Raw genomic sequence first — 461,373 nt, forward strand, 5'->3', positions numbered from 1 at the left:
GCAAAACGTTCTATCGAACGGACGTCCTCGATACAACGCGAGATGAGTTGTCCGCTTTGGACATGATCGTGATAGGTGAACGGCAAATGCTGGATGTGGTCATAGACACGATTGCGAAGATCATAGCCAACTCGTGCGGCGATCCACTCAGCCAGATAGCGATTGCCCAAGTTCAATATTGCTGAACCAAGCCCAAGTCCAAGCAAAAGAAGCGCCGAGCGGATGAGAGCATCTGTTTCGCGACGAGTAAGTGCATCGTCGATCACAGAACGGATGATGCGAGGCACAAGCAGGCCAAGTCCCGTGAGGATCAGGAGCATCAATAGGGAAGCCAGTATCTGCCAAACGTACGGCTTAAGAAAGGTACGGATTCGGATTAAATGTTTCATAAGGGGATTGGGAGGATACCATAAAAACCGGGTGGTATAATGCCCGTGCTTTTGAAATCCACTTCAAGGGAAGACGCATGAAACTTCACGAATATCAATCAAAGACAATTTTTTCGAAGTACGGAATTCCCATCCCGAAAGGACGGGTGGCGGCTACCGCTGATGAGGCAAAACAAATTGCCGAAGAGTTGGGTGGCCGCGCAGTGATTAAAGCGCAGGTATTGGTTGGTGGACGCGGTAAAGCTGGCGGTGTGAAGGTTGCCAAAAATTCTGATGAGGCCGCGAATTATGCACAACAGATCCTCGCGATGGAGATCAAAGGTTTACCGGTGCGCAAAGTACTTGTAGATGAAGCCGCCGCGATCGCAACCGAGATCTATTTCGCCATTACGAATGATCGCGCCGCAAAGAAGCCGGTCATGATCGCATCGGCCGCAGGCGGTGTGGACATCGAAGAAGTGGCGGCGAAAACACCTGAGAAGATCATCAAGGTGCACATTGACCCATTGCTTGGCTTGCGCGATTATCAAGCCCGCGACATAGCCGCTTCGATCGATCTGCCGCGTGAGTTGTGGCGTGACTTTAACAAGATCGCTTCGGCACTGTGGCAGGTGTACAAAGATACAGATGCAGAACTGGCCGAGATCAACCCATTGGTGATCACAGGGGATAACAAGTTGGTGGCACTCGATGGCAAGATGCTGATCGACGATAACTCGCTATTCCGCCATGCGGACCTGGCTGAGATCCGCGATATAGATGAAGAAGCTCCCGCTGAGACGGAAGCTCGTCGTCACGGACTTTCTTTTATCAAGCTCGATGGCAACATCGGATGCATGGTGAACGGCGCAGGTCTCGCGATGACCAGCATGGATATCGTCAAGTTGTTCGGCGGCGAACCAGCCAACTTTTTAGATATCGGCGGCGGCGCTGGAGCAGAAAAGGTGGCGGCCGCGATGCGCATCATCCTTTCTGACCCAACGGTAAAAGCAGTTCTATTCAATATCTTCGGCGGCATCACCCGCTGTGACGAAGTTGCCCGCGGCATTCTCGTTGCGATGGATGAAGTGAAGCCGAAAGTACCGATGGTCGTCCGTCTCGTTGGAACGAATGCAGAAGAGGGACGCAAGTTGCTCGAGAACGCGAACATGATCACAGCAGAAACATTGGCAGACGCTGCGAAAAAAGCAGTTGCGGCGGCCAAGGGATAATTAACAATGAGCATATTAATCAATAAAGAAACCCGCCTTCTTGTGCAAGGCATTACCGGTAACGAGGGCATCTTCCACACCACGCAAATGGTTGCGTATGGAACCAACGTTGTTGCGGGCGTAACACCCGGCAAAGGCGGCGAATGGGTGCTGGATGGAAAAGTCCCCGTATTTGACTCGGTCAAACTCGCAGTGGATGCGACCGGCGCGAACTGCTCGGTCATCTTCGTCCCTGCCCGCTTCGCACCCGATGCGATGTTCGAAGCCGCCGACGCAGGCATTCCCCTCATCGTATGTATCACCGAAGGCGTGCCCGTACAAGATATGATGCGCGTGCGCAATTATATTGATCAGAAGAAAGTCCGCTTGATCGGCCCCAACTGCCCCGGCATGTTGACGCCCGGCGAATCGAAGGTCGGCATCATCCCCGGCAATATCGCCATCCCCGGCAACGTCGGCGTTGTCTCCCGCTCCGGCACATTGACCTATGAAGTGCTCTATGCACTGAAGCAGGTCGGCATGGGTGCATCCACCTGCGTAGGCATCGGCGGTGACCCGGTCAATGGCACCAACTTCATTGATGTGTTGGAAATGTTCGAACACGATCCGCAAACCGAAAAGGTTGTGTTGATCGGTGAGATCGGCGGGACCGACGAAGACAAGGCCGCTGAATACATTGCCGCAAACATGACCAAGCCGGTCGTTTCGTTTATCGCTGGTCAGACCGCTCCTCCCGGAAAACGCATGGGACATGCCGGTGCGATCATCGAAGGTAGTGCAGGCAGTGCCGCTGGCAAGGTCAAAGCCCTCGAGGCCGCTGGCGTGAAAGTAGCAAAACACCCGGAAGAAATTCCGTCGCTTTTGAAGTAACATCAACCAATAAAAGTAGGGATGGGCAGCTGCCCATCCCTACTTTTATTTTAGGAGAGAAACACGTAGAGCCGTCCATGTGGACGGCTCTACGGTTATAATCCTGATAACCCGTTAGGGTAATGACTACTTGTGTGAGTCAATGTAAGCGACGGCATCGCCTACGGAAGTGATCTTCTGCGCATCATCGTCAGAAATTTCGGTGCCGAACTTGTCTTCAAAAGCCATGATCAGTTCAACAAGGTCGAGAGAATCAGCTTCGAGTTCTTCACGGAAGCGAGCTTCCATTGTGATCTTTGCCTCATCAGCACCAAGCAAGTCTTTGATAATCGCCTTCACTTCGTTATATGTGTCAGACATTAGAGCCTCCTTTAGTTTTTTCGTGGCAATTGTACACGGTATAAAAGCCATGTCAAGCCAGAGATAATTACAAACACAGGAACACTACCCCATGCCAAAAGTTGCGCCCATAGACCAGCGAAAAGCCGACCATATCAAGATCAATTTGGAGCAGGATGTCCGCTCTGCGTTGACAACAGGACTAGAGAACTACCACTTCACTCACGAGGCTTTACCCGAGCTGGACTTAAATCGCATCGACACAACCCTCAACCTGTTCGGTAAACGATTGGCCGCTCCCATTCTGATATCTTCCATGACCGGCGGGACAGAGGAAGCTGGCGAGATCAATCAGCGACTCGCCGAAGCCGCACAGGAAGTTGGTGTTGCCATGGGAGTTGGAAGTCAACGCGCCGCGCTTGAACATCCCGAACAGACTCTCACCTTTTCCATCACACGCAAAGTAGCGCCCGATATTTTATTGTTTGCGAATCTTGGTGCCGTGCAATTCAACTACGGCTACACCATTGACCACTGCCGCCGCGCCCTGGACATGATCGAAGCCGATGCGCTCATCCTTCATCTGAATCCCTTGCAAGAAGCCGTGCAGGATGCAGGTGATGTGAACTTCGCTGGTCTCGCAAAGAAGATCGAAGAAGTCTGCAAGGAAATCGAAGTGCCTGTCATTGCAAAAGAAGTTGGCTGGGGCATCTCTGAAAAGACAGCCAAACTCTTAGCCGATTGCGGAGTTAGCGCCATTGACGTGGCAGGCGCAGGCGGGACAAGTTGGTCCCAAGTGGAAATGCACCGCGCGCCCGACGAATTCACCCGTCAACTCGCCGCAACATTCGTTGGCTGGGGCATCCCCACATCTGATTCCATTTTGAATGTCAAGAAAGCCGTCCCCGATATGACGATCTTCGCCAGCGGCGGCATCAAAGACGGACTCGACATCGCCAAGTGCATCGCCCTCGGCGCAACACTCGGCGGCATGGCAGGTCAATTCTTAAAAGCTGCAGCAGTTTCAACAGAGAAAGCGGTTGAAATGATGAAGCTGACGAAGAGACAGATTGAAGTGACAATGTTTGCGGCGGGAGTTGAAAAGTTGGAAAGTTTGAAGAATGAGAAATTAGTTAATTATTCGGAGTCGTTCAGATGAGCGATCAAGATATCCAAATCATACTTGAGCAAGCGAAGGAAGAAAGGTGGAAAGATTTATTATTGCTAGGAAAAGAATTAAGATCAGTTCCACCAGAGGTATTCGAACTGGTAGATTTGCTAACACTTAACATAAGCAATAATTTACTTACATACCTCCCTAATGAAATCAAAAACCTTATTAATTTACGGATTTTTGAATGTAGGTACAACAAGTTAACTAGCATTCCCAATGAAATCGGGCAACTATCAGAGTTAATACAATTAGACCTCAGAGGCAATAAATTATCTGCTTTACCTCCTGAATTTAAGAATCTCCAAAAACTTAAGAATCTACGGTTAGGTGGCGTAACAGGTTCAAACAGATTCACCGAAATTCCAACTGAAATTACAAAATTGAGCAATTTGGAAGCTCTCAACATCAATAACAATAACATCTCCGTTATTCCACAAGAATTATTCAACTTAAAAAATCTAAAATCCTTTAGCGCAAAGAAAAACCAAATCCGAGAAATACCCCCTGAAATCAAGAATGCCCAATTGCTCGAAATCTTAGACTTGAGAAATAATAATATTATAGGTATTCCCGTTGAGATAGCAGAACTTCTTTCATTGAAATTTCTAGACCTTAGAGGAAATCCACTTCCTATTCCAGCAGAAATTCTCGAAAGAACGGGACACCCTCAAGCAATAATTTCCGCTTATTTTGGCAGGAATGTAAGACTCGAGCAATTAAGAAAAATGATGGAATGGGGCCCTGATCGACACCCGATTTTAGAGGCAAAATGCTTAATCATCGGTCAAGGTTCTGTCGGCAAAACATCTCTTGTTCAGCAAATCCTTCACGGCACGTTTGATCAGAATCAAACCAAAACGGAGGGGATATCCATTAATCAATGGACGGTAGACGGTGGACAGAAGACAATAGAAAACCAATCACAGTCCACGGTCAACGGTCCATCGTCCATCAAATTGAACATCTGGGACTTCGGCGGGCAGGAGATCATGCACGCCACGCACCAATTTTTCCTCACCAAACGCAGTCTCTACCTGCTGGTGCTGGATGCGCGCCTAACGCAGGAAGAAAACCGCGTCGAATACTGGCTCAAGATCATCCAGTCCTTCGGCGGCGAGTCGCCTGTGCTGATCGTCGGCAACAAGACCGACCAGCATCCGCTCGACATTGACCGCACGGGTTTGCAGAAAAAATATCCAAACATCGTCGGCATCCTAGAAACATCTGCCAAAGATGGCAAGGGCATCGAAGAACTCAAAGCCACGATCGCAAAACAGGTGGATACCCTGCCACACGTCCGCGACCTGTTGCCTGAAACATGGTTCACAGTCAAATCCAAACTGGAGGAACTCGGCAGGGATAAAAACTTCATCACACAGGACGAATATCTCAGTCTGTGCGGCGCGAACGAAGTCACAGACGAAATCAGCCAGAATACACTCATCGGCTTCCTGCATGACTTGGGCGTTGTCCTGCATTTTCAAGATGACCCGCGCCTCGAAGCGCTCGGCATTCTCAATCCGCAGTGGGTCACCAATGGTGTGTATAAGATCCTCAACTCACACGAACTCTTTCAAAACCAAGGCACGCTCACCCTCCCCATCCTGAACAAAACTCTCACCCCGCCCGAATACCCTAGTAACAAACGCTTGTTTATCGTGGATATGATGAAGAAGTTCGAGTTGTGCTACGACATAGAAACCGACAAATCCTTCCTCATCCCCGACTTGCTCCCCAAAGATGAAATTTATACGGGCGAGTGGGACGATGCACTGGCGTTTCAATATCACTATAACGTTTTGCCATCGTCCATTATCTCGCGCTTCATCGTCCGTATGAATGCATTCATTTATAAAAACACGATCTGGCGTTCAGGCGTGGTACTCAAAAGCGGAAACAACACCGCACTGATCAAGGCAGATACTGAAGATAGAAAGATTTACATCTGGGTATTAGGCGATGTGACTACGCGCAGAGATTTTCTGTCAGCGATTCGCTTTGAGTTTGACGCCATCCACAAGACGATTGCCAAGATCGAAGTAACGGAAAAAGTCCCGCTTCCCAATTACCCGAGTGCCGTCCCTGTTGACTATAAACTTTTACTCCAACTTGAGCAAAAAGGTGTTACGACTCATCATGTTCAAGCAGGCAACGACATTGTCGAAATTACCGTCAGCGAATTATTAGATGGTGTCCGCCCGTCAAAGAATCAAGTTATAAAAGTGTTTATCAGTTATTCTCATCAAGATAAATCCTTCGTCAAGAAACTTGCAGGCGAATTAGAAAGTCAGGGCATGAAAGTCTGGTGGGATTTCGATAGTCTCAAAGGTGGACATGATTGGCAAAAGGAAATCGAACGCGGCATCAAGGGTTGTGATTTCTTCCTCGTCACCCTAACGCCAGACGCGGTCAATTCAGAATGGGTAGGGAATGAAATTCTATATGCCAGCAACGCGCAGAAAACTATCATCCCCTTACATTTAAAGAAATGCGATATTCCCATCGGTCTCATCAAGAAACAATATATTGATTTCGAGGAGCAAACGCAAAAGATAGCGCTCAAAGAGTTGTTGGGGATTTTGAAACCTGAATAACATGTAGGGGCACGGTCCCCGTGCCCCATATTGAATAACGGCGCAAGGGCGGGGAGACCCCGCCCCTACCTAATCCGATTCCCTGCTAAAATCGCGGGATGAACAATTCACACATCACAACCATCATCTTTGATTATGGCGGCGTTCTGTTGGAATGGAACCCGCACAATGTATATCACCGTTATTTCCCCGGACAACCCGAGGCCATAGACCAATTTCTCACGGAGATCAATTTCGCAGAGTGGAACGCCCAACAAGATAAGGGACGTCCATTTGCGGAGGCGGTGGAAAGCATCTCAGCAGAATTCCCCCACTACGCACATCTCATCAGTGCCTATTATGAATATTGGGAAGAGTCGATCACCGGCTCCATCCCAGGTTCCATTGAGATATTGAAGGAACTCAAGGATAAGAAATATCCGCTATATGGGTTGAGCAATTGGTCGCATGAAACCTTTCCCATTGCGCGGGATAAGTATGATTTCTTCGAACTGTTCGATGACATGGTCATCTCGGGCGAAGTGAAGATGGTCAAGCCCGATCCCGCGATCTTCGAACATGCATTGAACAAGTTTGGAAAGCGCGCCAGCGAGTGTGTATACATTGACGACTCACTGACAAATGTTCAGCAGGCGCAAAAAATGGGATTCCATGCGATCCATTTTCAATCACCCGCACAATTGAGGGAATCACTGCAAAGGCTTGAACTCCTTTGATGGTTCTATAAAAACCTTTCGTCGCGGGTTTAGCCAAGGAATAAATCCGCGACGAAAAATATCAAGGGGGATACTCCACGCATGAAACCACAAAAACCATCCGCTCGGACAGGTATAGACTCAACCATTGGGCAGGCCGAATTGCGCTCTCTAATATTAGAATATATGTGCTAAAATACACAAATTACTCCCAACTCAGCAAGGTCAACCAATATGAGTCTCATTCACATACAAAATCTCAGTAAACACTTTAAGATCCTTAACCGCCGTGAAGGTTTGGGTGGCGCATTCCGCGATCTGTTCTCGGGTAGTTATCGGACCGTTGAAGCAGTAGCAGATATCTCGTTCGATATTGAAGCGGGAGAGATCGTCGGCTATATCGGCCCGAACGGTGCAGGCAAGTCCACTACGATCAAGATGATGACGGGCATCCTGAAACCAACAGGTGGAGTCATTCAAGTCAATGGCATGGTTCCGTACGATAACCGCATCAAGCAGGCGCAGATCATGGGCGTGGTATTCGGTCAACGCTCGCAGTTGTGGTGGGACCTGCCCGTGATCGAGTCATTCAAGATCTTGAAAGAGATATATAAAGTGGATCAAAAGACCTTCGACCATCACATGGAGTTGTTCAACGACCTCGTGGGACTCAAGTCTTTATATTCACAACAAGTGCGGACGCTCTCACTCGGACAACGTATGTTGTGCGACATCACCGCGTCTTTCCTTCATAACCCGCAGGTGGTGTTCCTCGATGAACCAACCATCGGCCTCGACATTTCGGTCAAAGCCAAAATACGCTCGGTCATCAAGGAATTGAATCGCGAACGCAACACCACGATCATTTTGACCACACACGATCTTGGCGATGTAGAAGCCTTATGTCATCGCATCATTATCATCGACAAAGGAAAGATCCTGTACGATGGCAAAGCGACGCAAGTCCACACGTTGTTCGGAGCGTATCGCACGTTGAAGCTTCAAGTAGACAACTTCTCAGCAACAACCATTCACGATCTGCAAAACAAGCTCACTGAAAAGTTTGGCGCGGACCATGGCATCGTCGTATCGGAAACCGAAGAATTCTGGACGGACATCACCATCGATCAGGCACGTACACCGCTTTCAGATGTGTTGAATACGGTCATGACCAACTTCCCTGTGGCAGATGTGCGCATCGTGGAGATCTCAATGGAAAACGTCGTGCAGAAGGTGTATGACGGAGCATTGGCATGAAAAAATATCTCGCCGTCACACGAGGCTCGTTCACGATGGGCATTGTCTATCGGTTCGGGTTCATCTTCGCCATTCTGGGCAACATCGTTTATTTGGGTGTCGCTTACTATTTATGGAAGAGTATCTACAGACACGCCGATGTTATCCATGGATTGACATTCAATGAAACATTTCTGTATGTCGGCTTGGGAAGCGCCATTTTCATACTGCTCAAAACCTATGCAGACTGGTTCATCCATTACGACATCCGCGAAGGCACCATCGCCAACTATCTCATCAAGCCCATTGACGTTGGGTTGTACTCGCTCTTCTTTAGTTTCGGTTTCTTTCTCACAAATGTTGTCGCGATCACCGCGCCTACATTCCTTCTATTAATATTCGTGTTCAAAGTACAGTTCACGCTTGGGCCCGGGCTATTCCTATTTCCGATCAGTCTCTTGCTGGCGTTTTTCATCAGTTTCTTCTTCGATTACTTCGTTGGCTTGTTCGGTTTTTATACTGAATCAGTTTGGGGCCTGAGCACATCCAAAGAGATCATCATCACCGTCTTTTCAGGTGCGCTTATCCCTTTACAGTTCTTCCCTGATGCCATTCAAAAGGTTTTGTACTGGCTTCCGTTTCAGGCTATTTATCACACACCCCTGATGATGATCACGCGCCCTGAACAAAGTTGGAGTGTTTTTCTCCCCATGTTGGGTGTGCAACTTTTTTGGACTGCGGCACTATTCATTGGCACACGTTTATTCTATAACCAAGCTGTCAAAGTGCTTCGGATCAGTGGAGGCTAAATGCAGACCATCGGCGAATACATCCGTCTCTACTTCATTATCGAGACTCAGTACATCAAAGCGCGCATGCAATATCGCGCAGACTTTATCATCAGCTCCATCGGGATGTTCTTCTCAAGTCTCGCTACATTGGGCGTCTTTTGGATCATTCTCGAATCAGTGCCAGACCTCGCGGGCTGGTCACTGATGGAAATGGTCTTCATCTACGCCTTTTATATGATCGCCATCTCACCGATGCAGATCCTTTTCGACCACGCCTGGCAGATCCGTTTTCACATTCAACAAGGCACGTTCCTCAAGTATTACTTCCGTCCGCTCAACATGATGTTCTACTACATGTCCGAGATGTTCGATCTAAAAGGCATCACACAATTGATTGTTGGTTTTGGTCTACTGATCTATGCATCCATTCAGCTTCACATTGATTGGACACTGGCACGCTTCTTCCTCCTGCTCATGACATTATTCAGCGCGGCACTTGTACAAATTTCCATCATTGTCTCTGCGGCATGCGCAGCGTTTTGGGTCGTCAATTCATATCCCGTTCTTGGTCTCGCGTGGCGTCTGCGTGAGTTCTCCCCCTACCCCATGACCATCTTCGATGGCGCCTTCCGATTCACATTCACCTACATCATCCCCATCGGCTTTGTGGCGTTCTACCCATCACAACTTTTCCTGCGCCCAGAAGAAGTCTCACCCCTGATCTACTTCTCCCCCATCATCGGCATTGGACTCTTTGCCATCACCTACTGGATCTGGACAAAGGGCGTGAACTCCTACACCGGTACAGGATCATAAACGGACATGCGCCTCATCCTTAACTTGAGCTTGATCGCCCTTCTATTAACCGCGTGCGCCCCGACAGCGACTCCGCCTGCAACACCAACATTGCTTCCAACACAAACGCTCGCACCAACGCATCCTCCTGAGTCGTCCACGCTTGGCGCGGGTTTCCGCTTTTCAACGTATGGCATCGGCACAAATCCTGGCCCAGAGTATTGGGTTTCAACGGGGCAACAAATGTCTGCGAAGTTTACGGGTTCGCATCCCGAAGCATTATGGATCGTCGGTAATTTTCTCGGCGAAGGCATAACCAATCTCAGTTTCCGCGCCGACACAAATAACCCTAACATTACATCAGGTTATGCTGACATGAACGAAGAGACCCTGGATCTCTTCGACCAAAATGGTTTCAAAGTCTGGTTACAAGTAGAGCCTGCCAACGCAGACATGATCGAGTTAATAGACCTCGTATTGAATCAATACAAGCATCACCCCTCCGTCATCGGCTTTGGAGTAGATGTTGAATGGTACAAGTCAGATGGTTCTCCTATCGGTACGCCGATCACAGACGCAGAAGCCGAAGCGTGGGTCAAAGCCATCCGTGCCCACAACCCGAACTATCGTCTCTTTCTCAAACATTGGGAAACCGATTTCATGCCACCCACGTATCGCGACGGTGTGGTCTTCATCAATGACAGCCAACAATTCGAGTCTTTCGATCAACTCATGGAAGACTTCACTGCATGGGGTGAATACTTCACACCATACCCGGTCGGCTTCCAATATGGCTATCCTGCCGATAAACCTTGGTGGCGTGAACTACAAGACCCGCCTGCTGATATAGGGAATGCCATCCTTGAAAAAGTCCCGAACACAACTTCATTATTCTGGGTGGATTTCACGATCAAAGAAATCTTTCCACCATAAATTTAATCGTCAAGGGATATGTGTCTGTTACATTCATAATCAGGTAAAATTGATTTATGGACATCAAATCCCTTCTCCCCTCCATCGAATCAGAACTTCAAAAACAGGTTTCACGTCTCGATCAGCCTCGCACAAAACACTTCCATGAAATGATCACCTACCACATGGGCTGGACTGGCGAGGGCGCAGGTCCAGAAGCCACGGGCAAACGCATCCGCCCAGTGATGGTTTTGTTATGCACTTCGGCGGCAGGCGGTGATTGGCAATCTGCTTTATCTGCCGCGGCGGCAGTTGAACTGGTGCACAACTTCTCTCTTGTTCATGATGATATTCAAGATAATTCACCAAAGCGCCGAGGCAGAGATACCGTTTGGACGAAATGGGGCATGCCCATGGCGATCAATGTAGGTGATGCATTGTTTGTTTTGTCCAATCAAGCGATCATTGATCTAAAAGAAAAATACCCAGCAGAGATCGTGGTTAAAGCCGCAGAGATATTGCACAACACCTGTCTCGATCTAACACGCGGTCAATATATGGACATGTCCTACGAAAAGCGCACAGACCTCACGCCCGATGATTACTGGCCGATGATCGCAGGTAAGACCGCGGCATTGCTTTCTGCATGTTGCCACCTCGGCGCTGTGCTCGGCGGTGCTGATGAAGAAAAACAGGATGCATATCGTTCCTTTGGTCAGTATTTAGGGCTCGCATTCCAAGTGCAAGATGATATTCTGGGCATATGGGGCAACGAGGCGATAACAGGCAAGTCTGTAGCAAGCGACCTTGTAGAGGGAAAGAACTCTTTACCTGTGCTTGCTGGTTTATCAGCCAACAAGAAGTTTGCAGAACGCTGGAGACAAGGTCCCATTCATGCGTTTGAGGTGGAAGAGTTGGCAAAACTCCTTGCCACAGAAGGCGGCTACGGGACAGCACACGAAGCGTCGAAGCAAATGACCGATCTCGCACTGCTGAATCTACGTGAGGCTGACCCTCAAGGTGAGGCGGGAGATGCATTATTCGATCTGGCAGAAAAACTTCTTAAGCGGGAGCAGTAAGCGGGTCCGGTTTGAGGCGGGTTCTTCATCTAATAGAATGATGGTTGCTTGACATACCCCTAACGGGTCGCTATAATCCCTCTTGTAAATACGCGGGTGTAGTTCAGTGGTAGAACGCGTGCTTCCCAAGCACGATATCGTGGGTTCGAGTCCCATCACCCGCTCAGATGCCGAGGAGAGACTCTCTCGGCATTATTGTTTGACAATTGTAAGGTGACTGTTATGTGTCCCATATTGGGGCGTATTAGAATTAGGCCGGAGGTTCTTGCAATGTTGCCATCAGAAGAAAAGGGTACAATTCTTTACGTAGAAGACAATCCAGACAACCGCACGTTGGTTCGCCGCATCTTACTTTCAGAAGATTATAAGTTGTTGGAAGCCACAAACGCCCATGAGGCGCTTGAGACGATCAAAAACACCAAGCCGGACTTGATCCTGATGGACATTAACATGCCCGACATGGACGGTTATACACTGACAGCAAAGATCAAAGCAATCCCCGGCTTCGCACGTGTTCCGATCCTGGCGTTGACGGCAAACGTCATGCGCGGTGATAAGGAAAAAACGCTCGAGGCGGGTTGCGATGGGTATATTCAAAAACCGATCGATTTCGATGAGTTATTAAGAGAGGTCGAACGATTCATTGCAAGGAGTGCAAATGCCTGATAATGTCCTGGACACCCAGCCCATCAAGAAACCAAATATCCCGAAGGATGCAACGGTATTGGTGGTGGAAGACAATGTTGCAAACTTTGTCCTGATCGCACGTATGCTAGGGTATTTGGGCATCCATTGTGAATGGAAAACATCTGGCTATGAAGTGGTGGAATATGCCGATACGCTTCAGCGCCTTGACTTGATCCTTATGGATATTCGCTTGCCGTACGAAGATGGTTACGGCGCGTTGAAAAAGATCAGGGCATCTGAGAGGCTCAAGAGCATCCCGATCATTGCTGTGACTGCGGAAGCGAGCCAAGATCAAATGGCAAAAGCTCAAGATTCAGGCTTTGATGGTTTTCTGGGCAAACCCCTTGACCCAGACCGGTTTCCCGACCAGATTCGCCGCATTCTTGCAGGCGAGGCGGTCTGGGAATTTAATTAACCCACACTGCTTCAATGACAACCAATAAATCGAATGGAACGCCCTTCTTTGTAACAGTATTTTTTACTGCCGTGGGTAATCGCCTGCAACTTACCCAGTTCTCAGACCCACAAAGCAAGGATACCCAGATCACCATTCCACGCGGAACAGAATTAACGCGTGACGAAATGGAATTGCATCTCAAGGACGGCCCACTAACCGTCAACTTGCTGGATGAGGCAACCATACCACCGCCTCTGCTTGCTTATCCCAAACAATTGGGATGCAAAATAGCCGCGTATGTACCCATTCTTCAAGAAGGACGACTACGCGGTGTTGTGTTAATTGGGGCACGAGACGGTCAAATTATTGACGAGGATGTGGTCAATGCATTCAGTCGCACAATACGGCTGACTGCGAACTCCATCACCCACAAATCATCCACTACTGAACCAGTCAACGATCGCCGCACTTCTGAAATGAGGGCACTCAATTTACTTGCATCAAGTGCAGCGTCTTTCAATGATCTGCAATCTTTTTACGAAACCATTCACGATCACGTCCGCAATGTGATCGGCGATTTCAGTTTTGTCATTGCCCTTTACGAACAAAAAACCAACTCGATCAGCATACCTTTCATGTATGACGAAGGGAAACTTTCAACCACTGAGGCTTTCCCACTTGGCGAAGGTCTTACTTCTATTTTGATCCGCACTCGCGAACCACTCATGATCGTGGAAGACACAATGAATCGGTCCATCGCCATGGGAGCCAAAGTCACTGGCAACAGGCCTGCTCAATCATGGATGGGCGTTCCGCTTTTAGCGCAAGGCGAGGCGATTGGTGCGCTCATCGTACAAGATAACGAAAAAGAGCGTAGTTTCAACGAAGATGATCTGCGCTTCCTAACTGCGGTAGCCAATCAAGTTTCCGGTACGATATACAACATTCGCATCTTGGATGAAAGTCGCTGGACAGCGCTTCAATTTGAGACGGCGGCAGAGATCGCCCGTGATATTAGCAGTTCATTGAATCTGGATGAGTTGTTGCAAAAAGCTGTTAATCTGATCAGTGCCCGTTTCCATTTTTATCACGCCAGTGTTTTTCTCAGAGACCCCATCGGTGAGTATGTTGTTATCCGTGAGGCATCAGGTGATGCTGGCACACAATTGAAAAGAGCCAGTTACAGACTCGGTATCGGGTCAAAGTCCATTGTAGGTTTTGTAGCAAGCAAAGGCGAGAAGCTGATCGTCAATGACACAACTCGCGACGCTACTTACTATCCTAATCCCCTCTTACCCAATACGCGCGCAGAAGCTGCCATCCCATTGAACATTGGTGATCGTATCGTGGGTGTACTAGACGTACAAAGTAACGCACCCTACTCTTTCTCTGATGACAACCTGCGTACGCTTCAAATCCTTGCCGATCAATTAGCAATCGCGGTTGTTAACACAGAGCTTTTCGCAGAGACACAAGAACACCTCGCGCAACATCGATTGCTCCACCACATTACAACTACTGCCGCATCCGGTACAACTTTGAGCGAAGCCTTGCAATCTGCGGTCAACGGACTTCAGGTCACCCTTGGTGGAGACCGGGTTTCCATTTTGCTGGCTGACCGCGAAAAGAAACATCTGGAAGTTAAAGCCGCAGTTGGGTATGGACCCGAGATCTATGATCTCAAAATACCCATTGGCAATGGCATCACAGGTTGGGCCGCAAAGAACAAACGGCCGATACGAACCGGCAATGTCAAAGAAGATACACGTTATATTGAAGGAAGCATCAATACCAAATCTGAGCTTGCCATTCCCATGATTTACCGAAGCGAGTTACTTGGTGTGTTGAATGTGGAAAGTGAACAGATCAACGCCTACACAGAAAGCGACGAGGAATTGCTCGGCACGTTGGGTGGCAGTCTCGCTGCGATCATAGCGAACGCTCGTCTGTTGGAGCAAATCCGTGCGCAGGCTGACCGCGAACGTATCCTCTTTGAGATTACAGACAAGATCCGCCGCACAACCGACCTTCAAACCATTCTGACAACAACCGTCAGTGAATTGACTAGAGCCACAGGCGCAAGTAAGGTACATATCAAGGCAGGCACCACTACCGATGAAGCGCAAACAAGGATCGGCGATGAATCGAATTAATTTTGACTCAGTCCTAAAACGGACGGGCGAATGGTACATCATTATCGTGATCGCCATTAGCCAGGTTATTGGCTTATTGGGGTCCATTCCTGGCATCCTATCCGTTCAATGGAATGTTGAATTCAACCCGGCTATTGGACAGTTGCTTTCATCACTTGGGTTTGGTTTGTGGGCTATCAGTCAGGTCATTGTTCTTATCATTTGCTGGCAGATCACACCGAACGCAAGGAATCAAATTACCCTTTTTGTATTCGGGATAAAAGAACCAGACAAAGAGAAGGAACTTACGGCGTGGAAAGAGATCACCAATCTTGTCACGCAGTATGGGGTCATCGCATTTTTTGTAAATATCGTTATCACCGTGCTTGTCCCTTTCCTCATTGTATCTCTGCGTAGAGATACCTTAACCCTGGTTGCTGAATCACATATTATTAATTCCCCAGCCCCAGTCTATATCCTCCTGGGCGGATTTGCTGCTGTTTGTGGCGCTACCATTCTAAGCATGTTTTTTATTGGACGCCTTACGATCCCAGCAAGAGTCGTCCTACTCCCAAAAGACTTGGATACTCAACTTCTAGGACGCACGGGAACATTGCTTGGACCCCGATTTCAGATCATACACCTTACACTGGTTCTCATAACCGTGGCAGTGATGGCTCCGATCGGGTATCAACAAGTGATACAGACTTTATCCACGAATGGCAACCATCTACAAATACTCAGCGACCTACAAATCCGATTTTTGCTTTTAAGTGTTCTCGTCATCCTTCTCGGCGCAGGTTTTTCTTTCTTCTCTTTGCAATCTATTTCAGGGCCCATCAGAAATCTGATTGATGTACTTCAAAAAATCGAACAGGGCGATCTCTCACAGCGCGTCCCTGTTCTTGCAACTGACGAATTCGCTACTGTGGCAGTTCAATTCAACCGCATGATCACGCGTTTTGAAGAGTTCCAATCATCATTGGAAAATCAGGTTTCAAAGCGCACAAAACAATTAGCCGCCACTAACGAGGTGGGAAGAGTAGCCTCGTCCATTCTTGACCCTGATGAACTCCTACCCAAAATCGCCAATCTGATCACAGAACAATTCGATTACTACTATGCGGCCATTTACCTTCTGGATGCGAGTGAGAAATGGGTCGAACTCAGAGAAGCTACTGGACAGGCAGGTAATGTTCTCAAACAAAACCGTCACCGTCTTGAAGTTACAGGCAGAAGCATGGTGGCGGCATCCATCCGCGAAAAAGCCCCGCGCATTGTACAAAATACAGCGGAGGAAAAACAACATGTGGATAATCCTCTCCTCCCCTACACACGCTCAGAAATCGCTCTACCCCTGATGGTCGGTAATCGCGTGCTTGGGGCGTTGGATGTTCAATCCACAAAGCCCGCAGACTTTGGCACAGACGCAATAGAAACCATGCAAAATATGGCCGTACAAGTCGCAATCGCCCTTGAGAATGCACGCCTGTTCCAAGAAGCTCAACAAAGCATCAGGGAATTACGTGCGATCCAAAAACAGTATCTACTTGAAGGCTGGAATAACATCAGATCGTACAACGAGGAACTTGAATACGGCGTTGGCGATATGGGTGAAACCGAACATCAAGTGATCGAAAGCCCTATTAATCTTCGCGATCAGGTCTTCGGTCAAATCAGCCTTGAAAAAACTGATGACTGGACTCCAGAACAACGTTCCCTTGTTGATGCAGTTGCCGCACAGGCCGCCATTGCACTTGAGAATGCACGTCTCGTTTCTGAAAGCCGCCAGATCGCTTTGCGAGAACGTACTTTGACAGAGATCAACTCCAAAATATGGTCATCCCCAACCATTGAAAGCATTCTACAAAACGTCATTAAAGAATTAGGCAAACGATTGGATACATCCAATGCCAGCATCGAACTAAACCTGGATGATGAGCTATGATAAACCCAGAAAAAGACTTTTTAGATCAGGCTAAAATAACTTTCTTTAGTTATGACCAGTGGCGAGAAAAATTTCTCAACACTGTTCTGTGGTTCATGTCTGCGCTTGGCATTGGACTTGTCGTTGCAAATGTCCCATCGGCAACAAGCCTTGAATTGGTTATCTTTGTAATACTTGCTATTTCCTTATTAGCCGCCACAATGCTACCCATCCCTTATACGATCAAAGCGGGAACAATGATCGCTGTTGGGTATTTTGTTGGTTTATATAACGTAATAGGTTCTGGGCCATGGGCTGACGGAACTGTATTTTTTCTGGCAGTCAGCATATTCACATCATTATTATTTGATGGAAGAAGCGATTGGTATATGTTTGCTCTCAACGTGCTCAGCCTTGTTGTTATGAGCATATTGGATCTCACAGGCGTGTTTCACATAACTCAAGCCGGACTTCCTCCAGCAAAATTTGGGTTGTGGTTGACATATTCTGCAGACTATATTGCGTTAGCGATTGCCAGCATATGGGCAATCAATCTATTGAAAGCGGAATTTAAAACAATTTCCGAACAATTCCGTTCGGCCCTCTTTTTTGTCACAAAAGATCGTACAGAACTCGAACGTCGTGTGGATGAGCGCACAATAGGTCTTGTCAGAAAAACCGATCAACTTCGCGCCGCCTCCTACATAGCTCACCAGACGGCCGAATCACAGGATATGGAATCGATCATCACTAACGTAGTGAACCTTGTGACGGAGCAATTTGGTTTCTACCATACAGGTCTGTTCCTGATGAATGAAACCGGCGACGAGGTCGTTCTGCAAGCCGCATCATCGGAAGGCGGCAAATTGATGCTCGAAAGAGGATACTCAGCCAAAGTAGATGCTCATGGAAGTTTGGTTGGCATGGTAGCCGCTCAGAAAAAGCCGCGCATCGCTCTGGACGTTGGGGCTGATGCTGTTTCCTTCAACAATACAGACCTCCCTATGACTCGCTCAGAGGTAGCGATACCATTGTTAGTGCACAACAGAGTACTGGGCGTTCTCGATATCCAATCAGACCAGCAACAGGCATTCAAAGTAGATGATATTGATGTTTTGCAGACGCTTACAGATCAGGTCGCTGTAGCGATTGAAAATGCACGTTTATTGGACGAGGCTCAATCGGCACTTTTGCAGATCGAGGCGTTGACAACCGTCCGCACGCGCGAAGCGTGGAATCAAAAAATTCAAAAAGGCAACTACACCTATACATATACCCCACTTGGCTTGCGTGCCGGGAAAGAATCCGAAGATGGCGAAAAAGCATTGAATGTCCCTATTGTTCTAAAAGGACAAAAGATCGGGACCATTTCGTTATCCCGCAAGGGCAACAACACATCCTGGACCGGTCTTGATCAGGACCTTGTCAATGAAGTTGCATACCAGACCGGGCTGGCAATAGACAATATCCGCCTTGTAGAAGACGCCACACAACGTGCCAAACAAGAGCAAACCGTTGGTGAGCTTGCCACCCGCTTTAGTCAGTCATTGGACATTGACAGTCTGTTGCAAACAGCTGCTCGCGAACTTGGTCAGGTGACAGATGTATCCGAAGTTTCCATATTCATAGGCCAAATCCCTGAACAAGCCACGCAGAAAAAACGCGCAAAACGGACTGCCAGTTGAGGATGCGATCATGCTAAGCGCAATCAGAAAATTCTTTACAGCCCCCGTATATAATGGCGACCCAGAAAAAACGCTGGACGCAAAAATTACGCATCGCGTAAGTGTGGCATTGCTTGGCCTTGCCATCTTATCCTTCCCACTTATTCTAGTAGGCACATCACAGCAAAACCGAGAATATGGCGTTATATCGAGTTCTCTCTCTATTGCAATCTGGCTATTCACAATTCTTTTAGTAAAACTTGAAAAACGGACGGTTGCAAAGATCATTATCCTGACTGTCAACACAGCTAGTATTTATTTTTCAATTTTCACATCAGGTGGTCTTGCACAGCCTACAATATTTGCCATGCTCTTTCTCCTGGCGGCAGCGCATCTCTTCTTCCCATCCAAAGGTGCAATTGTATACGGAGCAATCATCCTGGCACTTACATCACTTTTATATGGTCTACATATCATTGGTGTTGTACAAGAAACTCAGTCAACAAATATTGTACAGGGTATATTTTTAACCTTCGCATTTACCCTCATTGCAAGTGCAACCATCCTCGCCATCTCATCGTCGAACTACCAAGCAAACATCAAGGCAGTTCTAGAGAGAGAAAATGAACTTTACGAAAGAAATATCGAGCTCGATCAATTAAGAGGCGCGCTTGAGCAACGCGTATCTGAGCGCACCATACAGCTCGAAAAACGCGCCAATCAGTTCGAGGCCATTTCAACGGTCGCAAGCTCTGTCGCATCTTTAAAGAACATGGACGAGCTTCTCCCAGCGATTGCACGCCTCGTCATCGAAAGTTTTGGTTTTTACCACACCGGTATCTTCCTACTTGATAATAGCAAAGAGTTTGCCATTCTGGTAGCGTCACCAACAGAAGCTGGTAAACAAATGATTGCCAACGGGCACAAATTACGCGTGGGTGAGGTCGGCATTGTAGGACGTGTTGCATCATCTGGTGAGCCTCGTGTTACTCTAGATACCGGTCTTGATGCCGTACACTTTAATAATCCTCTTCTTCCAAATACCCGTTCAGAAATGGCCCTCCCCTCAAAGTAGAGGGAGAGATCATTGGCGTTCTCGATGTACAAAGTGATCAATCACAAGCGTTCAACGAAGATGATCTTGCCATTATGCAAGTATTGGCAGATCAACTAGCAACCGCGATTGAACGTACTCGTTTGCTTCAACAAGTAGAAGACAATTTTAAAGAGCTCGAAAAAGCCTATGGCCGTACTACAAGTGATAGTTGGAAGTCTCTTGCCCAAAGCGGCTTGATCAGTAATTTCGGCTATCGCTTCGACAATACCCGTATTCAACCGATCACAGAAGTTACAGAAACTGGGATAGAAGCCTTAACATCTGGCCAGATCATTGCAGGTAAAGGACATGCCGTTAAAGGCGAAACCGCCATTCCTATCAAATTACGCGGACAACCCATTGGCGTTGTGACTGTCAAGCTTAAGGAAGGGCATAGCACAAGCGCAATCGAAACGATCAAACAAGCGGTGGAACGTCTCGCAAGTTCATTGGAGAGTGCACGTCTCTTTGAGGAGGCACGCTTACGCGCAGATCGTGAACAGGCCATTGCGCAGGTTACATCCAATATTAGTGCTACGAGTGATTTCGACACCATCCTCCGCACAACAGTGGAAGAGATCGGCAAAAAGTTAGGGCAGAGCGAAGTCAGCATTCAAATGATCACGGGCACTGAGGAGTAAGACATGTTAAACGCAACAAAAAAATTCTTCTCCCCGCCAACCTTTGAAGATGAAGAAATCTCACGCCGAGCCAACTGGCTGAATATCATTGCCTGGTTCTTGATCGTTATTCGCGTCATTGTTATTGTAGCGCCAACATCAGGTAGCTTTGTATCCAGAGCAACATCATTTGATAACATTCACCCATTGTTATTTGCAATCGTCGCGCTCATATTAAATAAACGCGGTTACGTCCAAACGGCTGCCTTCATCATCTTGATAGATAACCTGTTTGGCATAGCTATATATTTCTCCGGACAAGGTGGGTTACGTTCACCGTTCTTAACTGCACTGGCCTTTTTGCTAAGTGTTGCAGCTCTCATCATCGGCGAAAGAGGCGCCCTGGGATTTACAGTATTAATCCTTATGACATTGGTTGGCTTTGCCATTGCAGACAACAACGATCTCATCACAAGTACAAGGCTTGAAAACACACGAATTCAGAACCTGTTATTTGGTCAAGCACTCATCTTTATTTCGACTGGATTCATCATATGGCTCACCACCCGTAGCCTGATGCAATCTCTTAAAAATGCACGACAAAAAGAGTTGGAAGTTAGAGCACTGGCATCCAACCTGGAAAAACGAGTGGATGAACGAACAGCAGAACTAGTGAGCAGGACAAGCGCTCTCGAAAAACAGACCCGTCAGCTACAGACAGTTGCCAGTGTAGCAAGAGCCATTGCATCAGTGCAAACCCTTGACAATCTGTTACCTGAAATCGCAAGACTTGTCAGCGAACAATTCGACTTCTATCATGTCGGTATTTTTCTTCTCGATCAAGACAAAAAAAATGCTGTTCTCCGCGCTTCAAACAGTGAAGGTGGTCAACGCATGCTGAGACGCCAGCACCAACTTAAATTGGATGCAAATAGTATCGTAGGCTATGCAACATCTCGTGGAGAACCTCGCATCGCTCTGGATGTTGGAGTTGATGCTGTTTTCTTCAACAACCCGGACCTCCCAGACACCCACTCCGAAATGGCCCTTCCACTCCGTATCGGTGCTGACGTAATCGGCGCATTAGATGTGCAAAGCACCCACACAAATGCATTCTCCGAGCAGGATATCGTTATTATCTCTACTCTCGCTGACCAAATTGCAATAGCCATCGAGAACACTCGCCTATTCAGCGAATCACGTGAGGCCCTCAAAGAATCGGAAGAGGCCTTTGTCCGTTACGTCAGGCGCGAGTGGAGTAGTTTTGCTACACAGGCAAAAAGCACTGGGTATCTGTTTGATGGAAACAGAACCATTTCGCTTGATGCAAAAGATAGATATAAAAAGATTAAATCACTGCCACAAACAGGTCAATTAGTACTGGAAAAAGATGCCAAGGATCTCACCATTCCCATCCGGTTACGAGGTCAAATAATTGGTGTTCTCGAAGTAAAACCAAAGGTTGATGGTCGTCAGTGGACACAGGACGACATGCTTCTATTGGAAGCCGCATCAGAACGTGCCGCCCTAGCTCTCGAAAATGCCCGCCTCGTTGAAACATCCGAGCGACGTGCGTCGCGTGAGCGTACCATCAGCGAAATCTCAACAAGGATCGGCGCAGTCAGTGACCTTGATGCCATCATGCAAGCCGCCGTAGAAGAACTTGGACGCAAGATCGGTAACGCCGCAGAAGTAACACTTGAACTTGATACAGAACAGGATAAATCGTAGGTTTATATTATGTTCGAACAGATCAAAAAAACCTTCTCTCCACCCGTTTTTCCTGATAATGATGATAAAACCCGTGCCGCCCTTTATGGCAACTGGATTATCCTGCTCTTTATGGGCCTTGTCCTTGCTACTGAAATCTCCGGGAAAATGGTACAGGGCGATTTCACTTTCAATATATTGGACGCTGCGTTATTCACACTTTTCGTCTTACTTTTCGTGGCTTGGGTATTACTCAAAAACGGATATGTAAATCAGGCAAATATATTGCTGGTTTCGTTGATGTGGACCATATCAAACTTATACGCATTTCTTGGCTTTGGCGTCAGAGACTCTGCCTACATTGCCAACTTTATCATCATTCTAGCCGCAGGGCTTTTACTGGGCTGGCGTGCCGCATCGATCCTCACAGCTGTTACCATCCTTACTGGTTTTGGCCTGGCATACGCAGAAACCCACAATTTGAGTCCAACCGCCTACTATTCCGTATCTGCAAACACAGCCAGAAACGATATGACTTCCATTCTCGTTGTGTATGCAATTTTTATTTTCCTGTTGTTCAATGGTTGGGATAGTGCCATAAAAAGCGCCAAACGAGGAAAAAACGAGCTGGAAATCAGCAACCGAGAACTCCTCGTGTCACAAAGCATGCTGGAGAAAAACCAAAGAGATTTATTAACTGCGAACCAGGAACTTGTTCATAGAAATGAACGCGTCAATGCGGTTGCTGAAATTTCCAATAAGATCGCCACCATTAACAACATCGAAGACCTCCTCGTGTCCATAGTACATACCATTAGTCGGAAATTTGGCTATTATCATGTAGGCATATTTCTTCTGGATGAAGGAAAACAGTTTGCTGTATTACGCGCAGCGAACAGTGATGGCGGGAAAAATATGCTTACGCGAGGTCACCGCTTGCGCGTCGGTGCACAAGGTATCGTCGGTTATGTTACCTATAGCGGAATTCCTCGTATTGCATTGGACGTAGGTGAAGATGCGGCTTTCTTCAACAATCCAGACTTGCCTGAGACCCATTCCGAAGTTACCCTGCCAATTAAATTTGGTAATGAAATAGTGGGAGCTTTAGACATTCAGTCGAAGGAAACAAATGCATTCACTAAAGAAGATGTGGAAGTCCTCTCCATTTTAACCAACCAGGTTTCGGTTGCGATCCAAAATGCATTTTCATTGGATCAGGCACGACGCGCACTTCAGGAAGCAGAGTTCGCCACCAGTCAATTAACAGGAATCGCGTGGAAAGAGTATGCAGAAAAAGTAAGAACAAAAGGGTATCGCTATGATGGCCTTCGACCCGAACCCTTGAAGGGATCAGTGAGCTCCTCCTCAGAGAGTGATTCAACGATAATACCTGTCCAACTACGCGGACAAACCATCGGGCGTTTGAAATTAAAGACATCTGACTCATCACGCAAATTAACAGATGACGAAATCGCCATTGTTGAATCCACTGCTGATCGTGTTGCTCTTGCCTTTGACTCGGCACGCTTGCTTGATGATGCACAAAAACGTGCTACTCGCGAATCATTCCTCTCTGAAATAGGCTCAAAACTCAGCACATCCTTTCAACTGGATACCATTCTTCGCGATACAGTAGAGGAACTTGGACAAAACCTGAAGGATTCGACAGTCACTTTCCAATTGGTGAACCCATCTTCGCCTATGACCATGGACAATAATGATGAAAACAAACCTTCATTGGGAAGAAAGACGGAGTAACGCATGGTGACGAATCAAACTCCAAATTCCAAGCCCGTCCAAAAACCCACCTGGCAACGACTGTGGGATTGGCTAACAGCACCAACCTCCGCCATTACAGATATTGGCGAGCAACGTTCTGCTCGTTTGGCTGCTTCTTTCCTATTTACGATCGCTTTCTTTGCATTTTTGGGTGGCATCGCCCGCTTTACAATGGCACATCGAAATATAGTGGAGGCATTTTCAGGCGGAATTGGTCTTTCACTCTTCCCAACCCTACTTGTCTACGCATTAGCACGGAGCAAATGGTATCGTGTCGCCATATTTATTTTTTCGGTCACGTACGGTTCTATTGCATATATTTCCATGATATCCGAAGGGGCTCAAGCAAATTCCGGGGTGCTAATTTTTATCTATGTCCCCATCAGCTTGATCGTTGCCAGTACATTTTTATCTGGGTGGGCAGTATTCCTACTAACGGGCCTAAATGTTGGCGCCCTTGTTGCTACAAAATACTTTGGTGCGCCAGTCCCGAGTGAGTTGGCCGTGGAAGCGGCGATGATCACCGTTATTGGTGTTGTATTAATTCTCCTCACAAATTTTCGGAAAAGCATTGAAGGTATCAGATTCCATCAATTACAAGATGCCAATCGCGAATTTGAAAATCTGGCTATCAACCTCGAACAACGCGTGAACGAACGCACGGCAGAACTTGAAAAGGCGAACATCCAAACCAGCCAACGCGCCAAACAACTGCAAACGATCACCCAACTTTCAGAGACCATCGCGCAGGTGCAGGATCTGAACGAACTATTCCCAGCCACTACAGAACTCATTAGTGAGCGATTTGGTTTTTATCACGTGGGCGTATTCCTCATTGACGAAGCGAAAGAGTTTGCTGTTCTACAAGCCGCCAACAGTGAGGGCGGAAAACGGATGTTGAACCGTGGGCACAAACTGAAACTCGGAACTGGTGTGGTAGGCTACTCTGCACAAACAGGTCAACCCCGCATCGCTCTGGACGTTGGGACTGATGCTGTTTTCTTCAACAACCCCGACCTACCAAACACCCATTCCGAAGCCGCCCTGCCGTTGAAATCACGTGGCGATGTTATCGGTATATTGGATGTACAAAGCACGGAAATAGGTGCGTTTACTAGCGAAGATCTGCAAGTACTTACAACCCTGGCCAATCAGGTATCCATTGCATTCGAGAACACCCGATTATTAAGTGAAACACGTGCGGCGCTTTTGCAAGTTCAGGAAGTGTATAACGAGTTCACACGGACCGAATGGGGCCGTGCCGTAACACTGGCTGAGCAACCTGGTTTCCGATATCAGGCAGGACGCATCGAAATGCTGGAAAATGCACTGCGCACTCCTGAAATACTGTCAGCAGTGGAAAATGGGACTGTTGTAGCGAATCAGCCCAACGGGTCGAAAGAGAAGCGAATGTCAATGGCAGTCCCGGTCAAATTACGCGGAGAAGTTATCGGCGTGCTACACATCGAGTCGAATAATTCGTCAAAAGAATGGCAACAAGATGAGATCAGCCTCGTGGAGGCAGTTGCAGAACGCGCCGCCTTTGCCATGGAAAACGCTCGATTGTTCCAGGATGCACGTCGGCGCGCCGCAAAAGAGCAATTGATCTCGCAGGCAACATCACGTATTAGTGGTGCTCTTGATCTCGAAAATATCTTGAAAAACACAGCCGAGGAACTGGAAAAAGTGCTGAGCGGTTCCGAAATATTGATCCAGTTCCAAAATAAAGAAAAATAGGAATAGAAATTTTCCTTACAGGCAACGGATAAAGCGACAATATTATGAAGACTGAAACCATGAAAATAAAAAACACACGAAGTCTGACAACCACATTAGCGATCAGCTTTTTCAGCTTGAGCGCGGTGGCCCTTTTGATTTCGAACAGTCTACAGATCGCATTAACTATCCGAACTCAGCAGACGGAAATCCTGGCCAAACAGGCGTTGATCGCTCAGGACACAGAGAAAAGAGTGAGTGATTTCATCCAGGGAAAGTTCGCATCCATGGAGACGGCCGCGAGCTTTTCCAATCTGGCAACAGCATCTTATGACGAGCGTATCACTGCGTTGAACGGTATGTTAGGCCTTGATCCTTCCTTCAGGCAGATCAGCATGACAAGTAGCGGCGCCAATCTCCAAGCATATGTCTCGCGTACATCTCAAACGATCTCTCAACAATTTGCGTCTCAACTTACTGGATCTGTGTATTCTGCGTTATCAATGGGAGAAAAATTCTTTGTCAGCCCAGTGTATTTTGATGAAACGACGGCTGAACCTCTAATCGCACTGGCTCTCCCATACAAGACCGTCTTTGGTGATTACCAAGGTGTTTTGTCAACCGAGGTCAGTTTAAGATTTCTTTGGGATCTAGTCGATACCATCAAGGTTGGCGAAACTGGATATGTATATATTGTGGACAATCAAGGAAACCTAATCGCCTACAAGGATAGAGGGCGAGTACTCGAAGGTGAAAATGTCAGCAATATTTTTGAAGTTAGCGAGTTTGTACAAGACCCTTCTGCCCCTCTCGATTTAACAGACGATGTAAACACATATACAGGGCTAAGTGGTGAAACCGTTTTAGGCACATTTGTGCCACTAGGAGCGCCCCAATGGGCGGTTGTTGTTGAATTACCACAGAAAGAAGCTTACCAAAACATAGTATCCCTCGCATGGCAGTCATTTGCGCTCGCAGTGCTTATTGCCTTACTTGCGGCATTGGTAGGGTATCTCAGTGCACAACGAACTGCAAAGCCATTGATCGAACTTTCCAGCGCAGCTACGGCCGTGGCCAATGGCAACTTCAATGTTCAAGCCAAAGTTGCTGGTGCAAAAGAGATCATACAACTGACAGATTCTTTCAACAACATGACGACCCAGTTGAGCGATTCGATCAGCAACCTCGAACAACGAGTTACAGAACGTACAGAAGATCTGCAAAAAGCCAATCAACAAAACGAACGGCGTGCCAAGCAATTTGAGGCTATCGCACGCGTTACCCGTACGATCAGTTCATCGTTTGAGCTTGATATTCTTGGAACACAAATTACGAACGCGATCAGCCGCGAGTTTGGTTTCTACCATGTTGGTATCTTCCTACTAGATAGCGCAAAGGAGTACGCAGTACTCAACGCGTCGAACAGTGAAGGTGGTCAGGTTATGTTGCAACGCGGACATAGACTTAAAGTTGGAGAAAAAGGAATGGTCGGCTTCGTATCCAGCACCGGCAAGCCGCGTGTGGCTCTTGATACAGGAGTAGATGCCGTCTTCTTCAACAACCCTGATCTACCCAATACACGTTCAGAAATCACGCTTCCCCTACGTGCAGGGGAAGATGTGATCGGTGTACTTGATGTACAAAGTGTTGAGTCAAATGCCTTCTCACGTGAGGATGTAAATATCCTTTCGATCCTTGCCGATCAGGTTAGTATTGCGTTCCAAAATGCAAGGCAAAATGAGGAAACGCGAAGGGCGTTGGCTGAATCTGATGCACTTTCACGTCAATTTGTCCAAACTGGTTGGCGCCAATTCACAAAGAAGCAAAACCTGTTGGGTGTGCGTCACGCCGGTACAAAGGCAACCATTCTTTACAGTGATGAAGAAACCAAAGGCAAAGATCAGCTACTTAAAACGACAAAGCAGGCAACAGTCAAGCCAAGAGGCGGCTTTTTATCTCTTCCTATTAAATTACGTGGTGAGGTCATCGGTTCAGTAGATATTCAGGCCACAGACAATCGTCAATGGGAACAGGACGAGATGGATATTGTTACAGCGATCATCGAGCGCGCGGCCATCGCAATGGAAAACTCTCGATTGCTCAATGAAGCCCAGCAGCGTGCGGCAAGAGAGCAAGCCATTGGTGAAATGTCAGCGAAGATCGGTGCTTTTACCGAAACCGAAGCCATTCTTCGCGCAACAGTAAACGAGATCGGGCAAAAGCTTCGCGGTGCTCGTGTGGTTTTTGAGCTTGGTACACAGGATGATGATCGAAAACGGAGCAAGTTGAAATGAACACTCAGGTTGAAGAGAAATATACTGAGGTTAAAGATATATGTTAAATAGAATCAGAAAATTCTTTGCTCCCCCTATCCTCGAAGATGAAGAGGCTACGCGCCGGGCAAGTTGGCTTAATGCCATCATACTTTTCCTAATCGTGCTCCGCCTTATCATCATTTTGGCCCCAACCACTAATGATTTCTTAACAAGGGCAACGTCGATAGAAAACATACGTCCGCTCTTGCTCGCAGTTATCGCCTTTATTCTTAATAAAAGAGGATATATTGGAATTGCGGCCACGATCATTTTGGTAGACAGCTTAATAGAATCGTCAATCTACTTCCTTGGACAGGGAGGCTTACGCTCTCCATTTTTAACCGCCTTCGCTTTTCTCCTATGTGTTGCCGCCCTCATTGTAGGTGAGCGGGGAGCAATGCACTTTACATCACTTCTCGTCGTTGTATTAATCGGCTTCGCCGTCGCAGAAAACTATGGTTTCGTGACAAGCGACAGGCTTCAAAATACAAGTACCTTTAGTTTACTTTTCGGTCAAATTGTGGTGCTTGTACCAACAGGTTTCGTTATCTGGCTTACCACCCGCAGTTTGAGACAATCTCTCAAGAATGCACAACAAAAAGAGGCGGAAGTGAGAACGCTGGCGTCTAATCTTGAAAAACGGGTGGAAGAACGCACTGTTGACCTTGAAACAGCCAATCAAAGGAATGAAAAACGCGCACGCCAGTTTGAAGCGATTGCGCAAGTGGCATCTGTATCATCTGCTGGCGAAAGTCTTAATGAAGCCCTACTTCAGTTGACATTTGTAATCAGCAAACAATTCGGTTTTTATCATGCAGGTATTTTTCTTTTGGATGAATCAAAGAAATATGCAATCCTAAAATCTGCAAATAGTGAAGGCGGCAAACGAATGTTGGAGCGCGGTCACCGATTGGAAGTTGGTGAAACCGGTCTGGTAGGTTTTGTAGCTGCGACAGGCAGGCCTCGTATTGCATTAGATACGGGGGCCGATGCTGTTCATTTCAACAATCCAGATTTGCCAGAAACGAAATCGGAAGTGGCCCTGCCTCTTTTACAAGGAAAAGAGGTCATCGGTGTTTTGGACGTTCAAAGCATAGAATCTCAGGCTTTCACAACAGAGGATATTGAAACACTGTCAATTCTGGCAAGCCAGGTAAGCATCATCATTCAAAACACACAATTATATGAAGAAAACGCCGTAGCGCTTCAGAACGCAGAGAAAGCATACCGCCAATTGACCGGCGAAACCTGGAAAGAAATGTTGAAAGCACAAGCTTTGAAGGGATATGTGTACGATGGGATTCGAAGCGAGCCACTCAAACGGACTCTACAATTGGAAAACCCAGTTTCGATACCTGTCAATGTGCGTGGGCAGAACATTGGTGCACTAAAACTCGAAGCTTTAGATAATGATCGAGAATGGTCTGAAGACGAGATAGCCATGTTGACCGCCGCCGCAGAACGCGCCGCCCTCGCTCTTGAAGGTGCCCGTCTGTTGGCAGAAAGCCAGAAACGTGCAGCAAAGGAGCGCACTATTGGAGAAATCACATCCAAGATCAGCGCACAAAGCGAGGTTGATGAGCTTTTGAAAACAGCTGCAAGGGAACTAAGCCGTACATTGCCTGGCACGGAAATTGCAATACAGTTCAACAGGGAAAGCACTGAATAAAGGATACGACCATGTTAAATGCAATCAGAGTTTTCTTTACAGCCCCTGTATACGAAGGCGACCCAGAAAAAACATTAGACGCCAAAACCACACACCTCGCAAGTATGGCATTACTTGTTCTTGGTATATTATCAATTCCGCTCATTGCCTTTAGTGAGGTGGAACAAACCAAAACTTTTGGTCTGATATCAACAACTGTGTCCACCATAATCTGGTTTTTTGCAATCCTTTTAGTAAAGCGTGAAAAACGGACTGCAGTAAAAATCATTATTTTATCTGTCAATACAGCTAGCATTTATTATTCGATAATCACATCAGGTGGTCTTGGGCGTCCCACGATCATTGTACTTTTATTCCTTCTGGCCGCAGCACATCTCTTTTTCCCGCTAAGAGGTGCTATTGGATACGGGATTCTCTTGTTGGTCATCGCATCCAGCATTTATGGATTGCAATTAACAGGCATTGTGCTAGAAACGCAAGCGGTCAACACATCACAAACCCTGTTATTAACCTTTATTTTCACCGTTGTTGCAAGTGCAGGCATTCTAGCAATCTCGTCTGTCAACTATCAAGCTAATATAAAAATGATTCAAGAAAGCGAACGTGAACTTCGCGAAAGAAATAATCAGCTTAATCATTTGAGAGATTCCCTTGAGCAGCGAGTTACTGAACGAACTGTGGAGCTTGAACGCGCTAATAATTACAACGAAAAACGCGCGCGCCAATTCGAGGCTGTTGCACAGGTAGCACGTCTCACTGCCACAAATGAGCAGATTGAAGAACTTCTCCCCCATCTGGCATCAGTTATCAGTGGACAATTTGGTTTTTATCATACCGGCATCTTCCTTTTGGATGACAGCCGAACTAATGCTGTTTTGCGTGCATCAAACAGCGAAGGCGGTAAACGGATGGTCCAACGCAAACATAAACTTCAGGTTGGACAAGCCGGTATCGTGGGTTTCGTCTCTGCTACAGGAACACCACGCATCGCCCTCGACGTTGGATCTGATGCTGTTTTCTTCGATAATCCAGATCTCCCCAACACGCGCTCTGAAATGGCCCTACCCCTTCACATAGCAGATGAAGTAATAGGTGTGCTTGATGTACAAAGTACAGAGCCGAACGCCTTCCAACAGGCAGATGTCGAAGTGCTATCAACGCTTGCGAATCAGGTTTCGATCGCTATTCAAAACGCACAATCTTTTGAAAGAGCCCAACAGCTTTTACAAGATGCCCAAAGGGTTTCCAGCATCTATTTACAAGATGCATGGAAAATCCTGGAATCAGAAAGAACGCTCCTTGGGTATCGCGCTTCTGGTGAGGAGTTGCAGGCCTATACCAAGCCATTATCATCTGTCCATGTTATAAAAGCGATCGAAAGCAAGCAAACAATCTCTGAAGGCGGGAAGAACGCTACGCTTGCTGTCCCCATACGCCTACGCGATGAAGTGATTGGCATCATGGATATTCGCACACAAAACGAACACGAATGGGACGTAGATGAAGTGGATATTGTAGAGGCCGTAGCAGAACGTCTTTCGCTTGCGATTGAAACATCACTACTGCTCAAATCTACACAAAAACGTGCCGAACTGGAACGCATTACATCTGAAATATCCGGGAAGCTTGGCGCCACATCACAGTTTGATACCCTCCTTCGGACCGCCGCAGAAGAGCTCAGCCGTGTTCTGGGAGGTTCTGATGTGCTCGTTCAAATTCAGCCAGTGATTGATACCTCTACCAATCTGGAAAGCTAAAAGAGAAATGGTCTATGTTTAGAAACCGCTACCAAGCACTATCTTCATCTGAAAGGCTCGCATTCTGGATTGCTTTATTGTTTGGCATCGGATTTGCCATTTTTTCGAGCATTCTAATAGAGACCCTTCTAAATGCGCCTAACCTTCAATATAGGGTTGCAAACTTAGTGCCGTTCGCCTTATCCCTTTTAGCATTTACAAGCTCAATATTGATACTCACTGGCAGGGTAAAACTAGCCGCATGGTTCATCCAACTTGGTGCATTTCTAATCTTAGGATTTAGTGTTACTCAAGCCGCAGGATACGGCTTCGCGTCTGCAGCCATCTTTATCGCAATCTCGTTATATATCCCTGTAAATGCGCTTAAGGGGCGCGATTCGTCCAATGCACTTTGGATAGGTATTGCAGGAACTATCACCATTATCATCATCGACACCTTCTGGACAGGTTTCCGCGTACCAATCCTTGCAAGGAATGTACTATCTGCAAACATCATTACGCTTGTCCTTGCATTAATCCTGACATCAACCACAATTATTCAATTCAATTCCTACACTATTCGTACCAAGCTTTTGATCCTTTCACTTGGCGTAGGCTTGATTTCCATTCTCTCAATTGCAATATTTACGACATTTTCAATCAGTCAAACTTTAACCCGCCAAACCCATAACGCGCTTGTTTCTGCATCAGAACAGTCTATGGAAGAGATAGACACCTACATCACGTACAACATAAATACAATTACAGCAGAGGCACAGACTCCGGAAATTGTGGGGTTCCTACAATTATCATACGGCGAGCAAAGGAACAATAGAGAGGAAATATCGTCCCATCTAAATTCACTCATCCAGCGTGACCCAGACCATATTATCTCATTTACTCTTCTATCGTATCGCAATGGCTATGTAGTCGCAGATACCGATCCCTTCAATGTTGGTTTTGCTGAAGCAGATCGAGATTACTTTGCCATTCCGAGAAATACAGGTAAAGCATATGTTTCTCCTGTAAGTTATGCCCCTCAATCCACTGATCAACAATTCAATATCGGTGTTCCTGTCGTTGATTCGAATGGTAAATTTCTGGGTGTTTTAAATGGACGTTTTCGTTCCATCATCCTGAATGAGATCATTGCCAGTAACAACAATCTCGCCGGAGAAGGTTCCTACGGGATTTTGCTGGACGAATACAACCTTATCCTTGCACATGGAACAAACCCTGACTGGGTGTCACACACCATCGAAAAACCCACAGCCGATACCATTGCTACCCTCCAAAAAGAGAACAGAATATTAAGAGACATAGGCGGTAAAAACATATCGCTTGATATGCCAGATTTTTCAGGAAAATTACAGGCGCTTTCAACGAATGTCCCGTATTTCAGCAGTACTGACAAAGCTTGGGGTACTTCTGTTGAAGTAGGCGTGACAAAATCATCAACAACACAGCTAAAACTGGCTTATGTCCAACCTCAATCTGTTGCTCTGGCAACCATCAACCAGCAACAACAGATCACAGTTGCGGTAGCGATCATAACAGGCATGCTTCTATTGATCATAGTGTTCCTCGTTGCCCGTACAATTACGTCACCGATTGCTAATCTTTCAAAAGTTGCAGAAGATATCGCATCAGGGAATATCTCTGCACGTGCACAATACGAAATTAACGATGAGCTTGGTACGCTTGCGAACGCGTTCAATCGTATGACCAGTCAATTGCAAGATACGCTTGGAGGTTTGGAAAGACGCGTAGCAGAACGTACTGCAGATCTCGATACGGCTCGTCTACTCAGTGAACGTCGCGCACAAGAACTTCAGGCCATCAACGAAATCTCCCGCACCATTTCCACAGAACAACGGCTTGATGTCCTTCTCACGCTCATCACGCGTCTTGTGAGCGAACGCTTTGACTTCTATCACGTTGGCATCTTCTTTGTGGATGATGCGCGTCGTTATGCCTACCTGCAAGCGGCAAACAGCGAAGGTGGGCAAAGGATGCTGGCACGTGGTCACCGCCTTGAAATAGGAACGGGATTAGTGGGAACTGTTGCACAAACAGGGAAACCTCGCATCGCTCTGGACGTTGGGTCTGATACTTCATTCTTCAACAATCCCGACCTCCCTGGCACGCACTCTGAAATGGTGCTTCCACTCAATGCTCGTGGCACAACCATCGGCGCATTAGATGTACAAAGTGTAAAACCTGGTGCGTTCACCGAAACCGATGCCAATACCTTAGGCATCCTCGCAGATCAAATCGCCATCGCCATTGAAAACGCCCGCTTATTCAGTCAGACGCAACAAGCCCGTGAGGAAGCCGAGGCGCTGTATTCACAAATACTCAGCAAGGAATGGAGTGCGTTTACTCATCAAGAGGAAAAGATCGGTTACCAAAAAACAGCGACCGGTGGTGGTTACGTAGTGCAACCCATAGAAACGGATGAAATCCGCACGGCCCTTGAAAATGGACAAGTCGTTGTCATCGAAGGGACAGAAGACAAAACTCAGTCTTCCATTGCTGTCCCAGTCAAATTGCAAGGCATAACCATCGGCGTGCTCAACATCAAAGCACCTACGAAGAATCGCAAGTGGAACAAAGAGGAAATCAACCTGGTGCAAGCTGTATCAGATCGTCTTGCGCTCGCACTAGATAATATTCGTCTCTTGCAAGAATCTCAACGCCGCGCCGCCAAAGAAGCCAAGATCGGTGAAGTTTCTGCAAAGATCGGCGCATCCATCAACATGCGCAACGTGTTGCAAACAGCTGTCGAAGAATTGGGACGTGCTCTTCCGGGCTCAGAAGTGGTGATCCAATTCCAAACCGAACAGGAAAAACAATAACTATGGAAACTGAGAAAAAAGCTCCTACAGAAACAACTGGCCGTTTTATCAGTTTGCAAACCAAGTTGCTCATTGGCTTCTTGGGATTGTCGGCCCTTGTTTCGTTCCTTACCGCACGTGGTATTTACACAAATATGCAAAATGTATTGACGGATGATGTTCGAGCAAAATTCGTCACGCAATCGACGTATGTATTCTTTTTTGCTGTCGGCCTTGGTATTGCCTTTGGGCTGGTAGCAGGAAAAGTGATAACAGATTCGATTCTGAAACTTTCAGCAGGTGCAAAAGCACTCGCCGCTGGAGAGCTTTCAGAACGCATTGAACTTGACACTCACGACGAAATTACAGACCTTGCAAAAACATTCAATACCATGGCTAGTGAAATTCAAGGACTTATTAACAGCCTTGAACAGCGCGTTGCAGAACGCACAACTGACTTGGAAAACCGAACGAAAGAATTGGAAAGCGCGAACGAAAACATTAAGCGACGTGCTTCACAATTCGAGGCTCTAGCCCAAGTCTCACAATCCATATCGTCTGTGCATGATCTACAGGAATTACTGCCCCATATTACATCTGTTGTAAGTGAGAAATACAACTTCTATCATGTGGGGATCTTCCTTCTTGATGAGCCCAACGAATATGCAGTACTTACCGCCGCCAACAGTGTCGGTGGAAAGAAAATGCTTGAACGCCAGCATCGTCTTAAAGTTGGCGAACAGGGCATCGTTGGTAGTGTCACATCCACTGGAGAGCCTCGCATCGCGCTTGATGTTGGTAAGGATGCGGTTTTCTTTACAAACAAAGACCTACCTGACACTCACTCAGAAATGGCATTGCCACTTCGAAGCGGAAACAAGATCATTGGCGCACTTGACGTACAAAGCACAGAAACAGGCGCTTTCTCAAGCGAAGATGTGCAAACTCTGAGCTTGCTCGCAAGCCAAGTAAGCCTTGCCATTGAAAATGCCCGCCTCTTTGAAGAAGAAAACACCACACTGGAAGAATTGCAGACGATCAGCCGCCAATCCACCCGCGATGCATGGAAACGTCTTCCTCAGAAACAAAAGCTTCTGGGATATCGTTACAACGCCATGGGTTCAACACCACTCAAAGAATTTGTTAAATTGGCAGAATCAGATAAAGGCAAGACAAAAGCCAAAGGCGCTGAAGCAGGCCCCTTTGTCGTCCCGATCGAACTGCGTGGTGAGATAATCGGTAATCTCCTCGTCCAGTCATCCACTGGAAAAGAGTGGAATTCCGATGAACAGGATATCATCAAAGCAGTGGCAGAACGCGTAGCCCTCTCTGCAGAAAACGCACGTCTATTCGAAGAAACGAACCAGCGTGCTGAACGTGAACGTCTCGTCTCTGATATCACGAGCAAGATCAGAAGTCACAACAACCCGCAAGCCATGATCGAAACGGCCGTCAATGAGCTCCGCAATGCATTGGGTGCCAGCCGGGTGGAAGTCATTCCACAAAAGACAACAGACGGCATAGAAGAAAAGGAATAAGGTGTGAGATGGCTTATGTAATCGCAATGTCAAACGAAAAAGGCGGCGTAGCTAAAACAACATCCACGCTTTCGCTAGGTGCGGCGTTGGCCGAGCTGAACTATCGCGTGCTGTTAATCGACCTTGACCCACAGGCAAATCTTTCACTTGCCCTCGGGCTTGAGACCGAGGAGGTAAGTGTTACTTCCGCGAGCGTTTTGATCGAAAATGCCGCGATTAAAACGGGCATTCAAAAATCGGATATCAAAAACCTTGATCTTATCCCGTCCAGTTTCAAGATCGAGGACGCTGAACAATTTTTGCCTATGCGGACGCATTACCTCATGACGCTTCGCGAGGCCCTTGCGGCTGAGAAGCTCCCCTACGACTATATCCTCCTCGATTGCCCTCCCGCACTCGGCGCGATCACCCTTAACGCACTTTCAGCGGCCGATCTACTTATCATCCCTACGCAAGCGGAATATTTCTCAGCCTACGCATTAAGAAACATGATGGGCACCATTCGCCGTATCAGGCAGGAAGTAAATCCTGGCCTTGCCTATCGCATTCTTGTCACCCTGCTTGATCGCCGTAACCGCACACACCGCAACATCTTCGAACAACTACAAACCACATTTGGACAGGGTGTGTTTACGACCGTTATTGAAATTGATACCAAATTAAGAGAAAGCCCAATTGCCGGAGTGCCGATCACTCACTACAAGCCAGGAAGTCGCGGCTCACAACAATACCGTGTTCTTGCCCAGGAGTTAATTGAATATGCCAAAGAAGAAGCCAGTCGCCAAGCGGCTTAAAAAGCTATTTAAAGGTATTGAGTACGAAGAACCAAACGCCGCGCAACCAGAAGGCGTCTCTAAAAACGCGCCTGTTGAAAACGTAAAATCTTCAACAGAAGCCCTGCCTACTGTTAGACGTGCACGTGCTTTGGAACCTGTGCAAACCATGCAAGTAGATAAAGCGTTGGCACTGGCGTTTAAGACTGGCCCGGAAAATTGGGCTACCCTGCAAGTATTGGACGAAACACAAGAACGGGAATGGAGCGAGGAAGATCAGCTACTAGTACAGCAGGTTACCGATCAGCTTTCGCTCGCCCTTGAAAATGCACGCCTGTTTCAAGAAACACAACGCCGCGCCCAAGAAATGACCGCGCTCGCTGAAGTAGGGCGCGAAATTTCTGCTACTCTTGATCTGAAAACTGTTCTCGAAAGAATCGCAGAGTATGCTATTAAACTTCTCAACGGCCTAACCGTTGCAGTGTACATTCCAGACGCAGAATCTAAAATGCTCACCCCCATTGCTGTGGTGGGGTTGGAAGCCGAAGAGGTGTTGAAAGATCCTCTTCAGGTCGGGACAGGCGTCATTGGCGCAGTTGCCAAAACAAAAACTGGCGAGATTGTCAATAACGTAAATTACGACAAACGTGCAATAACTGTTCAGGGCACAGCAGAAAATACACCCTATGAACACCTGATGGTAGCCCCAGTGCTGTTACAAGATCGCCTGACGGGTGTGCTCGCTATTTGGCGTGAAGGGGAAGGCACTGATTTCAACCAAAATGAATTTGACTTCCTCTCAAGCCTTGCCCAACAAACCGCCATCGCCATCGAAAATGCACGTCTTTTCGAAGATGTCACCAGCAGTCAAAGCCAGCTCTCAGAAGCCTTACATATTGCACGCATCGGTTACTTTGAATTTGATCAAAATACCCAGATCATTACAGTAACGAACGAATTACTCGACCTCGTAGGGACAACACCGGAGAAAGAAGGCGGTTACCAGGTTCCTGTTGACTATATTCTCGGAAAGTTCGTTGTTCCTGAAGATCGCCACCTCTTAACCCAAGCAATCAACGATACCCTTAATGCCAAGGAAGGCGAAAAGGATATCAGTGTGGAAACCCGGTATCGAACTGTAGACGGTCGTATCATCTGGGTAAGTTCCACATATAAAGCTGAACGTGACGCACAAGGCAACCCGATCAAGATCGTTGGGTCTTCGCAGGATATCACCGAACGCAAGATCAACGAACTGACACAGGCCGCCATTACGCACATCTCTGAAAGTGCTCTTACATCAAAAACAGACAACGAGCTTTTCAAAACGGTTTACGATTCAATTCAGACCATTCTGCCTGCCAAAAACTTCTACATTGCGCTCTACAATCAAACAACCAACATGATTCATTTCCCATATCATGCTGATGAACATGATGATGATTGGGCTCCGCGCAAACTCGGTAGAGGGTTAACCGGTTATGTTATTCGATCAGGCAAAGCCCTGCGGACTACGCCAGAAATTTATTCCGACCTTGAGGCCTCAGGTGAGATCATTGCCGATGGCACTCCCAGCGTGGATTGGCTTGGCGTTCCGCTAAAAAGCGAAGGCGTTGTTCGCGGCGTGATGGCAATACAAGTCTACGACCAGGCTGTACGCATTACAGACCGTCACCAGGAGATCCTTTCGATCTTGAGCGGTCAAGCAATGGCTGCATTAGAACGTCTACAAGCCAGAGAGACGCTGGAAAGACGTAACACGTACCTTGCGGCTTCGGCTGAGATCGGTCGTCTCGTTACCTCCACACTCGACCTAAACACGATCTTCACACGGACCGTCAACCTGATTAATGACCGATTTGGTTTTTACTTCGCTTCGATCTATGAAATCGATGAAGATGGTTTCCATGCCATCCTTCGTGAAGGAACTGGCGGCGCTGGCGAGACAATGAAGATCCAGAAATACCGGGTATCTGTCGGGACACAAAGTGTTATCGGCAAAGCAACAGATACAGGCGAGACTGTCATCGTCAACAACGTGTACGATGAACAAATGCATCAGCCCAACCCGTTATTGTTAGATACGCAATCAGAGATCGCCATCCCATTGAAAGTCGGTGGAAAGATCCTCGGCGTGATCGATATTCAGTCGAAAACCGCACAAGCCTTTACCGCAGATGACATCGCAGTGTTGCAATCATTGGCAGATCAGGTTGCTGTTGCAATCAACAACGCTAAGCTCTACGATGAATCACAGGAACTCATCAAAACACTCAAGGAAGTGGATCAACTCAAGAGTCAGTTCCTTGCGAACATGAGTCATGAACTGCGAACCCCTTTGAACTCCATCATCGGTTTCTCGCGCGTTATCTTAAAAGGCATCGATGGCCCTGTCACCGAAATGCAGGGACAGGATCTGACAGCCATCTACAATTCAGGTCAACACCTGCTCGGCCTCATCAACGACATCCTCGACCTGGCCCGCATCGAAGCTGGCAAGATGGAACTCAACTTCGAGGAAGTACATCTCTCCGAAATGATCCACAGCGTGTTTTCCACTGCGAAGGGTCTTGTCAAGGAGAAGCCGGTTCAGTTGTTGGAAAAGGTTCCGCCGGATATGCCAACCATCCGCGGCGATACGATGCGCGTTCGCCAGGTTATGATCAACCTGATCTCGAACGCATCCAAGTTCACCGATGAGGGTTCGATCACGATCCAAACCGAAGTGCAAAAGGGCCCCAATGGAAAGTTGGAAGCTCTCATCAACGTAATAGATACGGGCCCAGGCATTTCACAGGAAGGGCAGGAAAAACTCTTCAAGGCCTTCTCACAAGTGGACGGTTCGGCCACTCGTAAATCCGGCGGTTCAGGCCTTGGACTTTCGATCTGCGCCAACCTCGTACAGTTACATGGCGGCCGCATCGGTGTTCACAGTGAAGAAGGCAAAGGCTCTACATTCTGGTTCACCGTTCCACTCTTCAAACAACCCGCAGAAGAGATTCCGCAGGACAAGAAAGTTGTCCTTGCCATCGACGATGACCCGCAAGTGATCAGTTTATACGAACGCTATCTCAACCCACAGGGATATTATGTAGTGCCACTTACACAACCGGCAAAAGCAAAGGAACGCATTAAGGAACTCAAGCCGTTTGCTGTTACCCTTGACATCATGATGCCGAACATAGATGGCTGGACCGTGCTGACCGAACTCAAGTCTGATCCAGAAACACGTGATGTTCCCATCATCATCTGTTCCATTGTTGAACAAACGGATAAAGGTTTCAACCTCGGTGCGGCTGATTATCTCGTCAAACCGATCCTTGAGGAAGAAATTGTCCACGCTTTGGACCGTATCAATAAACATGGAGATATTCACGAAGTGCTGGTCATCGATGATGACCCGAACGATCTACGCCTGATCGAGAAACTTCTAAATCAGGATGGAAAATATAAGACCACACTTGCCGAAGGTGGACGCAAAGGCTGGGAACTTATCAATACCCACGCGCCCGATGCGATCATCCTGGATATCTTCATGCCCGAAATGGATGGATTCACCATATTGGAAAAACTGCGCGAGGACCCAACACTGCGCGACATCCCAGTTTTAGTGGTAAGTGGCGGCGGCCTGACCAATGAACAACAAAAGCAACTTGCCGATTATGGGCAAAGGCTGATCGCCAAAGGTTCGCTCAAAGAGAATGACCTGATCTCAAGTATCGAGAGCGCACTTAGACGTATCGGCGACTGAGCCAAAAACACCTTACATCATGGAAATGAAAATAGAATGTCATTCGTAATTCGTTGTCTCGATTGCGGCCATGCCGCTTCTTTCATGCCCAACTCAATGCACTGCCCCAAGTGCAATAGTCAGTGGCGTGAAGCTGAATATGATATGGAAGAGGTCAGCAAGACTTTTCCATCACAACTCAAGAACCGGGAGTTCGGTTTGTGGCGCTACAAGGAGCTTCTCCCGATTCACAACCCCAACCCAAGCTTAAGGCTTGGCGAAGGTGGTACCCCTCTCATCAAAGCCGCAAACCTTGGCATGATGCTCGGTCTCACCAATCTTTACATCAAAGATGAGCGTCAGGGACCCACCTCCTCATTCAAGGATAGGCAGGCCGCTCTTACGATTGCCGCACTCAAAGAAGGTGGTGTGACCGAAATGGTCGCCGCATCCACAGGGAATGTAGCCATCTCGCTTTCGGCATATGCGGCTCGGGCGGGAATCAAGCTTTGGGCTTTCGTCACCAGCCTTGTTCCCGGGGTAAAGATGCGCGAGATCGCTTTGTACGGGAGTCAGGTGATTAAGATCACTGGGTCCTACGATCAAGCAAAGCTTATGGCGGCAGAGTTCGCACGTCAACGCGGTTTGTATCAGGATATGGGCGCACGCACGGTCACAGCGGTGGAGGCCATGAAGACCATCGCGTATGAGATCGCTGAGCAATTGACATTCCAAAACGGTGCACCAACTGGTTCAACCGAAGAGAAACCCAAATGGCAGACACCAGATTGGTACGTGCAAGCGATTAGTGGCGGCATGGGGCCGCTCGGCGTCTACAAAGGCTTCCGTGAGTTGAAGGCACTTGGAATGATAGACCGCATTCCTGCTATTGTGCCGATTCAAGTGGAAGGCTGTGCGCCCATGGTGGAAAGCTGGAAGAAGGGGCTTGAAAAAGCTGAGCCTGTTCTTTCACCCAAGACCCGCATTGAAACATTGGCAACCGGTGACCCTGGCCGTACTTACACCATGTTACGCAAACAGGTCAACGAAACTGGCGGTGTGTTCGAAAGTGTATCGGATGAAGATGCGTTCCGAGCCATGCATGTACTTGCCAAAATGGAAGGGATCTCTGCAGAACCGGCCGCCGGTGTGGCATTTGCAGGGCTCTTCAAGTTGGTGCGCGCTGGTATTATCAAACCGAACGATACGGTCATTGTTAACTGCACAGGTCATACACTTCCAGCAGAACAATATCTCTTCGGCGAAGGCTGGACGCGCGATGTGGACCTGCGCCTCAAACCAACAGAGACAGAGACTCCACAAGAAGGTTTACTCTCAGCCCTCAACAATGTGACACCGAACCGCTTCTCTCGCGTAGCGGTAGTTGATGACACCGCCGAGGCACGTCGTCTCATCCGACGTATTCTCCAATCACAAGGTGATTTTGAAATATTCGAAGCAACGAACGGACGCGAAGCCATTGAACTGGTGACCCGTGAATTACCCGACCTCGTGATCCTTGACCTGATGATGCCAGAATTGGATGGCTTTGGGGTGATGGATATCCTCCGAAGTAACCCGGAGACTGCCACCATTCCGGTCATTGTAGCCACGGCCAAAGAATTGACCGTGGACGAGAAGAGTCGCTTACAAGGACAGATCCAATCGTTGATGTTGAAGGGCGATTTCCTGAATGACGAATTTTTGGAAGAAGTCCGTTCGCTGATAAAATAAAGGGTGTAACTACAGGCAATGTTCTTATCAGCGACGGGCGGAAGGTCTGCCCGTCGCTGCATTTGAAAGCCGGATAAAAAGGTGACAACAAAAAAACGAAGCCAAGGAATTAGAGCCGCACTGCTCTCTGCTTTATTTTTAGGCCTTGCGCCTGTATTTGGTAAAGCCGCAATGGTACCGGGAAACTTCTCCCCCTATGCGGTAGTAGCTTTACGTACCGGTTTGGCAGCGCTTCTCCTTGTTCTCATCATGGCGGTTTTCAAAAGGCAATTCCTGTATATCTATCCTGCTGGTTTACTGGGATGTATCATGGCGGGGGTACTCAATGGGACAGGCTCTATTTTCTACTACGTGGGTCTTAGCAAACTAAATGCCAGTATTGCTCAAATGCTCTACGCGCTGTATCCATTTTTCGTAGCCTTCTGGCTGCAATTGGATGGTCAACCTCCCTCGAAGTTAACCATTATCAGGATCGTCGTCGCAGGGTTCTCAGCCTTCTTACTCACCAAAGTGGAAGCAGGTAATATAGACCTTTTGGGTGTGGCGTTTATGTTGATATCCGCCCTGCTTTATGCTTTGCACTTGCCTGTTAATCAACGTGTATTGTTTGACGTCCCTGCGCCAACAGTTACCGTATACACATTGCTCGCCATGAGTGCAATAGTGATCCCCGCCTATTTAATTTTTGATCGGACACTCCCTCCATCGAACGCATCCTGGCTTCCCGTCATTGGCCTAACCGCAGTGACCTTTTTCTCAAGATTGACATTGTTCCTCGGAATAAAGAACATCGGCGGCATGCAGACCGCCATCCTTGGCCTCGGTGAATTACTCGTCGCCATCCTGTTCAGCCATCTTATCCTCCGCGAAACGCTGACCAATTATCAATGGGCCGGCACAGCAGGCCTGGGCATCAGTCTGTTACTCGTCTGGTTCGAAAAACCTCCAACCCATCCGCTTCACACAAAGGGACTGCTAAGCTGGCTCCAACCTCCCGATTTCCCTGCAGATTTTTATAAACACTGAGCAAAAAATATGACAATAATATATATTGGAAATATAGTCTGTTACACATTTGCCGTATCAGGCATAATATTATTTGTCTTGGGAGTTGCCGCTGAATTTAGACAATACGTTTTATTATTACCTAAACAAAAAGACGGAAAGAAGTATTTCTATTTATGCGTTCTTCATGTAAGTATTTCTATCTTTGTATATTTAATAATTAAAAACGGGCAATTGTTTAGTGCAGCATATTCAGCAATTAACGTTTTGATCATTTCAATATTATTGTTAAACTTCCAATATTTTGTGAGGAGAAAAACCAACAGTCTCCTAAAAGAATTAAATACCAGACAAAAAAGTAACATACAGAAACTAGACTGACCTTGATGGGGAAGCCCGTTGACTTTTACTTCCCTTGCTCGTACAAATATCCCGTCCCTCGTATGCTCACGATGCTCTCTGAAAGTGACCACACAGTAGTAAAATCCAAGCGCACATTAGCAGTCTCGGCCTCCCGCGGACAACTGCCCCCTTCGCCGCTGACATTCTGGAAGAAATGACGGAAGGAGGATTATCTTGTGACATTATCGGAAGCAGAAAAAACAATTATGGATATTCTCGATGACCTGCAAAACCTAGTAGGAAATCGATATGAAACCGTCTTGAGACTGAGACGGGCAGATCAAAACGTTGTGGTTGAGTTAGCCAAGCGCCTGCTTGAAGATGTTGACTCTGTCAAAAGAGAACAAGGGATTAAAAGTTTAATGTTGACTGATAATGAAAAAAATTTGGAAATCGTCCTGCCTATGCTCAACGACTCCAACTCTGAAGTTCGCCGCATCGCTATGTTTTATATAATAAGAAGCGAAAAATTTCTTGAGAACATCGAGGTCATAAACAGGGTAATCAAATCCTTGCGTGAGGATCCACGAGTTGAAGTACGAGCGGAGGCTGCAGAGGGGTTGAGATATTGCAAAACAACTCCTGAGGTGATTTCGGCCCTGGAATATGTAAGTATGCACGACTATGAATATGATGACGATGGTTATAGTGCTGGTAGTGTTGCGACTGCCTCTCTACAATGGATAAAAGAGAACGGTTCTTAGTATGTCGTGGACGAAGTTTAGTCGGTCTCTGAACGCACCGAGTCGGCTTCGACTGTTAATCAAAAGGCTTACGATTGTGAGTCTTTTGATTTTTTATTATTGAATCGGGATTTGCATGACAGAGGCCACCCTGAGCCTGTTGATGGGAGATATATAATCTCACCGTTGACGAAGCGCACAGGTACTACGTCGGCGACGGTCAATGACTGATGCATAATGCCAATTTTTTAGTTGTCGGCGAGGGTCTCTACCACCGCAATGCAAGTATCTTTGTCCACAAAAACGGGCTGACCTATTTCAGGTCAGCCCGTTGACATTACTTCTCCTGCTCGTACAAGTACCCCGTCCCTCGTACGCTCACGATGCTCTCGGAAAGCGAGGGGAATGACTCCAACTTATGCCGCAAGCGACTCACCAACGGACGCAGGATCTCCGGGGCTTCTCTTTGGGATGTGTCGTAGCCCTGTACCAGCAGAACCAGCTCCCGGTGTGTAAAGACGCGTCCGGGGTTTTCGATCAGCACTCTGAGCAGGCGTCCCTCTGCGGGCGTCAGGTGAATCAACTCATCCTTCTTGCGGATCAAGCGACGGGAGAGGTCAATGTGCGTGCCATCTTTCAAAGAAAGCTCGATCGCGCCTTCATCCACCACATCGCCATTGGAGGTGCCGCCGCGCGATTTCAAACGCGCATCGCGGCGCGCCAGTCCCTTTTTAACGCTGTTCACCACCTGTGAAGGCGGCGCAGGCTTGAGCAGATAATCATGGATGCGCAAACGCAACGCCTGAATGGCCGATTCGGTCGTGCCGAACGCCGTCAGCAAGATCACCTCGGTCTCCGGTGAGACCTGGTTGATCACCTGCACCACTTCCAGGCCGTCCATGCCGGGCATACGCAGGTCCACGATCATCAAGTCCACGGGGTGCGTGCGGACGTGCTCAATAGCGGCCTGTCCGTTCGGCACCGAATTGACCGAGTACCCCTCGAGCCGCAAAATATCGGAAAGCGATTGACGGGCTACAGGTTCATCATCAACAACAAGAATATTTGGTTTCATTATGCATCTCCCATCGGTAGGAATAATCGGAAACAGGCGCCAGTCCCACTGCCTTCGACAAGGTCAAGCGTGCCTCCGTGCGCGGTAACGATATTGTAACTCACGGTCAGCCCCAAACCGGTGCCGCCGTCCTTTGTGCTAAAGAAGGGTTCAAAAATATTATTGCGTAGCTCCTCCGGAATACCAGGCCCTGAATCTTCGAACTGGATCTCGACCCCGTTCTCCACGCTCTTCGCGCGGATCTTCAGTGTGCCCCCGCCGGGCATGATGTCGAACGCATTCAGGATCAAATTGAAAAAGATCTGTTGGATCTGACTGTTCACCGCAAAGATCGAAGGCAATGATTTCGGCAGTTCGGTGATCAACTCGATGTGCCTCTGCCCCAATTGTTGTGAGGTCAGGCTGATGACATGGTGCAAAAGTTCCAGCACGTCCACACTTTCCATTTTGTTCGAACCGGGGCGGTAGAAATCGAGCATTCTCTGCATCGTCTTCATCAGGCGTTCCAGCTCCACACGCGCCAGATCGAAATATTCCTTGCGCTTCTCGGCCGGCACATCTTCACGCCCCGCCAAATGCAAACAGTTCTGCACCGATTGCAACGGGTTGTTCACCTCGTGCGCGATAGACGCAGTCAACCTGCCAGCCGCCGCCATCTTCTCAGAACGCAACAACGCCTCCTGCGACTCTTCCACCTTGCGCACATACGCCCGCAGGTCGGCATACAAACGCGCATTCTCCAACGCCACCAACGATTGATTCGCAAGGATGTGGAACAACTCGAGGTCTGCCCCACGGAACGGCGTCACACCCGCATCGCGTGCCGCAAACAGGACGGCTCGCATATCGGAACGTGTGATCGGGATCAGGACCGCCGCGCCAAGCTTGAGGTCCGCCAGAAGCGACTGCGCCTCTTCCTCCCCCGGGCCTGTTGCATTCACAATGATCGGATTCCCATCTGCATCCACGCGGCTTAAGAGATGGGTCGCAAAGTTGGTTTTTTCCACAGGGAGGATTCGCCCGCGTTTCGCAATGGCAGAAACCTTGCCCTCTTTGATCTGGTAATACGCGGCATTCGTGCATTGCAAATGTTCACAGATCGTATCCACGATCAGGTCATATAACGTTTTTGTATCAGTCTCTGAGAATAATTTTTCGGTCGCATCGAACAACGGGCGCAAGGCCTGCGCACGCGCCGTCTCGCGTTTGCGACGGTTATCGGTCAACGCCTGCTCAACAGACGAAACAAGTTCATCACCTTTTTCGAACGGCTTGAGCAACAATCCGTCCACGCCCTGCCGTAACGCGCGAATGGCCGTTTCCACCGTGCCGAAGCCAGTCATCACCAGCACCGCAATATCGGGTTGAGCCCGCTTCGCACGCGAGATCACATCGAAGCCATCCACCTCGGGCATGCGAATATCAACCAGCAACAAGTCCACGCGGTTGCGTTGTAAATACTCGATGGCTTTATGCGGGTTGGTCTCAGAGAGCACATCATACCCCGCACGCTTCAAGATACGATTACAAAGAAGCGCGATCCCGGGTTCATCGTCCACTACAAGTACAGATACTGATTCCATATTTGTCTGCTACAAATCCCTTATATTACCGCGAAGGATACTAAGAAGCCTTTCTCAAAATCAAACTCTACGGTCCTGCCACAGAGACGCAGAGTCACAGAGTTTTTAATTTGATTTTCTACCCTTTCGGGCACACGTCAGAGTCTCTGTGACTCTGTGGCTAAAAGCCTTTGATCTTCCTTCGTGTGCTTTGTGGTTAAAAACTTTTAACCCTTCGGCAACCACACCGTAAACGTCGAACCTGCTCCGGGCTGGCTGACCAATTCGATCTCACCGCCATGATCGGAGATGATCCCATACGTGACGGAGAGCCCCAACCCTGTGCCGCCACGGTCCGCTTTGGTGGTAAAGAATGGCTCGAAGATACGTGTCTGATCTTCTGGAGCAATGCCCACACCGTTATCACGCACAGACACCATCACGCCATCACGTCCCACCTTTTGTAACTCAGCAGTTTTGATCTCCATTTCGCCGCCGTCGGGCATGGCTTGTAATGCATTGTGCACAAGGTTGAGCAAAACTTGTTTCATCTGATTCTCGTCCATCGACACCCAGGGCAAATCCTCCTGCATGAATAGCGTCAATTCTACCCCGTTTGTATGGATCAGGTGCCTCGTGAGCGTAACCACATCTTCCACTACACCGTTCAAAGATGCATTCGCACGTGCGCTTTCACTCTGTCGCGCAAAATCAAGAAGTCTGCGCACCACATCACGTGCCCGCCGTGCCTCACGGATTACAAGGTCAAGGTCGGCATAGGACGGTGAATCTTTGGGCATATCTTCCATGACCAGTTCGGCAAAACCCGTCACGGATGTAAGCGGATTATTCAACTCGTGCGCAATGCCTGCGGCCATCTCACCCACTGCCGCAAGCTTGGCGGCCTGCACAAGACGGTTCTCAGCGAGTCGCTGTGCTTCCATGCGTGCATTCACTTCCATTTCAGTCTCACGCAGTTGATAGATCGTTTCCTGCAACTGCTGATACTGATCGGCACTGGTGATGACTGTCGCGAGGATTCCTCCCAACGACTCAAGCGCCATAAAATCATTGTGCGTAAATGAATTGCGCGAACTACTTTCCACATCGATAATACCCAGCACTTTGGATCCATCACGGATGGCTACACACAATTCCGAACCCGCCTGCCAGCCCTTGATAGGCGTATAACGCTCGTCTTGAAAAACGTCATTCACCAATACGCCCTGCCCCGTTTCGAAGACGTGGCCGGTCAACCCGCCGATCAAGGGATACTCAATCGACTTCATCGCGCGTTTCACAACATTTTGGCTTGCACCACCGAAGCCACCGATGGTTAATTTACCAAACTCATCTGCAATAAATACTACAGCCAATTCATATGCAAAGTATCGCGCCAGCAAGTCTGCGGTCAACTCCGCTACTTGATGAGGATCGGTGAGGCCCACAACTTGTTGTGCCACCTCATGGATCAGCCCAAGGTTACGCGCACGACTTTCCGCTTCTTCACGCACACGGGTATAGTCCGCAAGGCTGGCGAGGTAACTTCCCATCACAACGATCAAACTTTCATCATAGGAGTTGAACGCATTGGCGCGTTTGCTCTCCACACTCAACATGCCAATTGACTGACCACGAAATCGCAACGGGACATAGAGACCAGATATCGCTTCGTTATATAGAGGTAATGGAACAGATGAATCCACTTCACCCAAACGCATTTTTGCATTACTGGCCAACAAGCTTGAAATGGGATGGCCCTCCACGCTACGGATCATCGAGACAAGGTTGCCCTCATTCAGACGGTATTCCTGCAAGACATGTCCTTCGGGCGATAGCAGGTTTAGCACGATCATTTCCGTCCCAAAAGCACGCGAAAGCAACGCAAACATACGACGCGCGATCTGATCAAGACTGCGCCCCGTGGAAACGGTCACGGCAAAGTCGTTCAACATGGCAAGACGGCGTAAATGTCCCGCCATTTCAGCAAAGGTAATCAGGGTTTCGAGAGCAGGAGCGATCTGTGTGGCAAGGTCAAGCAGGCGATTCCATTCTTCGCCTTTGAACGCGCTGGAGCGCCACAACACAACCACACCGATCAAACGTTGTCCGATGAGGAGCGGAATCCCTGCCCAAGTTTTGCTGTTGGATTTCAAACCTTTATGTGGGATCTGTGACCATAAGGCATCGCCTCGATTCACAACCACAGGCGTCAGATTGCGATTCATACGGCGCAAAAGAGAGTGCGCTTCAATCGACAAGTGAAGGTCCACAACCGAAGATGCATTCCATTGAGCCCGCACCTCGAGTGAGTCACCTCGTCGAATGGCGAGCCAGCCTCCCTGTACAGGAATGAGGCGGACAAAGGCGTTCAATGCACGGTCAGCCGCGCGCGGCAAGTCATACGGGCTTTCCGAATCCAGATCGGGTGTCAACAATGATGCCGCCACCGAGAGCGATGGAGAACTGTCAAGAGAAGGCGTGTCGGCCCGCATCCCAGAGACGGCGAGCCGCCATATCCGTTGCGCGGTAGCATCCAATTGCCCTGCGCCAACAAGCACTACATGCGAGGCGCCCTGCAACGGAAACGCCGAGAGACGCTCAGCATTCATGGCGCTCTTTGCCGGCAAAGAGACAGAACGGTTCTGCCCGCCGCTCAACGCACCACACAACCATGTATCCACTTCAGCTTTATCTAGAAATTTGATGAGAGCCGTTTCCAGTTTTTTCCCCAAACGATACTGGGCAACCACACGCCACTTCCCTGCCTCGCGCTTGACCAACACCGACCACACGGCATCGGTCAACTGGCTGGCTTCTTTGAGTTGGTACTCGCTTGTGGTTGTAGTCGCCATTTGTATCAATTATACAGCAGGGAAGAAAAGTACGATGCACCCCTTTTAGTCACAAATACACGGAAGCATAGAGTTTTTGAAAAGGTTTTCTCCGTCGCTGTGACAAGACACGCAAATGGTAAAATCATTTCCATGACTGACCTTATTGTTATCGGCGGCGGGCTGGCTGGAAGTGAAGCCGCCTGGCAAGCCGCCCAACGCGGACTCAAAGTCCGACTCTATGAGATGCGTCCCACACTCCAAACCGGAGCGCATCAGACTCACGATTTGGCTGAACTCGTTTGTTCGAATTCTCTTGGCTCCAACCTTTCTGACCGCGCCTCGGGCCTTCTCAAGAACGAAGCGCGTTTACTAGGCTCAATGCTTGTGGAATGTGCTGAGGAAGCCGCATTGCCCGCAGGCGGAGCATTGGCCGTGGATCGTGAACTCTTCGCGCGCAAAGTGACAGAGCGAATCGAAAGCCACCCCAATATCGAGATCGTGCGTGAAGAAATGAAAGAGATCCCCAATTCGCTGACCATCATCGCCAGCGGACCATTGACATCCCCTGCTCTTTCTCAATCCATTGCGGCGTTGAGCAGTGAGGAGCACCTCTTTTTCTTCGATGCGATCGCCCCCGTCATCCACGCGGATTCGATCAACATGCAAATCGCCTACCGTGCATCACGTTACGGCACGGGCGATCAGGATGAAGGCGACTATATCAATTGTCCGTTCACTAAAGAGGAATATTATGCTTTCGTGGATGCACTCATTCAAGCAGAGCGCATCGAGTTACGCTCATTCGAAGATGCGATCAAAAGTGGCGTCAAAGCGGGTCACTTTTTTGAAGGCTGTCTGCCAATTGAGATCATCGCCGAGCGCGGATTGGATTCATTAGCGTATGGCCCCATGCGTCCGGTCGGGTTGCGCGATCCTCGCACAGAGAAACGTCCGCATGCGGTTGTGCAATTGCGGCAAGATAATCTTGCGGGAAGTTTGTATAACCTCGTCGGTTTTCAGACCAACCTCAAATTTCCCGAACAAAAGCGTGTACTTCGCATGATCCCCGGGCTTGAGAATGCAGAATTCCTTCGTTACGGACAAATGCACCGCAACACGTTCATCGCTTCGCCGAAGCTATTGCTCCCCACACTGCAAGCCATTCAACGGGCTGACCTTTTGTTCGCGGGTCAGGTCACAGGTGTGGAAGGATACATGGGCAATATTGCAACAGGTTTGTTGGCTGGCATCAATGCCGCACGATTATTCCACGGCGAAGAGCCGCTCACGCTTCCGCAAACAACCATGCTCGGCGCGTTGTGCCATTATGTCACTCATGCCGATCTGAAAGACTTCCAACCGATGAAAGCAAATTTTGGAATTCTGCCTGCGCTTGCGACAAAGATCAACAAACGTGAACGTGGCAAGGCCTATGCAGAACGCGCGTTGGAAGAGCTAAAACTTACAATGGATGGAACACGAGTTTGAAAAACAAATCAATAGCGATCTATCTAACCATCATCGGTTCCCTGCTTGTTATCGTCGCGAGTTGGTACATCTTTGCATTTCAATCTCAACCCGATGACCCTACCTTCAATCTATTCGATGGGGAACGCGCTTACGAGGACGTGAAGACTCAAGTCGCTTTCGGGCCAAGGACGCCCGGGTCGGAGGGTCATGCAAAAGTCCAGGAGTGGATGCGAAAGGAACTTGAGTCCGCTGGCTGGCAAGTGGAGATCCAGGAATCCGAGGCGATGGGACATCCCATACAAAACATCGTTGCTAAAAAAGGTGACGCTGATCCGCAGATCATTTTAGGCGCACATTATGACACGCGTCTATTTGCCGATCATGACCCTGACGTAGCGAATCACACCAAACCTGTGCCAGGTGCCAACGACGGAGCCTCTGGTGTGGCTGTGTTGCTTGAACTCGCACGCAAACTACCTGACGACACAGTGCCCGTCTGGTTGGTGTTTTTCGACGCGGAGGATAACGGCAACATCGAGGGCTGGGACTGGCTTCTCGGCTCGCGTGAATTTGTGAAGAACAACCCAGTGCGTCCACAAGCCGTGGTTATCATAGACATGATCGGTGATGCCGACTTGAACATTTACAAGGAACGCAATTCAAACAAAGCCATTACCGATGAGATCTGGCGCACTGCCGAACGCACGGAAAACGATACTGTGTTCATCCCCAAGGAAAAGTTTTCGATGATCGATGATCACACACCTTTTCTGGAGGCAGGAATCCCCGCTGTCGATATTATCGATTTCGATTATCCTTACTGGCACACTGTGCAGGATACGCCGGATAAGGTCTCTGCACAAAGTTTACAGATCGTGGGAGAAACCCTTCAGGTTTGGGTCATGCAACAACAAAGTAGTCAACCCTGATACAATGGCCTCGCTCGAACAATAATTGCGTATGCCTAGAAAACCGGCCACAATCATTCCTATTGAGAAAACGCTTGCCAAAGTGCGCCCTACATGGATGGAACGTGTTGGGCAGGAATTGGCACGCGGCATGGATGTGCGGGCCGGTTTCGATGAACAATTGGAGCGTTTTTTCGAAGTGCTGGTGAAGTCAGTGACCAGCGGAGACCCCGGCTGGATCGACACCATCCTGCTCGATTGGGCAAAGGCGTCCACGGAAACGGACCTGCAGGAGGGGCTGTACCAGGTCACTTTCATTCTCAACCGTATGATCGTGTTGACCATCGAAGTGGCAAAAGAGTCCCTAACCAAACAACAGGCACTCGACCTGTTAGCGGCGGTCATCCCGATCTACACCTATGGGCTGGGCGTTGTGGCGCGGTATGAAATGGAAACACGCGTGGCACACATCTCCGGTGAAATGGAAAAAGTGCAAAAGAAGATGGAACGCGTGGACAAGAGCAAGTCCGCGTTCATTTCGGTGGCGGCACATGAATTAAAGACACCGATCACGCTCATTGACGGGTACGCTTCCATGATGGATGACCTGATCAAGGAAGGCAACGGTGTGCCTTTGGATGGTCTGCTCACCGGTATGCAGTCTGGCATCAACCGCTTGCGGACGATCGTGGAAGATATGCTCGATGTCTCGATGATCGATAACAAACTACTGAAGCTGAACTTCCAGCCGACGCAGATCGAGAAGATCTTGCTAACGCTGAAAAATGATGCAAGGGAAACCATCGCGTCACGGCGTCAGACTCTAGAAGTAGTACCATTTGAAGGAAGCAGACAATGGATCTATGTTGACCCAGCTCGTATCACACAGGCATTACGAAATGTGATCCACAATGCGATCAAATACACGCCCGATGGTGGCACAATCAGCATTGATGGCCGTACATTACCCGGCTTGATAGAAGTGACCATCAAAGACAACGGCATCGGTATTTCGCTTGAAAATCAATCGGTCATCTTTGAAAAGTTCGGGCAGGTAGGTCGCCTTAATCTTCACTCAAGCGGCAAGACCAAATTTAAAGGTGCCGGGCCCGGTTTAGGCTTACCCATCTCAAAAGGCATCCTCGAAGCGCATGGCGGTTCGATCTGGGTTGAATCAGAAGGATACGATGAAGAAGAATGTCCGGGATCGATCTTCCATGTGCTGATCCCCATCCGCACCGAAGCGCCAGAAACGACACTGGCAAAATTGTTCAATGAATTGGAAAAGAAAGATTAGCAGAAACATGCCCAATGGGCTTACATGCTTCTGCATTCTAAAAAGAAAGAATCATGGCTAAAAAAATTCCAGAAAATACCAAAGCTCCGCGCGAACGGGCATTTCTTGTTGGCGTGGAACTCTTTCAACAAAAGACGCTTCTTCCACTGGAAGATTCGCTGACAGAACTTGCGCTACTGGCCGATACATCTGGCCTGGAAGTAGTCGGTGAATTGACACAGAAGCTGGACCGCCCACACGTAAAAACGTACATCGGCCCCGGCAAATTGGATGAACTCAAGGCACTCGTTGAAGAGACTTTATCGCAAGTCGTCATTTTCGATGACGAACTTTCTCCGCGTCACCAACGTGAACTCCAACTGGCACTCGGCAAAAATGTCCGCGTGTTAGATCGGACTGCGTTGATCCTCGACATCTTTGCGCAACACGCTCACACCAGCGAGGGCATGTTGCAGGTAGAACTCGCACAATATGAATATTACCTGCCACGCCTCACCGGTCAATGGACACACCTTGAGCGTCAGGCAGGTGGCGGCGGTGGACGTGCAGGCTCAACAGGCGGCGTAGGTCTGCGTGGCCCCGGCGAAACGCAATTGGAAGTAGACAAACGCGCCATCCGCAAGCGCATCGCACATCTCAAAAAAGAACTAGAGAAGGTACGAGCACACCGCATGCGGTATCGTGCACAACGTAAACGTTCTCGTATTCCGACAGTTGCGCTTGTTGGATACACCAACGCAGGCAAGTCCACGCTACTGAATAGGCTCACTAAATCAGACGTATATGTGGCCGATCAACTCTTTGCCACGCTTGACCCCACCACCCGTAAAGTGGAACTCTTTGGTGGTTATCAAGCTTTGTTCACCGATACAGTCGGCTTCATTCAAAAATTGCCGACCTCATTGGTGGAAGCCTTCCATGCCACGCTTGAGGAAATCACCGAAGCTGACCTGCTCTTGCATGTCGTTGATATTTCACATCACAACGCCATGAATCAAGCCGAAGCTGTGCAAGAAACGCTCGACACACTGGAAGCGCAGCATATCCCCGTTATCACTGCGCTCAACAAAGTGGATCGCTTGCGCAATCCCGAATCTGCCAAAGATTCGTTGAAAGGCTTTTCGAAAGCCGTAGCAATTTCCGCTGTAGATGGAAGCGGTATCAAAGATCTGTTGAGGCTTATTCAGGAGGAGTTGTACGAAACGTATACACCGATCCGCGTAAAACTTCCATATCAACAAGGCGCATTGATCTCGTTATTCCATGAAGCAGGTCAAGTGGAACTCGTCGAACATGGGCGTGGCGGCGTGTTCATGCAAGGACGCATCCCCGGACGCCTGGTGGCACAGTTTAATAACTGGCAGGTTTCAAATAATCACACCGAAGAAGAGGAAGAAGAATTATGAAATGGTTTTCCAAGCTAGTTGACGATGCATCAAACTTTTTCGCACACCGCAAAGGTCTTCTGCCGATGATCGGAATTGTATTGATCATTGTCAATTTTGTCCTGCCGTTCATCTTTGGGCTAAACGTAATCACAGGAAGTAACTTATTTTTGCATCTCGGCGTGATCGTCGCCATTTTCGGTTTCATGCTCGCGTGGGCGCTTTAACTTAACCGTCATTGCGAGCGAAGCGAAGCAATCTCCAACTCGTGATGGGGATTGCTTCGGTCGCTAACGCTCCCTCGCAATGACGGAGGTGTCACTCACCCACTCGACTCGCTCAACTTCCCCATCTTCCCCCAACAACATAGGCAACTGAGACTTCAACACGTCAGGCTCACCCGACGTAAATAATTTGACATTTCCCTTTGACTCTGATCGACTCTTCATGTCCCCCGCTTCCAGCAGACGTTTGACCTGTTTCGCCACCGAGGGAGCGGGGTCTATCACCCGAACCGCCCCCCCCACGATCTCTTGCACAAGTGGTATCACAAACGGATAGTGGGTACACCCCAACACAACTGTATCAATATTTTTCTCCAACATCGGCAGAAGCGCATCTTCCAAGATATCACGCGTTTCTTCGCCGTTTAAATTCCCCTGCTCGATCTGTTGTACCAATCCGTTACACGTATTCTGGAATAACTCCACTCCATTGGCAAACCGTTCCACCACGGACGCATACAACGCGCCCTGAAATGTCGCTGGCGTGGCAAGGACTCCCACTTTGCCCGTTTGAGTTATCTCGACTGCAGGTTTGACCGCAGGCTCCATGCCCACGAATTGCACATCGGGAAATTTCTCACGCAAATATTTCAACGCCGCCGCAGAAGCCGCGTTACAAGCAACGACGATGATCTTTGCATTTCGCTTCAGCAAGAATCTCGTGATAGCTTCTGAAAAATCCCGTATCTGCTCCATCGGTCGCGGACCATAAGGGATATGTCCCTGATCGCCAAAATAGAGCACAGACTCTTCAGGCATCTGCGCACGAATCGCCCGCAGAACGGAGAGTCCGCCTATACCGGAGTCGAAGATGCCGATGGGGGAAATGAGTGTATTAGACATTCCACAAAGTATAACGCAATCAAAAGGTTCGACTGCAATCCTGGTTTACAATACAAGCTGTGAACAATACTGGGACAAGACTCTCCTTCGCTCTACTTGGGTATTTCATCCTTGTTATCCTACTGCTGACATTAAACCCGTTCTACTTGGTCATGCCTGAAAGAGTGAGATTTACCTTCGACAGTGACTTGAACAATGCAATATCAAACATCCTGTTGTTCCTTCCAATTGGGTTCTTTTACCGTCTCTCTACCAGAAAACGAGGAGCGCTACTCATAGGCACAATCATCAGCATCAGTATTGAATTGCTTCAAATCTTTATCCCTGCACGGACGCCGTCTATTGTAGATATTCTGACAAATGCAGTAGGCGCTGGAATAGGAGCGGCTTTCAATGATTTCATTTCTTCGCGTATCGCGATTTCAAAAGGGACAGTGGGAAGGCTTAGACTCGAAACCCCTCTCATGGGACTGGTCTATCTCTTAACGGCCTTACTGTGGACAAATTCAATGGCACTTGCGAACGAACCCAACCGCGTGCTGTTGACTACATTGCTTGGAATTTGTGGTGCAGTAGTCTTGAGCGATTTATTCCGTCATTGGTGGGAAAAGGTAGATTATCGCATCAGTAGCTATGCTTCTCTCTCAGCGGGTATCTGGTTCCTACTGGGAATAAGCCCGTCCCTTCGACAACCCGGTCCTTCTTTAATCATTGGATTAGGCATTATGATTCTTGCCGGTATTCTGACCATACTCCCCCAACGCTCTACTGAACGCCGTTTTGAACAAGCTACACTCAAGAAAGTGCTTCCCATTTTTGCTTTCTATCTAACCTTGCTGGCGCTTTGGCACCCATTCCGATCGCTGACTGACTGGCATTGGTCAATTGGCTTTACCAATCAAATCACAGAAACCAGTATGAGTGTGCTCATGCCGCGTATAGAATATTTAGTAGCATTTACAGTCTTGGGGTATCTATTTGCTGAATGGCGTGGACGTGCTGAGATTCCGCTTCAGCAAGACCTACCGCGTCTATTCATTAGCGGAATAGGTGCGATCGTCGTGCTTGAGATTTTCGTCGGGTTTCAGGTTGGATCGGGGGCAAGCGTAGCACGGAGCATGATGGCGATCATCAGCGCATTGTTCGGCGGAACGATCTATCATCTTTTGCGTGCTCATATTCGGTTTCTGTTACAACACTAAATTCAGACAGCTACAAACCTAACAATTTATCTTTACTTCCCCGCCGCTTCGATGAACTTTCGGAACAAATTCCGAGTGGACGGTTGATCAGTCAACCATTCGGGGTGCCATTGTACAGCAATACCAAATGGATGATCGGATAACTCCACAGCTTCAACGAGTCCATCGGGTGCATGGCCCGTTACACGAAGTGATGGCGCAATATCTTTGAGTCCTTGATGGTGCAGGCTGTTGACCTTGACGATGGGTTCACCCAAGATTTCAGCAATATGTGTCCCTTCTTCGATCTTCACCTCATGCACAAGGACTGTCCGCAAGTTACCAGGGTAGGAATGGTCGAGGGCAGTGGGAAGTTGATCAGAGATGTGTGTATACAGAGTCCCACCGAGGGCTACATTCAACATCTGACATCCACGGCAAATGCCAAGGAAGGGTTTGCCATCTGAGGCTGAGGCTTGGATCAGTTTCATTTCAACGGAATCCCGCTCTAGGTCCACTTCAGTGATGCGCGGATGCGGCTCGCCGGGAGAAAGCTCAAGGCCAATGTCCCCGCCGCCAGAGAAGAGAATGCCGTCGAGGCGGGAATAGAGAGCATCCCATCCATCATTGTGGATCATCGATGGGATAAGAACTGGCACCCCGCCCGCCTGCAAGATCGCATTGATATACGATTGCATCAACATAACGGTTGGATGACCATGAATATTTGTGGATTGATTGGTGGTGATTCCGATGAGTGGTTTCATATCCCCAATTGTAAAACAAAAAAAGACCCTAAAGGTTTTGGAAACCTTTAGGGTCTACGTGACTAGTTATCGAACTTCTGCTTGAGGCGGGCAGATTTACCCGTGCGCTCGCGCATGAAGTACAACTGTGCGCGGTTGACAACGCTGTGGCGTTCGACCACGATCTTGTCAATGCGCGGGGAGCGGAGCAGGAAAGTACGCTCCACACCGATGCCGTTGGAAGCCACGCGGCGGACGGTGATGGACTGGTCATTGCCGCCCTTGCGGGTGCGGATGACAGTACCCTTGAACTCCTGGATACGTTCGCGTTCACCTTCCTTGATCTTGACGTGCACGCTGACATTGTCACCGGAACGGATCTGGGGAATGTTTTCGTTTTGTTTGGCCTCGAGAGCCTTGATGATATCTGCCATTGTCTTTCTTCCTTACTGTTTGATGTTGTTTCGTTTTCGCCGACGATACGGTGCTTTTTAGAGCGACGGCGGATTATAGCACGCCTTTTCTAGTTACACAAGTTAGAAAGCAGACTGAGAATGCTAGCTATATTTACGTATTGCCAACACCGAGTTATGTCCACCAAAACCGAAGGCATTGCTAATCGCAAGTGTGATCTTCTTCTCGCGAGCCTTGTTCGGAATGTAATCCAAATCACATTCGGGGTCAGGTGTCTCATAATGAATGGTCGGCGGCAGAATGCCATCGCGAATTGCTTGTACACAGAAAATGGTTTCCAATGCGCCCGTAGCGCCCATCATGTGCCCAGTCATGGATTTGGTTGACGAAATAGGGATTTGATACGCCCGTTCGCCAAAGGCGGCTTTGACAGCGCGAGTCTCTGATTGATCGTTCAAATGTGTGCCCGTGCCATGTGCGCTGATGTAGCCAAGTTCATCATCGTTCGCCTGTGCCGAGTTCAAAGCCATGCGCATCGCGGCCGCACCACCAGCACCGGTCTCATGCGGAGCGGTCACATGGTAGGCGTCGGCTGTGGCGCCATATCCAGCCAATTCCGCAAGGATGTTCGCGCCGCGTGCCTTTGCGTGAGATTCGCGCTCCAGCATCAGCACAGCCGCTCCTTCCCCCATCACCAAACCGTCACGATTCTTATCGAATGGTTGGGGAGTCATCGAATAATTATCATTACGGCGCGACATGGCGCCCACACGATCAAATGCCGCAACGCCTACCGAGCAGATCGTCATTTCCGCCGCACCTGTAAGTGCGGCATCGATCATCCCAGCCTTCAACATCAACAAAGCCATACCGATCCCATCGGCGCCAGAGGCACATGCCGAAGCCACCGAAAAGCATGGCCCTTTGATCTGATTCTCGATGGCGATCATGCCAGAAGCGCCATTCGGCATCAACATCGGTATCAAGAACGGACTGACACGCCGCGGGCCCTCTTCGTGATTGATGATCACCGCATCACTCAAAGACTTGATACCGCCGATCGCAGAAGAAATCAAAACACCAATACGGCCTCGATTTGCATCTGTGATCTCAAGACCCGAATCAATAATCGCGTCTTTCGCGGCCGCAACCCCCAATTGCTCAAACCGATCGCGGCGACGAGCTTCCTTTGGGTCCATATAATTGCCCGGGTCAAAATTCTTCACTTCAGCCGCAAAATGAACATTCAACGGTCCTGGATCAAACAACGAGATCGGACCAACACCTGAAACGCCATTCACCGCGTTCTGCCAACTTTCTTTTACTGTCAAACCCAAAGGATTGACAGTTCCCATGCCAGTAATAACAACTTTTTCCATGCTTCCTCACATTCAAGAATAAAGAGACTTCGACTTACTAAAACCCCGAATTCGCAATTCCGTCACGCACTGGACAGGCTTCGCCTCATTCTCAACCGAAGCCTGTTTCAGCATTAAAAGCATTTTCTTACCCGATTCTTCTTCTACTCCCCTGCTTTCGGCACATAATCCCCTTCAACCCACTCCTCGCCGTTCGGGCCAACTTCCTTCTTCCAAATAGGAACGATCTCCTTCAAACGGTCAATGCCATAGCGTGCGGCATCAAACACACCCGTATCCCGATGCGCCGCCGTACAGGCGATCAAGACCGTTGGCGTTTTTGGATACAACTTTCCAATTCGTTGCACAACTGCAATCCCTTCAATGACCGGCCACTTCGCACGGATCTCATCCGCAACCTGCTTCATCTTCGCTTCGGCCATGGGAATATAAGCCTCGTATTCAAGGTATTCCGTGTCATGCGCATCGCCGCGTGTTGTCTCGCCGCGCACCATGCCTGTAAATATCGCGGCCGCCCCCGTGGACGTGAGTGTGATCTTCGCGAGCAGATCGTTCAGATCAATTTCCTCTTCTGTGATCGAAAAAATTGTCGGGTATTCCATATTCATCCTCCCGATACCGGCGGGAACATTGCCATCTCTGCGCCCTGCGGAATGACAGCTTCATCGAATGCATACTCACGGTTGATGGTGATCAACACACTCTTCATGGACTCTTTCAGCTTGGGGTAGTCCTCGCCAAGCTTATCTTTGAGTCCTTGCACGGTCATATCATCAGGGACGTCCACTTCCATGGATTTTGTCCCTGCGCGGTCACGGATGGTGGCAAAAAACAATAATTTGATTCGGTTCATTTCTCTAGATCCAAACATCATTAGGGGCTGTTTTTTCATCGACAACATCACCCGTATTAACCGTACCTGCTGGCTCAACAAGCAAAATATGACATTCCCGCTCAGCGACAGGCTTATGCTCCACGCCTTTGGGAACCACATACATCTCGCCTTCGTTCAAAGTCACTTTCCCATCACGGAAATGGATCTCGAGTTGACCCTTCACAACAAGGAACATCTCGTCTGTCTCAGGGTGGTCATGCCATACAAATTCTCCCTGCACTTTGGCAAGTTTGAAATGATAGTCATTCATCTGTGCAACGATCTTCGGAGACCAATGTTCAGAGAATTTTGAAAATTTTTCGACGAGATTAATCGGAGAATACATTTTGTCTCCTCAAAAACAATTTGCTTGCAAGTTTTATATAAATAAAAACTAATATTCCAACTATTCCAATCCCTAACACATTCGGGAAGACCCAGTCCGCAGAATTAGAAAATGCTGCCCCAGAAAAGGCATTCCACGAAAAATGCATACCAACCGAAAACCAAAATGAACCCGTTTCTGCGGCAGCATAAGCTAAAATAATTCCCAAAATGGAAAGAAACAGATGATGCGACAACGAAACTGGATGAATTAAACCAAAAACGAGGCCACTAATAATGACTGAAAACAGCCTGCTTTTTAAAGTTAAAATTAAATCATTCAAGAAATAACCTCGAAAAAATACTTCTTCCCGATAAGATGCAAGTAAAATTATAGCTAAACTCGATAAAGAATAATCACCTTGACGTAAGCTCGTTAAGACCGGAAAAGCTGACAATATCTGTGTAATAGAAATTGCAGTTAACACAAGAGACGCCCCAACAACAAGATCAAAAAGCTGCTTTACGTTTGGAATCAACCATAGTTCCTTTACCTTCTTTTTGATAAAAACACGCCAACCTATAACTGCCAGTAAAACATAAATTATTGTATCTGCAATAACAGCGATAAAGCTTTTAACAACAAGATAATTAACTCGTAGAGACACTAACAAAGCAAGTACCACAACAAAGCAGAATGGAATTATTAAACGAACAAACCACTTAAAAGTGTTTATACTATTCATTCACCACATCGCCACTCTGGCCGCCATGCTTTTCGATGAGACGAATATTTTGTATCCGCATCGTCTTCTCAACGGCTTTTGCCATATCGTAGACCGTCAACGCCGCCACAGAGACAGCGGTCAACGCTTCCATTTCGACGCCGGTCTTGCCGGTCACTTTGGCAGTGGCAGTGATGACCACACCGGGTAAGGAATCGTCGAGAGCGAGGTCCACATCAATTTTGGAGAGTGGAAGAGGATGACATAACGGGATCAGGTCAGAGGTCCGTTTTGAGGCGGTAATGCCGGCGATCTGTGCGACGGTGAGAACGTCCCCTTTTTTGATATGTCCCGCACGGATCAAATCCAATGTCTCTTTCTTCATATGGACTTCGCCGCGTGCGATCGCAGTCCGTTCGGTATCAGGCTTGTGGCCGACATCCACCATACTGGCGCGACCTTGTTCATCGAGATGAGTGAGTTTATTTGGCATGAAAAGATTATAGTAGACCTGACAGGTTTTGAAAACCTGTCAGGTCTCGGATATAATCACGCCCTATGGAAAACTTGTTGGGACGCCAGTTAAATTACAGGGTGAACACGCCGGTCTATGAAGGACCGCTCGACATTCTGCTTAGCCTGATCGAACACGCCGAATTGGATATTACAACCGTTTCGCTCGCGACTGTGACGGATCAATATCTCTCTTACATCAACGGCATCGAACAGGTCAGCGCGGACGAAATCTCTGCGTTTTTGGTGATCGCGGCAAAGTTGATCCAGATCAAGTCAGAGGCGTTATTGCCGAGACCGCCCACGCGCGAGGCTGGCGAGGAAGACCCCGGCCAAGCACTTGTTGACCAATTGAGGTTATACAAACGTTTCAAAGAAATCGGTGGATGGCTGAATGAACGTGCAGAAGCAAATTTGCGAACGTATTTACGCATTGCGCCACCACCCAAAGTGGAACCCAAGCTCGATCTCTCAAACATCACGCTCGAAAAATTGGTTGCAGCGGCAGAAGAGGCATTTGCTAAGGAAAAGGCCAAGAAACCGCTTGGCACCGTCATCTCTGCCCCACGCGTGACCATCCGCGAAAAGATCGACATGATCACAAAAATGATGAAGGATGTGCAACATTCATCGTTCAGCGTTCTGGTGAAAGACAGCACATCACGTCTCGAGATCGTTGTTACATTTCTCGCGATGCTTGAGTTGATCAAACGCTATCGCGTACAGGCACATCAAGAAGGTTTGTTCACCGATATCGAAATTGACCGCATGGAAGAATGGTCTGAGGACGAAGAGATCGAGATCGAATTCGAATAATGTAGCGCTTAGCTAACAGTTATTGGCGGTTAGCAGTGAAATAACGGTCAGACAGTTTTTTCGTCTGGTCGTTTGTTTTTTATAAACATGCTCGCGATCCATAACGAGATCAACGCGCCAAGATTATCGAAGAACAGCACATCCCACACAGACGGATGCCTGCCCGAAACAAATGACTGATGGAATTCATCGGTCACCGCATACAGAATGGCAAGCGACCATGCTAACCAACGCTTTTTCGGGTCCATGCCAAGTGCGTACAAATACGACAGAGCCAGCAGTCCATACCCAAGCATGTGCCCACCCTTTTTGACGATACGATCTGCCCAATCAAAATCGGGAAGATTTGCCGAAGGTTGAGATGAAAACCAAAAGATGCCCCCCATCACAATCAACGCAGGGAACCAATTCAAAATCTGATTTCTTTTCATGAGCCATCCAAATAAAAAGCCATCGCCGTATGAGCGATGGCTTTGAGAGAATACTTCTTACTTTACACGTCTTCCAAGCGGATCGCAACTGTACGGCTTCCGTCACCCATATCCACGCTCTGGATCACAACCGCCTTTCCACTCGGGTCACCATCAAATACCATACTGAACACACCGCCAGACACCACGGTCAACAACTCGCGCTCGGTATATCCCTGCGCCGTATACGTATCACGATAGAATTTCATTACATCGTCACCAGACATCTTGGTGTAATACAATAAAGTTCCAGCAGCATCCGTAACGTTATAAGCATCTTCGGTCATCGGAAATTTAGAATCAGAAGAGCTTTCTCCTTCATTCGTATTACCTGAGTCTGACACAGACGGAGCATCTGTTGGGCTACTGTCGTCTGATGTAGTTGGCGGAAGATCGTTTCCATTACCATTACCACCGCCACCAAGACCCGTCACAGCCTGACATGCAAGTGAGGCAAGGACTAAAACTGCAATTACCGCAAACATTCGATACTTATTCATGGTTAAGCTCCTTTGGGAAATTTGCAGAATTATAGTCGGTGACCACTAGAACTCTACCACCCATTAGGACGGGGTCAAACCTGAATATAATCAAACCAGAGACAACTTGAACATAAACGAAGTTTTACTCAAAGAAAACGACCAATGGCTTCACTTTACAGAGCCAAAGCAAATCATCACCACACAGAGTCTGGATGATGTTATCCCGTCATTGCAAGAGATCGAAAGGCTGACTCAGGTCAACGGCTGGCACGCGGCTGGATTCATCAGTTACGAAGCAGCGCCCGCCTTTGACAAAGCGCTCCGCCCTGAGCAGAGCGGAGCGCAAAAGGATAATGTTGATGAATTCCCACTCTTATGGTTTGGACTTTACCCCGCGCCTCGCATCATTACCTTACCCGAGCCTGATTCAGCAAAACCAGCTTTATCCTGGCTGACAACTGTTGACCGCGATACGTACAACACGGCCATTGAACAGATCAAGGACTACATCGCTCAGGGTCAGACTTACCAAGTCAATTACACGATGCGCCTTCGAGCAGAATTTAAAACTGATCCGTGGAATTTCTTTCTCCATCTCGCACAGACTCAAAACAACCACGCCGCCTACATTGATTTAGGCCGTTATATTATCGCATCCGCTTCGCCTGAGTTCTTCTTCCGTCTCAATGGCGACATCATTGAGTCCCGCCCCATGAAAGGGACAACTCGTCGGGGGCGCACAACGCTTGAGGACGAGGAGCAGGCACAATGGTTGAAAGATTCGGAAAAGAATCGAGCAGAGAATGTCATGATCGTAGACATGATCCGCAACGATCTGGGACGCATCGCAAAAGTCGGCAGTGTTCACATCCCTGAATTATTCTCAACAGAAAAATACCCCACGCTCTGGCAAATGACGTCCACCGTACGGGCAAAAACATCCGCATCACTGACAGAGATATTCGAGGCACTTTTTCCATGTGCATCCATCACTGGCGCGCCAAAAGTAAGCACAATGCGAATCATCTCTGAACTCGAAACATCGCTGAGAAAGATATACACAGGGAGCATCGGTCATATCGCGCCAAACCGAAAAGCAACTTTTAATGTCGCCATCCGCACTGCGCTAATCGACCGTAAAACTCAAACAGCAGAATATGGCGTTGGTAGTGGCATCGTCTGGGACTCGATCAACACAGACGAATACACTGAAGCTCTGCTCAAAGCTCGCGTACTGACTGAGGAGACACAACAATTTTCCCTGCTCGAAACGCTTTTATGGACCCCAGAAGAAAGTTTCTTTTTGCGCGAGAAACATATTGAACGTCTGTTAGATTCGGCAAAGTATTTTGATTTTCCCGTTGCGCGAAAAGATATCGAAAACTATCTCAATGAAATTTCATCCCAATTCACATCTCCGCAACGTGTCCGACTATTACTCGATAAACACGGCAACCTACAATCAGAAACAAAGCCCTATGAAAGTGTAAGCGATCATCCCCCACTAAATGTACGTCTTGCAAAAGAGCCCGTCCACTCAGGGAATGTGTTTCTCTTTCATAAAACCACACATCGTGAAATATACGAGGTCGCTCGCAAGGGTCTTCAAGAGTACGATGATGTACTTCTCTACAACGAGAACAACGAGCTAACCGAATTCACCATTGGCAATCTAGTCGTCGAACTGAACGGAAAACTCTATACCCCACCCATTTCCTGTGGATTGCTCGCAGGCACCTTCCGCGCACACTTGCTGGAGACAAGTCAGGTAGAAGAAAGAGTAATTCGAGTGGAAGAGTTGAAGGATTGCACAAAAATATTTCTCGTTAATTCAGTGCGAAAGTGGGAAATAGCAGTTGCAATGAACACGGGATTTCATACGAATATGTGATTGCCATTTTGGGTTTTACATTGCATCAATTCTTCTCATATATGTCAGCTCGCGCCGGGTGAAGCACGCCTTCCATGGTTCACCTATGGCGTGAACTGTTCTCGGACTTTTGCTGAAATTTGACGGTCGGTCATATTGTCCATGGTTTCAATTTCAACAATACGCTCCTTAAGCCCATCCTTTTCCAACCGCTTCACAAGTTCATTCTTGGCTTCACCTGGGCCAAAGATCTGAATCAACTCAGCATCACGAACATGAATGATGATGTCGTCAAAGTATTTACCTAGCTGCGCGTCGAGTTTTTTGCTTCGAAGAGCCTCTGTTGTTTGTAATCCATCTTTTCGCGAACCGCCCGCGAACCGAAGCTGTTTTTCTGCATCGGATCTTACTCGCATGATCTGCTCGCCGTTATCTGTAAGCACTACAATTATCGCTTCCCGATGATCGATCCACATACCAATTTTCTTTTTCATAATATGCTCCTTAACTATGTTTGGATGAACTGACTTTTTCAAAGTCAATGTATCCCTGCTCAACGTTTGTTTCGATCAATTCCACCAAAACCCGTTTGCCGACATCTAACCCTTCAAATCCATGCACGAGCTTGCCTTCCACAGGGACGGTGAAAAGTCGTACCCACGTACCCTTCTCGGATGCACCTGTGACAATCGAATCGAACCGCTCACCGATCCTCGATTCAAGCAAGAGTGCAGCTGCTGATTTTTCAACGCGACGCTCCACTTTCTTGACTGAATCTTCTGTCTCGGTACAGTGAGTCGCCAAAACATCAAGCTCATCTTTGCTATATGGAACGACCTCGCCTTCCAGTGCGGCTTTCAAAAGACGTTGGGTCAGCAGGTCAGGATAGCGGCGATTCGGGGCGGTAGAATGGGCGTAATCTTTGACGGCGAGTCCAAAATGTCCCGAAACATTTCCGTCGGATGATTCAGCAACGTATTCACCAGCTCCCAATAGTTTGATCACAGTCAAAGATAGGTCAGGGAAGCGTAAAGGGTCAGCTGCTTTTTCATGGATAAGAAATTCTTCAAGTGCTTTTGAATCTGGATCAGTTGGAAGTTCGTACTCGTGATCGCTGGCAATTTCAACGATACGCTCCCATCGTTTAGGCGTGCGTACTACCCGGCGAATAGATGGGAATCCCCTGGCTGAGAGATAACGCGCCGTCACGCCATTTGCCGCGATCATGAAATCTTCAATGATCTCTTTAGCGCGATTCTTTTCCTCGACTTCTAACACACGGATTTGATCGCCGTCAAATATTGGTTTTGCCTCGATCGTTTCCAAACTCAGTGCCCCATGGATGTGGCGTAATCTCTTCATGCTTTGCGCCACTCGATCCTGTAGTTGCAGATTCTCAGCCAGTCCGTGCACGGCAGTGATTTCTTCAGGAATGACACCATCATTTTCCAGCCATGCGGCAACACTGTTATAAGCCAGTTTTGCATGATTACGTACCCATGCTTTGTAGATTTGCGAATCTTCTTCAAGCACCCCGTCAGTACCGACCACCATTCCAATAACAATAGCAAGGCGATCTTCGTTGAGATTCAGGGATGTTACATCAGTAGAAAGCTTCTCAGGAAGCATGGGGAATAACTCGGCCGCTGTGTAAACAGATGTGGTATTGTGGCGCGCATGCTCATCAATGGCTGAGCCATTTTTAACGGACGAGGCCACATCGGCAATGGCGACCAGAATCATCACCTTGCCGGATGACAAAGATTCGGCAACAGTAAGTTGATCCAAGTCACGAGAGTCATCATTATCAATGGATGCCCAGAGAAGGTTCCTGTTATCCCGAATGGTATTACTATCGCTTGCCACAGCCATGGAATGCTGAATTTGCTCAAGTTCGGCAAACACACCCGGTGAAAAATCGGGGAGAAGACCTCGTTCCAACATGGCTCGACGGGCAATCTTTTGTAAAATAGCACGATCATTTTTATTCATAATATCCTTTATCTTGCCAGCATTCGCGCCAGCTCCAACAAACTCAAATCCAGTTGCTTTTTATTGACGACCACATCTGCTAAAGAAGTAGCCTCAATCTCGCCTCTAACAAGTCCCACCAACACCCCATTCTCGCCGCGAGTCAAACGGTCCACCGCGTCGGCACCCAAACGGGTCGCCAGCAGACGATCATAGGCGCTGGGAGCGCCACCACGCTGGACATGCCCCAGCGTTGTCACCCGCAGGTCAAAACCCAGGCGTTCGTGATGTTCCTTAAAGTAATCTGCTAATGCTGCGGCGTTATAGTGAGCACCTTCGGCTACAACCACCAGGGCATGGGCTTGCCCTCGCTCATACGCGCTACGCAATTCATTTGCCACGGCTTCCGGGGTAGTATCCACCTCAGGGATGACAATCGCTTCGGTTCCACCGGCAATACCCGCCATCAATGCCAGATAACCACAATCACGACCCATCACTTCGATAAGAAAAGCACGTTCGTGAGATAAGGCAGTGACTTTGAGCCGGTCGATCGCTTCTAGCGCGATATTGAGAGCCGTATCTACTCCAATGGTAATGTCTGATCCGTATAGGTCATTGTCAATAGTGGAAGCCACGCCGATAACAGGGAATCCCATCTGCGACAAAGCATACGCACCAGTCTGAGAACCGCCACCTCCGATAATAACTAACGCTTCGATTTCGCGTTCCGCTAAAACACGCAAGGCTTGTGCTCGTCCTTCCTTAGTCTTGAATTCAGGACAACGGGCGCTACCCAGCATGGTGCCACCTTGTTGGATGATGCCGCTCACATCGCGGGCGCCCAAAGGCACAATGTTGTTGGTAATAAGGCCAGCATAACCATGCTGTATACCCATAATTTGCCAACCCTTATCAATGCCAACCCGCACCACAGACCGGATAGCGGCATTCATGCCGGGCGCATCGCCTCCACTCGTAAGTACAGCCATATGTTTCATAATGATTCGTTTTCGTTGTGTATTATGCGTTGTTAACTGAACTATGATTTTCAGAACATTTCTTGCGAGAATTATTCACTTTCAAATAACATGCAATTCGATCACCTGTCGGAAATGGAAGCCGTAGATTGCAAATGTAATCGCCAATGGGAACAAACGCGGACGTCTGAACAAGGTCCAGAAAAAGAGCCGCCAATAATGGACGCGTTCCACCCCACGGATACCAAGTTGATACATGGAACGCCATAGGGCTAGGATATATTGTCTTTCCAATGGAGCCTTGATCTTGGGCGGTTTGTATTCACGAAGAAATGTCAAAACACGTTCGTAATAAAACTTGGGCGCGTAAATATGGCTTAATATTTCGCGGTATCCATCTCGCAATGGTTCAAGCCCCATCATCGGGATGATATTGGTCGAGCCATCCACGTTATCACCTGAAAACTCATTGACCAGTCTTCCTTCTTTTTGCATCCGTTCGTACAGGCTGGTTCCCAGGGGCGCTTGTAGAAGCCCGACCATGGCCGTCACGATCCCACTCTTCTGAATAAAATCAATTTGCTGTTGAAAGATCGATGGTGAATCATTGTCAAACCCGACGATGAAACCACCCTGCACTTGCAGGCCAGCACGCTGAAGTTGTTTGACGCTCTCGACCAAATCACGACCTTTGTTTTGAGTTTTACTGCATTCGGTCAGGCTGTCTTCATTCGGCGTCTCGATGCCCACGAAAACCGTATCAAACCCGGCCTGCGTCATGAGGCGCATTAGTTCTGGATCATCCGCCAGATTGATAGAAGCTTCTGTGCTGAATGGCATCCCTGTTTTCCCCTTACGCCATTCGATCAAGGCAGGTAATACCTCGGTCTTGATATGCTTTTTGTTGCCGATAAAATTATCGTCCACAAAAAAGATGCTCTTGCGCCAACCTAACGAATAGATGCTATCCAACTCGGCAATGATCTGCGCAGCGGTCTTGGTACGCGGACGATGCCCCAACAATGTGGTGATATTGCAAAAATCGCAATTGAAAGGACATCCTCGCGAGAACTGAATACTAATCGTGTCATAATGTTTGAGATTCGCCAACTCCCAAAGAGGGACGGGAGTTTGGTGGATATCGGGGAATATATCGGATGAATAAACGCGTCGAGCCTGACCATTTGCCTGGTCCAGCAAGAACGGCCTTAACGTCTCTTCAGCCTCGTTCAAAACAAAATGGTCCACGTCTGGGAATTGCTCATGTTCCATTGTGAACAGCGGGCCACCCGCTACGATCTTCACACCGGCTGCTTTGCAAAGTTTGATAATGTTTTGCACAGATGCACGTTGTACGATCATCGCGCTGACAAAAACATAATCCGCCCACGCCAGGTCTTTATCTGTAAGGCTGGTCACATTGAGGTCCACCAACCTTTTTTCCCAACTGGAAGGCAACATTGCCGCGACAGTCAACAGACCTAACGGAGGCGCACCCGCTTTCTTCTGAACAAATTTAAGCGCGTGTTTGAAACTCCAGAAAGTATCTGGGAACTCAGGGTAAACAAGTAAGATATTCATCCAGCTCTCCTCTTTATAAAAGCTTGAAAGACGAGACCAACACGGGATGTAAATTCAGGCAACCATGCTGATATAAACCGTCTGACTACGTGAACTATATCCGGCATAATACATGACCCCATCCACTGTATATTCAGACAGCATGACCGCCCGTCCATCATCGCCGATCTGTTCGACAAACATTGATTTCTTATCAGCCACCCGCGTAACTTTAATATCCCTGTCCCCTGAATCGGTCTTTCGGCAGTAATTTTCTACGATCGACAACATCTGTTTTGAGTCCATGGTCTCTGTCGCCTTCTTTCTGATCGCTTTGCCATCAACCTTTGAGCAAACTTCGAAACCACCGCAAAATTATTGCGCCAGGTTTATTCTGGTCTCTCAGTTGTGCGGCAATTTGCCAATACGTGATTCTCTCTCCGCATTCACAAATTAAAAATTGCGTATCAGAACCTGCATGGTTTGCCGCATCGTCAATGATAGAGCTTTTGGATATTTTCCTATGACAATGGGGGCATGTAATTTGATTTCCATGGTTTTCTCCTGGGCGGCCAAGAACAGAAAATGGTCAGAGCCTGGTTTTCGGCGCTCGAAAATATCCACTTTTATCGGTCGCCCGTGACCGTCATACAAAGTTCAACAAAGTGGCACTTTGTTCAATGCTTCTTGTTTTTTTTATTTTTACCCGACCCAGTATCTGCCGTATTCGCACCACCTTTATTAAGCGGAGTGCTTTTATCGTTCATCAATGACTGGACAGGTGAGCGTCCGCTATTGTTTTTTACATCGTTAAAGTTGCTGACACCCACGTTGGAGTGCGGCGTTGTTTTCTTCGGCTTACGCTTACTGACACCTTTGCGTCCCATGCTTTTCTCCTTATTTTTTAGTCGAAGATTTATAGAGCATTCGACTCGTTGCCCTGTTTCACACAAGAAATGAACCGAGCGGGCAGTTATATTAAACAATAGCCTGGCGTGAGTGCCCCTTTAATGGATAAGATGTCATGCCGCTACTGTTGATCGCCAGCGCTGAGTTAACAAGCTCAACGATCCGGTGTTCGACGTTTGCCGGAGCCACGGAAATTAATTTATGCCGTTCTATAAATCGAACGCCCGATGCTATACGACTATGATTTCATATTACAACTAATACTCCCCAGCGACATCCATCCGCCGGGGAGTATCAGCATCCGCCACTTGGGGGATGTTACATTAGAAAATGTCGAATTGAGATCTGGCAGGGAAACGCTTCTCTACTCTTGTTGCGATCTGGATATTTGTTAATTGACCCGCATTCTCTATGCTTACAATGCGCTCTGAAAGTCCCTCCGCATCAAGGCGTTTTTCGAGTTCGTGTTTGGCAATTTCAGGTCCAAAGATCTGAATTTCTGTTGCGTCACGGATATGGGCGATGATCTTGTCGTAATATTCATTGAGACGATTCCAGAAACGCCTGTCACGTATTTCCTCCGGCGCACCATCCCCAGGGACAACGGCGGAGTAAAGAATGTAATGATCCATATCAGACGTGATGATCCTTTTTTCTTCCCCATTATTTGTGATACTTACGATAACAGCCTTCTTACGGTCAAGCCACAAACCTACTCTTTTATTCACTAATTTCTCCTTCTTGATTCACTAAAGCTACAACAACACAGGTGTGCTGTACGGCATCATGCAAACGACATATTAAGCGGAAATGGATTGCTACATCAGATCAATCTTTTCGCTTCCCAATAATCCCCTCGTGATCGCTCTATTCATAATACTACAATAAACAGAATAATTATGAAGAGATTTACAAAACACATTGCCGCACTTAAAACAAGTGCGGCAATGTAAAAATATTTTTGCAAGATGTGAGATTAAACGATCACGCTTTGGCATGTTTCCAACAGGCTACAGAATGTCCGTGCGAGATTTCAACAAGTGGAGGTTTCTCACAACATTTATCAAATGCGACAGGACATCGCGCATAGTAGGCACAACCCGTCCAACTGGTTGATTTTTCAGGCTTTGATTCGACTGTTGCCTTCTCCCATTTTCCATCCAGCCGCGGGACGGATGCCATTAGCATTTTTGTGTAGGGATGAGATGGATTGTCGTATATTTTCTCAGTCAGACCCTTTTCCAGAACATGTCCTTTATAAAGAATCACGGACTGGTCGCTGATGTAATATCCAAGGCCAAGATCGTGCGTGATAAACAAGATAGATAATCCGCGAGACTTCAAGTCTGCCAACAAGTTAAGAACGTCAATACGCGTGGATGCGTCCAACATGCTAATTACTTCATCAGCGACAAGGAACTTAATATCCAGCAGCAAGGCGCGAGCGATCAAGAGACGTTGAAGTTGTCCGCCGCTCAATTGGTGAGGGAACTTATTCAAGACGATCTCAGGATTGAGACCTACAGACTTCAAACAATCGTCTACTTTTTGTTCCCATTCGCGGTTATTTACATTTGGGAAGAATTCGTCCTTGATAAGTGCAAAGACACGATCCGCTTTGAAGATCGGGTTGTAGGAACTGAACGGATCTTGAAAGACACCTTGCACTTTTCGATAATATTCCTTCATGGCGTTGCTCTTCAGTGATGCAACATTCATCCCATTAAAGGAAATAGCGCCATCACTGATTGATGTTAACCCGAGGATCATTTTACCGATCGTACTCTTTCCGCTTCCACTTTCTCCGATCAAAGAAACAACTTGTGAATCCTCAATCTCAAAGCTGACCTGATTGACCGCACGTAATTCCTGCCCACCAAAAGTGCCGATCTTGTAAATCTTGGATAAGTTATCGATCTTAAGCATGATTCCCTGTCACTTTCCAGCAAGCCACATGATGATTTTCTTTCACTTCAACGAAAGGCGGCTCCTCATTGCACTTTGCAAAGGAGAGTGGACAACGATCCTTGAAACGGCAGCCAGTTGGCGGGTCCAGTAGAAGAGGCGGGTTTCCGGGAATCCCCAGAAAGTTTTGTGTTGGCGTATCTCACTCCGACCCTCGGTAAAGATGAAATCAATAATTTTGTATAGGGATGCAGAGGATCATGAACAATTGTGTTGGTGGAGGCCTTCTCGGCAGGCTTGCCCGCGTACATGACCATGATGCTGTCGGCGATCTGATATAAGACAGAAATATCGTGCGTGATAATAATCATGCTCTTTACAAATTTCAGGTCGCGGAATTCAACAAGCATCTCGGATACAGCCTGCTGGGTGGATACATCCAATGCCGAGGTGACTTCGTCAGCGATCAGCAATGATGGATCAAGCAGAGTGGATAACACCATGACCATTCTCTGCTTCATGCCACCCGAAAGTTCAATGGGATACATGTTCAGCACATCATCTGGCAACTTTACCAGTTTCAACCTTCTCTTTAATTCAGGCAAGACGTCTTCGTAATACACACCACGAGACTCAAGTAGTTCGGATGTCATCTTGCCGATCTTGCGAGTGGGATTCATGGCACTCATGGCATATTGCGGAATGATGGAAACTTTTTTGAAACGAAATGACTGCATTTTCTTTTCGTCCCAGATCGGGAGCGTTTCACCATCCAATAGAACATTACCAGCCACGTACTTTCGCGGTTGGGTTAGATGGATCAAGCTATAACCAAGGGTGGTTTTGCCACAACCCGACTCGCCAGCCAACCCCATGATCTCGCCATCTTTTATGTTGAAGGTGGCACCATCGAGGGCACTTACATCACCACGCATGGTTTGATAGTAAATCTTCAGATTCTCGATTTGCAAACTCATGCTACATCTCCCGCAGTTTTGGATTGAAGACTTCATCCAACCCAACGTTCATAATGTATAAGCCGCCAACGATCGCTGTGATGCCAATGCCAGGCGGGATGAACCACCACCACATGCCAAGCGGAAGAGCGCTCCACAAAACTGCCATATTCATCATCATGCCGAGAGATGTTCCTTGTGTTGGACCCAAGCCGAGAAAATCCAGCGTGGCGGCAGTAAGGATGGCGCCACCAAACATCAAGATGAAAGTCATGAAGAGATAGGACGCCATGTTCGGCACGATCTCTGTAAGAATGATCTTGAATGAACTACGCCCACTGAGTTTTGCCAGATCAACGAAATCACGGGTTCGCAAGGTGAATGTCTGCGCGCGGATCGCACGCGCCGCCCAAGGCCAGGTAGTGAACCCGATGAAGAGGCTCTCGATGAACACACCGCGCACCTTCACATATGCAGATAAAACCAACAAGAGAGCCAATGCAGGGATGGTGAGAATGACGTTCGTCAAAATATTCAGGACTTCATCTACAGCGCCACCACGATACCCGGCAGTAAAACCAATGGTCATTCCTAAAATCGTAGCCAGCCCGCCGCCGATGATGCCAACCACAAATGTAGAAGAGAGACCATATACAAACTGCGTAAAAACATCTTCGCCAAAAGATGTGGTCCCAAACCAATAATCAGCCGATGGATGAAATGAAGATGGGCCTACAAAATCGGCTGGTTTATATTTCGTGATCTTCGGCCCAACGAAGGTCAGAACGAGGAAAAAGAGCACGATCCCCAAACCAATGCGGAGCTTGGCGTTTCTAAATGCAAAATAAAGGATTTCGTTCTTCTGTTTCGGTTTCAAGGACTTGGGTTGTATTGTTGCAGTGTCCATTATCCAGCTCCTCCCTGCATGCCGGTACGAGTTCGGGGGTCTACGATCAGATATGCAATATCGATGGCAAAGTTAGCCAGCAACACACAGATGACGACGAATAAGAAACATCCCTGAATGAGGAAGTAATCCTCGTTATGAATGGCCTGGAGAATAAGGTAGCCGATCCCCGGATAACCAAACACGACCTCGGTTGCCAATGCGCCCGCTACGATCACACCCAATTGAAGGGCAAGCCCGGTCAATTGCGGAAGCATCGCATTCCGAAAAGCATATTTACGAATAAGTTTCTGTGGCGCTCCCAATGCTTCCAAATAGTGGGAATAATCCGATTCAAGCTCATAGATGATCAGGTTACGCATGCCGATAGCCCACCCACCAAACTGCACGATAAAGAGTGAGGCGAAAGGCAGAAACCAATGTTGGATCAAACTCCAGATAAATCGCCAGGATAAATGAGGTTGCAGGTCAAAGCTATATCCCCCAGCCAACGGAAAGATCTTCAAAACGATGGCAAACGTCCATGCGATGAGGATACCTAACCACATATAAGGTGTTGCTGTGAGAATGTATCCTATAGGAAGCAGGGTGTTATCAAGTTTCTTGTTACGTGCGGCAAAAGCGCCGAAACTGTTTCCAGCAAACCAGCTCAACAAAATAGCAGGGACAAGAAGCGCGATATCATATGGAATAGCACTGAAGATCACATCCTTGACTGGCGTAGGGAAAAGATAAATACTGGTTCCCAAGTCACCATGAAAGATTGCCACCCAGAAATTTAGATATTGCTTCCAAACGGGCAGATCCAATCCAAACGCATCCAGATAATAGGTGTACATCTGAGAGACTGCATTCCCACGTAGACCCGCGCGTGAGATCAAAATGGTGATGGGGTTCCCGGGCATAAAGCGTGGGATCATCCAGTCTACTGTCACTGCGATGAAAAAAGTAAGTATATAGATCAGCAGTTTTCTTCCAAGGTAACGTCTCATTACATCTCCGCGAGGAGGAGGCAGTCACTTGTAAAGAAGTGACTGCCTCCTGAATTCAATTAGGTTACTGCTGTTCGACGGGTTTCAAGTCAAGCAACATCTGGATACCGGAGAGGTTCCAGTAGCCACGCCAGCTGGCGGGCAGATAATGGTTGGAGCCATCAGCCGAGGAGGGCCAGTTCGTCCACACAGCGTTGCTGTATTGGGCCCACAAACCGTTGTACCAAAGCGGGATGGTGGGAAGCTCGGTCAAAGTGATCTTCTGCAACTTGGATGTGATCTCCTTGATAGCTTCGTCATCGCCGATCTCAACACGATCAAGCTGGTTGAGGAGCTCAAATGCTTCAGGGTTGTCGTAGAGACCATAGTTACCGAACTGAGTCTGCGAGATGTGTTCCGGTGTAGCGGGGTTCTGGAAGACCCAGTTGTAGTAGTTCCAAACTGTGGAGCTCATCTGTGCTTCGTTCTGGATGGACAGTTCGAAGGTGCCTTGCAGTTGTGCATCGCGCCAAGCGGGGTACGTGGGATAGTCTGGCTCAATGTTCAAGCCGACAGCTTTCGCATCACGTGAGATGATCTGTACAGCGGCCATCCAGTCGGTCCAGCCGGTGGGGCAAGTAACTTTCAATTCGATCTTGGAGCCATCGGGAGTTTCTACAAAGCCGTCGCCATCCAAATCCTTATAACCAGCATCGGCAAGGATCTGCTTGGATTTTTCGGGATCATACGTCCAACCCAATTCTGCGACCTGGGCCTTGTCAATGTATTTGTCCTGGGTCGGCATGAGACCAGTGGGGTCTGCAGCTCGTACGATACCGGTGTAATCGTTCTCAACGATATCTTTCACGTTGATCGCATAGGCCAAGGCACGGCGGAAGTTCACATCATCCAATGGTTTCTTTTGTTCGTTGATGATGAGAGTTGCCACATTGGCAGAGATCATGTACGGGGAGTCGCTGTAATAGGTTTGTACGTTGTAACCGCCTTTGACAAGTGTTGCTACGCCCGGCAGGAAGTTGTTGCTCAGGTCAAGCCCACCTTGTAGAACCAAACCAAGGGCTACGTTGTTGGAACCGTTTACGATGTCCACGATGCGCTTGGGAGCAGGTGTCTTGCCGAAGGCGTTGATGCCCCACCAATTATCATTACGCACCAAGACCTGACGTGATTGGTCATTCGATTCGAATTTATAGGGGCCAGATCCAACGCCCATCTCATTAGCGCCACCGGTAATATCTGCGGCGTCTCTGTTTTCCCACAGATGTTTCGGAACGATCGGGGTTTGATAGAAGAACACACCGATTTCCTGATAGGGGGTCTCGTTGAATTTGAATTGGACAGTGAGGTCATCCACTTTTTCCACGGAGGCCAGGAAGTTCCACATTCTCACAAAGTTCAAGGATGCTTTGTATGCGCCATTCGGGTCGGCCAAGTCAAAAGTGAATTTAACATCATCAGCGGTCAACGGCTGACCATCCGCCCAAGTGAGGCCTTCGCGCAGTTTGACTTCCATTGTTGAGGCATCCACCCATTTCATATCTTCTGCGGCTAACCAGGGAGTAAACGTATCAGCTAGTGGATCATAGATATACAAAGTTTCGTAGACCAGACCAATCGTTCCCATGGCATATCCACCACCGTTGAACGGATTCCAACTGGATGGCGGTCCCCATTGTGTGCCACTGGTGTAAAGTGTTTCATTACGATTGAACACAACCGGTTCATCCGCTACAGGTGCAGTAGCAACAGGTGCATCATCAGTTGCTGGTACAGATGCAACCTCAGTTTCGGTTGGAACAGGCGTTTGGCTCTGACATGCGCCGAGCAACATACTTAACATCAATAGTATGCTTAAGATCATTGTCGTGCGTTTCATCTTGATTCTCTCCTTAGTAATATCAAATTGGCTTACATATATCAGAAAGTTTTGCACAAGCTATTAAGTCCCTGGGTCAACACACCTCCTTCTTCGCCACAAAAAATATGGAAAATAATGACTGTTTTGATACATTTATTCAAGGTATGGCGCAAAAACATTGAACAGGTCCTGATCACCAGACAATGTTTTTGCGCCACACCCACAAGCAGAGGAGAAGAAGCCTCTGACTCACCTATGCCTACTATAGTGTGTACCCGTTTAAAAATCACCCATCTGGGGTATAGTCTTATGCCTAGTCAACGGTATAGGTTAACGCTGTTAACCCGTTGATGATGTTTTCATAACAAAAGGGTGAGGAATTAATGAGAGAGGCTTCAGGCTGGGTGCCAAAGCCCATAGAACAAGGATCAACTCATGGGTAGAATGACCCGGCGGTTTTCCATCCAACACCACATGCAAGGATTGAAAAAACTCCACTGACTTAGTGGAGTTTTTTCAATCCAGAAGAACTGGTATGCGTTAGATCAGTTTGTTTTGTATCGCCACAGTGACAGCCGCCACGCGGTTCTCCACTCGTAGCTTCATGAGGATATTGCCGATATGAAATTTGACGGTTGAGAGGCTTACAACCAAACGCTCTGCGATCTGTGTGTTATTCAAACCTTCCACCATCAGTTTCAAAACATCACGCTCACGGTCTGTTAGCTCGTCGATATCTTTGGCATGTGTATGAGCATGGACAAGCGCCGCCGCAGCCTCCGGCGAGAGAGTCATGCGACCATGATGGGCAGAACGAATGGCGGCGGCAAGCTCCTGCGCCGAAGTGTTCTTCATCAAGTAGCCGATGGCACCAGCATTCAATGCGCCTTGCACCAGAGCATCATCTTGAAAACTCGTCAGCGCGAGAACATGCACAGAGGGATACTTTTCATGGATGCGACGTGTGGCGGTCAAACCATCTGTGCCAGGCATCATCATATCCATCAACACTACATCAGGCTTCAACAAGCCACACAGTGTGAAGGCGTCCTCTCCGTTTTCGGCCTCGCCCACCAACTCCATATCGGGCAGGGCAGAGAGAAAAGCTCCCAACCCCGAACGCACAACAGGATGGTCGTCTACCAACATCACACGAATTAAATTTGTAGCATTCATTTTCTATCCATTCTCTTTCACTGTTTGAGTTTCATTCCCCTCCGACTCTGGCTCGGGGGAAGATTGAATTGTAAGAGGTGGTGCTGGCATATCAAAATCAGGTGGTATCCATGATACAACAACTTGCGTACCTGCACCGGGCTCGCTATAGATCGTGAAAACAGCACCGACCGTTTCTGCCCGTTCGCGCATGATCTTAAGCCCGTAGTGTTCAGGGGAAACAGAATCAACTACAAAGCCGTTGCCATTATCAATCACAGAAAGGCTTATCTTATCCTCTTCCAAGATCAAGTTCACGAGCACCTGAGTGGCACGCGCATGCTTGATCACGTTATTCAACGCCTCTTGTGTAATGCGATACAGACATACCTGTAACTCAGGAGGAAGTTTTTGAATCCCTTCCGTATGCAATTGGATTGGCAAACGAGCACGCCCAACTAAGGATTCGCACAACTGACGCAACAACTCCGGCAATGGAATCTCGGTCAAACCGCTGGGACGCAACTCCACCAACAGAGTGCGCATCTCAGCCAATGCGCCACGCGTCAATTGACGAAGTTCACCGAGTCTTCTTTGACCTTCTGCCTGACTCGTGCTCCAGATATCAGGCAACACTTCAGCGATCATACTGGCCGAGAAAAGCGTCTGCGTGACAGCATCGTGCAAGTCACGTGCCAGACGGGTGCGATCCATAGCCACCGCCTCTTGGGCGGCTTTTTCAGCCAGCGCCTGCTCCGCTTTTTGGCGTTGTTCGATCTGATACAGCAACTCAGAGGTACGAATTGCCACCTGTCTTTCCAAAGCCGTTTTTTGCAAATGGATCGTATTCAAACGCCAGCGAAAACCGAGGGCAATGAACAAAACGAGAAGAGCAACAACGACCCCTTGGAACCATCTCAACTCCCAAACCGGTGGAGCGACAATAACTGGGATCGCAATGCCTGGCTCGCTCCATACGCCGTCGCTGTTGGATGCTTTCACACGGAAAGTATAGCCACCGCCCGGCAAACTCGTATACGCCGCATAACGTCGGCTCCCGGCTTGTGTCCAATCTTTATCAAAACCTTCGAGCATATAAGCATACTGATTGCTCTGCGGTGACTGGAAATCAAGGGCGGCGAAGCCAAACGAAATAAAATCTTCTTGATACGAAAGACGTATCGGCGTACGGCCAGAAAGATCCGTTGACCAGGGTTTATTTAGCACCTGAAAGTCTGTTATTGCCACCTGTGGAGGTGTAGGATTGGGTTGAATGTTTTCAGGGCGGAACGTGTTGAAGCCATCCACCCCACCCACATACATCACACCATCACGACTCTGAAAATATGCATTCGTGTTGAACTGGTTATCTTGAAGCCCATCTGACTTATCGAATGTTGTGAATTCTTTGGTCTGCGGGTTAAATTGAACCAACCCATTATTCGTAGGAAGCCATAAAACACCTTGATCGTCTTTGAGTACACCCAACACTGTTTCACTTGGCAGGCCTTGTTCCTTGGTATAACGTTCAAAGGTTTGTGTTGAAGGATCGAAATGGTTCAAGCCAGATTGCGTCCCCAACCAGAGGGTGCCATCCGTATTTCCATGGATACTCCAAACCGAATCATCGCTGATGCTGTTAGGATTGTCAGCGCTGTAACGATATGTTTTGAACGAAGCAAGCAACGGGAGCATTTGAAGCGGGTCAGCCAAATTGAGACGGCCCAAACCGCCTCCCCAAGTCCCAACCCACAACACATTTTTTCTTCCATCCAAATACAAGCTAATGACCTTGTTCTCGCTCAAACCTGCTGGGTTGGATGGATGTTTTGAGATGTCACTGCTGTAATTAATAAAGACATCTTTGTCCGGGTTGTAATGAGACAGGCCGCCAAAGGTGCCCAACCATACGCCGCCACTGCCATCAGGAACAATCGCAGCCACGTTATCATCGGGCAAACTGTTAGGGTTACGAAGATCATGAAGATAATGCGTGATCTTCCCTGTTGCGAGTTCCATGCGATTTAAACCGCCACCTCGTGTTCCGACCCAAACAATATTCTCCGAGCTGACATATACACTCATCACCAGATTACTCGACAGGCTATTGATATCATCTAAATTTTGTCGGAAATGTTCAAAGCGTCCATGGCGCGGGTCAAAACGATCCAACCCGCTTCCCCAAGTTCCGACCCAAACATTCCCATATTGATCTTCTGAAAAAGCACCCACCGTATTCATCCCCAAGCTATTCGGGTCTCTGGGGTTATTGTGATACAGATTGAATTGTCCGCTTTTTGCGGGGAGTTTATTTACACCATTACGAATAGTACCGATCCACAAAATTCCTGAGCGGTCTTTGAACAGCGACCAAATATCATCACCGCTTAAGCTATCTGCAAAATACGGGTCATGTTGATAGCGTGTAAAATGCCCAGCATTGGATAAGTCCATGCTATTCAAGCCATTGGCCCATGTGCTGATCCAAAGAATTCCGTTTGAATCGCCCCACAAGGCAGAGATGTTGTTCCCACTGACCGACTCGTCAAGCTCTGCATCATATTGGTAGTGAAAAAATGTCCCTGTTTGCGGGTTGAATAATTCAACGCCACCACCGGTTAATTGATAGCCTCCCGTACCGATCCAAAAGTTTCCGTCAGGCGCTTCATAAATATCTGAGATATTGTCACTTGCCAAACTGGTCGGGTTTGAATCGGAATGTTGAAAGCGGACAGATCGACCCGTAGAGGGATTGAAGCGATTCAATCCAGCCCCGGGCTGGCCCAGCGCACCTGTGCCAACCCAAAGCTGATGCAATGAATCCTCAAAAAGAGTCGAGATGACGTTGCTACTCAAACTGGTCGGGTCATTTGGCTGATGCATAAAACGGTCAAACCCATTGGACTTGGGGTTAAAGCGATTTAATCCATCTAACGTCCCAACCCACAATGTGCCATGTGAATCACGAAGGATGGAAGTAACAGTGTTGTTACTAAGACTGTTTGAGTTCCGCGGATTATTATGATAGGAGATAAATTTTTCCGTAACAGGATCAAAGCGATTCAGTCCACCGTCTCTTGTCCCCACCCAGAGAAACCCCTGCACGTCCTCTGTAATCGATAAAATACTATTATTGCTGATCGATGCCAGGTTATCAGGGTCATGCCGGAAAACAGTAAAAGCATACCCATCATAACGATTCAAACCATCCTGTGTACCGATCCACAAAAAACCACGGCTATCTTGAAAAATAACCTGCCCAGTATTTTGCGAAAGTCCATTTTCGATGCCAAGATGCTCAAAACGCACCACACTGCCCGGCGCAGGATATGGGGTAACCGGGCCCGAAGTCTTCTGCTCAGGTTGGGCAGTTTTCCCATTAAGCGGTTGCCCAGAGAATAGAAACGCAAAAATAGCCAGAATACTGGCAAAGTACTGCTTTCCCTTCGAGCGGACGGGTGTTTGTAATAACATCAACCACCCTATTCTAGCACTATGAAATCTTAGTCTGCAACCACCAAACCCTTTTGGAATTTTTAGTCTATCGGTAGGTGTTTCATTGTGTCTGGAATTTTGATATTGAGCAGTTTTAGGATGGTGGGAGCGATCTGCAATTGCGAGACGGTTTCATGGGTATCGCCTCTTTCCTCGACGTTTTGCCTGATCATATACAACGGAACATCCCTCACCTCAGAGGTGGTGCCTCCATGCGCACCATCCTTGTTCATGCCATGGTCAGAGGTGACGAGGATATGATAGCCAAGCTTCTGCCATTCAAGAAGAAGCGACACTAGGTACATATCCTGCCGAATGGCATGATTGCGATATTCCTTTGAATCAGAGCCGTAGGTTTCGCCATGATAATCCATTCCCATTGGGTGGACTAACAAATAATCGGGGGAATATTTCCGTACCAACCATGCGGCCGAGGCGAATAACTCCGCATCTGGATAATCATCCTCTGTATAAAAGCGCCCATGTTGAATGGATAACGATGTATCGTCGATTTCCTTGTCTTCAATTCGATTATAGGGTGTGCGGTTATATAACTCCGAGAACCATGAGTACGCCGCCGCCGCAGTGACTTTTCCTGCATCCTTTGCCAATTGAAAAATATTTGGCTTAGTCGAGAGATGCACAATGGCATTTCCAAGGATGCCATGTTCGCTGGAGAGTAGCCCCGTGTGGATCGTCTCATAAATGGGACGTGACAGACTCGGCAATTCACCCGTCACTTTATAAAGACTGGCTTGTTTCGTCTCTACCAAATGACCGAGATAGCCCATGCTATCCACGGCAGTATCGTAGCGTAATCCATCTGAAAGTATAAGTATGACCTTGTTCATGTGTTAACCTGTGACGTTTTCTAACCACGCATCGGCAAATATTGGGCAACCCAGCTATAAGGTCCGAAATGAGGCGCTCGTATTTCCATCTATGGTTGTTCACCGCTCATAAGACGAAAATCAATATCTTCCAATACGTCGGGCAGATCCCAAATACCATCAATGACGTAATGTGCGCCTGCCTGATAAAGTTGTGTTTCAACTCTTTCTCGCGCTGTGTTTTGTTCTTCAGAAGATAACTGATTAAAGCTTTCTTCATCCAAGCCGAGCAGGTTGCCTGTGAGCGATAGACCAACCGTCCACATGCCGGCATTCAAACCTTCTTCCACGTCCACTAACGTGTCACCCACTTTGACCATGGCTTGCATGGGATATACACCGAGTTGCATCGCGTTCTGATAGCACATCCAGGGATAAGGGCGACCGGCCGGTACTTCATCAGGACAAACAATGCAATCAGGTTCGTAGCCATTCTCTTTTGCCTTCGGTGCGAGGATATCCATCATGGAACGGATGTAGCCTGTGGTCGAACCGATCTTGAGGCCACGCGAATGTACATCTTCCACTACATCTAAAAGGCCAGGGATCGGTGTGGCATATTCTGTCAGTACTTCAAGTTGCATGGGAATGAAATTGTTGAAGAGGTTTTCGATGTCATCTTCTGACGGAGATGCCCCACGTGAAGCATTCCACGCATCGGCGACAGATGGGCGCGCAAGAATGGTTCGCAAATGATCTTTCTTCATGAGCCCCATTCCAGAGCGCGCATCATCAGGAGTGATCGTCACACCTTGACTCTCAAACAGACGCAAAAACACAGCTGTCGGGGCGAAAGATCCGTAATCCACAGCAGTGCCGGCCCAATCCAATATGACCGCTTTCAGCGATCCGCGATATGAACGTTGGTAAACGAATCCCATAATTCCTCTTGAAAAAAAATCGGGTGGCGAATTCAATCGCCCATTGTGAAACGACAAAAGTCGTTACTACAGTTGAATATCCATTTCTTGCAGGGTCTCAGCAATTGCCGCCATCAGTGCGCGCACATCTGCAATCCCCAGCCGCCCCACATGGCCGATGCGAAAACAATCAGCATGGCTCAGTTTGCCGGGATAGATCACATGTCCCTTCTGGCTGAGACGCGAGTAGAAATTTTGAAAATCAAAATTGGGGTGATCGGGATAATGAAACGATGTGATGATATAGCCTCGATCTTCAGGCTTGAGGTAAGCATTGAATCCCATCTGTTGCATGGCTGTGATCGTGAGGTCATAATTCTTACAATACCGAGAACCGCGAGCAGAGACGCCTCCTTCATTCTCCAATTCAAGCAATGCCTGATGAAACGCCAGGATCACATGCACAGGCGGCGTGAAGCGAAATTGTCCATCACCTTCGAGCCCCTTCCATTGGGCAAACAAATCAAGGCTCAGAGTACGGGCGTATTCCTTTGTAATTTCGAGCTCGTCTTTTTTAGCGAGAACAAATGAAAAGCCGGGCACACCCTCAATGCATTTATTGGAGGATGAAATCAGATAATCAATACCGCAAGCTTTCAAGTCTATGGGATACGCGCCAAAACTACTCATCGCATCCACGATGTAGATACGGTTGTGTCTCTTGACGATCTCACCATACACTTCAATCGGATTGATAATGCCGGTCGTTGTTTCGCAATGGACGACTGCCACGTGCGAAATAGAAGAATCTTCACTCAAAGCTGATTCAAGCGCAGACGCATCGGGCATCGTGTTCTCAGGAAAGATCAATGTAGCCGTTTGGATATGATGCACGCTTGCGATCTTGAGCATGCGTTGTCCATATGCGCCATTGATCAAGATCAGCAACTTGCCATCCGCCGGTATGATAGATGAAAGTGTCGCTTCGATCCCGAAGGTTCCACTGCCCTGCATCAATATAGCCGTGTACACATCCCCGCCATTACCCAACTCAACAAGTCTGCTTCGTATATCTCGCACTGTGGCGATGAACTCAGCATCACGCGAGCCGAGGTCACGCAACATAGCTTGCTTGGTGATTGCACTGGTTGTAAGCGGACCAGGCGTGAAGAGCGCTTTATCTTTCCAAGAGGAGAGAGTATTCATGGTTGTTTGCCTCTGATCTCGTTTCTTTGTAATTTAAATTTTGTTTCATATTTTCTTTGTGATGCCCTGATGATGAATTTCCGCCGAATTGACTGGACCACAAATACTTCAGGTATGCAATTTGATCTTCGTTTCTAGAGAGAAGAGCCGGTATAAACTGGATCAGAATGAAAAACGTGTGGAAGAATTTCATGGGGTTCTCCTGAAATGATTTTTTACAGCAACCAACAAGCATCTGCATCGAAATTGAACTCGAACGGTTCACCTACTGTGGGAAGTTGTAGTTTTCTTTCGTTGAACATATCCATGGACACCTGATGCCCCTCTACATCGATACGAATGCGAATGATAGAACCAAGGTAAGTAATGGATGTCACCGTGCCCGTCAGATTGTTAGCGCCTTCGATATGTCCCGGATTCAACTCTTCGGGGCGAATAGCGAGGCGAAGTGTTTCACCATCTGCAAAATTGACTGTGCGGCTGGTGTGTACCATTTGGTCACCCACTTTCACTGTCCCTTCAGGCGGGTTGACGATATTCACAGGCAACAGATTGATGTGCCCTACAAACTTTGCGACAAATTCAGTGGCTGGATATGTGTAAATCTCCGATGGCGTACCGACTTGCTCCATGCGCCCCTGACTCATCACCACAATGCGATCAGAAAGTGATAGCGCTTCCTCTTGATCGTGAGTCACGTAAATGGTTGTAATACCCAATTGCTGTTGAATGCGGCGGATCTCCTGACGTAACTCCACACGAATCTTGGCATCCAAGGCCGATAGGGGTTCATCAAGCAACAAGATTTGCGGACGAATTGCCAGCGCACGCACCAAAGCCACACGTTGTTGTTGTCCACCAGAGAGTTGATAGGGATACCGATCTCTGAAATTTTCAAGGTGGATCAACTCAAGCATTTCATCAACACGTTTATTGATCTCTGCCTTGGTTTTCCCCACGACCTTCAAACCGTAGCCGATATTATCTGCAATCGTCATGTTGGGAAACAAAGCATAGGATTGAAAGACCATTCCCACGTTACGTTTGTTCGGGGCTACATATGTCAAATCTTGATCGGCGATGGTGATCTTACCGGAGGTGGGTAATTCAAACCCGGCGATCATGCGCAAGGTGGTCGTTTTGCCACAGCCGCTCGGTCCAAGAAAAGATACGAATTCGCCCTGCTCTGCGCTCAGGTTGAAATCCTCCACGGCGGGCATATCCGCAAAAGATTTATGAATGTGAGTAAGTTTCAGGAAAGACATTTTTAACCTCAGATATTCCTTTAGCGACCTGTGATCTGTTGGCTGGTATCACCTCGGCTAATCAATTGGATGATGCCAAGACAAGCCCAGGTAAGTGCAAAGCTCATAATAGTTAAAGCGGCAGGCTCGTAAGCTTTTGTTGTTCCGATCGAAGCCATGTATGGACCAAATGCCGGCCGGACTAAAAAGTCCGCAAGGATAAGTTCGCCAATGACTGTTGCAAACGTAATCAAAGAACCGCTTAGGATAGCGATTCGTAAATTGGGCAGAATAACGTTGACCAAGGTTTGAAACCAATTACCGCCGAGGCTTTGCGATGCTTCAGTGAGGGTACGTACATCAATCGAGCGCATGCCCACGTCGATGGCGCGAAACATATAAGGCATGGAAAGGACCACATAGCCGCCCGCAATCAAAAAGTCCGTGCCAAGAGGCGTGAGGGTCAACAAGAAAGGTGGACGTCCGTAGGTACGAATCAGCCCAAAAACATAGACAATCACCGGGATAATGAACGGCAGGATGGTAACAATTTCAATGACGGGCCGTAGCTTGGGAAGTTTGAGATAGATCCAATAAGTAGTTGGTAAAAAAATGAGAATACTGATGAACACTGTAATAATCCCCATCGTCACCGAATATAAAAAGCTTTCCACAAATTGATGGTCAGACAATACAATTTGGTAAGCGCGAAAACTGATCAAACCCTTTTGCATTCTCAATGAAAAGTCGAGAGTTCCGTACATGGGGACAAAAAAATAAAGCAGGCCAAGTGTGCCCCAGAACAAACCCCAGAAATTGAAGCGCGAAGTTTTCATGATTTGAGCCACCTCGCTGTACGGCGTTGCAACATGGTGTATCCCATGATGGTAATGCCCATGATCACCACCATTCCCAAGGCCAAGGCGTATCCTAGGTTTGGGTTTCCAAGTACATCGCCACGGATTTGCTGTCCGATCAGGATGGTGACCAGATAAATACTGCCACCGGTCAACGCCTGAGCGGTTGCGAACGCACCAAACGCGCTGCCAAATAGCAACAACCCTGCTCCAAGAAAAGAAGGCCAAAGGACAGGAAGAGCTATGTACCGCCAGTATTGCCCTGAACTGGCCCCAAGATTATCTGATGCTTCGCGCCAGTCACGTTTGAGTCCTTCCAACGCTGGCGTGATGATCAAGACCATCAATGGAAACTCAAAATAGGTATATGCCAACGTAAGGCCAAGAACGCTGTAAAGCGTGAAGCCATTTTCATATATATTGAATGGACAGGTCTGAAGACCTGATGCACCGGGAAAACAAATATTCTTCAAGATCGCAGTGATGAAACCTGTGCGACCAATCGTGGCTATAAATGCAAAGGCCAATGGCACGCCCCCAAAATTTGCGGCAAGACCCGAAAATGTCATCAGGATGTTCCTCATCCATTTAGGAGCCTTATCTATCGTAATGGCGTATGCAACGAAGAAACCAAACACACTACCCACCAAGGATGTAATAACGCTTACCTGTAAGCTGACATAATAGGCTTTGAGAATGGCAGGATCTTTTAAACCAATAATGTTCTCGAATGTGAAATTTCCCTTGTAATCTCTAAAGGCGCCAATAAATAAGTTCGTTGAAGGTAAGATCAGAAAAACAAATATAAATATAAAAAATGGAATGACGCCGATCCAATTCGCAAGGACATCCGTGAACCTGGATCGTTTTGGGGCTTGGTGGGTTTGAAAGTCTGTCATTTCAGCCTTTTATTCAAAATGGCGTGGCCCAATTATTTTGAGCCACGCCATAACTCAGATACTTATAAAGACGCTATCCGCAAACTCTTATTTGATATCGAGACCAACAACCGAGTCCCATTGTTCTTTGATCGCGGCGCGGGCGGCGCTGAGTTGATCGCCACTCGGGACGATGGAACTGGCAAGCAAGGCAGGATCGGGAAGTTTTGCCTTCAATTCATCGGAAAGCACGTTACGAGCATTCAAGTCCGCAAGGCGGGCAGGAGCGCAATATCCCTTGACCCAGAGAGTCTGACCTTCGTCTGAGTAGAGGAATTCCTCCCACAAACGGGCAGCAGCGGGGTGCGGAGCATATGCACTGATGGCTTGATAGTAGTAACCGCCCCAGTTCACGTCAGTGGGATAAATGATCTCAATGTTCGGGTTACCGGCAAAGCTATCCTTGTTGGCGTAAGCGTTCCAACTCCATTGGAAAGTGATGGGCGTTTCACCTTTACCAATCGGGCCAGAGTCAGCGATCAGAGGCAGCAGGTTGCCAATCGTATTCAATTCCTTGAAGAATTCCAAACCAGGCTGAACATCATCGAGGGATCCACCGTTAGCAAGTGATGCGGCGTAAACGGATTGAGCCGCCTGATTGGATGCGCGCGGATCGCCAGCCAAAGCAACCTGTCCCTTGTATTTCGGGTCCAGCAAATCTGTATAGCTCTTCGGCAAGTCTTTTACGACATCGGTGTTAACTTCCAAGACCATGACGCCGCTGTAATCCACGTAGTAATAACCATCGGCATCGTTGGCGCCTTTGATCGTGTCCCAGGTTGCCACTTTATAAGGAGTGATCAAGCCCTGTTCCTTGGCGAGAGGTCCATATGCAGGGCCTACATCGATCACATCTGGGGCCTGAGGTCCCTTATTTTCCTTATTGTCAATGATCGCCTGGATCTCATCGGCAGAGCCACCATCGGGGTTAAGTGAGTTGACCTTGATGCCATACTTTGTTGAGAAGGTATCCATTGCCTCGCCATAATTGCACCAATCGCGCGGCAGGGTAATGACGTTTAACTCACCCTCGGCTTTGGCCGCCGCTATCAGCGCATCCATGCCACCGCCATCCGCGGCTGACTTGATTGTGTTCCAATCAGATGCCGCAGGCGCGGATTGTCCCCCACCACAGCCTGCAACAACTGCAGTGACAACTATGCCTACAAACAATGCATACACTAACTTTCTGGGATTCATTTCTATTCTCCTATGTTTGATATAAGTTCAGCATCATTTTAAGTTTCGAAGTTTAATGATTATTGAAATCGATGTTATTCTTCAGTTAATGAATTGTTATTAATGACCGTCTTTGGGATCATGGAGTTAACGTTAACCAGTCCGTAACCACCTCTTAACCCATTTGTTCCATTTCTGTAGAATAATCTCGTTGCAGTGAATTGCTTTGAGCCCACAGGTGGCAGCGCACCTGTGTAGTGTTTTCCAGCAATTTCATCCTTCTCCTCCTTTTAAATGCAAAACAGCAGTGTTTTCAACACTGCTGTTTTGCTATCTTCAATAAATGCTCGCACTCATCGGCATACGCTATAATCCTCTACAGAGTTCCTTTAGAGGTAAATCATGCCCAACCATCTTGTCTCGGAAAACTCCCCTTACTTGCTTCAACATGCAAACAACCCTGTGGATTGGTATCCGTGGGGTAAAGAAGCGTTAAGCAGAGCTCGCGCAGAAAACAAACCGATCTTCCTTAGCATTGGTTATGCCGCCTGCCATTGGTGTCACGTTATGGAACACGAATCGTTCGAAGATGCTGAGACAGCAACCTTTATGAACGAAAACTTTATCAATATCAAGGTGGATCGAGAGGAAAGACCCGATATCGATTCTGTTTACATGCAAGCTACCGTTGCCATGACCGGCTCTGGCGGCTGGCCCATGTCTGTCTTCCTTACACCTGATCTCAAGCCATTCTACGCAGGCACATATTTCCCACCGGTACCACGTTACAACATGCCGTCTTTCAAAGATGTTTTGGCAGGCATTGCCCGCGCCTGGCAGGAACAACCCGAGGAAACATTTCGCATTGGCAACGAAGTCTCAGCACACATCCAACAATCGTTGAGCATCAACATTCCTGCTGATTCAAGTTTTACGCAAGAGCATCTTGATTCAGCAGTTAAATCACTGAGTGAGTCCTATGATTGGGGATATGGCGGCTGGGGCTCTGCTCCCAAATTTCCACAGCCAATGACAATCGAGTTCTTGTTTCGCCGTCATTATGTAGGGAACAACGACGCACTAAAACCAGCAATCCATGCGCTCAAGTCCATGGCGCGTGGCGGCATGTATGATGTGGTCGGTGGTGGTTTCTCACGCTACAGCGTGGATAATTTCTGGCGCGTCCCCCATTTTGAGAAAATGCTATACGATAACGCTCAACTCGTGCGCGCGTATTTGCACGCCTATCAAATTACGAACGAGCCTTTTTTCAAACAAGTTGTCACGGAAACTCTCGAGTTCGTTGCCCGCGAAATGACGCACCCTGATGGTGGCTTTTACTCGTCACTTGATGCTGACTCAGAACACGAAGAAGGCAAGTTCTACGTTTGGACTCTCGAAGAGATCCGCTCAACGCTCAAAGAAGATTCAGATTTTTTTGAAGCGGCTTACGGCGTAACTGCGCAAGGAAACTGGGAGGGCAAGACTGTCTTACAACGCGCTCTCGATGATGCATCCCTCGCCGCCCGCTTCCATCTGGACCTTGAAACTGTCCCGGCCAAATTAGCCAATTGCCACTCCAAACTTTTATCTGTCCGATCCCCTCGCATTCGCCCCGGTACCGATGACAAAGTACTTACCTCATGGAATAGCCTCATGCTGACAAGCATTGCTGAGGCATGCAGAGTTATTGAAGACATAGAACTAAAAGCCAAATACACCCTACTGGCTACCCGCAACGCAAATTTCCTTTTGAAAGAATTACGTCCCGATGGGAAACTCAAGCACAGTTGGCGCAACGGGAAGACAACACAATACGTGTTTCTCGAAGACTATGCCGCATTGATCCTCGGTCTGCTTGCGTTGTATCAAACCGACTTCAACAATCGATGGTTCACCGCAGCTAAACAACTTGCAGATGAAATGATCGAGTTGTTCGAAGACCCCGCTGGCGGATTCTTCGACACATCCAAAAACGGTGAAGCATTATTACTTCGTCCCAAAGATGTTCAAGACAATGCTACACCTTCAGGCAATGCATTAGCTTGCGAAGCTTTGCTAATGCTCGCTGAATTTACAGCTGAGGGAAAATATCGCGATCTTGCTGAAAAGGCTTTGAGACTTGTCGTGGGCATGGCGACACGGTATCCCACTGCGTTTGGCCGGTGGCTGTCAGTGGCGGATATGGCTTTGGGAAACACGAAGCAGGTCGCAGTTATGTATGAGGCGGGCGGTGAAGATGCATCCGAGTTGATTCGAGTCATCCAATCTCAATTCAGACCAAACGTCATCTTGGCAGTCTCTGCCTATCCCCCATCAAACGATGCGCCACCTTTGTTGATGAATCGTCCGTTGAAAAACGGGAAGCCCACAGCGTATGTGTGCGAGGGATTTGTTTGCAAAAACCCCGTAACGACGGTTTCTGAACTCGAAAAGTTGTTGTAAAATCATTTTATGAATTCAATCATCCTAGAAAATCTCTTGAAAGTTGGAATGGCTGTACTGCTTGGTGGTCTGATCGGCGCCGAACGGGAATTTCAAGATAAAGCAGCAGGGTTTCGCACAATTATTTTGATCACAGTTGGATCAACTTTGTTCACGATCTTCTCAATCAGCATGGACCCCGGCTTTACCCGCACACGCGTGGCCGCGAACATCGTGACAGGCATCGGCTTTTTAGGTGCTGGTGCAATCGTCCATGAGCAAGGCCGGATCGGTGGATTAACTACTGCCGCAACGATCTGGCTTTCAGCCGCCTTGGGGATGGGAATTGGCGCGGGCGAATTGGTGTTCGTGTCTATTTCGACAGCAGTCGTGCTGATCGTTCTGTTCATATTCCCCTACATCGAGCGGTGGATCGACCACATCCGCGAGGCACGTTCCTACAAAATCGTGATCTCATCCTCGAGTTTGAAGGGTGTTGACAAGATCAAGAAGGCAATGGCAGATTGTTCGTTAAACGTGTTGGAACAACATCAAACGAAAAAAGAGGATATGGTTGTTGGAATGTGGCGCGTTATTGGCTCACCCAAAAACCATGAGAAGTTTGTAGAACAAATGGTGAAAGATAAAACCATCAAAGAAATCGTGTACTAAGATTTTGTACACTGTACGGTAAATCAAAAAGACTCCCGTAAAGGAGTCTTTTTGATTTTTTACTTTGGTTCGTTATCCTTCGAGTCTGTGGCTTGATCGTCTTTCTTTTCTTCGCTCAATCCATCTCGAAAGGATTTAATGCCTTTACCCAGCTCGCCTGCGATCTTGCCGATGCGGCCCGGTCCGAACACAAGGACAACGATCACCAGAATGATGATCAATTCAGTAGGTCCAAAACGTGAAAACATTGGCAGCTCCTTTCTTTCAGTGTCGTGCGTATCGTACCACAATCGGGGTCATCAGGCCATTATAGTTCGCGGCGGAAGATAATGCCTTCGATAAAGCGAATGGCACGACGAATAAACGAACGCACTCGCCCAAACAAGAGATATTGTTGCGGGCGTAGTGTGCCCTTGCTCGGGAATGGACCAGTCCATTCGGCGGTCACTGCTCCCCAAGTAAGGCCCGCGCCAAAACCTACAAATACCATTTTGTCGCCAGACTTGATCTGTCCCTTTTCAACAGCTTCCACAGTCGCCATCGGAATAGACGCGGTGGAGGTGTTTCCATACCGTTCGATGTTGACAATAAATTTATCCATCGGGAGTTTGAGTCCACGTGCCGCTGCATCAATAATGCGGATGTTTGCCTGATGCGGAATGATCCAATTCACATCTTCAAGTTTCATGCCGGCACCATCAAGAGCCTCAATGGTAGCTTGGGCCATCACACGCGTGGCAAAACGGAATACTTCCTTGCCATCCATGGTGATGTAATGACGCCCTTCCTGAATAGTCGCTTCAGAAGCAGGGTAACGACTTCCACCGCCCTGTAGGGTCAGCGAATCGCCGCCAGAACCGTCCGAATGCATGACAGCCGAATAAACACCACCGGGCTTGTCACTGGCTTGCAAAACAAATGCACCTGCCCCGTCGCCAAAGAGAATACATGTGCCTCTATCTTTCCAGTTTACAAAACGCGAAAGCGTCTCAGAGCCAACGACAAGCGCCGTCTTGATCGAGCCACTTCGTATGGCTTGAGCCGCCATATTCAGACCATAGATGAAGCCAGAGCAAGCGGCCAACAAGTCAAACGCGCCTGCTTTCGTGGCGCCGATCTGATCTTGTATCAAACATGCTGTTGCAGGGAAAATATAGTCAGGCGTTGAAGTAGCGCAGATGATCAAATCAATGTCGGTGGGACGTACATTGGCAACCGCCAAAGCCTTGAGCGATGCATCCACGCCCAAAGAGGAAGTAGTCTGCCCCTCTTTTACGATTCGTCGTTCACGAATCCCAGTGCGTTCGCGGATCCATGCATCGTTCGTATCGACCATCTTGGACAGGTCATCATTTGTCAAAATAGTTTCAGGCGCAGACATACCCCAACCTGTGATATGTGCATATTGCATAACGTACTCCTAAATAATTGCAATCGGGCCGCAAAAAACGGCCCGACATAATTACGAATCACCCCACAAATTTACTAAACACCAGGGTTGCGTTATGACCGCCAAACCCAAAGGAGTTGGACATAACATGTTTGATAGAGGCCTTGCGGGCTTTATTAGGGACATAATCCAAGTCACACATAGGGTCAGGCGTTTGGTAATTGATCGTGGGAGGAATGATTCCTTCGCCGATCGCTAGCAAACTAAAGACCGCTTCCACTGCGCCCGAGGCGCCGAGCAAATGTCCCGTCATGGACTTGGTAGAAGAGACAGGAATCTTATATGCCTGTTCACCAAAAACGGTTTTAATTGCCGCCGTTTCGCTTTTGTCATTCAATGGCGTTGATGTACCGTGCGCATTGATGTAGTCAATATCTGCAAGTTGCAAACCGGCATCTTCCAATGCCAGCTTCATAGACATAGCCGCGCCTGCGCCATTCTCTGCAGGAGCAGAGATATGATGTGCATCATCAGTTGTGCCATATCCTGCCAATTCGCCTAAAATGTTTGCACCGCGTGCCTGCGCATGTTCGAGAGTTTCCAAAATTAAAACCCCTGCGCCTTCGCCCATCAGGAATCCATCACGGTCTTTATCGAAGGGACGTGATGCAGTAAGCGGGTCATCATTACGCGTGGAAAGAGCGCCCATTACGTTCATCCCAGCCATTGTCAACGAAACAAGAGCACCTTCTGCTCCACCAGCGATCATAACATCGGCCGCACCACGGCGGATAATATCGAATGCTTCGCCGATGGCATTATTTCCAGAAGCACAAGCCGTCGCAACAGCCATGTTAGGTCCACGTGCACCTGTACGAATGGCAAGCATCCCAGCCGCACTATCCGAGATCATCATAGGAACAAGGAACGGGCTAACGCGATCAGGACCACGCTCTCGCATCAATTCAGCCTGCTCAACGATCGTTCCGATACCACCGATACCGGTCCCGATCAAAACACCAACGCGATCACGATTCGAGTCATCAATTTTCAACCCAGCATTTTCCAACGCTTCAAGAGTGGCTACTGTAGCAAATTGTGTAAAGCGATCCATCTTGCGTGCTTCACGCGCGCCAAACAGAGCTACTGCATCAAACCCCTTGACCTCTGCCGCAAAGCGCGTTTTATGTTTACTGGCATCGAACAATGTGATCGGACCTGCTCCCGACTTTCCTGCCAGCAAAGAATCCCATGTCTCTTTAACGGTGTTCCCAACAGGGCTAATACACCCCATCCCCGTTACTACAACTCTTCTAGTCATAAAAGTAAATCTCCTTGAACAGATCCAGGAGAGGTCACTCCCGGTAAATTTCGAGTGTTATAACACACTCGCCGCTAATTAGACACGCCCATTCCGAAGGCTCTGCAAGGTCTTCCAAATCTGTTGTACATGCATACGATCATGATCTGCCATAAAACCCGCCACTTCAAGGAAGTCTGTAGGGCCAAAAATCGCATGACGAGCCTTACGTGACCACATGTCACCATCCATCTTTGAAAGCAGATCAACATTCGCCAAACGAGCATGTGTAAACTCATCAAGGGCGGTTTTGCCATCTTCGTGCAAATAATCCCTTTCACTTGCCCACACACCTGTATCTGGGCGTGGTATGAAAGCGCCATCACGCTCAAGCATCAACTTGAGTTGCATGTGGTGAATCTCTCGTTCTGTGTCACGCAAATGACAAATGATCTCATTCATTGCCCAATCTTCACGCGCAGGTTCTGTTTGCCATTCGTCTTTTGTCAGTAACGACAGGAGACTATTGATCGCGGCTGGTGTAGAGTGCATGATCGCAAGAATTGCATCAGGGGATTTAAACGAAGGCTCCAGCGTAGATAGGTCTGTGGATTCCAGCCACGGGCGTAGATCAGCTAATTTGCCGCACCCCGCTTCAAATCCTGGACTTGAGGCGGGATCTCCGTCGATAAAATATGTTTTCAGCCCAAGCCGATTCGCGGGAATTAAGTCCCGTTGTGCATCATTCCCAACCATCAACACGGGGCCATCGGGCCAACCGAGTTGCCCTAATACCTCTGCATAATATTCAGGAAATGCTTTCGTAAAATGAAAATCTTCGAATGTAGAAACAATTTCAAACTGTGACGGATCCAATCCCGCCCAACGCAAACGATGGAGAGTTGCCTTGCGCGGAAAAAGCGGATCGGTGGCGACAGCCAGTCGGTACCCTTTGGACAAAGCCCATTCGATCAATGGAGCCGCATCTGGTCGCCGCTTAGTTTTTACTTCAATACCAGGAAACACATTGTCGTAATAATAGTCAATGGCTTCAGTTAACTTTTGTTTGGAGACCCCAAGCTTTTCGTAAAAATCTGCTTCAAACACACATTGCAAAGTACGCGATGGGTCGTCGCTACTCATCATTAATTTAGTAGCGGAGCTTAATGCAGGAAGCATAACATTTGGAGACACGTAAGAGGCCACGTGTTCAGAAAGGGATTGAAAATAGGCAGGGATAAATGCCTCGATATTCGTATCCAACAGAGTATCATCGAGGTCGAATAAAAGGGTTAATGACATTACGTTTGAACGATTCCTTTGTTTAAATAAAACCCCACGAGCCAAGAGGGCATTTCAGGATTTGACCTCAAATTTAAACGGCAGAGCATGACATTCCCCACAACCAACATGTGGCTCCTTGACGTTCTTTTGAGATTTCTCGCAAAATGCCTGCACCTGTACACGTCGCATGAAGGCGGCGGAAAGTGGACGCCCAACCTTCGGGCGCAACTTCATGAATTCGCATGCATTTGCCATGCTGATCTCAGGGACCGGGCAAGAAGCGCAAAGATCGCGCGACCATTCCTGGCCTGTAGCTTTGAGAAGGCGGCATTCCTCCAGGTTACGTCCACGGAAGTAGTCGCCATAAAAGTGAGGGCAGTCTTTGCCAGATGGGGTTCTCATATATGTTTAAACGATGAGCGAGCATGCCATTTAATTACGCAGGCCGCTCGCTCAATTATGATCATCTTATAAAGTAATGGCCGGGGCGGCACACCGAATAAATCTTCTTAGACGCGTGTAACGTAGTCGCCCGTTTCAGTGTTGACGCGGATCACATCGCCAACCTTTACGAATTGAGGGCAGTTCACTTCGAGGCCAGTTTCGGTCTTGACCTTCTTGGTCACGCCGGTGGCAGTATCGCCGCGAATGGCAGTTTCAGCTTCGATAACCTTCAGATCCACCGAGCTGGGCATTTCGATATCCAGTGGAGCGTCTTTATAGAAGGTTAACTTGACTTCCATGCCTTCTTTGAGGTACAGGGCACTTTCGCCAAGAGTCTCTGCTTTGATGGCAGGCTGTTCAAAGGTTTCGTTATCCATGAAATGGTAAAACTCGCCATCTGTGTATAGATAGGAGACATTATGGAAATCAAGTCGCACATCCTGCACGGATAAACCTGAGTTAAAGGTACGCTCGATGTTAGCGCCGGTCAGCAAATTGCGGGCTTTGATGCGAATATTGGCATTGCCACGCCCAGTTTTGTTGTGGCTGTAGTCCACCACTTTGTAGAGGCCGCCATCCAACTCGAAGGTGACACCTTTGCGAAGTTCGTTTACATCTATCATGCTTGCACTTTCCTTGTTTGGTAATTTTTATCGCTTGCTTTATAAACCACTCAATTTTTCATAAAATTATGAATGAAGGTTTGCTTTGGATAAAGCAGTTTATGCGATACTCCGTAGAGCGGCGGGATTATACTATGAGACCATTAATTAGTGAGAAGATTCTGATCGGGGGTCTTCTTGTAAGAGCTGAACTGCATGAAGCAATACGGGGATAACCACTTGCAAGTTTTCCACCGCCCCTTTGGGGCTTCCTGGCAAATTAATGATGAGGGTTTGTTTCCGAATCCCTGTAACGATTCTCGACAACATGGCGTGTGGCGTGATCTTTAGACTAGCCGCACGCATAGCTTCTGCGAGTCCGGGCGCTTCGCGGTCAATGACGGCACGCGTGGCTTCGGGTGTCACATCACGAGGGGAGAAACCGGTTCCCCCGGTAGTGAGAATCACGTCCAAATCACGGCTATCAGACCACTCACTTAGAATCTGGCGGATGGCAGATTCGTCGTCGGGGAGGAGAGACTGCTTGGTAATGGACCAGCCTTCGGCTTCGATAAGACGCGCAAGGGCTGGGCCGGAGGAGTCTGCACGCTCGCCACGTGAAGATCGGTCAGAGAGGGTCAGAATCCCAAATCGAATCGTCATCCTATTTTTTTAAAAGTTTAATCAGATCATCGGGCATGAATGGCTTGAGTATAAAATGATTGGCGCCACGACTCAGGCAGTCGTCTTTTACATTCAAGCCAGATGCCATCACAATGTTGAGGTTTTTGTTTGCAGAGTTTGAGCGGATGGCTTCCACCACTTCGATGCCGTTCTGGCGACCAAGGTGATAATCGATCAAAAGATTATCAGGGCGGTGTTGCAAAACGGCACCGGGAACATCAGATACGGAGGCTAATGCAATCACCTCAAACCCCTCCATTCTAAGGAGGGTTGTAAGTAAAGTGACCATGGTTTGATCATCTTCGGCGAGCAGTACTTTTGACATTCTGTTTTTTCTCCCTCGAGGATGTTTTCTTTTTCGGTTTTGCTTTAGATATCTTCTTTGTTTCCTTGATACCTTTAACAGGCTCCAAGGATGCTGCAATCACTTCGTCAACGGTGTCCACGAGAACAAATGTCATAAATTGCTTGATCTCATCAGGCACATCATCGAGGTCTTGTTCGTTACGTCGTGGCAGAACAATCGTACGTAAACCGGCACGATGACCAGCAAGCACTTTTTCTTTGAGGCCGCCAATGCGAAGCACCTGACCACGCAACGTAATCTCACCGGTCATACCGAGGTTTGCCTTGATCTTGCGGCCCGAAGCCAACGATACAAGCGCCGTAGCCATGGTCACACCTGCAGAGGGGCCATCTTTGGGTTGGGCGCCCGAGGGGATATGAAGATGAATGTCGGATTTATTGAAAAATTCATCGTCAAGGCCAAGAGCTTTGGTGCGAGACCGCACGAACGATAACGCGGCGCGTGCCGATTCATTCATCACGTTTCCAATCGAGCCGGTAATCTGGAAGCCTTTGCCGCCGGGCATACTGGTGGCTTCAACAAAAAGAACGTCGCCACCATAAGGCGTCCATGCCAAACCGGGCACAACGCCGGGGATCGAGACGCGCTGGTTGAGCTCTTCGCTCGGCAAGAAGATGGGGTTATCAAGATACTCTTCAATCTTGTCGGGATTGATCGTAGTCTTCTTTAATTTCTTTTCGGCAATACGTGTACCAACCTTACGGCACACAGCACCAATCTTTCGTTCCAAATTTCTGACGCCCGCTTCACGCGTGTATTCGCGAATGATCCTGCGAAGAGAATCATCTTTGAATGTGATCTCTTTTTCTCGCAAACTATTCTCACGAATCTGACGCGGAACGAGGTAGCCCTTGGCAATCGCGATCTTTTCATTCTCGGTATAACCGGAAAGATAAATGATCTCCATACGGTCGCGCAATGGGCCGGGGATCGTCTCCAGCGTATTTGCGGTTGTGATAAAGAAGACCTGCGAAAGGTCGTAAGCAACTTCGAGATAATTATCACGGAACTCGCGATTCTGTTCGGGGTCCAACACCTCAAGCAGAGCCGAGGCTGGGTCACCGTGAAAATCGAAAGTCAGTTTGTCAATTTCATCGAGCATGAAAACGGGATTCTTTGTCTCAATGCGACGAAGCGACTGGAGAATACGCCCGGGCATTGACCCGATATACGTGCGGCGATGCCCACGAATTTCTGCTTCATCCCGGACCCCGCCGAGGGATACGCGCACGAATTTTCTTTCCATCGCTCGGGCAATGGACTGACCGAGCGATGTCTTACCAACACCTGGAGGACCAACAAAACAAAGGATTACACCTTCGCGCTCCTGACGGATGTGATCTTCGCTGGGTGCCTTGTTATCATCTTTTCGTTCAAGGCGAAGTTTGCGGATGGCAAGAAATTCAAGGATACGTTCCTTGACATCTTCAAGTCCGTAATGATCCTGATCGAGGATCTCTCGTGCATGTTTAATATCGAGGTTATCCGGCGTAGACGCCGACCAAGGGATAGAGACCAACCAATCGAGGTAGGTGCGAATAACACCATATTCAGCCGCAGCAGTCGGCAAGCGTGAAAGACGGTCCAATTCGCGCCTGGCAAGTTTCTCGGCCTCTTCAGGCATTTTCGCATCTTCGATCTTCTTGCGGAATTCTTCCACTTCTGCGGCTTGTTCATCCTTCTCACCAAGTTCTTTCTGGATGGCTTTCATCTGTTCACGCAGGAAATAGTCACGCTGGACTTTTTCGATCTCACCACGCGCTTCATTCTGGATCTTTTGCCCCAACTGCAAAACTTCCGCTTCGCGCACGAGCAGGCCGACCAACTTTTTCAACTTATCAGAGACCGAGTCGATCTCAAGAATCTCTTGCGCGTCCTTAATGTCCATGCGCTGGAAGTTCGCAATGGTATAAGCAGTTTGCAACGGGTCTTCCACCGAAGTGATGGACATTTCCAACTCTTCCGGGAAGGATGGGATCATTTGTGTGATCTGATGGAATTGATCGCGTGCATTACGTGCCAGTGCATCAATTTCCAATCCTTGCTCGACAATTTCTGGGGCAAGCTCAATGCGTGCTTTCAGGTAGGGTTCTTCTTCAATGAATTCACCCAGCCGGAAACGAGCCATACCCTGCACAAGCAAACGGACGGTGCCATCAGGGGCGCGCAAAAGTCGATGGACAGTAGCAATCGTCCCTACGCGATAAAGATCCGCTGGCCCTGGCATCTCAAGTTCCGGATTGATGGATGTCACCAATCCAACTAACTTGTCCCCGCCCACAACATCATCCACTAATTTGATCGAGCGCGGCTGACCAACCGTCAACGGGACAGCAGTCTGCGGATATACCACCACCCCACGCAACGGCAGGATGGGAAGGACGTCTGGGAATTTTGTCATATCCAAAGCGTCTGACGATTCATCAGATGATTTATTTTTCTGGACGCGTGAAAACATGGAAGGAGCCATTGCCGACAGCCATTCTTCGTCGGCTTCCTCCATCCATCTAAAAAGATCATTGAAACTGGTTTGCCATCGGGAAGCAGGCATCTGTTAATTATCCATTTTTTCTTTGGGGAGTAGGATGGTTAGGAAACCATCCTTGTATTCTGCGGTTGCATTTTCAGCATTGACCTGCACGGGCAATTCGATCCCTACAGAGAATTTTCCGAACTGTATTTCCATTTGATGATAGGACTTCCGTTCACTCGAATCAGAACGTGTTCCATTGATAAGCAAAAGTCCGCTTTGTATCACCACTTCAATATCTTCCTCTTTTACCCCGGCGATCTCCATCTTTACCATGAAGTTCTCGTCCGTTTCATACACATCGGTGGGAGGCCGCCATGTATTCGGGCGCACGAACCAGCTCATTGCGGTATATGTTTCTCGACGGGCTTCCACTAAAACAGAGGATGATTTTCTGATGATCGTTGGCATAGCTTACTTACCTTTATTTTCAACAAGAAACCGGTTGGAGGCGAGCGCCCCCGGCGGGATTCGAACCCACAACCTGCAGCTTAGAAGGCTGTTGCTCTATCCATTGAGCTACGGGGGCATCTTATATAATTGTATTACGGCCTTGCTAAGGAAGCAAACCCATCCCCCTTAACAAAATTCTATCCGCTAACAGGCCGAATGCCCTTGTAGACGCGGATACCGCCAAGTGTCCGCAGGATCGTTATAGCGGGACGGTTCAAGCGCTTCCCCAATTCATCGGAAGACATGGGGATATTTCCATTCGTGAGGAACAATCGAAATACGGCATCCACGAGCGCCGTTTGCTCGGTTAGAAAATCGGGTTGTTTAGCACAGTGAGACATCAACGTATTCTGCACGCCGTCCACTGATTTGACTTCAGCGGTGACCGGGTCAACCCAATCCAACATCTGTCCTTCTTCAATAGTTGCGAACGCTTCCTGATGTTCAGCGCACAAAAAGGAGCGCAAATAAACGTGCCAGTCACGCTCGTTCTTTTGCCACCAATCAAAGTCAATGTGAAACGGGGTGGCAGTTGTAGGTTTAATAAGGGTGGAGCGTTTGCCCTCAGACATAACTCATTCTCTCCTAGTCATTGATTCTAAAATGCATATCGCCGACGTGTGAAATATCCGATTTGGACATCAGCAAAGCAAACAACGGAGCCGGGGTACGTCGGACAATATTGATCGCAGAATACAGTTCCTGCGCATGGACGTGGCCCTGCGGCGTCAACTTGGACATCTCACGGATCATGTTCACGACCAACTGGTCAAATGGGCGTCTCGCTTCCTGCTCCCAAACCCGATCCACAGATTGAAAGGAAGGAATGGCAAAGGCCATACGGTCATTGAATTCAGCAGAGACCGATTGCTTCAACATGGCGAACACCACACCACCGTCTGCGCCAACGATCACGGTTCGCAACCAGTCTTTGGTTGAACGATGTGTTTTCGCTTCGATAATCACTTCACCGGGCTGTTCCCCTTTGCGAATACTGATCAAGCTTCCCGGCATCAATTCGTTCGATTTATACCAATCGTGTAAACCATACACGTACTTATGTTCACGCACCACCCAACCCGGCATTTTTTGCTTTGTCTTTCCATCCACCAAAGTAAAGCGGACACGCTCCGACTCGTACGCAGTCGGGAATAGCGGCTGAATACGGCTGGAAAGCGGCAAAGTGCCAGCTCGCAAATGCGGGAAAATCAAAGAAAGCGTAACTGCCTTATGCTCGTTATCGCTCGACAGGTCTGTATCACTTAATTCATCATCCAGTTCCCGCTCCAAAGCGACCATCTGTTCATTGAGGAGCGAGCGGTCATACTCCATGGGCGGGCAGTTCAAATGCATGGGCACTTCACGCACACCTTCTGGCTCAAGCCTGTGCAAACACCACAAAACATTCCCCGCCGGACCAACTTCATCGAAACGGCCATCTTCTTGCAAAGCCAGGTTTAAGGAGAACTCTGCCAACTTGAGATTGACACCCTCTGGGAGGGCCACATCCTTCAACAAAGCGGATGTGGAAAGCGGTTCGCCTCCAGACATGTCCAAGACTGCTTCAGCTAAATTGAGATGTCCTACATTGACGTCTATCAGCAGGGCGCGTGGGAACCAACGACCCGCAATGCGCACAATGTTCTCGTCAGTTTGCAGGGCAGATTCAAGTTTCTTATCGAGCGCATGGCCATTGACTCGCAAAATAGCATCAAGGTCAAAATCATCTTCCTGAGGAGTAACAGGTTCATCGTTCAGGGCATGAGCCGCAAGACGAGAAGCAAAAAGGCGTTCCGTGTTGTCGTCTAATGCAACGGTTATAACGTCAAACTCACCCAACACAGGATTTGTCCCCGGACGCACATCAGAAACTTTCCCATGCTTCCAACCCAATGCAGGGAAAACAACTGCATCGCCAGCTTGATATGATTCTTTTGGGAAAAACACCTTGCCGCCCGCCTGACGGCGCTGTTGTACAGCAAGTCTTTCCGCCCGGTTGCGCTCTTGTAACAACACAGTCACCAGTTCGCGTGTTGTTAGTGGGGTCTCGGTCTCGAAAAGATGGTTATGCAAAAACTCGACGTCTTGTCGGGTAATTTGAAGATTTTTCCAGTACTCGGTTGAAATGATGGGTTCGCCTGCCATTACACTGCCTTGATGTTGATTTTTATCGGGCTTCAGTTAATGAAGCGAAACTATTATACCTTACTTGTACACGAAGGTGAATCAGACAGTGCAATAGGGAATATTGACTGTCATCTAACTAACCGCATCACTATGTACTATATCGCTTCGGCGGATGGTTGCTGTGTATAATCCAGACGATGAACATATCGCTTTCACAGGCATTGCGGATGCAGTCACATTCTTGCGTGGCGTTTGTTGGCGCCGGGGGAAAGTCAACCGCCATGTTCAAGCTGGCACAGGAATTATCATCGCCGGTGATCGTCACCGCAACAACCCACTTGGGGGCGTGGCAAACGAAACACGCTGGGAAACACATTTCCTCAGGCTCTGCATCGCTAAGCGATGCAGAGTTGAATTTTCAGGGCATTTTATTGATCACCGGCACAACAGAAGGCGAAAGAACTAAGCCAATCAGCGAATCTTTGCTGACAAGAATCCATCAATATTGCAAAAGTCACTCCATCCCTTTATTGATCGAGGCAGATGGTTCGCGAGAAAAGCCGCTCAAAGCGTGGGCGGACCATGAACCACCTATCCCAAATTTTGTTGATCTGATCGTTCAAGTTGCTGGGCTATCGGGCTTGGGCAAAGCTTTGACAGAAGAGTACATTCATCGCGCGGAAATATTTTCTAGGCTTAGCGGTTTGGAAATCGGAGAAACGGTCACGATAAATGCTTTAGCACAAGTATTGTCTCATCCGAATGGCGGGTTGAAAAATATCCCAAAAAACGCAAGGCGTGTTGTATTACTCAATCAAGCCGATACCGCTGAGACACAATCCATGGCGCGGGCGATGACTGCTCCCCTATTACCAAACTATCAATCGGTTCTAATCGCCAGCTTAGCCAATGACCAGATCCATGCGGTGCATGAACCCATCGCAGGGATCATCCTTGCCGCGGGCGAAGCGACACGCTTTGGAGAGCCAAAGCAATTACTCGATTGGAAAGGTCAACCGTTCGTCAGGGTTGTTGCTAAAACTGCATTGGAGGCTGGCTTGTCACCCGTAGTTGTGGTGACGGGAGCCAATGCAGAGAAGGTTGAAGCAATCATCAAAGATTTGGATGTAGTCATTGTAAGAAATGAAGAATGGCAAAGTGGACAGGGAAGTTCGATAAAAGCGGGGGTGTTTTCCCTTCTACCCCCTCCCGTCCTCCCCCAAATCCGAATTGAGCAAAATGCTGTTGAACATCAAGATTTACGTTTCGGATTTGGGGGAGGTGCCGTCTTTCTTCTTGCGGACCAACCACAGGTGGGCACATCCATCATTCATGCATTAAAAGAAAAACATGCCAGTGGACTCTATCCCATCGTTGCACCAATGGTCATGGATCGTAGAGCGAATCCTGTTTTGTTTGATCGAGTCACATTCGCGGACTTGATGAACATCGAAGGCGATACGGGCGGCAGGGCAATCTTCCACAAACACAAAGTGGAGTATCTTCCGTGGCACGACGAGAGTCTATTATTGGATGTAGATACGCCCGAACAATATCAACGTTTGATCTCGAACGAGGATCTATGATCACAGCGGTCATTCTAGCGGCAGGCGAATCGAAACGGATGGGACAACCCAAAATGCTTTTGCCTTGGGGAAGTGAAAGCGTGTTGACACATGTGATCTCTGTTTTTCAAAATGCAGGAGTTAGCGATATTGTCATCGTTACGGGTGGAGCAAGAGCGCAAGTGGAAAGTCTCGTTTCGGGGCTTCACGTGAGGACTGTGCACAACAAGGAGTATTCCAACGGGGAGATGTTATCTTCGCTTCAATGCGGGGTCAAAGCCCTCACCCCCCCGCCCCTCTCCCGCGCGGAGAGGGGGGCCGCAATGCTGATCGGATTGGGCGACCAGCCTCAAGTCCAGGAAAGAAGCGTGCGGATGGTTTGCGAGGCGTTTCGAGAGTCGAGGTCCAATCTTGTGATCCCGAGTTATCAAATGAGACGCGGTCATCCATGGTTGGTGGCGCGCCCGTTGTGGGATGCGTTGTTGCAGATGAAGTCGCCGCTATCGCCGCGCGATTTTATCAATGCGCATCAGGCCGAGGTGGAGTATGTCACAACGGATGACTCGAACATTCTGGCCGACCTGGATACACCCGAAGAGTATCAAAAATGGCGTCCGTGATTCATGATACACTTGCGCGCTGAAATCATTTTTTGAGAGACTTTATGCTATATAAATTCACAAGTATTCTTGTAAAGTTTGGGACTGAAATTCTCTGCCGCATTGACAAAGGCAACATCGATGATGTACCTGCCAAGGGACCATTGATCGTGATCGCGAATCATACGGGACAATTGGAGGTTGCCGTTTTCTTCGGACAACTGGTGCCCCGCCCCATCACTGGTTGGGCAAAGATGGAAGCATGGGACAACGCCTTCTTGAATTGGTTGTTCACGTTGTGGGGGTTGATCCCTGTGCGGCGCGGAGAAGGTGACATCGCGGCTCTGAAGAAAGCACTCAAAGCGTTGGACGACGGTTTCATTTTCGGCATCGCCCCCGAAGGGACACGCAACAAGACCGGGCGTCTCAAACAGGCACAACCCGGCGCCGTGATGCTGGCGGTGCAAGCAGGTGCGCCGATCTTGCCGATAGCACATTGGGGCGGTGAGGATTTTCTCAAGAATCTTCCGCGCTTCAAGCGCACAAACTTTCACATCCGCGTGGGGAAACAGTTCAAGTTAAAGTTGGATGGCGTGAAGATGTCGCGCGAGGTGCGCAAACAGATCGTGGACGAGATGATGGCCCGCCTTGCGGAGTTGATGCCACAGGAATATCGCGGCGAATACGAAAGTGCCGCGTTCGGGGAAAAGGTTTATACGGAGACGATTGAATGAAGAATGTAGAGTTGAAAGTTTCAGTTTCAGATTGAAGATCAAGTATCGAGCGGGGATTTGACAGCGAGACCGCCTCGTTGTAAGACATGGGTGTAGATCATGGTGGTTTTGACATCCTTGTGGCCAAGAAGTTCCTGCACAGTGCGGATGTCGTAGCCACTTTGCAAAAGATGTGTGGCAAAACTATGGCGGAAGGTGTGTGGTGTAACACGTTTGTTTATTTTGGCAAGTTTTGCAGCATCTCGAATGGCACGTTGCAGAGCAGTTTCGTGGATATGATGGCGGCGGGGAATTCTTGTTTCGGGGTCGGTAAAGAGGTTGGATGCGGGGAATACATATTGCCAAATCCATTGTTTGTGGGCGTTAGGGTATTTTTTCTCCAATCCAAAGGGCATGTGAACGGAACCATAGCCTGCGGCAAGGTCTTTTTGATGAAGGGCATTCACTCGCGCAAGGTGTTCCCGCATGGGGACAAGAATACTGTCGGGGAGCATCGTGACGCGATCATCGCCCCCTTTCCCATCATAGACAACAATTCGGTGGTTTTCAAAATCTATGTCTTTAACGCGCAGGCGCAAACATTCCATGAGGCGAAGTCCACTACCGTACATAATTTGAGTCATAAGCTTATACACACCGGTCATATTTGCGATGACGGCTTTGGCTTCCCTGACAGAAAGAACATTAGGAACTCGCTTGCCTCTTTTGGGCCTGACAAAGTTGAGGGATGATTGATCTAACTTGATGTTGAGAGTGTTAGAGTAAAGGAAGAGGATAGCGCTAATTGCTTGGTTTTGGGTGGACGCAGATGCATTTCGCTCGACTACAAGGTGCGTGATGAATTGGTTGATTTCAGGAACTCCCATTTCACGCGGGTGGCGTTTATTGTGAAAAAGGATGTATTCCCGTACCCAGTGGATGTATGTTTTTTCAGTGCGGGGAGAGTATTGTTTTAGGCGGATATTGTCGCTGTATTGGTCGAGCAGTTTTTTTGCTTTTGGGGTTTGTTGCATTCTTGCCCCTTTCTGGTGGTACTTGTATAATGCTGTTATGGAATATATAAGGGATTATACAGCAAAATTGCTGTATAACACCCCAAATCGGGTGTTTATACAGCGCGCTGTATAAACACTAGTTGGGCGCTTGGTCATAAAATAATCTTGTAAATATTCAACAGAATGAGTGGTTCTTATGCTATCAATCACACAACAAGAAGTAACTCCAGAAATCTTGAATCTGTTTGATTTGAATAATCCAACTATGCCTCGCGCTTTCAATGTTCTTGAAGGCATCATCACAGGACAGATTTTAGTTGACAACCTTACTCAACCAAGTTGGGCAGTGGTACGTGAAGGCATTTATGGAACACTTTATTTTGGCGGTCAAATAACTTCTTCGGTTATCCCATCTATATTCGGGCACTTTTTCAATTTGGCGGTATCGGTGTTGGGTGTTGGTTAGACAATCCGCTAAATAAAATACTCCCCGACAGCCCAGATTATGATGGATTTACTTTATATTTCACTGAGCGCTCATCTGCAGAAACGAACTTAGAAACACTTGTTTCGCAACTTCCGTCAAATTATGCTTTGGTATCCCGTGATGAGCACTTGTTTAAAAAATCTTTTGACTATGATTCAACTCTTGCATCTTTTGATTCAATAGAAAATGTCATGCAATACACGCTTGGGGTATCATTAGTTCAAGATGATTATTTGGTCTGTGAAGCGGCGACGGGCGCACCCACGCATGGGTTAATGGAAGTCGGAGTAACCACCCATGAAAATTATCGTCAAAAAGGTCTTGCCACAATAGCGTGTGCAAAACTTATTGAAACATGCGAAATGCAAGGGTATTCAACATGGTGGGATTGCGCAAAACAAAATACACCGTCTGTGCGTCTTGCAAAAAAACTTGGTTATCAAAACGAGAAAGAATATAGATATGCGTGGTGGGAGAAAAGATGAACGCGTCTTCCACCCAACAGCGCCCAACAAAGCGTGCACCTGACGCTGGGGATTCTGCGCAAATCTCAAGCAGTTTTCCACGCCTTATCATTTTTCCAATCGGACGGCTTCGCCGTCCCCGCCCCAGCGCAGGTAACGCAAACCGTTGGGCGTTTTCTTGCGAATAATTCAAAGCCGTTGAAACCATGAAATCACATCACGCAAAAAATAAAAGCAATCAAAAGTTACACGAGATATGCAGAATTGTTTTCAAAGTGGCAATAATCAATTTTGTGGTTTTTGTCGTTGTTGCTTTAATGCTTGGTGGAGATGCTATTAACGGCGACGCTATAAACGGCAGTGGAATAGCAGGACATTATTTCGTTGCAATGAACGGAAGGTCAACCGAAGTAAGTTATCCAGTTTATATTTACAGCAAAACACACGTCATCAGCATGTTTATCACTCATCCACTCGCTATGATTGCAGGAATTGTGTATTCTGTTACTGGCGGAAAGAAGGAAGATTTTTGGAAGCCGAAATCAACAAAGAAAATAAGGAAGCAGGTTTTGTAGGTTAGTTCTGAAAAAAGTGCAATGAAATAGTTGCGAAGGTCTATTTGGTAATGATTTTGTTCGGAATAAGCGAGTTGATTTAGTAGTTGCCAAAAAGTTTGTAACGTGTAAAATTTAGTCAAGTTAGTAGCGGCGTCTTTTTTCGGGCAACGAGTCTTGCGCAAATCAAAAACGCCCAACAAAGCGTGCACCCGACGCTGGGGAGTCTGGCGCGATTCCAAGCCTTTTTCTACGCCTTATCATTTTCCCAGTCGGACGGCATTCCGCCGCCCGCCCCAGCGCGGGTAACGCAAACCGTTGGGCGGCTGTCCGTAAGCAAGCTATGTGATTTGATATAGTGGAGATAAACAATGTCCCTTTCACGCTTTGTTGAAACCCTGTTAATTCGCGATGTTCTTTCTTATTTCATTCCAGGAACATTAATTACTCTTATTGTGACGGGCTTCAATCTTGATTTTGGTGTATCGCAATTTTTTATAACTGCAATTAGGACAACAGTTGGAGACGTAGGAGTGATATTCGGTTGTACTGGCATCGTATATGTCATAGGCTATATGGCTTCCACACTTATTTTTTATCTTGAAAATATTCTCCCTCTTAAGAGGCAATTTCATGTTCCTGAACCAAAACCCGAAATATTAGCAATTTTGGAACAATCCTTTGGTAATTGGGTCAAAAAAGCAGATTATCATTATTTGGCTATCATTTGCCAAAATTATATAGAACTAAAGGAACCTGATTATTATTTCCGAAAAATTGACCGATTGATATTGATGAGAAACTTTGAAATGGGCATAGCAAGTGTATTTCTCACTCTTTCAATAGTCTTATTTATTTCGTTTGCTGGGGTATTAAAACTTTATGGATTTTTACCCCTTTTTATAACGATTTTGTTGGTTTACAGCAGTAACGTCATAAAATTTAGTATGCTTGGGCAAACATTTACTTCGTTTTATGTGTCCTTTCAAGGAAAACCTTTGCAGAAAGAGTCTAAAGTAAAATAACGCCGCCCAACAAAGCGTGCACCCGACGCTGGGGATTCTGGCGCAACTCCAAGCATTTTTCTACGCCTCAGCATTTTTCCAGTCGGACAGCGTTCCGCTGCCCGCCCCAGCGCGGGTAACGCAAACCGTTGGGCAACCTCATATTGGGTTTACTTTGCTGCCAAATACTATAAGAATGATGAAGATCGAGGGCGATTATGTCAAAAGATAGAATTCCATATCTCAAGACGGGAGCACTACTCCTCTTGATTGGTTTTGTCAGCACTTATCTCTCATGTTATCGTCCAATCAGAATGGCTGAGAATGGTTCGGCTTCGATCACGACATCTCGCGCGATTATCGTTTTATCACCTTTGTTTTTTCTGTATGGTCTGGCATATATCATTTCTCCCAAATTCGTGGAACAGCATTTAGGTGGTATTCCAAAGGAAAAGCCTTCTAGCCCAAGTAGTATTATTGGCTGGTTGTTCTCAATCATTGCAATAGCAATTGGCATTGGTTTGATGGTCTGGGTACAAGCGCTATTGAATCAGCTAGGTTACAAGTTCTGAAACAAGCAGGTTCTGTCACTTGTCTTCACGATTTTCAATAGTCTTCAGACATAGAAACAACAGTTCTTTACAAAACAGATTTTTTGGTAGTTGCCAAAGTTTAGGTGGTGTGCAATAATTTTGTCAGTTTATCGGTGGTTCCGTGTTTCAGGCAACGAGTCTTGGGTTCATAAAGGTTGCCCAACACAGCGTGCACCCGACGGGTGGGAGTCTGCGCGTTTTTGGGCAGGTTGTGTGGCTTGAAGCTGGTTCCGGCAAAGTAGCGTTGCCTCGTCCCGCCCACCCGCGGGTAACGCACACCGTTGGCACGCCCCTTGCATAATGAGCAAAACAAAAGGTCGGTAATTATGAACAAGATAACAGAATTGTTTCGGGGACGCTCAAAAACTTATATAATCATCTTGGTGGTCTTAGCAATAGTTGTAATAGTCACCATGTACTGGTTGATAAAAAATCCAAGTTTCGAGCCTTTTCTTTCCTTGTTGGTTATTGGGGCAATTTTTGCCGTGTTGGGGTCTCTAAAAGATGTTTCAGATATTTTTACTGTGTCGAAAAAAGATATTGAAGTTGCACGTGTGCGTGTTGAGCAAAATCCAGATAAAGCAAAGCCCGCTTGGGATTTAGCAACGGCAAAGTTAGAAGCATACTTATCAGCAAATCTAAAACAAATAAATTGGATTTTCGGTTTAAGTGTCATCGTAATGATTATTGGGTTTGTGTTTTTAGCAACCGCCGTTTTTCTAACATTACAAAATCCAGAATTTATAACCCCTGTAATTGTTGCAGGCGTTGGCGGTGCGCTTACTGAGTTTATCGGGGCAACATTTCTTGTTTTATATCGTTCAGCAGTTGAACATTCCACTAATTTCATTAAGTCCTTAGATAAGACAAGTTCAGTCGGGGTTGCCATGCAAATATTGGATAACATATCTACTGATAAAGATGAAACGGTTCGAGAGAAAATTATTGACGCCAAAATTGAAGTAGCAAAACTGCTACTTTCTAATCTTTCAGAAAAATAATGTTTTCTTTTACAGGCTTCGAGTCTTATAATCAAAAGCGTGCCAACAAAGCGTGCACCCGACGCTGGGGATTCTGGCGCGATTCCAAGCCTTTTTCCACGCCTTAGCATTTTCCCAGTCGGACGGCGTTCCGCCGCCCCAGCGCGGGTAACGCAAACCGTTAGGCAACCTGTTGGAAAACTCAAAAGACTTTTTGAATCGCCGTCTCGATTTTGCAATTTAGCAAAAAGACAATTCTATTTTTTTGAGCAGATCATTTTTTTGTGGTGGCTTTGGCATCTGCAAGTTTTGTTTCCTGCCCTTGGTCATGGGTTTGGTTGATTGTGGCCCGCGAATATTGAGTTTGTCTTTTGGGTCAGGTCACTCAGACAAAGTTGGGTTTCTTCGGCAATGTCCTTCTTTTGTCATCATCAGCTTTTCAAAAGTAGCACGTTTTTTTTATCAACGTTTTGACAGGTTCAGTTCAGGTTGGCTTACATAAATCCATTTTATCGGTGGAGTCCATTTTTCAATTTGTCATCTCGCTTGCTTGGCAAAGCTTCTGGCAAGTCGTAATTTTTTTTGTCCGTTGCCAGCGTGAGAGTTCGTCGTAAAATTTAGCTACCTCGGCGGTACTCTCTTTTTATCGCAATCGAGTCGGGCGTTCAAGGTCGGTTGCCTAACACAGCGTGCAGCGGACGGCGGGGAGTCTGCGCGATTTACAGGCATTTTCCTGGCTTCAGGCTTTTCTGCTCTCAGACTTTTCTCTACGCCCGCCCCTTGTCCGCCGCTAACGCAAGCCGTTGGCTTGCCCCTTGCACAATTATCACATCTTTAAAAAGGTAATTTAGATGAGCGAAGAAATCATCCAGAAAAATTACGAGAAACATGGAGAGCCTTTTGGCTCTTTTGAGTTTTATAACATTGGCAAGAGCAGTATTGAAAATCTGAAAAAATATAAAATCGTTCCAAATAAAGATTATGGGGTTTACGGAAACAAATCTCCAGACGCTTTAATTTGCGACAGGAAAAAACTTTCTTCAGTTTCGGTAATTTGCGTTATTGAACATAAACAACCTTCCAGTTTTGACACGGCTGAAAAACGGCAAAAAGCATTTGAGCAATGCAATGATTATTGTCAAACTTTGGAAGCGAAAATCGGAATTATCACAGATGGAATTTCTGCATTTTGGATAAACCCAACTATTGCACTTGACCAAGCAGAGCATGTTTACAAGGACGGAAGCGCAAAAATTCAACGTGGCTTTTCGTTTATCAAGAATGACAATGGAACTTTTTTCAATCCTCATTTTGACCATTCCAGTTCAGAAACCATTGACACTATTAACTTGCTTCTAAGGGCAATTGATAAGACAAATAGTGTTATTCGCCCTAAAAACACCGTTTCCCCGTCCACACTGGCTAAACAAGTTTGGCAATCTGTATGGTTAGCAACTGGTGACGACCCAAAAAAATGTTTGATGACATTCACAGAACTTTTTATTTTCAAGTTTCTTAGCGACTTGGAAGTTTTGAAAATTGACGACAATGGAAACAATGTTGATTTTGACAGCGTTCTCCAAAAAGGCAAAACTCATTGCCTGAAATATTATCTCAGCAATGTCAGACCATATATCAAGAAAATTTTTCCTTCACATGACGATGGCACGACCATTATCAACGGTTTGAGTTTGAAAAATGACCAAAATCAAGACGGGTTATTTTTCGATATTTTGACAGCATTTAACACCTTTGGGAAACTCGAAAACATTGACCCCGATTTCAAAAGTCGCTTGTTTGAAGATTTTCTAAAAGGAACGACAGGCAAAAAGCAACTGGCGCAGTTTTTCACACCAAGAAACGTCATTAAGGCAATGACAGAGATTGCAAACGTAAAAAATCTTCCCGACAATAGCAAGATGGGCGACCCTGCTTGCGGCGTTGGTGGTTTTGTCATAGAAACAATTTTGAACAGACGAACCAACAACAAGCAAGATTTTCACGTTGATAAAAAATCTATCAAGTCGAGCATTTCTTATAGTGGCTATGATTACGACGACTTAACAATAATTCTGGCTAAAGCCAACTTGTTGATTACGCTTACAGAATTACTTGCAGAAAACCCGAAGATGACTCATGAGTTTTCTGAGTTATTGAGCAACATTTTTGTGTTGGAAGATAAAAGCATTATCGGCTCTTTGGAAATTCAAGAACCTCAAAAATACAATTTGATAATGTCGAATCCCCCATACGTTTTACGGGGAACAAGCGTTTACCGTGATTACATTCGCCAACATGGGGAATTATCAAAATACTATCCTACAACATCCGTAGGAAAAGAAGGTCTATTCGTACAGAAAATTTTACAGGAACTTGCCAGAAGCGGAGAAGCGTTTGTAATTTTGCCCGATGGATTCTTTTACAGAGCCACCGACAATGAGTTAAAGAAGAAAATTCTTGAATTGTGTTTCGTCAAATGTATTATTTCTCTCCCAGAAAAAACCTTTTATGCTACAAGAAAGAAAACCTATATCTTAGGGCTTCAAAGAAAAGACTCTGACAAATCTTTGCAAGATTTCCCCGTTTTTTCTGCTATTGCGAGAACCATCGGAGAAACACTGGACGCAGACAGAATTCGACAATCGGACAATGATTTAATTCCTATCACCCGTGAATATAAGTATTTCCACGCAGACAGAGCAGGTTATCAAAACAGGTTAGCAAATATCAAAGCCATTCCGATTGAAAGTTTCACAAATAATCTTAATTGGCTAATCGAAAACTACTGGACAATTGACGAGAAAATTGAACTCGGAATTTTAGAAGATGATTCTGGCGTCAGCGACAATGATTTATTTGAAAACATTGACTTCTTCCAAGAAAAACTTGACGAAATAAAAAAGACTCTTGAAAAAGAATTGAATGTAGATATTGGAATCAAAAGCAGTCATTTGCCCATTCAGTTAACGGACAAAAAATATTTCAAGCATTATTCCGCTTATTCCGCTACAAATCTTGACTTGACCAAAATAAAGTATTCAGAGATAGACACAAAGAATCCAAATGATATTCCCCTTTATTCTGCGGCTAGAAAACCAGTTGCCTACATAAAGAGACAAGCAAAAGAACCGTTGAAGGCTACCAAAGAACATCCTCACATATCATTTGCAACAGATGGTGAAAGTAGCGCAGGCACACACATATTCTTCCACGAAAGCGAATATTATGTAAATGCGTCCAGAGCATCTTTTGAAGTAATTGATGATAAGATTTTGCCAGAATACGTTTTGTGCTACATTCAAGATATAAAGAAGAAGTACGGTTATGACTTCAAGCACAAAGCAACTTGGAACAATATTTCAGAAATAGAAATTTTGATACCAACCACTGAAAGCGGAGAATTTGACCTCGACGCTCAAAAGAAATTTGCCGAACATTATGTCAGAGTGCATGAATTAAAGCACAAAATATTCAATGCCTTTTTGAAAAGGTAAGAGATTTTGAAGGAGAAGTGAGTACTCAGTTAGATTCGAAAATAAAAGAATACTTTTCAATCAATGAGTAGTCTCTAAAGTCAAAAGCAGGCTAACAAAGCGTGCACCCGACAAGTGGGATTCTGCGCGTTTTTCAAGCATTTTTCTGGCTTCGAGTTTTTCCTGCTCCCAAGCATTATCCACGCCCGCCCACTTGCGGGTAACGCAAACCGTTGGGCTGCGAACAGCATATTGAATACCAAGACCCCTTCGTCATATTTGTCTTCGGACTATCATCAATGAATTCGATTGAACAAAACTCCCTCTTCGCCTACAATGATTCATATCCAACATGCCACTCGACACACGCGACATTGTGTGTCTATCTTCCTGACTCCTATGATCCAAATACGCTTTCTACAAAACTGGGCATACAACCTTCCAGGACACAAGTAAAAGGAGAAATCTACAAAGGCAAGGTACGAGAGTGGCCGACCGCATGGTTTCTAGAATCGGAAACCAAGCTTCAGTCAAAAGATATCAGGCGACATATTAGTTGGCTCATTGACCAAATAGAAGGTAAATCAGAATTTATTCGCCAGTTACAATCAGAAGGTTCTGAAATGAAAATATCCTGTTTCTGGGTATCAGCGTTTGGACATGGTGGTCCAATGTTGGATGCAGAGATCATGAAAAGATTGGCTGAATTGAATGTAGGAGTAGGTTTTGACATTTATTTCGATGGGGATGAACCTGGTGAAAATCAGGTTGCATCAAGGATTTAGAATGCAGCCCAACACAGCGTGCACCCGACGGGTGGGAGTCGCCGCGTTTTCAGGCAGTTTGCGTGGCTTGAAGTTGATCCCGGCAAAATGGCGTTTTCTCGTCCCGCCCACCCGCGGGTAACGCAAGCCGTTGGGTGCTAGGTCAGGAAGGAAACAAACAAGTGCATTCAGTTTCTAGGCTCATTTTCAAAACTATCGCTGGAGGTGTTTGGGGAGCCTTGATATTTCTAGGACTAGGTTCGATAAAAGAATTTCTAGAAATGTTTATTGTTGCCATATCTGGTGAGTCTGGTCTTTTCTCTGCCCTGCCCCTTAGTATTTTAAGCGGTGCATTTTTTCTTTTTTGGTTAAGTGGCGATTTCATCTTAATTGCGGCTTTTATTGGAGCAGAAATTGCATTCCTAAAAAATCTTCATAACTTTTTTCAGGTTGAAAAAAAGATTCATCAAGTTATACTCTTGTGTGCATTGGCTATCACGGTTTTCAGTTTATCCATCAAGGTTACAACGATTTTTCAAATTGAGTCCGCTTATTCTAGTTTCTGCTCAACACTCATAAAAAAAGATTATTCCTCCACATATGATTTTTTCACTCCAAAATACAGAAAGGCTACCAACTTCAATCAGTTCACCGAGAAATTTAATAAGTCCTCATTTGTATATGGCTGTGAAACAAATCAAAACTCTATGAAATTTGTGTCATCTTTCGGATATAAGGCTTCGGTTTTCCCTCGTAATACTTATACCGTAACAGTTCCTTTTTCAAGTTTTCTACAGGGACCTGAATTAATTATGAATAAAATCAATGGAAAATGGCTTTTTACAGGCGAAGAAAATTGGCATTACTTACCTTGAAATCAAAAAGGTGTTATCTGAAAATTACGCACCCAACAAAGCGTGCAGCGGACTTGTGGGACTCGGCGCGGTTTTCAAGCCTTTTTCTGGCTTCGGGTTTTTCCCGCTTCCGAGCAGAATCCACGCCCACCCACAAGCCGCTAACGCAAACCGTTAGCCCTCACTCAAAAAATTATCAAACATAAGAGATGAAATGCGAGAACCAAAAGATTGGGATGAAGAATATTTACTAAATCTGCCAATAGGCGAATTTGACTGGTTAGAAGTAAAAGGCAGGCGTGGTCTGGATTTAACGCTATCATCTGTGGATGAGAATGATGTCAAGTCAATTATGTCAAAGGCAATTTCAGCCTTTGCAAACAGTGGCGGCGGAAATTTAGTTTTTGGTCTCGCAAATCCAAATAAAAAATGGCAAATAGATGATGGTGGAATTGACCTTGCAATTAAAAAGCCCAATACTCGTGAATGGCTAGAAGACATTATTCCAACTCTGGTTGATTTTCCATTAAGTTCATTCAATGTTTATGCAATACAAGGAAAAGGCAGTTCATCACAGATAGCCGAAGGAAGGGCTGTATTTGTTATTGAAATACCAGACAGTGAACAAGCCCCCCATCAAGCTATAGACAATAGATATTACATCCGCGTAGGGGGGAAATCTAAACCAATAAGTCACAGATTGGTTACGGATATTTTTGGACGAAGGTCATACCCCAAAATCCAACTAGAGTTTATTGCCAAATCAACACTTTATTATGAGAATAGTTTTCGTATGCTTTCAGGAACCTTATCACTAGAAGAAAATCCTAAGAAACGCAAATGGGAATTAATTATTAGGGCGGTTAATTCTGGCAAGGTTTTTGCTCAATATGTTAATTGTTTTGTTCGTATTCCAGCGCCGCTTATACCAACAGATGAACTTAGGTTTGATTACAAAAACGCTGATGATTTTGAAGAAATAGACGGCGTAAAATACGTTGAGTGGTCTAAAAGTAATACTCGACGTGATGTTCTCAAAGCAGAACCGTTCGGGGTAAATCAATATGGCACTTCATGGTTTGACCCGATATTACCTAATTTATCTTTCGGGTGGGATTGGGACATTTTTGAAGGATTTGATAAAGAAAAACATGGCGACTTGAAGATCATATGGGACGTCTATGCAGATAATGCGCCCCCTCAAAGCGGTCATATTTTCGTCAAGGATATAGAAGTAGTATACGAAGAAGATGAAAGTGATTAGTAAAAACGGGCTAACACCGCGTGCACCTGACGTGTGGGAGTCTGCGCGGTTTACAAGCATTTTTCTGGCTTCGAGTTTTTTCTACATCTCAAGCATTGTCCACGCCCGCCCACACGCAGGTAACGCAAACCGTTAGGCGCATCTCTTGAAGTCAGGGATATTTGTAAAACAATGAAAATAGAAGTTGAAATAGACAACAAGGAAATACAACAACAAATAACTGAAGAATTGGATTACTTGCTTGTTGTCGCCGAATCTATGGAACCGCCGTTAAATATAAGTCAAATCATAGTGCCAGCAGATTTTGAAGCCAAAGTTAGAGAACTTTCAGAAGAAGATGGGTATAAATTTCAACGGGGGTTGGAAAACGAGAAAATCACCGCCGCTGCTAAAATAATAGAAGGCAAAGATGGCATAATCATTGTTTTAGCCCCTTTCATTTATCTTGCCGTTTTTGACATAATGGTACGTTGCTTTATTTTGACTCATGAATTTACTCATATTATGAATAAAAGCAGATTCCCTAAAATCCCTAAAAATTCATTTGCTTTAGAAAATTATCTAGAAAATCTTTATACTTTATTCGATGAGTATATGGCTGATAGATTTTCATTTCACATCACTGAACGGCTTTTTAATCCACCAACTGACACATGGAAAGAATATAACAAAAACGGATTTCTTAATTATTTAAATCCTGAAACTCACCCTGTATATTACGCACAAGTTAAATCAGAGATTGAGAAATTCAGGAATCACGGGGATGTTAACTTGTACTGGAATAGCGTCATTGAAACTGTGAATGTAATATCAATATCAACAGTTCATGGATTCGCCACATACCATCAACATCACGATGAATACAGAGATATAGATATACCAACCACCTCTTTTGTAGATGAAAAAACTCTGGCGTTGATGGATTATTTCAAAACAAAGTATGAAAATGCAGAAACGGACTTGAAAGACGGTGTAGTTCTAATGTCCAATTACTTAACTAACTTTGGCGTTAAATTTGAGGATCGTCCAGACAACAAAGGATATGTCTATGTGTTGGATATATAATGTGCTTTATATCAGCAAACGAATCTGGCGTTCATAAAATGCGCCTAACAAAGCGTGCACCCGACGCTGGGGATTCTGGCGCGATTCCAAGCATTTTTCTACGCCTTATCATTTTTCCAGTCGGACGGCGTTCCGCCGCCCGCCCCAGCGCGGGTAACGCAAACCGTTGGCTGGCTCGCTCATAGCAAAAGTACGCCAAAGTTCAATATTTGGAGAAAAAATGGACATAGATACATTGTCAAAGGGAATAGGTTTGTTTAGTTCCGCTCTCGCTGCCTTGAAGCAAGCGATAAGTCTTTTACCAGATAACGCGCATAAGGCAGACGCTGAAGCGGCATACGAGCGAGCGTACAGAGAGTTGAAAATTGCTGAAGCCGAAACAGCAAACAAATTAAAGTACGAGATTTGTCGTGCCCATTTTCCTCCCGAAGTAATGCTTTCAAAAGACGATAAGATTTGGGTTTGCCCAATTTGTGACAATAAGAAGGACAAAAGAGTATTTGCTCAGTCCTCAATTTCCAAACCTAACTCACTCTAAGAAAAATTGATGGTTAATCAACTTGATCTGCAATTTGGTGTTACGCTTTAGGTAATCCTCAAAATCGGTGTTCAGTTTTTTGTAGTTTTGAAAAGAGAGTTATTTGAGTAAAGGTTTTAGTTCGTTGCGGAAATCAAAGTTACATTCAAAATCAAGCAGATTTATGGGCAGGTTAGTTTACAACCAATGAGTCTCGCGTCCATAAAAGCCAGCCAACACAGCGTGCACCCGACGGGTGGGAGTCTGCGCGTTTTCAGGCAGTTTGCGTGGCTTGAAGTTGGTTCCGTCAAAATGGCGTTATCTCGTCCCGCCCACCCGCGGGTAACGCACACCGTTGGCTTGCCCCTTGCACAACAAAGTGAAAACAATGAAACGCAAAATCATTTCCATTCCCAAAGATAGCATTGCCAAAATATCAAAAAACCTTTGGAAAGGTTTTGGTTCTTCGCACTTTGGAAATTTAATAGGCTTGGCTTCTCTTGTTGTCACAATTTACTTAACGCTTTTCATATTCGATTACACAAATTCACAAGAGTTATCATCTGTTAGAGTGTCAATAGATGTTGTCCCCACAAGAATTTCTGATTTCGGGCAGAGATGGAATGTAACAGTTTCTTTGCAAAATTCTGGACCCGCCGATATTGAGGAAAGTAATTTTTTTATAACACTTCAAAAATCTCCTCAAATTAATCTGGTTGAATTTGGATATAAAGATTTTGTCGGGATAGTAAACGACCCATACTGGGGACGCTCATTACCTACACCGCCACCATCAGACTTTGGAGATTATGTAATAGCCTTGAGAGATTTTGAAAAAGGGGATAGTATGAATATTATGATGGTGTTCGATGTAGAAAGTGGATTAAGCGACACAATAAACGAACAATGGGACGCACTATCTATTAAGAAAATCACAGATATTGATGGTGGTCATTATTACGATTTTAGTCAAGTAGATAAAGAAAAATATGCTCTTTTGATTAGCAACTTTGTAAAAGGATTTTCAATGAGCGGTCAAAATGTTTCTTTGACAGGAATAATTTTAGGTAAAGATTTAAGTTCTTCGCAACCATAAAAGCAAGCCAACAAAGCGTGCACCTGACGCTGGGGATTCTGCGCACATCCCAAGCATTTTTCTACGCCTTTTCATTTTTCCAGTTGGACGGCTTCGCCGTCCCCGCCCCAGCGCAGGTAACGCAAACCGTTGGGCTGCGAACAGCATATTGAATACCAAGACCCCTTCGTCATATTTGTCTTCGGACTATCATCAATGAATTCGATTGAACAAAACTCCCTCTTCGCCTACAATGATTCATATCCAACATGCCACTCGACACACGCGACATTGTGTGTCTATCTTCCTGACTCCTATGATCCAAATACGCTTTCTACAAAACTGGGCATACAACCTTCCAGGACACAAGTAAAAGGAGAAATCTACAAAGGCAAGGTACGAGAGAGTGGCCGACCGCATGGTTTCTAGAATCGGAAACCAAGCTTCAGTCAAAAGATATCAGGCGACATATTAGTTGGCTCATTGACCAAATAGAAGGTAAATCAGAATTTATTCGCCAGTTACAATCAGAAGGTTCTGAAATGAAAATATCCTGTTTCTGGGTATCAGCGTTTGGACATGGTGGTCCAATGTTGGATGCAGAGATCATGAAAAGATTGGCTGAATTGAATGTAGGAGTAGGTTTTGACATTTATTTCGATGGGGATGAACCTGGTGAAAATCAGGTTGCATCAAGGATTTAGAATGCAGCCCAACACAGCGTGCACCCGACGGGTGGGAGTCGCCGCGTTTTCAGGCAGTTTGCGTGGCTTGAAGTTGATCCCGGCAAAATGGCGTTTTCTCGTCCCGCCCACCCGCGGGTAACGCAAGCCGTTAGGCGGGCTGTCCGCAATTCGTGAAAAAAGATAGAAAATACTATGAAACCATTTTCTTTAGACCATCTTACTCCAACAGAATTCGAAAATTTTTGTTTCGATTTACTTGGCGAACTTGGATTTGTCAACATATCTTGGCGGAAAGGAACTGGGCTTTCGTCAAGTCCATCCGATAGCGGACGAGATATTGAATGTAAATTAGAAGTAACAGACATAGATGGGAATAAATCTTTTGAAACTTGGTTTGTGGAGTGCAAGCATTACACCGAAGGTGTTCCTCCCACCAAAATACAGGGCATATTAGCATGGGCAACAGCAGAAAGCCCAGATAAAGTTTTGATTATTGCTTCTAATTTTTTGTCGAATCCAGCAAAAGATAGTTTGGTAAGTTACGAAAGGAATAATCGTCCTAAATTTAAAATAAGGTTTTGGGAAAAGCCACACCTTGAAAAAATGGCAATAGGATATTCGCAATTGCTCAAAAAGTATCGAATAGTCGGCGAATTCCCCTTTATCCAAATCTTGCATCCTGCCCATTTACTGTATATGAAAGGGCTACAATTTAACTCAATTAAATATTTATTCGAATGCCTTGATGGTTTAGATGTCAAAAAGAGAGACGAAATACTACATTGGGCGTACGAGTTCATCATAAAGCCTAGATACAGAGAAAGCACAAGCGAGAAAGAGACTCTTGGCGAATTAAGAATAGACGAAGTTTCCTATAATGTTTTTGAGAAAAAATGCAAACAAATCGTTGAAGAAAAATCTATAGGTGAAATACAACTCGTCTTTCTGATAATCAATATTACGCTTAACGCTTGGATAGCAATGGGAGACATTACTTCAGTTGACGAACCTATTCAAAAAACAAAATCTCTTATTGAGTTTCTCCAGCAATTAATTGACGATGATGTGTCGTTAGATAATATTGACGAGCATGCTATCGAGTTAGTTAAAGATAAAGAAGAATTGAAACAAATACAGACGCTACTGAAAGATGGTATGCCGCAAGTTCGAGAAAATACTCAACGACACTATGAACTATATGTGTATTTCTGCGAAAATGTAGTGGCTCGTTTGTTGCAAGAGAATCTACTTGAAAATTACAGTCAAGAATACCTAAAGAAAAGGTTTCTTGCAAAAAAGCCCGCCTAACAAAGCGTGCACTTGACGGGTGGGATTCTGCGGCATTTTCGAGCATTTTTCTACACCCAAGCAGAATCCTGCTCTCGATGTTTTATCCACGCCCGCCCACCCGCAAGTAACGCTTGCCGTTGGGCGCATAGCACAATAGAATACATAAAAGGTATATATGAATTCAAATCCTCTTTTTCAAAGTGTTCGAGAATGGGTAGAATTATTTAATTTACTCAGCGGGGTCATTGTTTGTGTTGCTGCAATTTATGGATTGCAACAAATTCGCATCATGAAAAAAGACATGCAAACAAGAAATGAACGCGCTGCCAAGGAAAAGGCAATCGAGTACGCGTCTCGTTATTTGTCGCAATACATTGCTTTGGCAAACGTAATGTTTCATGAACGCACTCAAAAAGGCATCCCAGGATATGATGGTCCAACTGGAGATTTTACAAGAAATTCCATTGAACCTAAATATTTACCAGACACCGCGAAACGACTAAACATGGATTCCGTCCTGCCCGCTTTAAACGAACTTCAAAGTATATCTTGTGCTTTTGTTACAGGTGTAGCCGATGAAAAGCTAGGTTTTTCTATCATAGGACGGACATATTGCTCAACTGTTGCATCTAAATACGATGTCCTTAGTTGGCTAAGGTCAAGTAATGTATATCCACATTATCAAAGTATTGTAGATTTATATAAAATCTGGTCACCACGCTTAACAAAGGCAGAACTAGAAAGTGCTCGAGAAAATATGGATAAGCAAATCTTGGCAATTCCTGATAAGGAAATACCGCCTATAGGTAGTTCATAAAAACCTATTGGCTTCTCGTAAAAAATGCGCCCAACAAAGCGTGCACCTGACGCTGGGGATTCTGCGGCAATCTCAAGCAGTTTTCTACGCCTTATCATTTTTCTGGCTGGACGGCTTCGCCGTCCCCGCCCCAGCGCAGGTAACGCAAACCGTTAGCCAGCTTAAGCAAAACGACACAGAAAGAATGTAGATGAAAACAATTCGTAACTACTTCTGGCAATTTGCTAGTACATTGCTTGCATTGATAGCAATATTTGCGACCTATAATGTTTTCTTTCTCGGACAAGCTAAAAAGGGATTGCAAGTAACTATCAACCCCCCTGTCTCTTTGGTTGATGTTAAACCAGAAGCCGTTAAAGATATTCAGGTGCTCTACAAGGGTGCGCCCATTGATAAAGCCTTACTCATCCAGGTGCAAATTGAAAATACTGGCAACCAACCAATTTCCGAAACTGACTTTAGCCGACCACTTTCATTTTCCTTTCCAGCAGAATATAAGTTATTAGACGCAACGGTTGTTTCATCCGAACCAGCTAATGTAGGAATGACAATAACAAAAGTATCTGAACAAGTTGCTCAAGCTAGCGCCGCTTTGCTAAATCAAGGTGATACCGTAACTTTTAGTTTCATAATAATTGGAAGCAATGGTGATGCTCTACCAAACAAACTCGTTGTTGATGGACGAATATTAGGGATAAAGGAAATCAAAAAGGTATCATCAACGAAACAGTCCACACCAGATTTGAGGGTAGCACTCGGTTTGGGTATTATTGCCTCTATCCTATCATCAATTATTTATGAATTCTTGAAGCAAATCCCTAATATATTTAAATCCCTTTTTGCTTCAAAATTCGCAAAGAAAACAAATGATTCCGAAAAGGACAGCTAAGTATCCGTACAATGCTGGCTAACAAAGCGTGCAGCAACTGTCTTGTGTGTCAAGGCAGTTGCTGTTTTTTTGGATCAAATGAAAGGAATCAAGCCACAGGCGAGTATCGGAAGGGTTGTTGATCTCGCATCATAGCATTGAGAATTACCAGAAACTTCCGCATACAAGCTGTGATCGCCACCTTCTTCTCCTTGCCTCGTTTCAACAAGTTCTCATACTGTGCCTTGATCAATGGATTGTATCGACACGCCACCAACGTCGCCATATACAACACACTCCGCACATTGGTTCGCCCACCTTTGGTCTTACGATAACCACGTTTCTTCCCGCTATCGTGGTTCATCGGCGCCACGCCCACTAATGCCGCAATCTTCTTCCCATCCAGCTTGCCCAACTCTGGCAGGTCTGCCAATAAGGTGGCGGTTGTTACGGGTCCCACGCCAGGAGCACTACTTAGGATGGCACTCTCTTCCTGCCACTCACTCTGTTTGTTCACGAACTGCTCGATCTGTTTATCCATTTCCTTCTTCTCCGCTTGTAAGACAGTAATGATCCGTTCAACTGAACCCCTGCACATTCGTCTGAACTGTCCGTAAACGGTTCTTTTCCGCCTTCAGCATCTCTTCCAACTGCCTACGTCTCACTAACATGCCGCTCAGTTCCCGCTCCTTCTCATCTTTCCCCTCATACAGCCTTGGCTTCACCCGCTCCCCAAACACCGCCAGCACTTGCGCATCCAGTTTGTCCGTCTTGGCCAGCAGTCCGCAGGCACGCGCGAACTGTCTCACTCGTGACGGGTTCACCACTGCCACCGCCAACCCACAGCGAAACAGGGCATCCACCACTGCCCGTTGGTAACCACCAGTCGCTTCTACCACGATCAACTCTGGTTGCAGTTTCTGCATCTGCTTGATCAGGTTGGCGATCCCTTTTCCATCATTGTTGACTTGGCTGGCTTTCGCTTCCCCCATCACCACAACATCTAATTTGTCTTTGGCAACATCGATCCCGACGAACTTTCCGCTACTAGTTGTCATTTGTTTCTCCAATCCGTATAATGGAGTTGAGCCCACGCTAGTATTCGGTCTTTGAGACCTTTCAACTGTTCGGGCTCTCCCGACGATAGGACATGGCGATCCTGCTGCACGACGGTCTCCACGGACCTACCCGACATCGATCTGCCATGTCCTTCTTAAAGATACTACCTGACGCTGGGGATTCTGCGCACATCCCAAGCAGTTTTTCACGCCTTATCTTTTTTCTGGCTGGACGGCTTCGCCGTCCCCGCCCCAGCGCAGGTAACGCCATCCGCTGGGCAACATAGCATGAACAAGGAGAACAAACTTGGAAGCCATCATGCGCACGGACGAGCATCATATCGCAAAGCATAACAAGATCTTGGGAATTAAGGATGATGATATTCAATTAGTATTCCTCGGCGACTCATTGACCAGAAGATGGGAAGACTACATCGACATATGGACTAAATATTTTGCCACGTATCATCCAGCAAATTTGGGCGTCGGTGGAGACTATCTGGAGAATATCAAGTGGCGCGTATTACATGGGGAACTGGAAGGCCTGCACCCAAAAGTAATTCTGTTGTTAGCTGGGACAAATAATCTTGACAAAGATACAGAAGCAATGATCGTGAATGGAATCAAAGAGATCGTCGAGATCATTCAGGGAAAGCTCGTGAACGCCAAGGTCGTTGTTCTCGGGCTATTCCCAAGGAACAGCGCTGAGGCAGGGATAAATTACGGGCAGAAAATCATCGATATCAATCAGCAGTTGGCTGCGGAGTATGTTGACACTGAAGTCATATTCAAAGATATTGGTGCAATGCTGACAAACGAACAGGGAAATGTAAATACAGAGATCATGCCAGACGGTTTACATTTGAATGGCAAAGGATATGAGTTAATTGGGCCGAAGCTAAAGGAAATCATAGAAGAGGTGTGGTAGAAGTAAGTTAACGAACCCGCTACTTAAGCCGTCGGTCAACTATAATAATATGGTCAACATGGAAAAAACAAATTATGTTGGATAAACAAAGCATAACTCAAGACAACCTGCATCAAAAAGTAAGCGGCATTGGCTTTGTGGTTGGAGCGTTTCTGCTCGTTCTAGGGAGTCTCCTACTCCCACGCGCATCTGACCTAAGTGATGTATTAGCTCAACAGAAAGTATATGCTGAGCAAGCGACATTGTTACAGGGCTGTGCTCTCCTGCTAACATTTGGCTTTTGGGCAATACTGATTGGCATATCGGGAATTTACCACTCAGTCAGACTTGAGGGCGCTGTGTGGGTTCGCCTGGGTTTTTATTTTCATTTGATAGGGGTTACTCTCTGGACAATGGGCATGACTTTAGATATATCCTACCCGGCAGCGATCACCAACTGGCTTGCATCACCCGCCGCCAGCAAGGATATAGCCTATAGTGTTGTCACGGTGCTATCACCCGCTGGTTTTGGACGGGGAACATTTCCCATGAATGTAATGGTAAATTGGCTGGCTTTCACGTTTTTTGGTATCGGCATGATTCATAGTTCTACCTACCCTCGATGGTTAGGTTGGTATGGTGTTCTCTTGGGTATTTCAGGATTGGCTTTAGGAATCGTAATGACTTTTACAGGTCGTGAAGCCCTTATTAATGTCTTTGTAATTTTGATGCTACTTAGCATAGTATGGTGGCTGACTTGCGGAATCTGGGTGTTGCGAAAAGCCATGGTAAGTTGAATATATTTCTGAAAAAAATAAGAAAAGGGTAAAGTTATGAAAAAAGAATCATTGAAAATTGGCATTAACTTAGGAGGGTGGATTTCTCAATATAAAGAATTTGATCGTCATCATTTTGATACTTTCATTACAAAAGACGATATTCGTCAAATTGCGGACTGGGGCTTTGACCATATTCGTTTACCAATCGATTACCCAATTCTTGAAGACGATACCAACCCTGGCACATATCACGAATCTGGTTTTGCATATCTCGACAACTGCCTGACTTGGTGCCAAGATAATGGACTACGTGTGATTTTCGACATGCACAAAGCTCCAGGTTTTAGCTTTACTAACACTCTGGAAGCCGAAATGAAAGAAATCAACACCTTGTTTACAGAACCATCCATGCAACAACGTTTCATCAACTTATGGGTGGCTCTCACTCGCCGGTACCTTGGTCAGGCCGAAGATGTCCTGGCTTTTGAACTACTTAATGAAATGGTATTACCAGATAGTGAGCCGTGGAATAATTTAGCCCAACAGATTATCAATCACATACGGGAAATCGATGCCCACCGCTTGATCATTATCGGAGGGAATAACTACAATGCGGTAAATGAGTTGTCCAATATTCATACAAACCCTGATTCAAACTTACTACATACCTTCCACTTTTATGAGCCGTTAGTAGTAACCCACCAGAAAGCGTATTGGGTAGTAGAGATGGAACAGTTCAGCTACACTGCTAACTATCCAGGCGAAGTTCCTGAGTTGGCTCAATTTTTAAAAACACACTACCCCGTTCATATCCCCAGATACGAACACTCCTTTGCTCGCCAACTAGATCGGCAGTTCCTTGTTGATATGTTAAAACATGCAAAACAATTTATGGAACAAGAAAATAAGTCACTCTATTGTGGTGAATTTGGCACTATTGATCTGGCGCCTATGCAAACCCGCATCAACTGGGCACGAGATTTTATTGACGTCCTAAATGAGTACAAAATTGGATATGCATATTGGAGCTACAAAAAAATGGATTTTGGTCTCGTGGATCAAAACGGTAATCTGATCAATGAAGAGTTGTTAAAAGTTGTTACCCAACAAAGATAACTTCAGTTTCATAAAATAAGTTTACGAGAGGTAGAAAATGTTCAAACCTGAATTCCTTCTCGCTTCACTAATTGTTGTGTTAATTCCAGGAACAGGAGCTGTTTACACAATTACCACTGGAATAACTCTCAAATGGCGAGCCAGTCTTGCTGCTGCCGTTGGTTGCACACTTGGAATTATTCCGCATATCCTAGCAACTGTCTTAGGACTCTCAGCAATACTGAACATGAGTGCGCAAGTCTTCTCCGTCATAAAATTAGCGGGATCTGCGTATTTGCTTTATCTTGCATGGAACATGTGGCGCGAAGCAGGCACGCTTGAGCTCAACAAGAAAAACGCAGAGACCAGCGTGTCGCAAATAATAGCCAAAGCAATTGCAATCAATCTGTTAAATCCTAAATTAACGATCTTTTTCTTCGCTTTCTTGCCGCTTTTCGTCTCTAAAAATTCATCTTCGCCAACTTTGGAAATGATAATGCTTAGTGCTGTCTTCATGGGCATAACATTTATCGTGTTCGCATTGTATGGAATTTTATCAAGCAGTGTCAGTGCGTATTTGATGAATTCATCGAGAGCAATAAAACGCATTCAACAAGCGTTCGCAATGATACTTGCTTGTTTTGCAATTCAATTGGTGTTTAGCGAGAAATGATCTCTATTTGCAAACCATTACAACGCATAATAATATGCGTTTGTCTCACGCCGCTTGAATCCCATCGCTAAATACAACTGGTTCGCTTCCACCCTTTGCGGATTGGACGTAAGTGCAATACCACTCGCCCCCGCCTTCCGAGCAACATCCATAGCATCCTGTAAGAGCGCTTTTGCAATCCCCATGCCACGATACTCTGCATCCACAACCACATCTTCCACAATGGACCGAATCCCTGTGGGCACACGATAGATCGAAATCGTGAGCATACCGACGATGCGAGTATCTTCATCCGATGCGCGGGCGATCAGCAAAGTGGATGCATCTGACTCAACTAAAATGGCCAAGTCAGAGCGAGGCGGTATCGGCTTATGTGCTCCCAAAAACGGGACCAATCTGCATACCGCCTCATAGATCTCATCTGTGACTTGTAGGGCTTTTTCGATTCTCATTACGCGGGTTGTTTGGTGGCGCCCAATTTGGGAAAAATACTCATGACAAAATAATACACCACATACAAGAACGAAGCAGGCGCTACCCATGCAGGCACATCAGGGTACTGCAATAATCCCCAGATTCCCACTGCGCCGTATAGATACGTAAATGCCAACGTGAAGCGGCGAAGGCGGTTATTGCGACTGGGATACAAGAACTTGATCGGCACGAACACGAGGATATTGCAGATCACTAACACCACCAAGTTGATCCACGGATTTAACTTCAACAACATCATATACAACACAAGGAAATTCCACACAGACGGAAACCCCTTGAAGAAATAGGTCTCGTTATCAGTCTTGGCATCGGTCTGCGTGAACTGAAAACCAGAAGTCAACAACATGGAAATCGCGCCTGCCATTTCAAATCCTTGCGGCACAAGGTTAGGCACTTTGATCAACAACAAAGACGCAACCACCACATAATTCAAATAGTCAATGATATTATCGAGCAGACCGCCATCGATCCACGTTGCATAGGTCTTCACGTCAAACCAACGCGCCAGCATTCCATCGAAGCCATCCACGAACATCGCGACGATGATATACACAATGGCGAGTTTAATATTTCCATCCCAAATGGCGAGCAACGTCAAAAATCCCCACACGGCTCCTGTAGCCGTGAAAAGATGCACGCCATTTGCACGCATTTTTCGCACCCATAGTGGAAGTTTTTGCATATCGTTTCACCTCAAATGATAAGAGTCGGGAGCAAGCTCCCGACTCCCTGTTTTATTTCTTGACCACACCCGCTTTGACAGTTTCACCGTCAAATGAGTCTTCCACAATGGATGCCCCTTCAGGCGGACTGCCAAACATGAGGTCAGATGTCAGCGTTTCAGCAGTGATGTAATCCTTATGCGCCTCAATAGCGGACCTCAAGCCTGCGGAGGCCTCGACGAACAACTCTATGCGATCGGCCACATCCAGATCAGCACTCTTCCGAAGGTCTTGCACACGGCGGACAAATTCTCTCGCCAAACCTTCCTGCACAAGTTCAGGCGTCAACTCAGTGACGAGTGCCGCTACATACGGGCCGTCCTCAGCGACAGCGAAACCTTCCTTCGCCTGCGCCTTCACTTCAACTTCCTCCGCAAGGATGCCATACTCAACATCTTCGAGCGTCACCTTTACAGGCTGACCAGACATCAACGTGCGGGCAACATCTTCAGGGTTCAACGCGAGGATCGCCTTTTGCAAAGCAGGGAATTTATTCCCATACTTCTGCCCCAACTGCTTGGGCAACGGCTTGACTGCGTGCGATACAGCTTCAGTCGCGGCATCCAGCAAACGGACTTGTTTGACGTTCAATTCATCAGTGAACAGGTCGGCATAGGTTTCAACAGCTTTGCGCTCGTTGGCATTACCAAGTGAGAACGCCACTTCGGCCAACGGCTGACGTACTTTGCGATTCGCCTTCTGACGGGCGGAATGCCCGAGCGAGACGAGTTTCATGACGAGGTTCATATCGCTGTTGAGCATCTCATCGATCATCTCAGTCAACACCTTGGGCCATTCAGCGAGATGCACAGACTCAGGTGCAGATGAATCCACCGAGCGGACGAGATTCTGGTACATTTCGTCGGCAAGGAAAGGCATGGAGGGCGCAAGCAACTTCGAGATTGTAACAAGAGCCGTATACAAAGTGGAGTAAGCGGCCTGTTTGTCAGAGTCCGATTCAGATTTCCAGAAGCGACGGCGGGAGCGTCTCAAGTACCACGTGGACAATTTCTCCACGAAGCCTTCGATCGGGCGCGTCGCGTTTGGCACATCATATTTTTCGTATGCTTCCGTCACGTCACGGACGAGCACATTGAGTTCCGATAACAACCAACGGTCAAGATCACTCGTTGCGATCGGGCTGGTGGTGACGGTGGGTTTATCGAGATTCGCGTACGTCACGAAGAACGAATACACATTCCACAACGTGAGTGTGAAACTTCGAATGACCTCACCCACCAACTCTGAAGAGAAGCGACGTTCCTGTCCTGGGGGAGACGCGGTGTAGAGATACCAGCGGAAGGCGTCGGCACCATTGACGCTCAACACATCCCACGGAGCGATGATGTTGCCTTTCGACTTGGACATCTTGAGTCCTTCGCCATCGAGGATGAGGCCGAGACAGATCACGTTCTTGAACGAAACATCATCATTGAGCAACGTGCTGATGGCGTGGAGGGAATAGAACCAACCGCGTGTCTGGTCAACGGCTTCGCAGATGTAATCAGCTGGGAACTGTTGCTTGAATTTATCCTGATTCTCAAACGGATAGTGCCACTGTGCATACGGCATGGAGCCTGAGTCGAACCACACGTCGATCAAGTCCGGGACGCGCGTCATCTTGCCGCCGCACTCGGAACAATCCCAATGGACGTTATCCACATACGGACGATGCAAATCAAGTTCGCTGAGGTCCTTGCCTGCTTTTGCAGAAAGCTCAGCCACTGACCCGACACCTTCACGATGTTTACAACCAGCACACTCCCAGATCGGGAGCGGTGTACCCCAATAGCGTTCACGGCTCAAAGCCCAGTCGATATTGTTGGAAAGCCAATTACCAAAGCGACCTTCCTTCACGTGCTCTGGAACCCAGTTGATCGTGTTATTCAGGCCAACGAGTTTATCGCGGAATTGGCTTGTGCGGATGTACCACGACTCACGCGCGTAATAAAGCAATGGAGTCTTACAACGCCAGCAGAACGGATATGTGTGAGTGTATCCTTCCCACTTATAAAGCAGACCACGAGCGGTCAGATCTTCGATGATAAGCGGGTCGGCATCTTTGACGAACACACCGCGCCACGGAGTCACTTCGTTCATGAACGTGCCATTCGGCAAAACGGTCATCAACACGGGCAAATCATATTTCTTGCCCGTCTCCATATCTTCCTGACCGAATGCAGGAGCCGTGTGAACTAAGCCTGTGCCATCTTCGGTTGTGACGTAATCAGCGGTCACCACGTAATAGGCAGGCTTGTCCACAGGCATGAAGGTATACAAAGGCTGGTACTTCATTCCATGAAGCTTCTTGCCTTTGAACGTATCAACGACTTTAACTTCTTCTTCACCGAACACCTTTTGAACGAGTGCCTTGGCAAGGATCAACTTCTCTTTCGTGCCGTTGTTATCACGTTCGATGGTGACATAGTCTACATCGGGGTGCGCGACAACAGCCACGTTGCCAGGCAACGTCCACGGAGTCGTCGTCCACACCAACAACGAAGTATCAGGCTTATCTACCAGTGGCATGCGGACAAAGACCGATGGGTCGGTCGCATCATCGTAACCGAGGGCAACTTCATGGTCAGAAAGAGGCGTGCCACAACGTGGGCAATACGGCACAACCTTATAACCTTTGTAGAGCAGGTCTTTATCCCAGAAATTTTTCAAGATCCACCAGATCGACTCGATGTAGTCGTTGGTGTAGGTCACATACGCGTCTTCGAGGTCCACCCAATACGCGATGCGGTCGGTCATCTTTTCCCAATCTTGAATATAGGTAAAAACGGACTTACGACAAAGCTCATTGAACTTATCGATGCCATATTCTTCGATCTGCTGTTTGTTGGTAAAACCCAACTGCTTCTCAACTTCGATCTCAACCGGCAGACCATGCGTATCCCAACCGCCACGGCGCGAGACGTGATAACCGCGCATGATCTTGTAACGCGGGAACATGTCCTTGAACGCGCGCGCCAACACATGGTGCACGCCAGGCTTTCCGTTTGCAGTTGGAGGGCCTTCGTAAAATACATACTCGGGTCCGCCTTTGCGTTGTTCAACGGTCTTCTTGAAGATCCCGGCTTGCTTCCAGAACTTCAGCACGTTCTCTTCCATCGAAGTCACATTGAGTTTTGAATTAACAGGTTTAAACATAGTTCGTCTCCTAGTTTCCTAGTCAGGTAATCTTGTATTAAAACAAAAACTCTCATCTCTAACAGAGACGAGAGAAATCCCGCGGTACCACTCTGGTTCTTTGTCAACGACAAAGCACTCCATGGACGACTAACATCATCCTGTTCCTGTAACGTAGAACAACCACGGCTCGCTTACTTTTGAATTTCAGCTTACGGCTCCGAGATGATTTTCGATCTGCTCTGTTGACCTGCTCGCACCAATTCCGCAGGCTCTCTGACAACTTCTCAGATCTACTCGTTCTCTTCACTGCCTTTGTGTTTCAAGCATTATGCCACAACTCAATTTGACCGTCAACAAATTAAGCAGGATAATTCGACACATGAGTACTCTTCATATCGACGCCGACGCAATCCCAGAAACTTCACATCACCAAATTCTCACCGCCTCTCACGTGGACCTGAACCTGCCCCAGCCTCCGAAGCGCTTTTTCCGCCACGGATGGCAATCCTGGACGTTCACTTCTTGGCTTGATCCATCCGAGCCACCGCTCCCCGTCCGTGTCCCTGAATTCCGTGTTAAGGATGAGGATCCCGCTTACGCCTTTCACAAAAACCACATCAGCGCGTGGGTCGGTGCTGTGGAAATGGGCGAAGACGATATCATTCTCATTGGCGCATTAGGCTTGGGCGGTCGTGTTGAACTGGATGGGCACATGCTCAAAGGGTTTTATGAATTCACAGAACAAGATAATAACTCACCCCAAGAATGGCTGGTCGCCCGTGGAAAAGAAGACGATGTCTTCGAAAAATATACAACCGCTCTTGAAATGAAGTTCGGGAAAACCCGTTTCGAGAAAGCACCTCGTGTTTGGTGCTCATGGTATTCCCTATTTAAATGGATTAACGAACCCATCCTCACGAAAGCCTTACACGAATTGGGCGACCTGCCTTTTGATGTCTTCCAAATTGACGATGGCTGGCAGGATAACAGCGGACATTGGAATGCAGGCAAAAACTTCCCTTTGGGCATGGATGCATTCGCTGACAAGATCAAAGCCACTGGCCGCACCGCAGGGATTTGGCTTTCGCCTTTTATTGTCACTCCAAATTTAAACATCTTTCACGATCATAGTGATTGGCTTCTCCGCGATGAACATGGGAACCTTGTCCCTGCGGGCCTGAACTGGACAGGCTCGACGTATGCACTGGATATCACTCACCCCGAAGTTTTAGATTGGCTCGATACACTCATCCGTAAAGTGGTTGGTTGGGGATATGAGTATCTCAAACTTGATTTTCTTTATGCAGGTGCGGCAATCGGCAAACGCTATAAAGATATTCCGCGTGAGGAAGCATATCGCAATGCCATGCAGGTGGTACGAGAAGCCGCAGGCGATGCATATATCCTTGCGTGTGGCGCACCGATCATCCCATCGCTTGGGTTATGTGATGGCATTCGTATTGGGCCAGATGTCAGCCCGTATTGGCTCAACAGAGCCATGACTGTTTGGCTAAACAACCCCAACGATACATCCACGCAGAATGCCATTCGGACCAGTATTCACCGCTTGTGGCTAAAACCGCTTGTAAATATTGATCCTGACGTGATGTACTTCCGTAGGAAATATAACGCGCTCAAACCATGCGAAAATCAATTACTTGAAGATCTAGGGATACTTACAGGGTTCAAAGCCACTTCCGATCTGCCGAGATGGTGGAAACTTTCAGAGAAGGAAAAGGTTCAGGAATTTCTGGATACAGATTCAAAGGTCCAGAAAAAGAGGCGATATCAATATACAATTGATGGGCGCAATGTGGATTTTAGTCCTGCAATTCCAGTCACAACATCAAACTTGGAAATCCCAGTCTGGCTGGCAAAATATACAGGGCTATTGAAGATCGTCTGGTATCAGGCACTACCTGCCATCATTGAGAGTTGGTTTTAATCGCATTGCAATGCAATTCAATTCTCAAATAACGGAAAGCTTTCAGGTATAAGATTTATCATGCCGGTCAGAATTTTGATCATCGAAAACAATAAGGCAGTTGCTCAAGACCTCGCCAGCCGTTTAGGTAGGTTTGGATACGAGGTCGCTGGCATTTGCACGTCTGGCAGTAAGGCGATGCAAACCATCAAAGAACTGGAGCCCGATCTGATCGTCATGAATACCCGTCTGCAAAAAGGGATGGATGGGATTCAAACCGGCAAGCTAGTTCGAGCCAAGCATAATATTCCCATTGTTTACATGGCGCAAGTGGCCGGGCAGTCAACTATTCAACAATCGAAAAGTGCGGGGCCATTCGGGTATCTCTTCCTCCCGTTTTCAGATAAACAAATATTCACAACCCTAGAGATCGCCCTGCTACGAAACCGCTACGAAAAGGAGATCCAACGGCAGGCAGAGCGGGCTCAAATGCTGGTGTTATCGGCTGAGCAGTTTAATTCAAACTTGGATTTCAAAACTGTACTGAATACTATTTGTGTTCTCACACACAGAACACTTAAGGCATCGGCCACCGGCATGTTTCTGCTAAACGCCCAAAAGGATACCTATTCTCAAGTTGAATTCATAAGCAAAGTTGTCTCACTGCAAAAGTACAAGGAACTACATTTTGAACTCCCGATATCATTCGTCAACTCTTTTCTCTCGACGAAGAAGCAAATTCTCGTTGTCGAAGACATAAAGAGAGTCAAACGAGATCTGCCTTATGCGCAAATGATCCGCGATGAGAATATTCAAAGCGTGGTGATCGTCGGTGTATTTCATCAAAAGGTGTTGTTGGGGGTTTTGGTCTCGAGCTTTATCAAACCACCGAAATCTCTGCAAAACGCAGACCTTGACCTATTAAGAGGTCTTGCTGATCAGGCGGCCATTGCCATCACCAATGCAAATTTATTCAAACAGGTGCAAATCGGGCGCGAATACCAGCGAAAGCTGGCAAAAAGTATTGTCAATGTTCAGGAGGAAGAAAGACGACATATCGCGCGGGAATTGCATGACCATCTAGGGCAGGTCTTAACGGGTCTACAGTTCATGCTTGAGAATACCAAGAATCAAACTGGGGATAAGCAACGAACCGGTATTGAAGAGATCCAAAAGGCAATCGGTGAAGTGATCGGGCAAGTACGGGAAATGTCACTTAATCTACGTCCCAGCATGTTGGATGATATGGGCTTGTTACCCACCCTGCAATGGCATGTGGAACGATTCGAATTACAAACAGGTATTCACGTTAATTTTAAGGGATACAATCACGAAGGAAGGTTCCCGCAAGAGATCGAGACGGCCGCCTACCGGATCGTCCAAGAGGCTCTCACAAATGTGGCTCGTTATGCAAAAGTAAAAGAGGTGTTTGTAGGCCTCTTGGTTCAAGAGGAAACACTTTGGATCGAAATACTCGATCAAGGAGCTGGGTTCCATCAATCGGTAGACACGAACAAACCGACTTCAGGATTAAGCGGAATGCGCGAGAGGGCCAGTCTGGTTGGCGGCTATATCATTATCGAGTCGTTTATCAACCAGGGTACACAGATCGTAGCCGCCCTCCCGCTTACCAACAAGCCACTTGAAAGGAGAAAGATTGAGCGCAATCACGGTCGTGCTGGCAGATGATCACCCAATCGTCCGTCAAGGACTACGTCATTTATTGGACAGTAACCCGGAGTTCCACGTAGTCGGAGAAGCCGGCGATGGGCTGGAAGCAATCCATTTGATCGAGACTTTGAAGCCAAATGTATTGGTTGTGGATATGATGATGCCGGGTCTAAACGGACTGGAAGTTTTGCGTCAACTTAAGAAGCTTTCACCTACCACCCGATCCATTGTCCTCTCTATGCAAAGCGCAAATGCATATGTCGTAGAAGCTTTGAAACTGGGAGCTGACGGATACATACTCAAAGAAACAGGTCCCAGTGAACTAGTAAATGCAATCTATGCTGTCATACAGGGAAACCGATATATCAGCGAGAAATTGGCCGAACGTCTTGAAGGCACAGGCCGACAGGCAAATGAGGCGCCTCTGGACACTTACCAAACTCTTACCGCGAGGGAACGTGAGATATTGCAACTCATGGCTGAAGGAAAATCCAGTGCTGAGATCGGGGAGAAACTTGTAATTAGTCCGCGAACTGTTGAAGTACATCGCAGTAAAGTTATGAAAAAGCTGGCACTACATAATATGGCAGAGGTGATCAAGTATGCGATCAAACGCGGTATCTTGCCCATAGACGAGTAATACAAATAAGATAAAACGATCTGTAAATAGTTTATGTAGACAGACACCTGCACTCCAAGGTGTCTGTTTTGTTTTCAGTTGCAATGATGTTTGCCTATAAGCGAACGTTATGCCTTATCTACTTTTAGGTGCAATACAACTCTCTAGGGCCCTTCGCACCTTACAGGCCTGTAATCTTTCTGCAACTTAATATAAGTACGTATACGTATCTTCATTCAGGACAAGTTCAGGCAAAATATATTCGGATAAATCCATATTAATGAAAGGAGCCATGTGATGAAATCCAATCGTTTATTTCAATTGATATTAATACCCATTACGCTCATGGCACTTATCGGGTCAGCTCAAACCATTGATGCCCCGACCAAAGCTCAACCAGAATTAATTCAACTGGCACTTGCAAATCCTAATCAGGATGTTTCCGTTATTGTACAAAAAATTGGCAACTCCACCTTGCCAGAAGCAGAAGTTACAAAGCTAGGCGGTAGAGTCGCTGGCGATTTAAGCATCATCAATTCGTTTTATGCGGAGACAACAGCAAAAGCGGCCGTTGAACTATCGCGTGTGGATTCAGTTCGATGGGTCAGCTTGGACGCGAAGGTCAATTCATCTGCTTGTTCGCAATGTATCGACACAAAAAATCTGGCGAGCTCTTATATCTCCACGATCCGTGCAGATAAAACCTGGAATACAGACCCAACTTATCTTCAAGGAAAAGGCATAGGAATCGCCATCGTCGATAGCGGTGTCAATTCAACCGGTGATTTTTATACAAACGCAGGCACAAACCGCCAGATCGCCAATGTCCGTTTCAACACTGACTACAATCAAAGCGCTACAGATGGATACGGCCATGGAACTCATATTGCAAGCGTGGCAGCCGGTGACGGAAGCGACTCGTCTGGCAAGTATATCGGCGTGGCGCCGATGGCCAATGTTATTAACGTCAAGGTCAGCAACGACGATGGAAGCGCAAAATCGTCAGACGTTATCAAGGGCTTGCAGTGGATCTTGAATAACAAAGATACGTACAACATACGCGTTGTAAATATATCTTTCAATAGCACTGTTGCCGAATCATATAACACCAGCCCGCTAGATGCGGCAGTGGAAGTTCTCTGGTTCAACAAGATCGTTGTTGTTGTGTCTGCAGGTAATCAGGCAAATGGAGTTGTATACCCACCAGCCAATGATCCGTTCGTCATCACTGTTGGGGCTACAGATGATAAAGGTACAACATCCCTTAACGATGATATCGTTACATCTTTCTCCGCTTATGGAACAACTGCAGATGGTGTAATCAAGCCTGATCTTGTTGCGCCCGGCAAAAATATCATCGCCCGAATCGTCAACATGAATATGGGTATTGCCAAAGCCCATCCCGCAAACATAATTTCCAACAGTTATTTCAAGGTCTCTGGCACTTCTGTATCCGCACCAATGGTTAGTGGAGCGGTTGCGACCTTGCTACAAGCAGAACCTAATTTGAATCCTGATCAAGTAAAGTATCGGTTGAAATCCACAGCCAATACAAATTGGAATGGTTATGATCCAACTAAAGCAGGCGCCGGGTATTTGGACATCTTTGCGGCAACAAGGACAAGCACTACAGACACTACCAACACCGATCTCCTTCCCAGTCAATTGCTTACTACAGGCTCAGAACCCATCACATGGGGCAGTATTGGCTGGAACTCGATCGGTTGGAATTCAATTGGTTGGAACTCGATTGGATGGAATTCAATCGGTTGGAATTCCATAGGATGGAATAGTGACTACTGGGGCCAATAAGGCTCAACCAGTTTTCAGATTCACTTCTTACTATCGCATCAGGACGTAATTACAAAACAAGGAATTTACCATGCACCATACATCACAGGTCATTTTGGCTACAGTCTTGTGTATCATCGCTGTAGTTGAATATTCAAAAAAAACATATACACACTACTGTCTATCAACAGTCAGTTGGAACGGGTAAATCCTACGCAGTCAAAAAAACAAGGACCTTCGAGGGGAAGCCTCGAAGGTCCTTGTTTTGTCAGCAGGCTATATGCTTAACAAAACTGCAACGGGCTCTCTTCTTAAAACACCTTGGTTTAATGTATATTTACAAAAATCGGATCACCAAACATATCAACCAAGATCGCAAGCATTCACCCTTGCTACTTTGACAATAAGGTGTCGATCTCTATGAAGGAATTATCAATCCCTGCAAGGCTCTACTTAATATCGATCAATATTCTAGGTGCTCTCATTTTAATTTTGCACCTAAACTTCAGGTTCGTGCTAAACCCTGGCTTTCTCATATTTATTGCACTACTGGGAGGAGTCCTACACACCTTTAAGGTAGAAGGGTCCACAAACCGATCGCACTTCACCACTAGCTTTATCGTTTTTGGATTTATTCTCGTATTGTCTGGAAACCCTGATTTCTTTATAGTGATTGTTGTAGCGAATTTGGTTCAGTGGATATTGAATCCCCCACCCGCATGGTACATTCAACCGTTCAATATTGGATGTTATTTAATCGCCGCACAAGTCGCACACACCACTTATACAACGATCAATCCATCCGGCGACTTAACATCTCCACTTACCATTGTTGCCATCATAACCAGCGCAACAAGCTTCACACTTCTCAATCATTTTATTATTGGCGTAATTTTGTGGCTGGCACGTGGTGAAAGTTTCAAACAGTCAGGGGCATTTGGAATCACCCCAATGCTTATAGACTTAACCATGTTAAGCCTGGGGGCAAGCCTGGCTATTGTTTGGAAATACAACCCGTATGCTTTATTCCTTTTCTTGATACCGTTATATCCATTCTATAAGACCCTAAAAATCCCATCTTTAGAACGAAAAACTGAGACCGATCCCAAAACCAATTTGTTCAACCATGGGTATTTTATGGCACAACTCAAACATGAATTGATCCGTGCCAACCGTTATGATCGTCCGCTTTCAGTGATCATGGCGGATCTTGATCTTCTAAGAAACATCAACAACACGTACGGACATTTAGCCGGGGACGATGTATTGAAAGGCATAGCCGGTATCCTAAAAGAGACCGTTCGCCAATATGATGTGGTCGCCAGGTTTGGAGGTGAGGAGTTTGCCATTCTTATGCCAGAGGCGACCATGGAACAGGCTTTTCAAAGAGCCGAATTGATCCGCCAGGCTATTGAGTCCCATAGTTTTTCGATTCCCACCAGCATTGAACCTATCAAGGTCACGATGAGCCTGGGTGTGGCGGCACGTGAAGATTTTGAGCAAACCGGCGAAGAGATCATTCACAACGCCGATACCGCATTATATAGATCAAAGGTCCGAGGGCGCAATCAGGTATTTAGCTATACACAAGTACAGGCAGATGAGGCAACAAATATATCGAGTCCACAGACATACCCTGTGGGAGAGACTTCCACAGCAGAGGAAAAATATTTAGCATCTTCCGCCAAATATCTGACACCATCAGAAGCGGATTTAAATTCCAAGACAGAAAAAAGTACAAATCCCAAGCCACAAGAGGGATATGCTGTCAATTCAAGTCACCCTAACACCCATCATATTGCGTCCTATAAAGTATATCTATATATCACAGCGGTAGCCGCAGTTGCCATCTTCACCGCGATCCTGGGATACAACTTCCAGCGCCCGTCACTTCCACAAACGCCAATTGAGTGGACCGGGCTTGCCATGTTGATCCTGTTGACCATTCTCGCCGAAAGCTTCTCGATCAACCTCTACGTAGGGAACACGTCGATATCAACAACTGCGGCCCCGCTCGTTGCAGGATTTATCCTTTTTGGTCCGTTAGGCACTATTGTATGTAGTACGGCGTATGCGGTAACCACGGCTATAAAATTTAGAAGTCCCTTGAACAGGTTTGTCTTCAATTTAAGCAATCACATCATTGCCGGCATGCTTGTAAATCTCATGGTCATAACCAGTGGTGTATTCCTGCAAAACTGGAATGTAGGGACACAACTTCTGTACACCCTTACCGCATCCATCACCACTTACTTCCTTACAACCATTCTAATATCGTTAGGCATGGGCATTGACTTGAAACAGTCGCCATTCGATATCTGGAAGGAACAATATCGATGGATGGCCATCTATTATATTGGCATCGGTTTTATCTCCTATTCCTTGATCTTTGGATATCAACATGCCGACCTGCTTGGCGTCATTTTTGTTGCTGTTCCACTGATTCTCTTGCGCTTTAGCCAGGCACAATACGTAGGACACACACGCGAAGTTGTGACAAAGTTAAGGAAGAAAAATCAGGAACTGGAAAAAAGCACGAATGAAATCCATGAATTAAGCGAAGGTCTGCTCACAACTCTTTCCGAGATCATCGATTTGCGCGATCCCCATGTCCTCGGACACTCGAAACAGGTGAGTAAATACGCCACACAAATAGCGACAGAACTCAACCTCAGCAAGAAACAGATCGAGATCATTCGGAAAGCGGGATTGTTGCATGATATTGGTAAGTTGGGAATTCCAATGGAATTACTAACCAAACCATCAAGTCTTAGTTCTGCAGAATACGAAGTGATAAAAAAACACACTTCCCTGGGAGGGGACCTTATCAAAAGCACGCCATCTTTGCGTCCACTGGCACAAATCATCCGTCAACATCATGAAAGGCACGACGGCAAAGGATATCCGGACAAGATCGCAGGAAGTCAAATCCATCTTGAGGCACGCATTGTAGCTGTTGCTGACGCAATTGAGGCCATGTCGTCGGACCGACCATATCGGCGAGCCTTAAAGCCAGAGAAGATCCACGAAGAATTGACTAAAAACTCGGGCACACAGTTCGACCCACTAGTGGTGACCGCCGCAGTCAAAATGTTGGACAAAATGTACGAGGAAGAAGTGTCCTCAGCATACCCTGATGGACAGGCCAAAACGAAGGCGAAACTTATCGCAGAGACCCAAACACCCTAAATTCTGCCTTGTTTTGCATTGGTATCACAATGATTTAAAATAAAAATAAGGCGATAATTTCATGCGAGGAAATATGACTAAACTCGCTGAAACAGAAAAATCCATACTTTTCATGAATAACATGGCCGGAGATGACCTGTGGGAAGGCGGTCATTTACTGTTGGACGATTGCCCCAAATTTTCCCCTCCACATAAATTATTCAAATATAAAAAAGTATCCAGAACCGCGTACAACTCTGATGGGATTTATTTGACATACATTCCTTACAGAGTGGGAAGAAATGAAAAAATCGACCTTTATGGCTTCCCATTCCTCCCCATACAGGTTGACCCGTCAGACATTGAATACCCAACATCGTTACAGGGATTGGTTATCACGCAAGACATGCGAATGCTCGATTATCTGCTCGAACAGGACCCAAGCTTCCACTTTATCGCCAATCGATATACAAGCCGTCTGGCATGGGCAAAAAGCCAAAACCTGCCTACAGTGCTTGCTGTACATCATGCCGAAAGATATAGGGGTAATATCAAAGAACTGAGTCGGCTCACAGGTATGGATATTTTCTGCCCAGTACACTGGCACACTGGCGAGCCTACTGCTGGTTTTTTCAACAAAGCGGTAAAGGCAGTCCTCGCATCCAGCTAAAACAATTTACTTCTCACCCCAATGAATCGCAATCGTCCCAAACATAAGCCGCTGAAAACTGATCTTTTGGAAACCAGCCGCGGCCATGCGTGACGCCATCTCCTCAGCCGTGACAAACCCTTCTGTAGTTTCAGGCAAATAGCGATAGGCATCTTTTGAACCAGTAAGAAGCCCTCCAAGAGTGGGGATAATGAAGTGCATATGAAAAGAAATAAATGGGGATAAGATATTTTTCTTTGGGCGGGTTGTATCAAGAACAACAATGCGTCCGCCTTTTTTCAACACGCGATATTGCTCTGCCAATGCTTTTTGCAAATCAATGACGTTCCGCATCAGAAAGCCAGAGATAACAGCATCAAAGGATGAATTGTTGAACGGCAATCGGAGCGCATCAGCAGTAGAAAAAATAAGCGGACTTGTCTTCTGCCCCACTCGCATCATTTCTAACGTGAAGTCTGCCGCTACAACCCGAGCCTTAGGAAACGCTGACAGCGCCTCCCGTGCCAGATCGCCTGTACCAGTTCCGAGGTCCAGCAAAGAGGCGTGATCATTCATCCGAGCCAGTTCAACGACTCGTTTTCTCCAACGGATGTCCTGCCCACCTGTCATGAGTCGATTCATCAGATCGTAACGTTTGGCAATACGGGTGAACATGCCTTGCACATATTTTACACGTTCATCTCCAGTGAGTTGTGTCATGGTATCTCCCAAGTTGAGTTCAGGTAATTATACCCATGGCGGGCATCATATAAGTTATACTGCCCAAACGATCTTAATGATGGAGAAAAGCTTTGGCTGAAAATTCTAAATTCAATTGGAACGCATGGATGATGGCGATCCGTCCACGGACGTTGCCAGCAGCGGCGGCAGGAATTGTAATGGGCGCGGCGCTGACGTGGCGCGACGGAAATTTCCGAATCGATGCAGTGTTAGTTTGTTTGTTAACTGCATTACTCTTACAAATCGGAAGCAACCTTGCTAATGATGTTTTTGATTTTGAACGCGGCACAGACACAGCAAAGCGATTGGGACCGACAAGAGTAACTCAAGCAGGGTTATTGACACCGAAGCAAGTGAAAACAGGCATGATCGTTGTGTTCGGATTGGCAATACTTTTAGGGCTTTATCTTGTATGGCTCGGCGGTTGGATCATCATCATTCTTGGCGTTGTAGCAATTGCATCAGCAATCGCCTACACAGGCGGTCCCTTTCCCATTGGCTATCACGGGCTGGGCGATATTTTTGTCTTTATCTTTTTCGGCGTCGTTTCTGTAACAGGGACCTATTTCATTCAAGCAGGAACCATAACACCTGTTGTGTGGTTAATGACCATCCCGCCTGGGTTGATCGTTACCGCGATCCTTGTTGTGAACAACCTTCGTGATATCGACAATGATCGTAAGGCGGGTAAATATACGTTGGCTGTAAGGTTCGGCGAAAAAGCCACGAAGATTCAATACACAGTCTGCATCGTTGCTGCTTATTTGATTTTGATTCCCGTTGCATGGGTTGGCTTAATCCCGTGGACAGTATTACTTGCATGGGTATCGTTGCCAATTGCATTTCAAGCCACAAAAGTTGTGTTGACTCAAAAGGGACGTCCCTTGAATGCGGCGCTCGCAAAGACAGGGCAAACTGCGCTGGCATTTAGTTTATTATTTTGGTTGGGGTTGTTACTGCAAAAATAAAAGTTGAACGGTCAACTCACAAACTTCCATTTGCACCATTTTTGTTCGAGCCAGTCCACAGTGAAATACATACCAAGCCCCATAAGGCTCATAGCGATCACACCTGCATACATGGCGGGATAATCCAACAGCGTGCTTCCTTTGTAATAAATATAATAGCCAAGCCCATACTTCGTCGCAGACAACTCGGTGATATACAACACTGCTACTGCCGTCCCGATCGATTGGCGAAGCGCAGTCAAAATGGCAGGCAGGCTGGCGGGTAGATAAACGAAGCGGAACAATGCACGCCGCCCTGCTCCAAGGCTCTGCAAACTCTGGATCAATTGCGGGGCAATTCCCGAAGCCTGGTCTCGTACAAGCACTAAGATCTGAAAAAACAAAATCAAGAACAGGATGGCAATCTTCGCCACGTCACCAATTCCCAAAAACAGGATGACAACTGGGACAAGGACAACCTTGGGGATCGGATACAGCAGATAGATGAATGGGGAAAAGAAACGGTTCAGCTTCGCGGACCCGCCAATTGCCAGCCCCACAGGAGCCGCCACCAGCACCGACAGCGCCATTCCTGCAGTGGCACGCCATAAGCTAACTGCAAAATGGATCAACAGATCCTTTCGTAGTTCGCGGAAGAACACAAGCAATACTTCCAGTGGTTGCGGGAGAATTGGCAAATTGACGATCATTGCCGCCACTTGCCAGAGAACAAACAATGCTAACGCCGCCAGGAGAACATCACGCCGCCTCATGTTGCATCTCCCTGCGTAATTGATTGCATAAATCCTGATAGGCTTTGCTTTCCCTGTGACCATCCGTCCCAGCAGATGGGTTCTCGAAGACTTGCTTCGTATCAAGCAGAAGGATCTTTTTCCCCAAGACAACCGCTTCTTCAATGGAGTGCGTGACAACAACTAACGTCAATTGCTTTTCCGCGCACAAGGATAATGTCAGGTTTTGCAGGTCTTCACGAGTGACAGCGTCCAGTGAGGAGAAGGGTTCGTCCATGAGGAGCAGGTCAGGTTCGAGGGCGAGAGTGCGGGCAATGGCAGTGCGTTGACGTTGTCCACCTGAGAGTTGGGATGGATATTGTTCAGCAACCTCATGAATGCCTAAACGCTCAAGCCAATAGGGAACATTATTTTGCGGTTGAAAATTGACAGGAGCATGCTTGCCATCTTCGCCGTAGAATTTTCGCAGGCGCAGGCCCAACTCCACATTTTCACGGACAGTTGACCATGGAAGCAAGCCGTAGTCTTGCAGGATCAATCCGCTGTGCGGGCGCGGACGTGTAAGGCGTTCGCCATCGATTTCGATGAGTCCGCTTGTTGGGGAACGCAAACCAGCCAACAGATACAACAATGTCGTCTTGCCACAGCCTGATGTGCCGAGAATCGCCCAAGTCTCACCGCGGGAGATTTCGAGAGAGAAATTCTCGAAAAGCGGCGAGACGTTGGGATAGGTAAAGTCGATGGAACGAATGTGGATCATCATTTGAAATATTTTAACCACAGAGACACTGAGTCACGGAGTTTATAAATTCTCAGTGTCTCTGTGTCTCCGTGGTTCAACGGACGGAAAACCTCAATCGAAGCAAGATCAACTGTCGGCTAAGGGAGAAGCGAGGCGTTGACTGAGTCCGTATAGGAGATGTCAACATCCAGCATCCCTTTTCCTTTTAGCCAGTTCAATGCATCCTGCCATTCAGCTTCAGTGGGCACGCCAGCCGTCGGGAAGACAGGAGCCTGATACTTATCCAACAATGGCGGTGGGACAAGGTTCTGTTCACTGAGAACATTCTTGTATTTGGCAGGGTCTGCATTGACGAGAGCAGTAGCATCTTCGATGGCGGCGAGAAAACCTTTGACGGCATTGGGGTTGGCATCAATGACTTCTTTGCGGAAGGAAATCACGCTGAAACCATATTCTGGATATTTCGAATCATCGGCGATGATAACGCCACCTTGACCAACAACCAGCGACGCCAGCGGATCAGGCATAACACCAGCCTTCAACTCACCAGAGGCAAGCAGTGCCATTCGGTCTGGAATCTTGGGAACAGCAACGGTCTTGATCTCATCAGGAGAAAAGCCCTCAGCTTGAAGGATGCGGTCGGTGGCGTATTCGATGACAGTTCCCTGCGAGACACCGATCTCAACACCTTTGAGCCCGTTGACATCTGTGATGCCGCTCTTGCCCGATGCGATGATGAAGAAGTGACCGTGTCCATCAGTGGGACGCAAGGCATAACGCACGACCTGCATTTGCGTTGATTCTTTATTGAACATCATCACAGCAAGTGTTTCGTTGATCGTGCCATCAGCCTGTTTGGCGGCAAGGATCTGATCCCGTTCAGGGGCAGAGGCAACTGGCACAAATTCAACATTGACGCCATGCTTAACAAACAATCCTTCTTGCTGTGCTACATACATCGGGAGAGTGTCAATGATCGGTAGAACAGCGATCTTGAGACTCGCTGGTTCAGCAGGTGAAGCACAAGCTGAAAGAAGAAATATCAAGCTAAGCAAAACAGGCAGGAATTTATTTCTCATTGTAAAGTCACTCCACTTTTATGGTTTGAGCATCATTATGATGATAGCATAAGGAATCATAAAGTGAAGATTATCCACGTTTTGACGCCAATTCTCATGTTTTTACTCTGAATTAGAGAACCCACAATTTATTTTTCAACCTTCCAAAGTAAATATGGTGATCTCTGGCGGACAGTTGAAACGCACAGGCGGGTCTATCATCCCTAAGCCGCGATTGGTGTATTGGAACATACTTCCAACCTGATACAAGCCACTGGGATATTTTTGCCCGAGAAATGGAAGGATGGGAGCACCGTAAAATGGAATGACAACCTGTCCACCATGAGAATGACCCGAAACCTGCAGGTCAAATCTCCCCGTTGCGGCGCTTTCGTCAGCGAAGTCTGGTTCGTGCGCCAACAAAACAGCCGCACCATCTTTGGGTAATTTCGCAACTACGTCATCTAGCTTCACATCCCCTTCCCAAACGTCGTCAACACCACAGAGATGGAGTGCTTCACTATCACGAGAAATCGTGGCTGTTGAGTTCGTCAGGTCTGTGATCCCGCTTTGCTGTAACATCTCTCGGATAGCGTCGGCATTCGTCCAGTAATCATGGTTGCCTAAAACGCCAAACGATGGGATTGATTTTGCCAACGGAGCCAAAATCGCTATCAGGCTTTGAAGATGTTCTTCAGAGTTTCTGTCAAAGGTATGACCAATCAAAAAATCACCCGTCAACAATAAAAGATCAGGTTTCTCAGTAATGATCTGGTCAATGGCGTGCTGGAGGCGCTCTGCATTCATCCAGCCGCCTATGTGGATGTCGCTGATCTGGGCGATACGGGTACCAAAGAATCGCGAGGTAAGCCTTGGCAGTTTCAGCGTCACATTCTCGATCTGTATCCAACCAGGCTCAACAAGGGAACTCCAACCCGCTCCACCAACAGCAAGAGCGCCCAGACTAATCGCTCCTGTTCTCACTAATTTTAGAAAATCTCTGCGAGATACTTTTCCCCACTCAGGTAAGCTATTGTCCGTGGATTTCATCTGTCTTTGCCGCCATAATGAAATCGTTCTTGTGCAAACCTTTGATCTTGTGAGTCCACCATTGGACGGTCACGCGCCCCCATTCGGTGATGATCAAAGGATGGTGGTCTTCCTTTTCAGAGATCATCGCAATTTTATTTGTAAATGCAACCGCTTCGATGAAGTTCTTGAGTTTGAAAACACGATGCAATCGCTTGACACCATCCACCTCGATAATTTCCCAACCCGAAACTTGCGGATGCAACTCCACAATTTCGGCATCGGTCACTGTGGGTTCACCACCACGACAGGCAACACATTTGAGATTGGATAAATTATCCATTGATATTATTTTGGGGTTATGTTTGCATCGGAAACAGAGTCGGTTTTCTCTTCGGAGGAAAACGAATCTCGAAAGGAACGAATTCCTTTTCCGATCTCGCCCATAGCTTTACCAAGTCGACCTGGTCCAAAGACCAGCACAACGATCACGAGAATAATCAATAGTTCAGGAATGCCTAAATCAAACATTTTATATTTTCCTTTCGTCCACAAGTGTAGTTCCAGGAGGTGAAAATGGGATTAACAAAAAATCGGCGGTCGTAATTCGACCACCGATTTTCTACTTGTTTATCTGTTTGCTTTTCTACTCACCCAGCGCCTTCACCAACTCAGCGACTGCTTCTGCTGAGGGCAAGTGCACCCGTATCGCCTTCTTCTTTGCATCGAGCAAGGCTTCAAAATCACCCAAAGCCTGCGAGCGGATAAGCGCACCGAACGTTAGACCTTCGGTGGGGATATCAAAGTCCTTCGCAGGGTCGGCAGTAATGACGAGGAAGATACCGCCCTTGATACCGCCTTTGTGGAACTGTCCCGTTGAGTGTTGGAAGCGAGGACCAAAGCCAATGGTCACAGCGGTGCCTGTCTTGGCACGGATGGCAACCTGCAATTTCTGCAACTGCTCGGTCATTGCATCGGTGCGAGGCAGATATGCATTCACGCCCACATAACCACCAGCCTTCGCCTTCTTCAAGAAACTGGTCAGCACAGCCTTCAGCGAAGCGCCAGTCACAGCGGCCGGCGAGAACACAGCCACATCATCCTTCTTCCAAGCGGGCTTGCCTTCCTTCAATTTGCCTTTCTTCTGATACTCGGCGATCTTCGCCTTGGTGATCTTCTTGCTCGTCTCCACGTTTGGCTGATCGAACGCATTCACACCCAACACTGAGCACGCCACCACGGTCGCAATTTCCCAGCGGAACATTTCTGCGCCGATTTCGTAGAAGTCGGCAATCGGCAACTCGATAACAGGATGACCAGCGGCAAGCAAAGCTTTCGTGGCTTCATCATGCTCGCCCGTCTGACGCAGGTACACGAAGATTCGATCTTTGCTATAGGATTTCGCGTCTGCCAACGGTTCCAACGGCACAGGCAAGATTCCCTTATTCTTCTTGCCACTGGACTCAGCGATGATCTGCTCGACCCAGCCTGCAAAAGCGGACAAAGGCGCGTCAGCTATAACGGTGAGTTTGTCTCTGCCTCGAAGGGCCGCTTCGCCAATGACAGCTCCCAGCGCCAAACCAGGGTTGCGCGCCGCAGGGATATGCTCGCCACACTGTGCACGCATCGAGTCTGTTTTGTCGAGGAGTTGGGGCAAGTCAATACCAAGCAACGCCGCAGGGACAAGACCAAAGTCGGTCAATGCAGAGTAACGTCCGCCGACGAATTGATCGGCTGTAAAGATCTTTCTAAACTTGCGTTTCTTTGCCAAGGCTTCAAGCGATGTATTTGCATCGGTCGTAGCAATGAAGTGCGAGCCATCTTTCTTGCTCAACTTCCAGAAGTAGTCAAATGCCGCCATCACTTCAGCGGTGCCGCCTGATTTACTGGCGACAATGTACAAAGTCTTTTCAGGAGGAAATTCCTGCGCGGCTTGCAAAACTTGAGCAGGGTCAGTTGAATCGAGAATGCCCAGTTTCATGGGGGATTGCATCCCAGCGGCGGAGTACAGCAAGCTGAACACTTCCGCAGTAAGCGATGAACCACCCATACCCAGGATCAACACACGATCCATCTTGGCTTTCTTGACTTCTTTTGCGAAGGACGTGTATTCCTTCAACAGCTTGCGAGCCTTCTCGGTGGAGTCCAGCCAACCCATACGGATGGTGACTTCATGTTGACCTTCTTTATCTTTGGCAGGAGCCCAAAGGAATGGGTCACCTTTCCAAAGGCGGGCGGGGACAGAATCCGCTTCCAGCTGAGCGATCCGCTTCGAAACAGGACCAGCTATAGGTCCAAGAGAAGAGGCGGCGGCTTTTCGTCTCGCATCAATCGTACCAAGCAGTTGTGTGAATGCATCTTCGAAAGCCTTGACGCCTTCGTCTTCCAATTCCTGAGTTACGGCATCCATCGAAATGCCAAGCGCTTCAAGTTGTTTAAGCGCTTCACGCGAACCGTCAATGTCGCGCACGAGGGTCATGGCAGGGTTGCCATGATCGCGAAAAGCATCGAGCGTGGCAGGTGGAACGGTGTTGACGGTTTCGGGTCCGATGAGGGTGTCAATATAAAGGGTATCGGGATAAGCGGGATTTTTGGTGCCCGTGCTCGCCCACAACGGACGCTGGACACGCGCGCTCTTAACCTTGAGATTCTCCCAGCGACGACCTGCAAAGGTTTGCTGATAGAGATCGTAAGCGAGCTTGGCGTTGGCGATGGCAGCTTTGCCTTTGAGATCGGAGCCATCAGCAAGTTTGGGATCGATCTTAGAATCGACACGAGAGACGAAGAACGAAGCGACCGAAGCGATATGGTCAATGGGGTGTCCAGCGGCGGCGCGTTCTTCAAGACCACTGAGGTAGGCGTCCATCACTTCGGCGTAGCGAGTGAGGGAGAAGATCAGCGTGACGTTGACGTTGACACCTGCGGCGATCGCCTTGCGAATGGCAGGGATGCCCGCTTTTGTGGCAGGGATCTTGACCATGAGGTTTTTGCGTCCGACACGCGCCCAGAGTTGTTGTGCTTGCGCGGCGGTGGCTTCGGTATCATGCGCCAGATACGGGCTGACCTCGAGGCTGACGTACCCATCTCCGCCATTGGTTTCTTCATAAAGCGGAGCGAAGGCGTCGCAGGCGGCTTTGATATCTTCGATGGCAAGTTGCCAGAAGATCTTTTCCGCATCCCAGCCTGCCCACGCCAGCGGAGTAAGCGCCGAGTCGTAATCGTTCGTCTTGGCGATGGCGTTGTTGAAGATGGTTGGATTCGATGTGACGCCGCGAATGTCGCCACGATCGATCATGGCTTTGAGTTCGCCAGTCTCCAATAACTTCCTTTGAATATTGTCGTACCAAATTGACTGACCTAATGCTGTTAATTTTTTAATTGATTCTGACATGTTATTTTCCTCAAGGTTTTGGTGACCTTTCAAGTCACGGTATTTTTCGTTCGGGTTATAAAAGAGTTCGTTGTTTTATCACCATTTATTTTCATAACGGTTCTTTAAAATCATATATGCGCCATAATAAAATACAAGGAAAGAAATCGAAAATGGAACAAATCCGTCCAAGTTTATATCGAAGTAACTGCGTAACATAAAATCCAAAGCAAACCCACCAAGGATTGTGGGGATGGCAGAAATTAGTAATGCCCGTTGCGTCATAACATCGTTTACAATTAGCTTACCATCCATTTGAGATGGTTGAATTTTCTTTTCATCAAGAAGTCTTTGAAATGCAGAAAGTAATTCGTCGCCATTTTTCATATTCATCAATGATATTCGTCGTTGACCAAATTTTATCTGTGTAAAGCCAATATCTGTTAATTCGCTGTACAGAAAAGTGATGGGGTTTATAAATCGTCGAACAAAGATAATTTTGTCCTCCTGAAAAATTATCTTTAAAAAACTATTTCTCACCCAATTTACTAAACCCCAAACGCCTAGCAACAAGATAAAAACGGTAAACAGAACAAAGGACAATTCCTTAACGTCAAAAAATAGAATAGCGAGAACCAACGCACCACCCAACATTGTCAATATTGGTCCTGCAATTCGGTCCATAATTCGGTGTTTCGGTTTAAAAATATCCTCGGACATATTTAATACTGTTTTTGTTCTAACTTATGTATCTTCTCAACGCGTCTTACCAACCTCTCACCACCTGCTTTATTGCCCTGATACTCCGCACCAAGAAAGGCCTGGATCAAGACAATCGCAAGCTCCACGCCAACGACACGACCGCCAAGACAGAGCACATTCATATCGTCGTGAGCGACTCCTTGCGAGGCAGAGTAAGTGTCATGGCAAATGGATGCGTAGATGCCTTTCATCTTGTTGGCGGCGATGCAGGCTCCCACGCCCGATCCGCAAACGACGATACCACGCTCAGCTTCTCCGTTTTGGATGGCACGTCCCACCTTTTCGGTGAAGTCGGGGAAATCCACGCTGTCGGCGGAGTTCGTACCCATGTCAATGGGTTCGTGTCCCGCCGCGCGGACAGTATCCAGCACAGTTTGTTTAAGGGGAAAGCCCCCGTGATCAAATCCAACAGCTACTTTCATATTTCATTCACCTCTAAAACCAGTTTGCACCGATCATGATCTCAATGCCTTTGGCGAACATAAAGATGCCCACGCCAAAATAAATGACACGGGCAATCTTATCGCCAAACACAATGTTTAAAAGCTTTCCAGGGCGTGTCACAAATCTCCAGTTCATTGCAGCACCAAGCATTACTAACACACCAATTAAAATCAAGAGCAGACCGGGAAGCCAGGTGTCCATGCTTACTTAAGCACTTCCTTCGCACGGGCAACAACATTATCCACTGTAAAGCCAAACTTCTCGAAGATGATCTTTGCAGGGGCAGATGCGCCGTAGTGGTCAATGCCAATCACGGACTTGGCGTATCGATGCCAGCCCATGCTGGTCGCAGCTTCGACGGCGAGTCTTGCTTGAATCTTCTTCGGCAAGACAGATTCTTTATAAGCCTCGTCCTGTTTCTCGAACAGTTCCCAACTCGGGAAGGAAACCACACGAACACCTTTGCCTTCTTCATGAAGCTTCTGCGCCGCATCCAAGATCAAGCTCACCTCCGAGCCAGATGCCATGAGGATCACTTCAGGCGTGCCGAAATCTTTCAACACGTACGCACCCTTGCTCACTGTCTCACCAGTTGCCAGTTCGAAGGTTGGGAGGTTTTGGCGTGTGAGCGCCAAAGCCGTCGGCCCATCTCTGCGAGAGATAGCCACCTTCCACGCCTCACGGACCTCATTCGCATCTGCAGGGCGGATGGTAACAAGATTGGGGATCGAGCGCAAGGAAATCAACTGTTCAATTGGTTGATGCGTGGGGCCATCTTCACCAACCCCAATACTATCGTGAGTGAGGACAAATATCGAAGGGATGTGTGAAATTGCCGCAACACGAACCGCTGGCTTCAAATAGTCAGAGAAGATCAGGAATGTGCCACCATAAGCAATGATGCCACCAAAGACATTCATACCATTCAAGGCCGCGGCCATGGCGTGTTCACGCACACCGAAATGGAAGTTGCGTCCTTCATAGGATTCTTTTTGGAAGGCGGTAGCTCCGTCAATTTTGGTATTATTCGAGGGAGCCAGGTCCGCAGACCCACCAATGAATTCTGGGATGGCAGAAGCCAAGGCATTGATCACCTTGCCTGAAGAGGCACGAGTCGCCATGCCTTTTGGATCGACAGGGAAGGCTGGCAATGCCGCTTCCCAATTGTCAGGAAGTTTGCCAGCAATACGACGATTCAACTCAGCACCTAGTTCAGGGTGCAGGCGTCCGTATGCTTCGAGCTTCATCTTCCAATCCGTTTCGAGTTCACGGCCCTTATCCACTGCTTTGCGGAAGAATGCCAACGCATCGTCAGGGACGTAGAAACGCGGCTCGGTCGGCCAACCGACATTCTGTTTCGCGGCATTCAGTTCTTCATCACCAAGAGGTTCGCCATGTGCCTTGGATGTTCCTTGTTTCTTTGGCGCGCCAAACCCAATGATCGTACGGCACATAATGATGGACGGACGCGGGTCTGCTTTGGCTTTCTTGATGGCGGCATCGATCGCTTCCACATCGTTGCCATCTTCCACTTTTTGAACGTGCCAGCCATAAGCTTCAAAACGCTTGCCACGATCTTCGGTGAAGGCAATATCAGTGGAGCCGTCAATCGAGATGTGGTTGTCATCGTAGAGATAAATGATACGGCCGAGTTGCATGTGTCCCGCCATGGATGCGGCCTCGGAAGCGATGCCTTCCATCAAGTCACCGTCTGTGACGATGGCATAGATGTAGGATTGGATAATCTCATGCCCGGGCTTGTTAAAGATCGCCGCGAGATGCGCCTGTGCGATGGCCATGCCTACGCCGGTGGCAAACCCCTGACCGAGAGGACCAGTGGTCATTTCTACGCCGGGGGTCCAGCCGTATTCAGGGTGGCCCGGAGTTTTGCTCCCCCACTGGCGGAAGTTCTTCAGCTCCTCGAGCGGGAGGTCGTAACCCGTCAGATGAAGCAAAGAATACAGGAGCATTGAACCATGCCCACCCGAAAGGATGAAGCGGTCGCGTCCCATCCACTTGGGATTGCGCGGATTATGTCTCAGGTGGCGCGTCCAAATGGTGTACGCCATTGCGGCGGCTCCCATAGGAAGGCCGGGGTGGCCTGAGTTGGCTTGCTGTACTCCGTCTGCTGAAAGGAAACGGAGGGTGTTAATGGCTTTATTTTGGAGTTCGTCTGTCATGTTTGAGTAACCTGTTCGTGTAAGATATACACTATTTTACCATCGGTATTCAAGGTATAGTAGCTTGCGGCTACAAATTGTGACCGCTCTGGGTATAATTCAGAAATCACAATTTTGGAGAACGCACTTGCACCAACTTTCAATTGCACAGGAATTTTATCCCGGGGGACAGGTTCTTGAGATCAGGGAATTCGGCAACGGCAACATCAACGACACATATCTTGTCACTACCAATTCGACCGAAGAACGAAATTTCATATTACAGCGCATTAATACACACGTCTTCAAACAACCAAAACTCATTATGCAAAACATGCGCGCCTTCACCGAACATATGCGCAGACGCGCACGCGATGAAGGACATCGTTGGGAAATGCCACGCGTTCTTTCCACGCAAAAGGGAACTGATTACCACTTGGATGCCGACAATAATTTTTGGCGAGCAATCAGCTACGTAAAAAATGCCAGATCGTACGACACGATCCGCGATCTCAACCACGCGCGCGAAGTGGGATACGCGCTCGGTGCATTTCAAAACTTGATCAGCGATTTACCCATCGACCAGCTTGCTGACACACTCGAGGGCTTTCACATCACGCCGCGTTATCTGGGTCAATACGATCATGCACTTTCGCAAAACGGTTTCAAATCCAACCCCGAACTCAAGTATTGCCTTGAGTTCGTAGAACAACGCCGTGCACTCGCGCACATTCTTGAAGATGCACGCGAACAGGGTAAACTCCAACTGCGTGCCATGCACGGCGACCCCAAGGTCAATAACGTGATGATCGAAGAGTCAACGGGACGTGCCATCAGCATCGTGGATCTTGACACGGTCAAGCCCGGCCTCATCCATTACGATATCGGGGACTGTATGCGTTCGGGATGCAACCCTCTCGGCGAGGAGACTGAAAACTGGGAGGCGGTTCGCTTCGACCCCGAAACTGGTTCAGCGATCCTAGAAGGGTATCTCGCCCAAGCCCGCGCCTTCCTGACAACTTCCGATTACGAATATCTTTTCGACTCCATGCGATTACTGGCCTTCGAACTCGGCATCCGCTTTCTCACCGACCACATCGCAGGAAATGTTTACTTCAAAGTGAAGCACCCCAAACACAACCTACAACGCGCACTTGTCCAATTCAAGTTAACTGAATCTATCGAAGCCCACGAAGCGGACATCCGCAACATCATCGCGAAGATGGTTGTAGTGGAATAGAAGGCAAACACGTGCCACCATTTCAACTTGTCCCGTTTGGGAAACACAATATCCCTGATATTGCAATTACTGGCGTAGCCACCAGACTGGACAATCAACTCTCAATTCGCTACGAAGTTAGCGGAGATGTTGGGCGAATCTTATTTCCTGTTCTGTCTATCTCCCCTTCCCGCAAAGACGACTTGTGGAAAGCAACTTGCTTCGAGTTCTTCCTCGCCATTCCCGATCAACCACAATATTGGGAATTCAACATGTCTCCATCTGGCGATTGGAATGCGTATCAGATGGAAGCCTATCGCAGGATAGGCTTTTGCGAAGAAATTTCCATCTCACATTTGCCGTTTCAATTTGCATTACCCAATCTTGAACTCTCGGTAAATTTGAGCCCTCTTTTTCGGCCTACGCAACCGCTCCACATCGGAATCACTGCCATCATCCAAACTCTTGACGGAATGGAAACCTATTGGACGCTTGCACACCCCGGGCCACAAGCAGATTTTCATTTGAGAGAAAGTTTCATACTTTCTCTATAAAGTAAGATTTCAGCAAAAGCAACAATCCAAGAAGAACATGAATACAACTCAACGCAGAATCGCATATGTCATCATACTCGCCCTTGGCCTTGCTTGGATTCTCATAAGCACAGATAAGTCAGGTACATCCACATCAGGCAAGATACCTGCACCTCAGCAAGGATTCCTTGCGCCTGATTTTGAGCTCAACACTACAACAGGCGAAACCATTAAGCTCTCCGACCTGCGCGGACAGGCGGTGCTGGTTAACTTGTGGGCGACGTGGTGCCCACCTTGTCGCGCAGAAATGCCCGCTATCGAAAAGATCTACAACGAGTATAAAGATAAAGGGCTAGTCGTGCTTGCCGTCAACATGACCTATCAAGACACTGCTTCCGACATTGCACCTTTCGTAGATGAATACGATCTCACCTTTCCCATTCTGCTCGATGAGACAGGCAAAGTTGGGGCAGATTATCAGTTACGCTCTCTTCCATCATCATTCTTCATAAATCGCGAAGGAATTATCAATGAAGTTGTTATTGGCGGCCCAATGGCTGAGGCCTTGCTTCGAACACGTATAGAGGAAATACTAAAATGATAGAAGCTTTCCGCGCGTTATTCGCTCCGCCTCGCCATCTCCTTCTCATTGTCGTTGCCGTGTGGGTTGGCCTTGCGCTCGCTGAAAAACGGACCGAGCGTCATGGGGTCTCAAAAGACCAACTGAACAACGCCGTATTTTTTAGCATCATCGGGTACATCGTTGGCGGACGAATCCTGTTCGCACTCTCCAACCTTTCTGCATTTGCGCAAAGCCCACTCAACATCTTCTCTCCCAACTTAAATCTCTTCGACCCAGCAAGCGGGCTACTCACAGCCATCCTTGTCAGTTTCATCTATGGTCAACGACAAAAACTCAACCTCTGGCAAACGCTCGATTCCCTCACTCCCCTTTTCGCTACACTCGCCATCGGTCTTCCCCTTGCCCATCTTGCCGAAGGCACAGCATTCGGAAACCCGACAACTGTCCCTTGGGGGATTGACCTTTGGAATGCCACCCGCCATCCGACTCAAATCTACGAACTGCTCGCTTCACTCTTAATCTTCGGCCTGGTCTGGTCTCAAAAAATCGATTCTCCCCGGGGCATTCTCTTTCTCAACTTTGTTTCACTAACGGCTGGCTCACGTCTCTTCCTCGAATCCTTTCGCGGTGATAGTACTTTAATATTTGGAGAATTTCGGCTAGCCCAAATCGTGGCATGGGTTGCGTTAGCCGTGGTATTATTTATAAGTGATAAGTTGAGACAACAAGCGGCATCAACACCATAATATCCATCACTAGTAACCTCATACACATCTTACACAGAATAAATACAACTCACTTCTACGCCAACCTGCCTACGCGCAAGAAAAAGGACAAACCAAACATGGACAAGGTCATTATCAAGAATTTACTTGTAAGAGGAATTATCGGGGTTAACGAAGATGAACGCAAACGCGCTCAAGACATATTGATCAACGCCACCCTCTTTACCGATACACATCGCGCGGCGGAGACGGACGATATCAATGATTGTGTCAATTACAGCACCATGTCCAAGAGGATCATGTCACATGCCGAAACTGCAGAACGATTCACTGTGGAAGCGTTGGCAGGCGATCTCGCAAAATTATGTCTTGAAGAAACTGGTGTGCAAAAAGTAATCGTCCGCGTGGAAAAACCAAGAGCTGTCCGTTTTGTGGAATCAGTTGGAGTGGAGATCGAACGAAGCCGGGATGAGTAGGATAGGAAAAACGTCCCGAAAGATCAAGTTGATCGGACAGAAGCAAACGTCCGCTTAAGAGAGAACGAGCGGTCTACGTCAAAACTGAAGTGGTTTGGCGCCTCTACTGATGTTATCCAAGAACTCTTGTCGCGTCGCAAGATTGGCACGAAAGGCTCCATGCATAGCGGATGTTGTCATACGTGCATCATGTTTTTTCACGCCACGCATCATCGAACATAAATGCACAGCCTCGACTACAACCGCAACGCCCTGCGGTTTGAGAGTTGTTTGAAGAAAATCCGCGATCTGACGAGTCATGCGCTCTTGCACTTGCAAACGGCGTGCGTACATATCAACAATGCGGGGAATCTTGGAAAGCCCGATCACTTTGCCAGCAGGGATATAAGCAACATGCGCTCGCCCCAAAAACGGAAGCATGTGGTGTTCGCACAGGCTATAAAACTCGATATCGCGTACAAGCACCATTTCATCATAGTTGATATTGAAGAGCGCACCATTGACGATCTTTTGGGGATCGGTGTTATATCCACAAAGTAGTTCAGTATACATGCGTGCCACACGGCGAGGCGTATGCTTCAGCCCTTCACGTTCAGGGTCTTCCCCTAACGCCTTGATCAGCTCAAGCACAAGTTCCTCTGCCTGATCAACATTCACACTGGCCGGTGTTGATTCAGTCTCATCCATCTCTTCGTCAAATTCCATGTGTGCACTCCTTGATAAGATCAGTGGCGCTTGAAGCGCCACTGATCCGTTTATTCTTAGTCCAACTACTAGCCAATCACAGGCTCTATCAAACCATATGTTCCATTTCGCCTGCGGTACAAAACCTGGATCGAGTTCTTCTCGGCATTGAAAAAGACAAAGAAGTTATCGTGTCCAAGTAAACGCATCTGTTCAACAGCTTCATCTTCGCCCATCGGTAACACAACGAATTTCTTACGGCGAGCGATCAAGGGAAGCAGTTCGCCGGTCTCGTCAACAGGCCATTCTTCTTCCATCACTTCAACAACTTCAGCGGCAGAACGCCCATCGCCGCGACCATGATTACGCTTACCTTTGAAGCGCTCAACCTGTCTCTGCATTTTATCGAGTGCCGCATCAAAAGCAGTGTGCAGGTCATCAGAACGTTCCTCTGTGCGGAGGATGAAACCCTTTCCGCGCAAGGTGATCTGTGACACTTGACGATCACCCGCACTACGAGCTGTCTTTTCATGAGACAGCTCCACGCGAACCTCGTCAATATCCTGAAGGTGACGTTCCAGTTTGGCGGCTTTCTTCTCAACGTACTCGCGCGTATTGTCGGTCAGCCGCATGTTACGAGCTAGTATTTCAATCTTGTTCGCCATAAAGAACCTCCTGAAAAGGATATCAATGACGCAGTTGCGTCATTGTCAAACACGTGTCATATCATGATGTGAAAGTGCACGCGCAATTGTGAAAGCGTAAACATCACAAGCACCTGCTGAGAGCAACGCTTCAACAGATGACTGGATCGTGGCTCCCGTAGTTGCTACATCATCCATCAAAAGGATGGATTTACGCCTCACCATCTTACCTTCAGCCTGATACACATTACGGACATTTTCCCTACGCTGAATAACATTCAAGCCAACTTGGGATCGAGTATCTTTAGTCTTTGATAAACTTTGTGGCGCATACTGCAAACCAAGTTCATATGCAAGTGGGCGGGCAACCAGCCCAACTTGATTATACCCCCGCTCCTTTAAACGTTTTTTTCCAAGAGGCATGGGCACAAGTAACTCCACATCCCAATGCAATGAACGTACAAAGCCCGCGATCTGGATTGCCAGGGCATCTCCAATCCCCATATTATGGCGATATTTCAATGTGTGTAAAGCGTTCTGCACTGGCGAATCAAAAACCGCCCATGAACGCATCTTTCGATACGCGGGCGGATTCTTTGAGCATTTCTCACACACAGCAACCCCGTTTGTAGGGATTCCGCACACATCACAAAATGGCTCAGTAATATGCGGAACTCGCGATTGGCAACTCAGACACCACGATTTTCCTATTTTCCCACAGCCTCCACACGCTGGAGGAAAAAGCAGGTCCACCCCGCTCCAGGCCAATCGATAAATACGATATGCCCACGGAATACTATTCACAATGATCGAATTTGAAAATCCTACATTGATGTCATGATCTGCAAAGCGGCTGGCGTCAAAACGATGATCATAATGGTCGGAAACATGAGAAACGCCATTGGAATAACCATCTTCACAGGTGCTTGATGTGCCAATTCTTCGGCATGTTGACGGCGTTTGATACGCATCTGGTCAGATTGAATACGCAAAATTTTGGCCATACTTACACCCAACTGTTCGCTTTGGATAATCGCCGCAACAAAACTGGTAACTTCAGCAAGACCCAGCCGGTCAGACATATCCCTTAACGCTTCACGTCGCACTTTTCCAAGTTGTATCTCGCGGATCGTGCGAGCAAACGCAAGTGAGAGTTGATTGTCCCATTTTTCGCTTACTTTGGCCATCGCGGCATCAAACCCCAAACCTGCTTCTACGCAAATGGTCAATAAGTCCAACGCATCTGGCATTGCCTTCCGAATTTCAGTCTGACGAGCCGTAATTCTACTTGAAAGCATCAAGTGAGGAAGGAAAAAGCCACCAAATGTAGCACCAGCAATATACATTGCATTATCGCTTGGCTTCGAGCCCGGAGATGTCATAACAAGAACGGTAATCAAGCCACCGATTACAACGCCCAAAATAAAACGAATTGCAAGAAATGAAGATGCATCAATCGGCCATGGATTACCGGCCAACTCCATCCTTCTCGCTGTATCTTGTATCGCTTTTTGAGGAGTGAAACGCGCAGAAATCTCACCAATTTTTTTGACAATCGGAATAATTACACGTTCGCTAAAAGGCTGAGACAGTTCTATTTCTTCGAGAGTAGCAACATCTCCTCGCTGAAGGTATTCCGCTAAACGAGCCTGTAATGGATCAACTTCGTCGGGCGAATTCTGCCGTAAACTTATGGCAACCACCCCAATGATCACAAGCAAGACAATAAATCCACCTGCGGCTAATAAAATTGTTGTCATGCTACACCTCGATATCCGCAATCTTCATCATTACCAGATAACCAGCAAGGATCAAACCAAGAATCACGCCCACAGCAACAAATCCACAAAGCGGTTGCGGCATGATTTTATTGGGAGCAAAAAAGTTCCAATATATTCAGGGCTAAGAAAATATAACGCGAGCCCTAACCCAAAGGGAATCAGAGAGAGAATTGCACCAGATGCCCTCACATTTGCTGTCATTACACGAATCTCGCCCTTGATCCTGACGCGCTCACGAATGGTAAAAGTGATCGTATCAAGAATTTCAGCCAAGTTACCACCAACTTCTCGCTGAACATTCATAGCAGTGATAACAAAATCCAAATCGTCGCTCGGGATACGGCGAAGGAGATTATCAAGCGCCTTTTCCATCGTGATGCCGATTTGCATCTCTTGAACAACTCTTCGGAACTCATCAGAAATTGGGGCTGGTAATTCGCGACTTACCGCTTCCATTGCTTGCATGGTAGAGTAACCAGCACGTAGACCATTAACCATCAAATTCAACATATCACCTAGCTGATCGTTGAATTTCTGCAAACGAACTACCTGTTGTCTTTTTACGTAAAAACGCGGAGCAAAAAAACCACCAATTGCACCAATAATGGATGCAGGCCAACTTCCCTGAATGAGAAAGGCAACAATAGCTAACGCAGACATGGAAATAAAAATCAGCGCATAATATTCAGAAACCTTAATCTTTAGGTCCGCGCGAGCCAGCTCTCGAGCCACCTGGTCACCCCTAGATGAATTGGCGACTCTACGTTCCATCCAATCAGCCACTATAGACTTGGATGCATCCTGTTGGGTTTCCTTGATCTGATCTTCATCCAGATGACCAAGACGATCCTCCACCAAGGATCGTTCACTAGTTACGGTGATAATCACCCCCACAATCAATAACACCAATATTAGAACGGCACCGCCAATCAGATAGGGATTCATAAACCTTGACCTGTCATTTTAATATTTAGTAACGTCTACGTTCGCCAATGCCAAAAATAGATGGAGGCAAATTAATACCTGCCGCCTCGATCTTGTCCATAAACTTGGGACGCAGACCTGTTGGTCGTAATCGCCCAACAACCTTTCCCGCTTCTACACCTGTTTGTTCAAAAGTGAAGATGTCTGTCATTGTTATGACATCGCCTTCCATGCCACTCACTTCTGTAATGTAAGTCACTTTACGCGTACCATCACGCATACGTTCCTGTTGGCAAATAACATCGATAGCACTTGCTGCCTGCTCACGAATAGCACGCACAGGCAACTCCATGCCAGCCATCAAACACATTGTCTCAACACGAGAAAGCGCATCGCGAGGAGTATTTGCATGGGCTGTTGTCATAGATCCATCGTGGCCCGTGTTCATGGCTTGAAGCATGTCCAAGGTTTCGCCACCACGGCACTCTCCAACAATGATTCTCTCTGGGCGCATACGAAGAGAGTTAATTACCAGATCGCGAATGGTGATCTCACCACGTCCTTCAATGTTGGGTGGACGAGACTCCAAAGTCACAACATGCTCCTGACGAAGTTGCAACTCAGCCGCATTTTCGATTGTAATAATTCTTTCATCATCTGGAATAAAACCCGACATAATATTCAGCAGGGTTGTCTTACCAGAACCAGTACCACCCGAAATCAAAACATTTAAGCGGGTTTCTACACATGCCTTTAAAAACTGGACCGCTTCGGCCGTTACTGAACCAAATTGGATTAATTGATCAACAGTAATTGGATTCTTGGAGAACTTACGGATTGTAAGTGTTGGGCCAACCAAGGAAATGGGAGGAATCACCGCATTTACACGGGAGCCATCTGGTAAACGAGCATCTACGTATGGGCTCGACTCGTCAATACGGCGACCGAGCGGTGCAACAATGCGGTCAATTACACGCATCACATGGTCATTGTTTTCAAATGTTACCGGAACACGGTGCAACTTACCTTTTCGCTCAATATAAACATTCTTGGGACCGTTCACCATAATTTCTGTGATCGTGTCATCTTCTAGCAAAGGCTGTAAAGGGCCAAAACCAAGAATTTCAGCAGCTATCTGTTCGAACAAACGAGCCCGCTCTGGTCTAGAGAGTACAATGTTTTCTTCAGCCAAGATTTGTTCAAAAAGATCCTGAATTGTACGCCGGACCTCTTCTGTCCTTGTAATATCCATAGATGGATCAAGCTCAGAAAGAAGTTTGTTTTGAACACGGGTCTTCAAGTCAAAGTATGAGCCAGCCTGTGGAGATGTGATAGGCGCATTTACTCTACGCGACTGTAACGAAGAAAGGCGTGAACCCTCCCCCCCGTCTTGACTAGGAGGTTGACCACCACTACCACTAGAAGAGGAACCACCCTGTCCCTGTTCAATTCTTTTTAATAGAGACATATTTCGTCATCTCCTTGGAAAGTATCACAGTATTAAACAAAACAACAATACTCTATGAACCAGACTCCATGGAAGAAACCTTGGTTCGAACATTCTCGGCTAGCGCAAAAACTCCGCGTGCAATTGGTTGAGCTTTACTATCCAAAACAAATGGCACCCCGCGATTTACAGCCTTCACAGCAGTAGGTTCATCAACAGGTATAACCAACGTAACTTCCTGCTTCAGATTATCCGCAACACGCTCAGGGGTGATATTGACCTTCTTATCGAAGCGATTCATAATAAACATGATGCGATCACGCTGAATACCAAGATTCTGTAAAAGGTCCAAAAAGAGGCGACTGTTCTTAATGGCGGGGATATCTTGTGTTGTAACGAGAACGATAATATCGCTCACGTCGATTGTCGCCAATGTAACATCCGTCAATGTAGGCGATGTGTCAACAATCACATAAGCATATAACCGCGTCAGATATTCAAGCATCTTGGCGAACTGTCCACTTGACACTTTTTCAGCATATTCAGGACGATTGGGTGCTGCAAGAATATGCAAGCCAGTCGCAGCATGCTTGACCATGACTTCTTCTACAATTTCGGCGTCAAGCTCGTCCGCACGAGGAGCAAGATCAACCACGGTATTCTTGCCTTGTTCGTTGACAAATACAGCGACGTCTCCAAACTGGAGATTTCCATCAACAAGTGCTACACGCGTATCAGCATTATTTAAAGCCAGTGCCAAGTTAACGGCAAGAGTAGTACATCCTGTACCACCCTTGGGACTGTATACAACTACTATTTTGCCACGAGGTCCACCAAATCCAGTCACAGTTCCAGCGATGCCAGAAACAGGTGCAGCTTGTTGTTGTACCCTAGCGGCTTTTGCTTTCTCCATTTGTGCCATTTCACCGGCACGCCGAATGGCAGAAATCAACTCGTCCCCCATCGGGGGTTTGGTTAAGAAATCTCGCGCGCCAGCAAGCATGGCCCGACGCATATAGTTTTGGTCGCTTTGAACAGATAATATTACAACCTGAACTGCCTGTTGCTTTGCGCGGATGGCTTCTGTAGCAGCTATACCATCCATATCTGGCATGTTGATATCCATCAAAATAACATCAGGGTTTAATTCCTGAGAAAGCTGAATGGCTTCTTTCCCAGTACGGGCAACACCAGCCACCTCAACGTCCGACTCAAATTGCAATAACTTTTTTACGTTTTCACGAGTCTCAGAAACATCATCTACAATAAGAACCCGAATTTTTTCGCCTGGCATAGATTTATCCTTACGAAGACAAATTATTGTTGAGGTTTTGGAACATCATTAGCCAGTGTAGGCGGAGCTAGAACATCTAACCGACTGCTCAAAGCATACGGAAGTTTTGAAGGCAGTGAGATATTATATTGCGTCAATACACTTGTAAGTGTAGCGGATTGAGCATCAATCCTCGAATTATCATTCGGGTTACGAAGTGTCATCGCAAACACAGCACCACTATATTGGAAATAATTCAGGGCAATCGAATCTTGAGGAGAGACCATCAGTGTAATAACATCTGGCGTCGACTCCGTTGGAGTTGTTGCAGGGGCTGCAGCAGCATTTGGATCCTGTGTCGGAGCAGGAGCTACAGGCTGCGCTTGGAGAGGGAAATTTCCAAGATTCAAGACAACGACATCCTGTAAAACAATCTGACACACTAACCTGGGTCTTTGTGTTTCAGACGGGACTACATAAATAGGTTTTTGAAAAGTCGGATCAAGCTCGGTGCGTCCCTGCCTTGATGGCAGTTCGCTAGTTGAAGGGACAAGCGTAATAGTCGGTTGGGCATCTTGCGGAAAAAATATATCCTGCACTTGAGATAAGTAATTGGGTAGTATAGACTGATAAGCAGGATCAACATCTACAAATGTCATACAGACATTCACATTAACATGCGCGCCATCGTTAATACCATATGCTACAGTTGCGAGGCGATTTGTCGGCACCGAAACAGCAACCATGCTGGGAGGTACTTGAATAGCCCATGTTGGGCCGGGTAAATCTCCTGGCCCAGACCCAACCATCGATGAAGTAATCAAAGTGCCTTGATCCAAGGTAAAGCGAGCGGTTTGACCGACTAAGTTGGTCTCCTCACCCTCCTCGAACATAACTTCAGCCACATTTTCTGGGGGCAGGGAGAAGGTTCCCAACATTTCCTGTTTGATCTCTGTACCTTGAGGAATGTTTTGCGCAGCGTAATAAACTTTTTTTGTGACCGCCTGAGTAGGCGCAGCAATTCCTGGAGCCCCCCCTCCCAATAATTGACTGTAAAAGAAAAACCCCAATACTAAAACAACAATCACAATCAAAACTAACAAAATCAGTATTCTTCCGCGACGCATAGGAAAATTCTCCTCTCAAAATCTCTGCAAAGCTTAAGCAGATGTATCAGTTGAAATTATTATACAGTATAAAACTAAAACTTTAATAACAATTTGGTAAAAAAGTAGGGCTCTGTCAATCGACAGAGCCACTAAAAACGAATAAAAAACCAAATATAGGACTTAAGAGCGGGCAGGAACAGAGAAGGAAATACGTGCACCTCTACCAACAGAGCTATCAATTTCAAAGCTCCCGCCAAGCATCTCAGCTCGCTCACGAATCAGCTTTAACCCAAGGCTGGTACCCTGTTGAACAACATCAGGATCAAAACCCCGGCCGTTATCATCTACACTAACCCGAACACGTTCTTCACCCATATCAAGCATAACCTTCACTTGAGTAGCCTGACCATGACGAGCAGTATTTCCCAGCAATTCCTGGAGTGCACGGAACAACATGACTTCCAAATAAGGTTCTAATCGCTTCTCATTGCCCGTTACTGTTACATTCACATCCATGGAAGTTTGTTCTTTAAATGCATCAGCATACCGGCGGACGGTTGGCACAAGGCCAAGATCATCCAACATCATGGGACGCAACTCAAAGATGAAGTTACGGACCTTTTGGAATGTCCCCATCGCAGACGATTTGAGGTTATTTAACTCGTCTTTTGCCTGTGCCGCATCTATATCAAACAAGCGCATGGCAATTTCGGTTTGAAGAATGAAATTGGAAAGAGCCTGTGCTGGCCCATCATGCATCTGCCGTGACAAGCGTTGGCGCTCGGTTTCTTGTGCATTAACAAGCATCTCAACACTCGCCATAGTGCTTTTTGTATTAGAACCACCACTTGTTTGAGGCCCACCTGTTGACGTAGAAGAGCCCATCCTTTCCAACATGGAGCGAATACGTTCGAGATGTTTTTTCTCGGTTTGCAATTTCTCCAATTGGCCTCTCATCACAAAGAGACGTTGCTGGGCATCCAGGGCTGAATCATACGCACTACGCAACTCCTGAGGCGGCATTGAGTCAATTTGGCCTTGAACTTGTTGCAAGTGACTTGTAATATTAGTATTTCGTTGGGTCAATTTCGTAAGCTCGCCTTGACTCTGCTCAATCATCAAAGTGACTTCGCGCAGGGCCCTCGTCGTCTCATCAAGCTCGGTCTGCACATTGATCTCGCCACCGGATAAATTTTCCAATGCCATGAATTACTCCTGAGATTTTATTGCCGTATCTTGTAACTTGACCCAACCACGCTTCAAAGCATATACAACTGCCTGCGTACGGTCTTCAACACTAAACTTCCTTAATATGGAAGTAACATGATTTTTTACAGTCTGATGACTGATTCCCAAAAGAGTAGCAATTTCTTTGTTACTCATACCGCGCACAACACAAGACAAAACTTCCATTTCACGATCAGAAAGAGGATGGAAAGGTGCTCCCGGCTCACTATAGGACCTACGTGCTCCTTCCATCTGTTCATCGATCCAACTGTCCAGTTCACGACGATTGAAAATATTTCCCGCAACAGCATACTTACCATCTGCAACAGCACGGACGGTTCGCGCCAGCACTTCAGGCTGTATCTCTTTTGCGCAATAGCCAGCCGCCCCCGCCAACACTGCATGAATAGCCTGCTCGATATCATCGTAGCCGGTTAATAAAACCACACGGGTTGATAGATTATTGGACATAACTTGATGTGTTACCTGCTGGCCGTTCATGACCGGCATATTCACATCAAGAATAGCCACCATTGGTTTAAGAGTGCGGATTTGATTGATCGCATCTTCACCATTTGAAGCTTGAGCAAGAACCTGGAAGTCCTTCTCAAGAGATAATGCATCTACCACACCCTGGCGAAACAACGGATGGTCATCCGCAATAAGCAGTGTTATCTCTTTCATCTGTAGCCTAATCCCTGAAAATAATTTGGTCTTGGTTGGAGTATAGCACAGTCGTCCCGGACGGGCAATTAAACAATTCAAACGCGCATATCAGTTTCGTTATAGCCATCACCTCCATCGATACACACTCATATTGTCATCAAATGAAAAATCCACTACCCCGGCCTGAAATACAGCATCTCTTCCAACGATCAAGTGCGGATACCAACTCGGGAATGTGACGAGGTATTCTGCGCCCGTTGAATTCAGATATTCGGCCAATCGAGGCTCATCACGAATAAAAGGGACAACATCCGGTGTGACCAACCCAGCAAGATCAATAAGTGGATTTTGCGTAAAGTACCCAATCGCACCAATATCATGTACAGCCACTACTGCATTGGACGGTAAATTCTCGTTCATCCATTGCGCAGTTTGGACCATTTGAGTTTCGATCAGGATGACATCTTGGGCATTTTGACTGGCACCCACCCATTGAAAGGTAAAAACCAAAATAATCGTTAATGCTTGCCACAGAAAAGAAATACGCAGATTTACTTTTGAAGACGTAACATATCCAATTACTCCCAGTAGCCCCCACAAGTAAAGAACTGGGAACGATGGAAGAATATAACGGCCATGTTGATACGCAGGTAAACGTGTGAAGTAGATTCCAATATACCCAAAGAACCAAAGCAAGCCAGCTATTGCACCCCAATTCCGTTCACGGATGCTCTTATACATCCAGAGGAAAAAGCCCGGCACAAGTGCAATGAAAGGGCTTGCGATCATCGGAAGAATATAATCTTTGAAACGTTCAGAAAAGGTTTTAGCGAGCCAATATTCCTGGTACTCTGCCTGTTTCGCGTAAAAGGTGTTCGGCATAGGGGTGCCCGATAATGCAAGGTTAAAAAGCAAGTACAAAACAAACAACACACCAAAACCAATAATCACTTTCAATAAAGCATTACTCGCGTCCAAAAGGTCTTCTCTTGCAGGAACGCCACAAACAAAATGGGACCTAGCAGAGTCAAACCGTCGGGGCGAACCCAGACGCTTAAACCGGTGAGCAGGCCTAAGGTCAGGTATTGACGCGAGTTCTCCATCAGCATGCCAAGGACAACAAGAATGATCAATCCATGTAAAAGCGTTTCCATACCTGAAGTTGCCGACCACGCCATATGCCAAGCCAAAACGATGAAAAGCCCAACCCAGGGAATTTTTGCCTGATACGTTTTCAAAACTCGTCGCGCAATACTTTCAGCACGGATACCGATCAGACTCAATGCAACCCACCCAAGAAAATATGTCCATGCATAAGGCGCGAGACGAATCAAAAAGCCAAGTGAAAGTAGAGCCGTCCACAAAGGTGAAGTGGAGCCAGCCGATTTTTCGCCAAGCCGAAACGCCCATTGACCATGTTCAGCAAAATTGCGCGCGTACGTGAGATGTATCCATGCATCATCGAGTGGGAAACCAATACGATATGTGGATGCACTTACCGCCAGAAAGAATCCAATGCCGACCAAGGCCGCGAACGAGATCAGCAAACGTGGATCAATGTTCGGTATTGACAATGAAGAGTTTCGCTTCATCCACCTCTCCCAAATACGTGAATACATCTGTATTGTCTGGATGGTCGTAAAGTTTTTGGATCTCGTCAAACGTACCACCGCTTTCCAGCACAAGCAAGCCAGCACCATATTTTTCTGCCACTTGCTGGATGACCGACTCATCACCATACGGCAAAGCAATTGCGGGACGTCCCGTGCTGATGTAATAGCCCGGCGGATTGCGGACGATCACACCTACCTGAGGGCTGATCCCGTTTTCAATAAATATTTTCTCCACTGATGCATAAACACCATCCTCGTTTGATGGCTTAGCGATAACACGAGAGTAGACAAGGTAAAACGTCGCTACAATTGCGGCAAATACAGTAATGCCCTGAAATATATATGGCGCATATCTGTCGCGAAATGAACCGCGTTTCTGCAACACCTTCAGGAATATATCTGTTCCAATAGGAATGGCAACCCACCAATACATCTGGAATGCCGCCCCAGCATGAAAAAGACTTCCGCGTGCACCAGCAAGAGGGAAAATCACTGTCATGACTACAAAAAGTATCAGCCACCCCGTAACCATTAACTTGGTTCGAAAATCTTTTCGAAGATGCCATAAACCCATGAGCAGAAAAGGGAATAAGAAAAATAGACCCTGTGCTATCCATGCCGTATTCAGATTATCACCCAAAGCGAGAAGGCGATCTTCGATAGCGGCGTTCCAACCCGCCTGCATAAAACCCTCGCGGGTTATGTTACTCGCAGGATAGCTAAAAGTCTGGTTATAGTTTTGGAGCCACAGAAGACGCCCGCCACCAGGAGTCATGAAAGATTTAAACAATGTATAACTACGATAATGCCACCCACCCATCACAATGAGATAGCCGAGAATCACGAGCGAGCCAGCGGGGATGATCAAAGTCAGCCATTCTTTGAAAGACGTCTTCGTGCCATCTTCTTGATCGGCCGCTTTCCAGATTACGCTAAGACCAGCCAGCCCTAACCAAAGTAGACCATCACTACGAGCAAGAGTCAGTAAGCCTGCCAACGCGCCAAGTACAACAGGAATCCATTTTTGCTTGCGAGGAGCGAGCAACATGAACGTTCCGCCAAGCAACATGAAGGTTGCATAGTTGTCAGGTACGGGCATGAACGGAGCATAGAAAAAGGAAAAAATGGATAACAAGCCAGAAACAAACGCAAGCCTCGTATTGCGAGTAATGTCGAAGGCAAGAGTCGCTGTCAGTAACGGGACACAGGCCGAAAGGAGAATAAACGGGAGGCGTCCAGCGGCATAAGTAGTTTGACCGGCTAACCACATCCCAATGGCAGAGATGATGGAAGCCAGTGGCATCCAATATGTGTGAGAGGGATGAGGAAGTCCTTTTGGATCATCGAGATAATTCCAAAGGTAAGGTTCAGTAAAACCATTTCCCTTTGCCAGTTCAACGCCGCCTGCAAAATAGTAGTCGGCATCCATGTAACCGGGCAGATGTTGGAATCTCGAGATCGCAAATGGGACAGACAAGCCAATGACAAAAAGAATTAGATAATGACGCCAGTTCATTTTCGGTCTCCAATTTGGTCGAACCATGTGCGTGGTGTACGGAAAGCCCACCAACGCATCCAGTATAAACCGATGATCGTTGCAATAGGCGGAAGGATGTTGAGCAAATCAAAATAAATTCTTGGGGCATCTGTATTTGCCTGGAAATACAACCAAAACGGAATCGCAAACGTGGGTAAGATAATCAACAGAACATACCAAACACGTTGACGGGTCCAACGCTCCCAAACAAGCATAACGATCAAGATCAGAGAAGGCAACAGAACCACGTAATTGGGCAGGAAGATTGCGCCTCCCATAAGAGGTGCAGCCGCCAGCGAGAGACATACCGTCCATGCAACACGGCGATAGTGGGCATCAAACGAACCAAGGGTTTCTAAAAAAAGAACGGCTCCTAAAAGGATCGAAACCCACGAACCGATCGAAAACTTCGCGTGAGGAAACCAGATCGACATAACATGGCCAAACGTCAAATATTCACTTCGATACCAATTGGATAGAACGCCGCGAACATAGGGAAGCCCCCAGCCGGGGTATGAGAGAAAAGAAATCGCACCTAAAACAGCCAATACCATTCCAAACCCGCTCAGCACACGCCACCTTCGATTTGCGAAAACAAACACAATAACAAACAAAAAAAACAAGGCGCTAACTTCCCATTGATAAGCAATAAGAAATAGTAAAGCGCCAGCCACCTCATCGGAGAATGAACGTAATGCGTACAAAATGGACAAGATCAAGAAAAGCATCGCAATGGCTGGTGTCCCTGAGCGAAAAGCGACCAAGCTGTAATAACCGAATACTCCAAAGGCCAATAAGAGAATATACAGCCAAGTCGGCGGTTCCCATTCCAAAGAACGGATGAATGAATACAACACCCCGATTAATATCAATTCAGACAACAACATCCATACGCCACGCACAATGGCAAAATCAGAGAATAAGGCCAGTGGTATATAAAGCAGGGTGATATAAAAGGGATCACTCAATGCGTATGGGTATTCACTTCCAAACGCCTGCCGTCCATATGCAACATTCTGCGTGCGTTCTGCAACCGTTGCGCTATAAGGTTCACCTGGCTCACGTTGCAACTTATCAAGCAAAAACGTACGCGCACCGCTCCAGCGCAGGAAAAATTGTTCCCCGCCCGGCAAAGTGCGCGCAAGATATATATTCAGTGCAAGCAACCCCACAAGAAGAATAAGCGCCAGCAGGAGAAGCCGTATCTCCTCTACGCTCAACCATTTACGTGATCTGCGAATGTCGCGAAATGCCATTCGTTTATTTTATCGCTTGTTTCGTAAAAAAATAGACATTCAATTGAGGGCGTGTTTTGTGTCGTGGACTAAGCCACAAAATATCAGAGTTTTTCTCGGTAACCCTTACACCATTCTCTAGATATCAAAACGAAAGATTGGGCGTGCTGGCATGTTACGCGCCACTTCTTTAAACCCTGCCTGCAAAAATACGGATGCTGTGCCGGTGAAGACAGATGACGCTGACATATCATCTTGTGCGTCTACGGGATACCCTTCTACGATCTTTCCGCCCTGACGTCTGACATGCTCGACCGCACCCTTCAACAACCCGACAGAAACTCCCATCCTTCGATATTTCTTTGCAACGTAAAAACAGGTTACCGACCAAACTTCCTGCTTATCCACAGGTTTGAGTGCACGTGAATGGGCCAATCTTTCGTAAGCCGTGCGAGGCTCCACAGCCACCCAGCCGACCACTTCCCCATCGAGATAGGCGAGTAAACCCGTCACAACGCCAGCATCGATCTGAGCCTTGTGCAGTTGTCGGGCTGTATATCCCCTTGCTTCATCATAAGCCTTGCCACGCAACTTCCAATACATGCACCAACATCCAGCACATGCGCCATTGCGTCCAAAAAGTTCTTCAAAGTCATTCCATAGGTTACGTCGTAGCGGTTGTATTGAAAGCGTCGGCGACTCGGTCATGAGAACAATTTAAAACTCCCTTTTACGGAACAAGGATATTTACAGCTGACGGGTAAATCTTATATTCAAGATCAGTGACCCAGGAATCGAACAACTCTCCATCGGTATGCGCCGGAGAGGAACGGTCAAGATGGATCTTCAACCAAGTACAGTTAAGTTCGTGAGTCCATTCCATTTCGGCAATATTACCACGCCCTTGTTTCATTGAACGTGGTAGCGCATCAAACAAACCAAGTCGCGTTTTGCGATAGCCATAAATGAAAGTAAGCTTTCCATCGAACAGGTCTGCATGTGGCGTCATATAAAAGACACCGCCGGTACGTGCCCCATTCCCAACAGAGACAAGAGTCACTGGCCCATCATAAGAGCCGCCATCCCATTCCAGTTTGGCATTCCACATCGGGTTATCCATGATCCCCTGAACAGCCGCAACAAGATAACGCGGTATGCCAGAGATCCATGTGATCTTTTCCTGTTTGGTAGAGACGTATGGCTCCAGCCCAAAAGCTGAGTTATTCACAAAGTAACGGTCATTGCATTTCCCCAAATCAATTGCTCGAGTTCTACCATTCGCAATGGCTCTGGCCGCTCTGGCTAGGTCACGGTCCATGCCAAGGTTATCGAACAGGTCATTAGCAGTGCCAAGAGGCATCAGTCCCAAAGTCACCGGGAACGGGCTTTTCTGATTCCACTCACGCGCCGCACCGTTAACCACTTCACCGATCGATCCATCCCCACCGACAACCACAATGGTAGTAAAGCCTTTTTTGACGGCATTAGCCGCAAGATCCACGATATGATCCGGGCGTTCAGATACAGATAAATCAAATTTAATGCCTGCGGCTCTTAATGCAAGATCAGCCTCCCCCCAACGTTTCTGCGCATTCCAGCGATTGGAATATGGATTCAAAATAACTTTAATGGTCATGGGTTCCTCCGAGGTTGGTCTGTAGCCATTCTACCCCCCAGATTCCACTCCTTGAATTGTGACAATGCCACTGCAACGAAAATTAACACACAACCGAAATACTGTAACCCCACAAGTTGTTCGCGAAGGAATAGCCAACCCGCCAACACCGCGAATACCGATTCAAGACTCAGTATCAACGCCGCGTCGGCAGGTGGCGTGTGCCGCTGTGCCCACACTTGCAACGTGTAGCACAGTCCCAGCGACATGACCGCTGTATACACTGTTGCACCCGCTAACGGCCAGGTGAAGATCGGCTGTTCAACAAACAAACCTAGAGTCAAATTCAGGACTCCACAAACCAGCAATTGCCCAACCGAGAAGGACATCGGCTCAAAACGGGAGGCGAACTTGCCAATCAGAGCGACATGCAATGCCCAAAACAATGCACCGATCAATTCCAGCGCGTCCCCTTTCTGGACCTGGAACCTGCCTCCTGTCGAAAGGAAGAATGCCCCAACAACAGCCAAAACCACGGCAACAACTGAAAACCAGTGAGGTTTTTCCTTCCATCCAATGAACACAACAAAAGGGACTAAGACCACATACAGACTCGTGATAAAGCCTGAATTCCCTGCTGTTGTGTATTGCACCCCAACTTGCTGGAGTGCGGCGGCAATAAACAACAAAAAGCCCGCAATGAACATCCACTTATAGTGTTCACGCGATATCGGCGCCTTCAATCGAACAAAAGGCAACACGACCAGCCCCCCTAAAATATAACGAGCACCGTTGAATAGATATACACTGCCTAATTGACCCGCAATACGCTGGGCAACAAATGCAGAACCCCAAATGATGGAAATGACAAAGAGTGTGATGTCTGCTTTTAGACGCATGGAAATGAGATACAATTCATCCAGATTTTAATTTCGCCGAATGATAGCATAGGTTTTGAGATAATTTTCATAATCGAAAGAACGGGGGGATAGTCAACGTCAATAACACAAAGAGTACTTTTCGAATTGGTAGACGAATCCAGGATGAACTACGAATAACAGGACAAAGGCATACCATGACAAATCTATTCGACACAACTGACACTGTAAAATCTGAACTCAATAAACAAAAATACATCGCATCGAATGAAATTTCGACGATCGTATACCTCGCACAAAAACTGGGTAAACCTCTTCTCACAGAGGGGCCTGCTGGTGTAGGCAAAACGGAACTCGCCAAAGCCATTGCAGGCGCAACGGGACGTGAGTTGATCCGCTTGCAGTGTTATGAAGGCTTGGATGAATCTAAAGCACTGTACGAGTGGGAATATTCAAAGCAACTACTTTACACACAACTACTACGCGACAAGTTGAACGATACGCTCGGGAAAACGGAATCCCTGACCGAAGCCGCGGACCGCCTCGCTAAAGAAGAAGATGTTTTCTTCTCAGATCGTTTCCTATTGCAACGCCCGCTACTCAAAGCGATCTTGTCTGAAAAGCCAACTGTATTGTTGATCGATGAAATTGACCGCGCCGACGCGGAGTTCGAAGCCTTTCTCCTCGAGGTGTTGAGCGACTTTCAAATTTCAATCCCTGAATTAGGGACGCTTTCCGCAAAGCACAGACCGTTCGTTGTGCTGACATCGAACAACACACGCGAGTTATCTGAAGCATTAAAGCGACGCTGTTTGTACCTCTTCATTGATTACCCATCCTTGCAGGAAGAACTTGCCGTTGTGAGATTGAAAGTCCCAGATTTGAATCCCAAACTGGCGCAACAAGCCGTGGAATTTGTGCAGAGACTCCGCAAGGGCGATATGCGTAAGTCACCGTCCATTAGCGAGACATTGGATTGGGCAAATGCACTTGTGGCGTTGAACGCATCCAATCTGGATAAGGGTGTTCTGGAAGACACCGTTTCGATCCTGTTGAAGCACGAGTCTGATCTACAGAAAGCGAAACGGCAATTCATCAATCCCCCGCCGCCACCTACAAGACCAAAGCCTGATGAGTACGGAAGGTTTTCTGGAAACTAGATGACCTTCAAACGCCCAACTTCCATTGCTGAGATGCATGAGCGCATGCAGAATTTTTCCACATCCGAAGGCTGGCAACGTGGACTGGACTATAAGCCCGCCCCAACTGACGTGTTCATCGTCACGCCACCCAAATGCGGAACCACATGGATGCAACAGATCGTCCACGGACTGCGCACGCGCGGCTCGATGGACTTCGATGAAATCAGCCGTGTTGTGCCGTGGATCAATATGGCACATGATATTGGCATCGATATTCATGCGTCTCAAGCATCTGACCCCAAAGCTTTCAAGACTCATAGCACCTTGGACGAAGTGCCAAAGGGCGGTAAGTATATTGTCGTCCTACGTGACCCGAAGGATGCGTTGCTTTCTCACTACCATTTCTTTGAAGACTTCTTTTTCGAGAAAGGTTCGATTGATTTGGAGACCTTTGCGAAAGAACATTACATTCCCGGACGAGATGTTCATCAGCATGTCACAACGTTGTGGAAACACCGTAACGACGAGAGAGTATTGCCTCTGTTCTTCGAAAATATGAAAACAGATCTAGCGGGCACCATTGAGAAAGTGGCGGATTTTATCGGCATCGAATTGGATGATGAACTAAAGCAAATTGTTCTGAAACAATCCGATATCAAATTCATGCAAGCGCACAAGGATCAATTCGAAGACCATCTCGTCCGCAAGGCACGCAGTGGACCAATGCGGCTTCCGCTCGACGGGCAATTGAACAAGGTGAGGAGCGGAAACGTCGGAGAATCAAAAGACATCGTTCCTGAAAACATCAAAAAAGAATTGGACGATATTTGGCAGAGAGAGATCGCACCAAAGACTGGATTGAATGCGTACGATGATCTGAAGAAGGAATTGACAAATTGATTTATATGTAGGGGCGGAGCAATGCTCCGCCCCTACAAGGAATAAATTATGGAATCTCGCATCTTACAGTTAATTGCGGCGTTACGTGCGGGCGGAGTGCGCGTGTCTTCGGCGGAATCTGCTGAGGCATTCTCAGCTGTGGACTTTCTGGGGATTCAAGACCGCGAGCAATTCCGTTTGTCTTTGCGCACTACCTTGATCAAAGACCAGAAAGACCTCGCAACATTCGATAAATTGTTTCCCCTCTTCTTTGGGTCGGGAGAGCCGCCAATGATGGGCGGGAATCCGTCTGACGATATGACGCCTGAAGAAGCGCAGATGTGGGCTGAGGCGATGGAACAATTCGCGGAGAAACTACGTCAGCGTATGGAAAGGCTGATGAATGGCGAACAGTTATCTCGGTCCGAGTTGGAGGCGCTGGGTCAGATGGTGGGGCTAAATCAAAGCGACGACATCCGCTATCAAAAATGGATGGCCGAGCGCATGATGCGCGCGATGGCGTTTCCAGAAGTCCAGAAGGCGATGAAAGAGTTGATGGAACAACTCAAGCAGATGGGCATGAACCGTGAGCGTGTCGAACAAATACGAAACATGATCCAGCAGAACATGCAGGGCATGCGCGAACAGATCGAGCAGTTTGCAGGTCAGCGTATTGCTGAGAACATGAGCGAGAAGCCGCGCGGCGAAAACATCGACAACCTGATGAATCGTCCGTTCGAAGCTTTGAGTGATGCCGATAAAAAAGTTTTACAGAATGAAGTGAAGTGGCTTGCCGCGATGTTACGCACGCGCATTGCGTTGCGGCAGAAGCGCGCCAAAAGTGGACAACTCGACCCGAAGGCTACCATCCGCAGTAATCTCAAATATCACGGTGTGCCGATGGAGATCAAACACAAAGACCGTGTGCGCAAGCCGAAGATCGTTGTGATCTGCGATGTGAGCACCTCGATGCGTTTTTGTTCAGAGTTGATGTTGAGTTTTCTGTTTGCATTGCAAGGGCAGGTTCGCAAGACGCATGCCTTCGCGTTCATCGATCATCTCGAGTCGATCTCAGAAGATTTCAGCGGTTCAAATGCAGACGAGGCGATCCAGTCTGTTCTGTGGCGCATGCCCAGCGGACATTACAATACCGACCTCGGCTGGTCGCTAAACGATTTTCAAAACGAATATATGGATACATTGAACAGCGGGACGACTCTTCTTATCGTTGGCGATGGACGCAACAACTACAATGATCCACGCCTCGACATTTTCTCATCTATGTCCCGCCGCGCCGTACGGACCATTTGGCTGAATCCTGAACCCCCAACCATGTGGCACGGCGACAGCGACATGCGCAAGTACGCGCCATTATGCAGTAACGTGTTAAAGGTTAGCAACCTACGAGAGCTGGCAGACGCGGTGGACACCCTGATGACAGGGTAAAATTAGGAATCATCACATCACAGATTGGACATAAAGTATGGCAAAGGTCATGGTCATCGACGACGACGAAGATTTCACACATTTATATAAAACGGCCCTTGATGCAACAGGGTTTGAAGCAAGCGTTGTAAATCAAAGCACGGTTGCCATTGAAATGGCGTATCTCGTGCAACCCGATATCTTTGTCATCGACTTGATGATGCCTGACATTGACGGGTTTCAACTCTGCAGAATGTTACGCGCCGACACTCATTTCACGCGCACACCTATCATCATCGTCACCGCCCTCACCGACGAAGACAGTAAACAGATCGCCATAGGCGCAGGCGCAAATGACTATCTCACCAAGCCCTTCCACATTGATGAACTGAAAGCGAGGATCAATTCCTTGCTTAATAGTACAAAATAAAAGCTAAAAGATTCGACAAAAGGCTCAGTCATTACAAAAGCTGATCTTGGACGCCTGGTATTTCCATGGGCGGATTCAAAACTCGACCTTAAGGGCCATGCACTGTAATGCAAAAGGCCAATATACTCAAAACAACCTGGAAGTTATCATGTCAACAATTATGGTCGTCGATGACGACGAAGAGTTTACGCATCTATACACAGAATATCTCAAGATGGCGGGGTTTCATGCAATCGCGGAGAATCGAAGTTCAAAAGCGCTAGAGCTGGCTCATGCTGTTAACCCCGACCTCTTTGTTCTTGACCTGATGATGCCAGAGCCTGATGGTTTTCAACTATGTAGAATGATACGGGCAACTCCCCTTTTTAAATATTCCCCTATTATCATCGTCACTGCACTTACTGACCTCGACAGTAAAATAGTTGCCATGGGCGCAGGGGCAAACGATTACCTCACCAAGCCCTTTCACATCGACGAACTCAAATCAAGGATCAATGCATTGCTTGATGCACGAAGAGGTAAGTAAAGCAGAGGGAGTTTATGTCCATGCTACACATTAATACAGAACGATTGATTTTGAAACCCCACACAGCCAATAGCCTAGTTTGGCTGAATACAACCTTCAACAACCCCAATGAAGAATACTTCAATGGCGATGATCCGCCTAAAAAACACCCCGAAACACTTGAAGAGACAGGCAGACTATTGGATCGTATCCTCCACCGTCCACCAGACGCCGATATTATAGATTATGCCATCCACAAGAAGGAGACCGACGAAATGATCGGATGTGGCATGATCGCGCTCATCAACCAATACAATAGACGTTGCTCGGTGGGCATTGGCCTAGGCTGGAATACGGGTAATTGGGGCAAAGGATATGCAAGTGAAACCCTGCGAGCCGTTATTTCCTATTGTTTTATCGAGTTGGGTCTGAATCGCATTGAAGCCGAAATTTATGAGTTCAACGACAGATCCATCCGACTGTTTGAAAAATTGGGTTTTCGTCGCGAAGGAACAAGACGACAGTATATTTTCAAAGACGGGGTGTTCAAGGATGAATATATTTACAGTCTGCTCCGCGAAGAGTGGACAGGCTAAAAAACGCCCTTCCATCACCACACACCACAGGTGGGTCCAGACATCGGTCACAGGATATATATGTGAGCACCCAAAAGTCACTGTCACCCTTTAACAATTTTTCATTGGGTAATTTCCAAATATAATTCCAAAAACGATGCGCTTTATAAAAATAAATCATCGCAAACTCAAAATTGTCTGGGATGTGTTATGCCGAAGATCATGGTCGTCGATGACGACAAAGAATTTACAACTTTATACAAAGAATACCTTACATTAGTCGGCTTTGAAGCGATTGCCGAAACCCAAAGTTCGAAGGCTATGGCCTTGGCACGCGCCACCATGCCCGATCTGTTCATTCTTGATTTAATGATGCCCGAACCTGATGGCTTCAAGTTGTGTAGAATGTTGCGAGAAGACCCCAAATTCAAAACCACGCCAATCATCATCATCACGGCCCTTAGCGATCTAGACAGTAAATTGGTGGCTATCGGCTCTGGCGCAAGCGACTACCTCACTAAACCATTTCGCATCGAAGATCTCAAAGCCAGGATCATGTCGCTGATCGAAAGATAAACAATCCTTGAAATAGATCCAAGCAACTCCAACGCAGTAAATCCATCTCTGTCCGTCTGCTTTATAATCCATCTACAACCAAGTCAACGGTCAATGTACATACCTTATTGACGGAAAGAGAAGAGATGCAACAGAAGCCTGGGATTGTTTCATATTTTCTGCCACGCTTACAAGACCTGTTCTTCATTGGGATCCTGTTTTTTGTATGCACACAAGGCTTTCGCCTGCTAAACGGGGATGGTGATCTAGGCAGGCACATCACCATCGGCAACTACGTTCTCGATCATTGGGCCATTCCTACTCGCGACATCTTCTCGCACACAATGATGGGGCAACCCCTTGTTCCACATGAATGGATTGCTGGCGTCATCTTTGCGCTGGCAACTCGCCTCCTCGGCTTGAATGGTGATGTACTTGTAACAGGCATCCTCATCGCATCTGCATTTACACTTGTATACAAACAAACAGTGGATCGAGGCGTCTTTCGTCTCGTGGCATTACTCATCGTCGCTTGGGCTGCACTTGCTTCGTTTTTACACTGGCTCGTAAGACCCCATATTTTTTCATTCCTTTTCATAGCGGTCTGGACTCTCATCCTTGAAGCGGCAGTGAACAACAAAAAAAGAAACTTGTGGTTGTTGCCTCTCATCATGCTCATTTGGGCAAACACACATGGAGGATTTTTCCTGGGATTTCTCATTCTCGGTGCATATTTCGCGGGTTGGATTTGGGAATACTGGCACGGACAGTCAACCAAAGAGACCGGGATGTTTCTGGCATCCGTGGGCCTTCTGTCATTTGCCGCGTCATTTATCAATCCAGTTGGCTCACACCTTTGGATCACCAGCGCAGGCTTGATCGGGAAAAGCTTCATCATCAACAATACGAGCGAATATTTGGCCCCCAATTTTCATATCACCAGCACCTGGCCCTTTCTTGCCATGCTGGTAACAGGTCTGATATTTTCGTGGAACAACAAACTATTGCGTATGCATGAAGTATTCCTACTCTCAGGATGGACCATCTTGAGTTTATACATGGCACGCAATATACCTCTCTACGCAATTGTAACTGCGCCATATTTGGGCGTAGTGATACAACCCGCCTTGAATAATTTTGAGCGGCTCAAAAAAATGAACGACTCGTTGTCCAATGTGGAAGTCAATTTGAAAGGCGTCTTCTTCCCTATCCTTGCGGTGATACTGCTCACTGTAGGTTTTATTTCCAACGTACGCTTCGATGTAGGACAAAGAGGCAATATTCACGATCCTTCAAGATTCCCAGTGGATGCGGTTACCTGGATGGAAGAACACCCACAAAGCGGCAAGATGTTCAACGAGTTTATATGGGGCGGATATTTGCTATATCGATTATGGCCCGAACAAACTATCTACATGGATGGAACAACCGACTTCTACGGCGAGGCGTTCACCCGCGAATACGCTGGGGTCATCGCCATGCAAGATGGCTGGCAAGACACGCTCAAAAAGTATGATGTCTCGTGGGCCATTCTCCCATCCAGCCGGTCATTGATACAAGCGCTCCAAAACGACCTTGGGTGGAAAATCGTTTATCAAGATCAAACAACAACCATTATCCGTAAGCCTTAGGAGTGATGCATGACAAATACCATCATCATTATTGGTGCAGGGGCGGCTGGGCTTGCCGTGAGCGCATGTCTCAAACATGCTGGTGTTCCAAATATCATTCTTGAACAAAGCGATAAGGTAGGGGCAACATGGCGCAAACATTACAACCGTCTGCACCTGCATACCGACAAGAAAAATTCCGGGCTTCCGTTTGCGCCCATGCCAGCCGATTACCCACGTTATCCGTCACGCGATCAAGTGGTCACATACCTTGAAGGGTACACCAAACAATTTGAGTTGGACATTCGATTCAACCAGCATGTCAAAACAGCGAGACGTGAGAACAGTCAATGGCTGATACAGACTCAAGACACGCTTCACACATCGCCTAATCTGGTTCTGGCATGCGGATACGCCCGTCAACCGCTGAAACCTGAGTGGCAAGGCATGGAGTCTTTTCCCGGCAAGATCATCCACAGTTCAGAATACAAAAACGGCTCTGAGTTTAAGGATCAGAATGTTTTGGTGGTCGGCTTCGGTAATTCGGGTGGCGAAATTGCCGTTGATTTATACGAGCATGGCGCAAAGCCCAACATGGCAGTACGGAGCGCAGTTAATATCATTCCGCGTGAGTTGGCTGGGATTCCCATTCTCTCCATCGGCATCGTCCAAAACAAAACACCCCACTGGCTGGCAGATGCAGTGAACGCTCCCATTCTACGCATGGTCATTGGCGATATTACAAAATATGGCCTTCGCAAACTTCCCTATGGACCGGCAACCCAGATCAATAAAGACAAGCGCATCCCGCTTATCGATGTGGGCACGATGAAGCTTATCCGCGAGGGACATGTCAAAGTCTATGCGGGGGTGGAAAAGTTTTCAGGAAGCCGTATCAGTTTCAAAGATGGAAAAGAAGCGGAGTTCGATGCGGTTGTATTGGCCACAGGGTATCGTCCGCGTGTGGATGAATTTCTGCAGGGTGCTGAATCCGCTTTTGATGAAGAAGGCACGCCTACAACTACAGGTAAAGAATCGCCCGTGCAAGGATTATATTTCTGCGGATATTATGTTTCGCCCACTGGCATGCTACGTGAGATCGGCATCGAAGCAAAACAGATCAGCACACTTATAAAAAACGGATACAATTCAGCAGATTAATTATTATTAGAGTGAGGAAGAAGTAATGCCTAAAATTCTGGTAGTGGATGACGACGTCTCGATCACAGAATTAATGAAACTGCTCTTGCAAATGGAGGGACATGAACCCACTACGGTCAACAACAGTTTGCAAGCAATTGAGATCGCCAAGTCTGTGAAGCCCGACTTGATCACTTTAGATTTGATGATGCCTGGCCTGACCGGGTTTGAGGTTTGCGAACTGTTGCATAAGGACCCTGAGTTTTCGAATACTCCGATCGTTATCATCAGCGCCAAGGATGATCCTGAGAGCAAAGAGAAAGCACTACAAGTCGGCGCGAATCAATACATCACAAAACCGTTTGGCACGGAAGCTCTCCTGGACGCCGTCAAGACTTTGGTAAAAAAATGAATTGGTTACAGGCAGACAACCTTGAAAAAAACCGGCGTATAATACCGGTGCTCATATGTACGCAAGCTGTTCAGTGAGAAGAATTCATTAATGAGACCGGGAAGATATTTATGACAAAAATCATGGTTGTAGACGACGATCAGGATGCAACTGGTTTGTTCGAGGAAGTACTCAAGGCTGAGGGATATGAACCCATTCTGCTTAACGAAAGCGCCCGCGCCCTGCAAATTGCCAAGGAAGAAAGGCCCAGCCTTTTTATTCTGGATTTGATGATGCCAGATCCTGATGGTTTCAAACTATGCCGTATGCTCCGCAAGGAACCTGAGTTCAAAGGCACCCCTATTATCATCGTCACAGCACTTAACGATACAGACAGTCGCATCGTTGCCATTGGCGCAGGCGCAAACGATTATCTCACCAAGCCTTTCCGTCTCGACGAGCTTTATTCGAGTATCAGAGAACAACTTGAAGATGCCATGTAGAACATCAACCGCCCCATAGCTTGGGGCGGTTTTCACTTTACGGTACACTAGGCGCATGCCTATCTCCACTATTTACTCAAAAACTTTGACAATCTCCAAAGATGTTATTGATGAGAACGGACATGTCAATAACGTGGTCTACATTCAATGGATGCAGGATATCGCAGTGGAACATTACACATCCATTGGAGGTATTGATGTTCAGGGTCCCGATGCAATCTGGGTTGTACGTGAGCACAAGGTTGAGTACTTTCTTCCAGCATTTGAAGGCGAAGAAATCGAGGTCCGCACATGGGTGGAGAATGTTCGCCGCGTACGATCGCTCCGCCAATATGAATTTATCCGTAAGGCAGATGGTAAGGTTTTGGTAAAAGGGGAAACCGATTGGGTCTTTGTAGACGTGAAGACAGGGAGTCCACGCGCGGTGCCAGATACAGTGACAGAAGTTTTTAGAAAACAATAAAGCTTTATGCAACAAAAAATGCGCCCCGATGGGGCGCATTTTTTGTTGCAGGCTTGAGATTATTGAACTTCGAACTCAACCGTCTCGGCCAAGTCGCCGTTCAAATACAGGTCGATCTTGTATTTGCCAATAGGCCAAGCATCAGTAGAGCGGTTCAGGCTGAAGAAATAGGTGTTATCACTGCCTGTCACTTCGGCAGAATCGATTTCGGAGTTGGAATCATAGCCATCCGCAGAGACCAATGTCCACACACCCTTGACCACTGTATCATCCGGCGCATTGTTTAGATCGAAAAAACAATAGAAATATTGGTCGGCAGGTGCGTAAGATGTCACCTGAGTCGTGGCGTTCTCATCGGTGGCTAAATACACATTGGTGATGTTCGCAGTGCTGAACGAAAAACCGTCGTCATTGGTATTGCTGTCGGTGCTGGTGTTTGTATTGGTATCAGAACTGGTATTCGTATTGTTACTATCCCCGCCACCGCCTGTAACAGCGCTACAAGCCAGCGAAGCCAAAATCAATACAACTATAGCAAGCATAACAACTAACTTATTCTTTCTCATATCATTCTCCTTTGGTAATTAAAAATTATTCGATCTCAATATAAATGCGCTTATTGATAGCGCCTTTACTCTTGTAATCAGTGACTCGGATACGGCCGACCTCACTCGTGTTACGTACATGCGTTCCGCCATCAGCTTGTAGATCAAGTCCCACGATCTCCACTGTCCGTACTTGCGGGATCCCTTCTGGCAACAGGTTGATCTTCGTGCGGATCAGGTCAGGGATCTGAAACGCTTCTTCCCGTGGCTGGATATTGACTCGTATCTCACGGGCCTGTGCCACCTCTTTATTTACAGCCACTTCGATCTCACGGACAAGGTCGCCACGCATAGTCTCAAACTCGAAGTCCATGCGACCTTTGAGGGGTTCCATATCTCCACCGGTGACGAGCGCTCCATAATCACGGAAAACTGTCCCGCAGAGGATGTGGAGAGCGGTATGAGTGCGCATCAGCTTATGTCGCCGACCCCAATCCAAAGTCCCTTGCGAAGCGGAGCCGAGAGATGGCAATGGCACATTACCACCAAGAAAATGCAGAACGTCATCGCCCTGCTTCTTGACCTTATCCACTGGGTAAACAATGCCGTTGATCAGCAAACTTCCAAAGTCACAAGGTTGCCCCCCACCGCCAGGGTAGAAGGCAGTCTTATCGAGGATAACGGCACGCGCCTCATCTATAATAGACGTGATGTTTGAATCAAATTCCTGAAGATAGGCATCGGTCTGGTATAGTAGATCAGTCATTGTCTCTCCAATAAGGAAAGTTTAATCGTAATTATTAAATCAGCCAATAGGATAAAAGGTACTTGCATTTTGGTTCACACCCTTATACACTGAAAACCATGGAGGCAGACTATGTATCCCAAACGGATTGTAATTGATGGAAAGACATATAACAGCGTGGATGAAATGCCACCTGATATCCGCCAAAAATATGAAGAGGCAATGCGTACATTTCAAGGCGACACTGTAAGCCAGGTTGGAAATATAACCGCAGACAATAACAATAATAGCCTATCGGATGTCTTTGAAAGTATGCCTTCTGGCAAGATCGTTGCCAACATAATGAAATTCATTGTAGATGGTAGTGAATACAAAAGCCTCGATGATCTGCCTCCCGAGGCCCGCGCAAAATATCAGCAAGCCATGGAGCAATTGGACAAGAATCAAAATGGCATACCCGATATGCTGGAAGGCATGACGACGAATGCGGCTCCTAATGTTCAAAGCACGCCCGCAATGACCTCGTTTCCGTCATTTCCAGTCGCCTCCTCCAAGCCGATCGCTCCCATCAGCAGTGCAATGGACGAACCCGAAGGCTCCAGTGGTTGGATGTTGGTGCTGGTCGGAGTCTTACTGATCGGTGTATGTGTTGTCGGTGCGGCAGGTGTATGGTATTTCTTCCTCCGATAAGGTGATGGTTATCGCCCAATGGATGATGATTGTCACATCCATTATTAGTGTTTGATTAGAAATCAAATACTTGCTTGACTTTGATTTTAAATTTCTGTATAGTAATCTCGATACAAAAATTGGCACGGTTTGCCCACCGGCAGGCGTGCCTTTTGTTTGTAAATTCACCTTACGCAAGGAGAACCAATGATCCAAGTCAATGGTCTCATAAAAGATTATGGGAATCGCCGTGCCCTTGACAGCATCACCTTTGATGCAAAGCAGGGAGAAATTGTCGGGTTTCTCGGCCCGAACGGCGCCGGTAAAACGACCACCATGCGCATTCTCACCGGCTATATGCCCCCCTCCGATGGGGAAGCCATCGTAGCGGGTTATGATGTCGTAGAGGAATCGCTCGAGGTACGCAAACGTGTTGGCTATCTTCCGGAAACTGCTCCGCTGTATAACGACATGAGTGCCGTAGATTACCTCAAGTTCATGGCCGAACTGAGGCAGATCCCAGATGCGCAGGCCCGCGCATACGAAGCATTGGATATGGTCAATTTAGGCGACCGCGCCAACAGTTTTATTGGAAACTTCTCAAAAGGTATGAAGCAACGCGTTGGCCTGGCGCAAGCGCTTCTCCATCGCCCCGAGGTCATTATTTTAGATGAGCCGACCATCGGTCTTGACCCGGCACAGGTTGTGGACATCCGCAACGTGATCCGTGAGATCGGCAAAGACCGCACCGTATTGTTCTCCACACACATCCTTTCGGAAGCGCAACAAATCTGCGACCGCGTGTTGATCATCAACAAGGGAAGGATCGTTGCCGAAGATACAACAGAAAACCTGCAATCGAGAGTCCTCGGTGCAGATCGTGTACTCCTGCGCGTACGTGGTGATGCCGATGGACTTGACGCGACTGTCAAAAAGATCAAAGGCACACGTAAGGTTGCGGCATCACAAGACAATGCCGTGGAGTTCGAATTCTCCGCAGGCGAGGATATACGCCCGCAAGTGGCAAAAGCCGTAATACAAGCCGGTTACGAGTTGATCGAAATGCGTCCGCTGGGCGTGAGCTTGGAAGAGATCTTCCTTGAACTGACCGAAGACAAATCCGCGGGCAAGCGCTCGTGAGGTGAAACATGCGAAATATTTGGACAATTGCAAAACGAGAATACGACCAATACTTTATCAGCCCCGTCGCATATGTTGTAGCTTTCGCGATCCTTCTAACCGTGGGCGTACTGTTTGGCATTAATTTCTACTACTACAGCGCAAACGCCTATCAAAACTATGGCGCCGTGCCCGACTTCTCCCCCGTTTCTGGTGCCTTCACCTTTTTACTGGTGCTCTCCACTCCCGCGTTGACCATGAGACTCATCTCAGACGAAGCTCGCATGGGCACACTGGAATTACTTCTCACCGCTCCCATTCGTGACTTTGAGCTGGTTCTTGGCAAATGGCTTGGTGCCATGCTGTATATTTTTTCTGTCCTAGCCATCACAGCGATCTACCCGGTCATTATCAGCCGCTTCGTCCAACCGGGCATCGACTGGAACGTGATCCTGGTATCCTATCTCGGCATGATCCTGCTGGCAGGTGTCTTCCTCTCCCTCGGGACAGCCATCTCTGCCATGTTCTCGAACCAAATCGCATCATTCTTCGTCATCCTGATCGTACTCATTACACTGTGGTGGTTGATCGGATTCCCGGCGAGTGTAATCATTGGTCAAGGCGCAGACCTGTTCCACTATCTTGATATGAAAACACATTTCTACGGAGCCTTGGACTCAGGCATCATCAACCTGTCTGATATTGTTTATTACGTCAGCTTGATTGCTCTGGGCATTTTCACGGGGACAGCCGCCGTTGAAATGAGGAGATGGAAATAATGGCAACCAAAAATCAACCCACCTGGCATCGCTACACATTCATCGCATTGATCGTTGCCGGACTGGCGTTTATAAGCACGATCCTGTTCCTCATCACAAAGGGACTTCTTGTACTTAACATGTTCACTGGCGCCACCGTAGACACATTGAATCGGGGCACCCTCATCAGCCTTGGTGTAACCATCCTTGGGTTGGCGCTCTACGTTATCCTCGAACCGGAAAAGATCCGACGGGCGATCACAGGCCGTCAGGCAAAATATGGAAGCAATCTATTTGTTACAAGCATTGCCTTTTTAGGTATTTTGGTCGTTGTAAATACACTTGTATTTCAAAACCCGAAGAACTGGGACGTAACACAGGATAAATCAAACACCCTCGCAGCAGAAACTATCAAGGCACTTGAGACACTCCCGTCCCCAGTTGTTGCGACTGGTTTCTATTCCAGTGCATCCCCTGATAATGCGGCCGAACTTTTAGAAAAATTCAAAGCCGCCAGCAATGGCAAGTTCAGCTACAAGTTTGTCAACCCAGATACCGACCCGCTCTCAGCTCGTGAAGCTGGCATCACCGGCGACGGCAAAATATTGCTCGAAATGGGGGACCAAAAAGAGATCGCCAGTTACGCATCCGAAACCGAACTCGCCAAGGCTCTCATAAAATTAATCAACCCCACTGCCCGCGCCGTCTATTTTCTGACCGGTCACGGTGAGGTCTCTCTTGATTCTGGTGAAACCAGTCTCGCTACAGCCAAACAGACGCTGGAAAGCAAGAACTACACTGTCAACACCCTCAACTTATTGGCTGAAAACAAAATCCCTGAAGATGCGCTCGCCATCATCATCGCTGGCCCACAGAAACAAATTTCCAGTGAAGAAGCCAAATTGCTAAAAGCGTATGTAGATGCAGGCGGCTCACTTCTCGTTATGGAAGACCCGCTTCTCGCAACCAAATTCGGCGACGCTCCCGATCCGCTGGCCAACTACCTCACAAAAGATTGGGGCATTACGCTTGATAATGACATCATCATTGACCTCAATAGCCAGCAACCGTTGAACGCCATTTCTGCTTCGGCAGGCGATCATCCGATCAACGCAAACTTGAGTGCGAATTACATTGTGATCATGCCGCAAGCACGTTCGATCACAATGGCTACTGCACCTGAGGGAATTGTCCAAACACCTTTGCTCTTCACATCCCAAAACTCATGGGGTGAAATCAACTTCACAAATGCCGAAGGTACCCAGGTTTCATTTGATGAGGGAGACTTGCCCGGCCCCTTGGTCATGGCCGCCGCTGGTGAGAACCCCACTACAAAAGGTCGTGTTGTAGTCTTTGGGAATTCATTATTTGCCACCGATCAAGCATTTGATGCGTATGGCAATGGTAACATCTTCGTCAACTCGGTAGATTGGGCCGCTGAGCAGGATAACCTGATCAACATTACACCCAACACACCAACTACTCGTACCTTCCTGCCACCCAGCCAGATCCAATTGCTCATCATACTTCTGGTCTCGATCTTACTGATCCCCGGTTTGGTTATCTTTGCAGGTATCTCCTCCTGGCTTGCACGCAGGCGGCAAGGATAGAATATGCGACGATCCACGATCGTTTATCTCGTACTGTTCGCAATAGTCTTTGGGGCGGCCTATTATTTCAATAGCCGCCCGAAAGACTCTGATGCTACGGCAACACCCGAAGCAACGGAAGCACCTATCGAATATTTGTTTACGGCAGAACAAGGACTTCCCACACGCATATACATCCAAGCAAAGGATGGGCAAACTGTCGAAGTGGCACGTGATGAGGCAAATGCCTGGGTGATAACTCAGCCTGAAGAGGCACCAGCAGACCAGGCGTCGGTAGAAGCGGCGGCTAGTCAAATTGGCACCATGCGAATCCTGAATCGAGTCCCTGATCTTGCCCCAGATGCAGTCGGCTTGGATCATCCTGATTACATTATCAAGGTGGCTTTTCAAAAGAACGGGGAACGAATCATTAAGATTGGTGTTCTTACCCCAACAGAGAGTGGATACTATGTAAGCGGTGAGGATGGAAGCACCATGATTGTTAGCAAAAGCTCCATCGACCCGCTTTTGGGCCTCATCACCAATCCGCCTTATGCTCCTACGGAACTCCCTACGGTTCCTGCGACGCCCTAAGCTGGTTCGACAACGAAAAAGTAAGTCTTTGTGCCGTAACATTTTGCCAAAACAGACGTCTATAAAAGAGCAATGAAAAAGTATTGTATTTCATCCGAAAAAAGTGTATTCTGATAAAAAAGGATTTTGGCATATAAATAATGGATGTAGATAAGATTTTGATGGTTGACGAGGAAGAAGAATTCCCTGCTATTGCCCGGCTTGTGGAATTGGGGCGGCAAAAGGGCTACATAACACTGGATGACATCATCCATTTCTTCCCAGAAGCTGAACAGGATGTTGAGCAACTGGAAGAGGCGTTTTCGGCTTTGTTAAGCGCAGGTATTCCGTTCGTTGAGGACGCCAACCTCGCCGAACCAAGCGAAGATGAACTTGTTGCAGTGGAAGCAACCGAAGAAGTTGAACCGGAAATTGACCCATCACTCGATGATTATCTTGCAAATATAGATACCGACGACACAATTGGTCTATACCTAAAAGAGGTCAGTCGCGTTCCACTGTTGACCGCAGATGAAGAAGTTGCTCTTGCACAACGCATTGAGCGCGGACGTATGGCACGCGAAGAACTGGCGAAAGGCAATGCTAGTCCGCGCCGCCGCACTGAGCTACGTAAGCTCATCGAAGACGGCTGGTCTGCACGTGAACACCTCATTACGGCAAACTCCCGCCTTGTGATCTCTGTAGCCAAGAAATATATGGGACGTGGCGTTCCCTTTCTTGATCTCATTCAAGAAGGAAACATCGGTCTCATTCGCGCAACCAAGAAGTTCGATTACCGCCGCGGACACAAATTCTCCACATATGCTACATGGTGGATTCGTCAGGCAGTAACCCGCGCCATTGCCGATCAGGGACGCACAATCCGTGTCCCGGTCCACATGGGCGATCAGATCAATAAATTATTGCGCGTACAACATCAACTCACACAACGTCTTGGGCGTGAACCAAGCGTGGAAGAACTGGCCGAAGCTTTGGATGTGCCTCCCAAGAAAGTGGAGAACATGATCCAGGTCGCACGCCGTCCACTTTCACTGGAAACACCGACCGATGATGAAGAAGATTCGGTTCTCGGCGATTTCATCGAAGACGATGAGGCCCCTCCGCCCGACGATACCGCCACCTACAACTTGCTAAAGGAACATCTCGGCGAAGTGTTGAATGGATTACCTCCACGCGAGGTCCGCATTTTGCAGTTGCGCTACGGCCTGCTTGACGGCCAAGCCTACACCCTCGAAGAAGTAGGCCGCAAAATGGGTGTTACCCGCGAACGTGTAAGACAGATCGAAGCACAGGCACTCAGTCGCCTCCGCCACCCAACCATCCGCAGAAAACTGCGGGATTATTTGGGAGAATAGACTTTACTCAGAAGCGGCATCGAAAGATGTCGCTTTTTGATTCAAGGCGAGTTACATCCAGAGTGACCGGTCGCGAATTACATTTTTTCAAGGATAGAAAACGCAGTAAGTATTATTATATAATTCAGGTATGAAGAATTTCATCAAGAAGACCGAAACGCGGATTATCCTCATTCTCCTTGTCGCTTTGTTTGTTCGCCTACTCGGTATTGTCTCACGTCCCATTTGGTACGATGAGGCGTTCTCGATTCTGTTTTCCGAAAAGGGGCTTGGACAAATGCTCTACGGCACACTTGCCCCCACTGGTGCAGGCAGTGCAGATATCCATCCACTGGGTTACTATACATTACTTTGGTTATGGATGAAATTATTTGGGGAATCCTTAGTCGCAACGAGAATGCTATCGATCTTTGCAGGCATTGCATCTGTTTATCTCGTTCATCAGGTTTCAAAAGAACTGTTCAGCGAAAAAACAGCAGAGACCGCCATGCTCATCACTGCACTGGCACCTTTCCAAATCCATTATTCGCAAGAGATACGTATGTACGCCTTTCTGGCGTTGTGGCTACTGCTAACGGCTTACGCATATCTACGTGGTTCAGCAACTCGCGACTGGCGCTGGTGGATCGTATTTGGAATCGCATCTGCATTAGCACAATACACTCACAATCTCGCTGCATTCTTTCTCGTTCCGCTTGCGTTCATTCCTTTGATCAAACGAGATTGGCGAACCCTACGCTCTGTAACCCTTGCAAGCGGATTTGCTATCTTGTTGTATTTACCATGGTTAATTCAGCTACCAACACAATTCGCAAAGATAGACCAAGCCTACTGGGTGATAAAACCTAATATAACAGCAATATTCACCCTGTTATTGGTCTTCACAACAAACACTCCCCTGCCCAACGCATGGCTTGCCCCTAGCTTGATATTAGCAATCCTGATTCTTGTCATTGGACTAATACAAACATGGCGTGTGCCAGAGAAAACAAATGGGCTATGGATTCTGTATCTGTCCTTTACTCCACCGACCCTGTTGTTTTTGTTCTCGCAATGGAAACCCGTATACATTGAACGAGCTTTATTACCTTCCGGTATATTCTTCTGCATCTGGTTAGCATGGGTATTCCATAACACCTACTTATCAACCGCTGGGCGCGGGTTGTTATCCGCCATGCTTGCGGTCTCGTTCATGGCAGGCATTTATCAACATGTTACTTACAACAATTTCCCTTATGGTCCATTTAAACAGATAGTATCCTTTCTGCAGGAAAGCACTCAACCTGGAGATGTAATTATTCATTCAAATAAACTATCTCTACTTCCGTCGCTCTATTTTGATCCATCTTTTCCTCAGGAATTTATTGGCGATCCCGTTGGAAGCACAACAGACACACTTGCACCCGCCACACAACAGGTATTGAAAATCGAAGCAAAAACAGATATACGGTCTGCTTCGGATAACGCAAAACGAGTTTGGTACATTATCTACCAACGTTCCATTGACGAGTATATACAAGTAGGTAAACCCACGCATCCAGATATCGAATATTTGAATTCAGAATACACTCTCACGTCACAGACAGCTTGGGATGACCTCAAGGTTCTGCTCTACACAAAAAATCCATGATGTCTCAAAATAGGATGTATCCCGCCCTCAAACTTCGTTTTTCAGACATTGTTTTCATTGCGGTTCTCTTTGTTGCCCTTATACTGGGCCAGCAAATGCTAAGCTTGGACTCCGACCTCGGACGCCATTTAACTCTTGGCAACTACATACTAGACAAACGCATCATCCCAACCATTGACCTGCTTTCCCATACCCGAGCAGGGATCTCTCGACCACCTTACGAGTGGTTATCACAAGTCATCTTTGCACTGGCGAATCGACTATTAGGACTGGATGGTGTTGTTCTATTATCTTCTCTCGTCATCGCGTTGACATTCACTCTCATCTATCAATTTGCTAATCGCAGAAGCGGATCACCCATCGTCACGCTGTTGCTTGTATTCCTTGCGGCAGGAGCATCAAGCATTCACTGGCTTCCGCGTCCACACATTTTCACGTTTCTGCTTTTAGCAATATGGGTCGAACAGCTTGACCAATTTGTAGAAGGCAAATTAACAAATATATATATCTTCCCCATCATCATGCTCTTCTGGGCAAATATGCACGGCGGATTCATCTTCGGCATTCTTGTATGGATCGCCTACTTCGCAGGCTGGCTTTGGGATGTATGGCGGAAAAAATCTGATAGTCAAGTTGGGAAAAAGCTTTTGCTAATTGGCGTTCTCTCCAGCATAGCGACGATCATCACCCCAGACCTTTGGCATAACTGGGATGCGGTCATCAACAACCGAAGTGCCTTTATCCTCAATCGAACCGTCGAAACCATGCGACCCAACCTTTTAGACACAGCGATTCTTCCATATACAGTACTCCTTGTGTTAACCGTCTTGCTGTGTGTGTTGAACTGGAAAACGATAAAGGCCCATCATGTTTTCCTTCTGGCTGGGCTTGGACTCATGTCGCTGGTAATGGCAAGGAATATCCCGCTTTTTACAATCGCATGCACACCACTACTAGCGGAAATGAGCACCAGTTTACTCTCAAAATCCAAGGTGTGGTCTCAGATTGAGCACAGATTCGCAGGATTCAATACAGAAGGCCGATCAATCTGGCCATTCATAGCTACCCTGCTTGCCGTCACATATTTTTTATACTTCAACTTCAGAAACGATCATTCGTTATATCAGTTTGACTCAAACATTTTCCCTGTAGGTGCGGTTAATTTTCTGGAAGAGAATCCACAGAGCGGAAATATGTTCAATGAATTCAATTGGGGTGGATATTTGGAATACAGGCTATGGCCCCACCACAAGGTCCTCCTTGATAGCCAAAGCGACTTCTACGGCGAGACGTTGATGCGTGAGTACGATCAGTTGTTTGCGGCTAAAGATGACTGGGAAACTTTACTCGAGAAATATCAAGTAGACTGGGCAATTGGTCCATCCAATGCACCGCTTGTGTCTGCGCTACAAAACAAGCAGAGTTGGGATGTTATATATCAGGACGCCGTAGCAACTGTTCTACGCAAGCCGTGACTCAGCGTTGTTTGTAAATCATCGCCCCATCAGTCTCATAGATAACTTCATAGCGCTTATCTGTACGCACACTTTCCACAAAATATGGAAAGGTTCTTACAACTGCAGGTCTACAATTTTCCACATGCAGGGCCTTTGAAACATATACATAATCGTATTCTGCAGGGGAAATCAACGAATCAACACAGGACACATTCTCAAGAGCACAATCCTGTAAATCGTTTTCGGCTTTGATAAAGGCTCCAAAATCCTCGCCCTTCGTCCATTCAGTACCCTGCACAGTGAACAGGCTTTGTCTTCCCGTCAATGCAGGGAACCACTCTGTGACCGAATCACACGAAACAGACGTTGTGCCAGTCAACACAAGGAAACGTGAATCAACAGGAGTATTGTTGCTCACCCAATACATGGCTTCCTGATCGTCAGGGTACAACGTCGCGGCCGATAATTGAAAACCAAATTGATACGCCGCAAAGATAAGATACAACATCAAATAAAAGGTGACATTCCTTTCAATGGGCGATACCTGATTGGACAGTTCCGTCTCTTTCTTAACGAGATTCTGCAACGCAGGAAAAATAACATCGGTCAACCCGACAGCCGCTAACATTGCCAAAGGGATCGCTGCCGGGCCAGCCGCACTACGCCCTTCCACAAAGAAGGGGATAGCCATCCATATTGGGAGGAAATAGTCCCTACGGATGAGGCGGTGTGCAACCCCAATCAACCCCAAGATGGCAATAAATGTTGCGTAGGGTTCTTCGGTAAACACAAAGAAAACAAGATTGAACACGGCAATAAGTTTCTTGCCCGTTGCCGCCGCATTGAACAATGGCTCAGTGCCGTGATAGTGAAGAACTGTCCCCCACCACGGTGTGGTGACAAGTAGAACAACCACACCAACTAAAACCGACTGGAAAAATGTATTTCGTTTACGGGAGAACATAAGCCAGAACAAAACCGCAGAGACGACCGTATGCACTGCGGCTTCGGGGTGACTCATCACAGCCAATCCGCCAAAGAGACCCGCCCAAAGAATATCAGTACGACGGTTTTCTTCATAAAGGCGCAGGACGAAGAATAAGGTCAACAGCATAAAGAACTGACCAGGACTACGTGTGAGGCCACCTCCCATCACAAACCAGGAAAAGGCCCGGGGCATAAGGGCAAAGAACAAGGTCGAGAGTGAAGCGCGGTATTTATCCTTGAAAAGCCGAAGGGACAATAAATAAAGGGCAAAGATGGAGAGCGATGCAAAAAATGAAGGAACCCATCGAAGCGCCTGGACCGCATTCATCTTGAACAGGTCAACGGTGATGGCGCCGAAATAAAATCCAAGTGGCGGATAAGCAAACGGGATATTCAAATGATTGTAGGTTGTGAATGCAGGGATCAGATAATGATTGGCGCGCAAGTCATCCACCATCACCGCGAACATACCGCCATCGTTGATCGCAAATCCCGCCAACAGAGTCAAGTTGAAGCGCATGAATACGCCAAGCACAATCGCAAGCAGTAAGATCAGCGAAGCCCATTCATCGCGCGTGATGGATTTTTTCATAAGGATGTCTCCAGCGTTTGGTTTACCCGATTCTAACATGACTGAAACAAAAGGCATCCGAGGTTTTACAAAACCTCGGATGCCTCATTTTACTTACAACACGGCATCGATCATGATTGCAAAAAAGATGAATACTAGATACGAGCTAGACCATTTATACATGCGCCATGCAAGTTTATTACCGCCATATTTCCAAACCGCCCACGCCGCATAGATGAGTGCGCCGCCCAGCACCAGCGCAGAGACTAGATACACCGTTCCCGCCAAATTGAGCATGGGAAGCAACAACGTGACAATGACCAACTCAATCGTGTACACGAGTATTTGCCTGCGGGTCTCCATTTCACCACGTACAACGGGCATCATGGGAACTCCAGCCTTCTCATAATCCTTCATGCGGACGATGGCCAATGCCCAAAAATGCGGGGGCGTCCACATGAAGATGATCGCAAAAAGGATCCAAGCCGTCCAATCGAGAGTACCGGTTGCGGCGGCGTAGCCCACAAGCGGAGGGATCGCCCCAGCCCCGCCACCGATGACGATATTCTGCACGGTCGCTTTTTTGAGCCAGACGCTGTATAAGATCACATAGTACATGATCCCTGCCAGAGAAAGTAACGCGGCAAGAGGATTCACAAAACAAGCCAGCACATAATAACTGACAAGTGACAATCCCAAACCAAACGCAAGTCCTTCCGCACTCGTCAAACGCCCATCTGCCAGCGGACGTTTCGCCGTGCGTTGCATGTTCTTATCAAGCTCACGGTCAATGTATTGATTGAGTGCGCTCGAGCCGCCCGCCGCCAATGCGCCACCGAGCAAAGTCCACAGAGTCAGTGAGAAAGAAGGCCATTGCTTTCCACCGATCACAAGCCCGCCGTATGTCGTGATCAATAACAAGCCAACGATCAAGGGCTTGGATAATGCAAAGAAATCCTTCATCCGTTGTTTTGTATCGAACACAACAGGCTTCGGGTTTTCCTCAGCCAATACACCGGAGACATACACAAGCAAAAGCAGTGAGGTCCACAGAGCCCATGTGGTCAACCTGTGCAAAAACACAAGATGACCCGCATCAGGTTGCGTCACTTGCATTGCACCGACCAACGCCTGCCCAAAGAACATCACAGCCAGAATGGTTGTCAAAGGCAATACAACTCGTTCTTCGCGTTGCTCTCTCCATGCCTTGCGGAACACGGCCAGCATCAAGATCGAAGCAACGCCCACAAGCGAGATATGCACCAACTTCATCCAACCTGCGGGTGCGGTGGGCGTGCAAATCGGCCAACCTTTGCAAAACGCTTCAGCGCCAGTCAACGAGACGATGCGCCCCGCAATCGTCAGTGCAAGCACGGCAAAGAACAACACAAATACATATCTTGAAAAAGATGACTTGAGAGAATATCTCATTCCTGTTTCCTCAAATAAAACGGATACCCCACAAACAAGATCGTGGCAAATGTGAACCACTGTAACGCGTACCCCATATGCGGGCCTTCGGTCAACTCGATCACAGGTTGCGAAGGGATCGGTGGCACAGTATCTGCTTCTTCTACATTCGGTTGAACATAAATTTTCAAAATGGGATACGGCATCTGAGGCGCGATCTTCTCGATATCGCCGTTATTCCACACCCAAAGCGGACTCCCGTCCGCAGGCAACGCGTCTGCTACGCCACCGAAAGCAGGTTTGGTCTGCCCAAGCCGCATCTGCCCTGTGACCGTGACCACACCGGGCTCATCGTACTTGCGCCAGTCTGCGGGCGCCGAATTGCCATCAGCGGGAATCCAGCCTCGGTCTACAAAAACAGCCGTCCCATTGGAAAGAAGCGGGGTCAATAGATGGTATCCATACTCGTTGCCATTGTATTGATTCCGCAAAGCGACCTGATTCTCGAAGTCATATTCCCCGGTAAACGAGACAGCCCGCCACTCCATTGTTTCAATGGCATCCGAGCCTGCAGAGTCCAAATCCAGCAAGGGCATGGCGCGCATGGACTCAACTTGCGCGTTGAATGCACGCCGCTGATCCAACCTATCCAATTGCCAGATGCCGAGGCGAGCACACACAGCCGTGCCAAGAAAAACTAGTATCGTAGTAAACAGCCACTTACGGCTGAACATTTTAAGCAGGAGCATTTTCGTTCTTCTTTGCAGGCATGGCAAAGCTATACAGCGCGATCAATATTGCCATGGGAAGGCCAGCATAGACGATGCCAAAGAGGCGTGTGCTGAGCGTAAGAGGATCATGTACATCCAGACCAAAATATCTGCCCGGCTGAAAGGTGCACTCGAAAGCCATATTTTCCACTTTACCTAGATGCATCTGCGCTGATGAATTCGCAGGGATCCACAAGGGACCGAGTTTATGATCAACCGCATCATTGTTCTTCACGGTGAGCGTATCTCCCACAACAAAGATCATATCCTTTGGAATGGACGGAGGTTGCTCCCCTCGCGCGACTTGTTCAGCCGTACCGGAAGGAATGGTCAATATTACTTCTTGAGGAGGACGCGCTGTTTCGCGCAGGAAGAGAAAAGGAACTTCACTGATCAAAGCGCCGATCACCAGGCCCATCACAAGCGATATGAAAAGTCTTTTGAACAAAAGAGACCGAGGCATTATTTACCTTCTTGTAAGAGTAAGTTGAGGTCATGGACAATATCGTCCACAGGTGTTCCAAAAATATACGAGACACGCATGTGCCCATCGCGATCGATCGTTGTGGTGCGTGCAGTATGATTTACAAGATACCCAGCCGCAGACGGGCTATCAACCACCTCGCGAAAAACACCGTACGCCTTCCATGTTTTCGAGAGTTCATCTTCTGTCCCGCTCAAGCCGATAAAACTGGAATTGAAATGGTTGACATACTCTTGTACACGTTGGGGCGTATCACGTTGTGGGTCAACCGTCACAAAAACAACTTGTACTTGTTCGGCATCATCTTTACTCAATAGCCCCAGTGCCTGATTTAGTTCCGCCAATGTGGTGGGACATACATCCGGGCAGGAGGTATACCCAAAGAAAAGAATGACGATCTTCCCACGCATCGCACTTAACTGGAGGCTGGTTCCATTCTCCTGGACCAATGTAAACTCTGGTGCAACAGGATACGGTTCGCCATAGGTTGTTCCGCGAAATAAATCGGGCTTGCCAAAAACAGTCACCCCAACAATAGTCAAGCCGATCAACAAAAATACAGCCAACCCTACTAACAATGTTTTTCTATCCATGCGGTATCCCTAAATAGTGTTTGTGAATTTGATAATTAATGATACACCCAAAAATCGGGGCGGCCCATCCGAGCCGCCCCGATCCATTACAACTCTAATCGAGTTCTCATATCGTTTTGAGTGAATTACACCAGTACTTTTCCTATGAGGTACAGCGCAGGGTAGAAGAAGATCCACACCACATCTATGAAGTGCCAGTAGATCGTGGCCGCTTCGACGGGGTAATGTTTTTCGTCGTACAAACCTTTTCGACCATTAAGCCATACGATGGCAAGGAAGACCAAACCTGTAAAAACATGGAAGGCGTGCATACCCGTCATCATGTAGAAGGCGGCACCAGCAGTGCTCGATGAAGGCGTCAGACCCTCATGCGCCGCAAGACGCCATTCGACAAAAATCACGCCGATCAAAAAGCCAAGACCGAGAATGAATGTGATCAAGGTGCTGTTGAGAAAACCTTGACGGTCGCCATTCTTCATCATAGTCTCGCCACGGTTCATGAAAAAGGACGAGACGAGGAGTACGCCTGTCACTACCAAGCCAAGTGTTTGATTCAAGTTCGGGCGGGTAAGGCCAAGCAAGTTCATGCGCATGACCAACAACCCGGCAAAAACAAAGGCGTCTGAGACCAGAAACAGCCAAAGTCCTAGTCGGTTGGTGCCAGTTTTGTACTCGTACGAGTCGTGGTCACCTTCGCTATCGGTGCTCAACTGGTAAACATGCATGTAATAGTAAACAACCAACCCCGCCTTCACGAGCGCTACAAGCACCAAAACCGTAACCGAATCAAAGGTGACAGCGATGCCAAACTCAAGCAAGGTCAGGATGCCGAGGTAGACGAAAATAAGTACGCCCTGCCCCAGCATGGATGCTTTATCTTGTTTATGTGTCATTGTATTCTTCCTCCCCTTTTAGTGTTTCTTCCCGCCATCAGCGGAAATAAATTCAACGTACTTCGAACCGGGCAGACCGTAGTCATACGGTTCACCGACCACCTCAAAGGGAACATCATAGTTATGAACGGGCATCGGCGAAGGAACCTGCCACTCGGGAGAGCGCGAATTCCAAATATTGCCTTCCGCTTTTTCACCGTTCTTAATGCTATTGAAGAAGTTGATGAAGAAGATCAAAACGGACAAGGCAATGCCAAACGCAAAGATGGTCAATAACAGGTGTGTGAAATCGAAACCAAGCGCGGGATCATAGTCCGCGATACGGCGGCGCATTCCCAAGAGACCGATGCGCATCATGCCAAAGGTCAAGAAGAGGAATGAGGGGGTCATCAACCAGAAGTGAACCTTACCCCAGAACTCGTTCATGCGGCGACCGGTCGCTTTGGGGAACCAGTAATAGATCGCGGCAAAGAACGGGAAGACAAATCCGCCGAAAATCGTATCGTGGAAGTGGCCTACGATGAAGTAGGTATCGTGTAAGTGCAAGTCAACAGAGACTGTAGCATTTGGGGGACCTGTCAAACCACCAAGCAAGAAGACGAAGATGGCTCCCACCACGAACAACATCGGTGTAGGAAGTGTGATCTTGCCCTTCCAAATCGTGGCAACCCACGAGAAGAACTTTACACCAGTAGGAACGGCCACAAGCAATGTACTGTACATGAACGGCACACGCAGGTATTCATTCATGCCGGAAGTAAACATATGATGCGCCCACACTACAAAGCCGACCAGCGCAATACCAAGTGACGACATGGCAATCCAGCGATATCCGAACAATGGCTTGCGGACGAAGACCGGTAAAAACTCCGAGATGATACCCAAGCCGGGGAGCACGAACACGTACACAGCTGGGTGCGAGTAGAACCAGAAAAGATGTTGGAAGAGAACAGGATTGCCGCCCTTCGCAGGATCAAAGAAGCCCATTCCCAACAGACGCTGGAACATCACCAACTGGAACGCAAGACCGATCAACTGAGTAGCGGTCAACGCGATGATTGACGTGGCAACGGACGCCCAAACAAAAATGGGCAAACGCCAAGCAGTCATGCCTTTGGCACGCATACGGATCACGGTTGCGATCACATTCAACGCACCTAAGATGGACGACCAACCCGCAGTGAACACACCGAGGAAGAACATTTGCATGCCAACCGGAGCTTTAGCGGAAAGCGGAGGATAACCCGTCCAGCCTGTGTCAAAACCGCCAAGCACGAGGCTCATCAACAAGAGCACTGTCGCAGGAACAGAGACCCAGTAGGCAAATGCATTCATGCGTGGGAAGGCCATATCATGCGCGCCGACCAACAGCGGAACAGCAAAGTTGATGATACCGGAGATGCCCAGCAAGATCGAAACGATCATGATCATGCCGTGCAGGGACATCAATGTATTGTAAAGTTGCGGTCCGTTCTGGCCGAAGAGACTCATATCCACGTTCAGGAACTGCAAGCCAGAAGCGGCAAGCTCGGTGCGGAATATCAAGGCGAATAAACCACCGACCGAGATCAGGAACAAAGCTGTGATCGTGTATTGAATACCGATCACTTTATGGTCGAGGGAAACGCCAAAATACTTTTCCCAACCCGGCACATCTTCATGATGTTCAAGCGTATCAATACCACGTGCCCACTTGACCCAGTCATCCATCACACCTACACCGAACAGGAAGGAAACTGCGCCCACGATGCCACCGAACACCCAAGCAGGTTCTACAAAGAAGAAACCGCCAAACAAACTCTTAACAAAGGCAATTAGGTCTGCCGGAATCCCATCACGGACAAGGAATATCACAGCACGAATGACCGTAACAGTCAAGCCGCCAATCAACGTACCCAAGATCTGGTAAACCAGCCCACGCGTGATGCCACGGTAACCATAGATCCCAAAGAAGAATGCCGTAAAGGCAAAGAGGATCGTGAACGCCGATGGGACAGAACCAGAAAAATGCGGTTTTCCAGTCACGCCCCAATCAAGTAGAAGCCCAAAGCCATACCCCACCACCCGGCAATCAGCAGAAACAGCAAACCAGTTCCTACAGAAAGTTTTCTTTTCATAATTCTATTTTCCTCCGCCAATTATTTCAGCGTCTTTATATAAGCAATGATGTCAGCGATCTGCTCATCCGTAAGGTTGAACTGGATCATTTGCTGGTTTTCATAACCAGATACGATCTTGGCCTGAGGCGCTTTGATCGATTCGGCCAGATAGGCATCATCTGCTTCCACAGAGGAGCCGTCGGACAATTTAACTGGTTCACCAGCCAGCCCAAGCCATGTGGGGCCAATGCCCGTAGTGCCATCCACCGAGTGACATGCCGCACATCCATTTGCCGCCACCAAAGCCTTACCACGTCCTTCCGGAGTTTGAGCCGCTTCAGCCGCAAGAACTGCCTGCTCACCCATCCACGTGTCGAAGTCGGCTTGCGATGAGACGATCACCGGTTTTTCCATGTAAGCATGAGATGTACCGCATAACTCGGCACAACGCACTGCATAGGTGCCGATCAGTGTCGGTGTGACGCGAAGTTCGGTTGTACGACCAGGCACGAGGTCCTGCTTGACGCGGAATTCAGGAACCCAAAATGAATGAATGACATCCCGGGATGTCATCTTCAAAAGAACCTGTTTTCCCACCGGAACATGTAATTCATCTGAGATCACACCGGTATCAGGATATTCAAATCGCCACGTCCACTGACTGCCCGTCACATTGACGACCAACGCATTGGGATCAGAAACACGTGTTTGCGCGAGATTACCCGCCCCGATATACGCCATAATCACTACTACGACCAATGGCAGAACTGTCCAGGCGATCTCAAGATTGGTATTCCCTTCAAAGTGTTCGCCTTCCCCAGTTTCCCCTTTACGTCTTCGAAAAACTACGAAGCTGTAAATCATGGGGACAACAATGAGAGCAAAAAGGAAGGACATCGCTTTGATCTGCAGATCCCAAAGCCAATCGATCGGTACAGCTTGAGCGCTTGCTTCGATTGGCATCAACCCCGCCGCACTCAAACCCATATACGTGAGAACCCCCGCTACAAGGACCAAAATTCCCACAATCACAAAATGTCGCATACGTACTCTCTCCTAATACAAAATCGAACGGGGACCTCCCTCGTCCATAACCGCTCTAATTTACCAAATTTTCCTATATTTGTCACGAATATTAATGGAAATAAAGCCGCTTCTTACTCAACCGATAATTGATTCGACCTAAGAAGCCTCATTAAACGCTGAAAGCACTTCATTACTATGCTCAGCGGGACGTACGTTCTCAAACACCTTGACGATGGTTCCGTTACCATCGATCAGGAAAGTTGTTCGCAAAACACCTTCGTATGCTTTCCCCATGAATTTCTTTGGGCCCCACACTTGATATTGATCACAGACCTTATGGCCTTCATCTGACAACAGAGGAAAAGGAAGGTCAAATTTTTTCTTGAACTTAACATGAGATGCCACATTATCTGGGCTGACACCTAAAATAACGACATTGGCTTTCTCGTATGCAGAATAATCGTCACGGAAGTTGCAGGCTTCTGTCGTACACCCTGGAGTGTCATCTTTGGGATAGAAATACAATACAACGTTCTTTCCGCGAAAGTCGGAAAGCTTGCGAAGCGTATTTGTATCATCGTACATTTCAAACTCAGGGGCAGGTATTCCGGACGAAATTGGCATAGTCTATCTCCTTTGGTCAGGCCGCTATTATACTCCGCAGATCAGCGAACAACAAAAAACCGCCGAATTTCTTCGACGGTTTTAATCTCGTTATAGAGACATCTATGTAAGCATATTTGCCTTTTCAAAGCTTCTTCCAAAGAATCGATCGTGGCAGGTTTAATGATCATGGCAGTAGCGCCCAACTTCATCACTTTGTTGCGCGTCTCAGGCTGATCATCTGATGTGATAACGAAGACCGGCACAGATGTCAGCCGTGGTTCGCGTCGAAGAAAGGAAAGCACTTCAGTTCCATCTACACCGGGCATGTTAATATCGAGGGTTATAAACTGCGGTGTAAAACCTGTTCCCAAGACAGACATGGCCGCACTCGAACCATAAGCCACGCGTACTTTGAGTCCCAGCACACCTAACATTTGCACCAATGCATCGGCCGTTTGCCGGTTATCGTCAATTACTAAACCTTCAGTCATTTAATCCTCCAAAATTATTGTGCCCATCACAGACACATCATATCCCGTCAGTTGAGAGACGGCTTTTCGGAATGCTGAGTCAGCTAAAAGTCCGAAAAGAGGCGTGAGCAATTCATCATCCGCAAATTGTTTCGGGATCACCAGATCATAGCGCTCCTGAAAGAGCGGGATGAAGTCCAGATCCAAAGCCTGTGCGGCGGCGGCAATTCCGAGGCCACAATCGGCGCGGCCTGATGCCACAGAGGCCGCAACACCAAGATGAGTATACTCTTCCTGCAAGTAGCCTTCAATGGAGTTTGAGGATATTGTCATCAAATTCAAATGATAATCAAGTAGGACGCGCGTACCAGCACCGCGCTGTCGGTTCACAAATTGGACCTCGGGCCTGATGAGGTCACTCAAGGCGTTGATTCGCTTTGGGTTTCCTTTGCTCACGATCAAACCCTGTTCACGCCCCACCAGCGCAACAACCGTAACCGGTATGTTCGGCATGTACTGACGAATGTAGGAAATGTTATATTCGCCCGTTTCAGGATTCAATAAATGCGACCCGGCAAAATGCGCCTCGCCCCGGCGAAGTGCGATCAACCCACCCTGTGAGCCGACATTCGCAGAGGCAAGCCTGCGATCACGCTCAGCAAGGAATTGTGCCATGAGGTCGAGCGTGAGATCGTGCGAACCAATGGCAAGGATCGTCCGTTCGATCTCTGCTTTGCTTCTATATAAACGGACTTGCACCTTCTCGCCCGCTTCCATGCCTTGTGTGCCGCTTGGAATGAGCGCCAACCCATCCGCCTGCACAAGTGACGTGATGACTCCCGCTCCGCGTGATAAAGGTGCGGCGAGAAGTTTATCGCCCACTTTACCGACAGCGACTCTTACAAAGTCATCATCGCCCGCAGGCGAGACGATCTTGCGCGTGAGCAATGCAGTTTCTGTTGCCAGTTCATTTGGTCTGCGCCCAAGCCATGTTGCAATGAGAGGCTCAACAAAAATATCAATAGTCAGCGCGGCAGAGACGGGATAACCGGGGACACCAACAATCGGGACGATGGACGATGGACCGTTGACCATGGTCTGTCGTCTACGGTCTATCGTCCCAAGAATGACTGGATGCCCCGGGCGAACGGCAACACCATGCACCAAAAGCGTTCCAAGGCTTTCAACAACCTTCGCAGAGAAATCTTCCGCGCCTGCTGAGGAACCTGCATTGAGTAGAACCAGATCATGTTCCTGCGCGGCTTCTTCCACACGTTGACAGATCAAGCCGAAATCATCTTTAGTGATAGGGTATCGCGTCGGCTCGCCACCCATCGCTTTGACTTGCGCCGCAAGGACGAGTGAGTTGTATTCGAGAATATCTCCCGCTTTGAGTTTGCTACCGATGGGAACGAGTTCTGTTCCCGTAGGCAGAATTGCCACTTTCGGTTTTCGCGCGACGTTGATTTCCTGATGTCCCGCCGCGGCGATGGCACCCAAATCTGCTGGTTTGAGAATGTGACCAGCGGACAAAACCAATTGTGTAGCGACAATATCCTCACCAAGCGGACGGACATGACTCCAGGGTGCGACCGAAGCGCGGATACGGATCGAAGCAGGGTCACGGATTTCTTTAGTGATATTCCCATGCTCATCGAGCGATTCAACATTTTCAATAGGAATGACGGCATTTGCCCAACCCGGCAACGGATCACCGGTATCCACATATTCAGCATCACTTCCCAGTTCAAGCGTTACCGGCGTGGACGGCATCGCTCCATTCGTCTTCACCGCGCGGACGGCAAACCCGTCCATGGCGGAGGCGTGATAATGCGGCGAAGACATCTTTGCCCAAACTGGTTCGGATGTGACACGCCCCAATGCATTTTCGTTGAGAGGGATCACTTCTGCGCCAAGCACACGCCACAAGTCTGCATCTTGAAGGGCTTGCTTCAAGCGTGCTTGAGCTTGGGAGAGAGGGATGTCGTGGAGGTAAACAGACATTTATCCCCCACCCTGGCCCTCCCCCAACATGGGGGAGGGGATTAGAGAGCTTTGTTTAATCTCATGGACTTTTGTACGAATCATATTCAGAGCCAGTGGCAAATTATTTTCAGGGATTTCTGTTTTAATTCTAAAAACGATCAAGCCCAAAGCCTCAAGGATTTCTTGTCTTGCTTCATCTACTTCTTTTTGTTGGTCATGAATAAGACCATCCACTTCTACTACAAGACGATAAACAGAATTATAGAAATCCACAACAAAATATCCAACAGGTTGTTGGCGTCGAAACTTTATGCCGTCCAGCTTTTTTCCACGTAAAGCATTCCAAAGGATTCTTTCTCCTTCAGTTGGTTCCTTACGGAACTCACGCGCGATCTCAATCATCTTACGCTTGATTTCAGGCGATACATAAATACGCGGAAACTCATTCTTCATAAAAGATTATCCATAGCTTTTCACCTATTTAGTGAAAAGAGGCTCCCCTCCCCGCTCGTCGGGGAGGGGCTGGGGGTGGGGTTATCCTAACAATTCCACATCATGCGGACCCGACTCTTTCAAACCTGAGCCAGTCATGCGCACGAAGATAGCCTTCTCTTGAAATTCCTTGATCGTATGTGCGCCGCTGTAACTCATCCCTGATTGTAATCCTCCGATCAGTTGTGTGAGTACTTCTCTTGTCCTGCCGCGATACGGGACCGCCGCCTCAACCCCTTCGGCTACGTACTCTTCAATATCTTCGCGGGTCAGGTCATTGCCTTCGCGTTTGTTTCTTTCGATGTTCGCCGATAAAGAAGCCATACCGCGCGAGGCCTTATAGCGATGACCTCTGCGAGTCATGATCAGGCCAGGGCTTTCATCGGTGCCAGCCAACATTGAACCGATCATCACAGTTTGTGCGCCAGCCGCAATTGCCTTCGCCACATCGCCGGGCTGACGGATACCGCCGTCGGCGATGATCGGCACACCCGAGGGACGCGCGGCTTCGGCACATTCAATGATCGCTGTCAATTGCGGCACACCTGAACCAGCCACTTGCCTTGTCACACAAATGGAGCCGGGGCCCACACCCACTTTTACAGAATCCACGCCCGCATCGATCAGGCGTTTCGTTCCATCGCCAGAGGCCACATTCCCGCCGACGACCTGCGCGTCTGGAAAATGTTTATGAATATTCTTGATCATTTCGATCTCAAGTTCCGAATCGCCGTGAGCGATATCCACAACGATACAATCAGCGCCCGCACGCAAAGCGGATTCCACGCGGTGCATTTCCTTATCGCGCACGCCCACGGCCGCACCCACCGCCAGACGCCCCTTCGCATCTTTGGTTGCAGAGGGGAACTGCGTGATCTTCATGATGTCTTTCAAGGTAATCAAACCCACCACCTTGCCATCTTTATCCACGAGCGGCAACTTCTCCACACGGTATTCATGCAGTAGCCGTTCCGCATCTTTCAAAGATGTGTTTGGCGCGGCAGTATGCACTTCGCGCGTCATAATCTCAGTTACGAGCCTGTCTTCATCTTCTTCAAACAACAGATCACGGGTTGAGACAATGCCAACCAGTTTCCCAGTTTTATCCAAAATCAAAATACCGCCCGTGCCAGTTTCATCCACAATACGCTTTACATCACCCACTGTGTGCTGGTCGGTCATCGTGATGGGTTCGTCCACCACAAACGACTCCGCCTTCTTCACACGCTCGATCTGACGCGCCTGCTCAGCGATGGTCATAAAGCGGTGAATGATACCGATGCCGCCTTCACGCGCCATCGCAATCGCCATACCGCTTTCGGTCACCACATCCATGTTTGCAGAGACGATCGGCACATGCAGGGCGATCTTCTTCGTCAACCAGGTCTTCGTTGAAAGTGCTCGCCGCGAATCCACATTCGAGTACTGCGGCACCAGTAAAACATCGTCATACGTCAAAGCCACATCAGGCAAAATTTTCATGATTTCTCCTCATCAATTTTTGTGTCGCCCGAATTATAATGCTTGACGATGTCTACACATTCTTTATCTGGATGAAGAGCACGCTTCACACTTACCCCCAGCCTGCTCTTTGCAGAATCAGCCTTGGGCTACGCTGAAAGCGTCCACGCGAGAGGCAGGGCCGGGTTAAGAAAGAGGCGTTGCCATCGTTGAGATAAATGTGTCAGAGTTGGAATTCAAAAAAAAACAATCTCGCGCTGAGCGGAGAGACGAACGAAGTGAGGAGCGCAGTCGAAGCGCATGTTTCATGTAATCCTGCCCTTCGACTGCGCTACGCTCCGCTCAGGGCGAATGAAATCAAGAGGAGATATCATGACAGTAACAGCAGTGATCGGTTCACAGTGGGGCGACGAGGGCAAGGGCAAGGCCGTTGATTTTTTGGCGGAAGAGGTTGATTATGTAGCGCGTTTCAATGGCGGCAACAACGCAGGGCATACGGTCATCAATAAGTTTGGGACGTTCAAAATTCATTTGGTGCCATCAGGGATTTTCGCACAGAACGCAGTGGGATTGATCGGCGGCGGCGTAGTGGTTGACCCGCAAGTATTGCTCGAAGAGATCGAGATGTTGAATAAATCTGGCGTGAACGTGGACGGACGTTTATGGGTATCGCCGCGTTCGCATTTGATCATGCCGTATCACAAAATTTTAGATGGACTGTACGAGGAAGCCAAAGGCGCAGGCGCCACAGGGACAACCCGCCGCGGCATCGGCCCCGTGTTCGCAGACAAGGTCAGTTACAACGGCATCCGCTGGACGGACTTTGCGAGCGATGCGTTTGAGAGCCGTTTGAAAGTGCAATTGGAATTGAAGAACAAGATCATCGTGGCGCTGGGCGGCGAGGCGTTGAAGTATGAAGAGATCCGCGATACGTATCGTGCCTATTACGCGAAGGTAAAGCCTTATATCAAGGAATTGTTCACGCTCGTACAAGATGGCTTGAAAGCGAATAAACATTTCCTACTTGAACAAGCGATGGGAACCTTCCTCGATACCGATTGGGGAACGTATCCGTTCGTGACCGCTTCGACAACGATTCCCTCTGCAGCTTCGGCTGGACTTGGCATTCCTCCACGTTACATCACGAACGTGATCGGCGTGACAAAGGCTTACACCACGCGCGTCGGTGCGGGGCCGTTGCCAACAGAGATCCACGATGTTCACAGTCCAGAGTACGAATCGTTTGGTGAAGTCGCCGCCACAACGGGACGCATCCGCCGCGTGGGCTGGCTGGACTTGGAGATCGTGAAGACAGCAGTCCTCTTGAGCGGTGTGACCGAGCTGTGTCTGACGAAATTGGATGTGTTGAGCGGACTGGAAAACTTGCAAGTGTGTACCGGCTACAAACTAAACGGTCAAAAAGTGGGCTATACCGATGTAGACGCCTACGGCCTGGATAACGTTGAACTCGTCTATCAAACCGTCCCTGGCTGGAAGGAAGATATCAGCAAGGCAAGGTCTTTCGAAGAATTACCCGCCAACGCACAGAGCTACGTCAAGATGATCGAAGATGCGACGGGTGTCCCTGTGAAGTGGATTGGGGTGGGCCCTGAACGGGATGCGACGATCAGGAGATAGAAAGTAGAAAGAGGAAAGACCTGACAGGTTTACTAAGAGCCACGATTAACCAAGTTCGATACCGTTCAATGGCATCAGCTCGACTCTCGTGACGATAAAACCTGTCAGGTCTCGATTCCATAGTTAGTTTTTTTTCTTGTTGGGGTGTTTTAGTGATGTTCGACACGTTGACCTGTCTATACCCGATGTTTATAATCTACTTATCTGGTTTTAACTCAGTACAGTCTAAACTTCTATTTTCCGAAGTCAATAGGTGTTTGGTTAGCAATGTAAGATGAATTTTAAAAACTATTCACTATGAGGGCAAAGCATGACTGACCGAAGAAATGTAAGCGGTATAAGTGATCATAAATTAAGAAAAGGCGCACTCGTTACCCCGCTAAATGCAGGTGCAGGAGATAAACTACTGCTAAGTTCCTGGACAAAGGAAAGAATGCCGGAATATCTCTGGTTAGGTTTGATTTTGTTGAGATATGGCAGGAAAAGCGGGGTCGAAAAAGCTGGAAGCATATTGTTTGAAATATCAAGAAAAATTGAAACCCTTTCTCAACCACGGCTATCGAAGATTTTTGGTCTTTCAGACGATGAACAAAAATTAGTTTATGAAATAATTTGTAGGCACGTTGATAAAGATGTTTTGGCACCCTTGACAATTTTATACCCGAGCAGGCTATATCCACTATTCAATGACTATTTCTTCGTTTCACACTTATTAGTGGAAGATCGAATTAATACGATATCCGAAGCGATCAAATTGTTTTCCCCGCATCAGTCTAACGAAGCCACTGATCTGCGATTCTTGGCACTAAGTCTAATGCTTTTTGGTGGCAAAATACACTTTGCGGAAGGAATGAAAGCAGCCATAACAGCACTTCAAGAATATCCATATACTGATCACGAAGACGAGAAAATGAGAATGTATCGTCCTACAGTCAGGAGTATGGAAGGAATGAACTTTGAAGAAGAAAAAGCTGATTTTTCTTCTAAATTCTGGAGAGATTTTGGAATGCTTACACCTTGCAACCCAATAAGAATCGAATTTCCTGAGAATACGACAGATTACAAGGAATTTGAAGAGGATTGTCAGAAAGTCCTGGAGTATGTTTTTGACTCAAATAAGGAAAAGTCCCTCACTGAAGATAAATTTGGCGTAATTCTTGGATCAATCAATTATGCACGGAAAATCTTCTCTGAGATTAGCGACAATTCTTTGGGAAATAGCATACTTGGACGACATGGAATTAGGACCATCATTGAAGTCTATATCATACTAAAGTACTTGCTGAAGAAAGAGTCTGAAAAGCGCAAGATATGGGAAGAATATAAACTATATGGCGTTAGCAAATATAAACTTGTCCTTTTAAAGGCAAGGGAGAGCAATTCCATAGATATGACATCCCATTTTTCGTTACCCTTTGCCGAAGCACTCGTGAATGAAATTTTATGGGAGGAATTTATTGATGTTGATTTGAACTACTTTGATAAACAAGGGATTAGAGATAAAAGCATAGATGTTGGAGAAAAGGAGCTATATGATCTTTTCTATGACTATGATTCAAGTTATGCTCACGGCTTATGGGGCGCCGTTAGAGAAAGTTCTATGCTTCACTGCAATAGTGCAAACCATCAATTTCATGCTGTGCCAGACATTTACGACAATCAAAATCTGCCAGACGTGAAATCAGATAGCTACAAGATCATGATATTGTTGTACACACTTTTAGCTGGGCTCTACGATATTCCTGCCTGGTTCGCAGATAAATATTTCGTTGCAAAATGAAATCGCCAACGCTAATCAACATCAATCACTCACAGAAAGAATACTTGGAACTCCTGCTCCAATACAAGACAGATGTCCAAGCTGATGATTTGTCTGTAACAAGAATGTGCGCTTTGCTAGATGAAGTGAAGTGTTTTTGGCTAAAGCAACTTAAGTCAATCGAATTGGAGTTGGCAGAATTAGCGGAAAGTCAAACATGTTTTGCCCTAACCGGAGCCATCTTTCTAAATGTTTCTGACAATGAACACTACTTTTTCAAATCACTTGGCGATTGTCACATAATTCCTGATCCATTTTCACGGCTTGAAATGTTCTTCAGACATCCTCAAGAGGAGATTAATCTCGCGTTTACTGTTGATTACTTTAAACAGGCGTTTTTTGACACCTTGGAAATTCTCACAACCTATAAGGGCCATTTTTATGTATTGCCCATTCGAGAAATAGCTATTGAAGATCCGGAAAAACATCGTGAGTTACTCGATATGTTTTTCTGGAGATTTATATCAAACGCATTTGATGGCGAATTCAGGAACCATGAAGATTTTCACAAAAAATATAAGAATTTTCAGGAGATAGAAGCGGGATTAAATAGCTACGTCCAGGAACACTTAGTTTTCAATGATTTGGGTGATATTGATCTATCTTTGATGGAAAGAGTAAAAAATATAGTAGTCAATACACAAATATTTCATCAGGCTTTGAAGTGAAATCAGATGTCTCGATGTTTTTGCTTGCCACTTTCTCTTATATCGCACAAATTGCAGATATATTGTACGTGTGCTCGGTTCTCAGAATTAACCCTTATATAAGGTTTGGCATAACATTCACATACTTCACCTTAGTTATGAATGTTTTTATCGAGGATGAAAACTTGAGGAATATGATTGAAAAAACGCTGGTTTCCCATATCTTCTATAAAGTAACCGATGGAAGCAGCTTTGAAAACATATCTTTTTTCGAGTATTGCAAGCGAGTAGAGGAAAAGTCTTTGCTTAACTCAATTCTCGAAAAAATGAAGGACAAGGAAATTGATATTTTCGAGGACGGTACATCCAAAATAGTCCAAATCATTAAAGAAGAATTTGATGCAATACTTTAGGTTGAATCGCTTTTCAGGTTGTAGTTTGTGGTATGGGCAACAACACACCCCAAAAAGCGTGCGCTAGATACAGGGGATTCTGCGCACACCCCAAGCAGTTTTCATGCCCTTAGCCTTTTTCTGGTTGGGCGGCTTCACCGTCCCGCCCCAACTCAGGTAACGCGAGCCGCTAGGTACTGGTAATTCAGAAAGAAATATTCATGTTACTTCGTGATGGTATCACTCTATCCAAAAAGCACCAAACTTGTTTTCGGGTATTCCCTTATTTCTTTCGCCCAGTGCTTAATCACTTTTACTTTTTGAAAGATGGTTGCGGATTTCTAAAGCCGAAACTTGACACATGGAAAAATGAAGGTGTAGTCGAGTTTAGGTCGAAAGACATCCGAGTTCTTGTTGAATACATGAGTCCGAATTGGATTGGGGTTTGTTTTCAGAAAATCAATGTTCCTGGCAAAGTTTATGAACATAGGCTTTTTGAAGTTTTAGGCATAGCATATGATGTGAATTTGGCGAAAGTCAGCCAGGAGACACATTATCAAGAGGCAGAGAAAGAGATTCAGGAAATGGAAAAGGCTATCGAGAAACCTATTGAGTATTTGAGTAACATCATCAAAGATAACAGCGAAAAGATTTTTTCGTATTTGAGAAATTCCAGTAGTCTTGCGTAATCAAGTTAGCTTCTTTACAGTTAGTTTTTCTATCAACAACAAAGCGTGTACTATGCCCAATCACTATCTTTCATAAACGCTATGTATAGGAGTAATCCAAACATGAAACTTGAAAATGATTTTGCCGAACTACTAAAACAGAAATTAGAGGAAGCTCTAAAGCGACGAGGCAGTGTGAACATAGTAGTCGCTGGCAAAACAGGCGTTGGGAAAAGCACGCTTGTGAATGCTGTATTTCAGGGTAACTTGGCAGAGACTGGTGATGGACGTCCCGTTACTAAAACCACAAGAGAAATTAAGAAAGAGGGTATCCCCCTCAGTATATTTGATACTCGTGGATTAGAGATAAGCGAGTACAAGGATACTGTTCAGGAACTTGAAAAGCTTATACAAGATAGACGAAAAAGCGAAGACCCTAATCAACATATCCATATAGCATGGGTCTGCATTATGGAGGATTCTCGTCGTGTGGAAGATGCGGAAATAAAACTTGTAGAAATGCTGGATAAATACATTCCAGTCGTAGCAGTAGTCACAAAAAGCATGGCCGATAATGGTTTTCGCCAAAAAGTACAAGAGATCCTACCCCAAGCTCGAAATACAGTTAGAGTCCTCGCCAAAGAAACGGTTCTCGACGGCGGACACAAGATACCAACAATGGGTCTTGAAAACCTTGTAGAACTCACTATGACTTTAGTGCCGGAGACTCAGCGAGACGCACTTGCCGCAGCGCAACGCATCAGCTTAAATCACAAACTACAAAGAGCACATGCGGTAGTAGCCAGTGCCGCGCTTTCTGCGGGCGGGGCTGGCGCGGCTCCCCTTCCCTTTTCTGATGCGCTTGCAATTATTCCTATTCAAGTATCAATGCTTGCGGGTATCAGCGCAGTTTGGGGACTTCCCATATCAACAGGATTCTTGGGAACTCTTGTAAGCGGCGCTATCACTGGCTCTGCCGGCACAATAGTAGGGCGTGCCACCGTCGGTGCACTACTAAAGCTGATACCGGGGGTTGGTTCAGCGGTAGGTGGCGCAATAAACGCAGGTGTAGCCAGCACTTTAACTACTGCATTTGGAGAGGCATACATAGCGGCACTGTCTGTGCTTACTAAAGATAATCCAGACCGCATACCTACGGCGGAAGAAATCCGAGATGAATTCATGCGCCACTTGCGATCTCCTAAAACCAAGCAAGAGGCTGGCTAACAAAACACGATGCAACTGTCTTGAATATCAAGGCCGGTTCTTGGTTTATATGGGAAAGTGAAGCAAAATCTCTAGGTCAGCCCTAACATCGGCAAACTATATAAAAAATCAGGCAGTCCTTTTGTGACTGCCTGATTTTTATTGTTCCAGCTTTTACTTCAACCCAAACGAAGCATTGATCTCCGCGCGGATGGAAATCTGCCCCGCGTTCAGTGGACCGTCATCCAGCGTGGACGATGCCCCTCCTGACGGCGCAATATTCTGGACCGAGTTTTGCGTCATCAGGTTTTGATTGGAGCCGTAGCCGTACCACCCCCAGCCTCCATAATAGAAATTGGACTGGGTATTCTCGTTAATGGTCAGGATGCAACTCACGCCAGTCCCTGCGGCGGTAGAGAGAGCGTCCGCTTTTTCTCTGGCGGCTTTCATCGCCATGTCACGTGCCTGATCGCGGTACTTGCGCAGTTCACTGGTGTAGAACTGGACGTCCACTACTTGATTCGCACCTGCCTGAAAGGCAGCGACAATTGCATCATTGGCTTTGCTTGCATCGCGCATTGTGACTTCGACAATGTTGTAGATGCGATAGCCTTTGATATTGAGCGAGTCATAATCTTCATACAACGGTTCGATGGTGTACCAATCGGTGGCGATGTCCTTTGAGTCAATGCCCAATGCCTTCAACGCTTTGACAACCTGACTGATCGTGGCGGAGTTCTTTGTCTGCGCTTCTTTTGCGGACTTACCGTTCGATTGCACTCCCAATTTGATGAGGGCACGGTCGGGCGTCACATTGACGACTGCCACGCCGCTGACTTGAATGGAACGAGACGCGTCACAGGTGGATTGCGTTGATTGAATTGGTTCGGCGGTTGGGGTGGATGCGGCGGCATGGACGTTGAAACTTGGTAGATAGACACTGGAAAGGATAAAGACCAACGTGCAGGCGAGAACGGTTTTGATGATGGTTGAAAACTGTTTCATGGGAATCTCCTATTGTGCAAGCGGTATCTTGCTCAACATGATATTCCCGCAACGTGGCAGGGATGTGTCAGAATGTAGGCAATCGAAGTCTGCTTTAGGGTTCAAATGAATCTTTACAAGTGGGTTGAAAAATAAAACCTGACATCCCCCAATACCTAACCACGGAGACACAAAGACACTGAGAAATCTTTTAAAAATCTCCGTGACTCAGTGTCTCCGTGGTTAAAAACAGATTGCAGGAAATACTCAGTTTATGAGGCTCTTAACCAGATAGTGAAGGTTGTCCCCTTGCCTTCAATACTTTGCACATTGATCTTCCCGCCGTGGGCAGTGACCAGTGCACGGACGATGGCAAGCCCCAGCCCTGTGCCGCCGCTGATTCGGTCACGGGAGGTTTCAACGCGGTAAAAGCGATCAAAGAGGAATGGCAGATGTTTCGCGGGAATACCTGTCCCTTGGTCGCTGACCGAGCATTCGACTCCGCCGTCCTTTGGTCCGACTGTGACAGTGACCGTTGAGTGTTCTGGCGAGTGACGGATAGCATTGCCCAACAGGTTATCGAGAACTTGCGAGAGGCGGTCTGGGTCGGCAGAGACCATTAGAGGGTGCGTCGCACCAGACTCGGTGGAAGAATCTAAATCGAGTGGACTCTGCTGGTTCAATGGAAAAAGTTCACCCGTAAGGTGCGACGCACTTAACACTTTCAACCCCACATGTTGACGCGCGGCAAGCAGGCTCATGTTTTCACAACGCATGCGCGCCAACTCGATCAAATCCAAGGTTTGTAGATTCAACTGAAGCGCACCTGCATCTGCACGGGTCAACACGAGCAAGTCATTGACCATGCGGATCAAACGGTCCGTTTCGCGCATCATGGAAGTCAGCAAGGGAGTGCGCCCTTCAAGATCGTCGAGCGCACCGTCTTCGAGAGTCTCGATCGTGCCTTTGATGACCGTGAGCGGAGTCCGCAATTCGTGCGTGACATCGGCGATGAACGCTTTTTTTGCTTCGTCCGATTGACGCAAGCTTTCAGCCATCTCGTTGAAGGTTTGGCTGAGGCTGTGAAGTTCAGAAACGTCGCTGTTCGCTGGCACGCTTTGCTTAAGGTCACCTTTTGAAATAGCAACAGCCGCTTTCGCCAACCCCTCCAGCGGAGTTGCGATCTTGCGCGCCAACAATCCACCTGCGATGCCAGCCAGCAAGACGGCAATCGCAACAGCGCCGAACAATTGCCAGATCATCTTTGCTGGTAAACCGCCCGAAGGCAAAGGTGTGGCGATGTACACAATGCCCGTGATCGCGCCTGCAGAGTTTTGAACAGGTGCGGCGGCATACAGCACTTGTTGATTTCCGATCACTCGTCGCACTGAGGTGGCAGGAATCCCTTTCAGCGCTGATTCAATTTCGGGGCGCTGGACCAGCTCACTGGGCGAAATGGACGCGTCCTGTTCCACAAGAGGCAATTGGATCGCATCCGAAAGAGGCAATCCCACAAGGACGGCACCGCTATCCCCGATCAAGCGCGTGTGAATACCGGGCATCACATTCGAAGTTTGCGAATACGGTTCAGCGGGTTGAGTCGGCAAAGTTGCATCCTGCAAGCCAGCGGCGATGAGCCTTGCCTGCGCCAAAAGATTTTCGCGTTGGGTATCCACATACAATTTGCTGACCGTCAGCCATGCCAGCGCGACGGCAAGCGACATGCCAAGGATCAACACGATCAAATAATTGAGAGAAAGGCGTGTGCGAATGGATTGCATGTCAGTTGATCCGATAGCCAAGCCCGCGCACCGATTCGATGCAATCGGCTTCGGGAGCCACCGCGCGGAGTTTGGCACGCAGACGTTTGACGGCGCTATCCACCGCGCGCGTATCACCGACATATTCATACCCCCAAGCCTGTTCCAACAAACGTTCACGCGTCAGGACTCGCCCTGGGTTGATCAGCAGACGATGGAGCAGGTCAAACTCGAGGCGGGTCAACTCAATGGACGTATCCCCGACAACGAGGGAGCGCCGCTCGACATCCATCAGCAAATTCCCAGGTCCACGCAACAACGTGGACGGTTCAACATCACCGTCTTTTTGTGCGCGGCGCAAGACGGCTTTGATACGCGCCATCAACTCGCGGACACTGAACGGCTTGGTGATGTAATCGTCTGCACCGATCTCGAGTCCGAGCACACGGTCGATCTCTTCGCCGCGCGCCGTGATCATAATGATCGGCACATCGCTAGACTTGCGCAATTCGCGGCAGACATCGAGTCCGTCCACTTCAGGGATCATCAAATCCAGCAGGATCAGATCGGGCTTATATTCGCGGGCAAGGCGCAACGCCTCGCGCCCATCCCCCACCGCCTGCACATCATACAGGGACTTGCGGAGATTGTAGGCGATCAAATCCGTGACAGACGGTTCATCATCCACAATGAGAATGCGGTGTGACATGTGCGTAGCATATCATGAATTTGTGGCAGGATTGTGTCAGTGGAGAAGGCATCTCCTTCGGAGGAAGGTGTGCCTTGTTTGGCTGTTTTAGTGATGTTCAGCACGTTGACCTGTCTATATCCCGTGTTTACAATCTATTTAACGGTGCCATATAATCCATAGTTGGGCGTTTAGCAATATGATTTCACAAAAAGAAAAAATACTCCTACTCACAAATATCTTCTTCTGCCTATTCCTCTATGGCTGTTCCCCAAAAGCGCCGTCTCTACTAGGGGAATGGTTTACAGGGAATTTACATGATATTGCTTGGAGTCCAGACAATAAAATATTTGTAGCAAATTACTGGATAGATGGTGATGACTCAAACAGTTATGTTCAAGCATTCAGCGTGCAGTCACTCGAAAGTATTTGGGTTGCCAATAAAAGTTTAGCATCAGATGTTACTTTTACACCCGATGGTCAATATACCGTCGAGTCCAATGAGTTCGCCCCATATTTTTATTGGCGCAGCATTGAAAACGGCGAAATAGTGCGTCAAGGTGACATTACAAGTCCAAATCAAATTAATAGTGAAACTTGCAATGGTGGCGGGGGCATCATAGTAAATAGTCTGCAAAAAAACACCGCATTGATTGCAAATTACCTTGACCTTATCGGACCAAGTTGGGGCACAAATAACACCATTGTAATTCGCCAATTAGATTTAGATACGGGAAAATGTAAAAATCTTTTCAATTATCAAGGTACTTTCGACTTATTCGACCTCAATTCCAATGGAACTATTCTTGCCTATGGTGGCGAAGGTAAAGATGATTCAGTTATTCTTTGGGATGTAGAAAAACAAGAAAATATTTGCCGTATCCCACAAGTAGAATTCGGGCGGTTTATCCCCAACCAGAACACATTAGCAGTTATTAGACAGCAAAAAATTGTTTTTATTGACGCTACAGAGTGTAAAGAAATAAGAGAGTTAAATATATCGCCCGAATCTGATTATGAAAATTATTTAGCATTCAGCCCAGATGGAAAGAGTTTTGCCATTGCACGAGAAAAAATCGAAGTCAGAAATATACTTTCAGGTGAAATCCTAGCGCAAATCCCTTTTCCTGATAAGGCAGTTCCTAATTCAAGTAAATTATTCTTAAGTGGAATTGAATTTAGTCCTGATGGAAAATATCTTTTAATTTCTTATTTTCCTTTGGATAGTGCCTACAATGGTCAAATTCAACTTTGGCAATTACAATGAGTCGCAAATCTCAAAAACGCCCAACAAAGCATACTCTGCTATGTCCATCTTCAAAGACACTACCTGACGCTGGGGATTCTGCGGCAATTTCAAGCAGTTTTCTACACCTGAGTCTTTTTGTGGCTGGACAGTTTCGCCGTCCCTGCTCTGGTGCGGGTAACGCAATCCGTTGGCCCGCTGCCACCAAGACCTAACTAAAGTAAAGTTGAAGCATATATAAACATGAAAACTAATAACCCTTTTGGTTTTGATAATGTAGTTTCTACCATTGCTGGATTAGGCGCCCCTGGTCTAGTACTATTTGTGGCAATGGCAATTTCAGGTTGGGCAGGTGCAGCGGCAATTACTGCTGCACTTGCCGCATTAGGCGGGCCTTTCGGTATGTTAGGCGGAATTGCTTTTTTAGGGGTTTTGGCTTTGATGTCCAAAGGATTAACTGAGTTTGGGTTAGAGAAGATTTTTTTTGCTGTAATAAACCGCATGGAAAAAGATGGTCAGTCGAAGGAAAGCATTTATCAACAGATAAGCAAGTATCCAATATCGAACACCCTGAAAAGAAAAGTGCGGGATATGCTCTTTGGCAACAACGATGATTAGGCAACAACTATCTGACAAGAATAATGATGAAACTTGTGTAGCTTTACTTTTTTCAATTTAGCATTTTTCTGGCTGGACGGCTTCGCTGTCCCTGCCTTAGTGCGTGTAAAGCAATCCGTTGGCAAGAGCCTACTAATTGAACAAGGTTATAAATAAGTAGTCAATATTTATATTAGGGAAACCCAAAAGAAATTCTCAATGAAAATAAAACCATTTTCTTATCTTTGTTTTTTGACAACAGTGATTATCTCTCTGACCGCTTGTGGGTCTAGCGCGCCTATACCAGCAACAATTAACGCAACACCAACTTCTACCAAAAATCAGATTGTTGCGTCGCCTATTGACACAGTTACATATCCGCCTTTACCTACATTCGTTCCGCTTCCTACATTTGTTCCGATTCCATCTCCCACTCCTCTTATCAATAGTCAACTGGTCGATTATTGGTTAACGCAATACGCTCTGGCTACACCAATTAGGACACCCGTTGCACAAATGAAACACAATAGCCCTAGAGTTTACACAACAAATGGCAACGTATATTTTCAGGATAGCAGCGGAAAGGCAATACAAATAACTGATAATGGAAAAGACCAATATCCCATTCTTTCAGATGACTGGCAAAAGATTGTTTTTTATCGTGGGGATAATTATGATAGCTTATACTCTATAAATGCGGATGGAAGTAATGAACGACTGCTTATAACGAGTAAATCGCTTCCCTCTCTTAGTCAAGGGGAAATAAAAGCTCCGACCTTCAAGCCCAACACACATTATTTGCTATTTAATACATATCTTTGCAACCCAAGACCTACTGGACAAAGTTACAACGCTCCTGATTGCACGGTCAGTATTTATGGGGTTGACGCTGACACAGGGGACTTTTTAACTCAGATTGCCGGAGGATTAAGCGGAAATACAATGCACTATCGTAATTTTATGGTTTCACCTGATGGGCAATATATTTCTGTGGCTTCATCAGGGCATATAAGTATATATCGCGGTAGCGATATATACTACCAGAATGCCGTTGTTTACAATATCACTCAACCAGCTGAATATTTACCAAGACAGTTCTGGCTTCCCGATTCAAGCGGATTATTGGCGATTGTTGCTACAGATAAATATAATGAGCGAGGAACTCCTTCATGGAGTTATGCTGTTTACCGCTATAAGTTGGGTGAAACCGCTATTCAAATACCACTTGATAAAACCATCGTAAGAACACAAGGCGATACTTCATGCGTTTCCCCAGACAGAAACTGGATATTGTTTGCAGGTACAGATATAAATAGTGGTCAATGGGGTGACCTTCAGGGATATTATCTTGGGAATCTTAACAATGGTCAAACACGACCTTTCACATTTTATGGATTTCCTTGGGATTGTGTGTGGAGTCCAGACAATAAGCATTTTGTTTCTTATGGAAACTTATCCTTTAGTTTTATAGTCCCCGTGGATGGCTCTTTACCCATTCCTATTAATGGTTTATTCTTGGAATGGATTGACAATATACACTATTATTATGAAACCTACGAGAATGGTAAAGTAGATTCAAGGAAAGTTTATGTTGGAGAAATCACTGATAACTAGGTTTGCAAATAAATGCTGTGCTTGTAAAATCAAGTCAATGAAAGGCTGGGGGTTGGTTTTTAGGTAGTACGCCTTGCGCCCTTCGGCTCTTGCCAACACAGCGTGCACCTGAAGCTGGGGGGGCTGCGGCAATTTCAGGCAGTTTTCTACGCCTGAGTCTTTTTCTGGCTGGACGGCTTCGCCGTCCCTGCTCTGGTGCGGGTAACGTAAGCTGTTGGGCAGTTTGAACTCCTTTATGTCGGCTCCAGGACAATCGCAAATGTTGATCTTGTCCTGTGATAAAGAATGATAAATGTTTTGGATTATATAGAATACAGGAGGCAGTAATGCGCAAGGGTCAATGTCCCAAGTGTGGTTCGAGCAATGTGTTTACCAAGAAGGATGGTATTAATTATGGCGCATTCGAAATCGTCATATCGTTTTTGGTGGCCCATTCACCCGCCAATGACTACATCTGCACCGACTGCGGTTACTTTGAACGTTACATCGACGACCAACCGAAACTGGTAGAAGTCGCCCAGAAGTGGCAGAAAGTAAGGTAGGTTAGGCTACGCGGTCAGATAGGCAAGATTTTGTTCTGTTGATCGGGTCACTCTCAGGTATGGGCTATAAAAACCTATGAGAAAAGATGGTTCGATGGTGGTCCGTTGATATATGGATATCGGACACATTATCAGTAATGTCATTAGCAAAAATCACGATCAAATAACTGCCCAACACCGCACGCATTGGACGCTGGGGCGCTTCATGTGCGCAAACCTCAAGCAGTTTCCTACGCCTAAGCATTTTTCTGGTTGGACGGCTTCGCTGTCCTGCCTTAGTGCGGGTAACGCAATCCGTTAGCAAACGAAACTGTTCACATGTCATAATAAAAATTGGAGACCCTATGTTCAAACGACGTTTAGGACGCAGTAATCTTGAAGTAAGCGCAATGGGATTAGGTTGTTGGGCAATTGGCGGACCCTGGGACTGGCTTGAAGCAGATGGCAGTAAGGAACCCGATGGTCTGGGACAGGTGGATGACGCAGAATCGGTCCGCGCCATTCACTACGCACTCGAAAAGGGGATCAACTTCTTTGACACAGCTGCCAATTATGGTTGCGGACATAGCGAGAGAATACTTGCCAATGCAATTGCAGGGCGCCGCGATAAAGTTATTCTCGCAACGAAGTTTGGCTATGTTGTAGATGAAGAAAAACATACCGTTACAGAAACGGAAGATATCGTCAGTCGCATCCATCAAGAATGTGAAACCAGCCTGCGCAACTTACAGACCGACTATATTGACCTCTATCAATTTCACGTGGGCAATTACCCGACAGAGAAAGCCGCCGAAGTACGTGACATGCTAGAAACGCTGGTGGATGAAGGCAAGATCCGCTGGTATGGCTGGAGCACTGATAATGTTGAAGAAGCGCGTGTATTTGCGCAAGGTCAACATTGCACATCGATTCAGCATAGGTTAAATATGCTAGGCGGCGCACCTCAAATGCTGGCGGTCTGTGAAGAACATGATCTGGCTAGTATCAACCGATCCCCCTTCGCTAGCGGCATATTGACAGGCAAGTTCAACCCGGACACCACCTTCCCTAACGATGATGTCCGAAGCACTTGGAGTTTACGTACTGAGCAGGCAACGCAACTCCTCCAACGGATTGATGCGGTACGAAAATTTCTCGCTGACACTGGTGAAACACGAACCCTAGCTCAGTTTGCCCTCGCCTGGATATGGACTCACAATGATCGGACGATCCCTATCCCTGGCTTCAAGACCGCCACCCAAGTGCGAGAGAATATTCAGGCGATGGAATATGGTCTGTTGAGTAAAGAACAAATGAAAAAAATTGATGAGATATTTGAACGTCCATCAATTATCTCGTAGTGTAATGATTATCCGCCCAACACCGCGTGCGCTTGACGTTGGGGCGCTTCGTGTGCGCACATCTCAAGCAGTTTTCTGCGCCTCAGCCTTTTTCTGGCTGGATGGCCTCGCCGTCCCCGCTCTGGTGCGGGTAACGCAAACCGTTAGACGTCGATAGTGTGAGAAAAACAATGAAATTAGATGCTTATGTTATAAACGCTTTTACAGAAAAAATTGGGTGCGGCAATCCCGCTGGAGTAGTCTTATCTCAAGAAAATCTATCAGAAGAACTGATGCAGAAAATTGCATTTGATATAAACAAATCAGAAACGGCTTTCATAACAAAAACCGATGCGACCAATTACAATATTCGTTGGTTTGCGCCTTTGAAAGAAGTCCCTATTTGTGGGCATGCTACACTGGGAGCTTCAAAAGTAATATTTCATAAAAACCCCAATTTAATGAAAATAAATTTTCATTACAAAGATGGGACAATTACTGCGCATCAAGACGAAGAAGGAAATATCGCAATGTTGTTTCCGTTAGATGAATATAAAAGAATTGACATAGAAGCAGAATTCTATGATTTCTTTAACTTGAAAGATATAAAAGATGGCATTTACGGAATTAATACAAAAAAAGTGATACTAATCATTGACAAGGCGATTGATTTAAGGAAAGTAGAGCCAAATTTCCAAAAGATGAAAGAGAGCAAAGGAAAAAGTGAACATGGTATTGGGATAACAAAGCTATCAGAAGACTATGACTTTGAAAGCAGGTATTTTAATCCCTGGTATGGAGTTGATGAAGACCCAGTTACAGGCTCTGTTCATACAGTATTGGCAAACTATTGGAGCAAACAGTTAAATAAAAACAATTTGGTTGCATACCAAAATTCGCAACGACCAGGCAAGTTATGTCTGGCAATAGATGCTGACAAAAAAGTTGAAATAAAAGGGAATGCCAAAATATTCATCGAGGGTCATATCCTTGTTTAGTGCACATCCATCGAGCGCAGAAAACGCCTAACAAAACATGCACCTGACGATGGGAAGCCAAGTATCAATGCACTTTGGCTGGACGGCTTCGCTGTCCCAGCCTTAGTGCGTGTAACGCAATCCGTTAGCCGCTATCTTCCAGAGTAAAGAAGGGAAAGCAATGTCTACAACTGCAACCGAGTTTGATAGCAAAATCACAAGGTGGAAGCAAGAAATGGATTTGCCCTGGGCAAAATTGAAGTACAAATTAGGGCAATCCAATTTATCAAAACATCTTGGGCAAAATCAGATGAAAATTCTCGATGTAGGCGGCGGAAATGGTCTTGACGCAATTCCATTTGCAAAGCAAGGTCATCACGTGGATATTGTTGACTATTCACAAGAAATGCTTGCGGATGTTCAAAACCAAGCCGTTCAAGGAAATATTCAAGAATACATCACAACTCATTTGACCGATGTAAAAAATATTTCCGATTTGTTCTCTGATGGTCAATTTGACTTAATTCTGTGCCACAATGTTCTTCAATACGTTGATGATGTCCCCTCACTTATCAAAAACTTCTCAAAGTTACTCAAACCTGATGGGGTAGTTTCTATCATTAGCATTAATCGGTTTTCAACACCGTATCATGCCGCATTTTTGTATAATGACCTTACAGAAGCGCTTGCTCAGCTCAACACTCGAACAACAAAAGCCAAAATATTTGACGCAGTTATGACGAATTATTGTGCGGATGAAATCGAAGAACTGTTAGAAAATGTAGGCGTTATTCCAGAAGCTGACTACGGTATTCGTTGCTTATGTGATTACTGGGGAGATAATGAGCGCAAATCAAATCCTGTGATTTTCGAGCAAATTGAACGCCTTGAATGTGCTCTTACGGAACTTCATCCGTACAAACTTTTGGCTCGTTATTTCCAAGTTGTTGCTCGAAAGGCAAAAAGCGACTAACAAAGCACGCACTAGATGTTGGGGGGTCTGTAGCGTTTTCAGGCATTTCGCGAAGTACCTGCACATCATACATACAGAGGCTTGCGGAGATTGTAGGCGCTCAAATCCGCGACAGACGGTTCATCATCCACAACAAGAATGCGGTGTGACATGTGCGTAGCACATTATGAATTTGTGTCAGTAAGCTTTATAATCCACCTTCGTTCAACATTTTTTATTCGGAGGCACACATGGTTAACTTCATTATCTGGATCATCTTCGGTGCGCTGGCAGGTTGGGTCGCCAGCATCATCACAGGCAAGAACCGCAAGATCAACGGTGTTGCCAATGTCGTTCTCGGTATGTTCGGTGCCTTTGTCGGCGCGGGCATCATGAACACGTTGGGTATGCCCGTCCCTACAGGGTTTACCATCACAGGCTTTCTAGTCGCTGTGGGAGGTTCGGTAGCCTTGATCGTCGCCATGGGGCTGATCCGCAATTAACATACCATCAACGAACAAAGAGCCATGCAGGTATTGCATGGCTCTTTGTTTTATATACTGACAGGGTCGCCCCTGCGACGAATTCCCTGATGCCTGTGTATAATTCCCCCATGCCCAAACTCCTTCTCCTTACAGATAACACAACAGAATATATCGACCTCCTCAAACAGGCAAACCTGCCAGACCTTGAGATCTTCACTGAATTCAATCCAGAGTGCGATATCGTCTTTGGCGGCACAGGCAAGATCAGAAAAGTCTTCCATGATCTCCCCAATCTAAAATGGGTGCAGACCATGTCGGCAGGTGTGGAATGGTTAATGGACCCGTCCCTGCGACGAGATTATGTGCTGACGAACGCAAAGAACGTCTTCGGTGAGTCCATGTCTGAGTATGTGTTCGGATATATGTTGTATTACAAGAAGCGCATCGCCGAACGGCAAGAAGCACAACACAAAAAACAATGGGACGAGCAAGATGGCGGCGTACTGCGCGGCAAAACACTAGGCTTGATCGGCGTTGGCTCCATTGGCTCACATATCGCCATGACAGCCAAGCATTTCAAGATGAATGTCTGGGGGTATACACGGGGAAGTGAGACAAGTACACATGTAGATCGATATTTTCATCCTAACAATTTGGAATCCGACAGCTCATTGCACTCGAAGGGTGTGCTGTCGTTTGCCAAAGGCTTGGATTATCTCATTGTCGTTCTCCCCAAAACAGACGGCACCACCAGCATTGTCAACGCCGAAGTGCTTAATGCCCTTCCCCATCACGCGCTTCTCATCAACGTTGGGCGGGGCAACGCCGTGGACACATCCGCTTTGCTGGAAGCGCTCACGCAAAACAAGATCGCAGGTGCGGTGCTCGACGTCACAGAACCGGAGCCGTTGCCTGAAGAGCATCCCTTCTGGACAGCGCCAAATCTCCTGCTCACGTTTCACACATCCGCAATGAGTTACCCTGAAGATATGGTGGGGTTATTTGTTGAGAACTATAAGCTTTACATCGAAGGTAAACCACTGAAGCATCAAGTTGATTTTGAAAGAGGATATTGATTTTCGATCATGGACCAATGACAATGGACGATAGATAATGGTCTACCGTCTTTGGTCCATGGTCAAGAGGAATTTATCATGACCGTCACCCTCACCCACATCCAGCAAGCCGCAGAACGCATCAAACCATACATACATCGCACACCAGTCATCACGAACGAAAGTCTCAATCAACGCGTCGGCGCACAGGTCTATCTCAAATGCGAGAACATGCAAAAAGTTGGCGCATTCAAATTTCGTGGCGCATGCAACGCAGTCTATTCATTGAGCGATGACGAAGCCAAACGCGGAGTCTGCACTCACTCATCAGGCAATCACGCACAAGCACTCGCACTCGCGGCACGCATGCGCGGCATCCCTGCCTATATCGTCATGCCAAGCAATGCGCCCCAGGTCAAAAAGGATGCGGTCGCTGGCTACGGCGGACAGATCACCTACTGCGAGCCGACTCTTGAAGCGAGGGAAAGTACCTTGGAACGGATCAGACTGGAGACAGGCGCCAACTTCGTCCATCCATACAATGACGAACGCGTCATATCTGGACAAGGAACTGCTACTCTCGAGTTGCTTGATACTATCCCAAGCCTAGACGCCGTCATCACCCCCGTAGGCGGAGGTGGACTCTTGAGCGGCACATCCATCGCCGCAAAAGGACTCAACCCCAAAGTCCGTGTGATCGCCGCCGAACCCGAAATGGCAGACGACGCCTTCCGCTCCATGCAGGCAGGCAATATCATTCCGTCTACAAATCCAAAGTCCATTGCCGATGGCCTGCTCTCTTCGCTCGGACCAATAGACTTCCCCATCATCCAACAAAACGTCGAGCAGATCGTCACTGTCAGCGAGCAGGGCATCATCGCCTCAATGAAGTTCATCTGGGAACGTGCCAAGATCATCATCGAACCATCTGCCGCAACTGTTATCGCAGTGCTGTGGGAAAAGAAGATCGATCTCTCTGGTCTGAAAGTTGGCGTCATCCTCAGTGGCGGCAATGTAGATTTGAATAAGTTGCCGTGGCAATAAGCCAGACCTCCGAGTTCTTGAAGAACTCGGAGGTCTATCAAGGACACCTTCAATGGTTGCCGAATTATCACGAGACGAGTTCTTACAAAAAATTCAGTTCATGGACCTACAGGCTGGAGAATGGCTGACTGTTTGTTTGGTAATCACAGAGAGCCTACATGAACTAAACATCCCCGATTCAGAAGTGGATGAAGTCATCGAATTGGGCAGGCAGGCTTTCTTAGGTTTTCAAGAAGGATTCTTCGTCCGCATGGGATGGACAGAATACATTGCATGCATAAAAGATGAAAAAGAAAATGCTATTATGCTTGTAGATAAAAAAATAAGTGAGATAACACTGAAAAATAAACATTGTGGTCTGTGGAAATACAACATTGCAAAAGTTGCGGGGAATCCGTCCCATAAAATATGGGAAGTGGAGTGGAAAACCAACAAAGGTGTCCATTATAAAGATTGAACATGAGCATTGGAGGAAACTATGCGCATCACCAACATGATCACAGCCATTGACCTGCACGCCTGCGGCGAGCCAGGGAGAGTCATCACAGGCGGAGTGCTGGATGTCCCTGGCAAAACAATGTTTGAGAAAATGAAATACTTCGAGAAGAATCTCGATAACCTACGTCTGCGCATGTTGCGTGAGCCACGCGGATACCCTGCACTGTGCGCCAACATCATCATGCCACCCACTCACCCCGATGCAGACGCAGGCTTCATCATTATGGAGCAGACTGAATACCCTCCTATGTCTGGGACAAACACCATCTGCGTGGCGACAGCACTTTTAGAGACGGGCATGCTCCCGATGAAAGAACCAGTGACCGAGTTCATTCTTGAAGCGCCAGCAGGATTGGTGGGAATCCGTGCAGAGTGCAAGGACGGCAAGGTCACACAGGTCACGTTCAAGAATGTCCCTGCATTTGCCTGCATCTCGATGTGAACGTGGAAGTCCCCACGCTCGGCACAGTCAAAGTGGATGTGGCTTGGGGTGGGATGTTCTATGCGATTGCTGATGCAAGTCAATTTGACCTACAACTAACACCCGATGAAGGCAAGGATATCACTCGTATTACAGAGATGGTCAAGACTGCAACAGCAGAACAATATCCTGTGGTGCATCCTGATAACCCCGAGATCACAGGTCCCACCATCGGACAACTCTCCGCGCCGCCGACACATCCACAAGCACACCGTAAGAATGTGGTCACCGTCTCAACGGGCAAACTCGATTGGAATAAACCATCCACATGGACAGGCGTCATTGACCGCTCGCCGTGCGGCACAGGCACATGCGCCAAAATGGCAACACTCTACGCACGCGGTCAACTTGGATTGAATCAAGATTTCATCCACGAAGGGATTCTGGGAACACTCTTTACAGGTCGGCTCATTGAAGAGACACAAGTCGGTACATACAAAGCCATTGTCCCCACCATCGGCGGCACGGCATGGATCACTGGCATCAATCAATTCGTCGTTGACCCCAGTGACCCGTATCCCAACGGGTTTACAGTTGGAGATATTTGGTAGTTAGACCATAGACGATGGACGATAGACCATCTCTGCCATAGTCCATCGTCCACGGTCAATCGTCAAAGGATTTTCCATGCTCATCCTCTCTCGAAAAGAAGTAGAACAACTCCTCAACCCACACGAACTCCTCACCGCGCTTGAAGATGGATTCAAAGCCCTCAGCGCAGGCCAGCTGGACGTGCCGCCGCGCAACCAAGCCATCGCACCGAAAGGCGTACTCGTTGGCATGCCCGGGCGAAACATGTCCGTCAAACTCGTCACCGTCTTTCACGAGAATCAAACCGTCCCAGCCCATCAAGCCACCATCACCCTCTTCGACTCGGACACAGGCACACCCCTCGCCTTCATGGATGGCGAACACATCACCGCCATGCGCACCGCCGCAGGCGCGATCCTTTCCATCAAACATCTCGCACGCGCAAACAGCAAATCGCTCGCCATCATCGGCGTGGGAGTGTTAGGTCATGCGCATTTAAAGATGATTGAGACTCTGGTCGGCATCGAAAAGATTTGGATCGCTTCGAGAAACCTTGCTCACGCCCAAGCCTTAGCCGCCCACGACTCACGCGCCCATGCAGTTGATTCTGTCCGAACAGCCGTCTCCCAAGCGGATATCGTCTGCTTATGCACATCCTCGCTTGAACCCGTTATTGAATCAAAGTGGCTCAAACAGGGAGTACATATCTCGTCTGTTGGCTATCGTCCGCCGGGAGGCGAGTTGCCGAGAGATGTCGTGGAAGCAAGTCGTATCTTCGTTGAATCCAAAGTTGCATTCAGCGATCCGCCTGTTGGATGTTCTGAGTTGCAAGGGCTGAACCCAGAGACAGGCACGGAGTTGGGAGAAGTTCTATCGAAACAGCGAGCCGGTCGAACGTCTGAAAAAGAGGCGACGCTTTATAAGTCCATGGGGCATGCCATGGAAGATCTAGTTGCAGCAAATTTGGTCTATCAAAAAGCGATCAGACAAGGGGCTGGAAAAGAGATCCCGTTTTGATCGCAATAGCTATTTATCGAAGTGCAGAATCGCCAGGTTGCCATCAAAGGATTTAGCGAGTTGTTCGGGTAGGTTGCCTAATGTATCCGCAACACGTTTACGGGAGCCAAAACCAGGCACAACAATGAAGTTATCGATACTTTCCTGTTCGAGTGCAGCGGGTTTCAGCTGATCGACAAGAGGCTCAATACTGACTGGGTGATCTGAGTCAAGGGAAGTCAGCAACGCTTCAGCGGCCTGCAAGTAACTTTTGTCAGGGCGTAACACAAGAGGAATCCCAAGAGATTTTGCCAACATCAGGTTCGCTTCCAACATACGGCGCAGAACGATCAATGGAACAGCTTTTGCAGGGATGATAAATATGACTCGTTGCATACTATTCAATGGCAATTCAAGCTTGCCGATCATGACAGGTGTATCGGAACCCCAAACAACTTCATCCAATACAGAACCAAGCACGTTCTCGCGTAGTGTACGTCTGCCGCGCCACCCCATAAGGATCAGAGATGCACTTGTCTCATTTGCCGTATGGAGGATTCCCTGCGCATGCGAGGCCGCAATACGCGGTATGAGTTCAAGCTCAGTTTCGGGGTCGTTTAACGCTTCGTAGACACGACCGAGCATATCTTTATGGATATGAAAACTGCTATCGTTGGCAAGCCCCATATCACGTGCAACGCTGACAGCAAGGACCTTTCCGTTAGATTGGCGGGCAAGCAAACTCGCCAACATGACAAGCCCTTCAGCCTGCTTCACGTCTGCAATCGGTACGAGGATCCTGCCAAAGAGAGGGATATGCCCATTGTCCACATCAGCAACACGCAGGGTAGGAGCGAAGCGCTGGACGATGAGAGGAGATGTGATCGAAGTGAGGAGGATCATCAAGATCGCGGCATTGAAAAGGGTGGTATCAAAAAGTCCAGTATTTAATCCGATCACAAGAGTTGGGATCGTCACTGCGGCTTGCGCATGGGATAGACCATACACGGTCCAAAATTCTGAGCGAGTGTATTTGTATATTTTTGCAGTAACCCACGCCGCAACGAGCTTGGAAACATAGGCGACAATGGTCACGCCAATAGCAACAATGATCGTCTGTGGACTCTTGAGGAACGTAAGCGGGTCTGTGATAAGGCCACTGTATAGAAGAAAGATGGGGATAAAAAATGATTCGCCAATGAAAAGCACATGCCCCGTAACAGGACTGTGACGAGGAAGCATGGAATTGACCGCCAGCCCTGCGATGAATGCGCCGACAACTTCATGAACGCCAATAAGTTCAGCGGTGAAAGCTGCAACAAAAAGGGCCACGATCACAAATTGGAACTCGAGGGCACGTCCTGTCAATTTTTGAAAAATGAGTTTGCCAAGACGAGGCAAACCAAAAATAATCGCGGCCGTAAAAATAGTCAACATGACAAGGAGTTGAATAAAATAGCCGACCGAAATACCGTCTCCTGATTTTGCGCCGAGGACAACTGCAAGGACAATGAATGCGCCAATATCGGTCAGAACGGTCGCGCCTGTAGTCACAGCAATCGCTTCATTGCGTGTGACACCAAGTTTGGTGAGGATGGGAAATGCAATGAGTGTGTGCGATGCAAAAGCAGAGCCCAGCAAAATCATGCCAAGCCAATCAAGGCCAAGAATGTAACCAAGCCCCATGCCCATGAGTTGAGGAAATGTGAACGTGATTATGCCAAAGACCAGTGCACGGGTGCGTACTTTCATGAACTGGTTGATATCCACTTCCAAACCCGCACTGAACATGAGGTACACCAACCCAATCGTGGAAAGGAACTGGATACGGTCATTGTCCTGCAAAAGACCGAAGCCATGCGGGCCGATGAGCATACCACCAATAATGATGCCCACAATGCCAGGCAATCTCACACGCTCAGAAAGCAATGGCGTGATGAGGATGATCGTCATAATAAGCAAAAAGAATCCAACTGGCTTATTGAACAATTCAAGCATAAATAACTCCTGAGTTTATCTGTTGTACCCTTTAAATTAAAACCACTTCTACCATTTCCCCCGCCGATAACCCCGTTGCATCGGGGTGAATGCGTAACAAACCATCTGCACTTGCCAGCGTGAAGATCAAGTTGCTTTTACCGAAGATGGGATCAGCGCTGTAATTGACGGTTGACGATTGACGATTGACGATTAGCTTGACTGGTATCCAGTCTTCTCTGCCCGCTTGAGATGGGAGATTAACCGTTAGTATCGCTTGAACAGTAGCTTTGGGTTTGGGAAGTGCACCCAACAATTTCTCAATGACTGGCACAACAAACAAATATCCATTCACCAAGGCGCTGACGGGGTTGCCGGGCAGACCAATCACAGCTTTACCATTGCACACACCGAGAATGGTCGGTTTGCCGGGGCGGGTGTTGATTCCATGCACGAGAACACCGGGCTCACCCAATTGACGGATCACATCGGCAGTCATATCTCTTGTGGATGCAGACGAACCAGCGGTGATAATAACCACGTCACATTCGGATAGCGCCTTCGCCGCCGCTTCTTTCAACGCTTCAAACTGGTCGCTGATAATCCCATAACGTTTTGCTACACCCCCACTTTTCTCAATAAGCGCTGACAATGTATACGAGTTGATATCTCTCACCTGCCCTGGTCGCGGAGTTTGACTCGGGTCGATCACTTCATCGCCCGTTGACAACACCCCGATACTTACCAATCTGGCTACGCGCAAACTTGTAAATCCTAGTGCAAGCAACCCGCCGATTTCTGCGGGACGGATGAGAGTCCCTTTGGGGAGAACGAGTTGTCCCTGCGCCACATCTTCTCCGATGCGGATAACGTTTTCGCCATTGGCAACAGCGCGAGAAATCTCGATTTCACCTTTTGTAGGGATGGGCAGCTGCCCATCCCTACCGATTGTTTGTGTATATTCCAACATCACCACAGCATCTGCCCCACTCGGTAACATGCCGCCAGTATGGATCAATGCACATTGACCTTGTGTAATCTCAAACGAGGGAGCATCTCCCATTGGGACTTCGCCGATGAGAGTCGAGTAGGCTGGCAGAGAGTCAGAGGCGCCATGTGTATCACTCGCGCGGACGGCGTAGCCGTCTACGGTGGAGCGTTGGAAGTCAGGGAGAGGATGAGGGGCAAGGATGTCTTGGGCGAGAATCCGATTCAAAGCATGGACAACGTCAATTGATTCAGAATCAGGCAACGGGTAAGAAAGATGCGAGAGCATTAAGTCCCGCGCTTGGTCTGGAGGGAGAAGAGTCAGGAATTCGGGCATAAGTCGTTTATCGAATCCAGAACGTCAGAGTGAGGAAGTAAACGGTGAGACCAAAGACGGCGAGGGCAGTCGCATGGAGGATCATCCAGTTAGGAGGCAGGCCGAGCGAGATGTTGCGTAGTTGGAAAATTTGATAAAGAGCGAAGGGAAGCGTGAGGAAGGCGGGCCAAAGCAAGGACAGTGTAAGACCGAAGGCAGGCATGGCGAGAAAAAAGATGTAGGCGAAGATGACGAAGATATTATGGAACGGGACAACATGCTCCCAGCCGAGGCGCGTGAGGAATGTGATGCGACGGAGTTTTTGATCCTGTGCAAAGGATTGAAAGTCCGTGATGAGGAAGTAAGCGAAGGCGAGGAATGTAAGAGGAATGGTGATGGCTAGGAAACGGTGAACGTTACCCGATTGAAGAACGAATGCAATAGAGGGGAAAACGTACGCCAGATGAATGGCAAGAAGAATCTCGCCAAAGCCACGATTGATGAAATGAAATGGAGGGATGGAGTATACGAGGATGAGTACAAGTGAGATCCCAAGCAGGAAGAAGGAGGAAACAGGAAGTTGCTTGGTTGCGAACAATGCATAGAAGATGAGCGCGAGCGAAGCAAGGGACGCAATGGAGATGTATAGGAGATTGTTACGCAGTGTCTGCCTTTGGATGCGTGTTTCATCTTCAGAAAGAGGTTCCACATCGAGACGGAAAATCTCGGGGAGCAAAGACATGGTCAATTGGGCGAGGATGACTCCGAAAAGCCCAAGCCAAAAGGAGCCAGCACGGAAGGTCTCGCCAAGGTAGTTGGCGATGCTCGCGCCGAGAGAGTAGGTCAGCGCAGCGAAGAGAAGGTGGAGAGGACGGGTGAGTTTTAGCATTTAGGCAGAGGTAGAACTTGAAAAGTTAAGGTCAGGTAATCTTGGTCGACTAAAATACGACAAAGTCATAACGACTTTCTGCATCATATACAATCCTACGAACATCAAAGCGAAAAACAATTTTGCATCAGAATGAAACAACAATCTATAAGTACTTTCATATGGATTAAGTGAAAACGACGTATCTGCAACCATAAAACCTATACCCTGCCTGAACACCAATAATATCGCAGAAATAAATATTGGCAAATATGACACCACAATAGTAAGTAGATACACTTTAAGATAGTGACTGAAGTTTTTAAATACTTCCAAGAATCCTAGGGCAGGACTTTCTAAAGCTATTGAATGCCTAGTTACCAGAATAATTACTCCCAAATTAAATAAGCCAAAAATTATCAAGTTCAACAAAATACTCCAAACAAAATTAATACTCCATAGCATTATCCCAGACATCAGATCACGAACAACACCTATTAAGACATAAGGCAATCCTAATACAATCAACATCCAGAAGAATGTAACAATGGTAACCAACAGACTTTTCCAAATATACTTTTGAGCCAGCTTTGACGGAGAATTAATTTGGATTAGCGGATTTTTATACTTAATTACCATCCCGATCAAATACAATTCCGAATACAGGCTCAGGAACAAAGTTACAGGCCAATATCCACAAATAGCCCAAAGTGAAAAATCCACATCGTTGCCACGGGGTATAGAAGATAAATAGGTCAAAAGAAATAGAAGAATAAATGCTTTATTCTCTTTTATTACATGCCAAGCATCTCGATAGAGCGCAAATATCATAAGAATTTTTCCAGCCGATCAACCGCCTGCGGAAGATTCTTCCGTCCCAGCCCAACGCGGAAGTGGTTACCCGTGTCGTCGTACATCGTTCCAGGCAAGAGAAGAACTCCAACTTCACGGACAACCTTATCACAAAAGTCTTCGATGCCGCCGTTAAGTAGTTTTGGGAAACCCATTGAGCCTGCTTGTGGACGTATCCAATTGAAGATGGAAGAATGACGAATGAAGAATTCGTCCATTACAGCGAGATTGCTCTTAATAATACCAAGATTGCGTTCGATGAGTTTGTGTCTGTTTCGCATGGCGACTTCGGCCAGAAATTCGCTTGGAGCAGAGTTGCAGATCGTGGTGTAGTCTTTCAGCGAGGCCATTGCGTTATAGATTCTTTTATTCTTTGTGGCGATCCATCCGATGCGGAGACCGGCGAGGCCATAAGTTTTGGATGTAACTCCCAACGAGACAGCGTGCTCCCCCATGTCACACGCCGCAGGCAGACATGTGGACGGGTCATATTCGGATTCTCGATAGACTTCGTCGCAGAACAAAAGAAGGTCGTTCTCTTGCGCAAATCGGTTGACAAAATCAAAGTCCGCACGGGACATGAGATAACCCGTCGGGTTGTGTGGCGTGTTGATAATAATAGCCTTCGTGTTGGGGCGAAGAAGTTTTTTGAGTTCGTCCAAGTCCAAGGCCCAGTTATTCTCTTCACGCGCCAGCCACAGACTGACATCACAGCCGATGGATTTGGCGATCTCGATCAGCGATTGATAACATGGTGCATGAACAATGACATGGTCACCTTGTTTTAATACCGCATGCATAAAAAGGAAAATGGCTTCTTCCGCACCTGCGTGGACCAAAATCTCTTCGGATTGAATCGTTTCGTAAACTTTGGAAATCTCTTTACGCAAAGAGGGGCTTCCCTGCGATTCGGTATACCCTAACCATACGCTTTGAAATTTCTCGCTCGCACCTTCCTCGAGTGCAAGCAAGTCCGCGATGGACATGGCCTCACAATCTGAGGAACAGAGCAGGTATTCGGTATTAAATTCGTATTTGGCAAAGTAACGTTCGAGTTTGAAGGGAGAAAGATTCATTTTCGTCCTGAGCGGAGGCTCTGAGCGATAGCGAAGAGACGTAGTCGAAGGATACATTACAAAATAATTTTATGTATTCAGGTTAAATGCGCTTCGACTGCGCTACCGCTCCGCTCAGCGCGGAAATTATTTCATCGCTTTCTTCATATCACGATAATGAACTTGGTTGTGAACATACAACATCTTGATCATCTCGCGCAAGGTTGTCACACCGAGGTATGGATGTCGTCCTTTTTTCTCCAAGTCCGATTCTTCCAATGATAAAGTCCATGCGATTGAATCAGCGCGAATAGCTTTGTATTGTTCCAACAATTCCTGAGGAGGCAGGCTTCTTGTCTTTTCCTGTTGGGCCGCGTTGTAACGGTCAATGGAAAAATCTTCAGCCGCTCCTTCACCTGTCAGGCGAATACGCTCAAAGAGTTTCACCAGTCCGCGCTCAGAGGTGACGAAGTGCGCGAGCACGTTACGTATCGTCCATGTTTCGCCTTCGGTGTAAACCTGTGACTGCCATTGTGCATCAGCTAAACCTGCAAACAAAGCAAAGAACTTATCGCCTTCAGACTTCAACTTATCAGCCAATTCATTGAGCTCGGACATGGTTCTCTCCTTTAGAAATGCGCTTCGACTGCGCTACGCTCCGCTCAGCGCGAAGACTATATCAATGAATAACCCCCATCCACAACAATGGTTTGCCCGGTGACATATTCATTGCGTAACAAAAATTCAAGGGCGGATGTAATTTCTTCGCTTCTTGCTGGACGTTTGAGCGGGATCCGTCCGATCAGCCTTTCCCACTCTTCGGCAGGGACAATGTCCGATTGCAAGACAAAGCCCGGAGCGATGGCATTGACCCGTATTTTCGGCGCTAGGGCACGCGCGAGGATTTTGGTCAACGACTCCAATGCGGCTTTGCTGACCGTGTATGAGGGATAACGACTCCATGCCTTTTGTGCGCCCACGTCCGTGATGTTGACGATGAGTCCGCCAGCGACCATTTTTTTGGCACACTCCTGCGCGAGGAGAAAAGGTGCACGCAAGTTGAGGTCAAGGGATGTGTCCCAACTCTCGATGGAGAGCGAGTCCACGTCTCCATTTGGCATGAAAGCCGCAGAGTTGACGAGAACGTTTAGAGATTCAAAATTCGAGAGGAGGGAATAGATCTCGCTGGGGTTCGTGAGGTCGGCTTGGGCAAGGACAACGCTTCTTGAAAGAGATTCAATTTCCGCCTTGGTCTGAAGCGCTTCGTCAGTGGAGGAATGGTAATGAAGGACGATATCGTATCCAGCGCTGGCAAGCGTCAAGGCGAAGGCTTTTCCAAGTCGATGTGCGGCGCCAGTGACGAGAGCGAGAGGAGACATGCCCCTATTATAAACGTAGGGCGGGGCTGAGACCCGCCCCTACGTAAACACTAATTTATTTGCGGAAGAAGTTGGAGATGAAGAACCAAATGTTTGCAGGACGTTCAGCAAGGCGGCGCATGAAATAAGGATACCAATGCGTGCCGAAGGGAACATACACGCGGACGGGGTAACCTTCTTTCACAAGTTGTTCCTGTAAATCGCGGCGAATGCCGTAGAGCATTTGAAATTCAATGGCTGTTTTTGGAAGACCCACTTTTTCAGCATATTGTTTTGCGAACAAGATACGTTTCTCATCGTGCGAGCCAATAGCAGGGATGGGCGGCGTGCGTCCATCGGTGCTTAGGGTATTCTTTTCGATCTTGAGCGCTTCATCGATCATGATCTTGGTGAGAAGATCATAATTTGCATCGGTATCTGCTTTCTTGGGGAAAGCCTTGTCAGGTGGTTCTTTATATGCGCCTTTGACAAGGCGAATGCGAGTGCCTTTTTCGAGCAAAGCACGTGTGTCCGCTTCGGAACGGAAGAGGTAGGACTGGATCACCAGACCAACATCATTGGTGTTAAATCCGCGCTCCAGCAAAGATTGATAGAGGGATAAGGTCACATCGGTGTAGGGTGTGTCTTCCATGTCGATGCGGATGAAGTTATCGTGTTTCTTGACCTGCTCAAGAATACGGACAAGATTCTGCCTGCAGATCTCTTCGTCAAGTCCCATGCCGATCTGAGTCAGTTTGATCGAAACATTGGCTTTAACCCCTGATTTATCTATTTCATTGAAAATGGCAAGAATATCTTCGGTTGCTTTGTCGGCCTCTTCAGCCGTGGATGTATGTTCCCCCAAATGGTCGAGCGTGGCATTGATCCCTTTGGCGTTCAACTCGCTAACGACACGAACGGCGTCTTCCACTTTTTCGCCTGCAACAAATCGAGAAGCCGCCTGCCACGCAAAACTCCAATTGGTCACCAGTTTTTGCGCCCATGCGGCTTTGGACAAATAAATAAGAAAAGAGCGAAACATCGTCCCATCCCAAGAAAGAATTTTCAAACCCTAAAGGGTTCCGCAAAGCGTTCCTTTAGGGTCTATAAGTTACAAAATTATTCTAGCACAAACGCAAAATTTGAGTGTTATACTTTTTCCATTACTAAACTCACTTTCTGGATACCATTACAAAGTGAGGCATGAGGTGAAGCTTTGAGAAGTCGTAGTTCCATACCTGTTTTACGCGGTATTTCCATCGCGTTTCTGACCATCGCCATCGTGATCACGATCATAGCCCTGATCGGTTACAGCCGCACCCGCAACAATTATCCGGGCGGCATGACCATCGGCGGCGTTCCCGTTGGGGGCGTAAATCCACAGATCGCATCAGAACGTGTTTTACAGGTTTACACATCCCCCATCGAAGTGCAATACGGCAATGCAGTCATGCAAATTGAGCCTTCCGTAGTCGGCTTTGAGCTGGATATGGATAGCATGATCGCCGCCGCAGACCTTGAGCGGACAGGCGGCTCCTTCTGGGGCGGGTTTTGGGATTACCTCTGGAACCGCAATCCAACCGCTGTTGAAATTCCCCTAAGCAGTAAAGTCGATGAGGAACGTTTGGTCGCCTATCTGCAAAATGAGATCTCGGCCCGCTACGATGAGCCTCCCACCCCCGCGCAACCTGTTCCGGGAGGGACAACATTTTTGCCCGGTGAACCCGGCCGCGTTCTTGATACTACACGTGCGGTACGTCTGATCGAAGACACTTTACGTTCGCCCACCAACCGTTCCGTTGTACTTTCTTATCAACAAAGCACCGCCTCGCGGCCTACGATGCAGAACCTTGAGATATTGCTTCAACAAAACATTCTCGTGGCCGATTACGATGGCGTGATCGGCATCTACCTGCTCGACCTCCAAAACGGACAGGAAGTCCACTTTGCGATGGATAAGGGACAAACGATCCCGGTCAATCCTGATGTAGCCTTCACAGCATCCAGCACGATCAAGATACCGATCATGGTTTCATATTTCATCAAATACGGTTCCGCCGCACTGGATGAAAAGTCTTCGACCTTGATCTCAAATATGATCCTCAAATCGGAGAACCCCGCGTCTGACCGCATCATGGAAGGGCTGGACGCCTTGCGTGGTCCGCTCATTGTGACGGAGGATATGAAAAAGATCGGGCTGGAAAATACCTTTTTGGCAGGCTTTTTCTGTAGCCCAGACAACCCATGCCCTCTCTTACAGAGATTCAACACCCCGGCCAATCAGCGAGCGGATGTGTTCACCGACCCTGATCCTTTCAACCAAACCACACCCTCCGATGCCGGTATGTTGCTCGCAGACCTTTATCAATGTGCAGAGGATGGTGGCGGCGCTTTGATCGCGGCCTACCCAACGACTATTACGAGTCAAATCTGTAAGCAGATGGTCGATTACCTCGCGTCAGACAAGATCGGGGTCCTGATCGAGGCGGGCGTTCCCGAAGGGACACGTGTTGCCCACAAACACGGCTGGATCAGCGACCCGGCTACAGGCGTCATCCAGAACATCAGCGATTCCGCCATTGTGTATACGCCCGGTGGAAACTATGTACTCGTGATCTATGCCTATCATCCCATCCAAACCGTTTGGGAGCCCATCTCAGCCATGTTCGCGCAACTCTCACAGGCTGTTTACAATTTTTATAACTTACCCTCTCCATAAGCAATTTGTAACCGTGACGGGTATAATCGAACTATGAGTGCGGCACTGGGACTTTACCGATTACAACAAGTAGACAGCAAGATGGATCAGATTCAAGCACGCTTGAAATCCATCCGTGAGACGCTCGAAAATGACCTGGAACTGCGTGCCGCCAAAGAGGCCGTTGCCAAAGCTGACGCCTTACACAAAGAAGCCAACAACGCCTTGAAACAAAGCGAAGCCGATTTCGAGAAGCAACGCATCAAGATCGAACAGACCGAATCCAACCTGTATAGCGGACAAGTCCACAACCCAAAGGAATTGCAAGACCTGCAAATGGAAATTGTCTCGTTAAAGAAACATCTGGTCACGTTGGAAGAACGCGAGTTGGAAGTGATGATCCAATTCGAAGACGCAGAAAAATCCCTGCAAGCGGCCAATGAAAAATTACAACGCGTGCAGGCAAACTTGAAAGACCAGAACATCGACCTGACCCACGAAAGCGATGTGCTTAACAAAGATCTGGAAAGCCTCGATTCAGAACGCAAAGCCGTAATCGGCAACATCGAAAACCAGATGATCACCATCTACGACCGTCTGCGCCAGCAAAAACGAGGCGTGGCAGTCACCACCATGAGCGATGCTTGTGATGCCTGCGGCACCACCTTTACCCCATCACAACAGCAAACCGCTCGTTCGAATTCGCAATTATTTTATTGTCCAACTTGTGGCAGAATCATCTATGCTGGTTAACCCAATCCACGAGACGATCATACAACAATGACTTCAACCACTCTCGCATTCGCAATCGGTTTTGTCCTCGGTATTGTTTCCACAATACTGCTCCAGCGCACATTGCCACTGCTCAAACAGATCCGCGAAAATGCAAAAGTAAAGAGTGAGGAAGCCCAAGTCCGCCGCACGAGCGGGTTGGAAGATAACCACCGCAGGCTTACCCTGCGCCGTGCTCAGGGAATGCACCTGGCCGCCCAACTATTTGCCCTCAATGAACTCTTAGAAGAACCAAAACTACTTGCTCCCCCCATGCAAGTGGAACCCGGCGCCACAAACATTCAGGAAGATGTCATTTCGCAGACTCTGCCTTATATGCCCGACTGGCCTGAATTGGCGGCCATTTATCGCGCGCCAACATTGAATCTGATCGAGGCAGTTACCGGTGAAACGAACATTGTTATCGTCGGCGCGGCTGGGACAGGAAAAACTGTCGCACTCGCACATCTCGCTTCATTGGCCGCCAACCTCCAGATCCAATTAGGACCGAGGGACGCAGTCCCCTTCCATTATCACATTGCAGACCTGCAACTTCCCTTTGACCCAACCAAAGATGTACTAACCCCTGTCATCAGCGCAGCATCTGAACGTGCTCCCATGTTCGATCTGCGAAAACTTCCAGATTTCATCAAACTTTCGTTTAATACCGGCGCCGCACTCCTGCTGATCGATGGCTTTGACGAAGTAGATACGCAAACCCAAACCGATGTTGCGGCATGGTTCAAGGCCGTCATGGATACCTACCCCGGAACCCGCATCGTAACCACCGGCACACCCAATCAGTTAAACGGGTTGATCAGTTTAGGTTTCAGTCCGCTGGCATTGATGTCGTGGAAACCACGCACATCTTCAGACTTTATCCAAAAATGGGGCGAGGCGTGGACGCGCTCCGTCTCTCAAACGAACCCATCATCCACCAACGAAGTGGATCCGATTCTGCTCAACGAATGGCTTGCAATCGACAACACGGGTCTGACTCCCTTAGAACTGACTCTCAAAGTATGGGCCGCCTACGCCGGTGACGGCTTGGGCTCGCGCGTTCTCGACTTCATCGCGACACATCTCCGTCGCGTTGCCCCAAGCGGAACGCCCGTCGCCGCGCTGGAATTGCTTGCCATGCAAGTAGTTCTCACCTCACAACCGATCTTCGATCCTAGCAAAGCCCGTGGATGGGTTAAGCAATACGATATTGTCGAAGACAAATCCATTGAAAGCGCCGAGACTGTTTCAACCACAGATACGGGTAGCCCTCTCCCGCTGACCGAATCGCAGAAGATTCGCATCAAAAAATCAAAAGCGAGTTCAGCTGTCCCCTCCTATGGTTTGCTCAGCAAAATGGTCGATAGCGGATTGCTCGTCATGCACCCCAACGAAAAGATGCGTTTCTTGCATCCTGTGTTCAATGGATATCTTGCAGGGCAAGCCGTTGGCGATAACGATGCCGATACCAGCCTGCTCGCACAAGCAGATTGGGATGGCAAAATTTTGGCATTGAAATATTTGGCCGCACGCGCTGATGCATCTGTTGTGGCTGATATCTTACTAAAAGAATCCAGTGTCCCGCTTCATAGCGGAACTTTCACAGTTGCTCGCTGGCTCCGTGATGCCCCCAAGGATGCCAAGTGGCGCGCAAAAGTGTTTGCCAGTTTATTGTCCATCATGCAAGCGGAAGGACAACCCGTCACCCTGCGCGCAAAAGCCATGGCCGCTTTTGTTGCCAGTGGAGATCCCGGCGCAACAACCTTGTTCCGTCAATTATTGAACTCACGCTCCTTTGAGGTCATTCCTTTGGCCGCATTGGGATGTGGTGCCCTGCGCGATAGAAAAGCCGTGCCTATTCTCGAACAAGTCCTGCAGGCTCCCGGCTCCGTTCAACGCGCGGCTTGTTTCGCATTGGTCGCCATCGGCATGGATCAATCGCTCGAGGCCGTTGCACGCGCCTTACTTAACGGCGATGAAGAATTACGTCGCGCCGCCGCCCAAGCTTTGGCGAATGATCCCAAAGAAGGCCACGAAACACTCAGAGAAGCCGCTTCACTTACCGACATCATGGTCCGGCGCGCCGCTGTGCATGGTCTGGCCCGCGTAGAACAACCCTGGGCACTCGAGAAACTCCAAGTCATGCAAGTGGAAGACGACCAATGGGCAGTTCGCAACCTCGCCAACCAATACGTGGAAGAGATCACGAAACGCGACCCACGTGTTCCTAAAAAATTGACTCCGCCATCTGAAACTCCCTGGGTGATTGAGTTCGCCAGCAAACAAGGCGTAGGCATTCCGCGTGGTGGCCCTGCCACCGAAGTTCTGGTTGCTGCTTTCAAACACGGAAGTGTCGAACAACGTCTTGCCGCCATCAATTATCTCAAACGCAACGCTAACGAAGGCATCGTGGGCGCACTCTACAACGGCGTATACGGTGAAGACCCTGAGATCAGCGAAGCTTCCTTCCTCGCCGTGCAGGAGATTGCCGCAAACGGCATGAACATCCCGCATCCCAATCAATTCGGTCTCGGCTAACATGCTCATCACCAACGCAACGATCATCACGTGGGAAAAAGAAAATCACATCATCGAAGACCAGGCCATTCTCATCGAGAATGACCGCATCCGCGAAATTGACGCAACTCAAAAACTCATAGCCAAATATCCCAACGAAGAAAAGCTCGATGCACGCGGTCAATATGTGATGCCGGGCAATATCTGTGCCCACACACATTTTTATGGCGCTTATGCACGCGGCATGGCCATCCCCGGGCCTGCACCGAAAGACTTCCCTGAGATACTGCAAAAGTTGTGGTGGCCGCTTGATCGGTCGCTTGACGCGGAGAGCATCCAATACTCCGTTCTCCCCTGCCTCGTCGACGCGATCAAACATGGCACAACAACACTCATCGATCATCACGCCTCGCCCAACGCGATAGACGGATCGCTCGATATCATCGCCAACGAAGTAGAACATGCTGGTTTGCGTGCCGTGCTTTGCTACGAAGTGACAGACCGCGATGGCGAAGCAAAAATGAAGGCAGGGATTCAGGAAAACGTCCGCTTTATCAAGAAGACGAAAAGCCCGCTTCTCGCTGGGACCTTCGGCCTGCATGCCAGCCTGACACTTTCTGACTCATCTCTAGCCTTGTGCCGCCAATCTGTGCCTGACGATATCGGCTTCCACGTTCACACCGCCGAACATGAATCGGACGAATACGATAGCTTGAATAGATCTGGTTTGCGTGTGATCGACCGTTTACAAAGGCATGGCATCCTTGGTACCAAAACCATCACCGCCCACGGCGTCCACTTCGATGCGCGTGAGATGCAGATCCTTGCAGAGACTGGCACATGGCTTTCTCATCAACCACGCTCAAATATGAATAACGGTGTCGGCGTGGCACCCATTGAATCGATGATGCGTGCAGGCATCAAGGTCTGCTTGGGAAACGATGGCTTCTCCAATGCCATGTGGGATGAATGGAAAACAGCCTATCTGCTACATAAAGCCCATCACCGCGATCCGCGTCGCATGGGCGGATACGATGTAGCGCAAATGGCTATTTACAACAATGCCGCACTGGCAAATGTCTTCTTCCCATCTGCAACGATAGGTCAACTTATTCCAGGCGCATTTGCGGATATTATTTTTGTAAACTATTCTCCCAATACGCCATTGACCGCTGGCAACCTTCCGTGGCATATTATCTTTGGCTTTCAGCAAAGCATGGTCACCACAACGATTGTCGCTGGAAAAATCCTGATGAAGGATCGTGAACTGCTCACGCTGGACGAAGAAGAAATCGGAGCAAAAGCCCGCGAGATCGCCCCGAAGGTCTGGGGGAGATACGAAAAAGAAGTTGGAAAGGTCTTATAGAGGAGATACTGATGGAAGAAAAAGCACCACTGTTACTGACAATTGCCGTGCTCGGCGGGACAGGAAAAGAAGGCAAAGGACTCGCCTTTCGCTGGGCAAAGGCTGGTTATAAAGTTCTGATCGGCTCACGTTCCTCGGAGCGCGCCGTTACTGCCGCATCTGAGATCATGGAATTATCAGAGGGTTCCTCATCTGTCGTAGGGACGTCCAACCTTGAAGCCGCGCAACTGGCAGAGATTGTTGTCCTAACCGTACCCTATTCCGCACACCGCGAAACGCTCGAAAGCGTAAAGGACGCGCTCAAGGGTAAATTACTGATCGATGCCACTGTTCCACTCGTGCCACCCAAAGTGACAAAGGTCCAAATGCCTCCTGCCGGTTCTGCGGCACAAGAAGCGAAAGAAATCCTTGGCGATGATGTTCAAGTGGTCGCCGCTTTCCAGAACGTCTCCTATGAACGCTTGATGGATGATAACGGAGAGGTTGAATGCGATGTACTCGTCACCGGCTCAAGCAAGGAAGCCCGCGCCGAAGCCATCATGCTTGTCGAAGCCGCTGGGCTGACAGGCTGGGACGCTGGCCCCATCGAAAACTCCGTTGTCGTAGAAGGCCTGACAAGTGTATTGATCAACATCAACAAACAACACGGCTCTACCCATGCAGGCATCAAGATCACGGGAGTTTCAAAAAAATCGTAATTGGTAAACGGTAATTTCCCATTTACCAATTACCTGTTTTACTATGCCCCTTACCCTTACCCCATTACAAACCATTCCCCTTATCCGCCGAGACGACAACTTGGCGGATATTGTTGTTAATTCCCTCAAAGAAACCAACGTACAACTTGAAGATAACGATATTTTAGTCTTCGCACAAAAGGTTATCTCCAAAGCCGAAGGCCGGACGGTGAATCTCGCAACAGTCACGCCTTCGCAACGCGCCATCGAACTTGCGGAACAGACGCAGAAAGATGCTCGTGTCATCGAACTCATCCTACAAGAAAGCAACGAGGTCTTGCGAGTACGCGTCGGTGCGATCATTGTGGAACATAAGCTCGGTTTTGTCTGCGCTAACGCAGGGATCGATCATTCCAACGTAAATCCCGAACAGACTTCCGAAGGCTTAAGAGACTTCGGAAGTCTGAATAACGAAGATTGGGTCCTGCTCCTTCCGCAAGATCCAGACCTCTCGTCCAGAAAGATGCGAGATGCAATCCAATCCAAAACAGGCAAACGAGTCGGCATCCTAATCATTGATTCGCACGGACGTGCATGGCGCAATGGGACCGTTGGCATCGCCATTGGTATTTCTGGCCTGCCTGGCCTCGAAGACTTGCGCGGCAAACCTGATCTCTTTGGATATACACTGCAAGTCACGCAAGTGGGCGTGGCCGATGAACTCGCCGCCGCCGCATCACTGGTCATGGGACAAGCCGCAGAAGGGACGCCCATTGTCCATGTACGAGGGTTCCCCTATCCACTGCGCGAAGGATCGCTCAAAGAATTGATCCGCCCGAAAGAGCAAGATTTATTCCGCTAAACGTAGGATGTAAAACATGGAATTTGATACTCGTTTCTGGCAAGGAATGGAACAACTGATCGTCACCAACAAGGCCATCATCGACAGACCAAAAGGCACCCCCCATCCACGTTACCCACAACTCATCTATCCGCTTGATTATGGTTACCTTGAAAACACAACCGCCAGCGATGGTGACGGCATAGATATATGGATGGGTTCTCTTCAAACAAAAACTTTAACAGGAATCTTATGCACATTTGATAAGATGAAACGCGATGCAGAAATTAAGTTACTGATCGGATGTACGAACGAAGACGTTCAAGTCATCAGAAACTTCAACAACGAAATGCTCACGTTATTCATCCCAAACATCATGGAGCCAAGATGAATTTTCCTGAAGAATTCCAAGACCTTCTCAACGAAAAATCAAAAGCCTTATTGTTTCTTGCGACCATCATGCCCGATGGTTCACCGCAAGTCACACCGGTCTGGTTTGATATCGATGGCGAATATATTCTCATCAACACCAACGAGGGTCGTGTGAAAGACCGCAACATGAAGGCGCGTCCCAAAGTGGGCATGACCATTCAAGACCCCAACGAAACCTATCGGTATCTTGGCATTCGCGGCGAAGTAGTCGGCTACACCACAGAAGGCGCTGATGAGCACATCAACAAGCTTTCGCTCCGTTACGACAACGAACCCTGGACTTATCGGGAAACCCAAAAGCGGATCATCTTCAAGATCAAGCCGACTCACTTTGACAAGCACAACTGACCTCCACAACTTCTTGCGGACTCGTCGCTCGATCCGCCGCTTCAAACCGGACCCTGTGCCTGATTCGGTTATCGAGAACATTCTCCACACTGCCACCTTCGCCCCCTCCGCGCACAACCGTCAGCCATGGAGGTTTGCCGTGGTGACCGATTCATCTGTCAAAACAAAACTTGCGGATGCGATGGCCGTTGAGTTCGCACACGATCTTGAAAAAGACAGCATTCCCTCCGAAGAAATTCAAAAACGAATCGCCCGTTCCCGTGAACGGATCATCTCTGCGCCTGTCGTTATTACCCTCAATCTCGACATGAGCGAAATGGATGTTTACCCAGACAAGAAAAGAAAAAAAGCAGAATACCTGATGGCAACGCAATCCGTAGCCAATGCAGGGATGCAACTGCTCCTCGCCGCCCACGCAGAAGGTCTCGGCGGGGTTTGGGTGTGCAGTCCGCTATTCGTGCCGGAAACAATTCAAAGCGTGCTTACGTTACCTGAAACATGGGAACCTCAAGCGATGTTCTTTGTTGGGTATCCAGATGGGTCGCCAAAAGAGAAAACATTGAAAGATGTAAAAACTATAGCTGTAATGTACACCAATGACCATAGACGATAGACCGTAGACCGTGTGAATTGAAGGAGGAAAACATGGCTTTCAAGTTCGAAAATCTTGAGGTATGGCAGATGGCACTGGATTATGTTGACTTAATGTACGAGCTAGCTGAAAAACTGCCCGATGCAGAGCGTTATAACCTGAAATCACAAATAACACGTGCGGCCACATCGATCACCCTAAATATCGCGGAAGGCTCCACAGCCAAAGTGATGCAGAACAAAGTCGGTTTTTGAGCATGGCAATACGTTCTCTTATCGAAACTGTTGCATGTCAAAGAATTATTTCCCGTCGAAACTATGTAACTGAGCAGGCATACATAAGTCAAATTGACCTAAAGGCACAAGAACTTGCCAAGAAATTACATGCTTTTCGCAAGTCACTTTCCAAAACAAATAAAAGAATAAGCGAGAGTTCAATCTTATATGAAACCAATGAATTCTGAGACCACCGTCCATCGTCCATCGTCTACCGTCCAATTGAAAATCGTCGCATTAGCCGGTGGAGTCGGTGGCGCAAAACTCGCACACGGACTTGCCCAGATACTCAAGCCTGAAGAATTAACTATCATTGTCAACACAGGCGATGACTTTGAACACTACGGGCTGTATATTTGTCCCGATTTGGATACGGTTTGTTATACGCTGGCAGGGTTAGCAAATCCTGAAACAGGCTGGGGTAGAGTCAACGAGACATGGCAGGTTATAGAAAATGCCAAGAGACTCGGTGGGCCTGCATGGTTCAACTTGGGCGATCAAGATCTGGGGACCCATCTTGAACGAACTCGAAGGTTGAAAGAAGGGGCTTCGCTCAGCCAGATCACAAGAGACTTCTGTAAGTCTTGGGGAATTGAGCATACTGTCCTGCCGATGTCTGACCAACCGGTGAGGACAATCGTCGAAACAGATGAAGGCGAACTCGCATTTCAGGAATACTTTGTCCACAAGCGGTGTGAGCCGCGCGTAAAAGGGTTCAGATTTGAAGGGGCTGATGTCGCTGAACCAGTTTCGGGGGCGCTTGAAGCGATTACATCTGCTGATGCAGTGATCGTTTGCCCATCAAATCCGTGGGTAAGCGTTGACCCGATCCTGCGAGTCATCCAAAAGATTGAAAAGCCTGTTTATGCAGTATCGCCGATCATCGGAGGCGAGACCATCAAAGGACCTGCGGCGAAGATGTATCGTGAGTTGGGAATCGAACCTTCGGCGCTGGCTGTAGCAAATCATTATCGCGGACTTGTGCGAGGGTTTGTACTTGACAAAATTGATACGCCACTTGACCAAAGTGTGAGGGATTTAAATATGCAAACTCTCATCACCAATACTATAATGAGAACCACTGACGATAGAAAACAACTTGCAATGGACATAATCAATTTTATCGGAGCAACAGTATGACACTGTGGGCAATCGTACCTGTAAAGCCATTGAGGCGCGGTAAGTCACGTTTGGCTGGAACACTGACAGAAGATGAACGGGCGGAGTTGAATCAATCCCTTTTGCAACGTACATTGAAAACATTGACCGGGCTGAAAGAATTGGAGCAGGTGCTCGTGGTGAGCCGTGATCCAAATGCACTGCACATCGCACGCCAGCACGGAGCACGGACAGTGCAAGAGGAGGGACAACCGCACTTAAACACAGCGCTTACACGCGCCACTGTGGTCGCAAAGATATACGCGACGCGCGGGGTGCTGATACTGCCTGCGGACCTTCCTTTGATATCGCATGAAGATGTGCTAACATTAATTGAGAGAGCCGGTGACGCTCCCGTGGTCGTGATCGCACCCGACAGACACCGCAAAGGCACGAACGCCTTGTTGATATCGCCTGCCGGGTTGATCGAGTACGACTTCGGTGATGACTCGTTCCAAAGACACTGTGAACGGGCAAGAGAAGCGGGTGCAAGGCTTGAGATCGTGGAGCTCCCTTCCCTGGGTTTGGATCTCGACCTACCCGAAGACCTTGAGCTTGTACGGGAACTCGAAAAAGTAAGTTCATTCTAACTAGAGGAGAACATCCGATGACCGAGCGCGTTGCCTTGTACCTGCAAGATTCACATGATCTGCGGGATGGGTTGGACTATGTACGATATGCAGAAGAGAAAGGCTTTGAAGCCGTCTGGCAGGCAGAGTCGCGACTGGTGCGTGATGCCATCGTGCCGATGGCGGCCTATGCCGCAGTGACAAATAAACTCAAGGTTGGCTCTGGCGTGATCAACAATTGGACACGTAATATCGGCTTGCTGGCAGCAACATTGTTGACACTTGATGATCTTGCTCCAAATCGGATCATCTGCGGTATCGGCGCATGGTGGGATCCGCTAGCCAAGAATGTAGGCATTGACAGAAAGAAACCGTTGCTCGCCATGCGTGAGACCGTTGAAGTTTTACGTAGATTGTTGAACATGGAACGAGTCACCTTTCACGGAGAATTCCATCACGTAGACGGGATCGAATTGGATGTGGTGCATGGACGACGAGAACCGCGCAACGTTCCGATCATGATCGGCGCAACGGGCGATAAGATGATGGAGTTGACAGGCGAGATCGCAGACGGAGTTGTGCTCAATTATTGTGTCGCCCCTGAGTACAACGATAAAGCCATGGAATTGCTTGAAAAAGGTTTGAACATATCTGGGCGAAAACTCGAAGATTTTGACCGTCCGCAATTAATTGTCTGTTCGGTGGACGAAGACCACGACAAGGCTATTGAGTACACCAAGGAATTGCTCTGTCAGTACCTTGCTCAACAGCCACACATCGCCAAAGCATCAAACGTATCAGATGATGTCATTCACGAGATACAATCCATTTTGGGGTGGCCTGCCACAAAAGAACAGATCAACAAGGCAAAACATCTCGTACCCGATGACCTCGTCCACCGCATCACCGCTTCAGGGACTCCAGCCGAAGCGAAAGCCAAAGTGGAAGAATACAAGAAGCGTGGGTGTACCTGCCCCATTTTGTATCCCGTTGGCGGGAACTTCAAGTTGTTGATCGATACATTCGCACAAGCGTAAAAACCAAGGGCGACCTATTGGGTCGCCCTTACAATTATTTTTTCCCCAACAAATAATCCAAAATCGTTTGTAAAGCCGCATCTGCAGATGCGGCTTTATTTTGTTCGCGGTTGCCTTGAAAGTAGAACTCGCGCGCCCACTCGACATCGTTCGCTACAAGCCCAACCCAGGTGGTGCCAACAGGCTTGTCCAAAGTCCCGCCGCCCGGACCAGCTATCCCTGAGACTGAAACGGCAATGTCCACATCTAATGCACGCTTTGCGCCATGCGCCATCTCGAGCACAGTCTCACCGCTCACAGCTCCAAACGCATGCAATGTGTCCCATGAAACGCCCAACAGTTTCACCTTCGCTTCATAGGAATATACGAGAAATCCGCCCGCAAAATATTCAGAAGAACCCGATACGTTTGTAATACGGTGGCCGATCAATCCGCCTGTACACGACTCAGCTACAGCCAACTGCAACTTGCGTTCGCGTAATAACTTTCCTACTTCAAATTCCAATACACCTTCCACGTACACCTCATTGTTGAACATTCATATCAATATTTTTAAGTGCATGGCATTATACACGGCCAGATGCCAATCTCGATTATAATTTTTTTATATGGCAGATTGGACGGGCAGGCAATTAGGCAAGGTTCTAATTAAGGACTTGATCGCCCACGGGGGTATGGCTGAGATATACACTGGCATCCATGAAACACAAGGATTGATCGCCATCAAAGTCATGCGTGGCCTACTGGAACGTGATGTGCATCAATTGGCGCGTTTCAAACGTGAAGCAGATGTAGTCGGAGAACTCCGCCATCCAAACATCGTCCGAATGATCGATTACGTTGTCGAAGGTGAAACACCGTGTTTGATCATGGATTACATCCCCGGCCCATCGCTTGCCGTTTATTTGAAAGCCCTTCACGAACGTAACCAACGCATTCCCATCGTTACGGTCGCTCAGCTGTTGCGTGCCATTGCCAGCGGATTGGATTATGCCCACAGCAAGGGAGTCATTCATCGGGATATCAAACCTGCCAACGTTCTTTTACGCTCCCGCACACAAGAAGTCACGTTAGAGCAACCGTTACCTTTGGATGTAGAACCGATTCTTACCGACTTCGGTCTGGCTCGCCTTCTTGACTCTACCCTCCACACGACAACTGGTTCTGTCTCCGGCACACCCACATACATGAGCCCTGAGCAATCACGTGGCGAAAAAGTGGACAAACGCACCGACATCTACTCACTAGGCGTTGTCCTTTACGAAATGTTGGCAGGGCACGTCCCATTTCAATCCGACTCAACCTTTGGCATGCTGATGAGACACATCAATGACCAGCCTCCGCCAATCAAAGGCATTTCAGCTGACCTGCAAGCATTGATCGACCGCGCTCTCGCCAAAGATCCCAGCCTGCGATATCAATCCGCAGGAGCTATGGCGAGCGAATTTCTCATCATGCTCAGCGGCCAGAACATTTCACCAGACACCCGATACTTTGCCGATGTAGCACGCAAAGCAGTGGAGCCCAGCTACGCACAAATTCAAGCGCAAGATCCACCTCCCCAGACACGCTTCCCGTGGAAACGTATCGCAGTGGAAATGGCAATCGCTTTAGTGATCGCTTTTATTTTCTTTAGTTTTTTCTGTCCTTGTATGTTTGGCCTTTAATATCCCCCACTATATGTGCAAAACGGCCCACCTGAAAATTTCAGGTGGGCCGTTTTATTCAAGTACAGATATTAGCGAACGCTTTGCATAAGTTGCTGGAAAATATTTCCAGAGTTAAGCGCTACACCTGCTATGGCATTGATACAAGCAAGCAATATTCCAATGCCCGAAAGAATCATCCCGATCATCGCAAGGGTCTTCTGGGAAGGATCCTTCATGCCAAGATATCCAAGCACAACTCCGATAATTCCCAACGGAACGCCACAGATCGGCAAAAACCACGCGCACAGATTAATAACACCAAGGACCAACGAAGCGATGGCCATGATGCGTTCATTTCCACTGCCAGTGGAAGGTTGTTGTACAGGCTGATTGAATTGATCGTTCATAGTAGTTCCTCCAAAAAAGATTTTGTCCATTATTGCATAAATCAAGGTCTAATACAACCACCGAAAGTACTTGTATTTTGTAATCATGATACATGCAGTAAAATTGCTCTTATATGGAGATTTCCGAAAAGATACAGGGCATCCTTGCCACTCTACCAACAAAACCTGGCTGTTATCAAATGAAGAATGCCGAGGGGAAGATTATCTATGTTGGCAAGGCCATCAACCTGAAGAATCGTGTACGCTCCTACTTCCACGCGGATTCAAGCCACGACAATAAAACACGCCGTCTCGTGCGCGATATTGCAGATATTGAGTGGATCGTTGTCGGCTCGGAGCTTGAGGCGCTCATCCTCGAGATGAACCTCATCAAGAAGCACCGCCCGAAATATAACGTCCGTCTCAAAGATGACAAACGCTACCCCTACATCAAAGTCCATTGGAACGAACCTTTTCCCAAAGTGACTGTCACCCGGCAAATGGAGGAAGATGGTGCGCGTTATTTCGGTCCGTACACATCGGCTTGGGCGGTGTACCAGACTTTGGATGTGCTTCGCAAAGTTTTCCCCTATTTGACCTGTGACCGCGAAATCACAGGAGAGGACAAACGCGCGTGTCTTTACTTTGACATCAAGCTGTGTACTGCCCCTTGTATCGGAGCGGCCACCCAAGCCCAATACCGCCAAATGATCTCTGACCTGATGGATTTCCTCAGCGGACACAGTGAAGGCATTGTGAGCCGCATCGAAACGGACATGTTGAAAGCGGCCGAAGAGATGCGCTTCGAAAGAGCCGCCGCTCTGCGCGATCAGCTCAAAGCGATACAGAACATTATTGAGCGACAACGCATCGTCTTTGCAACAGACTACATCGACTCCGATGTACTTGCCATGGCCCGCAGTGACGGAGAGGCCTGTGTACAGGTCTTCTTTGTGCGCGGAGGTAAGTTGATCGGGCGTGAATACTTCATCCTTGAAGGGACAGAAGATACGGCAGATAATGAAGTGATGGAGCAATTCATCACCCAGTTCTACACTGAAGCCGCTAACATCCCTGAACAAGTGATGCTCCCAAATCAACTGGAAGAGGCACGTATCATCAGTCAATGGCTACGTTCCAAACGAGGCGGCAAGAGAGTGGAATTCTTTGTACCAAGCGAAGGCCAACCGCGTGACCTTGTTCAAATGGCGGCGGAGAATGCTACAGAAACCTTGCAAGCTCTGCGCGCCCAATGGCAGGCCGATACGCACAAACAAGAAACAGCGTTAGCTGAGTTGCAAGAATCGTTGAAGTTGCCAGCTCCACCGAACCGAATTGAGTGTTACGATATTTCCAATACACAAGGGACAGCCATCATCGGCGCCATGGTTGTGTTCACGCAAGGTGTAGCCGATAAAAAGTTATATCGCAAGTTCAATATTGAAAGCGTGGTTGGCGCACCCGATGACTTTGCTTCCATGGAGGAAATGCTCACACGCAGATTTCGAAGGTGGAAAGGGAGTCAGGAAACAGAAGCAGGCCCGGGGTCCAAGCCAGACGCGTCTTTTTCCTTCCTGCCAGACCTTATCATTATCGATGGCGGCAAGGGACAGTTGGGGCGCGCAGTCCAAGTCCTTGAGAAATATGAGTTGATGGACAAGATCCCAGTGGTGGGCCTTGCCAAACAACGCGAGGAAATTTTCTTCCCGCATAAGTCAGAACCGTTGTTGTTGCCGCGTCATTCACAGGGACTATATCTTGTGCAACGAATTCGTGATGAGGCGCATCGGTACGGAATCACGGCCCATCGCAAGAAAAGAGAGAAGTTGGGCATGGCTTCGCAGTTGGATACGATTCCCGGGATCGGCCCTTCGAGGCGCAAAGCACTCTTGAAACATTTCGGGTCTGTGGATAAGATTAGGGACGCTTCAATCGAAGAGCTCAAAGCGGTAGTGCCGGAGAACGCGGCGCACGCAATAAAGGTGCATTTGGAATGAAAAATATTTGGACAGTTGACGACGACGAAGAGATGAGCCGCGCGATCGGTTTAATGTTGAAACTACTCGACTGTGAGGTGACATCATTCAATAATGTCCGCTCGGCCGCGCAGTTGTTTGCCTCTGGTAGAAGGCCAGATTTGTTGCTGTTGGACATCAATATGCCCGAAGTAACTGGCCTGGACATGGTGGAGTTCCTGCGGAGGCGTGCAGACACGAGAAACCTCCCCATTGTGATGCTCTCATCAGAGGCGGCAGACACCATGGTAGATAGAGCCATGGAACTCGGTGCGGACTCGTATGTAATGAAACCCGTCACGGTTGAAGAGCTTGAGAAGGCGATGTCCACAGCTTTCTATAAACATCTGAATTTGCGAGAACACAATGCCAGCTAAGAAATCAAAGAATAAAAGTCAGGAAAGAACAAACGAACGGTCAGATAAGAAACGGATACAAAGCCTGCAGGTCATTTTTGCAGTGTTTTCGATCATTTTGATCCTTTCCATGCTTCTTTCGCTAACAGCCAAGTAGATACATTTTCGCTGTTATAATCCCCGCCGCGCGGCAAATGGATGCCGCGTTTGATTCTGAAATATGAAGCAGGTGCAAGAGGATTTGGCCCCTGCAAGAGGAAAGATATGCTCGACAAACTTAAAGGCATTGAAGATCGTTATGAACAACTCGGCAGTGAACTGCTCGAGGTGGGCAACAATTATCAGCGCGCGGCTGAGATCAGTAAAGAGCGCGTGGACCTGGAAGAGATCGTGGAAAAGGCACGGGAATACCGTCAGGCTATGAAAAGCATGGAGGAGGCCCGGGCCATCCTCCTGTCCGAAAAAGACGCGGAGCTTGTCGCGTTGGCAGAAGCCGATATTGAAGATCTGACTCCAAAGATCGCAAGCCTTGAAAAAAAGATCAAGGGACTGCTCGTGCCGAAGGATCCCCGTGATGACAGGAACGTCATCGTGGAAATTCGTGCAGGGGCAGGCGGAGATGAAGCAGCTATTTTCGCGGGCGACTTGTTCCGCATGTACACACGCTACGCCGATGAACAAAAATGGAAGAACGAGGTCATGTCTGAAAATTCCATTGGCGTTGGCGGTTATAAAGAGGTGATCTTTGAGATCCGCGGCAAGGGCGCTTTTTCAAAACTCAAATACGAATCGGGTGTGCATCGCGTGCAACGTGTACCTGCCACCGAATCGCAAGGACGCATTCATACATCTACAGCAACCGTGGCTGTTTTAGCTGAAGTGGATGAAGTGGAAATTGACATCCCCGAAAGCGACCTCGAGGTTGAAGTGTATCGATCTTCGGGTGCAGGCGGACAGAACGTGCAGAAGAACTCAACGGCCGTGCGCTTGACCCACAGACCTACTGGCATGGTTGTGACCTGTCAGGATGAACGCTCACAGTTGCAGAACAAGTTGCGTGCTCTCAGCATTTTGCGTGCTCGCTTGTACGAGATCGAAGAAGAGAAACGTCGTGCATCCATCGAATCAGATCGACGCTCACAAGTTGGAACAGGCGAACGCTCCGAGAAGATCCGCACATATAACTACCCCCAAAACCGCGTGACCGATCATCGCGTTGGGTTGTCCAATTACAATCTACCAGCCGTCATGGATGGTGACATTGACGGGTTTATCGAGGAACTTTCCACACGTGATGAAGCGGACCGTCTGGCCGCATCAGGGATTAACGACGAAGAATAACCATCACAGGAAAAGGTTACCTTTTCTCCTTCCCTAAGGAAGTTGAAAGAGGGAATGCAGAAAGACCCTATGAATGCCAGTTTCTCGCTTCTCTCTCACACAGTAAATCGTCTCTCCTCCATAAGCGACACGCCCACTTTGGATGCGTCTGTCTTAATTGCTCATGTCATCAACAAACCGCGCACATGGGTGATGGCCCATCCAGAACTTACAATCACAAACGAACAGCAACAAAAACTTGAAGACTCGCTCCTGCGCTTGGAACGCGGCGAGTCTTTTCCGTATGTGTTGGGACACTGGGAATTTTTCAATCTTGAATTTGATGTTACGCCTGACGTGCTCATTCCACGCCCTGAGACAGAATTACTTGTCGAGAAAGCTATTGCCTGGCTGAACAAACATCCAGATCGAAGAATGATCGCCGATATTGGAACTGGCTCAGGCGCCATTGCGGTTTCCCTCGCAGTCAACGTGCCCGATGCCAATATCCTTGCCACCGATATTTCTGCAAAAGCATTGCAAATTGCCACACAAAATTCGGTGAAGCACAAGGCAGGCGGTAAAATTAAGTTTATGGAATGCGACCTACTTCCCAAGGCAGGTATCAAAGATCACCAACAGATCGACTTGCTTTGTGCAAACCTTCCCTACATCCCCACAGAAACATTACATGCACTCTCCGTGTTCGGGCATGAACCCACCATTGCACTCGATGGCGGGCAGGATGGTTTCGAATTGATACGTAAGTTGATGAACATGGCAATCAACTATCTCGCACCGAATGCGTTGATGTTATTCGAGATCGAAGCCACCTTGGGAAAACAAGCGCTCAACCTTGCTCATGAAATATTCCCCAATGCCCAAACCCAACTGCATCAAGACCTGACGGGCCGCGATCGCTTACTGGAAATAGAGTTGCGATGAACACAAAGATCATGGCGGCCGACGACCCTTTTGTATACAAAACCGCACTAGACATTCTCAAATCAGGCGGTCTTGTTGCATTCCCCACCGATACAGTCTACGGTGTTGGCGCGCTTGCATTTGACGGGAAAGCTGTCGAATCGATCTACACAGCAAAAGACCGCCCCATCGAAAAGGCGATTCCTATTTTGATCGGGGAGATCATGGATACGGTCAAGATCACGACTGATTTTCCACGTCCTGCTCGTGTGCTTGCCTCTCGCTTCTGGCCCGGACCTTTGACCTGCGTCCTCGCCAAAAAGCCATCCATCCCTGAGGCTGTCTCTGCCACAAACACGGTCGGCATACGGATACCAGATCATGCCGTATCCCGCATCCTTTTACGAGCCACAGGCCCCATGGCTGTGACATCTGCTAATATCTCCGGCAAAGAAAGCCCTTCCACGGCGGGCGAAGTATTCGCTCAACTCAATGGGCGTATCGCATTGATCATTGACGGTGGTAAAACACCCGGCGGCGTCCCATCCACAGTTGTAGACTGCTCTACAGACGAAATAAAAATTCTACGCAATGGGCCAATCTCCGCAGAAGAAATCCATTACGTTCTCAAAACTCCCCGCTAATTTTCTTATTTTTCTTTCAGGAAACGTTCAGGCTGTATTTAAGTCCCCAAATATAATAGTAATTGCATTCTCCTATCAAACCGCTGATGGCCCGGGCAGGCCAAAGGCGGTTTGGGTTTTTAATCCAGACGGTGGATGATCGACCGTAGACCGTTGTCAATCGTCCACGGTTCAAAGTCACGAAAGAGGCCACGTCGGTTGGACATCCATCTCCAACCCAGAGACATGTCCACGGGCGTAACGATAATATCCAGCCGCAGCGATCATGGCGGCATTGTCAGTACAAAGCGAGAAGGCAGGGATATTTACTTTGAATTCCGTTTGCGATTGGAAGATATTCCGCAAGGCACGGTTGGCAGAGACACCACCAGCTACAAGAATTTCTTTAGCCTTATATTCTCGCGCGGCTTGCATGGTCTTATCGAATAACGTTTCCACAGCCGTCTTCTGGAACGAGGCAGCCAGGTCTTCCACGGGGAGAGAACTACTTTTCTTCTTCAAGTCATTGACTTCATACAACACAGCCGTTTTCAAGCCGCTAAAAGAGAAATCGTACGGATTATCCAGCTTAGCACGCGGGAACTTGAATCGATTTGGGTTTCCGCCCTCTGCCGCTTTTTGTATGGATGGCCCACCGGGGTATGGAAGGCCGAGGAGGCGAGCCACTTTATCGAAGGCCTCACCAGCCGCATCGTCCTGAGTGGAGCCGAGACGTTCGTACGTCAAATGATCGGTCATAATGTTCAGCTCAGTGTGTCCGCCTGAGACGAGTAAGGCCATTAACGGGAATTGCGGCTCAGCAGGGACAGAATCACCAGCGTTGTAAACCCACGAAGAGTAGATATGTCCTTCGAGGTGATTGACACCAACGATAGGCAAACCCGTACCCAACGCAAGCCCTTTGGCCATGTTCATGCCAACCACAAGTGAACCAGCGAGACCAGGCCCGCGCGTAACGGCTATGGCATCAATATCTTTGAGTGTGATGTTCGACTGCACAAGAGTCTGCTCAACAACAGGGATGATGCTCAACACATGCTGGCGCGAAGCAACTTCGGGATACACGCCGCCAAAGCGGGCATGCATCTCCATCTGTGAAGCGACAGTCGAAGCGAGAAGCGCACGTCCGTTTTCAATAACGGCGCAGGCGGTTTCATCGCAGGAGGTTTCTATGGCGAGGATACGGGCGGGTTTAAAATTTGTCATTTTCTCAACCACGAAGACCACAAAGATCACCAAGGATGAAGCCTTGAGGCCCAGTCCTTAATCCAACCTTTGTGTACTTCGTGTCCTTTGTGTTTAATTCTTTTTCCACTTCTTCATCGGTAAAACAAAATCATACGGATAATCAGCAAGCTTCTCGAATTGACCATCGGGACGCACCCAATAGGTATCTTCAATGCGGAAGCCCATGCCTTTATCAGGGTAATATAACCCGGGCTCAATGGTAATGACAACACCGGGTTTGAGGATATTGTCATCTCCCAACTGCAAACCCGAACCAGGGCGTTCATGGATATTGATGCCAACCCCGTGCCCTAAACTGTGGACGTACCCATCCAACGGGTTCTTTGAATTGAGCGGAGATTTGTGTCCCTTGGATTCAAAGTATTCGCATGTCATCAACTGGTAATCTTTGAAGTTGGCATTAAGGTCAAGGTTTTCAATCACCTTTTCGTACACTTCATGGACTTGATCGTACATGGCGTGCGCTTCGGGGTCGGCATAGCCCAAGCTCCATGTGCGGGTGAAATCGTAGAAATACCCGCCGCCTTTTTCAGCAGGGAAAATATCAAAGACAATGGTTTTGCCAAGTTGAAGAGGCTCGGCAGGGTCACCCACAGAATGCGGCACACCTGCATCGCGGCCCTGCGCAAAGATGACACCTTCCACATCTACAGCGCCACGTTCCGCCAGCCATAATGCGATCTTGCCTTTCACATCCCCGATCGTAAGCGGACTTCCATCCTCTTTCATGAGAACTTCGTCGCTTCGCACATCCGCGGATGTCAACAGTTCCTGCACCATGCCAACCACTTGAGTCGTTACCGCGCCCATCTGACGGATGCGTGCCACTTCCACATCTTCCTTGGTTTCCATCGCACTAAAGATAACAGAGTTAAATCCCGATTCGCCAATAAACTCAACATCAGGCATCAGTTTCATCAGTTTTGTGAAAACACCGAAGGTATTCGAAAATTCCACTTTCCCATAAATAGCGATCCGTGCCTTTTCCAATCCATATTCGGTAAGGATCTTCTGAAAGCGTAAAGCGCCCACAGTCTGCATATCGCCGTTTGCCTGCTCCATAAAATCCTGCCATGGATAGTCGTTGAACGAGCGTGTTTGCAGTCCGCTTTTGGCGGCTTCATCACGTTCCATGTCGTTGTAAAACAGAACAGGCGCATCACCTTGTTTCTTCAACAATAGCGCACCGCTTACATGTCCTCCACCGACAAAGTAATACATGGATGGGTTATGCTCTGCATCACCCAGAACCATCAGGGCATCCAAATTTCTTTGTTTCATCAATCGATCAAGATCTGATTTCATATTGCCTCCAGTGAATTCAATGTTTTGAATTCTTTACCAATTTCATCGTTCTCAAAACTCAACACCAAGGATTTCTTATTCTCCGTGAATTTTGCAGACAGACCAATAACTTCTTCTGAGTCTTTGAGCAAGCCTAGGATGGTCAACGGACGCTTCAAAAGAGACTTGCCAAAATACGCAGAGAACAACAACTTCAAGACAAACTCAACAACCGATCCGCCAATCATGCCCGCGATCAATCCCGCAAAAGCCGCCACGGTTGGGGCGAATCCAAGAGTCTGCGAAGTATCCCCATCGGGCACGATCAACCACACGGGGATAAAAACACCCACAGACACAATGACTCCAGCGATCAAGAACGGCACCAACGTTACATTGATAATCCTTGATTCTTTTTTGTTACACTCTTCACACAATGACGGAGAGAAATCCATCATCACTGCCCCGCCACGATTCTGCACCCCCATCTGCAATTTCAATGACAGGGTTTTATACTTCGGCTTTCCACAATTCACACAACGATCAGGGAATTTCAACGCAGGTGGTTTCTTTTTGTCTTTGATCGGTATCTCAACGGTAAGCATGCAACACCTCTCTCAAAATTCGTACCAATACATCGTCGTTCAACACAGTTCGTGGATCCAATAATATTTTATCGTTTTCTGTCCTTGCGATAACAGGCGGGTTCGCCTCTCGAAGTTTTTTCAAGAATTTATCAGGTGACTTGACACTTAATGCCAACACAAATGTAGGCATGGACTCTTCCGGCAGACTCCCTCCGCCCACAGTGGATTCGGACCGAGTCACCTCGCCCTGCCCCACCGCCTCCCGCCACGCCTCAGCACGGACTTTGACCTGCTCAGGCGTTAAGGACATCATCTTCACGATCGGTATTTCTCGCTCCGCCTCATCTTTGAGATAGTGCGTCAATGTAGCAGTGATCCCCGCTAAGCATGTTTTATCCGCACGGACAGCGCGTGCCAACGGATGTTTCTTGATCTTGTCGATCAGATCCTTTTTACCGGCGATGATCCCTGCTTGTGGGCCTCCGAGGAGTTTATCCCCCGAAAAGCAAATTATGTCGACACCAGCGGACAAAGACTCTTGCACGGTCGGTTCGTGGGCGAGGCCGTATTTTGCAGTATCAATCAACGCGCCCGAGCCGAGGTCATCCACAACGATGACATTGGCTTTATGAGCAACATCCACGATGTCCTTGAGTTCAGGTTCTTCGGTGAAGCCAACGATCTTGAAGTTACTGCGATGCGCTCGCATCACAAGCCCATAAACGGACTTTGTAACGGATTCACGGACTGAAACGGATGTATCAATGCGGAGCGCTTCCTCGTAATCGGATAAGCGGATCTTATTGGTGGTGCCCACCTCAACAAGCTTTGCACCTGATTGTTTCATCACATCGGGGACACGGAAGCCGCCGCCGATCTCTACAAGTTGCGAGCGGGCAATGACTACATTCTTTTTGTTCGCCAAAGCAGATAACACCAGCAAAACAGCCGATGCGTTGTTATTGACAATCAACGCAGCTTCAACGCCCGTCAGTTTTTGCAAAATGGTTTCAGCATGAGTCAGCCGTGAACCACGCTGGCCTTTGGACAAATCATATTCGAGGTTGGAGTAATTCGATGCAACATCGTTCATCGCTTTGATGGTGGCGTTCGATAACGGAGCACGTCCGAGGTTAGTGTGAAGGATGACGCCCGTGGCGTTGATAACGGGAAGCAGAGTGGGAGCAACCCATGCGGAGAGATGGGATTCGGCTTGGGCGAGGATCAAGTCAATGGAGGGCAGAGCAGTTTCGGGGTCGAGTTTGAAGCGTGCGCGGGTTTCATCGAGAGTCAATCGAAGCGAGTCAATTGTCAGCGGGCGACCAAACCTCTCGATGAGATGAGTCGCATTTTGCAGTAATTGTTCGACTGAGGGAAGATCGCGGAGGCTATTCATCATCTTCGTGGACGGGAGGTTTCCAGTGCGATTTTTCGCGCAAGCGGATGAAGTATTCGATGGCGATCAGGCCGCCCGCAAGACTGAGAATGACATAGACAGTGACGAGACGCCCAATTTGAAGCCAAGCGAGCGTAGCACCGTACACGCCAAACCACATGGCCTGACGGACAATGACATTGGCTTCGGTGGGAACTTCAGCAGGAAAACGCTTGTGGAAGAAATAGACGATAGGGAGAACGGTGCCTGTGAGCGCCGCCAAAACAAGGACAAAGAAACTCCAGCGCGGCCATACATAGGGATAGGTTTGTGTGATCAGAAGGTATAAGCCACCCCAGCCAACGAGGATGAGGATCAGTGCAGAGATGCCAAAGGGCTTGAATTTAAGTTGTTCATCCATTGATTGAATTATACTCGGAGAGAGAAGTACGCCTGATGGTTGAGTAAGGCGAATGGTTTTCTCGCCCGTACACTTGCACCAGCACGGCAAGTGCAGGTGTCGAAACCATCATATAACGTACCAACTTGAAATGTGTGGTTTCGGTACGCTCGCTACTCAACCATCGAGGTATGGAGGTTATGATGAACGTGTCAGATGCAATTAGAACCAAAAGGGCCGTTAGAAAATTTCGAGACGAGGCCTTGCCTGAGGAGATCGTGACAGCGATCTTGAATGCGGGACGCAGATCGCAATCTTCAAAGAATGAACAAGCGTGGCAGTTCATTGCGATACGAGATAAGGCCGTCCTCAAGGCATTATCCGAATGCGGCACATGGGCGGGACATCTCGCAGGCGCGGCATTAGCCGTTGCCATTTTGACACCTGATCCTGACGGCAAATTTCAGATCATGTTCGATGCAGGTCAGGCGGCCGCGTTCATGCAATTGGCCGCATGGGAATTGGGAGTCGGCTCCGTCCCTGCTTCACTGTATGAACACGAAAAGGCGCGAGAGATTCTAGGATTCCCACCCGAATGGCATGTACGTATCGCATTGTCGTTTGGGTATCCGTTGGAAGTGGAGAAGTTACTGGCCACACCGAAGAAGGGCGGACGCAGATCATTGGAAGAAGTGGTGCATTGGGATAGGTGGTAGAAGTCGTCAAATCAAAAAGGTCCGCAGAAAAATTTTAGAGATAGAAAGGGATCTGCCGTGGAATACACTTTATTGCTTGCTTTAGTGGATTTTTTGCCTATAGTTTTTACTGCCGTTGGATTGTTCGCCATTACCCGCATCGTTGCACATGTCAATTCATTGCAGGGTAAAGTTGCGTTTTACGGAACACTGCTCACCCTTGCCGGGGGCATCTTCAAAGCCCTGTGGAAATTAATCATGGCATCGTCAAATAGCACGGTGGATATCCAGTGGATGGAGAAGAGCTTATTTGTATTGATGGCTCCAGGTTATGTTTTAGTAGCATGGAGCGTGTGGCAAACCATGCGCGCGGCACAGGGAAAAAGGTCCTTTCATGCATGGGCTCCGCCGCTGACGCTCATTGGGGTCGTGTTTACAACATCCGCTTATCTTTTTGTCAAACAACCCGTATCTCCCGCATGGGAAAGGGTCTTGTTGAGCGTGATGGTGCTTGCCACCCTCTTTACAGGGGTCTTTTTGATCCTATTCAGTTTCCGCCAGGGACTTCCATCAGCGGGTTGGCTGTTCATTCTCAACCTGATCGGCATCTTTCTTCTCAATGGTCTTGCCCGCCTCGATAACCAACCTATCACCCTGCAGTGGATCGAGGAAGGAATCAATATCATTGCATGGTTAGCCTTTGCCATGGCATCCACTCATATCTACGGATATGCACGCGCCAATTTCAAAGTTGACTCGAAACAAATTGGATTGGCCGCAACTTCATAGTGGATTTGACATTACTTTTACAGAGACACGCACAAAGCGATTGATGATTGGAGAATCACATGGAACAATTTTCTGGGTTGATCGCGATCTTACTGGAACACTCACAACGTTTCTTCGAGATCTGGAATTTTCAAATCATCATTTCAATGGCTGTGATCGGATTTGTGCTCTCGAACGAGGGATTGATGGTAAAGAATATGGTGAGATTGAATATCACCCTCGTTTTTTTGTTGATCGCGATCTTTAGCGTCTTTACGTTGTCAGTCCATCACCAACGTGAAGTGCAACTATGGATGGCGCTCGAGGCACGCGTGGCCGCCGCGCCAAGTCAATTTATCCCCGAAGAAGTGCAGTATCTTGCTTCGCTCAAGCCAACCTCATTTCTCATCAAGGGAGGCGCGCTCGTAGTCGCGGACCTGCTCGTCATCCTTGTGACGTGGGTCAGCCCAAAGGTGAGATTGAAGTGAAGGTTGAGTTCGAGTCAGTGACCGTTGATGCGCGAGGCGAAGTCATTGCACGGACTCGTCACAACGCGGAAATTTTCACCGAAGACATCGGCAAGGGTGTTTCGCTGGACATGGTCGTCATCCCAGCGGGTTCCTTTTACATGGGATCGCGCCAAAACGAGGGAGGCCCCGATGAACATCCGCAACACTTCATCACGATCAAGTCGTTCATGATGGGACGATGCCTTATCACACAGGGACAGTGGAAAGCGATCATGGGCAAATTGCCACGCTGTAGGTTCAAAGGGGATAAGTTGCCCGTGGAGCGAGTCTCGTGGAATGAGGCGCAAAAATTCTGCGAGCGACTCTCCAAAAGGACGGGACGACTCTATCGCCTGCCGAGCGAATCACAATGGGAGTATGCCTGCCGCGCAGGGACGACAACTCCGTTCGCTTTCGGCGAAACGCTGACGTCGGATATCGCCAACTACAACGGGGAGCACACCTTTGCCGAAGAACCGCCCAAAGTCTATTTTCATTCCACAAGCGAAGGCGGGAAGTATCCGCCCAATGCCTTTGGGCTGTATGACATGCACGGCAACCTGATGGAATGGTGCGCGGACAATTGGATCGATGACTACCGCATGTCACCAAGGGACGATGACGCCTACAAAATGATCGACAATCCCTATCACGTCGTCCGTGGCGGATCGTGGCATGATAACCCTCAGCTTTGCCGCAGTGCGGCACGGATTCGGATATTGGGGTCAGATGCGGAAGAGTATATTGGGTTTCGGGTGGTATGTGACATTCTCTGAAATACCAAAGTCGGGACAAATGTCATCCATAAAGTTGGCATGTTCGTGGGCGGATGGTAGGTATAATTGGAATATCAATCGTCAAGCAGTTAGCTTTCACTGAAAGAGGGACTCCATGGCCGACGGACATTGTTTCATCAGTTATTCAACAGCAGATGCGCTAGAATTTGCACGTAAACTTGCCGACGAATTGGAAGGCGGCGAGGATAAGTTCACAGGCGTTTGGTTCGACAAACGGGATATTGACCCTGCCCGCGATTGGGATGATCAAATTGTGGATGGAATTCGAGCCTGCAAGTGCATGGCGTTTGTGATGACAAAAGATAGCACGGCGCAAGGCTCGATGTGCAAGAACGAATGGACTTGGGCGCTGAAATACAAAAAGGTTGTCATCCCCATTCGGTTGCACAAGGACGCCGAGCAGCCCTTTGGACTTGGAAATCGTCAGTGGATTGATTTTACGGGGGAGTTTGAACATGGCTTGGCAAAACTTCGCAAGTTCCTGCGCGAGATGGATTCCCCCGAAGGCATTCTGCAATCATACAAAGACCGCCTTGCTGACGCCGAGCGTGCCTCGCGCCGCGCCAAAGGGGATGAAGAGAATCGTATTAAGGCTGAAATTGAAGAGCTGAAAGCCGAGATTCAACGCCAGGAAGAGATCGTTAAGAATCCCAAAGCGGCGGAAAAACGAACCGAAGATAACATCCAAAGCGGACTCGAGCGCGAGCGTCAGCCTGAGAAACCTGTGACGGGGAAAACATCCACGCGCTTTATCAATCCGCCGCCTGGGATCGCGCCGAATTATTTTCAGGATCGGTTGATCGAGACAAAACAAATCACGGACTTCCTCAATAACGACTCGCAGCGCTTGATGACGATTGTAGGACGCGCGGGGGTGGGAAAAACTGCAATGGTCTGTCGCCTGCTCAAGGCGTTGGAAAGAGGCGAGCTTCCCGATGACCTCGGCGAGATGAAAGTTGACGGGATCGTCTATTTGAGCGAGACGGGCAGTCACAGGGTCAACTTTGCGAACGTCTTCGCGGACTTGAGCAAACTCCTGCCCAAGGATGATGCCGAGCGGTTGGAGGGAATCTATAAGAACCCGCAGACATCCACAGGTGATAAAATGCGCTCGCTGTTGGATGCCTTCCCCAGCGGGCGTGTGATCCTGCTGTTGGATAACTTTGAAACCCTGATCGACCCCGAAAGCCTGAGCCTGCGTGACAGCGAATTGAGCGAGGCGCTGAACGCCCTGCTCGGCGGACAGCACCATGCCGTGAAAGCGGTCATCACCACGCGCGTCGCGCCGCGTGACCTGGCGATGGGCGAGCCAGGCAGGCAGCATCACCTGAGTTTGGATGAAGGACTCGAATCGCCTTACGCGGAAAACGTCCTGCGTGAAATGGACGCGGACGGACGCGTAGGACTCAAGTCTGCGCCTGATGCGTTGCTGAATAAAGCCCGCGAAAAGACACGCGGCTACCCGCGCGCGTTGGAAGCGTTGTATGCCATCCTGTCGGTTGACCGTTACACCACGCTCGAAGAACTGCTCGAGCTCAGCCTGCCCGATGAAGTGGTGCAGAAACTGGTCGGCGAAGCCTTCAACCGCCTTGACCCGAGCGCGCAAAAAGTGATGCAAGCGCTGGCTGTCTATAATCGACCCGTCAGCCCCGCCGCGATTGACTACCTGTTGCAACCGCATTTGCCAAGCATTGACAGCGCGCCGATGCTTAACCGTCTGGTAAACATGCACTTTGTGCGGCGCAGTGAAAGTAAATATCATCTCCATCCTATAGATCAAGAATATGCATTAAACCTTATACAAAAAGGTAGCCAAACCGATTGGCTCACCACTGGAAATCAATCACAAGTCAGTTTGGAACGTTATTTCTTGAAGAAGCTTTTTGAACTCAAACCCGAGTTGATTGAAAAAGTAAAACAAGGCGATCAACAGGCAACAATTGATGGGTTTGCCGAACTTATAAAATTCTTAGAGCCTAGTGACAGAGAACTTTTCCAAGAATTGCAAAAGGGAATTTCGACGTTAGATTCGGATATCTTAGAAAAAGCAAAAAATCCCGATACTGCCCAAGATAAAGAATTCTTAGCTCAATTTCAAGATTCCTTGAAGCAAATAAAAGTTTCAGCAAAATGGTCACAATATTCACTTTTGTTCCGTGCCGCAGATTATTTTAGACAAGCCCGCAAACCCCGCGCAGAATGGAAAAAACTGGACGACCTTTCCGCGCAACTGGCAGAATTTGAATTGCGCTGTGAAGCAGGCGATTACGATACTGCAGCAAGTGTGTTGCTGGAAATTGATTCTAATCACCTATTCTTGTGGGGACATTATCGCTTGATGATTGATTTTCACGAGAAATTGCAAGGAAAAATCAACGATTTGTCACTTACTCAGTTTAGTATGGGTAATCTTGGGTCAGCATATTACAGAATCGGACAAATTCAAAAAACCATTGAATTTTATGAAAAGGCATTATCAATAGTCCAGGAACAGAGAGATCGCCGCAATGAAGAGGTATGGCTCAGCAACCTAGGGAGTGCATATGCAGTTTTGGGCAATATACAGAAAGCCATCAAGCTCATTGAACAAGCGTTAGTAATTGACCTCGAGGTTGGTGATCGAAGTGGCGAGAGCGATGATCTTTCCAAGCTTGGAAACCGCTACTCAGAACTTGGTGATGCTCGTAAAGCCATCGAATACTATGAACAAGCGTTGATAATTAATCAAGAAATTGGCGACCGCGATAGCGAATCCATTGGTCGTGAAAATATGGGTCATGTTTGGTTAAGTATTGATGAGAATCAAAAAGCCAAAGAAAATTATCAGCAAGCGATTCAAATTGCTAATGAAATTTCATCTCCACCTGTGCAATTAAATGCTCGCTGGGGATTTGCACAAACTTATCTTTTCCAAAATGATTTAGTCAGTGCTCGCGCCACCATCGAAGCCGCGCTTCAATATGATGTACCACAATATAATCATAATGCAACCGCCCTGCACGGAATCATCGCTTTGCGGCAAGGGGAAAGGGAAGCCGCGCAAGAGGCTTTTGCCAAGTCCATTGAGCAGGCGGATGAAATCCTTGCGAAGACGCCCGATTATTACGATGCGCTGGATGCGAAGGGGCTTTCCCTGGCAGGATTGACGATTTTAGATTTACGATTGCCGATTGACGATGGACGACAGACGATGGACGATGGAGAATCAGATATGGTCAATGGTCAATCGTCCATGGTCCACCTTCAGCAAGCCATCGCAACCTTCCGCAAGGCGCGGAAGATCGCACCACATGCGGGGGTGGTGAAGTCCGTGTTGAGGTTGTTCGATGAATTGGCGAAATGCGAAGGCGGAGAAATTTTGCAAGATGTGCGGAAGGCGGTGGAGGGTTCGTGACATCCATCGACAGATCGTCCATGCTAGACTTTTAGAGAAGGTTACAAAACACAAACGGTTCACACAAGTTTGTGATAATAATTAATTTGGAATGACACAAGGGTAGTTCCAAATCCAATCAGTCTCAAAGGCGGAAAATTATGAGATTCAAAGACCTGAGTCAAGAAGCCGTTCAAAGTCAATGGAGAAAGTGGAGGAATGTCATCCGTGACGTCCTCGTTGAATACAACGAAAATGCTTTTCACGGAAGAGGTTCGATCCAGGAAAATGCCTTCAAAGAAAGAACCTACCTGTTATTAGAAACGAAGCGGGAATGCCTATATGTTTTCCCTATACCGGGGAACACGTTAATTTTCAGACTCTATCAACATAAACTTCCCAAAGAGGATTTGAAGTCATCTTTTGGAAAACCTCACGAAGAAGATCTCATCGGAACATTTGGCTTAGGCATCGGAGGGGTCGAAGCCGATGACACAGATGTCAAAAAAGCCATCAGGCTATATCTAAAAAGTGTTCTAAGAACTGTGCACAAGAACTATTGGTTAAAGTCAGCGTAAGAATATATCTCTAAACAAAAAAGCCCCGTCAAATGACGGGGCTTTTCGTTTCCTTCTCGTGAATTACACGGTGAGGGAGTTGTTGATGGAGCTGAAGGTGTTACCGATCTTGGGTCCGAGCAAGCGCATGACGGCGATAACGACGATGGCGACGAGGGCCAAAATGATAGCGTACTCGACGAGACCTTGACCTTTTTCTTTGGGTGCGAATAACATGATTTAATTCCTTTCGAATATAAGTTTTTACTTGTTTGGAGACCGTCTCCAGAACTATGTTTATTTTATCTGTTACCCCAAAAAATACAAGTGACAAATCACGGAATCGTTTTCATCCTTGTTAGGCTTACCAAAACGAAAAGTAGCATTTAGGGAACAAAATAGGCCAATTTCACAGTTAAAGCACATACAAAAGCTCAAATTGTGACCTTTTGGAAAACTACGGTACACAAACAAAACATGTCCATTGACACCCCTCCTTTCATCCAGTATAAGTTTCATATGAAAAATACAACAAAAACGGTCTGGCTGTTGGTCATTCTTGCGCTTTCAGCATGCCAGGCATTACCCACTCTACCGCCTACCTCCACGCCCACAGCCACCGCCGGACCTACCCCCACGTCGACGCCCCCGCCAACAGCAACACCCCTGCCAACCCCTGTGCCAGTGGTGCGCGTTGAATCCGGAGATCACGCATTGTTCTATGGTGATTTCGATCAAGCACGCGCACAATACGAAACCGCCTTCAACGAATCCACAGACCGCGCTGTGCAAGCCGCCGCGATTTGGGGGCTCGGACGGATGGCGCTGGATCAGGGTCAATACCAAACAGCCATCGACACGCTCACAAAGTTGACCGTCGAATACCCCGAGTCCACGTATGCCGCGCGCGCCTATTTTTTGATGGGCCAGGCCTATTACGCGCTCAACCAATTCCCACAATCGGCCGATGCATACAACACATATCTAACTCGTGTGCCCGGCGTGTTAGATGGATACGTACAGGAATATCGCGGCGATGCGCTTTACCAAACTGCGGACTACACCAACGCCATCAACGCCTACACCGCCGCGCTCAACGCCTCACGCCTCGACGATGGCCTGACTCTACAGATCAAAATTGCGCAATCCCGATTCGACTTCGGCGACTACGCTGGCGCCTTGACCCTGTTCGATCAAGTCTTCAACACCACCACCAACGATTACACCCGCGCACAAATGGATTATTTCGTTGGCAACACCCATATTAAACTCGGGCAGACCAGCGAAGCACAGACTCGTTATTTGCACGCCGTACAGAATTATCCGCTTTCAGAGTATGCCTATCTCGCACTCGTCCAACTTGTGGATGCGAAGGTCACCGTCAGCGATCTCGACCGTGGACTTGTTGATTACTTCGCAGACCAATATGACATCGCACTGGTCGCCTTAGACCGTTACATCGCAGACAACCCTGCGCACGATGGAACCGCATCCTATTACCGCGCGTTGACATTGCGCGATATGCAACGCACACAAGATGCCATCGCCGCCCTTGATAGCTTCATCAAAACTTATCCATCCCATCCCCGCTGGACAGATGCATGGGAAGAAAAGTCAAACCTGGAATGGATCACTATAGGCAACTATGCCGCAGGAGCGAAAACACTTCTTGATTTCGTATCCACAGTTCCAACCTCAGATGCCGCTCCCGATTTCTTGATGAGCGCCGCACGTATCACAGAACGCGATGGCAGGCTCGAAGAAGCCGCCCAATTATGGGATCGTGTTGCCAACGAATATCCATCAGACGACCAAACACCGGATGCGCTCTTTCTGGCAGGCATCACACGTTTCCGTCTCACAGATTACGCAGGCGCACTCGCTTCATTTCAGCGGGATCTGATCCTTTCAACAAAAGCAGAAGACCGTGCGCGAGCTAATTTCTGGATCGGCAAAACACAAACACAGATTGGCGATTCCGCTTCAGCAGAAAAATCATGGCAACAGGCACAACTTGCTGATCGCGGTGGCTACTATAGCATGCGCGCTGAAGATATTCTGGCCAAGAGGGAACCCTTCGCCTCGCCGCCCTCTATCAATCTGGATGTCGACATGAATCAGGAACGTAAAGATGCCGAGGTTTGGGTTCGGATTTCGTTCAAGCTTCCTCCAGAAACAGACCTTACCGGCCCCGGCGCGCTGGCACAAGACCCACGTTTTATTCGCGGCACAGAGCTATGGGAACTTGGCATGTACGGCGAAGCACGTCTTGAATTTGAAGCCTTGAGAGAAGCCGTGAAAACAAATGCCGTTGATAGCTTCCGCCTTGCGAATCATTTATACGATATCGGCTTATATCGCACAGCCATTTTCGCCGCGCGCGAGGTATTGACCTTAGCAGGGTTAAACGACCAAACCACTTCGCTTGCCGCACCACCATACTTCAATCACATTCGCTACGGGTTGTATTATCAAGACCTGATCCTCGTAGAAGAAGAACGCTACGGGCTTGATCCGCTCTTCATGTTCAGTGTTATTCGACAGGAAAGTTTGTTCGAAGGGTTTGTCAGTTCAACAGCCGGGGCGCATGGGTTGATGCAGATCATTCCTGACACCGGCACACAGATCGCGCGAGAACTTGGGTGGCCACTGGGCTTTACACCCAAAGACCTGTATCGCCCCGTTGTCAGTGTCCGCTTTGGAACGTATTACCTCGATAAGAACCGTGACCTGCTGGGCAATCTTTATGGGAGCCTCGCGGCTTATAACGCGGGCCCAGGCAACGCACTCGCCTGGAAAGGACTCGCGGGTGACGACCCCGACCTCTTCCTTGAGATCATCCGTTACAAAGAGACTCGCGATTACATTCGATACATTTATGAGATATACAATACATATCGTTCCATATACAGCCCTATGAAGCAATAAAAATTTAAAACACAAACATAAAGAGAGCCATCACTGTACAGTGACGGCTCTCTGGTTTTAACTCATGGAAAATATCAGTCAGCCAAGATGCGCCAGAATTCGTTGGTGGGCGGTTTCCACATCCATATTCACAACTGAGATCAACTTATCGCGCCCAGCACCACCTGCAACAATGTCCAATTGCGATTTCGAAACACCGAGGATCTCGGAGAGAAATTCGATCAAAGCATCGTTTGCCTCGTTATCTGAAGGAGGAGCCGCAAGGCGTACCTTGATCGTTCCATCATCCAGGATCTCCACGATCTCGTTGCGACTGGCGCGCGGAGTCACACGTACAGCAATGGCAGAGCCTTTTTGTCCATCATGCAGTTTGAATTTTCGATCATTCATTGTTCACCTCAGGAAATTGCATATAGAAAATTGATCAACAATTTTGAAACAATCTGGATCAATACAATCAAAACCAAAGGACTAAAATCCAACATTCCAACAGGTGGTACGATCCTTCGGATCGGATCCAGTAACGGCCGAACAAGATTATCAATGCCTTGTCGCACCGGATGATACGGGTCCATCACATAAGAAAGAAGAACGGATGCGAAAACGATCAAAACATAAATGCTGGACAATGTGTCAATGGCTTTTGCAAGTAATATCACAACGCTTCTTTCTCCGACTTATATCTGCGTGCTCCTACGATAGCCGTTCCTACTCTGACGAGGGTTGCGCCCTCTTCTACTGCAACGGTGTAATCTGCGCTCGTACCCATCGAGAGTTCACGCCAATCCGCTTTCGGGAAGGTAGAGGCCAGATGGTCACGTAACAGCCTCAAGCGTAGAAAGAAGCGGCGCGAGTCTTCAGGGTCAGTTTCCAGCGGAGGCATGGTCATTAACCCGTGAATGCTCAAGTTGGGTAAATCCAAAATGGATTGGATATCGGGATGTAAGGTATTCCAGAGAGAGTCATTCGATGCATCCCAGCCCGATTTGCTTTCTTCGCCGCCTACATTGAACTCAAGCAGAACAGGAAGGACCCTGCCGCTTTCTGCGGCGAAACGGTTCAGCCGTTGCGCGAGTTTGAGGCTATCGAGAGAGTGTAAAAGTTCAAAATGTTTGGCCACGAGTTGAGCTTTGCGACTCTGCACATGGCCGATCATGTGCCATTCTACACCACTTTGAGACGCCAAGGATTGAATTTTCGTGACACCTTCTTCAGGATAATTCTCTCCCAGGATGCGAACGCCAGCTTCGATGGCGGCCTGAACCACCTCTAGCGGTTGTGTTTTGGTGACAACGACAAGTTTGATCTCTGCAGGGTTGCGTCCGCTTTTATGCGCGGCCGTTGCAATCTGGTCAAGGGTGTGTTGATAGTTCTCGCGTATGGAAGTTACAAGGTCGGGCATGAACATATTATAACCGCCCCTTTTTGCGATTGAGTTTACGAAAAAACAAGCTTTTAACGCGTCAAAGAGGCGGCGCGAGGGAGATCAACGCCCCAAAACGTCCGGTTTTCCCTTTTTCAGCACGGTGCGAGAACCAGTCTTCGGTATGGCAGGCGGTACAAATACCGGCAAGTTCAACCTGCTTGACACCTGCCCGTTCGAGCAGATATTGATTGGCTTTCCATAGATCAAAATGGATTTTTTCGCCGTGCGGCTGAAGGACCAAATCTGAATCTTTCCCAAACAATTGCGTTGCTTGTGAAAACACATTCTCTCCGACTTCGTAGTGGTCAGGTCCAATGGATGGACCAATGCAGGCGACAACATCTGATGGGAGTGAACCGTATCGCTCTGTCATGGCTCTGACGGTTGCCCCCGCCACATCCCGCACAGTCCCCTGCCACCCAGCATGGGAAACACCGATCACATTTTTTATGGGATCATGAAACAGAATAGGCACACAATCTGCGAAGCGCATGAAGAGCGTCACTTCAAGACGATCTGTCAGAAGAATATCGGCCTGTCGATAAGGCTCGTCCATATTGCGAGGAGCATCCGCAAAGATAACATCTGTGCCATGCACTTGCCATACATCAAAGATGGAATCGGGTTCGCGCTCCAAAGCATTAAATGAAAGGCGACGATTCTCACGCACACTTTCGATCACGTCTCCTAACATCCCCCCCACGTTGAGGGAACTCCATGGGCCGAGACTTTTGCCCCCATGCCGTGTGAAGATAGCGTGACGAACCTTCAGGGTATTAAACTGAAAATAGCGTAATCCGCTTCGCTGGGTAAAAGGCATGATAGATTAATTTTGCGCGATGTTGGCGAATTTCTTGACGAAGAATTGGCGCGTCTCAGACATGGACTCTTCGATGGCAGGATATGCAAACCAAGCAGTGGCTAAACCAAACAAAGCACCTGTGATCACACGGTACAGCGGAATGCTTTCTCGATAAGGAAGAATTTGAGTCAGCCAAGACCATTCCATCTGGCTGAATAGTTGCGAGAAGCCGTCGAGGCCGATGGGTCCCATTCCGATCAGAATCCAAAGCATCCAATGCAGAGGTTTGATACGTCGACCTGTCAGGCTGTACACGATACCAAAGAGGAAGATGGCCGAGTAAATGGCAATATCCCGTTCACAGAGCGCCATTTTGTATCCCATGGTCGGGTTGCCGGTAAATTGACGGGCCTCCAAGCGAGACGGGCTCACAGGGTTGTGCACATCAGTTAGCCCAGTAGCTTCTTCGAAACTGATGACATTATCCACATGCGCATCTTTCAACGGATAATAAGCCTGTTCACCGAACAAGAAAAATGACCTAAACCCGAACTGATGGCAAAGCGGTTTGTAGATTGTGTAAATCACATTGGCAGGGCCGGTCACACCAGCGTTCATAAGCACCGGGGCAAGGATAGGCAAACCGAAATAAAGCAACATGGCGAAATTGAGCAACGCCAGATAATGCTTGGAGATCCCAAACATTATGCGGTCACCTCGACTGATCTTTCCGCCACGCTCAACACGTTCGTAGTGATCTTCCCGTCCGAGTTTATCCAACATGCCACGACGGTCGCTGGCAGCACCGAGGGTCATGGTCATTTTTTGTTTATCAAAGGGATGAACGAGGCGATATGGGCCAACTTCGAGCACGGGAGCATTCTCGCCATATTTTTTAGTGATGGCAGGGTCCGAGTCAACATCCACTTCGGCCAGACGATGAGGAAACTTTTCTTTCAAAGATTCCAAGTCGGCACGGGCCTGATCGGAATGCTGGTCATTCTTGCGTGTGTAGAGTGTGATTGTAAGCATTGAGCTATCCATAAAATAAAGTAACAGTTGCTTTTGATACAACTGTCACTTTATTCGTAAAGACTAAAGGCCGAAGTCGATCCAAACGTTTTGACTCAATTGAGCGGCATATTTCTCGTAGATGCCAGCAAAGAGCGCAAAACCGATGAGCACCAGGATAACACCCATAACGATCTCAACATAGTGCATCACCTTGCCATATTTTTTGAGGGTGAGCGATACCCAGCCAATGCCCAAAGCGGCGATCAAGAATGGGATGGCGAGTCCAGCTGAATAGGCAGAAAGAAGCGTGACTCCCGTCGAGACAGAACCACCATTGAGGGAAAGAGTCAGGATCGCCCCGAGGACAGGCCCAACACAGGGAGCCCATCCTGCTGAAAAAAAGACGCCCATCAGCGCAGACGAGAGGTATCCCCATTTGCGGTCTGGGAGTTGCTGTACACGTGTATCGTATTCAAGGAACGGGATGCGGAAGACGCCGATCATGTGCAAGCCGAAAATAATGACTACCACACCGCCGACCTTGGCAAGTATCCAGCGCAGATCAAAAAGGAAATGCCCAAGTGACGCTGATGCAACACCAAGTGTTATAAAGACAGCGCTAAACCCAAGAACAAACGCCAGCCCATGAGTAAATGTGATGAAGCGATTGCTCTCTGTTGTTTCACCGCCCGCCGCGCGCCCGCCCAAATATCCAATATAAGCAGGGACAAGAGAAAAGACACACGGTGAAAGGAAGGAGGCCAGTCCCGCTAAAAACGAAAGGCCAATGGAGATCTTTGAAATGTCCATTTTATACGCTCAGTTCTTTGACGATCACGTGCGTACCAGCATCCAATCCTTGCGAAACCACGTCTCCTTGATCTCCAGTCGCTACGGCAGGCAACGTCCAACGGAAGATCCATTTTGCATCTTCAGGTGTGCAGTTCACACATCCATGCGAGCGAGGCACACCGAATTTGTTATGCCAGAACGCGGCATGAATAGCATATCCATCGCCGCTAAAAAGAGTTGTCCACGATACTGCGGCCGTATCATAACCTGAACCTGTTGTGCCACCCGCCATATGAATGGAAATGGCTTTGCGCCAGGTAGTGTGTTCTCCAAGCGGAGTCAGATACTCTGTCACTGTGTTGCCATACAGGTCACGATATTGACCTGTAGATACACGACAGAAATATACTTCTTCATTGCCTTCAAAACAGGAGAGCGCCTGATAATTTTCAGTGCGGTCTACAACAATCCGTTTCGTAGCAGGGTCCACATCTGGGTGGATCGGAGAAATATCATCCTGTGTCAACGGACGGAACGCAGAGGCATCGCCCCAGAGAAGGTCACCATAACCACCACCGGTGAAACCGCTGGGATGATATCCACCGTTTTCATTGAAGCGATACAAGATCAAGCCGTTGCTTTGCGCGATCTTATCGATCCAAACCACCTGACTGTAATACATGCGAATGGGGAAATTCCCTTCGACCAATGTTTTGACATGTGGCGAAATAGCGGGGCCTTCGAGTTGCATATCCACATACGGGACAGTGACTTCCGCCCAAAAGCCAGACTTTCCATCAGGGATGGAAGTCAACGGGGTGTTGACAAGGTTTCGCACCGGCTGAAGGTTATCAGCATAGATGTAACCGTCTGGCGTCTTTACCCAACGTTGGTTGATCAGATTCGGGTCGATCGCGCCGCGCGTAACAAGCTCATGTTCCCAAACCACAACAGCGTCATCATACAAAACGCCGAGCGATGGAGCATTGATATTCGGCTCGCCTCGCACATCGATCTTGGAAAACACGCGTCCCAACCGTTCTGCCGCTGGGAATTGCGCCAAAGGGCGAGAAAGCTCCAAAGGGTTATATCCCTTGAGAGCCAGCGCACCCAAGCCCGCCAAACCAACACCTGATACTTTCAAAAAATCACGACGTGAAATGTTATTTTGCATTCTATTCCTCAATTACATTAATGGATGGGAGGATAATCTTGAATCATACCCGAGTCAACTGTCGTTAAGAAAATCCTAATCTTCAAAATACGAGCGTAACGCCTTCATACAATTCAGGCTAACCTTGTGCCCCACTTCATCTTCACAGTAGGTAACCTTCGCCCCTGCCTGCTCAAGTAACTCCATCGAAGCACGCGCACGGTCAATAGGAACCAAATCATCTTTTGTCCCATGTGTCACGAAAATCGTTTTGCCTTCCAGTGGGCGTTGTCGAATGACATCATCCAAACCACTTGGCACAAAGCCTGCAAGGATTCCGATTTTTCGGATTCTCTGCGGATACAACAATGCCAACAAATTGGACATAGCCGCCCCCTGACTGAATCCCATCACATCAAAATCGCTCGCTTCTATCTTAGCCGATGCCTGATACTCATCCACGAGGTGGATCAGTGCCTCAGCCGCTGGCAAAAACTGATCGAGGCTGGGCCGGCCAAAGGTCCCGGGCTGAGGCGGACGCCAGGAATAGCCAAATGGCTCAGCAACATGAGCGGCGCGCGGAGCGATCATCCAATATTGTTTAGGAAGGTCACGCGCAAAAACCCACATGGAGTTCTCGTCACCGGTAATCCCATGGAGCATCAACAACAAACGCGAAGGGCGTTCAGTCGCTTCCCGAACTCGTAACGTCCAATCATTAAACTGAATGAGGGTTGTATTACTTGGGTCGGGCATGCTTGAGGATCCATTCAATCCCAACAAAGACAGCCAGGATCAAGACGACCGGGAACAGCCCAGCCAACATGCAAGTCAACCCCATGCCAGCGGCTTGTCCGCCGTAAATAACCCAGATCAATCCAACGCCCACTACCAATAAAAGAGTAAAGGCACCAAGGGCAAGGCGCACCCCGGTTTGTTTTGCATATTCACGTAAATCTCTCATCTCAAACTCCTACAGCACGGCGCAAGCGATTTTGCCATGCGAATAATTTTTTCAATTCAGGCAAAGCGGCTTCCACCACTTCTTCACCTTTGCGCACAACTTCATGCACATCCACGCGGTCAAGTATATCAATATCGGTTACCTGAGGGCGAAGGATAATCTCTGGCTTATCTACCTGTAATCGATATTCGGCAACCGCACGGTTGACCATATCAAGTGAACGCAGGAAAACATCGAAAGCTTGTGTATAGCGTAATCTACTCAACCGATCAAGAACTGCCTGTGGAATATAGTCTGGCAATGGCACGCTCCATGTTTCAGCAGGGACGCCAATCGGCGTGGTAAGTACAACTGCAACAACAGGTAATTTGGGCATAAGCGAACGAACAGGCGCAACAGGAACGGGGTCTAGTGTGCCACCATCTACGAGTTCTGTCTCGCCAATGCGTTTTGCGGGGAAGAGGCCAGGGATGGCAATCGTCGCAAGGACAGCCTCTACAAGTGAACCTTCAGAGAGCAAAACCTCACATCCACATCGCAAGTCTGCGGCGGTGAGCACGCATGGGATTTTCAGGTCGGCAAAAGTGCGTTCACCTATTGTTTCTCTTAACCATTTTGTTGCGCCAGCCAGCCCAAGCATTGACGGACCTTCGCCCGCTCCATGCCCATAAAGTTGTTTCTGGTCGAGCGCGGCAAACATTTCTTCAATCGCATCGGGAGAATAGCCAAGCGCAAAAAAAACAGCGACAATACCGCCGAAGCTGGTTCCAGCAACGGCATCGATCTTGAATCCTTCTTTTTGAAGGCGACGGATAACGCCAATGTGCGAATTGCCTTTTGCGCCTCCACCACCAAGGGCGAGAGTGATGTTCATAGTGTGAATTGAATCCTGTGAAGTATTATACCGTCCGCTCGCCATTTGAGAGTTTTACGTTTTGGCGTGTTGTATGCGCAAAAAGGGTGTCCATCCGGTTTTTGTTATCAAATTTGAATACTACACGCCATATAAGTAGCTGTATAATTTGAAAATCCAGACCAAACCAGTCCAATATCGAAAGTAGAGAAATATGAAAAAGCTCACTTCCCTATCCTTGGTTTTCGTTTCGGTTTTTCTTTTTACCATGGGCTTCGCCTCAGTCGCAGGCGCAAGCAACAATCCACAAGGCGATCAGGTGGCGCACGGAAAATACATTGCAACCATCGCGGGTTGCACCTCTTGCCACACTCCCTATAAAGCGGATTATCAAAAACATCCACAAGAACTGACCCTCGAGCAGATTCGCACCATCGCCTTCGACGACCACCTCGCCACCGATCAAGACAAACTTTTAGCTGGGGGTCGCCCCTTTGACCTTGGTCCTGCAGGAATCCTTTTCACACGTAACATTACCCCCGACAAAGAAACCGGCATCGGTGGTTGGTCTGATGAGCAGGTCAAAATTGCCGTCAAAACAGGTATCGACAATAAAGGTAATGTGCTATTCCCTGTGATGCCTTATCACGTCTATAGCGGAATGGCCGATACGGACCTTGATGCCGTGATCGCCTATCTGCACTCTGTAAATGCCATCTCCAACCCCATACCCGAACGGACGGTCCCTACCGAAGGCATGCCAACTCCGCCATATCAAGCCGGGATCGTGGCTCCTGAAGCATCTGATAAAGCCGCACGCGGAGCATACCTTGTGAATAGCGTAATGGGATGCACCGATTGTCATACTCCTGTTGACCCTGCTACTGGCGCACCCATTCTCGATAAATATTTGGCTGGCAGACAACCTTATGAAGGACCTTGGGGAATCGTCTATGGCGGTAACATCACCCCCGATAAAGAAACCGGCATCGGCAAATGGACAGATGAAGAAGTAAAACGCGCTCTTATTTCTGGCACAGGACGGGATGGAAGACGCTTGATCTTAATGCCCTGGTATGTGTACACATCGCTTACCGCTGAGGATGCGGATGCGGTCGTCTACTATCTCAAGAACGGACTCCCTGCCGTCAGCAATAAAATTCCAGCCGCTTCGTTGAAACCAGAATTCAACGTAATGGCGCCCAGCACGCAGGAGCAATCGTCAGTTAAGAATGAACCGCTCTCCCCTGTCCTGATCCTTGTAGCTGGACTGGCAGTGATCCTGCTTGTTTCATTGGTTGGATTATTCCTTAGAAAAAAATCCGTGTAACGTATTATGATGGGAGCCATGCGTAGACTTTTACAAGACAGGTTCATGGGTATTCAGGCAAAGCTGGTCTTTCCGCTTGCCGTGACTATACTCCTGCTGGTTGCCGTCCTGTCTCCGTTGACAAACCGCGTCATCAACAGTCAGATCGAATCGGAAGCAGATCGCCGCCTTGCAGAGATCGCTGATTCCGTCGGGGCGTTGATCGAGAACACGGAAGTGTTGGTGAAAAACAACGCGACCCTTCTCGCTAAACAGCCAGAGGTGGTGATTGCTTTCGACAACCCATCCATCTCTAGTGATTTACTAACAGAGATCAAAACTTCTTTGAATCTGCAAGAGCTTTCCCTTTACACAGCTAATTTCAAACCAGGGGACCTTGCCTACTTCTACGGTGGCCCTACAGTTGCCCGCAGGTTACAAGTCAGTGAAGATGCTACACGTATCCGCGAAGAATTGATCCTAAAGGCAATTGAGTCTCAAAGCGCCGTGAGCAGTGTAGCGATTTCCGCGCAAAGCTCGCAGATTATCGGCGTTGCACCGGTATTTTCTCCCAGCAACCGTTTGCTTGGTGTTGTGTTGGCCGCGTTTTATATGGACGAAGAGTACATAAAAAATGTAAGCGCCATCATCGATACAGACATTACTGTGATCAAAGATAACGCAGTCATTGCCGGGACGATTGACCCTGCCGTCGGATACGAAACGCTTATCAATCAAGGCTGGCTCACGAGCACTGAGCTCCCTGCGGTGAACGTCAAATACAGCAACAATGTGGACTACCGTATGCTCGGACATCCACTTGTGGTTTCAGGGAATCAACAAGGTTCGGTATTGGTTGCCCAACCGATTCAAAACTTGTTCACTGTCAGTAAAAACATTCAGATCATATTGATCACAGTAACAGGTATCTTTGGCCTGACCGCGCTCTGGTTTTGGATCGCGGCCTTCCTTGCCTTCACACGTCCACTTGCACAAATGACACAAGCCACAACCAACATGAGTCAAGGTGACTTGAAACAAAAGGTCAATACGGCTTACATGTTGTTCAAAGACGAGATCACCATCTTGAGCGAGAACTTCAACAAGATGGCAGAGAACTTAAGCGAATCCTATTCCAGCTTAGAGGAACGCGTCGAACAACGGACTCAGGAATTGGCTGTAGCAAGAGACGAAGCAGTCGCGGCAAATCAGTCCAAGTCTGAATTTGTTTCGCTCGTTTCCCATGAGCTCAAACTCCCAATGACATCCATCAAAGGATACAGCGACTTAATGCTTTCGGGGGCAACCGGCCAATTGAGCGAGAATCAGGTCAACTTCCTGACAACGATCCGCAACAACGTCAACCGCATGGCAACGCTCGTCTCAGACCTCGCAGACATCTCGCGCATCGAAAGCGGTAACTTACGTCTCGAACCACGTGAAGTGCCGGTATGGGATGTCATTGATGAAGTAGTCACGCTCACACGCACACAGGTCACACAGAAAAATCAAACTGTCACGGTGGATATTCCCAAAGAACTCCCCAAGTCATGGTGCGACCGTAACCGTCTTGCACAGGTACTTACCAATCTCATCAGCAATGCCAACAAATACACACCCGAAGGCGGCGCGATCATCGTGCAAGCCATTCAACAAGATGACATGATCCAGATCAAAGTACAGGATAATGGCTTAGGCATGACTCCTGAAGATCAAGAAAAACTTTTTGGCAAATTCTTCCGTTCGGCCGATGAAAAGGTCCGCGAGGCGCCCGGCACCGGGCTCGGCCTCAGCATCACCAAGAACCTCATCGAAATGCAGGGTGGGAAGATCTGGTTCGAAAGCGAATTCCGCAAAGGGACGAGTTTCTACTTTACAGTCCCAATTACATCGGATTAAAATCCGCCTCAAGCGTAGCTGAAACCTGACCCTACACAAATAGCCTTTCCTTGCGAAAGGCTATTTTTTTAAAGTTAAGCTTTTTCATACAGACGTGTATAATCCCCTAAAAAATGGCGAGGATTCATAATTCAACTATGGGCACCCGAATCATCTTGATCGTGCTAAGCCTGCTCCTACTTGCGGCCTGCGGCCCCAAAAGACCCACATTCGATAAAACGAAATTCGGCACAACAGAACATGATGTTACATACTGCACTGTAAACGAACTCCCCCAAAAAATGGATGTGTACTACCCATCCTCCGGTGGCCCGTGGCCGGTGCTTGTTTATATGCATGGCGGAAGTTGGTATCAGGGCGATAAGTCCGATGGCGTTGGTTGGGGTGATATGGCAAAGTCCGGTGTTCTGGTGGTCTCTCTGAACTATCGACTGGGTGATTATCAAACTAAATTCCCAGCCATGATCGAAGATATAAAATGCGCCGTCCGCTACTTGCGGGCACATCAATACGAATACAACCTTGACCCTGATCGTTTTGCCGCTGTTGGCGCCAGCGCAGGTGGACATCTCGCCGCCCTACTCGCCACAGCTGATCCATCCGCTGGCTGGGATGTGGGAGAGTATCTCGATCAGTCTAGTAAGGTACAAGCAGTTATCGTCATGTCAGGAATCGCAGATTTCACAAGTAACATTCCCAATGGATTGAACACATCGATCTTCTACTCGTTCGGCTATCTGGCTGGCAGTAACACACCGGAAAACGCAACCGCCAGTCCAATCACATACGTCACGCCTGATGACCCGCCTTTTCTTATTATTCATGGCGACAAAGATGGTGTTGTCCCTATCGCACAAGCAGAAATACTAGATCAGAAACTTAAAGAGGCTGGTGTACCTTCCACCTTTGTGACCATCCAAGGCGGAGACCACTCACTGAAGACCCTGAGTGGAGAGCCAACCATCCCTTCACAGGAAGAGTACTCAAAGATCATTTCGGATTTTTTGAAGGAACATTTAAAGCTGAAACAATAGGGTAACAAAACTTACTCGGAAAAGGAAATGCCAATGCTCACCGGTGTTTACCAATCGATTCCACTCATCGTGTTACTTATCGTATACTACATGCTAGATATCTGGCTAATGCGTCGCTTCAATCCCAATCGTGGCTTGTTGGAAAAAAGGGACACTCTCAATACAACTACAATTTTCATCGCGTTAACGCTAATAGTACTTCAACCCGTCTTCATGCCCTGGCTGGGCATCCATATTACAGCCTCATGGGGATTAATAGTTCAGGTTATCGGTGTGCTTCTTATTATGCTTGGTTTTTTGTTGATGGTATGGGTGCGGTTACACTTAAAAGGGCTATTCTCAGAACAGGTGGAACTACAACCTGGCCACCACTTGGTAAACACCGGCCCGTATGCATACATTCGTCACCCGCTATACACTACGTTTTACTTAATGGCATTAGGTTTGTTGTTAATCAAACCAGCTGTGTTCGAGTTGTTCATTCTATGCTTTATTCTCTGGCATTTTTCAAAACTGGCAAAAAAGGAAGACACCCTGCTCAGTAAAGAATTACCCGGCTACAAGGAATACATGGCAATCACGCCCGCCTTCCTGCCTACTCCATGGCGGGCTGCAAAGTAATAAAAGCTATTGAGCAAGCATTTCACTCAAACGCTTCTTCACCTCAGGCCATTCAGAATTGATGATGCTGTAATACACTGAGTGACGGATCCGCCCGGTTGGCAAGATCATGTGATTGCGCAACACGCCTTCCTTCACTGCGCCGATCCGCTCGATAGCTCTCTGTGATCGCAGGTTCAACGAATCCGTTTTGATCTGCACGCGAATGCAACCCAATGTCTCAAAGGCGTGTGTTAATAGCAAATACTTGCATTCGGTGTTCACGGCGGTCCGCTGAAAATCAACTCCATACCATGTTCCGCCTATTTCAAGTCCCTTATCTTTCGGCATGATATTCAAATAGCGCGTCGCTCCAGCGATACGGCCAGATGCAAGATGAATGACAACAAAGGGAAGGTCTGTCCCTCTTCCGGCACGCGTGACAATATCGCGCACCCAATTTCTCATATCGGTCTCTGTTTCCATGTTTCCATACAACATGAAATCCCAAAACGTTTGCCCAACACCGATCTCAGCCAACCCGGGGACATGAGCTTCTGTCATCGGTTCAAGCCGTACGTGGTTGCCTTCCAGCACAACAGGTTTTATTTCAAGAGCAGCCATTCTTTTTCCTCTGTATCTTGCGTAGGCAGATAAGGCATCTTCGGGCCTTCCACACCAAGGTATTCGCTCAACGCGGCCCGCATCGCAACACGATCATCCCACAAATGTTCGCGCTCTCCAAAACACATGGACTGTTCATGTCCCTTGCCACATGAGATCACAATATCACCGGGACGTGCCAATTTCAACGCAAAGCGGATTGCTTCGCCCCGATCTGGGATTCGCCAAAATGTCTCTCCTTCGCGTCCTCCCTTGGACCCTTCGACTGGTCGCTCAGGGCGACGCCTTGCACCTGCCGCCATTTCCTCGAGAATTCCATCCAGCGATTCGGTACGCGGGTCTTCGGCAGTCAATATCGAGAGATCAGCCAGTTCAGCAGATGTTTCTGCCATCATGCGACGTTTTTCCTTATCCCGCAAGCCAGCAGAACCAAAAATACAGATTACACGACCACTCGTCATCGGTCGGACAGCTTCCAGTGCAGATCTCAACGCATTTGGAGTATGGGCAAAATCCACAATGGCCGTGAAGTTCTGTCCCAAGTCGATGCGTTCCATACGGCCAGAAACACCATCCAGGGAGGCAATTCCCTGTGCGGCAACTTCTGGCTTGATACCCAGCCCATAGACGGCAACAGTAAACGCGGCGAGACAATTCGAAACATTGAACGCGCCAACCAGTTTGCTCGTTACATCTACCTGAAAGTCTTTGCTCTGTGCCGTGAAATGGATTCCCGATGGGCTGTAGGAAATATCCATTGCGCGCACATCCGAGCCTTCTCCCAATCCATAATTCAGCTTGTTGACTTTGATAAAGGTATTCAGAAAATCAAACGATTTGACGTCGTCACGGTTGATCACGCCCAAGCGTGGATTTCCCTGTGGCTTATCCAAAGTAATTTCAAGGCTGGAGAATAATCTCGCTTTAGCGGCGCGATAGTTTTCGTATGTGCCATGTTCGTTCATGTGCTCGTGAGTAATATTCGTGACAACGCCAATATCAAATGCACAGGCATCCACGCGGTGCTGTGACCATCCATGTGAAGTGGTCTCGAGCACAACATGAGTCAAGCCAGCATCCACCATCTTTGCTAGATAGCGCTGAACATCATGCGCATCTGGTGTGGTGACATGGAATCCTGTATCCAATACTTCGTCACCGATCACCGCATTGACCGTGGAGATCATGCCTGCCTTGATGTTCGCCGCGATCAAAATTTGATACAACAGGTTTGTCGTAGTCGTCTTGCCGTCGGTGCCGGTCACACCGATCACTGTCAGCTTACGACCCGGCCATTCGTGGAACGAACCAGCTATCCACGTCAGGACTTGACGCGTGTTTTCGAGTCGAATATATGGGACGGAGATGCCGACAATCTCTTTTTCGCCAACAACAGCAACAGCGCCATTGTCAATCGCTTTCTGAATGTAGTTGTGGCCGTCTGCAGTGCCGCCGGTCAACGCAACGAAAAGATGACCGTGTTGTACAGCACGGCTGTCAATGGATATACCGCTGATCAGAATGTCGGGTGCATCCTTCACGCGAAAGGCGCTTGGAAGCTCAGCAAAGATTTGTTTGAGTGATTTTTGATGGTTCATAGTTAAACAAAAAAAGGGTTTTGGTAATTTTACCAAAACCCTTTCATCAGACTTTTTTACTTCAGGCTGTGGCGTAGACCTTCGAGCTTGCCTGCGACTGAACCGTCGAGGACCTTGCCGCCAATCTTGACGACCAGGCCGCCGAGGATAGCGGGGTCAACTTTGAAGGAAATTTCTTTCGCATCGAAACTCTTCTTGACAGTTGCTTGCTCGTCGCTGGTGAGGGGCAACGCGCTGGTGACTTCGGCGGCATCGCCTTTGAACTCGCCTTCAACCACGACCACCTTACCAGACTTCACGCCGGAGAAGAACTCATCAAGCAAGGCACGCTGTTTCTTCTCATCCAATGCTTCGCCGACCAATTTGTTCGCGGCGGCGATGGCCAAGGATGCAACCTGACCGCGCAGGTCACCAAGAACGCGAGCGCGTTCGAGCTCGGCTTCGGCAACGGCGGCTTCACGAGCCTTGACAGCCTCAGCTTCAACAGCGGCTTTCACGTCCTTGCCTGCGGAGGCGGCACGTTCGGTGGCTTCTGCCACGATCTTGCCAGCTTCCACATTTGCCTTGGAAATGATACTTGCCGCTTCTTTTTCGGCATTTGCGCGGGCTTCTGCGGCCACACGGGCATCTTCGAGGCCCTGTGCAATTTTCTGTTTGCGGGTCTCCATCATGTTCAACATGGGCTGATAGACCCAAGCGTTCAATGTCAGAAAAACAATGATGAACGCAATAATTTGAACGATGAGCAGACCGAGATTAATACCAAGTGCTTCCATCTGTTGCTCCTATTCGATTACACGACTTTGAAGAGCATGAGGAACGCGATAACCAAACAGTAGATCGCGATCGCTTCAGAGAACGCGATGCCAAGGATCATGTTGGTCAGCAAGTTACCGTAGGTATCTGGGTTACGCGCCATACCGGTAAGCGCACCTTGCACACTCAAACCGATACCAATACCTGCGCCAGCGGCGCCGATCATCGCGAGCCCTGCGCCCACGTAGCGCATCGCATCCAAAAGAAATTGTCCATCCATATTACAAGCCTCCTTAGGGTTATCCTGTTATTGATTAGATTAGTGTGCTTCTGCGTGTTCGTCGCCGTGACCTTGCGTGGCCTGCGCCATGAAGACCATCGTCAACATACCGAACACGAACGCCTGGATGACGCCCACGAACAATTCGAACATCATCACCATTGCGGGCAAAATGGAAATCTTGCCCAACAAGCCCGCAACGATCGCCACGAGCACGATACCTGCGAACATATTACCGAAAAGACGGAAGGCAAACGAAAGGATCTTGGACAATTCCGAGATCAACTCCAGCAAGCCGACCAAAAAGTCCATTGCGCCGAAGAACGGGACCTTGAACATGCGCTTCGTATTGAAGAACTTGCTCAGATACCCAAGGCCCTGCGCACGGAAACCGATCACCTGGATCATCACCACTGCAATCAACGCAAGTGATACGGTGAAGTTCAAGTCTACAGAAATACCACGAAAGAATGGAGCCAAAATGTAATCATGGCTCAATTCAGGGCCATAGATTTGCCAACCATGTAACTCGCTTCCGTGTTCACCGCCATGAGGATGCAAAACACCAATCGATTCAAAGCCAGGAATCAACTTGAGCAGGTTTGCAAACAACACATAAATCATGATCGTCGCAAACCAAGGGAAGATCATTTTGGCATACTTACCTGCTGAACCTTCGGTCAGGTTATAGAGCATTTCCAAAATAGCTTCCATGAGATTGCCAATGCCGCGCGGCACAAGATCGGTTTGTGCGCTCTGCTTCAACGAACGGTTGGTGAAAAACGCAATCACGATCAGCAGAACAAGAGTCACAGCCAAGGTAGGAATAGTATTCACTAAATACAAAGGACCAAAGCCGAGGAAATTTTCGACAATTGGCTCTTCGATCAGTTTTTCTGCGGCAACCGTGATCTCGGGTTGTACAGGCACAAAAATGCCGCCCAAAATAAAACCTGCGATCATTAGTACCAGCACGACCCATCGGCGCCAGGGTCTTCGTGTTTCTTTTTCCAAAATCCGCCTCCTATGACGAAATCTATTTTTCTTTTTCCAGATCTTCTTTCATCCGTGCCAGTGTTTTGCGCCCGACGTTCAACATTACGAGCACCGACACGGGAATTCCTGCAAACAACAAAGCCAGCGTAATCACCGGCTTTGTATCAAAAATTTTGTCCAGCCACAATCCTGCGAACACCGAGACAAGGATGATAACCAATGTCAGGCATCCCATTTGCCCGATCAGCACGATCAACAGGTTCGTCAGGATGCTCCTGCCTTTTTGTTCTGATTGTGTCATGTTGCACGATTATAAACGACAGGCTAAAGGTATGTCAAACAACAAATATGACGAGTTACGTCCGCTTCCTTTTTGGACCTTTAGCCTGCCTTCGGTTACAAAAATCCTTTTCCTACACGACAAAAATCCTACGCCCAGCGTGGATCCTTTAGAACAGATTCAACGCCGCCGCATCTGACCAACTAAACCACGGGGCAAATACGGTACCCACCAATATCACACCGGCCACCAACACTACCAAAGCGATCATATACGGGCGGGATAGCGGAACTGGATGATTTTCCTCGTCTTCGTTCGGCATGCGATAGAGATACACATACTTCAACACGTTGAGATAGTAGTACACACCGATGATCGAGTTAAGGATACCGACAATGACCAACCAGGTATAACCAGCCTGCACACCTGCGGCAAAGACAAAGACCTTCGCCACAAAGCCACCGAACGGAGGCATGCCCGCCAATGAAAGGAACGCGGCCAACATCATCAAACCCAACAACGGCGAGCGGCGACTGAGACCTGCATAATCTTTGATCTCATCTGAACCAGTTACACGACTGAATGCCATGACGATACCGAAGGCCAACAGGTTCGTGGCAATATAGGCCGCAAGGTAAAAGACAACACTTGCTGCACCCAACTGTGACAATGCAACGACACCGATCAATGTGTATCCTGCATGCGCAATGGATGAATACGCAAGCAGGCGTTTGATATTGGTCTGTTGAAGAGTGAGCAGGTTACCCACTGTCATTGTGGTGGCAGACAGTACCGCAATTGCCAATGTCCACGAGACGGCGTAATCAGGGAATGCCACAAAGAACAAGCGGACCAACACAGCAAAACCCGCAGCTTTTGAAGCAGTCGAAAGGAAGCCAGAGACTGGTGTCGGCGCACCTTCGTACACATCTGGTGCCCAAAAGTGGAACGGCACAAGCGAAACCTTGAAACCGAGTCCCACAAGGATGAGGGCCAATACACCGAAAGCGGTGACGAGCGGCAGATTGCCAGCCTTCAACATGTCCGCGAGTTGATAGATGTTTGTTGTTCCAGAGAAGCCGAAGACAAGACTAAACCCATACAACATGATGGTGGATGTCAACGCGCCGAAGAGCAAATACTTGAAACCAGCCTCTGTGGACTTATCGTCCGCGAGCATGAAGCCGGAGAGAATGTAAAGCGGGATCGAGGTAGTTTCGATCGCAAGGTAGAGCATGACCAAATCGGAGGAAACAGCCATCAGGTTCATGCCCAGAAGCGAGGCGAGAAGCAAAAGATACGCTTCGCCACGATGACCGATCTTCTCGTTATCCATGAAAAGAAGGGCTGTCGCCGCTCCTGCAAACATGAACAACATCTTGAAGAAAAAGCCAAGCCAGTCAAAGCGCACCATGCCGCCAAGCGTCATCGTGGGCTCGCCCGGTCGGGCGAAGAGCAGGCTGACGATCATCGCAAGAAGTAAACCGCCAGCAGTGAGCCAACCTACGTTACGGCGTTTCTCTTCCTTCCAGAACGGCTCAACCACAAGGATGAGGATGCCGATGACGAGGATCAGAATTTCAGGGAGGATGGATGCGAACATTGTGGAAGTGAACATTTAGAGACCTCCCATCTGTAGAATATCTGTAATATGTTTCACCCCTGTTTGCACCATGGGCACCATCAAGCTCGGGAACAAACCGATGCCGATCATCAAAAGACAAAGTGTGGCGATGGCAATCTTATCTAGAACCGTGATATCGCCGACATGCCCTTCAAGATTTGCAGGAAGTTCACTGAAGAACACCTTGCGAATGTTGATCATGATATACGCCGCAGTGATGACGATGGAAATACTGGCGATCACAGCAACGAGCCAACGCGTTTCCCAAACGCCCATGAAGATCGGGAACTCAGCTACAAAGCCGGAGAACATGGGCATACCCATTGAGACAAGACCGCCGATGATGAAGCCTACGCCAGCAAAGGGCATGATCTTCATCATGCCGCCTAATTCAGGGATCATACGCGTGTGCGCCCGGTCATAGATCATGCCGGTGACGGCAAAGAACAGAGCCGTCATCACACCATGTGAGAACATTTGCACACCCGCACCGATCAGACCGTTACGATTGAGGGTTGAAAGGCCGAGAACCACAAGCCCCATGTGTGAAACGGACGAGAAGCCGATCATATATTTCATGTCGGTTTGAACAAAGGCAATATAAGCGCCGTAGACTACAGCCACACCCGCGAAGAGCATGATGAGCCACGACCAATACTTTGCCCCTTCAGGCAAAAGCATGATTCCCACACGCAACGCGGCGAACGCACCAAGTTTCATCAACACGCCTGCATGGAACATGGACACTGCCGTTGGTGCGGCCACATGACCATCTGGTGACCAGTTATGGAAGGGCCAGATACCGCCCAAAACTGCAAAGCCAAAGAAGACCGGCAAGAACCATGCAATTTGGAACGCGGACGAAAAACCGGCCTTTTCCATGAGGAGCATATCAAAAGAGAGAACGCCCGTATTCTTGTATTGCAACCAATACATAGCCAACGCACCGACCAATGCCACCACCGAACCGATGAACAGGTACAGGGTCAGCTTCATAGCCGCGTATTCGCGGGTCTTCACCCAACCCCAAATCACAATGAGCAGGTACATCGGGAAGACCGCGATCTCATAGAAGAAGAACAACATGAACAGGTCAAGGGAAACGAACACGCCAAACACACCGCCCGCCAACAGGAACAGGAAGGCGAAGAATTCACGTGGACGATCTTGAATGCCTGCTTTGACATGTGGATCTTCATCGCCCCACGAGATAAGCACACCTGTAAACATGACGATACCGGTCAACAGGACAAGAGGGGTGCTCATACCGTCTACACCTAAGTGCAGGCCGATGCCAAGCGCAGGGAGCCAACGATAGGTTTCCTCAAACTGATAACCAATCATGTTCCGAGTCAAATATTGCACATAGACCCAGATCGAAAGGATCAAGGCAAACGTTGCTGCCGCAAGAGCAACAGCACGGATTTCGTTCCTCCGTTGGGCAGGCATCATCAAAATGATCAATGCCGCAACCATCGGTGTAAACGTGATGACGCTAAGGACAGGAAAATTCATCATCCACCTCTTAGAAAAGCATGACAACGGCTTTGTTGATCACGTCCAATATCCACATGGGATACAGACCGATCCACAAGATTAGCGCCATGAGCGGGACCATGACAATGATCTCGCGTGCGTTGATCTCGGTCAACTTATGCTCGCCGTGCGCCCAATGTTCGTTCATGGGACCATGCAATACTTTCTTGATTCCCTTCAAAATATACGCGCCTGTGAAGAGCAGTCCGATCATGGCAACTGCTGTGTAGATCGCCATCACAGACACGGAATTGACTCCGACACCAAATGCACCTCGCACCACCAGGAACTCGGAAATAAAACCGTTGAGTCCGGGCAGTCCAAGTGACGCCATGCTGGTGAAGATCAAAATCCCACCATAGACTGGGACAAGCGGGAACAGGCCGCCGAACTCTTCGAGGTTGCGTGTGTGTGTCCGTTCGTAGATGACGCCGACCAGGAAGAACATGCCCGCCGCTGAAAGGCCGTGATTGAACATCTGGAGGATGGCTCCGTTCAAAGCGATCCGCGCGTCATCTGTCCCGACGGCGAAAGCTGCTGCAGCGATACCGAGCACTACGAACCCCATATGGTTGACCGAGGAATACGCGACCAGTCGTTTGAAGTCCGTTTGGGCGTAGGAGGCAAAAGCGCCAAAGACGATCGCGGCAACCGCAAGGAATGCCAACGCACCAGCATAGACCTTCGCCTGCTCAGGATACAGTGGCAGGATCAAGCGCAAGAAACCATATGCTCCCAGTTTGAGCAGAACACCCGCAAGGATCATTGAGCCAGCGGTCGGGGCTTCGGTGTGCGCATCGGGCAACCATGTGTGGAAAGGCCAAAGCGGAACTTTGACCGCAAACGCAATCACGAACGCCCAGAAGGCCACCGTCTTGACCGTCGCCGCAGGGATACCAGCAATTGGAGCTGAATATACGGACCACTGAGCGGTGATCACTTGCAGGTCATAGGTCTTGAACAAAACGCCAAGCAACTGCACCGCAAGTAACAGTCCGAGCGAACCGCCCATGGTGTAGATCATGAATTTGAGCGAGGCGTAGTTGCGGTTCGCGCTCCCCCACTGGTTGATGAGGAAGTACATCGGGACAAGTCCAACTTCCCAGAAGACGAAGAAGACCAGCAAGTCAATAGAAGTGAACACACCGAGCATGCCTGTCTCGAGGAAGAGGAACAGCATCATATACGCTTTGGTGCGGTCATTGATGCCGAACGAGGCCAGGATCGCAAGCGGGGTCAGGAAGGTCGTAAGCAAAACCATCGAGAGTGAGAGGCCATCCACACCGAGGTGCAGGGATGAACCAATGGCAGCGTACCATGTGTATGATTTTTCAAATTGATATCCTGGTTGAGATGCATTGAAACTGAACCACAAAACCAGTGACAACACAAACGTAACAAGGCTCGCGCCCAACGCAAACCACTTGTGGAGTTTCGCCTCATCCTTTGGCAGGAAGAGCATCACAAGCGCAGAGAGCGCGGGGAAGAACAAGATCGTTGCAAGAAGATGAGTAGAGATGAAATCCATCATTTACTCCTTAAGCCAGCACAAAGAAGTACAACACTGCGCCGATGATGATGAAAGTCACCAGAGCAAACATGAGGTACTGCTGGACGCGTCCAGTTTGGATGGCACGTAATTTGCCACCAAACCAATACGTGACATCTGCCGAGCCGTCACCTATGAAGCGATTGATAACGGGCAGGTCAAATTTGTTGCGGATGAATGAACCAATCCCACCCGTCGTTGGACCAAAGATATGCAAGATGCCGTCGATCACACCCTGATCCATGAATTTATAGACCACGTTTTCGGAGAACCAGTAGATCGGTTTAACGAAGACAGCGTCGTAGATCTCATCGAAGTAATACTTGTTCTTGAGAAATGGGATCTGGAGTCTATCTTCGCTAACAGAGTTTAAATTGCGATAAACGAGATAGCCAAGTGTGAGGCCGCCGAGGGCAACAACTAGAGAAGTCAGGAATGGCACCCAACTAAATACAACGGCTTCAGGGTGTTCTGCCAGAGTACCACCGACAAATTCATGGAACCAACTGGGAGAAAGGCGTAAGCCAAGAAAATCTTCAGGGATGCCGACCCAGCCAAAAGTCACAGCAAAGAACGAGAGGACGACAAGAGGAGCTGTCATTGTCCAGGGAGTCTCCTGCGCATGTTCAGCTTCTTTTGTACGCGGCTCTCCAAGGAAAGTCAAAGTGATCTGGCGCATGGTGTAAAAGGCAGTCAGGAGTGCGGCGAAAGCCAGCGTAACGAAGACCGCCATGTGACCATGCCCGAAGGCATCCGCAAAGATCTCGTCCTTCGACCAAAAGCCCGCAGTAATAAGCGGGAAACCTGAAAGCGCGAAGCCACCTATCAGGAACGTCCAGAATGTGATGGGCATCTTGTGACGAAGGCCGCCCATGTTGTACATATCCTGTGGGTCCACATCATGGTTGCCTGTGTGCAGGACACCATGCTCCATACCGTGGATGACAGAACCGGAGCCAAGGAAGAGCAACGCCTTGAAGAAGGCGTGAGTGACAAGGTGGAATGTTGCAGCAACATAAGCACCGATACCGAGCGCGGCGATCATGAAGCCAAGTTGCGAGATCGTGGAATAAGCCAACACACGTTTGATGTCATTTTGCGCCAGAGCGATGGTCGCGGCGAAGATGGCTGTAAATGCGCCAATGAACGCGACAATCGTCATCGTTGTCGTAAGTTCATGCCCGTGAAAATCGGCAGTGAGAAGCGGGAACATGCGGATGACCGCATACACACCCGCAGACACCATCGTCGCCGCATGGATCATGGCACTGACCGGAGTCGGGCCTTCCATGGCGTCGGGCAACCACACATGCAAAGGCCACTGTGCAGACTTGCCGACTGTGCCGATAAAGAGCAACAAGGCAATAAAGCCAGAGACCGTCATGCCGAAATATGTTGTGTTTTCAGCAAGCATATGGAGCGTTTCTTCCGTAAAGATCTCACGGAAGGAAAGTGTGCCCGTCACACTATAAAGGTAGGAAATACCCAACAACATAAACACATCACCGATACGGGTGGTCATAAAAGCTTTGACTGCCGCATTACGTGCGGACGGTTTGCCGTACCAGAAACCGATCAACAAGTAAGAACACAAGCCCATGATCTCCCAACCCACAAACATTGTGAGCAGGTTGTCGGAAACCACGAGTACATACATACCGAAAGCGAACAAACCGAGAAATGCAAAGAAGCGCGAGTACATCGGCTCAACGGAAGGCACTACATGTTTGTGTCCGTGTTCTTCCACAGTCGCACCGTGAGGCGGCAAACCTTTGTGGTCATGGTCGCCTTTAGGTTGACCGAAGTTGTGATACCCAACGCTATACAAAAAGATCATGAAGATCGTTATGGACACAAAGAACAACATCACTGCGCCAAGCGGATCGATCAACACGCCGATCTTGAGCCATGTATTTCCAGTTGGTAACCAGTTGATCGCAGACTCAAATGGATGTTCGCCGAGGTGTTCCACGTGGGTTGCCTGCCAGAAAACATACCAACTTGCCAACCACGAAAAGATCGCCGCCCCCACGCCAATCGTGTGGCTCAACACCTTGCTCTTGTTCGTAAATAACACGATCAAAAAGAATGCCAATACAGGTGGGAGTGGAATTAACCAGATCAATGTTTCAGTTGTCATATATTCCCTACCACTTCATCATGTCGATATCGTCTGCCACCACCGTGTTACGACGACGATATACAGAGATCACCAATGCAAGGCCCACAGCCACTTCCGCCGCGGCCACTGCAAAGACGATAATGGCAAATACCTGTCCCGCCATCTGCGTCACGTTTCCGTAGCGCCAAAACGCGGCAAGATTGATATTCACCGCATTGAGCATCAACTCAACGCCCAACAGGATCGCAACTGCATTGCGCCTTGAAAGCACGCCAAACAGACCAATACAAAAAAGAGCGGCCGCAAAAATTAGATACCAGGAAATTGGAACCATCGTTTGCGCCTCCTATTTCTCAGACTTCCCGGAGCGGGGATTGAACGCAACATAAACCGCACCGACTAACGCCGCCACCAACAGGACGGATGCAACTTCGAACGGCAGGACATATCCCGTAGGCGACGTAAGCGCATTACCCAACTCAGAGATCGCGTCAAAACCGGACGGGTAAGCTGGTGCTGTCGACGACATGCCGCTCCAACCCTGAAGCAGGAAGAACAACCCGCCAAAAGTGAGTACAGCCAGCAATGCGCCGAACCACCAGTTCTTATTATGCTGAGGGCCAGAGTCACGCATGTCTTTGCGAGTGAGCATCACCGCAAAGATGAAAAGAATGGCAATGGCTCCGATATACACCACCACTTGAACCACAGCCAGGAAACTTGCATTCAACAAGGTGTAGACGATTGCCACACCGAACAAGGTCGCCACCAGCCACAACGCGGCATGGATGAGATTACGCGTTACCACCACCATGAAACCAGAACCAAGTGTGACAAGCGCAACGATTATGAATACGATCTGATCAGGAGTCATATTTATATTTGCTCCATTTAGTGATGTGCAACTTCTACAACAGGTTTTGGCCCTTCGATCCGCTCGCGTTCCTTACGGCTGTAAGAGCGTACGATCTCAAGCGCAACCCATGCGACCACAATATTCGAGAGGAACATGCCGGAGATGTAAAGCCAGCTTGGGGTTTCAGCGAGAAGCGCATTCATCAACGCTGTCACCATCAAAAGGACAAACGCCAGCGGCGTCAGGAACTTCCAGTTGAAGGCCAACATATGGTCAATGCGGATACGAAGCAGTGTGTACTTAATCCACATGATTACCCAGTAACCAACAAAAGCCTTAGCAACGAGTACTGCTATCGCCAGAAATGGGCTCACCTTCTCCAAGCCAAAGAAACGATACCCACCGAAGAACATGATCGCCAGAAAACCACCAAAGGTGAAGGCATGTAGAAGTTCGCCCGCATAGAACATACCGAACTTCATGCCAGAATACTCAACGTTATAACCAGAGACCAATTCTGATTCACCTTCAGCCATATCAAAGGGAGCACGTCCCAATTCGGCAATGGCCGCGATCAAAAAGATCAACGCACCAAGAGGAGAAAGGAAGAAATACCAAATGTTCTGTGCATCGATAATTGCCGCTGTTCCCATCGAACCTGCAAAAATGGTTGGGATCAGCATCACGGCCAACATCGGCACTTCAAACGAGATCATCACCGCCACCTGACGAAACGCGCCGATCAAGGCAAATTTATTATTCGATGACCAACCCGCCATAATGATCGAAAGCGTACCGATGGCACCTGCGGCAATGATGTACAACACACCGATGTTCAAATCCACGCCAAGCATCTTGGGGGCCAATGGCCCCACGGCCCACAAGATCAACACAGACATCATTGAAAGCATCGGCGCAAGGTTATACACAACCTTGTCCGCATTACCAGGTGTAGTATCTTCCTTGATCATCAGTTTGATGATGTCGGCAAACGGCTGGATCAAGCCGAATGGTCCCAAGCGATTGGGGCCAATGCGATCTTGAAAGCGGGCCACCACTTTACGCTCAACCCACACCAGAGCAATGTCTAGCACCATCAAAACACTGATCAGAATCAAAACGCCGAGAAAGCCGATCAAGATCTGGGCGGCAAGTTCGGGCATGCCCCAACTTCCGAAGATACCCATCAACCAATCTGCGGCAACTTCGAGAGGGTCTTTCCAAAAGCTCATGAGTTACTCCTGTTAGAGAAAGAAAAGGCTGAATGGATTTTTTCCAATCAGCCTTTTCTGCGATTACATAAGATTTATGCCCACTCCAACATCCCTTTGCGCCAGGTGTAAACCAACCCTGCAACAAGGATGAGGATGAAGACAATACCTTCAATAACAGCGAACAGGCCCAAAGAGTCGAGTTTCACTGCCCAGGGGAACAGAAAAACTGTTTCCACATCAAACACCAAAAAAACAAGCGCAAAAATATAATATTGCGCTTTGAACTGTACCCAGCTATCGCCGACAGTTTCGATACCACATTCATAAGTTGATTGCTTGATGGGATTGGGCTTTTTCGGATTTAAAATCCAAGCCACTACAATTGCACCGACTGGGATAATTAGCCCGACAACAAAGAACAAGCCAACAAAAATCCACGGACTCATATATTCTCCATCGTAATTTGTCTAACAACGCTCAAAATTGTACCATAAAGAACAAATGCCCCGCATTGAATGCATGTCAACATTTTAGGTGATTTTCATCCTATATTTTATTTTTTACGTTTTCTTCTGCCAATAAGAAACTTGACGATATCTTCAAAGAACGGGAAGCCAACCACCGCCCCAACCAGGGACCCGATCCCCCCAAGAGTTCGCACAACCTTCGCAGGCAGGCCGAGGAAATTCACCGCTTCGATCTCGACAAGTTGAGCTGATACTGTATTTCGGCTTTCTTCCCCGCTGACTTTATCCACGAACCGCAGATAGAACCAGACCGTCCCGCGATACACTCCCACTTCAAGTGGGCGGACACTCCAATAGAAGTTGATGGATTGTCCCTTCGAGAGCGGTTGGCTGATCAACTCCGGCGGAGAGACTTGCATCCCTGCTACATCAAATTTTGTTTCAGCAATTACATTGTGCGTTTCATATAAGTTCGGGATTTCAATCACATCTCCGGTGACTACATTCCCTCCGACTTGTGCGGTTGGCGTGATATTGCCGAGGTCATCCACTTCAAGCGTCAAACGGATTCGATCTGAATCTCCCGCGCGGATCTGCGATGGGAATTCCAACGTGAGTCTGCGCCGCTCGGGAATGGATGGTAAAGCTGTCGACGGAGAGTCGCTGGCAGAAGGTGTTGCAAGAACTGATTTTGTCGGAGAAATTATAGGGGCTGGCTGATCACCAGGTACACCGACTCCGCTACAGGCAAGAACAGCCAGGGATACAATCATCCACACGGCGAAAACACGAAAAATGACGCGGGGAGAAAAAGGCATCTTGTTCACGAAACAGGGTTCGGGTAAATAAGAAGCGAGGTCGGTGTCGGCAATTGCAGATTGGAAGGAGAGACGGGCTGAGTCAGTATCGTTCGATCCAACGGTTTATAAGCCCAGATCAACAAAGCGATGGACACCGCCAGAATCAAAACACCGAGAATGACCCGAATACGCCTTATCATTGATCCACTTCTTCCACCTCGGTATACCAGCGAATGCGTGTGCCGAGTTGGTCACGGAATTTCCAGAAAAGGTTTTTGTTGATGGCCTTAAGCGTGCGTTGAATACGATGGACGCGGCGCAGGACAATTTGCTTTTCTTCTGCAGTGAGATCGAGCTCTTCGTGGAGGAGAATATTCTCAACGCGTGTGAAGTTGATGGATATGGTTTTATACAAACCCCAATACCGTATGCAAAGCCGTGCAATGCGATGCAAGTTGATCTTCTTGTGATCGTCGCGCCCAAGTTCGTTGTTGAGTAATAACGAAATGATATCGAGCGCATCTTTGCGATTGAGTTCAAGGATCTGCGCCTTTGATAATAACAATTCAGCCAGAGGGACAGTGACAGGATCGGCCCCCAAACGTTTCTGCAACGGGAGCTTGTGGCACATTTCAAAGTCGCCGACAAAGACGTCAATGCGACGGCCTGTCAGCGAGTCCACAAAGATCTGACGACGTGCGCCATTGAGAATGTTGAATTCACGGTCGGGAATGTATCCCATCTCTTTGAAGAAAGGGGAAAGTTTACGGCGCGCTTTTTTATGTACTACAAAATCAATGTCGGGATATTCACGCGTAAAGGCCTGCCGTTGTAAAGGGCTATGGACACGAACGGCCAATCCACCGATCACACGCATGTCGATTGCGTTGGAGCGGGCGGCATCCATCAAGCGATTCATTTCAAGTACGATCTCTGGTTGTGTTGTCATTACGAGTATCACCTATAGCCTATTCTCATGGAGTACGGGCTATTTTACTCCGTACTCCATGAGAATTTATTTCTTATGCCTTACAGTTACTCAACCGGGATCTCAGACTGGACCTTATTCATATCAATACCGCCTTTTTTGCGGTACGCTCTGAAACCAAAGTAGATAATTGTTGCCAACACATACATGGAGCCCATGTAGATCAATGAAGGAAGATTCTTCACACCTGCTTCATTGATGGAATACCCAATACCATATAAAGCGTTCGGGTCGAAGATCCATTGGTAGAGCAGGAAGACAAGAAAACTGCCGAAGATCACACCTGCAACCGTGATCAAGGGAATGCCAAGCACATTGTATTTGGCAATCGGGGAAGACTTGTAAAGATCAGGTTTTGTGTACGGAAGGATGATCGCGGAAATCGTTGTACCGAGATAGGTCACCGCAATGACGAGCGTGGAGCACAAGGTCAATGAAGCGAAGTTCGCGATATTGAACGAGAAGAGATACGCAACAAGAATGGAAGGTACCACCATCAACAATAAAGCATTGACCGGCGTGCCGGTGCGCTCATCCACTTCTGCAACTTTTTCGGGGAGTAGACGATCGAAAGCGGCGGCAAAGATCACACGTGTGGAGGAAAGGAACACAGTTCCGCACCAACCGAACCACCACAGGCTCATCAATCCAACGACAAGGAATTGAACGAGTTTATTGGTGGTCAGGAAAGCCGCAAGCAAAGCTGGGTACGGCCAGAAAGGCAGGGCCACATCCGCGCCATACCAGACATGGTTCCACCATGCGGCACCGGCTTGTACGTAAAAATCCCAGCCAACGGTTTTGCGGATTGCAAATAATACAATCATGGCAAGGACGGTGGTCACACCAAGCGCCCATCCCATACCGGAAATGTTGCGTTTGAAATCGGTAGCGCCACGTACTTCACCATAAAGAGTTGCGCCCCAATTCGGCCACAAATTGAAGAACACGAGATACGGCAAGACAAGGAACACTGCCGCAAACTTTCCACCACTAAAAGGAGTTGCTGCGCCGGCATCGGTCCCAAGTTGAACGGTGGCATCATATGCACCGGGTTGAGCACCGAACATCGCAGTAGCATTTGCTTCAAGGCCAGCCTTGAAAGCTTCGTTGGAGCCGGTCAGCAACAAGACGATCACGATGAGCAATCCCAACACGCCACCATAGAACGAATATTTCTGGATCTTGGCATATGTTTTCATGCCAAGGGTAATGAATAGACTCACGATCGCAAGTGTGATCAATGAAGCGACAAAAGAACCGGTCTGCGTGCCAGCGAACCAAAGAGCGGTGTCCTTTGCGCCAAGGACGGCAAGCAACGGCACCAACACGATGTGACGGAACATATCGCCATACAACGGAACCCACAACCACAGAATAAACCACCAGCCCGTGACTGCGAGGATGAAGCCCACTGCGCCACCGAGAATACGGCTCTGCCAGACATAATCGCCGCCCGAACGAGGCATGACAGCGATCAACCCGGCATACACAATAACTTCAAAGAAGATGATGATCGCGCTCACGATCAACGCGTTGATCATCCCGCCCTCGAAATAGTACATCTGACTAAAGCTGTACAAACCGAGTGTAACGAGATTGATGGAAAAGAACGCGTAAATGAACGCGTCCATGACAGACCATGAACGTACCAGGCCGGTCGCCTTGCGGACAAACAAATTACTCATAAAGACTCCTCCTTAGGGAAGTTTGGTTAACTTACTGTAAATCATTAACACACAAAATCCAAAATAGTTAACCTGAGGTTAATACATAATTTTCGATCTTGTTCTTGCCCAAGGACACAATTGCACCAAGCAAGGTTCCCTGTTCGTACATGGAGCCGGGGTTGATGCATAGGGTCTTGCCAATACGGGTCGAGCCGCGCCCTTCGTGGATATGCCCATGCAAGCTGAGTAACGGCTTCGTCTCTTCAATTGCTTTTCGTAATGCTGTCGAGCCGACCGGTTTCAACGCCTGCCCTGCCAACACAGGCCGCAGATATTTGTCCAGTTCCGGCGCTTCATCAAGACCAGATTTATACGGAGGCACATGGATGTTGAAGATGGCATTGCGCGGATCTTTGAGTTGGGAGATCATCGCTTCATACCGGACCTTGAGCTGGTCCTCGTCCTCTTCACGATGCGTATCCCAAGGCGTTCTGTTCGACCAACCCGATGCGATCATTTCGTGATGTTCATCAAGGGGAGTCACAAGCCCCTCGGCCAGAATCACCCGTCGGGAAGCACGAACGATCGCGTCCACTTCATCCATATCATCGTTGCCCGGACAGCAATAGACTTTCATATCGGTGCCATCCAGTTTTTTGTCAGCGAGAGCCATCCATTGCTCAACGACTTTGAGAACTTCTTGCAAAAATATTTGGCTGACGCGCTCAGGATCTTTTTCCAATTCGGCGATCTCATCAGGCGTCGTGAGATATGGATAATATCCACGGCTTCGCACACGCTTCTGCATGTCCGCGAGTTCTTCTTCATTAGTCACCGGGAAATCCTGTTCGAGGAGTGTCACTTTGTAATTCTTTCCACCTTGATGAATGAAAGGCACAACCGCTTTGCCCGTCATATCACCACCAAGAATCAGTACGTCCACTCCATAAAATTTCCCCGCATTCAAAAACTTGCTCCAACAAATGTCCGACCCATGAATATCTGTGGCAAAAAATAGTTTTGTCACTTGCACATCCTTTGGCTTGGAATGATTATTACCCTATTATTATACACGCCGGAGAATGGAATTCTTATGATATAGTATGCCCCCGATTGCAAATTACAATACCCACGGTCACAAATGGCGCTTTCCACCTTTTGAAAAAACGCCGTTTGTGACCGAGTGCGGTATATTCATCGAGGTTATATATGCACGACCCAATTTTGATCAACATCACGGGCATGGATAGACCCGGCATCACAGCATCTGTCACAGAATTGTTGGCGGGGTACGATGTCAATATATTGGATATCGGCCAATCGGTCATTCACGACGCGCTTTCGTTGGGAATGCTGATCCAGATCCCCACACAGATCTCAGACGAGCAGATCGTGTTGGATGCTATCCAAAAGAAAATTGACGAATTGCAAATGAACATTCGATTCGTCAAGATCGATAGTGAAAGTTATTCTCAGTGGGTGGGGCAACAAGGCAAGGGACGACACATTGTCACTTTGTTAGCAAGGCGTATCTCAGCCTATCACATCGGCCGACTGGCTCGTATCGTTGCAGATAACGGTTTGAACATCGACAAGATCGCACGTCTCTCTGGTCGCATTCCCCTGGAAGCAGTTGGCTCTGACGGCCAAGCTTGCGTGGAATTCTCCCTGCGTGGACATGTCACAGACCTGCCCGTTTTACGCCGTAAGTTCATGGAACTTGCTGATGAGATCGAAGTGGACATCGCCTATCAAGAGAACAATGTCTACCGTCGTAATCGTCGCCTCGTGGCTTTCGATATGGACTCAACATTGATCCAAGCCGAGGTGATCGACGAACTTGCCAAACGTGCAGGCGTTGGCAAACAAGTGGCCGAGATCACAGAACGTGCAATGCGCGGAGAACTTAAGTTCAAAGAAAGCTTTCGTGAACGCGTGGCGTTGCTCAAAGGTCTGCCGGAGTCTGCTTTAGCAGAAGTGGCCGCGACTCTAAAATATACCGACGGACTTGAGAGACTTATGACCACGTTGAAAAAGCTGGGATACAAGACCGTCATTCTCTCCGGTGGGTTCACGTATTTCGGTCGTGCTCTGCAAAGAAAATTTGGCTTTGACTATGTCTTCGCGAACGACCTCGAGATCGAAGAGGGAATCGTCACAGGCAGAGTAGTATCCGAGATCGTGGATGGTGAGCGCAAGGCGTCTTTGTTGGAAAGTATCGCTCAACACGAAGGCTTTTCCTTGGAGCAAACCATCGCAGTCGGCGATGGAGCCAATGATCTGCCGATGTTGAGTAAAGCTGGTCTTGGCATCGCCTTCAACGCCAAACCGATCGTCAAGAAATCGGCCAAACAATCACTGAGTTCCTTTGGCATTGATGGCATCCTGTATTTGATGGGCCTTTCAGAAAAAGAAACAAAATAATAAAGTCGCTTGACGCATGTTAACCCCAATGGTATCCTTGCTTTCAATGTTCAACAACATTCGCACCAACGACAACACCAATACTACTCGTACCGATAATTCGGTGACAGGGCGTTGGTGCTTGGCAAGTGAACAGTAACGAACAGGTTCACCCAAAAGTAGGTACACCAAAACGCCCCGAGCACATCGGGGCGTTATTTTTTACCCCCACCCGCCTTTGGCACCCTCCCCCAAATACGACGAACTTCAGTCGTATTTGGGGGAGGGACAAGGGGAGGGGGCTTAAGGAGAAAACACTATGTCCATTTCCAACGCCACGCCAGTTTTCGCACTCGATGAAAAGAATCTCATTCCCGTCAGTGACCATCTCAAGCAAATGGCAGACATTCCACCGTCGCGCATGTTCCTCATCAACAAATCGTTGAAGGTATATGTGGAGAAGAATCCCGGTGCGAAAGTATTTGATGCATCACAAGGTGATGGAGGCGCTTCACTGCCCGGGACCCCCAAGCCGATCCTCGAACGCGCGCTTCAACTTCAACTGGAGCATGGTACGGCTTACGATATGCCGTTCGGCACCGACGCCTATCGCAAGGCCGTTATCGAACAATATTGGAAGTTAGACTCCTCGTCAGGCTGGGGACCAGCCAATGTGCTCGGCACCGCAGGCGGACGTGATGCCCTCGTCAAAGCGTATCAAGCGATGATGGCGCTCGGCTACGGACGTCAAGGTGACCTCATCATGGTTTCGCGCGTGCCGTGGATCTCCTACAACTGGGGACCATACGGAGTTGGCGCAAATGTCCTTTGGGCACCGGGCGATCCTGCGCAAGGATGGGCTTATTCCGAAGAGGCGATTCGGGAAAGCGTGAAGTTCGCCGAATCAAAGGGACGCAAGATCGCAGGCCTCGTCATCACGAACCCCGATAACCCCACAGGCCTGACCATATCGCCTGAAAAGCAAGCATTACTCGCAAAGACAGCTCTCGAGGCAGGTGTAGGCTTCGTTTTCTTCGATTGGATGTATCACTACGTCACCGACGAGTCCCCCATGGACTTGAACTCCTTCCTCAAGTTCTTCACGCCTGAAGAACGCAGGCGCATCATGTTCCTCGATGGCATCACCAAATCGCTCGGCGGATCCAACATCCGCAACTGCCACCTCATCGCGGATGAGGCCGTCATCAAGTTCATCACGGCGCGTTCTTCGCACACGGTCATCCCACCGTTCTTCTCATTGGCTGTTGCCATGGCCGCCTACGAAATGGGATTCACCGAAGCCGCCAAGACCATCATCGAACCCACCAATGCCAGCCGCGTGGTTTTGAAAAAGCTCCTCGCCGAAAGCAACATGCAACACATCATTGGCAAAGGCTATTACGCCTTCATCAACGTCGGTGACTATATCAAAGCTAAAGGCTGGGCAGACACAGAACCCCTCGGTCAATATCTAGCCGAGAATCACGGAGTTGCCGTTGTCCCTGGCGCATTCTTCTCCCCCTTTGGCGGCGAATGGATTCGTTTCTCCTACGCCACGCCATCTGAAAGAACCGAAGGCGCATTCAAGCGGTTGATGGAAGGGTTAAATTCGTTGAAAGGTTAGCTTTTAATAATATCCTGGTGGTTGAGTAGCCCTGCAGGTTTTGCGCAGGGCTACTCAACCACCATATAAGCAAAAGTATTTCCGTTATTGGTGGTTTCGATACGGGCGGGAAAAACATCCGCCCTACTCAACCACCAAAGTATGTATCAAACATCATTTTTTATTGGAAACCTTATGCCTCAACAATTCGCCGACAAATACCTCCTCGCTCTCGAACAAGCCATCAAAGAAAAACCACAAAGCGGACTTAACGGGTTCGAACAGGAATGGAATCTGCTCGATGAAGAACTGCGTCCTTTGTTGACTGTGGGCGCGGGGCCGAGCCAACATTCGTTCGTGGATTATCTGTTGGCCGAATGTGTTCCGCATTGGCAGGCACAGTTCAGTCAGCTTGAGGTCTTTCACTGGATGATCGAATGGGCCACACGCCCGTATTACAGCGCACGCGGCGCGATCTACGAAGCCCGACTCATGGAAGCCTCGCTCATCAACGCACTACATCGCGCGGGCGTCAACTTCGGCGAACGGTTGCATTACTGGCATGGTAATCTGCTCTCCATCACCGATATCGGTCATCATTCCATCCCGGGCAATTGGAGCATCGCCAAACGCCGTTATCTCGAAAAATGCGTGGATATCTACGGCGACACGCTCGCCACCACCGGCATCCACAGCAACCTTTCGCTCCCCGATCCGCTCTTCGCATGGGACTTCGTCCACCTCTCGCCCACTGAACGCGGCGATAAGCACCTCGATGAATTCAAGTCTGAGTTCTACATCACCGCCACACGACTCCTGCGTGCGTTCGCGTCGCTTTTCGTGGCGACCACTGCCTCGACGCCGCTGCAGGCCCAGGTCCGCGATGGACGCGCTGTTATCGCGTTGACAGAATTCGATTCGGTGCGAAATCTCACATTCCCGAATCCGCCGTCGATCGATCTTCCCGATCTCTATCGTTCGTACAATGATTACCTGCAAATTTCCTACGACCTCGTGCGGCGCGGAGTCCGTTTTGGAAATAACAATTGGACTCCCATCCGCGCCCGAAGTTTTGCCGAACCCGTTGAGCGGATCATTTCAACGACGAGCGATCAACTCGCTTCTCTCTACGCTCGAGGTCTGTTTTCTGCTGGACAGCCTACACCACCCGATGAGATGGCTCTGCAAATTGAAAAGCAAAACCTGATGGCGCGCATCAACCTGCCAATGGGACGTGTGGAAGTGCGCACCGATGAAGGCGGACATTCGCTCGACCTCGACATCGCCAACTTAACCTTCAAACATCTTCTGCTTCTGCGCATCTACTCCGACCCAACCTTTGCACGTTCGTTCCGTTACGACCGCGAAGACATCACTCGTGCACGTGCCAACGAAAACGCCGCCGCAAAATATGGGTTGCGTGCCGAGATCGAAAACCCATTGACTGGCAAACCCATGTCTGTACGCGCCTTCCTCAAATGGACTCTAGGTGAGCTTAAACCATTGGCTAAAGCATTGAACTTGTGGAACGACTTAACGCCGCTCATCGAAATGTCTGAAGGCGGACACAACACATCCGAGAAAATGCGCGCACGTTTGCACGCTTCGCGAGAATTGGGGGCAAGCGACGAAGTACCGTTGAGCGTGTTGCGAGATTTTCTTTCGGAGCATGAAGCGGACGTCAAAGCTGACGTGGAACGTATCGCATCCGATCACGGTTCGCTCGGTTCGGACTCAACAAAGATCGCTGAGTTCATTCAACGCTCGCGCGATGACATTCGCCAAACTCCAAGCGCACCGATCCGATTCCGTTCGCGACCACAGGCCGCAATCGAAATTTCATATCCCGATAAAACATCCGAGATCCTTGGTCTTGCCCAACAACTGATTCGCATCCCGTCTGTCACTGCATCACCTAACGAAAGACTCGACGAAGTCCATCGCGCAGGCTCGTTGATCGATGATTACTTGAAGAGCGCAGGCTTGGAGACGAGATTCTTCGACGGGAAGTATCCTGCGGTGTACGCAAAATTTCCCGCGCTGACATCGTACCCACAGGGTAGCGGAGGCGGAGCCGCAGTCGAAGCGCAACGCACAGATGAAATCCTGCTCACCGGCCACTTCGACGTTGTTGAACCTGAGCCCGACGACTCGCAATTCATCCCGCGCATCGAAGGTGATTATCTATGGGGTCGCGGCGCCGCAGACATGAAGACCGTCGTCGCCACGTATCTGGTTTGGATGAAGGATATGATGGCCTCTCGTAGGGGCGAAGCAATGCTTCGCCCCTACCCAAACATTGCGCTTCTCCTCGTCGGCAACGAAGAGAACGGAGAAGCCGAAGCATGGGGCACGCCGCATGTGATGAAAGAGTTAGCAAAGACTTCCGAAGTCTATACACCAGCCCTCTTCATCGCAGGCGAACGGACCGGTGAAAAAGGGACTGAACTCTTTGGCGAGATCTGCGTGGAAAATCGCGGCGTGATGCGCTTCAACGTGATCGCGCGTGGAGAGAAAGGTCACAGCGGCGTGGCAGGGACCGGCGACTTAAGCGAGAAACTCATTGCTGCGCGTTCTGCATTGAACGAACTCTTCGCCAAACATCTCACGCTTAAGTCCGCAGACGGATGGCAATCGCAAGCGAAATTCCCATTCATCAATGTGGGCACAACGGGCGTATACAACGTCACTGCTGCGGAAGGGATTCTAGGTGTGGAGATCCGTCCCATCCCGCAGGATGATGTTCTCGGTCTACGGGTATCGGTCGAGTCGTATTGTCAAGCAAACGGACTCGAAGTTAAATTCTCCGTGATGGAAAACGGCGTGGCATGTGACCCGAATAATCCAGCGTTGAAAGCGTTGATCGAAGCAGTCAAACAGGCGTCGGGTGGAGTCGAAGCGAAGATCGGGAGGAAGTTACCCGGCACCAGTGCACGATTCGCCCCGGGCGGACAGGCCGTAGTGTGGGGTCAAACAGGGTTTGGTCCACATGCAAAAGACGAGCGGCACTTCATCCCCAGCATCGAGCCATATTACAAGTCATTGAATGAATTAGCAAAACTTTGGAAGTAACGCAATTTTTGTTATGCAAACTTACGTGGATTTGGTTGTAGAATGAAAAGAAAAGGAGCGACCCGTGGGTGAAAAAAGAAAAGAAGAACGCAAAAGATTAATGGCATTCACTCCCGCTTATGCAGTCAACCCGCGGGTTCTGTTGGGATACGTTGAAGACCTGAATGTATTGGGCGCGATGATGATCGGCGAGAAGCCGATGGAGCCAGATACATCGTTGACACTGGAGATCAATTTCCCTGATGATTTGCCCGAGATCCCAAACCCACGCATGCGACTCCCCGTGCGGGTGGCATGGTGCAGGGACGAGAACAACCACCGTTATTACGACATCGGCTTCGAGTTTACCGATCTGAAACCTGATGAAAAACAAGTCATCGAAGTCATCTTGAGACGTTTCGAATTTCGCCATGAATACCCATCTTTGCGAGTGGATTAATAATTAAGAATACGGTCTTGTGTTAAATCAAAAAGGCGGATGAACAAATCCGCCTTTTTGATTTAATTTAGGAAACTGTTATTTAACTTTCGTCAACACTGCACGAACCACAACACGATATCGGTATGTGTTTAAGTCTGGATCAAATTCCTTGCAAGTGATCAATGTCAACCAAGACAATTCTTCATGTTTTAATGGTTTCTTGTCATTTGGATCAACAATGGCGTTACTCCGTACTTCATAGACATATTGCTGTCCGAAAGCCTTAATGATCAACACATCACCCCAACGAAGTTTCGACAGATCAGCAAACGGTCCTTTTTTGCCATTCGCCAAATAAGAATGACCAGCAAGGACGCTGTTTCCCTGCCAGGTTGGGAATGCAGTTCCTTCCATCCAACCAGTTTTCGCACCAAGCCAATTCACATCCCAATTGCCACTCACTTCTGGCACACCAACAATATCAGTACGAACGCCAAGTGACGGGATCAGAAGCTGAATGTTCTCCATTTCTGAATACATCAAGTCGACAGGTTGTTTGGGAAGATTTGTTACAACATTCGGGGCAAATCCAGTTTTAGGCAAGCTAGAAGAAGATCTGGTCCAAGTTACACTATTAGAACCAACCACTTGTGTGCCAACAATTGTTTCTTCCGCAAAGTTGCCATTGCCATTCGTATCAGTACGAGATGTGGCTGTATTATTGACCTGATTTGTTGAACTATTGACGTTGACACTAAAAGTGATGATGACCTCATTGGATGCATTCGCTTCAGTAGTTGCACCTGGATCAGGAGCGATGGAACCCTGCCATTGAATTCGGCCCAAGCCACCATTCGCTGTAGCATCAAAAGCACAAGACGTAAGGGCTGTGTTCAACGGCGCTGATGAGCTTCCAGCATTCGTGGTTGATAATCCCTGCGGGACACACTGCAAACTATTAGGGACATAAGTCGTGCCAACGGGGATATCATCAACAACCTGAACATTAGTCGCAACGACATTACTATCATTGATCCATACCATTCTGAAAATCAAAATAGGATTCCCATCGCCATCAAGCGACTTTATACCTAAAGGAGGATCAAATACATTGGGCATGTTATTAGTATCCAAGGCGCAACCTTCAGGAGTACCTGTTGCGACACAAGCATTTACATCGGTCGGTGTTGGTGCACTTGAATTCGTTGGGTCTCCACCACCTCCGACCTTTGCCCGGTTCACCTGGGAACCAGTCGCAGACGCATCTATATTGACTGTAAATGCGAGGACGCTATCGCCCGATGATGGGATAACAACGCTACTCGCACATGTAATCACATCACTTGTGGACGAACACGACCAATCAGCACTGTTGGCACCGGTTAAAGTCAGCGGGCCGTCTGTAACAGACATTCCTACAGGCAACACATCCACCAAATTAATTGTTCCCGTTGTGTTGCCACCGCCAGAGTTGGAAACCGTTAGCGTATAGGTTGTCGTTCCACCTGCGGTGACGGTTGTCAGCGAATCTGTTTTTGTAAGACCCAAATCTGGCCCTAATTGAACCGCATCGGTATCCAACGCACAACCCTCAGGCGTATCATCCGCCGTACAATTGTTTACTGTTGTTGAAGTAGGTGCACTGGGATTTGTCGGGTCACCTCCACCACCGACTTTTGCCCGGTTCACCTGTGACCCAGATGCGGCTACGTCCACATTCACTGTAAAGGTAAAGACACTATTGCTTGCCGATGCGATAGCAACACTACTGGTACATGTAACTACATCACTGGCAGACGAACATGACCAATCTGCGCTGTTGGTACCGGTTAAAGTCAATGAGCCGTCTGCAACTGACATTCCTGCTGGAAGCACATCCACCACAGTAATTGTCCCAGTTGTGTTCCCACTGCCCGAGTTGGAAACCGTTAGCGTATAGGTTGTCGTCCCACCTGCGGTGACGGTTGTTAGCGAATCTGTTTTTGTAAGGCTCAAATCGGTTGTTGTTTGGATCGTATCAGTATCCAAGGCACAGCCTTCCGGTGTGTTGTCCGCTGTACAGTTGCTTACATCTGTTGCCGTAGGTGCACTGGAATTTGTCGGGTCACCGCCACCACCGACTTTTGCTCTGTTTACCTGAGACCCAGATGCCGCTGCATCCACATCAACCGTAAATGCAAAGACACTGTCACTCGCCGAGACGATGGCAATGCTACTGGTACATGTAATCACATCGCTGGTGGATGAACATGACCAATCCGCATTGTTTGTCCCAGTTAAAGTCAATGATCCATCTGCAACAGACATTCCTGCTGGCAACACATCCACTATCGTGATTGTTCCGCTTGTGTTTGCACTACCTGTATTAGACACTGTTAAGGAATAAGTTGTCGTCCCGCCTGCGCTGACAGTTGTCAACGAGTCTGTTTTTGCAAGACTCAAATCCGGTGCTACTTGAACCGTATCAGTATCCAAGGCACAGCCTTCAGGTGTATCGTCCGCTGTACAGTTGTTTACGGTTGTTGAAGTAGGTGCGCTGGAATTTGTCGGGTCACCTCCACCACCGACTTTTGCCCGGTTTACCTGAGACCCAGATGCGGCTGAGTCCACATTCACTGTAAATGCAAAGACGCTATCACCCGTCGCAGCGATGGCAATACTGCTAGTACACGTAACTACATCACTGGCAGACGAACATGACCAATCCGCATTGTTTGCCCCAGTTAAAGTCAATGAGCCATCTGCAACAGACATTCCTGAGGGAAGCACATCCACCACCGTAATCGTTCCGCTTGTACTCGCATTGCCTGTATTGGAAACGGTCAACACATAGGTTGTTGTCCCACCCGCGGCTACATTCGTTACGCCATCATCTTTTCTCAGGGATAAGTCCGGACCTGTCACCGTAAGATCAGCATTCACCGTATTACCCGTCAATGAAAATGGACCAGACGCTGTAGGCGCAGATGTTGTGTTTGTCACTTGACCAACCGTAGAGCTGGTCACATCGACATCAACACTACAACTGGCGCCCGGAGCTAATGATGCGGCCGTAAACCTTATAGCCGTATCGTTAACCGCAGAAGCGGATCCATTTATTTTAGTGATCGTACCGCAGCTTGCTGGAGTAAATGTAAAGGTCGTGCTATCGAGCGTAATACCACTGGAGCCAAAGTCGTCATCCACGCGAACTGTAGTAAGGGCACCTGGATTCGACGAAGGATTAGTCAAAGCGAGCGACAAAGTTGATGTGCCACCTGCGGAGATCGTTGCGGGACTAAAGGATTTTGTAACCGTGGGAGGTGTATACACCGTAACAGAATTTGTAGAACTATTATCAGCCGTGCTACCTTCCGAGAAGAGGAAATCAGGATTTACAACAGCGGTGTTTGTCAAAACACCGGTTGAATTAGGGGTCACAGGTATTTCGACAATAAAAGATCGGGCGGCCGGCAGGGTTATGGAGCCGCCGCTTGCTTCGCATGTCAAAGTACTCACACTAATGGAGCAACCCAAATTGACATCGTTCACCACATCCGTTTTGATGATATTCAAAGTTCCATATGTTGGGCCAGATGGCAACGCATCAGAAACAACTCTCTGTGTATCAGCAAAGGTAATATCAGACGTGCCGTTGTTTTCAACTGTCAAAGTCCAGGTAAACGATCCTCCCAGCACCACTCCACCGCCAACATCGTTGCTTTTGATGATCCTTATGTTAGGAAGCGTCGCAGAAGCGGCAACCGTATCGCTACCGTTGTTATTCCCTTCATTACTTTCTGTGGTGACATTGTTAGGGTCTGCGCTGGCGACATTCGTCATAGTGGATGTCCCAACGTTTGCTGTAATCTCCACGTCCACTGTAAAGCTTCTTCCACTCTCAATGATCAAAGAGCTAGTGGCAGCCACGCAGGTTAAAGTTGAGGATACAATATTACAATTCAACGTTCCCGAATTACCGGTTAACCCTGTCAAATCTGAATAAGGGGCTGGCAATGAATATGTAGCACCGGATGGTAAAGTGTCTGATAGAACGGTTGCGCCGTTTGCAAATGTTGCGGTCCCGCCACCGTTGTTCGCAACCGTGACCGTCCATGTGAACGGTGTTCCCTGAATAGCCTGACCACCACTAATGTCTGCGGCCTTCGACACGACAAGATCTGGTTGATCTGAAACAGATGTTGCAGACGTTGAATTGGTTTTTGTGCTCCCAATGGAACCAGAAGCAATATTAGTGACATAGCCGATGGAACGATCACGGCTTGTCAGGGTGTAAGACGCCGTACAAGTTAACGATTCTCCTGGATCGAAATTGGCATCCAGATCTCCCTGACTGGCTATCGAGTTACAAGTCACGACAGCATTCGTATCGTCAACCGTGACCGTACCAGACACTGGAGATGAACCATTATTGGTGATGGTATATGTATACGATAACGTGGTCGTACCAGCGGTGAAAACGGTTGGAGTAACTACTTTCGTCAACGCCAAATCAGTGATGTCGTATGTAGCTAAACTGGGAGCGGACGTGTACGTAGTCCCAGAATATGTTCCTTTGGCGGTAGCTGTATTTGTGCTGGAAGTAGAACCAGCAGTGACTGGCCCTACCACACAGGTTGCGACGGGATTACCTGTTGAAGCTGTAGGCAACGTAGCGGGCCATGAGCAAGCTGATGTGCCGCTCAATTTATTATCGGTAACCCAAACTGGACTAAAGTTCACATCGCCGGTGTTTTCAATAGTAAATCGATAGTACACATCACTGCCGGCCGCAATATTGACGGAACTACTCCATGGGCCACTGGCGCTCGTGGAGATCTCTTTTAGAAGACTAATCGCAGGGGTTAATGCATTAACTCCCAACGTATCTGTAGATGTATTGCCAGTGCCTCCATTCGATGACGAAACTTGAACCGAGTTCAGTTTATCTCCGGTAGATATTGCACTCACATCTACTTGTATCAGACACGATGCCCCCATTGGGACTGTAGCACCAGCCAATTGAAAACTTGTGTCTCCTGAAGTTACAGGGTTGATACCGTCACTTGTTAAGATTCCGCCAGAACAGGTAGTGGTGGCATTGGGTACGGTAGCAATTTCCAAGCCAGCAATAAACGTATCTGTGAACGCCACTCCTGTCAGGTTGACATCTGTGTTCGGGTTTGTAATGGTGAAAGTAATAGTACTCGTCCCATTTACGGGAATGGGATTGGGCGAGAACGACTTGACGATCTGTGGAGGGCCAATAGTAGCAGTTAACGTATCCTGCCCTTGTCCAGGTTTCGCGTCATTATATGGATTTGTGTTGATTCCTGCTTCGCTGCTGGAGATAAAGCCTGATGTATTCGTGAAAACTGCGGCACTATCCACAGCAACATTGACCTGCGCAGTACAGGTTCCGGGGGCCCCCATGGGAATGGTGCCACCAGAAAAACCAAGGGATGTGGCCCCCGCTGTTGGGCTCCACGTTGCACCTGTACAGGTTGTTGAAGCGACGGGCGTTGAAGCAACTGTCATTCCTGATGGCAGGATATCGGTAAAAGAGACCGAGGTCAGGTTCGTAGAAGAATTTGGATTGGTAAGCGTGAAAGTGAGTGTTGACGTTTCACCGACAGTAATGGGGTCAGGTGAAAATGACTTGGAAAGCCGTGGCTTCTCCAAAGTACTGACCGCACAACCCGTGATAGTGACATCATCAATAAGCATGCCAGCCTGATCATTTTGAGGATTGGTTGCCAATACTCTGAAGTAAGTCCTCGTTGTGCCTGTTGTGGCTGAATTTGCACCGCCAACCTCAAACGCGCTTGTGAATGTATTATCACTATAGACCAGTGCATAGTTACTTGTATTATCGTTCGCAGAGGAAATTTGAACAACCGAGCTCGAATTCCAGGATGCATTATTTTGTTTATACGCTACTGAGATCGCCAGATTTTGATATGCAGAACCATTGGGAATTTCGAACTCAAAGGCGGCATTTCTGGTTCTAAAGCCATCCATGAGCCACGAATAGGTTGTTCCTCCAGGTGTATTGTTACTATTGGTGTCTATGGAACTAGAACCCGTTCCAAGAGTCCGGGCAATGGAGGAAGAAAGGACCGATCCTGCATCTGGCACAAGAGAAGTCGCCAAAGTGGAACTGGGGAAAGTCCACTTTGCAAGTGTCTGAGTCGCTCCACATGTTTGGGAGGAAGTACTTACCCCCAAGGTATCTGTTGATGTGATCCCGGTGACGGCACTATCCAAAAACAGTTCTGCCGTGTTGGTAAAAGAACCATCGGGGCTGGCTGTTACAGATACGGTCAGGGTACATGTGCTATTCCCCGCTATACTGCCAGTAAACGTCAAAGATGTGTTGCCAGCTGTCGGAGAGAATGTTCCGCTTACACATCCGCCAGATGGGAATGAGACCGGGGTAGCATTGGGGGTGGACGCCACGATCATCCCAGATGGCAAGGGATCTGTAACACTGACATTATTGATCTGGGTACTGCTGGAATTGGAGATTGCAAGTGTAAGAGTAGATGTCCCCCCGCTCGTGGTGATCGCTTTCGGGCTGAAACTCTTAGTTAAGGACAACGGCGATGCGATCGTAGCAAATCGCAAACCCGTTTCAAAGTCACTGTTGTAGTGAAAACTGCTCCCAGAGAAATCGTACAACAAAGTGTTAAGTGTTTGAGTCGTTCCTACCCCACTGATGATCTTGACGGTGTATCGAGTTACCACCGTTCCACCAGACTTGCCATCGCTACCGATACATTCGCGGTATGTAGCGCTGGCAATATTGTTATCCCATAAACAAGCATCCGCGTATAACAGGTCATTCGTGTTCAACACAAATGTGGAAGAGTTGGCAGTATACGTAGTTTGGATCTTCTCGATCTGGAAGATCGTGTTGGGAAAATTGATAAATGACTCAAGTTGGTTGTACCCCTGTGTTGCTGTGTGCGCATCCAAAACAATATCGTAGGTTTGCCCCACAAACAGTTGCATGGTCCCACCAGCATTGACGCTAGTCATGGAACCGATCGGCTGACCCACGCTTCCATAGTAGACATTGTCTATTGCATTGCGGTTTTGGGAGATCAGATGCTCAACATATATTTCCCTATTGCTTGGGGTACTGATCGTAGACAAGCCTGTCGCGGAGGCTGTAATGGCATATTGACGAGTATCATCATATGCATTCGAGTCTCTTGTTACTTCGACTTCATAGTAAAAGTCAACACAAGCCCCTGCATTCAGTGTATACCCGGAATAGGAGGATATCGAACCGGGACGAGAAGCGATGTAATTCTTCGCAGGTGTGTTATCCGCACCCCAGACAAACTGGGAACCCACATTTAATGCCTGTGTATCACCTACATTACAAACCCGCGCACCAACAGGGAATCTATTCGGGCCCACACTGACATTATTCGAGTCCAAGCCGATCACATTCCATGTAATGGGCTTGATCGTAAGAATGGGTGCCGCATGGACAACACCTACAGGAAACGCGAGCATTCCAACAAGAATCAAAAAAATCAAAACGCCATGAAACCAATATTTGATTTTTTTCTGCATAGTGGGTCTCCCTCGCAGAGGTCTGCGAACGCAAACTTTGTCAACTAGACATAAATAACCAAGATAATTATATTTTTCGACAGGGATTTGAAAATACGGGTTTCCCCCCATGTCCTATTGCAAAAGATGTAATGGCATTCGCCGAGGCACATCGAATCAGTGCGTCTTTTTTCATGACATTTGTAACGCAGACGCAAGCGCGTTTAGTTGTAGAATTAACGCATGTCCAAACTGACCCGTGACGAACTGCAAGCGTTCCTCGCTCAAGCGGAAGACTCATTCCCCCACGCCCGTGACATTTGCAGTACCTGCGAATGCTTCCTCAGCTATCTCGCCCAACTCCGCATCGACTCAGATCCCGCCGACAAAGACATCTTCGTCCCTTTCAAAGTGGACCGCAAGGACATGCACCACTGCCTCGGCTGTGATCCCTGCCCGCCGGGGGATTTATACGCGGAATACATGAAGAAGCAGCAGGCCACAACATCATGAGACATACGCCACCGCATCCAACGCCCGCCCGACGGTAAACCGTACGGGCTATAATTACAAAGTCCGCTCAAGCGGACTCGAGTCCCCTTCAGGGGGAGCCGACTTGAGTCGGCTTCGTACGAATAGCATGGACGTTTACGTCCGTGCGGGCAACGACATACACCACTGCATCGGCTGTGATCCATGCCCACCCGGGGATTTGTACGCGGAATACATGAAGAAGAAACAGGCCACAACATCATGAGACACACGCCACCGCATCCAACGCCCGCCCGACGGTAAACCGTACGGGCTATAATTACAAAGTCCGCTCAAGCGGACTCGAGTCCCCTTCAGGGGGAGCCGACTTGAGTCGGCTTCGTACAAATAGCATGGACGTTTACGTCCGTGCGGGCAACGACATGCACCACTGCCTCGGCTGTGACCCCTGTCCGCCCGGGGATTTGTATGCGGAATACATAAAGAAGAACCAGCCGTTGATCAATCTTTGAGTACAACAAAAGGGACATTGATATGAAAGTTTTTCTCTCATCCACCTACCTTGACTTGACTGAACATCGCAAAGCTGTTGTCAACGCACTTCGAACGATGGGCGAAAAAGTTGAACACATGGAAATCTTTGGAGCGCTCGACAAAGAGCCAACTAAAGCGTCTTTGGAAGAACTCGACAAATGCGATGTTCTTGTTGGAGTTTATGCTTACAGATACGGCACAGTTCCCAAGGGCACAAAAACCTCAGTTACAGAACAAGAGTATCTTCATGCGGAGAAGAAGAAGTTGCCAATTTTGGTTTTTGTTGTAAACGAGAGTCATCCTTGGCTTCCAAAATTAATGGATAAGAGCCAAGCTAAAATCAATAGTTTTAAATCAAGAGCATCCGATAACCATACACCTGCTTATTTCACAACCCCTGACAATCTTGCTTCTCAAGTAGTTGCCGCGATTGGAAAACTCGGGAAGAAAAAGAAGACCCCAAAAAAAACTTCAAGGAGTCGAAAATCAACGAAAAAAGTAGAAATAAGAGGGGTAAAAGATGGTGTTCGCGGGTCAACACTTCCAAATCAGCCATATTTCTTTGGTCGGGAAAAAGAACTAAGAGAAATAGAAGAAGCACTTTCTCCTGAATCGCGCACTTGGGGAGCACTCATTGATGGACCTGGCGGTATCGGTAAAACCGCCCTTGCAATACGTGCCGCACACCTTGCGCCAAACGATCTTTTCGAACGAAAAATCTTTATCACTGCCAAAGTTCGTGAATTGACTCCTGAAGGCGAAAAGCCATTAAAAGATTTCAGTCAAGACAATTATTTTTCCATGTTGAATGAGCTGGCATTGGAATTAGGAGAGGAAACGATTCCCCGTCTTGCACCCGAAGAAAGAGCTAATCCCTTACGCATGGCAATAGCAGGGAAGAAAGTGCTCATTATCTTCGACAATCTTGAAACACTCCGAGAGGATGAGCGAGGTCGTTTATTTCATTTTTTGAGTCGTCTTCCTGAAGGCAATAAAGCAATCGCCACCAGTCGACGCAGACGACCTGATATTGACGCCCGCGCTATCCGCCTTATCCGATTGGAGCAAGTAGAAGCCTTACAGCTAGTTGAGAAACTTGCTGAAACCAACCCACGATTGGCACGTGAAAACAAAACAGAATATCAAAAACTTTACGAAATGACTAATGGCAATCCATTACTTATTAAGTGGACATGCGGACAACTTGGGCGGGATGGAAGCGCAATGCGTACTATTGCCCAAGCTTATAACTTTATCAACAAAGCACCCGTAGGCAACGACCCTCTTGAGTATATCTTCGGTGATTTGCTGGAGACTTTCACAAAGAGCGAAACTAAAGCATTAGCAGCACTTACACACTTTACCGAACCAGCAAAATTCAAATGGATTATGGATATGACAAGTCTTGGAGAAGGCACTGCTAAGACTGCTCTAGAAGATTTGTCTGACCGCTCTGTGCTAATATCCAATGACGAGAAACAAGAATACTATTTACCATCTTTAGCCGCTGAATTCATTCGCAAAAAACGATTAAGAACAGTTAATCAGACAGGAAAAAAGCTATCCGATCATGCACTGGCGTTAGCACTACAATATGGTTACCATAATTATGAGGGGTTCGAAACTTTAGATAATGAATGGCATTTCATTGTAGCTAGCTGGTATCAAATTGCTTTAGAAGATAGCAAACGATTATTTGTCCTACGCACCCTCTTGCATCAATTTTTAAATTTTACTGGCAGATGGGATGACGAAATATTATTAAATCAAATGACAGAGCAAAAAGCTATTGACAACAAAGATGATCATGAAGCGGGACTAAGTGCATTTTATTCAGGGTATGCATATTTTCTTCGTGGGCAAGCTGAGAAAGTTCTCGAATGCGCAAAACGTGCGAAAAAATACTGGAAAAAAGCTAATCCGCGCGAACAAGCAACGGCTATACGATTACATGGGCTTGGGCATCAGTTAAGAAACGAATTGGCTGTGTCAAAGACTGCATTTAACGAAGCACTTGCCATATATCAGAATATCAATCCAGAAATGAAAGAGGTTATAGTCCTTCTAAACGATTTAGCAATAATTCATCGTCGATTAAAAAACTACAAATCTGCCGAAATAAATTTTCGCAAAGCTCTAAATATTGCCAAGAACAATAATGATGATGAGCAAATTGCGGGAATAACAGATAATCTCGCTGAACTTGCAATTCATCGTGGACAATGGGATAAGGTTGAAGCCTTAGCAATCGAATCGTTGACATTAAGCGAGAAAATTGGGCGATTAGATTTTATTGCAACGTCATCCTATCACCTATCGCAAACTTATTTTCGTAAAAAACAATTCCGAAAAGCATTGCCATATGCTCGTCGTGCAGTTGAGATTTTTACCCGCCTACGCTTGTACCACGATTTGAATGCTGCACAAAATATTCTTAGCAATTGCGAAAATGCAACTCAAACCAACAAAAAGAAGGTGCATCGAAAACCCAAAAGAACTCAGAAGTCTATCGTGAAATAACGTCCGTTTTTATTTTCATCAAATTTCATGACATTTGTTACCAAACTCAAAAACTGAAATAGTCGTACAATGAAATAGTCATTGGAGACCGAATGGCAACACACAGGGGCACACGCCAGGCTCGCTACCCAAGATTAATCCTAAAGACTTCCGAAACGCCAAAGATCGGCGAGACTTCGGAAGTCTAATCACCCAGGAGCAAACAATGACTAGGACCTATCCCCCCGAACCGTTTCGCATCAAAGTTGTTGAACCCATCCGCCTTGTCCCGCGTGAGGAACGCGAAGCCAAGCTCAAAGAGGCGGGCTACAACCTCTTCGCCCTCAACGCCGAAGACATCTTCATCGACCTGCTGACCGACTCAGGCACAGGCGCGATGAGTCAGGAACAATGGGCGGCGCTCATGCGCGGCGATGAGTCCTACGCAGGCGCGCGCTCGTATCATCGCCTCAAAGCCGCAGTGGATGATATTTTCGGCTTCAAGCATTTTGTCCCCACGCATCAAGGACGCGCCGCCGAAAATATTTTGTCCGCGTGTTTGGTAAAGGCCGGTCAACACATTCCGAGCAACATGCACTTCGACACCACCGACGCCAATATCCGCGCGCGAGGTGGTCGCCCCGTGAACCTCGTCATCGACGAAGCCGCCGACCCGGCGGATCCGCATCCCTTCAAGGGCAATATGGATATCGCCAAACTCAAAGCCTTCATCGCAAAGGTTGGGCGTGAAAAAATTCCGTTCGGGATGATCACAGTCACAAACAATGCAGGAGGCGGACAGCCCGTCTCAATGCAGAATCTCAAACAAGTGGCGGATGTCTACCACGCGGCAGGAATCCCGTTCTTCATCGACGCGGCACGCTACGCCGAAAACTGCTTCTTCATCAAACAACGGGAACCTGGCTATGAACATGTTTCTGTCAAAGACATCGCCCGTGAGATGTTCTCGCTCGCCGATGGCATGACCATGTCCGCGAAGAAGGACGCCATCGTCAACATCGGCGGTTTGTTGTGTGTGAACGATGAGACGTTATTCCAAAACATCAAAAACGAATTGATCCTGCGCGAAGGCTTCCCCACCTATGGCGGACTCGCAGGGCGCGACCTCGACGCAATGGCGGTCGGCTTGTACGAAGGCTTGGACGAATCGTATCTCACGTATCGCATCGCGCAAACGGCGTATCTTGCACAGCGCCTCAACGATGCAGGCATTCCCACCATTCAACCCGCAGGCGGGCACGCCGTATATGTGGTTGCGAATCAACTCCTGCCGCACATTCCCAACTACGAATTCCCCGCGCAATCGCTTGGCGTCGAACTCTACCGCGAAGGCGCCATCCGTGGAGTCGAAATTGGCTCGGTCATGTTCGCCCATCTCGACCCTGAAACAAATCAATGGACCTACCCCAAGCTTGAATTGCTTCGTCTCACCATTCCACGGCGCGTCTACACACAAAGTCACTTTGATTATGTGGTGGATGCTTTATCAAATATCAAATCGCGTGCGAATGAATTACACGGGTACAAGTTCACGTATGCGCCCGAAGCATTACGTCATTTCACGGCAAGGTTTGAGCCGCTGTAATCCTTGACAAAATCAGCCGCATGAATAAAATTGAACTACGTTCAAATTTGAACGTAGTTCAATTTTATTACCGAGAGAAAATGCCGCACCCTGTTGGTGAGTCCCGCCTCGAGCGTAGAAAAGAAGAAACGAAGAAAAAAATACTGACGACCGCCTTGCAACTGTTTCGCGACCAGGGCTTTGACTCTGTTTCCATGGAAACGATTGCCGAAGAAGTGGATATTGCCAAAGGCACACTCTACAACTACTTCCCCGTCAAAGAAGCGATTCTGGATGAGTACATCCGTCGCGGTTTCAAGGATCAAACCATCGTTCGAGTCGCCAAAATACAAAAGCTTCCCGATACAGCCTCCCGCATGGAAGCCATGTTCACAGACCTGCTGACCGGCATCCAATCACAAAAGGTCATTTTTGAAAAATACACTGTCTATCGCATGAAGCAGTGGATCTCTTTCCATCAGGAAGGCGATGAGAAAAGTGGCTTTCAACTGATCTCTTCTGAGATCGTCCGTCTCGGGCAGGAAAGTGGCGAACTCCGCAGTGACCTGCCGACCATGATGCTCGAAGACCTATGTGAGTACGTTTTCATGCTGACGGTCAAAGAGCTGTATCTCTATCCTAAAACCTTCGTTGCAAAACAAGCCATTCAACGGAGTGTGGAGATTTTTCTCAACGGAACCAAAACAAGGAAATAACATCATGCCAAGCTTTCAAAGTCAACTCTTATACATCACGATGAAAAATCGTCACTTGCTTCGATTCAAATTGAAACCCGAAACATGGGACTTCAACACATCCATACCGGCCTTTCGTCAGTTTTGCGAAGAATCCAATGCAAGGATGGCGAGCAAAATGCCGCCCAGTGTGACAGTCACCCCTGCGCAGATCGGGAATATGTACGCTGAATGGCTCACCCCCACAGGCGCAGACAAGACCAAGGTCATACTCTATACAGTTGGAGGCGGATACGTCAGCGGAACTTGCACAGACCATCGACAATTTGTCTCCAAGGTTGCTGATCGAAGTGGCGTCACCATCTTGACCTTCAATCATCGCCTCGCCCCCGAAGACCCGTATCCTGCCGCGTTGAACGATTCAATTGCCGCCTACCAATGGCTTCTCGATCAGGGCTTCAAGCCCCAAAACATTTTAATCATGGGCGAATCAGCGGGTGGTGGGCTTTGCCTTGCAACCCTGCTGGCGCTTCGCGATAAAGGAATGTCACTGCCAGTTGCCGGTGTGGCCCTTTCGCCATGGACAGACTTAAAACTAACAGGCGAGTCTTATCGCACAAAAGCAGATGTCTGCATTTCACCGAGGGGCATGTCCGACGTGTGTAGCAAATATTATTGCGGCGATCATAACCCCGAAGACCCGTGGATATCACCACTCTATGGTGACCTGAAAGGGCTCCCACCACTTTATATCAATGTCGGCGGTTACGAAACCATGCTGGATGACTCAACCCGCTTTGCAGAAAAAGCAAAATTGGCGGGTGTCGATGTCACTCTGACCGTCGGAGAAAAAATGATCCACTGCTACCCACTCATGGCACCCATGTTCCCTGAAGCCACACAAGAGATGGATGCGATCTGCAACTTCATCAGGAAGCGCCTTCACTTGTAAGGCATTGTCAACAAAAGAAAATAAAACGATCTTCGTGATTTTTCATGAAGGTCGTTTTTTCATCGAACTTGACACATAACACTTCAAACCTGATACTAGGACATATGACTCGCTGGCTTGACCCTCTTCCCGTAGACACATCGCCTCTTTCTACCCTCAACCTGCCCCTCCTCATCAAACAAACTCTCCTCCGACGCGGGATTCTGACTCCTGACTCCGCCCGCTCTTTTCTCCACCCCGACGAAATTCCCTCCACGCCGTTTCCCGAAATCGAAAAAGCAGTCCACATTATCAATCTGGCTATACGCAGAGGTGATATAGTCTGTGTTTGGGGTGATTTCGACGTCGATGGACAAACTTCGACAACGCTGCTTGTACAAACACTGCAAGTTATCGGCGCGAATGTTGTCTATTACGTCCCTGTTCGTGGCAAAGAGAGTCATGGCGTTCACATTGAAAGCCTCAAACCCATCCTCGATAACGGCGCGAAGCTGATCGTCACTTGTGACACAGGCATCACTGCCCACGAAGCCATTGACTACTGCAACTCGCGCGGTGTGGATGTAGTCGTCACCGACCACCACGACCTCGGCGAAACACTTCCAAACGCAAAAGCCATCGTCAACCCCAAACTATTACCACCAGATCATTTGCTTGCAAATCTTGCCGGTGTTGGGGTTGCATACAAACTTGCGGAAGCGCTATTAGCTTTTAGCGGTCAGCAATTAGCAATTAGCGATTCGCTCCTTGATCTAGTTGCATTGGGTCTCATCGCTGATGTCGCACTACTCAAAGGTGAAACGCGTTCTCTCGCCCAAAAAGGGATTGAAGCTTTACGCAACACAAAACGCCTCGGCCTGAAAGTGATGGCAGAACTTTCCAACACCAATCTCGAAACACTGACCGAGGAAACCATTGGCTTCACGTTCGCACCACGTCTCAATGCACTCGGCCGCCTTGGTGACGCCAATCCCGCTGTGGAATTGTTATTGACCACTGACCCTGCTCGTGCTCGCGTACTTGCCGCACAGATCGAAGGGCTCAACGCACAACGCAGGTTATTGACGAGTCAGGTCACAGAAGCCGCCGAGGCGCAACTGCGTGAGAACCCTGAGTTATTGACCGAACCAGCGATCGTGTTGTCGCACCCCAATTGGCCAGGCGGTGTCGTCGGCATTGTCGCCAACCGTCTTGTGGATCGATACCACAAACCCGCGCTCCTTCTCACCGAATCAGAAGATGGCATCTTGCGCGGCTCTGCCCGTTCCGTGGACGGACTCCACATCACCGAAGCGATCACCGCGAACAAAGATCTATTGATGAGCTTCGGCGGGCATCCCATGGCGGCGGGAGTGTCGCTTCAAAAAGACAATCTTGTTTCCTTCCGCAAAGGACTTGGCAGAGCCATCGAAAAACAACTCGGTGAGATCATTCGCGAAGAACCGACCCTGCAAATAGACGCATGGCTGAACCTTGACGAGGTCAATCTCGGATTGGCAGATTCCATTGAGATGTTGGCTCCCTTCGGCGCAGGCAACCCCAAGTTGACCCTCGCCACGCGCAACGTAACGATGAAGTCCGTTGCGACGCTGGGGAAAACAAAGGAACATCTCCGCTTGACCGTTGAAGATGAAACGGGAAAAACACAAAATATTTTATGGTGGAGTGGCGCAGGAGAGGAACGCCCAGAAAACGGGACCAAATTCGATATTGCCTACTCCTTACGCGCTTCCACATTTCGTGGCGAAAAGCAAGTCACATTGCAATTCGAAGAATTCCGAGTCACAGAAGAGAAGCCCATTGAGGTCAAACCTTCCAAGCTCGAAGTTGTCGATCTGCGACTACACGTTTCAACGTTTGAACGTTCGAACGTTGAAACGTTGATCTGGGCTGAAGGCGCAGACAAAGCCAAAGGCAAGTCACGTTTTGATTTACAAAAGGCCAATGAGTTTGCTATTTACACAACTCCCCCATCGCTCGCGGATTTGCGCACCGTGTTGGAACGTGTGAAACCCCAAAAAGTTTACGTGCTTGGTATTTCACCTGCTCCGCAAAAGACAGACGAATTCCTTTCGCAACTGGCGGGCATGGTCAAATATGTGATCAACAACAAAGAGGGAAAAACTTCTGCGCGTGAGCTTGCCGTTGCAATGGCACAACGCGAGAGCGCCGTACGAATCGGCTTGGAGTGGCTGGCGGCCGGGGGACACGTATCAATCGTCCCTGAGGAGGAAGCGTTGACTTTATCCACAGGGAACGGCGAGGGGAATGAATATGTCCGCAAAGAGTTGTATGTGGCAGTGAAGGGAATCCTGGAAGAAACGGCCGCATACCGTGCACACTTTGCGAAAGCGGATGTCAATAATCTTATGGGTTTGGAGTCGGAGTAGGCGTCGAAAGATCAGGGATGGAGATCGAGTCGATGTTGACCGAGCCGCCGGTGGAATGCTCGATATACAGTGTATGTGTGCCGCGCGTAAGAACAGGCGAACGCCAATCCATCGATTCTGTTGCGCTATTGGATTGATCGACCGGATACTCCGTACCATCCAGGTTGATATTGATACTTCCGAGGCTTGGCCCCGCCTGATAGGAAACGATCACTTGTTGCCCCACAAATGTGAATAGGGCCGCATTCCCCGCCGTGAAAGAAATATGAAGCGTGTTCTGATGCGCGCCAGTTACATTGTCTTGCTCCACCCATTCGCCATCATATATGATCTCGAAATATGTATCGTCCACCTTGCTCAACACAGCCTGAATGGTCGGCGTGATCGTCGCCGCTGTATTTTTCACAGGTGTTTGCGTGGGAGAACTATTATTTGTATTTGTGGTTGGTAATGCAATAGGCGGAGGTTCTGATGTCAATATGAACTCAGGCTCATCCGTCTCCTCTGGTGGTAAGAGTATCACAAGGGTTGCTGTCGGCTCGGGCGTCAGCGTGGAAAGGCCAGGCTCTGTGCCTAAATACACGTAACGAAACGGTGTCGCTGTTGCGGCAACCTGTGCAGGTGCGCGTTGACCTTTATAAAGCCACGCGCCAGCGACAATACAAATTCCCAACAGGGAAAAAATACCTAATAAGATCGGGGCAATAACGCCAATATCAATGGAAAGTTTTTTATTCATAGCTCATTGTTGTGAGATAAGTAAATTGCGCTTATCATGTGCGGGAGGATACCACACAACATGTATACCATAATACCCCACCCCGCAAACATCTCGCCATCAGAAGGGAATTTTACGATCACCAGCACTACAACAATCGCCACAACGAACAATCCTGAGATCATCGCCATTGCGAACACACTCATAGAACACATTCAAAAACTCACGGGGTTTGAAATCGCCACACATCAAAATGAAGGGGATATCAAACTTGAGTTGATAGACGATACAACTCTTGGAGAAGAAGGATATCGACTCAATATTTCTTCTGATGGGCTCTCCCTACAAGCACATCAACCCACTGGATTTTTCTACGGCATCCAGACTCTTCGCCAACTCTTTCACACGCCTCAAGAACGGACCTTCAGCCTGCCTGCCCTTTCAATCACCGATTCTCCCCGATATCCTTGGCGCGGAGCGATGCTCGATGTGGCACGTCACTTCTTCAGCATGGAGGACGTCAAACACTACATTGACTTGATCTCGCACTACAAGATCAACCGCCTGCATCTGCATCTCACTGACGACCAGGGTTGGCGCATTGAGATCAAATCATGGCCCAACCTCACAGCGCACGGATCCAAGACTCAGGTCAACGGCGGAGGCGGCGGCTTCTACACACAAGAACAATACAAAGAGATCGTGGAATACGCTCAAAGCCGCTATGTGATCATCGTCCCTGAGATCGACACCCCCGGACACACCAACGCCGCCCTATCGTCCTATCCCGAACTCAATGTCTCAGAGGAAGCGCCTGAATTGTACGAAGGCATCGAGGTGGGATTCAGTTCACTCGGCATCAATATGGAAGTTACTTATAAATTCCTGAACGACGTGATCGGTGAACTGGCCGCCATCACACCGGGACCCTACATCCACATCGGCGGCGATGAGGCCAAGTCCACACCGATAGAAGACTATAAACTCTTCATCAAACGTATCCAAGAGATCGTGTTCGCGCACAACAAGATCCCTGTTGGTTGGGCTGAGATCGGCGAAGCGGATCTGGACTCACGCACTCTTGCGCAACACTGGCAAGGCGCGGCTTATCAAGATGCAAAAAAGCAGGGATGCAAAGTCATCCTTTCCCCCGGAAATAAAACCTATCTTGATATGAAATACGATGAAACATTCCCACTTGGGCTGAATTGGGCGGGATACATCAGCGTGAAAGACTCCTATGATTGGGAACCCGGTAGCTACATGGACCAACTTGAGGAGAACGACATCCTTGGTCTCGAAATGCCCATCTGGTCAGAGACTCTCGTCACGATGAAAGATATTGAGCTGATGGCCTTTCCACGTCTACCCGGTCTCGCTGAATTAGCATGGTCACCAAAAAATCTGGGGTGGGAAGAATACAAAGTCCGCCTTGCAAAGCATGGCAAACACATGGAAAGGTTGAATATCAACTTCTTCAAATCACCCGATGTAGATTGGGAGTAAAAAACTGGAGGTCACTTTCGAAAGTGACCTCCAGTTTTTATTTCACTGCCTTGTCCGTGATCTCCAATGCCTTATCCAAAACATCAAAACCCTCTTTCAATTGCTCTTCGCTAATGATTAACGGCGGAATGATTAATACGGTATGCCAGTGTGTATACAAAAACAAGCCGTGATCCAGACAATATTTCCGTAACGCCACCATCTCCGGCGATGATCCATTCCACGGCGCCATCGGTTCTTTCGTTTTCCTGTCCTTGACCAACTCCAAAATCCCAAACAACCCAATCGAGCGGACATCTCCCACTGAGGGATGTGCCTCCCCCAGATCGGACAACATCCGCTTCAGCACTGGCCCCATGCTTGCCGCATGCTCAATAACTTTATCTTCTCTCATAGCCTGGATATTCGCCACAGCCGCCGCCAATGAGACTGGATGTGATGTGTACGTGAGTCCGCTTTCGAAGGGAGTGTCATTGAAGGCCGCCGCAATCTCTGGCTTCATGGCAACCGCTCCCAATGGCGCATACGCAGAGGTCAGTCCCTTTGCCATAGTGATGATATCTGGCACAACATCCCAGTGCTCAATGGCAAACCACTTGCCGGTACGGCCAAATCCGCTCATGACTTCATCCGCGATCATGACGATACCGTATTTGTCACACAAAGCGCGCACGCCTTGCATATATCCTTGTGGAGGGATGATGATTCCGTTCGTGCCCGTCACCGACTCCATGAGAATGGCTGCGATGGTTTTGGGGCCTTCATATAAGATAATTTCTTCCAGGTGATTTAAATAATCACGGGTGAATTCTTCTTCGGGGATATCAGGATTTGTCCGATGGAAGGTGGAACGATAACGATACGGGTCAAGAAAATGCACGATGCCAGTCATCAGGTTCGGTTCCCAGATGACGCGGCGCGGATCGCCGGTCGCGGCCATCGCACCGGCAGTCGCACCATGATATGAGCGATAGCGAGTCAAAATTTTGTGGCGACCGGTATATCCGCGTGCGAGTTTGATAGCGTTCTCGTTGGCATCCGCTCCGCCGAGGGTAAACAGGACTTTGGTCAAGGCTTGATGCGGGGTGATATCCGCAACCATTTTGCTCGCCAACGCACGGACTTTGGTCGTCATCCCCGGCGCGGCATATGGAAGTTCCGCCGCTTGCTCCTGCATGGTTTTGATAATGCGCTCATCCCCGTGACCGATGTTGACACACATCGTCATCGAGTTGAAATCAAGATACTGTTTATCGTCCACATCCCAAAAATACACACCCTTCGCCCGCTGAACAGCGATCGGATTGACCTTTGCTTGCGCTGACCAGGTGTAAAAGACATGCTCCTTGGATAGTGAAAGAATTTCATCGTCCGGAAGATCGAACATGGGGCTCCAATCAGACTTCGGAAGTCTTCGAGACTTCCGAAGTCTTTTTGTCAGATTATAACCCTCCCCGATTCTATGAACTGTGATAAACTTCGGCCCGTTCGAAATGGTACGTATATAACGTGCCTTTCCGCTCCTGGCGGGCTTACGGTCTGAACAGGAGCAATCCCATGGAAAGGAGGAACCCCTCATGCGAAAATATGAATTGATCTGCATTCTCCAGCCCGAACTGGACGAGACCGCTTTCAAAAGCGCTCTGGAACGTGTTCAAGGCTGGGTCACCGAATCAGGTGGAAGCGTAGATAAGACCGAGATTTGGGGTCGCCGTAAACTTGCTTTCGCGATCCACAAACAAACTGAAGGTCAGTATGTTCTGTTGAACGTCACGCTTGATCCCAAGTCAACCGGCGATCTGGAGCGAAATATCCGCTACTTAGAGCCTGTGCTTCGTCACATGTTAACGGTTGTGTAACCTAATCTGCCATATCGCGTGGTACCCGGTCTGGTTTATCAAGGAGTAATAACATTATGAGCCGAGGATTAAACAAAGTCCAGATCATTGGTCATCTTGGAAAAGAACCTGAAATGCGTTATACGCCATCAGGCAAACCTGTGACTACATTCACCGTGGCTGTCAGCCGCTCATGGAATTCAGCTGATGGTGAACGTCATAGTGAGACCGAATGGTTCAATATCGTCGCCTGGGGCAACCTGGCTGAGATCTGCAAACAATATCTCACGAAGGGACAACAGGTCTACATCGAAGGACGCCTGCAAAGCCGCCGATGGGACGATAAAGAAGGCGCCAAACATACAAGCGTTGAGATCGTCGCCAACGAAATGATGATGCTTGGAGACCGGCGCGACCATAACAACCATACGGGTTCCGACACGCCCATGGCTGAAAACACACCCGAAACGAACGAAGACGAATTTCCTTTTTAAATATCAAATGGAGTAAGAAATGGCTGAAGACAGAAACCAATATGAAGGACAACCGCGCGGCGAACGTGGCGGCGGTGGCGAACGCGGTGGCTCCCGCTTTTTTGCGAAGCCCAAGTTCTGCCAGTTCTGTGCGGATAAAACCCTGACGATCGATTATAAAAAGACTGACCTTCTCAGAAAATATGTAACCGAAGAAGGCACCATCCGCCCGCGCAGACAAACCGGCGCATGCGCCAAACATCAGCGCGTTGTGGCCGCGGCCGTCAAACAGGCCCGCCACATTGCCCTGCTTCCCTACACTGGGAAACGCGTCGAAGACGCTCGCTAGTATTTTCCAAAGTCTAATGAACGCGCGGGGCATGTCGCGCTCGAACAGCGCGGTCCATGCCCCGTTTCGCGTCTCGGAGTTATTTGTATGACCAATCAAACCAGCAAGCCGAAAGTCCTGACAAAGAAACACGTCGCACGCCTCGAACGGGACCGCAGGCAGGTACAGATCATCCGTACAGTGGCCATTGCCATGTTCGTGTTGATCGCGCTCTTGATCGGGTACGGTATTCTCGACGTCACTTACCTGCAAAAGCAAAAACCTGTAGCCGTGGTCAACGGTGAAAAGATCACTGTCGCTGAATTCCAGGAACGCGTCCAAATGCAACGCGTCAATCTGTTCAACACCTATCAAAGATATATTTTCTTCCAGAACAACTTTGGGGTGGATTATTCACAACAGATCCAACAACTGCAATCTTCTTCGCAATTCCCTGAGATCATCGGCCAACAGATCGTGGACCAACTCGTGGATGAGGCTCTGATCCGCCAGGAAGCAGAAAAACTTGGCATCACCGTCTCGGATGATGAAGTGGAAACGTTCATTCAAGAACAGACCTACAGTTTCTACCCGAATGGAACACCGTCGCCGACGGCAACACCCACGGCCTTCGAATACCCCACACCCGGCTCTGTACAGTTGACACTTTTCCCGCACACCGCAACACCCACCGAAGCGCCAACTTCCACACCAGAGCCCACATCCACACCTGTGCTCAACCCAACCGCTACGTTCACTGCAGCGCCTCCCACTCCTACATTTGTGCCGGAGAGCGTTCCAACAGCAACACCCTTCACGTTGGATGGCTACAAAGCGGAATACCAGAAAACTCTTGATCAATACAAGGCTTACGGTATTACAGAAGCCACATTCCGCTCGGTGTACAAGAACCTCATTTTGCGCAACAAGATGCAGGAAAAGATCACCGTAGATGTGCCCACCACAGCTGAGCAGGTCCATGCGCGCCACATCCTCGTGGCAGATGAAGCTACGGCACAACAAGTGTTGGACCAGCTCAAGGCTGGTGGCGACTTTACTGAGCTCGCCAAACAATATTCAACCGACACCGGTTCCGCCGTCAACGGTGGTGACCTCGGGTGGTTCACACGAGGTATGATGGTCGCCGAGTTTGAAACGGCCTCATACACCCAGAAGGTCGGTGAAATTGGACAGCCCGTCAAGAGCCAGTTCGGGTATCACATCATTCAGGTCCTTGATAGACAAGATCTTCCTCTCACAGCCGATCAGCTACAAAGAAATCGCGATACCGCATTTACCGATTGGCTTTCCACCATACTTGAGGGAGCGAAAGTTACCAAGAACGATACGACGTGGAAGGGTCAAATCCCTGCACTTCCCACCGAACTTACGATCCAATAAGTAATACGCTACGTTTGAACAAAAAAAGCCCGTCTCCATTACGAGACGGGCTTTTTTTATTTACACTAACGTACGGGCGACCCTTCAAGAGAAATTGAGAGAGCCTATGTTTTGGGGCGGGTCGCCCCTACATCCCCTATCCCCTCTTCAACATATCGTCTGTCACTTGATCCAAGCGCAGACTGATCATCTGGCTGGCAGAGTCGCGTCCCATCGTGATGCCATAGATCACGTCTGCGGCCTGCACCGTGTTACGGTTATGTGTAATGACGATGAACTGCGTGTCCTTGCTCAACTCCAACAACAGATCTCTAAAGCGACCTACATTTGCCTCGTCGAGCATCGCGTCCACTTCGTCCATCACGCAGACCGGGGTTGGCGAGACCTTGAGCAACGCAAACACAAGCGCAACTGCCGTCAAACTTCTTTCACCACCCGAAAGCAAACCTAGTGACTGTTCTCTTCGGCCCGGCAAACGCGTTTCGATCTCGATACCCGTTTCTACAAGGTTATCAGGATCGGTCAACGCCAAGCGTGCCGAACCACCGCCAAACAGACGGGTGAACATCGCGCGGAATTGTTTATCCACTGCGTCAAAGGTCTTGGAAAATTCCTGTCGCGTCAATTCATCTAACTCAGCGATCACTTTGCGCAGGTCTTCCTCTGCCTTTCGCAAGTCATCCACCTGCGTTTTCATGAAAGTATATCGTTCCGACTCTTTATCGTATTCCAATTTCGCTTCCGGGTTGATCGGCCCCATGCGCCGCACCTGCGCACGCTGACGGGTCAACTGCACCTCAAGCTCAGGGGAAACTTCAGTCACAACAGGCAATTCTTCGACCATTCCTTCAAACGGCAAAGGCACTGGCCCAGAAACATCATCTGCGTACTCGAACATCACAAGGCCAAAATCGTCGGTGATCTTCTGGCGCAAGTTATCCAACGCCTCTTGCTTGCGCAACTGTTCCAACTGCACCTGTCCATGTAAACGTTCAGCCGTGGCAAGCGACCGTTGTGCGTTCGCTTCCACATCCTGTAAACGAACCTCTTCCACTTCTGCTGTTTCCAATTCTTTCTCAGCAGGGCTCATATCCACATTCAAGGTTTCGATCTGCTCACGCAACGCATTCTCGCGCTCATGCAGTTCATTCTTGCTCGCATCCAAACCGCTCAACGATGTCTCTGCCTCGCTCAAACGTGAAACCAATTCAGAGCGTCGCACATCGAACTTCTCTGTCTCTTTCCCTCTTTCTTCTTTCCTTACAATGGCATCGGCCAGCGCGCGTTCCGCCACAGCCACACGCGTACTCCAATAGGAAGCTTGTCCCTGTGCTTCGCCAAGATCCATTTCGGCCAGTTGCGCAGAGGTCAAACGCACATCGTCCTGCACCTTCACAGATTCAGACTCGATCACAGTCTGCGATTCGATCAAATTCTTTTGGATGGCTTCCGCCTCATCCGCTTCTGCCTTCAATTGGATGTACTGACTCTTCTGCCACTCCAACTCACGATGCTTCGCCTCAGACTCCAGCCCGGCCTGCTTCTCGTTTTCTTCAGCCTCTTCCACTCTGACACGTACCTCGCGCGCCGCATTGCCAGCTTCGATCAACTCGCGTTGTGCATCATTGATCCGCACGGAAAGCGACTCAACTTCTTGATTCAAAGCATCGATCTGCACGCCCAACGTGGCCAGAGATTCAGTCAACTCTCTTTTTTGGCGCGGACGACTCAAAGCAGAGGATGAAGCGGATTTCCCAGCCACGATCAAGCCATCACCACGGAAGACCTCTCCACGCAGAGTCACAACACGTGCGTGAGTCGGAATCTCCTTCAATAAACGGCGGGCCGTGGCGCGGTCACGAGCCACCAATGTCTGACCGAGCATCAATTGCACAGCTGTGCGCAGATCGTCAGGCGCGTTGACAAGTTCAGAAGCAACGCCTAAACAATTCTCATCAAGTGGTCTTGAAAGTGCTTGACGATTAAATTCTTCAAGGGGCAACAGAACCGCGCGTCCAGCGTCATCCGATTCGAGCAGTTGCAAGGCATCTTCGATCTCATTCGCATCGAGCATCACCGCATCAAGCGTATCACCCAACGCGGCAGTGATCGCCATTTCCAATTCAGCAGGGACATCCAGCGCTGCACTCAATGCACCGCGCGCGCCCTTAAGTTTCATTTGTTGCGCGGCTTCAAGCAAAAAGCGCGCACCTTCCGCATAACCAGCCAAAGACTGCTCAGCCTGTTCAAGCACTTCAAGCTGGGTCTTGATGCGCGTATGGGCAGAAAGAAGATTGGTGCGTTCATCATTGCTGGCACGCCTTTCGGCTTCCAGCCGTTCCATTTCCTTTTTGCCGTTCTCTTCTTTTTCCTCAGCCTGTTTGAGTTGGCCTTCCAACTCTTCGCGCTTCAAACGTGCGTTTCCGTAGGCATCACTGGCTTCGCGTGCAAGGGTCTCAGCCGATTGAATCGTTTTGCCTGCCGAATCCATACGTGCCTTCAACGATTCAAGGCGCGACTTTAATTCATCAAGACGTGCCTGTGCTTCGGCACGTTGTGTATTCCATTTTTCGATCTGTTGACGAGCCGTTTGCAGCTTCTCTTCAAGAGAAACTCGCTCCACCTGACGCGACTGCAACGAATTCTGCACTTCTTCATATTGTTTCTGCGCTTCTTCGTATTCTGTTTGGAGGCGCGCAACTTCCTGCTCCACTTCCACGAGGCGTTCACGGGCTACGCGTTCTTCGTCAGAGGCGCGATCCTGGTCGGCGATCACAGAAGTCTGCGAGGCGATCAATGCACGGCGTCTTTCTTCCAATACAGCCAGTTCACGACTCACTTCTTCACGCTGACTGTGTAGTTCAGAAGACTCGCGGTGCCATGTGTTCAGCTTGGTGCGCAATCCCGAAAGTCTCTCGCGGAAGGAGTTATATTCGGCCTGCGCCTTTGCATGTTCTTCACGAGTCTCTAGCAAGCGAGCTTCCTGCGCCTTGACAACTTCGCGCGCATCGGTCAATTCCTGTTGCGCTTTGTGCCAGTGATACCCGTACCACTCGCGCAGAATGATCTTCAAATCAGCTTGCGCACGCAAATATTCCGAAGCACGTTTAGCCTGACGTTCCAAACTCCGCAAACGCGGTTCCAGCTCAGACATAATATCCAAAACGCGTTCGAGGTTGCGCATGGTAGTTTCAAGTCGCTTCAATGCGTCTTCGCGGCGTGTACGATACAAACCTACGCCCGCCGCTTCTTCGAACAACTTGCGGCGTTCTTCCGCCTTCAAGGCCAGCGACGCGTCCACAAGTCCCTGCCCCATGATGGTGTAGGTGCGGTCTGCCAAACCTGAGGCAGAAAGCAATTCATTCAAATCGCGCAAACGGACTTGTTGATTGTTGAGTAAATAATCGTTATGGCCATCACGATACGCGCGGCGCGTCATAGCCACTTCCGTAAAGTCCACAGGAAGCCAGCCATTCGTGTTGTCGAACTCAATATGAGCCGAAGCCATACTGGCACGCGCGCGATGCTCGGAGCCATTGAAGATCATGTCTTCCGTCTTCTTGCCGCGCAACAGCGCATAGGACTGTTCGCCCAACACCCAGCGAAGCGCATCCGCGATGTTCGATTTGCCCGAACCGTTCGGCCCGACAATGGCAGTGATTCCGCTCGCGAACTCAAAGCTGGTCTTTGATGCGAACGTTTTATAACCTTGTAATTCCAGAGATTTTAGGCGAAGAGGCATAAGATGATTTTCAATTTACGATTCAGATTTTGGATTTACTTGTTTATTTATAAGATATCCCAAGAGCTTCGAGCGCAGTTTGTGCAGCGATGCGGGCGGCAACCTGTTTACTAGCGCCGTGCCCTCTGCCATATGCCACACCTTGAATGCGGGCTTCCACCTCAAACACCTTGGCATGGTCTGGGCCTGAAGAGGAGATCGTCACGTACTGTGGAGTTCCCATCTTCTCTGCCTGTGCCCATTCTTGCAAACGACTTTTGGGATCCTGTATTTCATCAAGGATGTAGTCCTGCACATCGTTCAGAATGGGATTCACGAACGCTTCGACCGCCTTTAGGCCTGCATCCAGATACAAGGCACCGACCAACGCCTCAAATGTGGATCCCAATAAACCATCGCGGTCACTGCCCCCCGAAGAGGCTTCTCCATGACCGAGACGCAGAGCGTGTCCCAAGTCGATGCGGCGTGCAAAGTTCGCGAGCTGGTCATTGCGGACGATGGCCGAGCGGATCTTCGTCAAGTCACCTTCGGGCATTTCAGGGAAACGATTGTATGCCCACGCCCCGACAATAAAATCAAGAACGGCATCGCCTAGAAACTCGAGCCGTTCATTATCTTCCAACGCCCCGACGTTCTCGTTTACAAATGAACGATGCGTGAGAGCACGTGTCAGAAGAGATAAATCTGAAAAGGACAGATTCAACCGTCGGTTAAGGTCAGAGGCGGATTCTGGGTCCCGTGGGGTAAAGTCATTTGCCATATCCAATTCTTGAGCGGGCAGAATTGTATCATGACTATAGTTTTAAGATACAATCAGCCGAATTTCACGGAGGAACAATGTCTGAGGTCAGTAACGAGACAAGGTTTTTGCACGCGGTGGAGATGGGATTGGGTGCCTGGCAGTGGGGAGATCGAATGGTCTGGCAATATGGACAGAACTATGGCGATCAAGATGTTCATGATGCTTTCAATGCATCTATTGATGAGGGAATACGTTTTATAGATACGGCTGAAATCTATGGCAATGGACTTTCAGAACGGTTGCTTGGCAAGTTCATCAAGGAAACTGATCAACCAGTGTTGATCGCAACCAAGTACGCCACACTTCCATGGAGATTCACAAGCTCCTTCGTTCCTCGTGCATTGAAAGGAAGTCTTGAGCGTATCGGCGTGGAAAGCGTGGACTTGTATCAAGTCCATTGGCCTTCACCCCTCATGAGCGTTGACCGTTTGATGGACGGCATGGCCGCCTGTGTAAAAGAGGAGCTAACGCGTACTGTTGGGGTATCGAACTTCAATCAAACACGTATGTTGACAGCTTATTCTGCGCTTGCCCGCCAGAATATTCCACTGGCATCCAATCAGGTACATTTCAGTTTGCTGAACAAGTCGGCAGAAAAGAACGGCCTGCTGGCAAGATGCAAAGAATTAGGCGTGCGCCTGATCTCATACAGCCCACTGGAAAAAGGATTATTGGCAGGAAAGTACAACGCCAACAATCCCCCACCCGGAACTCGCGCAAGCAGATACGCGGGTCTGCTCTCCAAAATCGAACCGCTCATCAAACTGATGACATTGATCGGACAAGACCACGGCGGGAAATCAAATGCACAAGTCGCTTTGAATTGGACGATCTGCAAAGGCACACTCCCGATCCCCGGCGCAAAGAATGTGAAACAGGCGCAAGAAAACGCTGGCGCACTTGGCTGGAAGCTTACCGAAGAAGATGTAGCCAAGCTTGACGAAGCAAGCGACCAAATATCCGAATAAACAAAACGCCCGCGAAATTCGCGGGCGTTCTTCATGCAAAAATTTAGTAGAGTTTATTTCATCTTCGGTTGAAGGAAGAGTAAGAACACATATCCCAAACCAAAGAGAACTTCCACGATCACAGCGATCCATCCGTTCGCGCGAACAACGCCACCCGCCACCCCAACGATGGTGACGATCAAGCCAATCACGGTGCCTGCCAGGGCTCCCATACCGATACCTTTTTGCGCCGCTTCTGCATCCTTGGCAAACCACAAGACCAATCCCAAAGAAGCTAACGCCGCACCAACCACACGGGAAAGGAAGATTTCAGGTACACGCGCATCCATTTTCAATTGCGACAATATCAAAGTGGGGGCAAAGACCAAGACCAACCCTAGCGCCAGAACAACGATCGCATTTAAAACGAACAATACTTTGTAACTCATGTTTCTCTCCTGTTGAAATATGGTTTGTATTACAAAAACAATATACAACAACTCCAAATGAATTGGAAGTAATTACGATGAATCAACCTTACATCTACTTAACGGCTATGATCAACGCGACAAAACGCATCTCACATGGACCTTCTGCCTGCCCAACATCTTCAAGTATTTTACACTCTGACACATTGTTCCTTCTTATATTAAAATAAAATATCTCACCAAAGGAGAGTAATTATGGAAATATTCTCACTTATCATGGGCTTCATTGGTATCGCTGGCGGAATCTGTGCCGCCATCTTGCCATTGATATTTCTTGTTATCTTTGGCATTTTTATCTATCGTCGCAATCAACAAGGGAGTGCCGCCAAACAAGCCGCGCAAAGTTGGCCTGCCACTACAGGCACAGTTCTTATGTCCAGCGTGCAATCCAAACGGACCGGGACCAGCATATCCTTTTATCCCGTTGTCGTTTATCAATATACAGTCAATGGACAGTCTTATCAAAGCCAACACATCAAGGCCGGCGAGCAATTCTTCAACATACGTATCATAGGAGATGCAGAAGCAACCGTCCGCCGATATCCAAACGGCGCACAGGTAACTGTTTATTACAACCCAGCGAATCCCACAGAATCAGTTCTGGAAAGATGACATGCCCGTAGGGTATAAAAATACCCACGAAGTATGAGTTGTGCTATAATCCGCGACACGATGTATACCAGCATCCAATTTGCCAATAATAATAACGATAATGACGATCCCCGAATCGTTGAGCGAAGCTTTGCTGGTTGACGAATAAATCAAGTCGAAACCAAATCGCCCGACGCAAATGCGAAGGGCGATTTTATTTTATCTAGACCACATGCATAGACCTGACAGGTTTCATCGTGAGATGGATCTGTTGGAACGGTTGCAAACAAAAACTATTCAATTGATCAGACTCGTTTGAAAACCTGTCAGGTCTCATCACTTTTTCGGAGAAGCACTTATGTATAGAACACACACTTGCGGGGAACTACGCCCCACACACGTAGGACAAACTGTCACACTGGCGGGTTGGGTTCATCGTCGTCGTGACCATGGCGGGGTGGCCTTTTTTGATCTGCGCGATCGTGCAGGTCTGGTGCAGATCACCATCAACCCAGATATTGCCAAAGAGTCATTGGATATTACATCTAATGTCCGCATGGAATGGGTCTTGCAGATCGAAGGCACCGTGCAATTGCGCCCCACTGGGATGGCAAACCCAAAGATGAAGACAGGCGAGATCGAAGTCATTGCTACTTCAGTCACAGTGCTTAATCCATCGAAGACACCGCCTTTTATGATCAACGGCGAGAACGATCTCCCTGAAGAGAATGCCCGCCTCAAATATCGTTATCTCGACCTGCGCCGTGAACGCATGACACGCAATATGGTTTTGCGCCACAAGGTCATCAAGTTTATGCGTGACTATCTCGACAAACAAGGCTTCATCGAGATCGAAACACCGATCATGTTCAAAGCGACCCCCGAAGGCGCACGAGACTATCTTGTCCCATCCCGTCTCAACCCAGGACAGTTCTACGCCTTGCCGCAGTCGCCTCAGCAGTTGAAGCAATTGCTTATGGTCGCAGGCATGGACAAGTATTTCCAGATCGCGCGTTGCTTCCGTGATGAAGACCTGCGTGGCGACCGTCAGCCTGAGTTCACACAGCTCGACCTTGAGATGTCATATGTGCATCGGGACGATGTGTTGGCATTGGTCGAAGGCTTGTTCACGGAAATGCTTCCTGCCGTGGCTCCACAGAAGAAATTGCTTTCTTCGCCGTGGATGAAAATCCCGTATCTTGAAGCCTTGGACAAATACGGCTCCGATAAGCCCGACCTGCGCTTCGGCATGGAATTGATGAACGTGAGCGATGTGTTTGCCAAGAGCGAATTCAAAGTGTTCCAGTCCGCGTTGGAATCAGGTGGCGTGATCAAGTGTATCGTCGCGCCCAAGTCAGCGGACATGTCTCGCAAGGAACTGGATGCGCTCACAGAAGTGGCGAAGTCGTTTGGGGCAAAGGGAATGCCCTATTTGGCAGTGACAGCCGAAGGCGTGAAAGGAAGCGTGGCAAAGTTCGTAAGTGAGGCAGAGGTCGAGGCGTTGAAATCCAAAACGGGAGCAGGAGTCGACGATCTCATCGTCTTCGCAACTGATACAAAAGCCGTTGCCAACAAAACGCTCGGCGGGCTACGTCTGTGGTTCCGCGACAAATTAGATTTGGCGGACAAGGACATGATGGCGTTCGCGTGGGTCGTGGACTTCCCGTTCTTTGCATACAACGAAGAAGAGAAAAAATGGGAGTCGGAACATCACCCGTTCACGATGCCGAAATTGAGCGACCTAGATAAGTTCGACACCGACCCTGGCGCTGTGATGTCTGATGCGTATGACATGGTGTGCAACGGCTACGAGACCGCTTCGGGCTCGATAAGAATTCACCGCCGCGACATCCAGATGAAAATGTTCCAGATGCTTGGCTTGAGCGATGAGGATATTCAGGCAAAGTTTGGGCACATGCTCGAAGCATTCGAATATGGCGCACCTCCACATGGTGGCATGGCCCCAGGCATTGACCGTCTCGTGATGTTGCTTGCGGACGAACCCAACATCCGTGAAGTGATCGCCTTCCCGAAGAATCAGGCTGGACGCGATGTGATGGCGGATGCGCCATCGGAAGTCGAGCCGAAACAGTTGAAAGAATTACATATCAAGTTCGAATAATATAAACAACAGAAAGGTAAACCATGAACATAAAGGAATTGATCATCAATAAGACAGCAAAGTTTGCATACTGCACCGATGGAGCGCTGTGGTATGAAGTTGATGATTTTCGTTTCCCTGTTCCGTTTACCGATACTGTTGGCGCATGTTTCATGCCTCAGCACAAAGCGATCAATTTGATGCGCTGGATCAGAAAGCAATTGGAAGAGATCGAATCTCAAAGAAGCGCTCAGGCAACAAACTAGGTGAAACGCGGATGGGTGTCAATCAAGGCGATCTGTTTTGGGTTTCGCCGAGCGAAACAAATAAAATAGAATCTGATTACACTCATCCACATGTAATCGTTCAGGCAGAAGCGGACAGATTGACTGTTTGCGCACTGACGTCAAACCTAAAACGCGCAAAAGAACCTGGAAATGTACTGCTTGATGAAGGCGAAGCTAATCTACCCAGGCAAAGTGTGATCGTGGTCTCGCAAGTGTCTACGATGGATAAGTCACAGTTAGGCGAATATATCGGGACGTTAAGCGAAGAACGAGTTCATCAAGTGCTGGCTGGAATGCGGTTTTTGCAGGCAATGATGCAACATCACGAATAAAAATCGGTGGTTGAGCGCAAGCAGTCGAAACCACCACTAAGTAAAGAAACTCTTGTTACAAAATTACTTTTGAAACTTGTTGGTTTCGATACGGCGGTGGAGGCTAGTAACCTCACAAAGGTTCATTGATTTCCGCCGCCTACTCAACCACCGATCAAAGAGGTTATATGACACAAACCATAGACACCAAAACCGTAAAGCATGTAGCATTCCTCGTCCGTCTTGGGATCTCCGAAGAGGAAGCGGAAAAGTTCAGCGGACAGTTCTCGTCCATCATTGACTACTTCAACATGCTCAATGAAGTGGACACGACGGATGTCCCGCCTGCTTCGGATATCGCTAACGCTGAGAATGTTCTGCGTGAAGACGTGGTCAAACCGTCCATGAGCCACGAAGAATTTATCAAGAACGCTCCAAGATCAGAGCGTGGATATGTCAAAGTCCCGACCGTTTTGGGAGACGAGTAAAGATATGAACCACTGAGACACGAAGACACAGAGAATTTAAAAACTCCGTGACTCAGTGTCTCCGTGGTTAGATTTTGGACAGTATGACAATCTGACTAGGTGACTAACTAACTATGCAACTAACAAGCCTAACTATCCGCGAAGCACACGAGCTTCTCACATCCAAGAAAATCTCCTCCGTTGAATTGACTCAGGCAACGCTTGACCGCATCCGCGAGGTGGACAAGAAAGTCCAGTCCTATGTTACGGTCACGGACGAGCTTGCGCTTGAGCAGGCAAAGAAAGCCGATGAACGCATTGCCAAAGGCGAGAACATCACCCCGCTGACAGGCATTCCCTTCTCGATGAAGGATTGCATCTCAACACGCGGCGTCCCTACGACTTGTTCATCGAAGATACTCGAGAATTATGTTCCGCAATACAACGCCACAGTGACAAACAAACTCGCGGACTCTGGCGCTGTCCTCGTTGGCAAGACCAACATGGACGAGTTCGGTATGGGTTCATCCACCGAAAACTCGGGTCTCTTCACCACGCGCAATCCATGGGACCTCGAGCGCGTCCCTGGCGGTTCAAGTGGCGGCGCGGCGGCGAGCATGTCGGCGAGCCTATGTAACTTTGCCATCGGCGAAGACACGGGCGGATCGGTCCGCACGCCTGCAGGTTTCTGCGGCGTGACTGGCATCAAGCCCACATACGGACGTGTCTCCCGCTATGGTCTCATCGCACTCGCATCCTCCTTTGACGGCATTGGTCCGCTGGCACGCGATGTATATGATTGCGCAACTGTGTTCGAAGCCATTGCTGGCAATGACCCGTATGACAGCACCACTTACGCATCACCCGTTCCGAACTACACTGCGAACATCGACAAACCCGTCAAAGGGATGAAGCTTGGAATTCCCAAAGAATATTTCGTGGCAGGCATGGAAGCGGGCGTCGAGTCGTCCATTCAAGAAGCGATTCGTCAATTTGAAAAACTCGGCATGGAGATTCATGAAGTCTCGCTGCCACACACCAAATACGGTCTGCCTGTTTATTATCTTCTGCTCTTCGCCGAAGCCAGCGCCAACCTCGCCCGCATGGATGGCACGCGCTTTGGTCTATCCGTTTCAGATGGTGCAAAGGATGTGATCGACATCTATCTCAAGACTCGCCACGAAGGATTTGGCGATGAAGTGAAGCGACGCATCATGCTGGGCGCATACGCATTGTCTTCGGGATATTACGATGCGTACTATCTCAAAGCACAAAAAGTACGCACGCTTCTGCGCCGTGACTTTGAGTCTGCCTTCGCCTCCGTTGACTTGCTCGTCGCCCCCGTCTGTCCCACCACAGCTTTCAAGATCGGCGAAAAGACCAGTGACCCGTTGGAGATGTATCTCTCCGATATTTACACCGTTGCGACGAATCCTGCGGGCGTCCCTGCGTTGGCGGTCCCGTGTGGATTCTCTAACAACATGCCCGTCGGTATGCAACTCATCGGCAAACACTTGGATGAACAGACATTATTCCAAGTTGGGCATGCGTATCAGCAAGTGACAGATTGGCATACGAAGTTGCCACCAATTTGACGATAGACCATAGACCATCGAGATTGAACATCGATCTTTTCATCGTCCATTGTCAATCGTCCATGGTCAGCGAGGCAAACCAATGACCACAAATCGTATCCTCAACTGGGAAGGCTGTACCAACGTCCGTGACTTGGGCGGACTGGATGCATCCAACGGAAGCAAAACCCGTTGGGGAGCGGTTGTGCGTGGAGACCATCCTGCCAAATTGACAGAGAACGGCTGGGCGTCATTGTATGAGCATGGCATCCGCACGATCATTTCGTTGCACACGTATGGATTTGACGAGAAGGATTATCTTGAGGTCGTCCCGCCTTACTCTGACATCGAGACTTTGATCGTCGAGACAGAAGATGTGACCGACCAGGAGTTCGTCGAAAAATGGGCAAGTTCTGAGTTGTGGTGCACACCTCTTTATTATCAAGATGCACTTACCCGCTGGCCACAACGACATGCCGCCGCGCTCAAAGCGATCGCGCAGGCAAAGGCAGGTGGTGTTCTCTTCCACTGCAAGCGCGGACATGATCGCACGGGCATCATCGGTTTGTTGCTACTTGCGTCCGTGGATGTTGCACCAGAAGATATCCTTGCGGATTACGCATTGAGCGTTGACCCTGAACGGGAAGAGATTCTGGCAAATCATGGGACAACAACACGTGATGTCATTCTCAAGACGGTAAGCCAACTGAATGCCGAAGAGTATCTTCTTTCAGGCGGCCTGAGCAAGACAGATATTGAAACGCTTCGCGCACGCTTTCTTGAAAGCACAAATTAACAGAGATTGAACCATGTCGAAATTCTCAACATCCACCATGATCAACGCAGGACAGGAAGCCGCCTGGAAGGTTTTATCTGATGTTGCCCACTGGCATGAATGGACTCCCACCGTCACCAAAGTGGAAGTACTTGATGCCCCTGAGTTGAAACTTGGCAATCGTTATAAAGTGTTTCAGCCAAAACTCCAACCCGCTGAATGGACAGTAACCGTGCTCACTCCCCCATCGAACTTCACATGGGAAGCGAAGACACCAGGCATACACATGGTAGCAGAACACATTCTCACTTCAAAAGGCGCGAACCAAACCGAACTCACACTGACGTTCGCATTCAATGGATGGCTCGGCAAACTTATCGGCAGGATGTATGGCAAAATGACTGAAGAATATATCCAAACTGAAGCACAGTCGTTGAAGAAGAGAGTTGAAAATCAATAAACCAAAGACGATTGACGATAGACCATAGTCCATCGTCAATCGTCCACGGTCATCCGAAGGATACCTATGACCCAATACGAACCAGTAATCGGACTTGAAATCCACGGTGAACTGCTCACCAAATCCAAGATGTTCTGCAGTTGCTCAGCAGACTATGGCTCCGCGCCTGAACCGAACACCAACATCTGTCCCTCGTGCACAGGCTTGCCGGGTGCGATGCCTGTTGTTAACAAGAAGGCAACGGAGCTTGCGGCACTTGTCGGGCTGGCGTTGAATTGCTCGGTCAACAAACATAATACCTTTGCGCGCAAGAATTATTATTATCCCGATCTGCCCAAAGGCTATCAGATCTCGCAATACGAGTTGCCGATCTGTGAAAAAGGCTATCTTGAAGTCAATGTTGATGGTGAGGAGCAGTTCAAAGTCCGAGTGAGACGCGTGCACATCGAAGAGGACACCGCCAAACTGGCGCACGAAAAAAATTATGCGCTGGTCGATTTCAATCGCGCAGGCGTCCCATTGCTTGAGATCGTCTCCGAACCCGATATGCGCTCCGTCGAAGCCGCGCTCGATTACGCCACAAAAGTCCGCGCCATTTTGCGTTATCTCGGCGTCAACTCGGGCGATATGGAAAAAGGTGTCTTGCGCTTCGAAGCGAATATTTCTGTACGCCCCGTTGGCAGTGACGAGTTCCGCACGCGCACCGAGATCAAGAACCTCAACAGTTTCCGCGCACTCACGCGCGCCTCGGCATATGAGATCGAACGCCAGATCAAAGTGTATGAAAGCGGCGGAACCATTGTGCAAGAAACGCTCGGCTGGGACGATGTGCGCGGCGTGACCGTTTCACAGCGCAGTAAAGAAGAGGCGCACGACTATCGCTACTTCCCCGAACCCGACCTGCCTCCGCTTCAACTTTCGGATGCGTGGATCGATGCGATTCGGACTCAACTGCCCGAACTGCCTGAAGCAAAGACCGCCCGCTTCATCACGGACTTCAGCTTGACTCCGTCCGATGCGCGTTTTCTTACCTCCGAGCTTTCGCTTGCCAATTACTTCGAGAGCGTGGTCGCGAAATCCAAGAGCCCCGCGAAAACCGTCAACTCATGGATCGCTGGCGAATTCATGCGCAATCTCAACGACCTGAGCATTGACATCACGAACACCCCTGTGGACCCCGCCGACCTCGCCCAACTGATCGACATGACCACAGACAAGTCCATCAACAACAACGCGGGCAAGACCGTGCTGGCAGAAATGTTCAAGAACGGCGGCAAACCCGAGCAGATCGTCAAAGAGAAAAATCTGGCACAGGTTTCTGACGAAGGCTTTATTCAAGAGACCATTGACAAAGTCCTTGCTGATAATCCCTCTGAAGTGGAGAAATATCTCGCAGGCAAAGAGACCGTCTTCCAATGGTTCGTCGGTCAGGTGGCACGAGCGACGAAAGGCAAAGCCGATATGAATGTAGCAAAGGAGTTGCTGGTCAAGGCGTTGGAGGAGAGGAAGAAATAAATTATGAGACCGTTATCTTTTAGAAAACGGTCTCTTTTTTTTCTAGCGGTATAATCCCACTAAGTAATTATTCAAGAGACGGGGTGCATCAAGAAAACCGTTTTCATTAGACATTTCTACGCAGATTCTCCATCGCCACGCGAACAACCTTCTCAGCCCAGAGCGATTTCGGCGGTAGTTGGGGAAGTGAGAAAGAAGAGATAATAAAAATGATTATCGAAGCCATCGTTACAACAACTATTTCTTTGATAGCTGATTCTCTTTGGCAAGAAATTGTCCACAGCGGCGTAACTACACAGTTTAAAGAAAGAATCGTGAGAGGAAAAATCTCTAGCGCCATAGAAGTATCAATGAGAGACGCTCTTAATACGTTGCCTGGCTTTGAATCTGAGATTGACGAAACATCCTTTATAGATTTTCTTGGTACTCCTTCGGTTTCAAAAGAAATTCTCAAATCAATATCCTTATATGAGTTCCCAAACATTCTCTTTTTAAGAGAAGAATGGGTCAAAAAATCTCCTAGAACTTCGGCGGGCAAGGCAGAAATATTATTAACTTTGTTCCTGACCAGACTTAAGAAAAATCTTTCTCAAATCCCCGAACTCGAAGATGCTTTTTTCAAGCAAAAAACAATTATTTACTTGAGCAATATTTCAGGTCAGTTAAATTCTTTTCAATCACAGCTTTCACAGTTTACCGAAAGTTCCCTAGGGCCAATTGAAGGTCAATCGAAAGAGGAAATAGATTTACAGATCAAAGTAGAGGCGTACCGCGACATTGTAAAGAAGGGTCTTCCAAATACAGCCTTATCTTTATTGAATCCATTCGAAAAGTCCGTTGAAGAGAAAAATCTATCCAATAAATTAAAATCACAAATCCAAGGGCTCATTGGCTTTTGTTATTATTTACTTGGGAATTTCAAAGAAGCTACAAATAGATTCGACAGAGCTCTTATTTTAGACCCCCAAAGCCCAAAGGCGCTCGCAAATGCTGCTCTAGGTGCACTCCTAAACGACAAGATTGAGGAAGCAGAAAAGTATGCAAAGCAATCATTAGAAAATGGAGGGAAATCAACATCGGCTAGCGCTGTATTGGTTAATGCGCAGGCAATTCTAAGGAACTACAAAAACATTGAAGAACTCATTGATAAGAACTTCCTCGATAACAACGATTATGTGCGAGCGTTAGCTCACATTTTCTCTCACGTTCAAGATTTTGATAACGCGGAAAAATATTATAGATTATGTCTTGCCCAGAATCCGTCAGATTTTCATAGCCTTCTAGGATTAGCTTCTATTTTGACAAATAACAGAAGGTATCCGTTTAGATTTTTAGCGATAAAAGCAATTGAAGAATCAATGACACTTATAAACACAGCAATAAAGGAAGCGAACACTGGTGATAATGAAACCTTTAAAGAACAATCGCTGGCCGCCAGATCGGGCATATTATTAGGAAAGGGAGAGTTACAAGCAGCCAAAATAGATTGCACTGAGGTACTGAACAAAAACCCCAAAAATGAAATTGCTCTGCACAATCAAGGTATTATTTCGCTTTTAGAAGGGGATTTCCAGCAGGCAATCAATTGTTTTTCCGTACTTCCAGAAGAGTATCTTGTTCGAGAAAATCTTGCAACGCTTTTAGCGGAAGCGCATATTTCCAATGGAACATTCAAAAGTGCCGTAGAAACAGCCGATAAAGCCATCAAACAAAAAGACAAAGAGGACCAGATTGTTTTGATTTCAATCAAAGCCAAGGCATTAATAAAACTAAACGAGACAAATGATGCACAAAAAATAAAAGATGAACTATTAGCAACACCAAATAGTGTCCAAGCTATATTGGGAGCGGCTGAAATTGCTGAAATTCAAGGCAATTATTCTGAATCGATAGATATATTGGAAAAGGGATATAAAGCCATTGCCGATAGTGATGTTGAAAGACTGAGAATCCCCATCATCTTAGCTCTAATTTATTACCAACACAAGGATTTTTCGAACTCAATCAAATGGTTTGATTTAATGCCAAGGGAGTTTTTGGGAGATAAAGCACTCGCTCACAAGTACATTAGCGCGCTTTACACAGCCAAAAAATATGGAGACGCCTATAAAGCGCTTCAGGATGCGCGGAACTTTGGAGCGAAATCGTCAAACCTGCTAGAACTCGAATCTTGGTTGGCTGAGTATTTTGGCGACAGAAATTTAGCAATTGAACTTCAGAAAGAACTTGTTGGAGTTGAACCTCTGCAAATAAAGCATAGAATCCAATTAACAAGGCTCCAATTTTTAAACAACCAAAAAGATGAAGCAACAAGCACCCTAAACAATATAAATTCTGAGACGCTTGACAATGCCGCTGTATTAATCCAGCTTGGAGAGATGTACAGTTATATCGGTGAGAGTACGAGGGCTATTCAAACTGCATACCGAGCAAGAAAAATAGGTATTGACACTCCCGAGATACACACGTCGTACATTTCATTATTCATGCGTTTAGAGGATGAAATAAAAGATTTACTCAATGTCGATACTATTGCCCCAGACACTTCTGTACTGATAAACGACGGGGCAACAAAGCGATGGGTCAAGCTCTTATTAACAACAAAACCTACAAACGAGTGGGAATTCACACTAGATACTGAAATTGCAAAAATCCTTCTTGGGCACAAAAAGGGGGAAACAGTTGTATTTAAATCGACCCCGATTGAAACACTGAAATACACAATCGAGGAAATTCAATCGATTTACGTTAGGGCTTTTCAAGAATCGCTTGAAGAATTCGGAACAAGATTCCCCAATCATGATGGTATGAATAAAATGGATATATCGGATGGAGATATATCAAAAATAATCATACCGATATATAGAAGAAACATGTTCGTTGATCAAGTATTAGATTTTTACAGACAAGGAAAGTTTCCGATAAGCACAGTCGCAAAAGTGATTCACGCAAGTCAATATGAGATATTTCCCTCATTTCAAGTTATGAAGGGAAATCGAATTTTTGCAAGCTACGGAAGCGCCGCTGACCAAAAAATACAAATGGAAGCAATATCAAGTGCCATTTCAATTACGCTTGATATAACCGGGCTCCTTACGCTTTCACACTTAGGTTTTCTGTCAATATTGCAAACGAGATTTGAAAATATCTATATTCATCAATCGATGATAGATGAAATAGATGAGTTGGTCTTTAAGAGACGATTTGAACTTAAGAATGGCGCTCGATATATTGGCTATCATGAAGGACGCCCATATTTTGAAGAAACATCTCCAACTCAAATCGATCAGAATATTAAGTTTCTAAATGAGCTACGGTCGTTCTTAACCGAAAAATGCCATACTGTCGCAATTTCACCTGAAACAGCTTCAAATGTTCAATTCTCAGAAGCTGCTAGGGAAAGCATGGATGAACTCGCAAGTTTCCTTATTTTGATTGCCAAATCAACCAACTCTCCCATTTATACCGATGATGCAGCCATTCGGTCGCTTGCAAATGATATTGCGGGAACTTCTGGCTTTTGGTCACAGATACTATTACTTGATGCAATGAACAAAAATATTATCAACAAAGATCAATATGAAAGTGCCGTAGCAAAGTTAATTAAATCGAATTACTTTTTGTATCAGTCAATAAAGATTTAATCGTCTCTCTTCTCGAAAAGTCTTCTTACACTGTAAGTGACGATTTCGTCAACTCAATTCTACGGGGCTTAAGGGGACCAGAAGCTGACGAAAACCTTTCTACTAGAATAGCCGCTGAAACATTGAAAGAAATCTGGTTGTCAAGTGCTTCTATGGACCAAAAGGTTTTTATATTAGATGCTATCCTTCGCAATTTATTTATTGGGCGTTCAAGCGACATTGTGGTTATGAAACTCACTCAAGCACTCAGGGGTCTTTTTGGAGTTGCATCCCAAAATCAATTGAATAAGCTTATTGAACAAATAAGGCTTTACCATGCAGTAAATCTTCAAATTCACTAACAATAAAAACTTCTACCTTCGGTGACTTTGTAAAATACAAGATACACCTCACCACCGTGGAGAAGACTAAACCTTCATCCCATCGATCCGCGAGAGGTTCCTACTATCGTTTGCACGGCGGACGTGAGCCCATTCGCAGTCTTGGTATTGCGGCGGACTTCTGATACATATGGCCACACTGACTTCTGAGCCACAGAAATTTGCCTTTTGATATTTCAAGACGTGTCTTATATCAACATCCCTGATTTTCAGGGATGTTTTTCTACCGCATCCTCACGCACGTTTCATATGCATGAACAAACTTTTCAACTGTTGTGTAAGCCAAATATTAAACTTTGGAACTAGACAACCATATCATCACAAATGATTCTTATTTATTTTTAATCTCATCTGAAATTAATTTTTTCGATCTTGCAACAAGATTAGCGACGTTTCTCACCACAAATCGGCATTTATAGATTCCACAGTACTTTTGTTTTTGCCAAGCTTGCAGTATTGTTTGTAACTTTCCCTTATTCTTTGTTTCGCAAAGCAGTAGAAGCATGTAACCTTTATCTCTGTCCTATTTGGACAAACATACTCGAGTATGTAAAAAACGCAAGAACAAAGATTTTGGAGGTACCATGTTAACGAAAATAATCAGGATTTCTATCGTATTGCTGAGCTTACTGGCTCTTACAACCCCATCCTCAGCGAAATCCCAAGGGAGCGAAACTCTCCCCGTAGACGTGTTTGTTTCCACAGAAGTTAGCCCCGCAAGCCTTCTTATCGGCGAGACCGCATTGGTCAGCGTCAAATTGAATAACATCCCCATGGAGGGATATAAGAGCGCAGAGTTCACTTGTACCTACGATGGAACTCTGGTTGAAAAAAGCAATATCGCTGTCACCGAGCTCTTTGGTGCAGGGCCGATTACCATGATCCATGATCCGCAACCTGGTACGTTCATCGTTGCGATCGCAGGTGCGAACAGCAATCGAGCCATCACCAGTGGTACAGCATTTACCTTTAGTGCCAAAGGCCTACAGGCAGGACAGTCCGCGGTTCAATGTGCGGCGCGTGTCTCTCAAGACAACAACCTGGCAATGGATGTTCCATCGGTTGGGGCTACCCTCACCATTCTGTCAGCTTCATCCGCGACCGTCACCCCGGGCGGGCAGGGGCTAACCGGTCCAGCGACTAGCAACCCCTCTTTCCTATTTTATCTGCGAAAGAGACCCACACCGCGTCCTACAAGGACCGTGATCGCACCCACTGCTACCAAGCTTCCTCAACAAACTGTGATCGCGCCCACAGCCACCAATTCCCCAATACCGAACCCAACTCAAACCATGATGCCCGGATCGACCTCGATGCAACTCTGGCATGCCCCGGGTTCGCATGATGGTCTGAACCCTCACGAGCACGGTGATAAGCCGCCTGCATGGGCAGATGACTTCAGTGTCGTCAATTTCGGACACCCTGTGATCTTTGGCGGGGATGAGCGTTCGGGCGAAATGGAAGTTACGATGAAACACCAGGCTTTTAAGGGCGTTGCCTATCGCGTCAACAGTGGATCGTCCTGCCCGGTGGATGTGTATTTCCGCTATCATGCGGCATCGAACCCCATGGACCGTGCCTTCGCGTTCCATTCTTACGAGTTGTACATGCGTGACTGCAAGGGCGGAACATCTTTTCGTCAAGGCGTGTATTGGGTCGGCTATCCTGAATTCAGATCGCAGCGCATGAGCCGTTACAACGAACAAGCCGGCACCAAATTACCGGATGGCTCCATCGCACCCGGACGCAATCAATTCATTATCGGAGCACCAGATACTCGGGATTGGAATGGGTCGAATGGGATCCTACAAACCCGTTGTGAACAATGGTACGCGTTCGCCGGACCACAAGGTGGGGAGTTTAGTATCACCATCTGCGGAGCCACAACCCGATTCTCATACGATGAGCACCTTACCGATTACCACGATATGAGTACGTGGGATCTGACAGGCGCTACAGGTCTGGGACGAAGGTTTGAAATTTCGCTGTATGGAACCAATTCCCCCATCCCGACCAATCAACCCGCCGGATGGTTCTGCGCGATAAAAGCCCCCATTGAAGACAAAGTGGAAGGCCCAACACATCGCCCTAAGTGGACGTTAATTACAAACGGCATCAACGGCCCGACAGGTTGTCCGGCAGGCTATTTGCCACAATATACAGCCCCGACCTTTCCCAATACCGGGATATATTCCACGCTAGGAAATACCTTGAACACGAAAACCTTCCCCGGCGATGGAGTTGTGACCGTACCGAACTAAACAACAATCGTGTCGTCCATTTTCTAGATCTAGAATCCCTGCCTTAGAAGAATCGAAAGGCGGATCCGTCAGTCTGGAACTGGCACAATTAATAGATAACCATGCAGGGCGCACAAGGTTGTGCGCCCTGCTCATGGAGTACGAGGTGAAAGAGTTGCTAGTCAAGGCATTGGAAGAACTAAGGAAGTAATTTCAAGAGACAGTCACCTTGAAGGTGACTGTCTCTTTTTATGGCGGTATAATCTCCTCAAGGAGGTAATCCATGACAGTACACATCAACAAGACTATTTTCATCGCCAATTTACTCATCATATTTTTACTTGGTTGTAGCTCTTCAGCAACACAACCAACGCCAACGCCATCAATATTATCAACCAATACAGCCCTGCCAACTGTGAGTTACACAGCTACACTGAGTATTGATCATCCCCCAACTCGTACACCAAATACCAAACCATCCTCGGCTATTTCGTCAATTTCAATAGAGGTCCCTCTAATTATTAACAGCCCACGCGTTACAGCACAATGCTTGGATGCCTTGAGTCAATCTACTGAAAAAGGTTTAGGAAAAGGAGTTGTTGTTCTAAAAACATTTGGGCTTGGATATTCCCTTTGGAATCTGGAAACAAACGAAAGAATCAGCCTAGAGACAGACAACAACTTGACATCAGCAAACTCATCTGTGTCACCAAATGGAAAATTATTAGCTCTTGAGAAATATACAACAGGTGATAACTTCAAAGATTATTTATTCATCATGGATTCAAATGGCCAAGTAACGAAGACTTTGGACGGCGAATATCTTCAATCCTACAACCCCGCATGGTCTTGGCTAAACGATCAACAACTGATTTTTAATATTTCCTTTCTCTATCCAGAACTATCTGGCTACAACTATCCTGAGAGGTTCTTGGCACTCAACCCCCTCACGGGAGAACAACAACATCTTGTTGCTAAATTCCCAAATATATTCGATTCAGGCACAGAACCGACGCCATGGGATTATCCGTGGACAAAGAGTCGTGTCGCATACAATTCAAGACTCAGTCACGCTGTTTACCTTGGCGAAGGTGTAATCAAATATTCGCTTTGGGATTTTGCGAAAGGAAAATCCGTAGCCGATATATTGTCATTACAAGGACATTCAGGTCCCCCACGCTGGTCGCCTGATGGTTCAAAATTTTTGATGTTAGGTTTTCTTGGCGATGTTGCGAATTTGCCGGCTGAATTTGACTATCATCTTTATTTAGTGGATACAAATGGAAATATGAAAGTCCTTGACGATGGTTTGGATATGAGCTTTGGGGGGTATTTCTGGTCACCTTCAGGTCGATATGTCGCGCTATATATTTATCAAGATAACAGTTACAACAGACTATCCATTCTTGATACACAAAGCATGAACATTACAGATTACTGCATGGATTTCATACCTGTTAGAGATTATATTGAAACACCGCCAATATGGTCTCCGGACGAAAGTCAACTCATAATAGAAGTTGAAATTCCTCAAAAAAGTATGAACGATGAGTATCTCTCAGTGTTAGTTTTGGTTGATTTCGCTAAAGGGACAGTTGTTCAAATCGCCGAGGACACACAGGCGAAAGGCTGGATGACAAACACCCCTTAGTATAAGAACTCGGAGATTTTGAAAATCTCCGAGTTCTTGTTTACCCAGCATCCACCACTTCCATCTCTCACAACCGTAGAGAAGCCTAAACCTTCCTTCGCAAGATCCATGCGGACTCTATATCGTTAGCCAGACTTGGTCACTAAACAGGAACTCAGAAAAGCAAATAAGCGTTATGAACCAATATGCAAACAAGAAAAATCTTTTCCGCTTTTCTGGGCGCACTTCTTTTCACAGCTTGCGGAGCTGTTACACCAATTCCATCCACAGAAGCAGCATACCAATATCCAACTCCACAAATCCCTGTTGAAATCGACCCTTTTGCGCCAAGTGTCTCATTTAAGCAAGCCAGCATCGCAGGCAATGATGAGTTATATATCGGGAAATATATTCTGCGAAATTGGTGCAAACCGCTAGATTTTATGGATTATTGTGCGATAACCATTTCAACCCTTAACGAGAAGCAAGTGGATATAGTAAACTGGCACAGTTATATATCTCACGAAACAGGAACTGACCTAACAGGGACAGGTATCCCAAATATTGTCATTATTTCTGAAATCGGAAATGCAGCAGGGGAACAGTTCATAAGAATCTTTGAAGCTGGAGATTCTCTAAAGGAAATCTTATTTATAGGAAGTCGTCGAGACTGGAAATTTGAAGATTTGAACAATGACAAAGCTTTCGAGTTCATTGGAGACGCCAGAGTTTGGTCAAAATTCAGCGATTGCCAGATATTAAACTTCCCTTATGTGCAAGAATACACTCCAAATGTCGGCTATACAATTGGAACGCATAAATATAAAGAGATATTGTATTCAAGTATTCAATATTGGCTGGAGAATATCGATACTTATAAAAAAGAAAATCCTGGAACAGAAATCCCTTTGTGCAGAGTTTACGGTGTAGTAGCGGCATACTTGGTCTCTGGGCAAACCGAAAAAGCATGGGCTATTCTTGATACAAATTACTCACCAGACAAAGCCGCAGAATACAAAGTTGGTTTTCAAGAAGACCTAAAAAATCTACTACCATAATGCAAGGTGGAAAGAAAATCGCCCAAGATGAGTATGCCGTGGGCGGTGTTTATTCTTACGCATCCACCACTTCCCCTCTCACAGTAGAGAAGATACCGAACCATCAAACAACCCTCTGCTATAATTGCGGTATCACAAACTAAAGGACTTTCACATGGCTGAATACATCAGCGTTTCAAAAATTTCAAACTACATTGGGCAAGAAGTGACCGTCAAGGGCTGGGTCTATAATCGCACAGATAAGGGCAAGCTGGTCTTTTTGCTCGTCCGCGATGGCTCGGGCTTTGTGCAATGCGTGGCCTTCAAAGGCGATCTTGAACCAGAAGTCTTTGACCGAGTCTCGCGCCTGCCGCAGGAGTCATCGGTCATTATCACGGGGTCGATCCGTGAAGATAAGCGCGCACCAGGTATCCCTGGCGGATATGAACTCGGAGTGAAGCAGATCGAGGTGGTGCAAGAGGCGGGCTTGGATTATCCGATGTCGCTCAAAGATCACGGTCCCGAATTCGCGCTCGACAATCGTCACTTGTGGATCCGTATGCAAAGTCAGTGGGCGATCTTGCGCGTGCGCGTGCGTGTCATGTCTGCGGTGCGCGAGTATCTCGATGGTCAGGGCTTCTTCAATCTCGATACGCCCATCCTCACCCCCGCCGCCGCCGAAGGGACAACCACTCTGTTCGAGACTCCCTACTTCGACGAAGGCTTTGCCTATCTCGCGCAAACAGGACAACTCTACAACGAGGCCAACATCTTCGCCTTCGGAAAAGTCTACTGCTTTGGGCCGACCTTCCGCGCTGAGAAATCAAAAACGCGTCGCCACTTAACCGAGTTCTGGATGCTCGAACCCGAAATCGCTTTTTGCGACCTCGACGGTTTGATGGAAGTCGAAGAGGGTCTCATCACACACATCGTTCAATCCGTATTGAAAGATTGCGCGGCGGAGTTGAAATTCCTTGGACGCGATATTTCCAAACTCGAAAATGTGACTGGCACCTTCCCGCGTATGTCCTATGACGATGCAGCAAAATACCTGATCGAGCTCTACGAAAAAGAGACCGACCCCGAACGTAAGGAACTGCTCAAATTCGAATGGGGCATGGACTTCGGCGCTCCGCACGAAACCGAACTCACCAAACTGTACGATAAGCCTGTGTTCGTCTATGGCTATCCTAGCGCAGTCAAAGCATTCTACATGGAACCGTGGCCCGGTCGACCCGAAGTCTGCAAGTCCGTGGACTTGCTTGCACCCGAAGGCTATGGCGAGATCTGTGGCGGCTCTGAGCGCATGAGTGATCCTGATAAATTGCTGGCACGCATTCAAAAAGAAGGCTTGCCCGAAGAAGCGTTCAAGTGGTATCTCGAACTTCGCAAGTATGGTTCTGTCCCCCACTCTGGTTTCGGCATGGGCACCGAACGTGTCACTGCCTGGATCTGCGGCATCGAACACATCCGCGAGGCTATCCCCTTCCCAAGAACGATTAAGAGAATTTACCCGTAACACAAAAAGACCTGACAGATCACTGTCAGGTCTTTTTTATTTAAGTTGTTCTTTGTATAAAAGTGATCACTCTTCCACCACTTTTACCAGCACAGCTCTTACCATACGGCGATAGGAATAGGTCTGTGAGCGTTCCTTGTAGTCTTCACAGGTGATGAGGGTGATCCATGGCTTTTCTTCATGCTTGAACACCGTGGATATGCTCGAAGGTGATACAGTCTTACTCGCACGGATCTCATAAATATAGACCTGTCCGAATGCATGTACTTTGACCTGATCGCCATATTGCAAGTTCTTCAACTTCGCAAATGGACCGGGTTGATTGAGTGCATCCCATACGTGACCGGTGATGACCGAGTTACCGTTCCATGTGGGATAGGCAGAGCCATCGAGCCAGCCAGCGTCCTTGTTGAGCCAGGTCACATCCCAGCCGTTTTGCGTCTTGGGGATACCCATGATGGACATCTTGACCTTCAGCTTGGGAATTTCGAGCCAGAAGTCCGTTGCGGCATATGCCAATTCAGCAGGCTGTGCCGGTAACAGCGTCACTTTATTCTGTGGGAAGCCGGTCTTGGGAAGTTGCGGGCCTGAAGACGGCGAGACAACAGAGAAGTTGAGCACTGTATCGTTTGAACCATTATTGAGTTCATTGCCCGCCAAATCCAGAATGGATGTGGTGCCGCAAACATACAAACGATACGTGCCAAGAGGCAGAGCTGTACCGTTATTAATGCTGAGGGTGGCGATATAAGGTCCGCTACCCGTGCCGTTGCTATACGAGACGCTGTTCACAACGATCGTCACATCATCAGGCTGAACACCGCTCGTACATGGGTCAACAGCTGTTGTATCAAAGATATTGTTCACGCCGTCTTCGATCAAAATATAGTTGGCGAGGTCTTGTGCAGAGGCCAGTGTCACGTCCTCGCTGAATGAGACCGTGATAACTGTGGGACCAGTCGTCAGGGATGCATTGTTTGCGGGGGTCGTATTCGCGTTGAAGAGAACGGTCGGGAAACCGGTATCAACTGTCCATGTGAAAGAAGCGGGCGTCGGGTCAATGTTGTTGGCTCCATCCACTGCACGGACATCGAAGGTGTGAGTGCCGGAGCTCAATCCAGCAAAATTCTGTGGCGAGGTACAGATAGTGAAACCGCCGCCATCGATCTGACATTGGAACGTGGCTGTTACATCTGTACTACTGAAAGTGAAGGCACCGCTTGTAGTGTTACTGATAAGCGCCGGTGATGTATCAATGCTCGTTTCCGGCGCGGTACTATCCACAGTAAACGTGTTGGTATTCGAATTGGGACTTGTATTGCCTGCCGCGTCAGTAGCCGTAGCCCTGACTGTATGCGAGGCTTCACTGAGAGCCGAGCCAACCGTAAATAACCAGTTTCCAGCGCCATCGGCAGTGGTCGTCCCTGCGGGTGCACCATCAATGTACACAGTGACAGTGCTATTGGGTTCCGCAGTACCGGTCACAGCAGGCGTGCTGTCAGTGGTTATGCTCGCGTTGGCAGGCGTTATAACAACAGGAGCGGGTGGAGCAGTCGAATCCACAGTCCACGTGTAGGAATTCGAGCTGCTATTTCCAGCAAGATCCTGAGCTCCGACCAGTATCGTATACGTTCCATCTGTCAAGCCACTACCACTATGAGGAGAAGTACATGAAGCTGGCCCAGAGATTGGCCCACCACTATCTGACAATGTACAAGTAAAGCCAGTGACGGGTTCGTTAGCGCTAAAAGCAAACGTGTAAGAGGTGCTATTGGTTGGGTTTGTCGGCGTGGAGTTAAAGGAGATCACAGGCCCAACAGTATCGATCACGATAGCCTTGTTCGCACCCAACGAGTTGGCCGCGCCCGGAGCGGGCAGGGTCAACGCTATTGCATTATTTCCGACCGCATCCTGGATCGTTCCAGAATTAAGAGACAACGCATTGGTCCCTGTGTAATCCAGATCAGAAGAGGTGTCGCCAGCCTGCACTGTGTAGGTGAACGTGATCGTCGTTGTGCCACTGCCGCTCGTGTAGTCCACAGTTTGGTTGGTCGCACCAGTTTCAAGCGTCAATTGAGGCGTGCCGGAGATGGTCACAGTTTCATTGAATGTAACCGTGATCAAGATCACATCACCAACGTTATATGAACCGTCCGCTGTGGTGGAAGTCACATTGGTGACAACCGGGCCAGTTGTATCGATAACAATCGCTTTGTTTGCACCGAGTGACCCAGCCACTCCCGGAGTCGGGAGGTCGAGAATCGCATTATTCGTAGAAGCGTCCACAATGGAGCCACTGTTCAGGGCCAGTGAGCCGGTGCCGACATAATCCAGATCGGAAGAGGTATCGCCAGCCTGCACGGTGTAACTGAATGTCAATGTATCCGAACCAGAGCCGCTTGTGTAGTTGCTCGTTCGATCGGTCGTTCCCGTTTCAAGTGTCAATTGTGGCGTACCGGTGACAGTGACAGTCTCGCTGAATTGAACAGTCACCGAGATCACACTGCCCGTGGCGTATGTGCCATCCGCTGTAGTGGAAGTGACATTCACCACATACGGCTCAGTGGCATCGAGAACAATGGCCTTGTTGAAGCCGAGCGAACCTGCCGCAGCCGGGGCAGGGAGGTCTAACGTGGCGTTATTGAGCGCCGCATCACGGATCGTACCACTGTTAAGCGACAGAGATGTTGTAGCAACATAATCAAGGTCGGGGGTGGTATCTCCCGTTTGGGTGGTGTAATTGAAAGTAAGTGTATCTGTGCCGCTACCGCTTACATAGCTGGCGACACGGTCTATCGTGCCCGTTTCAAGCGTCAATTGCGGGGTGCCGGTCACTGTCACAGGCTCGCTAAAGGTGATCGTAACCGAGATCAAAACACCGGTTCCGTACGAACCGTCTGCCGTTATAGATGTAACATTGGTGACCGTGGGCGAAATCGTATCGATCACAATGTCTTTGTTTGTACCTAACGAACCGGTTGCCGCGAGAGCAGGCAAAGTCAATGTTGCATTGTTGGTTGCTGTGTCCTGGATCGTACCACTATTGAGGGCTAATGAGCCAGTGCCAACATAGTTCAGGTCGCTGGAGGAGTCGCCAGCCTGAACGGTGTAATTGAATGTAAGGGTGTTCGTACCGCTACCACTGATGTAGCTGGCAACGCGATCGGTTACGCCAGTTTCAAGCGTCAACTGCGGTGTGCCAGTGACCGTGACATTTTCACTAAACGTGATCGTGACTGGGATCACCGCGCCAACACCATATGTATCATTTGCCGCTGTCGAAGTAACGTTTGTTACCGTCGGCGCAGTGTTATCCACCGTATACGTCTCATCGGTGGAAGGCTCGGCGTTGACGAAGGTATTGCCAACCAAGTCAGCAATGGTCGGCGTGGCGCTGAAATTCAATCCCACGATGCCAGTGAAGCCAACCAGATCACCGCCAGAGACAGTCACATCATAGACACTCGCGCTAACCGTACTGACCAACGTAACTGTTGCTGTTGTGCTTCCATTGACGGCAAAGTCCGCTGTATCTACGCCGGTCACATCTTCGCTAAAGGTGGCACGGAAGATAAGTGTATCGGCATTGGTCGGGCTGGTAGATGGGGTCTGGAGCGTGAAGGATGTAATTGTGAGCGCAGTGTTATCCAAAGTATAGGTTTCATCAGTGGATGGCTCAGTGCTCGCAACTGCATTGCCAGCTTGATCGGTGATATTCATGGAGCCACTAAAATCAAGACCCACAATACCAGTGAAGCCAGCCAAGTCACCGCCGGAGACAGTCACATCGTATACACCTGTACTCACGAGGCTGACAGAAGTGGCAGTGGCAGTAGTTCCTCCATTGACAGCAAAATCCGTTGTGTCAATGCTAGTAACACCTTCACTAAAGGTAACACGGAAGACAAGGGTATCTGCATTGGTCGGATTGGTTGACGGGTTTTGACGCACAAAAGATGTGGTTGTCGGGGCAGTCTTATCAATGGTGTAGACCTGACCAACGAAAGGCAGTGTTGTTGTGACCTCATGTGATAAGCCGGTGTCGTTCGTCAAATTCAATCCCAATGTTCCATTACCTGTGCCGGTACTGGCGGTCACTGTCCATTGCGTGCTCGGAGCTGCCGCCACAGGGGTAACAGTAGTAATGGATGGCCCAGTGAGGCCGGAGTTCGCCAATGCGAAGTTGCTTGCAGTGAGGCCAGAGACGGCATCAGCGAAGGTAACTGTCCACGAGACAGAAGCAGAATTGGTTGGGGATGAGGCGGCACGATCAATGGAGGTGATAGTCGTATCGGGCCGGTCCACAACCGTAATTGTTGGATCGCTCGCGCCTCCTACATCGGGGTCGTCTGTTAATACATTCGAGAAATTACTCCCGCTGACAGTTCCCTGATTCGAGATCTGTATCGTGCCAACAGGTAGAGGGTTATCCACCGTCACATCAAACGTGATCGTGACACTCTTTCCTGGAGGCAGGGTACCAATATTCACAGTGACGGTCTCGCCAGATTGCAACGGAACGGGTTGTTTGACAACGAAAAGTGGTTTCCCGCCGCCGACATTGTTAGAGACAGGCAACATGGATGTCGAAGAACCCAGTGATTTCGCAGTAGCCACTGCTTCAATGTTCGACTGAATTTGAGAAACTACAACGGTGCTATTCGGTGCCATGGCCAGATTAGGCTGTGTACATGCACCACCGTTATAGGTCATGGTTCCACTAGTCGAAATATGAGCTAGCACCGTAGCAGTGTTCGGGTTCTGGACGGCAAGATCAGCGGCACTGGTTTGTCGGACACGGAATTGATCTCCCCCCCCACTATTCGCATCAAGCCGTCGTAAACGGATGCGGGTACCGTCCCCTACATTGCCCGGGATATTGGTCATAGTGTTGCCCGAAATATCCACACACGTCGCCCCAGCAGAATCAGCATCTGTGCTGTTGTTCTGTTGCACAACAATTGCGCGGACAGCAGAGTTTTGGAGAATGTTATTTGTAATCGTAGCGTTTGTAGTAGTACTGGATGTTTGCCCAGCAATACCCTGGTTTATATTAATAAGGCTAAAGCTCGATGTTTCCTGAACTATGTTGTTATTGATCAACACATTCACGGCTCGCCCCGTATCTATGCCTTCGTTCTGGACACGGATACCATAGCCAAGGCTTGAACCTGAACCCGCAGAGCCAGAGGTGCCAACAGTGTTATTCGTAAAGGCGCCGTCTACAGTTCCGGTGCCAGTGGCGGCGACAAACAGGTTTAGCCCATGCGAACGGTTACCAGTTGCAGTATTGCCATTGACATTAAACTTCAAATTGCCGCCATTGGCTTGCGAGACACTCACAGCCACATTGTTGTTCGTAAAAGTTGCTCCTGAAATGTTACATCTACTCGTCCCACTCGTTCCAGAATGATCGCATTGAACTCCGGTTGCAGTATCGGGAGCAGCCCCAATAAATGAACCGCTCGTAACAGACAATTGCATACTAGCCGACCCCAACGCAAGAAAGTTAACGAGGTTGCCATGTGCCAGGCTTAAGCCATTGCTTGAGATCGTATTGCCTGACATTTGAAAGTCAGTAAGAGTTCCAGAACTATTCGTGATCTGTAATTCGAACTCATGATTGTTGCTAATGGTGGAATTCGTGATACTGGTGGGGTTTGCACCGCCAATCGCAGACCCTGTCAGACCAACAAGATCTATTCCAGAGTCATCTGTCGCCGCATTATCACCATTGCTTGTAATGCTGGCGTTGTTCAACACAAAACCGTTAACGTTCGAACCACCAATACCATTATCAAGGTTACTGGTGATATTCATATAACTTAGCGAGACCTTTGCCGCATTCGTAAGCGAAATGCCATCACCCGCCGCATTCTGAATCGTACCGCCACTGCCGGCCGATCCCGAGCCTTTCACCACCAAACCGCCTGTGTTACCAGTATTATTCAAAACAATACCATTGGTTGGCACACTGTCATTGCCATTTACACTAATGCTACGAAACTCAAGCATATTCGACCCAATGGTTGTATTGGCAACATTGAGCGCTACACCAGTAGTAGTTGTGAGTGTATTAACAAGCAAACCCGTTGCCACCGGGTTACACGGGACCTCATCACAAACGTTGATCGTGCCGCCTCCCGTCGCAACAAAGCCAGAATTGGCTCCCGAGCTGACGGTCACATCCGAAAAGGTAAATGTACCACCAGTGTTGTTGGTCAGGTTCGCACCTGTACCACCCGAGGTGGTCAACTCAATAAAGTCTAATGTTCCTGCCGTATTAGAAAAGTTAACGCCAGTAGCGGTCGTAGTAATAACCTTGACTTCGCTAACCGAAACACCAGTAATAGCACCTGCAGGATCGGTCATACCCGTGCTTGTTGTTGAATTGATGCTCAAGCCACGGACAGTGGCACTTGTATTCAACGTGACGGTGCTCGTCAGGTTGGTTACGATCCCGTTTACGCTGTTCATCGTCGGGAAAACTGGGCTACCCGTAGGTGGAGTCAGACCAGTGATGGTAGACAGGTCAGCGGTGGCATCCTGACCGATCAATTTCTGCCCGGTCAGTAAAGTAACTGCGCCACTATAACCAGTGGCACTCTCATAGATAAAGATGTTGTCATTGGCGGCAGGGTTATTGCCTGTACCATCATTCAACGTATTGAACGCCGCAAGCGTACTAAAAGGATTGGAAAGGCGACCACAACCAGCCGTTGTACAGGCAGTTGCACTATTATTATTGATGAACCAGATCATCCCACTGACAGTGATCGAAACGGTCGCTGTACGATTGGTAGCAACAGTCGTTGCGTTGGCGTTGTCAGCTAAAACATAAGTAAAGGTATCTGTCCCTTCAAAGCCAGCCGGTGGATCATACGTGAACATTCCAATATTGCCACCAGATACTGTCATTACAACATTCCCACCGTTTGCACTGGTCGCTGTAATTGTGTTGCTTGCAATGGTTGTTACAGACGAAACCTGAACAATAGTGGCTAAAGGGTTCAGCCCCAAAAAGTCATTGCTGGTCACGCTGAATGGCGTTGCAAGCAAGGAAGAATTGATCGAAACATTACCAAGCACAGTCACAGGAAAAGTATCATCGACACCGATCGGCGAAACAGAAAGCGACCCAGCGACCAGCGTAGTATTTAAGTCGATGATATCGGTGAAGGTGACACCGGTCGCGTTTTCATCGCCACTATTTGGAACAACGACTGTATATTTGATGGTCTCGCCCGGGTCAGCTTGTCCATCTGCCGCCTCGCCACCAGGCACACCATCATTTGTGATGGCATCGGTCTTGGTTGGTGCAATCGTCACAACCAGTTGTGGGCTGGCCGAAACTGGCTGTACAGGGAAAACCGTTGTAACAAACAACGAAACAAGTAGTGTGATGGCGGCGAAGAAATTAAGGCGGCGATACATAGGTAACTCCAGAAACTAAAGAATAAACAAAAAATCTATGTGACGTGTTTGTTACATCAACTGAATTAGGTCATGCCTTCTGGTAAACACGTACCAGAAGGCATAGGAATAAATCATGTGCGAGGCGGAAAAACACCTTGCAAGGCAATACAGAAATAAAAGGTGAGGTATGGTTGCATATTGTTGTGCGGCTGATCTCCGCCAGCGGGTACAAGGCTACTGGGATTCATACTCACCAGATTGGCGTTTGTATTTGTTTGATACAAAGTTCCACCTACCGATGACGACAAAGTTATTCCCGAAGTTAATGAGCCTTGTGTACCATCTTCATTCGACGCCATCTGTGCATGAGAATGTGAGGGGATTTCCGACTCAAGCAAAGTCACTGTATCAGAGCCGCCGGTTTCGCCAAGATCATGCAACGAAAGCCCTGGCCCCTGTCCCGGGTGCATAGGTGCACGACCTTGCAAATCAGGTAAAGCAAAGTTCGATTTGCCATTACCACCATACGTGGTGCCTAATAACGAAAAGAGCGCAGTGTTCTGCGAAAGCGGTAACAATTGCCCATCACACCAAGCCCAGCCTCTGGGGGCAAAGTTGAATGGAAAAATTCGTATCTCAGCAACAAAAGGATCAGCCATGATATTCTCCTATTTAGGTTGGCGACGGGAAAATGCCGTAGAGTGAAATGATGAAATCAACACACAGATAAGGCTGGAAGTTTGTATGTGGCTGGCTTCCACCTACAGAGGTTATGGCGGTTGGGGCCATAGCCACCGTGGGGGTTTCAGGAGCGTAAGGCGTTATGATCGTAGAGTTAGCCAGTAAATTATTTCCCGGGCCTGGTTGTCCTCCATTGGAGGCAGAGCCTAACAGAGGATGGGTATGCGCGGGGATTTGATTCACAGTAAGTGTAACTTCCTCCACACCACCAGTTTCCGCCAAAATAAAGCCATCCCCTTGGTGAATCGGGATACGTCCGCGCAGATCGGGCAGTGCAAAAGTGCTTTGCCCATCGCCGCCATACGTTGTACCAATCAATTGAAAAAGTGTTTCATACTCAGAAATGGGAAGTAACTGCCCTTCGCAGAACATCCAGCCTGCAGGGGCAAAATTACCAGCAAACATTCGAATTTCACCAACATAAGGTTGTGCCATTTTCTTTTCTCCTAAGTCGGGCTGGGGAAGATGCCTTGCAATGCAATGCAAAAGCTCAATGTCAAAAAGGGTTGCATATTTAAGTGCGCCTGACTTCCACCCACATTTGCCACGGAACCAGGATGGAGAGCAGTAAGGGCTGTGGCACTGGATGAGTAAGCATTTCCAGGTTCTGACGCAAGGACATTACCGGCAGATATGGATCGAGGATTAACCGAATTTCCTGTAGAACTGCTTGCTTGCAGAGTGTGAACATGTTGCGGTATCTCACTAATCGAGAGAGTGTGTGCCTGCTCACCACCACGCTCGCCCAATGTATGTCCACTGCCTACATGAATTGGCGTTCTGCCTCTTAAGTCTGGCAAGGCAAAGTTCACTCGCCCGTCACCGCCAAATGTAGTACCGAGTAAAGAAAAAAGTCCCTGATTCTGGTTAATGGGCAATAACTGTCCATTACACAACGCCCAACCTTTTGGTGGGAACACAAACGACATGATTCTGATCTCACTAAGGAACGGTTCGGCCATATTGTCTCTCCTATTTCTTCAAGATGTAATTGAATGCGGCTTCATATTCAAAGCCATCGTTTGTTTTTGCAACCGGTACAAGGAAAATCTCCAACTCACCGAAATGCACATGCGAGAGCTTACGAGTCCCTTGCGTCATAAAACGATCCAACGGACCGAGAAAGAAAACCGAGAACGCTTCATTATGTTCTGTCTTCGAAAGTTCGACGACACGTGTCATCTTCAACTCGAAAGGAGACGGTGGAACATCCACGACTTCAAACGTCGAACCGACATGTTCCGTAAAGGATGCGAGATCGGGTAGTGACAATGCAATTCTCCTGTCCGCTTCAGACTCACTTCGGGCTGGGCGTCCAGACCATTTCTTGATACACGCTGTTAACTTCTCTCGTCTTTACAAAACCGAGACGATCATACAAGCGCACAGCTGGGTTAAAAAATTCGACCCGCAAAACCAGCGGGAGATTCAAATTAGCGGATTCCTCTTTCAACTGTTCGACTAAAAATGTCCCTATGCCGGCGCCACGATATTCGGGCAAGAGAGCGATATCCATGATCAGAAAGTGGTCGCCACGATTCTCTGTAATCAAACGCCCAAGCGATACGCCATCTCGTTCAATGACTTGGTAAATGGCATTGGGATAATACGAAGCATAATGCTGTGTTTGTGCATCGAACTGCATTCGCAAAAAAGCTTCTTTTTGCTCATCATTCCAATCCACAAGTTGCATTTCTTCTTCGCGAGTGCTGGCATACAGTTTAAAAAGAAAACCCGCATCATCTACAGTGACGGGTCTTAAATCGATCCACATGGCTTGTCTCTGCTCAACGCCTTGAACAAGGTTCCAAGCGGCGATCAAATTGTCAGCCATTGATCCCCCGACGCTGAAAGAGCCAAATGGAAAGAATAACTCTTATACCCAACTCGTGCATACATATGATCCGACGAATCTACGAAAAGGCTTTCGATCGAGTATTCAGACCCCAGGCGAGTATGCAATTGCCAGGTTTCGCCAGCATCTCGGGATACAAAAATATCCCCTCCATTTCTATACCCACGGTACCGCATTCCTCGAGATTCTGCTTCCACGGGCAAAGCCAACACCTTATGGATTAACCCGGTCAGCAAAAGGGTGGATCCCAAAGTCGCGCCAGACAATTTGATAAATTCACGTCTCTGCATTGCAAGCTCCTATGCTTGTCGTTTAACTGCAATATTTAAAAAAATCTAGCCAAAGTTGGCTATAAGTGTTCCCCGCTGATGTATTTAAATATATAAATTGGATAAATATTCGCTTATCTTATCTTAAGAAATCAAGTATGGAAAGTATTTAACTACATTAAAAGGTTACTTTGCAAAAGTAATAACTCTCAGTTCTGTTTCCCCGACCAACAAACTAACTCTCCCCCATAGAAATAAAAGTTGTGGCGGCCTCTCGGCCGCCACAATAACTATCTTATGCTTATGGTATTACCAAAACCGCCCCAACCTTGATATTGTTCACGTTCGCGATATTGTTTGCCGTTGCAAGAGCGGCTACCGTTGTCCCATATTTGATGGCAATGCCGTACAACGTGTCTCCTGACTTCACAGTATACGTTTTCTGGGATGCAGACGAAGAACCGCTTCCGCTCGTGGACCCGGAACTGGTTCCACTTTCAGCAGGTATTGCCACAGCGACAGGGATATTCAGTTTCTCGCCCGATTTGAGAAGTTGTGGATTGGCGCTCACCAACTCACGGACGGTCACCCCATACTTGATGGCAATCGTTTCAAATGTATCGCCAGCCTTGATCGTATGTGTCTTTTCCTTATCTGTCGACTCGGTGATGATTTGCGCGCCCGCAAACCGATACAACTCTTCCAAAGTGCCGTTGAAGACATTCATATCCACGTTGGCGTTGATGCCATTGACACTGCCCTTCTCGCTGTACTGCCAGAATGTCCAGATGAACCAGCCGCGAGGCAGGAAGGGCTTTTGCCCATCTACATAGGTGTTTGGATATTGCGCCAGCCAGAGCGGATAATCCTTTGCCCATTTGGGAGGTCCACCACCGGCCTCGGAGAAATAATCCTGCAAAAAATATTGGCCGGAGTAAATGATGGGCTTTCTGCCGAACGCATTCTCCACTTCATCCAGCCATATCTTCGCACGCGCGATAACTTTGTCCTTTGTCTGTCCGTCGTTCGACTCCAGGTCGAGGACTGGGGGCAGTTCGCCGTTATCTTTCACTGCTTTTACATAATCAATAAACTTCTTTGCTTGTTTTTTCGCATCCACATTACAGCGGAAGAAATGATAAGCCCCTCGCAAGAGTCCAGCCGCTTTGGCACCGGACCAGTTTGTCGGGAAGGTGGGATCCGCATAGAAATCCCCTTCTGTGGCTTTGGCTACCATGAAGCGCTGTCCAGTAGCACGGACTTTGGGCCAGTCGATCCCTGAGTCCCAATAGGAAACATCAATACCCGGTACAGTTGCCATAATTTCTCCTTTGGTGAGTGGGTTCAGAACAGATTAAGCGTAGCACAGAACGAATGTTAAATCAACCGTACTTGATTTAACCGCAATTAATTTTTCTCTACCATTGCACCTACGTTTATGGTATAAAAATCATTGTCCCTGCGATGTGCGTGATGTTGCACCTTCCGTTTTGAGCCAACACGTATCAAAAGGATCTCTAACTCCAATAGAAATAACGCGATAGGCCTGAGCCAAGGCGGCGTTTCTGGGTCGGGATCCACCTGCGAAAGCAGGTTCAAAACTTAGCAGCACACGGCATTTGCGGGGCATCGACTACAAAAGGCCCTACAGGTTTTAAAACTGTAGGGCCTTATCTTTTACGGTGTCTGATGTATCGCTATTGCCGCACGCAAGCCCGATTCAAATGCGCCTTGTATCCACGCATGATAAAGAGATGCATGCTCACCAGCGAAATGAATCCGCCCTTCAGGTTTTACGATCTCATCATGTAATAACGTTTGCTGACCGGGGTCAAACAAGGCAAAGGCGCCGCCTGCGAATTCATCGTCATGCCACATCCAGGATGCGCCAACTTCAAACTCCTTTGTCACCTGCGGATGGATCTCTGCCACATCGTCGAGCGCTTGAGCAATACGGTCGTCAGGTTTGAGCGAACCCCAACGTTGCGCATCTTCAGACCATGTATAACTTGCAAGGATGATGCCTCTACCTGTTTCACGTCCGTGGTCAGGATAATACAAGTTACGGATCGGGAGATCGGTCATCGTGCCTCCGCCAAAGATACCATCGTCCTCTTCCCAGAATCGACGTTTGCATTGGAACAGGATTTTTGCAGAAGCATCATAATGCAATTGACGTATCGCACGATTCTTCGCACGCGAGAACGGTTTGAGCACCTCCACATGACGCAGTACGGGGAAAGGCACAGTAATGATGGCATAGTCTCCCGTTTCGCTGAAACGACCGGCATGTGTTTGATAATGGACGGTGACATCATCAGGTGATTGGTCTATCGCGATCATCTTTGCGCCAAAGCGGATGTTATCTTTCAGTTCAGGTAAAAATGCGTGAGGCAATCGGTCTGTGCCACCCTGGAGCTCGATCATGTTTGTGTAATAGTTGCCCGAATCTTCACGGAACAACTCAAGGAAAGATGAGTTCATCACCGACTCTTGATTCGCCAGCAAGCCGAACATCTCGATCATGCCTTCAGACCAGCCATTCAATTCCAAAAATTCGCGCGTGGAATATTGGTCATATTTGGCAACGATCTCATCCCACGCCGCATCGCCATGCTTCTCCAACATATCGAGTAACGGCTGGATGGCTTGCATGTACATTTGTCCCGATGTTTTCCCGAGTTCTTTCTGATTGACTTCAAATCCCATCAGGGATGGGTTTGCATGTGCTTCGGATGCGCGCATCTTTTTGCCGCCAATGTAGTAATAGGCATTGGGATTGTCCATTGTGAAGTCATTGGTCTTCAAACCAAACTTCTCGATGTATTGCATCGTCAATGTGTGCGCACGCGGAATGCGCATCGCACCTACTTCAGCATATAAACCTTCTGTGAACGGATCGCGCAACGTGTAGACTCGTCCACCGACGCGCTGTTGAGCTTCAAGAATGATCGGGGTATGACCAGCTCGTTTAAGTTCGAACCCGGCTGAAAGTCCAGCAAGACCCGCCCCCACGATGATGACTTTCTTCGGCTTTCCAGTGTCAAATTTTTTGGCGATCCCCTGCTTCACAACATCAATGTAATCCTGAATTGAACGCTCACGCATAAGAACCTCCAGAACTGGGATGCTTTATATTATCCAGAAATTGTCCGATTTTCAATCACCAATCTTATGCTTGACAAAGGCAATTCACGCATATACAATCCTGTAGTCCTTTTTATTGTCCAAAACAAAGCCAAGACGTTCCAACATGCATTGCATGTTTTTTTGTTATTGCCCAGCCTTGAAATATAGCAAGAACCGGGTCGGCAAAGAGAAACGATGTCCATAAAATAGGGTTGAAAAGGAGAGACCATGGACACGAACCTCAAACAACTTTCTGACGATTACATTCGCATCGAGCAGGCCATTCTGTATCTCGAAGCTCATTACAAAGAACAACCCAGCCTCGAAGATGTGGCCGCAAACATTGGCTTGAGCGAATATCATTTTCAACGACTGTTCACACGTTGGGCAGGCGTGAGCCCCAAGCGTTTTCTGCAATTCGTGACGAAGGAAAGCGCAAAAGTCCTGCTCAAACGATCTGAGAATTTACTCGACACCACGCATCAAGTCGGACTTTCGAGTCTGGGCCGCCTACACGAGCTTTTTGTCACCACTGAGGCTGTGACTCCGGGTGAATACAAATCGAGTGGCGCAGGCGTGACTATCCGTTATGGCATTCATCCTACTCCCTTTGGCAAATGCCTGATCGCCACAACGGAGCGAGGCATTTGCAATCTCAGCTTCATACAGGCTAGTGAAGGTGACGCCATTGACAACCTGGTCTCCGAATGGAAGCAGGCAAAGATGATCGAAGATCACAAATCCACCGAATTGATGTTGGAACCGATCTTTGATCTGGATTATCGTGGCAAGCCTGTGGGATTGCATCTGCGGGGCACAAATTTCCAACTGAAAGTATGGGAAGCATTGCTAAATATCCCTGTTGGAACAGTGACTACCTACAAAGACATCGCGGAGCGGATCGGTAATCCGAGAGCATTGCGTGCTGTTGGTACGGCGGTTGGGCATAATCCTGTTGCCATGTTGATTCCGTGTCATCGCGTGATCAATACAGTTGGAGAGTTCGGCAACTATCGATATGGCGCACCAAGGAAGAAAGCGCTATTGGTAAGAGAGCTGATGAATACCACGTCGGCAGTTGAGTAATAACAAATAGCAAGTTAATACATTTATAAAAAATTATTAATTACACCTCGGCGCCTGTAATCAAAGGGGGCTCGTCGTAGAAAATATTCCCAAAAGGATTTGAATGAAAACTAAACTTTGGATTGCTTTGATCGCACTATATATTGTATGGGGTCTACATATCTTGCTATTCGGTTTGTTGTGGAGACAATGCCGCCCTTCCTGCACGCTTCCATACGCTTTCTGGTCTCGGGCGCCATCCTATTTACCTGGCGCCTCGCCGCTGGCGACTCCAAACCAACAGCCAGCAATTGGAAATCAACTGCCATCGTTGGTACATTTTTACTGCTCGGTGGTAATGGTCTTGTCTCGCTGGCAGAAAAATATATTCCATCTGGTATTGCCGCGTTGGTCATTTCTACTTCGCCATTCTGGTTGGTCCTTTTCGAATCCTTGCGTGCAGGCGGAACCAAACCCAACTGGCAATCCATTCTTGGGCTTGTGATCGGCTTTAGTGGCGTGTTCCTGTTGATCGGGCCTGCAAAGATCACAGGTGCAGAACAACACTTCAACACAACCAGCGTCATTTTGCTGATCGTCGCTCCCATTCTTTGGTCGCTGGGCTCCATCTATGCGCGAGGCGCAGATATGCCCAAATCCACATTGATGTCTACAGGGATGCAAATGCTGATGGGCTCGGTCTCACTGTTCATTGTCAGCGTGGCGACCGGTGAATTAAGCGGATTCAGCTTTGGTCAAGTTGCGATGCGTTCATGGTGGGGATTGCTATACCTCATCACATTCGGGTCGCTTGTCGGGTTCGTAGCGTACGGTTGGCTACTCCATAATGCGCCGGTGTCCCTGTTTTCTACATATGCCTATGTCAACCCAGTAGTAGCAGTCTTTCTGGGATGGCTATTTGCTGGCGAAGTTTTGAATGCCCGTATTGCAATTGCCAGCGCGATCATCATCGGATCTGTGATCATGATCAACTGGGCAAGACAGATATCGTCGAAAAAGCCAGCCATGCAGGTTATACCGGAGGAGATTGAGTAACCCTTTCGCCTCCACATGACACACAAGGGTTTCTGGTGTAAAACACCAGAAACCCTTTTTTTATAAATCGAGTTGATACGAAGGTAGTGACCGCAATTTGCAAACTGTTGCGCGAATATCGAATTTAGTATATAGTGTTATTAAATTTTATAGGCGGCTTGATATTTACCAATATATCTCTAGTTCAGTGTACAGATAGGCAGAACCATACATAGTTTTGTCTGAAATCCTACGAACCCATAGCATAGCTTCACACAAAAGGGAGAGTAACACTATGAACGAGATCTTTATCAGCTACCGCAGGGAGGATACGGAAGCCGAAATGAAAGCCATTGAGCTGAGTCTGGAAAAGGCTGGGCATCAGAATATATTTACTGACAGGTCCAAAATCAGCCCTGGGGATAGATGGCCCGATGAAATCACAAACGCACTAGAAAACGCAAAAATTGTACTCGTTGTTATTGGGCTCAAATGGTTAACTTGCCAAGACGCCGACCAAAACCGCCGCATTGACCACCCAGAAGACTGGGTACGCTTGGAAGCAAAAACGGCACTGGAAAGAAAAAAACTGGTTATCCCTGTATTAGTCAACGGGGCAAAGATGCCTACATCTTCCGGCTTACCAGACGATATCAAGGAATTAACCAATCGACAGGCAATTTCTCTGAATCAAGACTCTTGGGCATCTGATATATCGCGCTTATCGAAGATGATCAAGTCTCCAACCCTACGAATACCGTCCATTCTCTTGACGTCAAAATCTCCACGAAGGAGGGAGCTCTTAAATCAGATAGGATGGGTTGAGGGAGAACATTACTTCACTACAAACGCATCAGTCAATTTAAAGCTTGACCACGATGAAAAAGAATTAGACCTTGATAAGGTAAAAGAAATCGTTGAAAAAACTGCCTGCGAAAAAATCAATTTTGTACACAATCATGTGATCGCTAATGAAGATAATTCAATGTCGACGATAGGGAAAAGCCTTAATCCCGCCGACACCATTATCGTAGGTGTAGATACTGTCGTCTTTTGCAATAAAAAGATCCTTGATCGCCCATTGCTCAAGGCACTGGAAATGGCCGGTCCAAACGATATCAAAGAAGCTCGAAAACGGGCCAAAGACATGTTGATGGAACAAAAAGGACAGCCCATTCACATTGTCACCAGTATTGCCATTGCACTTGCAAATAACCCTAAAATCAAAAAAACGATTACGGTTATCACCGAAGCCCAGTTACGTGACTATACAGAAGCTGATATCGACAATTACATAGCATACGCAGAGCCCTTCGATAAAGCTGGCGCTTTTGGCATCCAGGAAAAAGGCGTTTCACTATTTAAATTCATAAAGGGTAGTTACACAAATGTGGTCGGGCTTCCTTTGCAGGAATTCATTTCCATCATTCAGGAAACCTATGCAGATAAATTTATCTTGCCTCCACTAAAATCATCGCTAGGCCAAAATGGAAATGTACTGGATAGACCTCCTTTATCCGTCCTAGCCGTTGGAGATATCAACTACGATTATATTTACGATGAATTACCTGAAGACTTTTTTTCCAGCCTGCTTCCTCCAGGTAAAAAAATCAATGGAGATGTACGCCGGGTGGCTGGGGGGACAGGTGTAAACTTTGCAAGGGGCGCTCGTAAAGCTGGCTTCAAAGCGCCATATGTAGTGGGGGTGGTTGGAGGCGATGCAATTGGTCAACAGATCATCAAAGACCTTCATAGCAACGATATAACTCCATTACTGGTAACAGACCCTGCGCAACAGACCAGTATTGCCATTATTCTCCGTAACCATGCAAGTAAAGACACTTCAATAACATTGACAGACGCAATTCAATCTCTACCGGACATCGCTGTAGGCGTGGCAACGGAAACTCTCAAACTGTCCGATGTGTTTTATTGCTCAGGGTATTGTCTGGTCGATTCAAACAGAAAGCCAAACGCATTGAAAATGATGCAAATCGCCAAAGAGGCAAATCGCATCGTGGTTCTGGATGTGGTCGTTGGTATGGATATGAAAAGTTTATCGAGCAATTTATTTATAAATGAAAGAACAAAAAAACTGGTTGATGTTTCCGTGGCGGAATTACCAGAAGTCTTCCATTGGTTCAACATTGATATGGGCGAAAAAACAGAAATTGAGACTTGGGAGATCCATAAAGAATCTCTTATAGAAAACCTAAGGGGATTCTTCTCTGTTAGTATTCTACGGACATCAGGCTACACCCACGAAATAATGATATCCCCGACCAACGTGATCGGGCCTGTCGACTTAAATTATGCGACTCTCGAATCACGTAAGAAAGTGGGGTACGGCGATTTTAAAACCGCTCAAGAAATGTACAATTTTCTATCGCCTAGAATCGTACTTGCATCCAAATCCCCTCAAAGATTGCAGTTACTGCATCAAATCATTGCGCCGGAAAAGCTCGAAGTGCAAGTCAGCAGTTGCGATGAGGAAAGGCTGACACAAGAAGATCCTTTTGAAAGGGTCAAAAGACTGGCCGTAGCAAAAGCAAAAGACGTTTTCCAACAAAGGAAATATAGCGACAATGTAGAGTTCATTATTGGTGCCGACACCGAAATTATACGGCTTGACGAAAACGGTGAATGGAAAATGGTCGGGCACCCCAAATCGGCTGAGCAGGCGGAAAAAGACCTATTGGAACTCAACGGAAAAAGCCATACCGCAATTACTGGAATAGCCATAATAGGAAAAGACCCTGAATCGAATAAACTGACTATCAAAACAGATTGCGTAAAAACCAAGGTCATTTTCGCCAAGAACAATGAAGACGAGATCAAGTCGTATGCATTATCAGGTGAACCTATCGGGCGCGCAGGTGCATATGCAATTCAGGGATTAGGCGCACTGTTGATTAAAAATATTGAGGGAAGTTACAGTAACGTAGTCGGCTTGCCACTCGAAAGGCTTTGCGAGATCCTTGCCGATAATTTCAAGAAACCCATATGGATGTTTGACAAGGTTTCCAATTGGGGGCTCCCTGAATCAATAAAAGAGTTGGAGTTACCATGACTCAGCCCTATGCCATTATTAGCATGGGCGACACAAACCTAGATTACGTCGTAGGGAACAGTCTCCCCTTTAAGTTTAGCGGCCTAGTCGAAAATGGCATCATTTGGTGGGATGAGATCAATGAGATTCCCGGAGGAAGTGGGCTGAACTTTTGTGTCTTTGCACAAAAAGAAGGATATCGTCCCCTGCTTCTCTCAAAAGTTGGTAGAGACACCGCCGGGCATTTCATTACAGATTGGCTCAATACAAACAATATATCCATGCCACAAAATTGGACGGCCGACTCGCCAACTGGTAAAGCGATCATTATGCGAGACAATGCAGATATTCGCTTACTGATAAATAATAAACAAAATGCGAACCAACTATTGTCTCTGGATGACATAGAAGAACACAAGACCGATATAACATCCTGTCAGGTACTATATATTTCTGGCTACTGCATCAGTGATATAACCACTCCCCGGTTCCAGGCAACATTGAGAGCTATGGAATATGCAAAGCAGGCGAATACTCCAAATTCCCCTGTGATAGTCTTCGATGTGGTCCCTCATAGAATTTACGAAAAAATGACTTTCGATGAGTTTTTGTCTTACACAAAAAATGTAGACATACTCATTTCAGAAGTGGCTACGATGCGACGCTTTCTAGGTCTTGGTTCTAAATCAGAAACCATTGACTATCAAATGGCCGAAGAGACATTGACCAAAACCGCGACATATTATGATCGCATAATTCTACGTTTCGGCCCCACAGGATGTGACGAACAGGTTCTTTGGGATAAACACACTAACAGTCACACATACAACGAAACAGGACATAAGTCCACAACCGACAAGCGAGGCTTCGGCGATATTCTTACAATAAGAAGTTTGCGTGATTTCTTTCATGTGCTCCCCTAACAGTAAAGTCTTCTAGTGCTTCACCGTTCCTGCCGCTAGTTCCATAATCTCTTTCTTCGTCTCATAGACCTGCACCAGTTTCCCATCCTGCATCTGTAGAACCCGATCCACATATTGGCACATGCGCAGATCGTGCGTGACCATGATACCCGCGCGGTTATTCTCGTGGACCAACTTTGCGAACGTCTCCACTACTTGAAAAGCGCGTTCGGTATCGAGAGATGCGGTCGGTTCATCGGCCAATACAACGGCGGGATTATGAATCAACGCACGCGCAATGGCGACACGTTGTTGCTGTCCACCGGAGAGTTGAGCGGGGAGATTGTGCAAGCGGTCGCTCAGGCCGAGGCGGGCAAGGATTTCTGCAGAACGCATACGTCCCGCTTTATCGGCCTGTCCGTTGAGGCGTAACATGAATTCCACATTTTCCTGTGCAGTCAAAAAAGGAATCAGGTTATTCGATTGAAACGTGAACCCGATCTTTTCGCGACGTAATTTTACGCGTCGTTTTTCGTTCATTTGGGCAAGGTCTTGCCCATCAATAAGGACTTGTCCGCTGGTGGGAGAAAGCAACGCGGCAAGAATAGAGAGCATCGTAGTCTTGCCCGATCCGCTCGGGCCAACCAACGCAACAAACTCGCCAGACTTTACCTGAAACGAAACATGATCTACGGCATTGATGGTCGCGCCATCCAGATCAAAGGATTTGACTAAGTCTTTTACTTCGAGAGCTATTGAATTCATTTACATAATTCCTAATACAGGGTGGGGAGACCCCACCCCTACGCAATCTATCCTAACCGTAATGCTTTCAACGGCTCGATGCGAACCGCATAAATAATCGAAACCATACCACCCAACGGGCCAATAGACAGCAACAAGATCACCGCCGCAAAAGAACGGACTCCGTTGAAGACAAACGGGATGGTAGGCGGAAGCCCTAACGAGAAGAGATATGTGAGTCCGCCTCCGATCGCGACGCCGATTGCTGTTACTACAACGATTTGAATTACCGATGCCCAACCCACAACGCCATTCGAGGAACCGATGGCCTTCAACACACCGATCTGTGGAACCTTCTGCAAGATTTGGATCTGGAAGAATCCACCGATGACCAGTACGCCGATCAACAAAGTGAAGAAGCCCTGCGTTTGGACTGTCCCTTGCTGAGCAGAGTAGCCGGGGATATTGTTGATCGTGGTCGCGATGTCGGTCACTTCGATGTTCTTCACATTCGAGAGTAAGCTCGCTTTCATCGCTTCAGCCTGCTTCGGGTCTGCCAGTTTGACAGCGATAATATTCGGGTAAGCCGTATCACTGTTCAAGTCTGCTTCAGATTGTGGGCGGATCTTTTCCCATGTGGCAGGTGGGACAAAAATGGTCGGCTGAAAGAAATAGGATTGACCGTCCACCATGCCCACGACTTTGAGCGTAAAGAACTCATCTTCCACTCCTTGCGTGGAGCGGATGGTGATCGAGTCACCGACCTTGATATCTCTGCGAATGGCAACGCCCCGATCAATGACAACTTCACGCGCTTCACCGCCGCGAAAGTCTCTGCCTTCGATGAGCGGAGGCATGCCCGGGCGCCCCGCTTCTGCCCCAAGCAAGGACACCTTCAGCCGCTCTTTGGTAGATACGATCTCAGTGGAGGATGTGTAGATCGGACCGGCATCAACCACCCCGTCGACACGGCGAACCGTGCGTACGGTACTCGTATCAAGGCGACTTCCTGAGATGCTGTAATCCGATTTTTCAAGGAAGACGATCAAGTCCGCATTCAGATTGGCAACGTATTGACGATTGCCAGTGGCAAGACCTTCGCCGAGCGCGGCGATGAACAATACAAGCAATGTGATCAACGCGATCACAAGGCTCACGAGCAGGAAGCGTCCGCGATTACGAACCACTTCCTTGATTGCAAGGTAGAAGGCAAGAAAAACGTTTTTCATTTGGGGGCTACTGGTCCATCGAAAGTTTGATTCCAATCCAAGCCCATCACTCCATGTAAAAGCAAGTCAACGGATGGATGATCGGCAATGTCATCATAATAATATGGCAGGCGGATGCGCCCATCGGGCGCGATGATGAACGTTCCCGCCATTTGTAAAGCATCCTGCCCTTTGGGAGGCAATTCGGTATTCCAACCGCGTTCACGTTTCAAGCGACGATTAGAACGCCACACATTAAGAGAAAGGAATGATTGCCATACGTTTGCACGATCCAACCCGTAAGCACGATAGGCCTTACGCTCTGGGTCAGCCAAACAGGTCACGCCAGGCGCGCGTTCTGCACAAAACACTTTCGCATCTTCTGGTGTGCCTTGTGTGACAATCACCAAGCCAAGATTCTTATCCTTGATCTTCGGTGATGCAACCACAAGATGGTCAACCATCTCTTTGCATTGCGGGCAACCAAAGTGACGCGAAAAGGCAAGGATCAGTGTTTGTTGCCTCCAAAACGAGGAAAGCGACACTGCCTTGCCATTTACATCCTGCAACTCCAAGTCAGGTGCAGGGTCATTGAATTTGAGATGAGCTAGGTTTGGCATCGAACGGTTTATCTCCTAACTTCACCATTCTACCACTCTGTCCATGTTTTGCAAAGGTTTTGCAAAACTGCAAGTTTTCCCTTATGCCAGGTCAATCTCCCGCCCCACCAACTTCTTTACAGCGCTTCTCAACGCAACTGGCTTTATGGTGTTGAGCTTGATCTTCTTCGCTTCCACAAACTTTGCAAAGCGGATCAATCCCTTTGCCAACGCATTCGCAAACGCATCATCTTTCACAGGCGCATCGTCCTCATACCAAAAGCCCTTGATATCCAGCGTCATCGTCGTACGATCCAACTTCGGGTCAAGCCGCGCTACAAGATCATCGCCATACAAGATCGGTAGAACATAATATCCCCAACGGCGCTTCTCGGCCGGCACATACACTTCCCACTTGTAATCGAAATCAAACAACTTCATCGCCCGTCCGCGCGCACTGACGATGTCCAGCGAAGAAAGAAATGTCACTTCTTCCAATGTAGTTGTTTCTTTTGGATTCCATCCCTTGGGCATTTTTCCCTTTTCAAGCGTCTCCAACACTGGAACATCTTCACCCAAAGCGAGAAATATTTCGCGTCCATCCTCGATTTGAACCTGCTTCAACATCCCAGACTCGATCCACCCTCCCAGCAGACTCTTCATCTCAACTGGAGAATACTCCTTCCGCACAGAGTCGCGCAATTCGAGTCTCATCTTCGACTCGCTCTTCAATCCCATAAACGAGACAGCTTTGCGCGCAAAGAATTCCTCGGCTTCTTTTTCGGTTGCCACATAATCGAACTCTTTCGGCGCAATGTTCTCACGGAAGTCATACACACGATTAAACCCTTCGCGATGATGGATCATCAACTCACCCGCCAGCCACATATCGAACAACGCGACAGACGACTCTTTGCGTCCACGGTAGCTCCATCCATCCACACGCTTGCCATCGAAATCCCTGTTCCCCAACGGACCGCGTTTCCGCAATTCCGCACGCACATCGTTCAACAGTTTCTCGTGCCCCTTCACAAAGTACGCCACATACTCATCCTGCGCACGTCCCTTCATGTGATAACGGAAGTAAGGCAAATCAGACATCGGATACATCGCCAACCAACCGCCATAATCAAAGAACTGACGTTCCTCATAAGTGACCTTGTACAGATACTCAGGCTTGTACTCCAACACGCGACTATGCAAAACAATGTCTTGACTGCGCGCCGCAACATTCAACGGATCCAGTTGCACGGCTTCACATGTACGGATCGCTTGTGCTGTGCCCTTAAGTCCCTTCCAACGGCGGCCGGGCCAAAGTCCCTGTTTACCGAGGACAAATCGTCGTGCAGTTTGCTTGGAGATGTTGATCGGGGTCATAGATAAAAATTCTCTTTCACGTTTATTTCACCAGTGTCAATATTCAGCGCGGAAACTTACACCACGAACGGGTTGAAGTTCGTCTCTTTATCAAAATAATCTTCGTTCTCAGCTTTTTTCAAAAACCCGACAACGACATAAGTGACCGGCGTCATCAACGCTTCCACCGCGCACTTGAACAAATAATTCGTCACAGTCAACACGAGAAACAGGCTCCACGGAAACACCCCGAATGCAGACGCAACCACGACGAACATGACCGTATCCACCAATTCGCCGACCAATGTACTACCAACGGTACGCGTCCACAGCCAGCGACCGTTCGTCAACACCTTCATCTTCGCGAGAACAAATGAATTCGTGAACTCGCCTGTCCAATAGCCAGCTAAACTCGCCAGCACAATTCCGCCAGTGCTCATTCCGCCAAGGATCGCGCCGTAAGCCGCATCACCGGCATATCCCTGCCACGTCCCCTCACCGGGCAGAACACTGACAACCCAAAAGATGACAGCACTCAACGCGAGACACACAAAACCCATCCAGATCACACGCCTTGATTTTTTATAACCGTACACCTCGGTGAGAATATCCCCAAAGATATAACTGACCGGGAAAAGGATCGTCCCTGCATCAAAAGCCATGCGTACCCCAGATAAACTAAAACCCAAGTCCACGATCTTGGCTGATGAGGCAATGTTGCTCACCACAAGGACCGTCACAAAGACAGCCATGATGATATCGAAATAATGATGTTGCTTCATAACTACGGTAAATTTACGCGATCTCCCCGTGTGGACGGAACCGACACCACAAGGAAATGCACATCTCCTTCAGAATTATTTTTAAATTGATGTTTCACTTGTGGCTCGATCTCGATCCCGTCACCTTTACGCAAGATAACTTCACGATCTTCAAATCCCATCGTCGCTTCGCCTTCAAGGATGTAGAAGAATTGTCTCGCCACATTGTGATAATGCATCACCTCAGCACCGCCTGCAGGGACACGTTCCTGAATCACACTCATGTCATCCCGTTTGAGCAAATGCCAGCCATCTGAGTTTCCACCCCAAATGTAATGCTCCGCATTCTCAATTGAAATCAGCATAAAACACCTGTCGCTAAGATGATAGTCAACATCGCGATTGTAGCACAAACATTCTAATAAAGGAAAGTTTGACGGTTTGATTCCCCCGACCTGTCAATACGTTAAGATGGAACCGCATTCACCTTTTCGATCATCCTACAGAACGAACATAAGTCAGGCGCAGACGTGGGTTGTCCACACTTGGTACAAGAATGCAAGTGCGCATGCGAAATGGTCTGCTCGATGAACAAGTCACCACGCTTACGCGCTTCGAGGAAGTTCAAATAGAAGATCAGTTTCGCGCCCGGACGGGTCGTCTCAAGTTGGTTGAGCAATTCTTTGTAATAGATGGACTGCGACCCTTCTGCAAACGGACATTCCTCATAGATATATTCGATCCCTCGTGCCAGACAATACGCCGTCATCTCACGTTCGTAAAAACGACACAACGGCTTGACCTTGCGTGCCAGACCATCTGACTCGGGAAGAACAGGGCTTTGCCGTAAAAGATAATCACTCGACCAACTCAAAGTGTTACCAAATAAGACAGCCGCCTCATCGTCTAGGTTATGGCCGGTCGCAAGCACAGCATACCCCAAGTCCCGGGCGATGCGGTTCATTTCGTGGCGCTTCGCCAACCCGCACACGGCGCACGGCTTGCCATATCCACGATAAGAAATCTCCGCAAGCACCGGAACGGGTTGTCCGTATTCTTTTTCAATATCCACTACATGCAATTTGAGGTTGTTCTCATCTGCAAACTTCTGCGCAAGTCGTTGCGACTCGTGCGAGTAGTTGATACCGCCGTCAATGCCGAGTCCAAGATACAGCCCATCCGCCTGATAACCGAGCCGATTAAGAATATCCCATAAGGCAAGCGAATCCTTGCCTCCAGAAACCGCGACAAGAATTTTTTCGCCATGTGTGAACATGCCATATTTTTTGATAAAGCGTTCAGCCTGTTCGGGAATCCATTCGAGGTAATGCTCCTTGCACAAAGCCAGTTTATGCTGGCGCATGTTGACAGAAGCCTTAACTCCACATTTTTTACACTTCATAGCGCTCCCCCGGAAATCACCGAGACCAACTTGACCACATCCCCATCTTTCAGAATTTCATCGTCAAGGATCATCTCTCCTTCGCGCGTCGCAATAACAGACTCTGGGACAATGTTGCACTTCTTCAAAGCCGCCAGCAAATTCATCCCCGGCTTCACTTCATATTCTTTGTCACGTAAAGTCAATTTAACCAATTCTTCTCCTGTTTGAGTCATTCTACCATAGGCGTCTTGACAGTAACTCACTACACCTGTACGATTCAATACATGAAAATCGGCATGATGGCAGACACATATAAACCGTATGTCAGCGGCATCACAAACTACATTGACCTGAACAAACGTGCCCTTGAAAACGCAGGGCACGAAGTCTATGTATTTACCTTTGGCGACCTTGAATACGCAGACGAAGAACCGCGCGTCATTCGTAACCCTGGCCTGCCTCTGGCCGATACAGGCTTTTACCTCTCCCTCAGATACAGAACCAGGCACAAGAAACTACTCCAAACCATGGATGTTGTGCACGTACATCATCCATTCTTAAGCGGACGTCTCGCGCTTAGTTATTGTCGACGCGCACATATCCCCATCGTTTTTACCAATCACACGCGTTACGACCTCTACGCACAGGCACGTATGCCGCTCATGCCGCACGAAGTCAGCCACGGTTTGCTTCAGGCATACATGCCTGATTTCTGCGAGGAAATGGATTTGGTCATTTCTCCTTCGCATGGCATGGAGAAAATATTGAGGCGGTACGGTGTCAAGAGTCACGTTGAGGTTGTTCCTAACGGCGTCGATCTCACAAGTTTCTATAATGCCACGCCCCTCTCTCGTTCTGAGTTCGGCTTCAAAGAGGATGATATTCTTCTCGTTTTCGTGGGGAGAATTGCTCCTGAAAAAAATCTTGAATTCCTGATCCAGTCGTTTGCAGGCGTCGCGCAGGTCGTTCCAAATGCATATTTGCTGATCGCCGGGACCGGCCAAAAAGAACACATGGAAGAGATCAAGCCTCTGCCTGCTGAATATGGTGTTCAAGACCGCGTCCGTTTTGTGGGGATGATCCCCTACGACAAGCTTCCCTCGTATCTGACAATGTGTGATGCATTCGTCACCGCTTCCGTCACGGAAGTCCATCCGCTATCGGTGATCGAGGCCATGGGAACGGGACTCCCCGTCTTGGGCATTGACTCCCCCGGCGTCGGCGATTCAATTGTTGACGGGGAAACTGGTCTGCTTGCGAAAGAGGATGTCGCCTCCTTTACAGCTAAACTTACCTACCTCTGCCTGAACCGCGACATGCAAAAAAGATTCGGTGCGGCGGCTCGCAAGGCATCTGAACAGTACTCCATTGAACGCACAACCAAGATCATGCTTGATCACTATAGTCGCCTCACACAGAATACCAAGCCGCTCAAGCCCAAACTTGACGAACGTCTCAAGGCTATCCTTGAAGAGTTCCTGAAATGAAGCATAACCAACGCATCGGCAAATGGGGCGAAGAGACCGCCGTCGAATACCTCATGCAAAAAGGTTGTGAGATCGTCCGGCAAAATGTGCGAACCCCTTACGGTGAAATTGACATCATCGCCAAACAAGGCGAGACTATTATCTTCATCGAAGTCAAAACACGTACATCAAACACAATGGGCCTGCCCGAAGAAGCTATCACGCCCCGCAAACGCGAGCACATGATCGCCTGTGCCGAACACTACGCGGCCGAACATGAAATTGACAGCTGGCAGATCGATGTCATTTCAATTGAGGGTAAGCCAGGAACAGAGCCAACCATTACTTATTTTGAGAATGCGATCTGAGATTAAAGTGATATGGTAGCCGAAAAGAAATCCATCATTTTCGTATTAATTGTTTTTGCATTAGCCATTCTTTCTTTTTTTCTTGTGTCAATTTCCAAGCATGAAAAAGATAATCAGCCAATATTCTCATACGAAGTTCGATCTGATGATACGTGTGGAAAAATAGCAGCAGATCTGAATGTGTCTGTACTAAGCATCATTGAATCCAATAATTTGCAAAAGGATTGCAATGATATTTATACCGGACGGGTACTTTTAATTCCTTACCCAACGCCAACTCCTCGTGGAAGCTCTGGGCAAACAAATGTAGAAATCGTTGTAGACTGCGAACGTAGCACGTACTTAGTGAAAAAAGATGACACACTAGCCAGTATTGCAACCGAATACAAAGTACCTAAAGAAGCGATCTCTTTTTTCAACGGTCTCACAGAAAATAAAATTTATACAAGCATGGAACTTGTTATTCCACTCTGCTACATAACTCCAACCCCATGAGCCATCCAATGACAAAACATTCTCTCATCCTCATCGTTGGACCTACAGCCGTTGGCAAAACAGAAATTTCGATTCAACTCGCTGAACGACTTAAAGGCGAGATCGTCTCGGCAGATTCGCGTCTTTTTTATCGCGGGATGGATATTGGCACGGCAAAGCCCACCACTGAAGAACAGGCGCGCGTGCCGCATCACTTGATCGATATCGCAAACCCGGACGAGATATTGAGTCTCGCCGTCTTTCAACAGAAAGCACACGAGATCATTGAAGGTATTCATACACAAAACAAGTTGCCATTCCTTGTTGGAGGCACTGGTCAATACGTCCGTGCAGTGACACAGGGATGGACTCCCCCGGAAGTGGAACCTGATGAAACTTTGAGGAATGAATTAGAACGTCAAAAAGAGGAAAACGGCATCTATTGGCTACACGACAAACTCAAGACCTTGGATGAGGTTGCCGCAAGCAAGATTGATGCGCGAAATTATCGTCGAACGATACGGGCGTTGGAAGTCATTATGACGACGGGCAGGAAATTCTCTGAACAACGTGGTCAAAGCGACTCGCCGTATTACCTTGTGACGATTGGATTGATGCGTCCGCGCGAGGAGTTGTATCAGCGCGTCGATGAACGGATCGAATTGATGTTCGCAAATGGATTCATCGATGAAGTAAAAGGCTTGTTGGATAAAGGTTACTCCCCCATTCTGCCGACGATGTCTGCGATTGGGTATAGAGAATGTGTCAGTGTGATACAAGGCGAATTGACGGAGGAGCAGGCTAAGGTCCAGATCAGACGCGCGACTCGGGTATACGTCCGCAGGCAGGCGAATTGGTTCAAGGAGACGGATCCAAATATTCACTGGTTCAAAGTCCAGGATGGGGTTGTGGAGGAGATCGAGAAAAACATCCGAGAGTTGGTTGACTTTTGATTCTTGATTGTATATACTGAAACTAACCCAAACCAAGGAGGAGGCAGTATGACCGAACGTCCGTGGCTTGCTCATTACGACAAAGGGGTTCCGCAAACAATCGAATATCCCCAAGCGCCGTTGTTTCTCTTTTTAGAGGAGGCGGCGCGTAAATATCCGGACCGCGCCTGTACGATCTTCAAGGGTGCGGTCATTTCATATCGCGAGATGAATGCATTGACGGATCACATGGCCGCGGCCTTGGTGGAGCTTGGCGTGAAGAAGGGTGACCGTGTGGGCATCTTTATGCCAAACACGCCACAGTTCGTGATCGCCTATTACGGCATTTTGAAAATAGGTGGCGTAGTGGTGGCGGTCAACCCGACATATCCACCGGACGAGGTTGTTATGCCTGTCAACGATGCGAACATCGAGGTGATGTTCACGTTGACGCGCTTTTACAACATTTTAAAGACTGTACGTGAAAAGTCAAAACTCAAGAAGATCATCGTATCGAATGTAAAAGAGGCTTTACCTCCCGTCACACAGGTTTTGTTCACACTGGCAAAGGAAAAAAAGGAAGGCCACCGAATTGATGGACTAGACAGTGGCGACTTCTGGATGAAAGACCTGCTTGCCAAGCATGCAAATTCGCCAAGGCCTAAAGTGGACGTACTCCCAGACGATACTGCGTTATTCCAATATTCAGGCGGGACGACTGGCGTTCCCAAAGGTGCGGTCGCGATGCATCGCAACGTGGTTGCGAACACGCTCCAGATCAAATCGTGGATGCCAAACCTTGATCCGGGAAATGAAGTTGTGCTGATGGGTATTCCACTCTTCCATGTGTATGGCATGGTGGCAGGCATGAACTTTGCGATGGCAAATGGCGCAAGCATGGTCATGGTACCGAACGCACGTGACTTGAAAGATGTTTTGGATAATGTTTCCAAATATAGAGCCACGATCTTTCCAGGTGTTCCACTGCTTTATAACGGTATCAACAACTATCACGAAAAATTCCCGGCGGCCATAAAGTGGTTCTACGACTTGATCGGGAAGAAACCAAGAAGTGTTGATAAGATCTACGATCTTTCCAGTATCAAGGCCTGCATCTCCGGTTCTGCGGCTTTGATGCGCGAGACGAAAGAAAAATTCGAAACACTGACAGGCGGCAAAGTGTTTGAAGGGTACGGCCTCTCAGAAGCGCCAACCGCCACGCACTGCAATCCGCTTTTGGGAGAGAATAAGACCGGCTCCATTGGCATGCCCCTGCCTGATGTGGATATAAAGATCATCAGCCTTGATGATGGCGAAACTGAAATGCCACAAGGTGAAGTTGGCGAGATCGTGGTCAACGGGCCGCAGGTGATGAAGGGCTATCACAACATGCCCACCGAAACGGCGAATTCGTTGCGTCAAATGAAGGATGGAAAGATCTGGTTATTCACCGGTGACATCGCCCGTATGGATGAGGATGGCTACTTCTACATTGTTGACCGCAAGAAGGAACTTATCAAGCCAGGCGGTTTCCAGGTTTGGCCGCGCGAAGTGGAAGAAGTAATTTCCGATCATCCAAAGGTTCTCGAGGTTGGCGTGGGCGGCATCCCCGACCCGAAGAGTGGCGAGACCGTCAAAGCATGGGTTGTGCTGAAGCCCGGCGAAACAGCCACCGAAGATGATATTAAGAGCTTCTGCAAGGAACGCCTTGCACCGTACAAAGTTCCGCGCCACGTGGAATTCAGGAGTGAGCTCCCCAAAACCACTGTTGGCAAGATCTTGCGACGCGAGTTGGTGAGACAACACAAAGAAGGTAGCGTTTAAAACAAAAGTCGTTAATTAATAAATAAGAGCCTTCCAAAATTTGGAAGGCTCTTATGTTTAACTTTTTAGTTCGCTATGCAATCTGTGGTGTTCCGCTTTTCTTGGGAGAAGGCGGAGGGAAGATCGCTTCAAATTCTTCGCGGTTCAATGTTTCAACTTCGAGAAGTTTCTGCGCGACTGCGTCCAGTTGTTTGCGATACTTCGTCAGAAGTTTCCGCGCCAACTTGTAGGAGTCATCCACGATCTTGCGGACTTCGGCGTCAATTTGTTCGGCAACAGCTTCAGAGTAATCGCGTTGTTCAGAGATCTCGCGGCCAAGGAAGATCATTTCCTCTTTTTGGCCGTAGACACGCGGTCCAAGCTCACTGCTCATTCCCAAGCGAGTGACCATGGCACGAGCCATGCGAGTTACTTCTTCAATATCGCCGGATGCGCCAGAAGTGATATCGTCAAATACGATCTCTTCCGCAACACGTCCGCCCAAAGCCATGGCGAGGCGTGCAAGCATCTTTTTGCGGGCGATCAAAATGCGATCTTCCTCAGGGCGGAACCAGGTCAAACCACCAGCCTGCCCACGGCCCACGATCGTCACTTTTTGAACGGGGTCGGCTTCAGCGATGGCATTGCCAACTACGGCGTGACCAGCCTCATGGTAGGCGATGATGCGCTTCTCTTCTTCCGAGATCAAACGAGACTTACGTTCCGGTCCCATCACAACGCGTTCGATCGCTTCTTCCAATTCAGGTTGCCCAATGGACTTTTTATTGCGGCGCGCAGAAAGAATTGCGCCTTCATTGACAAGGTTCTCGAGATCAGCGCCGACAAAGCCGGGTGTGCCGCGAGCCAGTGAAGCAAGGTCAACATTCGGTTCCAATGGCTTGCCTTTGATGTGGACCTTGAGGATTTCCTCACGACCCTTAACATCAGGACGGTCAAGAGTCACGCGGCGATCAAAACGACCGGGGCGCATAAGAGCCGGGTCAAGAATATCGGGACGGTTGGTCGCAGCGATAATGATCACATTCGTGTCTGTATCAAAGCCGTCCATTTCGACGAGCATTTGGTTAAGAGTTTGTTCACGTTCATCATGTGAGCCGCCCAAACCAGCACCGCGTTGACGGCCTACAGCATCAATTTCATCTACGAAAATGATACAAGGCGAATGACGCTTGGCCTGATCGAACAGATCGCGCACGCGGCTTGCGCCCACACCCACGAACATTTCCACAAATTCAGAACCGGAGATGGAGAAGAAAGGAACGCCTGCTTCGCCAGAGACAGCCTTGGCTAAAAGGGTTTTACCTGTTCCAGGAGGGCCAACGAGCAAAACACCCTTGGGGATTCGTGCGCCCAACTGGATGAATTTCTGCGGTTCCTTTAAGAACTCAACGATCTCCGCAAGTTCCTGTTTGGATTCTTCTGCACCGGCGACATCCTGAAACGTCACTGTGGGATGTTCACCACTGAACATGCGAGCGCGCGATTTACCAAAGGACATCGCGGCGTTGTTCGATCCCTGTGCCTGACGGAAGATGAACCAAAACACGCCCAACATCAACAGGATCGGAAGCAGATAGACAACAAATCCGCCAAGGAGCCCGGACCAAACCGAAGGCGCTTCCACCTCGATCTTTACGTTTTCTACAGTAAGTTTTTCGGGGCTAACACCCAAATTGACCAACTGTGAAACAAGAGTGGAATCAGATTCTTTGTACGCCTCGATACCGGTCTTGGTCTGTGCTTCAGTGCCGGATTTATAGACCACCAGCAGACTGCCATCATTTTTGATGACCACCCGGGCGATCTTGCCTTGATTAATGCCTTGTGCAAGTTCATTGATCGTGAGAGGTTGCGTCGCAGTTGCCTGATTCCGCACTGCGGTCACAATCATGGCAATGACTGCCACGACCAACAAAAATGTCACTATATATGATTGGTTTCTTGAATTCACTATGCCTCCGAAATGTTCCGGGGATTATACCAACAGGGAGTGTGCAGGAATAGCCCGCTGGCGCTTTTTATATACTTCTCTAATATAGCCTTTTCGTTACAGGTTGGCAGTTGGACGCGGAATTTTGCCCGTCTCTTACGCCAAAATCAATTCCACAGGGCAATGATCGGAGCCATGGATATCATCGTGGATGATCACATCCTTCACACGTGGGACCAACGCTTCGGAGACCAGAAAATAATCAATACGCCAGCCCACATTGCGCGCACGCGCATTGGAAATATAAGTCCACCAGGTGTATTGTTCACGGTCAGGGTACAGCTTACGATAAACATCCACAAAACCATGATCGAGAAACTTTTGCACCCATTCTCGTTCTTCGGGCATAAAACCAGATGTCTTTTCGTTCACTTTTGGGTTTTTCAAGTCAATGGGCATGTGAGCAGTGTTGAAGTCACCTGTAATAATGAGGCTCTCCCCTTTTTTATGCAGTTTATCGCACAACTTCAACAAACGAGCGTAGAACTCCAATTTATAGTCCACACGGTCTTTGCCGCGCTGGCCATTCGGGAAGTAAATGTTGAATAGACGGAATCCAGGATGAACGGTGGAAATGACGCGTCCCTCGACGTCAAATTTTTCATCCCCCAATCCCATTTGAACATCCAACGGCTTCTCTTTATAAAACGTCGCTACGCCACTATACCCTGCCTTTTCGGCCGGGTTCCAAACATAGGGATAGCGTAAAGCCTGACCTTGTTCCTCACTTAACTGTTCTGGGCGGGCTTTTACCTCTTGCAGACATAGCAAATCTGGCGAATGCTTCCAGACCGCTTCCAAAGCGTTTTTACTCAAGGCCGCCCGTATACCATTAACGTTCCATGTTATTATCTTCATTGATTTCACTTTATGGTAAACTTTGGACAAGTAAAGATATGAATTCCAAGCTCAAATGTATTCTATGCGTTGAAGACGACCGGAGATGATAGACCTGATCCGGTTGATCCTCGGGCGCCGAGGCTTTGATGTGAAAGGCGCAAATGGTGGCGTTGAGGGGTTGAAAATGATCCACACGGAAAAACCGGACCTCATTTTGCTCGATCTGATGATGCCCGATATGGACGGTTGGGAAGTATATCAGCAAATCAAGGCAGACGAAAAAACAAAGGGAATTCCCGTGATCGTAGTCACAGCCAAAGCACAAAGCATCGATAAAGTCCTTGGCCTGCACATCGCAAAAGTGGATGACTACATCGCCAAGCCGTTCAACCCCCAGGAACTTCTCGCAAGCGTCGAGAAAGTACTCCAAAAGAAAGCATAGTCAACGAGGCGATCCATTGGACGCCTCGTTTTTAAATCTCTCATGCCCAAACAAATTCTTGTAGAAAACAAGAGCAGGAAGATCGAGACTCTGCCAGTTATTAAATACTGTGACACCTTCCTGACTCAATTACGCGGATTCACGCTCCGTGATCGCCTCTCTCGTAACGATGGGCTGGTCCTCGTTGGGAAGCGGGATTCACGCCTTGACTCTTCCATCCACATGCTGTTCGTATCCTTCGATTTAACCGTCATCTGGATCAGCTCGAACATGCAGGTAGTGGATAAGGTACTGGCAAAATCCTGGCAACCGGCTTATTTTTCAAAACAACCTGCACAATATGTTCTTGAGATCCATCCAGAACGGTGGGGAGATTATGAAGTTGGAGATACGGTTCAATTCAAAGATGTTTAAGCGCGTCGCTTCTATTCTCATATTAATTCTTGGCATTACATCCATTGTCACACAACCCGTTTTGGCGCAAACCAGCGGGCCTGTGTATATTGTGCAAGCTGGCGACACCTTGTCGTACATCGCTTCACGGTTCAACGTCTCACTCACCGACTTGTTGACGGCCAACCCAGCCGTTGACCCAAACTTTCTCGAACAGGGACAACAGCTCGTCATCCCTGGGCTGGAAGGCGTGACCGGCATACTGGAAACAGAAGTGATCTCATTTGGCGATTCATTTCGCAGTCTCAGCCGCCGCACACAAGTCTCTGACGAACAGTTGATCAAGCTCAATCGCCTCGTCAGCCCTACTGAGTTATATGTGGGCATCAGCATGATCGTCCCTGTGCAGGATGGGCAAACTGAATACACGTCACGTGCAAGCACGGGAACTGGTGAATCTTTATTAGAACTTGCCATTAAACAAGGTACTGACCCTTGGACTCTTACATCTATCAATGAACTCGGCGGAACATGGGCATCGATACCAAGTGATGTACTATATTCCCCCACTGGCAATAGTGAAGGCGCATCCGGTTTGCCATCTGCATTTGTCAGCGCCAGCATTGAGCCATTACCCATGGTACAGGGCGGCACCGAAACTATATATGCACAGGTAAAGGATGGGTACACAGTTACCGGAATGCTAGTGGATTATCCGCTTCATTTCTTTCCATATAATAACGAACTGGTAGCTTTGCAGGGGATTCACGGATTACTAGAGCCCGGGGTATATCCGCTCCGCTTAGAAGCATCGCTTCCAGATGGAACCCGTCAGTCTTATGAACAAATGGTATTGGTTACATCAGGTAACTACCGCCATGAAGATCTTTACGTCCCCACCGAAACTATAGACCCGGCTGTAACAGAACCAGAAAATAATCAGTTGATTTCCATTACAAGTGTCACCACCGGAACAAAATTCTGGAATGGTATATTTACATCACCCTCTGTATACCCAGACCAATACACATCACAATATGGTTTGAGGCGAACCTATCATGGCAATGGTTCGGATCTTACGATTGATGGTTTTCATACAGGCTTAGACTTCGCCGGCGGTGAAGGATTGCAGATTTTCGCACCAGCACCGGGGCGGGTCATTTTCGCGGGCCCTCTCACAGTACGCGGCAACGCAACGATCATCGATCACGGCTGGGGGATTTACAGTGGCATTTGGCATCAGTCGCAAATTTTTGTCAAAGCAGGCGATATGGTCGAACAGGGGCAACAAATCGGGTTGGTGGGCGCCACGGGGCGCGTCACCGGCGCGCATTTGCATTGGGAAGTGTGGGTAAACGGCGCCCAGGTGAACCCACTCAATTGGCTGGATCAAGCTTACCCGTAAGGGTAAGAACCGTAGCGTTGCAGTTCGCCCCTGTTTATGCTACACTACTGCTATCAACCGGAGGTCCTGTGTCAACCGCATCTATTGTCAATTTTTTAAAGCAATGTGACATTTTTTATCAATTCACGCCTACACAGCTTGAGTTAGTTGCGAATATTTGCCACGAGGCAACCTTCCAAAAAGATGATTTAATTTTCAAGGAAAATAGCGGAAGTAAGGAACTTTACGTCATTGTTCAGGGTGAAATAGATATTGTCGTGGATCCGTCACTGGTTGGTACCGTGGAAGATGGAACCGAGAACAGGGTAATTGCTACCATGCGGCGCGGACAGTCATTCGGGGAAGTTGCGCTTGTGGACGAGGGGTTACGCTCGGCTTCAGCCTGTGCCTCGCAAAAAGACACACGCCTTTTGATCATTCCACGCGATAAATTGGTCATGTTATGTGACACGTATCCCCAACTGGGATACCGATTGATGTACAACCTGGCCGCAGACCTTGCAATGAAAATACGTAATACCGACCTACGAATTCGCGAACAGCTTTTGTATTCACAGCAAGATCAAAAATAAAAACTTACTTGACCTCGTATAGAATTTCACGTACTATTGGCCACTAATATCCAGTTAAGAAAGGTTTTTGGATTATTTATACAGCTAATTGCCATTTTTTAAGAGCCGTGAGAAATTTTATCCTGAGGGTAGGATTTTCTCCGGCTCTTTGCACAAAATGAGCCTTTTGAAACTCAATAAAAAAAGGAGGTGGTGCTGACTACGAAGAGCATTGTCAGCTGTGTTGTATAACCGCTAACTGCGGGAAGAGTCTAATCAATCACCAAAATAATTTGGAGGAGGAAGAAATATGTCTAAACGTTTGAATGTAGTTATCGCATTGCTGATCGTTGCGAGCGTAGTGCTTGCGGCATGCGGTGGTGGAAGCAGTAATGCTGGTGGAGCGCTGAAAATCGTCTCCAGCCTTCCGATGACTGGTTCTTCATTGACCCAGACCCAGACCATTGTGAACGCCATGCAGTTGCGCCTCGAACAGGCCGGCGGCAAGGTTTGCGGTGGAAAATACACAGTCACCTACGAACCCTGGGATGATGCTTCGGCCGCCCTCGGCAAATGGGATCCCGCCGTCGAAACTGAAAACGCCAACAAAGCCGCCGCGGACAAATCCATCGTAGCCTACCTCGGCACATTTAACTCTGGCGCCGCTAAGTTGTCCATCCCGATCTTGAATGCCGCTGGTCCGTTGGTCATGATCTCCCCCGCCAACACCAACCCTGGCTTGACCAAGGCTGACAAGGATCTGCCCGGCGTTACCGATTCCTACTACCCGACCGGCACTCGTTCCTACACCCGTGTCGTTGCCGCTGATGATATTCAGGGCAAGGTCGCTGCGAATTTCGTGAAGTCCCTCGGCGCTACCACCGTGTATATCCTGGATGACCAGGAACTGTACGGTAAGGGTGTTGCTGATGTGTTCGAAGCCACCGCCAAGGAAATTGGTCTCACCGTTCTCGGCCACGAAGGCATTGACCCGAAGGCCGCTGACTACAAAGCTTTGATGACCAAGATCTCCACCAGCAACAGCGGCGCCGCTCCGGATGCCATTTACGTTGGTATGGTCGTCGATAACAACGCTTCCCAATTGCTGAAGGACAAGGTCGCGATCATGGGCGACAACAGCACCGTGAAGTATGTTGGTCCCGATGGTATCCAGACTCAGGCCTTCATCGATGGCGCTGGTGCTGATGTTGCCGAAGGCGCATATGCTTCCGTCGCTGGTGTTCCGCTCTCTGAACTGCCTGCTTCTGGTCAGCAATTCGTCAAAGACTACACTGCCAAGTTCGGCGAATTGACCGAGCCCTACGCTGTGTATGGCTATGAGACAATGAATATTGCCCTCAAGGCAATTGAAGATGTCTGCGCCGCTGGTGGTGATCCCTCCGACCGCGCGGCCGTCAACAAGGCCGTTTTCGCCATCAAGAACTTTGACGGCGCTCTCGGTACCTGGTCATTCGATGCCAACGGCGATACAAGCCTCACCGACATGACCTTCTACCAGGTCAAAGGTGGCAAGTACGAGTCTGTCGGCACTTTCAAATAAGTCTTCTGTACGTTTGGGGGCGGCAAATTGCCGCCCCCATTTTTATTCCAAAGTGCAAGGCGAAAGAAGTGAAACATGGAAACTACTAAAAAGAAATTTAGCCTTAAGCGTATTGGCACTGTGGGACTTGTCATTTACATCGTGTTTCTTATTGGCCCAATCGCAGGTCTTGACTTCCCTGCAATTTTTGCCGCGATCAAAGCAAACCCACTACAACTTGTACAATTCTTAATCATCGGGATTTCCAATGGGGCCATCATCGCCATCATCGCATTGGGCTACACCATGGTATACGGTATTGTCGAGTTAATTAACTTCGCCCATGGTGACGTATATATGATCGGCGTTTTCACATCGTTGACAGTGTTATCTCTGACCGGAACATTGGACAGTAAAGACCCCGGTACGATCATCCTTGGACTTATTCTGGCTCTCATCATTGCAGTCGCCGTTTGTGCAGCTCTCAATGCCACAATTGAACGTCTCGCGTATAAACCGTTACGGAACGCCCCGCGTCTTGCTCCATTGATCTCAGCGATCGGTATGTCCTTCATTATTGAGAACATCGGCCTCATGTGGGCGGCTCAAGCCTGGCTTGTACCTTCCTTTGGCACAACAGGTGGCGCTTCGCAAAAAGTTTTCCCTGACTTGCTTGGCACACTGTTCGCCAGCCTTGGCTTGGACGTCAACCTGTTAGCATCATCTGGTCTTGCTTTACGATTTACCATCAAGGATTTATTGGTTATTATTTTAGCGTCGTCACTCATGATTGGTCTGCGTCTATTCGTTCAGCATACACGACTGGGAAAAGCCATGCGCGCTACAGCGCAAAACCGCGATGCGGCCAAGATGCTTGGTATTGATATTGACTGGGTAATCACGGCCACATTCTTGATCGGTGGAGGCTTGGCAGGGGCAGCCGGGTTAATGGCTGGTCTTTACAACAACACCGCCTGGTGGTTCATGGGCTTCCGCGCCGGCTTGCAGTCCTTTACTGCAGCCGTTTTGGGAGGCATCGGCAATATCACAGGTGCCATGCTCGGTGGGTTCCTGATCGGTTTGCTGGCATCCTTTAGTGATGGATATCTCAACGCCCGGTGGACAAATGCCTGGGTGTTTGCAATTCTCGTTTTGATCCTGCTCTTCCGCCCCACAGGCTTGTTGGGCGAACAGACAGGTCAGAAGGTTTAGGTGATCCCATGGAAAACATAAAATCTGGAATCACTTTCGGCATTATTGGTGGATTGTTGACCTTCCTTTTCGGAGGCTGGTCAGTGGCAGTGTTGGGCTTGTTCATGGGTACAGGCTTGGGCCTTCTCCTGAATAGCAGATTTGAGCGGACTACCGTTCAAGACATTGCCAAAAAGGCTCTGCCTACGGCCCTTACTGCAGGTGGAGTTCTGGTCCTTTTCAGCCTGATTCAAAACTATGTCATTCAGCACGCCATTGGAAAAATGCCCGAAGACATCGATTTTGTTTTGGTCACTAATATTCTTGGGTTCATACTAACCGTATTGCTAACCACAGCGACCGCATCATTCCGCGGTCTTTCAGAAGAGAAGGAACAAAGAGCCAAACTCATTTTGCTTGCTCTGATTGTTATCTCCTTCCCATTTATAGATCAATTCACAGCCTTGCGCTGGACTGCTCAAATTATTTTCGCCTTGATCTTCGTAATACTTGGTCTGGGCTTGAATATTGTAGTCGGCTATGCAGGGCTTCTTGACCTTGGATATGCAGCGTTCTTCGCCATTGGTGCTTACACCACAGGTATCCTGTCATCGCCAGTGCATGGCATCGAGATGAATTTCTGGCTGGTGATCTGGATCGCCGCAGCCATGGCGGCAGTTTGGGGGCTGATGCTTGGTGCGCCTACGCTACCATTACGAGGCGATTACCTTGCCATTGTTACATTAGGCTTCGGCGAAATTGTACCGGTGCTTTTCAAAAACTTGATCGATGTGACAATTAAAGAACCGTTTACATGCTGGATACTGCCTCTGTTCCGCATCCAAACTGCATGCATTACGCTGGTCGATCACGAAGACCTCACCTTTGGAGAAAAAGGGATTAGCCCCATCGGGCGTCCATCCTTGCCGTTCATTGGCGAGTTTGAATCAAGCAACCCGATTACCTGGTACTTCCTCATCATTGCGATCATCTTGCTTTCCGTCTTCCTGATCAATCGCCTGCGTGAAAGCCGACTTGGGCGCGCTTGGATGGCGATCCGTGAAGACGAGCTCGCCGCCGCACAAATGGGAATCAACCCTGTTGCGACCAAGCTCATGGCCTTTGCCATGGGAGCTACCTTCTCTGGTTTTGCAGGCGCGTTTTATGCCGCTTATATTCGCGGTATCTTCCCCAGTGTGTTCGACTTCAGCACATCCATCATCATCTTGTGCGTTGTGATCTTGGGCGGCCTCGGAAACATCAATGGTGTGATCGTAGGTGGCCTCGCACTCATGACTGCAGATCGTCTCTTCCTACCAGCGTTGAAGGATTTCCTTTCGGCACTTCTCACAAATTCGATCCTGCCCACCATCTCCAATCCCAGCGTGCAGTTAGCAGTAAAAGATAACGCAAACCCGATCTTGTACAGATTTTTGTTATTTGGGTTGACGTTGGTTATCATGATGAGAGTTCGCCCAGAAGGTTTGCTTCCCAACGCGCAGGTCCGCCAGGAAATGCATGCAGTGGAAGAAACGCCTCTCGAAGAAGCGACCAAATCAAAGTCCGCAAAGAAGCGCTAAGAGGCACCCTATGAATCTCTTTGAAGCTAAAAAAGTCACAAAAATGTTCGGTGGTCTGACTGCCGTCAACAATGTCGATTTCACCCTTGAAAAAGGAATGATCGCTGGTTTGATCGGCCCTAACGGTGCCGGGAAGACAACGTTCTTCAACGGCATTACCGGCATCTACCAGATCTCTAGCGGTTCAATGTTTTTTGATGGTCACGATATTACATCGCTCAAGCCATTTCAGATCACGGCACTAGGCATTGCACGCACATTCCAAAATATTCGCTTGTCTGCCAATATGAGCGCCATCGAAAATGTATTAGTGGGCCAACATGTGCGTTTGAAGTCGAACTTGATCGGGCAGGTTCTGCGCGACGCGAAAACCCGTAAAGAAGAAGCCGATGCCCGTGCAAAAGCGCTGGACATGCTTGAATTTGTGGGTCTCAAACGTACTGACGCAGAAGTGACTGCCAAGAATTTGCCGTATGGCCTCCAGCGCCGCCTCGAGATCGCCCGAGCGCTTGCTACTGAACCCAAACTGTTACTTCTCGATGAGCCCACCGCAGGCATGAATCCCAACGAGACTCTTGACCTGACGAATTTCATACAACGCCTGCGCAAGGAACTGGGACTCAGCATTCTGTTGATCGAACACCACATGCGCGTGGTCATGGGACTTTCTGATCGTGTTTCCGTGTTGGATTACGGAGAGAAGATCGCAGAAGGCGACCCAGCCGATGTGCAAAAAAATCAACGTGTGATCGAAGCCTATCTCGGCAAAGGCACAGTGACCAAGTAAAGACAGGATATAAAACTATGCTTGAACTTAAAGATGTCCACACCTACTACGGCAATATCCATGCCTTGAAAGGGATTTCGCTCACCGTGAATCAGGGCGAGATCGTCACGTTGATCGGCTCCAATGGCGCAGGCAAAAGCACCACACTCCGCACCATTCAGGGAATCAATAAGCCACGCTCTGGTTCGATCATTCTTGAGGGCGAAGCGCTTGAAAAATTGCCCCCGCACGAGATTGCTTTCCGCGGTGTGGCACAAAGCCCCGAAGGACGTATGATCTTCCCGCGCATGACCGTGCTGGAAAATCTTGAAATGGGTGCGTATGCGCGCAAAAGCAAGGAAGGTTTCAACGACGATATTGATCGCGTGTTCAACCTGTTTCCCCGTCTAAAAGAACGTGTGAATCAAAAAGGCGGCACGCTCTCCGGTGGTGAACAACAAATGCTCGCCATGGGTCGCGCTCTTATGGCACGTCCACGTATTCTTCTGTTGGACGAACCTTCCATGGGTCTCTCCCCCATCCTCGTGGAATTGATCTTCGAGATCATTGTAACCATCAACAAAGAAGGCACCACCATCCTGCTGGTGGAACAAAACGCTCTCATGGCTCTCACCATTGCCAATCGCGGATACGTGATCCAAACCGGTGAGATCATCCTTGCAGATGATGCCAAAAAACTTAAAGCAAACGAGACGGTTCGAAAGTCGTATTTGGGTATCGAATAACTACATCACCCATATATTTATAGGTTTACCATTCAGGGTCTCCGCCTTCTCTACGAGAACGGAGGCCCTTTTGGTTCCTCCCCAATCCACCGATCAAACCAGACCTGTTACGGTAAAATATTATCCAACTCCAATCAAAATCATTAATCGTAAAAACCTATGCCATCAGCAGAAATCATTACCATCGGAACAGAAATACTTCTCGGCGAGATCGTAGATACCAACACACGCTACATCGCACGCATTTTGCGCGGTATGGGCGTGGACCTATATCGCACCATCACCATTGGCGATAACGTCGAACGCATTGCCGATGCTATCCGCGAAGCCATGAGTCGTGCCGAGATCGTTATCACAACTGGCGGGCTTGGGCCCACTGTAGACGACCCTACACGCGAAGCTGTTGCAAAAGCAGTAGGCGTGGAAACTGAATTCCGAGAAGACTTGTGGGAACAGGTGGTCGCCACGATCTCACGATATGGGCGAAAACCATCCGAAAATCAAAAACGCCAAGCCTACGTCCCACAAGGATCAATTGGCATCCTAAACCCTGTCGGCACTGCTCCGTGCTTTATTGTCGAAACAAAGCGCAATGCCGTATTGTCTTTGCCGGGTGTGCCTAACGAAATGGAACAAATTTTGCACGAATCAATGATCCCGTATTTGCAAAAACGCTTCGACCTGAATGAGATCATCAAGATTCGTGTTCTGCATTGTTCAGGTCTTGGAGAAGGCATGATCGATGAAAAGATCGGCGACCTCGAAACGCTCTCCAACCCCACGGTCGGGCTGGCCGCGCATACCGGTGTTGTAGATATCCGCATTGCCGCAAAAGCAAAAAACGAGGCGGAAGCTGATGCATTGATCGCAGTCGTTGAAGCACAAGCTCGCGAACGACTTGGTGACAACATCTTCGGCGCCGATGAGGATCAGCTTGAGGATGTCACATTGAATGAAGTGGCTAAACGCGGCTGGACTCTGACCGCCATCGAATCAGGACTCGATGGATTGCTGGCACGCAAAATCCCAAACACCGCATCTCACTCGGACCTCAGTCCTGCTTCCCTTATGGACGCCTTGCGCGCCGCTCGAGCCGCATCCAACGCAACCATCGCTTTGGGCCTTTCCGTCTACGCGGAAGAGCGCGCCGCAGAAATGGCAATGATCACACCAAGCGGAGAAAAGACTCATCGCATCACCTACGGCGGGCCACCGCGCAGTTTGCCACGCTGGTCTGTCAACCTGGCGTTGAACTGGCTGAGAACCTACGCAATGGAAAATAACAAAGATGCCGCGTAAAAAAAAGACATCAAGCCAATCACATACTTGGGTATATGCCATCTGGGGCGTAAACCTTTTGGTGGTGATATGTTTATTGGGTGCGGGGGTATTTTACATGAACAGTTTGCGTGCCTCTGCCGCCAATGTAGGGACAGAGACACCGCGCCCTGCACCTACACAAAAGATTCCTCCCACAAGTTACTTTCTCCCTACCCTCACGCCAAACCCATACTCCACTGTTCCTGTTTTTGAAACGTCTACACCCTTCGTCCTTGCACACGGACAACAAGGAAACATCATCGGCATTTCGCATGGAGGTAAATATATTGATGTGTACACCTTTGGCACAGGTGAGAAAGAATACTTGATCGTTGCCGGTATCCACGGCGGAAGCGAATGGAATACGGTGGCGCTCGCTGACCAACTTATCATTTATATCAACGACAATCCTGAAATCATTCCAGCTGATACAACGCTTTACATTATCCGCAACATGAACCCCGATGGCGAAGCCCGTTCACACGATGTGGATGGACGAGTCAACAACAACGGCGTAGACTTGAACCGCAACTTCCCCACCCAAAACTGGGTAGCCGATTGGAACCGTGATGGTTGTTGGGTCTGGCGTCCCACCACGGGTGGTGCATACGGCGGCTCAGAGCCTGAGACTCGTTCTGTCATGAGTTTCATCGTTTCGCATAAAATAGAGGCGTTGATCAGTTACCACAGCGCCGCATTGGGCGTGTTTCCTGGTGGCGTTCCCTGGGAACCTGATTCGATCCAATTGGCAAAAGAATTGGCAAAAGTAACCGGCTATCCCTACCCACCCATGGATACAGGATGCGTCTACACCGGCACTCTCGCAGATTGGGCTGTTGAGAACGGCGTCGGCGCGGCCGTGGATATGGAACTCACCAACCATAAAGATACTGATTTTGAACAAAACCTAAAAGCACTCAAAGTGCTGTTGAATTTTGAGCCATAATAAATATGGCCTCAGGGAGCTTGCTCCCGGTCTTCGCCAGGTTGCTGGCAAATTGCAGAAGAAAGCTTCTGTAATCCAAATCAAACAGGAGAATGAATGACCCAACAAGTAGACACCCTTTTCCTCAACGCCCATATCCTCACCATGGACGAGACTCTCAAGCAATATCTGCCCGGTGCGCTCGCTGTCAAAGGCGATAGCATTGTTGCAGTGGGGCCAGAAGCGGAGATCAAAAAGGAATACAGCGGAGTAGAGACCATCGATTGCAAGGGCAGTGTGCTCATGCCCGGGCTTGTCAATGCACACACTCATGTGCCCATGACCCTCTTGCGTGGCATCGCTGATGACCTCCGCCTCGACGTATGGTTGCAAGGATACATGTGGCCTGTGGAAAGAGAATTTGCCTCGCGCGAATTCGTTGGGTTGGGTACATCCATCGCCTGTGCCGAATTGATCCGAAGCGGCGTGACAACTTTCAATGATATGTACTTCTACGAAGAAGAAGTTGCCAAAGCCACAGCATTGGCAGGCGTACGTGCTGTCTGTGGGCAATCCATTCTCAAGTTCCCCACAGCAGACGCAAAGTCCTATGAAGATGCGATGGAACAGGCGCGCGATTACATCCAGCGCTGGAAAGATCACCCGCTCATCGTTCCATCTATTGCACCGCACGCGCCCTACACCACCACAGCAGATATTCTGAGAGAAACAGCCGCCCTTGCACAAGAGTTCGATGTGCCACTTCATATTCATCTTTCAGAAACATTGCTTGAAGTGGAAAATATGCGCAGAGACGAGGGCATGCCTGTTATCCCCTACGTGAAGAAACAAGGATTATTCGAAGCCAAGGTCATCGCGGCGCACTGTGTCCACATCGATGCGGGCGAGATCCGCACGCTTCAACATGCGGGCGCAGGCGTTTCACACAACCCGTCATCCAACCTCAAACTTGCGTCGGGCTTTGCCCCCGTCACAAAGATGCTTGCCACTGGGCTCAATGTGGGCATCGGAACGGACGGCCCCGCCTCAAACAACGACCTCGACATGTTCGAGGAAGTGCGTCTCGCAGCTTTCATCGCCAAAGCTGTGACAAATGATCCGACCTCCCTGCCCGCATCACAAGCACTGCTCATGGGCACTCGTCTCGGAGCACAAGCGCTTCATATCGGACATTTGACCGGGTCGCTGACCACGGGCCGCCGCGCCGATCTGATCCTTGTCAACATCAAGCCTGTACACAATTCTCCGTCCTTCCGCCGTTCAATGGAAAATGCATACGCACAGATCGTGTATGCCAGCAAATCCACAGACGTGAGCGATGTGATGATCAACGGCAAATGGGTCATGCGAGATCGAAAGCTATTGACTCTTAATGAAGAAGATTTGCTCGCGCAAGCCGCAGACATTGCCAAGAAGATCGATACATTCCTCGTCGAAAGAGAACAATCCATCCTCTCGAAGTTGATCGCTTTGGGTGGCTCGATGGAGGAAGAATCGTTTGAGGTGCAGATCAAGGTCAAGATCGCTGGACCAGACCCAATTGTCCAAGCCTTGATGCGTGACGAGATCGATATCATCTACGAACGTCATTACCGTCAACATGATTCATACTTCCAATTCGACGATCCATCACAAGGACGATTACGCTATCGCGAAGATGATTTCGTAGACGATAAAGGTAACGTCACCAATGCACGCGCGCGACTTACTTTATTGGGCGTTTTACGTGAAGGCGAGTTTGGGCATGATGTATTACTCTCACGAAGTCGCTTTCTTGCGCCGGCGTCCAATTCACTACGTTTCTATCGTGAGTACTTCAAGCCCACATCTGAGGTCACAATTGAAAAAGACCGCTTGCGCTGGTTGATCAAATACAAAGATACAGAGTTCTACGTGAACCTCGATAATGTGACCACTCCAGGGCTTGGATACTTCATCGAAGTAAAAAGCCGCACTTGGAGCCGCAAAGACGCTGATAACAAGGCGCATCTTCTCAACGAATTACTTGCCTTGCTCGGCGCATCAGAAGGTGAAGTGGTCACAAAGGATTACATCGAGATCATCAGCGAGTAAAAATTTATCAATCACATATGAGCAAGGGCGGCCTGTTTGTACAGAGCCGCCTTTGTTGCTGAAATGGAGAAACCATGAAAGAGATCGGAAAGATCGTTGCAGGCATATGCGCTTTTTTCTTTGTACTCAGCGGCGTACTGACACTTCTATTGTTCAACATCGAACAAAAAGCATTTTCATCTGAAACCTACAAACAGTCATTCAAGGAATTGGGACTCTACGCACAAACCCCTTCATTGATTGCCAACCTTATTACTGATCCAGCGAACGGTTCCATGCCAGCCATGATGTCGCTTCTCAACAAAAATGAATTGGCTTTCGTCATTTCATCCATACTGCCGCCTGCTGAGATTGAGACAATGACAAATAATACACTCGACTCCACGTTCGATTTCATCAATGGGAAGAGCGATTCGGTTAGCATCTCATTACTGCCTTTCAAGCAAAGCATGGCTGGCGAGGGAGGGATGAGCGCGTTCTTGCAAATATTGCAAGCCCAACCAGCCTGCACACCAGAACAAATCATCCAAATGGGGCTCGGTCTCCTCTCTGCCAACACGGATCTAAAAATATGCAACCCGCCGCAAGAAGTTTTGCAGTTAGTCATGCCAGTGATCCAGGAACAGATCCAACAGATCAGTCAGAGCATCCCAGAAACACTGACATTGGTATCTTCCGACCAAGTCGAAGCATCAAACTTTCGCACAAGATTAGACCGAATACGCACCGGGATAAAGTTATCCTTTCTCCTGCCGCTGTTCTTATTGATCGCTATCATCCTATTCGCGGTTCGTAGCTTGCAAGACTGGCTGAAATGGTGGGGCATCCCATTTCTCGCCACAGGCATATTCACCCTTATACTGGCCTTTATCGGTGTTCCGCTTGTTCGTTTTGTTATAAAAAACATTTTTCTAGAAAATAAACTGCAAGCAGGTATCTCAGAGATAGTACAAAATGTGATCGACTCGGTAGCACGCCAAATTCTTGTACCAGTTGCCATCGAAGGGGCGTTCCTTGCGTTTATTGGAGCAGGCATGGTCGCGGGTTTCTGGGTCTACAACAAGATGGTCAAATCAACAAAGCCATAGTGCAACTTTTGTCATCCAAAACTGTACATTCAGTATAAGGATGACATATGCGACGTCTTCTACTTTCACTCTGCATACTTCTGTTAGTTTCTCTCGCCTGCAACGGCGAGGCACAATCGATTCCCCCAACGCCTCAAAGTTCTGTATTTGATTCTGACAGAACAGCTTATGGATTCTTTCCATCCCCGCCTGAGATGTCAATCAATAGCGTTTTCAAAACGTTTAAAGGCATCAGTCAACATGGTGACTTTGTGCTTATCCAACAGAACACCCCGTGGGAAGATTTTGTCAAAGGTGTCGATGGCGAATCCCAACCGCGAACCGATATTATCAACCAGGTGACATTGGCGCGGCAAAACAATATTGAGTATATCTTTGTCATTGATGCGCTTAACGGGCTTAATCGACGGGATTTCATCGGTCTACCAACAGGTTGGGATGCCAGTTTTGCGAATCCTGATGTGCGAACTGCACATAAGAATTTTGCCCTATGGGTTGTAAGAACTTTTCATCCACGCCACCTCGGTCTTGCATCTGAAATCAACACGTATATGGATGCGCATCCTGATGACGCCAAAAATTTCATCAGTTTATACAATGAGATCTATGGACTTATCAAAGCGGAAGCACCTGAAACACAGATCTTCGTCACATTTCAATGGGACGATCTCAACAACATGTTTCCCCAACCTGAAGAGGGCAATCATCAAAAGTTTGACACCAACTGGGATCAAGTCGAAGCTTTTGAACCCAATCTGGATGTCTGGGCCATTTCAACCTATCCCTATTTTGTATTCCCATCAGGGTCAGATATTCCTGCGGACTATTACACCCCGCTTCTCACACGGACCGATAAACCTGTTGCCATCGCCGAAAGCGGATTCACCACCCAAGCCGTTGACCAAATCAAAGCCACACCCGAAGATCAGGTTGCCTACCTCAATACCGTCCACGATCAACTCGGTCCACGTTTAGTATTTTGGGTCAACACTCTATTCAGTGACATCAACTTGGATTCATATGCCAAAGAAATGAAAAAGCAAGGGCAAGACCCACAGGATGCACAATCCCTTGGCGCATTCGCCTATATTGGTCTCGTTAATTTTGATGGGTCCCCAAAACCTGCATTGGATGTGTGGGATGGCATGAGAGAGAAACCTTGAAATCAAGGTTAGTGGTTTCTAATTATTAAGAAACAACCCGATATTTTTTATAAAAGGGAAAGCCTTCTCAAAAGAAGCTCCCCAATGAGGTAATCGCCAACTACTGACGAAGAGTAAAGCTACCGCCCAGATTGCCACTTCTCGATAAGACAGGCGCAATGGCGCGTTATCTGTATCTCGAATTGCCATCAATGAAAGTAACGATAAACACGATACATGGATATAAACAAGCCGCCCATAGTCAGATGCAACCCAAAACAATGGAGCGCTAGCAAGAAACGCAAACAACACATATGTTGCAAGCCAGTATTGCCGTTTCTTGTTCATTTGAAATAAAACAGCCCGTCGCGTAGACCAGACAACAGCCAGCGGCACAAAACTCAAAACCGTAACAGCCATATACATAAACAACCCACCATGTTGTATGGACTTGAAAACCAAGTCATGGGCTAAAAACACGCCGTCATCCAGAAGTGAAATAGAACCTGGAACATCTGAATGAATACAATCTAAAGGAAGATTTGGCTTCAATGAATCACATATTGCTACAACAATTTTATTATCCCCTTTTGCAAAAAGGACCAGCAAAACGGCGACCATCATGGCAGGGACAAGAAAAGCTACCTTTCGAGGAGTATTTTCAAACCCTTTTCCGTGAATGATGAAAGCACAAAGTATATAAGGAAGATAAGCGGCCATCATTTCATGGTTTAGAACAATAAACAATGAAACTCCTCCAACGAAAACCAGCAAGCGATTGGTCACTTCAGCCTTAGAACCCAGCAAATAGACACATAATGCCGAAAGCAAAGCCAGAAACAATATTTCTTTCCTAAACCCACCTTGCGGATCAAGAATCGGGAAAAGAATAAACGCGGGGGAACAAATCAACATGAAGCTTGATGCCGAGAAGGTCGCATCAAGTGATAATCGACAAGTACTTATAAAAAATACAAGATAGGCTATGAGTTGAGTCACAACCACAAGGGTAACTATCTCAATCCCCAGCCATTGCGAAACATCAAGAAATATCTCACCAATTAATCCGCGCCGGACAAATCCACCGTGATAATTGATCAACCAATCGCCCACAAGCCATGTATCAGGCGCCGTTGGTGTTGACATTAAGAATAAAGCATGAAAAAAAAGAAAAAGAAACGTCCCCGTAAAAAATAATATAACAAAGAAACGCCAGTACATTTTTGGAACAACAATATTCATACAACCTCCTTTAGAGTACAGTTGTCAAACTCCAAACAAAAAATCTACTCGCATCCATTCGCGAGATGCTCTTCAAACGCCTCCGCAAAGGAGTGGTAGCCAGAACCATCACATTTCGCGCGGAAGAAGTAATACGGCGATTCTGCAGGGAATGCAACCGCATTCAACGCATCCATGCCAGGGTTTGAGATCGGTGAAGGAGGCAGGTCGCTGTATATGTATGTATTGAAAGGCGAATCGAATTGTAAGTCACTCGCGCTCAAGGGATTTGTCCACCAGGTATTTTGGATGGCGTTATAGCCCAATGCGTATTGGACCGTCGGGTCCGCTTCGAGGTTCATTCCAATCTTTAAACGATTCAAGTACACAGAAGCGATCATGGGCGATTCTTCAGGGTGAATTGCTTCACGTTCCACAATGGACGCAAGGATCACTGCTTGATAAACGGTCAAGCCTTGTTTTTCAAAGCCAAGTTGCATATCTCGCGAGAGGTGTTGTGCAAAGTGACGGACAAATCTCTCAACAAGCTCGTTTGCCGTAGTGGTGCGCGGGAAGATATAGGAATCAGGGAAGAGAAACCCTTCATTGGAATTCGCGCCAGATAGGAAGTCGAAACCGCGAGATGGAGTATTTACAGCGTTGAAAAAATCACCGGGTGTGATGGATAAGCCAGAGGTCGAGAGAGAGGCGGCAAGTTCTTCCATCCGCCAGCCGGGCAGGATAACGAACGTCACTTCTGCGGATGTGGCATCTTGTAGTTCATGCGCAATGTCAATTGCGGACATGGCAGCGCTGAGTTTGTATTCACCCGCTTGAATGGACGTATCGAGGCCAGAGTAAATAAGATAAGCACGGAACGCTTCTGCGCTTTGGATAAATCCCATTGCTTCTAAATTGGCGGCGATCACATTGACTGACGCACCTTGTTCAATTGTAAAAGACGTCTCGGCGCCATTCACGTCACGGGGGCGTGTGAGCAAGCCATCATACCAAAGCAGGGATGCGGAATATTGCATCCGCTGTGTGATCGTGAGCCATGATGCAGGCTGACCATAAATACGTGTGGCTTGCGATGGAATGGTGACAAACGCTACGAAAAGACAAGCGCAAAAGAATACGATGATGAGAATAATGGGGACAAGTTTTTTCATAGGAGGGAAACAAAGCTCACGTCTACGTATTACGCGATTCAATATATGACCGTAAGATCATCACGGCCGCAAGTGAGTCGTGATGACCGGCACGTTTCTTGCGTGAAAATCCCATTTCGATGACAGTGGCACGCGCATCTTGTGTGCTGAAAGATTCGTCGAATAATTCGACAGGGATTTGCGTCTGTTCTTTCAAGGCATCGGCAAATTTCGCGGCACGCCTGCCTGCGAGGTTAGGCTCCCCTTCTTCGTCGAACGATTGGCCAATGACGATCAAACCTGCATTATTTTCAGATGCGATATTGGCTACTTGCGCGGCATCCATCAAACGCGAAACGTGATTGATAACAGTCAATGGGCTGGCAAGTGTCGCGGTCGGATCACTGAGTGCGAGGCCAATCCGTTTTTCACCGTGGTCAACGACAAGAATCCTCATAGGGCCTTTTTACCGTAAAGAACACTAAGATTTGTATATTCTGTAGTCACCATTCTGTATTCCATGTTCACTGTGTAACGACCTCAATTTGAAACGGCACGATCGGCATCCACGGCCACCAGGATGGGCTCAACAATATTTTTGGTTCACTCAACAAAGGAAGATTTTCATTCAACACGGATTGCGCTTCAGACGAATTGAGACCTTGTAAGAGTTGTTGCACTTGCGCAACGCTCACCTGCTGATAGATCGTACGCTCGGCACGGATCGTCCAATGGACGGAGCCATCTTCCAGCAGTGACGGATCGGTTGCCGATTCAACTATCACAGCGTTGGATGCGGCGATAAAGCCCGAGGGTAGAGAAGCGTTCAAGGCCAACGAGGCAAGCTCGGTTAAGTCTGAGGCGCTTGCATAGAGGATGGAAAATTCGGCTTGCATGGTCAGAGTCAATTGTGAGGCGGCCGCTCCAGCAGGCGGGTCATAGACTTCTGAAATGATTTGCGAAAGGGCAAACGTATCACTGAAGAGCACATCATCTGAGCCGAGTCCATCCAGAAGATTTGTACGCGCATCATCTTCCAAACTTTTCAACAGAAGTTCCTTGGCATGCTCACGGTCTGCATCGGTTGCTTGCACCGACGAACGCTCGCGCCCACCCGTTGTAGGTTCGGGATTGATCACTGAGGCCGAAAGCCCCAGCCTGCCTTCGACCACATTGATCGTTTCAGCATCGAGGTTTCCCGCAATGCCACCTTCCACCGCTTCGATAGGCACGTCAAGAGTCTTCCCAACACCGGCATCAATAATGCCTTCATCAAGAGTCGCAAAACGTGTCTCACCACTTCGCACAAGTGTGCCCATCGGGATCGTCACTTTATCCTGCGTAAGATTGCGAAAGATCACAACGCCCTTCGCCTTCGATTGTGGTGTAATGCCCTCACCTGTCACGAGAACTCGTTGCACACCATCTACCACGATCGTTTTCTTGCGTGCCGGTATGGAACCAGTGATGAAAACATCGTTCACCGAAAGACTCGCAGACACCGGCACAACCAAACTTTGCGTTTCTGAAACAGGGTTTAACTTGACCTGTGCGCGCGGAATGAATAACGCGACCAGCACCAACACCGATGCCACACCGACGAGGAACACCAGTATCTTCACAACAGGATGCGCGCGCCACGCTTCTTCCTTAACTTGAACCTGCTCCCGTTGCTCGCGCAGAGTCTTATCTGGAGCTTTGTGCGGCCACTTCCTGATCCGAGGCTTGGGCCAAGTCACCTTTTGCGCCTGCCCCGTGGATTCGAACACCGGGATCCCCAGCGCCTCTGCATCTGCCCGCACCCGCCTCTGCCGTGTGACCAAACCCAACTGCGCACCGAGCGTGGATGCGTGTCGTTGTAAAACTTTCAAGTCCACTTGTCGCAATGTGACCTTTTCATACTTGGGCCACACCAACAGAATACGCGGCGTCTTCGCCCAAGACATTCTGTCGCGGACGGAGATGAGGTCATCGTGGGTTTCGAGTGTGATGATCTGGGTTTTCATGCAACCGAATTATAACTGGCAACACTGCCAGATTTCTCGTTTTCACTCGAAACGACAATATCATGAAGTAAAAGAAACAGCACCATCCGCGTCAACTTTGTGCGGTAATTCTTCAATTCCCCATAGGAAACTGTTTACGAAACTGCGTGGTAGAATCTCAATTCGTGAAACAATCCACAACTAAAATTCCCTCAAACGGTCACTTTATGATTGACCTACACAACGCCAATTTGCCGTCCTGAGGGTAGAAAAGTAGCATTTTTTTGGAGCAAGGATATGATCAAACTTAGTTACAGCACCTTTGGTTTAACCAACGTGGGCTTTTTGGACTCGATCACCGAAGTGGACAAGGCTGGTTACCCGGGCATCGAACTCGCATTCCATCGCGACCAGTTCAACCCATTCGAGATCACCGATGACTATGTAGCCGCTATTAAAAAGCGATTGCAAAGCGTCAACACAAAAGCCGCCTGTGTGGCGACAGCCTCACATTTTTTCACACCGTCCCGCCCGCATGAACCGTCTTTGATGAGCCCAGATACAGCTGGCAGAAAACGCCGCATTGATCTCGTCCGTCGCGGCGTTGACCTCGCCCGTAAGCTGGATATCCCTCTCGTCACATTTGGAAGCGGCTTCATCCGTGATGAGCATGTATCGAATCCATCGGTCAATCCACGCGAGTTGTTGGTCGACAGTATCCAACAGTGTCTTAAATTCGTACGGGACGATGAAGACATTACTCTGCTGATCGAGCCAGAGCCCGGTATGTTCATCGAAACAACAGAACAGGGATTGAGCCTGATCCGTGAAGTCAATTCACCCAAGTTCCAACTGCATGTGGATATGTGTCACATGTATTGTTCCGATAAAGATTATGTCGGAGCGCTGGCACAAGCCGCACCATATGCTCGCTTCCTGCATGTCTCGGATGCACGACAGGGGTATAACTTGAAGATATTGAAAATGGCAGACAACCTAAACCTTGATCTTAGTTTCGCCAACTACTTGGTCTACTTCCCTGAGACGGCCGAGTACCTGCTCGTGGATGCCGACAATCCGATCTACTTCCATGACGAAAAACCGAGCAAGGAACAGGAAAAACGAATTCAGGGTGTTTTGGATTCGGTAAGCATAAAAAAGAAACCAACCTTCGTGGACTACAACAAACTGTTCGCGGGAGCCACACCATTCGACGATGAAATTTTCACGTATCTTATTTCCGTCCCTGGCTTGAGCTACGATGTACTCGAACGCGCCCGGCCCATCATCATCTATCTGCGAAGCACAAAGAACGCAGAAGGCAAACTCCTAATGGACAAGATGGTCGCGAATACGCTGACAGGCATCGTTCACTTCCATGAGATCCCCGGCGAAGGGACAATGGATTTTGCCGCCAGTTTCAAAGCATTGGCTGATAACGGCTTTTCAGGATATGCATCCGTTGAGCTATATCATCATGTCGCATCATGGGAAAAGGCATTGAACGACAGCTTCAAGCATTTGTCCCAATTTGTATAAACTTTGGATTCGGGAGTCTGCTCCCTTGAATCGCCAACAAACAAACGGTGATCCTACATTTGAGATTTAGAATTACAGGAGTTAGGTATGGTAAACGTAGAACAACTCGGCTGGGAGGCCGCGACGGTCGGAGAACTCGACCATAGGTTGTTGAAAGCACCGCACGTAAAACTGCGCTCTGCGAACGAAGGCCCCAAAGGGGATATAGTGTATTGCGTAGACCTACGCATCAATCAACCCAACGTGGAATTTTTATCCTCAACGGAAATGCACTCCTTCGAGCATTTTCTATTGTATGGCTTCCAAAAATACATGCCAAAGAATTTTCTTTCCATTGGCTTGATGGGATGCCAGACAGGTTTCTACCTTGTGTTGTACAACGAAGGTAATGCTGGAACAATTTGCGATGTATACGAAACCATCCTCAAGGATGTTTTGACCGCCAGTGAAGTGCCCTATGCAAACATTGAGCAATGCGGGAACTACAAAAATCACAGCGTGGAACTTGCGCAAGCTGTTGCCAGGAGGGTGCTGGGCGCAAGAACCAACTGGCGGCAGGTGGTATGACAGACAGCATGTTCAAGCGGCGCGTCACGCATCCATACACAATTGAATACGAAGTCCTCAACGCTCCCGACCTCTTCCACCCGCAGAACATGGCGCTGTTATCTGAGGGAAAGATCAAAAATGCACGCAGGTTTGTTGTTATAGATAGTCATGTAGAAAAACACTATGGCAATAAAATGCGCAGTTATTTCGCGCATCACGGCGTAGAGGCCAAGATCGTCACCTTCCCCGGCGGCGAGGAAAATAAAACAGCAGAATATTATCTCTCCATTGTGCGTGAGCTGGATACTTTTCCCATCCATCGCAGAGATGAGCCGATCATCGCCATTGGAGGTGGCGTGCTCACCGATGTCGTTGCATTTGTCGCAAGCACCTATCGTCGTGGCGTCCCCCACATCAAAGTACCAACCACACTGATGGGATATGTCGATGCGTCAGTCGGCATCAAGAATGGAATCAACTTCAATGGTAACAAGAACCGTCTCGGCGCGTTCCAGCCTCCGCAAAAAGTCTTGCTCGATAAATCCTTCCTCGCCACCCTGCCACGCCGTCATCTTTTGAACGGTGTCTGCGAGATCATTAAACTGGCGGTCATCAAAGACGCGGAGTTATTTTCACTTTTGGAAACACATGGCCCAGAAAGCGTGGATGCCTATTTCCAAAATGCGGAAGGCGGCATCATCCTTGACCGGGCCATCGAAGGAATGCTGGAGGAGTTGGAGCCGAACTTATTCGAAGAAGACCTCGAACGCAAAGTGGATTTCGGCCATACATTCAGCTACGGATTAGAAACGCGTCACGAATCGGACCTTTTACATGGCGAGGCGGTTCTGTTAGATATCTGTCTCTCGGTCCTGATCGCAAAATCGCGTTGTCTATTGACAGATGAAGACAGTAACAGGGTATTTCGTCTGATCGAAAGCCTTGGCTTCATGCTGGATATGTCCATCCTCGACCCGCATCAACTTTGGGAATCGCTGGAGGAACGGGTGTATCACCGCAATGGCTTACAAAGAACACCCATGCCACACGGCATCGGCGGTTGTGTTTTTGTCAACGATATTAATTTCAATGAGATCGAACAGACAATAAAAATACTTGAGAATTGGATGGTAATAAAGCATGACAACTTTTAATAATGCAGACAACAAGGAAATCGACAAGTTTGATAAGGTCTCCCAGATCTGGTGGGACTTAAAAGGAGAGATGGGGACTCTTCACGTCATCAATCCTCTGCGCACCAAGTTCATCATGGAAAAGCTGACTGTGCAGAATCCCAAAATACTGGATGTAGGTTGTGGCGGCGGCATTTTATCTGAAGCATTAGCCAAAAACGGTGCTAAGGTGGTCGGCTCAGACCTATCGCAAGCTTCATTGGAAGTTGCCAAGCGCCATGCCGAACAACAAGGATTGAAGATCGAGTACCTATATGAAAGCGCTGAAAACATCGCCCAAAAGAATCCGGGAAGTTTCGATGCCATCACATGCATGGAAATGCTTGAGCATGTACCAGAACCAGCCAAGGTGATAGCGGCTTGTGCACAGGCACTAAAACCCGGCGGGCATGCCTTCTTCTCTACCATCAACCGCACACCAAAGGCATTTTTGTTCGCCATCGTTGGCGGTGAATATATTCTGCGCCTTCTGCCACGTGGAACCCACACCTATCAAAAATTGATCCGCCCCAGCGAATTAAAGCAATGGGCGCAGGATGCAGGTCTGGAGTTCTCCCGTATTGCCAGTTTGATCTACAATCCCTTCACCACTAAATTTAAAGTGGCGATGGGCGTGGAAGACGTCAACTATATGGTACATTTCACCAAGAAGAAATAATTCCACCGCGGAGTTGTAATCCATGAAAAAGTTTTTTGCCCTTTCCCGAACCACGCATGGCGTTCTAGATCTTGCCACGCCTGGTTTCTGCGCATTGCTTGTGCTGGGAAATTTCCCTGCATGGCAGGTCATTCTTCTTTCGATCTTCACCGCCTTTGCCGCATACACAGCCATTTACGCCCTGAACGATCTTGTGGGCATTGCGGTGGATAAGGAAAAGTTCACAGGTGGCATCAACGCTGGTTACTCGGTAGAAGCCTCTGATCTACGGTATCCATTAGCACAGAACGTACTCAGTTATCGAAGTGGTATTCTCTGGTTTGCCGTGTGGTTCATTGCCGCAGGGATCGGTTCCTATATACTCAACCCGACCATTGTGATCATCCTCGTTTCGGCCACTGTGTTGGAAGTGGTCTATGTCCTTCTCTTCAAGGTTACCTACCTGCGCACATTTGTCAGCGGATTGGTCAAATCCAGCGGGCCGATTGCCGCGGTCTTCGTTGTAGACCCCAACCCTTCCCTATCATCACTTTTGCTGATCCTGGCTTGGGTCTTTTTCTGGGAGATCGGCGGACAAAACGTCCCTGCCGATTGGAACGATACCGTGGAAGATAAACGCGTCCACGCCAAGACTATCCCTTTACAACTTGGCACACAAACAGCGGGACTAATCGTTATCATCACGCTGGCAGTGACAGTAGTCGCCAGTCTGTTCCTGCCGAACGTCTCTCCGCTCAAATTAGGTATTCCCTATTTGATTGCAAGCGCGGCGGCTGGCATCTACTTCCTGTTACTCCCGGGGTATCAACTCAGCCGCCAGCATGAAGGACGACAGGCTGCCAAGTTATTCGATAGTGCAAGTTATTATCCATTGGCACAACTTGCTATCATCACAGTGTTCGTGCTCCTCAATTAGTACATTCCCCATAAACATAAAACGGCCACGGAGTTTTATAGCTCCGCGGCCGTTGTGTTTTATCAATCGCGCCAGCCGTCTGCACGGCGCATCAATTCAAGCAATTCAGACATTTGCTCATCCCCTGAGAAATATTCGCCAACCCGAACCGCCTCACGATAAACATCTTGCAGTGAACTGCCATCGGCCCAATAGCTTTCCTTCAGTATCTCAGCATACTCTGCAACAATAACTGTGCGTTGGAAGTAGGGATCGGCACGTTCAAAGCTTCTGGATAGATCGCCAGAGCCAAGATCTTTTGACATTTCCACCACCTGCCGTGTATCGGGGTCTTGCCATCGCAGGTAGACCGTTGCAATATTCCCGTAGGCTTCGGGATACAACTTGACCTCATATAACGCGGTCACAGAGTGCCCTGCGCCGATCTCGCCTGCATCCACGGTATTATCGCGGAATTGGTCATCGGCAATGGCGCGGTTCTCAAAACCGACGAGACGATAACGCATCACAACATCGGGATTGAAATCCACCTGCACTTTGGCATCCATCGCAATGGTTTGAAGTGTACTGGTGAGGTTATCGATGAAGAGACGCTTGGCCTCACGCATATCATCCACATAAGCATAGAAGCCATCGCCGTTATCGGCCAGTTGTTCCATGAGTGTGTCGTTGTAGTTATCCATGCCAAAGCCAATAGTGGTCATGGTGACACCTTCTTCTACATGTCCGCGGATCTCATCGAGGATCACATTTGCTTCTGTGTTGCCGACGTTGGCAACACCGTCAGAGCAAAGGATGACACGATTGATTCCATCTCGCTTGTAGGAGCGGAGCGCCATGTTGTATCCCAAGCGGATCCCCGCTTCGGCGTTGGTCGCGCCTTCGGGTTGGAGACTGTAGATCGCGGAGAGAATGGCGTCTTTGTCCGAACCAGGCGTCGGGTCCAGAATGACGCGAGCATCGGATCCATATACAACAATACTCACGCTGTCGTTTCGTCCCAATTGCTCAACAAGCAATTCCAGTGAACGCTTCACCAATCCGAGACGGTTGTCCATATCCATCGAACCAGAGACGTCGATCACGAACGTCAACGAGGCATCCTTGCGTTCGTACTCAGGGACCTGATAGCCCTGAATGCCGACGCGTAGCATTTGATAACGCTCGGTCTGCGTAAAAGGTGAAGGCGCGCCATCCACAGAGATGGTGAAGGCCTGATGCGCAGATGGGTTGGCATATCCCTGATCGAAGTAGTTGATATACTCCTCCACGCGGACAGATTCGGGCGGCACCTGTAGATCATCCTTGAGATAGTTGCGCATGATCGTGTAGGAGCCAGTATCCACATCAAGCCCAAACGTGGAAAGATGATCGTCTTCCGTATCAATGGCTGGGTTGACGCCATAATCTTCAAAGAATGTGTCCTGTGGCTGTTGGTTCACAGGAGGGCCACCCCAATTCTTGGACGATGATTGAGGAGCGGATGCAGGGGCTTCGGTAGCCGCTGGCGCCTCGGTGACGACAGGCATTTCAAGAACATCGGCAGGGAGTTCATCGTGCGGTATCGGAGTGGAAGCCGCGCCTCCGCAAGCGGAGGTAAAAAGCAACAGGAATAGAATACCTGTTAGTAAGGCATTTCGTTTGGTAGACATTTTCTTCTCCTAAGTTTATTTTTTGAAGCGAAGTAAAGCGGACAACAGGTCGGCGTTCCCGTTGTGCTTGAAGGTGGAATTAATACATAGGCCCTCCGCTCCGGTGAAGAATGTTCACCAATTTGTAAATGCTGTGTTTCTTTTGTGACGTTGGGTAAAAGATAAAGTTCCCCATAAAGAAAAAGGATGAACCATGATGGTTCATCCTTTTTATAACTACCTGACACTCTAGAAACAAGTGGTGGTTGAGTAGTCCGAAGCGATTGCGAAGGGCGTACCGAAACCACAAATCCTGGTTGGTTATTGGTACGCGAGGAACACCAACGAAGACGTATCCGTTTCCTTCGTGATGGTCACAGTCGTGGTGTGATTATCCTTTTGATAACTGAGCAAGGCACCGCTACCCGTATCAGGAAGGTTGAACAACGCTGTCCAACCAAGCTTGGTCATCTCCGCTTCATAGTAATCGAACACTTCCTTTGTAGTCGCATTGGCCTTGAAGCTATAACCTATTGAAGTTTCTTCACCAGTGAACGCTGAAGGAATCACCGGGATACCATTCCAATCTTGAACCGGAGTTCCCTGCGGATCTACAGCATTCTGTATATCAGGCATTGCAGAAGGAAGCGCTTGCAAGGTCTCAACCGGCATGGAAGTCGCCAAAGCTTGCAGGGTTTCGATCGGCATGGAGGTCGCAAACGACTGCGCCGTTTCAACTGCATTCTGCGCCTCGTTGAATGGTTTGGAAACCAAACTACAGGCAAGAACAAAAACCAACGGGATTAGTAATAATAAAACTCTTGATGTGCGTGACATATAATAAATCTCCTTTTCATATAAATCATAATACAATAGGGCGGCATTCTCATAGACCTGTATGTACTATAAAAAAGGATCATCAATATGAACACATTACCGTGGTATCACAAAACCACCATCTATCAGGTTTACCCACGCTCTTTCAAAGACAGTAACGGCGATGGGATCGGGGACATTCGAGGCATCATCCAAAAATTAGACTACCTCCACGACTTGGGCTTCGAAACCATCTGGTTCTCGCCGTTCTTCTCCTCCCCACAAGCTGATTTCGGTTACGACATCTCGAACTACACTGACGTCGCTCCCGAATACGGCACCATGGACGATGCCCTCGAACTGATCGAGCAAATGCACAAGCGAGGTATGAAGATCGTTCTTGATATGGTGATGAACCACACATCCATCGAACATCCATGGTTTCAGGAGTCTCGCTCCTCGCGCGATAACCCGAAAGCCGATTGGTATATTTGGCGCGACAACCCCAACAACTGGAAATCCATGACCGGTGGAAGCGGCTGGCATTACGCACCAGAACGCGGACAATATTTCTGGTCAAGCTTTCTGCCCTTTCAACCAGACCTGAACTACCGCAACCCCGAAATAAAGAAGATCATGTTCGATACCGTCCGCTTTTGGCTGGAAAAAGGCGTGGACGGATACCGCCTCGACATCTTCAACGTCATCTACAAGGATGCCGAGTTTCGAGATAACCCATTCGCACTCAAACTTGCACCAGCGGTCAACGAGCCATCCGGGTACTTTCAGGAGTTCAAATACACGCTTGATCAACCCGAGGTCTTTGCGTTTGCTAAAGAGTTGCGAAATGTCTGCAATGAGTTCGGGGATACGCTCCTGCTCGGTGAAGTGATCGGAAGAAGGGAAGTCGTTCGCAGGTTTGCCGGGGACGAGCAGAACGATGGCCTCACGCTCGTATTCGACTTTGAAATGCTTGACTTCAAGTTCACAGCCGATTACTTTCGTGAACTGATCGGGAAGATCGAAGCGCATTTTCCAAGTCCCTTTATGCCAGTCTACGTGTTCAGTAACCACGATAAGAAACGAAGCATCCACAGGCTTGGAAATGACGCGCGAAAGGCAAAACTGCTCCACATGTTCCAATTGACCGTGCGGGGTGTGCCGTGCATGTATCACGGAGAAGAGATCGGCATGACCAATCATAAGATCCCGTTCGGAGCCGCGCTTGACCCGATCCCACACAAGTACAAGCGCCTGCCAAGGATTCTCTTTGATGCCCTCGGTATGACAGTTAACCGCGATGAAGTCCGCACGCCTATGCAATGGGACTCGACCCCAAATGCTGGTTTCTCCTCAGGAAAGCAAACATGGTTGCCCGTACATGAAAACTACACAACCATCAACGTGGAGAAAGAAAGCAAAGAAGATACATCACTGCTCAATACGATCCGTGCTTTGCTCAAGATCCGTACACAAGAGCAGGCCATTCAAGAAGGGTCATTGCAATTGATCGAAGGCCTTCCAAACAACGTACTTGGCTATGTAAGAGAGTTTGAGAAAAAACGTGTGGCCGTCTTCTTGAATTTCAGTGAGCAGGAAGTGGAGTTCCCATTTGGAGCTACCGAGTGTCTCTATCAATTGTCACCCACCGATCAGATCAAAAGCAAGTCCATCCATCTCGACAGTTTTGGAGGCATGATCGTTCTGTAGAAGCATCACCTGCGTAACAGAATATGATATAGTTTGGCTTTGGAACTATGAAGATCCTAGTGGTAGAAGACAACCCGGGCTCAAGGCGACTGGTAAAAGTACGCCTTTCTGCTGTGGGTCACGAGGTTGTAGATGTAGAAGATGGGCAATATGCATGGGATTTACTTCAACGCGAACCGTTCCAGATCGTCATCACCGATTGGATGATGCCGCGTCTTGACGGGCCAGGGTTGATCCAAAAAATTCGCGCCAGCAAGAATTCGCATTACACCTACATCATCATGCTCACCGCCATAGACGATAAACCCAAAGTTGTGCTCGGGTTGGAGGCGGGCGCTGATGAATACCTCACCAAGCCCTTCGACGCAAAAGAATTGATCGCTCGCGTGGCCAGCGGGGAACGCATCATCAAACTGGAAGAGCAACTTATCAAAGCTCGCCAACAAATGGAAAACCTCGCCATGCAAGATAGCCTGACATGTCTTCTCAACAGGCGTGCCATCGAAGAACATGCCCGAACCGAACTCACCCTCGCCAAACGCAAAGAACAGCCACTGAGCATCATATTGTTGGATATTGATTTTTTCAAAGCCATCAACGATCAATATGGGCATCCCGTTGGCGATCAGGTTTTACGAAAGCTGGCCGAAGTGTTTCCCCGCAATCTCCGTCCATATGACCGCATCGGGCGCTGGGGTGGCGAAGAGTTTATTGTGATCCTGCCCGATACAGATATATCCGAAGCTGTGGCCATAGCAGAACGTATGCGCATCGCAACCGCTGAAACCCCATTCACCCTCGAAAACGGGGATCACTACACCGTGCAGATCAGCCTTGGGGTAACCTGCGCCGTTGTAAATTACCCATCCCTCGAAGAACTTGTAGAAACAGCCGACCTGGCCTCTATAAAGCAAAACAGACTGGTCGAAACCGCGTGTGCAGTATCAACCAGTCTGCCGAGTAAGTTCTTTGTCATTTCGAAGGAGCGATAGCGACTGAGAAATCTTTACCCCTCGAGTAGAAGATTTCTCCCCGCTTCGCGGCTCGAAATGACAAGACAAAAATTACTTCAATTTATCTTCCACAACCTTCGACAACTTACCCAACGCTTCCTTGACATCCCCACTCAAACTTCCTTGAGCCATATTGGGACGTCCTCCACCTTTGCCGCCGATTCCTGTGATGAGGTCTCCAGCTTTCAAGCCTCTCTTGACGAGATCTTCGGTCACTACCGCAATGACGGTTGGTCCAGTCACGAGGACAGCGGCTCCACCCTTTGGATATTTCTCGCGGAATTTATCCGCCAGCATGCGGAGCGTATCCACATTCGAGTCAGGGACTTCGACCGCCAACACGTTGGCATCTTTCACGGCCTGCACTGCTGACAACTGATTGCTAAAAGCCGCCAATGCCTGTTGCGCACGCAAGTTGGCGATCTCTTTCTTCAAGTCAGAGACTTCCTCTTGTAACGCATTCACCTTGGCAGGGACTTCGTCCAGCGAGGTCTTCAGTGCACCCGCTGTTTGCTTGAGCGTCTTGAAGCGCTTGTTGATGAGTTCATACGCGCCACGACCCGTCACAGCTTCAATACGGCGCACGTTCGCCGCGACAGAACTTTCGCTCACAATAATGAACGCGCCGATATCGGATGTACGCTCAAGGTGCGTACCACCGCAGAGTTCATAGGAGTATTTTTTGGAATCAGCCAGCTTGCTGGCGTCTGTCGGGAGCAAGCTCCCTGATTCCATAATAGAGATCGTTCTCACGGTCTCGCCGTACTTCTCACCGAACAAGGCCATCGCGCCTTCTTTCTTGGCCTCGTCCAGTGACTTGGTGACTTTCACCACAGGCATGTCGGCCGCGATCGCTTCATTGACCATCTTCTCGACACGCTCGATCTGTTCTGCGGTCATGGCTTCGGGATGGTTGAAGTCAAAGCGCAGATGGGTCGGCGCAACGAGCGAACCCGCCTGCTTGGCTTGGTCACTCAGCACTTCGTGCAAAGCTTTGTGGAGCAAGTGTGTAGCAGTGTGATTCCGCATGATGTTGTGGCGGCGGACGGCGTCTACTTCAGCCGTAGCTTTATCGCCCACTTTGGGTTGACCGGAGATCACCTCACCCATGTGGACGATCACACCCGCCGATGCACGGCGCATGCCTGTCACTTCGATCTCCCAACCCCCCTCTTTCTCTCCCCCCATTTTCTCCGAAAATGGGGGGAGACGGAGGGGGGTCGAACGGATAAAGCCTATGTCATTGACCTGGCCACCCGCTTCGATGTAGAAGCCGGTCTTGGGCAGAATAACTTCGACTTGATCGTCAAGCGATGCAGACTCTACTGATTGTCCATTCACAATCAAAGCCAATACTTCAAGACCTGTATACTTCTCTACCTGAGTACCGCTATACGGATCATACTCAACACCATCTTTCCCTAACTTGCCTTTCGCTTGTAGGTCCTTCAAGATACCTGCGAAGAACTCTGCATCTTCACCACCCATCTTGCCCATGGCTTTACCGCCGCCAGAAGCAAGCGCGTGTTTTTCTTTCGCTTCGTTGAAACCTTTATCGTCCACATCGAGACCTTGTTCACGGGCAATATCGCGCGAGATCTCGAAGGGCAGACCATACGTAGCATAAAGGTCGAAGGCTTTGTGACCATCGAGGATTGTAGAGTTGGTTTTGCGAAGGTCTGAGAGTAGAGTCTCTAAATGCGCTGTACCAGCTTCCACCGTACGTGCGAAGCGGACTTCTTCTCGAGTCAGATTATCCAGAATGGCAGGTTGAGCGGCGCGGAGTTCGGTATAGAAGTCACCGTAAATATCAATGAAAGCCTGCGCTACTTTGGCGAGGAAGGGTTCGTTGAGTCCGAGCTTGGAGCCGAAGCGTGCCGCGCGGCGGACGATCATACGCGCCACGTAGTTACGTCCTGCGTTGCCAGGCACCACACCATCAGCGATCAGGAATGCCGCCGAACGGACATGGTCACAGATGACGCGATAGGGTGTGAAATCGGCGAGCATCTCTTTCTCGGTGTGACCCGTCAGCGAGCGGAGCACATCCAGTGAGCCGGTGAAGAGGTCAGTCTTGTAGTTCGAGTCAACGCCCTGCAACACAGAGACGATGCGCTCGAAGCCCATGCCGGTGTCCACATGCTTTTGCGGGAGCGGTTCAAGGCGGCCATCTTCGAAGAGATTGTATTGAATGAAAACGTTGTTCCAGAGTTCGAGGTAGCGCGTGCAATCGCCGTTCACGCCACAGACGTGCTCGGTGCCGCGCAAGTTATCGCGCTCTTCGCCGAGATCGATGTGGATCTCGGAACACGGGCCGCACGGACCGAACTCGGCCATCTGCCAGAAGTTTTCCTTGCGCCCAAAGTACAGGACGTGGGAAGGATCGAAGCCAGGTTGGGTCTTCCAGATATCGGCGGCTTCTTCATCGGTGGGCACGTTGCCTTTATCGTCCTTGAAGACGGTGGCATAGAGTTTATCTTTGGGTAGGCCCCATACATCGGTAAGCAACTGCCAAGACCAGGCGATGGCTTCCTTTTTGTAATAATCGCCAAAGGACCAGTTACCGAGCATCTCAAAGAAGGTGTGGTGCGTATCGTCGCGGCCCACATCGTCGAGGTCGTTGTGCTTGCCCGCCACGCGCATACACTTCTGCGAGTCGACGGCGCGTTTGTAGGGACGGGTATCAGTGCCGACAAAGACATCTTTAAACTGCACCATGCCAGAGTTGGTGAAGAGAAGCGTGGCATCCCCGCCCGGGACAAGGGACATCGAGGGCACAGCGGTGTGCCCGTGTTCAACGAAAAAGTCTATGAAATCCTGTCGGATCTGGTTACCTGTTAGTTTTTTGCTCATGCAAACTCCAAATTGAAATAATGACGGGCGAATTATACCAACGGAATGATGAAGGGTGATTGCGGAATGGTGATTGTAGGGGCGGCCCGCCTTGCGGATTGATGTCACCTTGTTCAACATTGAAGGGTCGCCCCTACAAGTTACAACAAAGAAAAAGTCCCGAACCTGTGGGTTCGGGACTTTGAATTCCGTCTTTCAGTCTCAAGCCGTGGCAGGTTTCAAGGATGCGCCTATAGCGACGGCTTGAGGGGCTGCGGTTTGCTTGAGGGTTTGTTTCATGATCGGGATTATACAAAGCGCTCGCAGTTTTGGGGAGGGTGGAAATAGGGTTTAACTAAAAATACTATTGTCGTTCTGAGGGGCACTCCTTTCAACCAAAGAGTCCCGCACTTTGGCGCAGGGGATCCTTCGATATCACTCAAGGCATCGTTATTCAGATAATTTAAAAAAAACTGACTTCTTACAAGAGTGCAAATCATTACAGGACTGAAATGCAAATCTCCATAATTAAGGTGTACGATAAAACCGAGTTGAATCGATTCAGCCAGGAGACCTGCCCTATGGAAAATAGTTCTGCAAACATCCTATTCGTCGATGACGATGAACAGATTCGCCATCTTGTTCTGGCGGTCCTGCGTCACGCAGGATTCGAGGTCACGAGCGCATCCAGTGCGGCCAGTGCGCTTAAGTACTTGGAAACCGCTACGCCGGATATCATCGTCTCCGATGTGATGATGCCGGATATGGATGGCTTCGCCTTTTTGAAGGTCCTGCGTTCGCAGACTGAGACATCCAAGATACCGGTCATCTTATTGACGGCCTTGGTAAATTCCGAAGACCTGGTAACAGGCCTGTCGTTGGGGGCCGATGACTATATCAAAAAACCGTTCATGCCTGCCGAATTGGTGGCACGTATTCGAAGCAAACTTGAACGTCCTCCCATCCCCAACGATTTGATCATCAAAGATATCAAGACCGGCCTTCCAACGCCACGAATGTTCAACGACATGGTTTCGAAGGAATTATTTCGCTCAAGAACCACAGATGCAAATGGATATCTGGCTTACCTTGCCCTATCGGAATTACATCTCCTGAGTGAACGACTGGGAAAAGGCGTGGAAGCAGAAGTATGGAAACAAACCGCAAGAATCCTTGAAACCTCACTGCGGCCACTGGATGTGATCGGCTGGGGAGAGAACGGTTTTCTCGGTTTTATTCTCCCCGAAACCAGTGAAGCAGAAGCCCGCAAATTTCTTTCAACCCTTGCAAAAGTCATCATGAGTCACAGGTTCACCCTCGGAAATGAAAACCTGCGCATGACTCCATCATTTGGCTACGTGGACCTGCGCTCCTCCAAGACGCTCAAGGAAGTCAACGACCGCGCAATGACCGCGCTTGACCTTTCCACGCGAAACCTCGATCTACAGCCGTTGAAATACGATGCCAAGATGGGGTCCCTGGCGAAACGAAAAAAGGCGGTCGAACATTCAACGGGACAACAGCGCCTCGCCCGCCTCCGCGAACTGCTCAATTTGCCGATCCAGATCTTGCTCACACTGACGGTGGGTGCGGTCCTGCCCTTCTTCCTTTATACCTGGTTCGACTCGATCGGGCATGACATTTCCTCTTATGCGTACCTTATCATCACAGCGGCCCTTGTCATCACGGCCTTGTTGATCTGGGTGGAAGGCTATCTTGCCAGCAGGGCCATCGACCCACCCGTACAACCCAAAACACCCTATCCGCCCGCCAGCGCCATCATCGCTGCCTATTTGCCCAATGAAGCTCCCACCATTTTGGAAACGGTGGAGTCTTTTCTTGAAATCAACTATCCCGCACCACTTCAGATCATACTGGCCTACAACACACCTCACGACCTGCCGATTGAAAACGACCTGCGCAGAATCACCGAGCGCGATCACCGCTTCAAATTACTGCGCATCCAGCACAGCACGTCAAAAGCACAAAACATCAACAAAGCACTCTCCGATGTAACCGGGAAATTTGTAGGCATCTTCGACGCCGATCACAAGCCGAAAGCGGATAGTTTCATGCGCGCATGGCGCTGGCTATCTCAGGGCAACGATGTCGTCCAGGGTCACTGTGTTGTGCGCAACGGCAACGCATCCTGGATCTCGCGGTTGATCGCCGTGGAATTTGAAGCGATCTATGCGGTCAGCCATCCCGGACGGTCCATTCTTCATAAATTTGGTATCTTCGGCGGCTCAAACGGATTCTGGCGAACCGACCTGTTACGCAAGACCCGCATGCATGGCTCCATGCTCACAGAGGATATCGATTCATCCATCCGCGTGATGACCTCGGGCGCAAGGATCATTTCAGACCCGAGGTTGGTCTCCAGAGAACTGGCCCCCACCACAATCAAAGCACTGTGGAATCAACGCTTGCGTTGGGCACAGGGCTGGCTTCAAGTTTCGATGAAACATTTATGGAAGGCCCTGCGATCAAGGAATTTATCGCCAAGGCAAAAATTCGGTCTTCTTTGGCTGTTAGGCTGGCGCGAGGTCTATCCGTGGATCTCCATGCAAATGCTCCCGATCATTTTATTTTGGGTCGTGAAGTACGGTGGCGTGGAGAAGATCAACTGGCTGGTTCCCATATTTGTCATGACCACACTCTTCACCTTGAGCGTGGCACCGGGACAGGTGTTCTTTTCATACAAGTTGGGCGACCCTGAGATCCGCAAAAATAAAAAGTGGTTCTATTTTTATCTGATCATCGGCTCCATCTTTTATGTGGAATTCAAAAACGTCATTGCGCGAGTCGCCCAGGTAAAGGAACTGTTCAGGGAGCGCCATTGGAAGGTCACCCCGCGCATGGCACACAATAAAATATAAAACTCAGCTCATTGAATATTCAAAACAACCCAGTCCTCATGGCTGGGTTGTTTGTTATAACACAGAGCCTGTTACCGTTCTTGGGTTCAAGTAAAACTATCCTTTAATTTGCATAATTCCGATAACCTGACATATAATACTCAAATGGACCCCGCGAGACTTTCCATTCCAGTGGATTAAGAAGTCTCGCAGGGTCTTACTTTTTGTTATCGACTTTGTTTAATGGGGCACACTATAGGGCCTTGGTGACTTCCTGCAAGGTGGTACCGCCGGGACGGTCGGTGGCAACCACGCTGATCTTGGCAGTGACGCCATCGGGGATACCGCCTGTAGTGGTGTAGAGCCAGATACCGGAGCCGGGGGCCGTTTCGATGGCATCGTCACCTTCATACACGAGGTTGCTGGCTTTATCGGCGATCGTCACGTTCACTTTCACCACACCGAAATCATCGCCTGCTTTGACCCTGATGGTTTGACCGATCTCACCGCTGAAGGCGGAGAGGTCCACTTCATAAATGACGGGGGCATTCAAGTAGTCTGCCACGCTCAACGCAAAGGTGGATATCTTCTTGCTGTTGGCCACCGCCTCATACAACTCGCGAGCGACGGGATCTGCCAACACAGACTTGCCATAGGCCGCCGCCAGTTTGAAGCGCTCACGATGCGCCGCCTGCTCCACGGTTGGCGCACCAAGAAAGCTTGGCTTGCGCGAGACGATGGTCTCACCGTTTACTTTACGGAAGACCACGCCTCCCATCTGCCCACGCAGGCCTTCGAACATGGGGTTTAACTTGACTTTCATTCTTATATACTCCTTTTCTACAATGGTTGGTTTCTTCGCACCCTTTCATGGGGGCGCGAACGGCACGTGATAACTCACGCCTGTTCGTTTGGACGGAAGGAAATTGGAATTCGTTCCAGCCAAATGGATGAGTACACGCAATTAACATTACAAAAACTGACATTTGAACTATAAGTGAAGGCATGAAAACCCTCCGCATTGTTCTTGGCATACTGGCGCTCATCCCCCTCGCCCTGCTCACCGATACACTTCTCTTTCACCCCGTGGAATATGACGAAGATTCTCTCAGGACCTTGGCCTTTATGGCCTTTGGCATTCCCATCCTAATCCTCAATGGATGGGCGTGGCCGGCCGCCGAAACAAGAGACACTCCACCCTGATCGTGGGACTTGCGTATAGGGGGATTTGGCTTTATCCTTGACACATGGAGCGGGGATACACCCTGCCAAGGAAGCCTCATGAGCAAAGAAGCAAAAGCAAGAATTAAAATCAATGAGTTGTTGAAGGAAGCAGGCTGGAAATTCTTTGACGATACCGACGGCAAGGCAAATATTGTCCTTGAGAACAACGTCAAAATAACAGAAAGCCATATCAACGCGCTTGGGGAAAATTTTGAAAAGAACAAAAATGGCTTTATTGATTTTCTACTGCTGGACAAAAAAGGGTTCCCCTTAATTGTCTTGGAGGCAAAAGCAGAAGAGATACATCCTCTCTCTGCAAAAGAACAAGCTCGGCGTTATGCACAAGCACAGCATTGCCGATTTATCATCCTTTCCAATGGTAATTCGCACTACTTTTGGGATACACAGCGCGGCAACCCACAACCCATTACCAAGTTCCCTTCTCCTGATTCCTTCGAGAGTTATTCCAAATTCACACCCAACCCGCAAAGTTTGGCGCGTGAGGTCGTTGAAAAAGATTACATCGTTCTAACACAAAAGCCCGATTACCAAAACGACCCGTCCTGGAAGTCAGAAAGCACGCGCGGACAATTCATCCAAAACAATGGCTTACGTTTCCTGCGTGAGTATCAACTGAAAGCCATTAAAGCGATTCAAGAAAATGTAACGCAAGGCAAAGATCGCTTCTTGTTTGAGATGGCAACAGGGACTGGCAAGACACTCGTCTCTGCTGCTGTGATCAAGCTTTTTTTACGAACAGGCAACGCACGGCGCGTATTGTTTTTAGTGGACAGGCTTGAACTTGAAAACCAGGCAAAGAAAGCATTTGTCAACTATCTGAAAAACGATTATCAAACGACTGTTTACAAAGAAAACCGCGACGATTGGCGTAAGGCAGAGATTGTCGTTTCGACCATCCAAAGCTTCATGTCCAAGAATAAATACAAGCGCATTTTCTCGCCTGACGATTTTGATCTGGTAATTTCAGATGAAGCTCACCGTAGTATCGGCGGGAACAGCCGTGCTGTATTCGAGTATTTCATCGGCTACAAACTCGGGTTAACTGCTACCCCGAGAGATTACCTCAAGAACTTCGACCCTGAAAATCAAAACGACCCGCGCGAATGGGAACGCCGCGTATTGATGGACACCTACAAGACCTTCGGTTGCGAAAATGGGGTGCCCACCTATCGTTATTCTTTATTGGATGGCGTTAATGATAAATTTCTGATCAATCCTGTTGTCGTGGATGCCCGCACAGACATTACAGCCCAAATGCTTTCCGATGAAGGCTATGCGGTGATCATGACAAAGGATGAAGACGAAAATCAAAGCGAAGAAGTGGAAGAGACCTTTATCAAGAAGGATTTTGAAAAGACCTTCTTCTCCGATGAGACCAACAGTGTCTTTTGTGAGACTTTCTTGCAAAAAGCTCTGCGCGACCCCATCAGTGATGAGATTGGTAAAGGCATCGTATTTTGTGTCAGCCAAAGTCATGCGGCGAAGATCACACAACTTTTGAATGAAATCGCGGACAAGATGTTCCCCGGCAAATATCAATCAGATTTTGCCATACAGGTTACATCATGGATTCCTGAGGCACAGCAGTTTGCGATCAACTTTGCGAACAATAATTTGTCTGGGCATGCAAACTTTATTGACACATACCGAACAGGCAAGACGCGCGTGTGCGTGACCGTGGGCATGATGACCACAGGCTATGACTGCCCCGATATTCTCAATCTAGCTTTGATGCGCCCAGTGTTCTCGCCCACTGATTTCATTCAGATCAAAGGACGCGGCACGCGCAAGCATGAATTCACAGAACAAATCGTTGACCCTGCATGGAAGAAAAATGTGGGCACGCAACAAAAGGATAAGTTCAAGTTATTTGACTTCTTCGCGAACTGTGAATATTTTGAAGAAGATTTCAATTACAACGAAGTATTGAAACTGCCAAGATTAGGAAGTGGCAAAGGAGTGGAAGGTGGAACCACAGGCGGAGGCGGGATTGTCTATGGTAGTTATGAAAGCACACGCCCTGATGCCATTTATGCCATTCGTGAAACCGCCATCGGACCTGAAGGCATGCGCGTGGATCGAATGTACTTCCAGAAGTTTGAAGAACAGATCAAGAAAGATGACTTCGCGGTTGGGAAAGCAGAAGCTGGTGATTTCGAAGCCATCATCAAACACATTGAAGAGAATGTCTTCGATAAACCCGAAGAGTTCTTCAATCTGGAGAAATTACGCAAGTCTTTGAACATCGACCGCCGTGTTTCACTTCGGGAGATCGTTGAAGTCATCTTTGGAATGAAGCCGTATTTCAAGACCAAGGATGAATTGCTGGATGAAGAATTTGAGAAGTTCGACAGCCGTTTCATGCCCGATGAAAAGCAATTCACGCCTGCCAGGAACTTCTTCAAGACGTATGTGCTTGACCCCGAGTTTCGTCAGTATGTGGACGAAGGCGATTTTGCCTATATCCTCGGCAGCCACGCAGGCGGTGAATACCTGCGCAAGTTGACGATAGAAACGCGTAACAAGATCATCGAATACATCAAGGATTACGTATCGTTCAATCAATTTGTGTGATAATGCCTGCCAACTGAGATGTATATTTGAAATCCCGTCCGCCCGTGGGTAAACCCAGCGGGCTCATAGCTCAAGCCCGCTTAAGCGGGCTTCCGCCCTCAGCACGGACGTTAACGTCCGTGCGGCCATTGCACAGGAGACCTTCAACCGAATGTTAGATTCCGAAACCAAACGCCGCATCGATACCGCCCGTGATATTCTGGTGGGCAAAGTGCCCGACCCCAAATCGCAGGTGGAGCAGATCACCATTGCGCTGGTCTACAAGTTCATGGACGACATGGACAAGCAATCCATCGAGATGGGCGGCAAGGCGAGTTTCTTCAAAGGTGAGTTCAAGAAATACAGTTGGACGAATATCTTCGACCCGCGTTTGGGCGGCGTGGAGATGTTGAATCTGTACGGTGAAGCCATCACACGCATGAGCCAAAACGAAAACCTGCCCGAACTCTTTCGGAATATTTTCAAGAACGCCTTCCTGCCCTACCGCGACCCCGAAACGCTGAAACTCTTCCTCAAGACGATCAATGAGTTCACCTACGACCACTCCGAAAAATTGGGCGATGCTTTCGAGTATTTGCTATCTGTGCTTGGGTCGCAGGGTGATGCGGGACAGTTTCGGACGCCGCGTCATATCATCGATTTTATGGTGCAGGTCATCGGTCCGAAAAAGAACGAGACGGTACTCGATCCCGCTTGTGGCACGGCGGGCTTCCTCATCTCGGCGTACAAGTACATTGTTGAATCCAATTCAAAAGACCCTAAAGGTCTTAAGAGACCTTTAGGGTCTGGATTAAATGCGCAGGATAAAAAACGCATCTACGAAAACTTCAAGGGCTACGACATCTCGCCCGATATGGTGCGGCTCTCGCTTGTGAACCTGTATTTGCACGGCTTCGTCACGCCGCAGATTTACGAATACGACTCGCTCACCAGCGATGACCGTTGGAACGAGTACGCCGATGTGATCCTTGCCAACCCGCCGTTCATGTCGCCGAAGGGCGGCATTCAGCCGCACAAACGCTTCTCGGTGCAGTCGAACCGCAGTGAAGTGCTGTTCGTGGATTACATGGCGGAACATCTCACGCCGAACGGACGCGCCGCCATCATTGTGCCCGAGGGCATCATCTTTCAATCGGCGGGGGCGTACAAGCAGTTGCGCAAATACCTCATCGAGCACAATTATCTGTGGGCGGTGGTCTCATTGCCGCAAGGGATGTTCAACCCCTACGCGGGCGTGAAGACCTCGATTTTGTTTTTAGATAAAGCGCTTGCCAAAAAGACTGACAAAGTTCTATTCTTGAAAGTTGAACAAGACGGATACGAACTTGGGGCGCAACGAAAGGCGCTTTGCAGTGACAATGGCGATAAACCTGAGTTTTGTCCAAAGCATAGTGACCTGCCTGATGTGTTGAGCAACTTGCACACATGGCGAAAAGCCGTTGTAGATGGAAAACCCGATTCTTACCACCCGACAACTGCTTCTGCTTTACTAGTTTCCACTTCCCAATTTACGGATAGCAACGACTACAACCTGAGTGCAAATCGTTACCAGGAAGTTGTTCGTTCTGGTAAGCAAACTCATGAAATGATTTCACTGGCTTCATTATTCGAGTTGTCAAGCAAAAAGGTCGGAAATAAAACTGACATTCCTGTGATGTCTGTTACCATGAATTATGGTTTGATAGATCAGGACGAAAAATTCAAGCGACGAATTGCAAGCAAAGATATTGCAGGCTATAAACTTGTAAACAGAAACGAGATGGTTGTAGGTTTCCCAATTGACGAAGGCGTTATTGGCTTTCAGCAAAAATATGAGGCTGCTGCCGTCAGTCCTGCGTATGATATTTGGAAATTAAAAAGAGAAGATGTAAATCTCGATTTCCTTGAAACTATTTTGCGGTCTGACCATGCAAGGCAACTCTATCGCCAAAGAATGCGTGGAACGGCAGGTCGTCGACGTACAATAGAAAAGAAAGATTTTCTTGCAATTGAAATTCCCCTGCCGCCGCTCGAAATCCAGCGCCAAATCGTGGACGAAATCGCCTCTCACCAGCGCATCATCGACGGTGCATGTCAGGTTGTCGAGGGGTGGAAGCCTGATTTTGAAGTTGAACTTGCTGAATTACTGCCAGACGGAATAGACGCCTGGGAAAAGGTGAAATTAGGCGATCAACTTTCTTTCGTTGGAAGTGGAGTAACACCACTTGGCGGAAAAGAAACTTATGTAGATGAAGGCGTTTTGTTCATCCGAAGCCAAAATGTTCTTTGGGGTGTATGCGACTTTTCGGACGCCGCTTATATCGAAAAAGGTGTTCATGAAGAAATGAGCAGAAGCCAAGTCAAAAAGAATGATGTGCTTCTAAACATCACAGGTGCATCCATCGGAAGAAGTGCTGTCTACATCGAAGATAGAGAAGCAAATGTAAATCAACACGTAACTATCTTACGAAGTAATGGGAATATTGAACCAAATTTCCTGATGAACTATCTAATAAGCAAAGAAGGGCAGGATCAAATTTGGTCTGTTCAATCGGGCGCTTCACGACAAGCATTGAATTATCAGCAAATTAAAGCAATGAAAATCCCCCTACCACCGCTGGAAGTGCAGCGCGAAATCGTCGCCCGCATCGCGCGCGAGCGGTCCATTGTGGAGGGGAATCGTGAGTTGATTCGGATTTACGAAGAGAAGGTCAAGAAGGTCATCGAGCGGGTGTGGGAGGGATGATGGCTACCAAAAAAGAAAGTACGATAAAACCAAAACGAAAAAAGTCAACGGTTGAAAAAACAGAGCGAAAAGAGAAAACAATTGCTGCTTCGAATTCAGATAAAGATGAAAGAGCCAGGGCTAACGAAGCCAATAAATTCACATTTGAAGTAGCCAAACACATTACCACGTTAGACTCTGGGATTATCTTGGTATTCACGAGTTTGAATTCCAACTGGATCACAGCGTTAAGTATCAATTCGAATATTGATTTTATCCTCATTGCACTTGGACTCATTACGGTGGCAACCTTTCTGGTCTCGACAATTTGCTGCGTTCTTGTCATGTTTTTAATTCCGTATCAATTACGAGAAGAGCAAGTTGGTTTCTGGCAAAACTGGAGTACTCGCGGTTTTCTAACACTCGGTCTTGCATCATTTATTGCAGGTATTCTCTTAATCATCATAATAACTTTTATCAACCTTGCCTATTAGAAAGGGTGTAGACAATATGTATAGTCAAAAAGACAATAGAGAAGGTCCAGGCCCAAAATCAGTGTTGCTTATCCTTATCTTGGCAATACTCACTGTTGCCATCTCTCTTTATAGTACTTTATTGGTGTCTTCACGTATTGTCAATTTACCAACAACCACTACGACCGCAGTAATAGCTCTTGAGACATTTATTGCACAAACAGAGACATCAACACCTTCATCTCCCCTCACTTCCACACCCTCAATTACAAACCTTCAAATCATTGAAAAGTCTTACACTATTGTGCGCGGCGACACCTTTGACAAGATAAGTGAAAGTTTATTTGGAGCAACAAAATATGCCAACGCAATACAAAAATCCAATTGCATCGACACGATTCAAAGAGACCAGGAGATAAGAATAAAATATTATATTATCCAAAATGGAGATGACATCTTTGAAATTGCAGATCGCTTAAACATTAACTATCAGCGTCTTCGTTTTATTAATACAGATCAGAGCGAGTTTGTTATCTACCCAGGTCAGTACTTAATCTTGCCAGTGAGCAACATATGCAGCTGAATTACCTGTTGTCTTTGGAAGAATAGTACGAAATCGTCGCCCGCATCGAGCGCGAGCAGTCCATTGTGGAAGGCAATCGTGAGTTGATTCGGATTTACGAAGAGAAGGTCAAGAAGGTCATTGAGAAGGTGTGGGAAGGATAGACCCTAAGGGTCTTTCTCGTGGACAGTCACTACGTCAAGCAGGAGAGTCTGGTAATGAGTGGTAGGAGTCAGTCAAGGAGACCCTTAGGGTCTGATAACAAGAATAAAATCGTCGCCCGCATCGAGCGCGAGCGGTCCATTGTGGAGGGGAATCGTGAGTTGATTCGGATTTATGAGGAGAAGGTCAAGAAGGTGATAGAAAGGGTGTGGGAAGGATAAAAATGGCTAAAACAAAAACCAAACAAAAACAAACATCAGGACAGGTTCCAAGTCTAGCCCAAGCGCAATTGCCACCTTCACCAATTGTGTTGGAATTCAGGCAACCAGAAGAAGACTCATTCTTGCTAATTATTGCCGAAAAGGTTAAGAACTCGCTGCAATTATTGATTGCCGTTGGCATTATCATCGTGCTCGGGAGCAAACTACTCTACCATGCAGATCGAACCTTTGAACTGGACTGGATTACGTTCCCAAAATACTTAATTATCATATTGCGTTTGCCAGCACTTGATTTGGTCGCCAAAGCACTGGCATATGCGGCAGGAATTGACCTAGCTTACATGTTGTTAACCCCTGGACCCGATGAAGCTATCGAGCCCTTAATCCTTGGTTTGGCATCTGCAATCCTTTATAGTATTTCAAACATCGGCAGTCCCGATTTACGCTTAGCGGCAGAAATCGGGTTGTACGTAGTCATATTGAGTTTTCTTTTCTTGATGAAGGCATTATTCATTCCTGAAGAAGAAGATAAGCCGCGATTAGGGATAATCGCTATGCTAAGGTCAAAGCTTACAAGCTTTAGGAAGGCATTCAAAAAAAGGTTTAATGCCAAATGAACAATTCTGAAATCGTTACCCGCATCGAAACCGAGCGGGTCATTGTCCACGGCAGCCGAGAGTTGATCCGCCATGGCAGAATATGAGTCAGCTAAAGGAATCCTTAGGGTCTGGAAACTACAAGGTAATCGTGATTTGATTCGAACTTACAAGGAGAGGTTATATGGAACATATATTTATCAGCTATACCCAGGAAGATAGTAAGTTTGCCCATATGCTTGCAGATGAATTTGCGCGGTGGGGCATAACAGCGTGTATTGATGAACGGCTTGATAAGCTGAGAAACTGGCCGCCATCCATTCCAGAAAGTATCAAGGCTTGCCCGATCTTCATTGTGATTATGTCATCAGAAGCGCGTAAATCCAGTTGGGTACAGAAAGAAGTAGAGTATGCCAAATCTATTCGTAAGCCTGCCTTTCCGATCTTGCTACGTGGAGAATCATGGGGCTCCTTTACTTCATCTCAAATTTTGGACATTCGTAATGGGCAATTACCTGATCGAAGTTTCTATTTAAAGATACAAGAAACTCTTAATAAATTACGTCATCCGATTACGCCACCATCGACACCTTCTAAAACCAAAGCCCCGCTTCAAAATTCATCTGAGCGTCATGCCTTTCCTTATCAAAACATAGTGGAAACTCTAATATCTCTCGCTGCAAAACGTCAGGGGCGCTGGAAACTGGGGGAATACATCATTGAAGTGAGCAGTGTCACACTCACCTTGCGTCTTGCAGATGACCAAGTCTGGTTATCGGGCGGGCAAGCCGTTCACCCAAACGATAAAGCAAAAGTGCTGGGGCAATCCCAACCTGTTACTGTCAGCTACGAACAGAGTAATAGCCAACATCGTGCAGGCTATAAGATGACTGTCTACGGTGCTTCGAAATATATGGATGTTGCCATAGAGATGATCAAGCTCTATAAAGCATCAGGACTCAACCCCAATGATCTATTGGCAGAACCAACACGATTGCCATAACGACAAAACAACAGAATAGACCCTAAGGGTTTGTACCGTAAACCTTTGTTACGTCAAGCAGGAGAGGCATGCATGGCAGGGTATATAGTAGCTAAGAAACTCCTTGGTCTCAGACTAACATCCAAACTGAAAGGGATTTCTTTGGTTTAGAATGTAAAAGAAAACCACAAGAAGAAAGTGCAGGAGGAAAAATGAATCGATATAAATTTCTTATCATCTTAGCTGTATTACTGACTGGTTGCGGCGGAAATGCTGCGGCTGGAGATACCACGGTGTCCACTGGCCCGTATGCCAATGCAGGCCCTGTCACCATCTCAGCCACGGTGGACACTAATGGGGAGATTAAGCTCGGTGGATCATATCAACATAGGCTTGTTGGAAATGAATTGCTTGGCGCAGGCTGGGCAATCAGTTTTGAAACCACCCTAAACGATGCAAAACAAAAAGCAAACACACTTTATATTTTATACGAGGATGCTCAGGGAAATATACGCAGGCTTGAATACGATATTGACCAGCCTTTTGAAATCAATTTTGAGAATGACCAATGGGTGCAAAAAATTGCCAGGGCAGGAGACGGCAATATTGTTGTATATGTTCAAACAAAAGCAGAACCCATGATAGCCGTTTCAAGCGGGCCTCCCATATTCGAACGTATGGATGAATATGAGCAAAATATCAGCAACCAATTAGAGATCCACAAAGATATATATTTCAGCGATCCTGATGGCGATGCGGCCATGATAGAGTATGAAGTTTTATCAATATCACCTGATATATCGGGTGTATATGTACAAAACGATTTGATTGATGCACCTACGCAACAGCAACAATCGGGCACATCCCAAAAGATCACATGGCAATGCGGCTCAAACAATAAGGCCTACACAGTAAAATTGAGAGCCCACATTGTGGACCAACAAGGCAATAAAAGTTCTGGGTTTAGTGTTGTATTCAAGTGCCATTAAATTCCAATTCAAAATCATTGCCGTAGGTTATTATGTCAAGCATACAAAACCTGCCAGACAAGGCGTGCGCCAGCCCATCCTATAGGCGGATATCACTACTGTCCGTGCTATGAGAGAGGGCATTCAAAGAAGAGTCGGAACTCTGTTCCGTCGATAAAATCAAACCACGTGACCAAGAGGAAAACATGAGTGAAAATCGCTACAAAATGTCCGACCATCCGTTCGTAATTCTGATCACAGTTCTTGCAGGCATAATTGCTATTTTTGTATTCATAAGTGGCATTGAAAATCTTCCCGATCTGTATAAGAGATGGTTCCTTCCTGATCTATACGATAATTTTGAAGACACCTTCTTTGACGGCAAGGTAAACCCCAGCCTCTGGGAAGTTGATGGAAACCAAAGAGGAGAAGCGACCCAACTAAACGGCGCTCTCATCATTCAGACAAATTCAAAAGAAGAAGATGGAAATTTTGCGTTACACACGGTCAACCCCCGTACAATTTCCTACCAAAATCTTGAATATATGGAGGCGAAATTCAAGCTGGATAGCCGTCAGGCAGGCAAAGGCAGTTTTCTAAAGATCCAGGCGGTCACAGTTTTCGATCAAAAAGTCTGGTGGATTGAATGTAAATTTACCAACGGCACTACTGCATATCCTGATGCATCCTGCAATCTTCAGGAAAATGTTTTTCTATCCGACGGTACTCCAGTATATTCTTACGAAACCGAGCATATACCCTGTAGCTATGATACCTGGTATAAAATCCGCTTTGCGTTAGAGCCAAATACTGGGAAAGTAAGTTTCTATTTGGATGATGACTTGATGGGCGAATCGGCTTTTTCCAATATTAGCGCTATGAAAAATCTTGGTGGGTTTTCATTACAAGTGGGCTCGTGGATATCTCCACAAGATCACATGCTAGGGTATATTGACGATGTAAAGATCGGAACAACAAAATAACGAGTTCCACTTTGTGTAATGCCTTGTGGCCCTAAACGGATGGTGAGTAAACACATCATCACATTTAGGGGATGGCTCGAGGGATGTTGGTCGTTATCGTCCGCCGAAACTGCAATCATTAGAATATGAATTCATCTAGCATACACATCGAAGTCAGGGATTGAAAATGCCACCGAAAAAATTTCTAGTTCCCAAAGACCACGTTCTGGAAAAAGTTCTGGAATTTGGGAATGAGCTTACAGCCTACACAGGCGATTCCAAAGAGTTTGTCTTTGACTTTCAGGGCAAAGGTCTTGATACCCCATTCGGGATGCTGTTTCTATCCTTTGTGATCAATCAGTTTATGGCAGGTCATCCAGAGGCAGATTGTCAACCCTCGAACTATGGAGAACGCTTGTACGCCTCGCACATGGGCTATTTCCATTCCTGCGGATTTGACATTGGCAAACTCCCTGGTCAGGCGCAAGGCAGTGACACTTACCTCCCCATCACCGTGATGAAAGTTGCTGATCTACAGAAACAAGCCGCCAAAGAAAATCGGGAAGTGGGGGATGTGATCGAAGAGCATTCAAAAAGGCTCTCGTGTGTCTTGTTACAACAACCAGATGGCCCCTCGATAGAAGTCCTCACGTACAGCTTTCGCGAACTACTCAGGAACGTAGTGGAACATAGCCGATCAGAAATTCTCGCCTTTTGCGCACAGTTCCGCCAGAAGGCAAAACAAGCCGAAATTGCCATTCTCGATACGGGCATTGGCATCCGCTCTGCGCTTTCCAACAACCCTCACCTGAGCATTGACGGAGATCGTCAGGCCCTCAACCTCTCGATCATGCCAGGTATATCAGGGAAGATGTTCAAGGGCGTCAAAAGAGATCCATATGACGGCTGGCAGAACTCAGGCTATGGATTATATGCGGTCAGTCGTCTGTGCGGGCATGGCGGCAAATTCACCATTTGCAGTGGCGATACAGCCCTTGCCCTCAAACCCGATAAAAAGGAATATCATCGCTCCAGCTTTCAAGGGACCGCCCTGAGAATCATATTGTCAGCGGCCGAGATCAAGAATGCCAGATCAACATTGGCAACGATCATCAAAGAAGGCGGTAAACTGGAAAAGGAATTCGGCCTCTCAGGCATACAAGCCACCACGGCCTCAAAAATGATCTCCAGCGAATTCAACAAAAATGAAGAAACGAGAAAAGAGCGAGCCATGTCTGGTAAATACACCCCGCTCGAAACCTATCTGCGTGACTTGCCCGCCAGTCAGGCAGACATTACGCTTCGTTTTAAACAGATCGAAGAAATATTAAAAAAAGAACTGCCGTCCTCCGCGTACGAAGATCAAAGATGGTGGGAACATGTAACGGAAGGCAACCATGTCAACACACGCGCATGGGCAAATGCTGGCTGGAAGATCGAACATCTGGATGTGAAAAAGAAGTGGGTAAAATTTATACGTGCTCGCTAGTGATTTTGATGGAGCCGTGACCGAAGGGAAAAGATCGCGTCACTCCGAACGGGATGGCTGAATAGCCCCGAACGGGTATTACTGAGCCTGTCGAAGGATGCTCCTAGAGGGGCGTACACGTACTTGCACCACACGTGACTTGCTTGGCAAATCATGCAAGTATCGAAACCACAGTCCGCCGAAACTGCGACCACTCGGGAGTGGCGTTTAAGGGAGGTTTTTGAAAAGACCTGACAGTTCCCACAGTTCCTTGATTGACCCGCGTCCTTGTCCGCACATGGGCTATGATTACATACAGGGGAGTTAGTAGGCAAAAAGAGCCAGGTGACAGTCATCTTTAAGATGACTGTCACCTATCTAGACATGCGATGGGTAGTACACTATTTACTTAAGTCGAAACTCTCGAAGCCCACGCCCTGTCAGCGAGTAAGCGGGTTAGGCGGTTGACGCTATCCCGTGGGGGAAATATTTCACAGTCCCCATTAGCGAAGGCGTTCTGCAACGAGCGGGTCGAACAGAATACCAATGATGAATCCACAGAGAAGTTGGTGGATAAGATGAAAGTAGTGGAAATCGCAAACCTGAGAAGAAAGTACAGTTACTTCATCGTCAAGATCATTGCAGCAGAGGTATATCATGTCTGATAAAGAATCGAAAGAAAAAGACGGTTTGCTGGAATTAATAAAGAAACTTTGGCTACCCATTGCAGGGTTAGCCGATGCAGTTACACTGGCATATAATTTTTATCAGCTATGGCTGGGGGATCGAACCATTATTACCTACATTGCTGGCGGAATTGGGGTTCTCATACTTGTCATTTCTCTAGCATGGGTTGGATTTAAAAGCAAAACAGTCGAGGTTGATTATTCTAAAGAGAATCAGGTCGCCACAAAGAAAACAATTAAGGAGCCTGCGTACCCTCTCAAATATAGAAAGACAGCACGCGTAGGTCTGGTTTTGGTGTTACTCATTATTATGTGGAGCAGCATTGTTTTGGCACAGCGAAAGCAGGCACTGCTGGATGAACAACAAACCCTCTCAGCCCAACGGGCGCGGGAGACACAATACGCCATCCAGACACAGCAGGTGCAATCTGTGCGAGATGTGCAGGCAACCCAGCAGGCTCAGGAAAAATTGAAAGATAAGATGATTGTCGTTGTCGCAACCTTCGATGGACCGGAAGAAGTCTATGGACTGCGGAACGAAATTGTAGAGACCCTCAATACCGTATTTTCAAAACAGGATGAAGTAAAAATCGTTGCCATCAAAGATGTGATTACTCCAGACATGAGCAGTGTTTATGCTCGAACCCTTGGTGAAACATATTTTGCAGATTTAGTGATTTGGGGATGGTATCGTCCCACAGAAAACCCCAATATCACCATCCATATTGAGAATTTATCTCCCACACAAGTCACATCGCTTAAAGATAGTGAAACTTACGAACCACAAGCTACACTCGATCAACTAGAGGCATTTGAAGTCCAAAAACGGCTCGGATCAGAAACTAGCACGCTCATCTCTTTCTTGACTGGAACTTTGAAATACAAATCGGAAGATTATCGATCTGCTCGGGAGTATTTTAGTCAGGTGCTAGAGGTAAATGATGTATCAACCTTCATACGCCAGGCAGATTTATATTTTTATATGGGATATTCAAATGATAAGTTAAAAAGCTATGAGCTAAGTATTCAAAATTACAACAAAGTCATTGAGCTTGACCCCGATTATGCGCTTGCCTACAATAATCGTGGCGTTGCTTATGATAACCTGGAGCAACGTAAACAAGCTATCCAAGATTACGACAAAGCCATCGAACTCAACCCTAAATATGCACTTGCCTACAATAATCGCGGATGGTCGTACTATAACCTAAAGCAATATAAACAAGCTATTCAAGATTACAACAAAGCCATCGAACTCGACCCTGAATATGCACTTGCCTATAACAATCGCGGCCTTGTTTATGATGATCTGGAGCAGTACGAACAAGCCCTTCAAGATTACAATAAGGCTATTGAGCTTAACCCTAATCTTGTCTGGCCTTTCAATAATCGTGGTCGAGTTTATGATGACATGAAACAATATGAACAAGCCATTCAGGAATATGACAAAGCCATTAAACTTGATTCTGAATATGCACTTAACTTTAATAATCGCGGATGGTCGTACTATAACCTAAAGCAATATGAACAAGCTATTCAGGATTACAACAAAGCCATCGAACTCGACCCTGAATATGCACTTGCCTATAACAATCGTGGCCTTGTTTATGACGATCTGAAACAGTACGAACAAGCCATTCAAGATTACAACAAGGCTATCCAGCTTGACCCCGAGTTTGTCTGGCCTTTCAATAATCGAGGTCGTGTTTACGATGATCTGGAACAGTACGAACAAGCCATTCAGGATTACAACAAAGCCATCGAACTTGACCCCGAATATGCACTTGCTTACAACAATCGTGGCATTGCATATGCTGATTTAGGGCAATATGAGCAAGCCATCCAGAATTATGACAAAGCCATCGAACTTGACCCCAAAGATGCAATTAATTACTACAATCGCGGTATTGCATATAATGATTCGGGGCAACATGAGAAGGCCATCCAAGATTATGACAAAGCGATCAAACTCGATCCACTGTATGAAAATGCCTATTGCAATCGTGGCATCGCATATGCTGATTTAGGTCAATATGAGCAAGCCATTCAGGATTACAACAAAGCCATCGAACTCGACCCTGAAGATGCTATCGTTCATAACAATCGTGGCGTTGCTTATAAAAACATAAAACAATACGATCAAGCCATTCTGAACTATAGTAAAGCCATTGAACTCAACCCCAAATATGCAAGAGCTTATAAAAATCGGGGATTAGTTTACGAGGAACTTGGCAAAACTGCCGAGGCCCAAGCAGATTTTGCAAAATATAAAGAACTCACGGGCAAAGATGTCCCGTGAAAATCACCCAAGAACAAAGGTCATAAACAGATGATGATCTCGAAGCTCATCATCTGCACAGCATGAGGAAGTGGGTCGAATAGCCGGGCAATGATAGTATGACCCTCAGGAGCGGGCATTTACGGAAGAGTGGTAAGGCTATATCAATGAGAATCTGCCTGTTGTAGTGAAGTTCAATGTACTGAGAGCAGTTTACTTTTTACAGGAAACCATATGACCCGATCCATATTCAAACCGCGCGTCTCTGCCAGCAAGCTGAAAACACTGACTCCCCATTACCCCGCCGAGTATGACCATGAGATCGAGGCCGTGTTGGCGCCGATAGTGCGGAAGCGCGGGCATTTCACCAAACCCGAGTTCGAAAGCATCTGCCGCTGGAAGACGCCGCGCAGTCAAGGAAAAGTTGCAAGTAATTCAGCCGAATACATAGAAGCCGTGACGCGTACAGCCTTATCTACAGAAAGTGAACAGTTACGGATCGAAGTGCTAACGCTTCTAAACGGGGTCAGTTGGCCCACAGCTTCGGTGATCTTGCACTTCTGCCACAAGGAGGCCTATCCCATTTTGGATGTCCGCGCCTTGTGGACGCTGGGTGTGGAGGCCAGTCAGGTCACATACAATTTCAACCTGTGGTGGGAATACACAAAAGTTTGCCGCGCGCTGGCATCGCAAACAGGCCTCTCCATGCGAGAGCTGGATCGGGCACTATGGCAATATTCAAAGGAAAATCAATAACAGCCTACTTGCGCACATCAGTGTGGCTACACGCTAAAAGGACGGCCCACACATAAAATCCCCGCATCCATATTTGGGGGGCATCTTCATACCATCACGATAGGGGCACCATACAGGGACTATATAGGAGCCATATAGGCACCCCAAAGTGTGCTCTTGTTTCAATCCTTTCCACACCACCATATATGGCCGCCCACCTCCAACCTAAAACACAGAACTTGGAACATGGAACTCAAACTGTTATACTCCTTCCATGTCTCGCCTCGCATCTCCTCCCCTGATGGCAACGAACGCTTCAACACCACCAACCCCACCATCACCATAAGTGCCAATCTGCATTTGAAAATCCTTATGAACGATTTCCTCACCCAATACCCTGAATTGATCATACCCACCCGCATATTAACGTATTTCCTATTGGCCGCAGTGATTGCGTTCCTCTTGAGACGATTAACACCTCCACTCATCCAACTTGGTCGGCATGCTCCACATGGCCGCAAGACCAGCCTAGAACGACAAAAGACTTTGCAAAGTCTGGTGACCAGCACGATCAACCTCATTGCTTTCGTCAGCGCAACATTGGCAAGCATGTCCCTGTTCATTGAGCCGAATACCCTAGCATGGGTGGTCGGGCTTTTTAGCACTGCCTTCGGTTTCGGCGCTCGTCTCATCATTGGCGATTATTTAGGCGGGTTGAGCTTCCTGTTTGAAGATACATTTGCAGTCGGCGAAAAGATCGAAATCTCAGGCTCGCCCACCATCGAAGGCGTTGTCGAACACATCAACTTGCGCACCACCCTGTTACGCTCACCATCCGGTGAGTTGTATATCGTCCCGAATGGAGAGATCCGTTCAGTCCGCAACTTCAGCCGAGGGAAATTCTCCATCGCCAATATCACGCTCAAGATCCAAAGCTCAGATCTAAGCACTGCGCGCGCCACTCTCGAAGCATTAGGAGACGAGGCCGTTACCCTGCTCCCCGACCTGATAGAGCCCTGGAAGGTCACCAATCTGGTGGGCATCATCGGCCAATACACAGAACTGACCCTCATCGCCAAGGCCCGCTTCGGCAAAGCAGCAGAAATGCGTCCGCACCTGTTATCACTGGTGCAAGAACGCCTGCTCGAAGTGAACATCCAATTAGTAAGCTAGCCACCCAACCTGAAACTTGAAACCATGAAACTCGATCCTCTCATCTCCTCCCCCGATAGCAACGAATACTTCAACTCCATCAGCCATCTCATCGGCGCCATCCTGTCCATCTCTGCGCTGGCAGTGCTCGTCACCCTGGCAGCCATGCAACACAAACCCGCCCACGTTATCGGCTTTGCCATCTATGGCACCAGCCTCTTCCTCTCCTTCTTGTTCAGTTGTCTCCTGCACTTCTTTCTACTCTTCAAAAGATATCTGCGCATCTTCGGCATCCTCGACCACAACGCCATTTACATCCTCATCGCAGGCACCTACACCCCTTTCTGTCTCACCGTCCTCAGCGGCACAAAAGGCTGGGTCCTATTTGGGATCATCTGGAGTCTGGCCGTTTTCTTCATCACACTCAAATCCATCTTCTTCAGCAATATCCCCGTTTGGATGTCGAACGGCTCCTTCCTCCTGATGGGCTGGATCATTGTTTTCCTGATAGCTCCCATCTACCGAGAGCTGGGTTCAGGAGCCATGTCCCTGCTCATCACAGGCGGCCTCTTCTACACAGTCGGCGCCTTGATCTTCGCCAAAGGCAAACCCAATCCCTTCCCGCCCTACTTCGGCAACCACGAGATCTGGCATCTCTGCGTCCTCGCTGGCAATGCCTTTATGTTCCTGGTCATGCTCTTCTACGTTCTGCCATATCCATAGTTCGCTATAAAGACTAGCCGCGGAGACGCAGAGTCACAGAGATATTCAACTGCTCTCGCCGTCCGTCCCCGGCGGCGAGCACCCCACCTCAAGCAGAAAAGCTCTTCTCAGAGAACTCTATGCTCTTATTATCTCCGTCAGGGGACGCCCTCTTAGCCACTTTAGAGACTATTTCTTATTCCGTGTGTTCCGCGAAATCCGTGTACAAAAGAACAAAGCTTCGCACTTCAAAAAAGGAGACTATATGCCCACACCAAAATGGATCACCCTCCCCGCCCGCCTCAAAAAAGGCTACCACGTTGCATCAGGCCCATCCAAAGCCTATCCTGATTACGGCAGTATCGAAAAACAAAAACCCTACTTCAAGAAGCTCGGCCTCGACCTCACTCGCATGTTCAACGGCACGCTCAATGTCTCCATTGCCCCCTACACCTTCGAAATGAAGAAGCCACAACACAAATTCAAACGCGTCAAATGGACCGAGCTCACCAACGCCGAAGACTTCTCCTTCTCACAATGCAAGATCAAATTTCAAGGCAAGGAATACACAGGCTGGGTCTACTATCCCGACCCAAAGACCAAGAAAGACCACTTCCAATCCGCCTCCACGGTCGAAGTCCTAGCCCCGCGCATCCCCAACATCAAATACAAAAACAAACTCGAGATCACCCTCAACACCGCCGAGATCAAGATCATATTGCCCAAGTAAGCATCGCGCCAGCGTACCCGCCGAACAAAAACCCGCCTCAGCCCGTCCTAATCATGCTATACTCGTTTTGTCGGGCCCGTTCCAACATTACTCTTAAGGATGAAGAAGTATGAAAAGAATTCTTTCTTTCGGCATAATCGCAGTGATCCTTACAGGCGTTCTCTACGCCTGCAATATTCTCGGCGGAACGGAAACTCCCGCCCCAGCCGCTGTATTCTCAGGCGATGTCACCAAGCTTGATCTCGTGGTCCAGCCACAAAGCGGAACCTTCAATGCCGCGGGGCAAACCATCGCCTATCAATTTACGGTCACCAACTCTGGCACCACAGCCCTCACCGGGCCTGTCACCGTGGCAGATAACAAGATGCCCACCGTCGCCTGTATGCCGGTCAACACCATTGGCAACAAAGATAACAACCTCGACGCGGCAGAAAGCGTTACCTGCACATCCAATTACACCCTCGTGCAGGCAGATATCAACAGCGGTTCTGTGATCAACACATCCACCGCCAGCGCGGGCGGGGTCAGTTCAGATGCGGTTAACACTACGGTCGCAATGGCTCTCTCCAAAGTGCTCGAAGTCACAGCCATCGCCAACCCCACCACCTACAATCAAGCAGGGCAGGTCATCACCCTCACCTACACCGTCAAGAACACCGGCCAATCCGTACTTGGCCCTGCACAATTTATGATCATCGGTGACCGCATCAACAATCTCCCTTGTGGCGCAGGGGATACAAGCCTCACCCCCAACCAAACCTTCACCTGTACAGCTACCTATACCACCAGCGATGCTGACAAAGCCGCAAATCAAGTGGTCTTCAATACCACCATCAACGGCGGTGGAGCCACTAACACCCAACCGCTCAGCGTAACGGTTACCAACACCGCACTAGGAGGGGGCGGCACAACAACAGGCCTGACACCCGGCACCACCATCCAGCACCACGTCAACGAAGGTGAATGGATGATCCAGATCGCACGTTGTTATGGCGCCGATTTCTATGCCGTCAAAACCGCCAACCCGCAGGTGGTGGATGCCAACAAGATCTGGCCGATCAACATATTGACCATCCCCAACATCGGCAGTAAAGGGAAAGTCTATGGCCCGCCATGTGTCACGTATTACACCGCACAGAACGGCGATACATGGAATTCCATTGCACAAAAATATAACGCCGATCTCGCCGTCTTGATGGAAGCCAACAAAGGCTTGAATTTGGCGAGCGGTGTCAAGCTCAAGATCCCTCTCAACTCTGCGAACGGGAACCCAGTCCCGGTTCCGACAGCTGACCCGACCACTCCAATACGCATCAATATCCCCAACGGGTCGACTACGGTTACACCCACTGGCACCATCCCTGCATCCAAAAAAGTGAATTACATTCTCGCCGCCACACAAGGCCAGAGCCTCAGCCTCAAACTGACCGCACCTGCCGCCGATATGCAACTCGCTGTGACCTCCGTCAATGGCGGGATCGTGCTCAAAGGGCAGGATTCCAATCTAGTCTGGAGCGGCAACATTCCAGCCACCGGGGACTACATCATCGCCATCACGAACGTCTCTGTCTCAGATAAAGCCTACACACTCGAAGTCGGTCTTACCACGCCGGTGCCTGTTAGCTTTGAACGAGTGGCCGATATCAACGCTGGTGCAGGGGATTCCAATCCTTCGTATCTGGCCGTACATAGTGGAGTGCTGTACTTCAACGCAACAGGCAACAACAGCGCCGGTGCTGAACTCTGGAAGTATGATGCTACAACCAATTCCACCACCATGGTGAAAGATATTCGCCCCGGTGCCGATGGATCGAACCCCGCTTTCCTTGCTTCGTACAAAGGGGAACTCTACTTCAGCGCGAACGGCGGCGACGGGGCAGGCACAGAACTCTGGCGCTTCAACGGAAGCGATGCTGGCCGCCTGACCGATATCAACCCTACAGTCGGTGACGCCAACCCAGCCTACATGACGGTATACAACGACATCCTGTACTTCAGCGCGAACGGCAACGATGGCAAAGGCGTTGAACTCTGGAAGACAGATGGTGTAACTTCGAGCCGCGTTACTGACATCAATAGCGGCGCAGGCGATTCCAATCCTTCTTATCTTGCCGTCTACAATAATGCATTGTTTTTCAGTGCCACCAGTAACGATGGCACTGGCACAGAACTATGGAAGTTCGATGGCACAAATATTGGCCGTGCGGCCGATATCAACCCCGGCGTAGGCAATTCCAATCCATCCTTCCTGACCGCCGTAAACAATACCTTGTATTTCAGCGCGAATGGCGGCGATGGCTCAGGCATGGAACTCTGGAAGTTTGACGGCACCAACGCCACCCGTGCGGCGGACATCAATGTTGGCGCAGGGGATTCCACTCCCACGTCTCTGGCGGCATTCAATGGTGTACTGTATTTCAACGCCAATGGCAATGATGGTGCTGGTCTCGAACTCTGGAAGTTCGATGGCACCACAGCCAGTCGCGCGGCCGACATCAACAAGACCGGCGACTCGTTCCCGTCCTTCATCACCGTATACAACAGTCAACTCCACTTCCAAGCCAATGGCGGTGATGGCGCAGGCAAGGAACTCTGGAAATACAAACCATAGTTCACCTCGTCAACACAAATACTCTCATATAAACAGGCGGGGACGATACAACGTCCCCGCCTGTTTTGCTCTGTCACATGGACATCTTTAGAATTAGAAATGGAGTAATCGAATGAATCAAAGAACCTTCTTGAGCATGATCGTTTTCATCGGCATCATCGTGCTGACCGCCTGTGCCCCGTCGGCAACACCACAAGCTGTGTCGCCCACTGCTGTTGAAGATGCTACTGTCTCAACCGTAGCACCCACCATGGAAGTCAGTGCAACAACACCAGTTCAAGCCGTCAACACAGAAACACGCATGGACCCGAACCTGGAATGCAGTGCAGGCAAAACATCAGCAAACGCCATCATTGAATTGACAGAAGGCCCCTACTACACAGCCAACTCCCCAGAGCGCACCAGTCTCTACGAAGAAGGCATGCCCGGCACAAAACTGACCGTTACAGGGTACGTCTACGATATGAATTGTCAGCCCATCGCCAACGCCTGGCTGGACTTCTGGCAAGCCGACGCAAACGGCACCTATGACAATAGCGGCTACACTCTGCGCGGGCATCAATACACCAACGCAAACGGGCGCTATGAATTGGTCACAGTAGTCCCCGGTATTTACCCAGGCCGCACAGAACATATCCACTTCAAAGTGCAAGCACCAAACGGCAAGATCATCACATCTCAACTCTTCTTCCCCGGTGTCACACAAAACGGCTCAGACGGTATCTACGATGCAAGTCTGCTCATCTCCCTTCAGGAAACGAGCGACGGCTTGCTCGGGCAATACAATTTCATTGTCCCTGCACAATAGCTAAAAACACTAAAACGCGGCTATAAGGCCGCGTTTTAGTTTTCAAGTAACACAAGGCTTTTTCACGCAACGTATAATTCAGGTGCTTCATCCAATATACGATACACGGCATCATGCTTGCGAGCAGGTTCATATACCTTGATCGCTACACTATCACCAGGCTTTACCCACACCAGAGGCTGATGCTCCACTTCCAGCGAGGTGACACGTTGAGTAAAGTTTGAAGTGTGCCCAAGAATATGGATGCGATCACCCAGCTTGAGGTTCTCCTTCAATTGAAGTACCGCCACGCCAATACGCGTATAGTAATGTATGACTTTCCCGATCTTAACTTCCATGGGCATACTCCTTTCGTATCCAGTAGAAGACACTTCAACCCCCACACAAATACTGTAGCACAAACGGAAGCCAATTTCCAGTCACCATTGGACAGACATGCTATACTGAAACAACCATTTCCTCACAAGGAGTTCCCGTGGAAGCACTATATCAATTTGGCATCAGCCTTATCCAGATCATACAAAATTCACTAAGCCCCGCGCTTGATGGCGTGATGAATGGGTTCTCATTTCTCGGGCGCATCGAGTTCTACCTCGTACTCATCCCCTTTATCTACTGGTCAATAGATCGCCGCATCGGCATCCGTGCCTTTTTGATCCTCGCTTACACAGACCTTACAGCGGCCTCTCTCAAACTTCTTTTCCACGAGCCGCGTCCCTATTGGATCGGTAACGTCAAACCATTAAGCACAGAGCCCACCTATGGCATCCCTTCCTCACACGCCAGCGACTCTCTCGCCATCGGCGGCTATCTCATGGCCCGCATCAAACAAAACTGGCAACGCATCTTGTTGGGCATCATAGTTTTCTTCGTAGCCTTCTCGCGCCTTTACCTTGGCGTTCACTTCCCACAGGATATTCTCCTTGGCTGGATAATCGGCTTTGCGGTTCTCTGGGCCGCCGCAAAATGGGAAACCATCGTCCGCAATTGGCTGGATGACAAATCGCTGGCAGTTCAGATCGGCTTGGGATTCATCGACTCGGTCCTCATCTTCCTCACCGGCCTCTTCATTCGCTTCCTCGTCTCAGGGACGGCTGATCCAGCTTCCTGGAGCAGTTTCACCACGTATTCCCGCTCCATCACACACTTCTTCACTCTCGCAGGCGCCGTGTTCGGAGCTTATGCTGGTTACGCCTTGATGCGCCGTTACGCACGCTTCGATGCAAAAGGCTCATGGGAGTCTCGCGGCATTCGATACTTGGTTGGCATCATCAGCCTGCTAGTCGTATTCTATGGTCTCGATAAATTCTTCGCACTCATCGCTCCTGATGAGACAGCTCTCGGATACACACTGCGATATATCCGCTATGGGTTTGCGACATTCTGGATGACCTTCCTCGCTCCTTGGTTATTTCTGAAACTCAAGCTGGCAAAACCTGAGTAGCTTTACACATCGAAGAATAAGTCATGGACTCTGACAAGACCTTAGCCCAACTCAGACAAATCCTGCTCATCATTGCCGCTGGCGTCTTTGTGATGACAGTCGCCGAACTCACCTTTCTCGAGCATTGGAATTTCACGATCCAGTTCCTTCCATTCACCCTTTGTGCACTTGGGTTGGTCACATCAGCATTGGCATATTTCCGCCCGAACCACAACACGATCTTACTCACACAATGGTCCATGATTGTGATCGCTGTGTGCAGTTTGATCGGTTTCTATGAACACATGGCTGGTAATCTGACATTCTGGCAGGAAGTTCAACCCAACGCCACAGCATGGGAACTGGTCGTTGCAACCTTCAAAGGTGGGGTCCCCATCCTCGCCCCGGGCATTCTCACTCTCGGCGGAGCCATCGGCTGGACAGCCACTTTCAAACACCCAGCATTGACGACAAAATAAAATAACAAAAGCAAAACGGATAGAGACTAAAATCTCTATCCGTTTTTATTCAAACATTCGTTTATCCGCTCATCCTCTGACCAGCGTATATCCCTCTTTTGAATCCTGCACGGTCCAGCCTAATGCGGAGATCTCACCGCGCAACTTATCTGATTCGGCCCAGTTCTTTTCTGCCCGCGCAACGAGACGCTTCTCAGCCAACACACGGACTTCCTCAGGTGGCTTGTCATCGTCGAGTGCAGGTGCGTTGAGAACCATATCCCAAACATGCGCAGGGATTCCCACATCAACCGGCTCAGGAAGTTGTATCTTTCCGATCTCGCTCAAAGGGAATTTCGCTCCCGACGGATGCATGACCGGGTCGCCACAATCAGTGACCAGTGACATCGAACTCACGCCACTGACCTCGCACATGTTGCTCTCAAAATCCATGATGATGCCAGTGTGTTCGTCCAAACCCACTGTGACATTTTCATCAGGGAGAAGTTTGCACCACTCATTGAAACGATCCATGCCTACGAAACAACGGCTGGTATCCAAGTCCGCGCCACCTTCGGCGTTGTTCCAATGTGGGATGAAGGAAAGATGCAAACCGAAGTCAGAGAAGAAACTCAACCCATCCACTACATGAACATCCTGCCCCACCTTATAGATCTCATAGACCGGCAAAGCATGGGCACCGACTGAGATCGTCGCGGCAGAAGCAAATATCAGTGTAGCCCCGAGGCGATGCCGGGCGCGGATGATGTCCCATGCCAGCGTGTCCTTCAATTGACGGATCGCATACGTCGGGCTCCCCGGTCCCATGAAGATCATATTTGCATACAGAAGAGGTTTGAGGATCTCCAGATCATCTGGACTGAAATTAGAGTTTTTCTTTCTCGCGGGAATGACATCGACAACAGGTTTATAGTTTTGCAGACGAGTCTTCATGAACTCACCGATCTTGCCTACAACTTGCGAAGAGTTCAACTCAAAACCAGCAGGCGTCTCCATCAATGCAATACGGAGAGGCTCATTGATTTTCTTTGCGAGCGTTTCAAAGATACGTCCGCCCGCGAGGGATGTTTCACCAGAACCGAGAAATGCAATTTGTCCAAATGTCATATCATGCTGACGTTTTATTCAAGGCATCTATTACTTGAAACAATTCAGCGTTCGAGGGGATATCACGCATGGACTCGCCATAATGAGCAAAGCGGACATATCCCTTTGCGTCAATGATGCAACTCAGAGGCATGCGTCCCAACTTGAATATCTTCACTTCCTGTCGGTACATCTTCGCTACTCTGTGATCGGGATCGGGTAAACCAATGAAAGGAATTTTTTCATTCATCCAATATTGCTCGAACGCCATCGGTGAATTAGGGCCTAATGCCAAAATCATCGCATCCCGTTTTGTAAATTGATCAAACTCATCGCGTAAGCGCGCCAACTGCGCGCGGCAATACGGTCACATGAAACCGCGCAGAAAGGCAAGCAAGATCGGCCTTCCGCGCAGGGCTGATAAGCGAACACGATTCCCCAGCACATCTTCCAACTCAAAATCGGGAGCCAATTCTCCCGGCGTGATCAATTTAGTCATTTCGTAAGAGACTCCAAAAACTTAGATATTGCATCTGCGGTCTGCGCCCATTGTTCTTCAGCAGAGACAGAGGCAGGGTTGTCACCATCTTGCACTCCATAGGCGCCAAACTGTCCGTGGTTGCCGCCCTCAATGGGGACATATTGCGTTTGAGGAGGAAGCAAGGCTTTCGATGCTTCGATCTTTTCGCTAGTAGCCAGCCCGTCATTTGTTCCATAGATCGAAATCACATGAATGGCTGAAGCTTTGAGCGAATCATCAGAAGGATACGAGGCCCAAAATGCGAGGCCCTTAATCACATCTTGATGCTTGGCCGCATATAACGATGCGGCAACACCCCCAAGAGAATGTCCACCAACTGCCCAGTGAGTGATCTCGGGATATTTTGCGATCACTCGATCTGCCGCCTCGACCTCAAAGAACGCCAGATTCAAATTCACTTCAACGACAGCCACAAAATATCCGTTAGCGGCGATTTTATGAAGCACAGGAGCATAGGCGCGATAATCCACGCGGCCGCCGGGGTAAAAGATGAAACCTGTTGTCGGCGACACACCTGCGGGTGAAAAGGTGACAAACCCAGTCTGTTGCGTGACAACTACCTGCGCATCAGACTGCAAAGCCTGCGAGGCCACATCGGTGGGCTGGGCCGTGGCACTTGCCCAAAAGATGAATCCCGCTGTCAGAATAACAGTAGCAATTAAGAGTCCAAGAAGGACGCGTTTAACAATTTTCATTTGATCAGTGATTTCGCTTTCTTCCAAACATCATCAAACATTTCCACAGTCAATTTTCCAGTCAACGTATTTTGCTGACTGGGGTGATAGGAACACAAAATCCAAACACCATTTTCCAATCGATGCAAAGCACCATGTCCGAACTTTATTTCAGAACTGCGGACTGAATATATTCGCAGGACTCTCTCAAAAGCTATCCGACCCAGACACACCATGACCTTGGGCTTGATGATCTTGATCTCGCGCACAAGATATGGTTGACACATATTCAATTCTTCTGGACTTGGCTTATTATCTGGCGGGGCACAACGAGCGGACGCGGCGATATACATATCCTTCAGGAGGAGACCATCGCTTCGGGACTCAGCCAGAGCCTGATTCGCAAACCCAGCCCGGTACAACGCTGGGAATAAAAACCCGCCTGAAGCATCGCCCGTGAATTGACGTCCTGTGCGATTCGAACCGTGCGCACCAGGCGCGAGGCCTACGACAAACACACGCGCATTGGGGTCACCAAATCCCGGCACAGGCTTACCCCAATACTCTTCATCCTTATATGCCTTGCGTTTGACACGAGCCACTTCCTCGCGCCACTCCACCAACCGCGGACATTTTCGACAGGAGATAATTTCTTCGTTTAATTGTTTTAGTTGTGACTGCATAGACTAATGTTAGCACGTTTACAGATTGAGATGCTTGAACTTTTCAACTTGTAAATTTTCAAATAAGTAGCATCGCATCCCCAAAGGAATAAAAGCGGTAGCCTTCTTCGACAGCAGTCTTATAGGTTTCCAAAACCTTCTCACGCCCGGCAAACGCGCTGACTAACATCAACAACGTGGACTTGGGTAAATGAAAGTTCGTGATTATCGCATCGACAAGCGAGAATTTATACCCCGGCAGGATAAATAGATCCGTTGGGCCAGTGAACGGCACGATCTGAGAAGAACGTCCTAATGTGGCATACCGCGCCGCAGACTCTAACGTCCGCACCGATGTGGTCCCCACTGCAACGATACGCTTGCCTCTTGCGCGTGTGTCATTGATTAATTCCGCAGTTTCCTGTGGTAATTCACACCACTCGGTGTGGATCTTATGTTCTTCGGGATCATCCTCAGTCACAGGCGCAAATGTATCCAAGCCCACATGCAATGTGACATATGCGATTCGTACGCCTTTGACCTGCAACTCTTCCAACAAGCGCGGCGTGAAATGGAGCCCGGCCGTAGGCGCGGCGGCGGAACCCGGTTCTTTGGCATAGACCGTTTGATAGCGCTCGGGGTCATTCAACTTCTCATGGATATACGGCGGCAATGGGACATTCCCAACCTTTGAAAAATACGATTCGATAGGGTCAGAAAATCGAATGAGCCGTTCAGAACCATCAAGGAGTTGAATGATCTCTGCTTCAGGCCCACCTTCCTCCACTCGCACCTTCTTGCCTACGCGCAATCCCTTGCCGCCCACCAAAGCTTCCCATGTCCATGTATCGCGGCGGCGCAGGAGGAGCAATTCCACTCGCCCACCGGTATCTTTGCGGGCAAAGATGCGCGCAGGGATCACGCGCGTTTGATTCAAGACAAGCAAGTCACCGGGGTTTAAATAATCGGTCACATCGCGGAAAATGCGATGCTCCAATTCATTCGTGTCACGATGCAATACAAGTAAACGTGAAGAATCGCGCGGCTCAGCAGGAGTCTGCGCTATGGAAGATTCGGGGAGATGGTAGTCGAAGTCGGAGGTTTTCATTTGGATATAAAAACAATTTAAGATGAAATGATCAAACTTGATTTCTTCTTACAATTATATAGCTATTGAGGCAACCATAAATAAGTATTGCCCCATGTATCAAGAGACATCAAATAAAAAGGATAATCCCCACTTGATAACACAACAAAAACTCCAGGTCTCGCATCAACCGATTCGTAAACAATATATTTTCCGTCTGGTGACCACAAGGGTGACTGTCCGTGTGCTATTAATTTTTCGTCGCTTCCATCGGTATTGGCAACACAGATATTCCCTCCATCATCACCGCATTCAAATACAATACCTGAATTATTTGGGGAGATTCCTACTGAAGATCTTTTTGCATAAATTGACTCCGTTATTTTGATAACTACAGAATCCTTGGTATCCATTCGATATAAAGCAGATTTACCATCCTTATCTGAAATAAAATACACAAAGCTACCATCGTCTGAATAAATTGGAGCATAATCATTGCTTGGATTATTAGAAAGGTTTTTAATAACCTTTGTCTTTATACTCATAGACAATATCTCTGCCTTGCCATCCATATGGGCGATTAGCAATATAGAATTTCCGTCTGGTGTCCAACCAGCAACAATTCCCTTTGGGTAAATTTCTTGTAATTGACCAGATAAAGTGTCAGCTATCCAAGACTTATTACTGTCATAGGTGGAGAGCAATATTTTTTTACCATCTGGAGACACAAATATATTGGCCTGTCGAAATTCGTCACTCATATAGGTTTCCGAAACTAAATTTCCCAATATATCAACTACACAAATACTTGTCTGTTCTTCTGAGCGCGAGGAAACACATTCATAAGCAATATATTTTCCATCTTTTGAAGCAGAAAAAGCCGAAGGGTAATAAGCGGGATTTTTGACTGATTTAATAATCGGAAACCCCATTCCTTTCATCACACGAAGCTCAGGTGATCGGTTGTTATTTATAGCTGTATAAACAATATGACCTGGAACATTCCCATAGACTGAATAGTAAAACCCCATATACCAGATCGAGTATATAAACATCCCGAAGAATCCAAAGCTTATAATTAAAGCTACTCCCTTATTAAAGATGTTCCTATTGTTGGATCGTTCTGCTATTATACGTTCCTTTGTAACAAGCTTGATGCTCTCAGCTTTCATCTCATCTTCTGGTTTTTTACTCGTTCTAATAGTTTGAATTCCCATTCCTATTAAGAAACCTGCCCAATTAGAATAATTACCAATCCAACTATCATAAAAGGCACTAAAGAAAAAACCAACTGCAGCCAGAAAACATAATATACCAACTGCCATCATAATCCTTCGCCATTGAAAAACTGTAGAGCCCAAATAAATTACGATGTTCCCACCATCTAATCTTCCCACGGGAAGCAGGTTAAGTACAGCAAGAGTCAAATTGAATCTGGCAGCAACTTGAAAATGATTCATTGAGGTTGCATAAGCCAACAAAATAAAGAAAGCTGATAAAAGCAGGTTACTTAACGGTCCAGCAAGGACCATAGCTGCATATCGAATACGTTCTCTTCGACTCATTTCAAATAAAGTCAATTCAGAAAAGGGAATGAAATACCCACCAAATAGCCAAATGGTAAGTGTCCCGCCACCAAGACCTAACCACCGACATACCGAAGCATGTGCAAGTTCATGAAAACCAATGCTAAATATCAACATCGAGATATATAGAACCAAACTACTTGCGTCAACCCAAAACAGCCCTAAAAGCCATAAAAGAAATGATAAATGAATGTAAAGTGGAAGCCCAAAAAGGTTGCCTACTCTGATCCGCCACGAAAACCCTGAATTTGTTTCTTCCTCACTTTTAATATCCACCTGGACTTTTGTTTCCATGAATATCCCTATTTTCTAATAATTCGAGCTATAAGATTCAACAAAATCGTCAATACCACCGACACCAATATCGAACTTGTCACTGGAAAATAGAACGAGCCATTCTCGCCTTCAATGCGGATGTCACCGGGCAGACGGCCGAGGGGAATGCCGAATTTGGATGCAAGATAGACTCCCCCACCCACGAGGAAGAGGATGATGCCCCCGATCATGAGATAGCGAGCGATAGATTCCATAAGATCACAGACCGTGGACGATAGACGGTAGACCATCAAACCATTGTCCATGGTCTACCGTCTATCGTCTATAAAAGTCTTTGCTGTCCCTCGGCCGTGTACGCATACCCCAAATGCTCATACGCCGATTTAGTGGCAACACGTCCCTGCGGGGTGCGGTCGAGGAAGCCGAGTTGCAGAAGATACGGTTCAACCACATCCATGATCGTATCCTGCTCTTCGCTGATCGATGCGGCAATCGTGTTCAAACCTACGGGGCCGCCATTGTATTTTTCGATGATGGTCTTCAGCACGCGGCGATCCACATCGTCGAGCCCGAGAGGGTCCACCTGCAACAGATCCAGCGCTTCTCTCGCAACGGATTGCGTGATCGTCCCGTCCGCGCGGACTTGGGCATAGTCGCGGACACGCCTTAGCAAACGCAACGCGATACGCGGAGTCCCACGCGCACGCCTCGCTACTTCACTGATGCCTGATTCATCGGCTGGGACTTTGAGCATCCCTGAGGCCCTTGCCACAATCTTCCTCATGGACTCAATATCGTAATAATCCAAGCGATAGACGGCACCGAATCTTGCCCGTAGAGGAGCTGTCACCAACGCCAAACGCGTCGTCGCCCCGACCACTGTAAAGCGCGGCAGTTTCAAACGAATGGAGCGCGCCGAAGGTCCCTTACCAATGACGATATCCAGCGAGTAATCTTCCATCGCGGGATACAGCACCTCTTCGACAGCACGCCCGAGGCGATGGATCTCGTCAATGAACAACACATCCCCTTGACGGAGATTCGTGAGGATGGCAGCCAGGTCGCCTGCGCGCTCGATGGCAGGTCCCGCCGTTACTTTGACGTTGACTCCCATTTCATTGGCAACGACATGTGCAAGGGTTGTTTTGCCAAGACCGGGAGGGCCATAAAACAAAACATGGTCGAGCGCTTCTTCGCGTTTGCGCGCCGCAGAGATCAGGATGCCAAGATTCTCTTTGACTTGGTCCTGACCAATGAGGTCATCCAGTTTTTGCGGACGGAGAGCATTATCCACGCGGTCGTCGGGTTTGGATTCGGGGTCGAGGGGACGAGGTTTAGGCATAGGGGAATTATAAGGGATGAATGATGAAGGATGAAGGTGGAAAGAGCAGGCCGAAAAGAAGAGAAAGTTAATTGAGCAGAATCAGTTTTCAGCTAAGAATGAAGCGGCCCTTCATCCGCAATAAAATACAGGGACGACTGAAAAATAATAGTCGTCCCTGCAAATAATGCTCTTCGGCAGTCTGGCAATCGTGGTCACACTACTTACGATGACGGTAGACCCATGACTTTGCGTCACTACCTTTCGATAGTTTTGCCTTTCGGATGGCCGGTCGGTCTTGATCAGCGCGCGTCTGATTTTAGATGCCTGGCTTTGCGTCACCGCCTTTCGACGGATTGGCTTTTATCGGCAGTCTGGCGATCGTGGCTCAGTTCAGCTTTAGACCCATGACTTTGCGCCGCCGGGTTTTCCCGGGTTAGCTCTTTATCGGAGCAATTTTATTATTGCACTTTTCATTTCCGATTTCAAGCCAACAATTGTTCTAATTATTCAGCGGGCGGGAATGTCACTTCCACGGTCATACCCCATTTGACGCGCGGGTCAGCATCATCCACTTTGATGTAGACGGTGTAGATCACATCACCGTTCTGGGTATAGGATGATTGACTAATGGCAGTGACAACACCGTTCATTGTGACATCAGAGAACGCATCGGCTGTAAATGTGACAGATTGACCAACCGAAACGCCAACCACTTCAAGCTCGGTAATATCTGTCGTTTCAATGATCCATGAAGATGTATCCACAACGCTCACAGCGCGGACATCGGTCCCGACCTGTTCGCCAACCGTGATGGCCACATCAGCCACGATACCATCGAACGGGGCGGTAATAACATAATTGCTTAAAGTGGATTCCGCCGCCTTGACCTGCGCCTGCGCATTATCGAGGCGGGTTTGCGCAAGGGCTAGTTGGTCAGCATTGGCGCCATCAATGGAAAGTTCATATTGGTGCTTGGCTTCTGCTTCGGTAGCGAGAGCGGCATCAAGCGCGGCACGGGCACTGTCACTTTCTCGTCGTATATCCTCAAGCTCAGCGATAGCATTGTCATAATCTTTTTGTGCGGATCGCAGATCATCTTCAGCTGTTTTACGCTTGGAATTATCCTTGTCGAGGTCTTTGTATTTATCGAACTCATCCTGTGCGTCTTCAAGATCTTTCTTACGGTCGTTGACTGTAGACTGTTGTTCGTCGACGCGCTCGGTTACATCGCGAGGATTTACATCATTCCATTCTTTTTGGGCCTCTTCACGTGCGATCTGGGCCTGTTGATAAGCATCCCATGCGGAGGCACGGTTCGCACCACCAGTACGATTGAGCGTATCTAAAGCCTGTTGCGCATTCAGCAATTCCAGGTTTGCGGCAGCAAGTTGCGCCTCAGCCTGGCTTGCACTGGAGAGACGTGCAAGCACATCACCCATACTGACTTTGTCACCGATCTTAACGGCAACATCTTCGACAACACCACGCACTTGGAACGACAAGTTGGTCGCGTGCGCAGGTTTGAGATGTCCTTCTGCAACCACCGCCTCCTTTGACGCAGTAGGCACCACCGAACTGTCACCTTGTGTGGTTGTTGGTTGCTGATTCCCACAGGCGGTCAATGTCAGCGCCAGGATCACGATCAGCATTAATAAAGTTTTTGTTGTTTTCATCTTATACCTTTCTTGATTTCGATAATTCCTTAAGGGCAGGGAGTTCCCACACCTTGAAGCAATCTATTCGTACGCCAATACCTCACGGATTGTGAGACGAGCCGCGTTACGTGCAGGTAAAATGCTCGCAAACGTGGATAGCACTAAAACGAGCGCAAGCCATATGGCATATCCCAGATATGTAAACACCACTGTAATAGGTGTCTGGAATATTGCCAAACTTACAATTGTTGAAAGTCCATACGTAAATGGGATCGATAAAATGATCGCCAAAGCAAAAGAGATCGAGCCGATCACTATGCCCTCGGCAATGACCGTCCGCATCACAGCACGATCATCTGCGCCAATGGCACGTGTGATACCAATCTCACGTGTGCGCTCAAGCACATTCATACCCATCGTCCCTGTCAAGCCCATCGAACCTACGATAGCCGTCAGAACCGCCATGATCAACAGGAACACGACCAGAATGTCGAGGCTTTCTACAGCCGCATCCAACGATGCGCTTCCCGCCTCAGACACGCGGACTTTGTATCCCTTATCACGCATGTATTTATCCAGTTCTTCGGCCTTCGCATTTTGATAGGCACGGTCATGTTGTTCGGTCACAACTCTAAAGGAGAAGGAACGATTCGCCTGATTGTTCATTTCTGAGATGTATTCATACGGAGCATATCCTAGTACACCTTCTTGCGAAACAAACTTGAAGATGCCGATCACCTGCCAGACTTCATCGTGTCCATTGATGCGCATTTTGATATAGTCACCTGCTTTGAGGCCGGGGAACGATTGTGTCAGACTTTCACTCACGGCCATCTTTCTTACATCATCCGTACGCAACCATCGTCCATCAATAAGAAGAGGTTGAACCAATTTACTTTCGGCAGGTGGTCCTAACAACGTGATGTTTTCGATCACATTCTTTTGATCATCCATGAGCTCACCGCTCGCAAACTGCCAACCCTCAACATCCACAACGCCGTCCACATCCATCACCGCTTTTTTGACCTCTTTCAAGCGATACGCCTGATCGAAATCAAGTGTCACATCAGCGCGGAAATATTTCCCGATCTGCCCGATGTAATCATGCAAAGTCACGCGTACATTGAAGACCGAGATAAAGATCGCGCCACCCATGGTAAGCGTGAACAACGTCAACCACAGACGGCTCTTTCTACGGAATGTATTTCTCAATG

Annotated in this window: 414 protein-coding genes, 2 tRNA genes, 1 other RNA gene, 6 pseudogenes, 2 riboswitches and 1 other annotated feature (2 of these 426 only partly in view); of the genes and pseudogenes, 232 read left to right on the forward strand and 191 right to left on the reverse strand. The window is 48.0% G+C overall.

The window, feature by feature from the left end:
- A protein-coding gene (locus IPP66_17160; protein ID MBK9927003.1) for an ABC transporter ATP-binding protein crosses the window boundary here: on the reverse strand, window positions 1-389 show its 5' portion. 1,408 nt of this gene lie to the left of the window's left edge; 389 of the gene's 1,797 nt are visible here — the first part of the coding sequence; it begins with the start codon at window positions 387-389; its stop codon lies off the left edge, out of view.
- Between the two features lie 77 nt (window positions 390-466).
- Between IPP66_17160 and sucC the strand changes: the two genes are divergently transcribed.
- Window positions 467-1,600, forward strand: coding sequence for an ADP-forming succinate--CoA ligase subunit beta (gene sucC, locus IPP66_17165; GenBank protein ID MBK9927004.1), 1,134 nt, complete (start codon window positions 467-469; stop codon window positions 1,598-1,600).
- Between the two features lie 6 nt (window positions 1,601-1,606).
- The gene (gene sucD, locus IPP66_17170; protein MBK9927005.1) at window positions 1,607-2,470 is read left to right on the forward strand and encodes a succinate--CoA ligase subunit alpha; all 864 of its coding nucleotides are present in this window, start codon (window positions 1,607-1,609) and stop codon (window positions 2,468-2,470) included.
- A gap of 126 nt (window positions 2,471-2,596) precedes the next feature.
- Here sucD and acpP read toward each other — a convergent pair whose 3' ends face one another.
- Window positions 2,597-2,830, reverse strand: a complete 234-nt coding sequence (gene acpP / locus IPP66_17175; GenBank protein ID MBK9927006.1) for an acyl carrier protein — start codon at window positions 2,828-2,830, stop codon at window positions 2,597-2,599.
- A gap of 91 nt (window positions 2,831-2,921) precedes the next feature.
- Between acpP and IPP66_17180 the strand changes: the two genes are divergently transcribed.
- The 30 genes from IPP66_17180 (at window position 2,922) to IPP66_17325 (ending at window position 44,462) form a co-directional block, all read left to right on the forward strand.
- Window positions 2,922-3,968: a type 2 isopentenyl-diphosphate Delta-isomerase gene (locus IPP66_17180; protein ID MBK9927007.1), complete on the forward strand. Its 1,047-nt coding sequence runs from the start codon at window positions 2,922-2,924 to the stop codon at window positions 3,966-3,968.
- 740 nt (window positions 3,969-4,708) lie between these two features.
- Entirely contained in the window at window positions 4,709-6,577 is a 1,869-nt protein-coding gene (locus IPP66_17185; protein MBK9927008.1) for a TIR domain-containing protein, read from the forward strand.
- 98 nt (window positions 6,578-6,675) lie between these two features.
- On the forward strand, window positions 6,676-7,293 hold the full coding sequence (locus IPP66_17190; GenBank protein ID MBK9927009.1) for an HAD family phosphatase: 618 nt from the start codon (window positions 6,676-6,678) through the stop codon (window positions 7,291-7,293).
- A 213-nt stretch (window positions 7,294-7,506) separates the two neighbouring features.
- Complete coding sequence (locus IPP66_17195) at window positions 7,507-8,529, forward strand: ATP-binding cassette domain-containing protein (protein ID MBK9927010.1); 1,023 nt, start codon at window positions 7,507-7,509, stop codon at window positions 8,527-8,529.
- Window positions 8,526-9,317: an ABC-2 family transporter protein gene (locus IPP66_17200; GenBank protein MBK9927011.1), complete on the forward strand. Its 792-nt coding sequence runs from the start codon at window positions 8,526-8,528 to the stop codon at window positions 9,315-9,317. The genes IPP66_17195 and IPP66_17200 overlap by 4 nt, the downstream gene beginning before the upstream one ends.
- A complete protein-coding gene (locus IPP66_17205; protein MBK9927012.1) occupies window positions 9,318-10,115 on the forward strand; it encodes an ABC-2 family transporter protein in 798 nt (265 codons plus the stop codon).
- 6 nt (window positions 10,116-10,121) lie between these two features.
- The gene (locus tag IPP66_17210; GenBank protein ID MBK9927013.1) at window positions 10,122-11,027 is read left to right on the forward strand and encodes a hypothetical protein; all 906 of its coding nucleotides are present in this window, start codon (window positions 10,122-10,124) and stop codon (window positions 11,025-11,027) included.
- Window positions 11,028-11,083: 56 nt separating this feature from the next.
- Window positions 11,084-12,085, forward strand: a complete 1,002-nt coding sequence (locus tag IPP66_17215; protein MBK9927014.1) for a polyprenyl synthetase family protein — start codon at window positions 11,084-11,086, stop codon at window positions 12,083-12,085.
- Between the two features lie 92 nt (window positions 12,086-12,177).
- Window positions 12,178-12,249 (forward strand) — tRNA-Gly (locus IPP66_17220).
- Window positions 12,250-12,355: 106 nt separating this feature from the next.
- Window positions 12,356-12,751, forward strand: a complete 396-nt coding sequence (locus tag IPP66_17225) for a response regulator (GenBank protein ID MBK9927015.1) — start codon at window positions 12,356-12,358, stop codon at window positions 12,749-12,751.
- The gene (locus tag IPP66_17230) at window positions 12,744-13,187 is read left to right on the forward strand and encodes a response regulator (GenBank protein MBK9927016.1); all 444 of its coding nucleotides are present in this window, start codon (window positions 12,744-12,746) and stop codon (window positions 13,185-13,187) included. Before IPP66_17225 ends, IPP66_17230 begins: the two co-directional genes overlap by 8 nt.
- Before the next feature lie 14 nt (window positions 13,188-13,201).
- Complete coding sequence (locus IPP66_17235; GenBank protein ID MBK9927017.1) at window positions 13,202-15,322, forward strand: GAF domain-containing protein; 2,121 nt, start codon at window positions 13,202-13,204, stop codon at window positions 15,320-15,322.
- Window positions 15,309-17,249, forward strand: coding sequence for a GAF domain-containing protein (locus tag IPP66_17240; protein MBK9927018.1), 1,941 nt, complete (start codon window positions 15,309-15,311; stop codon window positions 17,247-17,249). The genes IPP66_17235 and IPP66_17240 overlap by 14 nt, the downstream gene beginning before the upstream one ends.
- Complete coding sequence (locus IPP66_17245) at window positions 17,246-18,913, forward strand: GAF domain-containing protein (protein MBK9927019.1); 1,668 nt, start codon at window positions 17,246-17,248, stop codon at window positions 18,911-18,913. The genes IPP66_17240 and IPP66_17245 overlap by 4 nt, the downstream gene beginning before the upstream one ends.
- 10 nt (window positions 18,914-18,923) lie before the next feature.
- The gene (locus tag IPP66_17250) at window positions 18,924-19,967 is read left to right on the forward strand and encodes a hypothetical protein (GenBank protein ID MBK9927020.1); all 1,044 of its coding nucleotides are present in this window, start codon (window positions 18,924-18,926) and stop codon (window positions 19,965-19,967) included.
- An 8-nt stretch (window positions 19,968-19,975) separates the two neighbouring features.
- On the forward strand, window positions 19,976-20,629 hold the full coding sequence (locus IPP66_17255) for a hypothetical protein (protein MBK9927021.1): 654 nt from the start codon (window positions 19,976-19,978) through the stop codon (window positions 20,627-20,629).
- A 3-nt stretch (window positions 20,630-20,632) separates the two neighbouring features.
- Window positions 20,633-22,339 (forward strand): GAF domain-containing protein, encoded by a 1,707-nt coding sequence (locus tag IPP66_17260; GenBank protein MBK9927022.1) that lies wholly within the window; start codon window positions 20,633-20,635, stop codon window positions 22,337-22,339.
- A gap of 9 nt (window positions 22,340-22,348) precedes the next feature.
- The gene (locus tag IPP66_17265) at window positions 22,349-24,076 is read left to right on the forward strand and encodes a GAF domain-containing protein (protein ID MBK9927023.1); all 1,728 of its coding nucleotides are present in this window, start codon (window positions 22,349-22,351) and stop codon (window positions 24,074-24,076) included.
- Window positions 24,077-24,079: 3 nt separating this feature from the next.
- The gene (locus IPP66_17270) at window positions 24,080-25,834 is read left to right on the forward strand and encodes a GAF domain-containing protein (GenBank protein ID MBK9927024.1); all 1,755 of its coding nucleotides are present in this window, start codon (window positions 24,080-24,082) and stop codon (window positions 25,832-25,834) included.
- A 59-nt stretch (window positions 25,835-25,893) separates the two neighbouring features.
- A complete protein-coding gene (locus IPP66_17275) occupies window positions 25,894-28,107 on the forward strand; it encodes a GAF domain-containing protein (GenBank protein MBK9927025.1) in 2,214 nt (737 codons plus the stop codon).
- A gap of 40 nt (window positions 28,108-28,147) precedes the next feature.
- A complete protein-coding gene (locus tag IPP66_17280) occupies window positions 28,148-29,797 on the forward strand; it encodes a GAF domain-containing protein (GenBank protein MBK9927026.1) in 1,650 nt (549 codons plus the stop codon).
- A gap of 11 nt (window positions 29,798-29,808) precedes the next feature.
- Window positions 29,809-31,554 (forward strand): GAF domain-containing protein, encoded by a 1,746-nt coding sequence (locus IPP66_17285; GenBank protein MBK9927027.1) that lies wholly within the window; start codon window positions 29,809-29,811, stop codon window positions 31,552-31,554.
- Between the two features lie 14 nt (window positions 31,555-31,568).
- Window positions 31,569-34,391 carry a GAF domain-containing protein gene (locus IPP66_17290; GenBank protein ID MBK9927028.1) on the forward strand — a complete coding sequence of 941 codons (2,823 nt, stop codon included), beginning with the start codon at window positions 31,569-31,571 and terminating at the stop codon, window positions 34,389-34,391.
- Between the two features lie 2 nt (window positions 34,392-34,393).
- Window positions 34,394-35,908, forward strand: a complete 1,515-nt coding sequence (locus IPP66_17295; GenBank protein MBK9927029.1) for a GAF domain-containing protein — start codon at window positions 34,394-34,396, stop codon at window positions 35,906-35,908.
- 26 nt (window positions 35,909-35,934) lie between these two features.
- On the forward strand, window positions 35,935-36,702 hold the full coding sequence (locus IPP66_17300; GenBank protein MBK9927030.1) for a ParA family protein: 768 nt from the start codon (window positions 35,935-35,937) through the stop codon (window positions 36,700-36,702).
- Complete coding sequence (locus tag IPP66_17305) at window positions 36,668-40,432, forward strand: GAF domain-containing protein (protein ID MBK9927031.1); 3,765 nt, start codon at window positions 36,668-36,670, stop codon at window positions 40,430-40,432. Before IPP66_17300 ends, IPP66_17305 begins: the two co-directional genes overlap by 35 nt.
- A gap of 36 nt (window positions 40,433-40,468) precedes the next feature.
- A complete protein-coding gene (locus tag IPP66_17310) occupies window positions 40,469-42,145 on the forward strand; it encodes a pyridoxal-phosphate dependent enzyme (GenBank protein ID MBK9927032.1) in 1,677 nt (558 codons plus the stop codon).
- 81 nt (window positions 42,146-42,226) lie between these two features.
- The gene (locus IPP66_17315) at window positions 42,227-43,171 is read left to right on the forward strand and encodes a DMT family transporter (GenBank protein MBK9927033.1); all 945 of its coding nucleotides are present in this window, start codon (window positions 42,227-42,229) and stop codon (window positions 43,169-43,171) included.
- Window positions 43,172-43,728: 557 nt separating this feature from the next.
- Window positions 43,729-44,256, forward strand: a complete 528-nt coding sequence (locus IPP66_17320) for a HEAT repeat domain-containing protein (GenBank protein MBK9927034.1) — start codon at window positions 43,729-43,731, stop codon at window positions 44,254-44,256.
- Between the two features lie 149 nt (window positions 44,257-44,405).
- Entirely contained in the window at window positions 44,406-44,462 is a 57-nt protein-coding gene (locus tag IPP66_17325) for a hypothetical protein (protein ID MBK9927035.1), read from the forward strand.
- Between the two features lie 110 nt (window positions 44,463-44,572).
- Here IPP66_17325 and IPP66_17330 read toward each other — a convergent pair whose 3' ends face one another.
- The 3 genes from IPP66_17330 to IPP66_17340 form a co-directional block, all read right to left on the reverse strand.
- Window positions 44,573-45,310, reverse strand: coding sequence for a response regulator transcription factor (locus tag IPP66_17330; GenBank protein MBK9927036.1), 738 nt, complete (start codon window positions 45,308-45,310; stop codon window positions 44,573-44,575).
- Window positions 45,310-46,893, reverse strand: coding sequence for a response regulator (locus IPP66_17335; GenBank protein MBK9927037.1), 1,584 nt, complete (start codon window positions 46,891-46,893; stop codon window positions 45,310-45,312). The genes IPP66_17330 and IPP66_17335 overlap by 1 nt, the downstream gene beginning before the upstream one ends.
- Before the next feature lie 206 nt (window positions 46,894-47,099).
- Window positions 47,100-49,727 carry a GAF domain-containing protein gene (locus IPP66_17340; GenBank protein ID MBK9927038.1) on the reverse strand — a complete coding sequence of 876 codons (2,628 nt, stop codon included), beginning with the start codon at window positions 49,725-49,727 and terminating at the stop codon, window positions 47,100-47,102.
- 132 nt (window positions 49,728-49,859) lie between these two features.
- Here IPP66_17340 and trmFO point away from each other — a divergent pair, with 132 nt between their 5' ends.
- The 5 genes from trmFO to IPP66_17365 are packed head-to-tail and all read left to right on the forward strand — an operon-like array spanning window position 49,860 to window position 54,996.
- Window positions 49,860-51,197 carry a methylenetetrahydrofolate--tRNA-(uracil(54)-C(5))-methyltransferase (FADH(2)-oxidizing) TrmFO gene (gene trmFO / locus IPP66_17345; protein MBK9927039.1) on the forward strand — a complete coding sequence of 446 codons (1,338 nt, stop codon included), beginning with the start codon at window positions 49,860-49,862 and terminating at the stop codon, window positions 51,195-51,197.
- Complete coding sequence (locus IPP66_17350; protein MBK9927040.1) at window positions 51,194-52,108, forward strand: M28 family peptidase; 915 nt, start codon at window positions 51,194-51,196, stop codon at window positions 52,106-52,108. The genes trmFO and IPP66_17350 overlap by 4 nt, the downstream gene beginning before the upstream one ends.
- Window positions 52,109-52,139: 31 nt before the next feature.
- Entirely contained in the window at window positions 52,140-53,384 is a 1,245-nt protein-coding gene (locus IPP66_17355) for a HAMP domain-containing histidine kinase (GenBank protein MBK9927041.1), read from the forward strand.
- 53 nt (window positions 53,385-53,437) lie between these two features.
- Entirely contained in the window at window positions 53,438-54,790 is a 1,353-nt protein-coding gene (gene hflX / locus IPP66_17360) for a GTPase HflX (protein MBK9927042.1), read from the forward strand.
- Window positions 54,787-54,996 (forward strand): hypothetical protein, encoded by a 210-nt coding sequence (locus tag IPP66_17365; GenBank protein ID MBK9927043.1) that lies wholly within the window; start codon window positions 54,787-54,789, stop codon window positions 54,994-54,996. Before hflX ends, IPP66_17365 begins: the two co-directional genes overlap by 4 nt.
- A 63-nt stretch (window positions 54,997-55,059) precedes the next feature.
- Here the strand turns inward: IPP66_17365 and murI are convergent, their stop codons facing one another.
- Complete coding sequence (gene murI, locus IPP66_17370; protein ID MBK9927044.1) at window positions 55,060-55,896, reverse strand: glutamate racemase; 837 nt, start codon at window positions 55,894-55,896, stop codon at window positions 55,060-55,062.
- Between the two features lie 59 nt (window positions 55,897-55,955).
- On the opposite strand from murI, the gene IPP66_17375 reads away from it, so the two are divergent.
- Window positions 55,956-57,098: a VanZ family protein gene (locus tag IPP66_17375; protein ID MBK9927045.1), complete on the forward strand. Its 1,143-nt coding sequence runs from the start codon at window positions 55,956-55,958 to the stop codon at window positions 57,096-57,098.
- A 32-nt stretch (window positions 57,099-57,130) separates the two neighbouring features.
- Here the strand turns inward: IPP66_17375 and IPP66_17380 are convergent, their stop codons facing one another.
- The 8 genes and pseudogenes from IPP66_17380 to moaC form a co-directional block, all read right to left on the reverse strand.
- Window positions 57,131-57,844 (reverse strand): gamma-glutamyl-gamma-aminobutyrate hydrolase family protein, encoded by a 714-nt coding sequence (locus tag IPP66_17380; GenBank protein ID MBK9927046.1) that lies wholly within the window; start codon window positions 57,842-57,844, stop codon window positions 57,131-57,133.
- Window positions 57,845-57,906: 62 nt separating this feature from the next.
- Window positions 57,907-58,257, reverse strand: a complete 351-nt coding sequence (gene rplS / locus IPP66_17385; protein MBK9927047.1) for a 50S ribosomal protein L19 — start codon at window positions 58,255-58,257, stop codon at window positions 57,907-57,909.
- A 123-nt stretch (window positions 58,258-58,380) separates the two neighbouring features.
- Window positions 58,381-59,628 (reverse strand): annotated as a pseudogene (gene fabF / locus IPP66_17390) (beta-ketoacyl-ACP synthase II).
- Window positions 59,629-59,759: 131 nt separating this feature from the next.
- Entirely contained in the window at window positions 59,760-60,203 is a 444-nt protein-coding gene (locus tag IPP66_17395) for a molybdenum cofactor biosynthesis protein MoaE (GenBank protein MBK9927048.1), read from the reverse strand.
- 17 nt (window positions 60,204-60,220) lie between these two features.
- A complete protein-coding gene (gene moaD, locus IPP66_17400) occupies window positions 60,221-60,469 on the reverse strand; it encodes a molybdopterin converting factor subunit 1 (GenBank protein ID MBK9927049.1) in 249 nt (82 codons plus the stop codon).
- Window positions 60,470-60,473: 4 nt separating this feature from the next.
- Complete coding sequence (locus IPP66_17405; GenBank protein ID MBK9927050.1) at window positions 60,474-60,836, reverse strand: cupin domain-containing protein; 363 nt, start codon at window positions 60,834-60,836, stop codon at window positions 60,474-60,476.
- On the reverse strand, window positions 60,820-61,560 hold the full coding sequence (locus tag IPP66_17410; protein MBK9927051.1) for a CPBP family intramembrane metalloprotease: 741 nt from the start codon (window positions 61,558-61,560) through the stop codon (window positions 60,820-60,822). The genes IPP66_17405 and IPP66_17410 overlap by 17 nt, the downstream gene beginning before the upstream one ends.
- Entirely contained in the window at window positions 61,553-62,032 is a 480-nt protein-coding gene (gene moaC, locus IPP66_17415) for a cyclic pyranopterin monophosphate synthase MoaC (protein MBK9927052.1), read from the reverse strand. Before moaC ends, IPP66_17410 begins: the two co-directional genes overlap by 8 nt.
- 65 nt (window positions 62,033-62,097) lie before the next feature.
- Here moaC and IPP66_17420 point away from each other — a divergent pair, with 65 nt between their 5' ends.
- Complete coding sequence (locus IPP66_17420; protein MBK9927053.1) at window positions 62,098-62,868, forward strand: segregation/condensation protein A; 771 nt, start codon at window positions 62,098-62,100, stop codon at window positions 62,866-62,868.
- A 47-nt stretch (window positions 62,869-62,915) separates the two neighbouring features.
- Here the strand turns inward: IPP66_17420 and vanZ are convergent, their stop codons facing one another.
- Together vanZ and IPP66_17430 are read right to left on the reverse strand one after the other, a co-directional pair.
- The gene (gene vanZ, locus IPP66_17425; GenBank protein ID MBK9927054.1) at window positions 62,916-63,299 is read right to left on the reverse strand and encodes a VanZ family protein; all 384 of its coding nucleotides are present in this window, start codon (window positions 63,297-63,299) and stop codon (window positions 62,916-62,918) included.
- A 62-nt stretch (window positions 63,300-63,361) separates the two neighbouring features.
- Window positions 63,362-63,838, reverse strand: a complete 477-nt coding sequence (locus IPP66_17430) for a hypothetical protein (protein MBK9927055.1) — start codon at window positions 63,836-63,838, stop codon at window positions 63,362-63,364.
- A gap of 112 nt (window positions 63,839-63,950) precedes the next feature.
- Here IPP66_17430 and pabB point away from each other — a divergent pair, with 112 nt between their 5' ends.
- Window positions 63,951-65,711, forward strand: a complete 1,761-nt coding sequence (pabB, locus tag IPP66_17435) for an aminodeoxychorismate synthase component I (GenBank protein ID MBK9927056.1) — start codon at window positions 63,951-63,953, stop codon at window positions 65,709-65,711.
- An 83-nt stretch (window positions 65,712-65,794) separates the two neighbouring features.
- Here pabB and IPP66_17440 read toward each other — a convergent pair whose 3' ends face one another.
- The 21 genes and pseudogenes from IPP66_17440 to IPP66_17540 form a co-directional block, all read right to left on the reverse strand.
- Complete coding sequence (locus IPP66_17440; protein MBK9927057.1) at window positions 65,795-66,184, reverse strand: hypothetical protein; 390 nt, start codon at window positions 66,182-66,184, stop codon at window positions 65,795-65,797.
- A gap of 10 nt (window positions 66,185-66,194) precedes the next feature.
- Window positions 66,195-67,682: an RNB domain-containing ribonuclease gene (locus tag IPP66_17445; protein MBK9927058.1), complete on the reverse strand. Its 1,488-nt coding sequence runs from the start codon at window positions 67,680-67,682 to the stop codon at window positions 66,195-66,197.
- Between the two features lie 8 nt (window positions 67,683-67,690).
- Window positions 67,691-68,662 (reverse strand): 6-phosphofructokinase, encoded by a 972-nt coding sequence (gene pfkA, locus IPP66_17450; protein MBK9927059.1) that lies wholly within the window; start codon window positions 68,660-68,662, stop codon window positions 67,691-67,693.
- A gap of 81 nt (window positions 68,663-68,743) precedes the next feature.
- On the reverse strand, window positions 68,744-70,222 hold the full coding sequence (locus tag IPP66_17455; protein MBK9927060.1) for a DUF4070 domain-containing protein: 1,479 nt from the start codon (window positions 70,220-70,222) through the stop codon (window positions 68,744-68,746).
- A 54-nt stretch (window positions 70,223-70,276) separates the two neighbouring features.
- Window positions 70,277-70,507 (reverse strand): hypothetical protein, encoded by a 231-nt coding sequence (locus IPP66_17460; GenBank protein MBK9927061.1) that lies wholly within the window; start codon window positions 70,505-70,507, stop codon window positions 70,277-70,279.
- Between the two features lie 371 nt (window positions 70,508-70,878).
- Window positions 70,879-71,088, reverse strand: a complete 210-nt coding sequence (locus tag IPP66_17465; GenBank protein ID MBK9927062.1) for a hypothetical protein — start codon at window positions 71,086-71,088, stop codon at window positions 70,879-70,881.
- 345 nt (window positions 71,089-71,433) lie between these two features.
- Window positions 71,434-71,838: a hypothetical protein gene (locus tag IPP66_17470; protein ID MBK9927063.1), complete on the reverse strand. Its 405-nt coding sequence runs from the start codon at window positions 71,836-71,838 to the stop codon at window positions 71,434-71,436.
- A gap of 256 nt (window positions 71,839-72,094) precedes the next feature.
- Window positions 72,095-73,036: an ABC transporter ATP-binding protein gene (locus tag IPP66_17475; protein MBK9927064.1), complete on the reverse strand. Its 942-nt coding sequence runs from the start codon at window positions 73,034-73,036 to the stop codon at window positions 72,095-72,097.
- Window positions 73,029-73,992 (reverse strand): annotated as a pseudogene (locus tag IPP66_17480) (ABC transporter ATP-binding protein). Before IPP66_17480 ends, IPP66_17475 begins: the two are co-directional and overlap by 8 nt.
- A gap of 1 nt (window position 73,993) precedes the next feature.
- Window positions 73,994-74,878 carry an ABC transporter permease gene (locus IPP66_17485; GenBank protein ID MBK9927065.1) on the reverse strand — a complete coding sequence of 295 codons (885 nt, stop codon included), beginning with the start codon at window positions 74,876-74,878 and terminating at the stop codon, window positions 73,994-73,996.
- The gene (locus tag IPP66_17490) at window positions 74,878-75,870 is read right to left on the reverse strand and encodes an ABC transporter permease (protein ID MBK9927066.1); all 993 of its coding nucleotides are present in this window, start codon (window positions 75,868-75,870) and stop codon (window positions 74,878-74,880) included. Before IPP66_17490 ends, IPP66_17485 begins: the two co-directional genes overlap by 1 nt.
- 64 nt (window positions 75,871-75,934) lie before the next feature.
- Entirely contained in the window at window positions 75,935-77,746 is a 1,812-nt protein-coding gene (locus IPP66_17495) for an ABC transporter substrate-binding protein (GenBank protein ID MBK9927067.1), read from the reverse strand.
- A 522-nt stretch (window positions 77,747-78,268) separates the two neighbouring features.
- Window positions 78,269-78,877 carry a response regulator transcription factor gene (locus tag IPP66_17500; protein MBK9927068.1) on the reverse strand — a complete coding sequence of 203 codons (609 nt, stop codon included), beginning with the start codon at window positions 78,875-78,877 and terminating at the stop codon, window positions 78,269-78,271.
- Between the two features lie 30 nt (window positions 78,878-78,907).
- Window positions 78,908-82,357, reverse strand: coding sequence for a GGDEF domain-containing protein (locus IPP66_17505; GenBank protein MBK9927069.1), 3,450 nt, complete (start codon window positions 82,355-82,357; stop codon window positions 78,908-78,910).
- A 62-nt stretch (window positions 82,358-82,419) separates the two neighbouring features.
- Window positions 82,420-83,229, reverse strand: a complete 810-nt coding sequence (locus IPP66_17510) for an alkaline phosphatase family protein (protein MBK9927070.1) — start codon at window positions 83,227-83,229, stop codon at window positions 82,420-82,422.
- An 89-nt stretch (window positions 83,230-83,318) separates the two neighbouring features.
- A complete protein-coding gene (locus tag IPP66_17515; GenBank protein MBK9927071.1) occupies window positions 83,319-84,149 on the reverse strand; it encodes a phosphonoacetaldehyde hydrolase in 831 nt (276 codons plus the stop codon).
- A 66-nt stretch (window positions 84,150-84,215) separates the two neighbouring features.
- Entirely contained in the window at window positions 84,216-85,334 is a 1,119-nt protein-coding gene (locus IPP66_17520; protein MBK9927072.1) for a 2-aminoethylphosphonate--pyruvate transaminase, read from the reverse strand.
- A gap of 215 nt (window positions 85,335-85,549) precedes the next feature.
- A complete protein-coding gene (locus tag IPP66_17525) occupies window positions 85,550-86,599 on the reverse strand; it encodes an ABC transporter ATP-binding protein (GenBank protein ID MBK9927073.1) in 1,050 nt (349 codons plus the stop codon).
- A 20-nt stretch (window positions 86,600-86,619) separates the two neighbouring features.
- Window positions 86,620-87,414 carry an ABC transporter permease subunit gene (locus IPP66_17530; GenBank protein MBK9927074.1) on the reverse strand — a complete coding sequence of 265 codons (795 nt, stop codon included), beginning with the start codon at window positions 87,412-87,414 and terminating at the stop codon, window positions 86,620-86,622.
- Window positions 87,411-88,334 (reverse strand): ABC transporter permease subunit, encoded by a 924-nt coding sequence (locus IPP66_17535; protein MBK9927075.1) that lies wholly within the window; start codon window positions 88,332-88,334, stop codon window positions 87,411-87,413. Before IPP66_17535 ends, IPP66_17530 begins: the two co-directional genes overlap by 4 nt.
- An 87-nt stretch (window positions 88,335-88,421) precedes the next feature.
- Window positions 88,422-89,573 (reverse strand): extracellular solute-binding protein, encoded by a 1,152-nt coding sequence (locus IPP66_17540; protein MBK9927076.1) that lies wholly within the window; start codon window positions 89,571-89,573, stop codon window positions 88,422-88,424.
- Window positions 89,574-89,954: 381 nt separating this feature from the next.
- Between IPP66_17540 and IPP66_17545 the strand changes: the two genes are divergently transcribed.
- Together IPP66_17545 and IPP66_17550 are read left to right on the forward strand one after the other, a co-directional pair.
- Complete coding sequence (locus IPP66_17545) at window positions 89,955-91,997, forward strand: thioredoxin domain-containing protein (protein ID MBK9927077.1); 2,043 nt, start codon at window positions 89,955-89,957, stop codon at window positions 91,995-91,997.
- Between the two features lie 9 nt (window positions 91,998-92,006).
- Window positions 92,007-92,648 carry an MgtC/SapB family protein gene (locus IPP66_17550; GenBank protein MBK9927078.1) on the forward strand — a complete coding sequence of 214 codons (642 nt, stop codon included), beginning with the start codon at window positions 92,007-92,009 and terminating at the stop codon, window positions 92,646-92,648.
- Window positions 92,649-92,707: 59 nt separating this feature from the next.
- On the opposite strand, the gene tatA is transcribed toward IPP66_17550, so the two are convergent.
- The 13 genes from tatA to IPP66_17615 form a co-directional block, all read right to left on the reverse strand.
- Window positions 92,708-92,896 carry a twin-arginine translocase TatA/TatE family subunit gene (gene tatA / locus IPP66_17555; protein MBK9927079.1) on the reverse strand — a complete coding sequence of 63 codons (189 nt, stop codon included), beginning with the start codon at window positions 92,894-92,896 and terminating at the stop codon, window positions 92,708-92,710.
- Between the two features lie 59 nt (window positions 92,897-92,955).
- Window positions 92,956-94,059, reverse strand: a complete 1,104-nt coding sequence (locus IPP66_17560) for a ketoacyl-ACP synthase III (GenBank protein ID MBK9927080.1) — start codon at window positions 94,057-94,059, stop codon at window positions 92,956-92,958.
- A 58-nt stretch (window positions 94,060-94,117) separates the two neighbouring features.
- The gene (gene fabF, locus IPP66_17565) at window positions 94,118-95,359 is read right to left on the reverse strand and encodes a beta-ketoacyl-ACP synthase II (GenBank protein ID MBK9927081.1); all 1,242 of its coding nucleotides are present in this window, start codon (window positions 95,357-95,359) and stop codon (window positions 94,118-94,120) included.
- A 78-nt stretch (window positions 95,360-95,437) separates the two neighbouring features.
- A complete protein-coding gene (locus IPP66_17570; protein MBK9927082.1) occupies window positions 95,438-96,640 on the reverse strand; it encodes an HAD hydrolase-like protein in 1,203 nt (400 codons plus the stop codon).
- A gap of 54 nt (window positions 96,641-96,694) precedes the next feature.
- Entirely contained in the window at window positions 96,695-97,024 is a 330-nt protein-coding gene (locus tag IPP66_17575) for a hypothetical protein (GenBank protein ID MBK9927083.1), read from the reverse strand.
- 107 nt (window positions 97,025-97,131) lie between these two features.
- A complete protein-coding gene (gene efp, locus IPP66_17580) occupies window positions 97,132-97,689 on the reverse strand; it encodes an elongation factor P (GenBank protein ID MBK9927084.1) in 558 nt (185 codons plus the stop codon).
- 147 nt (window positions 97,690-97,836) lie between these two features.
- Complete coding sequence (locus tag IPP66_17585) at window positions 97,837-98,325, reverse strand: MogA/MoaB family molybdenum cofactor biosynthesis protein (GenBank protein MBK9927085.1); 489 nt, start codon at window positions 98,323-98,325, stop codon at window positions 97,837-97,839.
- Window positions 98,326-98,332: 7 nt separating this feature from the next.
- On the reverse strand, window positions 98,333-98,677 hold the full coding sequence (locus IPP66_17590; protein ID MBK9927086.1) for a response regulator: 345 nt from the start codon (window positions 98,675-98,677) through the stop codon (window positions 98,333-98,335).
- Entirely contained in the window at window positions 98,649-101,177 is a 2,529-nt protein-coding gene (lon, locus tag IPP66_17595) for an endopeptidase La (protein MBK9927087.1), read from the reverse strand. Before lon ends, IPP66_17590 begins: the two co-directional genes overlap by 29 nt.
- A gap of 96 nt (window positions 101,178-101,273) precedes the next feature.
- Complete coding sequence (locus IPP66_17600) at window positions 101,274-101,660, reverse strand: Hsp20/alpha crystallin family protein (protein ID MBK9927088.1); 387 nt, start codon at window positions 101,658-101,660, stop codon at window positions 101,274-101,276.
- A 45-nt stretch (window positions 101,661-101,705) separates the two neighbouring features.
- Window positions 101,706-101,778: transfer RNA gene (locus IPP66_17605), tRNA-Arg, on the reverse strand.
- Window positions 101,779-101,839: 61 nt separating this feature from the next.
- Entirely contained in the window at window positions 101,840-102,274 is a 435-nt protein-coding gene (locus IPP66_17610) for a hypothetical protein (protein ID MBK9927089.1), read from the reverse strand.
- Window positions 102,275-102,287: 13 nt separating this feature from the next.
- A complete protein-coding gene (locus tag IPP66_17615) occupies window positions 102,288-103,847 on the reverse strand; it encodes a hypothetical protein (protein ID MBK9927090.1) in 1,560 nt (519 codons plus the stop codon).
- A 179-nt stretch (window positions 103,848-104,026) separates the two neighbouring features.
- Here IPP66_17615 and yqeC point away from each other — a divergent pair, with 179 nt between their 5' ends.
- Genes yqeC through IPP66_17630 form a run of 3 tightly spaced genes read left to right on the forward strand, consistent with a single transcriptional unit; the run spans window position 104,027 to window position 106,727 of the window.
- A complete protein-coding gene (yqeC, locus tag IPP66_17620) occupies window positions 104,027-105,415 on the forward strand; it encodes a putative selenium-dependent hydroxylase accessory protein YqeC (GenBank protein MBK9927091.1) in 1,389 nt (462 codons plus the stop codon).
- Window positions 105,412-106,014, forward strand: a complete 603-nt coding sequence (locus tag IPP66_17625; protein ID MBK9927092.1) for a nucleotidyltransferase family protein — start codon at window positions 105,412-105,414, stop codon at window positions 106,012-106,014. Before yqeC ends, IPP66_17625 begins: the two co-directional genes overlap by 4 nt.
- 44 nt (window positions 106,015-106,058) lie before the next feature.
- A complete protein-coding gene (locus IPP66_17630) occupies window positions 106,059-106,727 on the forward strand; it encodes a 1-acyl-sn-glycerol-3-phosphate acyltransferase (protein MBK9927093.1) in 669 nt (222 codons plus the stop codon).
- 38 nt (window positions 106,728-106,765) lie between these two features.
- Here the strand turns inward: IPP66_17630 and IPP66_17635 are convergent, their stop codons facing one another.
- Complete coding sequence (locus IPP66_17635; protein MBK9927094.1) at window positions 106,766-107,740, reverse strand: integron integrase; 975 nt, start codon at window positions 107,738-107,740, stop codon at window positions 106,766-106,768.
- 178 nt (window positions 107,741-107,918) lie between these two features.
- Here IPP66_17635 and IPP66_17640 point away from each other — a divergent pair, with 178 nt between their 5' ends.
- From IPP66_17640 to IPP66_17720, 17 genes and pseudogenes are all read left to right on the forward strand, one after another.
- The gene (locus IPP66_17640) at window positions 107,919-108,188 is read left to right on the forward strand and encodes a hypothetical protein (GenBank protein ID MBK9927095.1); all 270 of its coding nucleotides are present in this window, start codon (window positions 107,919-107,921) and stop codon (window positions 108,186-108,188) included.
- A complete protein-coding gene (locus tag IPP66_17645; GenBank protein ID MBK9927096.1) occupies window positions 108,134-108,694 on the forward strand; it encodes a GNAT family N-acetyltransferase in 561 nt (186 codons plus the stop codon). The genes IPP66_17640 and IPP66_17645 overlap by 55 nt, the downstream gene beginning before the upstream one ends.
- A 185-nt stretch (window positions 108,695-108,879) precedes the next feature.
- Complete coding sequence (locus tag IPP66_17650; GenBank protein MBK9927097.1) at window positions 108,880-109,248, forward strand: hypothetical protein; 369 nt, start codon at window positions 108,880-108,882, stop codon at window positions 109,246-109,248.
- Window positions 109,249-109,598: 350 nt separating this feature from the next.
- The gene (locus tag IPP66_17655) at window positions 109,599-110,252 is read left to right on the forward strand and encodes a hypothetical protein (protein ID MBK9927098.1); all 654 of its coding nucleotides are present in this window, start codon (window positions 109,599-109,601) and stop codon (window positions 110,250-110,252) included.
- 197 nt (window positions 110,253-110,449) lie between these two features.
- A complete protein-coding gene (locus IPP66_17660; GenBank protein ID MBK9927099.1) occupies window positions 110,450-110,803 on the forward strand; it encodes a hypothetical protein in 354 nt (117 codons plus the stop codon).
- A gap of 347 nt (window positions 110,804-111,150) precedes the next feature.
- Window positions 111,151-111,825, forward strand: coding sequence for a hypothetical protein (locus IPP66_17665; GenBank protein ID MBK9927100.1), 675 nt, complete (start codon window positions 111,151-111,153; stop codon window positions 111,823-111,825).
- Between the two features lie 830 nt (window positions 111,826-112,655).
- Complete coding sequence (locus IPP66_17670; GenBank protein MBK9927101.1) at window positions 112,656-115,298, forward strand: N-6 DNA methylase; 2,643 nt, start codon at window positions 112,656-112,658, stop codon at window positions 115,296-115,298.
- Between the two features lie 278 nt (window positions 115,299-115,576).
- Complete coding sequence (locus tag IPP66_17675; GenBank protein ID MBK9927102.1) at window positions 115,577-116,062, forward strand: DUF4279 domain-containing protein; 486 nt, start codon at window positions 115,577-115,579, stop codon at window positions 116,060-116,062.
- Between the two features lie 161 nt (window positions 116,063-116,223).
- Window positions 116,224-116,916 carry a hypothetical protein gene (locus IPP66_17680; protein ID MBK9927103.1) on the forward strand — a complete coding sequence of 231 codons (693 nt, stop codon included), beginning with the start codon at window positions 116,224-116,226 and terminating at the stop codon, window positions 116,914-116,916.
- 193 nt (window positions 116,917-117,109) lie between these two features.
- Window positions 117,110-118,159, forward strand: coding sequence for an ATP-binding protein (locus tag IPP66_17685; GenBank protein ID MBK9927104.1), 1,050 nt, complete (start codon window positions 117,110-117,112; stop codon window positions 118,157-118,159).
- Window positions 118,160-118,330: 171 nt separating this feature from the next.
- Entirely contained in the window at window positions 118,331-119,224 is an 894-nt protein-coding gene (locus IPP66_17690; protein ID MBK9927105.1) for a hypothetical protein, read from the forward strand.
- A 220-nt stretch (window positions 119,225-119,444) separates the two neighbouring features.
- Window positions 119,445-119,762, forward strand: a complete 318-nt coding sequence (locus IPP66_17695; protein ID MBK9927106.1) for a hypothetical protein — start codon at window positions 119,445-119,447, stop codon at window positions 119,760-119,762.
- 367 nt (window positions 119,763-120,129) lie between these two features.
- Window positions 120,130-120,837 carry a hypothetical protein gene (locus IPP66_17700; protein MBK9927107.1) on the forward strand — a complete coding sequence of 236 codons (708 nt, stop codon included), beginning with the start codon at window positions 120,130-120,132 and terminating at the stop codon, window positions 120,835-120,837.
- A gap of 383 nt (window positions 120,838-121,220) precedes the next feature.
- Window positions 121,221-121,520 (forward strand): annotated as a pseudogene (locus IPP66_17705) (DUF4279 domain-containing protein).
- 174 nt (window positions 121,521-121,694) lie between these two features.
- A complete protein-coding gene (locus tag IPP66_17710; protein ID MBK9927108.1) occupies window positions 121,695-122,810 on the forward strand; it encodes a restriction endonuclease in 1,116 nt (371 codons plus the stop codon).
- Between the two features lie 157 nt (window positions 122,811-122,967).
- Window positions 122,968-123,609 (forward strand): hypothetical protein, encoded by a 642-nt coding sequence (locus IPP66_17715; GenBank protein MBK9927109.1) that lies wholly within the window; start codon window positions 122,968-122,970, stop codon window positions 123,607-123,609.
- A gap of 190 nt (window positions 123,610-123,799) precedes the next feature.
- Window positions 123,800-124,498 (forward strand): hypothetical protein, encoded by a 699-nt coding sequence (locus tag IPP66_17720; GenBank protein ID MBK9927110.1) that lies wholly within the window; start codon window positions 123,800-123,802, stop codon window positions 124,496-124,498.
- Between the two features lie 88 nt (window positions 124,499-124,586).
- On the opposite strand, the pseudogene IPP66_17725 reads toward IPP66_17720, so the two are convergent.
- A pseudogene (locus IPP66_17725) lies at window positions 124,587-125,535 on the reverse strand (IS110 family transposase).
- Window positions 125,536-125,627: 92 nt separating this feature from the next.
- Between IPP66_17725 and IPP66_17730 the strand changes: the two are divergent.
- From IPP66_17730 to IPP66_17750, 5 genes are all read left to right on the forward strand, one after another.
- Entirely contained in the window at window positions 125,628-125,822 is a 195-nt protein-coding gene (locus IPP66_17730) for a hypothetical protein (GenBank protein MBK9927111.1), read from the forward strand.
- 20 nt (window positions 125,823-125,842) lie between these two features.
- Window positions 125,843-126,463 (forward strand): hypothetical protein, encoded by a 621-nt coding sequence (locus IPP66_17735; protein ID MBK9927112.1) that lies wholly within the window; start codon window positions 125,843-125,845, stop codon window positions 126,461-126,463.
- A 74-nt stretch (window positions 126,464-126,537) separates the two neighbouring features.
- Window positions 126,538-127,239, forward strand: coding sequence for a hypothetical protein (locus IPP66_17740; GenBank protein ID MBK9927113.1), 702 nt, complete (start codon window positions 126,538-126,540; stop codon window positions 127,237-127,239).
- Between the two features lie 36 nt (window positions 127,240-127,275).
- Window positions 127,276-128,337 (forward strand): glycoside hydrolase family 5 protein, encoded by a 1,062-nt coding sequence (locus tag IPP66_17745; GenBank protein ID MBK9927114.1) that lies wholly within the window; start codon window positions 127,276-127,278, stop codon window positions 128,335-128,337.
- Between the two features lie 37 nt (window positions 128,338-128,374).
- Window positions 128,375-128,989, forward strand: coding sequence for a LysE family translocator (locus IPP66_17750; GenBank protein MBK9927115.1), 615 nt, complete (start codon window positions 128,375-128,377; stop codon window positions 128,987-128,989).
- Between the two features lie 17 nt (window positions 128,990-129,006).
- On the opposite strand, the gene IPP66_17755 is transcribed toward IPP66_17750, so the two are convergent.
- Genes IPP66_17755 through IPP66_17765 form a run of 3 tightly spaced genes read right to left on the reverse strand, consistent with a single transcriptional unit; the run spans window position 129,007 to window position 133,362 of the window.
- Entirely contained in the window at window positions 129,007-129,441 is a 435-nt protein-coding gene (locus IPP66_17755; protein MBK9927116.1) for a GNAT family N-acetyltransferase, read from the reverse strand.
- Complete coding sequence (locus tag IPP66_17760; GenBank protein MBK9927117.1) at window positions 129,441-130,166, reverse strand: CDP-alcohol phosphatidyltransferase family protein; 726 nt, start codon at window positions 130,164-130,166, stop codon at window positions 129,441-129,443. The genes IPP66_17755 and IPP66_17760 overlap by 1 nt, the downstream gene beginning before the upstream one ends.
- A gap of 52 nt (window positions 130,167-130,218) precedes the next feature.
- On the reverse strand, window positions 130,219-133,362 hold the full coding sequence (locus IPP66_17765) for an isoleucine--tRNA ligase (protein ID MBK9927118.1): 3,144 nt from the start codon (window positions 133,360-133,362) through the stop codon (window positions 130,219-130,221).
- A gap of 60 nt (window positions 133,363-133,422) precedes the next feature.
- Window positions 133,423-133,660: a binding site (T-box leader), on the reverse strand.
- Between the two features lie 135 nt (window positions 133,661-133,795).
- On the opposite strand from IPP66_17765, the gene IPP66_17770 reads away from it, so the two are divergent.
- The 6 genes from IPP66_17770 (at window position 133,796) to IPP66_17795 (ending at window position 143,187) form a co-directional block, all read left to right on the forward strand.
- Window positions 133,796-135,289, forward strand: a complete 1,494-nt coding sequence (locus IPP66_17770; protein ID MBK9927119.1) for an alpha-galactosidase — start codon at window positions 133,796-133,798, stop codon at window positions 135,287-135,289.
- Window positions 135,290-135,349: 60 nt separating this feature from the next.
- Window positions 135,350-136,957, forward strand: a complete 1,608-nt coding sequence (locus IPP66_17775) for a response regulator (GenBank protein MBK9927120.1) — start codon at window positions 135,350-135,352, stop codon at window positions 136,955-136,957.
- Complete coding sequence (locus IPP66_17780; protein MBK9927121.1) at window positions 136,935-137,579, forward strand: response regulator transcription factor; 645 nt, start codon at window positions 136,935-136,937, stop codon at window positions 137,577-137,579. The genes IPP66_17775 and IPP66_17780 overlap by 23 nt, the downstream gene beginning before the upstream one ends.
- Before the next feature lie 276 nt (window positions 137,580-137,855).
- Window positions 137,856-139,370, forward strand: coding sequence for a S8 family peptidase (locus tag IPP66_17785; GenBank protein MBK9927122.1), 1,515 nt, complete (start codon window positions 137,856-137,858; stop codon window positions 139,368-139,370).
- 621 nt (window positions 139,371-139,991) lie between these two features.
- Window positions 139,992-142,538 (forward strand): diguanylate cyclase, encoded by a 2,547-nt coding sequence (locus IPP66_17790; GenBank protein MBK9927123.1) that lies wholly within the window; start codon window positions 139,992-139,994, stop codon window positions 142,536-142,538.
- A 73-nt stretch (window positions 142,539-142,611) separates the two neighbouring features.
- Window positions 142,612-143,187: a hypothetical protein gene (locus IPP66_17795; GenBank protein ID MBK9927124.1), complete on the forward strand. Its 576-nt coding sequence runs from the start codon at window positions 142,612-142,614 to the stop codon at window positions 143,185-143,187.
- Between the two features lie 6 nt (window positions 143,188-143,193).
- On the opposite strand, the gene IPP66_17800 is transcribed toward IPP66_17795, so the two are convergent.
- Window positions 143,194-143,886, reverse strand: coding sequence for a ubiquinone/menaquinone biosynthesis methyltransferase (locus IPP66_17800; GenBank protein ID MBK9927125.1), 693 nt, complete (start codon window positions 143,884-143,886; stop codon window positions 143,194-143,196).
- Between the two features lie 128 nt (window positions 143,887-144,014).
- Between IPP66_17800 and IPP66_17805 the strand changes: the two genes are divergently transcribed.
- Complete coding sequence (locus IPP66_17805) at window positions 144,015-144,875, forward strand: 1,4-dihydroxy-2-naphthoate polyprenyltransferase (GenBank protein ID MBK9927126.1); 861 nt, start codon at window positions 144,015-144,017, stop codon at window positions 144,873-144,875.
- Between the two features lie 11 nt (window positions 144,876-144,886).
- Here the strand turns inward: IPP66_17805 and IPP66_17810 are convergent, their stop codons facing one another.
- The 11 genes from IPP66_17810 to tkt all read right to left on the reverse strand — a co-directional run bounded on the left by IPP66_17810 (window position 144,887) and on the right by tkt (window position 155,191).
- On the reverse strand, window positions 144,887-145,627 hold the full coding sequence (locus IPP66_17810; protein ID MBK9927127.1) for an ABC transporter permease: 741 nt from the start codon (window positions 145,625-145,627) through the stop codon (window positions 144,887-144,889).
- Window positions 145,614-146,366: an ABC transporter ATP-binding protein gene (locus IPP66_17815; GenBank protein ID MBK9927128.1), complete on the reverse strand. Its 753-nt coding sequence runs from the start codon at window positions 146,364-146,366 to the stop codon at window positions 145,614-145,616. The genes IPP66_17810 and IPP66_17815 overlap by 14 nt, the downstream gene beginning before the upstream one ends.
- A gap of 119 nt (window positions 146,367-146,485) precedes the next feature.
- Complete coding sequence (locus IPP66_17820; protein ID MBK9927129.1) at window positions 146,486-147,427, reverse strand: ABC transporter substrate-binding protein; 942 nt, start codon at window positions 147,425-147,427, stop codon at window positions 146,486-146,488.
- A 135-nt stretch (window positions 147,428-147,562) separates the two neighbouring features.
- Window positions 147,563-148,456 carry a metallophosphoesterase gene (locus IPP66_17825; protein ID MBK9927130.1) on the reverse strand — a complete coding sequence of 298 codons (894 nt, stop codon included), beginning with the start codon at window positions 148,454-148,456 and terminating at the stop codon, window positions 147,563-147,565.
- Window positions 148,437-148,778: a 4a-hydroxytetrahydrobiopterin dehydratase gene (locus tag IPP66_17830; protein MBK9927131.1), complete on the reverse strand. Its 342-nt coding sequence runs from the start codon at window positions 148,776-148,778 to the stop codon at window positions 148,437-148,439. The genes IPP66_17825 and IPP66_17830 overlap by 20 nt, the downstream gene beginning before the upstream one ends.
- A gap of 5 nt (window positions 148,779-148,783) precedes the next feature.
- Complete coding sequence (locus IPP66_17835; protein ID MBK9927132.1) at window positions 148,784-148,966, reverse strand: twin-arginine translocase TatA/TatE family subunit; 183 nt, start codon at window positions 148,964-148,966, stop codon at window positions 148,784-148,786.
- 115 nt (window positions 148,967-149,081) lie between these two features.
- Window positions 149,082-151,826: a bifunctional transaldolase/phosoglucose isomerase gene (locus IPP66_17840; protein MBK9927133.1), complete on the reverse strand. Its 2,745-nt coding sequence runs from the start codon at window positions 151,824-151,826 to the stop codon at window positions 149,082-149,084.
- Between the two features lie 78 nt (window positions 151,827-151,904).
- Window positions 151,905-152,489 (reverse strand): hypothetical protein, encoded by a 585-nt coding sequence (locus tag IPP66_17845; protein ID MBK9927134.1) that lies wholly within the window; start codon window positions 152,487-152,489, stop codon window positions 151,905-151,907.
- Window positions 152,490-152,527: 38 nt separating this feature from the next.
- Window positions 152,528-152,989 (reverse strand): ribose 5-phosphate isomerase B, encoded by a 462-nt coding sequence (gene rpiB / locus IPP66_17850; GenBank protein MBK9927135.1) that lies wholly within the window; start codon window positions 152,987-152,989, stop codon window positions 152,528-152,530.
- 13 nt (window positions 152,990-153,002) lie between these two features.
- Window positions 153,003-153,212, reverse strand: coding sequence for a hypothetical protein (locus tag IPP66_17855; GenBank protein MBK9927136.1), 210 nt, complete (start codon window positions 153,210-153,212; stop codon window positions 153,003-153,005).
- A 2-nt stretch (window positions 153,213-153,214) separates the two neighbouring features.
- A complete protein-coding gene (gene tkt / locus IPP66_17860; protein MBK9927137.1) occupies window positions 153,215-155,191 on the reverse strand; it encodes a transketolase in 1,977 nt (658 codons plus the stop codon).
- Between the two features lie 97 nt (window positions 155,192-155,288).
- Between tkt and IPP66_17865 the strand changes: the two genes are divergently transcribed.
- The 5 genes from IPP66_17865 (at window position 155,289) to folB (ending at window position 158,706) form a co-directional block, all read left to right on the forward strand.
- On the forward strand, window positions 155,289-156,410 hold the full coding sequence (locus IPP66_17865) for an aminoglycoside phosphotransferase family protein (protein MBK9927138.1): 1,122 nt from the start codon (window positions 155,289-155,291) through the stop codon (window positions 156,408-156,410).
- Between the two features lie 11 nt (window positions 156,411-156,421).
- Window positions 156,422-156,943, forward strand: coding sequence for a DOMON-like domain-containing protein (locus tag IPP66_17870; protein MBK9927139.1), 522 nt, complete (start codon window positions 156,422-156,424; stop codon window positions 156,941-156,943).
- A 37-nt stretch (window positions 156,944-156,980) separates the two neighbouring features.
- A complete protein-coding gene (locus tag IPP66_17875) occupies window positions 156,981-157,523 on the forward strand; it encodes a TlpA family protein disulfide reductase (protein ID MBK9927140.1) in 543 nt (180 codons plus the stop codon).
- A complete protein-coding gene (locus IPP66_17880) occupies window positions 157,520-158,251 on the forward strand; it encodes a prolipoprotein diacylglyceryl transferase (protein ID MBK9927141.1) in 732 nt (243 codons plus the stop codon). The genes IPP66_17875 and IPP66_17880 overlap by 4 nt, the downstream gene beginning before the upstream one ends.
- A gap of 98 nt (window positions 158,252-158,349) precedes the next feature.
- Complete coding sequence (gene folB / locus IPP66_17885) at window positions 158,350-158,706, forward strand: dihydroneopterin aldolase (GenBank protein MBK9927142.1); 357 nt, start codon at window positions 158,350-158,352, stop codon at window positions 158,704-158,706.
- A gap of 78 nt (window positions 158,707-158,784) precedes the next feature.
- Here the strand turns inward: folB and folE are convergent, their stop codons facing one another.
- From folE to IPP66_17970, 17 genes are all read right to left on the reverse strand, one after another.
- Window positions 158,785-159,411: a GTP cyclohydrolase I FolE gene (folE, locus tag IPP66_17890; GenBank protein MBK9927143.1), complete on the reverse strand. Its 627-nt coding sequence runs from the start codon at window positions 159,409-159,411 to the stop codon at window positions 158,785-158,787.
- A 68-nt stretch (window positions 159,412-159,479) separates the two neighbouring features.
- A complete protein-coding gene (gene raiA / locus IPP66_17895) occupies window positions 159,480-160,055 on the reverse strand; it encodes a ribosome-associated translation inhibitor RaiA (GenBank protein MBK9927144.1) in 576 nt (191 codons plus the stop codon).
- A 45-nt stretch (window positions 160,056-160,100) separates the two neighbouring features.
- Window positions 160,101-160,577: a ComF family protein gene (locus IPP66_17900; GenBank protein MBK9927145.1), complete on the reverse strand. Its 477-nt coding sequence runs from the start codon at window positions 160,575-160,577 to the stop codon at window positions 160,101-160,103.
- A 281-nt stretch (window positions 160,578-160,858) separates the two neighbouring features.
- Window positions 160,859-161,794, reverse strand: coding sequence for a type II secretion system F family protein (locus tag IPP66_17905; protein MBK9927146.1), 936 nt, complete (start codon window positions 161,792-161,794; stop codon window positions 160,859-160,861).
- 63 nt (window positions 161,795-161,857) lie between these two features.
- Complete coding sequence (locus tag IPP66_17910) at window positions 161,858-162,760, reverse strand: type II secretion system F family protein (protein ID MBK9927147.1); 903 nt, start codon at window positions 162,758-162,760, stop codon at window positions 161,858-161,860.
- Window positions 162,761-162,785: 25 nt separating this feature from the next.
- Window positions 162,786-164,207 carry a CpaF family protein gene (locus tag IPP66_17915; protein MBK9927148.1) on the reverse strand — a complete coding sequence of 474 codons (1,422 nt, stop codon included), beginning with the start codon at window positions 164,205-164,207 and terminating at the stop codon, window positions 162,786-162,788.
- 52 nt (window positions 164,208-164,259) lie between these two features.
- The gene (locus IPP66_17920) at window positions 164,260-165,480 is read right to left on the reverse strand and encodes a response regulator (protein ID MBK9927149.1); all 1,221 of its coding nucleotides are present in this window, start codon (window positions 165,478-165,480) and stop codon (window positions 164,260-164,262) included.
- Window positions 165,481-165,503: 23 nt separating this feature from the next.
- A complete protein-coding gene (locus IPP66_17925; protein ID MBK9927150.1) occupies window positions 165,504-166,586 on the reverse strand; it encodes a hypothetical protein in 1,083 nt (360 codons plus the stop codon).
- A gap of 162 nt (window positions 166,587-166,748) precedes the next feature.
- Window positions 166,749-167,774 carry a hypothetical protein gene (locus IPP66_17930; protein MBK9927151.1) on the reverse strand — a complete coding sequence of 342 codons (1,026 nt, stop codon included), beginning with the start codon at window positions 167,772-167,774 and terminating at the stop codon, window positions 166,749-166,751.
- Window positions 167,775-167,777: 3 nt separating this feature from the next.
- Window positions 167,778-168,479, reverse strand: coding sequence for a response regulator transcription factor (locus IPP66_17935; GenBank protein ID MBK9927152.1), 702 nt, complete (start codon window positions 168,477-168,479; stop codon window positions 167,778-167,780).
- Window positions 168,480-168,587: 108 nt separating this feature from the next.
- On the reverse strand, window positions 168,588-169,439 hold the full coding sequence (locus IPP66_17940; protein ID MBK9927153.1) for a hypothetical protein: 852 nt from the start codon (window positions 169,437-169,439) through the stop codon (window positions 168,588-168,590).
- Window positions 169,415-170,053: a hypothetical protein gene (locus tag IPP66_17945; protein MBK9927154.1), complete on the reverse strand. Its 639-nt coding sequence runs from the start codon at window positions 170,051-170,053 to the stop codon at window positions 169,415-169,417. The genes IPP66_17940 and IPP66_17945 overlap by 25 nt, the downstream gene beginning before the upstream one ends.
- Window positions 170,016-171,590, reverse strand: coding sequence for a hypothetical protein (locus IPP66_17950; GenBank protein ID MBK9927155.1), 1,575 nt, complete (start codon window positions 171,588-171,590; stop codon window positions 170,016-170,018). The genes IPP66_17945 and IPP66_17950 overlap by 38 nt, the downstream gene beginning before the upstream one ends.
- Window positions 171,587-172,867, reverse strand: coding sequence for a hypothetical protein (locus IPP66_17955; protein MBK9927156.1), 1,281 nt, complete (start codon window positions 172,865-172,867; stop codon window positions 171,587-171,589). The genes IPP66_17950 and IPP66_17955 overlap by 4 nt, the downstream gene beginning before the upstream one ends.
- Window positions 172,868-172,984: 117 nt before the next feature.
- Window positions 172,985-173,554 carry a GNAT family N-acetyltransferase gene (locus IPP66_17960; protein MBK9927157.1) on the reverse strand — a complete coding sequence of 190 codons (570 nt, stop codon included), beginning with the start codon at window positions 173,552-173,554 and terminating at the stop codon, window positions 172,985-172,987.
- Window positions 173,555-173,576: 22 nt separating this feature from the next.
- Entirely contained in the window at window positions 173,577-174,482 is a 906-nt protein-coding gene (locus IPP66_17965) for a hypothetical protein (GenBank protein MBK9927158.1), read from the reverse strand.
- A complete protein-coding gene (locus tag IPP66_17970; protein MBK9927159.1) occupies window positions 174,479-175,360 on the reverse strand; it encodes a DMT family transporter in 882 nt (293 codons plus the stop codon). The genes IPP66_17965 and IPP66_17970 overlap by 4 nt, the downstream gene beginning before the upstream one ends.
- A gap of 176 nt (window positions 175,361-175,536) precedes the next feature.
- Here IPP66_17970 and IPP66_17975 point away from each other — a divergent pair, with 176 nt between their 5' ends.
- The 12 genes from IPP66_17975 (at window position 175,537) to IPP66_18030 (ending at window position 184,957) form a co-directional block, all read left to right on the forward strand.
- On the forward strand, window positions 175,537-176,499 hold the full coding sequence (locus IPP66_17975; protein MBK9927160.1) for a MoxR family ATPase: 963 nt from the start codon (window positions 175,537-175,539) through the stop codon (window positions 176,497-176,499).
- Complete coding sequence (locus IPP66_17980; protein MBK9927161.1) at window positions 176,500-177,381, forward strand: sulfotransferase domain-containing protein; 882 nt, start codon at window positions 176,500-176,502, stop codon at window positions 177,379-177,381.
- Between the two features lie 60 nt (window positions 177,382-177,441).
- Entirely contained in the window at window positions 177,442-178,806 is a 1,365-nt protein-coding gene (locus tag IPP66_17985) for a VWA domain-containing protein (protein MBK9927162.1), read from the forward strand.
- Window positions 178,807-178,843: 37 nt separating this feature from the next.
- Window positions 178,844-179,215, forward strand: coding sequence for a response regulator transcription factor (locus IPP66_17990; protein ID MBK9927163.1), 372 nt, complete (start codon window positions 178,844-178,846; stop codon window positions 179,213-179,215).
- Between the two features lie 148 nt (window positions 179,216-179,363).
- Window positions 179,364-179,741 (forward strand): response regulator transcription factor, encoded by a 378-nt coding sequence (locus tag IPP66_17995; GenBank protein MBK9927164.1) that lies wholly within the window; start codon window positions 179,364-179,366, stop codon window positions 179,739-179,741.
- A 20-nt stretch (window positions 179,742-179,761) separates the two neighbouring features.
- Entirely contained in the window at window positions 179,762-180,316 is a 555-nt protein-coding gene (locus IPP66_18000) for a GNAT family N-acetyltransferase (GenBank protein MBK9927165.1), read from the forward strand.
- A 189-nt stretch (window positions 180,317-180,505) separates the two neighbouring features.
- On the forward strand, window positions 180,506-180,871 hold the full coding sequence (locus tag IPP66_18005) for a response regulator transcription factor (protein ID MBK9927166.1): 366 nt from the start codon (window positions 180,506-180,508) through the stop codon (window positions 180,869-180,871).
- A 125-nt stretch (window positions 180,872-180,996) separates the two neighbouring features.
- The gene (locus tag IPP66_18010; protein ID MBK9927167.1) at window positions 180,997-182,481 is read left to right on the forward strand and encodes a hypothetical protein; all 1,485 of its coding nucleotides are present in this window, start codon (window positions 180,997-180,999) and stop codon (window positions 182,479-182,481) included.
- Between the two features lie 9 nt (window positions 182,482-182,490).
- The gene (locus IPP66_18015; GenBank protein MBK9927168.1) at window positions 182,491-183,621 is read left to right on the forward strand and encodes an NAD(P)/FAD-dependent oxidoreductase; all 1,131 of its coding nucleotides are present in this window, start codon (window positions 182,491-182,493) and stop codon (window positions 183,619-183,621) included.
- Between the two features lie 25 nt (window positions 183,622-183,646).
- Window positions 183,647-184,012, forward strand: coding sequence for a response regulator (locus IPP66_18020; GenBank protein ID MBK9927169.1), 366 nt, complete (start codon window positions 183,647-183,649; stop codon window positions 184,010-184,012).
- Window positions 184,013-184,122: 110 nt separating this feature from the next.
- Window positions 184,123-184,494, forward strand: a complete 372-nt coding sequence (locus IPP66_18025; protein ID MBK9927170.1) for a response regulator — start codon at window positions 184,123-184,125, stop codon at window positions 184,492-184,494.
- Window positions 184,495-184,549: 55 nt separating this feature from the next.
- A complete protein-coding gene (locus IPP66_18030) occupies window positions 184,550-184,957 on the forward strand; it encodes an acyl-CoA thioesterase (GenBank protein ID MBK9927171.1) in 408 nt (135 codons plus the stop codon).
- Window positions 184,958-185,016: 59 nt separating this feature from the next.
- Here the strand turns inward: IPP66_18030 and IPP66_18035 are convergent, their stop codons facing one another.
- Both IPP66_18035 and IPP66_18040 read right to left on the reverse strand, forming a co-directional pair.
- The gene (locus IPP66_18035) at window positions 185,017-185,523 is read right to left on the reverse strand and encodes a hypothetical protein (protein MBK9927172.1); all 507 of its coding nucleotides are present in this window, start codon (window positions 185,521-185,523) and stop codon (window positions 185,017-185,019) included.
- A 25-nt stretch (window positions 185,524-185,548) separates the two neighbouring features.
- Window positions 185,549-186,268: an alanyl-tRNA editing protein gene (locus IPP66_18040; GenBank protein ID MBK9927173.1), complete on the reverse strand. Its 720-nt coding sequence runs from the start codon at window positions 186,266-186,268 to the stop codon at window positions 185,549-185,551.
- Between the two features lie 111 nt (window positions 186,269-186,379).
- Between IPP66_18040 and IPP66_18045 the strand changes: the two genes are divergently transcribed.
- The 8 genes from IPP66_18045 (at window position 186,380) to IPP66_18080 (ending at window position 195,436) form a co-directional block, all read left to right on the forward strand.
- Window positions 186,380-186,937 carry a hypothetical protein gene (locus IPP66_18045; GenBank protein MBK9927174.1) on the forward strand — a complete coding sequence of 186 codons (558 nt, stop codon included), beginning with the start codon at window positions 186,380-186,382 and terminating at the stop codon, window positions 186,935-186,937.
- A gap of 186 nt (window positions 186,938-187,123) precedes the next feature.
- Complete coding sequence (locus tag IPP66_18050) at window positions 187,124-188,056, forward strand: ABC transporter ATP-binding protein (GenBank protein ID MBK9927175.1); 933 nt, start codon at window positions 187,124-187,126, stop codon at window positions 188,054-188,056.
- 8 nt (window positions 188,057-188,064) lie between these two features.
- Complete coding sequence (locus IPP66_18055; protein ID MBK9927176.1) at window positions 188,065-188,814, forward strand: ABC transporter permease subunit; 750 nt, start codon at window positions 188,065-188,067, stop codon at window positions 188,812-188,814.
- Entirely contained in the window at window positions 188,814-190,403 is a 1,590-nt protein-coding gene (locus IPP66_18060) for a GldG family protein (protein MBK9927177.1), read from the forward strand. The genes IPP66_18055 and IPP66_18060 overlap by 1 nt, the downstream gene beginning before the upstream one ends.
- Window positions 190,404-190,406: 3 nt before the next feature.
- Window positions 190,407-190,976 carry a DUF4340 domain-containing protein gene (locus tag IPP66_18065; protein MBK9927178.1) on the forward strand — a complete coding sequence of 190 codons (570 nt, stop codon included), beginning with the start codon at window positions 190,407-190,409 and terminating at the stop codon, window positions 190,974-190,976.
- A 140-nt stretch (window positions 190,977-191,116) separates the two neighbouring features.
- Window positions 191,117-192,331 (forward strand): sigma-70 family RNA polymerase sigma factor, encoded by a 1,215-nt coding sequence (locus IPP66_18070; protein ID MBK9927179.1) that lies wholly within the window; start codon window positions 191,117-191,119, stop codon window positions 192,329-192,331.
- A 130-nt stretch (window positions 192,332-192,461) separates the two neighbouring features.
- Window positions 192,462-193,961, forward strand: a complete 1,500-nt coding sequence (locus IPP66_18075) for a glycosyltransferase family 39 protein (GenBank protein MBK9927180.1) — start codon at window positions 192,462-192,464, stop codon at window positions 193,959-193,961.
- Complete coding sequence (locus IPP66_18080; GenBank protein MBK9927181.1) at window positions 193,958-195,436, forward strand: hypothetical protein; 1,479 nt, start codon at window positions 193,958-193,960, stop codon at window positions 195,434-195,436. The genes IPP66_18075 and IPP66_18080 overlap by 4 nt, the downstream gene beginning before the upstream one ends.
- Before the next feature lies 1 nt (window position 195,437).
- Here the strand turns inward: IPP66_18080 and IPP66_18085 are convergent, their stop codons facing one another.
- The 13 genes from IPP66_18085 to guaB form a co-directional block, all read right to left on the reverse strand.
- Complete coding sequence (locus IPP66_18085; GenBank protein MBK9927182.1) at window positions 195,438-196,997, reverse strand: glycosyltransferase family 39 protein; 1,560 nt, start codon at window positions 196,995-196,997, stop codon at window positions 195,438-195,440.
- A gap of 93 nt (window positions 196,998-197,090) precedes the next feature.
- The gene (locus IPP66_18090; protein ID MBK9927183.1) at window positions 197,091-197,939 is read right to left on the reverse strand and encodes a protoheme IX farnesyltransferase; all 849 of its coding nucleotides are present in this window, start codon (window positions 197,937-197,939) and stop codon (window positions 197,091-197,093) included.
- Between the two features lie 464 nt (window positions 197,940-198,403).
- Window positions 198,404-199,135, reverse strand: coding sequence for an SURF1 family protein (locus IPP66_18095; protein ID MBK9927184.1), 732 nt, complete (start codon window positions 199,133-199,135; stop codon window positions 198,404-198,406).
- Window positions 199,122-199,619: a hypothetical protein gene (locus tag IPP66_18100; GenBank protein MBK9927185.1), complete on the reverse strand. Its 498-nt coding sequence runs from the start codon at window positions 199,617-199,619 to the stop codon at window positions 199,122-199,124. The genes IPP66_18095 and IPP66_18100 overlap by 14 nt, the downstream gene beginning before the upstream one ends.
- Window positions 199,619-200,233 carry an SCO family protein gene (locus tag IPP66_18105; protein MBK9927186.1) on the reverse strand — a complete coding sequence of 205 codons (615 nt, stop codon included), beginning with the start codon at window positions 200,231-200,233 and terminating at the stop codon, window positions 199,619-199,621. The genes IPP66_18100 and IPP66_18105 overlap by 1 nt, the downstream gene beginning before the upstream one ends.
- 125 nt (window positions 200,234-200,358) lie before the next feature.
- Window positions 200,359-201,099 (reverse strand): heme-copper oxidase subunit III, encoded by a 741-nt coding sequence (locus IPP66_18110; GenBank protein ID MBK9927187.1) that lies wholly within the window; start codon window positions 201,097-201,099, stop codon window positions 200,359-200,361.
- A gap of 45 nt (window positions 201,100-201,144) precedes the next feature.
- Window positions 201,145-202,836 (reverse strand): cbb3-type cytochrome c oxidase subunit I, encoded by a 1,692-nt coding sequence (locus IPP66_18115; GenBank protein MBK9927188.1) that lies wholly within the window; start codon window positions 202,834-202,836, stop codon window positions 201,145-201,147.
- A 428-nt stretch (window positions 202,837-203,264) separates the two neighbouring features.
- Entirely contained in the window at window positions 203,265-204,269 is a 1,005-nt protein-coding gene (gene coxB / locus IPP66_18120) for a cytochrome c oxidase subunit II (protein MBK9927189.1), read from the reverse strand.
- A gap of 138 nt (window positions 204,270-204,407) precedes the next feature.
- Complete coding sequence (gene bcp / locus IPP66_18125; protein ID MBK9927190.1) at window positions 204,408-204,875, reverse strand: thioredoxin-dependent thiol peroxidase; 468 nt, start codon at window positions 204,873-204,875, stop codon at window positions 204,408-204,410.
- 41 nt (window positions 204,876-204,916) lie between these two features.
- Window positions 204,917-205,348 (reverse strand): response regulator, encoded by a 432-nt coding sequence (locus IPP66_18130; protein ID MBK9927191.1) that lies wholly within the window; start codon window positions 205,346-205,348, stop codon window positions 204,917-204,919.
- Window positions 205,349-207,331, reverse strand: a complete 1,983-nt coding sequence (locus IPP66_18135) for a molybdopterin biosynthesis protein (GenBank protein MBK9927192.1) — start codon at window positions 207,329-207,331, stop codon at window positions 205,349-205,351.
- Window positions 207,332-207,715 (reverse strand): endonuclease domain-containing protein, encoded by a 384-nt coding sequence (locus tag IPP66_18140; protein ID MBK9927193.1) that lies wholly within the window; start codon window positions 207,713-207,715, stop codon window positions 207,332-207,334.
- 132 nt (window positions 207,716-207,847) lie between these two features.
- Entirely contained in the window at window positions 207,848-209,287 is a 1,440-nt protein-coding gene (gene guaB / locus IPP66_18145; GenBank protein MBK9927194.1) for an IMP dehydrogenase, read from the reverse strand.
- 351 nt (window positions 209,288-209,638) lie between these two features.
- Between guaB and IPP66_18150 the strand changes: the two genes are divergently transcribed.
- From IPP66_18150 to IPP66_18175, 6 genes are all read left to right on the forward strand, one after another.
- A complete protein-coding gene (locus tag IPP66_18150; protein ID MBK9927195.1) occupies window positions 209,639-210,904 on the forward strand; it encodes an adenylosuccinate synthase in 1,266 nt (421 codons plus the stop codon).
- 310 nt (window positions 210,905-211,214) lie between these two features.
- The gene (locus IPP66_18155; GenBank protein ID MBK9927196.1) at window positions 211,215-212,684 is read left to right on the forward strand and encodes a hypothetical protein; all 1,470 of its coding nucleotides are present in this window, start codon (window positions 211,215-211,217) and stop codon (window positions 212,682-212,684) included.
- A 44-nt stretch (window positions 212,685-212,728) separates the two neighbouring features.
- On the forward strand, window positions 212,729-213,391 hold the full coding sequence (locus tag IPP66_18160) for a hypothetical protein (GenBank protein MBK9927197.1): 663 nt from the start codon (window positions 212,729-212,731) through the stop codon (window positions 213,389-213,391).
- Window positions 213,388-213,783 (forward strand): hypothetical protein, encoded by a 396-nt coding sequence (locus IPP66_18165; GenBank protein MBK9927198.1) that lies wholly within the window; start codon window positions 213,388-213,390, stop codon window positions 213,781-213,783. Before IPP66_18160 ends, IPP66_18165 begins: the two co-directional genes overlap by 4 nt.
- Window positions 213,784-213,983: 200 nt before the next feature.
- On the forward strand, window positions 213,984-214,451 hold the full coding sequence (locus IPP66_18170; protein MBK9927199.1) for a hypothetical protein: 468 nt from the start codon (window positions 213,984-213,986) through the stop codon (window positions 214,449-214,451).
- Window positions 214,452-214,553: 102 nt separating this feature from the next.
- The gene (locus IPP66_18175) at window positions 214,554-215,657 is read left to right on the forward strand and encodes a 50S ribosome-binding GTPase (protein ID MBK9927200.1); all 1,104 of its coding nucleotides are present in this window, start codon (window positions 214,554-214,556) and stop codon (window positions 215,655-215,657) included.
- A gap of 153 nt (window positions 215,658-215,810) precedes the next feature.
- On the opposite strand, the gene IPP66_18180 is transcribed toward IPP66_18175, so the two are convergent.
- From IPP66_18180 to IPP66_18190, 3 genes are all read right to left on the reverse strand, one after another.
- Complete coding sequence (locus IPP66_18180; protein ID MBK9927201.1) at window positions 215,811-216,641, reverse strand: SIMPL domain-containing protein; 831 nt, start codon at window positions 216,639-216,641, stop codon at window positions 215,811-215,813.
- 251 nt (window positions 216,642-216,892) lie between these two features.
- Window positions 216,893-218,401, reverse strand: coding sequence for a HAMP domain-containing protein (locus IPP66_18185; protein MBK9927202.1), 1,509 nt, complete (start codon window positions 218,399-218,401; stop codon window positions 216,893-216,895).
- Between the two features lies 1 nt (window position 218,402).
- Window positions 218,403-219,089 (reverse strand): response regulator transcription factor, encoded by a 687-nt coding sequence (locus tag IPP66_18190; GenBank protein MBK9927203.1) that lies wholly within the window; start codon window positions 219,087-219,089, stop codon window positions 218,403-218,405.
- A gap of 178 nt (window positions 219,090-219,267) precedes the next feature.
- Between IPP66_18190 and IPP66_18195 the strand changes: the two genes are divergently transcribed.
- From IPP66_18195 to IPP66_18255, 13 genes and pseudogenes are all read left to right on the forward strand, one after another.
- On the forward strand, window positions 219,268-220,335 hold the full coding sequence (locus tag IPP66_18195) for a WD40 repeat domain-containing protein (GenBank protein ID MBK9927204.1): 1,068 nt from the start codon (window positions 219,268-219,270) through the stop codon (window positions 220,333-220,335).
- 222 nt (window positions 220,336-220,557) lie between these two features.
- Window positions 220,558-220,932 carry a hypothetical protein gene (locus tag IPP66_18200; protein MBK9927205.1) on the forward strand — a complete coding sequence of 125 codons (375 nt, stop codon included), beginning with the start codon at window positions 220,558-220,560 and terminating at the stop codon, window positions 220,930-220,932.
- 198 nt (window positions 220,933-221,130) lie between these two features.
- On the forward strand, window positions 221,131-222,525 hold the full coding sequence (locus tag IPP66_18205; protein ID MBK9927206.1) for a hypothetical protein: 1,395 nt from the start codon (window positions 221,131-221,133) through the stop codon (window positions 222,523-222,525).
- A 326-nt stretch (window positions 222,526-222,851) separates the two neighbouring features.
- On the forward strand, window positions 222,852-223,067 hold the full coding sequence (locus IPP66_18210; GenBank protein MBK9927207.1) for a hypothetical protein: 216 nt from the start codon (window positions 222,852-222,854) through the stop codon (window positions 223,065-223,067).
- Window positions 223,068-223,411: 344 nt separating this feature from the next.
- On the forward strand, window positions 223,412-224,407 hold the full coding sequence (locus tag IPP66_18215) for an aldo/keto reductase (GenBank protein ID MBK9927208.1): 996 nt from the start codon (window positions 223,412-223,414) through the stop codon (window positions 224,405-224,407).
- A 170-nt stretch (window positions 224,408-224,577) separates the two neighbouring features.
- Window positions 224,578-225,384 (forward strand): PhzF family phenazine biosynthesis protein, encoded by an 807-nt coding sequence (locus tag IPP66_18220; GenBank protein MBK9927209.1) that lies wholly within the window; start codon window positions 224,578-224,580, stop codon window positions 225,382-225,384.
- Window positions 225,385-225,544: 160 nt separating this feature from the next.
- Window positions 225,545-226,336, forward strand: coding sequence for a methyltransferase domain-containing protein (locus IPP66_18225; GenBank protein ID MBK9927210.1), 792 nt, complete (start codon window positions 225,545-225,547; stop codon window positions 226,334-226,336).
- 230 nt (window positions 226,337-226,566) lie between these two features.
- Window positions 226,567-226,818 carry a GlsB/YeaQ/YmgE family stress response membrane protein gene (locus IPP66_18230; protein ID MBK9927211.1) on the forward strand — a complete coding sequence of 84 codons (252 nt, stop codon included), beginning with the start codon at window positions 226,567-226,569 and terminating at the stop codon, window positions 226,816-226,818.
- Window positions 226,819-226,928: 110 nt separating this feature from the next.
- Window positions 226,929-227,876, forward strand: a complete 948-nt coding sequence (locus IPP66_18235) for a D-2-hydroxyacid dehydrogenase (GenBank protein MBK9927212.1) — start codon at window positions 226,929-226,931, stop codon at window positions 227,874-227,876.
- Window positions 227,877-227,954: 78 nt separating this feature from the next.
- Entirely contained in the window at window positions 227,955-228,899 is a 945-nt protein-coding gene (locus IPP66_18240; GenBank protein ID MBK9927213.1) for a pyridoxal-phosphate dependent enzyme, read from the forward strand.
- A 52-nt stretch (window positions 228,900-228,951) separates the two neighbouring features.
- Window positions 228,952-229,356 carry a hypothetical protein gene (locus IPP66_18245; protein ID MBK9927214.1) on the forward strand — a complete coding sequence of 135 codons (405 nt, stop codon included), beginning with the start codon at window positions 228,952-228,954 and terminating at the stop codon, window positions 229,354-229,356.
- 21 nt (window positions 229,357-229,377) lie between these two features.
- Window positions 229,378-230,429, forward strand: a pseudogene (locus tag IPP66_18250) (proline racemase family protein).
- A gap of 76 nt (window positions 230,430-230,505) precedes the next feature.
- Window positions 230,506-231,426, forward strand: a complete 921-nt coding sequence (locus tag IPP66_18255) for an ornithine cyclodeaminase family protein (GenBank protein MBK9927215.1) — start codon at window positions 230,506-230,508, stop codon at window positions 231,424-231,426.
- Between the two features lie 9 nt (window positions 231,427-231,435).
- Here IPP66_18255 and IPP66_18260 read toward each other — a convergent pair whose 3' ends face one another.
- The 8 genes from IPP66_18260 to IPP66_18295 form a co-directional block, all read right to left on the reverse strand.
- A complete protein-coding gene (locus IPP66_18260; protein MBK9927216.1) occupies window positions 231,436-233,403 on the reverse strand; it encodes a cation:proton antiporter in 1,968 nt (655 codons plus the stop codon).
- A gap of 31 nt (window positions 233,404-233,434) precedes the next feature.
- Complete coding sequence (locus tag IPP66_18265; GenBank protein MBK9927217.1) at window positions 233,435-234,706, reverse strand: molybdopterin molybdenumtransferase MoeA; 1,272 nt, start codon at window positions 234,704-234,706, stop codon at window positions 233,435-233,437.
- A gap of 7 nt (window positions 234,707-234,713) precedes the next feature.
- On the reverse strand, window positions 234,714-235,574 hold the full coding sequence (locus IPP66_18270) for a prenyltransferase (GenBank protein ID MBK9927218.1): 861 nt from the start codon (window positions 235,572-235,574) through the stop codon (window positions 234,714-234,716).
- Window positions 235,575-236,384: a hypothetical protein gene (locus tag IPP66_18275; GenBank protein MBK9927219.1), complete on the reverse strand. Its 810-nt coding sequence runs from the start codon at window positions 236,382-236,384 to the stop codon at window positions 235,575-235,577.
- Window positions 236,381-237,481, reverse strand: a complete 1,101-nt coding sequence (locus IPP66_18280; protein MBK9927220.1) for an aminotransferase class I/II-fold pyridoxal phosphate-dependent enzyme — start codon at window positions 237,479-237,481, stop codon at window positions 236,381-236,383. The genes IPP66_18275 and IPP66_18280 overlap by 4 nt, the downstream gene beginning before the upstream one ends.
- Window positions 237,482-237,607: 126 nt before the next feature.
- Window positions 237,608-238,078, reverse strand: coding sequence for a DinB family protein (locus tag IPP66_18285; protein ID MBK9927221.1), 471 nt, complete (start codon window positions 238,076-238,078; stop codon window positions 237,608-237,610).
- A 56-nt stretch (window positions 238,079-238,134) separates the two neighbouring features.
- A complete protein-coding gene (locus IPP66_18290) occupies window positions 238,135-238,839 on the reverse strand; it encodes an SDR family oxidoreductase (GenBank protein ID MBK9927222.1) in 705 nt (234 codons plus the stop codon).
- A 55-nt stretch (window positions 238,840-238,894) separates the two neighbouring features.
- Window positions 238,895-239,860: a proline dehydrogenase family protein gene (locus tag IPP66_18295; GenBank protein MBK9927223.1), complete on the reverse strand. Its 966-nt coding sequence runs from the start codon at window positions 239,858-239,860 to the stop codon at window positions 238,895-238,897.
- Window positions 239,861-240,034: 174 nt separating this feature from the next.
- On the opposite strand from IPP66_18295, the gene IPP66_18300 reads away from it, so the two are divergent.
- From IPP66_18300 to IPP66_18365, 14 genes are all read left to right on the forward strand, one after another.
- Window positions 240,035-241,537, forward strand: coding sequence for a serine hydrolase (locus IPP66_18300; GenBank protein ID MBK9927224.1), 1,503 nt, complete (start codon window positions 240,035-240,037; stop codon window positions 241,535-241,537).
- An 81-nt stretch (window positions 241,538-241,618) separates the two neighbouring features.
- Entirely contained in the window at window positions 241,619-242,269 is a 651-nt protein-coding gene (locus IPP66_18305; GenBank protein ID MBK9927225.1) for a hypothetical protein, read from the forward strand.
- 27 nt (window positions 242,270-242,296) lie between these two features.
- Window positions 242,297-244,825 carry a HEAT repeat domain-containing protein gene (locus IPP66_18310; GenBank protein ID MBK9927226.1) on the forward strand — a complete coding sequence of 843 codons (2,529 nt, stop codon included), beginning with the start codon at window positions 242,297-242,299 and terminating at the stop codon, window positions 244,823-244,825.
- Between the two features lies 1 nt (window position 244,826).
- On the forward strand, window positions 244,827-246,170 hold the full coding sequence (gene ssnA / locus IPP66_18315) for a putative aminohydrolase SsnA (GenBank protein ID MBK9927227.1): 1,344 nt from the start codon (window positions 244,827-244,829) through the stop codon (window positions 246,168-246,170).
- A gap of 11 nt (window positions 246,171-246,181) precedes the next feature.
- Entirely contained in the window at window positions 246,182-246,868 is a 687-nt protein-coding gene (gene npdG / locus IPP66_18320; GenBank protein MBK9927228.1) for an NADPH-dependent F420 reductase, read from the forward strand.
- Between the two features lie 43 nt (window positions 246,869-246,911).
- Window positions 246,912-247,709 carry a coenzyme F420-0:L-glutamate ligase gene (cofE, locus tag IPP66_18325; protein MBK9927229.1) on the forward strand — a complete coding sequence of 266 codons (798 nt, stop codon included), beginning with the start codon at window positions 246,912-246,914 and terminating at the stop codon, window positions 247,707-247,709.
- Between the two features lie 16 nt (window positions 247,710-247,725).
- Window positions 247,726-248,079 (forward strand): inorganic pyrophosphatase, encoded by a 354-nt coding sequence (locus IPP66_18330; GenBank protein ID MBK9927230.1) that lies wholly within the window; start codon window positions 247,726-247,728, stop codon window positions 248,077-248,079.
- Complete coding sequence (locus tag IPP66_18335) at window positions 248,076-248,468, forward strand: PPOX class F420-dependent oxidoreductase (GenBank protein ID MBK9927231.1); 393 nt, start codon at window positions 248,076-248,078, stop codon at window positions 248,466-248,468. Before IPP66_18330 ends, IPP66_18335 begins: the two co-directional genes overlap by 4 nt.
- Complete coding sequence (locus IPP66_18340; protein MBK9927232.1) at window positions 248,452-249,081, forward strand: nitroreductase family protein; 630 nt, start codon at window positions 248,452-248,454, stop codon at window positions 249,079-249,081. Before IPP66_18335 ends, IPP66_18340 begins: the two co-directional genes overlap by 17 nt.
- Before the next feature lie 32 nt (window positions 249,082-249,113).
- A complete protein-coding gene (locus IPP66_18345) occupies window positions 249,114-249,314 on the forward strand; it encodes a four helix bundle protein (protein MBK9927233.1) in 201 nt (66 codons plus the stop codon).
- Window positions 249,315-249,316: 2 nt separating this feature from the next.
- Window positions 249,317-249,523 carry a hypothetical protein gene (locus IPP66_18350; GenBank protein ID MBK9927234.1) on the forward strand — a complete coding sequence of 69 codons (207 nt, stop codon included), beginning with the start codon at window positions 249,317-249,319 and terminating at the stop codon, window positions 249,521-249,523.
- Window positions 249,513-250,475, forward strand: a complete 963-nt coding sequence (locus IPP66_18355; protein MBK9927235.1) for a 2-phospho-L-lactate transferase — start codon at window positions 249,513-249,515, stop codon at window positions 250,473-250,475. Before IPP66_18350 ends, IPP66_18355 begins: the two co-directional genes overlap by 11 nt.
- Complete coding sequence (gene cofC / locus IPP66_18360; protein ID MBK9927236.1) at window positions 250,472-251,083, forward strand: 2-phospho-L-lactate guanylyltransferase; 612 nt, start codon at window positions 250,472-250,474, stop codon at window positions 251,081-251,083. The genes IPP66_18355 and cofC overlap by 4 nt, the downstream gene beginning before the upstream one ends.
- A gap of 17 nt (window positions 251,084-251,100) precedes the next feature.
- Window positions 251,101-252,099 (forward strand): LLM class flavin-dependent oxidoreductase, encoded by a 999-nt coding sequence (locus tag IPP66_18365; protein MBK9927237.1) that lies wholly within the window; start codon window positions 251,101-251,103, stop codon window positions 252,097-252,099.
- Window positions 252,100-252,133: 34 nt separating this feature from the next.
- Here IPP66_18365 and IPP66_18370 read toward each other — a convergent pair whose 3' ends face one another.
- Window positions 252,134-252,637, reverse strand: a complete 504-nt coding sequence (locus tag IPP66_18370) for a CinA family protein (GenBank protein ID MBK9927238.1) — start codon at window positions 252,635-252,637, stop codon at window positions 252,134-252,136.
- A gap of 70 nt (window positions 252,638-252,707) precedes the next feature.
- Between IPP66_18370 and IPP66_18375 the strand changes: the two genes are divergently transcribed.
- Entirely contained in the window at window positions 252,708-253,766 is a 1,059-nt protein-coding gene (locus IPP66_18375) for a serine/threonine protein kinase (protein ID MBK9927239.1), read from the forward strand.
- Window positions 253,767-253,837: 71 nt separating this feature from the next.
- On the opposite strand, the gene IPP66_18380 is transcribed toward IPP66_18375, so the two are convergent.
- A complete protein-coding gene (locus tag IPP66_18380) occupies window positions 253,838-254,155 on the reverse strand; it encodes a DUF4190 domain-containing protein (GenBank protein MBK9927240.1) in 318 nt (105 codons plus the stop codon).
- 113 nt (window positions 254,156-254,268) lie between these two features.
- On the opposite strand from IPP66_18380, the gene uvrC reads away from it, so the two are divergent.
- The 6 genes from uvrC (at window position 254,269) to IPP66_18410 (ending at window position 259,393) form a co-directional block, all read left to right on the forward strand.
- Window positions 254,269-256,131 (forward strand): excinuclease ABC subunit UvrC, encoded by a 1,863-nt coding sequence (gene uvrC / locus IPP66_18385; protein ID MBK9927241.1) that lies wholly within the window; start codon window positions 254,269-254,271, stop codon window positions 256,129-256,131.
- Window positions 256,128-256,526, forward strand: a complete 399-nt coding sequence (locus IPP66_18390) for a response regulator (protein ID MBK9927242.1) — start codon at window positions 256,128-256,130, stop codon at window positions 256,524-256,526. The genes uvrC and IPP66_18390 overlap by 4 nt, the downstream gene beginning before the upstream one ends.
- A complete protein-coding gene (locus IPP66_18395) occupies window positions 256,516-256,662 on the forward strand; it encodes a hypothetical protein (protein ID MBK9927243.1) in 147 nt (48 codons plus the stop codon). The genes IPP66_18390 and IPP66_18395 overlap by 11 nt, the downstream gene beginning before the upstream one ends.
- Window positions 256,663-256,769: 107 nt before the next feature.
- Window positions 256,770-257,846 carry a peptide chain release factor 1 gene (gene prfA / locus IPP66_18400; protein ID MBK9927244.1) on the forward strand — a complete coding sequence of 359 codons (1,077 nt, stop codon included), beginning with the start codon at window positions 256,770-256,772 and terminating at the stop codon, window positions 257,844-257,846.
- A 54-nt stretch (window positions 257,847-257,900) separates the two neighbouring features.
- Window positions 257,901-258,770, forward strand: a complete 870-nt coding sequence (gene prmC, locus IPP66_18405) for a peptide chain release factor N(5)-glutamine methyltransferase (GenBank protein ID MBK9927245.1) — start codon at window positions 257,901-257,903, stop codon at window positions 258,768-258,770.
- A complete protein-coding gene (locus IPP66_18410) occupies window positions 258,767-259,393 on the forward strand; it encodes a threonylcarbamoyl-AMP synthase (protein ID MBK9927246.1) in 627 nt (208 codons plus the stop codon). Before prmC ends, IPP66_18410 begins: the two co-directional genes overlap by 4 nt.
- Before the next feature lie 177 nt (window positions 259,394-259,570).
- On the opposite strand, the gene tsaD is transcribed toward IPP66_18410, so the two are convergent.
- The 5 genes from tsaD to IPP66_18435 all read right to left on the reverse strand — a co-directional run bounded on the left by tsaD (window position 259,571) and on the right by IPP66_18435 (window position 264,308).
- Entirely contained in the window at window positions 259,571-260,599 is a 1,029-nt protein-coding gene (tsaD, locus tag IPP66_18415; GenBank protein MBK9927247.1) for a tRNA (adenosine(37)-N6)-threonylcarbamoyltransferase complex transferase subunit TsaD, read from the reverse strand.
- Between the two features lie 93 nt (window positions 260,600-260,692).
- Window positions 260,693-261,946: an aminopeptidase P family protein gene (locus IPP66_18420; protein MBK9927248.1), complete on the reverse strand. Its 1,254-nt coding sequence runs from the start codon at window positions 261,944-261,946 to the stop codon at window positions 260,693-260,695.
- The gene (locus IPP66_18425; GenBank protein MBK9927249.1) at window positions 261,943-262,530 is read right to left on the reverse strand and encodes a hypothetical protein; all 588 of its coding nucleotides are present in this window, start codon (window positions 262,528-262,530) and stop codon (window positions 261,943-261,945) included. The genes IPP66_18420 and IPP66_18425 overlap by 4 nt, the downstream gene beginning before the upstream one ends.
- Window positions 262,517-263,908, reverse strand: a complete 1,392-nt coding sequence (locus IPP66_18430) for an L-seryl-tRNA(Sec) selenium transferase (protein ID MBK9927250.1) — start codon at window positions 263,906-263,908, stop codon at window positions 262,517-262,519. Before IPP66_18430 ends, IPP66_18425 begins: the two co-directional genes overlap by 14 nt.
- Window positions 263,901-264,308: a hypothetical protein gene (locus IPP66_18435; protein ID MBK9927251.1), complete on the reverse strand. Its 408-nt coding sequence runs from the start codon at window positions 264,306-264,308 to the stop codon at window positions 263,901-263,903. The genes IPP66_18430 and IPP66_18435 overlap by 8 nt, the downstream gene beginning before the upstream one ends.
- A gap of 179 nt (window positions 264,309-264,487) precedes the next feature.
- Here IPP66_18435 and IPP66_18440 point away from each other — a divergent pair, with 179 nt between their 5' ends.
- The 6 genes from IPP66_18440 (at window position 264,488) to IPP66_18465 (ending at window position 271,007) form a co-directional block, all read left to right on the forward strand.
- Window positions 264,488-265,003: a nitroreductase family protein gene (locus tag IPP66_18440; GenBank protein MBK9927252.1), complete on the forward strand. Its 516-nt coding sequence runs from the start codon at window positions 264,488-264,490 to the stop codon at window positions 265,001-265,003.
- A 57-nt stretch (window positions 265,004-265,060) separates the two neighbouring features.
- Entirely contained in the window at window positions 265,061-265,771 is a 711-nt protein-coding gene (locus IPP66_18445) for a hypothetical protein (GenBank protein MBK9927253.1), read from the forward strand.
- A gap of 59 nt (window positions 265,772-265,830) precedes the next feature.
- Complete coding sequence (locus tag IPP66_18450; protein ID MBK9927254.1) at window positions 265,831-266,238, forward strand: hypothetical protein; 408 nt, start codon at window positions 265,831-265,833, stop codon at window positions 266,236-266,238.
- Entirely contained in the window at window positions 266,235-267,035 is an 801-nt protein-coding gene (locus IPP66_18455) for a formylglycine-generating enzyme family protein (GenBank protein ID MBK9927255.1), read from the forward strand. The genes IPP66_18450 and IPP66_18455 overlap by 4 nt, the downstream gene beginning before the upstream one ends.
- A 115-nt stretch (window positions 267,036-267,150) precedes the next feature.
- Window positions 267,151-270,450 carry a TIR domain-containing protein gene (locus tag IPP66_18460; protein MBK9927256.1) on the forward strand — a complete coding sequence of 1,100 codons (3,300 nt, stop codon included), beginning with the start codon at window positions 267,151-267,153 and terminating at the stop codon, window positions 270,448-270,450.
- Window positions 270,451-270,590: 140 nt separating this feature from the next.
- The gene (locus IPP66_18465; GenBank protein MBK9927257.1) at window positions 270,591-271,007 is read left to right on the forward strand and encodes a hypothetical protein; all 417 of its coding nucleotides are present in this window, start codon (window positions 270,591-270,593) and stop codon (window positions 271,005-271,007) included.
- A 63-nt stretch (window positions 271,008-271,070) separates the two neighbouring features.
- On the opposite strand, the gene IPP66_18470 is transcribed toward IPP66_18465, so the two are convergent.
- Window positions 271,071-271,223, reverse strand: coding sequence for a Flp family type IVb pilin (locus IPP66_18470; protein MBK9927258.1), 153 nt, complete (start codon window positions 271,221-271,223; stop codon window positions 271,071-271,073).
- A 282-nt stretch (window positions 271,224-271,505) separates the two neighbouring features.
- Between IPP66_18470 and IPP66_18475 the strand changes: the two genes are divergently transcribed.
- Entirely contained in the window at window positions 271,506-273,914 is a 2,409-nt protein-coding gene (locus tag IPP66_18475) for a tetratricopeptide repeat protein (GenBank protein ID MBK9927259.1), read from the forward strand.
- Between the two features lie 78 nt (window positions 273,915-273,992).
- Here the strand turns inward: IPP66_18475 and IPP66_18480 are convergent, their stop codons facing one another.
- The 10 genes from IPP66_18480 to IPP66_18525 form a co-directional block, all read right to left on the reverse strand.
- Complete coding sequence (locus IPP66_18480) at window positions 273,993-274,304, reverse strand: DUF167 domain-containing protein (protein ID MBK9927260.1); 312 nt, start codon at window positions 274,302-274,304, stop codon at window positions 273,993-273,995.
- 8 nt (window positions 274,305-274,312) lie between these two features.
- Entirely contained in the window at window positions 274,313-274,573 is a 261-nt protein-coding gene (locus tag IPP66_18485; GenBank protein ID MBK9927261.1) for a YggT family protein, read from the reverse strand.
- The gene (locus IPP66_18490; protein MBK9927262.1) at window positions 274,570-275,322 is read right to left on the reverse strand and encodes a YggS family pyridoxal phosphate-dependent enzyme; all 753 of its coding nucleotides are present in this window, start codon (window positions 275,320-275,322) and stop codon (window positions 274,570-274,572) included. The genes IPP66_18485 and IPP66_18490 overlap by 4 nt, the downstream gene beginning before the upstream one ends.
- Window positions 275,323-275,377: 55 nt before the next feature.
- The gene (gene pgeF / locus IPP66_18495; GenBank protein ID MBK9927263.1) at window positions 275,378-276,160 is read right to left on the reverse strand and encodes a peptidoglycan editing factor PgeF; all 783 of its coding nucleotides are present in this window, start codon (window positions 276,158-276,160) and stop codon (window positions 275,378-275,380) included.
- Between the two features lie 6 nt (window positions 276,161-276,166).
- Window positions 276,167-277,174: a DUF2085 domain-containing protein gene (locus IPP66_18500; GenBank protein ID MBK9927264.1), complete on the reverse strand. Its 1,008-nt coding sequence runs from the start codon at window positions 277,172-277,174 to the stop codon at window positions 276,167-276,169.
- Between the two features lie 63 nt (window positions 277,175-277,237).
- On the reverse strand, window positions 277,238-277,966 hold the full coding sequence (locus tag IPP66_18505) for a cytochrome c biogenesis protein CcdA (protein ID MBK9927265.1): 729 nt from the start codon (window positions 277,964-277,966) through the stop codon (window positions 277,238-277,240).
- A 1-nt stretch (window position 277,967) separates the two neighbouring features.
- On the reverse strand, window positions 277,968-279,122 hold the full coding sequence (locus IPP66_18510; GenBank protein MBK9927266.1) for a L,D-transpeptidase: 1,155 nt from the start codon (window positions 279,120-279,122) through the stop codon (window positions 277,968-277,970).
- Between the two features lie 75 nt (window positions 279,123-279,197).
- Entirely contained in the window at window positions 279,198-279,857 is a 660-nt protein-coding gene (locus tag IPP66_18515; GenBank protein MBK9927267.1) for a hypothetical protein, read from the reverse strand.
- On the reverse strand, window positions 279,841-280,065 hold the full coding sequence (locus tag IPP66_18520) for a hypothetical protein (protein MBK9927268.1): 225 nt from the start codon (window positions 280,063-280,065) through the stop codon (window positions 279,841-279,843). The genes IPP66_18515 and IPP66_18520 overlap by 17 nt, the downstream gene beginning before the upstream one ends.
- 1 nt (window position 280,066) lies before the next feature.
- Window positions 280,067-280,939: a patatin-like phospholipase family protein gene (locus tag IPP66_18525; protein ID MBK9927269.1), complete on the reverse strand. Its 873-nt coding sequence runs from the start codon at window positions 280,937-280,939 to the stop codon at window positions 280,067-280,069.
- 193 nt (window positions 280,940-281,132) lie between these two features.
- Between IPP66_18525 and IPP66_18530 the strand changes: the two genes are divergently transcribed.
- The 4 genes from IPP66_18530 (at window position 281,133) to IPP66_18545 (ending at window position 285,781) form a co-directional block, all read left to right on the forward strand.
- Entirely contained in the window at window positions 281,133-282,248 is a 1,116-nt protein-coding gene (locus tag IPP66_18530; GenBank protein MBK9927270.1) for a hypothetical protein, read from the forward strand.
- A gap of 18 nt (window positions 282,249-282,266) precedes the next feature.
- Window positions 282,267-284,126, forward strand: coding sequence for a HAMP domain-containing protein (locus tag IPP66_18535; GenBank protein MBK9927271.1), 1,860 nt, complete (start codon window positions 282,267-282,269; stop codon window positions 284,124-284,126).
- Window positions 284,127-284,263: 137 nt separating this feature from the next.
- Window positions 284,264-285,160: an alpha/beta hydrolase gene (locus IPP66_18540; GenBank protein MBK9927272.1), complete on the forward strand. Its 897-nt coding sequence runs from the start codon at window positions 284,264-284,266 to the stop codon at window positions 285,158-285,160.
- Between the two features lie 27 nt (window positions 285,161-285,187).
- A complete protein-coding gene (locus tag IPP66_18545; GenBank protein MBK9927273.1) occupies window positions 285,188-285,781 on the forward strand; it encodes an isoprenylcysteine carboxylmethyltransferase family protein in 594 nt (197 codons plus the stop codon).
- 6 nt (window positions 285,782-285,787) lie between these two features.
- On the opposite strand, the gene IPP66_18550 is transcribed toward IPP66_18545, so the two are convergent.
- From IPP66_18550 to IPP66_18640, 19 genes are all read right to left on the reverse strand, one after another.
- Window positions 285,788-286,384 (reverse strand): GNAT family N-acetyltransferase, encoded by a 597-nt coding sequence (locus IPP66_18550; GenBank protein MBK9927274.1) that lies wholly within the window; start codon window positions 286,382-286,384, stop codon window positions 285,788-285,790.
- Complete coding sequence (locus IPP66_18555; protein ID MBK9927275.1) at window positions 286,366-287,982, reverse strand: UDP-N-acetylmuramoyl-L-alanyl-D-glutamate--2,6-diaminopimelate ligase; 1,617 nt, start codon at window positions 287,980-287,982, stop codon at window positions 286,366-286,368. The genes IPP66_18550 and IPP66_18555 overlap by 19 nt, the downstream gene beginning before the upstream one ends.
- Before the next feature lie 56 nt (window positions 287,983-288,038).
- Complete coding sequence (gene atpF, locus IPP66_18560; protein ID MBK9927276.1) at window positions 288,039-288,758, reverse strand: F0F1 ATP synthase subunit B; 720 nt, start codon at window positions 288,756-288,758, stop codon at window positions 288,039-288,041.
- A gap of 17 nt (window positions 288,759-288,775) precedes the next feature.
- Window positions 288,776-289,018, reverse strand: coding sequence for an ATP synthase F0 subunit C (gene atpE, locus IPP66_18565; protein MBK9927277.1), 243 nt, complete (start codon window positions 289,016-289,018; stop codon window positions 288,776-288,778).
- 39 nt (window positions 289,019-289,057) lie between these two features.
- The gene (gene atpB / locus IPP66_18570) at window positions 289,058-290,032 is read right to left on the reverse strand and encodes a F0F1 ATP synthase subunit A (protein ID MBK9927278.1); all 975 of its coding nucleotides are present in this window, start codon (window positions 290,030-290,032) and stop codon (window positions 289,058-289,060) included.
- Window positions 290,033-290,054: 22 nt separating this feature from the next.
- The gene (locus IPP66_18575; GenBank protein ID MBK9927279.1) at window positions 290,055-290,315 is read right to left on the reverse strand and encodes an AtpZ/AtpI family protein; all 261 of its coding nucleotides are present in this window, start codon (window positions 290,313-290,315) and stop codon (window positions 290,055-290,057) included.
- Window positions 290,316-290,463: 148 nt separating this feature from the next.
- Entirely contained in the window at window positions 290,464-291,912 is a 1,449-nt protein-coding gene (locus IPP66_18580) for an NADH-quinone oxidoreductase subunit N (GenBank protein ID MBK9927280.1), read from the reverse strand.
- Window positions 291,913-293,436, reverse strand: coding sequence for an NADH-quinone oxidoreductase subunit M (locus tag IPP66_18585; protein ID MBK9927281.1), 1,524 nt, complete (start codon window positions 293,434-293,436; stop codon window positions 291,913-291,915).
- 7 nt (window positions 293,437-293,443) lie between these two features.
- Complete coding sequence (locus IPP66_18590) at window positions 293,444-294,985, reverse strand: NADH-quinone oxidoreductase subunit M (protein ID MBK9927282.1); 1,542 nt, start codon at window positions 294,983-294,985, stop codon at window positions 293,444-293,446.
- A 7-nt stretch (window positions 294,986-294,992) separates the two neighbouring features.
- Complete coding sequence (gene nuoL, locus IPP66_18595) at window positions 294,993-297,143, reverse strand: NADH-quinone oxidoreductase subunit L (GenBank protein MBK9927283.1); 2,151 nt, start codon at window positions 297,141-297,143, stop codon at window positions 294,993-294,995.
- Window positions 297,144-297,150: 7 nt separating this feature from the next.
- A complete protein-coding gene (gene nuoK / locus IPP66_18600; protein ID MBK9927284.1) occupies window positions 297,151-297,459 on the reverse strand; it encodes an NADH-quinone oxidoreductase subunit NuoK in 309 nt (102 codons plus the stop codon).
- Window positions 297,460-297,471: 12 nt separating this feature from the next.
- On the reverse strand, window positions 297,472-297,999 hold the full coding sequence (locus tag IPP66_18605; GenBank protein MBK9927285.1) for an NADH-quinone oxidoreductase subunit J: 528 nt from the start codon (window positions 297,997-297,999) through the stop codon (window positions 297,472-297,474).
- 17 nt (window positions 298,000-298,016) lie between these two features.
- Complete coding sequence (locus IPP66_18610) at window positions 298,017-299,213, reverse strand: NADH-quinone oxidoreductase subunit H (protein ID MBK9927286.1); 1,197 nt, start codon at window positions 299,211-299,213, stop codon at window positions 298,017-298,019.
- Between the two features lie 74 nt (window positions 299,214-299,287).
- The gene (ndhC, locus tag IPP66_18615; GenBank protein ID MBK9927287.1) at window positions 299,288-299,641 is read right to left on the reverse strand and encodes an NADH-quinone oxidoreductase subunit A; all 354 of its coding nucleotides are present in this window, start codon (window positions 299,639-299,641) and stop codon (window positions 299,288-299,290) included.
- Window positions 299,642-299,748: 107 nt separating this feature from the next.
- On the reverse strand, window positions 299,749-300,480 hold the full coding sequence (locus IPP66_18620) for a hypothetical protein (GenBank protein ID MBK9927288.1): 732 nt from the start codon (window positions 300,478-300,480) through the stop codon (window positions 299,749-299,751).
- 5 nt (window positions 300,481-300,485) lie between these two features.
- A complete protein-coding gene (locus tag IPP66_18625) occupies window positions 300,486-300,662 on the reverse strand; it encodes a hypothetical protein (protein ID MBK9927289.1) in 177 nt (58 codons plus the stop codon).
- The gene (locus IPP66_18630) at window positions 300,659-301,411 is read right to left on the reverse strand and encodes a hypothetical protein (GenBank protein MBK9927290.1); all 753 of its coding nucleotides are present in this window, start codon (window positions 301,409-301,411) and stop codon (window positions 300,659-300,661) included. Before IPP66_18630 ends, IPP66_18625 begins: the two co-directional genes overlap by 4 nt.
- Window positions 301,412-301,497: 86 nt before the next feature.
- Entirely contained in the window at window positions 301,498-303,138 is a 1,641-nt protein-coding gene (locus IPP66_18635; GenBank protein MBK9927291.1) for an APC family permease, read from the reverse strand.
- 67 nt (window positions 303,139-303,205) lie between these two features.
- Window positions 303,206-304,147, reverse strand: coding sequence for a metallophosphoesterase (locus tag IPP66_18640; GenBank protein MBK9927292.1), 942 nt, complete (start codon window positions 304,145-304,147; stop codon window positions 303,206-303,208).
- Between the two features lie 182 nt (window positions 304,148-304,329).
- Here IPP66_18640 and serB point away from each other — a divergent pair, with 182 nt between their 5' ends.
- The 4 genes from serB (at window position 304,330) to IPP66_18660 (ending at window position 310,637) form a co-directional block, all read left to right on the forward strand.
- A complete protein-coding gene (gene serB / locus IPP66_18645) occupies window positions 304,330-305,544 on the forward strand; it encodes a phosphoserine phosphatase SerB (protein MBK9927293.1) in 1,215 nt (404 codons plus the stop codon).
- Window positions 305,545-305,842: 298 nt separating this feature from the next.
- Window positions 305,843-307,147: an aminotransferase class I/II-fold pyridoxal phosphate-dependent enzyme gene (locus IPP66_18650; protein MBK9927294.1), complete on the forward strand. Its 1,305-nt coding sequence runs from the start codon at window positions 305,843-305,845 to the stop codon at window positions 307,145-307,147.
- Between the two features lie 174 nt (window positions 307,148-307,321).
- Window positions 307,322-310,198: a M20/M25/M40 family metallo-hydrolase gene (locus IPP66_18655; protein ID MBK9927295.1), complete on the forward strand. Its 2,877-nt coding sequence runs from the start codon at window positions 307,322-307,324 to the stop codon at window positions 310,196-310,198.
- Between the two features lie 64 nt (window positions 310,199-310,262).
- Window positions 310,263-310,637, forward strand: coding sequence for a PilZ domain-containing protein (locus IPP66_18660; protein ID MBK9927296.1), 375 nt, complete (start codon window positions 310,263-310,265; stop codon window positions 310,635-310,637).
- A gap of 78 nt (window positions 310,638-310,715) precedes the next feature.
- On the opposite strand, the gene IPP66_18665 is transcribed toward IPP66_18660, so the two are convergent.
- The gene (locus IPP66_18665; protein ID MBK9927297.1) at window positions 310,716-318,185 is read right to left on the reverse strand and encodes a sortase; all 7,470 of its coding nucleotides are present in this window, start codon (window positions 318,183-318,185) and stop codon (window positions 310,716-310,718) included.
- A gap of 222 nt (window positions 318,186-318,407) precedes the next feature.
- Here IPP66_18665 and IPP66_18670 point away from each other — a divergent pair, with 222 nt between their 5' ends.
- The 6 genes from IPP66_18670 to recJ all read left to right on the forward strand — a co-directional run bounded on the left by IPP66_18670 (window position 318,408) and on the right by recJ (window position 327,311).
- On the forward strand, window positions 318,408-318,677 hold the full coding sequence (locus tag IPP66_18670; protein ID MBK9927298.1) for a hypothetical protein: 270 nt from the start codon (window positions 318,408-318,410) through the stop codon (window positions 318,675-318,677).
- 513 nt (window positions 318,678-319,190) lie between these two features.
- The gene (locus tag IPP66_18675; protein MBK9927299.1) at window positions 319,191-321,710 is read left to right on the forward strand and encodes a DUF4062 domain-containing protein; all 2,520 of its coding nucleotides are present in this window, start codon (window positions 319,191-319,193) and stop codon (window positions 321,708-321,710) included.
- A gap of 205 nt (window positions 321,711-321,915) precedes the next feature.
- The gene (locus IPP66_18680; GenBank protein MBK9927300.1) at window positions 321,916-323,295 is read left to right on the forward strand and encodes a tryptophanase; all 1,380 of its coding nucleotides are present in this window, start codon (window positions 321,916-321,918) and stop codon (window positions 323,293-323,295) included.
- Window positions 323,296-323,375: 80 nt separating this feature from the next.
- Entirely contained in the window at window positions 323,376-323,990 is a 615-nt protein-coding gene (locus IPP66_18685) for a TetR/AcrR family transcriptional regulator (GenBank protein ID MBK9927301.1), read from the forward strand.
- Window positions 323,991-323,994: 4 nt separating this feature from the next.
- Window positions 323,995-324,921 (forward strand): alpha/beta hydrolase, encoded by a 927-nt coding sequence (locus IPP66_18690; protein MBK9927302.1) that lies wholly within the window; start codon window positions 323,995-323,997, stop codon window positions 324,919-324,921.
- A gap of 104 nt (window positions 324,922-325,025) precedes the next feature.
- A complete protein-coding gene (gene recJ / locus IPP66_18695) occupies window positions 325,026-327,311 on the forward strand; it encodes a single-stranded-DNA-specific exonuclease RecJ (GenBank protein ID MBK9927303.1) in 2,286 nt (761 codons plus the stop codon).
- On the opposite strand, the gene IPP66_18700 is transcribed toward recJ, so the two are convergent.
- Window positions 327,289-328,050, reverse strand: coding sequence for a hypothetical protein (locus IPP66_18700; GenBank protein ID MBK9927304.1), 762 nt, complete (start codon window positions 328,048-328,050; stop codon window positions 327,289-327,291). The genes recJ and IPP66_18700 overlap by 23 nt on opposite strands.
- Before the next feature lie 60 nt (window positions 328,051-328,110).
- Here IPP66_18700 and IPP66_18705 point away from each other — a divergent pair, with 60 nt between their 5' ends.
- On the forward strand, window positions 328,111-329,535 hold the full coding sequence (locus IPP66_18705; GenBank protein ID MBK9927305.1) for a beta-N-acetylhexosaminidase: 1,425 nt from the start codon (window positions 328,111-328,113) through the stop codon (window positions 329,533-329,535).
- Window positions 329,536-329,572: 37 nt separating this feature from the next.
- Here IPP66_18705 and IPP66_18710 read toward each other — a convergent pair whose 3' ends face one another.
- On the reverse strand, window positions 329,573-330,922 hold the full coding sequence (locus IPP66_18710) for an aminotransferase class III-fold pyridoxal phosphate-dependent enzyme (GenBank protein ID MBK9927306.1): 1,350 nt from the start codon (window positions 330,920-330,922) through the stop codon (window positions 329,573-329,575).
- A gap of 190 nt (window positions 330,923-331,112) precedes the next feature.
- Between IPP66_18710 and rpsF the strand changes: the two genes are divergently transcribed.
- The 4 genes from rpsF to IPP66_18730 all read left to right on the forward strand — a co-directional run bounded on the left by rpsF (window position 331,113) and on the right by IPP66_18730 (window position 333,575).
- Complete coding sequence (gene rpsF, locus IPP66_18715; GenBank protein ID MBK9927307.1) at window positions 331,113-331,394, forward strand: 30S ribosomal protein S6; 282 nt, start codon at window positions 331,113-331,115, stop codon at window positions 331,392-331,394.
- A 56-nt stretch (window positions 331,395-331,450) separates the two neighbouring features.
- Window positions 331,451-331,867, forward strand: coding sequence for a single-stranded DNA-binding protein (locus IPP66_18720; protein ID MBK9927308.1), 417 nt, complete (start codon window positions 331,451-331,453; stop codon window positions 331,865-331,867).
- 19 nt (window positions 331,868-331,886) lie between these two features.
- The gene (locus tag IPP66_18725) at window positions 331,887-332,195 is read left to right on the forward strand and encodes a 30S ribosomal protein S18 (GenBank protein MBK9927309.1); all 309 of its coding nucleotides are present in this window, start codon (window positions 331,887-331,889) and stop codon (window positions 332,193-332,195) included.
- A gap of 87 nt (window positions 332,196-332,282) precedes the next feature.
- Window positions 332,283-333,575 carry a peptidylprolyl isomerase gene (locus IPP66_18730; protein ID MBK9927310.1) on the forward strand — a complete coding sequence of 431 codons (1,293 nt, stop codon included), beginning with the start codon at window positions 332,283-332,285 and terminating at the stop codon, window positions 333,573-333,575.
- 136 nt (window positions 333,576-333,711) lie between these two features.
- On the opposite strand, the gene smc is transcribed toward IPP66_18730, so the two are convergent.
- On the reverse strand, window positions 333,712-337,317 hold the full coding sequence (gene smc / locus IPP66_18735) for a chromosome segregation protein SMC (GenBank protein MBK9927311.1): 3,606 nt from the start codon (window positions 337,315-337,317) through the stop codon (window positions 333,712-333,714).
- 43 nt (window positions 337,318-337,360) lie between these two features.
- Entirely contained in the window at window positions 337,361-338,077 is a 717-nt protein-coding gene (gene rnc / locus IPP66_18740) for a ribonuclease III (protein ID MBK9927312.1), read from the reverse strand.
- 77 nt (window positions 338,078-338,154) lie between these two features.
- Between rnc and IPP66_18745 the strand changes: the two genes are divergently transcribed.
- A complete protein-coding gene (locus tag IPP66_18745) occupies window positions 338,155-339,087 on the forward strand; it encodes an aldo/keto reductase (GenBank protein MBK9927313.1) in 933 nt (310 codons plus the stop codon).
- A gap of 53 nt (window positions 339,088-339,140) precedes the next feature.
- Here the strand turns inward: IPP66_18745 and IPP66_18750 are convergent, their stop codons facing one another.
- A complete protein-coding gene (locus IPP66_18750) occupies window positions 339,141-339,515 on the reverse strand; it encodes a hypothetical protein (GenBank protein MBK9927314.1) in 375 nt (124 codons plus the stop codon).
- Between the two features lie 234 nt (window positions 339,516-339,749).
- On the opposite strand from IPP66_18750, the gene IPP66_18755 reads away from it, so the two are divergent.
- From IPP66_18755 to asnS, 14 genes are all read left to right on the forward strand, one after another.
- Window positions 339,750-340,166, forward strand: a complete 417-nt coding sequence (locus IPP66_18755) for a DUF3592 domain-containing protein (GenBank protein ID MBK9927315.1) — start codon at window positions 339,750-339,752, stop codon at window positions 340,164-340,166.
- A gap of 337 nt (window positions 340,167-340,503) precedes the next feature.
- Entirely contained in the window at window positions 340,504-342,267 is a 1,764-nt protein-coding gene (gene aspS / locus IPP66_18760) for an aspartate--tRNA ligase (GenBank protein MBK9927316.1), read from the forward strand.
- Window positions 342,268-342,290: 23 nt separating this feature from the next.
- Window positions 342,291-342,512 carry a hypothetical protein gene (locus tag IPP66_18765; GenBank protein MBK9927317.1) on the forward strand — a complete coding sequence of 74 codons (222 nt, stop codon included), beginning with the start codon at window positions 342,291-342,293 and terminating at the stop codon, window positions 342,510-342,512.
- 11 nt (window positions 342,513-342,523) lie between these two features.
- Complete coding sequence (locus IPP66_18770; protein ID MBK9927318.1) at window positions 342,524-342,865, forward strand: type II toxin-antitoxin system PemK/MazF family toxin; 342 nt, start codon at window positions 342,524-342,526, stop codon at window positions 342,863-342,865.
- A gap of 167 nt (window positions 342,866-343,032) precedes the next feature.
- Complete coding sequence (gatC, locus tag IPP66_18775; protein MBK9927319.1) at window positions 343,033-343,332, forward strand: Asp-tRNA(Asn)/Glu-tRNA(Gln) amidotransferase subunit GatC; 300 nt, start codon at window positions 343,033-343,035, stop codon at window positions 343,330-343,332.
- 113 nt (window positions 343,333-343,445) lie between these two features.
- Entirely contained in the window at window positions 343,446-344,906 is a 1,461-nt protein-coding gene (gene gatA / locus IPP66_18780; protein MBK9927320.1) for an Asp-tRNA(Asn)/Glu-tRNA(Gln) amidotransferase subunit GatA, read from the forward strand.
- An 82-nt stretch (window positions 344,907-344,988) separates the two neighbouring features.
- Complete coding sequence (locus tag IPP66_18785) at window positions 344,989-345,681, forward strand: tyrosine-protein phosphatase (GenBank protein ID MBK9927321.1); 693 nt, start codon at window positions 344,989-344,991, stop codon at window positions 345,679-345,681.
- A 13-nt stretch (window positions 345,682-345,694) separates the two neighbouring features.
- Window positions 345,695-346,120, forward strand: a complete 426-nt coding sequence (locus IPP66_18790; GenBank protein ID MBK9927322.1) for an SRPBCC family protein — start codon at window positions 345,695-345,697, stop codon at window positions 346,118-346,120.
- Window positions 346,121-346,186: 66 nt separating this feature from the next.
- Window positions 346,187-347,635 (forward strand): Asp-tRNA(Asn)/Glu-tRNA(Gln) amidotransferase subunit GatB, encoded by a 1,449-nt coding sequence (gene gatB, locus IPP66_18795; GenBank protein MBK9927323.1) that lies wholly within the window; start codon window positions 346,187-346,189, stop codon window positions 347,633-347,635.
- Window positions 347,636-347,844: 209 nt separating this feature from the next.
- Complete coding sequence (locus tag IPP66_18800; GenBank protein MBK9927324.1) at window positions 347,845-351,279, forward strand: tetratricopeptide repeat protein; 3,435 nt, start codon at window positions 347,845-347,847, stop codon at window positions 351,277-351,279.
- Between the two features lie 964 nt (window positions 351,280-352,243).
- Window positions 352,244-353,920 carry a hypothetical protein gene (locus IPP66_18805; protein MBK9927325.1) on the forward strand — a complete coding sequence of 559 codons (1,677 nt, stop codon included), beginning with the start codon at window positions 352,244-352,246 and terminating at the stop codon, window positions 353,918-353,920.
- A 262-nt stretch (window positions 353,921-354,182) separates the two neighbouring features.
- Window positions 354,183-355,550 (forward strand): hypothetical protein, encoded by a 1,368-nt coding sequence (locus IPP66_18810; GenBank protein MBK9927326.1) that lies wholly within the window; start codon window positions 354,183-354,185, stop codon window positions 355,548-355,550.
- 185 nt (window positions 355,551-355,735) lie between these two features.
- Window positions 355,736-356,587: a hypothetical protein gene (locus IPP66_18815; protein MBK9927327.1), complete on the forward strand. Its 852-nt coding sequence runs from the start codon at window positions 355,736-355,738 to the stop codon at window positions 356,585-356,587.
- Window positions 356,588-356,741: 154 nt separating this feature from the next.
- On the forward strand, window positions 356,742-358,085 hold the full coding sequence (gene asnS / locus IPP66_18820) for an asparagine--tRNA ligase (protein ID MBK9927328.1): 1,344 nt from the start codon (window positions 356,742-356,744) through the stop codon (window positions 358,083-358,085).
- A 66-nt stretch (window positions 358,086-358,151) separates the two neighbouring features.
- Here the strand turns inward: asnS and IPP66_18825 are convergent, their stop codons facing one another.
- The 7 genes from IPP66_18825 to IPP66_18855 all read right to left on the reverse strand — a co-directional run bounded on the left by IPP66_18825 (window position 358,152) and on the right by IPP66_18855 (window position 369,687).
- The gene (locus tag IPP66_18825; protein MBK9927329.1) at window positions 358,152-365,519 is read right to left on the reverse strand and encodes a sortase; all 7,368 of its coding nucleotides are present in this window, start codon (window positions 365,517-365,519) and stop codon (window positions 358,152-358,154) included.
- A 113-nt stretch (window positions 365,520-365,632) separates the two neighbouring features.
- A complete protein-coding gene (locus tag IPP66_18830) occupies window positions 365,633-366,160 on the reverse strand; it encodes a phage tail protein (protein MBK9927330.1) in 528 nt (175 codons plus the stop codon).
- A gap of 13 nt (window positions 366,161-366,173) precedes the next feature.
- Window positions 366,174-366,677: a phage tail protein gene (locus IPP66_18835; GenBank protein MBK9927331.1), complete on the reverse strand. Its 504-nt coding sequence runs from the start codon at window positions 366,675-366,677 to the stop codon at window positions 366,174-366,176.
- An 11-nt stretch (window positions 366,678-366,688) separates the two neighbouring features.
- Window positions 366,689-367,204 (reverse strand): phage tail protein, encoded by a 516-nt coding sequence (locus IPP66_18840; GenBank protein MBK9927332.1) that lies wholly within the window; start codon window positions 367,202-367,204, stop codon window positions 366,689-366,691.
- Window positions 367,205-367,214: 10 nt separating this feature from the next.
- Entirely contained in the window at window positions 367,215-367,514 is a 300-nt protein-coding gene (locus tag IPP66_18845) for a hypothetical protein (GenBank protein ID MBK9927333.1), read from the reverse strand.
- A gap of 25 nt (window positions 367,515-367,539) precedes the next feature.
- Window positions 367,540-368,016 (reverse strand): GNAT family N-acetyltransferase, encoded by a 477-nt coding sequence (locus IPP66_18850; protein MBK9927334.1) that lies wholly within the window; start codon window positions 368,014-368,016, stop codon window positions 367,540-367,542.
- A gap of 651 nt (window positions 368,017-368,667) precedes the next feature.
- Complete coding sequence (locus tag IPP66_18855; protein ID MBK9927335.1) at window positions 368,668-369,687, reverse strand: LysM peptidoglycan-binding domain-containing protein; 1,020 nt, start codon at window positions 369,685-369,687, stop codon at window positions 368,668-368,670.
- A 132-nt stretch (window positions 369,688-369,819) separates the two neighbouring features.
- On the opposite strand from IPP66_18855, the gene ssrS reads away from it, so the two are divergent.
- Window positions 369,820-369,997, forward strand: a non-coding RNA gene (gene ssrS / locus IPP66_18860) — 6S RNA.
- A gap of 46 nt (window positions 369,998-370,043) precedes the next feature.
- On the opposite strand, the gene IPP66_18865 is transcribed toward ssrS, so the two are convergent.
- A complete protein-coding gene (locus tag IPP66_18865; protein ID MBK9927336.1) occupies window positions 370,044-371,474 on the reverse strand; it encodes a flavin monoamine oxidase family protein in 1,431 nt (476 codons plus the stop codon).
- Window positions 371,475-371,723: 249 nt separating this feature from the next.
- On the opposite strand from IPP66_18865, the gene IPP66_18870 reads away from it, so the two are divergent.
- From IPP66_18870 to IPP66_18885, 4 genes and pseudogenes are all read left to right on the forward strand, one after another.
- Window positions 371,724-372,581 (forward strand): methylated-DNA--[protein]-cysteine S-methyltransferase, encoded by an 858-nt coding sequence (locus IPP66_18870; GenBank protein ID MBK9927337.1) that lies wholly within the window; start codon window positions 371,724-371,726, stop codon window positions 372,579-372,581.
- A gap of 103 nt (window positions 372,582-372,684) precedes the next feature.
- Window positions 372,685-373,616: pseudogene (locus tag IPP66_18875) on the forward strand (EamA family transporter).
- 274 nt (window positions 373,617-373,890) lie between these two features.
- Window positions 373,891-376,665: a septum formation protein Maf gene (gene maf / locus IPP66_18880; protein MBK9927338.1), complete on the forward strand. Its 2,775-nt coding sequence runs from the start codon at window positions 373,891-373,893 to the stop codon at window positions 376,663-376,665.
- A complete protein-coding gene (locus IPP66_18885; protein ID MBK9927339.1) occupies window positions 376,662-377,567 on the forward strand; it encodes a carbohydrate kinase family protein in 906 nt (301 codons plus the stop codon). Before maf ends, IPP66_18885 begins: the two co-directional genes overlap by 4 nt.
- A 12-nt stretch (window positions 377,568-377,579) precedes the next feature.
- Here IPP66_18885 and IPP66_18890 read toward each other — a convergent pair whose 3' ends face one another.
- The 8 genes from IPP66_18890 to IPP66_18925 all read right to left on the reverse strand — a co-directional run bounded on the left by IPP66_18890 (window position 377,580) and on the right by IPP66_18925 (window position 383,810).
- Complete coding sequence (locus IPP66_18890) at window positions 377,580-378,311, reverse strand: ABC transporter ATP-binding protein (protein MBK9927340.1); 732 nt, start codon at window positions 378,309-378,311, stop codon at window positions 377,580-377,582.
- Window positions 378,312-378,358: 47 nt separating this feature from the next.
- Window positions 378,359-379,519: an ABC transporter permease gene (locus IPP66_18895; protein MBK9927341.1), complete on the reverse strand. Its 1,161-nt coding sequence runs from the start codon at window positions 379,517-379,519 to the stop codon at window positions 378,359-378,361.
- Window positions 379,516-380,118 carry an AhpC/TSA family protein gene (locus tag IPP66_18900; protein MBK9927342.1) on the reverse strand — a complete coding sequence of 201 codons (603 nt, stop codon included), beginning with the start codon at window positions 380,116-380,118 and terminating at the stop codon, window positions 379,516-379,518. Before IPP66_18900 ends, IPP66_18895 begins: the two co-directional genes overlap by 4 nt.
- Before the next feature lie 81 nt (window positions 380,119-380,199).
- Entirely contained in the window at window positions 380,200-381,474 is a 1,275-nt protein-coding gene (locus tag IPP66_18905) for a YcaQ family DNA glycosylase (GenBank protein ID MBK9927343.1), read from the reverse strand.
- A gap of 56 nt (window positions 381,475-381,530) precedes the next feature.
- Complete coding sequence (locus tag IPP66_18910; GenBank protein ID MBK9927344.1) at window positions 381,531-382,235, reverse strand: queuosine precursor transporter; 705 nt, start codon at window positions 382,233-382,235, stop codon at window positions 381,531-381,533.
- Between the two features lie 2 nt (window positions 382,236-382,237).
- On the reverse strand, window positions 382,238-382,579 hold the full coding sequence (locus IPP66_18915) for a cupin domain-containing protein (GenBank protein MBK9927345.1): 342 nt from the start codon (window positions 382,577-382,579) through the stop codon (window positions 382,238-382,240).
- Between the two features lie 101 nt (window positions 382,580-382,680).
- Window positions 382,681-383,616, reverse strand: coding sequence for an adenine nucleotide alpha hydrolase family protein (locus IPP66_18920; GenBank protein MBK9927346.1), 936 nt, complete (start codon window positions 383,614-383,616; stop codon window positions 382,681-382,683).
- Entirely contained in the window at window positions 383,613-383,810 is a 198-nt protein-coding gene (locus tag IPP66_18925) for a MoaD/ThiS family protein (protein ID MBK9927347.1), read from the reverse strand. The genes IPP66_18920 and IPP66_18925 overlap by 4 nt, the downstream gene beginning before the upstream one ends.
- A gap of 84 nt (window positions 383,811-383,894) precedes the next feature.
- Here IPP66_18925 and IPP66_18930 point away from each other — a divergent pair, with 84 nt between their 5' ends.
- Genes IPP66_18930 through IPP66_18950 form a run of 5 tightly spaced genes read left to right on the forward strand, consistent with a single transcriptional unit; the run spans window position 383,895 to window position 388,662 of the window.
- Entirely contained in the window at window positions 383,895-385,085 is a 1,191-nt protein-coding gene (locus IPP66_18930; protein ID MBK9927348.1) for a glycosyltransferase, read from the forward strand.
- Window positions 385,082-385,432 carry a YraN family protein gene (locus IPP66_18935; protein MBK9927349.1) on the forward strand — a complete coding sequence of 117 codons (351 nt, stop codon included), beginning with the start codon at window positions 385,082-385,084 and terminating at the stop codon, window positions 385,430-385,432. The genes IPP66_18930 and IPP66_18935 overlap by 4 nt, the downstream gene beginning before the upstream one ends.
- Window positions 385,433-385,444: 12 nt before the next feature.
- On the forward strand, window positions 385,445-385,927 hold the full coding sequence (locus tag IPP66_18940) for a LysM peptidoglycan-binding domain-containing protein (GenBank protein MBK9927350.1): 483 nt from the start codon (window positions 385,445-385,447) through the stop codon (window positions 385,925-385,927).
- The gene (miaA, locus tag IPP66_18945) at window positions 385,924-386,859 is read left to right on the forward strand and encodes a tRNA (adenosine(37)-N6)-dimethylallyltransferase MiaA (protein MBK9927351.1); all 936 of its coding nucleotides are present in this window, start codon (window positions 385,924-385,926) and stop codon (window positions 386,857-386,859) included. Before IPP66_18940 ends, miaA begins: the two co-directional genes overlap by 4 nt.
- A gap of 48 nt (window positions 386,860-386,907) precedes the next feature.
- A complete protein-coding gene (locus IPP66_18950; protein ID MBK9927352.1) occupies window positions 386,908-388,662 on the forward strand; it encodes a long-chain fatty acid--CoA ligase in 1,755 nt (584 codons plus the stop codon).
- 73 nt (window positions 388,663-388,735) lie between these two features.
- Here the strand turns inward: IPP66_18950 and ftsH are convergent, their stop codons facing one another.
- Both ftsH and xth read right to left on the reverse strand, forming a co-directional pair.
- Window positions 388,736-390,613, reverse strand: a complete 1,878-nt coding sequence (gene ftsH, locus IPP66_18955) for an ATP-dependent zinc metalloprotease FtsH (protein MBK9927353.1) — start codon at window positions 390,611-390,613, stop codon at window positions 388,736-388,738.
- Window positions 390,614-390,748: 135 nt separating this feature from the next.
- Window positions 390,749-391,510 (reverse strand): exodeoxyribonuclease III, encoded by a 762-nt coding sequence (gene xth, locus IPP66_18960; GenBank protein ID MBK9927354.1) that lies wholly within the window; start codon window positions 391,508-391,510, stop codon window positions 390,749-390,751.
- A gap of 85 nt (window positions 391,511-391,595) precedes the next feature.
- On the opposite strand from xth, the gene IPP66_18965 reads away from it, so the two are divergent.
- From IPP66_18965 to IPP66_19030, 14 genes are all read left to right on the forward strand, one after another.
- Window positions 391,596-391,934 carry a response regulator gene (locus tag IPP66_18965; GenBank protein MBK9927355.1) on the forward strand — a complete coding sequence of 113 codons (339 nt, stop codon included), beginning with the start codon at window positions 391,596-391,598 and terminating at the stop codon, window positions 391,932-391,934.
- Between the two features lie 42 nt (window positions 391,935-391,976).
- Entirely contained in the window at window positions 391,977-392,348 is a 372-nt protein-coding gene (locus IPP66_18970; GenBank protein ID MBK9927356.1) for a DUF192 domain-containing protein, read from the forward strand.
- Entirely contained in the window at window positions 392,311-393,732 is a 1,422-nt protein-coding gene (locus IPP66_18975; GenBank protein MBK9927357.1) for a peptidoglycan DD-metalloendopeptidase family protein, read from the forward strand. Before IPP66_18970 ends, IPP66_18975 begins: the two co-directional genes overlap by 38 nt.
- 68 nt (window positions 393,733-393,800) lie before the next feature.
- Window positions 393,801-394,304, forward strand: a complete 504-nt coding sequence (locus IPP66_18980) for a cyclic nucleotide-binding domain-containing protein (GenBank protein ID MBK9927358.1) — start codon at window positions 393,801-393,803, stop codon at window positions 394,302-394,304.
- A 289-nt stretch (window positions 394,305-394,593) separates the two neighbouring features.
- A complete protein-coding gene (locus IPP66_18985) occupies window positions 394,594-395,844 on the forward strand; it encodes a branched-chain amino acid ABC transporter substrate-binding protein (GenBank protein ID MBK9927359.1) in 1,251 nt (416 codons plus the stop codon).
- A gap of 75 nt (window positions 395,845-395,919) precedes the next feature.
- Window positions 395,920-397,035 carry a branched-chain amino acid ABC transporter permease gene (locus IPP66_18990; GenBank protein MBK9927360.1) on the forward strand — a complete coding sequence of 372 codons (1,116 nt, stop codon included), beginning with the start codon at window positions 395,920-395,922 and terminating at the stop codon, window positions 397,033-397,035.
- Window positions 397,036-397,043: 8 nt separating this feature from the next.
- Window positions 397,044-398,594, forward strand: coding sequence for a branched-chain amino acid ABC transporter permease (locus IPP66_18995; GenBank protein MBK9927361.1), 1,551 nt, complete (start codon window positions 397,044-397,046; stop codon window positions 398,592-398,594).
- 10 nt (window positions 398,595-398,604) lie between these two features.
- Entirely contained in the window at window positions 398,605-399,381 is a 777-nt protein-coding gene (locus IPP66_19000; protein MBK9927362.1) for an ABC transporter ATP-binding protein, read from the forward strand.
- 17 nt (window positions 399,382-399,398) lie between these two features.
- A complete protein-coding gene (locus tag IPP66_19005) occupies window positions 399,399-400,106 on the forward strand; it encodes an ABC transporter ATP-binding protein (protein MBK9927363.1) in 708 nt (235 codons plus the stop codon).
- A 159-nt stretch (window positions 400,107-400,265) separates the two neighbouring features.
- Window positions 400,266-401,405, forward strand: coding sequence for a competence/damage-inducible protein A (locus IPP66_19010; protein ID MBK9927364.1), 1,140 nt, complete (start codon window positions 400,266-400,268; stop codon window positions 401,403-401,405).
- The gene (locus IPP66_19015; protein ID MBK9927365.1) at window positions 401,395-402,372 is read left to right on the forward strand and encodes a DUF2817 domain-containing protein; all 978 of its coding nucleotides are present in this window, start codon (window positions 401,395-401,397) and stop codon (window positions 402,370-402,372) included. Before IPP66_19010 ends, IPP66_19015 begins: the two co-directional genes overlap by 11 nt.
- A 96-nt stretch (window positions 402,373-402,468) precedes the next feature.
- Window positions 402,469-404,445: an amidohydrolase family protein gene (locus IPP66_19020; GenBank protein MBK9927366.1), complete on the forward strand. Its 1,977-nt coding sequence runs from the start codon at window positions 402,469-402,471 to the stop codon at window positions 404,443-404,445.
- Between the two features lie 74 nt (window positions 404,446-404,519).
- Window positions 404,520-405,533 carry a hypothetical protein gene (locus IPP66_19025; protein MBK9927367.1) on the forward strand — a complete coding sequence of 338 codons (1,014 nt, stop codon included), beginning with the start codon at window positions 404,520-404,522 and terminating at the stop codon, window positions 405,531-405,533.
- Window positions 405,534-405,580: 47 nt separating this feature from the next.
- Window positions 405,581-406,696 (forward strand): hypothetical protein, encoded by a 1,116-nt coding sequence (locus IPP66_19030; protein ID MBK9927368.1) that lies wholly within the window; start codon window positions 405,581-405,583, stop codon window positions 406,694-406,696.
- An 18-nt stretch (window positions 406,697-406,714) separates the two neighbouring features.
- On the opposite strand, the gene IPP66_19035 is transcribed toward IPP66_19030, so the two are convergent.
- From IPP66_19035 to IPP66_19050, 4 genes are all read right to left on the reverse strand, one after another.
- On the reverse strand, window positions 406,715-407,917 hold the full coding sequence (locus IPP66_19035) for a hypothetical protein (protein ID MBK9927369.1): 1,203 nt from the start codon (window positions 407,915-407,917) through the stop codon (window positions 406,715-406,717).
- A gap of 44 nt (window positions 407,918-407,961) precedes the next feature.
- Window positions 407,962-409,068: an endolytic transglycosylase MltG gene (mltG, locus tag IPP66_19040; GenBank protein MBK9927370.1), complete on the reverse strand. Its 1,107-nt coding sequence runs from the start codon at window positions 409,066-409,068 to the stop codon at window positions 407,962-407,964.
- 22 nt (window positions 409,069-409,090) lie between these two features.
- Window positions 409,091-409,504 (reverse strand): Holliday junction resolvase RuvX, encoded by a 414-nt coding sequence (gene ruvX, locus IPP66_19045; protein ID MBK9927371.1) that lies wholly within the window; start codon window positions 409,502-409,504, stop codon window positions 409,091-409,093.
- Between the two features lie 67 nt (window positions 409,505-409,571).
- Window positions 409,572-411,053: a baseplate J/gp47 family protein gene (locus IPP66_19050; protein MBK9927372.1), complete on the reverse strand. Its 1,482-nt coding sequence runs from the start codon at window positions 411,051-411,053 to the stop codon at window positions 409,572-409,574.
- 276 nt (window positions 411,054-411,329) lie between these two features.
- Here IPP66_19050 and IPP66_19055 point away from each other — a divergent pair, with 276 nt between their 5' ends.
- The 5 genes from IPP66_19055 to IPP66_19075 all read left to right on the forward strand — a co-directional run bounded on the left by IPP66_19055 (window position 411,330) and on the right by IPP66_19075 (window position 415,887).
- Window positions 411,330-412,571, forward strand: coding sequence for a sugar phosphate isomerase/epimerase (locus IPP66_19055; protein ID MBK9927373.1), 1,242 nt, complete (start codon window positions 411,330-411,332; stop codon window positions 412,569-412,571).
- 87 nt (window positions 412,572-412,658) lie between these two features.
- Complete coding sequence (locus IPP66_19060) at window positions 412,659-413,138, forward strand: S-ribosylhomocysteine lyase (protein MBK9927374.1); 480 nt, start codon at window positions 412,659-412,661, stop codon at window positions 413,136-413,138.
- Window positions 413,135-414,274: a sedoheptulose 7-phosphate cyclase gene (locus IPP66_19065; protein MBK9927375.1), complete on the forward strand. Its 1,140-nt coding sequence runs from the start codon at window positions 413,135-413,137 to the stop codon at window positions 414,272-414,274. Before IPP66_19060 ends, IPP66_19065 begins: the two co-directional genes overlap by 4 nt.
- Window positions 414,261-414,971: a bifunctional 2-polyprenyl-6-hydroxyphenol methylase/3-demethylubiquinol 3-O-methyltransferase UbiG gene (ubiG, locus tag IPP66_19070; GenBank protein MBK9927376.1), complete on the forward strand. Its 711-nt coding sequence runs from the start codon at window positions 414,261-414,263 to the stop codon at window positions 414,969-414,971. Before IPP66_19065 ends, ubiG begins: the two co-directional genes overlap by 14 nt.
- Before the next feature lie 22 nt (window positions 414,972-414,993).
- Window positions 414,994-415,887, forward strand: a complete 894-nt coding sequence (locus IPP66_19075; GenBank protein ID MBK9927377.1) for a UbiA family prenyltransferase — start codon at window positions 414,994-414,996, stop codon at window positions 415,885-415,887.
- A 62-nt stretch (window positions 415,888-415,949) separates the two neighbouring features.
- Here IPP66_19075 and IPP66_19080 read toward each other — a convergent pair whose 3' ends face one another.
- A complete protein-coding gene (locus tag IPP66_19080; protein ID MBK9927378.1) occupies window positions 415,950-417,539 on the reverse strand; it encodes a von Willebrand factor type A domain-containing protein in 1,590 nt (529 codons plus the stop codon).
- Between the two features lie 300 nt (window positions 417,540-417,839).
- Window positions 417,840-418,355, reverse strand: a complete 516-nt coding sequence (locus IPP66_19085) for a hypothetical protein (GenBank protein MBK9927379.1) — start codon at window positions 418,353-418,355, stop codon at window positions 417,840-417,842.
- 87 nt (window positions 418,356-418,442) lie between these two features.
- On the opposite strand from IPP66_19085, the gene IPP66_19090 reads away from it, so the two are divergent.
- Complete coding sequence (locus IPP66_19090; GenBank protein ID MBK9927380.1) at window positions 418,443-420,044, forward strand: alpha-glucosidase; 1,602 nt, start codon at window positions 418,443-418,445, stop codon at window positions 420,042-420,044.
- A 47-nt stretch (window positions 420,045-420,091) separates the two neighbouring features.
- Complete coding sequence (locus IPP66_19095; protein ID MBK9927381.1) at window positions 420,092-421,036, forward strand: diguanylate cyclase; 945 nt, start codon at window positions 420,092-420,094, stop codon at window positions 421,034-421,036.
- 72 nt (window positions 421,037-421,108) lie between these two features.
- Here IPP66_19095 and alaS read toward each other — a convergent pair whose 3' ends face one another.
- Window positions 421,109-423,910: an alanine--tRNA ligase gene (gene alaS, locus IPP66_19100; protein ID MBK9927382.1), complete on the reverse strand. Its 2,802-nt coding sequence runs from the start codon at window positions 423,908-423,910 to the stop codon at window positions 421,109-421,111.
- Window positions 423,911-424,470: 560 nt separating this feature from the next.
- On the opposite strand from alaS, the gene IPP66_19105 reads away from it, so the two are divergent.
- Window positions 424,471-426,768: a response regulator gene (locus tag IPP66_19105; GenBank protein MBK9927383.1), complete on the forward strand. Its 2,298-nt coding sequence runs from the start codon at window positions 424,471-424,473 to the stop codon at window positions 426,766-426,768.
- A 232-nt stretch (window positions 426,769-427,000) separates the two neighbouring features.
- Here IPP66_19105 and IPP66_19110 read toward each other — a convergent pair whose 3' ends face one another.
- Window positions 427,001-427,570 carry a hypothetical protein gene (locus tag IPP66_19110; GenBank protein ID MBK9927384.1) on the reverse strand — a complete coding sequence of 190 codons (570 nt, stop codon included), beginning with the start codon at window positions 427,568-427,570 and terminating at the stop codon, window positions 427,001-427,003.
- 182 nt (window positions 427,571-427,752) lie between these two features.
- On the opposite strand from IPP66_19110, the gene IPP66_19115 reads away from it, so the two are divergent.
- The 18 genes from IPP66_19115 to IPP66_19200 all read left to right on the forward strand — a co-directional run bounded on the left by IPP66_19115 (window position 427,753) and on the right by IPP66_19200 (window position 449,366).
- A complete protein-coding gene (locus IPP66_19115) occupies window positions 427,753-427,950 on the forward strand; it encodes a hypothetical protein (protein ID MBK9927385.1) in 198 nt (65 codons plus the stop codon).
- 78 nt (window positions 427,951-428,028) lie between these two features.
- Complete coding sequence (locus tag IPP66_19120; protein MBK9927386.1) at window positions 428,029-430,566, forward strand: DEAD/DEAH box helicase family protein; 2,538 nt, start codon at window positions 428,029-428,031, stop codon at window positions 430,564-430,566.
- Between the two features lie 151 nt (window positions 430,567-430,717).
- Window positions 430,718-433,291 (forward strand): N-6 DNA methylase, encoded by a 2,574-nt coding sequence (locus IPP66_19125; protein ID MBK9927387.1) that lies wholly within the window; start codon window positions 430,718-430,720, stop codon window positions 433,289-433,291.
- A complete protein-coding gene (locus IPP66_19130) occupies window positions 433,291-433,764 on the forward strand; it encodes a hypothetical protein (GenBank protein ID MBK9927388.1) in 474 nt (157 codons plus the stop codon). The genes IPP66_19125 and IPP66_19130 overlap by 1 nt, the downstream gene beginning before the upstream one ends.
- Before the next feature lie 16 nt (window positions 433,765-433,780).
- A complete protein-coding gene (locus IPP66_19135; protein MBK9927389.1) occupies window positions 433,781-434,326 on the forward strand; it encodes a LysM peptidoglycan-binding domain-containing protein in 546 nt (181 codons plus the stop codon).
- 364 nt (window positions 434,327-434,690) lie between these two features.
- Entirely contained in the window at window positions 434,691-435,305 is a 615-nt protein-coding gene (locus tag IPP66_19140; GenBank protein MBK9927390.1) for a hypothetical protein, read from the forward strand.
- A gap of 163 nt (window positions 435,306-435,468) precedes the next feature.
- Window positions 435,469-436,287 carry a toll/interleukin-1 receptor domain-containing protein gene (locus tag IPP66_19145; protein ID MBK9927391.1) on the forward strand — a complete coding sequence of 273 codons (819 nt, stop codon included), beginning with the start codon at window positions 435,469-435,471 and terminating at the stop codon, window positions 436,285-436,287.
- Window positions 436,288-436,478: 191 nt separating this feature from the next.
- Window positions 436,479-437,255 (forward strand): hypothetical protein, encoded by a 777-nt coding sequence (locus IPP66_19150; protein ID MBK9927392.1) that lies wholly within the window; start codon window positions 436,479-436,481, stop codon window positions 437,253-437,255.
- A gap of 185 nt (window positions 437,256-437,440) precedes the next feature.
- Window positions 437,441-438,217: a hypothetical protein gene (locus IPP66_19155; GenBank protein MBK9927393.1), complete on the forward strand. Its 777-nt coding sequence runs from the start codon at window positions 437,441-437,443 to the stop codon at window positions 438,215-438,217.
- Window positions 438,218-438,383: 166 nt separating this feature from the next.
- Window positions 438,384-439,685: a hypothetical protein gene (locus IPP66_19160; GenBank protein ID MBK9927394.1), complete on the forward strand. Its 1,302-nt coding sequence runs from the start codon at window positions 438,384-438,386 to the stop codon at window positions 439,683-439,685.
- A gap of 443 nt (window positions 439,686-440,128) precedes the next feature.
- A complete protein-coding gene (locus IPP66_19165) occupies window positions 440,129-440,329 on the forward strand; it encodes a hypothetical protein (protein ID MBK9927395.1) in 201 nt (66 codons plus the stop codon).
- A complete protein-coding gene (locus IPP66_19170) occupies window positions 440,322-442,649 on the forward strand; it encodes a tetratricopeptide repeat protein (protein MBK9927396.1) in 2,328 nt (775 codons plus the stop codon). The genes IPP66_19165 and IPP66_19170 overlap by 8 nt, the downstream gene beginning before the upstream one ends.
- A gap of 213 nt (window positions 442,650-442,862) precedes the next feature.
- Window positions 442,863-443,384 carry a hypothetical protein gene (locus IPP66_19175; GenBank protein ID MBK9927397.1) on the forward strand — a complete coding sequence of 174 codons (522 nt, stop codon included), beginning with the start codon at window positions 442,863-442,865 and terminating at the stop codon, window positions 443,382-443,384.
- 225 nt (window positions 443,385-443,609) lie between these two features.
- Entirely contained in the window at window positions 443,610-444,536 is a 927-nt protein-coding gene (locus IPP66_19180) for a mechanosensitive ion channel family protein (protein ID MBK9927398.1), read from the forward strand.
- A 24-nt stretch (window positions 444,537-444,560) separates the two neighbouring features.
- Window positions 444,561-445,238: a hemolysin III family protein gene (locus IPP66_19185; protein ID MBK9927399.1), complete on the forward strand. Its 678-nt coding sequence runs from the start codon at window positions 444,561-444,563 to the stop codon at window positions 445,236-445,238.
- A gap of 244 nt (window positions 445,239-445,482) precedes the next feature.
- The gene (locus IPP66_19190) at window positions 445,483-445,947 is read left to right on the forward strand and encodes a hypothetical protein (protein ID MBK9927400.1); all 465 of its coding nucleotides are present in this window, start codon (window positions 445,483-445,485) and stop codon (window positions 445,945-445,947) included.
- Window positions 445,948-446,056: 109 nt separating this feature from the next.
- Entirely contained in the window at window positions 446,057-448,558 is a 2,502-nt protein-coding gene (locus IPP66_19195; protein ID MBK9927401.1) for a LysM peptidoglycan-binding domain-containing protein, read from the forward strand.
- A gap of 250 nt (window positions 448,559-448,808) precedes the next feature.
- Window positions 448,809-449,366 (forward strand): dioxygenase, encoded by a 558-nt coding sequence (locus IPP66_19200; protein ID MBK9927402.1) that lies wholly within the window; start codon window positions 448,809-448,811, stop codon window positions 449,364-449,366.
- Window positions 449,367-449,428: 62 nt separating this feature from the next.
- On the opposite strand, the gene IPP66_19205 is transcribed toward IPP66_19200, so the two are convergent.
- Window positions 449,429-449,704, reverse strand: coding sequence for a hypothetical protein (locus tag IPP66_19205; GenBank protein MBK9927403.1), 276 nt, complete (start codon window positions 449,702-449,704; stop codon window positions 449,429-449,431).
- 137 nt (window positions 449,705-449,841) lie between these two features.
- Here IPP66_19205 and IPP66_19210 point away from each other — a divergent pair, with 137 nt between their 5' ends.
- Window positions 449,842-450,810: a phosphatase PAP2 family protein gene (locus IPP66_19210; GenBank protein MBK9927404.1), complete on the forward strand. Its 969-nt coding sequence runs from the start codon at window positions 449,842-449,844 to the stop codon at window positions 450,808-450,810.
- Window positions 450,811-450,833: 23 nt separating this feature from the next.
- Window positions 450,834-451,268 (forward strand): hypothetical protein, encoded by a 435-nt coding sequence (locus IPP66_19215; GenBank protein ID MBK9927405.1) that lies wholly within the window; start codon window positions 450,834-450,836, stop codon window positions 451,266-451,268.
- A gap of 69 nt (window positions 451,269-451,337) precedes the next feature.
- Here IPP66_19215 and IPP66_19220 read toward each other — a convergent pair whose 3' ends face one another.
- The 11 genes from IPP66_19220 to IPP66_19270 all read right to left on the reverse strand — a co-directional run.
- Window positions 451,338-452,375: a cysteinyl-tRNA synthetase gene (locus IPP66_19220; protein ID MBK9927406.1), complete on the reverse strand. Its 1,038-nt coding sequence runs from the start codon at window positions 452,373-452,375 to the stop codon at window positions 451,338-451,340.
- Between the two features lies 1 nt (window position 452,376).
- The gene (locus tag IPP66_19225; protein ID MBK9927407.1) at window positions 452,377-452,703 is read right to left on the reverse strand and encodes a redoxin domain-containing protein; all 327 of its coding nucleotides are present in this window, start codon (window positions 452,701-452,703) and stop codon (window positions 452,377-452,379) included.
- Between the two features lie 18 nt (window positions 452,704-452,721).
- Window positions 452,722-452,853 carry a redoxin domain-containing protein gene (locus IPP66_19230; GenBank protein MBK9927408.1) on the reverse strand — a complete coding sequence of 44 codons (132 nt, stop codon included), beginning with the start codon at window positions 452,851-452,853 and terminating at the stop codon, window positions 452,722-452,724.
- Window positions 452,850-453,590: an alpha/beta hydrolase gene (locus IPP66_19235; GenBank protein ID MBK9927409.1), complete on the reverse strand. Its 741-nt coding sequence runs from the start codon at window positions 453,588-453,590 to the stop codon at window positions 452,850-452,852. The genes IPP66_19230 and IPP66_19235 overlap by 4 nt, the downstream gene beginning before the upstream one ends.
- Window positions 453,587-454,252: a uracil-DNA glycosylase gene (locus tag IPP66_19240; protein MBK9927410.1), complete on the reverse strand. Its 666-nt coding sequence runs from the start codon at window positions 454,250-454,252 to the stop codon at window positions 453,587-453,589. Before IPP66_19240 ends, IPP66_19235 begins: the two co-directional genes overlap by 4 nt.
- Before the next feature lie 58 nt (window positions 454,253-454,310).
- Window positions 454,311-455,339 carry a tRNA preQ1(34) S-adenosylmethionine ribosyltransferase-isomerase QueA gene (queA, locus tag IPP66_19245; GenBank protein ID MBK9927411.1) on the reverse strand — a complete coding sequence of 343 codons (1,029 nt, stop codon included), beginning with the start codon at window positions 455,337-455,339 and terminating at the stop codon, window positions 454,311-454,313.
- Between the two features lie 62 nt (window positions 455,340-455,401).
- Window positions 455,402-457,198, reverse strand: coding sequence for a PD40 domain-containing protein (locus tag IPP66_19250; protein ID MBK9927412.1), 1,797 nt, complete (start codon window positions 457,196-457,198; stop codon window positions 455,402-455,404).
- 8 nt (window positions 457,199-457,206) lie between these two features.
- A complete protein-coding gene (locus IPP66_19255) occupies window positions 457,207-457,434 on the reverse strand; it encodes a DUF2905 domain-containing protein (GenBank protein ID MBK9927413.1) in 228 nt (75 codons plus the stop codon).
- Between the two features lie 68 nt (window positions 457,435-457,502).
- The gene (gene ruvB / locus IPP66_19260; GenBank protein MBK9927414.1) at window positions 457,503-458,522 is read right to left on the reverse strand and encodes a Holliday junction branch migration DNA helicase RuvB; all 1,020 of its coding nucleotides are present in this window, start codon (window positions 458,520-458,522) and stop codon (window positions 457,503-457,505) included.
- Between the two features lie 172 nt (window positions 458,523-458,694).
- A riboswitch (cyclic di-GMP riboswitch) is annotated at window positions 458,695-458,789 on the reverse strand.
- 77 nt (window positions 458,790-458,866) lie between these two features.
- Window positions 458,867-458,953, reverse strand: a riboswitch (cyclic di-GMP riboswitch).
- Between the two features lie 54 nt (window positions 458,954-459,007).
- Window positions 459,008-460,177 (reverse strand): efflux RND transporter periplasmic adaptor subunit, encoded by a 1,170-nt coding sequence (locus tag IPP66_19265; GenBank protein ID MBK9927415.1) that lies wholly within the window; start codon window positions 460,175-460,177, stop codon window positions 459,008-459,010.
- Between the two features lie 63 nt (window positions 460,178-460,240).
- Window positions 460,241-461,373 carry the end of an ABC transporter permease gene (locus IPP66_19270; protein ID MBK9927416.1) on the reverse strand. 1,438 nt of this gene lie beyond the right edge of the window, so the window shows 1,133 of its 2,571 coding nt (coding positions 1,439-2,571); its start codon lies off the right edge, out of view; the stop codon is at window positions 460,241-460,243.

The organism is Candidatus Defluviilinea proxima, from assembly GCA_016721115.1.
GTDB lineage: Bacteria > Chloroflexota > Anaerolineae > Anaerolineales > Villigracilaceae > Defluviilinea > Defluviilinea proxima.

Bases quoted from the DNA above. Each gene is read 5' to 3' on its own strand.
- sucC (MBK9927004.1), top strand. From the start codon at position 467: ATGAAACTTCACGAATATCAATCAAAGACAATTTTTTCGAAGTACGGA.
- sucD (MBK9927005.1), top strand. From the start codon at position 1,607: ATGAGCATATTAATCAATAAAGAAACCCGCCTTCTTGTGCAAGGCATT.
- acpP (MBK9927006.1), bottom strand. From the start codon at position 2,830: ATGTCTGACACATATAACGAAGTGAAGGCGATTATCAAAGACTTGCTT.
- IPP66_17180 (MBK9927007.1), top strand. From the start codon at position 2,922: ATGCCAAAAGTTGCGCCCATAGACCAGCGAAAAGCCGACCATATCAAG.
- IPP66_17185 (MBK9927008.1), top strand. From the start codon at position 4,709: ATGATGGAATGGGGCCCTGATCGACACCCGATTTTAGAGGCAAAATGC.
- IPP66_17190 (MBK9927009.1), top strand. From the start codon at position 6,676: ATGAACAATTCACACATCACAACCATCATCTTTGATTATGGCGGCGTT.
- IPP66_17195 (MBK9927010.1), top strand. From the start codon at position 7,507: ATGAGTCTCATTCACATACAAAATCTCAGTAAACACTTTAAGATCCTT.
- IPP66_17200 (MBK9927011.1), top strand. From the start codon at position 8,526: ATGAAAAAATATCTCGCCGTCACACGAGGCTCGTTCACGATGGGCATT.
- IPP66_17205 (MBK9927012.1), top strand. From the start codon at position 9,318: ATGCAGACCATCGGCGAATACATCCGTCTCTACTTCATTATCGAGACT.
- IPP66_17210 (MBK9927013.1), top strand. From the start codon at position 10,122: ATGCGCCTCATCCTTAACTTGAGCTTGATCGCCCTTCTATTAACCGCG.
- IPP66_17215 (MBK9927014.1), top strand. From the start codon at position 11,084: ATGGACATCAAATCCCTTCTCCCCTCCATCGAATCAGAACTTCAAAAA.
- IPP66_17225 (MBK9927015.1), top strand. From the start codon at position 12,356: ATGTTGCCATCAGAAGAAAAGGGTACAATTCTTTACGTAGAAGACAAT.
- IPP66_17230 (MBK9927016.1), top strand. From the start codon at position 12,744: ATGCCTGATAATGTCCTGGACACCCAGCCCATCAAGAAACCAAATATC.
- IPP66_17235 (MBK9927017.1), top strand. From the start codon at position 13,202: ATGACAACCAATAAATCGAATGGAACGCCCTTCTTTGTAACAGTATTT.
- IPP66_17240 (MBK9927018.1), top strand. From the start codon at position 15,309: ATGAATCGAATTAATTTTGACTCAGTCCTAAAACGGACGGGCGAATGG.
- IPP66_17245 (MBK9927019.1), top strand. From the start codon at position 17,246: ATGATAAACCCAGAAAAAGACTTTTTAGATCAGGCTAAAATAACTTTC.
- IPP66_17250 (MBK9927020.1), top strand. From the start codon at position 18,924: ATGCTAAGCGCAATCAGAAAATTCTTTACAGCCCCCGTATATAATGGC.
- IPP66_17260 (MBK9927022.1), top strand. From the start codon at position 20,633: ATGTTAAACGCAACAAAAAAATTCTTCTCCCCGCCAACCTTTGAAGAT.
- IPP66_17265 (MBK9927023.1), top strand. From the start codon at position 22,349: ATGTTCGAACAGATCAAAAAAACCTTCTCTCCACCCGTTTTTCCTGAT.
- IPP66_17270 (MBK9927024.1), top strand. From the start codon at position 24,080: ATGGTGACGAATCAAACTCCAAATTCCAAGCCCGTCCAAAAACCCACC.
- IPP66_17275 (MBK9927025.1), top strand. From the start codon at position 25,894: ATGAAAATAAAAAACACACGAAGTCTGACAACCACATTAGCGATCAGC.
- IPP66_17280 (MBK9927026.1), top strand. From the start codon at position 28,148: ATGTTAAATAGAATCAGAAAATTCTTTGCTCCCCCTATCCTCGAAGAT.
- IPP66_17285 (MBK9927027.1), top strand. From the start codon at position 29,809: ATGTTAAATGCAATCAGAGTTTTCTTTACAGCCCCTGTATACGAAGGC.
- IPP66_17290 (MBK9927028.1), top strand. From the start codon at position 31,569: ATGTTTAGAAACCGCTACCAAGCACTATCTTCATCTGAAAGGCTCGCA.
- IPP66_17295 (MBK9927029.1), top strand. From the start codon at position 34,394: ATGGAAACTGAGAAAAAAGCTCCTACAGAAACAACTGGCCGTTTTATC.
- IPP66_17300 (MBK9927030.1), top strand. From the start codon at position 35,935: ATGTCAAACGAAAAAGGCGGCGTAGCTAAAACAACATCCACGCTTTCG.
- IPP66_17305 (MBK9927031.1), top strand. From the start codon at position 36,668: ATGCCAAAGAAGAAGCCAGTCGCCAAGCGGCTTAAAAAGCTATTTAAA.
- IPP66_17310 (MBK9927032.1), top strand. From the start codon at position 40,469: ATGTCATTCGTAATTCGTTGTCTCGATTGCGGCCATGCCGCTTCTTTC.
- IPP66_17330 (MBK9927036.1), bottom strand. From the start codon at position 45,310: ATGAAACCAAATATTCTTGTTGTTGATGATGAACCTGTAGCCCGTCAA.
- IPP66_17335 (MBK9927037.1), bottom strand. From the start codon at position 46,893: ATGGAATCAGTATCTGTACTTGTAGTGGACGATGAACCCGGGATCGCG.
- IPP66_17340 (MBK9927038.1), bottom strand. From the start codon at position 49,727: ATGGCGACTACAACCACAAGCGAGTACCAACTCAAAGAAGCCAGCCAG.
- trmFO (MBK9927039.1), top strand. From the start codon at position 49,860: ATGACTGACCTTATTGTTATCGGCGGCGGGCTGGCTGGAAGTGAAGCC.
- IPP66_17355 (MBK9927041.1), top strand. From the start codon at position 52,140: ATGCCTAGAAAACCGGCCACAATCATTCCTATTGAGAAAACGCTTGCC.
- hflX (MBK9927042.1), top strand. From the start codon at position 53,438: ATGGCTAAAAAAATTCCAGAAAATACCAAAGCTCCGCGCGAACGGGCA.
- IPP66_17365 (MBK9927043.1), top strand. From the start codon at position 54,787: ATGAAATGGTTTTCCAAGCTAGTTGACGATGCATCAAACTTTTTCGCA.
- murI (MBK9927044.1), bottom strand. From the start codon at position 55,896: ATGTCTAATACACTCATTTCCCCCATCGGCATCTTCGACTCCGGTATA.
- IPP66_17380 (MBK9927046.1), bottom strand. From the start codon at position 57,844: ATGAAACCACTCATCGGAATCACCACCAATCAATCCACAAATATTCAT.
- rplS (MBK9927047.1), bottom strand. From the start codon at position 58,257: ATGGCAGATATCATCAAGGCTCTCGAGGCCAAACAAAACGAAAACATT.
- moaD (MBK9927049.1), bottom strand. From the start codon at position 60,469: ATGAACCGAATCAAATTATTGTTTTTTGCCACCATCCGTGACCGCGCA.
- IPP66_17405 (MBK9927050.1), bottom strand. From the start codon at position 60,836: ATGTATTCTCCGATTAATCTCGTCGAAAAATTTTCAAAATTCTCTGAA.
- IPP66_17410 (MBK9927051.1), bottom strand. From the start codon at position 61,560: ATGAATAGTATAAACACTTTTAAGTGGTTTGTTCGTTTAATAATTCCA.
- moaC (MBK9927052.1), bottom strand. From the start codon at position 62,032: ATGCCAAATAAACTCACTCATCTCGATGAACAAGGTCGCGCCAGTATG.
- IPP66_17420 (MBK9927053.1), top strand. From the start codon at position 62,098: ATGGAAAACTTGTTGGGACGCCAGTTAAATTACAGGGTGAACACGCCG.
- vanZ (MBK9927054.1), bottom strand. From the start codon at position 63,299: ATGAAAAGAAATCAGATTTTGAATTGGTTCCCTGCGTTGATTGTGATG.
- IPP66_17430 (MBK9927055.1), bottom strand. From the start codon at position 63,838: ATGAATAAGTATCGAATGTTTGCGGTAATTGCAGTTTTAGTCCTTGCC.
- IPP66_17440 (MBK9927057.1), bottom strand. From the start codon at position 66,184: ATGAAAAAGAAAATTGGTATGTGGATCGATCATCGGGAAGCGATAATT.
- IPP66_17445 (MBK9927058.1), bottom strand. From the start codon at position 67,682: ATGAATAAAAATGATCGTGCTATTTTACAAAAGATTGCCCGTCGAGCC.
- pfkA (MBK9927059.1), bottom strand. From the start codon at position 68,662: ATGAAACATATGGCTGTACTTACGAGTGGAGGCGATGCGCCCGGCATG.
- IPP66_17455 (MBK9927060.1), bottom strand. From the start codon at position 70,222: ATGAATATCTTACTTGTTTACCCTGAGTTCCCAGATACTTTCTGGAGT.
- IPP66_17460 (MBK9927061.1), bottom strand. From the start codon at position 70,507: ATGGACTCAAAACAGATGTTGTCGATCGTAGAAAATTACTGCCGAAAG.
- IPP66_17465 (MBK9927062.1), bottom strand. From the start codon at position 71,088: ATGGGACGCAAAGGTGTCAGTAAGCGTAAGCCGAAGAAAACAACGCCG.
- IPP66_17475 (MBK9927064.1), bottom strand. From the start codon at position 73,036: ATGCTTAAGATCGATAACTTATCCAAGATTTACAAGATCGGCACTTTT.
- IPP66_17485 (MBK9927065.1), bottom strand. From the start codon at position 74,878: ATGGACACTGCAACAATACAACCCAAGTCCTTGAAACCGAAACAGAAG.
- IPP66_17490 (MBK9927066.1), bottom strand. From the start codon at position 75,870: ATGAGACGTTACCTTGGAAGAAAACTGCTGATCTATATACTTACTTTT.
- IPP66_17495 (MBK9927067.1), bottom strand. From the start codon at position 77,746: ATGAAACGCACGACAATGATCTTAAGCATACTATTGATGTTAAGTATG.
- IPP66_17500 (MBK9927068.1), bottom strand. From the start codon at position 78,877: ATGTTGGTAGACGACCATCCTGTTGTGCGTTCGGGGTTGGGAGCTTTT.
- IPP66_17505 (MBK9927069.1), bottom strand. From the start codon at position 82,357: ATGTTATTACAAACACCCGTCCGCTCGAAGGGAAAGCAGTACTTTGCC.
- IPP66_17510 (MBK9927070.1), bottom strand. From the start codon at position 83,229: ATGAACAAGGTCATACTTATACTTTCAGATGGATTACGCTACGATACT.
- IPP66_17515 (MBK9927071.1), bottom strand. From the start codon at position 84,149: ATGGGATTCGTTTACCAACGTTCATATCGCGGATCGCTGAAAGCGGTC.
- IPP66_17520 (MBK9927072.1), bottom strand. From the start codon at position 85,334: ATGAATACTCTCTCCTCTTGGAAAGATAAAGCGCTCTTCACGCCTGGT.
- IPP66_17525 (MBK9927073.1), bottom strand. From the start codon at position 86,599: ATGTCTTTCCTGAAACTTACTCACATTCATAAATCTTTTGCGGATATG.
- IPP66_17530 (MBK9927074.1), bottom strand. From the start codon at position 87,414: ATGAAAACTTCGCGCTTCAATTTCTGGGGTTTGTTCTGGGGCACACTT.
- IPP66_17535 (MBK9927075.1), bottom strand. From the start codon at position 88,334: ATGACAGACTTTCAAACCCACCAAGCCCCAAAACGATCCAGGTTCACG.
- IPP66_17540 (MBK9927076.1), bottom strand. From the start codon at position 89,573: ATGAATCCCAGAAAGTTAGTGTATGCATTGTTTGTAGGCATAGTTGTC.
- IPP66_17545 (MBK9927077.1), top strand. From the start codon at position 89,955: ATGCCCAACCATCTTGTCTCGGAAAACTCCCCTTACTTGCTTCAACAT.
- IPP66_17550 (MBK9927078.1), top strand. From the start codon at position 92,007: ATGAATTCAATCATCCTAGAAAATCTCTTGAAAGTTGGAATGGCTGTA.
- tatA (MBK9927079.1), bottom strand. From the start codon at position 92,896: ATGTTTTCACGTTTTGGACCTACTGAATTGATCATCATTCTGGTGATC.
- IPP66_17560 (MBK9927080.1), bottom strand. From the start codon at position 94,059: ATGCAATATGCACATATCACAGGTTGGGGTATGTCTGCGCCTGAAACT.
- fabF (MBK9927081.1), bottom strand. From the start codon at position 95,359: ATGACTAGAAGAGTTGTAGTAACGGGGATGGGGTGTATTAGCCCTGTT.
- IPP66_17570 (MBK9927082.1), bottom strand. From the start codon at position 96,640: ATGTCATTAACCCTTTTATTCGACCTCGATGATACTCTGTTGGATACG.
- IPP66_17575 (MBK9927083.1), bottom strand. From the start codon at position 97,024: ATGAGAACCCCATCTGGCAAAGACTGCCCTCACTTTTATGGCGACTAC.
- efp (MBK9927084.1), bottom strand. From the start codon at position 97,689: ATGATAGATGTAAACGAACTTCGCAAAGGTGTCACCTTCGAGTTGGAT.
- IPP66_17590 (MBK9927086.1), bottom strand. From the start codon at position 98,677: ATGTCAAAAGTACTGCTCGCCGAAGATGATCAAACCATGGTCACTTTA.
- lon (MBK9927087.1), bottom strand. From the start codon at position 101,177: ATGTTTTCACGCGTCCAGAAAAATAAATCATCTGATGAATCGTCAGAC.
- IPP66_17600 (MBK9927088.1), bottom strand. From the start codon at position 101,660: ATGCCAACGATCATCAGAAAATCATCCTCTGTTTTAGTGGAAGCCCGT.
- IPP66_17610 (MBK9927089.1), bottom strand. From the start codon at position 102,274: ATGTCTGAGGGCAAACGCTCCACCCTTATTAAACCTACAACTGCCACC.
- IPP66_17615 (MBK9927090.1), bottom strand. From the start codon at position 103,847: ATGGCAGGCGAACCCATCATTTCAACCGAGTACTGGAAAAATCTTCAA.
- yqeC (MBK9927091.1), top strand. From the start codon at position 104,027: ATGAACATATCGCTTTCACAGGCATTGCGGATGCAGTCACATTCTTGC.
- IPP66_17625 (MBK9927092.1), top strand. From the start codon at position 105,412: ATGATCACAGCGGTCATTCTAGCGGCAGGCGAATCGAAACGGATGGGA.
- IPP66_17630 (MBK9927093.1), top strand. From the start codon at position 106,059: ATGCTATATAAATTCACAAGTATTCTTGTAAAGTTTGGGACTGAAATT.
- IPP66_17635 (MBK9927094.1), bottom strand. From the start codon at position 107,740: ATGCAACAAACCCCAAAAGCAAAAAAACTGCTCGACCAATACAGCGAC.
- IPP66_17640 (MBK9927095.1), top strand. From the start codon at position 107,919: ATGCTATCAATCACACAACAAGAAGTAACTCCAGAAATCTTGAATCTG.
- IPP66_17650 (MBK9927097.1), top strand. From the start codon at position 108,880: ATGAAATCACATCACGCAAAAAATAAAAGCAATCAAAAGTTACACGAG.
- IPP66_17655 (MBK9927098.1), top strand. From the start codon at position 109,599: ATGTCCCTTTCACGCTTTGTTGAAACCCTGTTAATTCGCGATGTTCTT.
- IPP66_17660 (MBK9927099.1), top strand. From the start codon at position 110,450: ATGTCAAAAGATAGAATTCCATATCTCAAGACGGGAGCACTACTCCTC.
- IPP66_17665 (MBK9927100.1), top strand. From the start codon at position 111,151: ATGAACAAGATAACAGAATTGTTTCGGGGACGCTCAAAAACTTATATA.
- IPP66_17670 (MBK9927101.1), top strand. From the start codon at position 112,656: ATGAGCGAAGAAATCATCCAGAAAAATTACGAGAAACATGGAGAGCCT.
- IPP66_17675 (MBK9927102.1), top strand. From the start codon at position 115,577: ATGAATTCGATTGAACAAAACTCCCTCTTCGCCTACAATGATTCATAT.
- IPP66_17685 (MBK9927104.1), top strand. From the start codon at position 117,110: ATGCGAGAACCAAAAGATTGGGATGAAGAATATTTACTAAATCTGCCA.
- IPP66_17690 (MBK9927105.1), top strand. From the start codon at position 118,331: ATGAAAATAGAAGTTGAAATAGACAACAAGGAAATACAACAACAAATA.
- IPP66_17695 (MBK9927106.1), top strand. From the start codon at position 119,445: ATGGACATAGATACATTGTCAAAGGGAATAGGTTTGTTTAGTTCCGCT.
- IPP66_17700 (MBK9927107.1), top strand. From the start codon at position 120,130: ATGAAACGCAAAATCATTTCCATTCCCAAAGATAGCATTGCCAAAATA.
- IPP66_17710 (MBK9927108.1), top strand. From the start codon at position 121,695: ATGAAACCATTTTCTTTAGACCATCTTACTCCAACAGAATTCGAAAAT.
- IPP66_17715 (MBK9927109.1), top strand. From the start codon at position 122,968: ATGAATTCAAATCCTCTTTTTCAAAGTGTTCGAGAATGGGTAGAATTA.
- IPP66_17720 (MBK9927110.1), top strand. From the start codon at position 123,800: ATGAAAACAATTCGTAACTACTTCTGGCAATTTGCTAGTACATTGCTT.
- IPP66_17730 (MBK9927111.1), top strand. From the start codon at position 125,628: ATGGCGATCCTGCTGCACGACGGTCTCCACGGACCTACCCGACATCGA.
- IPP66_17740 (MBK9927113.1), top strand. From the start codon at position 126,538: ATGTTGGATAAACAAAGCATAACTCAAGACAACCTGCATCAAAAAGTA.
- IPP66_17745 (MBK9927114.1), top strand. From the start codon at position 127,276: ATGAAAAAAGAATCATTGAAAATTGGCATTAACTTAGGAGGGTGGATT.
- IPP66_17750 (MBK9927115.1), top strand. From the start codon at position 128,375: ATGTTCAAACCTGAATTCCTTCTCGCTTCACTAATTGTTGTGTTAATT.
- IPP66_17755 (MBK9927116.1), bottom strand. From the start codon at position 129,441: ATGAGAATCGAAAAAGCCCTACAAGTCACAGATGAGATCTATGAGGCG.
- IPP66_17760 (MBK9927117.1), bottom strand. From the start codon at position 130,166: ATGCAAAAACTTCCACTATGGGTGCGAAAAATGCGTGCAAATGGCGTG.
- IPP66_17765 (MBK9927118.1), bottom strand. From the start codon at position 133,362: ATGTTTAAACCTGTTAATTCAAAACTCAATGTGACTTCGATGGAAGAG.
- IPP66_17775 (MBK9927120.1), top strand. From the start codon at position 135,350: ATGCCGGTCAGAATTTTGATCATCGAAAACAATAAGGCAGTTGCTCAA.
- IPP66_17785 (MBK9927122.1), top strand. From the start codon at position 137,856: ATGAAATCCAATCGTTTATTTCAATTGATATTAATACCCATTACGCTC.
- IPP66_17795 (MBK9927124.1), top strand. From the start codon at position 142,612: ATGACTAAACTCGCTGAAACAGAAAAATCCATACTTTTCATGAATAAC.
- IPP66_17800 (MBK9927125.1), bottom strand. From the start codon at position 143,886: ATGACACAACTCACTGGAGATGAACGTGTAAAATATGTGCAAGGCATG.
- IPP66_17805 (MBK9927126.1), top strand. From the start codon at position 144,015: ATGATGGCGATCCGTCCACGGACGTTGCCAGCAGCGGCGGCAGGAATT.
- IPP66_17810 (MBK9927127.1), bottom strand. From the start codon at position 145,627: ATGAGGCGGCGTGATGTTCTCCTGGCGGCGTTAGCATTGTTTGTTCTC.
- IPP66_17815 (MBK9927128.1), bottom strand. From the start codon at position 146,366: ATGATCCACATTCGTTCCATCGACTTTACCTATCCCAACGTCTCGCCG.
- IPP66_17820 (MBK9927129.1), bottom strand. From the start codon at position 147,427: ATGAGAAATAAATTCCTGCCTGTTTTGCTTAGCTTGATATTTCTTCTT.
- IPP66_17825 (MBK9927130.1), bottom strand. From the start codon at position 148,456: ATGAAATCCACGGACAATAGCTTACCTGAGTGGGGAAAAGTATCTCGC.
- IPP66_17830 (MBK9927131.1), bottom strand. From the start codon at position 148,778: ATGGATAATTTATCCAATCTCAAATGTGTTGCCTGTCGTGGTGGTGAA.
- IPP66_17835 (MBK9927132.1), bottom strand. From the start codon at position 148,966: ATGTTTGATTTAGGCATTCCTGAACTATTGATTATTCTCGTGATCGTT.
- IPP66_17840 (MBK9927133.1), bottom strand. From the start codon at position 151,826: ATGTCAGAATCAATTAAAAAATTAACAGCATTAGGTCAGTCAATTTGG.
- IPP66_17845 (MBK9927134.1), bottom strand. From the start codon at position 152,489: ATGGACCGAATTGCAGGACCAATATTGACAATGTTGGGTGGTGCGTTG.
- rpiB (MBK9927135.1), bottom strand. From the start codon at position 152,989: ATGAAAGTAGCTGTTGGATTTGATCACGGGGGCTTTCCCCTTAAACAA.
- IPP66_17855 (MBK9927136.1), bottom strand. From the start codon at position 153,212: ATGGACACCTGGCTTCCCGGTCTGCTCTTGATTTTAATTGGTGTGTTA.
- tkt (MBK9927137.1), bottom strand. From the start codon at position 155,191: ATGACAGACGAACTCCAAAATAAAGCCATTAACACCCTCCGTTTCCTT.
- IPP66_17875 (MBK9927140.1), top strand. From the start codon at position 156,981: ATGAATACAACTCAACGCAGAATCGCATATGTCATCATACTCGCCCTT.
- IPP66_17880 (MBK9927141.1), top strand. From the start codon at position 157,520: ATGATAGAAGCTTTCCGCGCGTTATTCGCTCCGCCTCGCCATCTCCTT.
- folB (MBK9927142.1), top strand. From the start codon at position 158,350: ATGGACAAGGTCATTATCAAGAATTTACTTGTAAGAGGAATTATCGGG.
- folE (MBK9927143.1), bottom strand. From the start codon at position 159,411: ATGGAATTTGACGAAGAGATGGATGAGACTGAATCAACACCGGCCAGT.
- raiA (MBK9927144.1), bottom strand. From the start codon at position 160,055: ATGGCGAACAAGATTGAAATACTAGCTCGTAACATGCGGCTGACCGAC.
- IPP66_17905 (MBK9927146.1), bottom strand. From the start codon at position 161,794: ATGACAACAATTTTATTAGCCGCAGGTGGATTTATTGTCTTGCTTGTG.
- IPP66_17910 (MBK9927147.1), bottom strand. From the start codon at position 162,760: ATGAATCCCTATCTGATTGGCGGTGCCGTTCTAATATTGGTGTTATTG.
- IPP66_17915 (MBK9927148.1), bottom strand. From the start codon at position 164,207: ATGTCTCTATTAAAAAGAATTGAACAGGGACAGGGTGGTTCCTCTTCT.
- IPP66_17920 (MBK9927149.1), bottom strand. From the start codon at position 165,480: ATGCCAGGCGAAAAAATTCGGGTTCTTATTGTAGATGATGTTTCTGAG.
- IPP66_17925 (MBK9927150.1), bottom strand. From the start codon at position 166,586: ATGCGTCGCGGAAGAATACTGATTTTGTTAGTTTTGATTGTGATTGTT.
- IPP66_17930 (MBK9927151.1), bottom strand. From the start codon at position 167,774: ATGGCATTGGAAAATTTATCCGGTGGCGAGATCAATGTGCAGACCGAG.
- IPP66_17935 (MBK9927152.1), bottom strand. From the start codon at position 168,479: ATGAAAGAGATAACACTGCTTATTGCGGATGACCATCCGTTGTTTCGC.
- IPP66_17945 (MBK9927154.1), bottom strand. From the start codon at position 170,053: ATGAAGCGAAACTCTTCATTGTCAATACCGAACATTGATCCACGTTTG.
- IPP66_17950 (MBK9927155.1), bottom strand. From the start codon at position 171,590: ATGAACTGGCGTCATTATCTAATTCTTTTTGTCATTGGCTTGTCTGTC.
- IPP66_17955 (MBK9927156.1), bottom strand. From the start codon at position 172,867: ATGGCATTTCGCGACATTCGCAGATCACGTAAATGGTTGAGCGTAGAG.
- IPP66_17960 (MBK9927157.1), bottom strand. From the start codon at position 173,554: ATGACCGAGTCGCCGACGCTTTCAATACAACCGCTACGACGTAACCTA.
- IPP66_17965 (MBK9927158.1), bottom strand. From the start codon at position 174,482: ATGACCATTAAAGTTATTTTGAATCCATATTCCAATCGCTGGAATGCG.
- IPP66_17970 (MBK9927159.1), bottom strand. From the start codon at position 175,360: ATGCGTCTAAAAGCAGACATCACACTCTTTGTCATTTCCATCATTTGG.
- IPP66_17975 (MBK9927160.1), top strand. From the start codon at position 175,537: ATGACAAATCTATTCGACACAACTGACACTGTAAAATCTGAACTCAAT.
- IPP66_17980 (MBK9927161.1), top strand. From the start codon at position 176,500: ATGACCTTCAAACGCCCAACTTCCATTGCTGAGATGCATGAGCGCATG.
- IPP66_17990 (MBK9927163.1), top strand. From the start codon at position 178,844: ATGGCAAAGGTCATGGTCATCGACGACGACGAAGATTTCACACATTTA.
- IPP66_17995 (MBK9927164.1), top strand. From the start codon at position 179,364: ATGTCAACAATTATGGTCGTCGATGACGACGAAGAGTTTACGCATCTA.
- IPP66_18000 (MBK9927165.1), top strand. From the start codon at position 179,762: ATGCTACACATTAATACAGAACGATTGATTTTGAAACCCCACACAGCC.
- IPP66_18005 (MBK9927166.1), top strand. From the start codon at position 180,506: ATGCCGAAGATCATGGTCGTCGATGACGACAAAGAATTTACAACTTTA.
- IPP66_18010 (MBK9927167.1), top strand. From the start codon at position 180,997: ATGCAACAGAAGCCTGGGATTGTTTCATATTTTCTGCCACGCTTACAA.
- IPP66_18015 (MBK9927168.1), top strand. From the start codon at position 182,491: ATGACAAATACCATCATCATTATTGGTGCAGGGGCGGCTGGGCTTGCC.
- IPP66_18020 (MBK9927169.1), top strand. From the start codon at position 183,647: ATGCCTAAAATTCTGGTAGTGGATGACGACGTCTCGATCACAGAATTA.
- IPP66_18025 (MBK9927170.1), top strand. From the start codon at position 184,123: ATGACAAAAATCATGGTTGTAGACGACGATCAGGATGCAACTGGTTTG.
- IPP66_18030 (MBK9927171.1), top strand. From the start codon at position 184,550: ATGCCTATCTCCACTATTTACTCAAAAACTTTGACAATCTCCAAAGAT.
- IPP66_18035 (MBK9927172.1), bottom strand. From the start codon at position 185,523: ATGAGAAAGAATAAGTTAGTTGTTATGCTTGCTATAGTTGTATTGATT.
- IPP66_18040 (MBK9927173.1), bottom strand. From the start codon at position 186,268: ATGACTGATCTACTATACCAGACCGATGCCTATCTTCAGGAATTTGAT.
- IPP66_18045 (MBK9927174.1), top strand. From the start codon at position 186,380: ATGTATCCCAAACGGATTGTAATTGATGGAAAGACATATAACAGCGTG.
- IPP66_18050 (MBK9927175.1), top strand. From the start codon at position 187,124: ATGATCCAAGTCAATGGTCTCATAAAAGATTATGGGAATCGCCGTGCC.
- IPP66_18055 (MBK9927176.1), top strand. From the start codon at position 188,065: ATGCGAAATATTTGGACAATTGCAAAACGAGAATACGACCAATACTTT.
- IPP66_18060 (MBK9927177.1), top strand. From the start codon at position 188,814: ATGGCAACCAAAAATCAACCCACCTGGCATCGCTACACATTCATCGCA.
- IPP66_18065 (MBK9927178.1), top strand. From the start codon at position 190,407: ATGCGACGATCCACGATCGTTTATCTCGTACTGTTCGCAATAGTCTTT.
- IPP66_18070 (MBK9927179.1), top strand. From the start codon at position 191,117: ATGGATGTAGATAAGATTTTGATGGTTGACGAGGAAGAAGAATTCCCT.
- IPP66_18075 (MBK9927180.1), top strand. From the start codon at position 192,462: ATGAAGAATTTCATCAAGAAGACCGAAACGCGGATTATCCTCATTCTC.
- IPP66_18080 (MBK9927181.1), top strand. From the start codon at position 193,958: ATGATGTCTCAAAATAGGATGTATCCCGCCCTCAAACTTCGTTTTTCA.
- IPP66_18085 (MBK9927182.1), bottom strand. From the start codon at position 196,997: ATGAAAAAATCCATCACGCGCGATGAATGGGCTTCGCTGATCTTACTG.
- IPP66_18090 (MBK9927183.1), bottom strand. From the start codon at position 197,939: ATGAAGGATTTCTTTGCATTATCCAAGCCCTTGATCGTTGGCTTGTTA.
- IPP66_18095 (MBK9927184.1), bottom strand. From the start codon at position 199,135: ATGCTCCTGCTTAAAATGTTCAGCCGTAAGTGGCTGTTTACTACGATA.
- IPP66_18100 (MBK9927185.1), bottom strand. From the start codon at position 199,619: ATGCCTCGGTCTCTTTTGTTCAAAAGACTTTTCATATCGCTTGTGATG.
- IPP66_18105 (MBK9927186.1), bottom strand. From the start codon at position 200,233: ATGGATAGAAAAACATTGTTAGTAGGGTTGGCTGTATTTTTGTTGATC.
- IPP66_18110 (MBK9927187.1), bottom strand. From the start codon at position 201,099: ATGCTGGGGCAGGGCGTACTTATTTTCGTCTACCTCGGCATCCTGACC.
- IPP66_18115 (MBK9927188.1), bottom strand. From the start codon at position 202,836: ATGGATGACTGGGTCAAGTGGGCACGTGGTATTGATACGCTTGAACAT.
- coxB (MBK9927189.1), bottom strand. From the start codon at position 204,269: ATGCGACATTTTGTGATTGTGGGAATTTTGGTCCTTGTAGCGGGGGTT.
- bcp (MBK9927190.1), bottom strand. From the start codon at position 204,875: ATGCCAATTTCGTCCGGAATACCTGCCCCTGAGTTTGAAATGTACGAT.
- IPP66_18130 (MBK9927191.1), bottom strand. From the start codon at position 205,348: ATGACTGAAGGTTTAGTAATTGACGATAACCGGCAAACGGCCGATGCA.
- IPP66_18135 (MBK9927192.1), bottom strand. From the start codon at position 207,331: ATGTCTGTTTACCTCCACGACATCCCTCTCTCCCAAGCTCAAGCACGC.
- IPP66_18140 (MBK9927193.1), bottom strand. From the start codon at position 207,715: ATGATTGAGATCGCGCGTGAGTTCCGTAAGGAACCAACTGAAGGAGAA.
- guaB (MBK9927194.1), bottom strand. From the start codon at position 209,287: ATGAAAATTTTGCCTGATGTGGCTTTGACGTATGACGATGTTTTACTG.
- IPP66_18150 (MBK9927195.1), top strand. From the start codon at position 209,639: ATGACAGTAACAGCAGTGATCGGTTCACAGTGGGGCGACGAGGGCAAG.
- IPP66_18155 (MBK9927196.1), top strand. From the start codon at position 211,215: ATGACTGACCGAAGAAATGTAAGCGGTATAAGTGATCATAAATTAAGA.
- IPP66_18170 (MBK9927199.1), top strand. From the start codon at position 213,984: ATGTTACTTCGTGATGGTATCACTCTATCCAAAAAGCACCAAACTTGT.
- IPP66_18175 (MBK9927200.1), top strand. From the start codon at position 214,554: ATGAAACTTGAAAATGATTTTGCCGAACTACTAAAACAGAAATTAGAG.
- IPP66_18180 (MBK9927201.1), bottom strand. From the start codon at position 216,641: ATGAAACAGTTTTCAACCATCATCAAAACCGTTCTCGCCTGCACGTTG.
- IPP66_18185 (MBK9927202.1), bottom strand. From the start codon at position 218,401: ATGCAATCCATTCGCACACGCCTTTCTCTCAATTATTTGATCGTGTTG.
- IPP66_18190 (MBK9927203.1), bottom strand. From the start codon at position 219,089: ATGTCACACCGCATTCTCATTGTGGATGATGAACCGTCTGTCACGGAT.
- IPP66_18195 (MBK9927204.1), top strand. From the start codon at position 219,268: ATGATTTCACAAAAAGAAAAAATACTCCTACTCACAAATATCTTCTTC.
- IPP66_18200 (MBK9927205.1), top strand. From the start codon at position 220,558: ATGAAAACTAATAACCCTTTTGGTTTTGATAATGTAGTTTCTACCATT.
- IPP66_18205 (MBK9927206.1), top strand. From the start codon at position 221,131: ATGAAAATAAAACCATTTTCTTATCTTTGTTTTTTGACAACAGTGATT.
- IPP66_18210 (MBK9927207.1), top strand. From the start codon at position 222,852: ATGCGCAAGGGTCAATGTCCCAAGTGTGGTTCGAGCAATGTGTTTACC.
- IPP66_18215 (MBK9927208.1), top strand. From the start codon at position 223,412: ATGTTCAAACGACGTTTAGGACGCAGTAATCTTGAAGTAAGCGCAATG.
- IPP66_18220 (MBK9927209.1), top strand. From the start codon at position 224,578: ATGAAATTAGATGCTTATGTTATAAACGCTTTTACAGAAAAAATTGGG.
- IPP66_18225 (MBK9927210.1), top strand. From the start codon at position 225,545: ATGTCTACAACTGCAACCGAGTTTGATAGCAAAATCACAAGGTGGAAG.
- IPP66_18230 (MBK9927211.1), top strand. From the start codon at position 226,567: ATGGTTAACTTCATTATCTGGATCATCTTCGGTGCGCTGGCAGGTTGG.
- IPP66_18235 (MBK9927212.1), top strand. From the start codon at position 226,929: ATGCCCAAACTCCTTCTCCTTACAGATAACACAACAGAATATATCGAC.
- IPP66_18240 (MBK9927213.1), top strand. From the start codon at position 227,955: ATGACCGTCACCCTCACCCACATCCAGCAAGCCGCAGAACGCATCAAA.
- IPP66_18245 (MBK9927214.1), top strand. From the start codon at position 228,952: ATGGTTGCCGAATTATCACGAGACGAGTTCTTACAAAAAATTCAGTTC.
- IPP66_18255 (MBK9927215.1), top strand. From the start codon at position 230,506: ATGCTCATCCTCTCTCGAAAAGAAGTAGAACAACTCCTCAACCCACAC.
- IPP66_18260 (MBK9927216.1), bottom strand. From the start codon at position 233,403: ATGCTTGAATTGTTCAATAAGCCAGTTGGATTCTTTTTGCTTATTATG.
- IPP66_18265 (MBK9927217.1), bottom strand. From the start codon at position 234,706: ATGCCCGAATTCCTGACTCTTCTCCCTCCAGACCAAGCGCGGGACTTA.
- IPP66_18270 (MBK9927218.1), bottom strand. From the start codon at position 235,574: ATGCTAAAACTCACCCGTCCTCTCCACCTTCTCTTCGCTGCGCTGACC.
- IPP66_18275 (MBK9927219.1), bottom strand. From the start codon at position 236,384: ATGATATTTGCGCTCTATCGAGATGCTTGGCATGTAATAAAAGAGAAT.
- IPP66_18280 (MBK9927220.1), bottom strand. From the start codon at position 237,481: ATGAATCTTTCTCCCTTCAAACTCGAACGTTACTTTGCCAAATACGAA.
- IPP66_18285 (MBK9927221.1), bottom strand. From the start codon at position 238,078: ATGTCCGAGCTCAATGAATTGGCTGATAAGTTGAAGTCTGAAGGCGAT.
- IPP66_18290 (MBK9927222.1), bottom strand. From the start codon at position 238,839: ATGTCTCCTCTCGCTCTCGTCACTGGCGCCGCACATCGACTTGGAAAA.
- IPP66_18295 (MBK9927223.1), bottom strand. From the start codon at position 239,860: ATGTTTCGCTCTTTTCTTATTTATTTGTCCAAAGCCGCATGGGCGCAA.
- IPP66_18305 (MBK9927225.1), top strand. From the start codon at position 241,619: ATGGATCAGATTCAAGCACGCTTGAAATCCATCCGTGAGACGCTCGAA.
- IPP66_18310 (MBK9927226.1), top strand. From the start codon at position 242,297: ATGACTTCAACCACTCTCGCATTCGCAATCGGTTTTGTCCTCGGTATT.
- ssnA (MBK9927227.1), top strand. From the start codon at position 244,827: ATGCTCATCACCAACGCAACGATCATCACGTGGGAAAAAGAAAATCAC.
- npdG (MBK9927228.1), top strand. From the start codon at position 246,182: ATGGAAGAAAAAGCACCACTGTTACTGACAATTGCCGTGCTCGGCGGG.
- cofE (MBK9927229.1), top strand. From the start codon at position 246,912: ATGCCCCTTACCCTTACCCCATTACAAACCATTCCCCTTATCCGCCGA.
- IPP66_18330 (MBK9927230.1), top strand. From the start codon at position 247,726: ATGGAATTTGATACTCGTTTCTGGCAAGGAATGGAACAACTGATCGTC.
- IPP66_18335 (MBK9927231.1), top strand. From the start codon at position 248,076: ATGAATTTTCCTGAAGAATTCCAAGACCTTCTCAACGAAAAATCAAAA.
- IPP66_18345 (MBK9927233.1), top strand. From the start codon at position 249,114: ATGGCTTTCAAGTTCGAAAATCTTGAGGTATGGCAGATGGCACTGGAT.
- IPP66_18350 (MBK9927234.1), top strand. From the start codon at position 249,317: ATGGCAATACGTTCTCTTATCGAAACTGTTGCATGTCAAAGAATTATT.
- IPP66_18355 (MBK9927235.1), top strand. From the start codon at position 249,513: ATGAATTCTGAGACCACCGTCCATCGTCCATCGTCTACCGTCCAATTG.
- cofC (MBK9927236.1), top strand. From the start codon at position 250,472: ATGACACTGTGGGCAATCGTACCTGTAAAGCCATTGAGGCGCGGTAAG.
- IPP66_18365 (MBK9927237.1), top strand. From the start codon at position 251,101: ATGACCGAGCGCGTTGCCTTGTACCTGCAAGATTCACATGATCTGCGG.
- IPP66_18370 (MBK9927238.1), bottom strand. From the start codon at position 252,637: ATGTTCAACAATGAGGTGTACGTGGAAGGTGTATTGGAATTTGAAGTA.
- IPP66_18375 (MBK9927239.1), top strand. From the start codon at position 252,708: ATGGCAGATTGGACGGGCAGGCAATTAGGCAAGGTTCTAATTAAGGAC.
- IPP66_18380 (MBK9927240.1), bottom strand. From the start codon at position 254,155: ATGAACGATCAATTCAATCAGCCTGTACAACAACCTTCCACTGGCAGT.
- uvrC (MBK9927241.1), top strand. From the start codon at position 254,269: ATGGAGATTTCCGAAAAGATACAGGGCATCCTTGCCACTCTACCAACA.
- IPP66_18390 (MBK9927242.1), top strand. From the start codon at position 256,128: ATGAAAAATATTTGGACAGTTGACGACGACGAAGAGATGAGCCGCGCG.
- IPP66_18395 (MBK9927243.1), top strand. From the start codon at position 256,516: ATGCCAGCTAAGAAATCAAAGAATAAAAGTCAGGAAAGAACAAACGAA.
- prfA (MBK9927244.1), top strand. From the start codon at position 256,770: ATGCTCGACAAACTTAAAGGCATTGAAGATCGTTATGAACAACTCGGC.
- prmC (MBK9927245.1), top strand. From the start codon at position 257,901: ATGCAGAAAGACCCTATGAATGCCAGTTTCTCGCTTCTCTCTCACACA.
- IPP66_18410 (MBK9927246.1), top strand. From the start codon at position 258,767: ATGAACACAAAGATCATGGCGGCCGACGACCCTTTTGTATACAAAACC.
- tsaD (MBK9927247.1), bottom strand. From the start codon at position 260,599: ATGACAAATTTTAAACCCGCCCGTATCCTCGCCATAGAAACCTCCTGC.
- IPP66_18420 (MBK9927248.1), bottom strand. From the start codon at position 261,946: ATGAAATCAGATCTTGATCGATTGATGAAACAAAGAAATTTGGATGCC.
- IPP66_18425 (MBK9927249.1), bottom strand. From the start codon at position 262,530: ATGCTTACCGTTGAGATACCGATCAAAGACAAAAAGAAACCACCTGCG.
- IPP66_18430 (MBK9927250.1), bottom strand. From the start codon at position 263,908: ATGAATAGCCTCCGCGATCTTCCCTCAGTCGAACAATTACTGCAAAAT.
- IPP66_18435 (MBK9927251.1), bottom strand. From the start codon at position 264,308: ATGGATGAACAACTTAAATTCAAGCCCTTTGGCATCTCTGCACTGATC.
- IPP66_18440 (MBK9927252.1), top strand. From the start codon at position 264,488: ATGATGAACGTGTCAGATGCAATTAGAACCAAAAGGGCCGTTAGAAAA.
- IPP66_18450 (MBK9927254.1), top strand. From the start codon at position 265,831: ATGGAACAATTTTCTGGGTTGATCGCGATCTTACTGGAACACTCACAA.
- IPP66_18460 (MBK9927256.1), top strand. From the start codon at position 267,151: ATGGCCGACGGACATTGTTTCATCAGTTATTCAACAGCAGATGCGCTA.
- IPP66_18465 (MBK9927257.1), top strand. From the start codon at position 270,591: ATGAGATTCAAAGACCTGAGTCAAGAAGCCGTTCAAAGTCAATGGAGA.
- IPP66_18470 (MBK9927258.1), bottom strand. From the start codon at position 271,223: ATGTTATTCGCACCCAAAGAAAAAGGTCAAGGTCTCGTCGAGTACGCT.
- IPP66_18475 (MBK9927259.1), top strand. From the start codon at position 271,506: ATGAAAAATACAACAAAAACGGTCTGGCTGTTGGTCATTCTTGCGCTT.
- IPP66_18480 (MBK9927260.1), bottom strand. From the start codon at position 274,304: ATGAATGATCGAAAATTCAAACTGCATGATGGACAAAAAGGCTCTGCC.
- IPP66_18490 (MBK9927262.1), bottom strand. From the start codon at position 275,322: ATGTTCATGCCCGACCTTGTAACTTCCATACGCGAGAACTATCAACAC.
- pgeF (MBK9927263.1), bottom strand. From the start codon at position 276,160: ATGCCTTTTACCCAGCGAAGCGGATTACGCTATTTTCAGTTTAATACC.
- IPP66_18500 (MBK9927264.1), bottom strand. From the start codon at position 277,174: ATGCTTACAATCACACTCTACACACGCAAGAATGACCAGCATTCCGAT.
- IPP66_18505 (MBK9927265.1), bottom strand. From the start codon at position 277,966: ATGGACATTTCAAAGATCTCCATTGGCCTTTCGTTTTTAGCGGGACTG.
- IPP66_18510 (MBK9927266.1), bottom strand. From the start codon at position 279,122: ATGCAAAATAACATTTCACGTCGTGATTTTTTGAAAGTATCAGGTGTT.
- IPP66_18515 (MBK9927267.1), bottom strand. From the start codon at position 279,857: ATGCCCGACCCAAGTAATACAACCCTCATTCAGTTTAATGATTGGACG.
- IPP66_18520 (MBK9927268.1), bottom strand. From the start codon at position 280,065: ATGAGAGATTTACGTGAATATGCAAAACAAACCGGGGTGCGCCTTGCC.
- IPP66_18525 (MBK9927269.1), bottom strand. From the start codon at position 280,939: ATGAACATCACTCTCGCCCTTGGTGGTGGAGGCGCAAAAGGCAATTCG.
- IPP66_18530 (MBK9927270.1), top strand. From the start codon at position 281,133: ATGAAAAAGCTCACTTCCCTATCCTTGGTTTTCGTTTCGGTTTTTCTT.
- IPP66_18535 (MBK9927271.1), top strand. From the start codon at position 282,267: ATGCGTAGACTTTTACAAGACAGGTTCATGGGTATTCAGGCAAAGCTG.
- IPP66_18540 (MBK9927272.1), top strand. From the start codon at position 284,264: ATGGGCACCCGAATCATCTTGATCGTGCTAAGCCTGCTCCTACTTGCG.
- IPP66_18545 (MBK9927273.1), top strand. From the start codon at position 285,188: ATGCCAATGCTCACCGGTGTTTACCAATCGATTCCACTCATCGTGTTA.
- IPP66_18550 (MBK9927274.1), bottom strand. From the start codon at position 286,384: ATGGCTGCTCTTGAAATAAAACCTGTTGTGCTGGAAGGCAACCACGTA.
- IPP66_18555 (MBK9927275.1), bottom strand. From the start codon at position 287,982: ATGAACCATCAAAAATCACTCAAACAAATCTTTGCTGAGCTTCCAAGC.
- atpF (MBK9927276.1), bottom strand. From the start codon at position 288,758: ATGGAAGCACTTGGTATTAATCTCGGTCTGCTCATCGTTCAAATTATT.
- atpE (MBK9927277.1), bottom strand. From the start codon at position 289,018: ATGGATGGACAATTTCTTTTGGATGCGATGCGCTACGTGGGCGCAGGG.
- IPP66_18575 (MBK9927279.1), bottom strand. From the start codon at position 290,315: ATGACACAATCAGAACAAAAAGGCAGGAGCATCCTGACGAACCTGTTG.
- IPP66_18580 (MBK9927280.1), bottom strand. From the start codon at position 291,912: ATGTTCACTTCCACAATGTTCGCATCCATCCTCCCTGAAATTCTGATC.
- IPP66_18585 (MBK9927281.1), bottom strand. From the start codon at position 293,436: ATGATGAATTTTCCTGTCCTTAGCGTCATCACGTTTACACCGATGGTT.
- IPP66_18590 (MBK9927282.1), bottom strand. From the start codon at position 294,985: ATGATGGATTTCATCTCTACTCATCTTCTTGCAACGATCTTGTTCTTC.
- nuoL (MBK9927283.1), bottom strand. From the start codon at position 297,143: ATGACAACTGAAACATTGATCTGGTTAATTCCACTCCCACCTGTATTG.
- nuoK (MBK9927284.1), bottom strand. From the start codon at position 297,459: ATGGTTCCAATTTCCTGGTATCTAATTTTTGCGGCCGCTCTTTTTTGT.
- IPP66_18605 (MBK9927285.1), bottom strand. From the start codon at position 297,999: ATGACTCCTGATCAGATCGTATTCATAATCGTTGCGCTTGTCACACTT.
- IPP66_18610 (MBK9927286.1), bottom strand. From the start codon at position 299,213: ATGAGCTTTTGGAAAGACCCTCTCGAAGTTGCCGCAGATTGGTTGATG.
- ndhC (MBK9927287.1), bottom strand. From the start codon at position 299,641: ATGAGTCCGTGGATTTTTGTTGGCTTGTTCTTTGTTGTCGGGCTAATT.
- IPP66_18620 (MBK9927288.1), bottom strand. From the start codon at position 300,480: ATGCCTTTTTCTCCCCGCGTCATTTTTCGTGTTTTCGCCGTGTGGATG.
- IPP66_18625 (MBK9927289.1), bottom strand. From the start codon at position 300,662: ATGATAAGGCGTATTCGGGTCATTCTCGGTGTTTTGATTCTGGCGGTG.
- IPP66_18630 (MBK9927290.1), bottom strand. From the start codon at position 301,411: ATGACAACACAACCAGAGATCGTACTTGAAATGAATCGCTTGATGGAT.
- IPP66_18635 (MBK9927291.1), bottom strand. From the start codon at position 303,138: ATGAGTAATTTGTTTGTCCGCAAGGCGACCGGCCTGGTACGTTCATGG.
- serB (MBK9927293.1), top strand. From the start codon at position 304,330: ATGCACGACCCAATTTTGATCAACATCACGGGCATGGATAGACCCGGC.
- IPP66_18650 (MBK9927294.1), top strand. From the start codon at position 305,843: ATGTCCATTTCCAACGCCACGCCAGTTTTCGCACTCGATGAAAAGAAT.
- IPP66_18655 (MBK9927295.1), top strand. From the start codon at position 307,322: ATGCCTCAACAATTCGCCGACAAATACCTCCTCGCTCTCGAACAAGCC.
- IPP66_18665 (MBK9927297.1), bottom strand. From the start codon at position 318,185: ATGCAGAAAAAAATCAAATATTGGTTTCATGGCGTTTTGATTTTTTTG.
- IPP66_18670 (MBK9927298.1), top strand. From the start codon at position 318,408: ATGTCCAAACTGACCCGTGACGAACTGCAAGCGTTCCTCGCTCAAGCG.
- IPP66_18675 (MBK9927299.1), top strand. From the start codon at position 319,191: ATGAAAGTTTTTCTCTCATCCACCTACCTTGACTTGACTGAACATCGC.
- IPP66_18680 (MBK9927300.1), top strand. From the start codon at position 321,916: ATGACTAGGACCTATCCCCCCGAACCGTTTCGCATCAAAGTTGTTGAA.
- IPP66_18685 (MBK9927301.1), top strand. From the start codon at position 323,376: ATGCCGCACCCTGTTGGTGAGTCCCGCCTCGAGCGTAGAAAAGAAGAA.
- IPP66_18690 (MBK9927302.1), top strand. From the start codon at position 323,995: ATGCCAAGCTTTCAAAGTCAACTCTTATACATCACGATGAAAAATCGT.
- recJ (MBK9927303.1), top strand. From the start codon at position 325,026: ATGACTCGCTGGCTTGACCCTCTTCCCGTAGACACATCGCCTCTTTCT.
- IPP66_18700 (MBK9927304.1), bottom strand. From the start codon at position 328,050: ATGAATAAAAAACTTTCCATTGATATTGGCGTTATTGCCCCGATCTTA.
- IPP66_18705 (MBK9927305.1), top strand. From the start codon at position 328,111: ATGTATACCATAATACCCCACCCCGCAAACATCTCGCCATCAGAAGGG.
- IPP66_18710 (MBK9927306.1), bottom strand. From the start codon at position 330,922: ATGTTCGATCTTCCGGACGATGAAATTCTTTCACTATCCAAGGAGCAT.
- rpsF (MBK9927307.1), top strand. From the start codon at position 331,113: ATGCGAAAATATGAATTGATCTGCATTCTCCAGCCCGAACTGGACGAG.
- IPP66_18720 (MBK9927308.1), top strand. From the start codon at position 331,451: ATGAGCCGAGGATTAAACAAAGTCCAGATCATTGGTCATCTTGGAAAA.
- IPP66_18725 (MBK9927309.1), top strand. From the start codon at position 331,887: ATGGCTGAAGACAGAAACCAATATGAAGGACAACCGCGCGGCGAACGT.
- IPP66_18730 (MBK9927310.1), top strand. From the start codon at position 332,283: ATGACCAATCAAACCAGCAAGCCGAAAGTCCTGACAAAGAAACACGTC.
- smc (MBK9927311.1), bottom strand. From the start codon at position 337,317: ATGCCTCTTCGCCTAAAATCTCTGGAATTACAAGGTTATAAAACGTTC.
- rnc (MBK9927312.1), bottom strand. From the start codon at position 338,077: ATGGCAAATGACTTTACCCCACGGGACCCAGAATCCGCCTCTGACCTT.
- IPP66_18745 (MBK9927313.1), top strand. From the start codon at position 338,155: ATGTCTGAGGTCAGTAACGAGACAAGGTTTTTGCACGCGGTGGAGATG.
- IPP66_18750 (MBK9927314.1), bottom strand. From the start codon at position 339,515: ATGAGTTACAAAGTATTGTTCGTTTTAAATGCGATCGTTGTTCTGGCG.
- IPP66_18755 (MBK9927315.1), top strand. From the start codon at position 339,750: ATGGAAATATTCTCACTTATCATGGGCTTCATTGGTATCGCTGGCGGA.
- aspS (MBK9927316.1), top strand. From the start codon at position 340,504: ATGTATAGAACACACACTTGCGGGGAACTACGCCCCACACACGTAGGA.
- IPP66_18765 (MBK9927317.1), top strand. From the start codon at position 342,291: ATGAACATAAAGGAATTGATCATCAATAAGACAGCAAAGTTTGCATAC.
- IPP66_18770 (MBK9927318.1), top strand. From the start codon at position 342,524: ATGGGTGTCAATCAAGGCGATCTGTTTTGGGTTTCGCCGAGCGAAACA.
- gatC (MBK9927319.1), top strand. From the start codon at position 343,033: ATGACACAAACCATAGACACCAAAACCGTAAAGCATGTAGCATTCCTC.
- gatA (MBK9927320.1), top strand. From the start codon at position 343,446: ATGCAACTAACAAGCCTAACTATCCGCGAAGCACACGAGCTTCTCACA.
- IPP66_18785 (MBK9927321.1), top strand. From the start codon at position 344,989: ATGACCACAAATCGTATCCTCAACTGGGAAGGCTGTACCAACGTCCGT.
- IPP66_18790 (MBK9927322.1), top strand. From the start codon at position 345,695: ATGTCGAAATTCTCAACATCCACCATGATCAACGCAGGACAGGAAGCC.
- gatB (MBK9927323.1), top strand. From the start codon at position 346,187: ATGACCCAATACGAACCAGTAATCGGACTTGAAATCCACGGTGAACTG.
- IPP66_18800 (MBK9927324.1), top strand. From the start codon at position 347,845: ATGATTATCGAAGCCATCGTTACAACAACTATTTCTTTGATAGCTGAT.
- IPP66_18805 (MBK9927325.1), top strand. From the start codon at position 352,244: ATGTTAACGAAAATAATCAGGATTTCTATCGTATTGCTGAGCTTACTG.
- IPP66_18810 (MBK9927326.1), top strand. From the start codon at position 354,183: ATGACAGTACACATCAACAAGACTATTTTCATCGCCAATTTACTCATC.
- IPP66_18815 (MBK9927327.1), top strand. From the start codon at position 355,736: ATGCAAACAAGAAAAATCTTTTCCGCTTTTCTGGGCGCACTTCTTTTC.
- asnS (MBK9927328.1), top strand. From the start codon at position 356,742: ATGGCTGAATACATCAGCGTTTCAAAAATTTCAAACTACATTGGGCAA.
- IPP66_18825 (MBK9927329.1), bottom strand. From the start codon at position 365,519: ATGTATCGCCGCCTTAATTTCTTCGCCGCCATCACACTACTTGTTTCG.
- IPP66_18830 (MBK9927330.1), bottom strand. From the start codon at position 366,160: ATGGCTGATCCTTTTGTTGCTGAGATACGAATTTTTCCATTCAACTTT.
- IPP66_18835 (MBK9927331.1), bottom strand. From the start codon at position 366,677: ATGGCACAACCTTATGTTGGTGAAATTCGAATGTTTGCTGGTAATTTT.
- IPP66_18840 (MBK9927332.1), bottom strand. From the start codon at position 367,204: ATGGCCGAACCGTTCCTTAGTGAGATCAGAATCATGTCGTTTGTGTTC.
- IPP66_18850 (MBK9927334.1), bottom strand. From the start codon at position 368,016: ATGTGGATCGATTTAAGACCCGTCACTGTAGATGATGCGGGTTTTCTT.
- IPP66_18855 (MBK9927335.1), bottom strand. From the start codon at position 369,687: ATGGCAACTGTACCGGGTATTGATGTTTCCTATTGGGACTCAGGGATC.
- IPP66_18865 (MBK9927336.1), bottom strand. From the start codon at position 371,474: ATGCGTGAGCGTTCAATTCAGGATTACATTGATGTTGTGAAGCAGGGG.
- IPP66_18870 (MBK9927337.1), top strand. From the start codon at position 371,724: ATGGACACGAACCTCAAACAACTTTCTGACGATTACATTCGCATCGAG.
- maf (MBK9927338.1), top strand. From the start codon at position 373,891: ATGAACGAGATCTTTATCAGCTACCGCAGGGAGGATACGGAAGCCGAA.
- IPP66_18885 (MBK9927339.1), top strand. From the start codon at position 376,662: ATGACTCAGCCCTATGCCATTATTAGCATGGGCGACACAAACCTAGAT.
- IPP66_18890 (MBK9927340.1), bottom strand. From the start codon at position 378,311: ATGAATTCAATAGCTCTCGAAGTAAAAGACTTAGTCAAATCCTTTGAT.
- IPP66_18895 (MBK9927341.1), bottom strand. From the start codon at position 379,519: ATGAAAAACGTTTTTCTTGCCTTCTACCTTGCAATCAAGGAAGTGGTT.
- IPP66_18900 (MBK9927342.1), bottom strand. From the start codon at position 380,118: ATGCCAAACCTAGCTCATCTCAAATTCAATGACCCTGCACCTGACTTG.
- IPP66_18905 (MBK9927343.1), bottom strand. From the start codon at position 381,474: ATGACCCCGATCAACATCTCCAAGCAAACTGCACGACGATTTGTCCTC.
- IPP66_18910 (MBK9927344.1), bottom strand. From the start codon at position 382,235: ATGAAGCAACATCATTATTTCGATATCATCATGGCTGTCTTTGTGACG.
- IPP66_18915 (MBK9927345.1), bottom strand. From the start codon at position 382,579: ATGCTGATTTCAATTGAGAATGCGGAGCATTACATTTGGGGTGGAAAC.
- IPP66_18920 (MBK9927346.1), bottom strand. From the start codon at position 383,616: ATGAAGTGTAAAAAATGTGGAGTTAAGGCTTCTGTCAACATGCGCCAG.
- IPP66_18930 (MBK9927348.1), top strand. From the start codon at position 383,895: ATGATGGCAGACACATATAAACCGTATGTCAGCGGCATCACAAACTAC.
- IPP66_18935 (MBK9927349.1), top strand. From the start codon at position 385,082: ATGAAGCATAACCAACGCATCGGCAAATGGGGCGAAGAGACCGCCGTC.
- IPP66_18940 (MBK9927350.1), top strand. From the start codon at position 385,445: ATGGTAGCCGAAAAGAAATCCATCATTTTCGTATTAATTGTTTTTGCA.
- miaA (MBK9927351.1), top strand. From the start codon at position 385,924: ATGAGCCATCCAATGACAAAACATTCTCTCATCCTCATCGTTGGACCT.
- IPP66_18950 (MBK9927352.1), top strand. From the start codon at position 386,908: ATGACCGAACGTCCGTGGCTTGCTCATTACGACAAAGGGGTTCCGCAA.
- xth (MBK9927354.1), bottom strand. From the start codon at position 391,510: ATGAAGATAATAACATGGAACGTTAATGGTATACGGGCGGCCTTGAGT.
- IPP66_18965 (MBK9927355.1), top strand. From the start codon at position 391,596: ATGATAGACCTGATCCGGTTGATCCTCGGGCGCCGAGGCTTTGATGTG.
- IPP66_18970 (MBK9927356.1), top strand. From the start codon at position 391,977: ATGCCCAAACAAATTCTTGTAGAAAACAAGAGCAGGAAGATCGAGACT.
- IPP66_18975 (MBK9927357.1), top strand. From the start codon at position 392,311: ATGAAGTTGGAGATACGGTTCAATTCAAAGATGTTTAAGCGCGTCGCT.
- IPP66_18985 (MBK9927359.1), top strand. From the start codon at position 394,594: ATGTCTAAACGTTTGAATGTAGTTATCGCATTGCTGATCGTTGCGAGC.
- IPP66_18990 (MBK9927360.1), top strand. From the start codon at position 395,920: ATGGAAACTACTAAAAAGAAATTTAGCCTTAAGCGTATTGGCACTGTG.
- IPP66_18995 (MBK9927361.1), top strand. From the start codon at position 397,044: ATGGAAAACATAAAATCTGGAATCACTTTCGGCATTATTGGTGGATTG.
- IPP66_19000 (MBK9927362.1), top strand. From the start codon at position 398,605: ATGAATCTCTTTGAAGCTAAAAAAGTCACAAAAATGTTCGGTGGTCTG.
- IPP66_19005 (MBK9927363.1), top strand. From the start codon at position 399,399: ATGCTTGAACTTAAAGATGTCCACACCTACTACGGCAATATCCATGCC.
- IPP66_19010 (MBK9927364.1), top strand. From the start codon at position 400,266: ATGCCATCAGCAGAAATCATTACCATCGGAACAGAAATACTTCTCGGC.
- IPP66_19015 (MBK9927365.1), top strand. From the start codon at position 401,395: ATGCCGCGTAAAAAAAAGACATCAAGCCAATCACATACTTGGGTATAT.
- IPP66_19020 (MBK9927366.1), top strand. From the start codon at position 402,469: ATGACCCAACAAGTAGACACCCTTTTCCTCAACGCCCATATCCTCACC.
- IPP66_19025 (MBK9927367.1), top strand. From the start codon at position 404,520: ATGAAAGAGATCGGAAAGATCGTTGCAGGCATATGCGCTTTTTTCTTT.
- IPP66_19030 (MBK9927368.1), top strand. From the start codon at position 405,581: ATGCGACGTCTTCTACTTTCACTCTGCATACTTCTGTTAGTTTCTCTC.
- IPP66_19035 (MBK9927369.1), bottom strand. From the start codon at position 407,917: ATGAATATTGTTGTTCCAAAAATGTACTGGCGTTTCTTTGTTATATTA.
- mltG (MBK9927370.1), bottom strand. From the start codon at position 409,068: ATGAAAAAACTTGTCCCCATTATTCTCATCATCGTATTCTTTTGCGCT.
- ruvX (MBK9927371.1), bottom strand. From the start codon at position 409,504: ATGAGGATTCTTGTCGTTGACCACGGTGAAAAACGGATTGGCCTCGCA.
- IPP66_19050 (MBK9927372.1), bottom strand. From the start codon at position 411,053: ATGAAAACCCAGATCATCACACTCGAAACCCACGATGACCTCATCTCC.
- IPP66_19055 (MBK9927373.1), top strand. From the start codon at position 411,330: ATGATCAAACTTAGTTACAGCACCTTTGGTTTAACCAACGTGGGCTTT.
- IPP66_19060 (MBK9927374.1), top strand. From the start codon at position 412,659: ATGGTAAACGTAGAACAACTCGGCTGGGAGGCCGCGACGGTCGGAGAA.
- IPP66_19065 (MBK9927375.1), top strand. From the start codon at position 413,135: ATGACAGACAGCATGTTCAAGCGGCGCGTCACGCATCCATACACAATT.
- ubiG (MBK9927376.1), top strand. From the start codon at position 414,261: ATGACAACTTTTAATAATGCAGACAACAAGGAAATCGACAAGTTTGAT.
- IPP66_19075 (MBK9927377.1), top strand. From the start codon at position 414,994: ATGAAAAAGTTTTTTGCCCTTTCCCGAACCACGCATGGCGTTCTAGAT.
- IPP66_19080 (MBK9927378.1), bottom strand. From the start codon at position 417,539: ATGTCTACCAAACGAAATGCCTTACTAACAGGTATTCTATTCCTGTTG.
- IPP66_19085 (MBK9927379.1), bottom strand. From the start codon at position 418,355: ATGTCACGCACATCAAGAGTTTTATTATTACTAATCCCGTTGGTTTTT.
- IPP66_19090 (MBK9927380.1), top strand. From the start codon at position 418,443: ATGAACACATTACCGTGGTATCACAAAACCACCATCTATCAGGTTTAC.
- IPP66_19095 (MBK9927381.1), top strand. From the start codon at position 420,092: ATGAAGATCCTAGTGGTAGAAGACAACCCGGGCTCAAGGCGACTGGTA.
- alaS (MBK9927382.1), bottom strand. From the start codon at position 423,910: ATGAGCAAAAAACTAACAGGTAACCAGATCCGACAGGATTTCATAGAC.
- IPP66_19105 (MBK9927383.1), top strand. From the start codon at position 424,471: ATGGAAAATAGTTCTGCAAACATCCTATTCGTCGATGACGATGAACAG.
- IPP66_19110 (MBK9927384.1), bottom strand. From the start codon at position 427,570: ATGAAAGTCAAGTTAAACCCCATGTTCGAAGGCCTGCGTGGGCAGATG.
- IPP66_19115 (MBK9927385.1), top strand. From the start codon at position 427,753: ATGAAAACCCTCCGCATTGTTCTTGGCATACTGGCGCTCATCCCCCTC.
- IPP66_19120 (MBK9927386.1), top strand. From the start codon at position 428,029: ATGAGCAAAGAAGCAAAAGCAAGAATTAAAATCAATGAGTTGTTGAAG.
- IPP66_19125 (MBK9927387.1), top strand. From the start codon at position 430,718: ATGTTAGATTCCGAAACCAAACGCCGCATCGATACCGCCCGTGATATT.
- IPP66_19130 (MBK9927388.1), top strand. From the start codon at position 433,291: ATGGCTACCAAAAAAGAAAGTACGATAAAACCAAAACGAAAAAAGTCA.
- IPP66_19135 (MBK9927389.1), top strand. From the start codon at position 433,781: ATGTATAGTCAAAAAGACAATAGAGAAGGTCCAGGCCCAAAATCAGTG.
- IPP66_19140 (MBK9927390.1), top strand. From the start codon at position 434,691: ATGGCTAAAACAAAAACCAAACAAAAACAAACATCAGGACAGGTTCCA.
- IPP66_19145 (MBK9927391.1), top strand. From the start codon at position 435,469: ATGGAACATATATTTATCAGCTATACCCAGGAAGATAGTAAGTTTGCC.
- IPP66_19150 (MBK9927392.1), top strand. From the start codon at position 436,479: ATGAATCGATATAAATTTCTTATCATCTTAGCTGTATTACTGACTGGT.
- IPP66_19155 (MBK9927393.1), top strand. From the start codon at position 437,441: ATGAGTGAAAATCGCTACAAAATGTCCGACCATCCGTTCGTAATTCTG.
- IPP66_19160 (MBK9927394.1), top strand. From the start codon at position 438,384: ATGCCACCGAAAAAATTTCTAGTTCCCAAAGACCACGTTCTGGAAAAA.
- IPP66_19170 (MBK9927396.1), top strand. From the start codon at position 440,322: ATGTCTGATAAAGAATCGAAAGAAAAAGACGGTTTGCTGGAATTAATA.
- IPP66_19175 (MBK9927397.1), top strand. From the start codon at position 442,863: ATGACCCGATCCATATTCAAACCGCGCGTCTCTGCCAGCAAGCTGAAA.
- IPP66_19180 (MBK9927398.1), top strand. From the start codon at position 443,610: ATGGAACTCAAACTGTTATACTCCTTCCATGTCTCGCCTCGCATCTCC.
- IPP66_19185 (MBK9927399.1), top strand. From the start codon at position 444,561: ATGAAACTCGATCCTCTCATCTCCTCCCCCGATAGCAACGAATACTTC.
- IPP66_19190 (MBK9927400.1), top strand. From the start codon at position 445,483: ATGCCCACACCAAAATGGATCACCCTCCCCGCCCGCCTCAAAAAAGGC.
- IPP66_19195 (MBK9927401.1), top strand. From the start codon at position 446,057: ATGAAAAGAATTCTTTCTTTCGGCATAATCGCAGTGATCCTTACAGGC.
- IPP66_19200 (MBK9927402.1), top strand. From the start codon at position 448,809: ATGGAAGTCAGTGCAACAACACCAGTTCAAGCCGTCAACACAGAAACA.
- IPP66_19205 (MBK9927403.1), bottom strand. From the start codon at position 449,704: ATGGAAGTTAAGATCGGGAAAGTCATACATTACTATACGCGTATTGGC.
- IPP66_19215 (MBK9927405.1), top strand. From the start codon at position 450,834: ATGGACTCTGACAAGACCTTAGCCCAACTCAGACAAATCCTGCTCATC.
- IPP66_19220 (MBK9927406.1), bottom strand. From the start codon at position 452,375: ATGACATTTGGACAAATTGCATTTCTCGGTTCTGGTGAAACATCCCTC.
- IPP66_19230 (MBK9927408.1), bottom strand. From the start codon at position 452,853: ATGACTAAATTGATCACGCCGGGAGAATTGGCTCCCGATTTTGAGTTG.
- IPP66_19235 (MBK9927409.1), bottom strand. From the start codon at position 453,590: ATGAAAATTGTTAAACGCGTCCTTCTTGGACTCTTAATTGCTACTGTT.
- IPP66_19240 (MBK9927410.1), bottom strand. From the start codon at position 454,252: ATGCAGTCACAACTAAAACAATTAAACGAAGAAATTATCTCCTGTCGA.
- queA (MBK9927411.1), bottom strand. From the start codon at position 455,339: ATGAAAACCTCCGACTTCGACTACCATCTCCCCGAATCTTCCATAGCG.
- IPP66_19250 (MBK9927412.1), bottom strand. From the start codon at position 457,198: ATGGAAACAAAAGTCCAGGTGGATATTAAAAGTGAGGAAGAAACAAAT.
- IPP66_19255 (MBK9927413.1), bottom strand. From the start codon at position 457,434: ATGGAATCTATCGCTCGCTATCTCATGATCGGGGGCATCATCCTCTTC.
- ruvB (MBK9927414.1), bottom strand. From the start codon at position 458,522: ATGCCTAAACCTCGTCCCCTCGACCCCGAATCCAAACCCGACGACCGC.
- IPP66_19265 (MBK9927415.1), bottom strand. From the start codon at position 460,177: ATGAAAACAACAAAAACTTTATTAATGCTGATCGTGATCCTGGCGCTG.